The organism is Pseudomonas putida, from assembly GCF_028682455.1.
GTDB lineage: Bacteria > Pseudomonadota > Gammaproteobacteria > Pseudomonadales > Pseudomonadaceae > Aquipseudomonas > Aquipseudomonas putida_AA.
Genome location: NZ_JANHLD010000004.1, coordinates 287368 through 734605 on the forward strand (window position 1 = coordinate 287368; position 447238 = coordinate 734605).

Annotated in this window: 438 protein-coding genes, 9 tRNA genes, 8 pseudogenes and 2 riboswitches (2 of these 457 running past the window's edge); of the genes and pseudogenes, 179 read left to right on the forward strand and 276 right to left on the reverse strand. The window is 61.9% G+C overall.

Annotation, left to right across the window (positions count from 1 at the left end; all coding sequences use genetic code 11):
• From hisS to trmJ, 16 genes are all read right to left on the reverse strand, one after another.
• Window positions 1-78: the beginning of a histidine--tRNA ligase gene (gene hisS, locus NPS58_RS24380; protein WP_274117818.1), read on the reverse strand. 1212 nt of this gene lie to the left of the window's left edge; the window shows 78 of its 1290 coding nt (coding positions 1-78); its start codon is at window positions 76-78; its stop codon lies beyond the left edge, outside the window.
• A 24-nt stretch (window positions 79-102) separates the two neighbouring features.
• Window positions 103-1212, reverse strand: coding sequence for a flavodoxin-dependent (E)-4-hydroxy-3-methylbut-2-enyl-diphosphate synthase (ispG, locus tag NPS58_RS24385; RefSeq protein ID WP_274117819.1), 1110 nt, complete (start codon window positions 1210-1212; stop codon window positions 103-105).
• A 3-nt stretch (window positions 1213-1215) separates the two neighbouring features.
• The gene (locus tag NPS58_RS24390; protein ID WP_274117820.1) at window positions 1216-2223 is read right to left on the reverse strand and encodes a RodZ domain-containing protein; all 1008 of its coding nucleotides are present in this window, start codon (window positions 2221-2223) and stop codon (window positions 1216-1218) included.
• A complete protein-coding gene (gene pilW / locus NPS58_RS24395; protein ID WP_274117821.1) occupies window positions 2223-2981 on the reverse strand; it encodes a type IV pilus biogenesis/stability protein PilW in 759 nt (252 codons plus the stop codon). The genes NPS58_RS24390 and pilW overlap by 1 nt, the downstream gene beginning before the upstream one ends.
• 13 nt (window positions 2982-2994) lie before the next feature.
• Entirely contained in the window at window positions 2995-4140 is a 1146-nt protein-coding gene (gene rlmN / locus NPS58_RS24400; RefSeq protein ID WP_274117822.1) for a 23S rRNA (adenine(2503)-C(2))-methyltransferase RlmN, read from the reverse strand.
• A gap of 28 nt (window positions 4141-4168) precedes the next feature.
• The gene (gene ndk, locus NPS58_RS24405) at window positions 4169-4594 is read right to left on the reverse strand and encodes a nucleoside-diphosphate kinase (RefSeq protein ID WP_274117824.1); all 426 of its coding nucleotides are present in this window, start codon (window positions 4592-4594) and stop codon (window positions 4169-4171) included.
• A 91-nt stretch (window positions 4595-4685) separates the two neighbouring features.
• Entirely contained in the window at window positions 4686-4886 is a 201-nt protein-coding gene (gene iscX, locus NPS58_RS24410) for a Fe-S cluster assembly protein IscX (RefSeq protein ID WP_274117825.1), read from the reverse strand.
• A gap of 13 nt (window positions 4887-4899) precedes the next feature.
• Complete coding sequence (gene fdx, locus NPS58_RS24415; RefSeq protein ID WP_274117826.1) at window positions 4900-5241, reverse strand: ISC system 2Fe-2S type ferredoxin; 342 nt, start codon at window positions 5239-5241, stop codon at window positions 4900-4902.
• 3 nt (window positions 5242-5244) lie between these two features.
• Window positions 5245-7107 carry a Fe-S protein assembly chaperone HscA gene (gene hscA / locus NPS58_RS24420; protein ID WP_274117827.1) on the reverse strand — a complete coding sequence of 621 codons (1863 nt, stop codon included), beginning with the start codon at window positions 7105-7107 and terminating at the stop codon, window positions 5245-5247.
• A 42-nt stretch (window positions 7108-7149) separates the two neighbouring features.
• Complete coding sequence (gene hscB / locus NPS58_RS24425; RefSeq protein WP_274117828.1) at window positions 7150-7671, reverse strand: co-chaperone HscB; 522 nt, start codon at window positions 7669-7671, stop codon at window positions 7150-7152.
• A gap of 8 nt (window positions 7672-7679) precedes the next feature.
• Window positions 7680-8003: an iron-sulfur cluster assembly protein IscA gene (iscA, locus tag NPS58_RS24430; protein ID WP_274117829.1), complete on the reverse strand. Its 324-nt coding sequence runs from the start codon at window positions 8001-8003 to the stop codon at window positions 7680-7682.
• A 28-nt stretch (window positions 8004-8031) separates the two neighbouring features.
• Window positions 8032-8418: a Fe-S cluster assembly scaffold IscU gene (gene iscU, locus NPS58_RS24435; protein WP_002552476.1), complete on the reverse strand. Its 387-nt coding sequence runs from the start codon at window positions 8416-8418 to the stop codon at window positions 8032-8034.
• Window positions 8419-8464: 46 nt separating this feature from the next.
• Entirely contained in the window at window positions 8465-9679 is a 1215-nt protein-coding gene (locus NPS58_RS24440; RefSeq protein WP_274117830.1) for an IscS subfamily cysteine desulfurase, read from the reverse strand.
• A 42-nt stretch (window positions 9680-9721) separates the two neighbouring features.
• Complete coding sequence (gene iscR / locus NPS58_RS24445) at window positions 9722-10213, reverse strand: Fe-S cluster assembly transcriptional regulator IscR (protein ID WP_038614519.1); 492 nt, start codon at window positions 10211-10213, stop codon at window positions 9722-9724.
• A gap of 151 nt (window positions 10214-10364) precedes the next feature.
• Window positions 10365-11147, reverse strand: coding sequence for a serine O-acetyltransferase (gene cysE / locus NPS58_RS24450; RefSeq protein ID WP_274117831.1), 783 nt, complete (start codon window positions 11145-11147; stop codon window positions 10365-10367).
• Window positions 11148-11921 carry a tRNA (cytosine(32)/uridine(32)-2'-O)-methyltransferase TrmJ gene (gene trmJ, locus NPS58_RS24455; protein WP_274117832.1) on the reverse strand — a complete coding sequence of 258 codons (774 nt, stop codon included), beginning with the start codon at window positions 11919-11921 and terminating at the stop codon, window positions 11148-11150.
• Window positions 11922-12066: 145 nt separating this feature from the next.
• Here trmJ and suhB point away from each other — a divergent pair, with 145 nt between their 5' ends.
• Window positions 12067-12885 (forward strand): inositol-phosphate phosphatase, encoded by an 819-nt coding sequence (suhB, locus tag NPS58_RS24460; RefSeq protein ID WP_028942757.1) that lies wholly within the window; start codon window positions 12067-12069, stop codon window positions 12883-12885.
• Between the two features lie 75 nt (window positions 12886-12960).
• Here suhB and NPS58_RS24465 read toward each other — a convergent pair whose 3' ends face one another.
• The 6 genes from NPS58_RS24465 to queA all read right to left on the reverse strand — a co-directional run bounded on the left by NPS58_RS24465 (window position 12961) and on the right by queA (window position 19038).
• Window positions 12961-13500, reverse strand: a complete 540-nt coding sequence (locus NPS58_RS24465) for a glycine zipper 2TM domain-containing protein (protein WP_274117833.1) — start codon at window positions 13498-13500, stop codon at window positions 12961-12963.
• 120 nt (window positions 13501-13620) lie between these two features.
• The gene (gene secF / locus NPS58_RS24470) at window positions 13621-14532 is read right to left on the reverse strand and encodes a protein translocase subunit SecF (RefSeq protein ID WP_274117834.1); all 912 of its coding nucleotides are present in this window, start codon (window positions 14530-14532) and stop codon (window positions 13621-13623) included.
• 9 nt (window positions 14533-14541) lie between these two features.
• Window positions 14542-16407, reverse strand: a complete 1866-nt coding sequence (gene secD / locus NPS58_RS24475; RefSeq protein WP_274117835.1) for a protein translocase subunit SecD — start codon at window positions 16405-16407, stop codon at window positions 14542-14544.
• Window positions 16408-16470: 63 nt separating this feature from the next.
• Complete coding sequence (yajC, locus tag NPS58_RS24480; RefSeq protein ID WP_028942753.1) at window positions 16471-16812, reverse strand: preprotein translocase subunit YajC; 342 nt, start codon at window positions 16810-16812, stop codon at window positions 16471-16473.
• A 46-nt stretch (window positions 16813-16858) separates the two neighbouring features.
• The gene (gene tgt / locus NPS58_RS24485) at window positions 16859-17974 is read right to left on the reverse strand and encodes a tRNA guanosine(34) transglycosylase Tgt (RefSeq protein ID WP_274118255.1); all 1116 of its coding nucleotides are present in this window, start codon (window positions 17972-17974) and stop codon (window positions 16859-16861) included.
• A 14-nt stretch (window positions 17975-17988) separates the two neighbouring features.
• Complete coding sequence (gene queA / locus NPS58_RS24490) at window positions 17989-19038, reverse strand: tRNA preQ1(34) S-adenosylmethionine ribosyltransferase-isomerase QueA (RefSeq protein WP_274117836.1); 1050 nt, start codon at window positions 19036-19038, stop codon at window positions 17989-17991.
• A 108-nt stretch (window positions 19039-19146) separates the two neighbouring features.
• Here queA and NPS58_RS24495 point away from each other — a divergent pair.
• Both NPS58_RS24495 and NPS58_RS24500 read left to right on the forward strand, forming a co-directional pair.
• Window positions 19147-19231, forward strand: a tRNA-Leu gene (locus NPS58_RS24495).
• 250 nt (window positions 19232-19481) lie between these two features.
• Complete coding sequence (locus tag NPS58_RS24500; protein WP_274117837.1) at window positions 19482-19844, forward strand: S-type pyocin domain-containing protein; 363 nt, start codon at window positions 19482-19484, stop codon at window positions 19842-19844.
• A gap of 51 nt (window positions 19845-19895) precedes the next feature.
• Here NPS58_RS24500 and NPS58_RS24505 read toward each other — a convergent pair whose 3' ends face one another.
• The gene (locus NPS58_RS24505) at window positions 19896-20087 is read right to left on the reverse strand and encodes a YhfL family protein (RefSeq protein WP_028942749.1); all 192 of its coding nucleotides are present in this window, start codon (window positions 20085-20087) and stop codon (window positions 19896-19898) included.
• Between the two features lie 368 nt (window positions 20088-20455).
• On the opposite strand from NPS58_RS24505, the gene gabP reads away from it, so the two are divergent.
• The 7 genes from gabP (at window position 20456) to NPS58_RS24540 (ending at window position 28377) form a co-directional block, all read left to right on the forward strand.
• A complete protein-coding gene (gene gabP, locus NPS58_RS24510; protein WP_274117838.1) occupies window positions 20456-21856 on the forward strand; it encodes a GABA permease in 1401 nt (466 codons plus the stop codon).
• Window positions 21857-21922: 66 nt separating this feature from the next.
• Entirely contained in the window at window positions 21923-22399 is a 477-nt protein-coding gene (locus NPS58_RS24515) for a GNAT family N-acetyltransferase (protein WP_274117839.1), read from the forward strand.
• Between the two features lie 76 nt (window positions 22400-22475).
• Entirely contained in the window at window positions 22476-23387 is a 912-nt protein-coding gene (locus NPS58_RS24520) for a bestrophin family protein (RefSeq protein ID WP_274117840.1), read from the forward strand.
• 112 nt (window positions 23388-23499) lie between these two features.
• Window positions 23500-24009 (forward strand): sigma-70 family RNA polymerase sigma factor, encoded by a 510-nt coding sequence (locus tag NPS58_RS24525; protein WP_274117841.1) that lies wholly within the window; start codon window positions 23500-23502, stop codon window positions 24007-24009.
• Window positions 24006-24995 carry a FecR domain-containing protein gene (locus NPS58_RS24530; protein ID WP_274117842.1) on the forward strand — a complete coding sequence of 330 codons (990 nt, stop codon included), beginning with the start codon at window positions 24006-24008 and terminating at the stop codon, window positions 24993-24995. Before NPS58_RS24525 ends, NPS58_RS24530 begins: the two co-directional genes overlap by 4 nt.
• Before the next feature lie 114 nt (window positions 24996-25109).
• Window positions 25110-27653 (forward strand): TonB-dependent siderophore receptor, encoded by a 2544-nt coding sequence (locus NPS58_RS24535; protein WP_274117843.1) that lies wholly within the window; start codon window positions 25110-25112, stop codon window positions 27651-27653.
• A 73-nt stretch (window positions 27654-27726) separates the two neighbouring features.
• A complete protein-coding gene (locus NPS58_RS24540) occupies window positions 27727-28377 on the forward strand; it encodes a hypothetical protein (RefSeq protein WP_274117844.1) in 651 nt (216 codons plus the stop codon).
• A 15-nt stretch (window positions 28378-28392) separates the two neighbouring features.
• Here NPS58_RS24540 and phnE read toward each other — a convergent pair whose 3' ends face one another.
• The 4 genes from phnE to NPS58_RS24560 are packed head-to-tail and all read right to left on the reverse strand — an operon-like array spanning window position 28393 to window position 31626.
• Window positions 28393-29160: a phosphonate ABC transporter, permease protein PhnE gene (gene phnE, locus NPS58_RS24545; protein ID WP_274117845.1), complete on the reverse strand. Its 768-nt coding sequence runs from the start codon at window positions 29158-29160 to the stop codon at window positions 28393-28395.
• Window positions 29157-29987: a PhnE/PtxC family ABC transporter permease gene (locus NPS58_RS24550; RefSeq protein WP_274117846.1), complete on the reverse strand. Its 831-nt coding sequence runs from the start codon at window positions 29985-29987 to the stop codon at window positions 29157-29159. Before NPS58_RS24550 ends, phnE begins: the two co-directional genes overlap by 4 nt.
• Window positions 29981-30775, reverse strand: coding sequence for a phosphonate ABC transporter ATP-binding protein (locus NPS58_RS24555; RefSeq protein ID WP_274117847.1), 795 nt, complete (start codon window positions 30773-30775; stop codon window positions 29981-29983). The genes NPS58_RS24550 and NPS58_RS24555 overlap by 7 nt, the downstream gene beginning before the upstream one ends.
• Window positions 30772-31626: a putative selenate ABC transporter substrate-binding protein gene (locus NPS58_RS24560; RefSeq protein WP_274117848.1), complete on the reverse strand. Its 855-nt coding sequence runs from the start codon at window positions 31624-31626 to the stop codon at window positions 30772-30774. The genes NPS58_RS24555 and NPS58_RS24560 overlap by 4 nt, the downstream gene beginning before the upstream one ends.
• 122 nt (window positions 31627-31748) lie before the next feature.
• Between NPS58_RS24560 and selD the strand changes: the two genes are divergently transcribed.
• A complete protein-coding gene (gene selD / locus NPS58_RS24565) occupies window positions 31749-32783 on the forward strand; it encodes a selenide, water dikinase SelD (RefSeq protein WP_274117849.1) in 1035 nt (344 codons plus the stop codon).
• Entirely contained in the window at window positions 32783-33886 is a 1104-nt protein-coding gene (mnmH, locus tag NPS58_RS24570) for a tRNA 2-selenouridine(34) synthase MnmH (protein WP_274117850.1), read from the forward strand. Before selD ends, mnmH begins: the two co-directional genes overlap by 1 nt.
• Window positions 33887-33897: 11 nt before the next feature.
• Here mnmH and NPS58_RS24575 read toward each other — a convergent pair whose 3' ends face one another.
• Both NPS58_RS24575 and NPS58_RS24580 read right to left on the reverse strand, forming a co-directional pair.
• Window positions 33898-34278 carry a lysozyme inhibitor LprI family protein gene (locus tag NPS58_RS24575; RefSeq protein ID WP_274117851.1) on the reverse strand — a complete coding sequence of 127 codons (381 nt, stop codon included), beginning with the start codon at window positions 34276-34278 and terminating at the stop codon, window positions 33898-33900.
• Window positions 34279-34361: 83 nt separating this feature from the next.
• Entirely contained in the window at window positions 34362-35267 is a 906-nt protein-coding gene (locus NPS58_RS24580; RefSeq protein WP_274117852.1) for a LysR family transcriptional regulator, read from the reverse strand.
• An 89-nt stretch (window positions 35268-35356) separates the two neighbouring features.
• Between NPS58_RS24580 and NPS58_RS24585 the strand changes: the two genes are divergently transcribed.
• Window positions 35357-35836 carry a DMT family transporter gene (locus NPS58_RS24585; RefSeq protein ID WP_274117853.1) on the forward strand — a complete coding sequence of 160 codons (480 nt, stop codon included), beginning with the start codon at window positions 35357-35359 and terminating at the stop codon, window positions 35834-35836.
• On the opposite strand, the gene NPS58_RS24590 is transcribed toward NPS58_RS24585, so the two are convergent.
• From NPS58_RS24590 to NPS58_RS24600, 3 genes are all read right to left on the reverse strand, one after another.
• Window positions 35833-36390 (reverse strand): hypothetical protein, encoded by a 558-nt coding sequence (locus NPS58_RS24590; RefSeq protein WP_425313117.1) that lies wholly within the window; start codon window positions 36388-36390, stop codon window positions 35833-35835. The genes NPS58_RS24585 and NPS58_RS24590 overlap by 4 nt on opposite strands.
• Window positions 36390-36950, reverse strand: a complete 561-nt coding sequence (locus NPS58_RS24595) for a GNAT family N-acetyltransferase (RefSeq protein WP_274117854.1) — start codon at window positions 36948-36950, stop codon at window positions 36390-36392. The genes NPS58_RS24590 and NPS58_RS24595 overlap by 1 nt, the downstream gene beginning before the upstream one ends.
• Before the next feature lie 65 nt (window positions 36951-37015).
• Window positions 37016-37387 carry a YkgJ family cysteine cluster protein gene (locus tag NPS58_RS24600; protein ID WP_274117855.1) on the reverse strand — a complete coding sequence of 124 codons (372 nt, stop codon included), beginning with the start codon at window positions 37385-37387 and terminating at the stop codon, window positions 37016-37018.
• Window positions 37388-37704: 317 nt separating this feature from the next.
• Here NPS58_RS24600 and tssI point away from each other — a divergent pair.
• The 4 genes and pseudogenes from tssI to NPS58_RS24620 all read left to right on the forward strand — a co-directional run.
• Window positions 37705-38688, forward strand: a pseudogene (gene tssI / locus NPS58_RS24605) (type VI secretion system tip protein TssI/VgrG); the annotation flags it as partial.
• A gap of 38 nt (window positions 38689-38726) precedes the next feature.
• Window positions 38727-39011 (forward strand): hypothetical protein, encoded by a 285-nt coding sequence (locus NPS58_RS24610; protein WP_274117856.1) that lies wholly within the window; start codon window positions 38727-38729, stop codon window positions 39009-39011.
• Window positions 39002-39943: a hypothetical protein gene (locus NPS58_RS24615; RefSeq protein WP_274117857.1), complete on the forward strand. Its 942-nt coding sequence runs from the start codon at window positions 39002-39004 to the stop codon at window positions 39941-39943. Before NPS58_RS24610 ends, NPS58_RS24615 begins: the two co-directional genes overlap by 10 nt.
• 88 nt (window positions 39944-40031) lie before the next feature.
• Window positions 40032-40985: a hypothetical protein gene (locus tag NPS58_RS24620; protein WP_274117858.1), complete on the forward strand. Its 954-nt coding sequence runs from the start codon at window positions 40032-40034 to the stop codon at window positions 40983-40985.
• An 86-nt stretch (window positions 40986-41071) separates the two neighbouring features.
• On the opposite strand, the gene alaC is transcribed toward NPS58_RS24620, so the two are convergent.
• From alaC to NPS58_RS24665, 9 genes and pseudogenes are all read right to left on the reverse strand, one after another.
• Entirely contained in the window at window positions 41072-42268 is a 1197-nt protein-coding gene (gene alaC / locus NPS58_RS24625; protein WP_274117859.1) for an alanine transaminase, read from the reverse strand.
• Window positions 42269-42369: 101 nt separating this feature from the next.
• Window positions 42370-43500 (reverse strand): hypothetical protein, encoded by a 1131-nt coding sequence (locus NPS58_RS24630; RefSeq protein WP_274117860.1) that lies wholly within the window; start codon window positions 43498-43500, stop codon window positions 42370-42372.
• Window positions 43501-43653: 153 nt separating this feature from the next.
• A pseudogene (ltrA, locus tag NPS58_RS24635) lies at window positions 43654-45074 on the reverse strand (group II intron reverse transcriptase/maturase).
• Between the two features lie 482 nt (window positions 45075-45556).
• Window positions 45557-46444 (reverse strand): heme o synthase, encoded by an 888-nt coding sequence (gene cyoE, locus NPS58_RS24640; RefSeq protein ID WP_028942727.1) that lies wholly within the window; start codon window positions 46442-46444, stop codon window positions 45557-45559.
• Between the two features lie 11 nt (window positions 46445-46455).
• Entirely contained in the window at window positions 46456-46788 is a 333-nt protein-coding gene (gene cyoD / locus NPS58_RS24645; protein WP_105641615.1) for a cytochrome o ubiquinol oxidase subunit IV, read from the reverse strand.
• Window positions 46789-47418, reverse strand: a complete 630-nt coding sequence (cyoC, locus tag NPS58_RS24650) for a cytochrome o ubiquinol oxidase subunit III (protein ID WP_274117861.1) — start codon at window positions 47416-47418, stop codon at window positions 46789-46791.
• A 3-nt stretch (window positions 47419-47421) separates the two neighbouring features.
• Window positions 47422-49440 (reverse strand): cytochrome o ubiquinol oxidase subunit I, encoded by a 2019-nt coding sequence (gene cyoB, locus NPS58_RS24655; protein WP_274117862.1) that lies wholly within the window; start codon window positions 49438-49440, stop codon window positions 47422-47424.
• A 3-nt stretch (window positions 49441-49443) separates the two neighbouring features.
• Window positions 49444-50388 (reverse strand): ubiquinol oxidase subunit II, encoded by a 945-nt coding sequence (gene cyoA, locus NPS58_RS24660; protein WP_274117863.1) that lies wholly within the window; start codon window positions 50386-50388, stop codon window positions 49444-49446.
• A gap of 564 nt (window positions 50389-50952) precedes the next feature.
• Entirely contained in the window at window positions 50953-51459 is a 507-nt protein-coding gene (locus tag NPS58_RS24665; RefSeq protein WP_274117864.1) for a disulfide bond formation protein B, read from the reverse strand.
• A 237-nt stretch (window positions 51460-51696) separates the two neighbouring features.
• Between NPS58_RS24665 and NPS58_RS24670 the strand changes: the two genes are divergently transcribed.
• Window positions 51697-51960, forward strand: coding sequence for a YebG family protein (locus NPS58_RS24670; RefSeq protein WP_274117865.1), 264 nt, complete (start codon window positions 51697-51699; stop codon window positions 51958-51960).
• 3 nt (window positions 51961-51963) lie between these two features.
• Here the strand turns inward: NPS58_RS24670 and NPS58_RS24675 are convergent, their stop codons facing one another.
• On the reverse strand, window positions 51964-52983 hold the full coding sequence (locus tag NPS58_RS24675; RefSeq protein ID WP_274117866.1) for a Leu/Phe/Val dehydrogenase: 1020 nt from the start codon (window positions 52981-52983) through the stop codon (window positions 51964-51966).
• 125 nt (window positions 52984-53108) lie between these two features.
• On the opposite strand from NPS58_RS24675, the gene NPS58_RS24680 reads away from it, so the two are divergent.
• Complete coding sequence (locus NPS58_RS24680; protein ID WP_274117867.1) at window positions 53109-53915, forward strand: SirB1 family protein; 807 nt, start codon at window positions 53109-53111, stop codon at window positions 53913-53915.
• A 1-nt stretch (window position 53916) separates the two neighbouring features.
• Here NPS58_RS24680 and maiA read toward each other — a convergent pair whose 3' ends face one another.
• Genes maiA through hmgA form a run of 3 tightly spaced genes read right to left on the reverse strand, consistent with a single transcriptional unit; the run spans window position 53917 to window position 57153 of the window.
• On the reverse strand, window positions 53917-54543 hold the full coding sequence (gene maiA, locus NPS58_RS24685; RefSeq protein ID WP_274117868.1) for a maleylacetoacetate isomerase: 627 nt from the start codon (window positions 54541-54543) through the stop codon (window positions 53917-53919).
• A gap of 12 nt (window positions 54544-54555) precedes the next feature.
• Entirely contained in the window at window positions 54556-55848 is a 1293-nt protein-coding gene (fahA, locus tag NPS58_RS24690; protein ID WP_274117869.1) for a fumarylacetoacetase, read from the reverse strand.
• 3 nt (window positions 55849-55851) lie between these two features.
• A complete protein-coding gene (gene hmgA / locus NPS58_RS24695; protein WP_274117870.1) occupies window positions 55852-57153 on the reverse strand; it encodes a homogentisate 1,2-dioxygenase in 1302 nt (433 codons plus the stop codon).
• A gap of 173 nt (window positions 57154-57326) precedes the next feature.
• Between hmgA and NPS58_RS24700 the strand changes: the two genes are divergently transcribed.
• The gene (locus NPS58_RS24700) at window positions 57327-58112 is read left to right on the forward strand and encodes an IclR family transcriptional regulator (protein WP_274117871.1); all 786 of its coding nucleotides are present in this window, start codon (window positions 57327-57329) and stop codon (window positions 58110-58112) included.
• A 295-nt stretch (window positions 58113-58407) separates the two neighbouring features.
• Here NPS58_RS24700 and NPS58_RS24705 read toward each other — a convergent pair whose 3' ends face one another.
• The 5 genes from NPS58_RS24705 to NPS58_RS24725 form a co-directional block, all read right to left on the reverse strand.
• The gene (locus tag NPS58_RS24705; RefSeq protein ID WP_274117872.1) at window positions 58408-58761 is read right to left on the reverse strand and encodes a hypothetical protein; all 354 of its coding nucleotides are present in this window, start codon (window positions 58759-58761) and stop codon (window positions 58408-58410) included.
• Between the two features lie 78 nt (window positions 58762-58839).
• Window positions 58840-59748, reverse strand: coding sequence for an SDR family oxidoreductase (locus tag NPS58_RS24710; RefSeq protein WP_274117873.1), 909 nt, complete (start codon window positions 59746-59748; stop codon window positions 58840-58842).
• 128 nt (window positions 59749-59876) lie between these two features.
• On the reverse strand, window positions 59877-60782 hold the full coding sequence (locus NPS58_RS24715) for an alpha/beta fold hydrolase (RefSeq protein WP_274117874.1): 906 nt from the start codon (window positions 60780-60782) through the stop codon (window positions 59877-59879).
• Window positions 60783-60967: 185 nt separating this feature from the next.
• Entirely contained in the window at window positions 60968-61654 is a 687-nt protein-coding gene (locus NPS58_RS24720; protein ID WP_274117875.1) for an LrgB family protein, read from the reverse strand.
• The gene (locus NPS58_RS24725) at window positions 61644-62030 is read right to left on the reverse strand and encodes a CidA/LrgA family protein (protein ID WP_274117877.1); all 387 of its coding nucleotides are present in this window, start codon (window positions 62028-62030) and stop codon (window positions 61644-61646) included. Before NPS58_RS24725 ends, NPS58_RS24720 begins: the two co-directional genes overlap by 11 nt.
• A gap of 97 nt (window positions 62031-62127) precedes the next feature.
• Between NPS58_RS24725 and NPS58_RS24730 the strand changes: the two genes are divergently transcribed.
• Window positions 62128-63015, forward strand: a complete 888-nt coding sequence (locus tag NPS58_RS24730) for a LysR family transcriptional regulator (RefSeq protein WP_274117878.1) — start codon at window positions 62128-62130, stop codon at window positions 63013-63015.
• Here NPS58_RS24730 and NPS58_RS24735 read toward each other — a convergent pair whose 3' ends face one another.
• Entirely contained in the window at window positions 63016-63471 is a 456-nt protein-coding gene (locus tag NPS58_RS24735) for a flavodoxin (RefSeq protein ID WP_274117879.1), read from the reverse strand.
• A 141-nt stretch (window positions 63472-63612) separates the two neighbouring features.
• Here NPS58_RS24735 and NPS58_RS24740 point away from each other — a divergent pair, with 141 nt between their 5' ends.
• On the forward strand, window positions 63613-64071 hold the full coding sequence (locus tag NPS58_RS24740; RefSeq protein ID WP_274117880.1) for a PAS domain-containing protein: 459 nt from the start codon (window positions 63613-63615) through the stop codon (window positions 64069-64071).
• Window positions 64072-64144: 73 nt separating this feature from the next.
• Window positions 64145-64762 carry a hypothetical protein gene (locus NPS58_RS24745; RefSeq protein ID WP_274117881.1) on the forward strand — a complete coding sequence of 206 codons (618 nt, stop codon included), beginning with the start codon at window positions 64145-64147 and terminating at the stop codon, window positions 64760-64762.
• Here NPS58_RS24745 and NPS58_RS24750 read toward each other — a convergent pair.
• Window positions 64747-65697, reverse strand: a complete 951-nt coding sequence (locus tag NPS58_RS24750) for a MerR family transcriptional regulator (protein WP_274117882.1) — start codon at window positions 65695-65697, stop codon at window positions 64747-64749. The genes NPS58_RS24745 and NPS58_RS24750 overlap by 16 nt on opposite strands.
• A gap of 225 nt (window positions 65698-65922) precedes the next feature.
• Here NPS58_RS24750 and NPS58_RS24755 point away from each other — a divergent pair, with 225 nt between their 5' ends.
• The 4 genes from NPS58_RS24755 to NPS58_RS24770 are packed head-to-tail and all read left to right on the forward strand — an operon-like array spanning window position 65923 to window position 67898.
• The gene (locus NPS58_RS24755; protein WP_274117883.1) at window positions 65923-66492 is read left to right on the forward strand and encodes an antibiotic biosynthesis monooxygenase; all 570 of its coding nucleotides are present in this window, start codon (window positions 65923-65925) and stop codon (window positions 66490-66492) included.
• Window positions 66493-66547: 55 nt separating this feature from the next.
• Entirely contained in the window at window positions 66548-67246 is a 699-nt protein-coding gene (folM, locus tag NPS58_RS24760; protein WP_274117884.1) for a dihydromonapterin reductase, read from the forward strand.
• Window positions 67247-67270: 24 nt separating this feature from the next.
• Window positions 67271-67567 carry a DUF1244 domain-containing protein gene (locus NPS58_RS24765; RefSeq protein ID WP_038614644.1) on the forward strand — a complete coding sequence of 99 codons (297 nt, stop codon included), beginning with the start codon at window positions 67271-67273 and terminating at the stop codon, window positions 67565-67567.
• Window positions 67560-67898, forward strand: a complete 339-nt coding sequence (locus NPS58_RS24770; RefSeq protein WP_274117885.1) for a HopJ type III effector protein — start codon at window positions 67560-67562, stop codon at window positions 67896-67898. Before NPS58_RS24765 ends, NPS58_RS24770 begins: the two co-directional genes overlap by 8 nt.
• Here NPS58_RS24770 and NPS58_RS24775 read toward each other — a convergent pair.
• The 7 genes and pseudogenes from NPS58_RS24775 to NPS58_RS24800 form a co-directional block, all read right to left on the reverse strand.
• Window positions 67885-68832 (reverse strand): alpha/beta hydrolase family protein, encoded by a 948-nt coding sequence (locus NPS58_RS24775; protein WP_274117886.1) that lies wholly within the window; start codon window positions 68830-68832, stop codon window positions 67885-67887. The two genes, NPS58_RS24770 and NPS58_RS24775, sit on opposite strands and share 14 nt — an antisense overlap.
• A gap of 60 nt (window positions 68833-68892) precedes the next feature.
• Window positions 68893-70092 (reverse strand): enoyl-ACP reductase FabV, encoded by a 1200-nt coding sequence (gene fabV, locus NPS58_RS24780; protein WP_274117887.1) that lies wholly within the window; start codon window positions 70090-70092, stop codon window positions 68893-68895.
• Between the two features lie 167 nt (window positions 70093-70259).
• The gene (locus tag NPS58_RS29700) at window positions 70260-70973 is read right to left on the reverse strand and encodes a methyl-accepting chemotaxis protein (protein WP_425313144.1); all 714 of its coding nucleotides are present in this window, start codon (window positions 70971-70973) and stop codon (window positions 70260-70262) included.
• Between the two features lie 141 nt (window positions 70974-71114).
• Window positions 71115-72257, reverse strand: a pseudogene (locus tag NPS58_RS29705) (HAMP domain-containing protein); the annotation flags it as partial.
• Between the two features lie 188 nt (window positions 72258-72445).
• On the reverse strand, window positions 72446-73279 hold the full coding sequence (ampE, locus tag NPS58_RS24790) for a regulatory signaling modulator protein AmpE (protein ID WP_274117889.1): 834 nt from the start codon (window positions 73277-73279) through the stop codon (window positions 72446-72448).
• Window positions 73276-73842 (reverse strand): 1,6-anhydro-N-acetylmuramyl-L-alanine amidase AmpD, encoded by a 567-nt coding sequence (gene ampD / locus NPS58_RS24795; protein WP_274117890.1) that lies wholly within the window; start codon window positions 73840-73842, stop codon window positions 73276-73278. The genes ampE and ampD overlap by 4 nt, the downstream gene beginning before the upstream one ends.
• A 79-nt stretch (window positions 73843-73921) precedes the next feature.
• On the reverse strand, window positions 73922-76111 hold the full coding sequence (locus tag NPS58_RS24800; RefSeq protein ID WP_274117891.1) for a DUF1631 domain-containing protein: 2190 nt from the start codon (window positions 76109-76111) through the stop codon (window positions 73922-73924).
• Window positions 76112-76369: 258 nt separating this feature from the next.
• Between NPS58_RS24800 and nadC the strand changes: the two genes are divergently transcribed.
• A complete protein-coding gene (nadC, locus tag NPS58_RS24805) occupies window positions 76370-77218 on the forward strand; it encodes a carboxylating nicotinate-nucleotide diphosphorylase (protein ID WP_274117892.1) in 849 nt (282 codons plus the stop codon).
• An 84-nt stretch (window positions 77219-77302) separates the two neighbouring features.
• Here the strand turns inward: nadC and trxB are convergent, their stop codons facing one another.
• Window positions 77303-78265, reverse strand: coding sequence for a thioredoxin-disulfide reductase (gene trxB, locus NPS58_RS24810; RefSeq protein ID WP_274117893.1), 963 nt, complete (start codon window positions 78263-78265; stop codon window positions 77303-77305).
• 119 nt (window positions 78266-78384) lie between these two features.
• Window positions 78385-78984, reverse strand: coding sequence for a peroxiredoxin (locus tag NPS58_RS24815; protein WP_274117894.1), 600 nt, complete (start codon window positions 78982-78984; stop codon window positions 78385-78387).
• Window positions 78985-79250: 266 nt separating this feature from the next.
• Here NPS58_RS24815 and cysZ point away from each other — a divergent pair, with 266 nt between their 5' ends.
• Window positions 79251-79979 (forward strand): sulfate transporter CysZ, encoded by a 729-nt coding sequence (cysZ, locus tag NPS58_RS24820; protein WP_274117895.1) that lies wholly within the window; start codon window positions 79251-79253, stop codon window positions 79977-79979.
• Between the two features lie 31 nt (window positions 79980-80010).
• On the opposite strand, the gene NPS58_RS24825 is transcribed toward cysZ, so the two are convergent.
• A complete protein-coding gene (locus NPS58_RS24825; protein WP_274117896.1) occupies window positions 80011-80964 on the reverse strand; it encodes a LysR family transcriptional regulator in 954 nt (317 codons plus the stop codon).
• A 100-nt stretch (window positions 80965-81064) separates the two neighbouring features.
• Between NPS58_RS24825 and NPS58_RS24830 the strand changes: the two genes are divergently transcribed.
• Entirely contained in the window at window positions 81065-82405 is a 1341-nt protein-coding gene (locus tag NPS58_RS24830; RefSeq protein ID WP_274117897.1) for an amidohydrolase, read from the forward strand.
• A 23-nt stretch (window positions 82406-82428) separates the two neighbouring features.
• Here NPS58_RS24830 and NPS58_RS29710 read toward each other — a convergent pair whose 3' ends face one another.
• Both NPS58_RS29710 and NPS58_RS29715 read right to left on the reverse strand, forming a co-directional pair.
• The gene (locus NPS58_RS29710; RefSeq protein WP_425313145.1) at window positions 82429-82860 is read right to left on the reverse strand and encodes a methyl-accepting chemotaxis protein; all 432 of its coding nucleotides are present in this window, start codon (window positions 82858-82860) and stop codon (window positions 82429-82431) included.
• A 114-nt stretch (window positions 82861-82974) separates the two neighbouring features.
• A pseudogene (locus NPS58_RS29715) lies at window positions 82975-83808 on the reverse strand (PAS domain-containing protein); the annotation flags it as partial.
• A gap of 115 nt (window positions 83809-83923) precedes the next feature.
• On the opposite strand from NPS58_RS29715, the gene NPS58_RS24840 reads away from it, so the two are divergent.
• Window positions 83924-85141 (forward strand): glycosyltransferase family 4 protein, encoded by a 1218-nt coding sequence (locus NPS58_RS24840; protein WP_274117899.1) that lies wholly within the window; start codon window positions 83924-83926, stop codon window positions 85139-85141.
• Here NPS58_RS24840 and NPS58_RS24845 read toward each other — a convergent pair.
• The 3 genes from NPS58_RS24845 to NPS58_RS24855 all read right to left on the reverse strand — a co-directional run bounded on the left by NPS58_RS24845 (window position 85110) and on the right by NPS58_RS24855 (window position 87480).
• Window positions 85110-86213: an NADH:flavin oxidoreductase gene (locus NPS58_RS24845; RefSeq protein WP_274117900.1), complete on the reverse strand. Its 1104-nt coding sequence runs from the start codon at window positions 86211-86213 to the stop codon at window positions 85110-85112. The two genes, NPS58_RS24840 and NPS58_RS24845, sit on opposite strands and share 32 nt — an antisense overlap.
• A 143-nt stretch (window positions 86214-86356) precedes the next feature.
• A complete protein-coding gene (locus tag NPS58_RS24850) occupies window positions 86357-86839 on the reverse strand; it encodes a glutathione peroxidase (protein ID WP_274117901.1) in 483 nt (160 codons plus the stop codon).
• Window positions 86840-86994: 155 nt separating this feature from the next.
• Entirely contained in the window at window positions 86995-87480 is a 486-nt protein-coding gene (locus NPS58_RS24855; protein WP_028944158.1) for an FKBP-type peptidyl-prolyl cis-trans isomerase, read from the reverse strand.
• Between NPS58_RS24855 and NPS58_RS24860 the strand changes: the two are divergent.
• The 4 genes and pseudogenes from NPS58_RS24860 to NPS58_RS24875 form a co-directional block, all read left to right on the forward strand.
• Window positions 87449-87565 (forward strand): annotated as a pseudogene (locus tag NPS58_RS24860) (DUF3565 domain-containing protein); the annotation flags it as partial. The gene NPS58_RS24855 and the pseudogene NPS58_RS24860 overlap by 32 nt on opposite strands.
• An 89-nt stretch (window positions 87566-87654) precedes the next feature.
• A complete protein-coding gene (gene pta / locus NPS58_RS24865) occupies window positions 87655-89751 on the forward strand; it encodes a phosphate acetyltransferase (RefSeq protein WP_274117902.1) in 2097 nt (698 codons plus the stop codon).
• A 2-nt stretch (window positions 89752-89753) separates the two neighbouring features.
• Window positions 89754-90656 (forward strand): acyltransferase, encoded by a 903-nt coding sequence (locus tag NPS58_RS24870; protein ID WP_274117903.1) that lies wholly within the window; start codon window positions 89754-89756, stop codon window positions 90654-90656.
• Window positions 90657-90822: 166 nt separating this feature from the next.
• Complete coding sequence (locus NPS58_RS24875) at window positions 90823-91401, forward strand: hypothetical protein (RefSeq protein ID WP_274117904.1); 579 nt, start codon at window positions 90823-90825, stop codon at window positions 91399-91401.
• A 136-nt stretch (window positions 91402-91537) separates the two neighbouring features.
• Here NPS58_RS24875 and NPS58_RS24880 read toward each other — a convergent pair whose 3' ends face one another.
• Window positions 91538-92233 (reverse strand): OmpA family protein, encoded by a 696-nt coding sequence (locus tag NPS58_RS24880; RefSeq protein ID WP_274117905.1) that lies wholly within the window; start codon window positions 92231-92233, stop codon window positions 91538-91540.
• 96 nt (window positions 92234-92329) lie between these two features.
• Window positions 92330-92974: an MBL fold metallo-hydrolase gene (locus NPS58_RS24885; RefSeq protein ID WP_274117906.1), complete on the reverse strand. Its 645-nt coding sequence runs from the start codon at window positions 92972-92974 to the stop codon at window positions 92330-92332.
• Window positions 92975-93184: 210 nt separating this feature from the next.
• Here NPS58_RS24885 and dctP point away from each other — a divergent pair, with 210 nt between their 5' ends.
• The 3 genes from dctP to dctM all read left to right on the forward strand — a co-directional run bounded on the left by dctP (window position 93185) and on the right by dctM (window position 96152).
• Window positions 93185-94180 carry a C4-dicarboxylate TRAP substrate-binding protein DctP gene (dctP, locus tag NPS58_RS24890; protein WP_274117907.1) on the forward strand — a complete coding sequence of 332 codons (996 nt, stop codon included), beginning with the start codon at window positions 93185-93187 and terminating at the stop codon, window positions 94178-94180.
• A 62-nt stretch (window positions 94181-94242) separates the two neighbouring features.
• Entirely contained in the window at window positions 94243-94875 is a 633-nt protein-coding gene (locus NPS58_RS24895) for a TRAP transporter small permease (protein WP_274117908.1), read from the forward strand.
• Window positions 94872-96152 (forward strand): C4-dicarboxylate TRAP transporter large permease protein DctM, encoded by a 1281-nt coding sequence (gene dctM / locus NPS58_RS24900; protein WP_274117909.1) that lies wholly within the window; start codon window positions 94872-94874, stop codon window positions 96150-96152. Before NPS58_RS24895 ends, dctM begins: the two co-directional genes overlap by 4 nt.
• 46 nt (window positions 96153-96198) lie before the next feature.
• Here the strand turns inward: dctM and NPS58_RS24905 are convergent, their stop codons facing one another.
• The 8 genes from NPS58_RS24905 to NPS58_RS24940 form a co-directional block, all read right to left on the reverse strand.
• A complete protein-coding gene (locus NPS58_RS24905) occupies window positions 96199-96891 on the reverse strand; it encodes a sensor histidine kinase (protein WP_274117910.1) in 693 nt (230 codons plus the stop codon).
• Entirely contained in the window at window positions 96888-98495 is a 1608-nt protein-coding gene (locus NPS58_RS24910; RefSeq protein ID WP_274117911.1) for a tetratricopeptide repeat-containing response regulator, read from the reverse strand. Before NPS58_RS24910 ends, NPS58_RS24905 begins: the two co-directional genes overlap by 4 nt.
• Before the next feature lie 311 nt (window positions 98496-98806).
• Window positions 98807-99391, reverse strand: coding sequence for an MliC family protein (locus tag NPS58_RS24915; protein WP_274117912.1), 585 nt, complete (start codon window positions 99389-99391; stop codon window positions 98807-98809).
• A 75-nt stretch (window positions 99392-99466) separates the two neighbouring features.
• Entirely contained in the window at window positions 99467-102193 is a 2727-nt protein-coding gene (locus tag NPS58_RS24920; protein ID WP_274117913.1) for a helix-turn-helix transcriptional regulator, read from the reverse strand.
• Window positions 102194-102397: 204 nt separating this feature from the next.
• A complete protein-coding gene (locus tag NPS58_RS24925; RefSeq protein ID WP_274117914.1) occupies window positions 102398-103762 on the reverse strand; it encodes a DUF1329 domain-containing protein in 1365 nt (454 codons plus the stop codon).
• A 27-nt stretch (window positions 103763-103789) separates the two neighbouring features.
• Window positions 103790-105676: a DUF1302 domain-containing protein gene (locus NPS58_RS24930; RefSeq protein ID WP_274117915.1), complete on the reverse strand. Its 1887-nt coding sequence runs from the start codon at window positions 105674-105676 to the stop codon at window positions 103790-103792.
• A gap of 333 nt (window positions 105677-106009) precedes the next feature.
• Window positions 106010-107692: a fatty acid--CoA ligase gene (locus NPS58_RS24935; RefSeq protein WP_274117916.1), complete on the reverse strand. Its 1683-nt coding sequence runs from the start codon at window positions 107690-107692 to the stop codon at window positions 106010-106012.
• Between the two features lie 123 nt (window positions 107693-107815).
• A complete protein-coding gene (locus NPS58_RS24940; RefSeq protein ID WP_274117917.1) occupies window positions 107816-108445 on the reverse strand; it encodes a LysE family translocator in 630 nt (209 codons plus the stop codon).
• 146 nt (window positions 108446-108591) lie between these two features.
• Between NPS58_RS24940 and NPS58_RS24945 the strand changes: the two genes are divergently transcribed.
• The 3 genes from NPS58_RS24945 (at window position 108592) to NPS58_RS24955 (ending at window position 111441) form a co-directional block, all read left to right on the forward strand.
• On the forward strand, window positions 108592-109557 hold the full coding sequence (locus NPS58_RS24945; protein WP_274117918.1) for a 2-hydroxyacid dehydrogenase: 966 nt from the start codon (window positions 108592-108594) through the stop codon (window positions 109555-109557).
• A 50-nt stretch (window positions 109558-109607) separates the two neighbouring features.
• Entirely contained in the window at window positions 109608-110606 is a 999-nt protein-coding gene (locus NPS58_RS24950) for a class I SAM-dependent methyltransferase (protein ID WP_274117919.1), read from the forward strand.
• Window positions 110607-110644: 38 nt separating this feature from the next.
• Window positions 110645-110766, forward strand: a riboswitch (yybP-ykoY riboswitch).
• An 87-nt stretch (window positions 110767-110853) separates the two neighbouring features.
• Window positions 110854-111441, forward strand: a complete 588-nt coding sequence (locus NPS58_RS24955) for a TMEM165/GDT1 family protein (protein ID WP_274117920.1) — start codon at window positions 110854-110856, stop codon at window positions 111439-111441.
• A 66-nt stretch (window positions 111442-111507) separates the two neighbouring features.
• Here NPS58_RS24955 and NPS58_RS24960 read toward each other — a convergent pair whose 3' ends face one another.
• Window positions 111508-112323 carry a M48 family metallopeptidase gene (locus NPS58_RS24960; protein WP_274117921.1) on the reverse strand — a complete coding sequence of 272 codons (816 nt, stop codon included), beginning with the start codon at window positions 112321-112323 and terminating at the stop codon, window positions 111508-111510.
• Window positions 112324-113560: 1237 nt separating this feature from the next.
• Here NPS58_RS24960 and NPS58_RS29720 point away from each other — a divergent pair.
• Window positions 113561-113764: pseudogene (locus tag NPS58_RS29720) on the forward strand (HAMP domain-containing protein); the annotation flags it as partial.
• A 111-nt stretch (window positions 113765-113875) separates the two neighbouring features.
• Window positions 113876-114619 carry a methyl-accepting chemotaxis protein gene (locus NPS58_RS29725; RefSeq protein WP_425313146.1) on the forward strand — a complete coding sequence of 248 codons (744 nt, stop codon included), beginning with the start codon at window positions 113876-113878 and terminating at the stop codon, window positions 114617-114619.
• 40 nt (window positions 114620-114659) lie between these two features.
• Here the strand turns inward: NPS58_RS29725 and NPS58_RS24970 are convergent, their stop codons facing one another.
• Genes NPS58_RS24970 through NPS58_RS24980 form a run of 3 tightly spaced genes read right to left on the reverse strand, consistent with a single transcriptional unit; the run spans window position 114660 to window position 115736 of the window.
• Window positions 114660-115280: an SOS response-associated peptidase gene (locus NPS58_RS24970; protein WP_274117923.1), complete on the reverse strand. Its 621-nt coding sequence runs from the start codon at window positions 115278-115280 to the stop codon at window positions 114660-114662.
• Between the two features lie 13 nt (window positions 115281-115293).
• The gene (locus tag NPS58_RS24975; protein ID WP_274117924.1) at window positions 115294-115554 is read right to left on the reverse strand and encodes a putative signal transducing protein; all 261 of its coding nucleotides are present in this window, start codon (window positions 115552-115554) and stop codon (window positions 115294-115296) included.
• Window positions 115554-115736: a CPXCG motif-containing cysteine-rich protein gene (locus tag NPS58_RS24980; RefSeq protein ID WP_028944119.1), complete on the reverse strand. Its 183-nt coding sequence runs from the start codon at window positions 115734-115736 to the stop codon at window positions 115554-115556. The genes NPS58_RS24975 and NPS58_RS24980 overlap by 1 nt, the downstream gene beginning before the upstream one ends.
• A 121-nt stretch (window positions 115737-115857) precedes the next feature.
• On the opposite strand from NPS58_RS24980, the gene NPS58_RS24985 reads away from it, so the two are divergent.
• Window positions 115858-117024, forward strand: coding sequence for a 1-acyl-sn-glycerol-3-phosphate acyltransferase (locus NPS58_RS24985; RefSeq protein WP_274117925.1), 1167 nt, complete (start codon window positions 115858-115860; stop codon window positions 117022-117024).
• 60 nt (window positions 117025-117084) lie between these two features.
• Here the strand turns inward: NPS58_RS24985 and NPS58_RS24990 are convergent, their stop codons facing one another.
• Complete coding sequence (locus NPS58_RS24990) at window positions 117085-117345, reverse strand: hypothetical protein (protein ID WP_028944117.1); 261 nt, start codon at window positions 117343-117345, stop codon at window positions 117085-117087.
• 147 nt (window positions 117346-117492) lie between these two features.
• On the opposite strand from NPS58_RS24990, the gene NPS58_RS24995 reads away from it, so the two are divergent.
• Complete coding sequence (locus tag NPS58_RS24995; RefSeq protein WP_274117926.1) at window positions 117493-117699, forward strand: hypothetical protein; 207 nt, start codon at window positions 117493-117495, stop codon at window positions 117697-117699.
• A gap of 64 nt (window positions 117700-117763) precedes the next feature.
• On the opposite strand, the gene NPS58_RS25000 is transcribed toward NPS58_RS24995, so the two are convergent.
• Entirely contained in the window at window positions 117764-118348 is a 585-nt protein-coding gene (locus tag NPS58_RS25000) for a YajG family lipoprotein (protein WP_028944115.1), read from the reverse strand.
• A 177-nt stretch (window positions 118349-118525) separates the two neighbouring features.
• Between NPS58_RS25000 and NPS58_RS25005 the strand changes: the two genes are divergently transcribed.
• Both NPS58_RS25005 and mqo read left to right on the forward strand, forming a co-directional pair.
• Window positions 118526-118759, forward strand: coding sequence for a hypothetical protein (locus tag NPS58_RS25005; RefSeq protein WP_274117927.1), 234 nt, complete (start codon window positions 118526-118528; stop codon window positions 118757-118759).
• Between the two features lie 606 nt (window positions 118760-119365).
• Window positions 119366-120871, forward strand: coding sequence for a malate dehydrogenase (quinone) (mqo, locus tag NPS58_RS25010; RefSeq protein ID WP_274117928.1), 1506 nt, complete (start codon window positions 119366-119368; stop codon window positions 120869-120871).
• 54 nt (window positions 120872-120925) lie between these two features.
• On the opposite strand, the gene NPS58_RS25015 is transcribed toward mqo, so the two are convergent.
• The 4 genes from NPS58_RS25015 to NPS58_RS25030 form a co-directional block, all read right to left on the reverse strand.
• Window positions 120926-121213: a PA4642 family protein gene (locus tag NPS58_RS25015; RefSeq protein WP_274117929.1), complete on the reverse strand. Its 288-nt coding sequence runs from the start codon at window positions 121211-121213 to the stop codon at window positions 120926-120928.
• Between the two features lie 70 nt (window positions 121214-121283).
• Window positions 121284-121751 carry a hypothetical protein gene (locus tag NPS58_RS25020; RefSeq protein WP_274117930.1) on the reverse strand — a complete coding sequence of 156 codons (468 nt, stop codon included), beginning with the start codon at window positions 121749-121751 and terminating at the stop codon, window positions 121284-121286.
• Between the two features lie 122 nt (window positions 121752-121873).
• Window positions 121874-122347: a WbuC family cupin fold metalloprotein gene (locus NPS58_RS25025; protein ID WP_274117931.1), complete on the reverse strand. Its 474-nt coding sequence runs from the start codon at window positions 122345-122347 to the stop codon at window positions 121874-121876.
• 3 nt (window positions 122348-122350) lie between these two features.
• On the reverse strand, window positions 122351-122908 hold the full coding sequence (locus NPS58_RS25030; RefSeq protein ID WP_274117932.1) for a hypoxanthine-guanine phosphoribosyltransferase: 558 nt from the start codon (window positions 122906-122908) through the stop codon (window positions 122351-122353).
• A 164-nt stretch (window positions 122909-123072) separates the two neighbouring features.
• On the opposite strand from NPS58_RS25030, the gene upp reads away from it, so the two are divergent.
• Together upp and NPS58_RS25040 are read left to right on the forward strand one after the other, a co-directional pair.
• On the forward strand, window positions 123073-123711 hold the full coding sequence (upp, locus tag NPS58_RS25035; protein ID WP_274117933.1) for a uracil phosphoribosyltransferase: 639 nt from the start codon (window positions 123073-123075) through the stop codon (window positions 123709-123711).
• Window positions 123712-123713: 2 nt separating this feature from the next.
• On the forward strand, window positions 123714-124976 hold the full coding sequence (locus tag NPS58_RS25040; protein WP_274117934.1) for a uracil-xanthine permease family protein: 1263 nt from the start codon (window positions 123714-123716) through the stop codon (window positions 124974-124976).
• A 57-nt stretch (window positions 124977-125033) separates the two neighbouring features.
• Here NPS58_RS25040 and hemH read toward each other — a convergent pair whose 3' ends face one another.
• Together hemH and NPS58_RS25050 are read right to left on the reverse strand one after the other, a co-directional pair.
• Window positions 125034-126047 carry a ferrochelatase gene (gene hemH / locus NPS58_RS25045; RefSeq protein WP_274117935.1) on the reverse strand — a complete coding sequence of 338 codons (1014 nt, stop codon included), beginning with the start codon at window positions 126045-126047 and terminating at the stop codon, window positions 125034-125036.
• 13 nt (window positions 126048-126060) lie between these two features.
• Window positions 126061-126966, reverse strand: a complete 906-nt coding sequence (locus NPS58_RS25050) for a TIGR01777 family oxidoreductase (RefSeq protein ID WP_274117936.1) — start codon at window positions 126964-126966, stop codon at window positions 126061-126063.
• A gap of 186 nt (window positions 126967-127152) precedes the next feature.
• Between NPS58_RS25050 and NPS58_RS25055 the strand changes: the two genes are divergently transcribed.
• The 3 genes from NPS58_RS25055 (at window position 127153) to phrB (ending at window position 130754) form a co-directional block, all read left to right on the forward strand.
• Complete coding sequence (locus NPS58_RS25055) at window positions 127153-128139, forward strand: NAD(P)/FAD-dependent oxidoreductase (protein ID WP_274117937.1); 987 nt, start codon at window positions 127153-127155, stop codon at window positions 128137-128139.
• A 151-nt stretch (window positions 128140-128290) separates the two neighbouring features.
• Window positions 128291-129259 (forward strand): DUF523 and DUF1722 domain-containing protein, encoded by a 969-nt coding sequence (locus NPS58_RS25060; protein WP_274117938.1) that lies wholly within the window; start codon window positions 128291-128293, stop codon window positions 129257-129259.
• A 52-nt stretch (window positions 129260-129311) separates the two neighbouring features.
• On the forward strand, window positions 129312-130754 hold the full coding sequence (gene phrB, locus NPS58_RS25065) for a deoxyribodipyrimidine photo-lyase (RefSeq protein WP_274117939.1): 1443 nt from the start codon (window positions 129312-129314) through the stop codon (window positions 130752-130754).
• A 40-nt stretch (window positions 130755-130794) separates the two neighbouring features.
• On the opposite strand, the gene NPS58_RS25070 is transcribed toward phrB, so the two are convergent.
• The 6 genes from NPS58_RS25070 to hemA all read right to left on the reverse strand — a co-directional run bounded on the left by NPS58_RS25070 (window position 130795) and on the right by hemA (window position 136157).
• Complete coding sequence (locus tag NPS58_RS25070) at window positions 130795-131313, reverse strand: acyloxyacyl hydrolase (RefSeq protein WP_274117940.1); 519 nt, start codon at window positions 131311-131313, stop codon at window positions 130795-130797.
• 114 nt (window positions 131314-131427) lie between these two features.
• Window positions 131428-132228 (reverse strand): glutamate racemase, encoded by an 801-nt coding sequence (gene murI, locus NPS58_RS25075; RefSeq protein WP_274117941.1) that lies wholly within the window; start codon window positions 132226-132228, stop codon window positions 131428-131430.
• Window positions 132221-132976 (reverse strand): molybdopterin-synthase adenylyltransferase MoeB, encoded by a 756-nt coding sequence (locus tag NPS58_RS25080; RefSeq protein WP_274117942.1) that lies wholly within the window; start codon window positions 132974-132976, stop codon window positions 132221-132223. Before NPS58_RS25080 ends, murI begins: the two co-directional genes overlap by 8 nt.
• Window positions 132970-133800: a peptide chain release factor N(5)-glutamine methyltransferase gene (prmC, locus tag NPS58_RS25085; protein ID WP_274117943.1), complete on the reverse strand. Its 831-nt coding sequence runs from the start codon at window positions 133798-133800 to the stop codon at window positions 132970-132972. Before prmC ends, NPS58_RS25080 begins: the two co-directional genes overlap by 7 nt.
• Window positions 133801-134883: a peptide chain release factor 1 gene (gene prfA / locus NPS58_RS25090; RefSeq protein ID WP_274117944.1), complete on the reverse strand. Its 1083-nt coding sequence runs from the start codon at window positions 134881-134883 to the stop codon at window positions 133801-133803.
• Entirely contained in the window at window positions 134880-136157 is a 1278-nt protein-coding gene (gene hemA / locus NPS58_RS25095; protein ID WP_274117945.1) for a glutamyl-tRNA reductase, read from the reverse strand. The genes prfA and hemA overlap by 4 nt, the downstream gene beginning before the upstream one ends.
• 176 nt (window positions 136158-136333) lie before the next feature.
• Between hemA and NPS58_RS25100 the strand changes: the two genes are divergently transcribed.
• From NPS58_RS25100 to ppk2, 9 genes are all read left to right on the forward strand, one after another.
• On the forward strand, window positions 136334-138061 hold the full coding sequence (locus NPS58_RS25100) for a tetratricopeptide repeat protein (RefSeq protein WP_274117946.1): 1728 nt from the start codon (window positions 136334-136336) through the stop codon (window positions 138059-138061).
• 4 nt (window positions 138062-138065) lie between these two features.
• Window positions 138066-138683 carry a lipoprotein insertase outer membrane protein LolB gene (lolB, locus tag NPS58_RS25105; protein WP_274117947.1) on the forward strand — a complete coding sequence of 206 codons (618 nt, stop codon included), beginning with the start codon at window positions 138066-138068 and terminating at the stop codon, window positions 138681-138683.
• A gap of 1 nt (window position 138684) precedes the next feature.
• Entirely contained in the window at window positions 138685-139530 is an 846-nt protein-coding gene (gene ispE, locus NPS58_RS25110; RefSeq protein ID WP_274117948.1) for a 4-(cytidine 5'-diphospho)-2-C-methyl-D-erythritol kinase, read from the forward strand.
• Window positions 139531-139564: 34 nt separating this feature from the next.
• Window positions 139565-139639: transfer RNA gene (locus NPS58_RS25115), tRNA-Gln, on the forward strand.
• Between the two features lie 48 nt (window positions 139640-139687).
• Window positions 139688-140629 (forward strand): ribose-phosphate pyrophosphokinase, encoded by a 942-nt coding sequence (locus NPS58_RS25120; protein WP_028944092.1) that lies wholly within the window; start codon window positions 139688-139690, stop codon window positions 140627-140629.
• A 139-nt stretch (window positions 140630-140768) separates the two neighbouring features.
• Window positions 140769-141365, forward strand: a complete 597-nt coding sequence (locus tag NPS58_RS25125) for a 50S ribosomal protein L25/general stress protein Ctc (protein ID WP_028944091.1) — start codon at window positions 140769-140771, stop codon at window positions 141363-141365.
• Between the two features lie 77 nt (window positions 141366-141442).
• Window positions 141443-142027, forward strand: a complete 585-nt coding sequence (pth, locus tag NPS58_RS25130) for an aminoacyl-tRNA hydrolase (protein ID WP_028944090.1) — start codon at window positions 141443-141445, stop codon at window positions 142025-142027.
• Window positions 142028-142048: 21 nt separating this feature from the next.
• Entirely contained in the window at window positions 142049-143149 is a 1101-nt protein-coding gene (ychF, locus tag NPS58_RS25135; protein ID WP_038614758.1) for a redox-regulated ATPase YchF, read from the forward strand.
• A gap of 134 nt (window positions 143150-143283) precedes the next feature.
• Window positions 143284-144093, forward strand: a complete 810-nt coding sequence (gene ppk2, locus NPS58_RS25140) for a polyphosphate kinase 2 (protein WP_274117949.1) — start codon at window positions 143284-143286, stop codon at window positions 144091-144093.
• A 71-nt stretch (window positions 144094-144164) separates the two neighbouring features.
• Here ppk2 and NPS58_RS25145 read toward each other — a convergent pair whose 3' ends face one another.
• The 7 genes from NPS58_RS25145 to NPS58_RS25175 form a co-directional block, all read right to left on the reverse strand.
• Complete coding sequence (locus NPS58_RS25145) at window positions 144165-145547, reverse strand: aspartate aminotransferase family protein (protein ID WP_274117950.1); 1383 nt, start codon at window positions 145545-145547, stop codon at window positions 144165-144167.
• 11 nt (window positions 145548-145558) lie between these two features.
• Complete coding sequence (locus NPS58_RS25150) at window positions 145559-147031, reverse strand: NAD-dependent succinate-semialdehyde dehydrogenase (protein ID WP_274117951.1); 1473 nt, start codon at window positions 147029-147031, stop codon at window positions 145559-145561.
• A 30-nt stretch (window positions 147032-147061) separates the two neighbouring features.
• A complete protein-coding gene (doeB, locus tag NPS58_RS25155) occupies window positions 147062-148081 on the reverse strand; it encodes a N(2)-acetyl-L-2,4-diaminobutanoate deacetylase DoeB (RefSeq protein WP_274117952.1) in 1020 nt (339 codons plus the stop codon).
• Between the two features lie 3 nt (window positions 148082-148084).
• Window positions 148085-149275, reverse strand: a complete 1191-nt coding sequence (gene doeA / locus NPS58_RS25160; protein ID WP_274117953.1) for an ectoine hydrolase DoeA — start codon at window positions 149273-149275, stop codon at window positions 148085-148087.
• A gap of 33 nt (window positions 149276-149308) precedes the next feature.
• Window positions 149309-150301 (reverse strand): ectoine utilization protein EutC, encoded by a 993-nt coding sequence (eutC, locus tag NPS58_RS25165; protein WP_274117955.1) that lies wholly within the window; start codon window positions 150299-150301, stop codon window positions 149309-149311.
• Between the two features lie 25 nt (window positions 150302-150326).
• Window positions 150327-151298, reverse strand: coding sequence for a hydroxyectoine utilization dehydratase EutB (gene eutB / locus NPS58_RS25170; RefSeq protein ID WP_274117956.1), 972 nt, complete (start codon window positions 151296-151298; stop codon window positions 150327-150329).
• Between the two features lie 108 nt (window positions 151299-151406).
• Window positions 151407-152801: a PLP-dependent aminotransferase family protein gene (locus NPS58_RS25175; protein ID WP_274117957.1), complete on the reverse strand. Its 1395-nt coding sequence runs from the start codon at window positions 152799-152801 to the stop codon at window positions 151407-151409.
• Between the two features lie 290 nt (window positions 152802-153091).
• Here NPS58_RS25175 and ehuB point away from each other — a divergent pair, with 290 nt between their 5' ends.
• The 4 genes from ehuB (at window position 153092) to ehuA (ending at window position 156175) form a co-directional block, all read left to right on the forward strand.
• Window positions 153092-153949, forward strand: coding sequence for an ectoine/hydroxyectoine ABC transporter substrate-binding protein EhuB (gene ehuB, locus NPS58_RS25180; RefSeq protein WP_274117958.1), 858 nt, complete (start codon window positions 153092-153094; stop codon window positions 153947-153949).
• Window positions 153950-154011: 62 nt separating this feature from the next.
• A complete protein-coding gene (gene ehuC, locus NPS58_RS25185) occupies window positions 154012-154671 on the forward strand; it encodes an ectoine/hydroxyectoine ABC transporter permease subunit EhuC (RefSeq protein ID WP_274117959.1) in 660 nt (219 codons plus the stop codon).
• The gene (gene ehuD / locus NPS58_RS25190) at window positions 154668-155324 is read left to right on the forward strand and encodes an ectoine/hydroxyectoine ABC transporter permease subunit EhuD (protein WP_274117960.1); all 657 of its coding nucleotides are present in this window, start codon (window positions 154668-154670) and stop codon (window positions 155322-155324) included. Before ehuC ends, ehuD begins: the two co-directional genes overlap by 4 nt.
• A complete protein-coding gene (gene ehuA / locus NPS58_RS25195) occupies window positions 155324-156175 on the forward strand; it encodes an ectoine/hydroxyectoine ABC transporter ATP-binding protein EhuA (RefSeq protein WP_274117961.1) in 852 nt (283 codons plus the stop codon). Before ehuD ends, ehuA begins: the two co-directional genes overlap by 1 nt.
• Window positions 156176-156260: 85 nt before the next feature.
• On the opposite strand, the gene NPS58_RS25200 is transcribed toward ehuA, so the two are convergent.
• The 5 genes from NPS58_RS25200 to NPS58_RS25220 form a co-directional block, all read right to left on the reverse strand.
• The gene (locus tag NPS58_RS25200; RefSeq protein WP_274117962.1) at window positions 156261-157307 is read right to left on the reverse strand and encodes an MBL fold metallo-hydrolase; all 1047 of its coding nucleotides are present in this window, start codon (window positions 157305-157307) and stop codon (window positions 156261-156263) included.
• 129 nt (window positions 157308-157436) lie between these two features.
• Window positions 157437-159233 carry an acyl-CoA dehydrogenase gene (locus tag NPS58_RS25205; RefSeq protein ID WP_274117963.1) on the reverse strand — a complete coding sequence of 599 codons (1797 nt, stop codon included), beginning with the start codon at window positions 159231-159233 and terminating at the stop codon, window positions 157437-157439.
• Window positions 159234-159364: 131 nt separating this feature from the next.
• Entirely contained in the window at window positions 159365-160228 is an 864-nt protein-coding gene (locus NPS58_RS25210; RefSeq protein WP_274117964.1) for an MBL fold metallo-hydrolase, read from the reverse strand.
• A gap of 206 nt (window positions 160229-160434) precedes the next feature.
• On the reverse strand, window positions 160435-161604 hold the full coding sequence (locus NPS58_RS25215; RefSeq protein WP_274117965.1) for an MFS transporter: 1170 nt from the start codon (window positions 161602-161604) through the stop codon (window positions 160435-160437).
• A gap of 342 nt (window positions 161605-161946) precedes the next feature.
• Window positions 161947-163164 (reverse strand): MFS transporter, encoded by a 1218-nt coding sequence (locus NPS58_RS25220; protein WP_274117966.1) that lies wholly within the window; start codon window positions 163162-163164, stop codon window positions 161947-161949.
• Window positions 163165-163335: 171 nt separating this feature from the next.
• On the opposite strand from NPS58_RS25220, the gene NPS58_RS25225 reads away from it, so the two are divergent.
• From NPS58_RS25225 to NPS58_RS25240, 4 genes are all read left to right on the forward strand, one after another.
• Window positions 163336-163857, forward strand: coding sequence for an RNA polymerase sigma factor (locus tag NPS58_RS25225; RefSeq protein WP_274117967.1), 522 nt, complete (start codon window positions 163336-163338; stop codon window positions 163855-163857).
• Complete coding sequence (locus NPS58_RS25230) at window positions 163854-164795, forward strand: FecR family protein (RefSeq protein ID WP_274117968.1); 942 nt, start codon at window positions 163854-163856, stop codon at window positions 164793-164795. The genes NPS58_RS25225 and NPS58_RS25230 overlap by 4 nt, the downstream gene beginning before the upstream one ends.
• A gap of 102 nt (window positions 164796-164897) precedes the next feature.
• On the forward strand, window positions 164898-167315 hold the full coding sequence (locus NPS58_RS25235) for a TonB-dependent siderophore receptor (protein ID WP_274117969.1): 2418 nt from the start codon (window positions 164898-164900) through the stop codon (window positions 167313-167315).
• Between the two features lie 94 nt (window positions 167316-167409).
• Window positions 167410-167486, forward strand: a tRNA-Met gene (locus tag NPS58_RS25240).
• Between the two features lie 171 nt (window positions 167487-167657).
• On the opposite strand, the gene NPS58_RS25245 is transcribed toward NPS58_RS25240, so the two are convergent.
• The 3 genes from NPS58_RS25245 to NPS58_RS25255 form a co-directional block, all read right to left on the reverse strand.
• Window positions 167658-168611, reverse strand: coding sequence for a FecR family protein (locus NPS58_RS25245; RefSeq protein ID WP_274117970.1), 954 nt, complete (start codon window positions 168609-168611; stop codon window positions 167658-167660).
• Window positions 168608-168898: a sigma factor gene (locus NPS58_RS25250; RefSeq protein WP_274117971.1), complete on the reverse strand. Its 291-nt coding sequence runs from the start codon at window positions 168896-168898 to the stop codon at window positions 168608-168610. The genes NPS58_RS25245 and NPS58_RS25250 overlap by 4 nt, the downstream gene beginning before the upstream one ends.
• Before the next feature lie 67 nt (window positions 168899-168965).
• Window positions 168966-169583, reverse strand: coding sequence for a LysE family translocator (locus NPS58_RS25255; RefSeq protein WP_274117972.1), 618 nt, complete (start codon window positions 169581-169583; stop codon window positions 168966-168968).
• 123 nt (window positions 169584-169706) lie between these two features.
• On the opposite strand from NPS58_RS25255, the gene NPS58_RS25260 reads away from it, so the two are divergent.
• Entirely contained in the window at window positions 169707-170585 is an 879-nt protein-coding gene (locus NPS58_RS25260) for a LysR substrate-binding domain-containing protein (RefSeq protein WP_274117973.1), read from the forward strand.
• On the opposite strand, the gene NPS58_RS25265 is transcribed toward NPS58_RS25260, so the two are convergent.
• Complete coding sequence (locus NPS58_RS25265) at window positions 170573-171184, reverse strand: D-Ala-D-Ala carboxypeptidase family metallohydrolase (protein WP_274117974.1); 612 nt, start codon at window positions 171182-171184, stop codon at window positions 170573-170575. The genes NPS58_RS25260 and NPS58_RS25265 overlap by 13 nt on opposite strands.
• Before the next feature lie 121 nt (window positions 171185-171305).
• Window positions 171306-171944: a carbonate dehydratase gene (gene can / locus NPS58_RS25270; RefSeq protein ID WP_028944059.1), complete on the reverse strand. Its 639-nt coding sequence runs from the start codon at window positions 171942-171944 to the stop codon at window positions 171306-171308.
• A 123-nt stretch (window positions 171945-172067) separates the two neighbouring features.
• On the opposite strand from can, the gene NPS58_RS25275 reads away from it, so the two are divergent.
• Window positions 172068-172478, forward strand: coding sequence for a serine kinase/phosphatase (locus tag NPS58_RS25275; RefSeq protein WP_274117975.1), 411 nt, complete (start codon window positions 172068-172070; stop codon window positions 172476-172478).
• Between the two features lie 4 nt (window positions 172479-172482).
• Here the strand turns inward: NPS58_RS25275 and rimI are convergent, their stop codons facing one another.
• The gene (gene rimI, locus NPS58_RS25280) at window positions 172483-172935 is read right to left on the reverse strand and encodes a ribosomal protein S18-alanine N-acetyltransferase (protein ID WP_274117976.1); all 453 of its coding nucleotides are present in this window, start codon (window positions 172933-172935) and stop codon (window positions 172483-172485) included.
• The gene (locus NPS58_RS25285; RefSeq protein ID WP_274117977.1) at window positions 172928-173725 is read right to left on the reverse strand and encodes an energy transducer TonB; all 798 of its coding nucleotides are present in this window, start codon (window positions 173723-173725) and stop codon (window positions 172928-172930) included. The genes rimI and NPS58_RS25285 overlap by 8 nt, the downstream gene beginning before the upstream one ends.
• Window positions 173726-173904: 179 nt before the next feature.
• On the opposite strand from NPS58_RS25285, the gene mksB reads away from it, so the two are divergent.
• From mksB to mksF, 3 genes are read left to right on the forward strand one after another with little or no spacing between them, the layout of a single operon-like run.
• Window positions 173905-175182, forward strand: a complete 1278-nt coding sequence (mksB, locus tag NPS58_RS25290; protein WP_274117978.1) for an Mks condensin complex protein MksB — start codon at window positions 173905-173907, stop codon at window positions 175180-175182.
• Complete coding sequence (gene mksE, locus NPS58_RS25295; protein ID WP_274117979.1) at window positions 175172-175873, forward strand: Mks condensin complex protein MksE; 702 nt, start codon at window positions 175172-175174, stop codon at window positions 175871-175873. The genes mksB and mksE overlap by 11 nt, the downstream gene beginning before the upstream one ends.
• Window positions 175870-178701, forward strand: a complete 2832-nt coding sequence (gene mksF, locus NPS58_RS25300; RefSeq protein WP_274117980.1) for an Mks condensin complex protein MksF — start codon at window positions 175870-175872, stop codon at window positions 178699-178701. The genes mksE and mksF overlap by 4 nt, the downstream gene beginning before the upstream one ends.
• A 108-nt stretch (window positions 178702-178809) precedes the next feature.
• Here mksF and NPS58_RS25305 read toward each other — a convergent pair whose 3' ends face one another.
• From NPS58_RS25305 to rplU, 5 genes are all read right to left on the reverse strand, one after another.
• Window positions 178810-179265, reverse strand: coding sequence for a CreA family protein (locus NPS58_RS25305; protein WP_274117981.1), 456 nt, complete (start codon window positions 179263-179265; stop codon window positions 178810-178812).
• Between the two features lie 10 nt (window positions 179266-179275).
• A complete protein-coding gene (gene proB, locus NPS58_RS25310) occupies window positions 179276-180394 on the reverse strand; it encodes a glutamate 5-kinase (RefSeq protein WP_274117982.1) in 1119 nt (372 codons plus the stop codon).
• A 75-nt stretch (window positions 180395-180469) separates the two neighbouring features.
• Window positions 180470-181693 (reverse strand): Obg family GTPase CgtA, encoded by a 1224-nt coding sequence (cgtA, locus tag NPS58_RS25315; RefSeq protein WP_045187980.1) that lies wholly within the window; start codon window positions 181691-181693, stop codon window positions 180470-180472.
• A gap of 193 nt (window positions 181694-181886) precedes the next feature.
• On the reverse strand, window positions 181887-182144 hold the full coding sequence (gene rpmA / locus NPS58_RS25320; RefSeq protein WP_010225698.1) for a 50S ribosomal protein L27: 258 nt from the start codon (window positions 182142-182144) through the stop codon (window positions 181887-181889).
• A gap of 31 nt (window positions 182145-182175) precedes the next feature.
• Window positions 182176-182487, reverse strand: a complete 312-nt coding sequence (gene rplU, locus NPS58_RS25325; protein ID WP_038614793.1) for a 50S ribosomal protein L21 — start codon at window positions 182485-182487, stop codon at window positions 182176-182178.
• A gap of 251 nt (window positions 182488-182738) precedes the next feature.
• Between rplU and NPS58_RS25330 the strand changes: the two genes are divergently transcribed.
• From NPS58_RS25330 to NPS58_RS25340, 3 genes are all read left to right on the forward strand, one after another.
• The gene (locus NPS58_RS25330; protein ID WP_274117983.1) at window positions 182739-183707 is read left to right on the forward strand and encodes a polyprenyl synthetase family protein; all 969 of its coding nucleotides are present in this window, start codon (window positions 182739-182741) and stop codon (window positions 183705-183707) included.
• 99 nt (window positions 183708-183806) lie between these two features.
• A complete protein-coding gene (locus NPS58_RS25335) occupies window positions 183807-184148 on the forward strand; it encodes a zinc ribbon domain-containing protein YjdM (RefSeq protein ID WP_028944048.1) in 342 nt (113 codons plus the stop codon).
• Window positions 184149-184283: 135 nt separating this feature from the next.
• Complete coding sequence (locus tag NPS58_RS25340) at window positions 184284-184532, forward strand: hypothetical protein (protein ID WP_028944047.1); 249 nt, start codon at window positions 184284-184286, stop codon at window positions 184530-184532.
• 60 nt (window positions 184533-184592) lie between these two features.
• Here the strand turns inward: NPS58_RS25340 and NPS58_RS25345 are convergent, their stop codons facing one another.
• From NPS58_RS25345 to NPS58_RS25365, 5 genes are all read right to left on the reverse strand, one after another.
• Complete coding sequence (locus tag NPS58_RS25345) at window positions 184593-185210, reverse strand: FKBP-type peptidyl-prolyl cis-trans isomerase (RefSeq protein ID WP_274117984.1); 618 nt, start codon at window positions 185208-185210, stop codon at window positions 184593-184595.
• An 86-nt stretch (window positions 185211-185296) separates the two neighbouring features.
• The gene (locus tag NPS58_RS25350; RefSeq protein WP_274117985.1) at window positions 185297-185602 is read right to left on the reverse strand and encodes a DUF6482 family protein; all 306 of its coding nucleotides are present in this window, start codon (window positions 185600-185602) and stop codon (window positions 185297-185299) included.
• Between the two features lie 134 nt (window positions 185603-185736).
• The gene (locus NPS58_RS25355) at window positions 185737-186225 is read right to left on the reverse strand and encodes a TIGR00645 family protein (RefSeq protein WP_028944044.1); all 489 of its coding nucleotides are present in this window, start codon (window positions 186223-186225) and stop codon (window positions 185737-185739) included.
• 100 nt (window positions 186226-186325) lie between these two features.
• The gene (locus NPS58_RS25360) at window positions 186326-186667 is read right to left on the reverse strand and encodes a hypothetical protein (protein WP_028944043.1); all 342 of its coding nucleotides are present in this window, start codon (window positions 186665-186667) and stop codon (window positions 186326-186328) included.
• A gap of 159 nt (window positions 186668-186826) precedes the next feature.
• The gene (locus tag NPS58_RS25365; RefSeq protein WP_274117986.1) at window positions 186827-189265 is read right to left on the reverse strand and encodes a Lon protease family protein; all 2439 of its coding nucleotides are present in this window, start codon (window positions 189263-189265) and stop codon (window positions 186827-186829) included.
• 279 nt (window positions 189266-189544) lie between these two features.
• Here NPS58_RS25365 and NPS58_RS25370 point away from each other — a divergent pair, with 279 nt between their 5' ends.
• Entirely contained in the window at window positions 189545-190033 is a 489-nt protein-coding gene (locus tag NPS58_RS25370) for a DUF3015 domain-containing protein (RefSeq protein ID WP_028944041.1), read from the forward strand.
• Window positions 190034-190109: 76 nt separating this feature from the next.
• Window positions 190110-191963, forward strand: coding sequence for a DUF4105 domain-containing protein (locus NPS58_RS25375; protein ID WP_274117987.1), 1854 nt, complete (start codon window positions 190110-190112; stop codon window positions 191961-191963).
• 666 nt (window positions 191964-192629) lie between these two features.
• Here the strand turns inward: NPS58_RS25375 and flhB are convergent.
• From flhB to NPS58_RS25580, 41 genes are all read right to left on the reverse strand, one after another.
• Window positions 192630-193766, reverse strand: a complete 1137-nt coding sequence (flhB, locus tag NPS58_RS25380) for a flagellar biosynthesis protein FlhB (RefSeq protein ID WP_274117988.1) — start codon at window positions 193764-193766, stop codon at window positions 192630-192632.
• A 2-nt stretch (window positions 193767-193768) separates the two neighbouring features.
• Window positions 193769-194545, reverse strand: a complete 777-nt coding sequence (gene fliR, locus NPS58_RS25385; protein WP_274117989.1) for a flagellar biosynthetic protein FliR — start codon at window positions 194543-194545, stop codon at window positions 193769-193771.
• 7 nt (window positions 194546-194552) lie between these two features.
• Window positions 194553-194822 carry a flagellar biosynthesis protein FliQ gene (fliQ, locus tag NPS58_RS25390; protein ID WP_274117990.1) on the reverse strand — a complete coding sequence of 90 codons (270 nt, stop codon included), beginning with the start codon at window positions 194820-194822 and terminating at the stop codon, window positions 194553-194555.
• Window positions 194823-194843: 21 nt separating this feature from the next.
• Entirely contained in the window at window positions 194844-195596 is a 753-nt protein-coding gene (gene fliP, locus NPS58_RS25395; RefSeq protein WP_274117991.1) for a flagellar type III secretion system pore protein FliP, read from the reverse strand.
• Window positions 195596-196045 carry a flagellar biosynthetic protein FliO gene (gene fliO, locus NPS58_RS25400; RefSeq protein ID WP_274117992.1) on the reverse strand — a complete coding sequence of 150 codons (450 nt, stop codon included), beginning with the start codon at window positions 196043-196045 and terminating at the stop codon, window positions 195596-195598. The genes fliP and fliO overlap by 1 nt, the downstream gene beginning before the upstream one ends.
• The gene (gene fliN / locus NPS58_RS25405; protein WP_274117993.1) at window positions 196046-196516 is read right to left on the reverse strand and encodes a flagellar motor switch protein FliN; all 471 of its coding nucleotides are present in this window, start codon (window positions 196514-196516) and stop codon (window positions 196046-196048) included.
• 49 nt (window positions 196517-196565) lie between these two features.
• Entirely contained in the window at window positions 196566-197534 is a 969-nt protein-coding gene (gene fliM / locus NPS58_RS25410; RefSeq protein ID WP_274117994.1) for a flagellar motor switch protein FliM, read from the reverse strand.
• 9 nt (window positions 197535-197543) lie between these two features.
• The gene (gene fliL / locus NPS58_RS25415; protein WP_274117995.1) at window positions 197544-198041 is read right to left on the reverse strand and encodes a flagellar basal body-associated protein FliL; all 498 of its coding nucleotides are present in this window, start codon (window positions 198039-198041) and stop codon (window positions 197544-197546) included.
• 138 nt (window positions 198042-198179) lie between these two features.
• A complete protein-coding gene (locus NPS58_RS25420) occupies window positions 198180-199391 on the reverse strand; it encodes a flagellar hook-length control protein FliK (RefSeq protein ID WP_274117996.1) in 1212 nt (403 codons plus the stop codon).
• Between the two features lie 82 nt (window positions 199392-199473).
• Window positions 199474-199821: an Hpt domain-containing protein gene (locus tag NPS58_RS25425; protein WP_274117997.1), complete on the reverse strand. Its 348-nt coding sequence runs from the start codon at window positions 199819-199821 to the stop codon at window positions 199474-199476.
• A 25-nt stretch (window positions 199822-199846) separates the two neighbouring features.
• On the reverse strand, window positions 199847-201547 hold the full coding sequence (locus NPS58_RS25430) for an ATP-binding SpoIIE family protein phosphatase (RefSeq protein ID WP_274117998.1): 1701 nt from the start codon (window positions 201545-201547) through the stop codon (window positions 199847-199849).
• Window positions 201548-201555: 8 nt separating this feature from the next.
• Complete coding sequence (locus NPS58_RS25435; protein WP_274117999.1) at window positions 201556-201861, reverse strand: STAS domain-containing protein; 306 nt, start codon at window positions 201859-201861, stop codon at window positions 201556-201558.
• A 92-nt stretch (window positions 201862-201953) separates the two neighbouring features.
• Complete coding sequence (gene fliJ / locus NPS58_RS25440; RefSeq protein ID WP_274118000.1) at window positions 201954-202406, reverse strand: flagellar export protein FliJ; 453 nt, start codon at window positions 202404-202406, stop codon at window positions 201954-201956.
• A 6-nt stretch (window positions 202407-202412) separates the two neighbouring features.
• Window positions 202413-203780, reverse strand: a complete 1368-nt coding sequence (gene fliI / locus NPS58_RS25445) for a flagellar protein export ATPase FliI (RefSeq protein WP_274118001.1) — start codon at window positions 203778-203780, stop codon at window positions 202413-202415.
• Complete coding sequence (gene fliH, locus NPS58_RS25450; protein ID WP_274118002.1) at window positions 203770-204543, reverse strand: flagellar assembly protein FliH; 774 nt, start codon at window positions 204541-204543, stop codon at window positions 203770-203772. Before fliH ends, fliI begins: the two co-directional genes overlap by 11 nt.
• A gap of 82 nt (window positions 204544-204625) precedes the next feature.
• Window positions 204626-205645: a flagellar motor switch protein FliG gene (fliG, locus tag NPS58_RS25455; protein WP_274118003.1), complete on the reverse strand. Its 1020-nt coding sequence runs from the start codon at window positions 205643-205645 to the stop codon at window positions 204626-204628.
• Window positions 205638-207419, reverse strand: a complete 1782-nt coding sequence (gene fliF, locus NPS58_RS25460; protein ID WP_274118004.1) for a flagellar basal-body MS-ring/collar protein FliF — start codon at window positions 207417-207419, stop codon at window positions 205638-205640. The genes fliG and fliF overlap by 8 nt, the downstream gene beginning before the upstream one ends.
• A gap of 15 nt (window positions 207420-207434) precedes the next feature.
• Window positions 207435-207761, reverse strand: a complete 327-nt coding sequence (fliE, locus tag NPS58_RS25465) for a flagellar hook-basal body complex protein FliE (RefSeq protein ID WP_010224994.1) — start codon at window positions 207759-207761, stop codon at window positions 207435-207437.
• Window positions 207762-207881: 120 nt separating this feature from the next.
• Window positions 207882-209261, reverse strand: a complete 1380-nt coding sequence (locus NPS58_RS25470; protein ID WP_274118005.1) for a sigma-54-dependent transcriptional regulator — start codon at window positions 209259-209261, stop codon at window positions 207882-207884.
• On the reverse strand, window positions 209258-210472 hold the full coding sequence (locus NPS58_RS25475) for a sensor histidine kinase (protein ID WP_274118006.1): 1215 nt from the start codon (window positions 210470-210472) through the stop codon (window positions 209258-209260). The genes NPS58_RS25470 and NPS58_RS25475 overlap by 4 nt, the downstream gene beginning before the upstream one ends.
• 204 nt (window positions 210473-210676) lie before the next feature.
• Window positions 210677-212152, reverse strand: a complete 1476-nt coding sequence (gene fleQ, locus NPS58_RS25480; RefSeq protein WP_028945498.1) for a transcriptional regulator FleQ — start codon at window positions 212150-212152, stop codon at window positions 210677-210679.
• Window positions 212153-212322: 170 nt separating this feature from the next.
• On the reverse strand, window positions 212323-212613 hold the full coding sequence (gene fliT / locus NPS58_RS25485) for a flagellar protein FliT (protein WP_274118007.1): 291 nt from the start codon (window positions 212611-212613) through the stop codon (window positions 212323-212325).
• 20 nt (window positions 212614-212633) lie between these two features.
• The gene (fliS, locus tag NPS58_RS25490) at window positions 212634-213026 is read right to left on the reverse strand and encodes a flagellar export chaperone FliS (RefSeq protein ID WP_274118008.1); all 393 of its coding nucleotides are present in this window, start codon (window positions 213024-213026) and stop codon (window positions 212634-212636) included.
• Window positions 213027-213150: 124 nt separating this feature from the next.
• Window positions 213151-214512, reverse strand: a complete 1362-nt coding sequence (gene fliD, locus NPS58_RS25495; protein WP_274118009.1) for a flagellar filament capping protein FliD — start codon at window positions 214510-214512, stop codon at window positions 213151-213153.
• An 81-nt stretch (window positions 214513-214593) separates the two neighbouring features.
• Window positions 214594-214929 carry a flagellar protein FlaG gene (locus NPS58_RS25500; RefSeq protein ID WP_274118010.1) on the reverse strand — a complete coding sequence of 112 codons (336 nt, stop codon included), beginning with the start codon at window positions 214927-214929 and terminating at the stop codon, window positions 214594-214596.
• Between the two features lie 73 nt (window positions 214930-215002).
• A complete protein-coding gene (locus tag NPS58_RS25505) occupies window positions 215003-216751 on the reverse strand; it encodes a flagellin (protein ID WP_274118011.1) in 1749 nt (582 codons plus the stop codon).
• A gap of 267 nt (window positions 216752-217018) precedes the next feature.
• Entirely contained in the window at window positions 217019-217960 is a 942-nt protein-coding gene (locus NPS58_RS25510; protein ID WP_274118012.1) for a ketoacyl-ACP synthase III, read from the reverse strand.
• A 311-nt stretch (window positions 217961-218271) separates the two neighbouring features.
• The gene (locus NPS58_RS25515) at window positions 218272-219837 is read right to left on the reverse strand and encodes a flagellar hook-associated protein 3 (RefSeq protein ID WP_274118013.1); all 1566 of its coding nucleotides are present in this window, start codon (window positions 219835-219837) and stop codon (window positions 218272-218274) included.
• Between the two features lie 13 nt (window positions 219838-219850).
• Window positions 219851-221893, reverse strand: coding sequence for a flagellar hook-associated protein FlgK (gene flgK / locus NPS58_RS25520; RefSeq protein ID WP_274118014.1), 2043 nt, complete (start codon window positions 221891-221893; stop codon window positions 219851-219853).
• 10 nt (window positions 221894-221903) lie between these two features.
• Complete coding sequence (flgJ, locus tag NPS58_RS25525) at window positions 221904-223085, reverse strand: flagellar assembly peptidoglycan hydrolase FlgJ (protein ID WP_274118015.1); 1182 nt, start codon at window positions 223083-223085, stop codon at window positions 221904-221906.
• Window positions 223086-223095: 10 nt separating this feature from the next.
• A complete protein-coding gene (locus NPS58_RS25530) occupies window positions 223096-224205 on the reverse strand; it encodes a flagellar basal body P-ring protein FlgI (RefSeq protein ID WP_274118016.1) in 1110 nt (369 codons plus the stop codon).
• Between the two features lie 12 nt (window positions 224206-224217).
• Window positions 224218-224913: a flagellar basal body L-ring protein FlgH gene (gene flgH, locus NPS58_RS25535; RefSeq protein WP_028945509.1), complete on the reverse strand. Its 696-nt coding sequence runs from the start codon at window positions 224911-224913 to the stop codon at window positions 224218-224220.
• 54 nt (window positions 224914-224967) lie between these two features.
• Window positions 224968-225753: a flagellar basal-body rod protein FlgG gene (flgG, locus tag NPS58_RS25540; RefSeq protein ID WP_274118017.1), complete on the reverse strand. Its 786-nt coding sequence runs from the start codon at window positions 225751-225753 to the stop codon at window positions 224968-224970.
• A gap of 45 nt (window positions 225754-225798) precedes the next feature.
• Window positions 225799-226539, reverse strand: a complete 741-nt coding sequence (locus NPS58_RS25545) for a flagellar basal body rod protein FlgF (RefSeq protein ID WP_274118018.1) — start codon at window positions 226537-226539, stop codon at window positions 225799-225801.
• A gap of 166 nt (window positions 226540-226705) precedes the next feature.
• Window positions 226706-226888: a hypothetical protein gene (locus NPS58_RS25550; RefSeq protein WP_274118019.1), complete on the reverse strand. Its 183-nt coding sequence runs from the start codon at window positions 226886-226888 to the stop codon at window positions 226706-226708.
• Between the two features lie 63 nt (window positions 226889-226951).
• Entirely contained in the window at window positions 226952-228271 is a 1320-nt protein-coding gene (gene flgE, locus NPS58_RS25555; protein WP_274118020.1) for a flagellar hook protein FlgE, read from the reverse strand.
• A 27-nt stretch (window positions 228272-228298) separates the two neighbouring features.
• Window positions 228299-229000 (reverse strand): flagellar hook assembly protein FlgD, encoded by a 702-nt coding sequence (gene flgD / locus NPS58_RS25560; RefSeq protein WP_274118021.1) that lies wholly within the window; start codon window positions 228998-229000, stop codon window positions 228299-228301.
• A gap of 13 nt (window positions 229001-229013) precedes the next feature.
• Window positions 229014-229457 carry a flagellar basal body rod protein FlgC gene (flgC, locus tag NPS58_RS25565; protein WP_028945514.1) on the reverse strand — a complete coding sequence of 148 codons (444 nt, stop codon included), beginning with the start codon at window positions 229455-229457 and terminating at the stop codon, window positions 229014-229016.
• A gap of 3 nt (window positions 229458-229460) precedes the next feature.
• A complete protein-coding gene (flgB, locus tag NPS58_RS25570) occupies window positions 229461-229868 on the reverse strand; it encodes a flagellar basal body rod protein FlgB (RefSeq protein ID WP_274118022.1) in 408 nt (135 codons plus the stop codon).
• Between the two features lie 198 nt (window positions 229869-230066).
• Entirely contained in the window at window positions 230067-230894 is an 828-nt protein-coding gene (gene cheR / locus NPS58_RS25575) for a protein-glutamate O-methyltransferase CheR (RefSeq protein WP_274118023.1), read from the reverse strand.
• A 50-nt stretch (window positions 230895-230944) separates the two neighbouring features.
• Window positions 230945-231874 (reverse strand): chemotaxis protein CheV, encoded by a 930-nt coding sequence (locus NPS58_RS25580; RefSeq protein ID WP_274118024.1) that lies wholly within the window; start codon window positions 231872-231874, stop codon window positions 230945-230947.
• A 68-nt stretch (window positions 231875-231942) separates the two neighbouring features.
• Between NPS58_RS25580 and flgA the strand changes: the two genes are divergently transcribed.
• From flgA to NPS58_RS25600, 4 genes are all read left to right on the forward strand, one after another.
• Window positions 231943-232695, forward strand: a complete 753-nt coding sequence (flgA, locus tag NPS58_RS25585) for a flagellar basal body P-ring formation chaperone FlgA (RefSeq protein ID WP_274118025.1) — start codon at window positions 231943-231945, stop codon at window positions 232693-232695.
• Between the two features lie 168 nt (window positions 232696-232863).
• On the forward strand, window positions 232864-233181 hold the full coding sequence (gene flgM / locus NPS58_RS25590; RefSeq protein WP_274118026.1) for a flagellar biosynthesis anti-sigma factor FlgM: 318 nt from the start codon (window positions 232864-232866) through the stop codon (window positions 233179-233181).
• Window positions 233182-233226: 45 nt separating this feature from the next.
• A complete protein-coding gene (locus NPS58_RS25595; RefSeq protein ID WP_274118027.1) occupies window positions 233227-233694 on the forward strand; it encodes a flagella synthesis protein FlgN in 468 nt (155 codons plus the stop codon).
• 80 nt (window positions 233695-233774) lie between these two features.
• Window positions 233775-234518 (forward strand): flagellar brake protein, encoded by a 744-nt coding sequence (locus NPS58_RS25600; protein ID WP_274118028.1) that lies wholly within the window; start codon window positions 233775-233777, stop codon window positions 234516-234518.
• Window positions 234519-234585: 67 nt separating this feature from the next.
• On the opposite strand, the gene NPS58_RS25605 is transcribed toward NPS58_RS25600, so the two are convergent.
• From NPS58_RS25605 to bkdR, 3 genes are all read right to left on the reverse strand, one after another.
• Entirely contained in the window at window positions 234586-235920 is a 1335-nt protein-coding gene (locus tag NPS58_RS25605; protein WP_274118029.1) for an MFS transporter, read from the reverse strand.
• 162 nt (window positions 235921-236082) lie between these two features.
• A complete protein-coding gene (locus NPS58_RS25610) occupies window positions 236083-237324 on the reverse strand; it encodes a glutamine synthetase family protein (protein WP_274118257.1) in 1242 nt (413 codons plus the stop codon).
• Window positions 237325-237618: 294 nt separating this feature from the next.
• Window positions 237619-238104 (reverse strand): Bkd operon transcriptional regulator BkdR, encoded by a 486-nt coding sequence (gene bkdR, locus NPS58_RS25615; RefSeq protein WP_274118030.1) that lies wholly within the window; start codon window positions 238102-238104, stop codon window positions 237619-237621.
• Window positions 238105-238306: 202 nt separating this feature from the next.
• On the opposite strand from bkdR, the gene NPS58_RS25620 reads away from it, so the two are divergent.
• The 4 genes from NPS58_RS25620 to lpdA are packed head-to-tail and all read left to right on the forward strand — an operon-like array spanning window position 238307 to window position 243265.
• Window positions 238307-239539, forward strand: coding sequence for a 3-methyl-2-oxobutanoate dehydrogenase (2-methylpropanoyl-transferring) subunit alpha (locus NPS58_RS25620; RefSeq protein WP_274118031.1), 1233 nt, complete (start codon window positions 238307-238309; stop codon window positions 239537-239539).
• Between the two features lies 1 nt (window position 239540).
• Complete coding sequence (locus tag NPS58_RS25625; RefSeq protein WP_274118032.1) at window positions 239541-240599, forward strand: alpha-ketoacid dehydrogenase subunit beta; 1059 nt, start codon at window positions 239541-239543, stop codon at window positions 240597-240599.
• Window positions 240600-241877 (forward strand): dihydrolipoamide acetyltransferase family protein, encoded by a 1278-nt coding sequence (locus tag NPS58_RS25630; protein WP_274118033.1) that lies wholly within the window; start codon window positions 240600-240602, stop codon window positions 241875-241877.
• A 2-nt stretch (window positions 241878-241879) separates the two neighbouring features.
• Entirely contained in the window at window positions 241880-243265 is a 1386-nt protein-coding gene (gene lpdA / locus NPS58_RS25635; RefSeq protein ID WP_274118034.1) for a dihydrolipoyl dehydrogenase, read from the forward strand.
• Between the two features lie 62 nt (window positions 243266-243327).
• On the opposite strand, the gene gcvA is transcribed toward lpdA, so the two are convergent.
• Entirely contained in the window at window positions 243328-244218 is an 891-nt protein-coding gene (gcvA, locus tag NPS58_RS25640; protein WP_274118035.1) for a transcriptional regulator GcvA, read from the reverse strand.
• A 130-nt stretch (window positions 244219-244348) separates the two neighbouring features.
• Here gcvA and NPS58_RS25645 point away from each other — a divergent pair, with 130 nt between their 5' ends.
• Together NPS58_RS25645 and NPS58_RS25650 are read left to right on the forward strand one after the other, a co-directional pair.
• Window positions 244349-244984, forward strand: a complete 636-nt coding sequence (locus NPS58_RS25645) for a glutathione S-transferase family protein (protein WP_274118036.1) — start codon at window positions 244349-244351, stop codon at window positions 244982-244984.
• A 24-nt stretch (window positions 244985-245008) separates the two neighbouring features.
• Window positions 245009-246055: an LLM class oxidoreductase gene (locus tag NPS58_RS25650; RefSeq protein WP_274118037.1), complete on the forward strand. Its 1047-nt coding sequence runs from the start codon at window positions 245009-245011 to the stop codon at window positions 246053-246055.
• 96 nt (window positions 246056-246151) lie between these two features.
• Here the strand turns inward: NPS58_RS25650 and NPS58_RS25655 are convergent.
• Window positions 246152-246228 (reverse strand) — tRNA-Arg (locus tag NPS58_RS25655).
• A gap of 289 nt (window positions 246229-246517) precedes the next feature.
• On the opposite strand from NPS58_RS25655, the gene NPS58_RS25660 reads away from it, so the two are divergent.
• Window positions 246518-246727 (forward strand): hypothetical protein, encoded by a 210-nt coding sequence (locus NPS58_RS25660; protein WP_274118038.1) that lies wholly within the window; start codon window positions 246518-246520, stop codon window positions 246725-246727.
• On the opposite strand, the gene phnN is transcribed toward NPS58_RS25660, so the two are convergent.
• Window positions 246692-247327, reverse strand: coding sequence for a phosphonate metabolism protein/1,5-bisphosphokinase (PRPP-forming) PhnN (phnN, locus tag NPS58_RS25665; RefSeq protein ID WP_274118258.1), 636 nt, complete (start codon window positions 247325-247327; stop codon window positions 246692-246694). The genes NPS58_RS25660 and phnN overlap by 36 nt on opposite strands.
• A gap of 342 nt (window positions 247328-247669) precedes the next feature.
• On the opposite strand from phnN, the gene NPS58_RS25670 reads away from it, so the two are divergent.
• Entirely contained in the window at window positions 247670-247996 is a 327-nt protein-coding gene (locus NPS58_RS25670; RefSeq protein WP_015271261.1) for an Arc family DNA-binding protein, read from the forward strand.
• A 67-nt stretch (window positions 247997-248063) separates the two neighbouring features.
• On the opposite strand, the gene mgtE is transcribed toward NPS58_RS25670, so the two are convergent.
• The 8 genes from mgtE to alaS form a co-directional block, all read right to left on the reverse strand.
• Window positions 248064-249506, reverse strand: a complete 1443-nt coding sequence (mgtE, locus tag NPS58_RS25675) for a magnesium transporter (protein ID WP_274118039.1) — start codon at window positions 249504-249506, stop codon at window positions 248064-248066.
• 332 nt (window positions 249507-249838) lie between these two features.
• Window positions 249839-249915, reverse strand: a tRNA-Arg gene (locus NPS58_RS25680).
• Between the two features lie 77 nt (window positions 249916-249992).
• Window positions 249993-250069, reverse strand: a tRNA-Arg gene (locus tag NPS58_RS25685).
• A gap of 77 nt (window positions 250070-250146) precedes the next feature.
• Window positions 250147-250223 (reverse strand) — tRNA-Arg (locus NPS58_RS25690).
• 108 nt (window positions 250224-250331) lie between these two features.
• Window positions 250332-250422: transfer RNA gene (locus tag NPS58_RS25695), tRNA-Ser, on the reverse strand.
• Window positions 250423-250494: 72 nt separating this feature from the next.
• Complete coding sequence (gene csrA / locus NPS58_RS25700; protein ID WP_010226667.1) at window positions 250495-250683, reverse strand: carbon storage regulator CsrA; 189 nt, start codon at window positions 250681-250683, stop codon at window positions 250495-250497.
• Between the two features lie 183 nt (window positions 250684-250866).
• The gene (locus NPS58_RS25705) at window positions 250867-252102 is read right to left on the reverse strand and encodes an aspartate kinase (RefSeq protein ID WP_274118041.1); all 1236 of its coding nucleotides are present in this window, start codon (window positions 252100-252102) and stop codon (window positions 250867-250869) included.
• 88 nt (window positions 252103-252190) lie between these two features.
• Window positions 252191-254809, reverse strand: a complete 2619-nt coding sequence (alaS, locus tag NPS58_RS25710; RefSeq protein ID WP_274118042.1) for an alanine--tRNA ligase — start codon at window positions 254807-254809, stop codon at window positions 252191-252193.
• 363 nt (window positions 254810-255172) lie between these two features.
• Window positions 255173-255326, forward strand: a riboswitch (FMN riboswitch).
• 93 nt (window positions 255327-255419) lie between these two features.
• Between alaS and NPS58_RS25715 the strand changes: the two genes are divergently transcribed.
• The gene (locus NPS58_RS25715; RefSeq protein ID WP_274118043.1) at window positions 255420-255926 is read left to right on the forward strand and encodes a 6,7-dimethyl-8-ribityllumazine synthase; all 507 of its coding nucleotides are present in this window, start codon (window positions 255420-255422) and stop codon (window positions 255924-255926) included.
• Between the two features lie 81 nt (window positions 255927-256007).
• Here NPS58_RS25715 and astE read toward each other — a convergent pair whose 3' ends face one another.
• From astE to acs, 13 genes are all read right to left on the reverse strand, one after another.
• Window positions 256008-257015 carry a succinylglutamate desuccinylase gene (astE, locus tag NPS58_RS25720; RefSeq protein WP_274118045.1) on the reverse strand — a complete coding sequence of 336 codons (1008 nt, stop codon included), beginning with the start codon at window positions 257013-257015 and terminating at the stop codon, window positions 256008-256010.
• 10 nt (window positions 257016-257025) lie between these two features.
• Window positions 257026-257313: a topoisomerase II gene (locus NPS58_RS25725; protein WP_274118046.1), complete on the reverse strand. Its 288-nt coding sequence runs from the start codon at window positions 257311-257313 to the stop codon at window positions 257026-257028.
• 14 nt (window positions 257314-257327) lie between these two features.
• Window positions 257328-258677, reverse strand: coding sequence for an N-succinylarginine dihydrolase (gene astB, locus NPS58_RS25730; protein ID WP_274118047.1), 1350 nt, complete (start codon window positions 258675-258677; stop codon window positions 257328-257330).
• A 24-nt stretch (window positions 258678-258701) separates the two neighbouring features.
• Entirely contained in the window at window positions 258702-260168 is a 1467-nt protein-coding gene (gene astD / locus NPS58_RS25735) for a succinylglutamate-semialdehyde dehydrogenase (RefSeq protein WP_274118259.1), read from the reverse strand.
• A complete protein-coding gene (gene astA / locus NPS58_RS25740) occupies window positions 260165-261190 on the reverse strand; it encodes an arginine N-succinyltransferase (protein WP_274118048.1) in 1026 nt (341 codons plus the stop codon). Before astA ends, astD begins: the two co-directional genes overlap by 4 nt.
• 75 nt (window positions 261191-261265) lie before the next feature.
• Entirely contained in the window at window positions 261266-262285 is a 1020-nt protein-coding gene (gene aruF / locus NPS58_RS25745) for an arginine/ornithine succinyltransferase subunit alpha (protein WP_274118049.1), read from the reverse strand.
• Window positions 262286-262418: 133 nt separating this feature from the next.
• Window positions 262419-263639 carry an aspartate aminotransferase family protein gene (locus tag NPS58_RS25750; RefSeq protein ID WP_274118050.1) on the reverse strand — a complete coding sequence of 407 codons (1221 nt, stop codon included), beginning with the start codon at window positions 263637-263639 and terminating at the stop codon, window positions 262419-262421.
• A 213-nt stretch (window positions 263640-263852) separates the two neighbouring features.
• Window positions 263853-264833 (reverse strand): transcriptional regulator ArgR, encoded by a 981-nt coding sequence (argR, locus tag NPS58_RS25755; RefSeq protein WP_274118051.1) that lies wholly within the window; start codon window positions 264831-264833, stop codon window positions 263853-263855.
• 97 nt (window positions 264834-264930) lie between these two features.
• Complete coding sequence (locus tag NPS58_RS25760; RefSeq protein WP_274118052.1) at window positions 264931-265695, reverse strand: ABC transporter ATP-binding protein; 765 nt, start codon at window positions 265693-265695, stop codon at window positions 264931-264933.
• A 66-nt stretch (window positions 265696-265761) separates the two neighbouring features.
• Entirely contained in the window at window positions 265762-266460 is a 699-nt protein-coding gene (locus NPS58_RS25765; protein ID WP_274118053.1) for an ABC transporter permease, read from the reverse strand.
• Complete coding sequence (locus tag NPS58_RS25770; protein ID WP_274118054.1) at window positions 266457-267146, reverse strand: ABC transporter permease; 690 nt, start codon at window positions 267144-267146, stop codon at window positions 266457-266459. The genes NPS58_RS25765 and NPS58_RS25770 overlap by 4 nt, the downstream gene beginning before the upstream one ends.
• A 90-nt stretch (window positions 267147-267236) precedes the next feature.
• Window positions 267237-268022, reverse strand: a complete 786-nt coding sequence (locus NPS58_RS25775; RefSeq protein ID WP_274118055.1) for an ABC transporter substrate-binding protein — start codon at window positions 268020-268022, stop codon at window positions 267237-267239.
• 500 nt (window positions 268023-268522) lie between these two features.
• Window positions 268523-270484, reverse strand: a complete 1962-nt coding sequence (acs, locus tag NPS58_RS25780) for an acetate--CoA ligase (protein WP_274118056.1) — start codon at window positions 270482-270484, stop codon at window positions 268523-268525.
• Window positions 270485-270889: 405 nt separating this feature from the next.
• Here acs and NPS58_RS25785 point away from each other — a divergent pair, with 405 nt between their 5' ends.
• Window positions 270890-271150: a DUF2790 domain-containing protein gene (locus NPS58_RS25785; RefSeq protein ID WP_274118057.1), complete on the forward strand. Its 261-nt coding sequence runs from the start codon at window positions 270890-270892 to the stop codon at window positions 271148-271150.
• 86 nt (window positions 271151-271236) lie between these two features.
• Here NPS58_RS25785 and NPS58_RS25790 read toward each other — a convergent pair whose 3' ends face one another.
• Window positions 271237-272808 (reverse strand): sigma-54-dependent transcriptional regulator, encoded by a 1572-nt coding sequence (locus NPS58_RS25790; RefSeq protein ID WP_274118058.1) that lies wholly within the window; start codon window positions 272806-272808, stop codon window positions 271237-271239.
• 291 nt (window positions 272809-273099) lie between these two features.
• Here NPS58_RS25790 and phhA point away from each other — a divergent pair, with 291 nt between their 5' ends.
• The 4 genes from phhA (at window position 273100) to NPS58_RS25810 (ending at window position 275783) form a co-directional block, all read left to right on the forward strand.
• Entirely contained in the window at window positions 273100-273888 is a 789-nt protein-coding gene (gene phhA, locus NPS58_RS25795; RefSeq protein ID WP_028944703.1) for a phenylalanine 4-monooxygenase, read from the forward strand.
• 42 nt (window positions 273889-273930) lie between these two features.
• Entirely contained in the window at window positions 273931-274287 is a 357-nt protein-coding gene (locus NPS58_RS25800) for a 4a-hydroxytetrahydrobiopterin dehydratase (RefSeq protein WP_038613492.1), read from the forward strand.
• Complete coding sequence (locus NPS58_RS25805; protein ID WP_274118059.1) at window positions 274287-275480, forward strand: amino acid aminotransferase; 1194 nt, start codon at window positions 274287-274289, stop codon at window positions 275478-275480. The genes NPS58_RS25800 and NPS58_RS25805 overlap by 1 nt, the downstream gene beginning before the upstream one ends.
• A 174-nt stretch (window positions 275481-275654) precedes the next feature.
• Complete coding sequence (locus NPS58_RS25810; protein WP_274118060.1) at window positions 275655-275783, forward strand: hypothetical protein; 129 nt, start codon at window positions 275655-275657, stop codon at window positions 275781-275783.
• Window positions 275784-275889: 106 nt separating this feature from the next.
• Here the strand turns inward: NPS58_RS25810 and arfB are convergent, their stop codons facing one another.
• The gene (arfB, locus tag NPS58_RS25815) at window positions 275890-276300 is read right to left on the reverse strand and encodes an alternative ribosome rescue aminoacyl-tRNA hydrolase ArfB (protein WP_274118061.1); all 411 of its coding nucleotides are present in this window, start codon (window positions 276298-276300) and stop codon (window positions 275890-275892) included.
• Between the two features lie 338 nt (window positions 276301-276638).
• Entirely contained in the window at window positions 276639-276971 is a 333-nt protein-coding gene (locus NPS58_RS25820) for a helix-turn-helix domain-containing protein (protein WP_274118062.1), read from the reverse strand.
• A 336-nt stretch (window positions 276972-277307) separates the two neighbouring features.
• On the opposite strand from NPS58_RS25820, the gene NPS58_RS25825 reads away from it, so the two are divergent.
• From NPS58_RS25825 to NPS58_RS25855, 7 genes are all read left to right on the forward strand, one after another.
• A complete protein-coding gene (locus NPS58_RS25825) occupies window positions 277308-277961 on the forward strand; it encodes a DUF1120 domain-containing protein (protein ID WP_274118063.1) in 654 nt (217 codons plus the stop codon).
• 151 nt (window positions 277962-278112) lie between these two features.
• On the forward strand, window positions 278113-278724 hold the full coding sequence (locus NPS58_RS25830; RefSeq protein ID WP_274118064.1) for a DUF1120 domain-containing protein: 612 nt from the start codon (window positions 278113-278115) through the stop codon (window positions 278722-278724).
• Between the two features lie 93 nt (window positions 278725-278817).
• Window positions 278818-279441 carry a DUF1120 domain-containing protein gene (locus tag NPS58_RS25835; RefSeq protein WP_274118065.1) on the forward strand — a complete coding sequence of 208 codons (624 nt, stop codon included), beginning with the start codon at window positions 278818-278820 and terminating at the stop codon, window positions 279439-279441.
• Window positions 279442-279508: 67 nt separating this feature from the next.
• Entirely contained in the window at window positions 279509-280129 is a 621-nt protein-coding gene (locus NPS58_RS25840) for a DUF1120 domain-containing protein (RefSeq protein WP_274118066.1), read from the forward strand.
• A 139-nt stretch (window positions 280130-280268) separates the two neighbouring features.
• Window positions 280269-280982, forward strand: a complete 714-nt coding sequence (locus NPS58_RS25845) for a fimbria/pilus chaperone family protein (RefSeq protein ID WP_274118067.1) — start codon at window positions 280269-280271, stop codon at window positions 280980-280982.
• Between the two features lie 68 nt (window positions 280983-281050).
• Window positions 281051-283435: a fimbria/pilus outer membrane usher protein gene (locus NPS58_RS25850; RefSeq protein ID WP_274118068.1), complete on the forward strand. Its 2385-nt coding sequence runs from the start codon at window positions 281051-281053 to the stop codon at window positions 283433-283435.
• Between the two features lie 42 nt (window positions 283436-283477).
• A complete protein-coding gene (locus NPS58_RS25855) occupies window positions 283478-284605 on the forward strand; it encodes a DUF1120 domain-containing protein (protein WP_274118069.1) in 1128 nt (375 codons plus the stop codon).
• 48 nt (window positions 284606-284653) lie between these two features.
• On the opposite strand, the gene NPS58_RS25860 is transcribed toward NPS58_RS25855, so the two are convergent.
• The 6 genes from NPS58_RS25860 to NPS58_RS25885 all read right to left on the reverse strand — a co-directional run bounded on the left by NPS58_RS25860 (window position 284654) and on the right by NPS58_RS25885 (window position 291066).
• Window positions 284654-286075, reverse strand: coding sequence for an amino acid permease (locus tag NPS58_RS25860; RefSeq protein ID WP_274118070.1), 1422 nt, complete (start codon window positions 286073-286075; stop codon window positions 284654-284656).
• 630 nt (window positions 286076-286705) lie between these two features.
• Entirely contained in the window at window positions 286706-287800 is a 1095-nt protein-coding gene (gene rluB, locus NPS58_RS25865) for a 23S rRNA pseudouridine(2605) synthase RluB (RefSeq protein ID WP_274118071.1), read from the reverse strand.
• 150 nt (window positions 287801-287950) lie between these two features.
• Window positions 287951-288718, reverse strand: a complete 768-nt coding sequence (scpB, locus tag NPS58_RS25870; RefSeq protein ID WP_274118072.1) for an SMC-Scp complex subunit ScpB — start codon at window positions 288716-288718, stop codon at window positions 287951-287953.
• Between the two features lie 14 nt (window positions 288719-288732).
• Window positions 288733-289473 (reverse strand): segregation and condensation protein A, encoded by a 741-nt coding sequence (locus NPS58_RS25875; RefSeq protein ID WP_274118260.1) that lies wholly within the window; start codon window positions 289471-289473, stop codon window positions 288733-288735.
• 86 nt (window positions 289474-289559) lie between these two features.
• Window positions 289560-290189, reverse strand: coding sequence for an L-threonylcarbamoyladenylate synthase (locus NPS58_RS25880; RefSeq protein ID WP_274118073.1), 630 nt, complete (start codon window positions 290187-290189; stop codon window positions 289560-289562).
• Window positions 290190-290202: 13 nt separating this feature from the next.
• Window positions 290203-291066 carry a PHP domain-containing protein gene (locus NPS58_RS25885; RefSeq protein ID WP_274118074.1) on the reverse strand — a complete coding sequence of 288 codons (864 nt, stop codon included), beginning with the start codon at window positions 291064-291066 and terminating at the stop codon, window positions 290203-290205.
• A gap of 66 nt (window positions 291067-291132) precedes the next feature.
• Here NPS58_RS25885 and NPS58_RS25890 point away from each other — a divergent pair, with 66 nt between their 5' ends.
• From NPS58_RS25890 to NPS58_RS25915, 6 genes are all read left to right on the forward strand, one after another.
• Window positions 291133-291741, forward strand: a complete 609-nt coding sequence (locus NPS58_RS25890) for a septation protein A (protein ID WP_274118075.1) — start codon at window positions 291133-291135, stop codon at window positions 291739-291741.
• Between the two features lies 1 nt (window position 291742).
• Window positions 291743-292042 carry a YciI family protein gene (locus NPS58_RS25895; RefSeq protein WP_274118076.1) on the forward strand — a complete coding sequence of 100 codons (300 nt, stop codon included), beginning with the start codon at window positions 291743-291745 and terminating at the stop codon, window positions 292040-292042.
• A 118-nt stretch (window positions 292043-292160) separates the two neighbouring features.
• Window positions 292161-292559 carry a translation initiation factor 2 gene (locus tag NPS58_RS25900; protein WP_274118077.1) on the forward strand — a complete coding sequence of 133 codons (399 nt, stop codon included), beginning with the start codon at window positions 292161-292163 and terminating at the stop codon, window positions 292557-292559.
• A 7-nt stretch (window positions 292560-292566) separates the two neighbouring features.
• Complete coding sequence (locus tag NPS58_RS25905; protein ID WP_274118078.1) at window positions 292567-293244, forward strand: response regulator transcription factor; 678 nt, start codon at window positions 292567-292569, stop codon at window positions 293242-293244.
• A gap of 119 nt (window positions 293245-293363) precedes the next feature.
• A complete protein-coding gene (locus tag NPS58_RS25910; protein ID WP_274118079.1) occupies window positions 293364-293777 on the forward strand; it encodes a Spy/CpxP family protein refolding chaperone in 414 nt (137 codons plus the stop codon).
• Window positions 293778-293843: 66 nt separating this feature from the next.
• Window positions 293844-295178 carry a sensor histidine kinase gene (locus NPS58_RS25915; RefSeq protein WP_274118080.1) on the forward strand — a complete coding sequence of 445 codons (1335 nt, stop codon included), beginning with the start codon at window positions 293844-293846 and terminating at the stop codon, window positions 295176-295178.
• 60 nt (window positions 295179-295238) lie between these two features.
• Here NPS58_RS25915 and NPS58_RS25920 read toward each other — a convergent pair whose 3' ends face one another.
• Window positions 295239-295796, reverse strand: coding sequence for an NAD(P)H nitroreductase (locus NPS58_RS25920; protein ID WP_274118081.1), 558 nt, complete (start codon window positions 295794-295796; stop codon window positions 295239-295241).
• 100 nt (window positions 295797-295896) lie between these two features.
• On the opposite strand from NPS58_RS25920, the gene NPS58_RS25925 reads away from it, so the two are divergent.
• A complete protein-coding gene (locus NPS58_RS25925; protein WP_274118082.1) occupies window positions 295897-297351 on the forward strand; it encodes a TrkH family potassium uptake protein in 1455 nt (484 codons plus the stop codon).
• On the opposite strand, the gene NPS58_RS25930 is transcribed toward NPS58_RS25925, so the two are convergent.
• On the reverse strand, window positions 297308-298399 hold the full coding sequence (locus NPS58_RS25930) for an AraC family transcriptional regulator (protein ID WP_274118083.1): 1092 nt from the start codon (window positions 298397-298399) through the stop codon (window positions 297308-297310). The genes NPS58_RS25925 and NPS58_RS25930 overlap by 44 nt on opposite strands.
• Window positions 298400-298559: 160 nt before the next feature.
• Between NPS58_RS25930 and NPS58_RS25935 the strand changes: the two genes are divergently transcribed.
• Both NPS58_RS25935 and NPS58_RS25940 read left to right on the forward strand, forming a co-directional pair.
• The gene (locus NPS58_RS25935) at window positions 298560-298871 is read left to right on the forward strand and encodes a DUF962 domain-containing protein (RefSeq protein ID WP_274118084.1); all 312 of its coding nucleotides are present in this window, start codon (window positions 298560-298562) and stop codon (window positions 298869-298871) included.
• Between the two features lie 96 nt (window positions 298872-298967).
• A complete protein-coding gene (locus NPS58_RS25940; RefSeq protein WP_274118085.1) occupies window positions 298968-299561 on the forward strand; it encodes an HD domain-containing protein in 594 nt (197 codons plus the stop codon).
• Window position 299562: 1 nt separating this feature from the next.
• Here the strand turns inward: NPS58_RS25940 and NPS58_RS25945 are convergent, their stop codons facing one another.
• Entirely contained in the window at window positions 299563-300372 is an 810-nt protein-coding gene (locus NPS58_RS25945) for a UDP-2,3-diacylglucosamine diphosphatase (RefSeq protein ID WP_274118086.1), read from the reverse strand.
• 136 nt (window positions 300373-300508) lie between these two features.
• Between NPS58_RS25945 and NPS58_RS25950 the strand changes: the two genes are divergently transcribed.
• Window positions 300509-301273 carry an AraC family transcriptional regulator gene (locus NPS58_RS25950; RefSeq protein WP_274118087.1) on the forward strand — a complete coding sequence of 255 codons (765 nt, stop codon included), beginning with the start codon at window positions 300509-300511 and terminating at the stop codon, window positions 301271-301273.
• Between the two features lie 77 nt (window positions 301274-301350).
• Window positions 301351-302235: a DMT family transporter gene (locus NPS58_RS25955; RefSeq protein WP_274118088.1), complete on the forward strand. Its 885-nt coding sequence runs from the start codon at window positions 301351-301353 to the stop codon at window positions 302233-302235.
• A 3-nt stretch (window positions 302236-302238) separates the two neighbouring features.
• Here NPS58_RS25955 and NPS58_RS25960 read toward each other — a convergent pair whose 3' ends face one another.
• On the reverse strand, window positions 302239-302523 hold the full coding sequence (locus tag NPS58_RS25960; protein WP_274118089.1) for a SelT/SelW/SelH family protein: 285 nt from the start codon (window positions 302521-302523) through the stop codon (window positions 302239-302241).
• Between the two features lie 70 nt (window positions 302524-302593).
• Between NPS58_RS25960 and NPS58_RS25965 the strand changes: the two genes are divergently transcribed.
• The gene (locus NPS58_RS25965) at window positions 302594-304783 is read left to right on the forward strand and encodes a patatin-like phospholipase family protein (RefSeq protein WP_274118090.1); all 2190 of its coding nucleotides are present in this window, start codon (window positions 302594-302596) and stop codon (window positions 304781-304783) included.
• 6 nt (window positions 304784-304789) lie between these two features.
• Here NPS58_RS25965 and NPS58_RS25970 read toward each other — a convergent pair whose 3' ends face one another.
• On the reverse strand, window positions 304790-305224 hold the full coding sequence (locus tag NPS58_RS25970) for a MarR family transcriptional regulator (RefSeq protein WP_274118091.1): 435 nt from the start codon (window positions 305222-305224) through the stop codon (window positions 304790-304792).
• A gap of 117 nt (window positions 305225-305341) precedes the next feature.
• Entirely contained in the window at window positions 305342-307477 is a 2136-nt protein-coding gene (gene recQ, locus NPS58_RS25975; protein WP_274118092.1) for a DNA helicase RecQ, read from the reverse strand.
• A gap of 245 nt (window positions 307478-307722) precedes the next feature.
• Between recQ and NPS58_RS25980 the strand changes: the two genes are divergently transcribed.
• Together NPS58_RS25980 and NPS58_RS25985 are read left to right on the forward strand one after the other, a co-directional pair.
• The gene (locus tag NPS58_RS25980) at window positions 307723-308310 is read left to right on the forward strand and encodes a YecA family protein (protein ID WP_274118093.1); all 588 of its coding nucleotides are present in this window, start codon (window positions 307723-307725) and stop codon (window positions 308308-308310) included.
• Window positions 308311-308320: 10 nt separating this feature from the next.
• A complete protein-coding gene (locus NPS58_RS25985) occupies window positions 308321-308686 on the forward strand; it encodes a YbaN family protein (protein WP_028944740.1) in 366 nt (121 codons plus the stop codon).
• Between the two features lie 31 nt (window positions 308687-308717).
• Here the strand turns inward: NPS58_RS25985 and NPS58_RS29730 are convergent, their stop codons facing one another.
• Entirely contained in the window at window positions 308718-309710 is a 993-nt protein-coding gene (locus NPS58_RS29730; RefSeq protein WP_425313124.1) for a type I secretion C-terminal target domain-containing protein, read from the reverse strand.
• A gap of 36 nt (window positions 309711-309746) precedes the next feature.
• Window positions 309747-313640 carry a retention module-containing protein gene (locus NPS58_RS25990; RefSeq protein WP_425313125.1) on the reverse strand — a complete coding sequence of 1298 codons (3894 nt, stop codon included), beginning with the start codon at window positions 313638-313640 and terminating at the stop codon, window positions 309747-309749.
• A gap of 514 nt (window positions 313641-314154) precedes the next feature.
• On the opposite strand from NPS58_RS25990, the gene NPS58_RS25995 reads away from it, so the two are divergent.
• Genes NPS58_RS25995 through NPS58_RS26005 form a run of 3 tightly spaced genes read left to right on the forward strand, consistent with a single transcriptional unit; the run spans window position 314155 to window position 319082 of the window.
• Window positions 314155-315528 carry a TolC family outer membrane protein gene (locus NPS58_RS25995; protein ID WP_274118094.1) on the forward strand — a complete coding sequence of 458 codons (1374 nt, stop codon included), beginning with the start codon at window positions 314155-314157 and terminating at the stop codon, window positions 315526-315528.
• Between the two features lie 30 nt (window positions 315529-315558).
• Window positions 315559-317715: a type I secretion system permease/ATPase gene (locus NPS58_RS26000; RefSeq protein WP_274118095.1), complete on the forward strand. Its 2157-nt coding sequence runs from the start codon at window positions 315559-315561 to the stop codon at window positions 317713-317715.
• Window positions 317716-317726: 11 nt separating this feature from the next.
• Window positions 317727-319082: an HlyD family type I secretion periplasmic adaptor subunit gene (locus NPS58_RS26005; RefSeq protein ID WP_274118096.1), complete on the forward strand. Its 1356-nt coding sequence runs from the start codon at window positions 317727-317729 to the stop codon at window positions 319080-319082.
• A 51-nt stretch (window positions 319083-319133) separates the two neighbouring features.
• On the opposite strand, the gene NPS58_RS26010 is transcribed toward NPS58_RS26005, so the two are convergent.
• The 4 genes and pseudogenes from NPS58_RS26010 to NPS58_RS26020 form a co-directional block, all read right to left on the reverse strand.
• Window positions 319134-319754 carry a tRNA-uridine aminocarboxypropyltransferase gene (locus tag NPS58_RS26010; RefSeq protein ID WP_274118097.1) on the reverse strand — a complete coding sequence of 207 codons (621 nt, stop codon included), beginning with the start codon at window positions 319752-319754 and terminating at the stop codon, window positions 319134-319136.
• Between the two features lie 78 nt (window positions 319755-319832).
• Window positions 319833-320807, reverse strand: a pseudogene (locus NPS58_RS29735) (methyl-accepting chemotaxis protein); the annotation flags it as partial.
• A 279-nt stretch (window positions 320808-321086) separates the two neighbouring features.
• Window positions 321087-321398, reverse strand: a pseudogene (locus NPS58_RS29740) (PAS domain-containing protein); the annotation flags it as partial.
• A gap of 134 nt (window positions 321399-321532) precedes the next feature.
• Entirely contained in the window at window positions 321533-322426 is an 894-nt protein-coding gene (locus NPS58_RS26020; protein WP_038996504.1) for a LysR family transcriptional regulator, read from the reverse strand.
• Between the two features lie 222 nt (window positions 322427-322648).
• On the opposite strand from NPS58_RS26020, the gene speB reads away from it, so the two are divergent.
• Both speB and NPS58_RS26030 read left to right on the forward strand, forming a co-directional pair.
• Window positions 322649-323599: an agmatinase gene (speB, locus tag NPS58_RS26025; RefSeq protein WP_028943195.1), complete on the forward strand. Its 951-nt coding sequence runs from the start codon at window positions 322649-322651 to the stop codon at window positions 323597-323599.
• Between the two features lie 146 nt (window positions 323600-323745).
• Window positions 323746-325125, forward strand: a complete 1380-nt coding sequence (locus tag NPS58_RS26030; protein ID WP_274118099.1) for a sodium:solute symporter — start codon at window positions 323746-323748, stop codon at window positions 325123-325125.
• A gap of 53 nt (window positions 325126-325178) precedes the next feature.
• On the opposite strand, the gene NPS58_RS26035 is transcribed toward NPS58_RS26030, so the two are convergent.
• Together NPS58_RS26035 and ptrR are read right to left on the reverse strand one after the other, a co-directional pair.
• A complete protein-coding gene (locus NPS58_RS26035; RefSeq protein WP_256205393.1) occupies window positions 325179-325304 on the reverse strand; it encodes a PA1414 family protein in 126 nt (41 codons plus the stop codon).
• Window positions 325305-325427: 123 nt separating this feature from the next.
• The gene (ptrR, locus tag NPS58_RS26040) at window positions 325428-326321 is read right to left on the reverse strand and encodes a putrescine utilization regulator PtrR (RefSeq protein ID WP_274118100.1); all 894 of its coding nucleotides are present in this window, start codon (window positions 326319-326321) and stop codon (window positions 325428-325430) included.
• A 105-nt stretch (window positions 326322-326426) separates the two neighbouring features.
• Between ptrR and NPS58_RS26045 the strand changes: the two genes are divergently transcribed.
• Window positions 326427-327605, forward strand: coding sequence for a YbfB/YjiJ family MFS transporter (locus NPS58_RS26045; protein WP_274118101.1), 1179 nt, complete (start codon window positions 326427-326429; stop codon window positions 327603-327605).
• Here NPS58_RS26045 and NPS58_RS26050 read toward each other — a convergent pair.
• Window positions 327556-328482 carry a DMT family transporter gene (locus NPS58_RS26050; RefSeq protein WP_274118102.1) on the reverse strand — a complete coding sequence of 309 codons (927 nt, stop codon included), beginning with the start codon at window positions 328480-328482 and terminating at the stop codon, window positions 327556-327558. The two genes, NPS58_RS26045 and NPS58_RS26050, sit on opposite strands and share 50 nt — an antisense overlap.
• A 107-nt stretch (window positions 328483-328589) precedes the next feature.
• On the reverse strand, window positions 328590-328982 hold the full coding sequence (locus NPS58_RS26055) for a transcriptional regulator (RefSeq protein WP_274118261.1): 393 nt from the start codon (window positions 328980-328982) through the stop codon (window positions 328590-328592).
• Between the two features lie 119 nt (window positions 328983-329101).
• Here NPS58_RS26055 and NPS58_RS26060 point away from each other — a divergent pair, with 119 nt between their 5' ends.
• The gene (locus NPS58_RS26060) at window positions 329102-329371 is read left to right on the forward strand and encodes a hypothetical protein (protein ID WP_274118103.1); all 270 of its coding nucleotides are present in this window, start codon (window positions 329102-329104) and stop codon (window positions 329369-329371) included.
• A gap of 60 nt (window positions 329372-329431) precedes the next feature.
• On the opposite strand, the gene NPS58_RS26065 is transcribed toward NPS58_RS26060, so the two are convergent.
• Window positions 329432-330757, reverse strand: a complete 1326-nt coding sequence (locus NPS58_RS26065; protein WP_274118104.1) for a DEAD/DEAH box helicase — start codon at window positions 330755-330757, stop codon at window positions 329432-329434.
• A 145-nt stretch (window positions 330758-330902) separates the two neighbouring features.
• On the opposite strand from NPS58_RS26065, the gene NPS58_RS26070 reads away from it, so the two are divergent.
• Complete coding sequence (locus NPS58_RS26070; protein WP_274118105.1) at window positions 330903-332207, forward strand: mechanosensitive ion channel family protein; 1305 nt, start codon at window positions 330903-330905, stop codon at window positions 332205-332207.
• Here the strand turns inward: NPS58_RS26070 and NPS58_RS26075 are convergent.
• The 3 genes from NPS58_RS26075 to NPS58_RS26085 all read right to left on the reverse strand — a co-directional run bounded on the left by NPS58_RS26075 (window position 332145) and on the right by NPS58_RS26085 (window position 334326).
• Window positions 332145-333023, reverse strand: coding sequence for a carboxylate/amino acid/amine transporter (locus NPS58_RS26075; protein WP_274118106.1), 879 nt, complete (start codon window positions 333021-333023; stop codon window positions 332145-332147). The genes NPS58_RS26070 and NPS58_RS26075 overlap by 63 nt on opposite strands.
• A gap of 231 nt (window positions 333024-333254) precedes the next feature.
• Window positions 333255-333854: an FMN-dependent NADH-azoreductase gene (locus NPS58_RS26080; protein WP_274118107.1), complete on the reverse strand. Its 600-nt coding sequence runs from the start codon at window positions 333852-333854 to the stop codon at window positions 333255-333257.
• Between the two features lie 157 nt (window positions 333855-334011).
• Window positions 334012-334326: a 3-phosphoglycerate kinase gene (locus tag NPS58_RS26085; protein ID WP_274118108.1), complete on the reverse strand. Its 315-nt coding sequence runs from the start codon at window positions 334324-334326 to the stop codon at window positions 334012-334014.
• Window positions 334327-334375: 49 nt separating this feature from the next.
• Between NPS58_RS26085 and NPS58_RS26090 the strand changes: the two genes are divergently transcribed.
• From NPS58_RS26090 to NPS58_RS26105, 4 genes are all read left to right on the forward strand, one after another.
• The gene (locus NPS58_RS26090) at window positions 334376-335299 is read left to right on the forward strand and encodes a LysR family transcriptional regulator (RefSeq protein ID WP_274118109.1); all 924 of its coding nucleotides are present in this window, start codon (window positions 334376-334378) and stop codon (window positions 335297-335299) included.
• Between the two features lie 14 nt (window positions 335300-335313).
• On the forward strand, window positions 335314-336126 hold the full coding sequence (locus tag NPS58_RS26095) for an alpha/beta fold hydrolase (protein ID WP_274118110.1): 813 nt from the start codon (window positions 335314-335316) through the stop codon (window positions 336124-336126).
• Window positions 336120-336677 (forward strand): peptidylprolyl isomerase, encoded by a 558-nt coding sequence (locus NPS58_RS26100; protein WP_274118111.1) that lies wholly within the window; start codon window positions 336120-336122, stop codon window positions 336675-336677. Before NPS58_RS26095 ends, NPS58_RS26100 begins: the two co-directional genes overlap by 7 nt.
• Before the next feature lie 66 nt (window positions 336678-336743).
• Window positions 336744-338576 carry an ABC transporter ATP-binding protein gene (locus NPS58_RS26105; protein ID WP_274118112.1) on the forward strand — a complete coding sequence of 611 codons (1833 nt, stop codon included), beginning with the start codon at window positions 336744-336746 and terminating at the stop codon, window positions 338574-338576.
• A 57-nt stretch (window positions 338577-338633) separates the two neighbouring features.
• On the opposite strand, the gene NPS58_RS26110 is transcribed toward NPS58_RS26105, so the two are convergent.
• From NPS58_RS26110 to hrpA, 6 genes are all read right to left on the reverse strand, one after another.
• Window positions 338634-339758: a GNAT family N-acetyltransferase gene (locus NPS58_RS26110; RefSeq protein ID WP_274118113.1), complete on the reverse strand. Its 1125-nt coding sequence runs from the start codon at window positions 339756-339758 to the stop codon at window positions 338634-338636.
• Window positions 339759-339842: 84 nt separating this feature from the next.
• Window positions 339843-341156, reverse strand: coding sequence for an OprO/OprP family phosphate-selective porin (locus NPS58_RS26115; protein ID WP_274118114.1), 1314 nt, complete (start codon window positions 341154-341156; stop codon window positions 339843-339845).
• Window positions 341157-341354: 198 nt separating this feature from the next.
• A complete protein-coding gene (locus NPS58_RS26120; protein ID WP_274118115.1) occupies window positions 341355-341594 on the reverse strand; it encodes a zf-HC2 domain-containing protein in 240 nt (79 codons plus the stop codon).
• Window positions 341588-342199, reverse strand: coding sequence for an RNA polymerase sigma factor (locus NPS58_RS26125; RefSeq protein ID WP_274118116.1), 612 nt, complete (start codon window positions 342197-342199; stop codon window positions 341588-341590). The genes NPS58_RS26120 and NPS58_RS26125 overlap by 7 nt, the downstream gene beginning before the upstream one ends.
• Before the next feature lie 61 nt (window positions 342200-342260).
• Window positions 342261-343382 carry a beta-ketoacyl-ACP synthase III gene (locus NPS58_RS26130; protein WP_274118117.1) on the reverse strand — a complete coding sequence of 374 codons (1122 nt, stop codon included), beginning with the start codon at window positions 343380-343382 and terminating at the stop codon, window positions 342261-342263.
• Window positions 343383-343551: 169 nt separating this feature from the next.
• Entirely contained in the window at window positions 343552-347457 is a 3906-nt protein-coding gene (gene hrpA, locus NPS58_RS26135; RefSeq protein WP_274118118.1) for an ATP-dependent RNA helicase HrpA, read from the reverse strand.
• 444 nt (window positions 347458-347901) lie between these two features.
• Between hrpA and NPS58_RS26140 the strand changes: the two genes are divergently transcribed.
• Window positions 347902-349266, forward strand: a complete 1365-nt coding sequence (locus NPS58_RS26140) for a glutamine synthetase family protein (protein ID WP_274118119.1) — start codon at window positions 347902-347904, stop codon at window positions 349264-349266.
• 29 nt (window positions 349267-349295) lie between these two features.
• A complete protein-coding gene (locus tag NPS58_RS26145) occupies window positions 349296-350603 on the forward strand; it encodes an NAD(P)/FAD-dependent oxidoreductase (RefSeq protein ID WP_274118120.1) in 1308 nt (435 codons plus the stop codon).
• A gap of 79 nt (window positions 350604-350682) precedes the next feature.
• Here NPS58_RS26145 and fadD1 read toward each other — a convergent pair whose 3' ends face one another.
• Entirely contained in the window at window positions 350683-352380 is a 1698-nt protein-coding gene (gene fadD1, locus NPS58_RS26150; protein ID WP_274118121.1) for a long-chain-fatty-acid--CoA ligase FadD1, read from the reverse strand.
• Window positions 352381-352678: 298 nt separating this feature from the next.
• Window positions 352679-354367, reverse strand: coding sequence for a long-chain-fatty-acid--CoA ligase FadD2 (gene fadD2, locus NPS58_RS26155; RefSeq protein WP_274118122.1), 1689 nt, complete (start codon window positions 354365-354367; stop codon window positions 352679-352681).
• 203 nt (window positions 354368-354570) lie between these two features.
• On the opposite strand from fadD2, the gene NPS58_RS26160 reads away from it, so the two are divergent.
• Both NPS58_RS26160 and NPS58_RS26165 read left to right on the forward strand, forming a co-directional pair.
• The gene (locus tag NPS58_RS26160) at window positions 354571-355515 is read left to right on the forward strand and encodes an alpha/beta hydrolase (RefSeq protein ID WP_274118123.1); all 945 of its coding nucleotides are present in this window, start codon (window positions 354571-354573) and stop codon (window positions 355513-355515) included.
• Between the two features lie 35 nt (window positions 355516-355550).
• Window positions 355551-356021: a MaoC family dehydratase gene (locus tag NPS58_RS26165; RefSeq protein ID WP_274118124.1), complete on the forward strand. Its 471-nt coding sequence runs from the start codon at window positions 355551-355553 to the stop codon at window positions 356019-356021.
• A gap of 3 nt (window positions 356022-356024) precedes the next feature.
• On the opposite strand, the gene NPS58_RS26170 is transcribed toward NPS58_RS26165, so the two are convergent.
• The 5 genes from NPS58_RS26170 to NPS58_RS26190 form a co-directional block, all read right to left on the reverse strand.
• On the reverse strand, window positions 356025-357260 hold the full coding sequence (locus tag NPS58_RS26170) for an RNA polymerase sigma factor (RefSeq protein WP_274118125.1): 1236 nt from the start codon (window positions 357258-357260) through the stop codon (window positions 356025-356027).
• On the reverse strand, window positions 357260-357745 hold the full coding sequence (locus NPS58_RS26175) for an SRPBCC family protein (RefSeq protein ID WP_274118126.1): 486 nt from the start codon (window positions 357743-357745) through the stop codon (window positions 357260-357262). The genes NPS58_RS26170 and NPS58_RS26175 overlap by 1 nt, the downstream gene beginning before the upstream one ends.
• Window positions 357746-357764: 19 nt before the next feature.
• On the reverse strand, window positions 357765-358109 hold the full coding sequence (locus tag NPS58_RS26180) for a YciI family protein (RefSeq protein WP_274118127.1): 345 nt from the start codon (window positions 358107-358109) through the stop codon (window positions 357765-357767).
• Window positions 358110-358196: 87 nt separating this feature from the next.
• Entirely contained in the window at window positions 358197-358631 is a 435-nt protein-coding gene (locus NPS58_RS26185) for a YybH family protein (protein ID WP_274118128.1), read from the reverse strand.
• A gap of 106 nt (window positions 358632-358737) precedes the next feature.
• Complete coding sequence (locus NPS58_RS26190) at window positions 358738-359229, reverse strand: GyrI-like domain-containing protein (protein WP_274118129.1); 492 nt, start codon at window positions 359227-359229, stop codon at window positions 358738-358740.
• Window positions 359230-359331: 102 nt separating this feature from the next.
• Between NPS58_RS26190 and NPS58_RS26195 the strand changes: the two genes are divergently transcribed.
• Window positions 359332-360120 carry a helix-turn-helix transcriptional regulator gene (locus tag NPS58_RS26195; protein WP_274118130.1) on the forward strand — a complete coding sequence of 263 codons (789 nt, stop codon included), beginning with the start codon at window positions 359332-359334 and terminating at the stop codon, window positions 360118-360120.
• A gap of 198 nt (window positions 360121-360318) precedes the next feature.
• Here the strand turns inward: NPS58_RS26195 and NPS58_RS26200 are convergent, their stop codons facing one another.
• Both NPS58_RS26200 and NPS58_RS26205 read right to left on the reverse strand, forming a co-directional pair.
• Entirely contained in the window at window positions 360319-360975 is a 657-nt protein-coding gene (locus tag NPS58_RS26200) for a LysE family translocator (protein ID WP_274118131.1), read from the reverse strand.
• Window positions 360976-361084: 109 nt separating this feature from the next.
• Complete coding sequence (locus NPS58_RS26205; protein ID WP_274118132.1) at window positions 361085-362065, reverse strand: threonine dehydratase; 981 nt, start codon at window positions 362063-362065, stop codon at window positions 361085-361087.
• A gap of 87 nt (window positions 362066-362152) precedes the next feature.
• Between NPS58_RS26205 and NPS58_RS26210 the strand changes: the two genes are divergently transcribed.
• The 3 genes from NPS58_RS26210 to ada all read left to right on the forward strand — a co-directional run bounded on the left by NPS58_RS26210 (window position 362153) and on the right by ada (window position 365257).
• Complete coding sequence (locus NPS58_RS26210) at window positions 362153-363499, forward strand: PLP-dependent aminotransferase family protein (protein ID WP_274118133.1); 1347 nt, start codon at window positions 362153-362155, stop codon at window positions 363497-363499.
• The gene (locus NPS58_RS26215; protein WP_274118134.1) at window positions 363496-364119 is read left to right on the forward strand and encodes a DNA-3-methyladenine glycosylase family protein; all 624 of its coding nucleotides are present in this window, start codon (window positions 363496-363498) and stop codon (window positions 364117-364119) included. The genes NPS58_RS26210 and NPS58_RS26215 overlap by 4 nt, the downstream gene beginning before the upstream one ends.
• A 76-nt stretch (window positions 364120-364195) precedes the next feature.
• Window positions 364196-365257, forward strand: coding sequence for a bifunctional DNA-binding transcriptional regulator/O6-methylguanine-DNA methyltransferase Ada (gene ada / locus NPS58_RS26220; RefSeq protein ID WP_274118135.1), 1062 nt, complete (start codon window positions 364196-364198; stop codon window positions 365255-365257).
• An 80-nt stretch (window positions 365258-365337) separates the two neighbouring features.
• Here the strand turns inward: ada and NPS58_RS26225 are convergent, their stop codons facing one another.
• Window positions 365338-365595, reverse strand: a complete 258-nt coding sequence (locus NPS58_RS26225) for a DUF2790 domain-containing protein (protein WP_274118136.1) — start codon at window positions 365593-365595, stop codon at window positions 365338-365340.
• 366 nt (window positions 365596-365961) lie between these two features.
• Here NPS58_RS26225 and NPS58_RS26230 point away from each other — a divergent pair, with 366 nt between their 5' ends.
• Window positions 365962-366333: a GNAT family N-acetyltransferase gene (locus NPS58_RS26230; RefSeq protein WP_274118137.1), complete on the forward strand. Its 372-nt coding sequence runs from the start codon at window positions 365962-365964 to the stop codon at window positions 366331-366333.
• Here NPS58_RS26230 and def read toward each other — a convergent pair.
• The 3 genes from def to NPS58_RS26245 all read right to left on the reverse strand — a co-directional run bounded on the left by def (window position 366285) and on the right by NPS58_RS26245 (window position 368135).
• A complete protein-coding gene (def, locus tag NPS58_RS26235) occupies window positions 366285-366824 on the reverse strand; it encodes a peptide deformylase (RefSeq protein WP_274118138.1) in 540 nt (179 codons plus the stop codon). The two genes, NPS58_RS26230 and def, sit on opposite strands and share 49 nt — an antisense overlap.
• Complete coding sequence (locus NPS58_RS26240) at window positions 366814-367800, reverse strand: YihY/virulence factor BrkB family protein (protein WP_274118139.1); 987 nt, start codon at window positions 367798-367800, stop codon at window positions 366814-366816. Before NPS58_RS26240 ends, def begins: the two co-directional genes overlap by 11 nt.
• A 155-nt stretch (window positions 367801-367955) precedes the next feature.
• On the reverse strand, window positions 367956-368135 hold the full coding sequence (locus tag NPS58_RS26245) for a CsbD family protein (RefSeq protein WP_274118140.1): 180 nt from the start codon (window positions 368133-368135) through the stop codon (window positions 367956-367958).
• A gap of 233 nt (window positions 368136-368368) precedes the next feature.
• Here NPS58_RS26245 and NPS58_RS26250 point away from each other — a divergent pair, with 233 nt between their 5' ends.
• Window positions 368369-369874 (forward strand): right-handed parallel beta-helix repeat-containing protein, encoded by a 1506-nt coding sequence (locus tag NPS58_RS26250; RefSeq protein ID WP_337994271.1) that lies wholly within the window; start codon window positions 368369-368371, stop codon window positions 369872-369874.
• A gap of 113 nt (window positions 369875-369987) precedes the next feature.
• The gene (locus tag NPS58_RS26255) at window positions 369988-370371 is read left to right on the forward strand and encodes a hypothetical protein (RefSeq protein WP_274118142.1); all 384 of its coding nucleotides are present in this window, start codon (window positions 369988-369990) and stop codon (window positions 370369-370371) included.
• Here NPS58_RS26255 and NPS58_RS26260 read toward each other — a convergent pair whose 3' ends face one another.
• On the reverse strand, window positions 370372-371208 hold the full coding sequence (locus NPS58_RS26260) for a CvfB family protein (protein ID WP_274118143.1): 837 nt from the start codon (window positions 371206-371208) through the stop codon (window positions 370372-370374). It abuts the gene before it with no gap.
• A 146-nt stretch (window positions 371209-371354) separates the two neighbouring features.
• Between NPS58_RS26260 and NPS58_RS26265 the strand changes: the two genes are divergently transcribed.
• Window positions 371355-372224, forward strand: coding sequence for a DUF6279 family lipoprotein (locus tag NPS58_RS26265; RefSeq protein ID WP_274118144.1), 870 nt, complete (start codon window positions 371355-371357; stop codon window positions 372222-372224).
• A 45-nt stretch (window positions 372225-372269) separates the two neighbouring features.
• Here the strand turns inward: NPS58_RS26265 and aceK are convergent, their stop codons facing one another.
• On the reverse strand, window positions 372270-373991 hold the full coding sequence (gene aceK / locus NPS58_RS26270) for a bifunctional isocitrate dehydrogenase kinase/phosphatase (RefSeq protein ID WP_274118145.1): 1722 nt from the start codon (window positions 373989-373991) through the stop codon (window positions 372270-372272).
• 186 nt (window positions 373992-374177) lie between these two features.
• Here aceK and NPS58_RS26275 point away from each other — a divergent pair, with 186 nt between their 5' ends.
• A complete protein-coding gene (locus tag NPS58_RS26275) occupies window positions 374178-375062 on the forward strand; it encodes a DMT family transporter (RefSeq protein WP_274118146.1) in 885 nt (294 codons plus the stop codon).
• Between the two features lie 66 nt (window positions 375063-375128).
• Here the strand turns inward: NPS58_RS26275 and NPS58_RS26280 are convergent, their stop codons facing one another.
• The 4 genes from NPS58_RS26280 to cysK form a co-directional block, all read right to left on the reverse strand.
• Window positions 375129-376019, reverse strand: coding sequence for a DMT family transporter (locus tag NPS58_RS26280; protein ID WP_274118147.1), 891 nt, complete (start codon window positions 376017-376019; stop codon window positions 375129-375131).
• Window positions 376020-376126: 107 nt separating this feature from the next.
• Complete coding sequence (locus tag NPS58_RS26285; protein ID WP_274118148.1) at window positions 376127-376288, reverse strand: hypothetical protein; 162 nt, start codon at window positions 376286-376288, stop codon at window positions 376127-376129.
• Between the two features lie 110 nt (window positions 376289-376398).
• Window positions 376399-377334 carry an aspartyl/asparaginyl beta-hydroxylase domain-containing protein gene (locus NPS58_RS26290; RefSeq protein WP_274118149.1) on the reverse strand — a complete coding sequence of 312 codons (936 nt, stop codon included), beginning with the start codon at window positions 377332-377334 and terminating at the stop codon, window positions 376399-376401.
• Window positions 377335-377496: 162 nt separating this feature from the next.
• Window positions 377497-378471, reverse strand: a complete 975-nt coding sequence (gene cysK, locus NPS58_RS26295; RefSeq protein WP_274118150.1) for a cysteine synthase A — start codon at window positions 378469-378471, stop codon at window positions 377497-377499.
• A gap of 132 nt (window positions 378472-378603) precedes the next feature.
• Here cysK and NPS58_RS26300 point away from each other — a divergent pair, with 132 nt between their 5' ends.
• The 3 genes from NPS58_RS26300 to NPS58_RS26310 all read left to right on the forward strand — a co-directional run bounded on the left by NPS58_RS26300 (window position 378604) and on the right by NPS58_RS26310 (window position 381856).
• Window positions 378604-379677, forward strand: a complete 1074-nt coding sequence (locus NPS58_RS26300) for a DUF748 domain-containing protein (protein WP_274118151.1) — start codon at window positions 378604-378606, stop codon at window positions 379675-379677.
• Window positions 379678-379814: 137 nt separating this feature from the next.
• A complete protein-coding gene (locus NPS58_RS26305; protein WP_028943141.1) occupies window positions 379815-380660 on the forward strand; it encodes an AAA family ATPase in 846 nt (281 codons plus the stop codon).
• A 17-nt stretch (window positions 380661-380677) separates the two neighbouring features.
• Window positions 380678-381856: a vWA domain-containing protein gene (locus NPS58_RS26310; RefSeq protein WP_274118152.1), complete on the forward strand. Its 1179-nt coding sequence runs from the start codon at window positions 380678-380680 to the stop codon at window positions 381854-381856.
• Window positions 381857-381919: 63 nt separating this feature from the next.
• On the opposite strand, the gene NPS58_RS26315 is transcribed toward NPS58_RS26310, so the two are convergent.
• From NPS58_RS26315 to NPS58_RS26330, 4 genes are read right to left on the reverse strand one after another with little or no spacing between them, the layout of a single operon-like run.
• Complete coding sequence (locus NPS58_RS26315; RefSeq protein WP_274118153.1) at window positions 381920-382837, reverse strand: biotin-dependent carboxyltransferase family protein; 918 nt, start codon at window positions 382835-382837, stop codon at window positions 381920-381922.
• Window positions 382834-383538, reverse strand: a complete 705-nt coding sequence (gene pxpB / locus NPS58_RS26320) for a 5-oxoprolinase subunit PxpB (protein WP_274118154.1) — start codon at window positions 383536-383538, stop codon at window positions 382834-382836. Before pxpB ends, NPS58_RS26315 begins: the two co-directional genes overlap by 4 nt.
• On the reverse strand, window positions 383535-384287 hold the full coding sequence (locus NPS58_RS26325) for a 5-oxoprolinase subunit PxpA (RefSeq protein WP_274118156.1): 753 nt from the start codon (window positions 384285-384287) through the stop codon (window positions 383535-383537). Before NPS58_RS26325 ends, pxpB begins: the two co-directional genes overlap by 4 nt.
• A gap of 25 nt (window positions 384288-384312) precedes the next feature.
• Window positions 384313-385599: an MFS transporter gene (locus NPS58_RS26330; RefSeq protein WP_274118157.1), complete on the reverse strand. Its 1287-nt coding sequence runs from the start codon at window positions 385597-385599 to the stop codon at window positions 384313-384315.
• 141 nt (window positions 385600-385740) lie between these two features.
• Between NPS58_RS26330 and NPS58_RS26335 the strand changes: the two genes are divergently transcribed.
• The gene (locus NPS58_RS26335; protein ID WP_274118158.1) at window positions 385741-386652 is read left to right on the forward strand and encodes a LysR family transcriptional regulator; all 912 of its coding nucleotides are present in this window, start codon (window positions 385741-385743) and stop codon (window positions 386650-386652) included.
• Here the strand turns inward: NPS58_RS26335 and NPS58_RS26340 are convergent.
• From NPS58_RS26340 to NPS58_RS26350, 3 genes are read right to left on the reverse strand one after another with little or no spacing between them, the layout of a single operon-like run.
• Window positions 386649-387170, reverse strand: a complete 522-nt coding sequence (locus tag NPS58_RS26340; RefSeq protein WP_274118159.1) for a DUF2937 family protein — start codon at window positions 387168-387170, stop codon at window positions 386649-386651. The two genes, NPS58_RS26335 and NPS58_RS26340, sit on opposite strands and share 4 nt — an antisense overlap.
• A 10-nt stretch (window positions 387171-387180) precedes the next feature.
• Entirely contained in the window at window positions 387181-387954 is a 774-nt protein-coding gene (locus NPS58_RS26345) for a class II glutamine amidotransferase (protein ID WP_274118160.1), read from the reverse strand.
• A 23-nt stretch (window positions 387955-387977) separates the two neighbouring features.
• A complete protein-coding gene (locus NPS58_RS26350) occupies window positions 387978-388466 on the reverse strand; it encodes an MFS transporter (protein WP_274118161.1) in 489 nt (162 codons plus the stop codon).
• Between the two features lie 84 nt (window positions 388467-388550).
• On the opposite strand from NPS58_RS26350, the gene NPS58_RS26355 reads away from it, so the two are divergent.
• Window positions 388551-390605, forward strand: a complete 2055-nt coding sequence (locus NPS58_RS26355) for a S9 family peptidase (protein ID WP_274118162.1) — start codon at window positions 388551-388553, stop codon at window positions 390603-390605.
• 24 nt (window positions 390606-390629) lie between these two features.
• Here NPS58_RS26355 and NPS58_RS26360 read toward each other — a convergent pair whose 3' ends face one another.
• Window positions 390630-390902: a hypothetical protein gene (locus NPS58_RS26360; protein ID WP_274118163.1), complete on the reverse strand. Its 273-nt coding sequence runs from the start codon at window positions 390900-390902 to the stop codon at window positions 390630-390632.
• Window positions 390903-391020: 118 nt separating this feature from the next.
• Between NPS58_RS26360 and NPS58_RS26365 the strand changes: the two genes are divergently transcribed.
• The 3 genes from NPS58_RS26365 (at window position 391021) to NPS58_RS26375 (ending at window position 392361) form a co-directional block, all read left to right on the forward strand.
• Window positions 391021-391392 carry a YajD family HNH nuclease gene (locus NPS58_RS26365; protein WP_028943130.1) on the forward strand — a complete coding sequence of 124 codons (372 nt, stop codon included), beginning with the start codon at window positions 391021-391023 and terminating at the stop codon, window positions 391390-391392.
• 72 nt (window positions 391393-391464) lie between these two features.
• Complete coding sequence (locus NPS58_RS26370) at window positions 391465-391935, forward strand: RNA methyltransferase (RefSeq protein WP_010223125.1); 471 nt, start codon at window positions 391465-391467, stop codon at window positions 391933-391935.
• A gap of 66 nt (window positions 391936-392001) precedes the next feature.
• Window positions 392002-392361: a YgaP family membrane protein gene (locus NPS58_RS26375; RefSeq protein ID WP_274118164.1), complete on the forward strand. Its 360-nt coding sequence runs from the start codon at window positions 392002-392004 to the stop codon at window positions 392359-392361.
• On the opposite strand, the gene NPS58_RS26380 is transcribed toward NPS58_RS26375, so the two are convergent.
• Window positions 392358-393572, reverse strand: a complete 1215-nt coding sequence (locus NPS58_RS26380; protein WP_274118262.1) for a hypothetical protein — start codon at window positions 393570-393572, stop codon at window positions 392358-392360. The two genes, NPS58_RS26375 and NPS58_RS26380, sit on opposite strands and share 4 nt — an antisense overlap.
• 56 nt (window positions 393573-393628) lie before the next feature.
• The gene (locus tag NPS58_RS26385) at window positions 393629-394078 is read right to left on the reverse strand and encodes a YcgN family cysteine cluster protein (protein ID WP_274118165.1); all 450 of its coding nucleotides are present in this window, start codon (window positions 394076-394078) and stop codon (window positions 393629-393631) included.
• Between the two features lie 146 nt (window positions 394079-394224).
• Here NPS58_RS26385 and NPS58_RS26390 point away from each other — a divergent pair, with 146 nt between their 5' ends.
• Entirely contained in the window at window positions 394225-394818 is a 594-nt protein-coding gene (locus tag NPS58_RS26390; protein ID WP_274118166.1) for a nitroreductase family protein, read from the forward strand.
• Window positions 394819-394881: 63 nt separating this feature from the next.
• On the opposite strand, the gene NPS58_RS26395 is transcribed toward NPS58_RS26390, so the two are convergent.
• The 5 genes from NPS58_RS26395 to NPS58_RS26415 all read right to left on the reverse strand — a co-directional run bounded on the left by NPS58_RS26395 (window position 394882) and on the right by NPS58_RS26415 (window position 399586).
• The gene (locus tag NPS58_RS26395) at window positions 394882-395814 is read right to left on the reverse strand and encodes a D-2-hydroxyacid dehydrogenase (protein ID WP_274118167.1); all 933 of its coding nucleotides are present in this window, start codon (window positions 395812-395814) and stop codon (window positions 394882-394884) included.
• Window positions 395815-395891: 77 nt separating this feature from the next.
• Window positions 395892-396185 carry a YcgL domain-containing protein gene (locus NPS58_RS26400; protein ID WP_274118168.1) on the reverse strand — a complete coding sequence of 98 codons (294 nt, stop codon included), beginning with the start codon at window positions 396183-396185 and terminating at the stop codon, window positions 395892-395894.
• The gene (gene rnd / locus NPS58_RS26405) at window positions 396182-397315 is read right to left on the reverse strand and encodes a ribonuclease D (protein WP_274118169.1); all 1134 of its coding nucleotides are present in this window, start codon (window positions 397313-397315) and stop codon (window positions 396182-396184) included. Before rnd ends, NPS58_RS26400 begins: the two co-directional genes overlap by 4 nt.
• Before the next feature lie 99 nt (window positions 397316-397414).
• Window positions 397415-399049, reverse strand: coding sequence for a phosphoethanolamine transferase (locus NPS58_RS26410; RefSeq protein ID WP_274118170.1), 1635 nt, complete (start codon window positions 399047-399049; stop codon window positions 397415-397417).
• A gap of 171 nt (window positions 399050-399220) precedes the next feature.
• Window positions 399221-399586 carry a 5-carboxymethyl-2-hydroxymuconate Delta-isomerase gene (locus tag NPS58_RS26415; protein WP_274118171.1) on the reverse strand — a complete coding sequence of 122 codons (366 nt, stop codon included), beginning with the start codon at window positions 399584-399586 and terminating at the stop codon, window positions 399221-399223.
• Window positions 399587-399703: 117 nt separating this feature from the next.
• Between NPS58_RS26415 and NPS58_RS26420 the strand changes: the two genes are divergently transcribed.
• Complete coding sequence (locus NPS58_RS26420) at window positions 399704-399931, forward strand: YdcH family protein (protein ID WP_274118172.1); 228 nt, start codon at window positions 399704-399706, stop codon at window positions 399929-399931.
• Window positions 399932-399997: 66 nt separating this feature from the next.
• Here the strand turns inward: NPS58_RS26420 and NPS58_RS26425 are convergent, their stop codons facing one another.
• Window positions 399998-400801 (reverse strand): phytanoyl-CoA dioxygenase family protein, encoded by an 804-nt coding sequence (locus NPS58_RS26425; protein ID WP_274118173.1) that lies wholly within the window; start codon window positions 400799-400801, stop codon window positions 399998-400000.
• A 204-nt stretch (window positions 400802-401005) separates the two neighbouring features.
• On the opposite strand from NPS58_RS26425, the gene NPS58_RS26430 reads away from it, so the two are divergent.
• A complete protein-coding gene (locus NPS58_RS26430; RefSeq protein ID WP_274118174.1) occupies window positions 401006-402409 on the forward strand; it encodes an amino acid permease in 1404 nt (467 codons plus the stop codon).
• A gap of 1 nt (window position 402410) precedes the next feature.
• Here NPS58_RS26430 and NPS58_RS26435 read toward each other — a convergent pair whose 3' ends face one another.
• The 3 genes from NPS58_RS26435 to NPS58_RS26445 form a co-directional block, all read right to left on the reverse strand.
• Complete coding sequence (locus tag NPS58_RS26435) at window positions 402411-403307, reverse strand: LysR substrate-binding domain-containing protein (protein WP_274118175.1); 897 nt, start codon at window positions 403305-403307, stop codon at window positions 402411-402413.
• Between the two features lie 68 nt (window positions 403308-403375).
• Window positions 403376-404818, reverse strand: a complete 1443-nt coding sequence (locus NPS58_RS26440; RefSeq protein ID WP_274118176.1) for an alanine/glycine:cation symporter family protein — start codon at window positions 404816-404818, stop codon at window positions 403376-403378.
• A gap of 374 nt (window positions 404819-405192) precedes the next feature.
• The gene (locus NPS58_RS26445; protein ID WP_274118177.1) at window positions 405193-405408 is read right to left on the reverse strand and encodes a hypothetical protein; all 216 of its coding nucleotides are present in this window, start codon (window positions 405406-405408) and stop codon (window positions 405193-405195) included.
• A gap of 321 nt (window positions 405409-405729) precedes the next feature.
• Between NPS58_RS26445 and NPS58_RS26450 the strand changes: the two genes are divergently transcribed.
• From NPS58_RS26450 to NPS58_RS26470, 5 genes are all read left to right on the forward strand, one after another.
• The gene (locus NPS58_RS26450; protein ID WP_070094385.1) at window positions 405730-407301 is read left to right on the forward strand and encodes a site-specific integrase; all 1572 of its coding nucleotides are present in this window, start codon (window positions 405730-405732) and stop codon (window positions 407299-407301) included.
• 458 nt (window positions 407302-407759) lie between these two features.
• Window positions 407760-409598 (forward strand): hypothetical protein, encoded by a 1839-nt coding sequence (locus tag NPS58_RS26455; RefSeq protein ID WP_070094386.1) that lies wholly within the window; start codon window positions 407760-407762, stop codon window positions 409596-409598.
• A 237-nt stretch (window positions 409599-409835) separates the two neighbouring features.
• Complete coding sequence (locus NPS58_RS26460; RefSeq protein WP_250169420.1) at window positions 409836-410750, forward strand: replication initiation protein; 915 nt, start codon at window positions 409836-409838, stop codon at window positions 410748-410750.
• Window positions 410751-411268: 518 nt separating this feature from the next.
• A complete protein-coding gene (locus NPS58_RS26465; RefSeq protein ID WP_139139925.1) occupies window positions 411269-411919 on the forward strand; it encodes a hypothetical protein in 651 nt (216 codons plus the stop codon).
• A 1184-nt stretch (window positions 411920-413103) separates the two neighbouring features.
• Window positions 413104-413484 carry a hypothetical protein gene (locus NPS58_RS26470; RefSeq protein WP_139139926.1) on the forward strand — a complete coding sequence of 127 codons (381 nt, stop codon included), beginning with the start codon at window positions 413104-413106 and terminating at the stop codon, window positions 413482-413484.
• A 489-nt stretch (window positions 413485-413973) separates the two neighbouring features.
• On the opposite strand, the gene NPS58_RS26475 is transcribed toward NPS58_RS26470, so the two are convergent.
• The 5 genes from NPS58_RS26475 to dapA form a co-directional block, all read right to left on the reverse strand.
• A tRNA-Ser gene (locus NPS58_RS26475) sits at window positions 413974-414063 on the reverse strand.
• A 93-nt stretch (window positions 414064-414156) separates the two neighbouring features.
• Window positions 414157-414867: a phosphoribosylaminoimidazolesuccinocarboxamide synthase gene (purC, locus tag NPS58_RS26480; RefSeq protein ID WP_274118178.1), complete on the reverse strand. Its 711-nt coding sequence runs from the start codon at window positions 414865-414867 to the stop codon at window positions 414157-414159.
• A gap of 29 nt (window positions 414868-414896) precedes the next feature.
• Entirely contained in the window at window positions 414897-415655 is a 759-nt protein-coding gene (locus NPS58_RS26485; RefSeq protein ID WP_274118179.1) for an MBL fold metallo-hydrolase, read from the reverse strand.
• Window positions 415656-416771, reverse strand: a complete 1116-nt coding sequence (bamC, locus tag NPS58_RS26490; protein WP_274118180.1) for an outer membrane protein assembly factor BamC — start codon at window positions 416769-416771, stop codon at window positions 415656-415658.
• A 17-nt stretch (window positions 416772-416788) separates the two neighbouring features.
• A complete protein-coding gene (gene dapA / locus NPS58_RS26495) occupies window positions 416789-417667 on the reverse strand; it encodes a 4-hydroxy-tetrahydrodipicolinate synthase (RefSeq protein ID WP_274118181.1) in 879 nt (292 codons plus the stop codon).
• Window positions 417668-417927: 260 nt separating this feature from the next.
• Here dapA and NPS58_RS26500 point away from each other — a divergent pair, with 260 nt between their 5' ends.
• Window positions 417928-418488, forward strand: a complete 561-nt coding sequence (locus tag NPS58_RS26500; RefSeq protein ID WP_028943105.1) for a glycine cleavage system protein R — start codon at window positions 417928-417930, stop codon at window positions 418486-418488.
• 10 nt (window positions 418489-418498) lie between these two features.
• Window positions 418499-418969: a peroxiredoxin gene (locus tag NPS58_RS26505; RefSeq protein ID WP_274118182.1), complete on the forward strand. Its 471-nt coding sequence runs from the start codon at window positions 418499-418501 to the stop codon at window positions 418967-418969.
• Between the two features lie 53 nt (window positions 418970-419022).
• On the opposite strand, the gene NPS58_RS26510 is transcribed toward NPS58_RS26505, so the two are convergent.
• Complete coding sequence (locus tag NPS58_RS26510) at window positions 419023-420093, reverse strand: AI-2E family transporter (protein ID WP_274118183.1); 1071 nt, start codon at window positions 420091-420093, stop codon at window positions 419023-419025.
• 25 nt (window positions 420094-420118) lie between these two features.
• The gene (locus NPS58_RS26515) at window positions 420119-420358 is read right to left on the reverse strand and encodes a sulfurtransferase TusA family protein (protein ID WP_274118184.1); all 240 of its coding nucleotides are present in this window, start codon (window positions 420356-420358) and stop codon (window positions 420119-420121) included.
• Between the two features lie 109 nt (window positions 420359-420467).
• Here NPS58_RS26515 and NPS58_RS26520 point away from each other — a divergent pair, with 109 nt between their 5' ends.
• Window positions 420468-421898, forward strand: coding sequence for a M48 family metalloprotease (locus tag NPS58_RS26520; RefSeq protein WP_274118185.1), 1431 nt, complete (start codon window positions 420468-420470; stop codon window positions 421896-421898).
• Between the two features lie 71 nt (window positions 421899-421969).
• Here NPS58_RS26520 and nadA read toward each other — a convergent pair whose 3' ends face one another.
• The 4 genes from nadA to NPS58_RS26540 form a co-directional block, all read right to left on the reverse strand.
• Entirely contained in the window at window positions 421970-423028 is a 1059-nt protein-coding gene (gene nadA / locus NPS58_RS26525; protein ID WP_274118186.1) for a quinolinate synthase NadA, read from the reverse strand.
• Between the two features lie 238 nt (window positions 423029-423266).
• Window positions 423267-424763: a YdgA family protein gene (locus tag NPS58_RS26530; RefSeq protein ID WP_274118187.1), complete on the reverse strand. Its 1497-nt coding sequence runs from the start codon at window positions 424761-424763 to the stop codon at window positions 423267-423269.
• Window positions 424764-424815: 52 nt separating this feature from the next.
• Window positions 424816-425685, reverse strand: a complete 870-nt coding sequence (locus NPS58_RS26535) for an isocitrate lyase/PEP mutase family protein (RefSeq protein ID WP_274118188.1) — start codon at window positions 425683-425685, stop codon at window positions 424816-424818.
• Between the two features lie 92 nt (window positions 425686-425777).
• Complete coding sequence (locus NPS58_RS26540) at window positions 425778-426689, reverse strand: helix-turn-helix domain-containing protein (protein WP_274118189.1); 912 nt, start codon at window positions 426687-426689, stop codon at window positions 425778-425780.
• Between the two features lie 174 nt (window positions 426690-426863).
• Here NPS58_RS26540 and NPS58_RS26545 point away from each other — a divergent pair, with 174 nt between their 5' ends.
• From NPS58_RS26545 to NPS58_RS26625, 17 genes are all read left to right on the forward strand, one after another.
• A complete protein-coding gene (locus NPS58_RS26545; protein ID WP_274118190.1) occupies window positions 426864-428222 on the forward strand; it encodes a glutamine synthetase family protein in 1359 nt (452 codons plus the stop codon).
• A gap of 45 nt (window positions 428223-428267) precedes the next feature.
• Window positions 428268-429356, forward strand: coding sequence for a polyamine ABC transporter substrate-binding protein (locus NPS58_RS26550; RefSeq protein WP_274118191.1), 1089 nt, complete (start codon window positions 428268-428270; stop codon window positions 429354-429356).
• Window positions 429357-429370: 14 nt separating this feature from the next.
• Complete coding sequence (locus NPS58_RS26555; RefSeq protein ID WP_274118192.1) at window positions 429371-430666, forward strand: NAD(P)/FAD-dependent oxidoreductase; 1296 nt, start codon at window positions 429371-429373, stop codon at window positions 430664-430666.
• A gap of 106 nt (window positions 430667-430772) precedes the next feature.
• Window positions 430773-431183: a hypothetical protein gene (locus NPS58_RS26560; protein ID WP_274118193.1), complete on the forward strand. Its 411-nt coding sequence runs from the start codon at window positions 430773-430775 to the stop codon at window positions 431181-431183.
• Between the two features lie 32 nt (window positions 431184-431215).
• Window positions 431216-432004, forward strand: a complete 789-nt coding sequence (locus NPS58_RS26565; RefSeq protein WP_274118194.1) for a hypothetical protein — start codon at window positions 431216-431218, stop codon at window positions 432002-432004.
• A 9-nt stretch (window positions 432005-432013) separates the two neighbouring features.
• The gene (locus NPS58_RS26570) at window positions 432014-433411 is read left to right on the forward strand and encodes a DUF1254 domain-containing protein (protein ID WP_274118195.1); all 1398 of its coding nucleotides are present in this window, start codon (window positions 432014-432016) and stop codon (window positions 433409-433411) included.
• A 27-nt stretch (window positions 433412-433438) separates the two neighbouring features.
• Window positions 433439-434338 (forward strand): transporter, encoded by a 900-nt coding sequence (locus tag NPS58_RS26575; protein ID WP_274118196.1) that lies wholly within the window; start codon window positions 433439-433441, stop codon window positions 434336-434338.
• A 9-nt stretch (window positions 434339-434347) separates the two neighbouring features.
• Complete coding sequence (locus NPS58_RS26580; protein ID WP_274118197.1) at window positions 434348-435325, forward strand: AAA family ATPase; 978 nt, start codon at window positions 434348-434350, stop codon at window positions 435323-435325.
• A 67-nt stretch (window positions 435326-435392) separates the two neighbouring features.
• Window positions 435393-436286, forward strand: a complete 894-nt coding sequence (locus NPS58_RS26585; RefSeq protein ID WP_274118263.1) for a DUF58 domain-containing protein — start codon at window positions 435393-435395, stop codon at window positions 436284-436286.
• Window positions 436283-436774 carry a DUF4381 domain-containing protein gene (locus tag NPS58_RS26590; RefSeq protein WP_274118198.1) on the forward strand — a complete coding sequence of 164 codons (492 nt, stop codon included), beginning with the start codon at window positions 436283-436285 and terminating at the stop codon, window positions 436772-436774. Before NPS58_RS26585 ends, NPS58_RS26590 begins: the two co-directional genes overlap by 4 nt.
• Window positions 436761-437762: a vWA domain-containing protein gene (locus tag NPS58_RS26595; protein WP_274118199.1), complete on the forward strand. Its 1002-nt coding sequence runs from the start codon at window positions 436761-436763 to the stop codon at window positions 437760-437762. The genes NPS58_RS26590 and NPS58_RS26595 overlap by 14 nt, the downstream gene beginning before the upstream one ends.
• Window positions 437752-439329 (forward strand): VWA domain-containing protein, encoded by a 1578-nt coding sequence (locus NPS58_RS26600; protein WP_274118200.1) that lies wholly within the window; start codon window positions 437752-437754, stop codon window positions 439327-439329. Before NPS58_RS26595 ends, NPS58_RS26600 begins: the two co-directional genes overlap by 11 nt.
• Window positions 439326-440627: a hypothetical protein gene (locus NPS58_RS26605; RefSeq protein WP_274118201.1), complete on the forward strand. Its 1302-nt coding sequence runs from the start codon at window positions 439326-439328 to the stop codon at window positions 440625-440627. The genes NPS58_RS26600 and NPS58_RS26605 overlap by 4 nt, the downstream gene beginning before the upstream one ends.
• A complete protein-coding gene (locus NPS58_RS26610; RefSeq protein WP_274118202.1) occupies window positions 440624-441628 on the forward strand; it encodes an HAD family hydrolase in 1005 nt (334 codons plus the stop codon). The genes NPS58_RS26605 and NPS58_RS26610 overlap by 4 nt, the downstream gene beginning before the upstream one ends.
• A gap of 91 nt (window positions 441629-441719) precedes the next feature.
• Complete coding sequence (locus tag NPS58_RS26615) at window positions 441720-443306, forward strand: arylsulfatase (RefSeq protein WP_274118203.1); 1587 nt, start codon at window positions 441720-441722, stop codon at window positions 443304-443306.
• A 154-nt stretch (window positions 443307-443460) separates the two neighbouring features.
• A complete protein-coding gene (locus NPS58_RS26620) occupies window positions 443461-445983 on the forward strand; it encodes a fused MFS/spermidine synthase (protein WP_274118204.1) in 2523 nt (840 codons plus the stop codon).
• 66 nt (window positions 445984-446049) lie between these two features.
• A protein-coding gene (locus NPS58_RS26625) for a cytochrome c3 family protein (protein WP_274118205.1) crosses the window boundary here: on the forward strand, window positions 446050-447238 show its 5' portion. 1157 nt of this gene lie beyond the right edge of the window; the window shows 1189 of its 2346 coding nt (coding positions 1-1189); the start codon lies at window positions 446050-446052; its stop codon lies beyond the right edge, outside the window.

Here is a 447238-nt window from a genome sequence, read left to right on the forward strand (position 1 = left end):
CTCGAAATAGCGCCACAGCGGTGTCTGCTCGGGCAGGATGTCGTTCATGCCACGGATGGCTTGCAGCGATTTGCTCACGGAAAATCCTTACGAATCTGGGTGTCAGCCACGGGCGATCAAGGCCGCGTCGGCTTCGGCCTTTTCGGCCGCTTTCTGGCGGATGAGCCGTTCCAGCTCATCGACCAGGTTGTCATTGCTCAGCTTCTGCGATGGTTTGCCATCGATATAGATCAGGTTTGGCGTGCCGCCGGTCAGCCCGACATGGGCTTCCTTGGCTTCGCCCGGACCGTTGACCACGCAACCGATCACCGCCACGTCCAGCGGTACCAACAGATCTTCCAGGCGCCCTTCCAGCTCGTTCATGGTCTTGACCACATCGAAGTTCTGCCGCGAGCAGCTCGGGCAGGCGATGAAGTTGATACCACGCGAACGAAGGTGCAGGGACTTGAGGATGTCGTAACCGACCTTGACCTCTTCGACCGGGTCTGCCGCCAGGGAGATGCGAATAGTATCGCCAATACCTTCGGCGAGCAGCATACCGAGGCCGACCGCGGATTTCACCGTGCCCGAACGCAGGCCACCGGCTTCGGTGATGCCCAGGTGCAGCGGCTGGATGATTTGCTTGGCCAGCAGGCGATAGGCTTCGACGGCCATGAACACGTCGGAGGCCTTCACGCTGACCTTGAAGTCCTGGAAGTCCAGGCGATCGAGGTGCTCGACGTGGCGCATGGCCGACTCGACCAGCGCGGCCGGGGTAGGCTCGCCGTACTTTTTCTGCAGGTCTTTTTCCAGGGAACCGGCGTTGACGCCGATGCGGATCGGAATGCCCCGGTCACGGGCGGCATCCACCACCGCACGTACGCGGTCTTCGCGGCCGATGTTGCCCGGGTTGATCCGCAGGCAATCGACACCCAGCTCGGCTACGCGCAGGGCGATGCGGTAATCGAAGTGAATGTCGGCAACCAGCGGAACGCTGACCTGCTGCTTGATTCGGCCGAAGGCTTCGGCTGCGTCCATGTCCGGAACCGAGACGCGCACGATATCGACGCCGGCATCGACCAGGCGTTTGATCTGCGCCACGGTGGCGGCGACGTCATTGGTGTCGGTGTTGGTCATGCTCTGGACAGCGATGGGGGCATCGCCGCCGACAGGTACATTACCAACCCAGATTTTCCGGGATTCGCGACGTTTGATCGGAGATTCGCCGTGCATGACTTATTGTCCCAACTTCAGGCGAGCAGTCTCGCCACTGGTGAACGGCGCAATGTCGACGGCCTGGCCGTTGTAGCTGAGCTGCACGCCCCGGGCAAAGCCCAGGCGTACCGCGAACGGCGTTTTGCCGCTCAGCTGCAGGCTGTCGCCCTTGCGCTTGATGGCGCTGAACAGCACCTTGCCGTTGCCGTCTGTGACCGAAGTCCAGCAATCGGCAGTGAATTGCATGTGCACCTGGCCGCTGCCAGCAGCGACCGGGGCTGCGGGAGCGGGAGCCGGAGCAGCAGGGGCGCTGGCGACGACCGCAGGCGCGACCGGTGCTGCAGGAGCGGGAGCGGGTGCAGGAACCACGGCAGCCGGCGCAGCAGGTGCCGCAGGCGCTGCCGGGCTGACGGCTGCCTCAGGCGCAGGCGCTTGGGCGGTTTGCTCGGCCGGCGTCGCAGCCTGCTCCAGGTTCAGCGGGGTGGCTTCCGGCTCCTGGCCGGCGCTGACGGCCTGATCTTCTGGCTCGTCCAGCGGGTGGATCTGGGTAGTGCCGTCGGCGCTTTCGACTTCGACGTGCTCAAGGGCCATGTTGACGAGGTCCTTGCTGCGTTGGCTGCTTTGATCCTGCCACCAGAAGAAGCCGCCGCCGATGACCACAACCAGCAGCAACAGGCTGACGATACGCAGGATGTTGTGGGAGAGGCGTACTGGCTCTTCGATACGGCCGAGGGCATGCACGTCGCTGCCCTGGGCGTGGGTGCCGGTGCAATGGTCAAAGGCCTGAACCAGGGCAGCCTGGTCCATGTCCAGCAATTTGGCATAGGCGCGGATGTAGCCACGGGCAAAGGTGTGCCCGGGCAGCTTGTCGAAGGCGCCGGATTCAAGATTGTTCAGGGAACTCACGGTCAGGTTGAGCTTGCGGGCCACCTCGGCCTGCGACCAGTCCCTGCTCTCGCGGGCCTGACGCAAAGTCTCACCTGGATTCTCGCGAGTCGCTGCTGCTACTTCGGGATGCGCCGCTTTCATCATTGCTCCGACAGGTATTGCTGATATTCCGGCGTACCGGGATAAAGTCGTTGTAATTGCAGGCCCAGATCGGCGGCCTTGTTCCGTTCTTCGAAGACATTGGCAAGCCGACTGCCCAGCAGCAGGCTGCGGGCACTGTGGTCGCTCAGCTGGCTGAAACGATCGTAGTAGTCACGGGCCGGCACATAATGCCTGTCTTCGTAAGACAACTCAGCCATTTCGAGCAACGCACGCGGTTGCTGCTGGTTGAGTCGCAAAGCTTTTACCAGGTATTGCTGCGCCTGCTCACGCTGGCCAAGTCTCAAAGCCGTCAGGCCAAGGCTCTCGAATACCCGGGAACGCTCAGGATACAGCGTATCGGCCGCTGCCTGGGCAAACATCTGCTGCGCCTGCGCGTATTGTCCCTGAGCATAAAGGAAACTGCCGTAGTTATTACGGATCCGCGTATCGTCCGGGCGACTGGACAGCGCCTTGCGGTAGTACGTTTGCGCCAGTTCCGGCTCATCTTCGGCCTGATACACCAAAGCCAGGGCAGCGTTGGCGGCGGCATCCTGGCTATTGAGATCAAGCGCTTTTTTCAGTGGCCCCTTGGCCTGTTCGGTCAAACCTTGTTGCAAATACCCGAGCCCAAGCTGCACATAGGCCTGCGCTGCATGGGCCCTGCCCTCGCGACTGGCCAGCGTGTCCGAACTCCCGCCGGACACGCAGCCTGCAAGCAGGGCGAGCGACAGGATCGACAGCGCGGCGCGCAAGGTCATGGAGGTCCTCTCTTCAGTTCCGTGCAGCGCTTTCTTGCACATCGCCGTCGGCGTTCAACTGACGTACGGCGAGCAAGCGTTCGCTGCGACGGGTACGGTCCATCACCTGGCCGACCAACTGGCCGCACGCGGCGTCGATGTCTTCACCACGGGTAGTGCGCACCGTCACGTTGTAGCCGGCGTGATGCAGGTGATCCTGGAAACGGCGGATGGCATTGTTGCTCGGGCGCTCGTAACCGGAGTGCGGGAACGGGTTGAACGGGATCAGGTTGATCTTGCACGGAACGTCCTTGAGCAGCTCGGCCATTTCCACGGCGTGCTCGAGCTTGTCGTTGACGTCCTTGAGCAGGGTGTACTCGATGGTCAGTACACGCTTTTCACCCAGCTGAGACATGTAGTTCTTGCACGCTGCGAGCAATACCTTGAGCGGGTACTTCTTGTTGATCGGCACCAGTTCGTTGCGCAGCGCATCGTTCGGCGCGTGCAGCGACAGGGCCAGGGAAACGTCGATGTGCTTGGCCAGCTCTTCGATCATCGGAACCACGCCGGAGGTGGACAGCGTCACCCGGCGCTTGGAAATGCCGTAACCGAGGTCGTCCATCATCAAATGCATGGCGGCGACCACGTTGTCGAAGTTCAGCAGCGGCTCGCCCATGCCCATCATCACCACGTTGGTGATGGCACGGTCGATCTTGGCAGGTACCGTGCCGAACGACTTGTTGGCAATCCACACCTGGCCGATAACTTCGGCGGCGGTGAGGTTGCTGTTGAATCCTTGCTTGCCGGTGGAGCAGAAACTGCAGTCCAGGGCGCAACCGGCCTGGGACGAGACACACAGCGTGCCACGCTTGCCCTGGGGGATGTACACGGTCTCGACGCAGCTGCCGGACGCCACGCGCACCACCCACTTACGGGTGCCGTCGGTGGAGATGTCCTCGCTGACCACTTCCGGACCGCGAACCTCGGCAACTGCCTTGAGCTTTTCACGCAAGGCCTTGCCGACGTTGGTCATGGCGTCGAAATCATCGACGCCAAAGTGGTGAATCCATTTCATTACCTGACCGGCACGGAAACGCTTCTCCCCGATAGAGTCGAAGAATTTTTCCATTTCCGGCTGGGTCAGCCCCAACAGGTTAGTTTTGCCAGTCGATGTCGTCATGGATTCACCCTCACCCGTAAGCTTTCGCTTAGCGAGTGGTTACCTCGGTAGCTGCGAAGAAGTAAGCGATTTCGCGAGCTGCAGCGGCTTCGGAGTCCGAACCGTGAACGGCGTTGGCGTCGATCGACTCGGCGAAGTCAGCGCGGATGGTGCCTGGAGCAGCTTCTTTAGGGTTGGTAGCGCCCATCAGCTCACGGTTCAGAGCGATGGCGTTTTCGCCTTCCAGAACCTGAACGACAACTGGACCGGAAGTCATGAAGGCAACCAGGTCAGCGAAGAAACCGCGCTCTTTGTGCTCAGCGTAGAAACCTTCGGCTTCGGCTTTGGACAGTTGCTTGATTTTCGAAGCAACGATGCGCAGGCCAGCTTCTTCGAAGCGAGTGGTGATCTTGCCGATCACGTTCTTGGCAACGGCGTCAGGCTTGATGATGGAGAAAGTACGTTGAACAGCCATGGTGTAACTCCAGAAACGTTGAGTGAAGCGAAAAATTAAACCCGCGAATTATACGCGGGTTCCGGGGGATTGCCTAACCTGCCGAGCGCGCTCAGTCGGCTTCTTCGATCCAGGCCGCCTGGATGGCTTCGAGAACTTTCTCGCCGCCACGCTGCGGATCGTCACTGAATTCCGGCAATCCCAGCACCCACTGGTGCAGATCGACGAAATTCACATAACGAGGATCGACTTCCGGCTTGCTTTCGGCAAGCTGGATTGCAATTTCAAGTACATCAACCCATTTCAGGCTCATGTCGGCTCCAGGATCAATGCGGCGCTTCGGCTGCGTGGTTGAGCGAGTATTTCGGGATTTCGACGGTGATGTCTTCGTCACCGACCTTGGCCTGGCAGGTCAGGCGCGAGGTAGGCTCGAGGCCCCAGGCGCGGTCCAGGTAGTCCTCTTCCAGCTCGTCGGCTTCATTGAGCGAATTGAAGCCCTCACGGATCACGCAGTGGCACGTGGTGCAGGCGCAGACACCGCCGCAGGCGCTTTCGATCTCGATGTGGTTGTCGTGCGCCACCTCGAGAATGGACTTACCTGTCTCAGCCTCCACCACCATGCCATCCGGGCAGAACTTCTCGTGGGGCAGAAAAATCACCTGCGGCATCAGTTATTCCTCGATCTCATTCAGGTTGCGCCCGGCCAACGCGGCTTTTACCGTCGAATCAAGGCGACGGGCGGCAAAGGCATCGGTCACCTGCGACAGACGCTTGGTCTGTTGCTCGATGGCTGCGCCATCGGTGCCGTTGATCAAATCACGCAAGTCTTGCATTTGTTGTTCGATAGCCAGGCGCTCTTCGGCGTCCAGCAGACGGTCGCCATCGGCGTCCAGCGCGCCCTGCACAGCTTCGAGCAGGCGCTCGGCGTCGACCTGGTGCTCGCGCAACTGGCGCGCCACCTTGTCAAAGCCCGCGTGCTCGAAGGAATCCTTGAGCATGCGGGTAATTTCACCATCGGTCAGGCCGTAGGATGGCTTGACCTGGATACTCGATTCGACGCCCGACCCCAGCTCACGCGCCGAAACGCTGAGCAAGCCGTCGGCATCGACCTGGAATGTGACACGGATCTTCGCGGCACCGGCGACCATCGCTGGAATGCCACGAAGCTCGAAGCGCGCCAGGGAACGGCAATCGCTGATCAACTCGCGCTCACCCTGCAGCAAATGAATCATCATGGCCGACTGGCCATCCTTGTAGGTGGTGAACTCCTGGGCACGGGCAACCGGGATGGTGGTGTTACGCGGAATCACCTTCTCCATCAGCCCACCCATGGTTTCAAGCCCAAGGGACAACGGGATCACATCAAGTAGAAGCAGTTCGCCGCCATCGCGGCGATTGCCGGCCAGCGTGTCGGCCTGGATCGCGGCGCCGATGGCCACCACCTGGTCCGGGTCGATATCGGTCAGTGGCGTACGGCCAAACAGGGCGCCGACCGCCTCACGCACACGTGGCACGCGAGTCGAGCCACCGACCATGACCACTGCACCCACTTCATCGAGCTCGACGCCGCTGTCACGCACCGCGCGGCGGCAGGCCTTGAGGCTGCGGGCTACCAGCGGCTCGATCAGGGCATCGAAGGCTGTGCGGGTCAACTCGGCGCGCCAGTCACCGTACGCGACGGCAGCCGAGTCAGCATCGGTCAGGGCTTCCTTGGCCGCGCAAGCCGCTTGCAATAGTTGGCGCTGGGCACCCGGATCGAGGTCCGAGGACAGACCTGCCTGCTCGACGATCCAACTGGCAATCGCGTGGTCGAAATCATCGCCACCCAGGGCGCTGTCGCCACCTGTGGCCAGCACTTCGAACACTCCGCCCGTCAGGCGCAGGATGGAAATATCGAAGGTACCGCCGCCCAGGTCGTAAATGGCTACCAGCCCTTCGGCATTCTGGTCCAGGCCATAGGCCACGGCCGCTGCGGTCGGTTCGTTGAGCAGGCGCAGCACGTTGAGCCCGGCCAGACGCGCGGCGTCCTTGGTGGCCTGGCGCTGGGCATCGTCAAAATAGGCCGGAACGGTGATCACCGCCCCCACCAACTCGCCTCCGAGGGTTTCTTCGGCGCGCTGGCGCAGCACCTTGAGGATATCGGCCGAGACTTCCACCGGGCTTTTCGGGCCCTGGACGGTGTCGATGAACGGCATGTGCGACTCGCCGCCAACAAAGCGGTATGGCAGTTGCTCACCCAGTTGCTTGACGTCTGCAAGGCCACGGCCCATCAGACGCTTGACAGACAACACGGTATTGAGCGGGTCGCCGGAAGCAGCATCACGCGCCACCTGGCCGACGTCGATGTGGTCGGCATGGTAACGCACGGCGGAAGGCAGGATGACCCGACCTTGAGCGTCGGGCAGGGGCTCGCTGCGGCCGCTGCGCAACGCTGCGACCAGGGAGTTGGTGGTACCAAGGTCAATACCCACCGCCAGGCGACGCTGGTGCGGTTGAGGGCTCTGACCGGGTTCGGCGATCTGCAGTAGGGCCATGCTTATCTGAATACCAGGGGCGCCGCCAGGAGCAGCGCCGAGTTAATCGTCGAGGCGCTCTTCCAGCTGGCGCACTTCGTAGGCGAGCTTGTCGAGAAACTGCATGCGGCGCATCAGGCGCTCGGCCTGTTCGCGCTGCGCAGGATCATTCCAGCAGGCGGCGAAATCCTCGTTGAGCGCTTCCTGGGCGGTTTTCAAGCGACGCTTGAAGACGGCGACACCGTCGAGGTCGGCACTGTCCTGCAGATCTTCGAGCTCTTCGCGCAATTGCATCTGCTGCAGCAGGAACTCGGGATCATGGACGGTGATTTCCTGCGGCACTTCATGGCCGCCGATCGCCAACAGGTAGCGGGCACGCCGGGGCGCGCTCTTTAGCGTCTGGTAGGCCTCGTTCAGCGCAGCCGAACGCTCGAGCGCAATGCGCTGTTCACGTTCGGAGGCATCGGCGAAGCGATCCGGGTGGACCTCACGGGCCAGTTCGCGATAGCGAACAGCCAGTTTATCGAGGTCCAGACGGAAGCCAGGTTGCAGGTCAAACAGGGCGAAATGACAAGGAGTACCCACGCGCAGCCTCAAACGTTGAAGCTTTCGCCGCAGCCACACTCACCGCGTACGTTGGGGTTGTTGAACTTGAAGCCTTCGTTCAACCCTTCCTTGACGAAATCGAGCTCGGTACCGTCGAGGTAGGCCAGGCTCTTGGGATCAATGATCACTTTCTCGCCGTGGCTTTCGAAGACCTGGTCTTCGGCGTCTGGCTGATCAACGAACTCCAGCACATAGGCCAGACCCGAGCAGCCGGTGGTACGAACGCCCAGGCGAATACCGACACCCTTGCCGCGTCCGTCGAGAGAGCGCCGCACATGGTTGGCGGCGGCTTCTGTCATGCTGATAGCCATCGAGACTCCTTACCTGCAACAGGCGAACTTAGAGCAAACCTTTCTTCTGCTTATAGTCGCGTACGGCCGCCTTGATGGCGTCCTCGGCGAGTACCGAGCAGTGAATTTTCACTGGCGGCAACGCCAGTTCTTCGGCCAGCTGGGTGTTCTTGATGGTTTCGGCTTCGTCCAGGGTCTTGCCCTTCATCCACTCGGTGGCCAGGGAGCTGGAGGCGATGGCCGAACCACAGCCGTAGGTCTTGAACTTGGCGTCTTCGATGACGCCCTGCTCGTTGACTTTAATCTGCAGGCGCATCACGTCGCCGCACGCTGGAGCGCCGACCATGCCGGTTCCGACATCCGGATCCTCGGCATTCATCTTGCCGACGTTGCGTGGGTTTTCGTAATGGTCGATGACCTTTTCACTGTATGCCATGGTGCAATTCCTTCCTCATCAGAGAGCCGCTCTTGCCGGCGACTACTTAGTGCGCAGCCCACTCGATCTTGGAGATGTCGACGCCGTCTTTGTACATATCCCACAGCGGCGACAATTCGCGCAGCTTGGTCACGGCCTCGCAAACTTTCTGCGCGGCGTAGTCGATTTCTTCTTCGGTGGTGAAACGACCGAAGGTGAAGCGGATCGAGCTGTGAGCCAGCTCGTCGTTACGGCCCAGGGCGCGCAGCACATACGACGGCTCAAGCGAAGCCGAGGTACAGGCCGAACCGGAGGACACTGCCAGGTCCTTGAGGGCCATGATCAGCGATTCGCCTTCAACGTAGTTGAAGCTCAGGTTCAGGTTGTGCGGGATGCGCGCGGTCATGCTGCCGTTGATGTACAGCTCTTCAAGGCCTTCGACCTGCTTGTAGAAACGGTCGCTCAGGGCCTTGATGCGGACGTTCTCGCTGGCCATCAGCTCTTTGGCGATGGCGAACGCTTCGCCCATGCCGACGATCTGGTGGGTGGCCAGGGTACCCGAACGCATGCCGCGCTCATGACCGCCACCGTGCATGGTGGCCTCCAGGCGCACGCGAGGCTTGCGGCTGACGTACAACGCGCCGATACCTTTAGGGCCGTAGGTCTTGTGGGCAGAGAAGGACATCAGGTCGACTTTCAGCTTCTGCAGGTCGATTTCGACCTTGCCAGTGGACTGGGCGGCGTCGACGTGGAACATGACGCCGCGAGCGCGGGTCAGTTCGCCGATGGCAGCGATGTCGTTGATGGTGCCGATTTCGTTGTTCACATGCATGATCGAAACCAGGATGGTGTCGTCACGCAGGGCAGCTTCAATCATGGCCGGGGTGATCAGGCCATCGGCGCCTGGCTCGATGTAGGTGACTTCGAAGCCTTCACGCTCCAGTTGGCGCGTGCTGTCCAGGACAGCCTTGTGCTCGATCTTGGAGGTGATCAGGTGCTTGCCCTTGGTGCTGTAGAAGTGCGCAACGCCCTTGATTGCCAGGTTGTCGGACTCGGTTGCACCGCTGGTCCAGACAATTTCACGCGGGTCGGCATTGACCAGGTCAGCAACCTGGCGACGGGCATTCTCGACCGCTTCTTCGGCTTTCCAGCCAAAGACGTGGGAGCGCGACGCCGGATTACCGAAGTTTCCATCGACCAGCAGGCAGTCGCTCATTTTCTGGGCAACGCGTGGGTCGACCGGTGTGGTCGCGGAGTAATCGAGGTAGATCGGCAACTTCATTGAATATCTCCTATCAGGCGGTCGCGCCGCGCGTCGAAACGGTCATTCGACGGCTGACGTCTCAATCTTGTCCAGCTGCGGTGCCCGGCCTGCGATACGTCGCAGGTCCTGGCGCTGGGCGACTTCTTGTACCTCACGGCGAGTAACAAGGTCGGCCAGGCTGATGCCGCTGAGGAATTCGTGAATCTGCTGGCTCAGGTCACACCACAAGTGGTGGGTCAGGCAGGTGTCGCCGGCGTGGCAATCACCCAGGCCCTGGCAGCGTGTTGCGTCGACCGATTCGTTGACCGCATCGATGACCTGCGCGACCTGAATGCTCTCCATGCTTCGCGACAGCTGGTAGCCGCCGCCAGGACCGCGCACGCTGGAAACCAGACTGCTGCGGCGCAGCTTTGCAAACAGCTGCTCCAGATAAGAGAGGGAGATGCCTTGGCGTTCGGAAATGTCGGCCAGAGACACCGGCCCATGCTGCGCGTGCAACGCCAGATCAAGCATGGCGGTCACGGCGTATCGGCCTTTTGTAGTCAGTCGCATGGCTAGTAGGTACCACGGGGTTCGGAATGGAAGCGAGTATGCTATTCCCGAGCATTTAAGTCAACTATAAGACCTAGTGCTTTAGTCGGGTTTGCCGCAGGAGGGCGGCGGAATGATAGCAAACGAAGGGGCGTGTGCGCACGCCCTTCTGTCAATGCGTCGGCGTGTCGCTGCGCGCCTCGCCCTTGACCTCGGCGAAGTCCTCTTCACGCAAGGCAGGGAGCTCTTTGGCGCAGTAGTCGCTGCCAAGATTCTTCAGGGCGCCGCACATGTCTTCCAGCCGCCCGTCCACCGCTTGCAGGTGGTCGAGCAACTGACCGATGGCCCGCGCCACAGGGTCTGGCATGTCTTCGCTGACACCATAGGCGTCGAAACCGATCTTCTCAGCCATGGCCTTGCGCTTGGCCTCGACCTCGGCATCGGTCTTGACGATGATCCGCCCCGGGATCCCCACCGCGGTAGCGCCGGCCGGAACCGCCTTGGTGACCACGGCATTGGAACCAATCTTGGCACCCGCCCCCACCGTGAACGGCCCCAGCACCTTGGCACCGGCGCCGACCACGACACCATCCTCCAGGGTCGGGTGGCGCTTGCCCTTGTTCCAGCTGGTACCGCCCAGGGTTACCCCCTGGTACAGGGTAACGTCATCTCCGATCTCAGCGGTTTCGCCGATGACGATCCCCATGCCGTGGTCGATGAAAAATCGCCGACCGACCTTTGCCCCGGGATGAATCTCGATACCGGTCATCCAGCGCCCAAAGTTCGATACCAGCCGTGCCAGCCACTTCCAGTCACGCTTCCACAGCGCATGCGCCGCACGATGCAGCCAGATCGCATGCATGCCCGGGTAGCAGGTCAGGACTTCAAAGGCATTGCGCGCCGCCGGGTCTCGGTGGAAAACGCTCTGGATATCTTCACGCAGACGCTCGAACATCTATTGATCCTTGCGCTTGTGCGGCTCGCCCCGGGCCACTTTCTGGGTTTCGGTGAGGATGCCTCGCAAAATACTCATCTCCGAACGATTGACCGAGCTGCGCCCATAGAGGCGACGCAAGCGCGGCATCAGGTGCTTGGGCTTTTCAGGGTCGAGGAAGCCGATGTCCACCAGGGTCTTTTCCAGGTGCTCGTAGAACAGCTCCATTTCATCCATGGTCGCCAGTTCGCTGCTGCGTACCGACGTCACCTCGAACTTCTCCACTTTCGAAGGCTGACCTTCGGCCGCCAGCCACGCCATGCGCACCTCATAAGCCAGCACCTGCACCGCCGCCGCCAGGTTCAGCGAACTGAAGTCCGGGTTGGAGGGGATATGCACATGGAAATGACAGCGTTGCAGCTCTTCGTTGGTCAGGCCCGCGTACTCGCGACCGAACACCAGGGCGATTTCCTGCCCCTGGGCCGCATGCTCGACGGTCTTGCTACCGCACTCACGCGGATCGACCAGTGGCCACGGGATGCGCCGGTCGCGGGCACTGGTTCCCAATACCAGGCTGCAGCCGGCGAGTGCCTCTTCGAGGGTCGCGACCACTTGCGCACCGGCGAGCACATCATCGGCGCCGGAGGCTCGGGCATCCGCCTCGTGGGAGGGAAAGTCCTGCGGGTCGACCAGCACCAGGCGCGACAAGCCCATGTTTTTCATGGCACGCGCAGCGCCGCCGATATTGCCGGGGTGGCTGGTATTGACCAGAACAACACGAATATTTTGCAGCAAGGCGAGTGCTCACAGACTTGGAAATGAGGAGGCAAATCTTACAGAACAGACCCGATTTACGCTACGAAAGCAAATGACACACTTCTTCGCGCGAAGTTTTCTGCTAGAATGTTCGGCTTTCTTTAACGACCCAGGTGAAACGTCCATGCAGCCCATGCTGAATATCGCGCTGCGCGCCGCCCGCAGCGCCAGTGAACTGATTTTCCGCTCCATCGAGCGCCTGGATAGCATCAAGGTTGATGAAAAAGACGCCAAGGATTATGTGTCCGAAGTCGACCGTGCCGCCGAGCAAAGCATCATCAACGCTCTGCGCAAGGCCTACCCGAACCACTCCATCTACGGCGAAGAGACCGGACTGCACGCCGGCAGCGGCGAAGAAGGCAAGGACTACCTGTGGATCATCGACCCACTGGACGGCACCACCAACTTCCTGCGTGGCGTTCCGCACTTCGCTGTCAGCATTGCCTGCAAATACCGTGGCCGCCTTGAGCATGCCGTGGTGCTGGACCCTGTCCGCCAGGAAGAGTTCACCGCCAGCCGTGGCCGTGGCGCCCAACTGAACGGTCGTCGCCTGCGCGTCAGCCCTCGCACCAGCCTGGAAGGCGCACTGCTGGGCACCGGCTTCCCGTTCCGTGACAACCAGATGGCAGACCTGGACAACTACCTGGGCATGTTCCGCGCCCTGGTTGGCCAGACCGCTGGTATCCGCCGCGCTGGCGCCGCCAGCCTGGACCTGGCCTATGTCGCCGCCGGTCGTTTCGATGCCTTCTGGGAATCAGGCCTGTCGGAGTGGGACATGGCTGCAGGCGCCCTGCTGATCCAGGAAGCTGGCGGCCTGGTGAGCGACTTCACCGGTGGTCACGACTTCCTCGAGAAGGGTCACATCGTTGCTGGCAACACCAAGTGCTTCAAGGCCGTACTGACTGCTATCCAGCCGCACCTGCCTGCTTCGATCAAGCGCTAAGCTTCGATCGGACACAAAAAAGCACCCTTCGGGGTGCTTTTTTGTGGGCATTGCAGGGGCAGCCTGCCCTTGCATTTACTGGGCCTGACTCAGGACCAGCTTGCCTTCTTTATCCAGCGGGATCTGCGAACCCGGGTCACGGTCCATGCGGACCTGACCGACCTTGTCGCCGATCGAATACTTCACGTCATAACCCACGACCTTCTCGCTCAGGTCGTTGACCGTATTGCAGCGAGTTTGCGTAGTGGTATAGGTATCACGCTCCTGCATGCCTTCCTGCACTTTGTTACCGGCATAACCACCACCGACCGCACCGGCCACGGTGGCAATCTTCTTGCCGGTACCGCCACCGATCTGGTTACCCAGCAAGCCACCCGCCACTGCACCCAACACAGTACCGGCGATCTGATGCTGATCCTTCACCGGCGCCTGTCGCGTCACAGTGACATCTTTGCAGACTTCGCGTGGCGTCTTGATGGTCTGCTTGACCGGTTGCACCGCCAAAACCTCGGCGTACTCAGGCCCGCTCTTGACCAGGCTGTAGGTGGCTACAGCACCTCCGGCGGTAACACCGACAGCACCCAGAACCGCACCCACCAGCATTGACTTGTTCACGTGAACCTCCTGATCGTACCTGCGGAACATTGCCCGCCTTCTCCCTGCCTTGGAGCATAAAAAAAGGCGCGAGTTCAATACTCGCGCCTTCTTCTACGACAAACAGTGTGGGAAAAATCCTTACGGACGGTCGTCCACACCTTCAGCCTTGACCGGTGGAATCAGGTCTTCACTGCTCAGGTTCAGCCAGATCAACACCACGTTGGCGATATAGATCGACGAATAGGTACCTGCCATGACGCCGATGAACAGCGCCAGCGAGAAGCCCCACAGGTTATCGCCACCGAAGAACAGCAGCGCGGCGATGGCCAGCAAGGTCGACACCGAAGTCGCCACGGTCCGCAGCAGCGTCTGGGTGGTCGAGATGTTGATGTTCTCGATCAGCGAAGCCTTGCGCAGTACGCGGAAGTTCTCACGCACCCGGTCGAACACGACGATGGTGTCGTTGAGCGAGTAGCCGATGATTGCCAGCACCGCCGCCAGCACCGTCAGGTCGAAGGTGATCTGGAAGAACGACAGGATACCCAGGGTCACGACAACGTCGTGCACCAGCGAGAGAATCGCACCCAAGGCGAATTTCCACTGAAAGCGGAAAGCCAGGTAGAGCATGATGCCACCCAGGGCCAACAACATGCCCAGGCCACCCTGGTCACGCAGCTCCTCACCCACCTGTGGCCCTACGAACTCGACACGCTTGACCACGGCCGGGTTGTCGGTACTGACCTTCTGCAGCGCCTCGGAAACGCGATTACCCAGCATCGGGTCATCGCCAGGCATACGCACCAGCAGGTCGGTGGTTGCGCCGAAGCTCTGCACCACGGCGTCCTGGAAGCCGGCCTTGACCAGCTCCTCGCGGACCTCGCCGAGGTTGGCCGGACGCTCGTAGGTCAGCTCGATGAGCGTACCACCGGTGAAGTCCAGGCCAAAGTTGAGCCCTTTATAGAACCAGCTGAACAGCGCCAGTACGGTAAGAAGCAGGGTGATGCCGAACGCAAAGTTGCGCACACCCATGAAGTTAATGGTACGTAACATGGCAGCCCCTTAAACCCACAACTTCTTGATATCACGCCCGCCGCAGGTCAGGTTGACCATTGCGCGGGTAACCATGACGGCCGTGAACATCGAGGTGAAAATCCCGAGGGACATGGTAACTGCGAAGCCCTTGACCGGACCGGTACCCATGGCGAACAGGATGCCGCCCACCAGCAAGGTGGTCAGGTTGGCGTCGACAATCGCGGTGTAGGCACGGTTGAAGCCTTCGTGGATGGCGCGCTGTACCGACATGCCATTGGCCAGCTCTTCGCGGATCCGCGAGAAGATCAGTACGTTGGCGTCAACCGCCATACCCATGGTCAGGACGATACCGGCAATACCCGGCAGGGTCAGGGTTGCCCCCAGCAGCGACATCAGCGCCAGCAGCATGACCATGTTACCGGCCAGGGCGATCGTGGCGATCAGGCCGAAGAAGCGGTAGATGGCCATGATGAACAGCGAGACGAACAGCATGCCCCACAGGGACGCATCGATACCCTTGGTGATGTTGTCGGCACCCAGGCTCGGGCCAATGGTGCGTTCTTCAGCGAAGTACATCGGCGCTGCCAGGCCACCGGCACGCAGCAGCAGGGCCAGCTCGGAAGACTCGCCCTGGCCGTTCAGGCCAGTGATACGGAACTGGCTGCCCAGCGGCGACTGGATGGTCGCCAGGCTGATGATCTTCTTCTCTTCGGTGAAGGTCTGGACGGCGACGTCCTTCTCGACACCATCGACCATCTGCTTCACGTAGCGGGTGGTCGGGCGCTGCTCGATGAAGATCACCGCCATGCTACGACCGACATTGCTGCGGGTTGCGCGGCTCATCAGTTCGCCACCATGACCATCCAGGCGGATATTCACTTGCGGGCGACCCTGCTCGTCGAAGCTGGCCTGGGCGTCGGTAACCTGGTCACCGGTGATGATCAGGCCACGCTCTACGGCTGCCGAACGACCACCTTCACGGAACTCGAAGGTTTCGGTGGTCGCCTTGGAAGCACCCGGCTCGGCACCCAGACGGAACTCCAGGTTGGCGGTCTTGCCCAGGATACGCTTGGCTTCTGCAGTGTCCTGCACGCCTGGCAGCTCGACCACGATGCGGTTGGCGCCCTGGCGCTGTACCAGCGGCTCGGCAACGCCCAGTTCGTTGACCCGGTTACGGACCGTGGTCAAGTTCTGCTTGATCGAGTATTCACGGATTTCCGCGACCTTGGCCGGGGTAATCGCCAGACGCAGCACCGACAGGCCATTACGCTCGGTGGTGGTCAGCTCGAAATCGTTGAAATTCTTGCGGATCAGGCTGCGAGCCTGTTCGCGGGAGGCTTCATCGGAGAAGCCCAACTGAATGTCGCCATCTTGCTGCGGCAGGCTGCGATAGCGCACGCGCTCTTTACGCAACAGGCTTTTGACTTCGCCTTCGTAGACTTTGAGGCGGGCCGACATGGCTTTGTCCATGTCCACTTCCAGCAGGAAGTGCACGCCACCGGAAAGGTCCAGACCGAGCTTCATCGGGCTTGCGCCCAGGTTGCGCAGCCATTGCGGGGTAGTCGGGGCCAGGTTCAACGCTACCACGTAGTCGTCACCCAGTACCTTGCGCACGACATCCTTGGCTGGCAGTTGGTCTTCCTGCTTGCTCAGGCGCAGCAATGCACCTTTGCCCTTTTCGCCCAGGCTTGCAGCCTTGACCTGGATACCGGCTTCGACGAGCGCCTTGCTCGCGCGGTCCAGATCCGCCTGTGTGACCTGCAGCGCCGTGCTGGCACCGCTGACCTGGACGGCCGGATCATCAGGGTAGAGGTTGGGAGCGGAATAAATAAAACCGATCGCCAGTACCACCACGATCAATAGGTATTTCCACAGAGGGTATTTGTTCAGCATCACGCCGCCCGTTCAAGACGCGGGGCGCCTTGCGCGCCCCGTCGATTGGTAAAAAACTGAAACTTAGATCGCTTTGAGCGTACCTTTAGGCAGGGTCGCGGCAACGGCGCCCTTCTGGAACTTCAGTTCGACGTTGTCGGATACTTCCAGTACCACGAAGTCGTCGGCCACTTTGACGATCTTGCCGGCGATGCCACCGTTGGTGACAACTTCGTCACCTTTTTGCAGGTTGCTCAGCAGGTTTTTCTGCTCTTTGGCGCGTTTGGCCTGTGGACGCCAGATCATCAGGTAGAAGATGACCAGGAAACCGACCAGGAAAATCCACTCGAAGCCAGTACCGGCAGGGCCGGCGGCAGCGGCTGGGGCAGCGGCGTCCGCGTAAGCGGCGGGGATCAGAAAGCTCATTTAGCACTCCAGTTGCATTCAGTACTTGTTAGGGATCGACAAAACATCAGTCCAAGGGCGGCACAGGCAGCCCGCGCTTGGCGTAAAAGGCATCGACAAAGACGGCCAATGTACCTTGTTGAATAGCCTCGCGTAAACCAGCCATCAAACGCTGGTAATGGCGCAAGTTATGGATGGTATTCAACATACTGCCCAGCATTTCTCCGCATTTGTCCAAGTGATGCAGGTAGGCACGGGAGAAGTTCTGGCAGGTGTAGCAGTCACAGGTCGGATCCAGCGGCGAATCATCGTGGCGATGGAACGCATTGCGGATCTTCAGCACACCTGTATCGACGAACAGGTGGCCATTGCGCGCGTTGCGCGTGGGCATCACGCAATCGAACATGTCGACGCCGCGGCGCACACCCTCAACGAGATCTTCCGGCTTGCCTACCCCCATAAGGTAACGAGGTTTGTCAGCAGGCATCATGCCAGGCAGGTAGTCCAGCACCTTGATCATCTCGTGCTTGGGTTCGCCCACCGACAAGCCGCCGATGGCCAGGCCGTCGAAGCCGATCTTTTCAAGGCCTTCGAGCGAGCGCATGCGCAGGTTCTGGTGCATGCCACCCTGAACGATACCGAACAGCGCCGCGGTGCTGTCGCCATGGGCGTTCTTCGAGCGCTGGGCCCAACGCAGCGACAGTTCCATCGAAACACGGGCGACGTCTTCATCGGCCGGGTACGGGGTGCACTCATCGAAGATCATCACCACGTCGGAGCCCAGGTCACGCTGGACCTGCATCGACTCTTCCGGGCCCATGAACACCTTGGAGCCATCGACCGGCGAGGCGAAGGTCACGCCCTCTTCCTTGATCTTGCGCATGGCGCCCAGGCTGAACACCTGGAAACCACCCGAGTCGGTGAGGATCGGGCCTTGCCACTTCATGAAATCGTGCAGGTCGCCATGAGCCTTGATCACCTCGGTACCCGGGCGCAGCCACAGGTGGAAGGTGTTGCCCAGGATCATGTGCGCGCCAATGGCCTCGATGTCCCGGGGCAGCATGCCCTTGACCGTGCCATAGGTACCGACCGGCATGAACGCCGGGGTCTCGACCACGCCACGGGGGAACGTCAGGCGGCCACGACGGGCCTTGCCGTCGGTGGCCAGCAACTCGAAGGACATACGACAGGTGCGACTCATGCTTGATCCTCGGGGCCGCGCGGCGCCGGATTGCGGGTGATGAACATGGCATCACCGTAACTGAAGAAGCGGTACCCGTTCTCGACCGCCGCCGCGTAGGCAGCCATGGTCTCGGGATAACCGGCGAAGGCCGAAACCAGCATCAGCAGCGTGGATTCAGGCAAGTGGAAGTTGGTGACCAGAGCATCGACCACATGAAATGGCCGGCCCGGGAAGATAAAGATGTCGGTGTCGCCGCTGAACGCCTTGAGCACACCATCGCGGGCCGCACTTTCCAGCGAACGCACGCTGGTGGTACCCACTGCTATCACCCGGCCACCCCGGGCGCGGCAGGCCGCCACGGCATCGACGACGTCCTGGCCGACCTCGAGCCACTCTTTATGCATGTGATGGTCTTCGATGCGCTCGACCCGCACTGGCTGGAACGTGCCAGCGCCGACGTGCAGGGTGACAAAGGCGGTTTCAACGCCTTTGTCAGCAATCCTGGCCATCAGCGCTTCATCGAAGTGCAGCCCGGCCGTCGGCGCGGCAACCGCACCCGCGCGCTCGGCGTATACCGTTTGATAGCGCTCGCGATCGGCGCCCTCATCGGGACGGTCAATATAGGGCGGCAGCGGCATATGCCCGACGCGGTCGAGCAGTGGCAGCACCTCTTCGGCAAAGCACAACTCGAACAACGCATCGTGACGGGCGACCATCTCGGCCTCGCCACCACCGTCGATGAGGATCTGCGTGCCCGGCTTGGGCGACTTGCTCGAACGCACATGGGCCAGAACCCGATGGCTGTCCAGCACACGCTCGACGAGAATTTCCAGCTTGCCGCCACTGGCCTTCTGACCGAACAGGCGCGCCGGAATCACCCGGGTATTGTTGAACACCATCAGGTCGCCTGGACGCAGGTGCTCGAGCAGATCGGTGAACTGGCGATGAGCCAGCGCCCCGGTCGGCCCATCCAGGGTCAACAGCCGGCTGCTATGGCGCTGCGCCAGCGGATGGCGAGCAATCAGGGAATCAGGGAGCTCAAAGGAAAAATCGGCGACGCGCATGATGGTGTTCGGTTCGACAGGGCCGCAAAGTTTAGCCGAAAAGACAAAAATTGACTATGAAACCTGATTGACCAACGGTAGGCACCTCTTTATACTCCGCCGCCACAAGCCCTGATGGCGGAATTGGTAGACGCGGCGGATTCAAAATCCGTTTTCGAAAGGAGTGGGAGTTCGAGTCTCCCTCGGGGCACCACCTACAGTTTCAGATCATCTCTGAATGATGTGAAACCCTTAAAGAACCGGCCTTAGCGCCGGTTTTTATTGCCTGCAATTCCCGATCCCGCGAGTGGTGCCTGCAACACACCACATTGGGCGCTAGCCGCCGCAAGCACACATCACCTTTGCCGATCTTCCCCACCTGCTGGGCAAGTGTGACGCTGCGAATATCCATGCCCTTCTCGACACGTTTTCCACCTCCAGAGGGTCGAGGAATGGTTGCCAACATGGGCGACGGGATCAAGAGCACCTGGACTCCGGCAATGGCCCCCAGCTCAGTGATGGGCATTCCGACGCTGGAAGGTATGACGTTCAAGCCTGCCTCTTGGGTCTTTCCGCCTACCGATAATGCCGCAAAAATCCTGGTCAACCCGGTATATCCACCGGACTATCAGGACGCGATTATCTGGTTTCCAAGTCAGCCGCAGCTCGCTGTCGCATCAGCGATTTGCCCTGGTTGTATCAAGCGCCAAACCTCACGCGGGATCAGTGGACCAGCCTCCTTTTCAAATCGCGGATGGCCGACGATCACTATCCGCACGCGAGCCGACTGCCTGCCGAAAAACAAAAACCCCCTGCTACATCAGTAGCGGGGGGTCTTGGACTAAACCGAAAACGGTCCAGTCAGTACCGCTCTAAAATTACTGCTGTTGTGGCAGTTTATCGATAGGACCGCAGCCACCAATAACTTTAGATACCGAAACCGAAGGGTGGAACAGGTAGTCGTAAGAGCAATTCTTTTGCTGGTTGTACACCTGGCCAGTGCAGCCGGACAGCAGAGCAACACCGGAAACCATGGCAGTAGCGACCGCTACCTTGAACAGCTTTTTCATACAAAAATCCTTTAATTTATGAAGCGCCCCCTTAATGGAAGCGGCGCGATTATACACAAATCAATCGCTTGTACCTCTCGCTGTCTATCTTGCACTTCAGCACAACAACACACCCGCAGTCCCTCCCCCGGCATCCACTTCCCAATGGCGCGATCGGACCCGATTAGGGCGCGCTCGACAAACCGGCGCGTCAATACACCTGGGTAATGTGGCCAGGCCTTTATAAACCGTGCGTTCGTCGTGATGACTGATCGACCAGAACAACAGTGTCCAATGTGTGCCGCTCTCAGGGTGTTCGAGGGGAAGGCGATGTTCGCCTAACGGTCAGTCAGTGCGTCCCAGATCAAACAACAAAGAGAATAAGCACAATGATCAGTCCGGGCTCCGAGGATACCAAGGGTCAGCTGGCGCAAGGATTCAAGCCACGCCATGTCACCATGCTTTCTATAGCCGGCATCATTGGTGCCGGCTTGTTCGTCGGTTCCGGGCACGCCATTGCCGCTGCCGGGCCTGCTGCCATTCTGGCGTATGTATTGTCGGGCATCCTTGTCATTCTGGTTATGCGCATGCTCGGCGAAATGGCCGTCGCCAGGCCCGACACCGGGTCGTTTTCGACTTATGCCGACCAGGCCATCGGGCCCTGGGCCGGCTTTACCATTGGCTGGATGTACTGGTGGTTCTGGGTGCTGGTAATCCCCATCGAAGCACTAGCCGCCGGGCATGTTCTCAATAACTGGTTTCCACAGGTCGATGCCTGGTTGTTTGCCTTGTTGTCGATCATTGCACTGGCCGCGACCAATCTTTTCAGTGTGTCCAAGTACGGTGAATTCGAGTTCTGGTTCGCCATGTTCAAGGTCATTGCGATCATTGCCTTCATCAGCCTGGGCTTTGCAGTGCTGATGGACTGGGTACCGGAACGTGAAGTAAGCGGTTTGAGCCGGCTGTTGGATGAACATGGCGGCTTTGCACCCAATGGCGCCTCTGCAGTAGTAGGCGCATTTATTACCGTGATGTTCAGCTTTATCGGCACCGAAGCGGTCACCATCGCCGCTGCCGAATCCCGAAGCCCGGCCAAGAACATTGCCAAGGCCACCCGCTCGGTTATCTGGCGTATCGGTGTGTTCTACTTGCTGTCGATCTCGGTGATTATTTCCATCGTGCCCTGGAATGACCCGCTACTGGCTGAAGTAGGGTCTTACCAACGCGCACTGGAGTTGATGAACATCCCCCACGCCAAGTTCATGATGGATGTAGTGGTATTGGTCGCCGTGGCCAGTTGCATGAACTCCTCGATCTACATTGCCTCGCGCATGCTCTATTCGCTGGGCAAGCGCGGCGAGGCACCCAAGAGTGTGAAAGTTACTTCGTCTGCCGGCGTTCCCCGCGCTGCGGTCATTGCCAGCACGGTACTGGGCGCGGTCATCACCGTGGTCAGCTACTTCGCCCCTGCCGGGCTGTTCCAGTTCCTGTTGGCCAGCTCCGGCGCCATTGCCTTGTTGGTGTACCTGGTCATTGCCATCTCGCAATTGCGCATGCGCGAGATGTTGCGCCGGCAGAACGTACGGCTCGACTTCCAGATGTGGTTGTTCCCCTGGCTTACCTATGCGGTCATCGCCTTCATCATCGCTGCACTGGGTGTGATGCTGGTAACGCCGGAACACCGCGCGGAGGTCACCACCACCATTGGCCTGGCGCTGGCCATATCGCTGGTCGGCATCGTGCTGACCCGCCAGCACGGGCAGCCAGCGCGCGCGCGTTCGGCCGTCTAGGGTTGTGGGGGGATCAGAGAGTGTGTTTACGATGCCTGATCCACCCATTCTTGAACGAGTCGCCCTATGAAACTGAGCCATCGCCCCGTCCAGGACCAGGACATCCCTACCCTCTGCTGTCTTCCCCAAGGTCCGGACGAGCTGTTCTACATGTTTCCCAAGGCACAGTACCCACTGACGCCGGCGCAGATGAGCGAGGCCATTGCCCAGCGCAGCGGCTCCACCGTGGTCGAGGGTGACGGCACGGTGCTGGCCTTTGCCAACTTCTACAAGGCCGAGGTTGGTGGGGTCTGCGCCCTGGGCAATGTGGTGGTGGCGCCTGCCGCTCGCGGTCATGGCGTGGCGCGGTACCTGGTGCAGTGCATGATCGACCTTGCCCGTCGCCAGTTCGAAGCCCGTGAACTCTGGGTATCGTGCTTCAACCACAACACCGCCGGGCTTTTGCTGTACCCCCAGCTGGGATTTGTGCCCTTTGCCATCGAAGAGCGCCTGGGGCCAGGCAACACGCGGGTTGCGCTGGTGCAGATGAAACAAACGCTGTAGCGCATCGATGAACTGCAACGAACCTTGAGCGTGGATCAGCGTCCGATCCCTTGCATTCGCCGCTCAAGGTTTACCTGTGAAAGACGCCATCGCCCGCAAATACCGCCTGATCGTCAAGACTCTCGGCTACGTCGGCTGGTCGCTGTTCTGGCTGCTGATCTGGGATGTACTGGTCACCATCGACTTCATGCTGTTCTTCAACAGCAAGTTCACCCTGCCACTGATGCCGTTGACTCTGCTGGGCTCAGCGCTGGTGGTGCTGGTGAGTTTTCGCAACAGCAGCGCCTACAGCCGCTGGTGGGAAGCACGGACCTTGTGGGGTGGGCTGGTGAACAGCTCCCGCAGCTTCGCTCGCCAGGTGCTGACCCTGATCGACGACCCCTGCGACGGGGTCAACCCGATCAAGGCCACGCTGTTGCGCAGGCACATTGCCTACGTGAATTGCCTGGCCGCCCACCTGCGCGGCGAGCCGTGCCCGGATGAGCTGATGGCCTTCATCCCGCCCGATGAATTCGAGCGTCGCAGCCGCTCCAACAATTTCGCCAATGATATCCTGACCGGCTCCGCAACCTTGCTCACCCGTGAGTACAAGGCCGGGCACCTGGATAGCATTCGCCTGGCACGGCTGGAGTCGACGCTTGTAGACCTGTCCAACAGCCAGGGCGGCATGGAGCGTATCGCCAACACCCCGCTGCCCTACCCCTATGTGTACTTTCCGCGGCTGTTCATTTCACTGTTCTGCCTGATCGTACCGATTGGCCTGGTCGAATCACTGGGCTGGTTCACTCCACTGGCCTCGACGGTAGTGGGCTTCATGTTGCTGGCCATCGAGCGGATCGGTACCGACCTGCAAAGCCCGTTTCGCTTCAGTGAGCATCAGATCCAGATGGATGCGATCTGTGAAACGATCGAGCGCAATCTGGAGTCGATGCAGCGGGATACCCAGGGAGCGGGGGCGCCAGGTAGGAGCGGGCTTGCCCCGCGATAGCGATCCCACTGACGCATCGCCTCGCGGGGCAAGCCCGCTCCTACAGCCATTGCATCTTTCCTGCGGCCACCAGTAACATTGAGAACAATTATCAATAACCATTGGCACGTTCATGGATACGCCCAAGCCTTTGCCGCGGGATGTCGAACACCTGTATCTCGAGTACAACAACTGGTTGCGCAATTGGCTGCGCAAGCGCCTGAGCGAAAGTGCCGATGCCGACGACCTGGCCCAGGACACGTTTGTGCGGGTGATGCGTTCGCGCCAGTCGATCAGCGAACTGCGCCAACCCCTCGCCTACCTGGCCACCATCGCCAACGGCCTGCTGGTCAACCGCTGGCGGCGCCAGGCTGTGGAACGCGCCTACGCCGAGGCGCTGGCAGCGCAACCCGAAGCATTGGCACTGTCTGCCGAAGACCAGTACCTGTTGATCGAAACCCTGGTTGAAGTCGATGCGCTGCTACATGGCCTGGGCCCCAGGGCGCGGGAGATTTTCCTGTTGTCGCAACTCGATGGCCTGACCTACAAGCAAATCGCCGCGCAATTGGACCTGAGTGTCGATCAGGTGCAGAAGTCCATGTGCAAGGCCTTCGCCCTGTGTTACGCCAGCCAGTACGAATGAAAACGGTCCCTGAAAACGCGCCGATCGCCCCTGCCGTCCGCGACCAGGCGATTGCCTGGTTCTCACTGGCCCAATCCGGCGACATGTCCGTCGAGGAACACCAGCAACTGCAGCTTTGGCGTCAGGCCGCCCCGGACCATGAGCGTGCCTGGCAACGCCTGTCAGGCATCCCCTTGCAGTTGCAACAACGCGCCCGGCAGTTGAACAACCCGGTGGCCCGTACCGCCCTGCAGCAAACCCGTACCCCCACCGCCAACCGCCGCCAGTTGCTCAAGGCCTTCGTCGGCTTTGGCCTGATCGGTGCCACGGCCTGGCAATCACGCGACAGCCTCTGGTTGCAAGGTGCGCTCGCCGACTATGCCACCGGGACGGGTGAGCGCAGTCACCACACCCTGGCCGATGGCACGCAGGTCTGGCTCAATACGCGCACGGCGCTGGATGTGCGCTACAGCACCACGCAGCGCCTGCTGGTATTGCGCCAGGGCGAAATCGACATCCTCAGCGACAGCCACAGCGACCCTCGCCCCTTGATGGTACATACCACCGAAGCCCGGTTGCGGGCGCTGGGCACCCGCTTCAACGTGCGCAGCGAACCCAATGGCCATGGCACACTCCTGGCGGTCAGCAGCGGCCAGGTCGCTGCCCGGGCGATGGCCGCAGGTATCGACCAGTTGGTGCCAAGCGGCCAGCAAACCCGCATCGATCAATATGGCGTCGCCACACCTCAGCCACTGGATCAAAGCACGACGGCCTGGATCGATGGTTTTATCGTCGCCCAACGCATGCGCCTGGGCGACTTCATTGCCGAGCTGTCGCGCTATCACGTCGGAGTGTTGCGCTGCGACCCGCAGGTGGCCGGCCTGCAACTCACCGGCTCATTCCCGATCAACAACATCGAGCAGATCTTTGCCCTTCTGGAAAAGAGCCTGCCAGTGCATCTGCAACGGCGCACCCCGTACTGGATCACGGTGACCGCACGGGGCTGAAGCTGCGGTAAAAAATAATTCAAATGAATCGGCAGGTTTCTCATTCTCGTTTGGCTTTAGAGGAAATCCCGCCATCTGCGTGTGGCTCCACTCCTCTGAATACGGAACCTCGTCATGATTTTGCGTCCCCATCCGCTGGCCCGCGCCATCGCCACCACTCGTGCTTCCCGGCTCAGCCTGGCCCTGATCGGCGGTCTGGGCATGAGTAGTCTGGTCGCCACCCAGGCACAGGCGAGCGAAGTGCAACAGCACGCGGGGATCAGCTTCAACATCGCCGCCGGGCCGTTGGACCAGGTGCTCGGCCAGTTCGGGCGCCAGGCCGGCATCGCCTTGTCTACCAATGCCCAGCTCACGACCGGCAAGGTCAGCGCCGGCCTGCAGGGCCGTTATGAGGTAAGCGAGGGCCTGGCCCGCATCCTCGCCGGCAGCGGCTATAGCGCCGAACAGCAAAGCGACGGCAGCTACTTGCTGGTGCGGCACGCCAGCACTGACGGGGCGCTGGAACTGAGCGCAATCACCATCCAGGGCCAGGGCATGGGTGAAGCCACGGAAAACTCCGGCTCGTACACCACCGGCCTGACCAGCGTTGGCTCGAAAACCCCGACCAGCATCAAGGACACCCCGCAATCGGTTTCTGTGATCAGCCAACAGGCCATCGAAGACCTGCGCATGACCAACCTGTCCGATGCCATGAAGCGCACGCCCGGTATAACCGTGAAAAACGGCAACTTCCGACTGCCCAAGTTCGCCTCCCGCGGCTTTGGCATCGACAATATCCAGATTGACGGCGCCGCACCGATGGACATCGGCTCGGGCATCGGCACCTTCTACGGCGACAAGATCTACGACCTGGCCGAATTCGACCACGTCGAGGTACTGCGCGGCTCGGCGGGCCTGCTCGGCGGCACCGGGGACCCGGGCGGCATCATCAACATGGTGCGCAAGCGCCCGATGGACCAGTACCAGCTCAAGCTCAACGCCTCGGCCGGGTCCTGGGACAACTACCGCAGCGAAGTGGACGTCACCGGCCCGCTGGCCTTTGACGGCAAGCTGCGCGGGCGCATGGTCGCCGCCTATACCGACCGCCAGTACTTCATGGATAACCGCAGCACCGAGAAGCCGTTCATCTACGGCATTCTTGAAGCGGACCTGACCGACGCCACCATGATCACCGTCGGCGGCAGCTACGAAAAAACCCACGAGAACGGGGTCGGCGATGGCCTGCCGCGCTACAGCACCGGTGGCGACGTCAAGCTGCCACGCCACTCCTGGTACACCACCAACCAGGCCTACATGGACGGCTACGCCAAGGAGCTGTTCGCCAAGATCGACCATTATTTCAACGATGACTGGAAGCTCAATACCTCCTACACCTACGCCTACGACAATGCCGACACCGAAGGTGTGATTCCCTACGGCTCGGTGGATGAGACCACCAACACCGGCCCCTACTGGTGGGGCAGCTATGTATCGTCGTGGAGCAAGCAGTCGGTATTCGACGTCAACCTCTCGGGCACTTTCGACGCCTTTGGCCGCGCGCATGAATTGCTGGTGGGCGCCGACTACCAGAAAGTCACCAGCCGCTGGCGCGCGGCGCGGGGCATGGTCGGCAAAGGCGGCCTGATCAACCTCTGGGATCCGCAGTCGACTCCGCTGACCTCGGACGCCTCTGACCATGACTACTGGCGCGACTACAGCCCCAACACCCGTGAACAATATGGCCTGTACTCGACCCTGCGCCTGCAGATCACCGACCCATTGAAACTGATCATCGGTGCCCGTGCCCAGCGCTACAAATACGAGCAGGCCTACCAGACCAAGACCGACGACGTGTGGACCTACGAATCGGAAATCAACCATCGCGAACCGACCAAGGTGGTGCCTTACGGCGGCCTGATCTACGCCCTCGACGATGAGTGGTCGGCCTATGCCAGCTACGCCGAAGTGTTCAAGCCCCAGGCCCAGAAACTCAAAGGCCCGGAGGGCAACAGCTCGGCCGTAGAAGCCATGACCGGCAAGACCTACGAGACAGGTATCAAGGGAGAACTGTTCGGCGGGGCACTAAACCTGACCACCGCCCTGTTCTATACCAAGCGTGAACATGAAGCGATGCAGGATCCGGCCTACCCCCAGGCACCGTTCAGCTACAGCGGCTCGTGCTGCTTCATCGGCCAGGGCGAGGTGATCAGCAAAGGCATCGACATCGAGGCTACGGGTGAGGTACTTCCGGGGCTGGAAGTGATCGCCGGCTACACCCTGAACCTGATGGACAACCGCACCGAAGAGAGCGACTACACCAGCATCACGCCCAAGCACTTGTTCAAGCTCTGGTCGGTGTACACCCTGCCCAACGAGTGGTCGGCCTGGCGCCTGGGCGGTGGCGTGAACATCCAGAGCAGCAACTATGTGAAAGGCACTGCCTACAACTTTGATGCGGCGGGCAACGTGATCAACGAAAAGCCTTATGACTTCACTCAGAGCGGTTACGCGGTGTACGACGCCATGGTCGAATACAAGGTCGACGAGCACTGGACGGTGGCCGTCAACGGCAACAACCTGTTCGACCGCCGTTACTACGCCACAGTGGGTACTTCGGAGTACGGCAACTACTACGGTGAGCCACGCAATTTCATGCTGACGGTGCGCGGCGCGTTCTGACCAGGCCCGCTCCTACAGGCTTTGCAATTTCGGCCGTTAACCTTGGGGTAAGCCACTTTACCGCGAGGTTTTGATGTTCAAGCAATGGAGCGAAATGCTGCGGCTCTACAAAAGCAGCAGACCCAAGTACTGGCGCGCCATCCTGAAAAACCCACTGGCCCTTCACTTGCTGCCGTCCTGGCTTGCTGTGCTGGGCCTGGTGACAAGCCTTCTTTATCGGGAATCGCTGGGGCTGCTCGCTCTGACAGTTTGCCTCTGCATGTTCACTTGGGCACTCCTGCTTGCACGAGAGTTCTTTGTCGGCCACTACTTTCGCGACTACTACGAGCGCCACACCATCATTGACCAACCCTTCCTGCAAAGAGACAACTACCTGCATTACGCTCACTTTCTCGATGCACTCGAACGCACAGGTATCGAGGCCGGCCAAGTCTCCAGAATGGCGGAATTTGGCAAGGTGGCAGCCCCCCCGTATATACCGTTGAACTTGATGCAGAACACACTGTTCGTCTGGATGATGACTTCCGCTTCCGCCCTCGCTGTGGAATGGGTCAAGGGGACAAGCTTGTGGGGATTTAGCAAAGGCGATTTAGTGATGGCGTTGGCGATGTATCTCACACTACTTCTTTGGATGGTGCTGAGTACCATCAGCGAATTCAGGCAACGCAGGGGGCGGCTGGCACGTTACCTGGAATGGGCTATCCATGACCTCGGGCAGCCTTGAGGCTGCCCGGTCTGGTTACGCACGAACGAAGCGTTGCCGGAGCAGGTCGCTCAAGGCATCCACCAACAGCACCAGCAACAGCATGACGATGATCACGGTACTGGCCTGGGCTTCCTGGAACAGGCTCAGGGTGGTGTAGAGCATCTGACCGAGGCCCCCCGCCCCCACGAAACCCAGCACGCTGGCCATGCGGATGTTGTTCTCCCAGCGGTACAGGCTGTAGGCCAGCAACTGCGGCCAGAGGTTGGGCAAGGTGCCAAAGCAGAACGCCGTGACCTGGCTGCCACCCTGCAGGCGAATGGCGGCGGCGGGTTCGGGCGGGGCGTTTTCCAGGGCTTCGGCAAACAGGCGACCCAGCACGCCCGAGGTGTGCAAGGCCAGCGCCAGGGTGCCGGCATTCGGGCCCAGGCCGGCGGCCAGGACCGTGAGCGCCGCCCAGACCAGCTCGGGAATCGCCCGCAAGCCATTGAGCAGCAAACGCGCAGTCCCCTGCAGCGGCCAACCGAAACGCCCCGCAGCCGGCAACGCCAGCAACATGCCAAGGACCACCGCGAGCAAGGTGCCAAGGCCCGACATGGCCAGGGTTTCCAAGGCCCCCTTGCCCACTGCCCGCAGGTGTTCAGGGCTCAGGTCGGGGCTCAGAAAACGCACGGCATAGGCGCCCATCTGGCCCAGGCCGCCATTGCCGAACAGCGCCTGCAGATCAAGGCTCAGGTAGGCGAACGAGGCGACCACTGCAGCCACCAGCGCAACAACCAGCGAGGCGTTGATCAACCGTCTCATGCCAGCCTCCCGCGCAACAACCGGCTGAGCTGATCCGCCAGCCACACCAGCACCAGGAAGGCCAGCAACATGCTCGCCACCTCGGCGCCGGCGAACATGCGCATCGACAGGTCGATCTGCTGGCCCAGGCCGCCGGCCCCGACAAAACCCATCACCACCGAGGCGCGAATCGCGCATTCCCAGCGATACACCGTGTAAGAGACCAGCTCCGCCGCCGCATCCGGCAGGATGCCGTAGAAAAACGCACTCAGGCGACTGCTGCCTGCCTGCAAAAGGGCATGGGCAGGCCGCTGGTTGACCGATTCGAAGATCTCCGCATACACCTTGCCGAGCATGCCGCTGTAGGTAATCGCAATGGCCAGCACCCCGGCGGTGGGGCCAAGGCCCACGGCGCGCACGAACAGCAATGCCCAGACGATCTCCGGCACGCTGCGCAAAAAGATCAACAGGCCGCGCACCGGCAAGCGTACCGTCCGCGACCAGAATCCCAGGCGACCGCCACGGGAGGCTGCGCCCATGGACAACGCACGGCTGGCCAGCAGGCTCGCGGGGATCGCCAGCAGCAGCGCCAGGGCCATCCCCGCCGTGGCCACGGCCAGGGTTTGCAAGGTAGCTTCCACCAACAGCTCCAGAAACGCAGGATCGTGGGCAGGCGGCCAGAAGGCGCTGACGAAATTGCCCATTTCGCGACGGTTGTCGGCCTGCAGCAACACGCCAGGATTGAGCTCACTGAGGTTGATACCCGGCCACAGCAAGGCAATCGCCAGAAAGGCCAGCAACAGCCGAGGCAGCGCTGCCGGATCGCGATTGTCGGCCGCCTTCAGCATCGTGGAATCTGCAGGGTCAAGGTTGGCAGCGGCAATACCGGCGAGGCCAGGTGCTCATTGGCGTACAAGGCATCAAGCATGTCGCTTGAAACTTCAGAGGCAGGCCGGTCAAATGCCACCCGCCCTTCGCGAATGCCGATCACCCGGGGAAAATGCGCCAGCGCCAGGTCCACGGCATGCAGGCTGGCAACCAGGGTCACGCCGCGCACCTGCGCGTGGTTGTTGAGTATTTTCAGGCTATGGTCGGCCAGTACCGGGTCCATTGCCGACACCGGCTCGTCCGCCAGCAGCAACTGCGGTTGCTGGTACAGCGCCCGGGCAATGCCGACCCGCTGTAGCTGCCCACCGGAGAGTTGCCCACATTGGGCAAAGATCTTGTCGGCCATGCCCAGGCTGGTCAACACCTCCCGCACCCCGGGAATATCCGAAGGGTGCAGCAGGTTGAGCAACCCACGCAGGGTGCTCCACTGCCCCAAGCGCCCAGCCAGTACCGCCGTCACCACCCGCTGGCGCGGGGGCAACGGTGGTGCCTGGTGAACCAGGGCGATGCGTGACCGCAACCGCTGGCGGGCCGAGGCCGACAGGCGCCACGGCGCCTCACCCAGCAGCTCGACGCTGCCGGTAGTGGGCGCGATGGCGCTGGCAAGCAACTGCAACAGGCTGGACTTGCCGGCACCCGACGGGCCGATGATCGCCACCCGCTCGCCGCTGCCGATCTGCACATCGATTTCATGCAGCGCCTGAACCTGGCCGTGGCGCAGGCTGGCGCTTTTCAGCGCAATGGTCACTTGAGCAGCTCAGCAGCGCGAGCAGCCTCCTCGATGCCCTTGTAGTTGTCCGGGCTGGTCTCGATGAAGCGGCTGGCCGCCTGCAGGTCGAGGATCGCCTTGTCTTGCGGCTTGGCAGGATCGAGGGCGAGGAAGGCTTGCTTGATCTTTTCTTTCAGGGCTGGGTCGAGGCTGCCGCGCACGGTCCAGTTGTAGTCGTAGTAGCTTGGGGTGGTGGCGAACACCTTGACCTTGTTGGTGTCGACCTTGCCCGACGCGACCAGTTTGTCCCAGACGCTGGCATTGAGCACACCGGCATCGACCTTGCCGGCCTGTACCCAGGCGGCGGTGGCGTCGTGGGCACCCGAGTAGGCCACGCGGCTGAAGTAGCTCTCAGGCTTGATGTTGTCGTCCTTGAGCATGAAGTAGCGCGGCATCAGGCTGCCGGAGGTGGACGAGATCGAACCGAACGCAAAGGTCTTGCCCTTCAGGTCGGCCAGGCTCTTGATGTCGGGGTTGGCGGTGATGAACTTGCTGGTGAACTTGGCATCCTGTTCCCGCTGTACCAGCGGGGTCGCAGTCGGGCTCTTCAGGTGCACCTGAACGAAGGTGAAGCCGCCCAGCCAGGCCATGTCCAGACGGTCGGTCGCCAGCGCTTCAACGACTGCCGGGTAGTCGGCCACCGGGACGAACTGCACCTTCATGCCCAGTTGCCGCTCCAGGTACTCGCCCAGCGGCTTGAACTTGCGCAGCAGTTCGGTGGGGGCCTCGTCAGGGATGGCACTGACACGCAGGGTATCGGCCGCCTGGGCCAGGTAGGAAGTGCAGGACAGCACGAGGCCGGCGAACAGCGCCAGGGGACGTTTGAGCATGGGGGTTCTCCGGTTCAATAGCGGGGAATGAGCCAGCATCAGGCCAGCTCCGGAATTATAAGAGGCATCGGCGCAAAGACCAGCTTTGCTACAATCGGCCTTCACGATTTTTCGAGGTGCGTATGAGCGAGCCGATTCGTCTGACCCAGTACAGCCACGGTGCCGGTTGTGGCTGCAAGATCTCTCCGAAGATGCTGGAGGTGATTCTTGCCGAAAGCGGTACCCAGGCGCTGGACCCGAACCTCTGGGTGGGCAATGCCTCGCGCGACGACGCGGCAGTCTACGCGCTGGACGAGGAACGCGGTGTGGTTTCGACCACCGATTTCTTCATGCCCATCGTCGACGACCCCTATGACTTTGGCCGTATCGCCGCCACCAATGCCATCAGCGATATCTACGCGATGGGTGGCGATCCGCTGATGGCCATTGCCATTCTTGGCTGGCCGATCAATGTGCTGGCCCCGGAAGTGGCCCGCGAAGTGATTCGCGGCGGTCGTGCCGTGTGTGCCGAGGCCGGTATTCCCCTGGCCGGCGGGCACTCCATCGATGCCCCCGAGCCGATCTTCGGCCTGGCCGTAACCGGCGTCGTGCAAAAGCGCCACATGAAACGCAATGACACCGCCACCGTAGGCTGCCGCCTGTACCTGACCAAGCCGCTGGGCATCGGCATCCTCACCACCGCCGAGAAAAAAGCCAAGCTGCGCGACCAGGACAAGGGCCTGGCCCGCGACTGGATGTGCACCCTCAATACCCCCGGCAGCCGCTTCGGCAAGCTCGATGGCGTCAAGGCCATGACCGACGTCACCGGCTTCGGCCTGCTCGGTCACCTGGTGGAACTGGCCGACGGCAGCGGCCTGAGCGCACGCCTGACCTACAGCGCCGTACCTCGCCTGCCGAGCGTCGAGCACTACCTGGCCGAAGGCTGCGTACCAGGCGGAACCCTGCGCAACTTCGACAGTTACGGCGAAAAGATCGCGCCGCTGAGCGATGAACAGAAGCACCTGCTGTGCGACCCGCAAACCAGCGGTGGCCTGCTGGTGGCGGTAACGCCTGAAGGTGAAGCCCAATTCCTTGCCGTCGCCACCGAACTGGGCTTGAACCTGGCCCCGATCGGCGAGTTGGTCGAGCGACAGAGCCATGCGGTTGAGGTGCTGTAATGCGTGACAACACCACCGACTACCGCCAGCTGTTCTTGAACGATGTACCGATGATGGACATGCGCGCCCCGGTCGAATTCGGCAAGGGCGCGTTCCCCGCCGCGATCAACCTGCCGCTGATGAACGACCTGGAGCGGCAGAAGGTCGGCACCTGCTACAAGCAGCACGGCCAGCAGGCCGCCATCACCCTGGGTCACCAACTGGTCAGCGGCCAGACCAAGGACGAACGTATTGCCGCCTGGTCTGCGTTTGCCCAGGCCAACCCGCAAGGCTACCTCTACTGTTTTCGCGGCGGCCTGCGCTCGCAGATCGCCCAGCAATGGCTCAAGGAAGAAGCCGGCATCGCCTACCCTAAGGTAGTCGGCGGCTACAAGGCCATGCGTAACTTCCTGTTCGAGACCACCCAGAGCGCTGTGGCCGAATGCGATTTCGTACTGGTTGGCGGCCTCACCGGCACCGGCAAGACCGAAGTGCTGCAAGTGCTGGACAACGCCCTGGACCTGGAAGGCCACGCCAACCACCGGGGCTCGAGCTTCGGCAAGCGCGCCACCGCGCAGCCTGCACAGATCGACTTCGAAAACCGCCTGGCCATCGACGTGCTGAAAAAGCGTGCCCGGGGTATCGAGCAGTTCGTGCTTGAAGACGAGGGCCGTATCGTCGGCAGTTGCTCGTTGCCGCTGGAGTTGTACCAGGGCATGCAGCAGTATCCACTGGTGTGGCTGGAGGACAGCTTCGACAACCGCGTCGAGCGCATTCTGGGCGACTACGTGACCAACCTGTGCGCCGAGTTCGTCGCCCTGCACGGTGATGAGCAAGGCTTCCCGCTGTTCGCCGAGCGCCTGAACCAGAGCATGAGCAACATCCTCAAGCGCCTGGGTGGTGAGCGCTACCAGCGTCTGTCGGCCCTCTTGCAACAAGCCCTCGACGAGCAGCAGCGCAGCGGCGACGTGGCCTTGCACCGCGCCTGGATCAGCGGACTGCTCAGCGAATACTACGACCCGATGTACGCCTACCACCGTGACAGCAAGGCCGGTCGCATCGAGTTTTCCGGCAATCACGTCGAGGTGCGCGAGTACCTGCGTGCCCGCGCCGCCCGCCACTGACAGACCCGCCCTCAGGGCCCGAGCAGGTTCTGCAACTCGTCTGCCCGGTCCTTGGTCATCGACAGCACGCACCCTGCACCATTGAGCTGGTCGATGGTGCCGCCGGTAAGGCCGAAGTACAGGCCGCAATTGGCATCGCGGTACTTGATCCACAAGCGCTGCACGTCGCGCAGCTTGCCTTGCTGCTCGGCCTCAAGGCTTGCCATGGCGGCTTTGTAGGCGGCGTTGAGGCGAGTGTCCTGACGCTTGATCTCGGCGCCGTTGCAGTCGCTCATGGCCAGCGTGGTCTGGGCGGTGTCCATGCATTGACTGTAGGCGGCCGAGTAGTCGTCCTTGGCGATCGCGAAGGGGGCCATGGCGCTGAGCAGGGCAATGGCCAGCAGGGGCTTCATCGAGGGAACTCCTTGTAACTGGTTGGGCCCGCCACAATAGCCGAATTTCCACCCGTAGGCGCGGGCTGACCCAGCGAAGCTATCTATCGCGGGGCCAGCCCGCGCCTACAGGCTTCGCGCAGCCATTGGTGGGCGGCATCGCCGTCGCGGCGCTGGTGCCAGGCCTGCTGGAAGGCAAATGCCTTGATCGGCAACGGCGGCTCGAAGCGGCGCAGGCGCGGGTCCAACTTGCCAGTGTCCAGGCTGCGCTGCGCCACGGTGAGGATCAGGTCCGTGCCGGCGATCACCTCCTGGGCGGCCGCCCAATGTGGCAGCGCCAGGGCAACCCGGCGTTGGGCACCGATGGCCCCCAGGGCCAGGTCGATCTCGTTGTCGATCCCCGGTCTCACCGCCACCAGCACATGCGGCCGCGCCAGCCAGTCCTCCAGTGCCAAGCCACCCCGCGCCGGCAGTACGCTACGGTCACCCACACAGGTGAAGCGCTCCTCGAACAGGGTCTCGACCCGAAGCTCGGCCGACAATTGCGGGAACACCCCCAGCGCAAGGTCCGCCTCGCCGTCGAACAAGTGCCCCAGCATCGCCTCGCGGCTGCCCTGGATGACCACCAGGTCGATCCCCGGTGCTTGCTGCCTCAACACCTTCATCAACCCCGGCAACACCACCCGGGCGCCGTAGTCAGACATCGCCAGGCGAAAGGTCCGCCGCGCCTTTCCGGGGTCGAACCCGGGACTGGCAATCAGCCCGTCGAGCTGAGCCAGTGCCTGTTGCAGGGGTTCGATCAACGCTTGGGCGCGGGCCGTGGCCTGCAAGCGGCCGCCCCGGCGCACCAGCAACGGGTCTCCGAACAATTCGCGCAATTGCGCCAGGGCATGGCTGACCGCCGGCTGGCTGCGATGCAGGCGTAACGCGGCGCGGGATACGTGTTGCTCGACCAGCAGGGCATGCAGCGTGAGCAGCAGGTTCAGATCAATACGGCGCAGATCATCCATCAGGCGAATAGCTCCTGTGCAGCATTCGAATTTCCATTACTCACATGAATACCCAAGACTTTACCAAGCCACTTACAAGGAGTCTTGCCATGAACCTGTCTTTTGCCCCCGCCGCCCTGCTGCCTTTGGTCATTGCCCTGCTGGCGGGGGCCGCCGTGCCCTTCCAGGCCGGCAGTAACGCAGCCCTGGGGCGCTTGCTCGGCCACCCGCTGTGGGCGTCGCTGGTGTCTCTTGGGGTCAGTGTGCTGATGGTGATTCCGGCGCTACTGGTGCTGCGTGCACCCTTGCCACAGCTCGGCGCGCTGGCCCAGGCACCGTGGTGGGCCTGGCTAGGCGGCGTGGCCGGGGTGGCCTATATCACTGCGGCGCTGATGCTTACGCCACGCCTGGGCGCTGCCGGCTTTATCGTTTGTGTGATCGCCGGCCAGGTGCTGTCTTCGTTGCTGATCGATCAATGGGGCTTGATGGGCCTGCCCGAACGCCCGGTCAATGCCGTGCGTCTGGCGGGCGTGGGCTTGATCGTCGTGGGCATGCTGGTGGTGCAGTGGGGCACCTCGACGTCACGCTAGATGGCATTGGGATGGGAGGGTTGCACATAGGGCGGCGGTGCCAGGGCCCGGTCGATTTCGAACCTGAGGCTAGGCGCCTGTATCGCGAAGTGGATCACCAGCCCCAATACCACCGCCAGGACGGCATCGAGCCAGTGCCAGCCGGGTATCGCCAGGCCGTGGCGCGCCGTGCGGCACCACCAGGCCTGGCCCAGGCAAAACCCGAGGATCGACAACAGCCACAGGTAGAAGCCCGGGGCAAAATGCTCCAGGGCCAGGAAGTCATAACTACGGTTGTCTGGCACGCGTTCAATGCCAAGGCTGGTCAAGGCAAGCACCAGGGCGCCCCCACCCAGCAGCAACGACAGCCAACGCCAGCGCCGATGCAGCAGGATCGCCAATCCCAGCAACGGGTTGGCGAACCAGCCATACATGCCGAAAACAATACCCCAGGGGCCATACAACAACGCTTGCAACGCATGCAGGCGGCCCTCGCCACTGAGGTACATGGCGTTGAAGCCCAGGCAGGATAAAAACAGCAGCAGCGTAATCGAGATGTAGCGACCCGCGATCATCACGCATTCTGCTCAAGCAAAAGCCCGTAGAGTCCTGAGTCGGACACCTCCCCGCCCACGCACCAACGCTGGCGCAGGGTACCTTCCAAGATAAACCCCAGGCGCTCCAGGGTACGCGCCGACGCACTGTTGCGCGGATCGATCTCGGCCTCGAGGCGGCGCAATTTCAGGCCCTCGCCCAGATACCGGACAAAGTGCTCCAGCGCCTCTGCCATAAAGCCCTGCCCTTGGGCATCGCTGGCCAGGCAATAGCCGATTTCACCCCGGCGCGACTCGGCCTCAAGGTGAAAGCATTGGCACATGCCAATCAGCTTGTCGTTGTCGCGACGGTAGATCCCGAGCTTGAACACTTGCCCGTCGGCATAGGCCTGGCGGTCGATCACCAGGGCCGCTTGCGCCTCGGCCAGCCCATGCCAGGGAGCGTGGTTCCAGAACCGCATGACCTGCGGGTCAGCCATGATCGCAAACCAGGCAGCGGCATCGTCGCTGCCCATGGGGCGCAACTGCAAGCGTGGGGTTTGCAAGCGAAGGTCCTGGGCGAAGGCATGAGGGTGCGACACGGGTAGAACTCCTGTTCTGGCCGAAGAGCCGCACAGTGTACCCCAGCCTCATCGCGATTCGGCCCTCAGGCGACCTCGGCCCCTTCATCCGGCCAGATCGGCTCGTTGGCTTCCAGCGGTGGCAGGCCATAAGCCGCACGCGCGGCATCGCAACTGGGGTTGGCATTGCCATCGACCCAGGCCGCCTCGAACTCACGGCAAGGGGTGGAGCGTTTCTCGTAAAGGGAGCAACTCACCCCTTTACCAATTTCACCCTCAAGGCCGATACAACGGCACGGTTTGCTGTCGGTACCGATCATCGCCACACGGGTGGGGTTGATCTGAACCACCAGGTCGTCGGGCACCACACCACCTGCCGACTCGCACTCGCCCCAGAAGAAAGACACACGGAAATACCCGCAGCAGGCGCCGCAGTTCAAGCAAGGATTTTCGGACATGATGAGAAAAGACGGGGGGGCAGATTATCGTTATTGGGAGGAAACCCGACGCCATTCTATGCTTCGTAAGCGCTTTGAGAAGGGGGCAGACGCAGAAAAATATTGCGCCTGACGGGCGGCTGATTGCGCCGCCTCACTTGACGCATCACGCCTAAGGGTCAACACCCTGAAATAACGAAAATTCGCACTATTTAGCAGGATTATTCCTGCATCAATTCATACACCGCCTGACTACCGTGCCCTGAAAATTGAGTTAGCCCAGGCGCGATGGCTTGTGCATCGCCTTTTGCCGTCCCTTTCAGCTTAAGGATAAGTGTATGTTCGCGTCGGCCAATGCTGCGCATTTCGAGATAATGATTCCCACGGTGCGCAATGATTTCAAGGTTCTCGCTTTTGACGGTACCGAAACCATTAGCCAGCTGTATGCGATCAACGTCGAGCTGGTCAGCGAGTACTCCAACCTCGATCTTGAAAGGCTGCTCTGCCAGCCAGCGTATCTACGCTTTGGCCTCAACGGCGAAGGGCTTCACGGTCGTATCGAAGATGTTCGGGTGGCTGAGTCCGGTAAACGCCTGACCCGTTTCCAGCTGACCTTGGTGCCAGCGCTGCACTATTTACAGTTCAGCCACAACCCGCGGATTTTCCAGCAACTGACCGTGCCGCAGATCGTGGCCCAGGTACTCCAGGGGCAGGGTATCCAGGCCGATGCTTATGCCTTCCATGTCAGCCCTAGACCTGTGCGCGAATACTGCACTCAATATTTTGAGAACGACTACGAACTGATCCAAAGGCTGTGCAGTGAAGAAGGCATTGCCTGGCACCACCAGCACAGTCCAGATAGCCACTTACTGGTATTCACCGACGACCAGACGTTTTTCCCCAAGCTCGGCTCAACGCCGTATCAGCAAGACAGCGGCCTGGTGGCGGAACATCCAGTGGTCTGCCAGTTTTCCCAACGTTTCAGCACCCGCACCAGCACGGTCACGCGCCGTGCCTATGACTTCCAGCGGCCCAGCCTGTTGCTGGAGCGCCAGCTCACCGCCGAGTTCAGTCCTGCGCTTGAGGACTACGACTACCCGGCACCGATCGAAACGGAACGACTCGGCCGACAACGTGCCCGCCGGGCGTTAGAGCGCCATCGCAACGACTACCTACTGGCTGGGGGTAAAAGTGATCAGCCGAGCCTGCGCAGTGGTCACTTCTTCGACCTCACCGAACACCCGCGCAAGCAGTGCAACGACCGATGGTTACTGCTCAGCGTGACCCACGAAGGCAAACAGCCGCAGGTGCTCGAGAAGTCACCTCCACGTACCTGATGCTGAATTTGCCAGGGGATAACGTGTCGCTGACCGACGCCATGATTCATTTCACCGGCCAGGAAGTGTGGGGCGACACGCTCGGGTACTACGACGACCAAATCAAAAAGGTCGAATGGACAGGTAATGACTTCGCTCGACATAGTGGTACCCGAATTCCCGTTCCAGCGGGCATCACCCCTTATCGCCGGGTTTACCATGAAGACGGTGTTAGAGACTTGCGGCGTATAGAAGGCCAATTAATTTACTCTCCACGCGAAGGGTTGATGCTGCCTGCGGTGAACATCATGGAGCGAGCATGGATATGACTACGCCGGAACAACCAGAAAACAGCCCTGTGTCCACAGTAATACTTGAGGCGAACAAATCGACGGGAGAACAGCCGATGGAGTTGTTTGTCGTCGATGAGCACACCGAGAACTATTTGACTATTCAAGCAGGCGGAGACTTTGATCGAGGCATGCTGACAGGAATATTAGGTGGATCTGCTGGGATAGGGGGGATAGGACTGGGGCTGTTCAGCTTTATGCAAAGTGGAGATCTTGAAGGGCTGAATATAATGCTTGCCATATGTATTCCTTTGTGTGGTATTCCTTTTCTTTGGGAAGCCCTACGCCCCCTACCCCTCCCTATCCTGTTCAACCGCCGCACCCGCGAAGTGTACTTCGATCACGACGGCGAATTATTCCATGCTCCATGGGATAGCATTTTCGCCATCGCTAATGAATTCCAGATAGTTGGCCCGCAAATAGGCAGCATTCAAAATGCTTCACTGGAGATCAAGGTGTGGAAGTTCGAAGAGCCCGAGACAGCGCTGATGGTCAGCCTTGGGGCGCCGTTCGGAAAATCACTGGCGCTACAAAAAGGCTTTTGGGAATACATCCGTGCCTATATGAACAACGGCCCCTACTTCGACGAACACGGAAATCACAGTGAATCCGATGCCTTTGTAAAAAGCCAACTGGCCGTGCGCCCAAAAATGAGCGACAGCTTCAAAAGAACACGAGAAGAAATAAAGCAGGCGAAGCGAGAAGCGGGCGGCAATAACTACTTGACCGGCCACCATGTTATAAAACTAATACTTGGCCCTATGTTCTACCCTCAGGATCGACTCGAGGAATTCACCTACAGCATTGCCAAACGCCGCTCTCGCAACCTTTGGCCGAGCCTTGTTACTGAGCGCTTGACAGCCAATGGCCCCACCACACGTCTTGTTGACCTGGAGAGTGAGCGCCATTGAGCACGATGCTGGAAGTTTCGCGGCGCATCGAGGGGCAGTTTATCTATTACCCATGTGAACTACCTGTGGTGAACAGCACGGAACGGGCATGGATATGACTACACCAGAACAACCACACAATAACCCTGCGTCCCCAGTGATACTTGAGGCGAACAAATCGACGGGAGAACAGCCAATGGAGTTGTTTGTCGTCGATGAGCACACCGAGAACTATTTGACCATTCAAGCGGGCGGAGACTTTGGTCGAGGCATGCTGACAGGCGCATTGGCTGGATTTGGGGGGATAGGGGGAGTAGGACTGGGGCTGCTCAGCTTTATGCAAAGTGGAGATCTTGAAGGACTTAATATAATGCTTGCCATATGTATTCCTTTGTGTGGCATTCCTTTTCTTTGGGAAGCCCTACGTCCCCTACCCCTCCCTATCCTGTTCAACCGCCGCACCCGCGAAGTGTATTTCGATCACGACGGCGAATTATTCCATGCTCCGTGGGATAGCATTTTCGCCATTGCCAATGAATTCCAGATAGTTGGCCCGCAAATCGGTAGCATTCAAAATGCGTCACTGGAGATAAAGGTGTGGAAGTTCGAAGAGCCTGAGACAGCGCTGATGGTCAGCCTTGGGGCGCCGTTCGGAAAATCACTGGCGCTACAAAAAGGCTTTTGGGAATACATCCGTGCCTATATGAACAACGGCCCCTATTTCGACGAACACGGGAATCACAGTGAATCCGATGCCTTTGTAAAAAGCCAACTGGCCGTGCGCCCAAAAATGAGCGACAGCTTCAAAAGAACGCGAGAAGAAATAAAGCAGGCGAAGCGAGAAGCCGGCAGCAATAACTACTTGACCGGCCACCATGTTATAAAACTAATACTTGAGCCTATGTTTTACCCCATGCATCGAATCGAGGAATTCACCTACAGCATTGCCAAACGCCGCTCCCGCAACCTTTGGCCGAGCCTTGTTACTGAGCGCTTGAAAGCCAATGGTCCCACCACACGCCTTGTTGATCTGGAGAGTGAGAACATTCGACTGAGCAGCTAGAGGCTGTCGCCGCTGCTCGTGATTCCGCTGGATCGAAACAGCCCACCCCCACAGAGTTCAGGAGCGGGCTTGCCCCGCGTTTTTTGTTACTGCTGCTTGCGGAACATCTGGCGAATACCCCGTACTGCCTGGCGAATACGGTCCTGGTTCTCGATCAGGGCGAAGCGCACATGGTCGTCGCCGTAATCACCAAAGCCGATGCCCGGCGACACGCAGACCTTGGCTTCAGCCAGCAACTTTTTGGAAAACTCGAGCGACCCCAGGTGCGCATACTGCTCGGGGATCTTCGCCCAGACATACATCGACGCCTTGGGATTCTCGACCATCCAGCCCAGTTCATGCAGGCCCTTGACCAGTACGTTGCGGCGCTGGCGGTACTGCTCGGCGATATCGAGCACGCACTGCTGGTCCCCTTCAAGGGCAGCAATGGCGGCCACCTGCAGCGGGGTGAAGGTACCGTAGTCGTGGTAACTCTTGATCCGCGCCAGGGCGCTGACCAGCTCCGGGTTACCGACCATGAAACCGATACGCCAGCCGGCCATGTTGTAGCTCTTGGACAGGGTGAAGAACTCCACCGCGATGTCCTTGGCGCCTGGCACCTGCATGATCGAAGGCGCTTTCCAGCCGTCGTAGACGATATCGGCATAGGCCAGGTCGTGGATCACCAGCACGTCGTACTGCTTGGCCAGGGCCACCACGCGCTCGAAGAAGTCCAGCTCGACACACTGCGCCGTCGGGTTGGAGGGGAAGCCCAGGATCATCATCTTCGGCTTGGGGATCGACTCGCGAATCGCCCGCTCAAGCTCGTTGAAGAAGTCCACGCCCGGCACCAGCGGCACCGAACGCACCTGGGCCCCGGCAATTACCGCACCGTAGATATGAATCGGGTAGCTGGGGTTGGGTACCAGCACCGTATCGCCATGATCCAGGGTGGCGAGCATCAGGTGCGCCAGGCCTTCCTTGGACCCAATGGTGACAATGGCTTCGCTTTCCGGGTCGATATCGACCTCGTAGCGATCCTTGTACCAGCGTGAAATGGCCCGGCGCAGGCGTGGAATACCGCGGGACGTCGAGTAGCCATGGGTGTCTTCGCGCTGGGCGACCTGCACCAGTTTTTCAACGATGTGCGGCGGCGTGGCCCCGTCGGGGTTGCCCATGCTCAGGTCGATGATGTCCTCGCCACGACGGCGCGCGGCCATCTTGAGTTCGGCGGTGATGTTGAAGACGTAGGGGGGGAGACGATCGATGCGCGCAAAGCGGCGCGGCGAACCTTGGTCAGCCATGGCTTCCTCGAAGACGTAAGCGCCCGGAACCGTCCGAGCGACGTTGGCCACTGCGGTGGCCGGAGCGAACAATAGAGCCTGGGCGGGGCGCTTGTCCAGCCTCAGCGTATGTCTTTGTAGGCCTGCGAACTCCACCCGACAGGCGCCGCCAGGCCGCTGTCAGGCTGGAACATCGCCCCCGATACCCTGGAGAACGCCGCCCCTTCGGCGCCAATCGAAACACAACGCTCACTCTCCTGCGACTCGGTAATCACGGTGTAGGAGTGATCGCGCATCGCCCGATACTCGCTGTCATCCCTCGCCATCGCGTGATGGTAGGCCTGCAATTCGCGTTCGGTCAGCTCTAGCCTGTTGCCCAGCTGTACACCCCAGCGCGTCAGGCAGACCTCTGCGAAGTGACGCACGATCAGGCCGGGCTCAAGCAACGCCTTGCCCTGGCTCGTGCCATCGGCCGACGCATTGCCTACCAGGGTCGCGTGGCGACCAGGCAAAGGATAGAGATGGCATCGCGTGCTGGGGTGGGTTCTGGGTATCACACAGGAAAAGCCCCTGGAACGCTCATCGCGGGCATAGAACCCGACGTACTGCTTGACGTTTGCCCCCAACTGCACCCGGTGCGCCTGGAAGTTCAGCAGCCCCGGCACCGGGTCGACGGCAAAGATGTTGATCGGCAGCGCCTTGAGGTCACTGTCGTTGAGCATGGCGTTGGCCAGCATGTGACAGCTCACCCCTCCCCGACTCCAGCCGACGAGATTGACCTGGCTGGGCAACGGGCCATCGGTTCGAAACGTCTTGATGATCTGCTCCTGCAGTTGCTGGGGCGTGACCCGGCGCTGTCCGAAGTCATAGGTACGCCAGAACCAGGAGCCGGTCTCCCTGACATCCTCGATCGGGATGCCCGCCGCCTTGAGTCGATCGTACTCGTGCTCGCTCAAGGCCTTGCGCTGCCAATTACAGTGCCCCTTGATGATGTGCAGCGCATGATCGACGTTCTGCTCCCAGCCGCTGCCGAACAGGGTACCCATCAGGCCGTAGTGGTTGGCGGCGATGAACAGCTCATCGACTTGCAGGTTGCCGCTGCCCGGCCCGTCGATGACCACCCAGTGGGCGAACTCCCGGCCTTGCTCGTTACCGGCCAGGGTCGAGACCAGCTCGCCGTTCCAGTAGCTGGGATTGGCGATATCGAAACGATGCGAGCCCGTGCCGCAGAAATAGACAGTGAAAGTACTCATGGCGTGATTCCCACAGATGGATGGCCGATCACGCTAATCGGCAACCCCCGCCGGGTTCAGAGGGTAGCCATACCGTCTACAAATCGAGTAGGAGGCGGATTCACACCCGCCGTCCTCTCACACCACCGTGCGTACGGTTCCGTACACGGCGGTTCAGGTTACGCGGCTAAGCCGGTTAATCGTATCCAGTATCGAGACCAGCCCGAGCCGGTCCCACAGTTTCTTTGGCAGCGCGTAGTTCATATGTTGCGCTCCCGAATTCCACCATGGACCTCGGCCATTGAAGGCTGACTTGTTGGCACGCTCCTCGCTCAACCCCAGGCGCATCAAGTTTCTCAGCCTCGTGGGAGGCTGCTTCCATTGACGCCAGATGACGCAGCGGAGTTTGTGCCTGACCCAACCATCCAGTTCCTCAAGCGGCCGCTTGCTCTGGCTGAGCTTGAAGTAGCTAGCCCAGCCTCTCAGGACGGGGTTGATCCGCTCGATGACAGTCGCCATTTTGCGAGCCCGTACGCTGCGCAGCAGCATTCTGAGCCGGTCGCGTAAGCGGTCTAGGCTCATCCTTGCCACGCGCAGCCTTGGCTGCTGGTGCCAGCTTATCCCATAGCCTAGGTAGTCGCACTTCCACGCCCTTGCCACTTGGCTTTTCTTCCTGTTCACCGTCAGCTTCAGACGTTCTCTCAGGAAGCGCTCGACGCTGACCAACACCCGTTCGCCGGCCCGGGGACTGCGTACATAGATGTTCGCATCATCGGCATAACGTACGAAGCGATGGCCCCGTCGCTCCAGCTCGCGGTCGAGTTCGTCGAGCAGGATGTTCGACAGCAACGGCGAAAGCGGGCCGCCTTGCGGCGTCCCCTCCTGCCGTGGGCTGACGACACCGCCCGACATGATCCCGGCTTCAAGGTAGCGGCGGATAAGCCTGAGTACGCACTTGTCTTTGATCCGACGTTCGATGCAGGCCATGAGGATGTCGTGATTGACCCGATCGAAAAACTTCTCCAGATCGAGTTCCACGCACCAGCGGTGTCCCGCTGTCACATGAGCACGAGCCATCTCGATGGCTTGATGCGTACTTCTGCCCGGACGAAAACCATAGCTGTAGTCCGAGAACAGTGGGTCGAAGATAGGTGTGAGCTGCTGCTGCAGTGCTTGCTGGATCAGGCGATCCACGACGCTGGGGATTCCCAGTTGCCGTGTGCCGCCCTGCGGCTTGGGAATTTCAACCGCTCGCACTGCTTGGGGCTGGTATTCACCGGCCAGTAACCTGGCCTTGAGGGTTGGCCAATACTGTCTCACGTAGCCCGCCAAGTCAGCAACCGTCATGCCATCGGCACCCGGTGCTCCTTGTTGCTGACCACGCGTTGATACGCACGTCTGAGGTTGGCCGGTGCAAGCACCCGCTCCATCAGCGTGTCCGGCTCCGCGTTCGTCCACGTCACGGACGCCGTCGATACCTTTGCACTGTCAGGCGTCACCCTCGGCTTCTGGCCGGAGCTCGGGATGACAGTTTCCGCTGTGGGAAATTTCTGCATTACGGTTACCAACGAGACGGCGACGCCTACTGGCGGCATAACCTGTTCGGCCCTTGGTGGCGCGGTTAACCGCCACTTACTACGGCTTCGGCTGACTTCTGCACGCTCATCCCGTCGCCTTTCGACGCGCGGTAGCACAATGGCAAACGTACAGATCTCCCAGGGTAATTCGCGCGACCTTCCTGCTTATGCCTGTCGGATCTACGTCACAGCGTTCCGTGCAAGTATTGGGCTTTGGCGATTTGTGCCACCTCACCCCGCTGTGCCGCCTCTATCCGCTTCCTGTTCGTCAGGCCAGCATTTTGCCTCGGGCTTCCTTCAGATTCGCGGTCACCCGCGACACCCTTGCCTCCGGCTAACACTTCCCCTTGCCGGGTGTGTAGAGGACTTTCACCTCCAAGTCACCCGCTTGGCCACCACAGCCAAGCGGGTTGCGCTTACGCGCAACGCGCCATGCCTGGCGCACACAAAAACGCCCCGTGCTCTGCAGCACGGGGCGTTCTTGTTTACCCGCAATGAGATCAGTGCGCGTAGGTCAGCAGCAGCTCGGTCGGCACCTTGGTGTCCAGCGACATCATCACGCTCAGGGCAGTGATGGTGAAGATCGAGAACACGAACAGCTTGCGCGCCCAGAGCCGGTCATCCACGGCCTTGTAGCCGGTCCAGGCCATGTACAACCAGTACATGCCCATGGCGGCGGCGACGGCCATGTAGCTCATGCCGGCGTAACCACCGATGGTCAGCATCAGGGTTGCCGCCAGGAAGGCCACGATGTACCAGAGGATGTGCTTCTTGGCGACCAGGATGCCACGCTTGACCGGCAGGACCGGAATCGAGGCAGCCAGGTAGTCATTGAAGCGGAAGATCGCAATGGCATAGGAATGCGGCATCTGCCAGAGGCTGAACATCACCAGCAGGGTCAGCGCAGCCAGGTCGAAGGTGTTGCTCACGGCGCAGTAGCCGATCACCGGAGGCATGGCACCGGACAGGCTGCCAACCAGGGTGCCGTGCACCGATTTACGCTTCAGGTACAGGCTGTAGAAACCCACGTAGATGACGAAGCCGATCAGGCCGAACAGCGCAGCCAGGGCGTTGGCCTGCACATACAGCAGGCCAAGCCCGGCCACCCCGAGCAGGGTGGCGTAGGCCAGCGCGACTTTCAGCGAGATCTGGCCCTGAACCATTGCACGGTTCTTGGTGCGCTCCATCTTGATGTCGATGTCACGGTCGATGCAGTTGTTGAACACGCAACCGGACGCCACCACCAGCGAAGTGCCAATCACCGTGGCCAGGAACAGCATGAAGTCGACATGCCCTTGCGCGGCAAGGAAAAAACCGCCTGCCACAGAAAGCACGTTACCGAAAATGATCCCCGGTTTGGTGATTTGGATAAAGTGCTTAATGGACATGCCGTCTTACCTCACTTCGCCATCATGCTGGTGTGGATGCTGAACATGATCCACAGCGACAGGCCAACCAACAGTGCAATGACCATTGCCGTGAACAGGAAGGCGCTGACGTTCTCACGCTGCTCTTTCGAGCGGTCCAGGTGCAGGAAGTAGTACAGGTGCACCACGATCTGGATCGCGGCGAATGCCACCACGATCAGCACGGTCATGTCTTTAGGCAGGCTTGGGAACATCACCAGGCCGAAAGGAATGGCCGTCAGGATCACCGACAGGATGAAGCCGATTGCGTAGGACTTCACGCTACCGTGGTTGCCCTCGGCGTGGCTGTTATGTGCGTTAGCCATTTACAGAACCCCCAGCAGATACACAACGGTGAACACGCAGATCCAGACCACGTCCAGGAAGTGCCAGAACAGGCTCAGACAGCTCATGCGGGTCTTGGCGGTACCGGTGATACCGTGCTTGTTGATCTGGTACATCATCACAGCCATCCAGATCAGACCCGCGGTCACGTGCAGACCGTGGGTGCCGACCAGGGCAAAGAAGCCCGACAGGAAGCCGCTGCGCTGTGGGCCGAAGCCTGCAGCGATCAGGTGATGGAACTCATAGACTTCCATCGCGATGAAGCCTGCACCGAGCAGGAAGGTCACTGCCAACCAGCCCAGTACGCCGCCCTTGTTGCCTTTGTACATCTGCAGCATGGCGAAGCCGAAGGTGATACTGGAGAACAGCAGCAGCGCAGTCTCGGCCAGTACGAAGTTCAGCTCGAAGATGTCGTGACCCGACGGGCCGCCGGCAAAGTTGCCGGACAGCACCGCGTAAGCTGCGAAGAGCGACGCAAACAGGATGCAGTCGGTCATCAGGTACAGCCAGAAACCGTAGACGGTCATCTGGCCCGAGTCGTGGTGGTGGTCATCGTGCCCATGGTCGTGACCATGAGCATGAGTATCAGCGTTGATTACATGACTGGACATTGATTAAACCCGTTCAAACGATTCGACACGTGCGCCAGCCGGAGTACCGGTAGCCAGGCCCAGGGACTTCATGCGCTCACCTTCGATGCGCGCTACTTCCTCGGCAGGAACCATGTAGCCCTGGTCGTCACGCGCAGCGTGGGCGACGAAGACAGCGATGGTGCCAACCAGGCTGGCCGCGACCAGCCACCAGATGTGCCAGACGAAGGCAAAGCCGAAGACGGTGATCAGTGCGCCCATGTACACGCCGGTGGCAGTGTTGTTAGGCATGTGGATCGGTGCGTACTTGGCTGGAGCCTTGTAGGCGACACCCGCTTCCTTGGTTTCGTGCCAGGCGTCCAGGCCGACTTTCTCAGGCATGGTGGCGAAGTTGTAGAACGGTGGTGGCGACGAGGTCGACCATTCCAGGGTACGGCCGTTCCACGGGTCACCGGTCACGTCCATGTTGTCCTTGCGGTCACGGATCGAGACGTACAGCTGGATCAGCTGGCAAGCGATACCGAACAGGATCAGCACAGCACCCGCCATGGCAACGTACAGGTACATTTCCCACGCTGGGTTATCGGAGTGGTTCAGACGACGGGTCATACCCATGAAGCCCAGTGCGTACAGCGGCATGAAGGCCACGTAGAAACCGGAGATCCAGAACCAGAAGGCAGCTTTGCCCCACTTCTCGTTCAGGGTGAAACCGAAGGCTTTCGGGAACCAGAAGGCGAAGCCGGCAATGTAGCCGAACACCGCACCACCGATGATCACGTTGTGGAAGTGGGCGATTACGAACAGGCTGTTGTGCAGAACAAAGTCAGCACCTGGAACAGCCAGCAGAACGCCGGTCATACCACCGATCGAGAAGGTAATCATGAAGCCCAGGGTCCAAAGTACCGGCGCGGTGAAGCGCAGACGGCCCTGGTAAATCGTGAACAGCCAGTTGAACAACTTCACACCGGTCGGGATCGAAATCAGCATGGTTGCCAATCCGAAGAAGGTGTTGACGCTTGCGCCCGAACCCATGGTGAAGAAGTGGTGCAGCCATACCGCAAAGCCCAGTACCGCGATCGCGCCCGAAGCGTAGATCATCGACTTGTGGCCGAACAGGCGCTTGCCGGTGAAGGTCGAGGTGACTTCCGAGAACACACCGAAGGCCGGCAGGATCAGGATGTAAACCTCAGGGTGACCCCAGGCCCAGAACAGGTTGACGTACATCATCGGATTGCCACCAAGTTCGTTGGTGAAAATGTGGAAATCCATGTAACGGTCAAGCGTCAGCAGTGCCAGGGTAGCGGTCAGGATCGGGAACGAAGCCACGATCAGGACGTTGGCCCAGGTGCAGGTCCAGGTGAAGATCGGCATGTCCATCAGCTTCATGCCAGGGGCGCGCATTTTCAGCACGGTGGCGAGGAAGTTGACGCCTGTCAACGTTGTACCCAGACCGGATATCTGTAGCGCCCAGATGTAGTAGTCGACACCGACTCCAGGGCTGTACTGGATACCTGCCAGCGGCGGATAGGCCACCCAGCCGGTCTTGGCGAATTCACCAACGCCCAGGGAGATGTTGACCAACGCAACGCCGGACACCAGCAGCCAGAAGCTCAGGGAGTTCAGGAACGGGAAGGCAACGTCACGGGCACCGATCTGCAGGGGCAGCGCCAGGTTCATCAGGCCGGTGAAGAATGGCATCGCCATGAAGATGATCATGATCACACCGTGGGCGGTGAAGATCTGGTCATAGTGTTCAGGCGGCAGGTAGCCTTCGGAGCCGGCAGTGGCCATGGCCAACTGCGAGCGCATCATGATGGCGTCGGCAAAGCCGCGCAGCAGCATGATCATCGCGACGATGATGTACATCACCCCGATCTTTTTGTGGTCGACCGAAGTCAGCCACTCGGTCCACAAGTAGGTCCACTTGCGGAAATAAGTGATAGCACCAACGAGCGCGAGACCGCCGAGCGCAATCATGGCAATCGTCACCATGACTATCGGCTCGTGATACGGAATCGCATCCAGACTTAGTTTACCGAACATCTCTTACTCCTCTGCCCCAGCAGCTGAATGCATACTCACGTCCATCCCTTCGGTACCGGCCGCTGCTTTGGTCTGCTCTTCGTGAACCACCGGCTTGCCACGGTTCATGCCTTCGTATTTATCTACGATGTCCTGGAACGTGTCAGACGGGGCCACGCTGTACAGCGCGACTGGATTGTTTTCGCTAGGTTTGGCCAATGCCGCGTATTCAGCCGGATCCAGCTGTTTAGGCGATTGCTTGACTTCGTTCACCCATGCCTCGAAATCGGCCTGGGAGGTGGCGATTGCCTTGAACTTCATACCGGTGAAACCTGCACCGCTGTAGTTCGCCGAGATACCGTCGAACTCGCCGTTCTCGTTGGCGATCAGGTGCAGCTTGGTGGTCATGCCGGCCATCGCGTAGATCTGGCCGCCCAGGCCCGGAATGAAGAACGAGTTCATCACCGAGTCGGAGGTCACGCGGAAGTTGACCGGGGTGTTGGCCGGGAAGACGATCTTGTTGACCGTGGCAATGCCTTGTTCCGGGTAGATGAACAGCCATTTCCAGTCCAGGGCGACCACGTCGATCTGCACCGGCTTCACATCGGAAACCAGCGGACGATACGGGTCCAGCTCGTGGGTGGTCTTGTAGGTCACATAGCCCAGGGCAATGATGATCAGTACCGGGATGGTCCACACCGCCACTTCGATCTTGGTCGAGTGCGACCAGTCAGGGGTGTAGGTGGCCGCCTTGTTGGAAGCGCGATACTTCCAGGCGAACGCGATGGTCATGAAAATGACAGGAATCACCACCAGCAACATCAAGCCGGTAGCGATGAGGATAAGGTTCTTTTGCTCAATGCCGACCTGGCCCTTCGGGTCGAGCAGGGTCCAGTTGCACCCACTGAGTAAAAGCATGCCTAAAAAGGGCAGAATGCCAAACAGTCTGGGGTAACGCTTTTTACTCATCTCACGACCTCTAGAGCAGCTTGCTTCAATGCAATTTGTGTTTTGGTCGCCAACACTTCGTCCTGCCAAGCGTCAGCATTTATGGGATCGAATACGGTCATACCGTGATGCCAGCTGCGGCGGCTCGGTATCGACCGGGTATTACGGTGCTTATTATTTTGACTTCGTAGGCAACAGGCCTGTGTTCAGACCAATTCCATTTGGTGCGGGAAATCACGGAGGGGGGTCAGCCCGGCATCGCCGCAGGCGATGCTCATCAGAGTCAGCAAAAAGAAGCCTGGGGCTCCTTTGTTCCTGCGACTCGCAAGCGGTGCCGAACGGAAATTGGGGGCGATTGTAGATAGGTAGACATTCAATGACTATGACTAATTGAGCAACAGTCCTTTACCGAATCCGTAACAATAGCGCGTTACAAATCAGTTTCGCGACAGTTTGTCGCACCCCTTCCAATACCCCTGGAAAGCCCGTTCTACAAGGCTTGGTGATTGATCAAGATCAACCGGGGTGCGACATAATGTGAAAAATTCATTGCCCAGCAGACTTGCGTCAATACATGACTTTTGTCTAAGCCTTGCGGCGGTTCCGGTAGATCCCCAAGGGCACCAGAATGGTAGTCAAAGTGAACGCCAGCAACGCCCACTGCGCCAGTGAAAGACCCAGGACGGGCGGGTACGGCGTTGAGCAGAATCCATCGACCTGGAACACCAGCGGCAACACTGACGCCAACGGCAAGCCATCGACGATTGGCTGAAGGGTATCGATGCCGCAGCTGACAGCTGGGTTGGCCAGGATATAGACGTGGTTACCCGCCGCGGCCATCCCCCCCATCGCGCTGAGCACAACCAGGCCCTCGAGGATCGTCAGGCTGCGGCGCTCCGGCATCGCGGCACCGATAAAGGCAAACAAGGCAATCAGCAACAACGCATAGCGCTGCAGGATACACAGCGGGCATGGCGCCTCGCCGAGAACGATCTGCATGTACAGGGCACCACCGATAAGCGCGAGGCAGATCACTCCCAGCAGTACCAGAAAGCGCCGTTCCCGGTTCAGGCGCGATGTTTGATCGTTCATTGCGAATCCTTGATTGACTAGATGGCTCGACTGCCTGGCCGGAATTCTACACGCTGGAGAAGACCATTGAGAGCAGTAAAAGTGCCGACCCAGGGCTGGAAAAGCCGACACGGCTTGCACCGCAGGGCAGACTGCTGAATTGCCACTATCTTAGTCCTGAGGATTACCCTATCATTAACACTGTACAAATACACAGTGTTAAGCACATCGAAATTCAAAAGGCATGTGAGGTGATGAATGGCCGTCGAAGTGGTATACCGCAGCAGCCGCGATCTGGAGCGCTTGTTCATGGATAAAGCTGAAGCAGACCGTCACGACAAAATGCTCGAGCTGGCCGAGCTGCTTGCCGAGGTCCTGAAAAAAGCCGTGCCGTCGCTCAGCGAACAGCAGGTCGAGGATGCTGGCATATATATGGCAAAGAACCGCGACATCTTCGCCAAGGCGTTCAAGAGCCAGCCCGACGCCCTGTCCGAGCTGCTTTCGGATACTCCAGCCGAGTAACCTTCAGCCGTAGATCAAGCGTTCGGCCAGCATTTGCGCCACCCGCGCCGGCGAGCGTTTTTCTGCCTGGGCGTGGGCGAACACCTCGGTCAGGCGCGAGGGTATGCGTGCCAGATGGCCGGTGATGGTGTTGAGTTCTTCGCCACGGTGCTTGAGCGCCACGTAGATAAGGCCACCGGCGTTGATCACGTAGTCGGGCGCATAGAGTATCCCGCGACTCTCCAGTTGATCGGCCACCTGCAAGGTGGTCAGCTGGTTGTTGGCCGCACCCGCCACAGCAGCACAGCGCAACTGCATCACACTCTGGCCATTGAGCACCGGCCCTACCCCGCACGGGGCAAAGATGTCGCACGGTGTACTGATGAGCATCTCGTTGGCCACTGGCCGCGCATTGAACTGTTCGATCGCCAGTTGCACCCGTCCTGGGTCATGGTCGCTGACCAATAACTCGGCACCGGCGGCATGCAGTTGCTCGGCCAGTGCATAGCCGACATTACCCAGCCCCTGCACCGCCACCCGCAAGCCTTCCAGGTTGTCGCTGCCCAGGCGGGCCATGGAGGTGGCGCGAATGCCGGCGAACACCCCCATCGCCGCATGGGGCGAAGGATCGCCTGCCGACGTGGTGCTGGTGACATGCTGGGTGGTCTGGGCGATGCAGTCCATGTCCAGGGTGGAGGTGCCGCTGTCCACGGCGGTGATGAAGCGTCCTTGCAGGGTGTCGACAAAGCGACCGAAAGCCTCGAACAGCGCCGCGCGGTTTTCCACATGCGGGTTGCGGATGATCACCGCCTTCCCGCCGCCTAGCGGCAGGCCGGCCAGCGCCGCCTTGTAGCTCATGCCCTGGGCCAGGCGAATGGCGTCGATCATGGCGCTGTCGTCGTCCGGATAAGCCAGGTAGCGACACCCGCCCATTGCCGGCCCGAGGTGTTCGCTGTGAATGGCAACCACGGCCTTCAGGCCTGTTGGCGGGTCAATGCACAGGTGCAGCGATTGCGTACGCGTGCTTTGCATGAGAGCGAACATCAGCGGGCTCCTCAGTGAGGTGCTGTTCCCAGTATAGGTCGCCGTTCGGGCAATGCTGACAATGCCCGGACCACTGGACGAACGCCTTGGCCAGCGCTACAACAGAAGCTTGAGCGGAGATTGTCATGACCCCACGCCAAGCCTGCATGGCCTGCCTCGAACGTGACCCCGTCGCCTTGTTGGAAGCGGCGATGTGGATTGCTGCCGAACACGATGAAGGGGTCGACCCCGCCCAGCAAATGCGCATGGTCCGCGACCTGCAACTGGAGGTCAGCAATCATCTGCCCATGCTGCCGCTGTGCGAACTCGCACAGCCCTTGCTGCGCGAACTCAATGCAATGGGCTTCCAGCAGGACGAGTATCACCCACTGCGCCCGCAAGCGGCCCTGCTCGATAAAGTACTGGAGCGTCGTCGCGGGCAACCGTTGGCGTTGGCGCTGCTGACCCTGGAACTGGCCCGAGGCCTGTCGATTCCGATGGAAGGGGTGAATTTTCCCGGGCATTTCCTGCTGCGCGTACCCGGCGCCGATCACCTGCTCGACCCTTGCGGCGGCCGCAGGCTTTACCCCGCCGACTGCCGCGAACTGCTGGGACGACAGTTCGGCCCGCAACTGCAGCTCAACGCCGAGCACCTGCTGACGGCCACCCCGCAGCAGATGCTGCAGCGCCTGTCACGCAACCTGCGCCAACTTCACTCCACCCATGACGACGACCTGGCCGCCCTCAAGGATGCCGAGCGCGTACTGCAGTTGGGGCCGGCGACCGCCAGCGACTACCTGGCCCGGGCTACGCTTTACCAGCACCTGGACTGCCCCCAGGCCGAACGCTTCGACCTGGAGTATGCCCTGCTGCTCAGCGATGACCCGATCCAGCGCCTGCGCCTTACCGAGCGCCTTGGCCAACTGCCGCCGCTGACGCCCTCGCTGCATTAGCTCAAGGGTTGTCAGGCTGCCGGGACGGGTGCGCCTGGATGAACGCCGAGTGCTGTTCGGCCAGTGCCGCCACGCGGCGGATCCGCGAATAGTCGGCAAGGCTGATATTGAAACGTTCGGCCGCATACAGCTGCGGAATCAGGTACACATCCGCGAGTCCCGGTTCTTCTCCAAAGCAGAAGCCCTCGTCGCCGATCAATTGTTCCACCGCCGCCAGGCCCTGGCTGATCCAATGGGCAATCCATTGGTTGACCTGGTCTTCATCGTGGCCCAGCTCACGCAGTTGCTTGAGCACGCTGACATTGTGCAGCGGATGCACGTCGCAACCGATCAACGCAGCCACCCCTCGTACCCGGGCGCGCACGACGTGATCCTCGGGCAACAGCGCCGGTTGAGGATAAACCTCTTCCAGGTACTCGATGATCGCCGGCGACTGCACCAGCAGTTCACCGGAGTCGATCCGCAGTGCCGGCACCCGCCCCTGAGGGTTGAGTGCCAGGAAGCCAGGCTGCGCTTGCTCGCCCTTGAGCAGGTTGACCGGCACGTACTGGTACTCAAGTTGCTTGAGCGCCAGGGCAATCCGCACACGGTAGGACGAGGTCGAGCGGTAATAGTTGAACAGATCCATGGCCCTGCCCTCTCAATGTGCCGGAAGGATCTTGCCGCGGCATTCGCCGAACCCTATCGACGCCACGCCGTCGCGCACGCAACGGGCACGCAGAATGATCTCGTCACCGTCTTCAAGGAACTTGCGCACCTCGCCAGACGCCAGTTGCACGGGCTCCTTGCCGCCCTGGGTAATCTCCAGCAGGCTGCCGAACTGGCCAGGCTGGGCCCCCGACAGCGTGCCCGAGCCGAACAGGTCGCCCGGCTGCAACTGGCAACCGTTGACACTGTGGTGGGCAACCATCTGCGCCACGGTCCAGTACATGCTTAGAGTATTGCTCAAGGTCAGGCGATGGGCTGGCAGGTTTTGCTCACGCATGCGTTCGGTCAGCAGCAGCACTTCGAGTTCGATGTCGAAGGCGCCGCCCGCCTGGTCACGGGTATCCAACAGGTACGACAGCGGCTGCGGATCGCCTTCGGGACGTGCAGGCTGGGCACATCGGAATGGCTCCAGCGCCTCGGCGGTGACGACCCAGGGGGAAACGCTCGAGATGAAGCTCTTGGACAGGAACGGCCCCAGCGGCTGGTACTCCCAGGCCTGGATGTCACGGGCCGACCAGTCATTGAGCAGGCAGAAACCGGCGATGTGCTCGGCAGCCTCGGCTACCGGGATCGACTCGCCCATCTCGTTGCCCTGGCCAATCCAGATACCCAACTCCAGTTCGTAGTCCAGGCGCGCGCACGGGCCGAAGCTCGGCTCGCTCTGCCCGGCCGGAAGGGTCTGGCCCTTGGGGCGGCGCACGTCGGTGCCTGATGGGCGAATGGTCGAGGCGCGGCCGTGGTAGCCGATCGGCACGTACTTGTAGTTGGGCAGCAGCGGGTTGTCGGGGCGGAACAACTTGCCGACGTTCTTGGCGTGCTCGATGCCGACATAGAAGTCGGTGTAGTCGCCGATCTGCGCGGGCAGGTGCAATTGACAGGCGCTGCTTGCCAGCAGCAGTGGCTGGAGGGCCGCCTGGTGCTCGCTGTGCTCGCCCAGCAGTTCCAGCAGGCGCTCGCGCAGCGCTACGCGGGCAGCACGGCCCAGGGCGAAGAAGGCGTTCAGCGAACCGCCCCGGGTCGCTTCGACCGCAGCACGGGCCTGGCCCTCGAACAGGCCGGCAGCCAGCGCGCCCTCAAGGTCGAGAATGGCATCGCCAATGGCCACGCCGCAGCGCTTGGCCTGGTCGTTATGGGTGAAGATCCCCAGCGGCAGGTTCTGCAGCGGAAAATCGCGATGCCCGTTGGCGTGTTCGACCCAACTGCGGGCAATGGCGGACTGATTCATGGGTTATCTCCGATTCGGGGTGAAGGTGCTCGGCAACGTGGCCCAGCAACTATCGTAGTCGGCCTGCAATTGCGGGCACTCAAGCGCATGGCGGCTCGGACGCAGCACCTGGCTGGTCTCGAACATGAAGGCCATGGTGTTGTCGATCTTGTTCGGTGCAAGGTCCACGGCGATGGCCTTGGTGCAGGTCTCTGCATCCGGGCCGTGGGCGCTCATGCAGCTGTGCAGGGACGCGCCGCCAGGCAGGAAGCCTTCGGCCTTGGCATCGTAGGCGCCCTGGATCAGGCCCATGAACTCGTTCATCAGGTTGCGGTGGAACCACGGTGGACGGAAGGTGTTCTCGGCCACCATCCAGCGTGGCGGGAAGATGACGAAGTCTAGGTTGGCCATGCCGGGCACGCTGGTTGGCGAAGTGAGCACGGTGAAAATCGACGGGTCCGGATGGTCGAAGCTGACCGTGCCGATGGTGTTGAAGCGACGCAGGTCGTACTTGTAGGGCACGTTGTTACCGTGCCAGGCCACCACATCCAGCGGCGAATGATTGAGCTGGCAACCCCACAGTTCGCCGAGGAACTTCTGCACCAGCTGCACCGGGCCCTGGTGGTCCTCATAGTGCGCGACCGGTGCGAGAAAATCCCGAGGGTTTGCCAAGCCGTTGCTGCCGATCGGCCCCAGGTCCGGAATGCGCAGCGGTGCGCCATGGTTCTCGGCAAGGTAGCCACGGGCCTGCTTGTCGAGCAATTCGACGCGGAACTTCAAGCCGCGCGGCAGCACGGCGATTTCCAGCGGCTCGACGTCCAGCACGCCCAACTCGGTGACGATGCGCAGGCGACCCAGTTCCGGCACCAGCAGCAGCTCGCCGTCGGCGTTGAAGAACACCCGCTCCATGGAGCGGTTGGCGCTGTAGTTGTAGATGCTGATGCCGGCCGGCTTCTCGCTCGCCGAGTTCGCGGCCATGGCCACCCAGCCATCGATGAAGTCGGTCGGCTCGCTCGGCAACGCCTGCGGGCTCCAGCGCAAGCGGTTGGGCGTAACCTGGCCCAGCGGGCCACCGGCCAGTTGTCGCTCCAGGCGCTCGAAACGCGGATGCAGGGCCGAAGGCCGGATGCGGTACATCCAGGTGCGGCGCATTTCGCTGCGGGTCATGGTGAAGGCGGTGCCTGAGAACAGCTCGGCATACAGGCCGTAGGGCGCTTTTTGCGGCGAGTTCTGCCCCACCGGCAAGGCGCCGGGCAAGGCTTCGCTGGCGAATTCGTTGCCAAATCCACTCAGGTAGTCGAGGACGGGGGTGCTATCGAGGTTCATCGAGCCTCCGGGCCCAATGCAGGCCGGTTGATGGCAGTTGGCTGCAAGTCGTTCACCGGGGCAGCGCTTCTGCGTTATTTTTATCGTAATTACATTACGCATAACGTAATTTGATTGACGAAGACCGTCAAGCTATAAAGACGCCCACCTGGACAACCCGGATCGAACGCACCATGGCCAAAGCCAGCTCCCCCGCCGACAGCGCCGGCAAACAGAAGGTCCGCTCGGCCGAAGTCGGCACCGACATCCTCAAGGCCCTGGCCCAGTTGTCGCCATCAACCTCGCTTTCACGCCTGGCCGAGCATGTCGACATGCCAGCCAGCAAGGTCCATCGCTACCTGCAAGCCCTGATCGCCAGTGGCTTTGCCGAGCAGAACCCGGCCACCAACCACTATGGCCTGGGCCGCGAAGCCTTGCGCGTGGGGCTTGCGGCCCTGGGTGGAATGGATGTGCTGAAGGTCGCGGCGATGCCGCTGTCGCAATTGCGCGACGATTTGAACGAAAGCTGCTTTATCGCCGTATGGGGTAATCAGGGCGCTACCGTGGTCAACATCGAACCTGCGGTACGCGCCGTGACCGTAGTGACCCAGATTGGCTCGGTGCTGCCGCTGCTCAGTTCATCGACGGGGCTGGTGTTCGGCGCCTACTTGCCGGAGCGCGAAACCATCGAACTGCGTGACCAGGAACTGGTGGTCCTCGGCCAAGGCGCCAGCGAATACGAGACGCTGTTCGCCAGCATCCGTGAACGCGGCCTGCACCATGTCCACGGCTTGTTGATGCCGGGTGTCGATGCGCTCTCGGCCCCGGTGTTCAATGCGGTCGGCAAGATTGCCGCAGTGCTGACCGTGGTCGGCCCGACGTCGATCTTCCATGCCGACGAGCAAGGCCCGGCGGCACAGCAACTGCTGGCAGCGGCCAGGCAGATCAGCTGGCGCATGGGCTACGAAGAAGCCCGGTGAACTATTCACAAAGAATCACAGTCATTAACAGGTGCCTGGGCTAACGTTAGCGACACGGCACTGTTGCCCAGTGTGTAACAGTGATTGTCAGCAGCCGCTATTTTTCCTTGAGGGTCAGCGGCTTATTCTGTTTGCACCAGGACGGCACTGTAGCAACAGGCCCTCCAGGCCGGACACTCAAGGCGTGAACACCCCGCTGGTCCGGCACCAGGTTCACCGACGTTGATTTTGAAGCTCCTTGATCTGCGTCTTACTTGGCCGCTACGTCTGTAGCGGCCTTTTTTATGCGCGCAGGTCAGTCGTCATCGCTGTCGTCGAAATGAAAACGGTGCAGCAAGCGGTGAGCGATTGGCGCGAAGATCAAGCCGATAGTGGCGACGAATACCAGCCCTACATACAGGCCGTAGCCGGCGAAGAACAGCTTGCCACCGATGCTCTGCGGGAGAATTACCGGCCCCACCCCACCCAGCAGCAAAGTGGCGTTGAAAATGGCGTCATGCAACGGAATGTGCGGCTCGAAGTACAGGTGCCCCACCACCCCCAACAGTACCGAGCCGATCAGCAGCAGGCAGGCTGCCACGGCATGCCACATCAGGCGCCAGCGAAACTGGCGAGGCGAAATGACGGCGTCGTTCTTGGACTCGTACATCCCTTGTACTCCTGTATCGATCGTGGCCGTCCAGCATAGGTAACTTCGGTTGGCGACCACAACCACAGGGCTTGAGCCTTATTGATACTTCTGCAGATTGGCCATCATCTGCTGCAACGCCTCCAGGGTGTCGTGGGGATGCACGGCGTTATCAAAATTGCCGATGCGCTCCCAGTTGGCAGCCACATCCTCCGGCGAGAAGCCTTCATGGGGGTTGAAGCCCACACCCAGGCTGCGCTCCCAGCGCACCTTGCCGATCCAGCCGCCCCCCACTTCATACAGGCCGCCAGTGTCCTGGCACCGTTCGCTTCCCAGATACACCACCAACGGGCTGACGAGTTCAGGCTTGAGCTGTTCGAACACTTGCGGTGGCAGCAACCCTTCGGTCATGCGCGTGCCGCCGGTGGGTGCGATGGCGTTGACCAGGATGCCGTGCTTGCGTCCTTCAATGGCCAGGGTGCGGGTCAGGCCGTACAGGCCAAGCTTGGCCATGCCGTAATTGGCCTGGCCGAAATTGCCGTAGATGCCCGAGGTCGACGAGGTGAACACCACCCGCCCGCCATTCTGTTCGCGCAGGTGCGTCCAGGCAGCGCGGGTGACCTTGTAGGCGCCTTCGACATGCACCTGGTACACCTGCTCCCAGTCGCTGTCTTCCATCTTGTGGAATGTCTTGTCGCGCAGGATGCCAGCATTGTTGACCAGCACATCGACCCGGCCGAAGGTGTCCAGCGCTTGCTCGACGATCCGCTGGCCGTCGCTGACCGAGTCATGGTTGGCCACCGCCGTGCCACCTGCCTCGCGAATCTGCGCCACCACCCGGTCGGCGGCCGAGGTACTGGCCCCTTCGCCATGGGTCGAGCCGCCCAGGTCGTTGACCACCACCCGCGCCCCATGGCGGGCGAACAGCAAGGCATGTGCCTGCCCCAGGCCACCACCGGCTCCAGTGACAATGACCACTTTTTCGTCCAGGCGCAGTGAATCGTTCATGCTCAACACTCCAGCAATTCGGCAAGGGATGCCCGAGTGTCGGCCAGCACCAGCCGGCACACAATCAAGCGGGCACAGGGTGAATGGCAGGCAATAAGGTCAAGCGATGATGGGTTGCGCCCGGCCGATCACGACCAGGCGACTTTCTGGGGAATGTGCGCCAGCGGCTGCTCACGGAATTCCAGGTAATGGCGCAGCACCTGTACCGGCGCTTCGGTATGGGGGTAATGGCCGATGCCATGCAGCGACACCGAGTCGGGGTCGGGTACCAGTTCGTTGTAGCGCTCGAGCATGTGTGCCCCGGACACCGGGTCGACCGCACCGTTGATAAAGCGCAACGGCACCGCTTTGCTCATCAAGGCGCCAACCCACCGTTCGCGATAGGTCGTGCGCTCGGGTACATAGGCAACCAGTTTGTGCAGGATCCGCGTACCGCGGTTCGTGGCGATCAGGCTCCAGTAGTCGTCCAGCGCGCTTTCGCTGGGATGGGTGCAAGGCCCGTAGATCTGCGTGACATGGCGTACCAGGTCATCACGCCCGAACGAGCGCCCCACCAGCCACCCCAGGCGGCTGAGCAGCAGCTTCTGGATCAGCAACGCCCGGTGCCGTTCGGGAAACAGGCCCCCATTGAGGAATACACAACTGGCGACCTGCGCTCGCCCCTCATGGTGGCGCGCCAACAGTTCTTGGGAGACGCTGGCGCCGTAATCATGCGCCAGCAAGTGCACGGGCTGGTCGACCTGCAGGTGCTTGAGCAACGCCTGCTGCAGATCGGTCTGCTCCATCAGGCTGTAGCGGTGATGCAGCGGCTTTGCCGAATCACCAAAACCGAGCATGTCGCAGGCAATTACCCGAAAACGTTGGGCCAGTGGCGCCCACAGGTAGTGCCAATCCCAGCTCGCGGTGGGAAATCCGTGGATAAGCAGCAGGGGTTCACCTTGCCCTGCCGTCCAGTATCGAATGTTCTGGTCTCGGAACGAGAAGCTCAGGCCCCGGGTCCTCCAGACACACAATGGAATCTCGGCCAAAGGCATCAGGGGCGTCCCAGTCGGTAGATGTAGGTCGCACTGAGCAAGGCAGCGGCTGCGGTCATTGCAATCACCTCGGCACATTCGTGTGCTCTATTGGATCCAGTCTAGCCAGTACTGGTTCGCAGGTGAGTTGCATTGGCAGCCAGCTTATTGACCCTGTGAGTCAGCCGGTCAAATAGAGAGGCGCATCACAACAACACTGTGAGCAGTGGCGCGGCAAACAGGTTGAGCAACCCGGTGAGGACCATCACCAGCCCCGCAACAGAGCCTTCCTCGCCGCCTACCTCATGAGCTCGACTGACGCCCGCACCATGGGCACCGACTCCGAACAGCGCACCACGGGCCAAAGCTGTGCGCAGCGGCAGGAACTTGAGCAGTACCCCGCCGAACAGGGCACCCAGTACCCCGGTAAACATTACGAACACTGCCGTCAGCTCCGGCACCCCACCCAGGTCACGGGCCAGGGGCATGGCAAACGGGGTGGTGATCGAGCGCGGCAACAACGACAAGCTCACCGAATTGTCCAGCGCCAGCAGGTGCGCCAGCCCCCAGGAACTGCCGATCGACGCCGCACTGCCCACCAGCATGCCCAGCGACAAGGCCGGCCAGTGCCGCGCCAGCAAGGTGCGCTGCTGCCAGATCGGCACGGCAAAGGCCACCGTGACCGGGCCCAGCACCGACATCAGCCAATGGGTGTTGCGCGCGTACTCGGCATAGGCCGTGTGCAAGGGCACCGCGACCGCCAGCAACAGGGCGGGCACCAGGATCAGTGGAGAAAGCAGGTAGCGGCCCGTGCGCCGGTACAACCAGCGGCTGCCCAGGTAGGCCAGCAGGGTCAGCGCCAACCAGAACAGAGGCATGGGCTCAAGCGTCATGGCGCATCCTCCAGCGACACACCCACTCCACAGTCACCGCCGTCATCACCATGACCATCAAGGTGCTGACGCCGATCACCAGCAAGATCCGCCAACCTTCGTCACGCATCAGGCTGCCATAGTCGAGCAGGCTCATCAGGGCAGGGATAAAGAACAGCAGCATCTCGGCCATCAGCAGGCCCGCACCCAGTTGCAGGGTGGCAGGCTTCAACCAGCCCAGGGCGAACAGCAGCAACAGCAAGGCCAGGCCCATGACCCCGCCCGGGATCGGCCAGCCCAGCCAGGCAGCCAACTGGCCGCCGAACAGATAGAGACCAAGAAAGACCGCAAGCTCGACGAGCAAGCGCAGGAATCGTTTGATAGACGCGGGTTTCATCGCAGGGGACCTCTTCAGGCCTTCATTCTAGAAGCCTGCCCCACACGCCAAAAGCGAATTGTTAGACTTGCTTCCATTCCACAATGGAATCACGAACATGGAATTCAAACAGCTGCGCAGTTTTATCGAAGTGGTCCATCGCGGTGGCTTCACCCAGGCCGCCCATACCTTGCACATCAGCCAGTCGGCAGTAAGCAAGCAAGTGGCCCAACTGGAACAGGACCTGGGCACGCCCTTGCTTGAACGCCAGGGCTCGCACCTGCACCTGACCGCTGCCGGCAAGATCGTCCTGGAGCGTGGCGAAGCCATGCTGCGCCTGCGCCAGGAACTGCAAAACGAACTCGACGACTTGAGCCATCTGGGCCGTGGCGAACTGCGCCTCGGCCTGCCCCTGCTGGGTAGCGATGCGCTGTTCGCCGGGTTGTTCGCCGAGTACCGGCGTCGCTACCCGAACATCGGCATCCATTTGCTCGAAGGTGGCAGCCGCAGTGTCGAACAAGCCGTGCAAAGCGGCGAACTGGAACTGGGCGGCAGCCTCACGCCCAATGACCCGGCATTCGCCTACCAGCCCTTTTGCAACGAACCGCTCGATGCGCTGTTGCCTGTCGATCATCCACTGGCCGATGCCGGCCAGGTCAGCCTGGCACAACTGGCCGACACGCCGTTCCTGCTGTATCAGCGCAGTTTCGTACTCAACGATCGTTTGCTCAGTGCCTGCCAGCAACTGGGGTTCACTCCCCGGGAGGGAGGCCGTAGTGGCCAGGCCGACTTTCTCGCAGCGCTGGTGGCGGCTGGCCAGGGAGTTGTGTTGCTGCCCAGCGTGGTGGCTAGGGGACTGGAACGCCCCGGCGTGGTCCGCCTGGCGTTGAGCGAGCCCACCGACCTGCGCTGGGACATCGCCTTCATCTGGCGCCAGGGCGCCTATCTGTCACGCGCCGCGCAGGCCTGGCTGCAGTTGCTGCGCGAGCAACCGCAGTCGTCGTGATCAGCCTCGCAGTTTAGCGATGAGCTCTGCCAGCCACGGCTCGGCATCAGTCTCAGGCGTGACGGTTTCACTGGCATCCAGGCGCAGCATCGGCTGCACTTCATTGACACCCAGCTCGGCGAACAGCTCGCGCAACTGCTCGCCACCCCCACAGAAAGTATCGCCGTAGCTGGAGTCACCCAGGCCGATCACCGCACCGGGCAGGCCGCGCCAGGCGGCGGGCAGCACATCGCGAATTTCGCTGAACAACGGCATCAGGTTATCCGGCAACTCACCCATGCCAGTGGTCGAGGTCACGGCCAGAAAAGCGTCGGGCGCAAAGCCCTGGAGGTCCTGCAAGGTGGCGCGGGCAGCGTGCCAGGCCTCGAAACCTGCGGCCTTGAGCAGGGATTCGGCATGCCGTGCGACTTCTTCGGCCGTGCCGTAGACCGAACCGGAAAGGATGGCGACTTTCATAGTGGATTCCGAAACTGAGTAAAAACGTAGGATACTAACATCGGACACTGGCAAAAGGCCTCACTCTCCAGGTGTGAGTCCCCGACCAATAAACTAGAATCAGCCGCCGTGCTCGCTCCAATAGACCTTGCGAACTATTCGATGATCAACGCCAAACTGCTGCAACGCATGATTGACGCCTCCAACGATGGCATCGTGGTCGCCGAACAGGAAGGCGACGACGACACCATCCTGATCTACGTGAACCCGGCGTTCGAGCGCCTGACCGGCTACGACGCCAACGATATCCTCTACCGCGACTGCCGCTTCCTGCAGAACGACGACCGTGAGCAGGCGCCCCGCCGCCTGATCCGTGAGGCCATCAAGAGCGGCCAGCCCAGTCGGGAGATCCTGCGCAACTACCGCAAGGACGGCAGTGCCTTCTGGAACGAGCTGTCGATCACCCCGGTGTACAACGAAGCCGACCAGCTCAAGTACTTCATCGGCATCCAGAAAGATGTCAGCCGCCAGGTCGAGGCCGAACAGCGGGTGATCGAACTGGAACGTGAGCTTGCGCAGGCTCGGGCACGCATTGCCGAACTGGAAAGCGACCAACGGTAAAAAACTAAACCACCGTTTGGCTGTCCATCTCGGTGAAGAAATGCATTCACGACTGACATTTTCGAGTTCGATCATGCAAGCAGATGCCCTCCTGACTCAGGATGAGCTGGATTTCATCAGGTCCATGCAGCACACGTCACAGCCCGCGATGGCTGAGCCGGCGTCACGTCTGCTGGTCAATGGCGGCAGCGAGATCAAAGACCTGCTGACCCGGCTGATCGCCCAGGAACAGGTCACCCTGCAGGCACAGTTCGACAATCAGCAAATGACCTTTGCGCTGCAACTGGTCGAAGACGAATTCCACTCCCTGCACCTTCAGCTCGGGGCGCCGAACATCTACGAACAAGGCCCCACGGTCCGGCCATGGCGCTTGACCCTGGACGAACCGGTGGCACTGGAAGACGAGTTGGGCCTGAGTGCAGGCCTGTGGGTACGGGAAATTTCCTTTAAAGGCGTGCTGATCGAAATTCGCGACCAGCCCGAGCCCCCCAAGACCTTCAACCTCTGGTTCACCCCGGCCAACGGTTCGCCGATTGCCCTGCAGGGCGTGCTGCAACGGCGCACCGGCGACAGTCTGGCGGCCTACAACCTCAGCACCACCCAGCCTCAGGAAATCGAACGGCTACGCGAGTTCATCCTCCAGGCCCATCGCCAGGCGCACCCGGAGCTTCACCCTCAGCTATCCAGGTGACCATCCAGGTATTGCTGCAGGCGGCGACGCATCAGGCGTGCCTCGCTGCCAAGGCAAGCCACCTGCGAACCGACCAGGCTGTCCTGAGCCAGGTCCGCCGCCTCCCCCGCCAGTAACAACGGGCACTCCAGTGCCAGGGCCAGGCGTGCCAGGCGCTTGGGCAGGTCCAGCGCCGGCGGGTGGTTGGAGTACAGCACCAGGGCATGGGGCGCCATGTGCTCGCAAACCAGCGCCAACTCCTCCACCGGTTGCCCCAGGCTCAACACCGTCACGGCAATTTCACTGCTACCCAGCAGCAATGCCGCCACCAGCAGCTCCAGTTCCCGGCAATGATCGGGAATGGCCGCCAGCACAACCCTCACCTCCTGCTGCTCTTCGGCCAGTTGCAGGCGCTGCAGCACCCGTCCCCGCAAAAAACCATCGAGAAACAGCCATTCGCTGGTCTGCCCGAAGGCTTCGCGCGTGCTGCGCAGTTCCTGCCACACCGGCATGAGGATGTCCTGGAATGCCACCACCAGTGGATAACTGCCGAATACCTGGCCATACACCTGCCCCAGCCGCCGCTCGTCGAAGGCCCGTACGGCCTGGCGCAGTTGTAGCTGCCACTGCTTGAAATCGTTCTGGAACGCAGGGTTGTGCTGCGGTTCTGCCTGGGTCTTGAGGCTGTGGCTGCGGGCGAGGATCTTGCCGACCTTGCTGACCGCTACCCCCCGCTCGATCCAGCCGAGGATACTGCGCACTTCATCGATATCGGCCTGGGAGTACAGGCGGTGCCCACTTTCGGTGCGCGTGGGCTGGATCAGCCCATACCGGCGCTCCCAAGCTCGCAGGGTGACCGGGTTGATGCCAGTCAGGCGCGACACTTCACGAATGGGAAACAGCTCCTCGTGCTCGAGATCGCCGGGGTTCAACGCAGGCTGGGCAGGTTCGATCATTGCCGGAAAACCACGATTCAAGGGCCAACGGGCATTCTACTCCGGGGGTGGAAACACGACCATTGGCATTTCGGACAGCACGACGTGTTTGCCAGCACTGACGGGTCAGATATTTTCGGCAATAATCCGCGCCCGTTTTTTGCATGCAGCCAGATGCCGCCCATCACCCCGGGCGACATTCCTTGGGCAGGCCACCCGCCACGCCCAGATGCCAGGAGATACACGATGTCTACCCCACCCGTCACCCTGATGGTGACGCGCCGCGGTGCCCAAGGCCGCTATCAGGACCTGATGGCCTGGCTGCACGAAGGCGAACAACTGGCCACCGACTTTACCGGCTACCTGGGCTCGGGCGTGCTTGCGCCGCCTGCGCAAGGCGACGAGTTCCAGATCATCTTCCGCTTCACCAACGAGCAGACCATGCAGGCGTGGGAACACTCTGCCTCGCGCAAGGCCTGGCTCACCCGGGGCAACGGCCTGTTCGAACAACCGCAGGAGTTGCGGGCCAGCGGCCTGGATGGCTGGTTTGGCACCAATCCGGTGCAGCGCCCGCCGCGCTGGAAGCAGGCCGTCGCCATCTGGCTGGCGTTCTTTCCGGTTTCGCTGCTGTTCAACCTGCTGTTCGGCCACTGGCTCGGCGCCCTTGACCTGGTACCACGCATACTGGTCAGCACTTTGGGGCTTACGCCGTTGATGGTGTATCTGTTCATTCCGTTGTCGACCCGCCTGCTGGCCAACTGGCTCAACGCCCCGGCCCGTAGCGCCAGGCCGCAGGGCGCGCGCAATCCAGCCTAGTTCGGGTATGCTGGGGGTTATCCAAGCGAACCAGTGAAAGTTGACCGCCCCCACCATGAAGAGCCCAATTCTTGTCACCGGAGCCAGCCAGCGAGTCGGGCTGGCGCTGGCCCTGAACCTGGCGCAGGCCGGCCATACCGTGGTCAGCGCCAGCCGCAGCAAAAGCCCCGATGCGGCCCACCCCAACATCATCCAGTTCCAGGCCGACCTGTGCCAGGAGCAAGACCGCCTGGCCCTGATCGACCATCTCAAGAGCAACTACGATGGCCTGCGGGCGATCATCCACAACGCCTCGTTGTGGCTCGATGACGACCTGGCCAACCTCAATACCATGTTCAAGCTGCACGTCGAGGCGCCCTACCACCTGAACCTGGCGCTGGGCGAGCAACTGCTGAAACTGGACAAGGCCGATATCATCCACATCTGCGACGAGACCTCTTCGCGCGGCAGCAAGAGCCACATCGGCTATGCCGCCACCAAGGCCGCGCTGCAGAACATGGTGCTGTCGTTCGCCGAAAAATATGCACCGGTGGTGAGGGTCAACGCGATCCTGCCCGGGCTGCTGATCCTCAAGGAAAACAGCGACGAGGCCTACCGCCGGCAAACCCTGAAAAAGGCCCTGCTGGAATTCGAGCCCGGCGCCCAGCCGCTGATCGAGGCGGTGCGGTTCCTGCTCGAAAGCCAGTACAGCACCGGCAGCAACGTCGTGATCAACGGCGGCCGCCACCTGAAGAACCGCATCGCAGTAGACTGAATCGCCCTTGTCACGAGAACGACCATGAACGATCAACAGAAGCTTGAACTCGAAGCCGCCGCCTTCCGCCGGCTGGTTGCCCACCTGGACAGCCGCAAGGATGTGCAGAACATCGACCTGATGAACCTCTCCGGCTTCTGCCGCAACTGCCTGTCCAAGTGGTACAAGGCCGCGGCCGACGAACGCCAGATCGACCTGAGCATGGATGAGGCCCGCGAAGTGGTCTACGGCATGCCGTATGCCGAATGGAAAGCCCAATACCAGAAAGAAGCCAGCGCCGAACAACAGGCGGCGTTCGCCAAAGGAAAGCCTAATGACTGATCTGAACACCCTGCGCCAACGCCTGAACAGCGGCGAGCACCTCTTCGCCGACACCCTGGCATTCATCGCAGCGCACTACGACTACCAGCCCCAAGCCTTCAACAATGGGGGCGTCGAAAACGCCGCCGGGCAGAACGAAGGCTCCTGCAAGACCCTGGGCCTGGCCCTGCTCGAGGGTTTCAGCGATCAGGAAGCCTTGCTGGCCTTCGGCGAGCACTACCGTTCGGTGCTGGCAACGCCCGAGGGCAGCGACCACGCCAACATCCGTGCACTGATCCAGCACGGCCTGGCCGGGGTGAAGTTCGACGCCCAGCCGCTCACCGCTCGCTAAGCGTCACCACGCTGCCTGGCGTACCGTCGGCCAGTTGCCCCTGCTGGAGCCACTGCAGGGCAATTGGCCAAAGCCGGGTTTGGAAGCGATTGTGGAAAAAAGCAAAATGCCCGATCTGCGCTTCATCGATATCCGCAGGGGCGATGCGCAAATGACTTCGCGCACTGGATTCGAAATACCCCAATAGCCGCTCGATGGCCGCCACGGTGCCGAACGGGTCATCGGTCAGGCTGATGGCCAGGGTTTGCGCCTTGACCCTGGCAAACGGCAATTGCCCAAGCGTCTTGCCACTGGGGCGCCGCTCGTAGGCCGCAGTCAGGGTGCTCCAATCCTTCACTACCCCCGCCGGGGTGTCTTCCAGCCAACCCAGCCGCTTGCCGGGAAAATAACCGAACACCCGCGTCAGCAGCGGCATGAGCACATGCCATTTGCCGAACAACTGCCAGCGACTGTCACGGGCGTAATCACGCCAGTAGGCGAACTGTGCCCCCACCGTGACCAGCCTGCGCAACTGGTCGGCCGACGCCGCCAAACCCGCCGCACAACCACCGAAGCTATGACCGACCACATCGATGGGTTGCCCCGGGAACTCGCGGGCGGCGCGTTGCAACATCGCCTCGAAATCCAGGGAGCCCCAGTCGGTCCAGCTGGCCTTGAAATGCCGCATCGATGCCGGGCGCGACACGCCAATGCCGCGATAGTCATAGGTCATGACATCGAAACCATGGCTGAACAGGTATTGGGCAAAGCGGGCGTAGTAGCTGCAACGTACCGAGGTGGCAGCGTTGATGATCACTACCGGGCGGGTGCTGTCCGGCAGGGCATGGCGCCAACTGAAACCACCGAGGGTGTAACCGTCGGCAGCCCGTTCGCGAAAGGCGTGTGCGGTGTTGCTGGAAAGCGGCAGGGGCGGAAAACTTTCGAGGCTGCTCATGTCACGAACCTCAAGCAAATCGCCGCCCCTGCACAAGCGGGAGCGGCGATGACGGGGTACTTACAGTTCGATGCAGTCGAACTTCACGTCAGTGGCCACGTCGGCGTCGTAGTCCACATCCTGGCGCGTGAAGCCGAACAGCTTGAGGAACTCGCGCTTGTAGTCCTCGTAGTCGGTCGCGGTGAACAGGTTTTCGGTGGTCACGGTTGGCCACAGTGCCTTGCAGGCGTCCTGCACGTCATCGCGCAGTTCCCAGTCGTCCAGGCGCAGGCGACCTTCTTCGTCCAGCGCCGCCGGCGCGCCATCGGCCCGGTACAGGCGGTCACGGAACAAGCGGTCCAGTTGCTCGATGGTGCCTTCGTGAACACCCTTTTCCTTCATGATCTTGAAGACCATCGACAGGTACAGCGGCATCACCGGAATGGCGGAGCTGGCCTGGGTCACCACCGACTTGAGTACCGCGACATTGGCACCACCGCCCACCTTGCTGTTCAGTCGCTTGGCGGTTTCGTCCAGGTCTTGCTTGGCCTTGCCCAGCGCGCCGTGCCAGTAGATCGGCCAGGTGATTTCGGTACCGATGTAGCTGAAGGCCACGGTGCGCGCTTGTGGCGCCAGTACGCCGGCACCGTCCAGGGCGTCGATCCACAGCTGCCAGTCCTGTCCGCCCATCACGGTCACGGTATCGGCGATTTCCTGCTCGGTCGCAGGCTCGATGGACGCTTCGATGATGGTGTCTTTGTTGGTGTCGATGGCGGTCGACTTGTACGGCTGGCCGATAGGCTTGAGCGCCGAGCGTACCAGTTCACCGGTCTGCGGCAGCTTGCGCACCGGCGATGCCAGCGAGTAGACCACCAGGTCGACCTGGCCGCCCATTTCGTTCTTGATCAGTTCGATCACCTTGGCGCGGGCTTCGTCGGAGAAGGCGTCACCGTTGATCGACTTGCTGTACAGGCCTTCGGCCTTGGCGAACTTGTCGAAGGCTGCAGCGTTGTACCAGCCAGCGGTACCCGGCTTGGTCTCGGTGCCCGGCTTCTCGAAGAACACGCCCAGGGTATCGGCGCCAAAACCGAAGGCGGCGGTGATGCGAGCCGCCAGGCCGTAGCCGCTGGATGCACCGATGACCAGGACCTTCTTCGGACCATCCTTGCGCACGCCCTGTTTGCGGGTGGCTTCGATCTGATCACGTACGTTGAGCTCGCAACCGGTCGGGTGCGTAGTGGTGCAGATAAAACCGCGAACTTTAGGATGGATGATGGCCAATGTCTGTACCTCGTCAGTGAATTTGCTGAGGGAGCCGAATCGCGGGGACTCGAGGTTCCGTTGCTGTGAGGGTGAGACTACACCCGCGGCGTTGCCGACACATCCGGCTCCCTGGAATCCTTCAGGGCGCTACTTTGTCACAGCGTGGAAAAGTTCAGCAACATCACTCACACCCTGAATGCACCGATCAAGCGCTTGAGTTCCATCACCTGGGCTGACAGCTGGCGGCTGGCGTCCTCGGTCTGGTGCGCGCCCTGGGTGGTGTGTTCCGCTGCCCGGTTGATCTCGACGATGTTCTGGTCGATGTCCTGGGCCACTGCCGTCTGTTGCTCTACCGCAGCGGCAATCTGCTGGTTCTGGTCGACGATACTGCCCACCGCGCCGAGGATGTTCTCCAGCGCCTGCTGCACCTGCTGCGACTGACCGACCGTACCCGCCGCCACCTGGTGACTGGCGTCCATCGCCTTGACCGCCGCACCGACGCCGCCCTGCAGGCGCGAGATCATTTGCTCGATTTCCTCGGTCGACTGCTGGGTACGCTTGGCCAGGGTACGGACTTCATCGGCCACCACGGCAAACCCACGACCCTGCTCCCCGGCCCGAGCCGCCTCGATAGCGGCATTGAGGGCCAACAGGTTGGTCTGCTCGGCGATGCTCTTGATCACCTCCAGTACCCGGCTGATAGCCTGGCTGTCACTGGCCAACTGGTGGATCACCGCCACCGACTGGTCGATTTCCCCGGCCAGGCGGGCAATATTGCCCTGCTGGGACTCCACCAGGCCGCGCCCGCTGACGGTCTCCTGGTTCACGCTGTGGGCGCTGTTGACCGCCGCCGCTGCACTGCGCGCCACCTCCTGGGCAGTGGCCGACATCTGGTTCATGGCCGTGGCCACTTGCTCGATCTGCCCGCGCTGGCCACTGACCGCCTGGTTGCTGCGTGCCGACACCGCATGCACTTGCTCGGCCTGGCGCTCGACCTCGACCACGGTGTGGCCGACCTGCTCGATCAGGTCATGAATCCGCTGCACGGTGCCATTGAACACCTGCCCCAGTTCCCCCAGCTCATCGCGACTGCTGGGCCGGAAATTCACCGTCATGTCGCCCGCGGCGACCTTGTCCATCACTGCGCCAAGGGAAGTAAGCGTGTCGCGAGTCGAGGCGTAGAAGCCGCCGTAGAGGTAGACGATCAACAAGAAGACGCAGGCCAGGGCCGACACCAGCAGGATCATGTGCAGGCGATGCTCGGCAAGACGCTCCTGCAACAGCTGATTGAGGAACTCGCCTGTCGCCGTGTTCAATGCGTAGGTCTGTGCCATCAGGTCGCTGACTTGCTGGTAGAACGCCGGCCAAGGGGCGTCCAGGGTATCGGCAACCACAACCTGTTCTTCGAACAACTCACCGGCCTGCTTGAGCGAAGCCTGGCTGCGCTGGGCCAGGCTGCCCAGGGTAGCCTGGGCGCCGGGCTCGGTGGCCAGGGCGTCCTGGAGCTTGAGCGCATAGTCGGCAGCCAGTTTATCCAGGCGCTGCAGCAAATCTTCAAAACGGGTACTGACCGCCGAGTTGAGATAACCCTGCCCCAGCGAATACGCCCCCATTGCCCGCCCCTCGCCCAGCGCCTGGGTGACTTCGGGAGTAACCGTGGTCATCAGTTCGCTGAGTTGGCGGACGGCCGAATCGCTGTCCTGATTGAGCCCCGCCTGGCTGGCAATCATCTTGCTCAGCACCTGGGCCTGGCCCAGCAGCTTGTCCAGCATGGCGACCTTGCTCTGCAGCGACGACTCTGCCTGGACAGCCTTCAGTTGCGAAAGCATTTCGTCACGCGCGGCGTGAAAGTCCCGGGCCTGCTCTTCATCGGCGACTACGGCCGAAAGCCCCGAAACCCGGCCCTGGACGTGTTGTTCGAGGCTGGCGATCTGCGCCTCGACGTCTTTGGCCTTGCCCGACTGCCCGAGCACCGCATTGATCTGCACCAGGTTGCCGAGAGTTTCCAGGTCGCCACGCAAGGCCAGGCTGTTGCCTAGCAATTCCAGACTCTGCAGCTCGACCTGGGTGGCATGGAACTGGCGATAGGAGTCGCGGACCAGGTAATAGTTGGTCACCAGCATGGGCAGGAAAAACAGAATACTGATCAGGCTGAACTTCATCCCGAAGCTCAGTCGATTCATCAGCGCGATGGCCGGATACAACAGGCTCTTCAAGGGTGCACCCTCCGATTCTTATTGTTATTGCGCGCACAATGGCACTAGGCCACCGATGGTCATCACCGGCACCTGTATAACGTATATCGGAAGGGGGTTTTGTAACTTAAGGTAAACGCCCGCGGGGCGGACCAATGGCCGCCCCGCAAGCGGCCTCAGCCAAGCACCGTCCACAGGGCAAAACAGGCATACCAGAGCACCGCCGAGCGCAGCAACAGCTCCCACAGCGAGTCCAGCCCGACCAGGCCATCGGGGCCTGCCCCGGTGTTGGCGGGCATGTCCCCCGCCACCTGGCCTACCGAGGCAATCAGCCGGGAGGCGGTAATGTTCCAGTTGAGCAGTTCATGCAGCATGACCCGGCTCACGGCGACAAAATTGCCCACCAGCGCAAAGCTCACGCCCAGCACCCGTACCGGTGCCCAGTCGAAGGCATGACGCAATTGCTGGGCGCGCTCCTGCAACGCCGGTTGACGGGCGTGCTCGGCCGTCAGCGCCAGCAAGCGATAGGCCAGCGCAGCGGCGGGCCCCAGCAGCACATACCAGAAAATGACCGCAAAAAAACTCTGGTAGGCCTGCCACAGCAAATGCCCCTGGACCCGTTCGAGCAAGGATTGGGCGCTATCGCCCGTCACGCCCAGGTCGCGTTCGGCCACATGCACAGCCGCTTGCTCGTCGCCACGTCGCCAGGCATCGCGAAAGGGCCCCAGGGAGGCCTTCACATCGCCTCGGCCGAGGCTGTATATGAGCACCAGCAAATGCACCGGCAGCGCCAACAACCCATAGGCGACCGGCTCGAGCACATGGGTCAGCAAGGCCAGCAGCGCCACCGGCAGCAGCACCAGAATCGCCAGCACCCACCAGGGATGGCTTTTACCGTTGCGCTCCAGGCGAGCCAATTCGCTGCGGAAAAAACCATCGCGCTGCAGTCGCTGGCGCAGGGCCGAGAACTTCTCGAACCACAACACCAGTAACAACACCAGAAAAGTCATGATCTGTCCTCGTTGTCCTTGAGGGCCGCACGGTAGCGCGGCCAGTCGAATGCCTGGCCAGGGTCGGTCTTGCGACCCGGGGCAATGTCGCTGTGGCCTTGAATCCGCTGTGGGCCGATGGCGGGCCAGGCCGCCTGGATCTGCCGGGTCAATCGCTCGAGCACGTGGTATTGGGCATCGGTAAAGGGCAACTCGTCGGTGCCTTCAAGCTCGATGCCAATGGAGAAGTCGTTGCAGGCCTGGCGCCCGTCGAAGCACGAAACCCCGGCGTGCCAGGCACGGTCCAGGCAGGAGACGAACTGGGTGACCTTGCCGTCGCGTTCGATGAAGAAATGCGCCGACACCCGTAAATCCTTGATGCCGTCGAAATAGGGGTGTTCGTTGGGGTCCAGGCGATTCTGGAAAAACGCCTGGACCTTGCCGGTGCCGAACTGCGCAGGCGGCAGGCTGATGTTGTGAATCACCAGCAGGGAGATGACCTCACCCTCGGGGCGGGTGTTGAAGTTCGGCGAGGGGCAATGGGTGACACCGGCGAACCAGCCTGTAGCGCGGTCCAGTTGCATAGAAAATCCTGAGGCACGAGAGCACTGCCCCAGTATGCCCCGAGGCGGTGCGGGATGCATCGTTAAAACACCATCGAGGCTAGCGAGCCTGGGCGAGGCGCAGTTGGCTGACCACCGAGTCCAGCGCGCGATCGAACAGCAGCGTGTCATCCAGCGGGCGCACATCGCCACGGCCCAGGGCAACCGCCAGCGCCATGCGCGAATAGTCACGCACCTTCATACCGGTGCGATTGACGAAGATGAACCGGTCGGTGCTGTCGATCTGTGCGATGAGCTTGCAACGCTGCACGTCGCCGTCCTCCGTCAACTCGACCCAGCTGCCGATTCGCAAGCGCTGCACCTGCAGCAAGGCCGGATCATCATCGGCCAGGTGTACCAGGCCGTGCGCGGGCGCCGGGTGTTCGGGGTTGGCGAGGACAATCTCATCGAGCACCAGCACTCGCTCGATAGCTTCGCCGTGGCGGGTGAACGGTGCATCGAACGCCTGGACATGCAGGGCTTCGAGCTGGGCGAAGAATTCGCTGGTAGCAAAGGGATCGAAGGCGGCACTGGCCAGGCCTTCGCGCAAGGCCTTGAGCAGGCCGGGCACGACTGCCAGCAGGCGCTGGGCGGCGTCGTCCTCGTCATGCGGCTCGACGCTCCAGATCAAGGTATCCATGGTCTCCAGGCCCCCGACCCACTGGGCCGAGCTGTCGCCATGCTTAAGGCAGGCCAGCAGCAACACCTGGCTCCAGGCTTCTTCGAGCAGGCGCACCACCACCCGCGGCAGGGTTTTGCCGAGCAGGCGTCGGTTCAGTTCCTGTTGCACCCGCTGGCGCGCCAGTTGGGCCCGGGCCCGCCCCTCCTCGGCATCGCGGGTACGTTGTTCGAGCAGCTCGTTGCGTCGCCGTTCATCACTGTTGAAGGCAAGGAATTCGGCCAGCAAGTCGGAAAAAATCGCCGGGTCGTCGACAAAGTCGCTGAGCAACCGCTGGACGATCTTTTCCACCCGCGGGTACAGGGCGTCGCGCTGACAGTCGTCACCGGCATCCCAGCCCATGGCGGCGGTGGCGATCTCGTTGAGCAGGCGTCGGGCCGGGTGGCTGCTGCGGCTGAAAAAACGCTTGTCGAGCACCGCGACCTTGAGCAGCGGAATCTGCATGCGGCCGATCAATACGCGCAGTGAATGCGGCAGGTTGTGGTCGACCAGAATGAAGTCGAAGAGCATGCCGATCAGGTTGATCACATCCTCATCGACCCCTTCGACCTTGCGGTAGGTCCCGCTCTTGACACTGACCCGGGTGAGCAACTGCTCAAGCTGCTGATGCAGGTCGAAGTCATCCACCTGCGGGGTGGGCGGCACATAGTGCTGCAGATGCGAGAGCAAGCGCAGCAAGTCGCGGGTGCTGATCGGCTGCACCGCATTGCCGGCCTCGAGCCGCGGCGCGACCCGACCACGGACCCGCGACAGCAAGCATTGCAGGGCGCTGAACACGGCTTGCTCGTTGGCATCCAGGGTGGCACCCAGGCGTTCGTCGCCCTCCTGGTTGGCCGGGTCGCTGCGACTGGAAGCGCTGCGGTCCTCGACACGGCGACGGGGCACCGACTTGAGTTCAGGCAGGATGCCGGTGGCCACCAGTAGCTGGTTGGCTTCGCCGTACAACTGGTCGGCGTCCTGCAGCACATAGCGCTCGAACAGCTTGAGGATGATCAGCTTGACCTTGATGCCAACCCCCAGGTTGCGCCCGGCCTGGAGAAAATACTCGCAGAGCATGGCCGGCCCCAGTGGATTGCTCCGGTCATCCAGGGCCTGCCTGGTCAGGGCCGCGAAGCGCAAGGTCAACTGGTTGAGGGCAAAGCCATCGCGGGCCAGCACCCGGGCAACCATGGCATCCAGGGCCACCGTGCGCTCAAGTTCATCGTTGGCTACCAGCACCAGCTTGTCATAGCCGCTACCGGGGGGCGCCAGCGGCATCGGGTCGGTCTGGCTGAGGCGCACGAATGCCTGGTAGAAGCGATCGAGGTAGCCGCGCTCGATGTTCTTGCGCTTGAGGCGCAGGTCGCGCATGGCTTCGAAGAGGTAGTTCTGCTCACTGTTGCTGGCAGCCTTGTCGGCCATCTCGAACAGGGTGTCGTCGGCATTGTCGAACAACGCCTGCAAGCCCTGGCGCAGGTGCAGGGCAGCCTTGTCACGCACTTGCAGGAGCACCACGGGCAGACGAGCAAGCGGCGCGCTGTGCGCCTGTTCGATGGAGGCCGTGATCGGCACCACCTTCCCGTCTTTGTGCATCCCGGACTCCTTGCTGGGTGAAAATGTGAAATGAATCGATAAATCGTCAAAGCTATGACGCCAAATACAAGTCGCATTATCTGGCAAAAACTGGACACTCGCCAGTTCAGGCAGTGTCTTCGGTGGTGCGAGTGGTGATAGACCGGCTAGCGCGCCAAAAGCTCATTTGGCCTGACCAAAGGTCAAGCTTGCCGTGCTTGCTGCAAGCGCGCCCCACCCTGCCCTATAATCCCGGGCACTTAGCTTGTGGAGCTCGCCATGCCGAATTTACGCCTCGCCGACCTGACCGCCGAAATCGAAGCCAACGTGCGCCGTGCGTTGCTTGAAGACGTGGGCAGTGGCGACATCACCGCCCAACTGATCCCGGCCGAGCGCCTGGCCAAGGCCACCATCATTACCCGCGATGATTGCGTGATCGCCGGCACCGCCTGGGTCGATGCGGTGTTCCGCCAGCTCGATCCGCGGGTGGCGGTGCATTGGCAGGTCAAGGATGGTGAGCGGGCCAAGGCCAACCAGCCGCTGTTTCACCTCGAAGGCCCGGCCCGTTCGTTGCTGACCGGCGAGCGCAGCGCGCTGAATTTCCTGCAGCTGCTTTCGGGTGTGGCCACCCACGCACAGTTTTTGGCCGACAAAGTGGCCGACACCCAGGTCAAGCTGCTCGACACCCGCAAGACCCTGCCCGGCCTGCGCCTGGCGCAGAAGTACGCGGTGACTTGCGGCGGCTGCCACAACCACCGCATCGGCCTGTTCGATGCCTTCCTGATCAAGGAAAACCACATCGCTGCCAGCGGCGGCATTGCCCAGGCCATCAGCGCAGCCCGGCGCATCGCCCCCGGCAAACCGGTAGAAGTCGAAGTGGAAAGCCTGGACGAATTGAAGGAAGCGCTGGAGGCCGGTGCCGATATCGTCATGCTCGACGAGCTGAGCCTGGACGACATGCGCGAAGCGGTACGCCTGAATGCCGGCAAGGCCAAGCTCGAGGCCAGCGGCGGCGTCAATGAAAGCACCCTGCGGGTGATTGCCGAGACGGGCGTGGACTACATCTCGATCGGTGCCATGACCAAGGATGTCAAGGCGGTGGACCTGTCCATGCGCTTGAGCCTCTGAGGTTTACCGCAGGCAAAAAAAATCGCGGGGCAAGCCCGCTCCCACAGGTCTTGTGGGAGCGGGCTTGCCCCGCGATCATTTCAATTACAGCGAAGCGTTCTGCAGACCATCCAGGTAACGCTCGACATCCAGCGCGGCCATGCAGCCGGCACCCGCCGAGGTGATGGCCTGGCGGTAGACGTGGTCAGCCACGTCGCCAGCGGCGAACACGCCTTCGACGTTGGTGGCGGTGGCGTTGCCGTCACGGCCGCCGTTGACCACCAGGTAGCCGTCCTTGAGGGTCAGTTGGCCTTCGAACAGTGAGGTGTTCGGCGTGTGGCCAATGGCGATGAACACGCCGTCGACCTTGATTTCGTCGAAGCTGCCATCGTTGTTCTTCAGGCGCGCACCGGTCACGCCCATGTCATCGCCCAGGACTTCGTCCAGGTTGGCGTTGAGCTTGAGCTCGATCTTGCCTTCGGCCACACGGGCGTTGAGCTTGTCGACCAGGATCTTCTCGGCACGGAAGGTCTCGCGGCGGTGAACCAGGGTGACCTTGCTGGCGATATTGGCCAGGTACAGGGCTTCTTCGACAGCGGTGTTGCCGCCACCCACCACAGCCACAGGCTTGTTGCGGTAGAAGAAACCGTCGCAGGTCGCGCAGGCGGAAACGCCCTTGCCCATGAAGCTCTCTTCCGACGGCAGGCCCAGGTAACGTGCACTGGCGCCGGTGGCGATGATCAGTGCATCGCAGGTGTAGGTGGCGCTGTCGCCCTTGAGGGTGAACGGCTTGCTGGCCAGGTCTACGGCATTGATGTGATCGAACACCACTTCGGTCTCGAAGCGCTCGGCGTGTTCCTGCATACGCTGCATCAGCGCAGGACCGGTCAGGCCGTGGGCGTCGCCCGGCCAGTTGTCGACTTCAGTGGTGGTGGTCAGCTGGCCGCCAGCCTGCATGCCGGTGATCAGCAGCGGCTTGAGGTTGGCACGGGCGGCATAGACCGCAGCGCTGTAACCGGCAGGGCCGGAACCCAGGATAATCACTCGCGAATGACGTACTTCAGACATGACGCTCTCCTGTCGAGGCGGGCAATCACATGCCCGCTTCTGGAATAAAAAAGAACCTGCGAAGCACTTGGGGAAGGCTTTGGGTCGCAGGTCCTGAAAAACGTTGAAGCGCAGCGGCCTTACAGGCTGTTGGCGTTCTCGGCCAGGTAGTCGGCAACGCCCTTGGCGTCAGCCTTCATGCCTTTCTGGCCTGGACGCCAGCCGGCTGGGCAGACTTCGCCGTGCTGTTCGGTGAACTGCAGGGCTTCGACCAGGCGGATCATCTCGTCGACTTCACGACCCAGCGGCAGGTTGTTCACCACCTGGTGCTGAACCACACCTTGCTGGTCGATCAGGAACGAGGCACGCAGGGCCACGCCAGCTTCGTGCTCGATACCGTAGGCACGGGTGATCTCGTGGGTCACGTCGGCCACCATGGTGAACTCGACTTCGCCGATACCGCCCTTCTCTACCGGCGTATTGCGCCAGGCGTAGTGAGTGAACTGCGAGTCGATGGACACACCCACCACCTCGACACCCAACTCACGGAATTTATCCATGCGATTGTTGTGAGCGATGATTTCCGACGGGCAGACGAAGGTGAAGTCCAGCGGCCAGAAGAACAGCACGACGTATTTGCCGCGCAGGGAAGAAAGCTTGAAGCTGTCGACGATCGAACCGTCGCCCAGTACCGCCGCCGCATCGAAATCAGGGGCTTGCTTGTTGACCAGAATGCTCATGAAAACTCCTTGAAGAAGTGAATTCGAAGGCGTTGAAAAGTTGTGCGCACTTTAGCGAGGCCGCAGAGATTAAGGAAATATCCTTAGACAATCCACCTTATAGGCCGGCTCTATTTATCGTTAAAGACTACAGGTGTTTGTCTATGAGGCCTTACAACGGCAGCCGCCGAGGTTTTGTTACAGCCCGTGTCCCGCTTTGCGCTGCGCTTTCGCCGACCGCCCAAACTCGGTAAGGTCAGCGCGTTTTCTTTCACCCGGAGCCCTATATGCAAGCCCCTGTCCTCTCTGGCCCTCAGTACCTGCGCGAAGGACTGAAACTGGTCCTGAGCCCGAGCCTGCGCCTGTTCGTGTTGCTGCCCCTGGCGGTCAACCTGCTGCTGTTCGTCGGCCTGATCTACTTTGCCGGTCATCAGTTCAGCCTCTGGGTCGATTCACTGATGCCCAGCCTGCCGAGCTGGCTGAGCTTCCTGAGCTATGTGCTATGGCCGCTGTTCGTGGTCCTGGTGGCGCTGATGGTGTTTTTCACCTTCACCATGCTGGCCAACGTCATTGCCGCGCCGTTCAATGGTTTTCTGGCTGAAAAGGTCGAAGTGGTGGTGCGTGGCACCGATGACTTCCCGGCATTCAGCTGGGCCGAACTGATGGCCATGGTGCCCCGCACCCTGGGGCGTGAAATGCGCAAGCTGGGGTACTTCCTGCCCCGGGCGCTTGGCCTGTTCATCCTCTCGCTGATCCCGGTGGTCAATATCATCGCGGCGCCGCTGTGGCTGTTGTTCGGTATCTGGATGATGGCCATCCAGTACATCGACTACCCGGCCGACAACCACAAGATGAGCTGGCAGGACATGCTCGCCTGGCTGCGCGAAAAGCGCTGGCAGAGCCTGGGCTTTGGCGGCTCGGTGTACCTGGTGCTGATGGTGCCCTTCCTCAACATCCTGATGATGCCGGCGGCCGTGGCCGGGGCCACCCTGTTCTGGGTGCGCGAACGCCAGTAGGAGCGGGCTTGCCCCGCGATTGCGGTGTGTATCAGTCGCCCTGCATCGCGGGGCAAGCCGCTCCTGCGGTAATCAGCTCGATGGCCTGGCGGGCGATCGGCGACAGGGTCCGGCCGGCATGGCAGACAATCGCACTGGCAATGTTGCAGCCACCCCCGGGGAATCCAGGCTGCAACAAGGCCCCCACATCACGCATCGCACCGCTGCGCAGGTCACCTTCCAGCCAGGCTCGCCAGGTGAACAACAACGAGTCACTGCCCAGGGTCGTGGAACGCAACAACTGAAGGTCGTTGCAGCCCAGGGCCAAGGGCGCACTCGTCCCCTCGGGCAGGTCCAGCAAGTCACGCAGGCGCACCGGCGCCACCTCGTCGAACAGTACCGAACTCCACGGGTACTCCAGCAGTTGCTCGCGGGTCACCGGCCCCCGCTGCCGTACCAGCGGATGGTCGCCACGGCAGAAGATCGATGTAGGCTCGGCAGGTAAGGGCGTGATGTTGAAGCGCGGATCGGACAAACGCCCCGGGTCGCAGGTGTAGGCGACAAAGAATTCGATCTGTTCCTGCTCCAGCTGCTGGGTCAGGTGGTGCCAGTGGTTGACCTCGACCTTCATCACCAGTTTGGGAATCCGTGTGCGCAACACGGTCAGCGTATTGGCCAGGTACAGATTGGCGGCCATCATCCCCGCACCGAAATTCAGCTCGCCGCCATCGGCCTGGGCGATGTGGTTGGCCTCGGCCACCAGGCGCCTGGCACTGCCCAGCAACTCCCGCCCCCTGGCCAGCAATTGGCGCCCCGCAGCGGTAAGCCTGACGGAGCGGGTGTCGCGATCGAAAAGACGCACTCCAAGATCGGCCTCCAGCGTCTGGATGCTGCGGCTGAAGGCAGTCTGGGACAGGTTGGCGCGTTCGGCGGCACGGGAGAAGTGCAGCTCCTCGCTGAGCAACACCAGGTGACGGATGCGCTTCAGATCGATTGAGTCAGCCACTGCATTAATTCCTGGTTACTTTTGCATTGGACGCACAAGGCATAGATACACAGACTGACCCGGCCGTGCAACAAATCCTACAAGTACAAGGAATTACGCCATGCCCTTGCGTCCTCAGCAGAGCCTGTTTGCTCTTGCCTGCCTCGCCGCCTTTTCGGCACATGCCACCCCCACCGACGTGAAAACCCGTATCGACGCCCTGGTCAAACAGGACGAGGCGCAGATGATCGAGCAGTTCAAGCACCTGCACCGCAATCCCGAACTTGCCTTTCAGGAAAAGGAAACCGCCGCCCAGGTGGCCAAGGCCCTCAAGGCCCAGGGATTCGAGGTCAAGACTGCCATCGGTACCACCGGCGTGGTGGGTATATTGCGTAACGGACCGGGGCCGGTGGTGATGTACCGGGCCGACATGGACGCCCTGCCGATCAAGGAAGCCACCGGCCTGCCCTACCAGAGCACCAAGGTCACGCCCTGGCTCGACAACCCCAGCCAGGCGGTGATGCATGCCTGTGGCCACGATGCCCACACCACCTGGCTGATGGAGGTGGCCAAGGTCATGGTCCAGCTCAAGGACCAGTGGTCCGGCACCCTGGTGCTGGTGGCGCAACCGGCGGAAGAATTGCTCGAGGGAGCCACCGCCATGGTCAACAACGGGCTCTATGACTTCGCGCCCAAACCCGATGTGCTGGTAGCTGCCCATGTTTCACCGGTGTACCCGGCCGACAGCGTCGGCTTGCGCGAAGGGCCCCGCCTGGCCGGCACCGACCAGATCGACGTAGTGCTGCCAGGTGTCGGTGGCCACGGCTCCACGCCCCATGTCACCAAAGACCCGGTGGTGATGGGCGCCATGGCGGTGTTGGGTTACCAGACCATCATCAGCCGCATGCTCGACCAGTCAAAACCAGCCGTGCTCACCGTCGGCGCCTTCCAGGCCGGTGTGAACAACAACATCATCCCGGTCAGCGCCACGCTCAAGCTCAACCTGCGCTGGTACGACGAGAAGGTGCGCGAACGGATGATCGCCGGGATCAAGTCGGTCACCCAGGGCGTGCTGGTCATGAACGACATGCCGGCCGACTATCAGCCCCAATACACCATGAAGGGCTACTCCACCCCGGTGGTCAACGGCAAGGAGCAGACCGAAGTGGCCCAGGCCGCGCTGGTGCAGCAACTGGGCGCCGACAAAGTGCTGCCGGGCGTACCGCCGCTGATGGGCTCGGAGGATTTCCACATGCTCGCCAGCCCCTACCCCGACACCAAAGTGCTGTTCATCGAGGTGGGCTCGGGCAAGCCCGATGTCTACAAGAACATGGTCGAGAAAAAGCAGCTGCCAGCAGCCATGAATCACACCCCGGGCTTTGTCGTCGAGCTGCCCGCCATCGCTACCGGGGTGCGGGCCGTCACTGCGTCGCTGACGGCGTTCTTCAATCAGCCACACTAAAGACCAGCGGTGGTCGGCAGTCTTCAGCCCCCCAGCTGGCTGGAGAACTGCCCCACCGCATTGACCACCTTCTTGGCGCCGTCCTGGATCTCGACAATCACCGTGCCGGTCTGCCCGGCCAGGCTCAGGCCCTGTTCGGCCTGGCGCTTGCTGCTGTCGATGATGTCCACGGCAGCCTTGGCCAATTGCTCATTCTGCTGCACCACCCGGGCAATTTCCTCGGTGGCGGTGCTGGTACGTGACGCCAGTTGCCGCACTTCGTCGGCAACCACTGCAAAGCCACGCCCCTGCTCACCGGCCCGGGCCGCCTCGATCGCCGCGTTGAGCGCCAGCAGGTTGGTTTGCCCGGCAATGTCGCTGATGGTCTTGATGATCGAGCCGATGACCTGGGACTGTTTATCCAGCGCCTCGATACCGTTGGCCGCCTCTTGCATGCAGGCCTCCAGGCCACGCATCACCTCGACGGTCTGGGTCACCACATCGGTGGCCTTGCGGGCGCTGGCGTCGGTCTCGACCGAAGTGCTGTAGGCGATATCCGCAGCCTCGGCCACAGCGATTTCCTGATTGACCTGCTCGGTGATCACGGTGGCGAACTTGACCACTTTATAGAGCACGTCATGGGCGTCGATGATCGGGTTGTAGGACGCCTCCAGCCAGACCACTCGACCGTGGGCATCGACCCGCTTGAAGCGTTCGGCAACGAACTCCCCGCGACGCAATTGATCCCAGAACGCCTGGTAGGCGCTGGAGTTGTACTCCTCTGGCTCGCAGAACATGCGATGGTGCTTGCCCACCACCTGCTCCAGGCGATAGCCCATGGTCTGCAGGAAGCGGTCGTTGGCGGTCAGCACTTCGCCCTGCAGGTTGAACTCGATAACTGCCGTGGAGCGCATCAGGGCCTTGATCAGGCTCTCGTGCTCGCGGGAGGTTTCGATAGTGCGGGTCAGGTCGCTGGAATGCAGGGTGAAGTACTTGATTCGTCCTTCGCTGTTTTTCACCGGCTGCAGGATCGAACGCAACCAGGCTTCCTCACCATTGCCACGCATCAACCGAAACGCGCCGTTGAGATGCTCGCCACGGGTGATGGCGTTGCGCATGCGCTGGTAGAAATCCAGCTGCTTGACGTGCACCGGCACGATCTCTTCGATGTTGCGACCGAGCAACTGATGGCTGCTGTACAGCATCTCTTTCTCGAAATTGCCATTGACCGACTCGATTCGCCCCTGGGGGTCGAGCTGCAAGACCAGCATCTCGCTGTCGAGGCTGCTCTTGACCTGTTCGATGGACAGCAGGTCTTCGCGCAGCTGCAGGTTTTCTTTTTTCAGTTTGCTGTTGAACATCAACGCTCTCCTGGAGCGAAATCGATCATTCGAATGCTTCTGCATCGGCTGATCGCCCAGCATTCTTGAGTACCCACGTCGGAAATATTTTGCGGCTCAAAGCGCCACGAATCAGGCGTCACGCATCCGTCACAAAAGCTTCATGGCGTCGCAACCGAGGCCGCAGACACTGGTCTTCATGAGCACATCGCCCCTGCATGTCACCCTGATCAGCGAAACCTTCCCACCGGAAATCAACGGCGTGGCCAATACCCTTGGCCGCCTCAGCGAAGGCTTGCGCCAGCGCGGCCACCAGGTCGAGCTGGTACGCCCGCGCCAGGGCGGCGATCCTGCCGGGGCAGGCGACGACCTGCAGCTTTTGTGCCGCGGCTGGCCGTTGCCGGGCTACCCGGGGCTGCAATGGGGACAGGTGTCGATGCACAAGCTGGTCCGCCGCTGGCGTCGCCACCGTCCCGATGTGCTGTACATCGCCACCGAAGGCCCGCTGGGCTTGAGTGCCCTGCGCGCGGCGCGGCGCCTGGGCATTGCCGTGGTCAGCGGCTTTCATACCAACTTCCAGCAGTACTCCAGCGAGTACGGCCTGGGCCTGCTGGCCCGGCTGCTGACGCACTACCTGCGCTGGTTTCACCGGCGCACCCACACCACCCTGGTGCCCAGCCTGAGCCAGCGCATGGAGCTGGAACGCCGCGGTTTCGACAACCTGACCCTGATGGCCCGTGGGGTCGACAGCCAGTTGTTCAATCCGGGTCGGCGCCGGGAAGCGTTGCGTTCACAGTGGGGGTTGGGCAGCGATGACATCGCCCTGATCCATGTCGGGCGCCTGGCCCCGGAAAAGAACCTCGGTGTGCTGCAGCAATGCCTGGACGCTGCACGGCGCACCTATCCACAGCGGCACATCAAGTTGATCGTGGTCGGGGACGGGCCGCAGCGCAGCGCCCTTGAGCAGCAACTGCCCGACGCCGTGTTCTGCGGTGCCCAGCGCGGCGAAGCCCTGGCCGAACACTACGCCTCGGGCGATATCTTCCTGTTTCCGAGCCTCACCGAGACCTTCGGCAATGTGGTGCTCGAAGCCCTGGCCTCGGGCCTGGGCGTGGTCGCCTACGATCAGGCCGCCGCTGCCCAGCACATCCGCCACGGCCACAGCGGAGCGCTGGCCATGCCCGGCGATACAGAGGCCTTTATCGATGCCTGCAGCTGGCTGCTGGAAGACTCGGAAACCTTGCGCCGGGTACGCCTGAATGCTCGTCAACACGCCAGCCGCCAAGGCTGGCCGGCGATTGTCGAGCAGTTCGAAAGCCACTTGAGCGCCGCCTGCCGCCAAGGCCAGGGCACACTCGCGTCCCAGCCGGCAGCGGCACTGGCGATCAAACCAGGGTCGTCAACGCCTCGCGGCTGAACGGCAGGATGTCCTGTTCACGACCATCGCGAACCTTGGCGGCCCAGTCTGGGTCCACCAGCAATGCACGGCCCACCGCCACCAGATCGAACTCATCGTTGTCCAGGCGGGTCAGCAGGTTCTCAAGGCTGGCCGGCTGCGCGACCTTGTCCGTGGCCACCATGAACTGCAGGAACTCGCCATCCAGGCCCACGCTGCCGACGGTGATGGTCGGCTTGCCGGTGAGCTGGCGGGTCCAGCCGGCCAGGTTCAGGTCGGAACCTTCGAACTCCGGCTCCCAGAAGCGACGGGTGGAGCAGTGGAAGATATCCACACCGGCCTCGGCCAGCGGCTGCAGGAACGCCCCCAGTGCCTCGGCGCTTTCGACCAGGCGCGCGGTGTAGTCCTGCTGCTTCCACTGCGAGAACCGGAAGATGATCGGGAAGTCCGGCCCCACGGCGGCGCGCACGGCCTGGATCAGCTCGATGGCAAAACGCGAGCGGCCGGCCAGGTCGCCACCATATTCATCGCTGCGCTGGTTGCTGGCCGCCCAGAAGAACTGGTCGATCAGGTAGCCATGGGCGCCATGAATCTCGACACCGTCCATGCCAATGGCCTGGGCGTCGCGGGCGGCCTGGGCGAAGGCCTCGATGACCTCGCGAATGTCATCCTGGCTCATGCCGTGGACCACAACCTGGCCGTCCTTGATCTTCTCGCTTGGGCCGTGACCCGGCACGCTGGCGTCCGGCTCGACGCCCAGGCGCCGCACACTGCCTACATGCCAGAGTTGCGGAACGATGCGCCCGCCTTCGGCGTGTACCGCCTCCACAACCTTTTTCCAGCCGGCCAGGGCATCGTCACCGTAGAAGCGCGGCACGTTCGGGTAACCGTTGGCGGCCTTGTGGCCGACCGTGGTGCCTTCGGTGATGATCAGGCCGACGCCTGCAGCGGCACGGCGGCGGTAATACTCGACCACCTGGGCATGGGGTACGCCGCCAGGGCAGAAGGTGCGCGTCATCGGTGCCATGACCACACGGCTTGGCAGCTCAAGGGAGCCCAATTGGACAGGGGTGAACAGTGCGGTGGCGGACATGCGGCGCTCCAGCGGGGTAGGAATGCGCCTGAGGATAGGGGGAGTCGCGGGGGTGGCCCAGTACTATTGATGTGAGTGATTTAACGGCAATCGCGGAGCAAGCCCGCTCCTACAGGAGCGGGCTTGCTCCGCGACAAGGCCAATCAAGCCAATGCTCTCTCGATGGCCTGCACGACAGTCGCATCATCCGGCGCGGTGCGTGGCGAGAAGCGCGCCAATACACGGCCATCCTTGCCCACCAGGAACTTCTCGAAGTTCCAGGTGATGTCGCCAGGGAACTCCGCCCCTTCGCCCGCCAGCAGACGGTACAGCGAATGCCGCTGCGGCCCGTTGACTTCAAGCTTGCTGCCCAGGGGGAAACTCACCCCGTAGTTGAGGCTGCAAAACTCGGCGATTTCGCTCTCGCTACCCGGTTCCTGCCCGGCAAACTGGTTGCATGGCAGGCCCAGGACGCTGAAGCCTTGTCCTTTGTATTGCTGATAAAGGTTTTCCAGTGCTGCGTATTGCGGGGTCAGGCCACACTTGGAGGCGACATTGACCACCAGCACTACCTGGCCCTTGAATGGCGCAAGCGGTAACTCCTGGCCATTGAGCGCCTGTAACTTCAGGTCGTGAAATGCACTCATGACGTACTCCCCTTTCCAGATCCCGGTTGCCGCTGCGGGCTGCAATCAATATCACCAGCCCATTAAAAAAGCGCCCTGCCAAGCCGTCGTCCCCTGGTGGAGTGCGACGGACTTGCCCGGGCGCCTTCGCGACTCTCTGAGCTTAGCGCAGAAAATCAGTGGTGATGGCCACCTTCGCCATGAACGTGGCCATGGGCTACTTCTTCTTCACTGGCGTCACGGATGTTGACGACCTTGACCTTGAAGTTCAGGCGTTGGCCAGCCAGTGGGTGGTTGCCATCGACGGTCACATCGTCGCCGTCCAGATCACGGATGGTCACGATCTGCATCTGGCCATCGGGAGCGGAAGCGTGGAACTGCATGCCCACTTCCAGTTGGTCGACACCTTCGAACATGCTGCGGTTCAGAGTGCTGACCAGCTCGGCCAGGTATTCGCCGTAGGCGTCTTCCGGCTCGATGGCAACTTCCAGTTCGTCACCGGCGGTTTTGCCTTCCAGGGCTTTTTCCAGGCCCGGGATGATGTTGCCTGCGCCATGCAGGTAGACCAGCGGAGCGCCGCCGGCGGAGCTGTCGATGACCTCACCAGCGTCGTTGGTCAGGGTGTAGTCGATGGAGACAGCCTTGTTGGCGGCGATCAGCATGGGGCGAGACCTTTTGCATAAGAATGTAGAGCGAACAAGTGTAACCAACGCATCGCTCGAAAGCGAACGCAACCCGGACAAACGGACCCTAGCACAAGGCGGGTGCGCTCAGGGTGCCGATAGCGATACCCTTGGCAATTGATTCTTTTGCACAGCTCACCTCGAGAAGCTCGCATGCAGACATTTTTCATCGCGCCGACCGATTTTGGCGTCGGCCTGACCTCTATCAGCCTGGGCCTGGTTCGCACCCTTGAACGCGCCGGGCTGAAAGTCGGCTTTTTCAAGCCCATTGCCCAGCCGCACCCCGGCGACACTGGCCCCGAGCGCTCCACCGAACTGGTGGCCCGCACCCACGGCCTCAAGCCTCCCAAGCCGCTGAGCCTGGCCCATGTCGAGCGCATGCTCGGCGATGGCCAGCTCGATGAGCTGCTCGAAGAAATCATCACCCTGTACCAGCAGGCTTGCGAGGGCAAGGACGTGGTGGTCGTCGAGGGCATGGTCCCGACCCGTCACGCCAGCTACGCCGCACGGGTCAACCTGCACCTGGCCAAGAGCCTGGACGCCGAGGTGATCCTGGTGTCGGCGCCGGAAAACGAAGTGCTCACCGAGCTGTCTGGCCGGGTGGAGTTGCAGGCGCAATTGTTTGGCGGGCCCAAAGACCCGAAAGTGCTCGGCGTGATCCTCAACAAGGTCCGCACCGACGAGAGCATGGATGTGTTCGCCGAACGCCTGAAGGAGCACTCGCCGCTGCTGCGCGGTGGCGATTTCCGCCTGCTCGGCTGCATTCCCTACCAGGCCGACCTCAACGCCCCGCGCACCCGCGATGTGGCTGAACTGCTCGGCGCCCAGGTGCTCAACGCCGGCGACTACGAGCAACGGCGGATGAACAAGATCATCATCTGCGCCCGCACCGTGGCCAACACGGTGCCGCTGCTCAAGCCCGGCACCCTGGTGGTAACCCCGGGCGATCGTGACGACATCATCCTGGCCGTGAGCCTGGCCGCCATCAACGGCGTGCCCCTGGCCGGGCTGCTGCTGACCAGCGACAGCAAGCCCGACCCGCGCATCCTCGAACTGTGCCAGGGCGCGTTGCTGGCCGGCCTGCCGGTTCTCTCGGTAAGCACCGGCTCCTACGACACCGCCAACCAGCTCAACCAGCTCAACAAGGAAATCCCGGTGGATGACCGCGAACGGGCGGAAATCATCACCGACTTCGTTGCCAGCTACCTGGACGCCGACTGGCTGCACCAGCGTTGCGGTACCCCGCGCGAGTTGCGCCTGTCGCCCGCCGTGTTCCGCTACCAGTTGATCCAGCGCGCCCAGCAGGCCAACAAACGCATCGTGTTGCCCGAAGGCGCAGAGCCCATGACCGTGCAGGCCGCCGCCATCTGCCAGGCCCGCGGCATCGCTCGCTGCGTGCTGCTGGCCAAGCCCGACGACGTCCAGGCCGTGGCCCGGGCCCAGGGCATCACACTGCCCGAAGGCCTGGAGATCCTCGACCCCGACCTGATCCGCGCGCGCTACGTGGAGCCCATGGTCAACCTGCGCAAGAGCAAGAGCCTGAACGCACCGATGGCCGAACAGCAACTGGAAGACCCAGTGGTGATCGGCACCATGATGCTGGCTCTGGATGAAGTCGACGGCCTGGTGTCCGGCCTGGTCCACTCCACCGCCAACACCATCCGCCCGGCCCTGCAACTGATCAAGACCGCACCGGGCTGCAGCCTGGTGTCGTCGGTGTTCTTCATGCTGTTCCCCGAGCAGGTGCTGGTGTACGGCGACTGCGTGATGAACCCGCACCCCAGCGCCAGCGAACTGGCAGAAATCGCCCTGCAGAGCGCCGATTCGGCCGAAGCCTTCGGCATTGCCCCACGGGTGGCGATGATCAGCTATTCCAGTGGCGATTCGGCCAGCGGCGACGAGGTTGAAAAGGTGCGAGAAGCCACCCTGCTCGCCCAGGAAACCCAGCGCAGCCTGCAAATCGACGGCCCGTTGCAATACGACACGGCCGCCAACCTGGAGATTGCCCGGCAACTGGCACCCAACAGCCAGGTCGCCGGCCGCGCGACGGTGTTCGTGTTCCCCGACCTCAACACCGGCAACACCACCCACAAGGCGGTCCAGCGCAGCGCCGACTGCGTGAGCCTGGGGCCGATGCTGCAAGGCCTGCGCAAGCCGGTCAACGACCTGCCGCGCGGCGCCCAGGTCGACGACATCGTCTATACCATTGCCCTGACCGCGATTCAGGCCAACCGCTCACTGGATAGCTGAACATGCTCGGATTTCTACCCGCGCCACTGCGCGGGGTCATCGCCTCGCTGCTGCTGGCGCTCAACACCATCGTCTGCTGCACCCCGTTGTTCGTCGTCAGCCTGTTCAAGCTGTGCCTGCCGTTTGCAGCAGCGCAGCGCGTCACCGACGAGCTGATGCGTCATATCCATGAGGCCTGGATCAGCAACAACAATGCCTGGATCAACCTGCTGGGCAAGGCCCGCTGGCAGGTCGAAGGGCTGGCTGGACTGGATTACCAGCACAGCTACCTGGTGACCAGCAATCACCAGAGCTGGGTCGATATCCTGGTGCTGCAGTACGTGCTCAACCGGCGTATCCGCCCGCTGAAGTTCTTCCTCAAGCAGGTGCTGATCTGGGTACCGGTGATCGGCCTGGCCTGGTGGGCCCTGGGCTTTCCGTTCATGAAGCGCTACTCCAAGGCATACCTGGCCAAGCACCCGGAAAAGGCCGGCAAAGACCTGCAAACCACCCGTCGCACCTGCGCCAAGTTCCGCGGCAAACCCACGGCCATCTTCAACTTCGCCGAAGGCACCCGCTTCACCCCCGCCAAGCATCGCCAGCAGCAATCACCGTACCAGCACCTGCTCAAGCCCAAGGCGGGCGGCATCGCTTTTGTGCTCGATGCCATGGGCGAGCAGTTGCAGTCGATCATCAACGTCACGCTCCATTACCCGGCTGGCGCACCAGGGTTCTGGGACCTGCTGCGCGGTCGGGTGAAGCACATCGTGGTGCACCTGGAAGAGGTAGCGGTTCCGGCCGAATTCCTGGGCAGGAACTACGACCAGGATGAAGCCTACCGCCTGGCATTCCAGCAGTGGATCAACCAGCTGTGGCAGGACAAGGACGCCCTGCTCGAGCGCTTGAAACACGACACGCGCGCCTGATACGCGTCGGCCCTCGCCCAGGCGGGAATTTTCTTCCTCCTGGGCTTGAGGCAGATCAACAGAAAATCGCCCCGCCGCCCCCGAATCCTTGCCGAGCATCTATGCTCTCCCCCACGCTATTTCGCACCTTCAGTTTCTCAATAGCCATCACACGGAATGTAAGCCTATGAAACCGCTGCGCACTTTTACCCATGCAATCGCCCTTGCTTCGCTGCTGACTGCAGCCAGTTTCTCGGTGCAGGCAGACGACATTCTCATCAACGGCGTCGCCAGTGAAAGCATTGTGGACACCAAGGTCCTGGCCGTGGACGTCGACAAGCGCCTGGTAACCGTCGCTGGCCCCAATGACTCCCAGGTGCCGATCCAGCTCAGCGAAAACGCCAAGGACCTGCATAACCTCAAGGTGGGGGATCAGGTGAACATCAAGGTCAATCGCTCCGTGGCGACGGTGCTGGATACCAAAGTGGGCGGTGAGCCTGGCGTGAGCAAGGAAGCCGGGGTGATCCGCGCCACCAAGGACAACCCGAACCCGGGTGGCGAGGCATTCCGCCAGGTGAAGGTCACCTCGAAGATCACCAAGATCGACCTCAAGTCCCACGAAGTGACCCTGCTGCCGCCAGAGGGCCCGCAAAAGGTGGTGAAGGTCGAAGATCCGGAGCTGCAAGAGCGGATGAAAAACCTCAAGGTCGGGCAGACGGTGGATATGGTGTTCACCGACTTGCTGAAGATCACCACCAAGCACTAAAGGCCATTGCACCCACCGCTACCCCGCGATAGCAGCTCACCGGTACATTGCATCGCGGGGCAAGCCCGTTCCTAGCGCACAAGGTGGCAGGCACAAAAAAGGGGAGCCCAGGCTCCCCTTTTTCATATCACGACACTTACTGGTACTGCTGACCCGGAATCGGCTTGAGGTTGACCTCTACCCGACGGTTCTGCGCACGACCGTTGGCGTCGGCGTTGCTGGCGATCGGCTGGTCCGGGCCCATGCCGCGAGCGGTTACCCGGCTGCCATCGACGCCCTGGGAAGTCAGGTAGGTCACCACCGACTGGGCACGACGCTGGGACAGGTCCATGTTGTGCTGGCGGCTGCCGGTGCTGTCGGTGTAGCCGACCACTTCAATGGTGTTCTGGTTGAACTGCTTGAAGGAGTTGGCCAGGTTGTTCAGCGGCGAATAGAAACTTGGGGCGATGTTCGCCGAATCGGTGGCGAAGGTGATGTTGCCCGGCATGATCAGCTTGATCTGGTCGCCCTGGCGCTGAACTTCGACGCCGGTGTTGGCCATGCTCGCGCGCAGGGCGGCTTCCTGTTTGTCGGCGTAGTAGCCATAACCGGCGGCAGCGGCGCCTACGGCGGCCGCGCCGATCAGCGCACCCTTGCCACGGTTGTTATGGTCGATGGCCGCACCTGCAATGGCACCGGCCAGTGCGCCCAGGCCGCCGTACTTGGCGGTTTTGCTCATCCCGGTGGAACCTTGCTGCGCCTGACCCTGGCTGTCGTACGGGTTGGGGCTGGCACAACCGGTCATCAGGGCGGCAGCGGTAGCGACGATAATCAAACGACGCATGGTGAACATGGACAAGCTCCTACTGAAATTCGAAAGTGCAGCGGACCGGTTTACGGATCTGTGCCAGCCTTGGAGTGGCAAACAACAGAAAAATTCCCTGAAAAATCAGGCCCGCACGAAAGGATTCTGGCGCATCTCGTCGCCCAGGCGGGTATCCGGACCATGGCCGGTCACCACCGTGGCGTCCTCATCGAGGCTGTACAAGCGCTGCTTGATCGAACGAACGATAGTCGCCTGGTCGCCACCCCACAAATCGGTACGGCCAATGCCTCGCTTGAACAGCGTGTCGCCGGCAATCAGCAACTTGGCATCGGCGAACCAGAAACTCATCGAGCCCGGTGTATGCCCCGGCGTGTGCAAGGCCACGCCACAGCCGCAGGCCAGCTCCTCGTCATCGGCCAACCAGCGGTCTGGCGACGGCACCGGCGTGTACGGCACGCCGAACATCTGGCACTGCATTTCCAGGTTGTCCCAGAGGAACTGGTCTTCCTTGTGCAGGTGCAGGGTGGCACCGGTTTTTTCCTTGAGCAGCCCGGATGCCAGGAAGTGATCCAGGTGCGCATGGGTGTGGATGATGCTGACCAGCTTCAGGCCATGAGCCTCCAGGCGGGCAAGGATCTGTTCATGATTGCCACCCGGGTCGACAACGATGGCCTTTTTGCTGATCGGGTCGCCAATGATGGTGCAGTTGCACTGCAACGGGCCGACGGGGAAGGTTTCGCGGATGAGTCGAGGTTGTGCAGCGTGCATGGGAAGTCCAGTGAAGTGAAGGTCATGCCTGAAACGATCCCCCTTCATAACCGCAATTTCGCGTTCTGACCAGCCCGGCCTGACGAAATCCGGCCTGCACGCGCCTTACAACGTCTCTCATTGATCTCGCACAAAGCAAGTCTGCAATTGCCGCCTAGACTTGCTGGGTTAACAAGGAACAGCACGACAACAACAAGAGGAAGTACCTGGATGTTTACTCCCACACTCAAGGCGCTAGCTTGCGCACTGGCGCTGTCTGCCACTGGCTGGGCCAACGCGGCCGACCCGATCACCATCAAATTCTCGCATGTCGTCGCCGATTCAACGCCCAAGGGCCAGGGCGCAATCCTGTTCAAGAAGCTGGTGGAAGAGCGCCTGCCCGGCAAGGTCAAGGTCGATGTCTACCCGAACTCGTCGTTGTTCGGCGATGGCAAGGAAATGGAAGCGCTGCTGCTGGGCGATGTACAGATCATCGCGCCGTCGCTGGCCAAGTTCGAGCAATACACCAAGAAGGTGCAACTGTTCGACCTGCCCTTCCTGTTCAACGACATCAATGCCGTCGACCGCTTCCAGCTCAGCCCCGACGGCCAGGCCCTGCTCAAGTCGATGGAAGACAAGAACATCACGGGCCTGGCCTATTGGCACAACGGCATGAAACAGCTGTCGGCCAACAAACCGCTGCGCGTGCCGGCCGATGCGCGCGGGCTGAAGTTCCGCGTACAGGCCTCGGCGGTACTGGAAGAGCAGTTCAAGGCCGTGCGCGCCAACCCGCGCAAGATGAGCTTTGCCGAGGTGTACCAGGGCCTGCAGACCGGTGTGGTCAACGGTGCCGAGAACCCCTACTCGAACATCTACAGCCAGAAGATGCATGAGGTGCAGAAGTACATCACCGAATCCAACCATGGCGTGCTCGACTACATGCTGATCACCAACACCAAGTTCTGGAACGGCCTGCCGGCCGATGTGAAACCGGAGCTCGAGGCGATCATCAAGGAAGTCACCCAGCATGTGAACCAGGAAGCCGAGGCGCTGAACCAGGGCGACAAGGAGCGCATCCTGGCGGCCAAGACCACCGAAATCATCACCCTGACTCCCGAAGAGCGCGAGCAGTGGCGCACGGCGATGAAACCTGTATGGAAAAAATTCGAAGGTGATATCGGCCCCGACCTGGTCAAGGCGGCCGAGGCGGCCAACCAGGCGCAGTAAGCCCGCAGGCGGGCGCCGCCCACAAGGAGGCGCCCGCTACCGTCACGCATCGGAGAATACGCATGAATGCCTTACGGCGTTTCTGGGAACATTTCGAGGAGGGCTTTATCGTCTTCCTGCTGGCCGCCATGACCCTGGTGACCTTCATCTACGTCATCCTCAACAACCTCTACACCCTGTTCTACAGCCTGGCCGAGCGCTGGACCGGCGCTGCCGACCTGCTCAATAGCATCGGCGACCACGTGATGGACGCTGCCCAGTCGATGACCTGGAGCAACGCCCTGACCAAGGCACTGTTTGGCTGGCTGATCTTTTTCGGGCTGTCCTACGGTGTGCGCGTGGCCGGCCATATTGGCGTCGATGCGCTGGTCAACCTCACCAGCAAATCCACCCAACGCCGGCTCGGCCTGATTGCCTGCCTGTGTTGCCTGGGCTACGCGGGCCTCTTGAGCATCGCCAGTTTCGAGTGGATATACACACTGTTCGTCGCCAGCATCGGCGCTGAAGACCTGGGCCACTTCGGGATCATGCAGTGGCATATCGGCCTGATCGTGCCAGTGGGCTTTGCCCTGGTGTTCATCCGCTTTGCCGAAATCTTCGTGCGTATCCTCAGGCACCGGCAGACCGGCCTGGGCCTGGCCGACGAGGCAGCGGACGCTCTCAAGCTGGCCGACCAGGAGGACGACAAAAAATGACCATCCTGTTTTTGTTCGTCACCCTGTTTGCCCTGATGTTCATCGGCGTGCCGATCGCCATTTCCCTGGGACTGTCCGGTTCGCTGACCATCATGCTGTTCAGCCAGGACTCGGTGCGCTCGCTGGCCATCAAGCTGTTCGAGACCTCCGAGCACTACACCCTGCTGGCGATCCCGTTCTTCCTCCTGGCCGGTGCGTTCATGACCACCGGTGGCGTGGCCAAGCGCCTGATCGACTTCGCCAATACCTGTGTGGGGCATATCCGCGGCGGGCTCGCGATCGCCGCCGTACTGGCGTGCGTACTGTTCGCGGCACTCTCCGGCTCAAGCCCGGCGACGGTGGCGGCAGTGGGTTCGATTGCCATTGCCGGCATGGTGCGCTCCGGTTATCCACAGGCCTTCGGCGCGGGCATCATCTGCAACGCCGGGACCCTGGGCATCCTGATCCCACCGTCGATCGTGATGGTGGTGTACGCCGCCGCCACCGAGACCTCGGTGGGCAAGCTGTTCATGGCGGGCGTGGTACCGGGCCTGATGCTGGGCCTGATCCTGATGATCGCCATCTACATCGTGGCGGTAAAAAAGAACCTGCCCGCCCTGCCCCGCGCCACCTTCAGGGAATGGCTCAGCGCTGCCCGCAAGGCAGTCTGGGGCCTGTTGTTGATGGTGATCATCCTGGGCGGTATCTACAGCGGCATGTTCACCCCGACCGAAGCGGCGGCGGTGGCGGCGGTGTATTCAGCCTTCATCGCGCTGTTCGTGTACAAGGACATGACCTTCAGGGAAGCCCCCAAGGTGCTGCTGGAGTCGGCCAAGTTGAGCATCATGCTGATGTTCATCATTGCCAACGCCATGCTCTTTGCCCACGTGCTGACCACCGAGCAACTGCCCCAGCAGATCACAGCCTGGGTGATCGACGCCGGCCTGACCCCGGTGACGTTCCTGCTGGTGGTGAACATCGTGCTGCTGGTGGCCGGCGCCTTCATGGAGCCGTCGGCGATCATCCTGATCCTGGCACCGATCCTGTTCCCCATCGCCATGAAGCTGGGCATCGACCCGATTCACCTGGGGATCATCATGGTGGTCAACCTTGAGATTGGCCTGATCACACCCCCGGTGGGCCTGAACCTGTTCGTCACCTCGGCGGTGACTGGCATGCCGCTGACCGCCACCGTGCGCGCGGCCATGCCATGGCTGACACTGCTGGTGTTGTTCCTGATCCTGGTGACCTACGTGCCGTGGATCTCGTTGGTGCTGCCGAACCTGTTGGGGATGTAGCTTCCTGCAGGGGCGCCACCGTCGTCGGTGCCGCCCCTGCAGCATTTCACGGCAGGTACAGACTGAACACCCCGCCGCCCAATGCCCCGCCATTGGCGATTTCGATCCGCCCCCTCACCCCGTCGCGCTCATGCAGCGCCGCAATGCGCGCGGCAAAGTACAACCCCAACCCGGTACTGCCGCTTTGCGCATCGATGCCCTGGGCATAGTCTTGCTGGCGTTCGAGCATGTGCTGGGAAAAGCCCGGGCCGTCGTCGTTGATGCTCAGCAGCAGTTGCTCTCCTTCATCGCTGACAGTGATCAACAGGGCATGGCCGGCGTAGCGAATGGCATTGTTGAGGATGTTGGCAATCACCGAACCGACCAGTTCACGGTCGAAAAATCCCAAGGGGCTGGCGGTGTCGATGCGCCAGGTGGCAAGGATGTCGCGATGCTGCAGCAGGTTCTGCTGGGCAGCCAGCTGGGCCTCGATAAAGTCGTCCAACTCATGGTAGTCCGGGCACATGGGCAGTTGGTTGACGCCCAGTTTGTACAACCCCAGCAACTGCACCAGCATGCCGTTGAGGTGAGTAAACTCGTGCTCCATCACCCCTTGTTCGCTGCCCTCGCGCAGCCCTTCGGGCAAGCGCGCCAGCCACTGGCTATGGGCCTGGGTAAGCGCTGCGAGGGAGTTCTTCATGTCGTGTACGGTGGAGGCTATCACCGTGGAGAAGTCCAGCCCCTGATCGTTCTGGTTCATGCGCCAAACGCTCGGATATGCAGTTTGCGGTAACGGTCATAGCGGCTGTCACTCGGCGGAATGCCAGCCACGCAGGTCAGGCAGGCGCGACACTCTTCCATGACGCTCGGCCCGGGGCTTTCACCACCCATGCGCATCAGCGCCTGGGCGGTGTTCAGGGCGATGCTGATGTTTTTCGGTTGCAGCGTCAGGGCGCGACGGAACATCGACAAAGCCTCGTCGAGCTGCCCCGCCTGGTAACTGCGCACGCCCTTGCGGTTGACGTCGACGGCCTCGGTGATCGCGTTGAGTACTGTGGGGTCGTCGGTCAGCTGCGACACGCTGTGCATCACCTTGGGGTCATCGCCGTAGGTTTCCACGCAGCTTTTCAGGATGGCGATGCTCGCTGAATGCTGGTCGAGTTTCTGCAGTTGCGCCGCCACCACCAGCGCCGCTTCCACCGAGAAAAACTGCTCCATCTTGTCCAGCCGTACCAATGCCTGCTCGGTCAGCTTGGCGGCGGTCTCGGCGTCGCCAGCCTGCTGCAGGCTGGCGGCCTTCATCAGTCGGGCACGCACCTGCAGGCCCTGGTCCTCGACATTTTCCTTGGCCACGTCACTGAGCACGGTGTTGATCTCGACCCGGGTACGGGCATCCAGGCCATTGCCGGCATTCTTGCTCATCAGGGCCTGGACCAGGCCCAGGTTGCTTTCCGGGTCCTTGTAGCGCGAGGTCTTGCCCTGGCTCACGGCATGCCGGTAGGCCTTGGCAGACGCCTCGAAGTCCTGGTTGGCCATGGCCAGCTTGCCCAGCATCATCTGCCGGCGCACAGCCAGCGGCGAGAGACGCACGGCTTCTTCCAGCACGCTCTGGGCGCGCTTGTTTTCACCCAGCGCCATCAGCACATCGGCCAGGCCGTCGTACAGGCCTGGCATCATCGGGAAGGCCTTGAGCGCCTGCTCATACACGCCCTGGGCCTGGGCCATCTGATTGCGCTTGAACAGCATGCTGCCGAGGGCCGCATAGGCCCAGGGCGTGGCGCGGCTGGCGATGATCGCCTTGAGGAACTTGCCGAGTTCCTCGAAACGGTTCAGGTCACGCAGCGCATCGGCCCTATAGCGCAGGCACAACGGCGCGAAGCGCGGGTCACGCTTGCACAGCGCGGCACAGGCCAGCAACACCTCGGCCGGCCGACCGCGGTCCAGGGCCTGGAGAATGGGCTTGAGCAGGGTCTTGCGCTGCACCAGTTTTTCCAGGCGCTGGGCCAGGCCGATACGGTTGAACGGTTTGGTCAGGTAGGCGTCCGGCTCGTGCTCAAGGGCACTGAGGACAATGGCCTGGCTGCTTTCGGCGGTGACCATGAGGAATACGCACTCATGGCTGATCAGCTTGTCGAGGATCAGGTCTTCCAGCACCTGCTGGCCGTTTTTCTTGCCGTCGCCCAGGTGGAAGTCCTGGAGGATGAAGTCGTAGCGCTTCTGCCCGCACATGCGCAGGGCCTGCTCGCCACTGTCGGCGGTGTCCACATCGCGCACACCCAACTCACGCAGCATCGAGCGGGCCGAACTGCGAAAATCGGAATAGTCATCGACGATCAGAAAGCTCTTGTTGCTGTAGACCTGCATCCATGAGACCTGACATGGCAAAAAAAAAAGGATGCACAGACCTGTGCAACCTTGGGCTGGCTTCGCGGGGACGAAAATTTCGTCGTACTCGCACAGTATCGGCCGCACAGGGCGATAGCTTGAGCCGCACAGGTGTCATGGATGGATGACAGCGGGAACGGGCGCACGGCAATTGATGGCGTTGCGCCATCTTCGTTCAAGCCCGGAAGATAGTAAAGCGCCGCTGCCCCACGCCAGGGCAGCGGCACAAGAGGCCACTCAATGGTTTGCGCCGTGGTGACTGTCGGCGAGGGTCGCGAGCGCCAAGCAGGTTACTGGGCAGCCCGGCAGGTCAGCTCCTGACCGTACCACTTCACCTTGGCCTCGCCCTGGTGCTCCCAGAACTCGACCCCTTCACGGGCGTACTTGCTGCCGCTGGCCGAGCGCTGGGCAATGGCGATGGTCTGGTCGTCGCCGTAGGTCAGCACTGCCGCCTGGGGATCGAGCTGGTTGTAGAACACGGCGGTGAAGGGTTTGTCGTTGTCATCGCATTCGAACTCGACCGCTGCCGGCACTTGCACCGACCCCGACTTGATCTGCAGCTCGACCAGCCGCGTCTGGTACTGCTCGCGTACACAGGCCTCGGCATCCGTGGCTTTCCAGCATTCGTCACGGCCCTTGATCCAGCCGCGCTGGGTGGCCTTGAGCAGCTTCTGGGAGTCGCTGTCGGCCTGGCCCAGGGCCTTTTTGAAGGTTGTCGCCAGGTCCCGATCCAGCTTGCTCAGCTCCGGGCTCTGGCACACCTTGAGTTCCATGCCCTGGGCCTTGTCGCAGGAAAACGAGGGGCCTTCTGCCGCCAGAACCGCCCCAGCCGACAACAAGCCGATCAGCAGCACCGAAGTGCGTTTGGCAAACATGGGCAAAGCCTCCATCAGGGAAATATCTGCAACAGAGTACAGCAGATATCCACCCCGGCGTTGCGCCGTGTGCCGTCAGTTCAGCAGGCCCAGGGCCTTGGCCCGGGCAACGGCCTGGGTGCGCCGCTCGACCCCAAGTTTGCTATTGATGTGGCTGGCGTGGGTCTTGACGGTGTGCAGCGAGATGAACAGGCGCTCGCTGATTTCCTGGTTCGAGCAGCCCTGGGCGATAAGCTCCAGCACGGCCGTTTCGCGGGCGCTCAATGCCTCGCAACTGCCACTGCCGGAATCCTGCGCAGCCTGGAGGGCAGGCAGCAAGGCCAGCAGGCTGGATTGCGCCGCACCTGCAGGCTGCGCGAGCAATTGCTCGCGCAGCCACACCGGGTGTTCGCGCAGCAGGCGCTGGAAGGCCTGCACGGCGCCACCACGTGCCGCATCGAGGCTCAGCACCAGCAATTCGCGGGCCTGGTGTTCGCTGTTGTTGGCCAGCAGCAGTTCGATCCACTGGCACAAGGCGGTGACGCACAACAACTGCCCGCCACTGGCCTGACCGCGCGCCACCAGCGCCTGCAAGCGTCGTCCGGACTGTTCCAGGCGCCCTTGGGTGCGCTCAAGCAGGGCTTGTTGCAGTTCGATGTGCAAGGGCAGCAACGGATGAAATTCCGGTGCCGAAGCCGCCTGCTTGCCGCCATAGGTCTGGCCCAGGCGCAACAGCCAGGATTCGGCGAGGTCGATACGCCCCTGGGCCAGCCACAGCTCGCATTTGACCAGGGTGATCATCGCCAGATAGAACACTGGCGGCACATCCCAGATGTGCATCAGCCGCTCGGCTTCGGCAAGCTCGGCGAAGGCTTGGGCAAAGCGCCCTTCACGGCCATCCAGCGAGGCGATCACGCAGTGGCCGATCAGCACGCTGATGTCGCGACAGGCCCGCGCCTCGACCAGGCCTGCGCGCAGGCGACTGCGGCCGGCGTCCGGTTGCAGGCGGGCGGCCAGCAGATACCCCTCATACAAGGTCAGCCGCGCGCGCACCGCGTACAGGCGTTGCGCCGACAGCCCTTGCAGGCGCTGCAGGCCCTGGCGCACTTCGTCCTGGGCGCGCAGCACTTCGCCACGGGCGTGCAGCACCCGCGCCCGGTCGTAGTGGGCCAGGGCCTCGAACAACGGATTGCCGACCCGCTGGGCCAGCTCCAGAGCCTCGCGGTTCCAGCCCCGGGCACGCCAGAAGTCGCCATCGGCAATCGCCAGGTTGGACAACGTCGACAGGCACACCAGCCGCTGGCCATATCGCTTTGGCGGCAAGCTGTGCAGCGCTTCGCTGCAATAGGCCAGGGTGCCTTCGCGATCGCCACGCCCGCGGGCGATGACCCCGCTCAGCGCCAGCCACTGCGCCAGCATGGATTTTTGCGCCGTCGCCGACGGTGCCGGCAAGAAGCGGCTCAGGTGGCTGGCCAGCTCTTCGGCGGCATCCAGTTGCCCGGCCAGGCCCAGGGCCCAGCTGTACAGCACGATCAGTCGCGGGGTGCTGATCAACAGGCTGTCGGGCAGGTCCATCTTCCAGCGCAGCAACATGCCCACGTTCTGCTCGGCCAGCAGCTGTTCCTCGGACAGGTTCTGCACCAGGTTGGCGGCAACATCCAGGTGCCCCGCGCGCAAGGCCTGCTCCACCGCCTCATCGAGCAGGCCCTGGCCATGGAACCAGCGGCAAGCGCGCAGGTGCAGGCTCGACAATGGCAGGCTGGTCTGGCGGCTGCGCAACAGATCGGAAAACAGGTGGTGGTACCGGTACCAGCGCCCATGCTCGTCGAGCGGTACCAGAAACACCTGGTGCGCTTGCAGGTAACGAATGATCTCGGCGCTGTCGTGGCTTTCGCGCAGGGCGTCGCACAGCTCGCTGCAGAAGCGCTCCTGGCAGGCGGTGTCGTTCAGGAAGCCCTGGACCTCGGCTGGCAGGATGTCGATGACTTCTTCGAGCAAGTAATCGCGGATCAGGCCTTCGCCGCCATGCAGCGCCTGCGGCAAGGCGCTGTCGGCCCCCGATTCGCTGGCCGCCAGTTGCCAGAAGCGCAGGCCGGCCACCCAACCGTCGCTACGCTGGATCAGGTTATCCAGCGCTTGACCGCGCAACACGGTGGGCTGCTGGCCCAGCACCGCCAGCGACTCGTCCGGAGTCAGGCGCAGGTCCTGTTCGTTGAGCTCCAGCAATTGGCGCGACAGACGCAAGCGGGCCAGGTGCCAGTCCGGGCGCTGGCGGCTGGTGACCAGTAGCACCAGGCCCGGCGGCAGGTGATTGAGAAAGAACTGCAGGCAGCGATCGAGTACCGGCCCCTGGGCCAGGTGGTAGTCGTCCAGAACCAGCAGCAAGGGATTGTGCGGTTGCAGGTGGCGGGCCAGTTCGTCGAGCAGGCCGTCGAGCCACTCTTCGAAGGCGAAGGGTTGATGGCGCTGGCGCATCTTCAGCAGGCCAAGGGCCTGGTTGCCCACCGCCGGGCAATACTGCTGAAGACCCTCGAGCAAGCGTTCAAGGAAACGCCCGGGGTCATTGTCCCGGCGACTGAGCCCCAGCCACAGGCTGCTCCAATGATTGGGCAGGCCCTGGCAGAACTCCACCGCCAGCGAGCTTTTACCGAAACCGGCGGGGGCATTCACCAGCAACAGGCGCCCGCCCAGCCCCGACTGCAGTCGCTGGCACAACCGCGCCCGCGGCACATGCCCTTCAGGCAGTGGCGGCCGATAGAAACGCCCTTCCAGGGCACTCATGGCCTGGCTGGAGAACCCTTGCGTACGGGACAGATCAGTCATCGCCGGCTCGTTTTAGTTAGGGAATCTTCGGCAGTACGGGTCAGGGCAGACTAGCGGTTATATCGACGCATTTGAAGATGATTGCCCCGCATTGCAGAAAAAAGACTACATCAACGAACGACATTGTTTATTTCAGCATGTGACACAAACAGAAACGCCCCGGCAAGCCGGGGCGTTCTGGGAGATCACACGGAGGTTTGAAGCTTAGCGCACACCTTCCTGGCGAAGCGCTGCGGGCTGGAAGTCACCGAGGGTGGCCGTGAAACCGAAGTCGTATGCCCGTTTTTCCTCGTTCTTCATGCCCAGTGCCAAATAGCGACCCGACTGCAGGTCGTAGATGGCTTCCAGGGTGTACCACGGCACCTGGACGTTGTAGTAGTCCTGGGAGTGGGCCTCGGAAACGCGCCACAGTTGATTGCGACCGTCGTACTGGTCGATCACCGAGGCCTGCCAGGTGTCTTCGTCGATGTAGAAGTCACGCTTGGCATAGATATGACGCTGGCCTGGCTTGAGGGTTGCCACCACATGCCATACGCGGCGCAGCTCGTAGCGGCTCAGGTCCTGGTTGATGTGTCCAGGCTTGATGATGTCCGCGTACTTGAGTTTTGGATCGTCCAGCTTGTAGCTGTTGGAGGCGATGTACATCTCCTTCTTGCCTTCGAGTTTCCAGTCGTAACGGTCTGGCGCGCCGTTGAACATGTCCAGGTTGTCGGAGGTACGCAGACCATCGGCTGCGGTACCCGGACCGTCGTAGGACACTTGCGGCGCCTGGCGTACACGACGCTGGCCGGCGTTATACACCCACGCCTTGCGGGGTTCCTTGACCTGGTCGAGGGTCTCGTGGACCAGCAGCACGGTACCAGCAAGGCGCGCTGGGGCCGTTACCTTCTGCTTGAAGTAGAACAGTACGTTGCCCGGGTTGGCCGGATCGTAGCCCTTGATGCGGTCGCGGAACACGAACTGGTCCTGGAAGTACACCAGGCTGAACGAGCCGTTCTGCTGCGGCGTGGCCTGGGTCACCAGGCGGGTCACGCTGCCGCCGCGGTAGCGGGTGATGTGGTTCCAGATCACCTCGACGCCATCCTTGGGAATCGGGAACGGCACGGCGGTATCGAAGTTCTCCAGGCCGTTGCCACCGGCGACCAGCTTGGTGGTGGTGGCGTTCTTCTTGATGGCTGCAAACACCTCATCCGGCACGGTGGAGCCGCGGTGGGTCGGATACACCGGGATCTTGTAGCTGTCCGGGTAACGCTTGAACATCGCGACCTGGCCCGGGGACAGTTTGTCCTTGTACTGGTCGACGTTCTGCGCGGTGATGGTGTACAGCGGCTTCTCGTTGGCATATGGGTCGGCCAGGAAGCCCTTGGCATCGACAGCGCCGGCGTTCTTGCCCAGCGGTTTCCAGGCGCTGATCGATCCATCGGCGTTGCCGGCCTTTTCAGCCCCCATCGGGGTCAGCGTGGTACCCAGCTTGGCGGCCTCGTCGGCGGACACCGCCGCCATGACGCTGGTGGCCAGCAGCGACAAACCCAGCACACCGGCTTGCAGCAGATTCTTGGTCATTTTCATATTCATGCTCGTCCTGAATCCGTGTTCTTAGAAGTTCACGCCGAAGCTGAGGGCGATGAAATCGCGATCATCCACAGTGGTGTACTTACCGTCGAAGAAGTTGGTGTACGACAGGCTGGTGGTGTAGGTGTTCTGGTACTCGGCGTCCAGGCCCAGGCTGATTGCCTTGCGGCCTTCCTCGAAGTTGCCGCCAGGGCCCGGGGAGTAGCCGGAGACGTCATGGGACCAGGCCACGTTAGGCTTGAGGTTGACCCCGGCGAAGACGTCCGGGTAGTCCCAGATCGCCCGGGCGCGGTAGCCCCAGGAGGTGCTGGTGGTGTAACCGTCGTTTTCGCACTTGCGGCTGAGGTTGGCGGTGGAGGCGCCCGGGCCGGCACCGGCGATGGTGCTGGTGTTGAGTGCCACACAGGTGTCCTGGCCGCCAGTAGCCGGCAACGGACCCGGGCCATAGACAGGGTCACGGCCATAACGGACTTCGCGGGCGTTTTCCAGGCCGCCGACGTGGGTCACGCCTACCTCACCTACCAGGGTCAGACGGCTGGCGCCCATGACCTGGTCGAAGAAGTGCGTCAGGGTGGTCTGGAACTGGGTCACTTCCTTGCGGCGGTAACCGTTCAGGTCCTGGCCCGGCACACCGTTGAGCAGGGAGGCGTTGGCCAGTGCCCCACCAATCGGACGCACGCCGGCGAACAGGATGTCGGTGGTGTTGAGCTGCACAGGTGCGTTTGGCCGGTAGCTGATTTCACCGCTCCACGCAGTGCCGGTAGGCAAGGTGGTGGAGAAGCTCAAGCCGTACAGGCGGATGTCTTCGGGGTACTCGACGAAGTATTCGGAATTGCCCGCCACGATCAACGGGGCCAGGGGGCGCAGTTGCGCAGGCAGGCCGGCGAGGCCTGCGTATACCGACGGATCGGCACCGTGGGCACTGAAGATCGGTGCGCGGCTGTGATAGTTCATGAAGTAGGCACCGAATTCGGTACCCAGCGGGTCGTACATGTAGCGCAAGGCCACACCGAACTGGCCGCTGTCGCGGGCATCACGGTCGGCGCCGCGGCGCACCATCACGCCTTCTTCGTTGATGTCCACGCCACGGCTGGCGAGAAACTGCTGGGCCGCTGGCGGCACGGTGCGGCTGCTGTTGAGCACGCGCAGGTTGTCGGTACAGCCGTCAGCAATGATGTCGGGTTGGGAGAAGAAGGTGCCGCAGTTGTCGACGACGGTCTGGTCCCATTCGATCTGGTAGAAGGCTTCGGCCGAGAGGTTGTCGGTCAGGCTCTGGGACACATAGAACATGTTGACCGGGATCAGGCCTTCCTTGACCTCGGCGCCAGGCCGGCGGAAGGCGGCCACGTCGACCGGGTTGATCGAGTTGATGCCGTTCTGGATAAAGGTACTTTCACCCCAACTGACCACCTGCTTACCCAGGCGCACGGAGCCCGGCTGATCGGCGATTGCATAGTTGTGGTAGACGAAGGCGTCGAGGATCTGTCCGCCGGAGGACTGGGCGCCCTCTTTACGGTTGTCATCGCTGATGTCCTTGAACTCGCGGTGTTCATCCTTGAGCTCGAAGTCGTACCAGTACTTGCCCCGGACGAACACACCGGTGTCGCCGTACTTGAGTTCCAGGTCGTGGATACCCTTGAAAATCTTCGAGAAGGTTTCACCGCGCTTGAAGTTCAGGTGGCCATCGTCGGAGGTCTGGGACAAGCCCTTGCCACCGTTGTTGACGCCGATCAGGTTCTCGTTCGGCTTGGCGGTCGACCAGCTGGCGCCCACGGATAGCGACGAGTCGAACTGACCTTCGATTTCACCGATGTTGAAGCTGACGCCGAACGCAGGACCGGCGAGCGTAGAAGCGAGGCTGACGGCCAGTGGCAGTTTTGCCCGGCGCCAGAACAGATTTACTGATGTCATCGACGCTACTCCATGTACTTTTATTTTTATGGCAGTGAGTCCTTTGCAGAAACGACCCGTTCGACCTGGTGTGAGCTCACCGAGCGGTCGCGCAAGTGGCTTGGCACATACATGTGCATCCCCCGTTCCTGAAAATCCCCTGACCCGACTATAGCCAGCAGGTACTGGCGCTTGATCCCTCTAAAGTGTGATTTGCATGCCTGCCCTCCTGGCGTGTCCGTCATGACCTGCCGTAGCGCGGCACGGGGAAGGATGGCTGAAAATTCTCGTTTGACAAGGCTGACATGCGTCTAGCCTGCGGGTCACACCTGACCGGGTGTGACCCGCTCGCGTTCAGAGGGTGGACAGAAATGTACTGTTACTGGCTTGCCATTGGGTGATGTCCAGGCGGATACGCTTCTTGTCGAGCTTGCCGACGCTGGTCTTGGGAATTTCGGTAACAAGAGCGATCTGGCTGGGAATCGCCCACTTGTTGATATGCCCGAGCTCCACGAACGGCTTGAGGTGCTCCTTGAGCAACTTGGCGTCGACGCTCTGGCCTTCGTGCACTACCAGCAGGGCAAACGGACGCTCGCCCCACTGCGGATCGGCCACGCCGACCACGGCCACTTCGCGGATCGCCGGGTGACGGCTGATCAGGTCTTCGAGCTCCAGCGAAGAGATCCACTCGCCGCCGGTCTTGATCACGTCCTTGATGCGGTCACGGATGTCGATCACGCCCATGCTGTCGAGGGTGGCCACGTCGCCTGTGTGCAACCAGCCGCCTTGCCACAGCTCACGGCCTTTTTCGGGCTCGCGGAAGTAGCCCATGGTCAGCCAGGGTGCACGCAGCACCAGTTCGCCCTGGGTTTCGCCATCGGCCGGGAGGAACTTGCCTTCGCCATCGACAATCGCTGCTTCGACCAGCGGCACCGGCACCCCGGCCTTGATCCGGTAGGTGATGCACTCGTCTTCGCTGCCCGCCAGCAGCTCGTCGTTGAGGTGGGCGGCCGATACCAGCGGGCACGTCTCGGACATCCCGTAGGCCGCGGTCAGCTGGATGCCGCGGGCCTTGGCGGCTTCGTACAGCGCGCGGTTCAGCGAACTGCCGCCGATGATGATCTTCCAGCCGCCGAAATCCTGGCCCTGGGCGCCCTTGGCGTTGAGCAGCATTTGCAGGATTGTCGGCACGCAGTGGGAGAAGGTGACCTTTTCGTTGCGCCACAGCTCGCACATCATCTCTGGCTCGTAGCGGCCCGGGTACACCTGCTTGATCCCCAGCATGGTCGCCACATAGGGAATGCCCCAGGCATGAACGTGGAACATCGGGGTGATGGGCATGTACACATCGTCGCTGCCCAACAGGCGCACGCTGTCGATACTGCCGGTGACAGAGGCGGCGGCCAGGGTGTGCAGCACCAGTTGCCGGTGGGTGAAATACACCCCCTTGGGGTTACCGGTGGTGCCGGTGGTGTAGAAGGTGGTGGCGACCGAGTTCTCGTCGAAGTCAGGGAAGTCGTAGACCGGGCTTGCCGCCGCCAGCAGTTGCTCGTACTCGCCCACCAGGTTCGGCAGGTCGGCCGTCTTGGATTCGCCGTCGGTCAGCAGCAGGGTTTTCTCTACCGTGGTCAGCTGGCCGGCGATGGCCTGGTACAGGCCGACGAAGTCGCTGTTGACCAGCACGAAGCGGTCGTCGGCGTGGTTCATGGTGTAGAGGATCTGCTCCGGTGACAGGCGCACGTTGATGGTGTGCACCACCGCGCCAATCATCGGGATGGCAAACATGCACTCCAGGTAACGATGGCTGTCCCAGTCCATCACCGCCACGGTATCACCGGCCTTGACCCCGGCTTCGGTGAGTACGTTGGCAAGGCGGGCGATACGTTCGTTGAGGGTCAGGTAGCTGTAGCGCAACTGGTCGCGGTAGACAATTTCGCGGGTTTTCTCGTAGCGGCTGCCGGACAGCAACAAACGCTTGATCAGCAGCGGAAACTGATAGGCGCCCTCGGCGGGAGGAATGACACGAGTCTGCAACATAAGAGTCCCTTTTCTAGAGTGCACAAGCGGGGCAAGTCATTGCCCACTCTAGAACGCCGCCACGCCGGCCAAATCAGCCAAAGGAATGATTTGACCGGGCGAAGGGTTAGCGGCAAATCGCCATCAATGCATCTCGGTGAAGGCGATTTTCACACCCAGGGCAATCAGCACTGCGCCCATGGTTCGGTCGAACCAGTGGCCCATGCGGGCAAAGCCTGCGCGCACCCGTTGCTGGCTGAACAGCATGGCCACCAGGCAGAACCACAAGCCAGTGGCCGCGGCCAGGTACACGCCATAACCGGCCTGGATGGCCAGCGGGGTGTGCGGGTTGATCACCACGGTGAACAGAGACAGGAAGAACAGCGTGGCCTTGGGGTTCAGACCGTTGGTCATAAAGCCTGCGACGAAGGCTGCGCGCGGCGTGCGCTCGACGGTCGAAGCCTGGATCGCCTCGCTGCCCGGCGCTGCCGGGCCTGCGCGCAGGGCCTTGAAGCCGATGTACAGCAGGTAGGCAGCGGCCAGCCACTTGAGCGCGTTGAACAGCACGATCGACTGCGAGACGATCAGGCCGATACCCAGCAGCGAGTAGCCCACGTGCAGGAAAATCGCCATGCCCACGCCAAAGGCCGTCCAGGTACCGGCGCGACGGCCGTGGGTCACGCTCTCGCGTACCACCACGGCAAAATCGGGACCGGGGCTGGCCACCGCCAGCAAGTGAATCAAGGCAACAGTGAGAAATTCAGCCCAATACATGGGGGCTCCTTGCGCTGAGGGATGAAAAAAGAAAACTACATTACGCCTCAGACACACCAAGTAACAACCTATGCAAGACCTCTCCTACATGGAACCAGGCTGCAAAAGGCGTTAACGTTCGAGCCGATCATCACAGGAGCCCACCCATGTCCGCCCCACGCCGCGCCGTATTCCTCGACCATCTTTCCCTGGACCTTGGCGACCTGAGCCTGGAGCGCCTGCGTGGCTGTTTCGACGAGCTGCAGCTGTACCCGGCCACCACGCCCGATCAGGTCGCCGAGCGTTTACAGGGCGCCACCGTGGCCATCAGTAACAAGGTGATGATCGATGCCGCCGCCCTGGCCGCCTGCCCTGGCCTGGAACTGATCCTGGTGGCGGCCACCGGCACCAACAATGTCGACCTGCAGGCCGCCCGTGCCCAGGGCATCGTGGTCAGCAACTGCCAGGGATACGGCACACCGTCGGTCGCCCAGCACACCCTGGCCCTGCTGCTGGCCCTGGCCACGCGCCTGCCCGACTACCAAAAAGCCGTGGCGCAGGGGCAATGGGGCCAGGCCAAGCAGTTCTGCCTGCTGGACTTCCCGATCGTCGAACTCGAAGGCAAGACCCTGGGCCTGCTCGGCCATGGCGAACTGGGGGGTGCGGTAGCGCGCCTGGCCGAAGCCTTCGGCATGCGCGTGCTGCTCGGCCAGTTGCCAGGGCGTCCGCCACGCGAAGACCGCCTGGCGTTGGATGACCTGCTGACGCAAGTCGATGCCCTGACCTTGCACTGCCCTCTCAACGAGCACACCCGCAACCTGATCGGCGCCCGCGAACTGGCGCTGCTCAAGCCGGGGGCGTTTGTCATCAACACAGCGCGCGGCGGCCTGATCGACGAGCAGGCCCTGGCCGATACATTGCGCGCCGGGCACTTGGGCGGCGCGGCAACGGATGTACTGAGCGTCGAACCGCCGGTCAATGGCAACCCGTTGTTGGCCGGCGACATTCCACGCTTGATTGTCACCCCGCACAGCGCCTGGGGCGCAGTAGAGTCGCGCCAGCGCATCGTCGAGCAGTTGAGCGAGAACGCCCAGGCCTTTTTTGCCGGCAGCCCGCGCCGACAGGTCGCTTAAGCCGCCGCCAGCTCTGGTAGACTGCGCCACTTTTTCAGGAGCCGTCGTCCATGGACCCGCGCAGTGAAGTGTTGCTTCGTCAGGCCGAACTTTTCCAGGGTTCGTTGTTGCTGGCCGGCCTGCCCGCCGACGACTTGCTCGGCAAGCTACCTGCCGCCCACGGCTGGTGCTGGCACGCCGGCGACCAGGGCGCAATGGATGCCCGATTTGCCGGCCGCTGCCACTTTGGCGTAGAAGCGCCTGCCCAGGGCTTTGATGCCACCGTACTGTTTCTGCCCAAATCCCGCGACCTGGCCAACTACTTGCTCAACGCCCTAGCCTCGCGCCTGGCCGGGCGCGAGTTGTATCTGGTTGGCGAGAAACGCGGCGGTATCGAAGGCGCGGCCAAGCAGCTACACGCCTTCGGCAAGCCGCGCAAACTCGACAGTGCCCGTCATTGCCAGCTGTGGCAGGTCACGGTCGAACACGCCCCCGAGGCCAAGCCCCTGGAAAGCCTGGCCGAACGCTTCGAGCTGCCCCTGGCCGATGGCGCCTTGCAGATCGTCAGCCTGCCGGGCGTGTTCAGCCACGGCCGCCTGGACCGGGGCACCGCACTGCTGCTGGAGCACCTGGACCACCTGCCGGTGGGCAAGGTGCTCGACTTCGGCTGTGGCGCAGGTGTGCTCGGTGCCACCCTCAAGCGGCGCTACCCTCAAAGCCAGGTGACGATGCTCGACGTCGACGCCTTTGCCGTGGCCAGCAGCCGCCTGACCCTGGCGGCCAATGGCCTGGACGCTGAAGTGATTTGCGGTGACGGAATCGACGCTGCCCCCCGTGGCCTGGATGTAATCCTGAGCAACCCGCCGTTCCATACCGGCGTACACACCAACTACCAGGCATCGGAAAACCTGCTGAAAAAATCAGCCGATCATCTACAAAAAGGTGGGGAACTTCGCCTGGTTGCCAATAGTTTCCTGCGTTACCAGCCGCTGATCGAAGCTGCCCTCGGCAACTGCCAGGTACGTGCCGAAGGGCAAGGCTTCAAGATCTACCAAGCGACGCGCGGATAAAATCAGCGCTTGCCGAAACGGATTTGCCTAGGCAGAATCCGCTCCGTCCTAGGGGAGTAGTCTCCCGCGAGCACCCAGCTCGCCCGGTACGCGTCAACATACTTGGTCCGCAGACCATGGCGCGTGCGACCCACGGTCCGCACAGACGGACCCAGGGTTTGACAAGACCTATGACACGCACACCTTACCCGGGGCGGGAAGGCTGTACGTGTCATAGCCGTGTCGACCCGCCCCCGTAGGAATCCTGATGCTGGAATCATTACTCGTACCGACCGCGATCGTGGCCCTCGCCGAAATTGGCGACAAGACCCAATTGCTCGCGCTCATCCTCGCGGCCCGCTTTCGCAAGCCCTGGCCGATCATCGCCGGTATCATCGCCGCCACCCTGGCCAATCATGCCGCCGCCGGTGCGGTAGGTGCCTGGTTCAGCACCTTCTTCTCCGCCGCTACCCTGCACTGGATTCTCGCCGCCAGCTTTGCTGCCACTGCGTTGTGGACACTGATTCCCGACAAGATGGACGATGACGAAGCCAGCACGGCCCGTCGCTTCGGCCCATTCCTGACCACACTGATTGCGTTCTTCATTGCCGAGATCGGTGACAAGACCCAGGTCGCCACGGTCATGCTGGCTGCGCAATACCCGCACCTGATCATGGTCATCATTGGTACCACCCTGGGGATGTTGATTGCCAACGTGCCGGTGGTATTGGCGGGCAACTTCGCCGCCGAGAAACTGCCGTTGACCCTGATTCGTCGCCTGGCGTCGGCCGCCTTCTTCGTGCTGGCGGGCGTGGCGGTGTATTCGGCGATGCAGGTCAGTGGCTGGATCGGGTAACTGATCGCGGGGCAAGCCCGCTCCCACCAATGCCTGTGGGAGCGGGCTTGCCCCGCGACGTTTTTGTTACTTCTTGGCCTGCTCGTACAACGGCATCACCTTGGGAATCGCCGCCTGCAACGAAGCCTGGCGGCTGGCGGACGCCGGGTGAGTGCTCATGAACTCAGGCTGCGAGCCACCCGATGCCTGGGCCATCTTGTCCCACAGGGTGATCGCCGCATTCGGGTTGTAGCCGGCACGGGCCGCCAGCTCCAGGCCAATCAGGTCGGCCTCGTTCTCGTTGGCACGGCTGTTGGGCAGGGTCATGCTGTACTGCACCACGGTGTCGGCCAGCGCCAGGCTGTCCTGGCCCAGGCCCAGCAGGGCACCCGCGCCGGAGCGCGCCATCTGGATGCCATAGGCCTTGGACATGGCTTCACGACCGTGCTCACGCAGGGCGTGGGCGATTTCGTGGCCCATGACCGCGGCAATCTCGTCATCGGTCAGCTTGAGCTTGTCGATCAGGCCTGTGTAGAAAAAGATCTTGCCGCCCGGGCCGCAGTTCGCGTTGAGCTCGTCGCTCTTGATCAGGTTGACCTCCCAGTTCCACTGCGCCGCATCCGGGCGGAACTTGGGAGCCTGGGCAATCAGACGGTCGGCAATCACCTGCACGCGCTTGGCAGTAGCGCTGGTCTTGTCGACGGCGCCCTGGCTCGAGGCTTCGCTCAGGGTCTGCTGGTAGGACTGCGCATACATCTGGTTGACCTCATCGGTCGACAGCATGCTGAACATATATTGCTGACGCTCGACACCCACGGCGCCGCCGCTGGTGGTGTTCACTGCCTGGCATCCAGAAAGCAGCACGCTGGCGCTCAGGGCGCCAATTACAAAAGACTTACGCATGAAAACACTCCATTCGAACATGCCGCGTATCCTAGGCCGACTCGATTGAGCCCGCCACATCCCGGACAAAGAATTCTCCAGACGGCGCTCATGCTTTGACCTGCACGGGCCGATAACGCAAGGCAGACGAATTTTCTTGCGCGTGGAGCCTTTAATGAAGTTCAGGTCGATCCAGTTTTCCGTCGCAGCCCTTGCCGGCGCCATTGTGCTGAGCATAGTCGCCGCCCTGGTGCTCTACGCGGTGTACTCGGGCCAGCGTACCCAGGAGCTGGTGCAAACCCGCACCCAGCAGCAGTTCGAGGCAGTGATCGAGCAGCGCCTGACGGCCCTGGCCCGCACCCAGGTCAGTGAAATCCAGCGCGGCCTGGAAGCGCCCCTGTTGATCGCCCACGGGCTGGCCACCACCAACGCCATGCTGGGCATGAAGGATGCCAGCGGCAAACCCCAACTGGTGATCGAGCGCCAGCAACTGATCGCCCTGCTCAAGCAGACGGCCGTGACCAATCCGCTGATCCTGGGCACTTACCTGGGCTGGGAAGCCGGCGCCCTGGATAACGACGACAGCCGCTTCGTGGGTTCCTCCATCATCGGTATCGACAACGCCACCGGCCGCTTCCTGCCCTGGTGGTTCCGCAACGATGACGGCAGCCTGGGCCAGGACAAACTGGCCGACGTCAACGACCAGACCATCCTCGCCACCGGCGTACGCGCCAGCGAGTACTACCTGTGCCCGCGGGAGTCGAAGAAGGCCTGCGTGATCGACCCGGCACCCTACGAAGTCGGCAACAAGGTGGTAATGCTCGCCTCCTTCGTCGAACCCATCATGATCGACGGCACCTTCCAGGGCATCGCCGGTGCCGACCTGTCGGTGAACTTCATCCAGGAACTGCTCAATACAGCCGACCATCAACTCTATGACGGTGCAGGCGAACTGGCACTGGTGTCCGGCAACGGCCGCCTGGTGGCCTTCACCAAAGACCCGGGCAAGTTCGGCGCGAAAGCCAGCGAGGTGCTCGACGCCAGCGTCGCCAGCACCTTGAGCCAGCTCAGTGGTGAAACCCTGCGCTACCAGGTCGATCAAGCGGCCGGACGCATCGAGCTGTACCTGCCCTTCAAGATCGGCAATACCGACGCCCGCTGGACCCTGCTGCTGGAGTTGCCGCTGAGCGCGGTGATGGCCGACGTCAATAAACTGCAGGACGAACTCAGCAACCAGCGCCGCACCGACCTCACCGGCATGACCGTGGTGGGCCTGGGTATCGCGGCCCTGGGCCTGCTGGTGATCTGGCTGCTGGCCCACGGCATCGCCCGGCCGCTGCGCCAGATGGTGGCCATGCTCGATGACATCGCCCAGGGCGAAGGCGATCTGACTCGCCGCCTGACCAGCGACCGTGCCGATGAGCTGGGCTCGATCGCCAAGGGCTTCAACACCTTCCTGAGCAAGTTGCAGGCGATGATCAGCCAGGTGGTGGCCTCGGTGCAGAAGGTCAGCGACTCCTCGGAGCACACCGCCGACATCGCCATCCGCACCAACCAGGGCGTGCACAAGCAGATGGCCGAGATCGACCTGGTGGCCACCGCCGTGCACGAAATGACCGCCACCGCCCAGGATGTGGCACGCAATGCTACCCATGCCGCCCAGGCGGCCAGCAACGCCGACCAGGCGGCCCACCAGGGCCTGCAGATCGTGCGCGATACGTCCCACTCGATCAGCGCCCTGGCCGAAGAAATCGGCCGGGCGGTAGGCGTGGTACAAACCCTGGCCCGCGACAGCGAGAACATCAACGCGATCCTCACCGCCATCCGCGCGATTGCCGAGCAGACCAACCTGCTGGCCCTCAACGCGGCCATCGAGGCGGCGCGGGCGGGCGAACAGGGCCGGGGCTTTGCGGTGGTGGCCGACGAGGTGCGCAACCTGGCGCAGAAAACCCAGCAGGCCACCGAAGAAATCCAGCAGATGATCCAGCAGCTGCAGCAAGGCACCCGCGATGTGGTGCGGGTAATGGAAGACAGCCAGGGCAAGACCGACGACAGCGTGCAACAGGCCGCCCGCGCCGCCCAGGCGCTGGAGAGCATCACCCAGGCAGTGTCGGTGATCAACGACATGAACACCCAGATCGCCAGTGCGGCCGAAGAACAGAGCGCGGTGGCCGAAGACATCAACCGCAATGTGATCAATATCGGCCAGGTGGCCAACGAGGTGGCCGGCGGGGCGGACGAGTCCAGCACTGCCAGTGCCGAACTGACCAAGCTGGCCGAGCAACAGCGGCGGTTGATCAATCAGTTCAGGGTTTGAACTCATCGCGGGGCAAGCCCGCGCCTACAGCAGGGAGATCTCAGGCCGGGGTCAGGCACTCTGGCCCATTGAGCTTCGGATCATTCACGAAGTTGGCCAGCACCCGCTCACGCAACGGCGCCTGGGTGCTGGCCAGCAATTCATACAGCCGCGCCGGCGATGTCTCCGGGTCCAGCCACAGCGCCTGCCCTGCGGCATCGAGGATCAGCGGTCGACGCTGGTTCAACGCCGCCTGAGTCACCACCGCCGTGCTCAACCAGACCTGGTCCTGCACCGGGTACGCCTCCCAGATCGCCGCAAAGAACAGTGACGAGCCTTCCCCCGGTGTCAACCAGTAGGGGCGCTTGCGCTGGGTGCCGCGCCACTCGTAGAAACCATTGGCCGGCATCAGGCAGCGGCGCAGGCGAAAGGCCTCGCGAAACATCGGCTGCTCGGCCAGGGTCTCGGCCCGGGCATGGGCGGGTGTGCGCGAGAGGTCCGTGAGCCAGGCCGGGGTCAATCCCCAGCGCGCTCGCGCGAGTGCCGGCTGGCCGTCGAGCTGGCGCTGGATGAGTACCGAATTACCGGGAGAAATGTTCCATTGCGCCTGCTGGTCGGTCGGAAACCCCGGCAATGCTGCAAAGGCGGGAGACCAGCGAAACAGCGCATAACGTCCACACATGAGGAATAAAGACCTAGCAAATCAGGGTTCCGGGAATGTTCTCCGGCTCGTCGCCAGCCAGTGGCTGGGCGGCATTGTACGCGGCGATCAACTGGCGTGCGTAATCGGCCTGCTCATCCGCCACCGCCAGCCCCAGAAGGCCCTGCATCGGCAGATCGCCCATGGCGCCGATCAGGTCGCGCCCCACCAGGTGCACTGCGACGCCCTCGCTATCGAGCATACCGATCAGCATTTGCGCTTCCAGCAGACTTTCCGGCTCATAGATTCGTTGCATCAGTCGTTCTCACCGTAGACATCGAGCATCCATTCGTCACCATGCACCTGTAGAACAAAGCGGATGGGCTTGCAGCACACCTGGCAGTCCTCGATGTATTCCTGATCGCCACCGGACAGATCTACCGTCGTCTCAACTTCTTCACCGCAATAAGGACAATCGTAGAACGCAGCTTCGAGCATCGCGGCCTCCACAGTGACTTGTGCGTATAATTGCCGGTCTATTTACAGGACCTGCGCGTGTTCGAGCCGTTTTTCGAGCCCCGGCCCTACCTATTACCCTAGCCGTTTCCAACAAGAGAGCATGATGGGCGAATTCGATGCCATCCGACCGTACGACGACGCTGAGGTCCCTGCCGTTCTGGCACGCCTGCTCAGCGACCCGGCATTCCTCGATATCCTCACCCACTTCCGCTTCCCGCGCATGGCTGGCGCCTTCGGCTGGCTGCTCAAGCCGCTGATCGCCCGGCGCCTGCGCAAAGAGTTCGCCGGGGTCAGCTGTGTCTCGACCCTGCAGGACAAGGTCGAGTACTACGTCGACCACACCATCGAGCGAGCCACCGACGGGGTGACCTACACCGGCGTCGAGCTGCTCAAGTCCGGTACCGCCTACCTGTTCCTGGCCAACCACCGCGACATCGTCATGGACCCGGCCTTCGTCAACTATGCCGTGTACCACGCCGGCCTGCCGACGCCACGGATCGCCATCGGCGACAACCTGCTGCAAAAGCCGTTCGTCAGCGACATGATGCGTCTGAACAAGAGCTTCATCGTTCACCGCTCGATCACCGGTCGCCGGGAGAAACTCGCCGCCTACCAGCTGCTGTCGGCGTACATCAATCATTCGATTCGCAACGACGGCCAGTCGATCTGGATTGCCCAGGCCGAAGGCCGGGCCAAGGACGGCGACGATCGCACCGATTCGGCGATCCTCAAAATGTTCCACATGAGCCGCAAGGACGAGCCGTTCGGCGCAGTGATCCAGTCGCTGAACCTGAGCCCGGTGTCGATCAGCTACGAATACGATCCGTGCGACCAGGCCAAGGCGCGAGAGCTGTACATCCGCGCCACCACTGGCACCTACAGCAAGGCACCGGGTGAAGATGACCTGAGCATCGCTCAGGGCATTACCGGCTACAAGGGGCGGGTCCACATCAACTTCGCACCACCGGTGACCGCGTTCTTCGAGGACACCAAGCAACTGGCGGCGGAAATCGACCGGCAGATTCTGGGCGGCTACCGGTTGTTCCCGGCGCATTACCTGGCGTATGCGCAGTGGGCCGATGCCGATCCCGCGCTGGATGTGCCCAAGGCTGACAAGGTATTTGCGGCCGACGAACTGGCCCGTGCCCAGGCCGAATGGCAGCGCCGCCTGGACGCCTGCCCGGCCGAGCACCGGCCGTACCTGGTGTTGCAGTATGCGATGCCGGTGCGTAACCAGTATCGGGTCAAGGCAGGGTTGGCGCTTTGATGCAATCGCGTGGCAAGCCTGCGCCCACCTTGTGTGGGAGAGGGCTTGCCACGCGACGTATTACACCCAGGTACTGAACCAGGACAGCAACAAGGCCAATGCCAGGAAGGCAAAACCCAGGATGTAGTAGAAACGGTTGATACGCAGGGTCATGCCGTCGACCACTGCCTCGTCGCTCACAGCACCCGCCAGGGCCTGGGCCTCGCGGCGTCGGGCACTGTGCAGCAACAGGCCGCCAGGGCAGGTAATCAGCAACGCCAGCACGTTGATCAGCTTGGCCGGATGGGCAGCAATCAGCGCCCAGAGCATTTGCAACGACATTACACAACCTCGAAGTCATACATCGGCGGGCATTCTACCCAAGCCTCGGTGCAAGTCCCGTCCTTTTCGACCAACGACCAGCATCGTCACACGATCGTCATCCTCACGCGCGAACATACCGGCCCTCGTGACCAAACGGAGCTTGTCATGCTGCACGCCGAAAACCAGGACCGCCTCTACCTGATCGCACCAAGCGATGAACAGCAAGCGCTGATCGACGGCCTGGCCTTCAATGTCCAGGACCGCCAATGGCTGGTGTATTGCGCCCTCGGCGGCCACTCCCACGATGACCTGCCAGAGGTCGACGGCCAGACCGGCATCAGCGTGCTGGACTTCTACGTCGAAGCGGCCTGAAGTCCGCGCAAAAAGAAGCCCGATGCCTGCAGAACAGGCATCGGGCTTTTTTTGTGCGTCGGGTTTACTCGCCCAGGATCTGACCGATGGCCTGGTCCTTGAACAGGCGAGTCAAGGCGTCGCTCAGTACGTCGCTGACCAGCTTGGTGTTGGTTTCCTGGTTGGGTGCCATGCCGAAGCGCTGGTCCAGGGAGGCGCCGTAGCGGCCGCTATAGCGTCGGTTGGCATTGGACACGTCGGCCTTGAAGGTCGCGCCGATGGTGGCTTCGGTCACGTACATGCCTTCCTTGGGCGACTGGTACTTGAGCTCGGCCAGGGTCACGGTCAACTGCGGGGCGTTGTAGGCGTTCGGGGTGGGGGTGAAGCCGAGCAGGCGCACTGCCGCTTCGGCCTGTGCCTGCAGCTTGGGCAGGATATCGTTGCCGGTCACGGTGATGGCGCTGGTTTCAGGGTACAGGCCACCACGGGTGCCCAGGGTTTGTGTACCACGCCCGTCAACCACCTTGACCACCACGGGCTGGCCGTGGCCTACCGGGGCAAGCTGGGCGGTGAGTTTGGGCTGCGGGCTGAGCTGTTGCGGGCTGTGGGCACAACCGACCAGGGTCAGACTGGTCACCGCGATCAAACCGAACAACAAACGTTGCAACATGCTCATCTCTCCAGAATAGGCAGCAAAGGCCGCCAGTATAACCAGCACTACGCGGCCCAGCCATCAGCCTGCCACTGCTGATTGAGACCGCCCGGCAAGCCTGCGGTTCGCTGTCACAATCGTTTCATCACCCCACGGCTATGCTGGCGCCCAGAACACTGAACGAGGTATCACGTCATGTCCCGGTTCTGGACTTCACTGTTTGGCCGCACGCCCATGCGCAGCTTCGCCCGCCTCGACAAGCAGGGCCATTGCCTGGCGTTCAAGCAATGCACGGTGCAACCCAGTGGCGACGATTGGGTGGAAATCGACGAAATTCGCCTGGCCTGGCTCAACCGCCCCCTGCCCGCCAGCGCACGGGTTTGCCCGCCTGCGCGCGGCAACTGGGTGCAGCGCAGCTTGGCCGCCTGACGGCTGCTTCAATAAAAGTCGCTAATAAAGATCATTTCTGCCCGCGACATCGTTATAATCTCCCCCCGATTATAAGGACGTCTCCTGATCGGGCCTCGCAGCACCGCCAATGTTCATCATTGCGCATCCTCCGCACCGCCCACAGAGAGCCTTCCACACAGGTCTTGCACCAGCCAGCGTGCCTGCGTCATTCGGCCCTCTGCTCTGCCTGAACCTGCCAGGTCTGCCATCGCGCAGTCCTTTTTGAGGTTCACGACTCCAAAAGAGCGTGAAAAAACGGGTTTTCACAACTTCACGAGAGTGTGGCGAGCAATGAACAGTCTGGCATGTGCAAAAGCACCTAAAGTGTCCCGAACAGCCCTGAACAGCTGGCAAACGTGCTCATCCAGGATGAGTGCCTGAGGCCGGTCCATAACGCACGACGGACACCTTGACCATAAGTCGAATTGCCGCACCGGCCTTAAAATGCGTTCATAGGCAACGCAAAGCCCGGTTGGCGGTGTCCGCTGAAGTTGCAAAAACTGCGAAGAATCGGACATGGCGATCCTGGCAAAGCCAAGGATCCTATGCTGTCAATTTGGTGCTGTAGATTTTGGAGACGCGTTAATGGCGCAGAACGAAGCAGTCGATGTAGTACTGGTGGGGGCAGGCATCATGAGTGCCACCCTGGCCGTACTGCTCAAGGAACTCGACCCGGCAATCAAGCTGGAAGTCGTCGAGTTGATGGATTCGGGTGCCGCGGAAAGTTCCAACCCGTGGAACAACGCCGGGACCGGCCATGCCGGGCTGTGTGAACTGAACTACACGCCGCAGGCCGCCGACGGCAGCATCGACATCAAGAAAGCGGTGCACATCAACACCCAGTTCGAGGTATCCCGGCAGTTCTGGGCCTACCTGAGCAAGAAAGGCGCATTCAGCTCGCCACGGGCGTTCATCAACCCTGTGCCCCACCTGAGCTATGTCGAAGGCGAGAAAGGCATCAGCTTCCTGAAGAAGCGCTTCGAGCTGCTCAAGCAGCACCATGCCTTCTCCGAGATGGAATACACCGAAGACAAAGCGGTGATGAACGAGTGGATGCCGCTGATGATGCCGGGTCGCCCTGCCGACCAGAAAATCGCCGCCACCCGCGTCATGAAAGGCACCGACGTCAACTTCGGAGCCCTGACCAACAAGCTGCTCAAGCACCTGGCCAACGCGCCGGATGCCCAGGTCAAGTACTGCAAGCGTGTCACCGGCCTGCGCCGTAACGACAGCGGCTGGACCGTCAGCATCAAGGACGTCAACAGCGGCAGCAGCCGCGAAGTCGACGCCCGCTTCGTGTTCCTCGGCGCCGGTGGCGCGGCCCTGCCGCTGCTGCAAGCTTCGGGTATCGAAGAAAGCAAAGGCTTTGGTGGTTTCCCGGTCAGCGGCCAGTGGCTGCGCTGCGACAACCCGGAAGTGGTCAAGAAGCACCAGGCCAAGGTCTACAGCCAGGCGGCCGTCGGCTCGCCTCCGATGTCGGTGCCGCATCTGGACACCCGCGTCGTCGACGGCAAGACTTCGCTGCTGTTCGGCCCCTATGCCGGCTTCACCACCAAGTTCCTCAAGCACGGCTCGTTCCTCGACCTGCCGCTGTCGGTGCGCATGGGCAACATCGGCCCAATGCTGGCCGTGGCCCGCGACAACATGGACCTGACCAAGTACCTGGTCAGCGAAGTCATGCAGTCGATGGAGCAGCGCCTTGATTCCCTGCGTCGCTTCTACCCCGAGGCGAAAGCCGAGGACTGGCGCCTGGAAGTGGCTGGCCAGCGCGTGCAGATCATCAAGAAAGACCCGAAAAAAGGTGGCGTCCTGCAGTTCGGTACCGAACTGGTGGCAGCCAAGGACGGCACCCTGGCCGCCCTGCTCGGTGCATCCCCGGGTGCCTCGGTGACTGTGTCGATCATGCTCGAGCTGATCGAACGCTGCTTCCCCGAGCAGACCAAGGGCGCCTGGGCCGCCAAGCTCAAGGAAATTTTCCCGGCCCGCGAAAAGGTCCTGGCCGCCGACGCTGCGCTGTATCGCAAGATCAGCGCACACAACGACGAGGTCCTGGGCCTGGTCGAAAACAGCCCGGCGCAGAACTACGCGTAACGCACCGGCATAAAAAAACGCCCTTCGGGGCGTTTTTTTATGGGCGCGATGAAATCAGCCGCGGGCCTTGTCGATGATCTCGATGTACTCGGCGGCATTGCGCTGGTCGCGGATCTGGTCGACGAAGGTCTTGCCGTGCTCGTCCTTGCCATCCAGGTCCAGCCCGGCTTCGACGAAGAACCCGACAAAGCGCTCGAAGTCATCGATACGCAGACCGCGGTAGGCCTTGACCAGCTTGTGCAGCGAAGGCGAAGTCGCATCAGCCGGTTCGAACTGCAGGAAGGATTTGACGTACTCGTCGCTGATCTCATCCCCAATCACTTGCTTCTTGTCTTTACGCATTACCGACTCCAACTGAACCATCACGGACATTTTCACGGGCCGGCAGTTTACCCCTGCCCTGCCCCGGCGCTCAACGCGCGCGTACGGCCCCGGTGTGCAGATCGGCCCAGACATGGCCGTTGGGGTAGCTGAGGAACTGCACATAGACGGTGTCGTGACGCAGCAGGTCGAGAATCACCGCGTACTGACCGAGCGGATAGTTCAGGCTCAGGGTTTTGCTCTTGCCGTCGAACACCGGTTTTTTCAGGCTTTTGCTTTCGCCGTCGAAGGTGATCAGCACCTGGCTCAGGGTGGCCCCCTTGCTCAACGGCTTGCCCTTGAGGCGCAGTGTCACCGGCGACGTGACCGGAATGGGCTGCTGGTTGGACTGGCGCTGGTTGCCGATCACCACCGAGTAGCTGGTGACTTGCAGCAACTGCTGGGTTTCGACGGCCTCCTGACGCAGGGACAGGTCGTCCGGTGGCAGGAACTGGTTGTGCAAGGGGGCAGCCGCCAGGGGCATGCTCAACAACAGAAGAAGAGGGGCAATCGCACGCATGACAGGCTCCTTGGGGCGGCCCGGCACTTTAGCAGATTGTGCATTGTGGGAGCGGGCCTGCCCCGCGATTGCGATCCATCAGCCACATCGCATCGTGGCGCAAGCCCGCTCCTACATTGGAATCAGTCGAACTGCGCGCGCATCCAGGCTTGGTACTGCGCCACGCCCGGCTCACCTTCACGGGGCGCCCAGCTGGCCAGCTCACCCTCGCCGACGGGACGATAGGGACCAGACTTGCACTCGAACATCATGCTGTCCGCTTCCAGAACCACCAGGCCATGGAAGGTGCCGGGCGCCAGGTCGACACCCAGGCAGTCGCCACCGGCCTCCAGCACCCGCTTGTCGAGCACCGTGCCCTGCTCATCGAAGATCAGCAGGCCCAGCTTGCCGCGCAGCACGATCAGGCATTCGGCCTTGTCGGCCGACAGGTGTCGGTGCGGAGGAATATAGGTAGAAGGCTGCAGCCCCACCGCCATACGGTGGCAAGGCTCCTCCATCTCGTGGAAGTTGTGATGCTGGCGACCACGGGGGTTGGCCGCCGAGTTGGCAGCCAGCTCGGCAAACAACGATTGATCGAGAAAACCGGGCTGGCGCATGAATCAGAGTCCTTTGACGGCAAAGATACCGTTGGCGTTGCGCCAGTAACCCTTGTAGTCCATGCCATAGCCGAACACGTATCGGTCGACGCAGCTCAAGCCGCAGAAATCGGCCTTGAGCTCGGCGCTGGCCTTGCGGTCGTGGTCCTTGTCGATCAGTACGGCGGTATGCACAGCACGGGCACCGGCATGTTTACAGAAGTCGATAATGGCACTGAGGGTATGACCCTCGTCAAGAATGTCATCGATGATCAGCACGTCGCGATCGATGAACGAGACTTCCGGCTTGGCCTTCCAGAACAGATCGCCACCGCTGGTCTGATTGCGATAGCGCGTGGCGTGCAGGTAGGAGGATTCGAGCGGGAACTGCAGGTGGGTGAGCAGTTTGCCGGCGAAGATCAAGCCACCGTTCATCACACAGAACACCACCGGGTTGCGCTCGGCGAGCACGTCGCTGATCTGCGCGCCAACGCGAGCAATGGCGGCCTCGACTTCGGCTTCGGTGTACAGGCAGTCAGCCTCTCGCATGACTTGACGGATATGCTCGAGATCAGCGGACATGGCGCTCTCCAAGGGGCAGCAATTGAGAAAAGCGGGCAAAGGTACGCATCCGGGGGCGCCAGATCAAGCATTTATGGACTAACGTCCAGAATGCCTATAGGACACAGGTGGCTGAATAGATTAATCTACCGCCGTTTTTTTGCCCGCCCCCGGAGCCTTTCCCTATGCCTACCCTCGAGATCCGCCATCCGCTGATCCGTCACAAGCTCGGCCTGATGCGCCGTGCCGATATCAGCACCAAGAACTTTCGCGAACTCGCCCAGGAAGTCGGCACGCTCCTGACCTACGAAGCCACCCAGGACCTGCCACTGGAAACCTACGAGATCGACGGTTGGTGCGGCAAGGTCCAGGTCGAGAAAATCGCCGGCAAGAAGATTACTGTAGTACCGATCCTGCGCGCTGGCATCGGCATGCTCGATGGTGTGCTCAGCCTGATTCCTGGCGCCAAGGTCAGTGCCGTGGGCGTTGCCCGCAACGAGGAAACCCTCGAGGCGCATACCTACCTGGAAAAACTCGCCCCGGAAATCGACGAGCGCCTGGCGCTGATCATCGACCCGATGCTGGCCACCGGCGGCTCGATGGTAGCCACCATCGACCTGCTCAAGAAAGCCGGGTGCAAGGATATCCGCGCCATGGTCCTGGTTGCCGCGCCCGAAGGCATCGCCGTGGTCGAAAAAGCGCACCCGGACGTACAGATCTACACCGCCTCGATCGACGAACGCCTGAATGAACACGGCTACATCATCCCGGGCCTGGGCGATGCTGGCGACAAGATCTTCGGCACCAAGCAGAAGGACGCCTGAGCATGCAGCAGGAGTTCAACGACCCGCTCTGGCGCCAGGTCCTCTCTGGCGCACAGATGCTGTTCGTCGCCTTTGGCGCATTGGTGCTGATGCCGCTGATCACCGGCCTCGATCCTAACGTCGCGTTGTTCACTGCGGGTCTGGGAACTCTGCTGTTTCAGCTGGTGACCGGCCGTCAGGTTCCGGTCTTCCTGGCTTCGAGCTTTGCCTTCATCACTCCGATCATCCTCGCCAAGGGCCAGTTCGGCCTGGCCGAGACCATGGGCGGGGTCATGGCTGCCGGGTTCGTCTACACCTTCCTGGGCCTGGCAGTGAAGATCAAGGGCACAGGCTTCATCGACCGCCTGCTGCCGCCCGTGGTAATCGGCCCGGTGATCATCTCCATTGGCCTGGCCATGGCGCCGATTGCGGCCAACATGGCAATGGGCAAGGCCGGTGACGGCACCGAGCTGCTGCCTTATGGCACCGCCATGATGATCTCGATGCCGGCCCTGCTGACCACCTTGATCGTCGCCGTGTTCGGCAAGGGCATCTTCCGCCTGGTACCGATCATCGCCGGCGTGCTGGTGGGCTTTGGCCTGTCGTTCTATTTCGGCGTGGTCGATACCGCCAAGATCGCCGCCGCCCCGTGGCTGGCCTTGCCGCACTTCACTGCGCCTGCGTTCAACTGGCAGGCGATCCTGTTCATCGTTCCGGTTGCCCTGGCACCGGCCATCGAGCATATCGGCGGCGTGATCGCCGTGGGCAGCGTGACCGGCCGCGACTACTTGAAGAAGCCCGGCCTGCATCGCACCCTGCTCGGCGACGGTATCGCCACCACCACTGCAGGCTTGTTCGGCGGCCCGCCCAACACCACCTACGCCGAAGTGACGGGCGCAGTGATGCTGACCAAGAACTACAACCCGAAGATCATGACCTGGGCGGCGATTTTCGCCATCACCCTGGCCTTCATCGGCAAGTTCGGCGCGCTGCTGCAGAGCATTCCGGTGCCGGTGATGGGCGGCATCCTCTGCCTGTTGTTCGGCTCGATCGCGGCGGTGGGCATGAACACCATGATTCGCCACAAGATCGACCTGGGCGAAGCCCGCAACCTGGTGATCGTCTCGGTGACACTAGTGTTCGGTATCGGTGGGGTACTGGTGGGTAGCGGCACGGGCCCGGATGACTGGGGCTTGAAGGGCATTGCCCTGTGCGCGGTGGTCGCCATTGCGCTGAACCTGCTGCTGCCGGGCAATGACGGCTGGAAGAACAAGGTTCAGGATTGAACAACTGCGTGGGGCAAGCCCGCTCCTACCGTGTAGGAGCGGGCTTGCCCCGCGACTTCATGCTTGCTCGCACATTCCCTTCAACGCCTGCACCCATTGCGGGTGATCGTTCAGGCAAGGCACCAGCACCAACTCCTCCCCGCCCGCCTCGACAAACTGCTCGCGCCCGCGATCGCCAATCTCCTCGAGTGTCTCGATACAGTCGGCGACAAACGCCGGGCACATCACCAGCAACTTCTTGACCCCAGCCTTGCCCAGCTCGTCCAGGCGGGTCTCGGTATAGGGTTCGATCCACTTGGCCCGCCCCAGCCGCGACTGGAACGACACCGACCACTTGCCCTCCGGGATACCCATCTGCCGGGCGAACGCCTGGGCGGTGCGAATGCACTGGCCGCGATAGCACACCGCGAGCATTTCAGGCGATGCATCGCGACAGCAGTCCGGGTCCTGGAAGCGATGGTTGCCAGTGGGGTCGAGCTTTTTCAGGTGCCGCTCGGGCAGGCCGTGGAAGCTCAGCAACAGGTGATCGTAGTCCTGTTCAAGGTAAGGCCTGGCACTGGCGACCAGCGCGTCGATGTATTCCGGGCGGTCGTAGAACGGCTGCAGTACACGCATCTGCAGCGCCAGGTTGTGCTCGGCAATCACCTGGCGGGCCTGCTCGACCACGGTGGTCACCGTGCTGTCGGCAAACTGCGGGTAGAGCGGCGCCAGGGTGACCTGCTTCACGCCCTGGGCAGCCAGGCGCGCCAGCACGGTCGGCAAGGAAGGCTCGCCATAACGCATGGCGATTTCCACCGGGCCATGGGTCCACTGCTCGCGCATGGCGTCTTGCAGGCGACGGGTCAGCACCACCAGCGGTGAACCTTCATCCCACCAGATCGAGGCATAGGCATGGGCCGATTGTTCGGGGCGCTTGATCAGGATCAGCGATACCAGCAGGCGGCGCACCGGCCACGGCAGGTCGATGACGTAGGGGTCCATCAGGAACTGATTGAGGTAGCGGCGCACATCGGCCACCGAGGTGGAAGCCGGCGAACCCAGGTTGACCAGCAGCAGAGCGTGATCGGTCATGCAACGTCCTATTTCAGAGGCGACTGGACAGCTCATCCAGGGCCGATTGCAGATCATTGAAGCGAAAGGTAAAGCCGGCTGCGAGCAAACGTACCGGCCGCGCCCGCTGTCCGCCCAGCAGCAGGGTCGACAACTCACCCAGCCCGGCCTTGAGCACCAGCGCCGGCAGCGGCATGAAGGCCGGACGATGCAACACTCGACCCAGGCGCTTGGCGAACTCGCGGTTACGCACCGGCTCCGGGGCGCAGGCATTATAAGGACCGCTGGCGTCCTTGTGCTGCAAGAGAAAATCAATCAGGGCGATCTGGTCATGTATATGAACCCACGGCATCCATTGGCGACCATCCCCGATCGGCCCGCCCAGCCCCAGTTTGAACGGCGTGCGCAGGCGCGACAAAAAGCCGCCCTCGCTCGACAGTACCAGCCCCGTGCGCACCAGCACCACACGTATGCCCAGGGCCTGGGCGCGTTGCGCGGTTTCCTCCCAGGCGATGCACAGCTGACTGGCGAAATCTTCCTTGACCGGCTGCGAGGCCTCGGTCAGCTCACGCTCGCCGGCATCGCCGTACCAGCCTACCGCCGAGCCTGAAATCAGCACCTCGGGGCGTTGCCGACGCTGCTCAAGCCAGGCCAGCAACTGCTCGGTGAGGGTGATCCGGCTGCTCCACAACAGCGCCCGCCGCCGTGCCGTCCAGGGCCGGTCCGCAATTGGCGCGCCGGCCAGATTGATCACCGCATCGAGCGGCTCATCCGCACTCAACTCCTCCAGCCGGGCGATGCCGCGAACTCCGGCGCCGCACAATCTGCCCACCTGTTCGGGGCGCCGGCTCCACACCGTCAACTGGTGCCCTTTGGCCAACCAGTGCTGACAAAGCTGTTGGCCTATCAACCCCGTACCGCCGGTCAGCAATATATGCATGGCTGTGTCCTCACTTGGCGCGCCAGTGGTCTATTTTTAAGAACAAGGCACTTTTTTGACCGATCGCTCTCGGATAAACATAGGACAACCTGTGATAACGAGCGGAATCACCTCGCACAGGGCTCTTGAGCGGTACAGGTTTGTCCGGCAGCGTAGTCTTTAACCATCAGGTTCGAAGAGGCCATTATGAGTGTACCTATTGCCATTATCGGTGCCGGTATCGCCGGCCTGTCAGCGGCCCAGGCCCTGCAAAAAGCAGGGCAGACCGTCCACTTGTTCGACAAGGGACACGGCAGCGGGGGGCGCATGGCCAGCAAGCGCAGCGATGCCGGTGCCCTCGATCTGGGCGCCCAGTACTTCACGGCTCGCGATCGGCGCTTCGTCGACCAGGTCCAGCAATGGGTCGCCGCCGGCTGGGTAGCCGAGTGGAAACCCCAGCTCTACAACTACCACAATGGCGTGCTGAGCCCTTCACCAGACGAGCAGACCCGCTGGGTCGGCGTGCCCCGCATGAGTGCCATTACCCGTGGCTTGCTCAAGGACCTGACAGTCAATTTCACCTGCCGTATCGCCGAGGTGTTCCGCGGCAAGCACTACTGGCACCTGCAAGACACCGAAGGCTGCAGCCATGGCCCGTTCAGCAAAGTGATCGTGGCGGTTCCCGCACCCCAGGCCACTCAACTGCTGGCGGCCACCCCCAAGCTCGCCTCCACCGCCGCGGGTGTGCAGATGGACCCGACCTGGGCCATCGCCATGGGCTTCGATACCCCCCTGGATACACCGATGCAGGGTTGCTTCGTGCAGGACAGCTCCCTGGACTGGCTGGCCTGCAACCGCAGCAAGCCCGGACGTGACACGCACATGGACACCTGGGTCTTGCACGCCACCTCCAGTTGGAGCAAGCAGCACATCGACCTGAGCAAGGAGGCGGTGATCGAGCAGCTCTGGGGCGATTTCGCCGAGTTGGTCGGTTGCGTCGTCCCGGCCCCCAGCTTTTCCCTCGCCCATCGCTGGTTGTACGCCCGTCCGGCCGGCAACCATGAATGGGGCGCCCTGGCCGATGCCGACCTGGGCCTTTATGCCTGCGGCGACTGGTGCTTGTCGGGTCGCGTGGAAGGCGCCTGGCTCAGTGGCCAGGAAGCGGCACGACGGCTACTCGAACACATGGAATGATCCCTCACGGGGCTGCCTCCTGCGCCGCCCCGCTGCCTCCCGGCCAACCCTATAAAAGCCCTGCACAGCAATTGACTTGCCCGCGCCTGCCTCTATGATGGAGGTTATTTGTACAGATAATGTAATTTGTACAAGTTTTTAGGACCTGGCCATGAAGGCGCCACTGCACACCAGCAAACCCAGAATCGCTGTCAGCGCCTGCCTGGCCGGTGCTTCAGTGCGCTACAACGGCGGACACAAGGCGTCTCGCCTGTGCAACGAGGTGCTGGCCGAGCACTTCGAGCTTGTACAGGTCTGCCCCGAGGTCGCCATTGGCCTGGGTGTACCCCGCGCGGCGATTCGCCTGGTCGGCGACCCGCGTGATCCGCAAGCGGTAAGCCGTCGCGATCCTGCACTGGAGCTGTCCGGCCCGCTGCGGGCATACGGTGAACAGATGGCCGACGAGCTGGATGACATCTGTGGCTACATTTTCATGCAGAAGTCACCTTCCTGCGGTCTTGAACGGGTCAAGGTGTACCAGGCCAACGGCTACCCGGCCCGCGAAGGGGCCCGCGGCCTGTACGCGGCAGCCTTTTGTGCGCGCCGCCCCGATCTGCCGGTAGAAGAAGATGGCCGCTTGTGCGACCCGGTGTTGCGCGAGAACTTCATCACCCGCGTGTATGCCTATGCCGATTGGCAGCGCTTACTGGCCGAGGGCTTGAGCCGCGGGGCGCTGATCGCCTTCCATGCCCGCTACAAGTACCAACTGATGGCCAACCATCCACAGCAGTACAAGGTGCTGGGCAAACTGCTGGGCAGCATGAGCCGCGACGACGACCCCCACGTGCTCGGCCCCCGCTACTTCAACCAACTGATGCAGGCGCTGAGTCGCTGCGCCAGCCGCGGCAACCACAGCAACGTGCTGCAGCACCTGAGCGGCTACCTGCGCGATGCGCTGAGCCAGGACGACCGGCAGGAAATGCACCAGTTGATCGGCCAGTACCACGCCGGCGTCATTCCTCTGGTCGTGCCGCTGACGCTGCTCAAACACCACCTGCGCAACCACCCCGATCCCTATGTGCTACAGCAGGTCTACCTGCAACCGCACCCGCAGAACCTGAGCCTGCACAACGGCATCTGAGGCCGTGAATACGCGTGCGATGAAAAATAGCGATCGTTGACCAAGGACCACCATGCAATTGATCTGGTTGCGCAGCGACCTGCGCATACATGACAACACCGCCCTGGCCAGCGCCTGCGCGCGAGGCCCGACGATGGCCATCTGGCTGGTCAGCCCGCATCAATGGCGCGCCCATGATGATGCGCCGTGCAAGGTCGACTTCTGGCTACGCAATGTGCGCGAGTTGAGTGACCGACTGGCTGAGTTGAACATTCCCTTGCTGATCCGCGAGGCGGACAGCTGGGAGCAGGCACCGGCGGTACTGTTGCAGGTATCTCGTGCGCACCGGGTCCAGGCGCTGCACCTGAACGAAGAATACGGTGTCAACGAAAGCCGCCGGGACCAGGCGGTCAGCCAGGCATTCTCACAGGCGGGCATTGCGGTACATCGGTATCTGGACCAATTGCTTTTCAAGCCCGGCAGCATCCTGACCCGCAATGGCGGCTACTTCCAGGTGTTCAGCCAGTTTCGCAAGGTCTGCCACGAGCGCCTGCACCTGAGCCTCCCCGCCTTGCAACGTCCCATTGCGCCCCAGCCCCCTGTGCCAGTTGCCAGTGATCCGGTCCCCGAGGCGGCTGCAGGCTTCCCGCCTCCACCAGCCAGCCTTCGCGAGCTCTGGCCTGCCGGCGAACGAGAAGCCCACGGTCGACTGCAACGATTCGTCGAGGACACCGTCGACGACTACCAGACCCAACGGGACATTCCTGCGGTTGCCGGTACCAGCCAGCTCTCGGCCTACCTCGCCGCCGGGGTGATCTCGCCCCGGCAGTGCCTGCACCAGGCACTGGCACATAACCAGGGCGAGATCGACAGCGGGAACCACGGGGTGCAAACCTGGATCAACGAGCTACTGTGGCGTGAGTTCTACAAGCACATTCTGGTCGGCTACCCTCGCGTGTCCCGCCACCGCGCGTTTCGCCAGGACACCGAAGCGCTGCCCTGGCGCCATGCCCCTGAAGACTTGAAGGCCTGGCAGGAGGGTCGTACCGGTATCCCGATCATCGATGCCGCCATGCGCCAGTTGCTGGCGACCGGTTGGATGCACAATCGCCTGCGCATGGTCGTGGCGATGTTCCTGACCAAGAACCTGCTGATCGACTGGCGCGAAGGCGAGCGTTTTTTCATGCGCCACCTGATCGACGGCGACCTGGCGGCCAACAATGGCGGTTGGCAGTGGAGCGCATCGACCGGCACCGATGCCGCGCCATACTTTCGTATTTTCAACCCGATCAATCAGTCCAGGCGTTTTGACAGCCAGGGGCTTTTTATAAAGCAATGGCTGCCTGAGCTGGCCGAGTCTGACGAAAAACACGTGCACAGCCCGCTACCCGATGGCGGGCTCTTTGCGCACCCCCGCTATCCCCACCCCATCGTGGACTTGGGCAGTAGTCGTCAACGCGCGCTGGAGGCGTTCAAGAACCTGGCTGCGCGCCAGCAGGAAGGCGTCGAGCCCTGAGCGAAGCTGGCCCTGCGATCAACGCAGGGCCACGGCAGGATTACAGCGGCATACGGTAATGCAGGGTGTAGCTTTCCACGCCATCGTTGGGTGTTTGCATACCGGCGTTGGAGTAGTGAATCGCACGCACCCCGACTTCATGGCCACCGGCAAAGCGCAGGCCAAAACCGATGCGGTCTTCAAACTGGAAAGAGGAGCCCAACTCGTTGTTTTCAATTTCGGTGCTGGAGAATGCTGCGACCCCGATACCGGCTTCGATATAGGGTTTGATTGACTCACCGGCGAACTCGTAGACAAACACGGGCGCAAAGGAAAGACTGTGGTTACTTGCGGTCTTGTCGCCGTCCCAATAGGTGTAGGCTCCGTCCCAATAACCAGTAAGCCGGCCTACGCTAGTTTGCCACCAACTAACATCCCAGTTCGATTCCAGGCCCAGGCGATAGGTCATGGTCGATTCGCCGGTTTGCCCAACCGCGAACGAAATATCAGCCGCTTGCGTTGTTAAAGATTGCCCCAGGGTCAAGGCTGCAACAGCAGCCAAACAAAGCAGTTTCCTCATGAGAAACGTCCTTTTCCTAATGCTGTAGTTGGTTCTTTTGTCTCACTGGACAAATTTTTAGAAATCGTCGATGTTGCGTTAGTTCATCCAATGTTGAGTGCTTTTCACACTTTTTTACATTGTGAAGCTTCGCACACTGTCAGATTTATTCCACAACATAGGCAGGATCTTTCGCAAATGTTCCGGGTTCGCACTGGTCCAGAACTGCGTGTCTCGGGCGGGGCCTGTCGACAGTAATTGCCGCTCGCCGAGCAGGCGCTGCAATTGGCGCGCGACCGCGGCACCGGTGTCGATGATGGCAATGGACGCCGGCACCATTTGCGCCAAGAGCGGCTTGAGGAAGGGATAATGGGTACAGCCCAGGATCAGGGTGTCGCAACCGGCATCGAGCAAGGGACGCAGGTAGCCCTGGAGTAATTCACGCAGGGCAGGGCTGCTCAGGTCGCCGGCCTCGATGCATTCGACCAGGCCCGGGCAAGGCTGAGTGACGACGCGCACGTCGTTGGCGAAGCGGTCGAGCAAGGCAGCGAACTTGGCGCTCTGCAAGGTGCCGGTCGTTGCCAGCACCCCCACCACGCCGCTGCGGGTGGCCGCCGCTGCGGGCTTGACCGCAGGCTCCATACCTACCAGCGGCCACTGCGGATACTGCTCGCGCAGGTCGGCCACGGCCGCCACAGTGGCCGTGTTACAGGCAAGCACCATCGCCTTGGCACCCTGCGCACGAAAGAACTCGGCCACCCGGCGGCAGCGCTCGCGGATGAACTCGGGGGATTTTTCACCGTAGGGAATGTGCCCGCAGTCGGCCACATAAAGCAGCGATTCGTTGGGCAGCAGGCGCTGGATTTCTGCCAGCACCGACAGGCCGCCCACGCCCGAGTCAAAGACGCCGACGGGCGCCGATGCCTGGTCAGCCATGGTCCGCGCCACAAACGCTGCAACCTGGATCACGCTTGACGCGCAACTCTCGAAAGCGACTGCCCAGGGCATCGATCAGCAGCAAGCGTCCTACCAGTGGCTCGCCAAACCCGGCCAACAGCTTGAGCGCTTCCAGTGCCTGCAGGCTGCCGACCAGGCCGACCAACGGGCCGATCACCCCGGCTTCGCTACAGGTCAGCTCGGCTTCGCTGCCGTGCCCATACAGGCAGTGGTAGCAAGGACTCTCGGGGCGGCGCGGGTCGAACACCGACAGCTGCCCTTCCAGTCGAATCGCCGCACCACTGACCAAGGGTTTGCCCTGGGCCACGCAGGCGGCATTGACTGCCTCGCGGGTGGAGAAGTTGTCGGAGCAATCGAGCACCAGGTCCACTGCCTGGACGGCGGCGGCCAGAGAGTCTTCATCCAGGGCGCTGCGGTGGGCAACCAGGCGGATTTCGGGGTTGATCGCCTGCAAGCGGGCCAGCGCCGAATCGACCTTGGTCATGCCGACCGAGGCGGTGTCGTGCAGCACCTGGCGTTGCAGGTTGGTCACATCGACCGTGTCGAAGTCGGCCAGGTGCAGCTCGCCGACACCGGCTGCCGCCAGGTACAAGGCCACGGGCGAACCCAGGCCGCCGAGCCCGACAATCAGCGTCCGGCTGTTCTTCAGGCGCAACTGGCCATCGATATCGACCTGGGCCAGGAGGATTTGCCGGCTGTAGCGCAACAGCTCCTGATCACTCAGCACGACAGTCGCCCCAGGCTGATCCGTTCATTGCCGCCCAGGTCGATGCGGCTTTCGATCTGTTCAAAATCGTGGCGAGCGAGCAGCTCGCGGACCGCAGCGCCCTGGTCGTAACCGTGCTCGAGCAATAGCCAGCCGCCGGGCTGCAGGTGCACCGGGGCCTGGCTGATGATCGTGCGCAGGTCGTCCAGGCCATCGACACCGGCTACCAGGGCACTGCTCGGCTCGAAGCGCACATCCCCGGTAATCAAGTGCGGATCTTCGCTGGCGATGTAGGGCGGGTTGCTGATGATCAACTCGTAGCGTTCGCCCTGCAGGGCATCGAACCAGTGGCTGCTGCGCACCTGGACATTGTTCAACTGCAAGCGCTGGCGATTGCGCTCGGCCAGGGCCACCGCCTCGAGCACGCGGTCCACGGCCGTCACCTGCCACTGCGGCCGCTCGCTGGCCAGGGCCAGGGCAATGGCACCGGTGCCGGTGCCCAGGTCCAGCACCCGCACGGGCGTTGGCGGCAGCAGCTCAAGGGCGGTCTCGACCAGCAGCTCGGTGTCCGGACGCGGAATCAAGGTATGCGGTGCCACTTCAAGGTCCAGGTTCCAGAACCCTTGCTGCCCCAGAATGTAGGCCACCGGCTCGCCGCTGCGGCGCCGCTGCAGGTACTGGGCGAAAGTCAGCGCCGCCTCGCTGCTGACAATTCGCTCTGGCCAGGTATGCAGGTAGCTTCGCGACTTGCCGATGGCCGCGGCCAACAGCAGTTCCACATCCAGACGCGCCGTCGGCGAATCCGGCAGCTCCGCAGCGCGAAGCAGGCTGGCGATAATCGTCATTTACTCACCCAGTGCAGCCAGTTGGTCAGCCTGATACTCGGCCAGCAGCGGCTCGATCACCGCGTCTACCCCACCGGCCAGAACTTCATCCAGGGAATACAGGGTCAGGTTGATACGGTGATCGGTCACCCGGCCCTGTGGATAGTTGTAGGTACGAATTCGCTCGGAGCGGTCGCCCGAGCCCACCAGCAACTTGCGCTCGCTGGCGATGGCATTCTGTGCAGCGCTGGTCTGCATGTCGTTGAGCTTGGCCGACAACCAGGACAACGCGCGTGCGCGGTTCTTGTGCTGGGAGCGCTCTTCCTGGCACTCGACGACGATACCGGTCGGCAAGTGGGTGATGCGGATCGCCGAGTCGGTCTTGTTGACGTGCTGGCCACCGGCACCCGAGGCACGGTAGGTGTCCACGCGCAGATCGGCCGGGTTGATCTCGATCGCCACTTGCTCGTCCGGCTCCGGCAGCACCGCCACGGTGCAGGCCGAGGTATGGATACGGCCCTGGGATTCGGTTTCCGGCACGCGCTGCACCCGGTGGGCGCCAGATTCGAACTTCAGCTTGCCGTAGACATTGTCGCCCTCGACCCGGGCGATGATCTCCTTGTAGCCGCCATGCTCGCCTTCGTTCTCAGAGAGAATCTCCAGGCGCCAGCCACGGCGTTCGGCATAGCGCGAATACATGCGAAACAGATCGCCCGAGAAGATCGCCGCTTCGTCACCGCCGGTACCGGCGCGGATTTCCAGGAACACGTTGCGCCCGTCGTTGGGGTCCTTGGGCAGCAACATGCGCTGAAGTTGGACTTCAAGCCCGGCCAGTTGCTCCTTGGCCTCGCGCACTTCCTCGACGGCCATTTCCCGAAGGTCGGGGTCGCTATCCTTGAGCAGCGCCTGGGCGCCGGCCAGGTCATCCTGGACCTTGCGCCACTGGGCGTAGGTCGCCGCGACCGGCTCGACCTCGGCATATTCGCGCGAGTAGGCGCGAAAGCGCGTCTGATCGGAGATGACTTCGGCATCGCCCAGCAGGGCGGTCAATTCCTCGAAACGGTCCTGGAGGGTATCCAGCTTATTGAGCAGCGACGCTTTCATTGCGGGGTTTTATCCGTCGAACCCTCATTGAGGGCAAAGAGTTCCTGTGCCATGGCCAACGCATCGAGGCGGCCTTCGGCAGAGAGCTTTTTCAGTTGCACACTGGGTGCATGCAGCAATTTGTTGGTCAGCCCGCGTGCCAATTGCACCAGCACCTCGTCGGCACTGGCACCGTTGGCCAGCAGTCGCTGGGCCTTTTGCAATTCTTCGTCGCGCAGGCGTTCGCTCTGCTGACGGTAGGCCTTGAGCACATCCACCGCGGCCAGCTCGCGCAGGCGCAGCATGAAATCCTCGGCACCGACGGTCACCAGCTCTTCGGCAGCCTGGGCAGCACCCTGGCGGCTCTTGAGGTTCTCGGCGACCACATCGTGCAGGTCATCGACCGTGTAGAGGTAGACGTCATCGAGTTCGCCGACTTCGGGCTCGATATCGCGCGGCACGGCGATGTCGACCATGAAGATCGGTTTGTGCCGGCGTTGCTTCAAGGCACTTTCCACCGCGCCCTTGCCCAGGATCGGCAGCTGACTGGCGGTAGAACTGATAACGATGTCGCTGTTGACCAGCTCCTGGGGGATATCGGCCAGCAGCACCGCATGGGCACCGAACTGTTCGGCCAGGGTACTGGCCCGCTCCAGGGTCCGGTTGGCCACCACAATGCGTCGCACCCCCTGCTCGTGCAGGTGACGGGCGACCAGGGTGATGGTTTCGCCCGCGCCGATCAGCAGCGCCTGGCTGCGACCCAGGTCGCTGAAGATCTGCTTGGCCAGGCTGACGGCGGCAAAGGCCACCGACACCGGGTTTTCACCGATGGCAGTGTCGGTACGCACCTGCTTGGCGGCGCTGAAGGTGGCCTGGAACAGGCGACCGAGCAGCGGGCCGATGGTCCCGGCCTCACGGGCCACGGCATAGGCCGACTTCATCTGCCCGAGGATCTGCGGCTCGCCAAGCACCAGCGAGTCAAGGCCGGAAGCCACCCGCATCATGTGCCGCACGGCGTCATGATCCTCATGGATGTAGGCACTGGCGCGCAGTTCATCGAGACTCAGCTGGTGATACTCGGCCAGCCAGCGCAGAACGCTCTCTGCGCCCAGGTGGTCCTGCTCTATATAGAGCTCACTGCGGTTACAGGTCGAAAGGATCGCAGCCTCGCGGCTGGCGGTCAGTCGACAGAGCTGCTGCAAGGCGTCCACCAGCTGCTCAGGGGTAAACGCCACGCGCTCGCGTACGTCTACCGAGGCAGTCTTATGGTTGATACCGAGGGCAAGAAAGGCCATGCAAGGTCGCTGATTATGACGAGAAGCCGATAATTGTCCTACTTCGCAGGTTCCAGAACAACCACCGCTCGCTATTGTCTCTATAGACTACCCCTACCGAGACCTTCGCTTATGGGTTTGCCCCGGCGCTTGTGTCATGATGATCCGACCGCTGGTAAGCCGCCCAAATCCTCATTATGAATAGATCCTACGCGTTGCTCCTTGCCTTGGCCCTGCTCCAGGGCTGCCAGACCCTGTCCCCGGACTCCACCGATGACCAGGCGCCTGCCCTCGATGGCGCGCAACAGCAGCCGGAAAAACCCGTGGTCTATGGATCGTTCAGCCAGGACACCGTCTATAACCTGCTGAGCGCGGAGCTGGCCGGCCAGCGCAATCGCTTCGATATTGCCCTGGACAACTACGTCAGCGAAGCCATCAAGACCCAGGACGCCGGGATTTCCGAGCGCGCCTACCGCATCGCCGAGTACCTGGGCGCCGACCAGCCCGCCCTCGACACCGCCCTGATCTGGGCGAAAAACGCCCCCGACAGCCTCGATGCCCAGCGCGCCGCCGCCATCCAGCTGGCCCGCAGCGGCCGCTACGACGACTCGATGGTCTACATGGAGAAGGTGCTGCAAGGCCAGGGCGACACGCACTTCGATTTTCTTGCCCTGTCGGCCGCTGAAACCGACCAGGACAGCCGCGACGGCCTGCAGAAAAGCTTCGATCGCCTGCTGAAAAAATACCCGGACAACGGCCAGCTGGTGTTCGGCAAGGCCCTGCTGCTTCAGCAGGACGGCAACGCCGAGGCCGCCCTGAACCTGCTGGAAGCACACCCGGCCGACGACGGCGAGATCGCCCCGGTGCTGTTGCGCGCACGCCTGCTGCAGAGTGTGGGCCGCGGCGAAGAAGCCCTGCCGCTGCTGCAGAAAACCATCCGCCAGTACCCGGACGACAAGCGCCTGCGCCTGACCTACGCGCGCACGCTGGTCGAACAGGATCGCCTGGACGACGCCAAGGTCGAGTTCTCGAGCCTGGTCCAGCAATACCCGGACGACGACGAACTGCGCTACTCCCTGGCGCTCATCTGCCTGGAAACCAAGAACTGGGACGAAGCTGCCGGCTACCTGCAAGAGCTGATCGAACGCGACAGCCATGTAGATGCCGCGCACCTGAACCTGGGCCGCATCCACGAAGAGCGCAACCAACTCGAAGAAGCCCTTGGCGAGTACGGCCAAGTGGGCCCGGGCAACGACTACCTGCCGGCGCAACTGCGCCAGGCCGACATCCTCGTGGCCAATGGCCGCAGCGCCGAGGCCTCGCGTCGCCTGGCCATGGCCCGCGATGTACAGCCCGACTACGCCATCCAGCTGTACCTGATCGAAGCCGAGGCCCTGAGCAACAACGACAAGGACGCCCAGGCCCTGAGCGTGCTCGAGACGGCACTCAAGCAGTACCCGGACGACAACAACCTGCTCTATACCCGCGCCATGCTGGCCGAAAAACGCAACGACCTGGGCCAGATGGAACGGGACTTGCGCAGCATCATCGCCCGCGAACCTGAAAACGCCATGGCGCTCAATGCCCTGGGCTACACACTGGCCGACCGCACCACCCGCTATGGCGAAGCCAAGGCCCTGATCGAAAAAGCCCACCAGATCACCCCCGATGACCCAGCCGTGCTCGACAGCCTCGGCTGGGTCAATTACCGCATGGGCAACCTCGACGAAGCCGAGCGCCTGCTGCGCCAGGCGCTGGAGCGCTTCCCCGACCACGAAGTCGCCGCGCACCTGGGTGAAGTGCTGTGGGCCAACGGCAAGCGCCGCGAGGCCAGGCAAACCTGGGCCAAGGCCTTCGAAGCCCAACCCGACAGCCCTATCCTGCGCAAGACTGTTCTGCGCCTGACCGGATCCGAGACTCTTTAAGCCTATGTTTTTGCGCCACTGCATCACCTTCAGCCTGATCGCCCTGCTTGCCGGTTGCGCCGGCTTCGGCTCCCGTGAAGCCCTCCAGGGCCAGGGCAGCCCGCAACTGTGGCGCGAACACAAACAGCAGCTGAGCACCCTGGACGGCTGGCAGATCAACGGCAAAGTCGGTATCCGTGCACCGAAAGACTCCGGCAGCGGCACCCTGTTCTGGCTGCAGCGCCAGGATTACTACGACATCCGCCTGTCCGGCCCGCTGGGTCGTGGTGCTGCCCGCCTGACCGGGCGCCCCGGTGGCGTGGTGCTGGAGGTGGCCAACCAGGGTCGCTATGAAGCCAAGAACCCGGAAGCCCTGCTGGAAGAACAACTGGGCTGGGAGCTGCCGGTTTCGCACCTGGTCTGGTGGGTCCGCGGCCTGCCCGCCCCCGACAGCAAGAGCCAGCTGACCCTGGGCAGCGACAGCCGCCTGGCCAGCCTCAAGCAGGATGGCTGGGACGTGCAGTACCTGAGCTACACCGAACAGAACGGCTACTGGCTGCCCGAACGCCTCAAGCTGCACGGCCAGAACATCGATGTGACGGTGGTGGTCAAGGACTGGCAGCCGCGCCAGCTGGGGCACTGACATGACCCGGTTGACCCTGCCCGCCCCTGCCAAGCTCAACCTGATGCTGCACATTCTTGGCCGCCGCCCCGACGGTTATCACGAGCTGCAGACGCTGTTCCAGTTCCTCGACTACGCCGACGAACTCGAATTTGCGGTGCGCGATGACGGCCAGATCCACCTGCACAGCGACCTTCAGGATGTTCCCCACGACAGCAACCTGATCGTCAAGGCCGCGCGCAAATTGCAGCAACTTACCGGCTGCAGCCTGGGCGCCGACATCTGGCTGAAGAAAATCCTGCCCATGGGCGGCGGTATCGGCGGCGGCAGCTCGGATGCCGCCACCACCCTGCTGGGCTTGAACCATCTCTGGAAGCTGGACTGCAGCGAAGACCAACTGGCCGAACTGGGCCTGAGCCTGGGCGCCGATGTTCCGGTTTTCGTTCGTGGCCATGCCGCGTTTGCCGAGGGCGTGGGCGAGAAGCTGACCCCGGTCGACCCCGAGGAACCCTGGTACGTGGTACTGGTTCCACAAGTATTTGTTAGTACAGCAGAAATTTTTTCGCACCCGCAGTTGACACGTGATTCTTTGCCCCTTAAGATGCGCCCCGTTCCCAAGGGAAACAGTCGTAATGACTGTCAAGCGGTAGTTGAGCAGAGTTACCCAGAAGTACGTAACTCACTGAATTTACTCAGTAAATTCACCGAAGCAAGACTCACCGGAACTGGAAGTTGTGTGTTTGGGGCCTTCCCAAGCAAAGCTGAAGCTGATAGAGTTTTGGCCCTTCTTGCAGATACCCAATCAGGGTTTGTGGCTAAGGGAAGCAACGTTTCGATGTTGCATCGCAAGCTTCAAAGTCTGCTCTAGGAATCGAGTACAAGGTGCTCGCAGCAACAAATACAGGGGCGTCGCCAAGCGGTAAGGCAGCAGGTTTTGATCCTGCCATGCGTTGGTTCGAATCCAGCCGCCCCTGCCATTTTCCTTATACTCATCCAGGTATACCCTCAGCCTTCAGGTACTGCGCGTGTCCAAGATGATGGTCTTTACGGGGAACGCTAACCCCGATCTGGCTCGGCGTGTCGTACGTCAGCTGCATATCCCACTGGGTGATGTTTCTGTCGGCAAATTCTCCGACGGCGAAATCAGCACTGAGATTAATGAAAATGTCCGCGGCAAGGACGTTTTCATCATTCAGCCGACTTGCGCGCCAACCAACGATAATCTGATGGAACTGGTAGTGATGGCAGACGCCTTCCGCCGCTCCTCAGCGTCCCGAATCACTGCCGTGATTCCTTACTTCGGATATGCCCGCCAGGATCGCCGTCCGCGTTCGGCGCGTGTTGCTATCAGCGCCAAAGTCGTCGCTGACATGCTCACCGTCGTTGGTATCGACCGTGTTCTCACCGTCGACCTGCACGCTGACCAGATCCAGGGTTTCTTCGATATTCCGGTAGATAACATCTACGGCTCCCCCGTTCTGGTGGATGATATCGAAGACCAGCGTTTCGAGAACCTCATGATCGTGTCCCCGGACATCGGCGGCGTCGTGCGTGCACGTGCTGTTGCCAAGTCCCTGGGTGTCGATCTGGGTATCATCGACAAACGCCGTGAAAAGGCCAATCACTCCGAAGTGATGCACATCATCGGCGATGTCGAAGGACGTACCTGTATTCTCGTCGACGACATGGTCGACACCGCCGGCACCCTGTGCCACGCGGCCAAGGCCCTGAAAGAACACGGCGCTGCCAAGGTTTACGCCTACTGCACGCACCCTGTCCTGTCGGGTCGGGCGATCGAGAATATCGAGAACTCCGTGCTGGACGAGCTGGTGGTTACCAATACCATCCCGCTGTCCGCCGCTGCACAAGCCTGTGCGCGTATCCGCCAACTGGATATCGCACCGGTCGTGGCCGAAGCGGTTCGCCGCATCAGCAACGAAGAATCGATCAGCGCGATGTTCCGCTGAGGGCCCTGCCCTCGCGAACATCACGTTGACGTAAAGCGCCCCGCCCCAACACCTGTTGTTGGGGCGGGGCTTTTTTGCCCATCCCGCTTTGGCGCTGGTCGCAAACGCCACTCGGGAATGGCTATTTTGGAGATACAAAATGACTGATTTCACTCTGAACGCCCAAGCGCGTACTGACCTGGGGAAAGGTGCGAGCCGCCGCCTGCGTCATTCCGCCAACACTCCTGCTGTTGTTTACGGTGGTGGCAAAGCCGCTGAATCCGTAACCATCCTGGCCAAGGAAATCACCAAGCTGTTCGACAACGAAGCTGCCTTCAGCCACGTTATCGAACTGAACGTCGACGGCACCAAGCAGAACGTTATCGTCAAGGCTCTGCAACGTCACCCGTCCAAGCAGTTCATCATGCACGCTGACTTCGTCCGCGTTGTAGCTGGCCAGAAACTGACCGCTGTTGTTCCTGTGCACTTCATCAACGAAGAAGCACCGGTCAAGAAAGGCGGCGAAATCTCCCACGTAGTGGCCGAGATCGAAGTTTCCTGCGAAGCCAAAGACCTGCCTGAGTTCATCGAAGTTGACCTGGCCAAGGCTGAAGTCGGCACCATCATCCACCTGTCGGACCTCAAAGCTCCTAAAGGCGTAGAGTTCGTAGCTCTGGCCCACGGTGATGACAAAGCTGTTGCCAACGTTCACGCTCCGCGTGTTGCGCCTGAAGCTGCAGAAGGCGCTGCTGAGTAATCCACTCGGCACGCCGGCGTTGATCGGGTTACAGTGCCCCGCACTGTAACCCCCAACTCCAAGGAAGAGCCCCTGACGTGACCGCCATCCAACTGATCGTCGGCCTGGGAAACCCCGGCCCCGAATACGAACAGACCCGGCATAACGCAGGGGCTCTTTTCGTAGAACGCATTGCCAGCGCCCAGCGTGTCAACCTGACAGCTGATCGCAAGTATTTCGGCCTGACGGCTAAATTCAGCCATCAGGGCAACGACGTCCGTCTATTGATTCCCACCACCTACATGAACCGCAGCGGCCAGGCCGTTGCTGCACTGGCGAATTTTTTCCGCATCCCGCCAGATGCCATCCTGGTGGCCCACGACGAACTCGATCTGCCCCCAGGCGTCGCCAAGCTCAAGAAAGGCGGCGGCCATGGTGGGCACAACGGCCTGCGCGACATCATTGCGCAGCTCGGCAACAACAACGACTTTCACCGTCTGCGGCTTGGCATCGGCCACCCGGGTGACAGCAGCAGGGTCTCCGGTTTTGTCCTGGGCAAGGCGCCACGCGCCGAGCAGGAAAAACTGGACGCCAGTATCGATTTTGCCCTCGGCGTGCTGCCGGACATCCTCGCCGGCGACTGGACGCGTGCGATGAGAGAGCTGCACAGCCAGAAGGCCTGACTCCACGAAGAGGGATTCACCATGGGTTTCAATTGCGGCATCGTCGGTTTGCCCAACGTCGGCAAGTCCACTCTGTTCAACGCCTTGACCAAATCCGGCATCGCGGCAGAGAACTTCCCCTTCTGCACCATCGAGCCGAACAGCGGCATCGTGCCAATGCCCGATGCACGCCTGGATGCCCTGGCGGCCATCGTCAAGCCGAACCGCGTGCTGCCGACCACCATGGAATTCGTCGACATCGCAGGCCTGGTCGCCGGCGCCTCCAAAGGTGAAGGCCTGGGCAACAAGTTCCTCGCCAACATCCGCGAGACCGACGCCATCGCCCACGTGGTGCGCTGCTTCGAAGACGAGAACGTGATCCACGTCTCCAACAGCGTCGACCCCAAGCGTGACATCGAGATCATCGACCTGGAACTGATCTTCGCCGACCTCGACAGCTGCGAGAAGCAACTGCAGAAGGTTGCGCGCAACGCCAAGGGCGGTGACAAGGACGCCCTGGCGCAGAAGGCAATCCTCGAGAAACTGATCCCGCACTTCACCGAAGGCAAGCCCGCGCGCAGCCTGATGAAGAGCATGGCGGACGACGAGAAGGCACTGATCCGCGGCTTCCACCTGCTGACCAGCAAGCCGGTGATGTACATCGCCAACGTTGCTGAGGACGGCTTCGAGAACAACCCGCACCTGGATATCGTGCGCGCCATCGCCGAAGAAGAAGGCGCCGTGGTCGTGCCGGTGTGCAACAAGATCGAAGCAGAAATCGCCGAGCTCGACGAAGGCGAAGAAAAGGACATGTTCCTCGAGGCCCTGGGCCTGGAAGAACCTGGCCTGAACCGCGTGATCCGCGCCGGCTACGGCCTGCTCAACCTGCAGACCTACTTCACCGCAGGCGTTCAGGAAGTACGCGCCTGGACCGTACGCGTCGGTGCTACCGCGCCACAAGCGGCCGGCGTGATCCACACCGACTTCGAGAAAGGCTTCATCCGCGCCGAAGTGGTCGCCTATGACGACTTCATCCAGTACAAGGGTGAAGGCGGCGCGAAGGAAGCCGGTAAATGGCGTCTGGAAGGCAAGGACTACATCGTCAAGGACGGTGACGTGATGCACTTCCGCTTCAACGTCTAAGCCGCTCCCGCCACACCCAGAACCCCTTGAGGCCAGCAGCCTCGAGGGGTTTTTGTTTTTCATTGCCCGGCGTCAGGGTTCTCGAGTGCAGCCTGCCTATACTCAATTCCACTTTCACTGACCAGGCAATCTCCATGAGCAAGAAAAAAGACAAGGCCCGTGACGCAGAACGGCTACCCCGCAAGGACTATGAGAAGGAACTCAAGAACCTGCACGTCGAACTGGTCAAGCTGCAGCAGTGGGTCGTGGCCAAGGGCCTGAAGGTCTGCGTCATCTTCGAAGGCCGTGACGGTGCCGGCAAGGGCGGTACCATCAAGGCAATCACCGAGCGGGTCAGCCCGCGGGTGTTCCGCGTCGTTGCGCTACCGGCGCCGACCGAGCGGGAAAAGAGCCAGATGTATGCCCAGCGCTACCTGGAGCACATGCCGTCGGCGGGCGAAGTGGTGATCTTCGACCGCAGTTGGTACAACCGCGCAGGCGTCGAGCGGGTCATGGGCTTCTGCACTGAAGACCAGGCGAAAAAATTCCTCGGCGTGGTACCGCTGTTCGAGCGGATGCTGGTGGAGTCCGGCATCATCGTCGTCAAGTACTGGCTCGAGGTCAGCCCCGAAGAGCAACAGCGCCGGCTGGAAGAGCGCATCACCGATGGCCGCAAGATCTGGAAGCTCTCGCCCATGGACCTGAAGTCGTTCAATCGCTGGGACGATTACACCCGCGCCCGCGACGAGATGTTCGCCGCATCGGACTCTTCCTGGGCACCGTGGTACATGGCGCCTTCCGAGGACAAGCGGCGGGTGCGCCTGAACATCATCAGCCACCTGCTCAAGCAGATCCCCTACAAGGACATCACCCAGGACGAGAAGATCAAGCTGCCCAAGCGCGGCAAGATCGGCCGGTACAAGAGTGTCGACTACCCATTCCGGATGATTCCCGAACGCTTCTGAACAACGCCCTACACAAAACCCCGTCTTCTATTACCGAGACGGGGTTTTGTGATTTCAGCGGTACGCCAGGATCAGCCCAGCACTTTGCCCGCCACTTCGTCGACCGCATCCTTGGTGATGGCGACGATCAGGTCGGCATCCTCGCGGGTCAGCACCAGGGGCGGTGCAAAGCCCAGGATGTCGCCATGGGGCATCGCCCGGGCGACCATGCCACGTTCGAGGCAGGCGGCGGACACTTGCGGGCCGACCTTGAAGGCCGGATCGAATGGCGTGCGGGCTTCACGGTCGGCCATGAACTCCACGGCTGCGAGCATACCGTCGCCGCGCACTTCGCCTACCAGCGGGTGACCTTCCAGCGCTTCGCTCAACTTGCGGTTGAGGTAGGCCCCCACCACTTCGGCGTTCTCGGTGAGGTTCTCACGTTCCAGAATGTCGAGGTTGGCCAGTGCCGCAGCCGCGCACACCGGGTGCCCGGAATAGGTCCAGCCGTGGCCCATGGCGCCTTCTTTCTGCGAACCCTGGTCGATCACGTTCCACACTTTCTCACCGACGATCACTGCCGACAGCGGCGCGTACGCGCTGGTCAGACCCTTGGCGGTGGTGATCAGGTCGGGCTTCATGCCGTAGCGCTGGCTGCCCATTTTCGAGCCCAGGCGACCGAAGGCGCACACCACCTCATCGGCGATCAGCAGCACATCGTACTTGTTCAGTACCGCCTGGATCGCTTCCCAGTAGCCCTTGGGCGGCACGATGATGCCCCCGGTCCCCATCAGCGGCTCGCCAATGAACGCCGCCACGGTATCGGGGCCTTCGGCCAGGATCATTTTTTCCAGCTCGTTGGCGCAGTACTGCACGAACGCGGTTTCATCCATGCCCACCGGAGCCTTGCGGTACCAGTGCGGGCAGACGGTGTGCTTGATGCCTTCGGCCGGCAGGTCGAAGTTCTGGTGGAAGCTGGCAAGGCCGGTGAGGCTGCCGGTCATGATGCCCGAGCCATGGTAGCCACGGTCGCGGGAGATGATTTTCTTCTTCTGCGAACGGCCCAGGATGTTGTTGTAGTAACGCACCAGCTTGATCTGGGTTTCGTTGGCATCGGAGCCGGAAAGACCGTAGTAGACCTTCTTCATGCCCTCCGGCGCCCAGTCGATGATGCGGCTGGAGAGTTCGATGATCGCCTCGGTCGAATGGCCCACATAGGTGTGGTAGTACGCCAGCTCCTTGGCCTGCTTGTAGATCGCCTCGGCGACTTCGGTGCGGCCGTAGCCGATGTTCACGCAGTAGAGGCCGGCAAACGCATCGATCAGCTCGCGCCCCTCGTGGTCGCGCAGGCGAATGCCCTCGGCGCTGGTGATGATCCGCCCCTTGAGCGCGCCGTTGGCGTGGTCATGGGCATGGGTCGAGGGGTGCATGAAATGGGCACGGTCTTGTTCGAACAGTTGGCTGAATTGACTCATGGCAACGCTCCTTAAATTTGACCTTGATGGTGCAGACAGAAGTACTTGGTTTCTACAAAGGGCTCGAAGCCTTCGCTACCGCCCTCGCGGCCCAGGCCCGAGGCCTTCATGCCGCCAAAGGGGATCGGATGGCCGGTGAACTTCACGCCATTGACCGCGACCATCGCGTGGTCCAGCCGACGGATCAGCGGGTACACCTGGTCAAGGCGGTTGGAGCAGATATAGGCCGCCAGGCCGTATTCGGTGTCGTTGGCCATTTCAATCGCCTCATCGAGGGTATCGAACGGCATGACACCGGCAATCGGGGCGAAGTTTTCTTCCTGGTAGATGCGCATCTGCGGGGTGACATCGGCCAGCACCGTCGGCTGGTAGAACCAGCCACCCAGGGCGTGCCCCTCACCACCCACCAGGCAACGCGCACCTTTGTGCACGGCATCCTCGACCCGGGCGCAGGTGGCATCGAAGGCGCCTTGGTGCATCAGCGGGCCGACGTCCACCGGCATTTCGTCACCACCGACCATCGCCGGCCCGACGCGCAGCGCGCGTACCGCCTCGGCAAAACGGGTGACGAAGGCCGGGTACAGCGGACGTTGCACCATGATCCGGTTGGCCGCGCAGCAGTCCTGCCCCGAGGTCTGGAACTTGGCCGCCACCGCGACCTTCACCGCCAGCGCCAGGTCGGCATCAGCGCAGACGATAAAGGGTGCGTTGCCGCCCAACTCCAACGCGACTTTTTTCACATCCTGGGCGGCTGCCTGCAGCACCAGCTTGCCCACCCGGGTGGAACCGGTGAAGCTGACCGAGCGCACCCGCGCGTCGCGCACCAACGTTTCCATGGTCATCTGCGGCTCGCCGATCACTACGTTGAACACACCTGCCGGAAAGCCTGCTTCTTCCGCCAGCTGGGCCAGGGCCAGGGCCGAGAACGGGGTTTCATGCGCTGGCTTGACCACCACGGTGCAGCCTGCCGCCAAGGCAGCGGCCGCCTTGCGGGTGATCATCGCGCTGGGGAAGTTCCACGGCGTGAGCAAGGCGCAGACGCCCACCGGCTCCTTCACCGTACCCAGGTGGGCACCGGGGATATGGCTGGGGATGGTCTGTCCGTACAACCGCCGTGCCTCTTCGGCGAACCAGGGGATGAAGCTTGCCGCATAGGCGATCTCACCCCGGGACTCGGCCAGGGACTTGCCCTGCTCCTCGCTGAGAATCCGCGCCAGCTCCTCCTGGTGGTCAAGGATCAGCTCGGCCCAACGGCGCAGCAGCACAGCCCGGTTTTCCAGGCTCTGCGCGCGCCACGGGCCGAAGGCGCGCTGGGCGGCATCGACAGCGGCAACGATCTGCTCGTGCTCAAGCAGGGGCACATGGCCGATCACCTGGCGAGTCGCCGGGTTGTGCACGGCAATGCTGTTGCCCGTGGTGCTGTGCAGCCATTGGCCATCCACATGACAGAGGGTCTTGAACGTCAGCGCATGCTTGTGTGGCATATCGTGTTCTCCAAACCGTGTGGGTATGCGCTACTGCAGAACGTCGGCGACCACCGCGAGGGTATCGCCACACTGCACCAGCCCCGGAAAATGCCGCGCAGCCAGCAACCCGCTACGCCGGGCGCGGTACTCGACCGGCGCGGCCCCGCTGCGCTTGATGTCATGGATACGGGCGATCACCTCACCCTGCTCTACCCGCTCGCCCAGGTCGCGGCACATCTCCAGAAGACCGTCGTGCTCGCTGGCCACGAAACAATCGTCGCCGGGCATGTCGAGCATGATCGATTCGCCGGGCTGTACCTCGCCCTCGAGGATGCCTGCATGCACCAGCAGATTTCGCACCCCGCGTTCGGCCACCGCCACGCTCCTGGCGGTGGATGAACCGCCACCGCCGAGCTCGGTGGTCACGAATACCTTGCCCTGGCTTTCGGCGGCGGTGTCGTACATGGCCTGGGCGTCCAGCTCCAGCATGCGCATGCTGTAGGGGGCGGCAAAGGCGCGCATGGCAGCCTCGCAGCGCGCTTGCTGGGCCTTGTCGGGCAACACGTGACAGGCGGCGAACGGCAGGAAATCCAGGGTCCGGCCACCGGAATGAATATCCAGCACGATATCGGCCAGCGGCAGCAGCGTGCGCCGGAAATAGTCGGCGATCTTCTGCGTCACGGTGCCGTCCGGCTTGCCGGGAAAGCTGCGGTTCATGTTGCCCTTGTCGATCGGCGAGGTCCGCTGACCGGCATGGAACGCCGGGGTGTTCATGAATGGCACGATGATCACCCGTCCGCTGACCTGGCCGGCCTCGAGGCGTTGCGCCAGCTTGCTAAGGGCCACCGGCCCTTCGTACTCGTCACCGTGGTTGCCGCCGGTGAGCAGCGCCGTGGGCCCCGTGCCGTGCTTGACCACGGTGATCGGGATCATCACCGCGCCCCAGGCCGAGTCATCCCGCGAATAGGGCAATTTGAGAAAACCGTGCTGCACACCGTCGCGTTCGAAGTCGACCGTGCTGCTGATCGGGTTCACCGCCAGCGTGGCTTCAGGCAGAGGTGCGTTCATGGCTCAATCCTTCACGAACAGTTGGCGTGGCACGTTGCACAACGTCTCGACGCCGGTGTCGGTAATCAGAATGCTTTCGGTGATCTCCAGGCCCCAATCGTCCATCCAAAGGCCGGGCATGAAGTGGAACGTCATCCCGGGTTGCAACACGCTGGTGTCGCTTGGGCGCAAGCTCATGGTGCGCTCGCCCCAATCTGGTGGATAACTGATACCGATCGGGTAACCGCAACGGCTGTCCTTGTGGATGCCGAACTTCTCCAGCACCTTGAAGAAGGCCTTGGCCACGTCACCGGTGGTGTTGCCGGGGCGCGCCGCTTCCAGGCCTGCGGCGATACCCTCGACCACGGCCTTCTCGCCTTCGAGAAAGTGCTGCGGCGGCTTGCCCAGGTACACCGTGCGCGACAGCGGGCAGTGATAGCGCTTGTAGCACCCGGCGATCTCGAAGAAGGTGCCGGCGCCCTTCTGGAACGGGGTGTCGTCCCAGGTCAGGTGCGGTGCACTGGCATCGGCGCCGGTGGGCAGCAACGGCACGATGGCCGGGTAGTCGCCGCCATGGCCGTCGGCTCCGAGGATGCCGCTGCTGTAGATCTCGGCCACCAGCTCGTTCTTGCGCATGCCTGGTTCGATTCGCTCCAGAATCCTGGCGTGCATGTTCTCGACAATGCGCGCGGCGATGCGCATGTACTCGATTTCCTGGCTCGACTTGATCGCCCGCTGCCAGTTCACCAGGCCCGCCGCATCGCTGAAGCGCGCCTTGGGCAAATGCTTTTGCAGCGCGAGGTAGGCGGCGGCGCTGAAGTAGTAGTTGTCCATCTCCACGCCAATGTTCAGCGTGCTCCAGCCCCGGGCGGCGATCACCTCCTGGCACAGGTAGTCCATCGGATGGCGCTCGCGCGACTGCACGTAGATGTCCGGGTAGCCGATGATGTTCCGGTGCTGCATGAACACCGTGCGCTTGGCGCCATTGGCATCCTGGCCACGGCCATACCACACCGGCTCGCCGTCCAGCGCCAGCAGCACACACTGGTGCACATAGAACGACCAACCGTCATAGCCGGTCAGCCACGCCATGTTCGACGGATCGGTAACCAGCAACAACTCGATGCCTTGCGCTTGCATGGCGGCGCGGGTCTTGGCCAGACGCTGCGCATACTCCTGCCGGCTGAACGGCAGATTGACGACGACCTCAGACATGCAAATACCCTCGTTGGGTGAGAAATCAAAGTGTCAGCTGTTGAACTGCGAACCCTTGCCCGCCTTGAGCGCACGCTCGAAGGCCAGGTTGGCAATGGCGGTGTCCTGGGCGCCGGTACCGGTCAGGTCGCACAGGGTGATTTCGAGGGCGTCGGTACGCCCCGGGCGCTGGCCGGCGATGACCTGGCCCAGTTCGCTGAAACCGCGCTCCTCGCTGACAACACCGGCCTTGAGTGCGTGGTGCATTTCACCCAGCACGCGGGTCTGGCTCAGGCGGTCGGCGACATAGCAATCCACGGCGGCCAGTGCCGACGGGGCGATTTCATTCTTGTGCTCGGCATCCGAGCCCATGGCGGTGATATGCAGGCCAGGCTGCAGGTGGCGCGCCTCGATCAATGGTTCACGGCTCGGCGTACAGGTGATGGCGATATCCACGCCGCGCATGGCCTCATCGACCGACGCGCAGGCCAGCACATGCAGGCGGCCATCGCAGCCCAGCTCATCGCACAGGGCGGCGACCTTGTCGGCATCCCGCCCCCACACCCGCACGGCCTCGACCGGTCGCACCAGGCGCAGAGCCTGCAACTGCAGGCGCGCCTGCTCACCGGTGCCGATCAGGGCCACGCTGCGGCTGTCTTCACGGGACAACCAACGGGCCGCCACGGCGCCTGCGGCGGCAGTACGCACCGCGGTCAGGTAGCCATTGTCGAGCAGCAAGGCATCTAGCAGACCGGTGCGTGCCGACAGCAGCATCATCATGCCGTTGAGGCTCGGCAGCCCCAGCCTGGGGTTGTCGAAAAAGCCCGGGCTGACCTTGATCGCGAAGCGCTCGAGGCCCGGCAGGTAGGCGGTCTTCACATCGACCTCGCCGTTGTGCTCCGGTACATCCAGGCGCAGGATCGGCGGCATGGCCACCGCCGCCGTCGCCAGCAACAAAAAGGCATGCTCGATGGCATCGACCGCCGCCTGGTCAAGGCTGACGCAGGCACGCAGGTCGGCTTCGCTGAGCAAGGTAGTAGCAGGCATCACAAATCCTCCGTTGAAAACCGTCTCAGGCGTCGGCACCGTTCATCACCCGCAGGTGCTGTTCGATGTCGACATTGCGACCGCTGACCACCACCACGATCGGTCCGTGCGCCGGGATCAGCCCGTCGAGCAGGGCCGCGATGCCCACTGCACCGGCGCCCTCCACCACCTGCCGCTCCTGGCGATAGGCGTGGCGCATGCCAGCGGCGATGGAGGCTTCATCGAGCAGGTGCACCTGATCGCACAGCTCGCGAGTCATGGAAAAGGTCAATTGGTTGTCCAGGCCGATGCCACCGCCCAGGGAATCAGCCAGGGTGGGCAGCTCCTGCACCTCCACCGGTTGTCCGGCGAACAGGCTGGCGTGCATGGCCGCCCCCCGGCGCATGCTGATGCCATGCAGGGTGATGGCCGGGTTGGCACTTTTGAGCGCCAGCGCCACGCCGGCAAACAGGCCACCGCCCGACAGCGGCACCAGCACCTGGGCCACCTGCGGCAGTTGTTCGAGAATCTCCAGACCCAGGGTGCCCTGGCCGGCGATGATCGCCGGGTGATCGAACGGCGGCAGCAAGGTAGCGCCGTGCTCGGCGGCAATGCGCTGGGCTTCGCGCTGGGCGTCATCCTGGGAGTGGCCGACGATGCACACCTCGGCACCCAGGTCGCGGATCGCCTGCACCTTGTTGGCCGGCACCAACTGCGACAGGCAGATGGTGGCCCGCACGCCAAGCTCGGACGCCGCATGAGCCAGGGCGCGGCCATGGTTGCCGGTTGATGCCGCCACCACACCCTTGGCTTTCTTGTCGGCATCGAGCTGGGCGATGGCGTTGCTGGCACCGCGCAATTTGAAGCTGCCAGTGATCTGCTGGGACTCGAGCTTGAGGTAGGCCGCCACCCCCATCCGCTTCGACAGGCTCGCCGAGTATTCCATCGGGGTCATCCGTACGAGGCCGGCGATACGCTGGCGGGCGAGGTAGATAGCGTTGAGCGAGAGCGCTGACATATCCGAATCCCAACAGAAGGTCTGGTGTTGGGCGGAGTGTAAGAGCGGCAAATTGTCGTGATGAATGTACTAGGTCAATTTGCCGATTTTTTATTTTTGACTGTGCAATCAGAAGTCATGGATCTGCGGATACTGCCCGAACAGCTCGCGCATGCCGGCCAGTGCCTGGCGCATTTCCTTGTCGCTGCACTCGGCGCCCACGCACAAACGCACCGCCCGCGGCCGCGGCGTGCCCCGCACCAGGAAAGGCTCGGGGGGCGTCACGGCGATGTGCCGTCGGCGCAGGGCCCGCACCAGGCTGTCCACTTCCCAGTGCGCGGGAATGCCCAGCCAGGCGCTGAGCGCTTGCGGGTGATGGCCCAGCAAGTGCTCTTCAAGGTACTCGCGGACCATTGCCTGGCGCTTGCCCAACAATGTGCGCTGCAACTGTACCAGGGTCTCGGCACGCCCATCACGGATCCAGCGACTGGCGATTTCCGAAACCAGCGGGGTGGCCATCCAGCTGTTGACCCGCAGGATGCTTTCGGTGCGCAGCGCCAGGCGCTTGGGCATGACCAGGTAACCGACCCTGAGGCCAGTGAGCACCGACTTGGTCATGCTGGTGCAATAGAACGAGAGCTCCGGCGCGTAGTGGCTCAGCGGACGCGCATGGCGCTCGCCCAGCAGCGGCCCGTACACATCGTCCTCGATGATATGCACGCCAAAGCGCCGGGCAATCGCGGCAATCTCGCGGCGCCGGGCGTCGGGCATCAGGCTGGTGGTGGGGTTGTTCAGGTTCGGCGTACACACCAGCGCCGTGATGCGTTCGTTGCTGCACATGTCTTCGAAATGTTCCGGATCAATCCCGTCCCGGTCCATCTCCAGGCCTTTGAGGGTGAAGCCCAGCACCTGGGAATTGCCGATCACACCGTGGTCGGTCAGGCCTTCGCACAGCACCACATCGTCGGGGCCGGCCAGCGAGGCCAGCGCCAGGAACACCCCGTGGGCGGCGCCGTTGGTGATCAGTACATCCTCGCGCGCGACCTCGAGGCCCAGGCCGCGTACCCACTGCGCGGCTGCCTCGCGGTGCGCCTCGAAGCCTGCAATGGGACGAAAGGCATGAATCCACGGCTGGTCTTCTTCAACGCTCAGTTCAGCACAGGTGTCGCGCCAGATCCGTTCATGGTCCTGGGTGTGCAGGATGCGGGTAATGGAAAAGTCCACCAACGCCCGTTCCGGTGCATCGAGAATGTCGTTGGCCACACGATCGCTCATGCGCCGGGTGACAAAGCTGCCACGGCCGATCTCGCAGCGCACCAGGCCCTGGCGCTCCAGCTCCTTATAGGCGTTGGTGACGGTCTGCACACTGATGCCCAGGGCATCGGCCACCTGGCGCTGGGGGGGCAGGCGCTGATCGTTGAGCAGTTCGCCCTGCTCGATTTCGCGGGTGATGGCTTGCACCAGAATCTTGTATTTCGACTCGCCGATACGCGCCGTGCCGAGGGCCGTTTTCCAACTTTCCATATAGATCGCACCGCTAGTACTGACGGATGCACAGCATCGCCCGGGAAGTGATTGCAGGCAATTGTCCTAGTGCAATGCAATCGCTGGCGCAGCTTTTGTATGCTCGGTCCAAGGTCGATCATCCGCTCGGTTCGCCAGCGCCAACAATAGCCAACTCGACCGATGCCGGAACGGATCCACCGTTTGCCCGCTCCAAAAAAAAGCGGCCCTGCACATTCAAGTTCTTGCTCCACTGCCTCCTAACACAGTGCCGTCGGCGACGGACGTATAACAAACAGGAGATTTCAACGATGAGCCCAACGCCCAAGAACGCAACAACACCGTTCAAGCAGCTACTGCTCGCCTGCGCCGCTTTCGGCCTGATGGCCAGCGCCCAGGCTGCGACCACGCTGGAAACGATCAAGCAGAGCAACAGCATCCGCATCGGCTATGCCAACGAAACCCCCTTCGCCTTTACCGAAACCGATGGCCGGGTCACCGGCGAGTCGCCGGAAATCGCCAAGATCATCTTCGAGAAAATGGGCATCAAGAAAGTCGACGGCGTGCTCACCGAGTGGGGCTCGCTCATTCCAGGCCTGCGTGCCGGGCGCTTCGACGTGATTGCCGCGGGCATGTACATCACCCCGGCGCGCTGCAAGCAGGTAATTTTCACCGACCCGCAGTACCAGTTGCCCGACACCCTGCTGGTGGCCAAGGGCAACCCGAAGAACCTGCACAGCTATGCCGACGTCGCCAAGAATCCTGAGGTCAAGCTGGCAATCATGGCAGGCACGGTGAACCTGGCCTACGCCCGCGACTCCGGCGTCAAGGAAGCACAGATCCTCCAGGTGCCGGATACCACCGCGCAATTGCAGGCCGTGCGCGCAGGCCGCGCCGATGCCGCCGTCGGCACCCAGCTGACCATGAAGGGCCTGGCCAAGAAAGGTGGCGAAAAGGTCGAGGCCATCAGCGACTTCACCGACGACCCGTCGCACACCGGCTACGGCGCCCTGGCCTTTCGCCCCGAGGACAAGGACCTGCGCGATGCGGTCAACGCCGAGCTGCAGAAATGGCTGGGCAGCGAAGAGCACCTCAAGGCGGTCGAGCCCTTTGGCTTCGACAAGTCCAACGTGACCAAAAAGACCGCTGCCGAGCTCTGCGCCCAGTGAGTCGAGGTGGCATGGCGCCCGCCATGCCGTTCCCTGCGTATTCTGAATAGTCAGGTCGAACCATGGGTGAATTGATACCGTTGTTACTGCAGGGGGCCTGGATCACCATCCAGGTCACTTTCTTCGGCTCGATCCTGGCCGTGGTGGCCGCGATCCTCGCCGCCCTCGGGCGCCTCTCCAACTGGCGACCGCTGCGCTGGTTCTGCGTGGCCTACATCGAGCTGTTTCGTGGCACCTCGTTGCTGGTGCAGCTGTTCTGGTTGTTCTTTGTGTTGCCCTTGCCGCCGTTCAACATCGAACTGAGCTCCTATACCGTGGCCATCGTCGGCCTTGGCCTGCACATCGGCGCCTACGGTGCCGAGGTGATGCGCGGCGCCATCAGCTCGGTCGGCAAGGGCCAGTACGAAGCCTCCATCGCCCTCAACATGCCGCCACGCACCCGCTTTCGGCGGATCATTCTGCCCCAGGCGCTGCTCGCGGCCATCGCCCCTGGCACCAACCTGTTGATCGAGCTGTTGAAGAACACTTCGCTGGTATCGCTGATCACCCTGTCGGACTTGAGCTTCCGGGCGCGCCAACTGGATCAGGCGACCTTCCAGACCCTGGAGATCTTCAGCCTGGCCCTGGTGATGTACTTCGTCCTGGCCCAGGTCATCAACTTTGCCATGCGGGGCTTTGAACGCCGCTTGAGCCGTGGTCGTCTGCGTGGAGGTCTGTCATGAACCTGTGGGACTGGAACTACGTCTGGCAGATTCTTCCCGAGCTGCTGCGCGCCTCGCTCAATACCCTGGGCATCACCCTGGTGGGCTTTCTGATCGCTATCGTCCTGGGACTGTTCCTGGCCATCGGCCGACGCAGTCGCAAGGTCTGGCTGTCGTGGCCGACGACCTTGCTGATCGAGTTCATCCGCAGCACGCCGCTGCTGATCCAGGTGTACTTCCTCTACTACGTGCTGCCCAACTACGGCGTCAACCTCACGGCCATGCAGGCGGGGATCCTCGGTATCGGCCTGCACTACGCCTGTTATATCGCCGAGGTGTATCGCGGCGGCCTGGACTCGGTGGCACGCAGCCAGTGGGAGGCGGTCATCGCCCTGAACTTCGCGCCCTGGACCGCCTACCGCGCCATCATCCTGCCGCAAGCGATCCGACCGATCCTGCCGCCGCTGGGCAACTACCTGATCGCGATGCTCAAGGACACCCCCGTGCTGTCGGCGATCACCGTGGTGGAAATCATGCAGCAAGCCAAAAACGCAGGCTCCGAGAGCTTCCGTTACCTGGAGCCGATCACAATGGTCGGCCTGTTCTTCCTGGCCCTGAGCGTTGCTCTGGCTTACCTGGTTCGGCGCCTCGAAGTGCGCCTGGAGTTACGCTAATGATCGCGCCTGTCTCGACCCTTGCCGTCAACACCAACCCGCTGCAGCAGGTGGCAACGCCCGCCCTGGACAGTGCCCAGTCAATCGTCAGTTTCAACGACGTGACCAAGCGCTACGGCAGCTTCACCGTACTGGACCGTCTCAACCTCAGTGTCTCGCCCGGAGAGAAAGTCGCCATTATCGGGCCCAGCGGCTCGGGCAAGTCGACCCTGCTGCGGGTACTGATGACCCTCGAGGGTATCGATGAAGGCATGATCGAGGTCGACAACGATTCCCTGACCCACATGCGCAACCGTAACGGCATCCTGGTGCCGGCCAACGATCGCCATGTGCGCAAGGTACGCGCCAAGATCGGCATGGTGTTCCAGAGCTTCAACCTGTTCCCGCACATGACCGCCCTGCAGAACGTGATCGAGGCGCCCGTGCAGGTACTGGGAGTCAAGCCTGCCGAAGCCCGTGAGCGTGCCGCGCAATTGCTGGAGCTGGTGGGCCTGGGCAACAAGTTCGATCACTACCCCTCGCAATTGTCGGGTGGGCAGCAGCAACGGGTCGCCATCGCCCGGGCGCTGGCCATGCGGCCCAAGGTCATGCTGTTTGACGAGGTCACTTCAGCGCTGGACCCTGAGCTGTGTGGCGAAGTGCTCAATGTGATCAGGAAGCTGGGCAGCGAGCACAACCTGACCATGCTCATGGTCACCCACCAAATGGGCTTTGCCCGTGAGTTCGCTGACCGGGTGTGCTTTTTCTACAAGGGCCAGATCCATGAACAGGGGACGCCGAAGCAGATTTTCGAGAACCCGCAGCAGGAGCGTACGAGGGCTTTTCTCAGTGCGGTGAAAGAGGCTAACTGAGGGATCCAGGCCGAGGTCCGGGGGCTAGTCGATGCGGTGACACCGATGGCCCCTTGCGCCCTTACAGCGGCGCGCCCCCCTGCCCTCAGGCGCTGTGGTACCAGGCCACGCCATGCTCATCGTCAGTCACCCCCACCACCCCCCGATGCAGCAGATAATTGAGGTTGGCCAGGCACTCCCCGGTGGCCATGGTCAGCAACCCTTCGTCGATCGTTCGCTTGAACAACACACTGAACAGGTCGACCGCCCGCTTGGGGCCGTCCAGCAATGCCTGCTCCAGGCGCTCCACCGCCCGATGCTGGCTGTCGTGCAGTTGGTCGAGCCTGGCATGCAGTGGTTTGAACGGCTCGTTATGAGACGGCAGCACCAGCACATCGTTGGGAATCTGGCGCTTGAGCTTCTCCAGCGAAGCCAGCCACAACGCCAGCGGGTCGGCATTGGGCTCGGTAGGGAATACCGACACGTTGGAGGAGATCCGCGGCAATACCTGATCGCCGGAAATCAGCAGTTGCAACGCCGGACAATGGAAACAGGCATGTTCGGGCGAATGCCCCTCGCCCACCACCACCTGCCAGTCATGCTCGCCGATGCGCAGGCTGTCGCCATCGCGCAGGCGCCGATAGCCCTGGGGCAATGGCGTGATATAGCGGCCATAGCCACCGAAGCGCACGCGATAATTTTCGATGGACTTGGCATTCCAACCGGCACGCCGGTAGAAGTTCACCCCCTGCGCTGGCGCCGCGCGCCCGCAGTCGGCCACCAGCACCCGGCAGTTCATGTACTCGCCAAAGGTCATCCACAACTCGCAACCGAGGTTCTCGGTCATCCAGCCAGCCATGCCGATGTGGTCGGGGTGCATGTGGGTGGCAAACACTCGGGTGACGCCAAGGCCACCCAGTGGCCCATCGTCGGCCAGCAGTGCCTGCCAGGCGTCGAGAGTGCCCTGGGTGTGCATGCCGGTGTCGAAGATCGCCCAACCCTCACCGTCGCGTACCGCCCACAGGTTGATGTGGTCCAGCGAAATCGGCAGCGGCATGCGCAGCCACAACACCCCCGGCGCAACCTCCACTGCCGAGCCGGGCTCGGGCGCTGGGCCGCAGGGATAGTTCAGCGATTGGCGTTCCTGATTCATGGCGTTATGGCTCTCCGCTTCGCGCTTACCGCCGCCTGGTAGGAGCGGGCTTACCCCGCGTTAGCAATAGTGAAGCCACCATCCTATCGCGGGACAAGCCTGCGCCTACATAAAATACAGCGGCGAGTCCTAGAACTGATCGTCGCTCAGGGCCAGCGCCGCATCGCCTCCCTGGATCAACGTATGGGCAAGGCCAGGCGCGCGGGACAGGATGTGGTCGGCATAAAAACGCGCGGTCACGATCTTGGCGCTATAGAAGTCCTGATCCGCCGGGGAGGCCTTCAAGCGCTGCTGCGCCACCAGCGCCGAGCGGGCCAGTTGCCAGCCACCGGTCACGGTGCCAAACAGGTCGAGCATGGGTACCGCGCCCACTGAAACCGCCGCCACCCGGCTCTCATAGTTCGAGACGATAAAGGCGACCGCCTGCTCCAGCGCCCTGACACCCTGCCCCAGGGCGGCGGCGATGGCCGTCAGGGTGTGGTCATCCGCTCCCAGCAGTTGATGGGTCACCTGACGCATTTGCTCGATCACCCAGCCAATGGCCCGGCCCTGGTCGCGGGCGATCTTGCGGCCGATCAGGTCGGCGGCCTGGATGCCGGTGGTGCCTTCGTAGATGGTGGTGATGCGGGCATCACGCAGGTGCTGCGCAGCGCCGGTTTCCTCGATGAAACCCATGCCACCGTGGACCTGCACGCCAAGGGAAGCGATGTCCACCGATTGCTCGGTGCTCCAGCCCTTGACCACCGGGATCATCAAGTCGACGAAGGCCTGGTCGAGCTTGCGCTGTTGCTGGTCTTCATTGCGCTCGGCGCTGTCCATCGCCGCGGCCACGGTGCAGGCCAGGGCGCGCATGGCTTCGGTGCGCGCCTTCATCGACAGGAGCATGCGGCGCACGTCGGGGTGGCGAATGATGGCTACCTTGTCACGGCTCTTCACCCCGAGTTCAGTACCCTGGACCCGGTCACGGGCATAGCTGCGGGCGCGCTGGTAAGCCCGTTCCGACAAGCCGACACCCTCGATACCGACCGAGAAGCGCGCGGCGTTCATCATGATGAACATGTATTCCAGGCCGCGATTTTCTTCACCCACCAGCCAGCCGGTGGCGCCTTGCTTGTCGCCAAAGGCCAGAACCGCGGTCGGGCTGGCGTGAATGCCGAGCTTGTGTTCGATGGACACGCAACGCACATCGTTGCGCTCACCCAGGCTGCCATCGGCTTCGACCAGGAACTTGGGTACCACGAACAGCGAGATCCCCTTGACCCCCTCCGGCGCGCCAGGCACCCGGGCCAGCACCAGGTGCACGATGTTGTCGGTCAGGTCGTGCTCGCCGTAGGTAATGAAGATTTTCTGCCCGAACACCCGGTACGTGCCGTCGCCCTGGGGCTCGGCGCGGCTGCGCACGGCGGCCAGGTCGGAACCTGCCTGGGGCTCGGTGAGGTTCATGGTGCCGGTCCACTCGCCGCTGATCATTTTGGCGAGGTAGGTGTGCTTGAGCTGGTCGCCGCCGCGCAGTTCGACGGCCTCGATGGCACCGCGGGTAAGCATGGGGCACAGGCCGAACGAGACGTTGGCGCCGTTCCACATTTCCTCGACCAAGGCCGAAATAAGCCGTGGCAGGCCCTGGCCACCAAAGGCCGGGTCGCAGGACAGCGCATTCCAGCCGCCCTCGACGAACTGTTCATAGGCTTCGCGCCAGCCCTTGGGGGTGATCACCTGGCCATCGACCCAGCGTGCGCCTTCGCGGTCGCCGCTGACGTTGAGCGGCGAGAGTACGCCCTGGGCGTATTTGCCGGCTTCGCCGAGGATGGCATCGGCCAGGTCGCTGCCCAGATCTTCGCAGCCAGGCAGGCGGCGGACCTGGTCAAGGTGGCCAAGTTCGTTGAGGACAAACTGCATGTCGCGTAGGGGCGCGGTGTATTCACTCATGGCTCAATACTCGTATCGGGCGGGGCTTTTGAGGGTGCGAGTAAAGCAGAGCCGACAACAGGGGTGCCCCACCCGTGGCGAGTGGGCAGGCACTTTCGCTGCATCGCCGGGCAAGCCCCTCCAGGCAGTGATCAGGTGTCGAAGGACTGCAGGCGGGCGTACTGGTCGTACGGCGTGTAGCGCGCCTTGCGGTCGCGCATCACCTTGATCATCGCCACCTCGGGATCACGCGCCAGCACCAGGCGGCCCCGCTTGGCCACCAGGTGATCGAGCAAGCGCTCCTTCTCGTCGGCCAGGCATTCGGGGTTGCGATCAAAGCCACTGCCCACCTCCAGGCACAACCAGTGGGTGCCGGGGATCAGGTCACCGGCGAACACCACACAACCGCCGGGCAGGTCGATCTCGGGCAGCAACTGGCCGGGGGTATGGCCGTCACTGAAGTGAAAGCGCCAGCCGCTGCCCAGGACGTCGTCGCTAGCTTCATCGATCAGCTCCAGGCGCTCGCTGACTTGCAGCTGGCCCAGGATCGGCGAGACAAACAGCGAGCGGTCCCGCGGGTGTGGACGCAGCGCCCGCTGCCAGTGACGCCGGCCCGTGATGTAGCGCGCCGTGGGGAACAGCAGGCGCGGGGCATCGCCGTCCTGGATGGCATGGCGCAGCTCGGTCGAAACCAGCGCGTGCAGGTGGGTCAGCACCACGGCATGGATATCGTTTTCACCCAGGCCGTGCCGGGCCAGACTGTCGAGCAGGCCGTGGGTGTGTTTCTGGCAGCGGCAGGTACGCGGCAAGGGCGCCAGCAGCGCGTCGGTGCCGGCCAGGACGAGGATGTTCTTGCCGTCCTGTTGTACCAACAGGGCGCGCGAAGGCAGTTGCACCTGGTTTTCATGGTCCGGCTTGATCCAGCCCGCCCAGTCCTTGCGCGGGGTACTGCCGAACAAGACGCCGCCATCGAGCGTGCGGCTTCCGCTGGAGAGGGTGGAAATACTCCGGTTCACAACGCGTACCTCTTCAATTCAGGTAAATCGCGCACCGCACAGGCCGATGCTTGACGACCTGTGCAGCCTAGTGTGCCGAGAGTCAGCAAGCCCCCACCCACATGGAGTGGGTGGCTTGTGGCAGGCGACCGGTGGAAGCAACTTTGTTGATCAGTCGGCTCGGTGGGAGCGGGCTTTTCCCGAGTACAAAGTCGGCGTCGATACCGCTAACGCGGCGCAAGCCCGCTCCTGCGCAAGCTACGAGCCTTGCGGTTGGCATTGCGCGCAAAGCAGACGAACAGCGCCGCCATGACCGCCAGCGCCATCGGTAAGCCGTGCGGCGCCACATCCATCGCCGCCCCGCTGACCAGCGGCCCTACCAGGCTACCCACGCCCCACAACAGGCCGACACTGGCGTTGGCCGTGACCAGGTCCTGGCCCTTGAACTGCTGGCCGATAAGCACCAGCGCCAGGGTATACACCCCGCCCGCCACCGCACCGAGCAACACCAGCGCCGGCCACAGCAACCACTGCACCTGCAGCAACCACGGCAGGGCAATGCCGATCAGCATCGCCACCACACCACACACCAGGTGCACCAGGGTGCGCTCGCTGCGGTCCGCCAGCCAACCCAGTGGCAATTGGAACAACATGTCGCCGGTGAGGATCACCGTCACCATCAACGCCGCCACCCCCACGGCAAATCCGTGGCTGGAGGCATACACCGGCATCAATGAAAGGATCACCGCATCGAAGAAGGAGAAGAACAGCACCCCCATGCACAGCGCCGGCGCGACCCGAAAAAAGCCCGCCAACGAGAAGCTCTTCTCGCCCTCCTCGCCATGCTCCACGTGATCGTTGGGCACCGTCAGCAGGATGCACAGCAACGCCAGGCCGTAGCAGGCCGTGACCACGGCGGTCACCCAGGTGCTCTGCGCCCCGACCAGTGCCAGCATCGCCGGGCCGAGCATCTGGAAGCCAGTGAAGGCCGTGGCATACAGCGCCATGATCTTGCCGCGGTTGTGCTCCGGGCTCAGTTCATTGACCCACGACTCGCCAAGGATGATCGCAATGCCCATGCCGATCCCCAGCCCCAGGCGCAGCAGGCCGAGCAGGTAGATCGATGAGAACGCCCACTCCAGCAGGCCGATGCTCAAGGTGCACAAGCCAAAGCACAGCAGGTAGATGGTGCGTCGGGTCAGGTGCCGGCAGCAGGCATCGACCATGAATGCCGATAGCATCATCCCCGCTGCCGGGATGGCCGAGAGGACACCGATCTGCAGGGTACTGGCGCCGGCTTCGAGCAGACGCAGCGACACCAGCGGCAGGCTTGCCCCAAGGCTGAAACCGACCACCGACACGGCGAACAACAGGCCCGCCAGAAAACGCTTGTTCATCACAACTCCACCCACTCGCGCGGGAGCGACATCGCCCCGGCCGTGGTTAACCACAACCCATGAAATATTCAGGTGCACACAGGCCAGGCCACGGCAAGACGCCGGGCGCACAACAGCCTTGTCAGAGGACGTGACAGGGTGGGGAGAAGGTGAAGGCGAACAGCACGCTGCGCCGACGCTTGAGAACGGTATCGCTCGGCCAATCGCAGCAGCGGGTCAGGATGACCGGCTGGCAGAATGGGCAAGGGAGGCTGGAGCGATTCATTCGTCGGCTACGCAGTAAAGGACGGGCGGCACTCTAGGAGAACCCATGCCACCCGTCAATAGCCCGTGCTTGAGCCTTCAGCGCTTGCCGGTAGACGGCAGCAGGATCGCCAGCAGGCCAAACAGCGGCAGGTAGGAACACAGGCTGTAGACGTATTCGATGCCCTTGAGGTCGGCCAGGTAACCCAGCAGCGCCGCACCGATACCGCCAAAACCGAACATCAGCCCGAAGAAAATCCCGGCGATCATGCCGACATTGCCCGGCACCAGTTCCTGCGCATACACCACGATGGCCGAGAACGCCGAGGCCAGGATGAAGCCGATGATCACGCTCAGCACGCTGGTCCAGAACAGGTCCACATGAGGCAGCAGCAACGTGAACGGCGCCACGCCCAGGATCGAGAACCAGATCACCGCCTTGCGCCCGATACGGTCACCGATCGGTCCGCCAAAGAAGGTGCCGGCCGCCACTGCGCCCAGGAACAGGAACAGGTGCAACTGCGAGCTACCCACCGACAGGTCGAACTTCTCGATCAGGTAGAAGGTGAAGTAGCTGGTGAAGCTGGCCATGTAGAAGTACTTGGAAAACACCAGCAGGCCCAGAACCACCAACGCCCCGATCACCCGCTGGCGCGACAGGCCGTGGGTGGCGCGCTGGCCCTGCTTGGCCCTGAACAGGTTCAGGTGCTCCTTGTACCAGCGGCTCAGGCCGTAGGTGACCAGCACGGCGAAGATCGCGAACAGGCCGAACCACACCACGTTACCCTGGCCGAAGGGAATGATGATCGCCGCCGCGAGCAACGGGCCGAACGCCGAGCCTGCGTTACCGCCCACCTGGAAGGTCGACTGTGCCAGCCCGAAGCGCCCGCCCGAGGCCAGGCGCGCAATGCGTGAGGTTTCCGGGTGGAAGGTCGAGGAGCCAATCCCCACCAGCGCCGCCGCCAGCAGGATCATCGGGAAGCTGCCGACATAGGCCAGCATCACGATCCCCACCAGGGTGCATAGCGTGCCCAGTGGCAGCAGGTTCGGCATCGGTTTGCGGTCGGTGTAGAACCCTACCCACGGCTGCAGCAGCGAGGCGGTGATCTGGAATGTCAGGGTGATCATGCCCACCTGAGCGAAGCTCAACCCGTAGTTGGCCTTGAGCAACGGGTAGATCGACGGCAGCACCGCCTGGATCAGGTCGTTGATCAAATGCGCCAGGGCGCAGGCGGCGATGATCCGCATCACCAGCGGGCTGCTCTGGGCAGTCGTGGTGCTGGCGGGGGAAGTTGACGAGGCACTGCTCACAGCCATGGCAAAAGCGTCCATCCGGTAGGCGGGATCCAATTATCCAGAATTCGTTAGCAAGCGCACTATTCTTTTCCACCGCACCCGACCGGCGTACTTGTTAATAATTCTCAATAACGTTAGCATCGGCGAACTCTGCAATCCCACTACCCCGCCTGCCCCGAGGCCGCGTACGCCATGCCCGACAACCAGGATCAACGCAACCTGTCGCTGCTCTACCAGCGGCATCGCAGCGAATTGCTGGCGTTCCTCACCCGCCGGGTGCGTTGCCGGGAAACGGCCCTGGACCTGCTTCAAGATGCCTTCGTGCGGCTGATGCACAGCGAGCGTGGCGAGGTGGGCAACCTGCGTGCCTTCCTCTACCGCATCGCCAACAACCTGAGCATCGACCATGCCCGACGTTCGCAGGTGCGCGGCGTCAATGACGAGCAGGCGCTGCAGCTGCTGCTCAATGAAACCTCACCGGAGCGCAGCGCGGTGGCCGGCAATACCCTCGACCACCTGGAGCGCCTGATCGACGGCCTGCCCTCGCCGACCCGCGAGGTGTTTCTGCTGGCCCGGGTCGAACAGCTGAGCTACAAGGACATCGCCGCGCGCCTGGGGCTGGACCCGCGTGCCGTCGAGCGTCACCTGAACAAGGCCCTGAGCCATTGCGCCGCGGCTGCACTTCATGCCCAACACAAAGATGTCTCGCCATGAACCCATTGCCAGAATCAACGCCAACGATTGAACCGGACGACCGGCAACAGCAAGCCCTGGACTGGTTTACCCGACTGCGCGCCGACGACTTGAGCGCCGCCGAGCAGCAGGCTTTTGCGCAGTGGCGCCTGACGCCGGAAAACACCCTCGCCTTTGCCGAGGTCGAATTGTTCTGGCAACAGCTGGAGTTGCCGGCCCGACGGGTGCGCCGCGCGGAGTACCGACCGGCCAAACGCCCTTGGCGACGCCTGGCGGTGGCCGCGTGCGTCATACTGGTAAGTGGCCTGCTGGTGCTGCAGCTACCCACCCTGCAGCGCCTGAACAGCGACTACGCCACCTCTGCCGGCGAACGCCGCCACCTGCGCCTGGCCGATGGCACGTTGCTGGTGCTCGACAGCGCCAGCGCCGTGGATGTCGATCTACGCGGCCCGGTACGCAAGGTCCGCCTGGTTCAGGGGCAACTGTTCCTCGATGTGACTCACGATGGCCGGCCGTTTGTGGTCGATGTCGATGACACACAGGTCCAGGTGCTGGGTACCCGTTTTTCGGTCAGTCGCGCCAAGGATCACGACGAAGTGGTGTTGCTCAAGGGCAAGGTCGAAGTCAGCGGCAATGGCCAGAAGCGCATGCTCGACCCCGGTCAGCGCGTGACCTTCAACAGTCAGCGCCTGGCCCCGGTCCAGGCTGTGGATGCCGAACGCTTGATGGCCTGGCGCGATGGGCAACTGCGGGTTCGCGAGGTGCCCCTGCACCAGGTGCTCGAGCAACTGGCCGGTTATCAGGGCGCTCGCCTGGTGCTGCTCGATGAACAAGTGGGACGGCGATTGGTCAGTGGCAGCTTCAACCTCGACAAGGCCGACAGCGCCCTCGACGCCCTGGCCCACAGCCAGAACCTGAGAATCAACAACCTGGCAGGGCAATTGATCATCGTGCGCTGAGGGTCCTGAAAATAATTTTTCACGGCGTGCGGTAATTCCAAAAGCTGCTGCGTCACACCTCGGATAAGAAGCATTACTATTTGCATTCTCCGGGGAGGACACATGCAGTACCCACGCGATTTCGGTTTTGTCCGTTTACCACTGGCCAGCGCCATCCTTGCAACCACACTGCTCTCGACACTGCCGCTGGCCGCCCAGGCAGCACAACCTGGCACCGCACAGGGCCAGGCCCAGCGCCTGCTTTTCAACATCAAGGCGCAACCGCTGGCCGATGCCCTGGACCAGTTCAGCGCCCAGAGCGGCTTGCAGGTCATCTACGATGCCAGCCAACTGGCTGGCCGCACCTCGCCCGGCGTACACGGCAAACTGAGCCCCAGCGAAGCGCTCCAGGCCCTGACCGCCGGTAGCAATGCCCGCTTCAGCCAGCCCAACACGGGCAGTTTCGTGATCGACCTGCCCATGGAACCGGGCAATGCCCTGCAACTGGATGCCCTGAGCATTTCCGGCAAGGCGCCGGGCTCCACCACCGAAGGCACCGGGCTGTACACCACCTACTCCTCCAGCAGCTCGACCCGGTTGAACCTCACGCCCCAGGAAACTCCTCAGTCGTTGACGGTCATGACCCGCCAGCGCCTGGACGACCAGCGCCTGACCAACCTCAGCGACACCCTGGAAGCCACCCCCGGGGTCATCGTGGTACGCGACGGCCTGGGCGCCGAGACCGATACCTACTATTCGCGCGGCTTCGTGATCCAGAACTACGAGATCGACGGTGTGCCGACCGTCTCGCGCATGGACAACTACACCCAGAGCATGGCGATGTATGACCGGGTCGAAATCGTGCGCGGCGCCAGCGGCCTGATCAGCGGCATGGGCAACCCGTCGGCGACCATCAACCTGATTCGCAAACGCCCCACCGCCGAAGGCCAGGCCAGCGTCACCGGCGCCGCCGGCAACTGGGATCGGTACGGCACCGGCTTCGATGTGTCCGGGCCGCTGACCGAGACTGGCAACGTCCGCGGTCGCCTGGTGGCCGACTACAAGACCGAAGGCGCCTGGGTTGATCGCTACAAGATGGAAAGCCAGTTGCTCTATGGCATCACCGAGTTCGACCTGAGCGAAGACACCCTGCTGACCCTGGGTTTCAGCTACCAGCGCACCGACGTCGACTCGCCCCTGCGTACCGGCTTGCCCACCCGTTTCAGCACGGGCGAACGCTCGAACCTCAAGCGCTCGATCAACATGGCCCCGACCTGGTCGTACAACGATCACGAACAGACCAGCTTTTTCACCTCCATCGAGCAACAACTGGGCAATGGCTGGAGCGGCAAGGTGGAGTACAGCCATTCCGAGAACCAGTTCGACGAAGTCTTCGGCTTTCTCATGGGCGAGCTGCAACCCGATGGCAGCGGCCTTAGCCAGTTGCCGGTGCGATTCTCCGGCACGCCGCGCCAGGACAACCTCGATGTGTACGTGACCGGGCCGTTCAGCCTGTTCAATCGTGAACACGAGCTGATTGGCGGCGTGACCCTGTCCCGGTACAACGAGAACGTGCCAAGCTGGGGCGGCTGGCGCTACGACTACAACGCGACACCCGGCGCGGCAGTCGAGAACATCTTCGACTGGAACGGCAGACAGCCCGAGCCCGACTGGACCATCAGTGGCAAGTCCTCCATGGAAGAGACCCAGTACGCCGCCTACCTCACTTCACGCCTGCACCTGACCGACGATCTGAACCTGATCCTGGGCAGCCGGGTGATCGACTGGAAGCGCGACACCGAGGATCGCCCGTACGGCGGGGCCACCAGCGAGGTCAATCGCAAGGAGACCGGCGTTTTCATACCTTATGCCGGCGTGGTCTACGACCTCGACGAGACCTGGGCCCTGTACGCCAGCTACACCAAGATCTTCAACCCGCAAGCTTCGTGGGTAACCGATACGAACAATCAGCCGCTCGATCCCATGGAAGGCGTCGGCTATGAAGTCGGCGTCAAGGGCAGTCACTTCGATGGCAAGCTGAACTCGAGCCTGGCGCTGTTCAAGCTCGAACAGGACAACCTGGCGATCTGGCTGCATGACAATGTCTACGAAGCCAAGCAGGACACCACCTCCAAGGGCCTGGAGATGGAGCTCAATGGCGAGTTGGCCGAAGGCTGGCAAGCGTCGGCGGGTTATACCTACACCCTGACCACCGACAACCAGGATGAGCGCATCGCCACCGTGGTGCCGCGCCACAGCCTCAAGACCTTCACCACCTATCGTCTGCCAGGCATGCTCGACAAAGTGACCGTGGGAGGCGGGGTGAACTGGCAGAGCAAGGTGGGCCTGGACCTGCACAGCTTCGATCAAGGCAGCTATGCGCTGGTCAACCTGATGGCCCGCTATGACATCAGCAAAAACCTCAGTGCCACCGTCAACCTGAACAACGCCTTTGACCGCGAGTACTTCTCCATGGCGTCCTCCTACGGCAACTACGGTGCGCCACGTAACCTGATGACCACGTTCAAATACGACTTCTGAACCGGTAATCGGCTAAGCGGTTGATCGTGCGTAAAATTTTTTTGAAAGAGGGTGTTGACACAACTTCGTTTCGAGCGAATAATGCGCGCCACTTGGCTACATAGCTCAGTTGGTTAGAGCATAGCATTCATAATGCTGGGGTCCGGGGTTCAAGTCCCTGTGTAGCCACCAAGTACTAAAAAGGGCTTACCGAAAGGTAGGCCCTTTTTTTATGCATGGATTTTTTCGCGGGCAAGCCCGCATACAGCGAGTGGTGGTCATCGAGGTCGTAGACCACCCCGGCATCGGGCGTGACCTCGCCATGAACCTTGACCGAATCATTGGTGTTGAACGTGCGACACTTCAAGGCCGCTGCAAGACAACCCGAGTGATCCAGGGGGTGTAGTGTTCAAGCGTGATGGGCAGGCTGCGCGCCAATAGCCGCAGCGCCCGCTGGCTGTCATCGGCAGGCAGAACCGCGGTGACCTGCAACACCTGCAGGGCCTGGGCGTCGAACAGCAAGTAGCCGTGGTGATTGCGCGCCAGGCGTTCGAGTACCTGGTCCAGGGGTTGCTCGCGCACCAGCAACTGGTGTCGGTCCCAGGCCTGATCGAGGGCCGAACCGTCGATACGCTGCGGCGCTCCCGGCCCTGCCGTATCAAATCGCACCTGCTGGTCGGCCTGAACCCGTTCACGCTTGCCGGCGCTGTCGACCTCGGTACTCGACTCGATCATAGCCAGGCGCGTGGCCTGGGGCAGTCGCTCGACGACAAAGCGGGTACCCAGTGCGCGAATGCTGCCGTGCTCGGTCAAGACCCGGAACGGTCGTGCGGCATCCTTGGCCACATCCACCCGGATCTCCCCCTGGATCAGCCGCACGGTGCGGGTCCGGGCGTCGAACTGCAAATCTACCGCCGTACGGCCATCGAGGCTGATGCGGCTGCCATCGGGCAGCTGTTCGGTGCGCCACTGGCCCGTGCTGGTACGGATGTCGGCCAACAGGTAGGACGGCGGAAACTGCTGCAACGCCAGCCCCACGGGCAACAGCATCAGCGCCGCCAGGGCCAGCGCCTTCAGCGGCTGGCGCCCGGCACGACGCCTGGCAATGCTCTCGAGTGCCACCCGGGCGGGTTCGCGCGGCAGGCCCTTCAATGCCGACAGGCTACCCTGAAGTCGCTCGATGGCCTCCACATGCTCGGGATCTGCTTCAAGCCAGGCCCGAAACGCATTGCGCTCGTTGGCATCCACCTCGCCATCCAGGCGCACCAGCCATTCGGCCGCCTCTTGCAGCACGCGGGATGTGGAGGACTTGTTCACAGGCAGTCATCCGCAGCGGCATGGCACTGCAAGAGGGCTTGCATCAGGCAGGTCTGCACGGTCTTGGTCCAGACCCGCAGCCGCTCGGCGATCTCGACGTGCCGGGCGAGTTCCTGGCGATAGGCCTGCCCCAGCCTTTGCCGGCGACCACGGTCGATCAGCAGGCGCCGGGCAATGCTGGAGAGAAACGCCCGTGGCTCACGCGGGGCGACACAGGCACCGGCACCCAGCAGGCGAATGAAGGTTTCCTGGGCCATGTCGGCGGGGGCAGGATGAGAGGCTTTCATGGCGCCGCATTCTGAATAGGAATGATTCTATGTTAAATCCCCTTGGCCGCGACTTGCAATGCACCGCTCAACGCACGCTGGCCATCACCACCGCCACGCCCAGGCCGATCAACGCCACGCCGATCAGCCGGTCGACCAGGATCTGGCGTTCCAGCATGATCCGGCGCAAGCCGTGCGACGAGAAGAACACCGCCACCAGGCTGAACCAGACCCAGTGCGCCGCCGACATGAACAAGCCGTAGCCCAGGCTGCTGAGCAGCGAGCTGCCCGGCTGGACCACCTGCGTGTAGGCACTGACCACGAACAACATGGTCTTGGGGTTCATGGCGTTGGTCAAAAAGCCCGAGCGGAAGGCGGCCAGTACCCCCAGACGGCTCGAGGCATCGCCATCGTCGAGCGAGATCTTCGTCGTGTTGGTCAGCGACTTGTAGCCCAGGTATACCAGGTACCCCGCCCCCACCACCTTCATCGCCATGAACAGCGCCGGCGTCTGGCTGATGATCACGGCGATGCCGAACACGGTGTACAGCACATGGACCTGCACGCCCAGGGCAATACCCAGGGCGGCCGACAGCCCGGCACGTCGGCCAAAGGCATAGCTGCTGCGGGTAACCATGGCAAAGTCGGCGCCGGGGCTGATCACCGCCAGGATGGTGAATAGGGCGACGGCAATGAGTTCATTCACGTGGAGCTCCTCGATCTGCTAGGCAATTGCACAGATAACGCTGTGCGCCTGCATTATCGAAAGCTTCGTAACGGGGCAAAAGCGATTTATAGTGCGTGAAATCCGCTAGTTTTTCTCACAGATATGAAACTGCCCGCGCTCGCTGCCTTTCGCTACTTCGACGTCGCAGCCCAAACCCAGAGCTTCGTGCGCACCGCCGAACTGCTCAACGTCACCCATGGCGCGGTCAGCCGCCAGGTGCGCCTGCTGGAAGAATCACTGGGCGTGCAACTGTTCGAGCGGCGCAACCGGGCGATCTTTCTGACTGCCGCCGGACGCACCTTGCACGGCACCACCCAGTCGATCTTCGAGCAACTGGAAGGCACCGTGTACCGCTTGCAGCAACAAGCGCGGGAAAACGTGCTGGTGTTGTCGTGTGAACCGACCATCGCAATGAAATGGCTGATTCCACGGCTGCCGGCCTTCCATGCCGCCCACCCGGACATTCATCTGCACCTGGTGGCGGCAGGCGGGCCTATCGACTTTTCGCGCAGCGGTGTCGACCTGGCCTTGCGCCGCGATGACTTTCGCTGGGATGCCGACCTGCACAGCCTGAAAATCTGCGATGAGTGGGTGGGACCGGTGTGCAGCGTCAACCTGCCGCTGCCCCATGACAACCTCGATGGCCAGCGCCTGCTGCACAGCGCCTCACGCCCCGGGGCCTGGAATACCTGGCTGCGCCTGAGTGGCGAGTCGGCCAACGGCGCCAGTCGTATCGACTACGAGCACTTCTACCTGTGCATCCAGGCGGCCGTGGCGGGCCTGGGGGTGGCGATGGCGTCGTTTCTGATGGTCCAGGATGAAATCGACAGCGGCCAGCTGCAGGCACCGCGCAGCTTCGTGCAGGATCAATCGGCGTACTTCCTGCTGTGCCCGCAACCGATCCTCGCCGACGACACCTGCCAGCGCTTTGCGCAGTGGGTCAGCGAACAGGCACAGGCCTGCCTGGCTCACTTGCTCTGAGCTTTGCCCGCCACTGGCAAGGCGCAGAACGAGGAGCTGGCAGCGAAATCACTGCCCCAGGTGCGAAACCCCGCCGTGTCGATATGAATCCGACCCGAAGGGTAACGGCCCAGGCCCATGTTCCAGGCCTTGCCGTGGGTTTGCCAGAAGGTGCACAGCGGTGTGGGATCGGTCCAGCGTGGCAGCAATACATCCACGGCAAAGGCCCGCGTATGGGCACTGGCCACGGCGCCCCCGGCGCAGCGATTGAGCTGCGGGTCGCGGTAGGCCGAAACCACTTCGAACTGCCGCAAGATGCCTTGATCGCCCAATGTCTTGAGCAATCGCACCGTGGAACGCACCGCCGGCCACTGGCTGGCGGGGGCGACGGCAAAGGGTTCGGCGTGGCACAGGCGCCAGTCGCTGGCCGAGCGCAGCAATTGGTAGATCGGCACCACGCCATACAGGCGCGCATCCACCAGCATTTCGCGAAAGGCGCGGGTTTCATGGTCGCCAGCCCATTGCGCGAACATGTACAGGTCGCGCGTGTCGGCCTGGGCGCTGCACAGCCCCGCCAGTAAAACCCCCGTACCGATACCGACCTTGCTCACATTCACCATCCCTTTCCCCCTCCTCTCCCTGACATTCCGTTGTAGGAACGGGCTTGGCCTGCGATAGCGTCGTCCGGGCCGACACTATCACGGGGCAAGTCGAGACGTCGCAACGCCACGCCTGCGGCGATCAGTCCTGCGGGCGCAGGCGGTATTGCGGCGGTAGCTGGTCCAGGCCGCTGATGGTCGCGTTCAGGCTCTTCCAGCGGCCGTCCTTGATGCCATAGATGCACCCATGGATCGACAGGCTCTGGCCACGGTGCCAGGCATTCTGGACGATGGTGGTATGGCCGACGTTAGCCACCTGCTGAATCACATTGAGTTCGCACAAACGGTCGACACGTTCCTCTTCGGTGGGCAACTTGCCCAGCTCCACCCGGTTCTCGTAGTAGAGGTCGCGAATCGAGCGCAGCCAGCCATCGATCAGGCCCAGCTGGCGGTCCTGCATCGAGGCCCGCACACCGCCGCAGCCATAGTGACCGGTCACCAAAATGTGCTTCACCTTGAGCACATCCACCGCGTACTGGATTACCGACAGGCAATTGAGGTCGGTGTGCAGGACTACGTTGGCCACGTTGCGGTGGACGAACAGGTCGCCCGGCAGCATGCCGACGATCTCGTTGGCCGGCACACGGGCATCGGAACAGCCAATCCAGAGAAACTCCGGGGTCTGCTGGCGGGCAAGCTTGGCGAAGAAATCCGGGTCTTCCTGCTTGATTGCATCAGCCCAACGCGCGTTGTTATCAATCAGTTCTTGTAGATCGTGCATGTTCAAGCCTCATGGTTGATGCGCATCTTGTGACAGGCATGACCCCGTTCAGGTCACGCCTTTGAATCTTCCCGCCAGTGCCCGGTCCACCCAAAGACAGGCACCCGCAGGAGAATAGCTCCCATGAACGATTCAAGACGCCCGCCCCACGCCCCGGAACCCGCGCCGATCGACACCACCGAAGACCGCATGGGCTCGATCGAGAGCCTGGACTTCGACGATGATACGCCCAGCGAAAAGATCGGCGACCTGATTCCCGATCGGGAGCGCGAGCGACTGATGCCCGTCGAGCGGGTCCGCGAAGCCGGCTTGACCGGCGCCTCAAGCGACGACCACGAACCCACCGACGATGACCTGAGCCCGGAAATCCTCATTCATGAAGATGGTGCCCGCTCGGCCACCGAAAGCGGCGAAGACAACCCCGCCGACTGGGACTTGAGCCTGGTCGATGAAGATGACATCGGTGGTGGCAACGGCCTGGATGAAGCCGAGCTTGCCCGGCATGACCCGCTCGATGGCAAGCCAGAACGCTGAAGGGTTATTCGAACAGGGTGCAGGCCATCACCAGCGCGTCTTCACGGCCACCGGCAATCGGGTAGTAGTCGCGCCGACGGCCGATTTCGTTGAAGCCGTAGCGCTCGTACAGGCGGTAGGCCGACTGGTTGCTGGCACGCACTTCGAGGAAGCACTCGCGACCGTTGAGCGCGTAGGCGCGCTTCATCAGCTCTTCCAGCAGGCGCAGCCCCAGGCCACGGCCCTGGCTTTCAGGCTTGATGGTGATATTGAGCAGGTGGGCTTCGTCGATGATCACGTTGATCACCCCATGCCCCACTTGCTGCTCGCCTTCGAACATCAGCCAGATTTCATAGGACTTGAGCCCGTCGAGGAAAATCCCGCGGGTCCAGGGGTGGCTGAAGGCGGCGTATTCGATCTTCAGTACGGCATCCAGATCCGCCTCGGTCATCCGGCGGAAGCTGATCGTGTCACTCATCGCTTGGTTTCCAGCGCGCCATCAGCCGGCGCATGGCTTGCCAGACGTCCGCCTTGCGCTGCGGCTCGTCCATCAACAGTTCGAGGCCAGGCAAGGCCCAGGCAGTGCCCAGGCCCTCGACCGGCAGCTCGCGGTAATAACTTTCGGCATCCGCCTCGCCGGCAAAACGCACGGCAGGCAGGCCGACCAGCCACAGGCAGACACAGGGCGCTTCCTCGAGCCGGGCCTGGATAAAGCCCTGGACGAAATCGGTGGCCGCCTGCGGCCCCTGGTCGAGATTGCCACGTACCAGCAACGGCCAACGCACCGGCTCTCCGATGATCTGCGGGCTATCGGGCAAACCGGCGGCGCGCAGCATGTCCTTGAGCAGCAGGTAGGACGGGTCGCGGCTCTGGAACGCCTCGCCGGTAGCCAGCTCTACCAGCAGCAGGCAGTTGCCGGCACGCAGCAGCTGCAGGGCAAAGCGCGGTGGCGGTACCGGTGCGGGGCGCACTGCAGCGGATGCCTTTCCGGCCTCCTCCACTGGCTTGCTGGCCACTTTTGGCGTGCTGCCGGGGCGCGGGATCTCGATCTTCGGTCGCTCGCCCGTGCGCGCTACCGGTGCGCTTGGCGCCACGGCAACCGCCGCAGGCGCCTGCACCTGTGGCTCGAACACCGGCTCGTCCAGCGGCGCCACCGGCTGCAACAGGTGCGCACGCGACGGCGCGGCGAACGGCAGTTCGGCACGGGGCAGCCAGTGCACCACTTGCATGGCGTTGAGGTAAGCGCGGCGGCGGGACTCGATTAACAAGAAGGGTCGGCCATCTGTGGATAAGTCAGGGGCGACATTCTAACGTTGTTCGCCGCGCCGCGCCGCTGTTGATCGGCACAAATCCGCCGGGATGCGGCGCGAATCGATCAGGGGGTGAATCGACAGGCACCTGATGCAGTACAATCGGCGCTTTTATTTGGCAACGAGTCGACCCGCCAATGATCGAACCCAAGCGCGTCCTGCGCGCCCTAGCCGAACACTGGGCCTTGCTTGAGCCGTTGTGCGAGCGCTTCGACGGAGGCACCTTGAGCCTCGGCGAACTGCGCCAGCAATTGGCCAGCCAGCAGTTGGAGAGCACGCCCCAGGACATCACCAGCCTGCTCGACGTCTGGATTCGCCTCGATATCCTGGTGCCGGTGGCCAAGAGCCCCAACCGATTCGAGCTCAACGCGCAGATCCACGACTTCCTCGCCTACCTGCGTCGCGAACACCGCCTGGGCCTGTGCCTTGAGATCGAAGCCTACCTGCGCCACCTCGAGCGTTTGGCCGGGCACATCCAGGATGCCTTCGAGATTCGTGACAGCAACGACCTGGCCCGCCAGTTGCGCCTGCTCGACATGCGCGTACGCGACGTCCTTAAAAAACTCGACAACGACGAACAGGCCCTGGTCGCCGTGGCCGAACGGGCCAAGACCAGCGACCGCCAGATCCCGCTGCGTCAACGCTACGCAGAGGTCCTGGCGACCTGGGACGAATACGTCGAGCCGATGATCCAGCTGGTCAATGCCGACGGCGCCTTCGAACAAGGCGTGCGCAAGGTCGAAACCGTGCTGCTGCGCCTGCTGGGCGAACAGGCCCGCCTTGGTCACCTGGTCGACGACGACATGCTCTTGCGCACCCACGCGCGCATTCTCGAAATGCAGACCAGCGCCCAGCTGACCCTGCGCCATGCCCGCGAACTGCTGCTGCCGCTGCGTGAAGAAGCGCGCCGCCACAACGCCGTGACCCGCGGCGCCGCCCTTGCCCTGTCGGTGATCCGTCGCAAGGGCCTGGACGCCGTCCCGCAGGCGGCCATGCCGTTGTTCACCCGCCCGCAAAGCACCTTCCTGGGCAGCGCCAGCCAGGTCGAAGCCTACGTCTATGCCCTGGCCCGCTTCGAGCCCAAGCCCGCGCAATTTCCCAAGGCCCACAAGAGCAATCGCGGCGACAGCCCGAAGGCGCCGCGCACGGTCAAGGAAATGCTCCAGCGCTGCGAAAGCGCCCTGCCCCTGCCCGACCTGATGGTCTGGCTGCTGGACCAGGAGCCAGACGGCGCAACCGACGAATTGCTGTACTGGTTCTCGCGCCTGTCGCGGGAAAAACGCTTTGCCCGCGAGCGCCTCGAGCGCCGCGAATACACCACCCGCGAACACCTGGTCAGCCTGCGTTCCTTCGCCCTGACATCCAGCCGCGAATCATCGCCTGAACCAACTGCGAGCCCTGCCCATGCATCTTGATCTTTCCGAACTGTCCCAGCTCGCACCGATCTTCCGCGAGCTGTTCAAGGGCTTTCACATCAGTCGCCGCGATCCGGAACTGTACGGCCAGTTGTCGAACTTCCAGGACCAGTACCGCGGCCTGTTCAAGGCCCTGGGCTTTGAGCTGGTGTGCGACACCCGTGGTTTCTACTACTTCGTCCCCGACCAGGCCGCTGCCCAGGTCAACAAGACGGCCCAGCGCCTGTCGCTGTTCACCTTCATCCTGGTAGAACACCTGGCGGACCAGGGCCGCGACCCGATGTCGGTGCTCGACGGCGGCAGCCTTGGCCGCGACGAGCTGCCGTCGATGCTGGAGAAGTACCGCGACCTGTTCATCCAGGCCGAAGTGCAGACCCCGGACGAGCTGGAAGAAAAGATCATGCGCCGCATGACCCAGCTGGGCTTTGCCCACGAAGAGAACGGTATCTACCGCTTCCTGCCGCCGATGCACCGCTTCCTCGACGTGTGCCTGTCGGTGCAGCAGGACCGCGACCTGGCCGCCAGCCTGCACAGTGCCCTGCCGCTGCCGACGCCGGTGCTGGTCGAAGAACAAAGCCCCGAAGCGCTGAACCGCACCGACGATCCGCTCGACCTGAGCCCGTTCGAAGAAAGTGAAGAAGACGCCTTGGCCCGCGCCATCGCCGAAGAGCAACAGGAGATTGACGCATGAGCCAGGAACGCTACGGCATTCGCCGCTTTGCATTGCTCAACACCGCCGGCTACAGCCTGGGCCTGTTCCCGCTGGAACACCCGCTGTCGGTCTACGGCGCCAACAACCTGGGCAAGTCGGCCTCGATCAACGCCCTGCAGTTCCCGATCCTGGCGCGCATGTCGGACATGAGCTTCGGCAAGTACAGCCTGGAGCAATCCCGGCGCTTCTACTTTGCCAGCGACACCAGCTACATCCTCTGCGAGGTCAACCTGCCCCACGGCCCGCATGTGATCGGCGTGGTCGGTCGTGGCCCGGGGGGCGGTTTCGGTCATCAGTTCTTTGCCTATGCCGGCGAACTGGACCTGGCCCACTACCAGAAGAACGACACCTGCCTGCGCCAGAAGGAGCTGTTCAGCAATCTCGAGCGCAACGGGATCAAGGCCTACGAACTCAAGCCTGACGAACTGCGTCGCCTGCTGGTCGGGGGGCACACCTCGATCCCGCTGGACCTGACCCTGATCCCGCTGCGCTCCACCAGCGAGCAGAGCCTGAAGACTTTCCGCGCGCTGTTCATCAACCTGCTGCACATGCGCGAGATCACCGCCGCCAAGCTCAAGCAGCTGTTCCTCGATGCCTTCGAGCACAGCCTGCGCTCGGGCAGCGTCGACTACATCGCCGCCTGCGAAGAGGCCTTCCGCGACGTGCGCCGCATGGAGCAGGACTACAACTCCCTGGTCGCCGCCGGCCCCCTGGTCGAGGCCCTGGCCAACGGTGTGGCCCAGCGCGACATCCTGCGCGGCAAGCTGCATCGCCTGTCGCCACTGCTCGACTCGCTGCTGGGCACCTGGCAGGACTACGCCAGCGCCCGCAAGGAAGAGCTGGTGATCCAGGCCGAGCACTACAAGAACGAACAGGACAGCCTGCAGAACGACCAGCGCGGCGGTACCCAGGAGCTGATGCGCCTGGAGCGCGAGATCACCGGTATCCAGCGCTGGCTCGGCGAGCTGTCGGTGCTCAAGCACCGCTTCGCTCTGGTCGATGACGTCAAGGTGCTGGAACAGCAACTACTGGCCGCCAAAGACGCCCACGACGAATTGGCCGGAGCCCTGGCCCAGTCGCGCCAGTTCAGCGCCGAAGACCTCGAAGAGCGCCTGCGCGACCTGGAAAAACGCCTCAAGTCGGTCAAGCAGCAGCTCGACCATGCCGACAACAACAGCTACGCCCGCCTGCGCGAAGAGTTCTCCCAGCAGGATGTCGAGCGCCTGATGCGCCTGTTCAACGGTGCGCTGTTCAGCCTGCCACTGGGTGAGCGCGGCATCGAGCTGGACGACAGCGACCTGTGGGTCAAATCCCTGGAAGCGGTGCTCGACGGCTTCAAGGGCGAGCGCTTCGAGGCCCCGGGCCTGTCCATCGACCTCTCGCACATCGAGCCGCCGGCCCTGCAGGCCCTGGCCGACCGCGCCGCCTTGCGCGACCAGAAGGAGCGCCTGGAAAAAGAGCTCAAGCAGCTCAAGACCCAGCAAGCCGTGGCCGCCGACCGCGCCGCGAGCAAGACCCAGACCGAAACCCTGTACCAGCAGGTACTGGACGCGCAAAAGGCCCTGGAAGACTTCCGTCGCACCCAGACGCTGTCGGCCGAGGAAGGCGACAAGCTTGAACAGCTGGCGCAAATGGAAGCCGCCCAGGACGAACTCAAGCGCTCCAGCGACGCCTTCACCGAACGCGTCCAGCAACTGTCGGCCAAGCTGCAACTGGTCGGCCGGCAGATCGCCGACATGGAGGCCAAGCAGCGCACCCTCGACGACGCCCTGCGCCGTCGCCAGTTGCTGCCTGCCGACCTGCCGTTCGGTACGCCGTTCATGGAGCCGGTGGACGACAGCATGGACAACCTGCTGCCACTGCTCAACGACTACCAGGACAGCTGGCAGGGCCTGCTGCGGGTCGATGGCCAGATCGAGGCGCTGTACGCCCAGGTACGCCTCAAGGGCGTGGCCAAGTTCGACAGCGAAGACGACATGGAGCGCCGCCTGCAACTGCTGATCAACGCGTATGCGCACCGCACCGACGAAGCCCTGACCCTGGGCAAGGCGCGCCGCGCAGCGGTCACCGACATTGCCCGGACCTTGCGCAACATCCGCAGCGACTACGACAGCCTCGAGCACCAGCTGGCGCTGTTCAACCGCGAGATCAACAAGCGCCAGGTGTCCAACCTCGAAAGCTTCCGCATCGTGCTGGCACCGAACAAGGAAGCGCTCAAGCACATCGACCAGATCATCCACAGCGCCGGTCAGTACGAAGAAGGCGAGACCCTGTCGGTGTTCGACCTGAGCGCCAGCGCCGAGCAGGACAACAAGAACGAAGAAGCCAAGGAGTACCTGGCACGACTGGTAGCGGCCAACCACAACCAGCTGGGCCTCAAGGACCTGTTCGAACTGGCATTCGAGATCACCAAGGTCAACGGTCAGCCGGTGATCCACACCGACATCGACGGCGCGGCGTCCAACGGCACCACCATGACCATCAAGGCGCTGACCAACATGTACTTGTTGCTGCACCTGATGGACCGCGACCTGGCTGGTCGTGTACGCCTGCCCTACTACCTGGACGAGGCCGCCGACATCGACGAACGCAACCAGGCGGCCTTGCTGGAAACCAGCCTGCAGCTGGGCTTCGTACCGATTCTGGCGAGCGTGAAGCCGCAGGTCTCTGCGCATGTCGCCATCGACCTGGAAGGCGGCAGCGGGCCGAACGGGATCTATATCGACGAGGCGGACTGGAAGTTCATCAGCCGCCTGGATGAGGTCAAGGCGGTGCTACGCGAAGAAGAGGAAGAGGCTTCGGCCTGACGTTGCTGCGGGGGCCTTTACCGGCCCCATCGCTGGCAAGCCATCTCCCACAGGGATTGCAATGGTCCTTCTGGGAGCTGGCTTGCCAGCGATGAAATCAACCCAGGGTTACTGCGCCCACGGCAGGATCGGAATCGCCGTCACCGCATTCTGCGGGCTGCCTTCGATCAAGCGGTCGGAGTACACGAGGTAAACCAACGTGTTGCGCTTCTTGTCCAGGAAGCGCACCACCTGCATGGTCTTGAACACCAGCGAGGTGCGCTCCTTGAACACCTCGTCACCGTCCTTGAGCTGCTCCTTGAAGCGAATCGGCCCAACCTGGCGACAGGCAATGGAGGCTTCGGCACGGTCCTCGGCCAGGCCCAGGCCGCCCTTCACGCCGCCCGTCTTGGCGCGGGACAGGTAGCAGGTCACCCCCTCGACCTTCGGGTCGTCGAAGGCTTCGACGACAATGCGATCGTTTGGCCCGACGAACTTGAACACGGTCGACACCTGGCCGATTTCCTCGGCCGCCGCCACTGCCGGCAATGCCAGCAGCGCCGCTGCAATTATCCCTTTGAACACAGTTGTTTCCTCAGACCAAAATCAGGTTGTCGCGATGGACCAGTTCCGGCTCGGCAATGTAGCCCAGCAGGCTCTCGATGGCCTCGGAGGATTGGCCGATGATCTTCTGTGCTTCCAGGGCGCTGTAGTTGGCAAGGCCACGGGCGACTTCGATACCGTCCGGGCCGACGCAGACGACCATCTCGCCACGGCGGAAGCTCCCCTGCACGGTTTTCACACCGACCGGCAACAGGCTCTTGTTGGCCTGGCGCAGGGCCTGTACGGCACCGGCATCGAGCACCAGGGTGCCACGGGTCTGCAGGTGCCCGGCCAGCCACTGCTTGCGCGCGGCCAGCATGCCGCGCTCGGGCGACAACAGGGTACCCAGGCGTTCGCCGGCCTTGAGGCGATCCAGCACGCGCTCCAGACGACCACCGACGATGATGGTATGGGCACCGGAACGGGCAGCCAGGCGCGCGGCACGCAGCTTGGTCTGCATGCCGCCACGACCCAGGGCGCCACCGGTGCCGCCAGCCACTGCATCCAGGCTCGGATCGTCGGCGCGGGCCTCGTAGATCAGTTGGGCATCGGGGTTGTTGCGCGGGTCGGCATCGAACATGCCGTCACGGTCGGTGAGGATCACCAGCAGGTCGGCTTCGACCAGGTTGGCCACCAGGGCGGCCAGGGTGTCGTTGTCACCGAAACGGATCTCGTCGGTCACCACGGTGTCGTTCTCGTTGATCACCGGCACCACGCCCAGTTCCACCAGCGTGCGCAAGGTGCTGCGCGCGTTGAGGTAGCGCTTGCGGTCCGACAGGTCGTCGTGGGTCAGGAGAATCTGTGCAGTGTGCTTGTCATGCTCGGCAAAGCTCGACTCCCAGGCTTGCACCAGGCCCATCTGGCCGATCGAGGCCGCCGCTTGCAGCTCATTCATGGCACTGGGTCGCTTGGACCAGCCCAGGCGGCTCATCCCGGCGGCAACCGCCCCGGACGATACCAGCACCAATTCGACACCCGCCTCGTGCAACGCCACCATCTGCTCGACCCAAACACCCATGGCCGTGCGATCGAGGCCCTTGCCATCTGCTGTCAGCAGGGCACTGCCGATCTTCACTACCCAGCGCTGCGCACCCGTCACCTTGCTCCGCATCTTCTTCCAACCTATAGAGATCTTTAGATACTAAAACGCCGCTCCTGAGAGCGGCGTTTAGTGTACTGCAACGAATCAGTCGCGCACGTAAATGATTTCCGGACCGTCTTCGTCGTCATCATCCCAATCGTCGTCATCGTCGTCGCCGATGTCGTGCACGCTCTTGACGCCGCTGCGGCGCAGGGCGCGCGCGTCGTCCAGGGCCTGCAGCTGGGCACGGGCTTCGTCTTCGATGCGCTGGTCGAGGTCGGCCAGCTCTTCGGCGTAGGCCGGGTCGTTGGCCAGGCGGTCGGCGCGGTCTTCGAGGTAGCGCATGATGTCGCGGCTGAGCTGCTCGGTGCCTTGCTTGGAGATGGCCGAGATCACATAGACCGGACCTTCCCACTGCAGACGCTCGACCACTTCCTTGACCCGCTCGTCACGCTCGTCGTCCATCAGCATGTCGGTCTTGTTCAGCACCAGCCAGCGGTCGCGCTCGGCCAGCGACGGGCTGAAGCGGGTCAGCTCGTTGACGATCACTTCGGCGGCGTCGGCGCTGCTGCTTTCATCCAGCGGCGCGAGGTCGACGAGGTGCAGCAACAGGCGGGTACGGGCCAGGTGCTTGAGGAAGCGGATACCCAGGCCGGCACCGTCGGAGGCGCCTTCAATCAGGCCGGGAATGTCGGCGATGACGAAGCTCTTCCAGCGATCGACACTGACCACGCCCAGGTTCGGCACCAGGGTGGTGAATGGGTAGTCGGCGACTTTTGGCTTGGCGGCCGATACCGAGCGGATGAACGTACTCTTGCCGGCATTCGGCAAGCCCAGCAGGCCGACGTCGGCCAGTACTTTCATTTCCAGCTTCAGGTCACGCTGCTCACCGGGCTTGCCCGGGGTGGTCTGGCGTGGCGCACGGTTGGTACTGGATTTGAAACGGGTGTTGCCCAGGCCGTGCCAGCCGCCCTGGACCACCATCAGCTTCTGGCCAGGCTTGACCAGGTCGCCGATGACTTCCTGGGTGGCGGAGTCGATCACGGTGGTACCGACCGGCACGCGCAGGATCAGGTCGTCGCCCTTCTTGCCGGTGCAGTCGGTGCTGCCGCCATTGGAGCCGCGCTGGGCTTCGAAATGACGGGTGTAGCGGTAGTCGACCAGGGTGTTGAGGTTTTCGTCGGCGACCATGAACACCGAGCCGCCGTCGCCACCGTCACCGCCGTTGGGACCGCCATTCTCGATGAATTTTTCGCGGCGGAAGCTCATGCAACCGTTACCGCCGTCACCGGCTTTGACCCGGATCGATACTTCGTCAACAAACTTCATAAAAACCGCCTCTCGTCAGCTGGACGAGCTGAGTGACACAAAGACATAAGGCTCTTGCAAAAGTGAGCGCGGCGGCCCCCGTCAACGACCGAAACACCAGCGCCGGCAGCCCATACAAACAGCTTTGCAAGAGACTCACCCCACAAACGAAAAAGCCCCGTCGCGAGACAGGGCTTTTCCAGCGTTCGCGCGATTACTCGGCGACAACGCTCACGTAACGACGACCGAAGGCGCCTTTTACTTCGAACTTGATCTTACCCGCGATCTTGGCGAACAGGGTGTGATCCTTGCCCATGCCAACGCCGTAGCCAGCGTGGAATTGGGTGCCGCGCTGACGGACGATGATGTTGCCAGGAATGATAGCCTGGCCGCCATACATCTTCACGCCAAGGCGTTTGGCTTCTGAGTCGCGACCGTTACGGGTACTACCACCAGCTTTTTTGTGTGCCATGGTTCAATTCTCCAGAAATGGATTCAGGCGATTAAGCCGAAATACCGGTGATCTTGATTTCGGTGAACCACTGGCGGTGGCCCATACGCTTCATGTGGTGCTTACGGCGGCGGAACTTGATGATGCGCACTTTGTCGTGACGACCTTGCGAGATCACTTCAGCAACAACCTTGGCACCAGCAACGACTGGAGCGCCGATGTTCACGTCGTCGCCATTGGCAACCAACAGAACGCGGTCGAAAGTCACGGATTCGCCAGTGGCGACTTCCAGTTTTTCGATTTTCAGGTATTCACCTTCGGCGACTTTGTACTGCTTGCCACCGGTAACAATTACTGCGTACATGGTATTTCTCCGATAATCCTGCTCACCCAGCTCTTTATAGGAAGAGTATTGGCTGGCATGGCTGCATAGGGCTGGAACGGCCCAGTGCAATTGCGTAAGGCAGGTGCTGCCCAGGAAGTTCAGGGTGCGCGATTGTACGCAAGCCGCCCGCCCCTTGCAAGTCCCGCCCCGGGCCCGCCGGGACCGCGCCTTGACAGGCCGGGACCCGCGACCTAGCATGCCGCGCAACCTTTATGGAGCACCTGTGGCCGATGCAACCCCAAGCTTTCTACCGCGCGGTAGCGGACGACTTCAGCGCCGTTGACGAGATTATCAAGAAACAGCTGACTTCGCGTGTACCGCTGGTATCGAAAATCGGCGACTACATTACTTCGGCCGGCGGCAAGCGCCTGCGCCCTCTGCTGGTGCTGCTGTGCGGCAAGGCACTGGGTCGCGAAGGCGACGACCTGCGCCTGCTGGCCGCCACCATCGAGTTCCTGCACACCGCCACCCTGCTGCACGACGACGTGGTCGACATGTCGGGCATGCGCCGTGGCCGCTCCACTGCCAATGCCCTGTGGGGCAATGCGCCGAGCGTACTGGTGGGCGACTTCCTCTATTCGCGCTCGTTCGAGATGATGGTCGAGCTGGGCTCGATGCCGGTCATGCAGATCCTGTCCAAGGCCACCCGGGTCATCGCCGAAGGCGAAGTCCTGCAGCTGTCCAAGGTCCGCGACGCCAGCACCACCGAAGAAGTCTACATGGACGTCATCCGCGGCAAGACCGCGATGCTGTTCGAGGCCTCGACCCACAGCGCCGCGGCCCTGGCCCAGGCCACCCATGAGCAGAGCGAAGCCCTGCGTACCTTTGGCGACCACCTGGGCGTGGCCTTCCAACTGGTCGACGACCTGCTCGACTACAAGGGCGATGCGCAAACCCTGGGCAAGAACGTCGGTGACGACCTGGCCGAAGGCAAGCCGACCCTGCCGCTGATCTACACCATGCGCGAAGGTACTGCCGAACAGGCCGCACTGGTTCGCCAGGCGATCCAGAAAGGCGGCATCGAGGACCTGGAGAGCATCCGCGCCGCTGTCGAAGCCTCCGGCTCCCTCGACTACACCGCCCAGCTGGCCCGCGACTACGTGGCCCGCGCCATCGCCTGCCTGGATGTACTGCCAGCCAGCGAGTACCGCGATGCCCTGGTGGAGCTGAGCGAATTCGCTGTCGCCCGCACCCACTGATCCTTCCCGGGGCCCATCGTCCGATGGGCCCGATTAGCCTCTGACGGATAAAACCCTATACAATGTAGGCTTTGTACCTGTACGTCTTGAGGAACCCTAGTGAGCACTTTGCCACCCTGCCCAAAATGCAACTCCGAATACACCTACGAAGACGGCACCCAGCTGATCTGCCCCGAGTGCGCCCACGAGTGGTCTGCCGCCGGTGACGCCGAGGCAGTGAGCGATGAAGCGGTCAAGAAGGATTCGGTGGGCAACGTCCTGCAGGACGGCGACACCATTACCGTGATCAAGGACCTGAAGGTCAAGGGTACCTCGCTGGTCGTCAAGGTCGGTACCAAGGTCAAGAACATCCGCCTGTGCGATGGCGACCATGACATCGACTGCAAGATCGACGGCATCGGCCCGATGAAGCTCAAGTCCGAGTTCGTCCGCAAGGTCTGATCCCCGTGTGATTTCGGGGCTGGGCTCCAGCCTCGAAGCACATCGCAAGCACACCCCGGCAACTTTCTGCCAATAGGCACTTGCTATTTTGATAATAAGAATTATTCTCATTGGACGCTTCCAAGGAGAATAGCCATGACTTATCTGATAGACGCCTGGCTTGACCGCCCCCATCCGTACCTGCGCATCCTGCACCGGGAAACCGGCGAGGTCTGTGCCGTGCTTGAAGAAGAAGCACTGGACGAACTGCGTGACCAGGGTGACCTGGATCTCAATGGTCTGAATTCGAGTGAGCCGATCGTGCTCAAGGAACTGGTGAGGAACCTGTTCCTGTTCTGCTATGCCCGGGCGTTGCGCCCTGGGGGTGGAACGGAGTGGAATTGATAGACAACATCGCGGGGCAAGCCCGCTCCTGCTGGAGCGAGGTTGCCCCGCGATCAGGTATTACAGGACGTCCAGCAGCTCGACGTCGAATACCAGTACGCTGTGCGGCGGGATGCTGCCAACGCCCTGAGCGCCGTAGGCCAGCTCGCTTGGAACGTACAGGCGCCATTTGCTGCCGGCGTTCATCAGTTGCAGGGCTTCGGTCCAGCCCGCAATCACACCGCTGACCGGGAACTCGGCTGGCTGGCCGCGCTCGTAGGAACTGTCGAACACGGTGCCGTCGATCAGGGTCCCGTGGTAGTGAGTACGAACGCTGTCGTCGCGGCTTGGCTTGGCGCCTTCGCCAGCGGTCAGTACTTCGAACTGCAGGCCCGAGGCCAGGGTGGTGATGCCGTCACGCTTGGCGTTCTCGGCCAGGAAGGCCTTGCCTTCGCCAGCAGCCGCTTCGGCCTTGGCAGCGGCTTCAGCCTGCATGATTTCACGGATGACCTTGAAGCTGGCCGACAGGTCGGCTTCGCTGACGCGGCTGTCCTGGCCGTGGAAGGCGTCGGTCAGACCCGCCAGGATGGCTTCCAGGCTGACGCCCGGTGGCGGGTTGTCACGCAGTTGGCCACCCAGTTGACGGCCGATGCCGTAGCTGACGCGGGTTTCGTCGGTAGACAGGTTGATTTCGGACATTTGCTTGCTCCGCAGCAGGGCGCACGACAACCGCGCCCTTTATGAAAAGGGCGAGCAGCCTAGCACACTGCAGCAAAGCAGTTCAGCTACCAGGCGGAACGTCTGGGCATCGGTATTTTCAGGTCGCCGTCGCCGGTGACGTCTCCCCCGCACATCTCGTCGTCCATCGACCAGTGCACCAGGTGCAGCGGTACGGCAGGCAAGCCATTGAGCAGGCGTTGCGCATCGACTAACGAATGGACTTTAAGGCGCTCGCCCCGGGTATCCGACAGGGGATGGGCGTGGCCTTTCACGCGGGCTTCGAGAATGTAATCGCCGCCTTCGATGGCGATCAGGTTGAGTTCTTCGACATGACCAGCCCTGGCCTCGGTGTTCAGTTGTTGAAGGTTCATTGCGATACCTCGTGACTGGAACTTCGAGTGACCGTTCATTTTTCGTACAGCAGGCGGCAAAGCACAAGGCAAAAACGCAACCGCCCGTCCGTTTTGCAACGGACGGGCGGTCGTGTACTGCACCAATCAAGTGATCAATGCTTGGTCAGTTTGTCCAGGTAACCCATGGCAAAGGCCGATACCACGAAGGTCATGTGGATGATCACGTACCACATCAGGTACTGGGTCTCGATGTTGCGCGCATCCATGAACACCCGCAGCAGATGGATCGAGGAAATCGCCACGATCGACGCGGCAACTTTCATCTTCAGCGAAGAAGAATCCATCTTGCCCAGCCAGTTGAGTTTTTCCTTGTCCTCGTCGATGTCCAGCTGCGAGACGAAGTTCTCATAGCCCGAGATCATCACCATCACCAGCAAGCCACCTACCAGGGCCATGTCGATCAGCGACAGCAGCACCAGGATCAGGTCGGCTTCGGCCAGGGCGAAGACGTTGGGCAGGACATGGAAGATCTCCTGGAAGAACTTCAGCGCCAGCGCCAGCAGGCCCAACGACAGACCAAAATAGATCGGGGCGAGCAGCCAGCGCGAGGCATACATCGCATTTTCGATAATACGTTCCATTGAAAACTCGTCAGGTGGCCAAAAAGCGAGCGCGAGTATAACAGCCAGCCATGACAGAAAAAGCCCGAGGCACACTGCCGCAGGCGTGGCGCCAGGCGGTTCAGGTTTCCGGATGGAACTGGAAGTCGCCGACGTGATGGACCCGCTCGCCATTGATACGGCGTAGCTGGGCTTGAAGGTGTACACACCAGATCTGCGGGTCGTCGGCGACCTGGTAGCCGTGCAAGGTCAGGCTGTCAACGATGGCGCTGAGGACCGATTCAGCCACGAAGGGCCCGTGAAACGGCCCCTGGGCCTTGATGGCCGAAGGTTGCTCGCCAGCCATGCCGGCGGCAAACAGGAGGGTCCACATGCCGTTGTCGCCGGCCAGTGGGCGGATGCTGCATTCAATGCGGGTCACCAGGCCCAGGCATTGACGGGTGAGGCTGAGGTTGCGCGGCATGGCGACGTCCCTCGGTAAACACTTGTTCAGCCCTGCGGGCAAGGCTGTTTCGATCCTTTAGCGACTACGTTCCCTGATTATCAGAATAGAAGAATTCCGTTACTGCGTGGGAAAACCGGCGCCCAGCGGTCAGACCCGCTGCGGCGCCGATTATTTGACTCAGGTCGGCTTGACCTGCGCCAGGGCTTGCTCGGCCTGCTCCTTCTCGGCCTCCTTGAGGTCCTCCTCGCTGATCATTTCAGCGATCACGCGCAGGCGTTCCACCACCCGGGCGTTGACGCTGCCCTCGGGGAACTCGCCCTCGGCATCGGGCTCACCGGCCGGCTCACCCACCAGCAGGCTCAGTGCCTCGTCGGCCTGGCTGACCGCATAGACATGGAACATGCCCGCCCGCACGGCCTGCAGCACACGTTCGTCGAGCATCAGCGTGGCAACGTTGGCCCTGGGGATGATCGCGCCCTGCTCACCGGTCAGGCCGCGTGCCTCGCACAGGCGGAAGAAGCCTTCGATCTTCTCGTTGACCCCGCCCACCGCCTGCACTTCGCCGAACTGGTTGATCGAGCCGGTGATGGCGAAGCACTGCTTGAGCGGGGTTTTCGACAAGGCCGAGATCAGCGTACAGGCTTCGCCCAGCGACGCACTGTCACCGTCCACGTAACCGTAGGACTGCTCCAGGGCGATACTCGCGGAGATTGCCAGGGGGAATTCCTGGGCGTAGCGACTGCCCAGGTAACCGGTAAGGATCATCACCCCCTTGGAGTGGATCGGCTGGCCGAGGTTGACCTCACGCTCGATGTCGACGATGCCGCTGCCACCGGGATAGACCGTGGCGGAAATCCGCGCCGGTATACCGAAGGCCGAGTCGCCGACTTCCAGCACGGTCAGGCCGTTGCACTTGCCCACGGCCGCACCTTCGGTGTCGATCAGGATGATTCCGGCGAGCATGTCGTCGAGGATGCGCGCCGACACCCGGCCGGTACGCGTGGCCTTGGCCTTGAGCGCCCGTTCGATGTGGCCGGCATCGGTCATCTCGTCGTTGGCCAGGTGACGGATGAAATCCGCCTCGCTGACCAGTTGGAACAGGTCGCCAATGCGTGCCGACAGGCGCCCCTGATGTTCAGCCAGGCGGGCGCTGTAGGTCGCCAGGCGGGCCACCGCATCGGCGCTCAGGGGCGCCATGCCCTCCTCGCTGGTGCGGGTCTTGAGCAACTGGGCGAACTGCTCCAGGCTCTCGTCGACCATGGGAATGTCTTCGTCGAAGTCCACCAGAACCCGGAACATTTCCTGGAAGTCCGGATCGTGGTCCTGCAGGGCGTAGTACAGCTGGCGCGAACCGATGATCACCACCTTGATGTTCAGCGGGATCATCTGCGGGTTGAGGGTGACGGTGGCCAGGCGACCATATTCACCCAGCGGCGACTCCATCTTCAGTTTGCGTGACTGCAGCGCACGCTTGAGCGCATCCCAGACAAAGGGCTCGCCCAGCATCTTCTCCGCTTCAAGAATCAGGAAACCGCCATTGGCCCGGTGCAAAGCACCTGGGCGCAGCTGCCGGTAGGTGGTGTACAACGCGCCCTGGTCGGTGCTGTATTCGATACGGCCGAACAGGTTGTCGTAGGTCGGGTGCGGCTCGAACACTACCGGTGCGCCGCCACTGGCGTGATGGCCAACCACCAGGCTCGGTGCGTATTGCTCCTCAAGCAGTTTGCGCGCCTGGGCATCGCTCTTGCTGTCGTCGACCAATTGCTCGACCACCGTGCGCAACAGGTACACCTGCATGGCCTGCAGGTAGGCGCATACCGCGGCGTTTTCCGCATACTTCTCGGACAGCGGCGCCAACAGTGGCTGAAGCGCCAGGGTGATGGTCTCTTCATTCAGCTGGCGCAGCTGGTTGTTGGATTCACGCTTCCACTGCGGCAGGCTCGCCAGCTCTTCGTTGAGACGCTCCTCCAGGGCGGCGATGTCTTCATGGAAGCGCTCGCGCTCGGCTTCCGGCAACTGGGCGAACTCCGCCTCGTCCAGCGCCTTGCCATCGGCCATCGGCGTGAAGGCGACGTTGCTGCTGTCACGGTACAGGGCGACGTCCTTTTCCAGCGAGGCGCGCTCGATCACATCCAGGGCACGGTCGTAGCGCTGGTTGAAGCCGCGGTCGATGGCGCTTTTTTTCTGTTGGTAGGACGGGTGCTCGAACACCGCCGGGAAAGTGGCCAGCAGGTTGTCGATCAGGCCACCGATGTCGCTGATGAACGCACCGGCGCTGCCGGCTGGCAGTTCCAGGGCACGCGGTTCGCGAGGCTCGTCGAAATTGTTGACGTAGACCCAGTCCGACGGCGTGTGCAGGCGCTTGCCTTCGGCCTTGAGGTAACGCTTTACGAAAGAGAAACGCCCGGTGCCGGGCTCACCCATGACAAATACGTTGTAGCCGGGACGTGGCATGGCGACGCCGAACTGCAAGGCTTCGACCGCACGTTCCTGGCCTAGCACACCGCGAAAAGGCTCCAGATCATTGGTAGTGGAAAAAGCGAACTGTTCGGCGGAAAACGGCCGGGTCAGGGCTTCAGGCGCAAGACGCAGACTCGCAGCGACAGGATCGGGCATCGGGCTTCCTTACTTCGGCGGGGCAGATGACGGCATTCTGGCGCCGCCTGCCCGCGCCTTGCAAGGCTCATCGGCACAATATGTCGCAGGGTCGAAAACCCGCGCCACGTCAATGTTCCAAGCCAATTTTTCGCAATAAATCACGGAACCCTTAGATCGTGCCTAAACTCCATAACTGCGCGGCTGGGTAAACAACCGACCCGCCACTGGCTACCGCTCCTACAGCCATGCCAGACAACCCTGACCTTTGGTTTGTACGACTAGAAAGAGAACAACGCTATGAAACGGATTCTTCTGGGTACTTTGTTCACCGCGGTTTCCCTCAATGCAATGGCCCAGGCGCCAGGCGGACCGGACTGCGGTTGGGGTAACATGCTGTTCGAGGGCCAGCGCGGCACACCGGCCCACTTCCTCGCATCCACCACCAACGGCACGTCCGGCAACGCCACCTTCGGCATGACCTCGGGCACCAACGGTTGCTCGACCAACGCTGCTCTGACCTATGGCGGCAAATCCTGGTTCGCCATGAACGGCATGATGAACGAGCTTTCCGAAGACATGGCCAAGGGCCAGGGCGAAGCCCTGACCACCTATGCCGTGGTTCTCGGTGTAGCCCCGGAAGACCGCGCCCACTTCGCGGCAGTCACCCACCAGCACTTCCAGGAAATCTTCAAGACGGCCGATGTGACCGCCGAAGATGTCCACACCAACACCCTGGCCATCCTCAAAAGCGATCCACGCCTGGCCAAGTACGCGACCCAGGCATAAGCTCGGCCACCCGCCCCTTTACCGGGGCGGGTTGTTTTCCGCCTCTATCGGCATCATTCAGACTTAGTTGCCCGACATGCTCAAACGCCTTGCCTACCTGGCGCTCTGTGCCTGCGCCCCGCTGCATGCTGCCCCCTCGTTCGATGACGCGCGCCTTGCGCAACTGGCTGCCGACCGTTACTGGATCGCCCTGGGCCACTACGAAACCGCCAAGCTCGGTGGCTGGCGCAGCTACGTCGACGACCGCCGCTTCTTTCTCGCCGAAGACGGCGCCCACCATCCAGACCAGGAGTTGCGCGCCACGGTCCAGGCGCTGTACGCACCGGCCAGCCTCGGCGACAAGCATGCGCAATGTGTATTCCCGGCCCGCACCCGCTGGCTGCGCGAGCAACTATCGCTCGATGACCTGCCGACGCCGGATTGCAAGGAGTACACCCAATGGTTCAAGGATGTTTCGCCGCACAGTGCGGTGATGATCTTCCCGGCGGCCTACCTCAACAGTCCCTCCTCGATGTTCGGCCATACCCTGCTGCGCATCGACCAGGCCGACGTACAAAGCAACGAGACGGCACTGCTCAGCTACGCGATCAACTTCGGTGCCTACATCGAAGGCAACGACAACAGCATTCTCTACGCCTGGAAGGGCCTGATGGGCGGCTACCCCGGCCTGTTCGCCCTGGTGCCCTACCAGGAAAAACTCTCCGAGTACCGCAGCCTGGAAAACCGCGACCTGTGGGAATACCGGCTGAACCTGACGCCCGAAGAAACCGGGCGCATGGTCGAGCACATCTGGGAACTCAAGCAGATCCAGTTCGACTATTTCTTCTTCGACGAAAACTGCTCCTACCGCCTGCTCGAACTGCTGCAGGTGGCACGCCCGAGCCTGGACCTGACCTCGCAGTTCCCGCTCACGGCAATCCCGACCGACACCGTCAAGGCCGTCAAGCAGTCGGGCCTGGTGGAGCGTATCGACTATCGACCGTCCCGCGAGCGGGAGCTGCTGGAGCGGGCCAAGCCGCTGGATGCCGATGAGCAACAGCAGGTGCTGACCATCAGCGCCGATACCGAGCAACTGCAAAGCCCGGCCTTCACCGCCCTGCCCCGTGATCGCCAGGCGTTGATCCAGGACGCCGCCTACCGGCTGGAGCGCTACCGCGCCAACGGCCAGGAGCGCGACCCGGCACGCACCCGGCGTAGTTTCGAACTGCTGCGGGCCATCAACCGCAACCCGCCGCCGGAGCTGGATATCGAACGCCCAGGCCTGCCTGAAGACGGCCACCAGTCACGCACCTGGCAACTTGGTGCCGGCACCCGCGAGGACCGCGCCTTTGCCGAATACGGCTTGCGCATGGCCTACCACGACCTCAACGACAACGCCTATGGCTTCCCCCTGGGCGCGCAGATCGAGATCCTCCAGCTCAAGGTGCGCCAGTACGAGGACAACGACTGGCAAGTGCAACGCCTGGACCTGGCCACCATTCGCTCGTTGACGCCCCGTAACGCGCTGCTGCAACCCTGGTCGTGGCAAGTCACCGGCGGCCTTGAGCGCGTGCTGGGCAAGCATGAGGACGATGTGCTGGTCAGCCACGTCAATGGCGGCGCCGGGGGCACCTGGCAACTGGCCGACGACATGCTCGGCTTTGCCCTGGGTACGGTGCGGGTGGAGCACAACAATGACTTCGCCGAATTCATCGCCCCGGCGGCCGGTTTCAACACAGGCCTGCTGTGGCGCAACCCGCTGGGGAACATGACCCTCGAGGCGAAGGGCGACTACTTCACCAACGGCGAAGTACGCCGCACCCTGAGCCTGAACCAGCAATGGGAGCTGTCACAGAACCTGGGCTTGCGCCTGAGTGCCAAGCGCGAGTTCAGCCAGTTGTCGACAGCGCAGAACGAGGTGATGCTGGAGTTGAAGTGGTATCACTATTGAGCGTGATCGCAGGGCCTGTGGGGCGGGCTTGTCAGCGATGAGCATCGGTATGCTTATCCAGTTGATGTGGCGAAGCTGCCGGCCCCTTCCGCCCTTACGGCGGGTCACTTTTTCTCTTGGAAAAAAGTAACCAAAAACCGCCTGCTCCATCATCCGGCCCTACGCTTCGCTCCGGGTTCCCTCCTGAAGTCGCGACAGATCAAGATCAACAGCAAGATCAACAGCACGGTGTGCATACAAATCTTGTGTGCACCCTCGCCCAGCAAGAGCGAAGCGAATTGTGCTCTTGATCTTGATCTGCTTTTGATCTTTCGCGATTTCAGGAGGCCGAGTGGAGCGCCGATGGAGGGGGTGGAGGCCCATGGATGGGCCGGAAAGCGCCGAGGGGCATGGATGCCCCTTCGGCGCGGCCCCCGGAATCGGTGCGCAGGGAGGGAACCCGAAGCGCAGCGTAGGGCCGGATGATTGAGCGAGCGGTTTTGCCTACTTTTTCCAAGAAAAAAGTAGGACGCCGTAAAGGCGGAAGGGGTCGGCAGCCTCGCCACATCAGCTGGATAAGCACACGATGGCACTGTACAAAACCAGCCCTGAGTCATCTCTATAAACCTGGGTTAGAGATGTGTAGATACCTATGGCTATCGCGGGGCAAGCCCGCGCCTACCGGCATCAGGAGTCGCGGCGCAGGTCCGGTGGAATCGGCAGGTCCTTGAGTGGCTCCGGCGGCTTGCCCTTGCCCGCCCGGTACTGGCGGATCTGGTACACGTACGCCAGCACCTGGGCCACCGCCAGGTACAGTCCCGCCGGGATTTCCTGCTCAAGCTCGGTGGAGTAGTAGATCGAGCGCGCCAGCGCCGGGGATTCGAGCAACTGGATACTGTGCTCCTGGCCGATTTCACGAATCTTCAAGGCCAGGAAGTCCGTGCCCTTGGCCAGCAACAGCGGTGCTGCGCCCTTCTGCGGGTCATACTTGAGCGCCACGGCGTAATGGGTCGGGTTGGTGATGATCACGTCCGCTTCAGGTACCGCCGCCATCATCCGCCGCTGGGACATCTCGCGCTGCAACTGGCGAATGCGCTGCTTGACCTCGGGCTTACCCTCGCTGTCCTTGTACTCGTCGCGCACTTCCTGCTTGGTCATCTTCAGTTTTTTCAGCGACTGCCACAGCTGGAACGGCGCATCCACCGCCGCGATCAACAACAGGCCCGCCGCCATCCACAGTGCGCTCCAGCCCACCACCTGCACGCTATGGATAATCGCCTGTTCGATGGGCTCGTTGGCGATGGCCAGCAAGTCGTCACGGTCAGAGGCCAGCACCACCAGTGCCACGATCAGGATCACGAAGAACTTGGCCAGGGCCTTGAGCAGTTCGACCAGCGCATGCATGGAGAACATCCGCTTGATACCGGCCAGCGGGTTCATGCGGCTGAACTTCGGCGCCAGGGTGCCGCCGGCGAACAGCCAGCCACCCAGGGAGATCGGGCCGATGATCGCCGCCAACAGCAGCACCAACAGCACCGGCTGGGTGGCCAACAAGGCCATTTTCCCCGAGGCCATCAAAAAGATGCCCATGGAGCGCTCGTCGATCAGCACCTCCCGTGACAGGCTGAAGTTGATGCGCATCAGCTCCATCAGGGTTTCGGCCAGGCCACCACCAAACGCCAGCAGGCCGCCGGCACCGGCCAGGGTCACGGCGACCGTATTGAGCTCCTTGGAACGGGCGATCTCACCTTTTTCACGCGAGTCCTTTTTGCGCTTCTCGGTGGGGTCTTCCGTCTTGTCCTGACCGCTCTCGCTCTCTGCCATGCTCAGCGCGCCCGTGCCAGTTCACGCAGCCACTGCAAAGCTTCAGTGACCAGCGCCTGGTAGTGAGGAAGAACGTCGGCCAGGCCGACCCAGAAGATCCCCATGCCCATGACCAGGGTCAGCGGGAAACCGATGGAGAAGATGTTCAACTGCGGCGCCGCCCGGGTCATCACACCGAAGGCGATGTTGACCACCAGCAAGGCGGTGATCACCGGCAGCACCAGCAGCAAGGCCGCGCCAAACACCCAGCCCAGGCGCCCTGCCAGGTCCCAGAAATGATTGACCAGCAACCCGCCACCGATCGGCAGCGTGGTGAAGCTCTCGGTGAGCACCTCGAACACCACCAGGTGCCCGTTCATGGCCAGGAACAGCAGGGTCACCAGCATGGTCAGGAACTGGCTGATCACCGCCACGTTGACGCCGTTGGCCGGGTCGACCATCGACGCGAAGCCCATGCCCATCTGGATCGCGACGATCTGACCGGCCACCACGAACACCTGGAACAGCAACTGCAGCGACATGCCCAGCAGCGCGCCGATGATCACCTGCTCGGCAATCAGTAGCAGCGCACTGAGGTCCAGGGCGTGCACTTCAGGTAGCGGTGGCAAGGCAGGAACGATCACCACCGTGATGGCCACGGCGAAGTACAGGCGAACGCGCGCCGATACCAGGGTGGTGCCGAACACCGGCATGGTCATCAGCACGGCGGCCACGCGAAACAACGGCAGGATGAAACTGGCCACCCAGGTGCCGATCTGCGTGTCGGTCAGCTCCAACATGCCGGGCTCAACCGATCAGCTGCGGGATGCTGCCGTACAGCGACAGCATGTATTCCATGAACTTCTGCACCAGCCACGGCCCGGCCACGATCAGGGTGATCAGCATGACCAGCAAGCGCGGCAGAAAGCTCAGGGTCTGTTCGTTGATCTGGGTGGCAGCCTGGAACATCGCCACCACCAGGCCCACCAGCAGGCTCGGCACCACCAGCACGGCGACCATCAGGGTGGTCAGCCAGAGCGCATCGCGAAACAGGTCGACGGCGACTTCAGGGGTCATGGGCTACTTCTCCTTGAGGCGTCAGACGCCGCCGAAACTGCCGGCCAGCGTACCCATGATCAAGGCCCAGCCGTCCACCAGCACGAACAGCATGATCTTGAACGGTAGCGAGATGATCAGCGGCGACAGCATCATCATACCCATGGCCATCAGCACACTGGCCACTACCAGGTCGATGATCAGGAAGGGAATGAAGATCATGAAACCGATCTGGAAGGCGGTCTTGAGCTCGGAGGTGACAAACGCCGGCACCAGGATGGTCAGCGGCGCCTGCTCGGGGCTGGCGATGTCGGTGCGCTTGGACAGGCGCATGAACAGGTCCAGGTCGCTCTGGCGGGTCTGGGCGAGCATGAAGTCCTTGAGCGGCACCTGGGCCTTGGCGATCGCATCCTGGGCCACCATCTGTTCGTTGAGGTACGGCTGCAGGGCGTCCTTGTTCACCCGGTCGAACACCGGGGCCATGATGAACATGGTCAGGAACAGCGCCATGCCCGTGAGGATCTGGTTGGACGGTGTCTGCTGCAGGCCCAGGGCCTGGCGCAGAATCGAGAAGACAATGATGATGCGGGTGAAGCTGGTCATCAGGATGACGAACGCTGGAATGAAGCTCAGCGCGGTCATGATCAGCAGGATCTGCAGGCTGACCGAATATTCCTGCTGCCCGTCGGCACCACTGGACAGGGTGATCGCCGGGATCGACAACGGATCGGCACCCAGCGCCAGGGGCGCTGCGAGCATCAGCGCAAGGGTCAATACGATACGCCAGGCACCCATTACGACTTGTCCTTCTGATCCTTGCCCATCAACTCCAGCAGGCGCTGGGCGAATTCGGGAGTGGCCGGGCGCGCGGTGGCCGGTACTTCGACCGGCTCCTTGAGCACGTGCAATGCTTCGATCGAGCCGGGGGTATGGCCCAGCAGAATCTGCTCGTTGCCCACCTGCACCAGCACCAGGCGGTCACGTGGGCCCAGCGAGCGGCTGCCGAGCACCTCGATGACCTGCTGGCTACCAGGCGCAGCGTTCTGCACCCGGCGCAACAGCCAGGCCAGCAGCAGGATCAGCCCCACCACCAGCAACAGCCCCAGCACCAGCTGCGCCAACTGGCCGACCACACTGCCGCCGCCCGTCGTGGCCGAAGCGGCCGCAGGCTGTTGCACCGCCAGGCCGACGTTCAGGTAACAACCCGCACCCAGGGCCAGCGCGGCCCGCATCACGGCTTTCACTCAGCGCAGCTTCTTGATGCGTTCGCTCGGGCTGATCACGTCAGTCAGGCGAATACCGAACTTTTCGTTGACCACCACCACCTCGCCATGGGCGATCAGCGTGCCGTTGACCAGCACGTCGAGCGGCTCGCCGGCCAGGCGATCGAGCTCGATCACCGAACCCTGGTTGAGCTGCAGCAGGTTGCGGATGTTGATTTCGGTGCTGCCCACTTCCATCGAGATACTCACCGGAATGTCGAGGATCACATCCAGGTTCGGGCCTTCCAGGCTCACCGGCTCGTTGCTGCGCGGCGAGCTACCGAACTCTTCCATGGGCAGGCGGCTGGAACCCGAGCCGCTGCTGGCGCTGTCGGCGGCCAGCAAGGCGTCGATATCGGCCTGGCCGGCATCGCCGGTTTCTTCCAGGGCCGCAGCCCACTCATCGGCCAGGGCCTGGTCCTCCGCGGAGGTGATGTCGTTTTCGTTAGCCATTTTGTCCTCGACGGGCAATCAATTCGGGGGTTGGAACAACAAGCGCCGCTCAGCGGCGCTCGATGGGGTCGATAATCTGCAGGGCCAGGGTGCCCTTGTGCGAGCCCAGCTTGGCCTTGAACGACGGTACGCCGTTGGCCCGCAACACCAGCTCGTCCGGCAGCTCGACCGGAATCACGTCACCGGGCTGCATGTGCAGAATGTCGCGCAGCTTCAACTGGCGACGGGCGACGGTGGCGCTAAGCGGCACGCTGACATCCAGTACGTCTTCGCGCAGGGCCTTGATCCAGCGCTCGTCCTGGTCATCCAGGTCGGACTGAAAGCCCGCGTCGAGCATTTCGCGCACCGGCTCGATCATCGAGTACGGCATGGTCACGTGCAGGTCGCCGCCACCACCGTCGAGCTCGATGTGGAAGGTCGACACCACCACGGCTTCGCTGGGGCCGACAATGTTGGCCATGGCCGGGTTGACCTCGGAGTTCATGTACTCGAAGTTCACCGGCATGATCGCCTGCCAGGCTTCCTTGAGATCCACGAAAGCCTGGTCCAGCACCATGCGCACCACGCGCAGTTCGGTCGGGGTGAACTCGCGCCCCTCGATCTTGGCGTGACGGCCGTCACCGCCGAAGAAGTTGTCCACCAGCTTGAACACCAGCTTGGCGTCGAGGATGAACAACGAGGTGCCACGCAGCGGTTTGATCTTCACCAGGTTCAGGCTGGTGGGCACGTACAGCGAATGCACGTACTCACCGAATTTCATCACCTGCACGCCGCCCACCGCCACGTCGGCAGAGCGACGCAACAGGTTGAACATGCTGATGCGGGTGTAACGGGCGAAACGCTCGTTGATCATCTCCAGGGTCGGCATGCGTCCGCGGACGATGCGATCCTGGCTGGTCAGGTCGTAACTTTTGACGCTACCCGGTTCTGCATGGGTCTCGGTTTGTACCAGACCATCGTCGACACCATGCAACAAGGCATCGATTTCATCCTGGGACAGCAGGTCCTGCACGGCCATCGGGGGCTCCTACTGCAATACGAAATTGGTGAACAGCAACTGGTCCACGACCGGTTTGCCGACTTCTTTCTGTGCCACTTCCTGGACGCTGACGGTCGCCTTCTGGCGCAGCATCTCCTGGCCAACCGGGCTTGCCAGGGTGTCGAAGCCCTGGCCGGAGAACAGCATCACCAGGTTGTTGCGGATGACCGGCATATGCACCTTGAGCGCATCCAGCGCAGCCTGGTCACGACCCTGGAGGGTGATACTCACCTGCATGTAGCGCTGGCGACCGTTCTGGTTGAAGTTGACCACGAAGGCAGGGGTCAATGGCTCATAGATGGCTGCAGGCTTGAGGTTGCCGGCCTGGGCGGGATCGGCTTGCGGCTCGCTCTGGGCCTTGTTCAGGAAGAACCAGGTGGCGCCCACCGACAGCCCGACGGCCAGCAGCAGTGCCAGCACCAGCAGCAGGATCAGCTTGAGTTTGCCTTTTGCGGCGGGGTCTTTCTCTGCGTCGCTCTTCGCCATGCCAATATTCCGTCATTCATCGGAGAATTCAGTCACATGGCGTGGGTTGAGCAAGTGTTATGCCAACTGGTGCAGGAGCGGGCTTGCCCCGCGATAGCGATGCAACAGATACATCGCTATCGCGGGGCAAGCCCGCTCCTACGCGTAGTAATCGACCTCGCTTGAGCCGAGCACCACCTGCTGCTCGACCGGCGCGGCGGCTTCTGCTGCCTCGTTGCGCCGCGCCGCCACGCCACTCAGACGCGGCGTATCAGCACTTCCCTGTTGCTGCTGCCCGCGCGACTGATCGGCAACGTTGACGTCCGGTTGTCCCAACCCTTGCTGGGCGAACATTTCCTTGAGGCGGTGCACTTGGTTTTCCAGCGCCTCGCGCACGCCGACATGGCCGCTGGTAAAGGTGATCTGCGCCTGCTGCTCGGGCGCCAGGTGCACGCGGATGTCCAGGCGCCCCAACTCCGCAGGCTCCAGCTGGATATCGGCAGACTTGAGGTTCTGGCTGGAGAGGTACATCACCCGATTGACCAGACCTTCGGTCCAACCACCCTGGTTCATCGCCAAGGGCTGGTGCAACGGCGCGGCGGGTACGGTGGGGTTGGCGGATTTTGCCGTGACAGCCTGGGTCAGGGCGCTCAGGCGTTCGGCGAAGTTGTCGACGCGGGTATCGCTGGCAGTGCTCTTGAGGTCTTTGAGGCCGTCATCGAGCAACGCGGCAAAAGCCTTGTCGCCCGGCTCGCTTTGACCGCCATCGGCGCCCGCCTCTTCGACCAGCGTCGCCAGGGTATTGGCGACCGGTTGTGCCGACGCATCGGCCTGTGTCGCCTTGCCAGCGGCGTGGGTCGAGGTGGTGCCCTGGGCCTGGGCGCTCTGCTCGAGGGCCATGCGCAAGGCCGGCATGTCTGCCAGTGGATCGGCCTCAGGGTCGAAGGGCAGCTCCTCGGCAACTTCTGGCACGGTGCCCACCTGGGCCTGCAACTGGGCCGCCTGGACAACCGGCGCCACTGCTTCGGCCTGGGCCTGGATCAGCTGCGACCCTGGCTGCGCATCGGTGACCTGGCCAGCAACGAGCTTGGGATCGAGCGCCGTCGCATCGGCACCCGACGCCGGGGCTTCGACAGCATCGTCCTTGTCTTCAGGCAAATCCTTGCCGCTGTCGGCAATCGCTGCCTGCTTGTCCTTGCCGCTGGCGGCAGTGGCCGGCTCCGGGCCACGGGACTGCTGCGCATACACCTTGGAGAAACCTGGGGACTTGTCTTTGGCGCCTTGCGACAGCGCATCCAGCTGGCTGGCGGGGGCCCGCGACGGCTTGGCCGGGGCACCGGCCTGGAGCAAAGGATTGGAAGCAACAGGCATGTAGGCGTCTCCGCTGCAAGGCATCTTTAACGTTTAGTGGCGAAGGTACAGCAAAAGTCGCGCCAGCTTTACCTGCAGTCGCTCAACCAATCAATACGCGCTGGTGTTCGTCGCGGTACAACTGGCGAACCAGCGAGTACTCACGATCGATCTGGTTGATCAGATCCTCGATACCGTACAGGGGTTGCTGCTTGACGCGCTCCTCCAGCTGCCTGCACAGCTCGGCCAGGGCCACGGCGCCCATGTTACTGCTGCTGCCCTTGAAGCTGTGCGCGGCATGCCCCAGCTCCGTTGCATTCTTGGCCTCATGCAATTGGCTGAGGCGCTTTTCGGAGTCGTCGAGAAAGGTTTCCAGCAAATGCAGGTAGCCATCGTCCATGACCTCCTGCAGGTCGCTGAGTACCTTGCGATCGATGTGGTTATCAGTCACTTGCTCACTCCTTGATCAAGTTGGATTATGCCAGAGCGTCCCAGGTGAACTCCACGCATGCACGGCGCCCCTGGTCAGTCCATTCGGCATGCCGGCTCAGCCGACGTATCAGGTTCAGTCCACGCCCGCACAAGCCCTGCTCGATGAGCGGCCGCGCCAGCACTTGTTCGATATTGAAACCCTTGCCGCTATCGTCCACTTCAATAATCAGACGCCCGCCCTGGCCCACGGGTTCAACCCGAAGGCCTACTCGAATATAGCCGTCGCTCAGCGCCTGCAAGCGCTCACTGCGCTGGCGGTAGTAGTCGGCAAAACCCGCGGCATCGCGCTTGAGCCCTGAATCAAGCCCCAGCACCCCATGTTCAAGGGCATTGGAATACAGCTCGTTCAACACACTGTGCAGGGCCCCGCCCTGGGCCCGCAGGCCGTGAACTTCCTGCAACAGCTGCAACAGGTAGGGCAGCGGGTTGAAACGCTTCAGGGTCTGGGCGCGAAACTCGAACTGCAGCGACCAGTCCAGCGGCGAAGATTGGCCGCTGTCAGAATAGATCATCGCCGGCGGCGACAACGCCTCGGGCTCGACCATGCGGATTTCCAGCAGGCTCACATCGTCGCGGGAGCGTCCGCGAAAGGCCTCCAGTGCCTGCAGCACTTCCTCGAACAACAAGCCCGGCTGGCGATTGTCGGCGAGCACCTGGCGCAGGCGCTCGACCCCGAACAACTGGTCGTCATCGTCACTGGTATCGACCACCCCATCCGACAGCAAGAACAAACGCTCGCCCACGCCCAGTGGCAGTACCTGGGTGGAATCGTCGAACCGCTCCGGCGCCAGTATCCCCAGCGGCAAATGGCGAGACACCAGCGGCAAGGGCGCACCTGCGTTGGCCGGCAACAGGTAGCCATCCGGCATGCCGCCGTTCCACACCTCGACCACCCGCCGCTGAAAGTTCAGGTTCAGCAGCAAGGCGCAGCAGAACATGTCTACCGGCAGGATGCGCTTGAGCTTGGCGTTCATCTCGCGCAGGGTTTCAGCCAGGCCGTAGCCTTTGGCTGTCATCCCGTAGAACACTTCCGCCAGGGGCATGGCGCCGACGGCAGCCGGCAAGCCGTGACCGGTAAAGTCGCCGAGCATCACATGCATATCGCCGGAGGGCGTGAAGGCCGCCAGCAACAGGTCGCCGTTGAACAACGCGTAGGGCGACTGCAAGTAGCGGATATTGGGCGCGCTCAAACAGCCGGCGTGGGCCACCTTGTCGAACACGGCCTTGGCCACGCGCTGCTCGTTGAGCAGATGATGATGGTGACGGGTGATCTGGTCCCGTTGCTCCAGCACCGTCGCCTGCAACCGACGCAGGCGGTCCATCGCCTTTATCTTGGCGCCCAGGATCACCGGGCTATAGGGCTTTGCCAGAAAATCGTCGCCACCCGCCTCCAGGCACCGCACCAACGCTTCTTCTTCGCTCAGCGACGTCAGGAAGATGATCGGCACCAGGGTTTCACCCGCGAGGGCCTTGATCCGCCGCGCCGCTTCGAAGCCATCCATCACCGGCATCAACGCATCGAGCAGCACCACCTGTGGACGCTGCTCGGCAAACAGCGCCACGGCCTGCTCGCCATTTTCGGCGGTGATCACCGCATGCCCCTGCTTGCTGACGATACGCGCAAGCAGCAGGCGATCGGCCGCGCCATCCTCGGCAATGAGCACGGTCAGGGTCGAGTCAGGCATGGCCTGGGTCAACTGATGTCGAACAGCTTGTCGAAATTGGAGATCGCGAGAATCTTGCGCACATCCGAGCTGGTATTGACCACCTGGACCTCCGACTCATCGCCGCCCACGTGATCGCGCAGCATCAGCAGCATGCCCAGCGCCGAGCTGTCGAGGTAGGTCGCCTCCTTCAGGTCGACCACCACAGAGTCCGGCCGTACCGGCTTGCGCTCATAGGCTTCGCGAAATTCCTGGTGCTTGCCAAAGTCAAAGCGGCCTTTGACTTTGATCGTCAGTTTTTTCCCATCCTGGGACACTACGGATTCAACGGCCATGTAGGCGATTCCTTCGAAGACGACGATTACAGACAACTAGAAGGTGTAGCAGTCCAACCCAGACGGGGCAACTCTTGCCCCCAATGCCCGGGTCAATAGCGGTCGTGGCGCGGCAGGCGCTGGGAGAGTTCGTCGAGCAGCTTCTGCTCGCGCTTGTCCTCGACCAGGCGAGCCTCGTCGATGTAGCGCTGCACCAGCTTGCGCAGGCCTTCGACCCGGGCATAGGCCTGCTGCCAGGTGCCACGGGCATTGCTGAGGTTGTTCTGATGCCAGGCCAGGCTCTGGCGCTGCTGGGTCATGGCGCTCTCGAGCTGGCCGAGAAAGCGCTGGTAGTTCACCAGCCAGCTACCCGACACCCCTTGGCCGCCACGGTTGATCCACTGCAACTGGTAGTCTTCGCGAAAGCGGTCGAGCTCGGCGAGCTTGGCCTGGGCCAGGCTCACCTGCTGCTGGAATTGCCCCAGGCGCTGGGCGGCCTGGCGCTCGGCGTTCTCGGCCATCTCCACCACCGGCGCCAGGCGCGCCGCACGACCGGGCTGGGCCATGGCCTATCAGCCCCCCGTGCCGGGGTTGGGCTGGGCAAAGACGCTTTCCAGGTGTTCGCGGCTCTGTTCCAGGCTGACGTTGTCGTTGAGCCCCTGGCGCAGGTAGTGCACCAGCTTTGGCTGCAAGGCGATGGCCAGGTCCGTCTCGGCATCGCCGCCGGCCACGTAGGCACCGACGCTGATCAGGTCGCGGCTTTGCGACAGGCGTGACCACAGCTGCTTGAACTGCTGGGCCTGGCCCATCTGCGCCGGGGTGACCACCTGGGGCATGACCCGGCTGATCGAGGCTTCGATGTCGATGGCCGGGTAATGCCCTTCTTCGGCCAGGCGCCGGGACAGCACGATATGGCCGTCGAGCACACCCCGGGCCGAGTCGGCAATCGGGTCTTGCTGGTCATCGCCTTCGGACAACACGGTATAGAACGCGGTGATCGAACCGCCACCCGCCTCACCGTTACCGGCACGCTCCACCAGCTTGGGCAGCTTGGCGAACACCGATGGCGGATAACCCTTGGTGGCGGGTGGCTCGCCGATGGCCAGGGCGATTTCCCGCTGGGCCTGGGCGAAACGGGTCAACGAGTCCATCAGCAACAGGACATTCTTGCCCTTGTCGCGAAAGTATTCGGCGATGCGGGTGCAGTACATCGCCGCCCGCAAACGCATCAACGGCGCATCGTCGGCTGGCGACGCCACCACCACCGAGCGCTTGAGGCCCTCGGTGCCCAGAATGTGCTCGATGAACTCCTTCACCTCACGGCCCCGCTCACCGATCAGGCCGACCACGATGATGTCGGCCTCGGTAAAGCGAGTCATCATGCCCAGCAGCACACTCTTGCCCACGCCGGTACCGGCGAACAGGCCCAGGCGCTGGCCGCGCCCCACCGTCAACAGGCCGTTGATACTGCGGATGCCCACATCCAGCGGCTGGCTGATCGGGTCGCGATTTAGCGGGTTGATGGTCGGGCCATCCATCGGCACCCAGTCCTCGGCCTTCATGCCGCCCTTGCCGTCCAGCGCCCGCCCGGCGCCATCCAGCACCCGGCCGAGCATGCTCATGCCCATGGGCAGGCGGCCGTTGTCGGCCAGCGGCACCACGCGCGCGCCCGGCGCGATGCCGGCGACGCTGCCCACCGGCATCAGGAACACCTTGCCGCCGGAAAAGCCCATCACTTCGGCTTCGACCTGCACGGGGTGGTAGCTGTCATCGTTGATCACCACGCAGCGACTGCCAACGGCCGCGCGCAGGCCTTCTGCCTCCAGGGTCAGGCCGACCATGCGCAGCAGGCGGCCTTCGACCACAGGCTGCACAGGTAGCTTGATGGTGTCGGCGTAGGTACCCAGGCGCTTGCCGAAACTGGTGCGGTCAAGACGCATCGGTGCTGCTCAGGTCTACCTGCAGGTCGGGCGCTGCAGGGTGCAGGCCCTGGTCGTGCAACTGATCGAACAGTTGCGCCAGGGCTTTTTCGATACGGGTTTCCATGCTCGCGTCGATACGGCTGTGATCGGTCTCGATACGGCAGCCGCCGGGCAGCAGGGTCTCGTCTTCGAGCAGCTTCCAGCGTTCCTCATGACGCTCGCGCAGTGCCTTGACCAAGGCGAAGTCCTGCGGATTGATATGAATGCGGATGTTGTCGGCGCCCATAGGCAGCAGCTTCAGGGCTTCTCGCAGCACCTGGGTGATCTGGCTGGAGTCGCTGCGCAGCTCGCGACCGATGACCTCGCGGGCCATGTGCGCCACCAGGTGTACCAGGGACTTTTCGATCTGGTTGTCCTGTTCGGCAATCGGTTCGAGCAAGTTGCGCATCAGCCGCTCAAGGCTCGACACCTTGGCGGCCAGTGCCGCTTCGGCCTCCTGGCGGACCTTGAGTTGGGTGCTGTGGAACCCTTCGCGCTCGCCGGTGGCGAAGCCTTCGTTGTAGGCCTCCTGGCGGATGCTTTCGAGCTCTTCGAGGGTCAGCGGCTGGACTTCTTCCAGCGGCACTTCCTCGACTTCATCCTGAACGACTTCAGGCTCGGGCTCGGGCTCGGGTTCCGGCTCAGGCTCGGGTTCCGGGTCGAAACTGGGCAGCGCCCAGCGATCGAAACCCTCGACATCGTTGGCGCGAATCAGCTCACTGAGGTGCTCGTTGGTTGACATGATTGCACGCACTCATCTGGATCGCGGGGCACGCCCGCTCCACCAAGGTTGTGGGGAGCAGGCTCGCCGGGCGAAAAATCGCTTAGATCATCTCTTCGCCGCCCTTGCCGCCGAGCACGATTTCTCCGGCTTCGGCCATACGGCGGGCGATGGTGAGGATTTCCTTCTGCGCCGCTTCCACGTCGCTGACCCGTACCGGCCCCTTGGCCTCCAGGTCGTCGCGCAGCAGCTCCGAGGCACGTTTGGACATGTTCTTGAAAATCTTGTCCTTGACCTTCTCGTCGGCGCCTTTGAGCGACACCACCAGCACATCCGAAGACACTTCGCGCAACAGCGCCTGGATGCCGCGGTCGTCGACGTCGGCCAGGTTGTTGAAGACGAACATCAAGTCTTCGATCTGCTCGGAGAGGTCGCCGTCGATGTCGCGGATCGCGTCCATCAGCTGGCCTTCCACGGAGCTGTCGAGGAAGTTCATGATGTCGGCGGCACGCTTGATGCCGCCCAGGTTGGTACGTGCGGCATTGGAGTTGCCGGAGAACTGCTTCTCGAGAATCTGGTTGAGCTCCTTGAGCGCCGCCGGCTGCACGGTGTTCAACGACGACACGCGCAGGATGATGTCCAGGCGCACCTTGTGGTCGAAGTTGCCAAGCACCTCGCCCGCCTGGTCCGGATCCAGGTAGGCCACCACGATGGCCTGGATCTGCGGGTGCTCGTAGCGGATGACGTCGGCCACGGCACGCGGCTCCATCCACTTGAGGCTGTCCAGGCCGCTGGTGTTGCCACCGAGCAGGATGCGGTCGATCAGGCCGTTGGCCTTGTCCTCGCCCAGGGCCTGGGTGAGCATCTTGCGGATGTAGCCGTCGGAGCCGACACCCAGGCTGGTCTGGTCGCCGACGATCTCGACGAACTCACTCATCACCTGCTCGACCTGCTCGCGATGGACGTTGCCCATCTGCGCCATGGCCACGCCGACCCGCTGCACTTCCTTGGGGCCCATGTGCCGCAGCACCTGGGCAGCATCGGTTTCACCCAGGGACAGCAGCAGAATGGCTGCCTTGTCGACCCGGGACAGTTTGGCGGTAAGGGCTCGGTTATCACTCATCGGCGTTGATCCACTCTTTCACGACCTGGGCCACGCGCCCCGGGTCTTCGGCCACCAGGCTCTTGATTGCGTTGAGCTGTGCATCGTAGCCCTCGCTCGGGCTCGGCAGCAGAATGCTTTGCGGACCACCCAGGCTGACGCGGTCGTTGGCCAGTTCGCCATCCAGACCGAGCATACCGCCCAGTTCCATGTCGCCATCGGCTGCGGCAGGTTGCTTGCCGTGGCCGGTGATGTTGTTGAGTACCGGGCGCAGCACGCCGAACACCAGTACCAGGATGAACAACACACCCATCACTTGCTTGATGATGTCCCAGAACCAGGGTTGGGAGTAGAACGGGATCTCCGCGATCACCTCGCCGCGGTCGGCGGCGAAGGGCACGTTGATCACACTGACGCTGTCGCCACGGCTGGCATCGAAGCCCACCGCGTCCTGTACCAGGCGGGTGAAGCGCGCCAGGTCTTCGGCTGCCCAGGGGGCCCGGCTGCTGTTGCCGGTAGCCGGGTCGATCTTGAGCTGGTCGTCGACCACCACGGCCACCGACAAGCGGGTCAAGCGCCCTTGCTGCTGGCGAACGTGGCTGATGGAGCGGTCCAGCTCGAAGTTCTTGGTCGACTGCTGGCGCTTGTCGGCCGGGTACGGGGCGAGCATCGGCTGGCCGGTGGCCGGGTCCATGATCTGCTGGCCGTTGGCATCGAGCAGCGGCTGGCCGGGCTGCACGGCTGCGGTTGCACCGGCGGCGCCACCGGTGGTCTGCGGAGCGCTGGCAGGGCCTGGCGGCTGGTTGCTCAGGGCGCCGGGCACGCCTTGCGGGCCCATGCTGCTGGAACGTTGTTCATTGACCGACTGCTCACTGCGCAACGCCGGTTGATCGGGGTTGAATTGCTCGGAGGTGGACTCGACGGCGCTGAAGTCGACGTCTGCCGATACTTCGGCCTTGTAGCGGTCGTTGCCCAGCACCGGCTGCAGGATGTTGTGCACACGCTGGGTGAGCATGCCTTCCATGCGGCGGCTGTAGTCGAACTGCTTGCCGGCCATGGTCAGCTCGGAGTTGTGCACCTGGTCGGAGAGCAGGTTGCCCTTCTGGTCGACCACGGTGACTTCCGACTTGTTCAGCTCCGGCACGCTGGTGGCCACCAGGTTGATGATCGCCATCACCTGGCCCGCTTCCAGGGCACGGCCTGGATACAGCTCGACCAGTACCGAAGCGCTTGGCTTGCGCTCGTCGCGCACGAACACCGAGCTTTTCGGAATCGCCAGATGCACCCGCGCCGCCTTGACGTTGTTCAGGCTCGACACCGTGCGCGCCAGCTCGCCTTCGAGGCCGCGGCGATAACGGGTGGCTTCCATGAACTGGCTGGTACCCAGCCCCTGTTCCTTATCGAGGATTTCGAAGCCGACGCTGCCATCGCCCGGCGCCACACCGGCGGCGGCAAGTTTCAGGCGCGCGCGGGAAATGTCTTCGGACTTGACCAGCAAGGCACCGGAGTTGGGCTCGACGGTGTAGGGGATATCGGCAGCGGCCAGGGTTTCCATGACCTGCTTGGTGTCCATGCCGGCCAGGCTGCCGTACAACGGACGGTAGTCGGGTTGCTGCGACCAGAGCACCACGGCAAAGCCGATCGCCACGCTCGCCGCCAGGCCCACCAGCAGGCCCACCTGACGCAGCATGGGCATCTGCGAGATGTTCTCAAGGAACGACATGCCGAACAGCGGCGGCTTGGACGCGGCTGCGCTGCCTTTGGCGGGCACGTTATCGACGACTGCTTCGGCCATGACTCAATCTCGCCCTTATACCGGCATCTGCATGATGTCTTGATAGGCCTGGACCAGCTTGTTGCGCACCTGGGTCAAGGCCTGAAAGGAAACGCTGGCTTTTTGCGAAGCGATCATCACGTCGGTGAGGTCCACGCCGCTCTTGCCGATCTCGAAGGCGTTGGCCAGTTGCGTGGAAGCCTGCTGGGTGTCGCTGACCTTATTGATGGCCTGCCCCAGCATGTCGGCAAAATTGCTTGAGCCGAGCTCAGGCGCAGCGGCCGCCTTGGGCATCGACATGGCGTCCATCTGCATGGCCCGCATGTCCAACATCAATCGATTAAATTCAACACCTTGGCTCATGGACTTCTCTCTCCGACGACCCGCATTTTTTTGACACTCACGCAGCGGATAGGCAGGACTTAGCAACAAGAGTGCCAGCTCTGTCCGCACAGCGGACAAAAGCCCGCATGCACCCGACCCTTACGTGGCGTAGAGGCTGGCCTCGACATCCATACCTGCATCACGCATCTGCGCCAGCTTGTAGCGCAGGGTGCGCGGGCTGATGCCCAGCCGCTCGGCCGCTTCCTTGCGCCGGCCGCGTTCGGCGCGCAGGGTATCGATGATCATCTGGAATTCGTGACGGCGCATGTCATCGCCCAGGCCGCTGACTGCCGGCTCGGTCGGCGCCTCCGGCAGGGCCGGCGCCGGGGCGGAGGTGAACATCGGCATGACCCCGGCCAGACAAAAATCCGCCGCCTCGATCACCCCGCCCTGCTGCAGGATCAAGGCCCGCTGCAGGGCGTTGTCCAGCTCGCGCACGTTGCCCGGCCAGGCATAGCCCTGCAGGCAGGCCCTGGCCTCGGCTGACAGGCGTACCGGGGCATGCTTCATTTTATTGACGTGCCTGGCCAGCAGGCGCTCGGCCAGCGGCAGAATATCGGCGCTGCGCTCACGCAGCGGACGCCAGGCCAGCGGGAACACCGACAGGCGATAGAACAGGTCTTCACGAAACCGCCCCGCCGCCACTTCGCCGGCAAGGTCGCGGTTGGTGGTGGCGACCACGCGGATGTCCAGGGCGATCGGCTTGCGCCCACCCACCCGCTCCACTTCCCGCTCCTGCAACACGCGCAGCAGCTTGGCCTGAAGTGCCAGGGGCATCTCGGAAATTTCGTCGAGCAGCAAGGTACCGCCGTCGGCCTGTTCGAACTTGCCCGCCTGGGCGGCGATGGCACCGGTGAACGATCCCTTTTCGTGACCGAACAGGGTCGCTTCGAGCATGTTGTCGGGGATGGCCGCACAGTTGATCGCCACAAAGGGCGCATTGGCGCGCCTGGACTGCTGGTGGATGTAGCGCGCCAGCACCTCCTTGCCGGTGCCTGACTCCCCAGAGATCAACACGGTGGAATCGCTGCGCGCCACCCGCGCCGCCAGCTCGAGCAATTGCGCACTGGCCGGTTCGCAGGCCACCGGCCCTTCATCCGCCTGCCCGGCCACCACGCCCAGGGCATGGCGCGCCACCAGGTCCAGCAGCGCCCGCGGCTCGAACGGCTTGACCAGATAGTCCACGGCGCCCTGGCGCATCGCTTCGACCGCGCGCTCGACCGCCGCATGGGCCGTCATCAGCAGCACCGGCAACTGTGGCTGGCGCGCCCGCAACAGCGCCAGCAACTGGTGGCCGTCCATGCCCGGCATGTTCACGTCGCTGACCACCAGGCTGAACGCCTCGGCGGCCACCGCCTCGAGCGCCTCTTCGGCCGAGCCGACGGCGCGGTATGCAAAACCGCCCAGCTCGAGGGTATCGCCCAGGGCCTGGCGCAGTGCCCGATCGTCTTCGACCAGCAGCACCTTGATTGCCTTCATTGCTTGTTCTCCATGTTCCGCGCATCGATCAACGGCAAGGTGACCAGCGCGCATGTGCCACGGCCTGACCGTGAGCGCAGTTGCAAGGCGCCCTGGTGCGCCCGCGCCACCGCCTTGACCACCGCCAGGCCAAGCCCGGTGCCAGTGGCCTTGGTGGTCAGGAAGGGTTCACCCAGGCGCGCCAGCAAGGCGCTGTCGATGCCTGCACCGGCATCGCTGATGCACAGCCGCAGCATCTGGCCGCGACGGTACAGGTGCACCTTCAGGCGCGCCGGTTCGGTGCTTGCCTGCAGGGCGTTTTCAATCAGGTTGAGCAAGGCGCCGACCAGGGTGTCGCGGTTGCACAGCAATTCACCCAGGTGGCTGTCGCACTGCCAGCGCACCTCATGCCCCTGGACGTGAGCCTGGGCAGCCTGCTGCAGCGCCTGGAACAGTGCCTTGGGCGTGACCCGATTGGTCAGCGGCAACTCGCCCCGGGCGAACACCAGCATGTCGCGCACCTGATGCTCGAGCTCGTGCAAACGCTCCTTGAGGTTGCCGGCAAAGCGCTGCTGGGTTTCCACCGGCAGGGCCTGCTCGGCCAGGTGGCTGGCATACAACAGGGCCGCCGACAGCGGCGTACGGATCTGGTGGGCGAGCGATGCGACCATCTTGCCGAGCGACGACAGCCGCTCATGGCGCGCCAGCTGTCCTTGCAACTGACGGGTTTCAGTCAGGTCATTGAGCAGCACCAACTGCCCGGGCTCGGCATCCAGCGAGCGGGTGGCGATCGACAGGCGACGGCCATCGCGCAGCGATACTTCATGGCCGTCATCGTCGCGCGGGGCAAAGCTGCGCACGATCACCTCGCGCCACAACTCCCCCTCCAGCGGCTCGCCCAGCAACTCGCATGCGGCAGGATTGGCCTCGCGCACGCGTCCCTGGGCATCGATGACAATGACGCCACCGGGCAACAGGTCGAGCAGGTTCTGCAGGCGATTGGCCAGGCGCTCCTTCTCGGCAAGCTCGGCCATGCGCTGGGCACTGACCACCTCCAGCTCGCCCTTGAGTTCGGTGACCCGGGCTTCGAGCAAGTTATAGGACTCGCTCAACTGACTGGAGACCTGATCGAACAAGGCGAAGGCCTGTTGCAGGCCAAGGCGGCTTTCCTGTTCGATGGCGTTCTGCCCCTTCACATCAGGGACACAGGAGATGGGGGCGGCCTGGGGCATCGTGCTCTCTCGCGTGACTGACCGTCATAAAACGGTGTGTTGGCAGCGATAAAGCAATAGGCGTGCCGGCTACTTGAGCACCCGGTGCAACCAGCCTGGTTGCACCCCACCAAAGGCAGACAGGACGGGCATTACAGCCCTGTAAAAGGTAGGGATATAAAACACAACGGGGCGCCTGAGCGCCCCGTTGTGTTCAAGCAAGCGTCAATCCTCCGCCTGCTCCTCGCCGTCTCGACGGCTCATGCCGTACTTGCGCATCTTCTCCACCAGAGTGGTGCGACGAATACGCAAACGCTCGGCGGCGCGGGCAACGATGCCATTGGCATCGTCCAGCGCCTGTTGGATCAGGCCCTGCTCCAGGCCACCGAGGTAGTCCTTCAGGTCCAGGCCTTCGGGCGGCAGCATGGCGTGGGTGGCAAAGCTTGGCGAGCCGCCATTGATGGCCACGCGTTCTTCCAGGTCTGAACGCAGGCTGTCGACCAGTTGTTCGTCTTCGTCATCCACGTAGCGGAATTTCTTCGGCAGCTCCGACACGCCAATCACCCCGTACGGGTGCATGATCGCCATGCGCTCCACCAGGTTGGCCAGCTCGCGGACGTTGCCCGGCCAACCGTGACGGCACAGCGACATGATCGCCGCCGAGTTGAAGCGGATCGAGCCGCGCTTCTCGTGCTCCATGCGCGAGATCAGCTCGTTCATCAACAGCGGGATGTCCTCGACGCGCTCGCGCAGCGGGGCCATCTCGATGGGGAACACGTTGAGGCGGTAGTAGAGGTCTTCGCGGAAGGTCCCCGCCTCGATCATGCTCTCGAGGTTCTTGTGGGTCGCGGCGATGATGCGCACGTCGATACCCTGGGTCTTGTTACTGCCCACCCGCTCGAAGGTTCGCTCCTGCAGCACGCGCAGCAGCTTGACCTGCATCGGCAGCGGCATGTCGCCGATCTCGTCGAGGAACAAGGTACCGCCGTTGGCCAGCTCGAATCGCCCGGCGCGGCTGGTGATGGCCCCGGTAAAGGCGCCCTTCTCGTGGCCGAACAGTTCGCTTTCCAGCAGCTCGGCCGGAATCGCGCCGCAGTTGACCGGCACGAACGGCGCTTCGCGGCGCTTGGAATGGTAGTGCAGGTTACGCGCGACCACTTCCTTGCCGGTGCCCGACTCGCCGAGGATCAGCACGCTGGCATCAGTGTCGGCCACTTGCTGCATCATCTGGCGCACATGCTGGATCGCACGACTGGTGCCGACCAGGCTGCGGAACAGGTTCGGCTCGCGCTGGCGACCGCGCTCGCGGGCCTGGTCGTACATCTCGCGATAGACCTGGGCACGGTGCAGCGAATCCAGCAGCTTGCTGTAGCTGGGCGGCATCTCGAGGTTGGAAAGCACGCGACGACGCAGGTCGTCTGGCAGCTCGACAGAAGAAATTTCGCCAATCAGCAACACCGGAAGGAACTCATCCCAGGTTGCCACTGTCTTTAGCAAGCCCATCAGACTTGCCGGAGCGTTTACGGTCCCGATCAGGACACAGAGTACTTCACGACTGGACGACAACGACTCGACCACCTGCTGCCAATCAAGGCTTGAGCAGGATAAATTTTCTTCCCCAAGAAAATTCAGTACCACCGCTAGATCGCGGCGGCGGGCGCTATCGTCATCGATCAGCAGGATTTTGGTTTCACGCCACATGCAATAGCAACTTCCCTAGTCATTTCGGCGCCCTATTCTGGGCATGCTCGACATCATTCCGACTGAACGGTCAGTTTCGGACGTCTGAATATTGGAAAACAGATGCTAGTTAAGTCAAAAAGCCGTGCATAGTCAAATTTATGGCGCACAGAGTTTGAGATTTACCAGTGTCAAGTGAACAAATGGTAAACCTTTGCAGCACTTTTCGCCTGGCGTAACTGGGCCATCTCGTCGACCAAAAATTGACGTGCATCACTTGTAACATCAATTAGTTGCCGATAAACCCCGAGCAGTGCCTCAAGACTCTCGCGCAGCGCGGGATCATCCACGTCACCGCGCAAGGCGTCTTCCAGGTGATTGCGGCAAGCAGTATCCAGTTCGCCGATGGCGACCCAGTCGCGATCCTGCATTGCAGCACTCAGCGCCTGGCGTGTCGCATCAATATGCTGCAATGCATTCATCTCACTCTCCCCGCTCAAGGTCATTGCGCTGAAGCAATGGCGTCCCAGCCGCTCTTTACGGTAATCAACAGCCCAGCCACTTCTTCGATGATCTGCGGATCGTTGCTGGCATTGGCCTGTACCAGCCTTGTATTCATGTATTCGTAAAGGCTGTCGAGCTGTTCGATATAGGCTGGGTCCTCAGCCTTTTCCGCATCCAGGCCCTGGCGCAAGCCGGTGATGATATCGATCGCCTTGGTGATCAACAGGCACTTCTGTGTGATATCCCCGCGCGCCAAGGCACCCTTGGCCTGTGCGAGCCGGTCGAGGCCACCTTCGAGCAGCATCTGAATCAAACGATGCGGGCTTGCCTCGGAGATCTGTGCATGGGAATTGACCTTCTGATACTGGCGAAGGGCTCTCATAGGGTTCATGTTGCTACCTCGTTACAGGCCAGAGTCGAAAACTGCGTATTACCCATTGTTTCGACTGTGTCACATAAATCTTTAGTCCCGAGAAAAAGCCCGAGACTCTCCAGACGCCACTCGCAACGCCGAATCAATCCTTCTTCGGATTATTCAGCGAGTTGAGCGTTGTCATCATGCTTGAGCTGCTGGCGTTGATTTTCGCAATCAAGGTATCCATCGCCGTGTACTTGGCCATCAGCGAGGTCTGCAGACTTTCCATGCGCCGGTCCAGGTCCGTCTGCTGGGTGGTCAGGTCGGTCAGTTTGGTGTTCAGGTCGGTCACTCGCGTGGCCAGCAAGCCGGTGGTACCCACGTAGGGCTCGGTGACCTTGGTCATGCGGCTGATCAAACCATCTTCACCCGTGAACAACTTGGCGATGTCGCCCGAACCCTTGACCACCGCCTTGTCCCACGCCTTGTCATCCAGGCTGAGCAAGCCGGTTTTCTGGTCAGTGGTAATCCCCATCTGCGCCAGGCTGCTCATGGCACCCGTTCCGGAACCGGTCAACTCGCTGCGCATGCTGGCCACCAGCTGGCGCATCGAAGAATCGCCGGTCAGAGCACCTGCGGTGGTGGTGGAGGCATCGCCGGTGGCGGTGACCTTGGTCTGGGTGTTGATGCTGGTGATCAACGCGTTATAAGCAGAGACGAACGACTGCACCGAGGTCTTCAGGGTCGCGGCGTTGCTTTCCACGCTGATGGTGATGGGCTTGTCCTTGTCGCTGGCAACCAGGTCCAGAGTCACGCCACTGATTGCCGAGTTGACCTTGTTGCTGGTCGACTCCATCGCGATTCCGTCAATGGTGTACTTGGCGTTTTGCGGTGGTTTGCCGGCGTCGTATCCGCTGGCCAGGTCCGACGTACCGCTGAGCGTGATGTCGGTACCCTCGCCGCTGTTGGTCGAACCCACCACCAGGCGTGCGCCGTTGGCGTCACTCAAGATGTTGGCGCTGATGCCCTTGTCGGACAGCTGGCTGTTGATCGACTCACGCACCTGGCTCAGCGATGCGCCGGCAGGAATCGAAACGTCGTAGCTCTTGCCCGACTGGGTGATGGTCAGGGTCTGGGGGTCGCTGCTGTTGTTGGCGACGCCCGTTGCACCCCCGGCAAACACCTTGCTGGTGACTTTCGACGAAGTCGCCAGATCCTGCACCACAACCACATACTTGCCACTCGAAGCACCGTCACCCAGGGTGACCTTGACGTTCTTGTCTTCGGACGAGGTAGCTGCAAGGCCGTTGAAGGCAGAGGCGTTGTTCAATTTGGCGATCGCCGTGCGATAGGCTTCGAGCGCTCCCTTCACCGAGCCGACGGCCGACAACTTGATGGTCGTGTCTTTCTGCTGGTTGGTGATCTGGGTTTGCTTGGGTGCTTTTTCTGCACCGACCAACGCTTTGACAATCCCTTGGGTATCGTAGCCCGACCCCACGCCGGTAATCGTTGAACTCGCCATCTGCTTTCTCCTTGTCCTGCGGCTGCCGCTTTATTGGCGCAAAATGCCATGACGGCAGTCAGAAACACATTTCATGCCAGCTCAGGCCTGGGTATTGAACAACAGGCTGCTGGCATCACTCAGATTCTGCGCAAGCTTGAGCGCAGTCTCCGATGGAATTTGTCGAATCACTTCGCCACTTTCAGTGGCAACCACCTTGACCACGACAATGCCGGTCGAGTCATCGATGGAAAAATCGAGGTTGCGCTGCGTCGACTGAACGAAGTCGCGAATATCGGTTACTGCTTTTTCCAGCGCCGCGCGCTGGCTGTCACCGGCCTTTGCAGGCTGAGGCTGCTCGGTTGCAGCGACCGTGGCACTGGCGGCCTGGGTTGCGCCAGAGGGGTAATGCGCGTTCAGCTTAATGCTCATATCCATGACATCACCTCAAAACTGAAAAAGACGAAAGGGCACGTAAACGCGCCCTTCCGTCAATCAACCACTACCGAAATTACTGAAGCAGCTTCAGAACAGCGGATGGCAGCTGGTTAGCCTGGGACAGGATCGCGGTGGACGCCTGTTGCAGGGTTTGCTGCTTGGTCAGCTCGGCGGCTTCGGAAGCGAAGTCGGCGTCCTGTACGCGGCTACGGGCAGCGCTGGAGTTTTCCGAGATGCTTTGCAGGTTGGCAACGGTGCTGGTGAAACGATTTTGCACCGCACCCAGTTGCGAACGCTGGGTGTCGATCTGCTGGATAGCACCGTCCAGGGCCTGGATGGTTTGCTGAGCCTTGTCGGCGCTCAGAACGCTCAGGTCGGCAACGGTGGTTTCCATTTTCACTGCCGAGGTGGTAGCGGCGGCTGCGGTAGTCAGGCCCAGGGTGGCCAGACCGGTGCCGCTGCTGCCGTCGGCAACAGTGATGTCCTTGGTGGAGAACAGGCTCAGGGTGTTGTTGGTCTTGTTGATGCTGGCACTCACACCGGTGCTGGCGCTGTTGATCGACGAGACGATGTCGGCCATGGTCGAGCCTGCGGTGAACTTCACTTCAGTGCCATTCAGGCTTACCGAAGTAGCGGCAGTCAGCTTGGCTTCGGTGCTACCAGCGCTCAGGCCAAGCTTGGCCAGTGCACCAGCGCCGCCGGTGGACGCGGCAGAGCCGTTGTCCAGCTTGATGGCTTTACCATCAGCCGAAGTCAGCTCCAGGCGACCTTCAGCAGAAACAGTGGCAGCTACGCCGGTGGCGGTGGCACCAGTGTTGGCGGTGTTGATTTTGCCCGCGATCATAGCCATGGTGTCGTTGGCAGCGAACTGAACGTCTTTGCCGTTGATGCTGATGGCAGTATCAGCTACCAATTTGCCCGGTACAGCTGGGGTAGTGCTAGTTACGCCGCCCGAAGCAGTGGCACCACTCAAACCAGAAGTGGTAGTACCGGTTACAGTAATAGCCGCTGCCGAGGTCAGGATGATCGCGTCACCGGCGCCGTTTTTGGTAGCAGTAACACCTGCTACACCAGCACCGTTGATTGCACTGACGGTGTCGTCAATGGTGGCAGCGTTGGCAACGTTAACGTCGGTGCCATTGATCTTGAAGGTCTCTGCGCCAGTCGGAGCTGCGTAAGTAGTACCAGTCTGGACAAACGGGGTAGTACTGGTTACTGCTGGAGTACCACCTGGCAACGTAACCGGGTTACCCGTTACCGAAGCCGACAACTGGGTCAGCGAGCCAGCTACGGTGGCTTCGCTGTAAGTACCTTTCAGGCCGGTAGCGCTGATGTCGCTCATGCCGAACGAGATGGTCTGGTTGGCATCGGAGCCGATCTGGAAGGCTACGTTCTGGAACGAGCCGTCCAGCAGGTTACGACCACCGAAGGTGGTGGTAGCGGCGATACGGGTCAGCTCACCCACTTTAGCGGTGAATTCCTGTTGGATGGAATCACGGTCAGCCTGAGATTTGTCACCGTTCGCGGAGTTCAGAGCCAGCTCACGCAGACGTTGCAGAATGTTGGTCGACTCTTGCATCGCGCCTTCAGCGGTCTGGGCGATGGAGGTGCCGTTGTTGGCGTTGTTGATGGCAACGGTCATGCCTTTGACCTGGGAGGTCAGACGGTTGGCGATCTGCATGCCGGCAGCATCGTCTTTGGCGCTGTTGATTTTCAGGCCGGAAGACAGACGGGTCATCGAGTTGCCCAAGGCATCGCCAGCTTTGTTCAGGTTACGCTGAACGGTCAACGATGTAATGTTGGTGTTTACGGATAATGCCATGACGAAATCCTCGTTGGATGGAGACTGCGGCTTCCGGCCCTGGCATCCGCCGGGTGTGGCCTAGAGAACCTTCGTAATGGTTATCGTCGTGAACGCAGGTTGCTTGAGGGTTTTTTTGAAAAATTTTACTAGCACCGTGCCACCCCCTTGAAAATCAAGGCCTTGAGCGCCGGAAAAATCGTACTTTCGCGATAAATTTGACGCCAATAAAAAACGCCCATGGCTTGCTCAGTCATGGGCGTTTTTAGGTACGGCGCAGGTTGAGGCTTACTCGCGATATAGAATCGCCGAACCCCAAGAAAGGCCAACACCAAAGCCGCTGATAGCCACGCGTTTCCAGGTGCCATCGAGCATGTGTTTTTCCAGCAGCAGCGGCACGCTGGACGATACAGTGTTGCCGGTTTCGAGCATGTCCTTGACGAACTTGTCCTTGACCGTCGACTCCGGGTCTTCTTCAAAGCGCCGGGCCACGGCATCGACAATCGCCGCACTGCCCTGGTGGATGCAGAAGGCGTCGATATCGGCCGAACTCAGCCCCGAGGCGTCGAGCAGCTCGTGCAAGTGCGCAGGCACCTTGACCAGGGCGAAGTTGAATACCTGGCGGCCGTTCATGAAGAAGTTGCCGTCAGTGACCTTCAAGTGCGCAGCACCCGAGCCGTCGGTACCGAAACGCGCCTCACCCAGTTGCCAGGTAGCGCCCTCACCCATCCAGGTGGCAGTGGCGGCATCACCGAAGAGCATGGTGGTGTTGCGGTCTTCCGGGTCGACGATCTTCGAATACGGGTCGGCGGTGATCAGCAGGCCGTTCTTCAGGCCCGTGGCTTCCATGAAGCCCTTGATTGCGTACAGGCCGTACACATAACCCGAGCAACCGAGCGACACGTCAAAGGCCGCCACGCGAGTCGACAGGCCCAGCTTGTCCTGAACGATGGCTGCGGTGTGCGGCAAGCCTTCTTCGTCACCGTTCTGGGTGACGACGATCAGGGCATCGATGTTTTGTGGGTCAAGGTCCGGGTTGTTGGCAAACAGGGCCCTGGCTGCCTCTACACACAGGTCGGAGGTTTCTTGCTCGTCTGCCTTGCGCGGCAGGAAGGTCGAGCCGATCTTGCCGAAGATGAACGTTTCATCCTTGCCGAATTTCGCACCCTGGGCGTAGTTGTCCAGGCCAGCGGTGGGCACGTAACTCGCGATACTTTTTATGCCAATCATTCTGGCTTCCCAATCAAAACTTCAAAGACTGCCGCTCGCAGATCTGAGGGCGCCAAAAACCGGGGTTGCACCACCCCTGGGTGGCACATGGCAGCGTTGTTGCCGGGTCGTGCACACAAAAAAACGGCAACAAATTCTTGCAAATGCCACCGATAGAATACAGGGAAGATGCCCGATTTGACTCATTGGTCACACTCAATTGTCTAAGCGGTAGCGACGCTCGTCACAATGGGCATAAAAAATCGCGGGGCAAGCCCGCCCCTACCACGGGTAGGAGCGGGCTTGCCCCGCGAAGCTTTCCTGGGCCTGGCTCAAATCTTATTGAACAGACTCAACTGCGAAAGGCGCGCAAAGGCCAGCTGGGAGGCCTCAAGCATGGCTTGCTGCAAGGTCAGGGTAATGGCCGCAGTCGACATATCGGTGTTGCCGATGGCTGCCTGGGTGCTCTTGTTAGCCAGGTCCAGGCTGATGTTTTCCTGACGCTGGATGTCCAGCGAGTTGCCCCGCGCACCGATCGAGCCCCGCGTGATGTCGATTTTCTCGCGGGCGCTGGCAATGTTCGAGATCGCCGAGTCCACCGCCTGTTTGAGCTTGATCGATGCCTTGCCGTCGGTGACGGGAGTTTCCAGCGCGACTCGCAATTGCGCCAGGGTATCGAGCACATTCTGGGTCTTGTGGGTATTGGCATTGACAGCGAACTGGTCACCGGCTGACGGCGGACCATCAAACTGGTAGGTAACACCAGCCACGGTCACGGCATTGCCGGCCCCGATGGTGCCGGTTGCTACCGGCTTGCTGTCGGCCTTGTACGGCTGGGCGAACAGGGCATATTCAGTGTCGCTGGTGAACTTGATCACCGCACCGTCACTCGGGAAGGTACTGCGGTAGTCATCGTTATTGGTAATGCTGGTACCGGTCACCTGGGCCGTGGAGGTGTTGCCGGCCCCGCGCGATGCGGTCAGGGTGTCGGGCTTGCCCTGCAGGGTGAACTCATGACCGGCCACCACAGCGTCCGGGTCATCGCCTTCCTTCAAGGCGATATTGATCTCGAACTCGACCCCGCGCAGGGTAATCATGTTGCCGCCTTCGGCGTTGCGGTCGAAGGCGCCATTGGTAGGCGTCTCGCTGGTCACGTCCTTACCGCTGGCATCGGTGATGCTGTACTGGGTCGCACTGGTGAACTTGATAGTGTACGGCTGCCCTGCGCCAAAGCTGTTGTTGTAGGCATTGACCGAGGTCATCAGGCCCTGGGACAGGCCTACCCGGCCATCATCCGGCGACGGCGCCTTCAAGCTGGTTTCGGTACGGCTGTTATTGATGGCCATATCGAAAATGCTGTAGCCGCTGTCGTTGGTGGCCAGGTTCAGGGTGTCGGACACCTGCAGGCTAAGCTGGGTCTGGTCGCCATGGTAGCTGTAGGTGCCGTCGCTGTTGCGCACGTAGGGCGGCGACGAAGTTTGCGAGCCGCCGAACATGTAGTTGCCGTTGGCATCACGGGAGTTGAGCAGACCGAAGATATTGGCTTCGATCTCCTTGATCTCGCTGCCGATCGAAGTGCGGTCTGCATCGCTCAAGCTGCCGTCACCGGCCTTCAGGGCCAGTTCGGTGGCACGCTGAAGCGCATCGTTGATGGTCGAGAGGACGCTCTCTTCCTGCAACAAGGCGTTGTTCACCGTAGTCATGTTGGCATCGTACTGCCCCAGCAAGGCGCTTTGCTGCTGCAGCAACAACAACCGGGCAGCCCCCACCGGATCATCCGCCGCCGTCTGGATGCGGATACCCGACGACACCTGCTCCTGGGTCTTTGCCGCGTCGGAGAACGTCTTCGAGTAGCTGGTGGCGCTGGTCTCATAGAACTGAGCAGTGGAAATACGCACGATCGGCTACTCCTTACAGGGCGTTGATCAAGGTGCTGAAGGTTTCTTGCGCGGTCTTGATGATCTGCGACGACGCGGTGTAGTAGTGCTGGAACTTGACCAGGCTGGCCGCCTCGTCATCCAGGTTGACCCCGGATACCGAGGCACGGCTGGCCTTGGCCGAATCGAGCACGGCGCCAGTGGCGGTGGTGTCGATCTTGGCCTGGGCGGCCTTGGCACCGACGCGCTCGACCAGCGAGGCATAGGCGGAGGTAAAGCTGATGCCACCGCCGGAGCCGGTACCGACCGTGGACTGGGTCTGCAGACCCAGCAGCGCCTTGGCGTTGCGGTTGTCGGACTTGCCGTCGGCATTGAAGCCCAGGGTGAAGCTGTCGTTGGCCGACGGGCTGCCGCCGATGGTTGTCTCTACCTTGAAGGTACGCGGATTGCCGCTGGCATCGAGCATCGGCGCGCCGGACGCGTCACGCATCGGTACGTTGATGGCCAGGTCGTTGTCCTGGCCCGGCACGATATTGCCGGCTCCAATCTCACCGCCCTTCGAGTCGAAGATCTTGTAACTTTGCGTGCCGCCACTGGCCTCGCCCAGCACCACCCGTACCGGCATGGAGTGCTTGATCGCTTCCTGCAGCTGCGCCTGCTCGGCACCGCCGTAGATATCCAGGCGCTCACCCAGGCTCGGCTGGGTGATGGTGCCGGTACCGCCGTTGCCACTGCCGGCCGTGGCGCTGATCGGGCCGGCGAAGGCCAGTTTGTTGGCGTCGGTGAGCACCGTGTTGATGCTGCCAGCGGCGGCGCGGGTCGGGATCACCTTGAAGCTGTCGCCTGCGGCCAGGCCACCACCGTTGAGCTTGAGGCTGAAGCCGTCGATCACTGGCGCAGGGTCGGCGTCCAGGTCGAAGTTGCCCATCTCGGTGCCGTCGGAGCGGCGCACGCTGTACTGCTTGTCGCTGGTGAACTTGACCTCGTAGTCATAGGTGGTCAAGGCACCGCTGTTTTCGATGGTCACGTCCAGGTTGCCGGAGCCTGCGCTGTTGCCGGAGGCGGCCAGGCTGCGCTGGCTGATCGCAGTGATACTGTTGATGCTGGAGAACAGCCCGGCACCGAACTGGCCATTGGCATCCAGGCCCTGGCCCAACTGGCTGTTGATGCTGTCGGCGACCACCAGGGCCACGCGCCCCAGCTCGTTGATCGAAGGCGCGAGCACGTCGTTGCGATAGCGCAGCAAACCACCGATCTGCCCGCCGGTAACCACCGAGGTAACGTCGGAGCTGAAGGTCTGGTAGTTGATCTGCAGGCTGTACTGGCTCTTGTCGGTGCTGCCGGGCGCAACCGACAGGGTGTTGGCGCTGTTGCCGGTCACCAGCGACTGGCCGGTACCCAGGTAGACGTCCAGGTTGCCGTCACGCTCCTGCACGGTCACGCCCACCAGCTCGTTGAGCGAACGCACCGCTTCGTTACGCGCATCGATCAGGTTGTTGGGGGTGTTGCCCGATGCCGACAACTGCGCGATCTGCTTGTTGTATTCGGCGATGTTGGCGCTCAGCTTGTTGACCTGGCCACTCAAGGTCTCGAGCTGGGAGTTGATGCTGTCGTTCTGTTGGCTCATCTGCGACGAGATGGCATTGAAGCGGTTGCTCAGGGTTTGCGCCTGGGTCAGCAGCAACTGGCGCGAGGCGACATCGCCCGGGGTTGCCGAGGCGGTCTGCAAGGCAGAGAAGAATGCCGTGAGCACCGAGCTGATGCCGGTATTGCTGTCGGCCAGCAGTTTGTCGACGCTGGTGATCTGATCCTGGAACGCGGCGGCGTCGGTGTTCAACGAGGTGGCGGTCTGCAGCTGGTTGTCCAGGTAACCGTTATAGATGCGTCGAACATCCGAGAGCGTGGTGCCGGTACCGATGAAACCGACGCCGATGTTCTGCATGCCGCCGGTGGTCTGCACCGCCTGCTGGCGCGAATAGCCCGAGGTCCCGGCGTTGGCGATGTTATTGGAGGTGACCGATAACGCTGCCTGGCTGGCGTTCAGGCCGCTCAGCCCGATCGAGATCAGATTCGACATACTTCAATCCTTATAGATTCGTGGTACCGCCAGCCATGGCGTATTGCTGGGTTGGCTGCAACTGCCGGGCAATGCTGATGATCTTGCGCGCGTAGTCAGGGTCAGTGGCGTAGCCGGCCTTTTGCAGCTCTTTGGCAAACTGCTCCGGGTTATCGGCCGCACTGACCGCATCTTTATAGCGACTGTTGCTCTGCAACAGGCTTACCAGGTCATGGAAGCTGTCCTGGTAGGAATCGTAGGAGCGGAACTCCGCCGTCTCCTTGACGAACTGGCCATCGCGAAACTCGCTGGTGATCGCCCGCGCCTGCCCGCCCTGCCAGTTACCCGTGGCCTTGATGCCGAACAGGTTGTGACTGCTGGTGCCATCGGCCTGACGCATGACCGACTTGCCCCAGCCGGTTTCCAGGGCCGCCTGGGCCACCAGATAGCGCGGGTCGATGCCAATGCGCCTGGCGGCCTGCTCGGCCATCGGCAGCATGGTGGCGACAAATTCATCCGAAGAACTGAACGCACGCTTGGCCGGCGCCAGTGGCGGCTGGGCCACGGCGCGGCCGTAGATACGCATCTCGCCCGGCGCGGCGAACGCTTTGGCCGGCTCCCAGTCGCCCTTGGCCACGGCATCGCCGAGCGGGGTCGTACGACCGGGAATCGGCGCGGTGTTGGTGGCGGCAGACGGCACCAGCCCTGCCAGCAAACGGTCGGTGAGCTTGCCCGGCAAGGCCAGGCGGCGCGAGTTGAGTGCGGCCACGTCGTTGCGCGTCGCGGCGTCGCCCGGGCGCTCGGCCACGCCCACGGCGGTGGCACCCAGGGCACGCGGCTGCACGTCGAAGCGCGGGAACGGGCTGCTGCTCACCGACGCCGCCTTCTGCTTGGCGAGCTGGCGCATCAGCACATCCTGCAAACCGATACCGCCGCCCTCGCGGGACATGCTCACCGCCAGCTGCTGGTCGTACATCTGCTGGTACTGCTTGGTGGTTTCGGTGTTGAGCGGGTTGTCCTTGGCCAGCACGTCGCTGGCCGAACGCATCGACTTGAGCATCTCGTTGAGAAACAGCGACTCGAATTCCTGGGCCACCTTGCGCAGGTTGGCTTCGCTGTCGCGGTCGCCGACCTTCAGCGAGTTGAGGCGATTGAGGTCGGTGTAGGCACCGCTGTCAGCCATAGTGGCTGTGGATACTTTCGGCATGTCCATGGCCCGGCCCTCAAATCACGATCAGGTCGGCCTGCAGGGCGCCGGCCTGTTTGAGGGCTTCGAGGATCGCCATCAGGTCACTGGGGGCAGCGCCCACCTGGTTCACGGCGCGGACGATTTCATCCAGCGTGGTGCCCGGACCGAACTTGAACATTGGCTTGGCTTCCTGCTCGGCGTTGACCCGCGAGCGCGGCACCACGGCCGTCTGGCCATTGGAGAACGGCCCCGGCTGGCTGACGATCGGGTCTTCGGTGATGGTCACGGTCAAGCTGCCGTGGGTGACCGCAGCAGGCGACACCTTGACGTTCTGGCCGATGACGATGGTGCCGGTACGCGAGTTGATGATGACCTTGGCCACCGCCTGGCCCGGGTCGATTTCAAGGTTCTCGAGAATCGACAGGTAATCGACGCGCTGGCTTGGATCGAGCGGCGCGCTGACGCGCACCGAACCGCCGTCCAGTGCCTGGGCGACACCCGGGCCGAGCAATTCGTTGACCTTGTCGACGATGCGCTTGGCGGTGGTGAAGTCGGGGCGATTGAGGTTGAGGGTCAGGCTGTTGCCCTGGTTGAAGCCACTGGGCACGGCCCGCTCAACGGTGGCGCCACCGGGAATACGGCCGGCCGAAGGTACGTTGACGGTGATCTTGGAGCCGTCGCGGCCTTCGGCATCGAAGCCGCCGACCACCAGGTTGCCCTGGGCGACGGCATAGACGTTGCCGTCGATACCTTTGAGCGGAGTCATCAGCAGGCTGCCGCCGCGCAGGCTCTTGGAGTTGCCGATGGAGGACACGGTCACGTCCACCACCTGACCAGGCTTGGCGAACGCCGGCAGGTCGGCATGAATCGACACCGCCGCGACGTTTTTCAGCTGCACGTTGCCCGAGCCTGGCGGCACCTTGATGCCGAACTGCGAGAGCATGTTGTTGAAGGTCTGCAGGGTGAACGGCGTCTGGGTAGTCTGGTCACCCGTGCCGTTGAGCCCGACCACCAGGCCGTAGCCGATCAGCTGGTTGGTACGCACACCGGAAATGCTGGCGATGTCCTTCAGGCGTTCGGCCTGTACGGCAAACGCGGCAGACATCAGGAACACGGCGGCGATCAGCTGCTTGAAGTTGAACATGGTCATCGGAACCTAGAAAGGCCAGAGCGGGCTGATGAAGAATCGGTCGAGCCAACCTGGCTGACTGGCGTCGGCAAACGAGCCGGTTCCCGAATAAGTGATGCGCGCATCGGCCACCCGGGTCGATGGCACGGTGTTGTCGGTGGCGATGTCGTCGGCGCGGATCATGCCGGCGATGCGTACCAGTTCGTCACCGGTGTTGAGCGTCAGCCACTTCTCGCCGCGCACGGCGATGATGCCGTTGGGCAGCACATCGGCCACGGTCACGGTGATCGAGCCGGTCAGGCTGTTGCCCTGCCCCGCCTTGCTGTCGCCCTTGGTCGCACGGTCGCCGCTGTAGCCGGCGCTCAGGCTCAGGTCACCACTGCCGAACGGGTTGTTGGTGGTGGCGCTCGAGCCGAACAGCGAGGTCAAGCCGATGTCGGCCTTGCTGTTCTTGGCGATCTGCGAGTTGGCGTTCTTGCTTGCCTGGGTCCGCTCGTTGAGGGTGATGGTGATGATGTCACCGACCCGGAACGCCTTGCGGTCGCTGTACAGGTTCTGCTCGAAACCGGCCTGGTAGATCGAGCCGTTGTTCGCCGCTGCCGGCAGGGGTGTACGCGGCAGTACCGGTGCGTAGTACGGATCGTTGGGCTTTGGCGGCGGCGCAACGCAGCCGGCCAGCACGGTGATCCCGCTCAGGGCAAGTACGGAAAACAAACGACTCATGACTCTGACCTCACGGTGTAACAAGCGCTGTTCAAGCGACCTCGAAGACTTCACTTACAGGTTCTGGGTAACGAACGAGAGCATCTGGTCGGCGGTGGAAATGACCTTGGAGTTCATCTCGTAGGCACGCTGGGTGGTGATCATGTTGACCAGCTCTTCCACGGTGCTGACGTTGGAGTTTTCCAGGGTCTGCTGCTGCACCACGCCAATGCCGTTCAGGCCCGGGGTACCGACTTGCGGCGCGCCGCTGGCGGCGGTTTCCAGGAACAGGTTGCCACCCACCGCTTGCAGGCCGGCCGGGTTGATGAAGTCGGCGGTCTGGATGTTGCCGATCACCTGGGCGGCCGGGTTGCCGGCGGTGGTGATCGAGACGGTGCCGTCACGGCCCACGGTGAAGGTCTGCGCCTCTGGCGGCACGACAATGGCCGGCTCCAGGGCAAAGCCGCTGGCGGTGACGATCTGGCCGTCGGAGTTCAGGTGGAAGGTACCGTCACGGGTGTAGGAGACGGTGCCATCGGGCTGCAGGATCTGGAAGAAACCGCGGCCATCGATTGCCATGTCCAGTGGGTTTTCGGTGGTCTGCAGGCTGCCGGCGGTGAAGCTCTTCTGGGTGCCGACGATGCGCACACCGGTACCCAGTTGCAGGCCCGAAGGCAGCTCGCTGTCCTGGGTCGACTGGGCGCCCGGCTGGCGACGGGTCTGGTAGAGCAGGTCCTGGAATTCGGCGCGATCACGCTTGAAGCCGGTGGTCGAGACGTTGGCCAGGTTGTTGGAAATGGTGGTCAGGTTCATGTCCTGGGCGGACAGACCGGTTTTACTCACCCAAAGTGCCGGAAGCATGCTGTTCTCCTCGCGCGCCTGTTTTACGGCGCTACGTCTGTGTAATTAGCCGATTTGCAAAACACGAGCCATGGCTTCGTCGCCTTCCTTGGCCGTGGTCATCATCTTGACGTGCAGTTCGAATTGACGAGACAGCGCCAGCACCGAGGTCATTTCCTCGACCGCGTTGACGTTGCTGTTCTCAAGGAAACCCGACACCAGCTTGACGTTGGCATCGGCCGCCGCCGGCTGGCCAGTGGTGGTGTGGATCAAACCGTCCGGGCCTTTGGTCATGGTCTTGAGGTCGGGATTGACCATCTTGATCCGGTCGACTTCGGCCATCACCCGCGGGCCTTCGCCCATGGCGCGGATGCTGATGGTGCCGTCTTCGCCCACCTCGATTTTTTGCTCCGGCGGCACGGCGATCGGCCCGCCATTGCCCATCACCGGCATGCCGTTGCCGGCACGCAATACGCCCAGGGCGTCGATGTTCATGCTGGCGGTGCGCACATAGGCTTCGCTGCCATCGGGTGCCTGCACGGCAATCCAGCCGTCGCCACCGACGGCAACGTCCAGGTCGCGGCCGGTTTCCAGCAACGAGCCAGGAGTGAAGTCGGTCGCCGGGCGCTCGGTCATGGCATAGGCGCGCGCCGGAAAGCTGTCGCCGAACACCGGCATCGAGCGCGCCTGCTCCAGGTCACGCTGAAAACCGTTGGTAGAAATGTTCGCCAGGTTGTTGGCATGGGCCTTCTGCGCCAGCGCGTTCTGGCTGGCGCCGGTCATGGCCACATAAAGCATCTTGTCCACAGGATCTCCTCTGCGCGAAACCTTGCCGCGCTGCCACCTTGGCAAGCCTTGAAGCAATTATCGAACCAGAATGACAAAAGCCCCGTATTCCGGGGCTTCTGGCGTGAAGCATGGCGTTACGCCGTCAGTTTGTCGGCGATCTGTTGCCGCCTGCGGCAAGGGCGCCTCACCCGACGCGGCAACCGGCATTGTCGTAGGGGCCGGAATGCCGGAGCCAGCCTTGGCCGGGATCGACTTGCGAGCACATGAAGCGACCGGTGACTTTGCTTTGCCACTGGTACCAGGGGGCGGGGGCTGCTTGCGCGGTGGCGGCGAGTATCAGGATTGCAATCAGGGGCCATCGTTTCATTTGAAATCCTTCCCGGGGCAAGCCCGCTCCTACCCGACAGGAGCGGGCTTGCCCCGTGATGCCTTAGGTCATCTGAATGATGGTCTGCATGATGGTGCTTTCGGTGGAGATGGTCTTGGCGTTCGCCTGGTAGTTGCTCTGCGCCTTGATCAGGTTGACCAACTCGCCGGTCAGGTCGACATTGGAGTCTTCCAGGGAGCCGCCATAGATCTTGCCCAGGGTGCCAGTGTTCGGCTCACCCACCACCGGAACGCCAGAGCCGTAGGACTCTTTCCATGCCGTGCCACCTACCGGGGTCAGGCCCTGGGCGTTGGCGAAGTTGGCCATTGCCACCTGGCCGATCACCTTGTCCTGGCCGTTGGTGAAGTTGGCGAACATGTTGCCGCTCTGGTCAACCGTCAGGCCGGCCAGCTCACCGGTGGCATAGCCATCCTGGCTTTTCGCCGAGGTGGCGGAAGCAGCGTTGTACTGGGTGGTGGCCAGCATATCGAGGGTCACGCCACCGGTCTTGGCGACAGAACCATTGGCAACCCAGTCACCGGCGGCATTCTTCTCGGCCGGGACCCAGCCGTTGAGCTGGAAGGTTTTGTTGTCGGCGATGGTCAGGCCACCGGGCACCGCGCCTGCGGTCATTGCTGCCGTGTCCAGGGTGCCGTCGGATTTGAACGGCAGCTTGTTGACCAGCGGCGTGGACAGCGACGGGTCGGCCGGGTTGCGACCATCGACAGTGGTGTACATGGTCCAGGAGTTGCTGGCCGCATCCTTGACGAAGTACTGGTTGAGCTGGTGCGCATTGCCCTGGCTGTCGTACACGTCAGTATTGAAGGTGTAGTTGTAGCTACCCACCTCCGATGGCGAGAACGGTGTGACCTTCGGCTCCGTGGCGCTGGAGTTCAGGTTGAGGGCCTCATTGATGCGGCCAGTCGGGTTGGGCGACAGGTTCGAGGTGTCGATCTTCAGGTCGATGAGCGCCCCCGGAATGATCTTGCCGTCGGCGTCTACGCCATAGCCCTGCAGGTTGGCGCCCTGGGCATTGACGACGTAGCCCTCCTTGTCGCTGTAGAACGCGCCGGCGCGGGTGTAGATCCGCGAGCCGTTGTCGTTCATGGCGAAAAAGCCGCTGCCGTCGATGGCCAGGTCCAGGCTCTGGCCGGTACCGCTGAAGTTGCCCTGGGTGAACATCTGCGAGATCGCCGCAGTGGTCACACCGCTGCCCATGACGGTCTTGCCGCTGGTGCCGCGAATGGACGAGGCGTACTGGTCGGCGAATTCGGCGCGCGACGATTTGAAGCCGGTGGTGGCAACGTTGGCGATGTTGTTGCCGGTAACGCCCAGGGCCTTGTTTGCTGCATAAAGCCCGCTAAGGCCGATGTTGAAAGACATATGCTCACTCCTGCCGCGTTATCGGCCCTAGATTCCAATCGATTGAATTTTCGACAGCGCGATGCTGCCAAGCCCGGTCAGGTTCAGCATCATTTCCGAACCGTTGCTGCCCATGGTCACGCTGCTGACCGAAGCCGGCAGGTTGGTGGTCATGGTGGTGGCCACGCCTTCGATGGTGCCGGAGGCCTTGAAGGTGTAGGTGCCGGCAGGGGCCACTTCGCCGTCGCTGTTCTTGCCGTCCCAGGTGAAATCCACCTGGCCGCCCTTCTGGCTGCCCAGGTCCAGGGTGCGCACCAGTTCGCCTTCGCTGTCGTAGATGCCGACGGTGGTCATGGTGCTGGACGAGGTCAGGTTGACCGAGCCTTTCATGTCCTTGCTGGTGTCGACGACCGACTTGTCGGTCTGCACCATCACATTGCGCCCGACCAGCGAAGAGGCCTGCAGGGCAATGGACGACAGGAATGCGCCGCCGATGGTGCTGACCGAACTGTTGAGCGACTCGATACCTTCCAGGCTGCTGAACTGCGCGAGCTGCGCGACGAACTCGCCGTTCTCCTGCGGATCAAGCGGGTTCTGGTGCTTCATCTGGGTAACCAGCAGTTGCAGGAACGCATCCTTGCCCAGGGCGCTACCGGCGGTACCGGTCTTGTTGTTGCTGGTGCTCTCCTGCTTTTGCAGGGACTGCAGCACCGAATTGCTGACGTTGTTGACCGAATCGGTTGTGCTCATGCCGATGCTCCTATCACTGACCCAGGGTCAGTACTTTCTGCATCATGGTCTTGGCCGTGTTCATCAACTCGGCGTTGGTCTGGAACGAGCGACTGGCAGAGATCATGTCGGCCATTTCCTCGACCACGTTGACGTTCGGGTAGTAGACGTAGCCGTCCTTGTTCGCCGCCGGGTGGTTGGGCTCGTAGCGCGCCTCGAGGTTGCTCTGGTCTTCGACCACACCGAGCACCTGGACGCCCTGGCCGGCTTCACCCTGGTCCTGGAACAGCGACTGGCTGACGCCGCCCTGGGCCTGCTGGAACGTGGTGGCGAAGACCGGGTGACGGGCACGGTAGGTCTGGTCGATGCTCGACGACACGGTCTCGGCGTTGGCTATGTTCGAAGCGACGGTGTTCAGACGCGTGGTCTGGGCACTCATGCCGCTACCGGCAATGTTGAAAACACTGGCGAGGGACATGTCTTACTCTCCGCGCAGGGCCGATACCAGCCCTTTGAATTTACTGTTGAGCAGCGTGAAGCTGGCCTGGAAGCCCACGGCGTTCTCGGCATAGCTCGATTGTTCGAGCTGGGCGTCGACGGTGTTCTGGTCGATGGACGGCTGCATGGGCGTGCGGTACTGCAGGGTTTCGTCACCCACGCTCATACCTTCGGCCTCGATGTGCCGGCTGTTGGTGCGGTCCAGGGCAAAGTGGCCGCCCTTGGTCTTCTGGCTTTCGGCGGCCAGCACCGAAGCGAAGTCCAGGTCGCGCGCCTTGTAGTTGGGCGTGTCGGCGTTGGCGATGTTGTTGGCCAGCACTTCGGCACGCTGGGCGCGAAAGCCCAGTGCTTTTTCGTGAATGCCGAGCGCTTTGTCGAAGCTGATGCTCATGTCGGGGAAACCTTCGAAGGTTGACCGGATAAATCGTTGGCAGAGCTAGAGCAAGAGCCATGCCAAAAAACAAAACCCCGTAAAGACGGGGTTTTGAAGGGGTGTTGTAGGCGGCAATGCCAGAAAAGCGGCAAAGGCTTTCCGCTGGAGCGGCAATTTGATGGCGGCGGCGATGCAGGGGCAAGCCCGCTCCTGCGGTTATTTGGCCTGGTAGATGATGCCCGGACTGCACTGGACCATCTGGTAATGCTCCGGCAAGCCGTTGAGCGCTTCGGACGCCCCCAGGAACAAGTAGCCGCCTGGCTTAAGGGTGCTGTGGATGCGTAACAGGATGTCCTTCTTGACCTGGGCCGAGAAGTAGATCAGCACGTTGCGGCAGAACACGATGTCGAACTTGCCCAGGCTGGCATAGCTGTCGAGCAGGTTGAACGAGCGAAACTCCACGCGACTGCGAATCGGCGCCTTGACCGCCCAGCGCCCTGGCGCCTTCACATCGAAGTAGCGCTGCAGGCGTTCCTGGGACAAGCCCCGGGCAATCGCCAGGCTGTCGTACTCGCCCGACTTGCAGTTGCTCAACATGGTCCCGGAGAGATCGGTGGCAACAATCTGCGCGCCCATCTTCAACTGGCCGATATTGCTGCGCTCGAACTCGTCGATGGCCATGGAGATCGAATACGGCTCCTGCCCCGAGGAGCAGGCGGCCGACCAGATGCGCAGGCGCTGACCCGGGTTGGCCTTGATCTGCTCGGGCAGCACTTTGTTCTTGAGCACTTCGAACGGGTAGGTGTCGCGAAACCACAGGGTTTCGTTGGTGGTCATGGCGTCCACCACCTGCTCGCGCAAGCCACTGCGCGGCTGGCTCTGGATGCGCTGTACCAGCTCGGTCAGGGACTTGATGCCCTGCTGCTCCATCAGCTTGTTGAGACGGCTGGAGACCAGGTACTGCTTATTTTCGCCCAGCAGGATGCCACAGGCTTTTTCCAGGAAGACCCGGAACTGTTCGAAATCCAAATTACCCGTAGACAATGATGCCGCCTCTTAAATCGTGTGAACCGCCAGGGGCGAACCCCTGGCCGCTAGTGCGTAGCCTTGATGCGGTCGACGACACGCTGAGCGAGGTCGTCGGGCTTGAACTTGGCCAGAAAGTCATCGGCCCCGACCTTCTTGACCATCGCCTGGTTGAATACCCCGGAAAGCGAAGTATGCAGGATGATGTGCAATTTTTGCATGCGCGGGTCGTTGCGGATCTCGGCGGTCAGGGTGTAGCCGTCCATTTCCGGCATTTCGATATCGGAAATCATCATCAGGAACTCTTCTTCCGGACGCTTGCCCTCATCCACCAGCTTGCGCAGGTATTCGAGCGCCTGGCGACCGTCATTGAGCGACACCACCTCGACCCCGACCGTCTGCAGGCAACGGCTGACCTGCTTGCGTGCCACCGACGAGTCATCGACCGTCAGCACCCGCAACATCACCGCCTTGTCCTGCACCTGGGCATCGACCACGCCCGCCGAGATCGCCTCGGAGGTCGGCGCCACTTCGGCAAGCACCTTTTCTACGTCGATGATCTCGACCATCCGGTTGTCGACCCGGGTCACTGCCGTGAGGTAATGATCGCGGCCGGTGCCCTTGGGTGGCGGATGGATCTCTTCCCAGTTCATGTTGACGATGCGCTCGACCGAGTGCACCAGGAACCCCTGGGTCTTGGTGTTGTACTCCGTGATGATCACGAAGCTCTTGCTGGTTTCTTCACGCAGGCCCGGCATACCGGTCGCCATCGCCAGATCGAGGATCGGAATGGTTGCCCCGCGGATATTGGCGACACCGCGCACTACCGGATTCGACTTGGGCAGTACCGTGAGGGGTGGGCATTGCAGCACCTCCCGCACCTTGAACACGTTGATCCCGTAGAGCTGATCCCCATTCAGTCGAAACAGCAGCAGCTCCAGACGATTCTGCCCCACCAGCTGCGTGCGCTGGTTCACCGAATCCATTACACCTGCCATGCCAGACTCCTTCACCCTACGCTTCGAGCCTCGTACCCAGTCGGCACGCGCTTTGCTATTTGAATTTCATGAACACGAAAACGACATTTTCCCGACGCTTGACCCGCCACCTGCCCGGCATCCTTGCTGCGCTGTGCCTGGTAGCGCCAGGAACAAGACCCCTGGCTGACGCTTTCACCTTGCCTGAACAGCTTATCGGTGTCACCCAAGGGTTTCTTGAGTTCACCGTTGAAGATTATCTGGCCAGCAGCCAGACCGAAGGCCGCTACGAAATCCAGGTCAACACCCTCGACCCGCGCCTGCGCATGCCGCTGTGCGACCAGCAACTGGACGCCAACCTCGAGAGCCCCGCTCAGCCTGTGGGCCGCGTTACCGTAAGGGTTCGCTGCAATGGCAGCTCCCCGTGGACGGTGTTCGTGCCGGCCCAGGTACGTCTTTTTCGCGAGGTGGTGACGGTGGTGCGGCCGCTCAAGCGCGAAAGCATCGTCGGCGAGCAGGATGTCGGCCTGCGCGAGCGCGACGTAGGGCTGCTGAACCAGGGTTTCCTGACCAGTCTGGACCAGGCGATCGGCCTCAAGGTTATCCGACCAACGGTTATGGATCAGGTACTTACCCCCCAGCATCTTGAGCAGGCCGAAGTGGTGCGCAAGGGTGATCACGTGGTCATCACCGCACGCAGCGCGAGCCTGAGCGTACGCATGCCAGGCGAGGCGCTTGCTAAGGGCGGCCTGAGCGAACAGATCCGGGTGCGCAATCTGAACTCCAAGCGCGTGGTCAAGGCCCGGGTCACCGGCCCAGGCCAGGTAGAGGTGGCCATGTAATGGCGTGAACCGAGAACAACCCTGGCGGTCGGGAACCGCTTTTCCTAAACTGTGTCCCATTGGGTGCCAAGAACCTGCCGCGCACGTTGCCCTGCAATTGCGCCTAAAGTTTTTTTCGGGTTGGCCGAAAACAAGGCAAGCGTCCAAATACCCAGAGGTTTTCTGATCATGGTCATCGACTTCAGTCGTTTGAATAACTCCCCGTCGGTTGGCACCGCCGGGCGCACTGGCAACAGCCAGGAAAGCGCCGCCAATGCTGCCCCGGCCAAAGCCGACACCACGGCGCAAACCAGCGCAAGCGGGGAAACCGTACACCTGAGCCACGAGGCCCAGCAGTTGCAGAAGGTCAGCGAACAGCTGCGCGAACAACCTGTTGTCAACAGCGCCCGGGTGGCGGAGTTGAAGAAGGCCATCGCCGACGGCAGCTACCAGGTCGACAGCAACCGCGTCGCCAGCAAACTGCTTAATTTCGAAGCCCAGCGCTAGCCCCTGGCGCGCTGACTTCAGGACGCTAGAACCCAAGAGCCAGCCATGCACGACACTACTCTGCTCAAACTGATCGAAGACGATATTGCTCCAGCGCAACAACTGCTCGAATTGTTGCAGACCGAGGCGATTGCACTGCACGGTCGCGACATGCCGCTGCTGGAAAACCTCCTGGCACGCAAGCAGTCGCTGGTGATCCTTCTCGATCAGCAAGGCCGACGTCGTAGTGAACTGCTCGCAAGCCTGGGCCTGAGCCAGGACCGCCAGGGCGTCGAGCAACTGGCCGCCCAATCGCACCTGGGCGAAAGCCTGCTGCAGCGACTGGATCTGCTGAGCAAGCTGCTTGCCGACTGCCAGGCGATCAACGAACGCAACGGCCTGTCGATCCAGATCCAGCAGAAGACCACGGCCAACCAGATCAGAATCCTCATGGGCGGCGAATCACCGACGCTCTACGACAGCCGGGGCTCGACCTCGCCCCTCGCCAAGCCACGGGCCCTCAGCCAGGCTTGATTCCCTGTATCAAGGCACGGAACATACTGGCAAAATGCCGTTAATTGCGTGTGTCGTTTTTGCCTGGAGATTGATTACCCGTGTTCAATGAAGCTGAAGCTCCGCAGCCTCCGAAGGTGTTGACCACCCCTTTGGAAATTGCCGCCAACTTGCGGTCGCTGCTAGAGAGCCATGACCCGCTGATCATCACCTTTCACGAACGCAGCCAGCGCTTCCAGAGCTACGTGGTCGAAGTCGACCGCGAGGGCAATCGCCTGGCCTTTGATGAAATGATCCCCCGCGACGGCGAACGTTTTCTCGAGAATGGCGAGCCGTTTCGAGTCGAGGGCTTTCACGACGGCGTGCGCATTGCCTGGGAGTGCAACACGCCGCTGACTATCAGCGAAGTCGACGGCCACCGCTGCTACCGTGGCGCGCTGCCGACCGAGGTGGCCTACCACCAGCGCCGCAATGCCTTCCGTGCCGCGCTCAAGCTGTCGCAACTGGTCGATATCAAGCTCGACGGCGACAAGCTCAAGGGCAAGGGCGAGCTCAAGGGCAAGCTGCTGGATATCTCGGCGACCGGCTGCAAGCTGCGCTTTGACGGCAACGTCGAGGAGCGCCTGCAACTGGGCCAGGTGTACGAGAAGTTTGCGACGGGTGCACCGCTGGGGTTGTCCCAGGTCGAGGTGGAGCTGCGCCACCTGCACTTTGAAGAGCGCTTGAACGCCACCTTTGCCGGTGTGCGCTTCCACAACCTGAACGGGCAGATGCAGCGCAAGGTCGAGACCTTCGTGTATCAGCTGCAGCGTGAAGCGCGGCGCTTCGATAAAGACGATTACTGATCCATGAGCCATCGCGGGGCAAGCCCGCTCCTACCTCGATAGGAGCGGGCTTGCCCCGCGATCTGCATCACACCGGCGCCGGCTTGTCCGGCCCTGTCCCGGGTTCGACCTCCCCTTCTTCTTCCTCGGTATCCTCAGCCGCCACCGGCGCCTGCATCTGATCCTGCACCACCTGTTCATCCACCCGCGGGTCGAGGGCTGCCGACAAGGGCGAGCCTGCCGCCGGCATCGCCACGTGATGCAGTGGCGCATCGTCGACCTGGTGCAAGCCGGTGACCGCTTTCGGGCGAATCCGCCACACCAGCACCAGCGCAAAGAACACAAAGAAGGCGTAGAGCATCTGGGTGCCGAAAAGCTTCATCAACACGCCCGCCACCAATGGCCCGACACTGGCGCCCACCCCATAGGTCACCAGCAGCATGGCGGTCAGCGATACCCGCCGCTCACTTTCCACATGGTCGTTGGAAAACGCCACCGCCAGCGGGTACAAGCTGAACTGCAGCAATGACACCGCAAACCCCGCCGCGAACAATATCACCAGCGGCACCGTCGGCATGATCGCCAGGGGCAAGGCTGTGACCGCCAGGCCTGCGGCGACGCTGCGGATCAACAATGCGCGGTCATAACGATCGGACAACCACCCCAGCGGCCATTGCACCAACAGGCCGGCGAAAATACAGCAGCCCATGTACAAGCCGATCTGCTCGGTGCTCAGCCCCTGCTTGGCGGCGTACAAGGGCGCCAGGCCATAGAAGGAGCCGACGATCAGCCCCGCCCCCAAAACCGTACTCAACGACTGCGGTACCCGCTTGATGAAGAAGCGCGGCTCCATCGGTGCCGGGCGCAAGGGCGCCGGGTGAATGCGCCGGGTCAGCGCGACCGGTACCAGGCACAAGGCAAAGCACATGGCGACCAGCATCAGCAGTTCAGGCCCCAGTTGCGGATGCGCGACCAGAATCAACTGCCCCAGCACCAGGCCCAGATAGGAAAAGATCATGTAGCCACTGAACACCGCGCCACGTTGCTTGGCATCGGCCTGCTCGTTGAGCCAGCTTTCGATGACCATGTACTGACACATCATCCCCAGGCCAACGATGACCCGCAGCACCAGCCAGGCCGGTAGCCAACTGACCAGGCCGTGACCGAGCACTGCCGCTCCGACGATCCCGGCACAGGTGGCATAGGCCCGAATGTGGCCGACCCGGGCAATCAGCCGGTGGCCGATCTTGCCGCCCAGGGCCAGGCCAAAATAGTTGGCCGCCATCAGCGCCCCCACCCACAGGCTGTCGACATGATCGGCAGCCAGCCTCAAGGTCAGGTAGGTACTCAACAAGCCGGAGCCGATCAACATCATCAGCGCAGCGAAATACAGCGCGCGAAAAGACTTCCAGATCTGTCGCATCAGCGTCCCTAACGGCCCCTTGAACAGGTGGAAAAACTGCTTGAAAGCATAAGTGAAATTACCGCTGCCGTAGGCGCCAGGCATAAAAAAAACAGGTGGCGACCTTCCGACCGGGAACGTCTACCACCTGCGTTTCGATCACACCTCAGCGCGCAGCGCCGGTTATGCCTGCGCTGCCAGCACGCGTCGCTCCCATGGGGTGATCTCATCGAAGAAACTGGTCAGCTCCATGGTCTTGGTGGCGATGTAGCCTTCGATGAACTCCTTGCCGAACAGTTCCCGCGCAAGCTCGCTTCGCTTCAGACGCTCAAGGGCAGCATGCAAGGTACAAGGCAGGCTCAGATGATCCGGCACGTCGAATTCGCCCTGGATCGGCGCCGTCGGTTCCAGTTGATGCTCGATGCCATGCAGGCCGGCGGCAAGGCTTGCGGCAATTGCCAGGTACGGGTTGGTATCGGCGCCCGGCAAACGGTTCTCGACCCGCCGAGCAACGGGAGAGCTGGCCGGAATGCGCAACCCGGCGGCGCGGTTGTCTTCAGACCAGCAGGCATTGTTGGGTGAGGCATAGGGGTGGCACAGGCGCTGGTAGGAGTTGACGTTGGGCGCGAACAACGCCGTGAAGTCGGCCATGCACGCCTGCAGGCCACCAATGAAGTGGTGGAAGGTAGCGGTCGGCTCGCCACCGGCATCGCTGAACACATTGCGCCCGCCTTCGATCTCCACCAGGCTCTGGTGAATGTGCATGGAGCTCCCCGGCGTGTGCGCCAGCGGCTTGGCCATGCACACCACGGTCAGGCCATGCTTTAGCGCCACTTCCTTGAGCAAGTGCTTGAACAGCAGGGTCTGGTCGGCCAGCAGCAACGGATCGCCGTGCAGCAGATTGATCTCGAACTGACTGACGCCCATCTCGTGCATGAAGGTATCGCGCGGCAGCCCCAGGGCCTCCATGCAGCGGTAGACCTCATTGAAGAACGGGCGCAGACCATTGTTGGAGCTAACGCTGAAGGCCGAGTAGCCCTCTTCGCGGCGGCGATCCTTGCCAAGTGGCGGCAGGAAGGGTTGGCTGGGGTCGCTGTTGGGGGCGAATACAAAGAACTCGAGCTCGGTGGCCACCACAGGGGCAAGACCCCGCGCGGCATAACGGGCGATCACCGCCTTGAGCAGGCCACGAGACGACAGGCCGGAGCTTTCGCCGCTGAGTTCGACGGCATCGCAGATCGCCAGGGCACGGGGCTCGTCACTCCAGGGCAAGCGGTGAATCTGCTGGGCATCGGCTACCAGGGCCAGGTCACCATCATCGCTGCCGTAGAAGCGTGCCGGTGGATAACCACCCATGATGCATTGCAGCAGGACGCCGCGGGCCATCTGCAAGCGACGGCCTTCGAGAAACCCTTCCGCGGTCATTACCTTGCCGCGCGGCACACCATTGAGGTCTGGCGTGACGCACTCGATTTCATCAATGCCCGTCAATCGCTCTGCGAGAGAACGCTGGCCACTGGTCGTCATGACACTATCCTTTTTGTTTTCGCATGCCGGGAACGGCGACAGCTACAACATAGGCGTGGGGCGTTTGAAATTTCAAGCAGTGATGCGATATGTGATCGTAATTTTATACAGCCTAGCCTTCATGTGAATACAACACCTGTGGACGGTTGAACTGGCCTCATCGCGGGGCAAGCCCGCCCCTGCCAAAGTCGTTCACACCGGCAAAGTCATGCCATTGGCCGGCAACGGTAGCGCGGTTTTGTAGCGCACCTGCTTCAAGGCAAAGCTCGAACGGATATTGGCCACCCCCGGCAGGCGCGTCAGGTAATCGAGAAACCGCTCCAGCGCCTGGATGCTCGGCAGCAACACCCGCAGCAAATAGTCAGGGTCGCCGGTCATCAAGTAGCACTCCATGACCTCCGGCCGCTCGGCAATCTCTTCTTCAAAACGATGCAGGGATTGCTCCACCTGCTTTTCGAGGCTGACATGAATGAACACATTGACGTCCAGGCCCAGCACTTCAGGCGCCAGCAAGGTCACCTGCTGGCGGATCACGCCCATCTCTTCCATGGCCTTGACCCGGTTGAAACACGGCGTGGGCGACAGGTTCACCGAACGCGCAAGCTCGGCATTGGTGATCCGGGCGTTTTCCTGAAGGCTGTTGAGAATGCCTATATCCGTACGATCCAGTTTGCGCATGAGAGAATTTCACCTGTTTTTTGTCTTTATAAGGAATGTTTATCCGCAAGCCAGAATAAAGGCAATGAACTTGAGAGAAATATTCTTCAGGCGCCCGAATATCATGTAGGACAAGACTGACTCCCTAGTCACAAGCCGGGGATTCAGCAGCGACCGCTTCAAAGCTCAACAAAAACACAAGACAGAGCGAGCGTAAAAAAGCATGAACGAGTACGCCCCCCTGCGTCTGCATGTGCCCGAGCCCACCGGCCGGCCAGGCTGCCAGACTGATTTTTCCTACCTGCGTCTGAACGATGCGGGCAAGGTCCGTAAACCTCCCGTCGATGTAGAAGCTGCCGATACCGCTGATATCGCCTACAGCCTGATCCGGGTGCTGGACGACAAAGGCAATGCCCTGGGCCCCTGGGCCGAGGACATCAGCCCCGAGATCCTGCGCCAGGGCATGCGCACCATGCTCAAGACCCGGCTGTTCGACAGCCGCATGGTGGTAGCCCAGCGGCAGAAGAAGATGTCCTTCTATATGCAGAGCCTGGGTGAAGAAGCCATCGGCAGCGGCCAGGCCATGGCCCTGAACCGCACCGACATGTGCTTCCCCACCTACCGCCAGCAAAGCATCCTGATGGCCCGCGACGTGTCGCTGGTCGAGATGATCTGCCAGTTGCTGTCCAACGAGCGCGACCCGCTCAAGGGCCGCCAGCTGCCGATCATGTACTCGGTGCGCGAAGCCGGCTTCTTCACCATCAGCGGCAACCTCGCGACCCAGTTCGTCCAGGCCGTGGGCTGGGCCATGGCCTCGGCCATCAAGGGCGATACCAAGATCGCCTCGGCCTGGATCGGCGATGGCGCCACCGCCGAGTCCGACTTCCACACCGCCCTGACCTTCGCCCACGTTTACCGCGCGCCGGTGATCCTCAACGTGGTCAACAACCAGTGGGCAATCTCCACCTTCCAGGCCATCGCCGGCGGTGAGTCGACCACCTTCGCCGGTCGTGGCGTGGGTTGCGGCATCGCCTCGCTGCGGGTCGACGGCAACGACTTCATCGCCGTCTACGCGGCCTCGCGCTGGGCCGCCGAACGTGCCCGTCGCGGCCTGGGCCCAAGCCTGATCGAGTGGGTCACCTACCGTGCCGGCCCGCACTCGACCTCGGACGATCCGTCCAAGTATCGTCCGGCCGACGACTGGAATCACTTCCCGCTGGGCGACCCGATCGCCCGCCTCAAACAGCACCTGATCGCCATCGGCCACTGGTCCGAGGAAGAGCACCAGGCGGTCACCGCCGAGCTCGAGGCCGAGATCATCAAGGCGCAGAAAGAAGCCGAGCAGTACGGCACCCTGGCCGGTGGCCAGATGCCGAGCCCGGCCTCCATGTTCGAGGACGTCTACAAGGAGATGCCGGAGCACCTGCGCCGGCAGCGCCAGGAACTGGGGATCTGAGATGAACGATCACAACACTTCAATTCAGTTGGACACCGCCATGGCGACTACCACCATGACCATGATCCAGGCCCTGCGCTCGGCCATGGACATCATGCTCGAGCGCGATGACAACGTGGTCGTCTACGGCCAGGACGTGGGTTACTTCGGCGGCGTGTTCCGCTGCACCGAAGGCCTGCAGACCAAGTACGGCAAGTCGCGCGTATTCGATGCGCCGATCTCCGAAAGCGGCATCGTCGGCACCGCCGTGGGCATGGGCGCCTACGGCCTGCGCCCGGTGGTCGAGATCCAGTTCGCCGACTACTTCTACCCGGCCTCCGACCAGATCGTGTCCGAGATGGCCCGCCTGCGCTATCGCTCGGCCGGCGAGTTCGTGGCCCCGCTGACCCTGCGCATGCCTTGTGGCGGCGGCATCTACGGCGGCCAGACCCACAGCCAGAGCCCTGAGGCGATGTTCACCCAGGTGTGCGGCCTGCGCACCGTGATGCCATCGAACCCCTACGACGCCAAAGGCCTGCTGATCGCCTCGATCGAGAACGACGACCCAGTGATCTTCCTGGAGCCCAAGCGCCTGTACAACGGCCCGTTCGACGGCCACCACGACCGCCCGGTAACGCCATGGTCGAAACACCCGGCCAGCGCCGTGCCCGACGGCTATTACACCGTGCCGCTGGACAAGGCTGCGATCACCCGCCCCGGCAATGACGTGACCGTGCTGACCTACGGCACCACCGTGTACGTGTCCCAGGTGGCGGCCGAAGAGACCGGCGTGGATGCCGAAGTCATCGACCTGCGCAGCCTGTGGCCATTGGACCTGGAAACCATTGTCGCCTCGGTGAAAAAGACCGGTCGCTGCGTGGTGGTTCACGAGGCCACCCGTACCTGCGGTTTCGGCGCCGAGCTGATCTCGCTGGTACAGGAACACTGCTTCCATCACCTCGAAGCCCCGATCGAACGCGTCACCGGCTGGGATACCCCCTACCCGCACGCGCAGGAATGGGCGTATTTCCCCGGCCCCTCGCGAGTGGGCGCGGCATTGAAACGGGTCATGGAGGTCTGAATGGGCACGCACGTCATCAAGATGCCGGATATCGGTGAAGGCATCGCACAAGTTGAACTGGTGGAATGGTTCGTCAAAGTGGGCGACACCGTCACCGAAGACCAGGTCGTGGCTGACGTCATGACCGACAAGGCCACGGTGGAAATCCCCTCGCCGGTCAGCGGCAAGGTCCTGGCCCTGGGTGGCCAGCCGGGTGAAGTCATGGCCGTGGGCAGCGAACTGATCCGCATCGAGGTCGAAGGCAGCGGCAACGCCCCTGCAGGACCCGCCACTGCAGAAGCAGGCTTGCCCCGCGAAGAAGCCCCCGCCAAACCCGCCCCTGCCCCGGCAGCCGCTTTGGCACCTGCACCGGCTCCGGCACCTACCGGCCACCAACCCGCCCCCATCGCCCCGCGCGAGGCCAACGAGCGCCCCCTGGCCTCCCCGGCCGTGCGCAAGCGCGCCCTGGATGTCGGCATCGAACTGCGTTATGTACATGGCAGCGGCCCGGCCGGGCGCATCCTGCATGAAGACCTGGATGCCTTCCTCACCCAGCCGACCCGTAGCACTCACGGTGCGCCAAGCGGCTACGCCAAGCGCAGCGACAGCGAGCAGATCCCGGTCATCGGCCTGCGCCGCAAGATCGCCCAGCGCATGCAGGACGCCAAGCGCCGCGTCGCACACTTCAGCTACGTCGAAGAAATCGACGTCACCGCCCTTGAAGAGCTGCGCCTGCACCTGAACAAGAAGTGGGGCGACAGCCGCGGCAAGCTGACCCTGCTGCCGTTCCTGGTTCGTGCCATGGTCCTGGCGCTACGCGAGTTCCCGCAGATCAACGCCACCTACGACGACGAAGGCCAAGTCATTACCCGCCACGGCGCGGTGCATGTGGGCATCGCCACCCAGGGCGACAACGGCCTGATGGTGCCGGTACTGCGTCATGCCGAAGCCGGCAGCCTGTGGAACAACGCAAGCGAGATCGTGCGCCTGGCCAATGCCGCCCGCACCAACAAGGCCAGCCGTGAGGAGCTCTCGGGCTCGACCATCACCCTGACCAGCCTCGGCGCCCTTGGCGGCATCGTCTCGACCCCGGTGGTCAATACCCCTGAAGTGGCGATTGTGGGAGTCAACCGCATGGTCGAACGACCCATGGTGATCAACGGCCAGATCGTGATCCGCAAGATGATGAACCTGTCCTCGTCCTTCGATCATCGCGTGGTCGATGGCATGGACGCTGCGCTCTTCATCCAGGCCATTCGCGGCCTGCTCGAACAACCCGCCAGCCTGTTTGTGGAGTGACCATGCAACAGACTCAGAACACTACCCTGCTGATCATCGGTGGCGGCCCTGGCGGTTACGTGGCGGCCATCCGTGCCGGCCAGCTGGGCATTCCAACCATCCTGATCGAGGGCCAGGCCCTGGGCGGCACCTGCCTGAACATCGGCTGCATCCCGTCCAAGGCGCTGATCCACGTAGCCGAACAGTTCCATCAAACCCAGCATCACAGCCAGCAGTCGAACCTGGGCATCAAGGTATCGCCACCTACCCTGGACATCGGCCAGAGCGTGGCCTGGAAAGACGGCATCGTCGATCGCCTGACCAGTGGCGTCGCCGCTCTGCTAAAAAAGCATGGGGTCAAGGTGATCCATGGCTGGGCGAAGATCCTTGACGGCAAGAACGTCGAAGTCGATGGCCAGCGCATCCAGTGCGAGCACCTGTTGCTCGCCACCGGTTCCAGCAGTGTCGAGCTGCCGATGCTGCCCCTGGGCGGCGCGATCATCTCGTCCACCGAAGCCCTGGCACCCAAGGCACTGCCCAAACACTTGACGGTGGTGGGTGGCGGCTATATCGGCCTGGAGCTGGGTATCGCCTATCGCAAGCTCGGCGTCGACGTCAGCGTGGTCGAGGCCCGCGAGCGGATCCTGCCCACCTACGACAGCGAGCTGACGGCGCCGGTGGCCGAATCGATCAACAAGCTCGGCATCACGCTCTACCTCAAGCACAGCGTCGAAGGATTCGATGCCGACAAGCAGCGTCTGCAGGTACGCGATCCGGCCGGCGAGCTGCTGCAACTGGATACCGATCAGGTGCTGGTGGCGGTCGGTCGCAAGCCACGCACCCAAGGGTTCAACCTGGAATGCCTGGACCTGAAGATGAACGGCTCGGCAGTGGCTGTCGACGAGCGTTGCCAGACCAGCATGCGCAACGTCTGGGCCATTGGCGACTTGAGCGGCGAACCGATGCTCGCCCACCGAGCCATGGCCCAGGGTGAAATGGTCGCCGAGATCATTGCCGGCAAGACCCGCCGCTTCGAGCCGAGCGCCATCGCCGCCGTGTGCTTCACCGACCCGGAGCTGGTGGTGGTTGGCAAGACCCCGAAAGACGCCGAGCAGGACGGCCTGGACTGCATCGTTGCGCAGTTCCCGTTCGCCGCCAATGGCCGGGCCATGACCCTGGAATCCAAAAGTGGTTTTGTGCGGGTGGTCGCCCGTCGCGACAACCACCTGATCCTGGGTTGGCAGGCGGTGGGCGTCGGCGTCTCGGAACTATCGACCGCGTTCGCCCAGTCACTGGAAATGGGCGCCCGCCTCGAGGATGTGGCCGGTACCATCCATGCCCACCCAACCCTCGGCGAAGCGGTCCAGGAAGCGGCATTGCGAGCACTGGGCCACGCCCTGCACCTATGAAACGACACTGAAGCGGCTGAGGCCGATTTGACCCGCTGCGCGCTTGCGCAGCGGGTATTTTTTTAGGCCTGGCTGGCAGCCTCGTTGCGGATCCAGTCAACGAACGCCTGTACCTCAGGGCGCTGCATCGCATCAGGGCGAGCGACCAGGTAATAGGCAAAACGCGAAGGCCAGGGCTTGTCCAGGGCCACGACCAACTTGCCGGCGTCGAGGTCTTCCTGCGCATGGGTATCCTGCACCAACGCAATACCTTGCCCTGCTGCCGCCGCGCGCAACAGCAGCAGGTCGTCTTCGAAACTCATCCCGCGCCGCGCCTGATCCCTCACATGCACTCCATGAGCCTTTAGCCAGAGCCCCCAGTCGGCACGATCACTTTCCTGCAGCAGTGGGTAGTTCAGACAATCCTCCGGTTCGACAATCTTCGGTCCCTTGGCAAGCAGCCCCGGGCTTGCGACCGGTAACAACACGGGCGCCATCAACCGAACCGATTGCAGCCCCGGATAATGGCCAAGGCCGTGTCGCAAGGCGACGTCGACCCTGTCGCGGGTGAAATCCACCAAGCTTGACGATGCCTCGACCCGCACTTCGATCTGTGGATGCAACGCGCTGAAGCGGCTGATTCTCGGCACCAGCCAGGCAGCGGCAAATGACGGGACCGTGCTGATGGTCAGGGTCTTTTCGACCGCCAGGTTCTCCAGTAGCGAAAGTGACTTTTCAATCTGATCGAAGCTGCGCAGCAGGTCGGGATAAACCCGTGCGCCGGCCTCGGTGAAGTGAACCCCATGGCGACTGCGCACGAAGAGGGCAACGCCGATGCGCGCTTCCAACAGTCGAATCTGCTGACTGACGGCCCCGGGGGTGACACCGAGACGTTCGGCCGCCGCCTTCAGGCTGCCCAAACGCCCGGCTTCAGTAAAAGCGCGCAATGCAAGTAACGGTAAGACGGCGCCCATGACCTGTCCTTGGTTTAGAAAATCTAATGTGTAGAGGGAGGAATGATCGTTTTTCAGCCAGCTGTTACCTACCTAGGATAGCCAACATGGCATCGGCCATAACTTAGCTCATCTAAGGCTGGAACCGTCAATGAAGCCTCCTGAATTGATCCTGTACACCGACAGCTCACCCAATGGATTCAAAATCACCATCGCCCTTGAAGAGCTCGATGTGCCGTACACCCTCAGGCACGTGCAGATCGACCAAGGCGAACACCGCCATGCCGCGTTTCTCGAGCTCAATCCTCATGGGCGCATTCCCGTGCTGGTGGACGAAGGTACCGGCATCGTGCTGTTCGAGTCCGCAGCAATCCTGTTGTACCTGGCCGAAAAATTCGGTCGCCTGCTGCCGGATGACCATGAGTCGCGTTGGTTGGCCATCACCTGGTTGATGTTTCACGCCTCGAGCATGGGGCCATTGCTTGGCCAGCGCGTGCACTATGAGCTGTTCGACAGCACGCCGAATACGGCAGTGATCGACCGCTACCAACGCCTCACCGAAGACACATTCGCCACCCTGGACGCTCGCCTGCAGCACAACGATTGGCTGGCAGGGCGTGAATACAGCATCGCCGACATCGCCACCTTCGGCTGGATGCACATCGTGCGCATCATCGCGTTCGACTTCAGCCGTTACCCCCACCTGAGCGACTGGTACGCGCGCGCCAACCAGCGCCCGGCCGTGCAGCGCGGCATTCGCCTGCCTGCACCTGCCACCGGCCCCTGAAACTCACTTCAAAAGAGACGCGGCATGAACAACACCGTGATACGCATCGCCCCGCCCGCCACTCGTGGCGCCAGCGCACCCGATTTTGCCGGGCACCCGGGCTACAACCGCATGTTTGTGCAAGGCCAATTGACGCTGGGGATTTTTTTGCCGCTGCGCTTCTATGCAGGCGACATGAGTGTCATGGTCGGCCAGGCAGACCTTGTCAGCGAAATTGACCGGCTTGGATTTGCTGCCGTCTGGGTCCGGGATGTCCCCTTGTTCGATCCCTCCTTTGGCGATGCCGGCCAAGTGTTCGACCCGTTCACTTACCTGGCCTACCTCGCCGCCAGAACCCGGCGCATCGCCTTGGCCACCGGCAGTGCGATCTTTTCCCTACGCCATCCGATCGACCTCGCCAAAGCGGCTTCAAGCATCGACCAACTGTCGGGCGGGCGCCTGGTCATGGGCATCGCCTCCGGCGACCGACCTGTCGAGTTCCCGGCCTATGGCCTGCAGCACAGCCAGCGCGCAGAACGCTTCGCCGCAGCGGTGGACTACTTTCGGCAGCTGTTGCAGGGTACTGCACCAACCATTGCCTCATCGCTCGGGCACCTGGATGGCGCGCAGCTGCTGCCCAAGCCCACCAGTGGAAAAATCCCGCTGCTGGTCACCGGGACATCGCGCCAGTCGATGCAGTGGCTGGGGGAACATGCCGATGGCTGGCTGACCTACCCGCACGCAACGCATACCATCGCAGGCCCAAGGCAACTTGCAGAGAAAGTCAGCGCCTGGCGCAGCCACATTCCAGACCGGGGATTTCGCCCTCATGTAACCAACGAATGGATCGACCTGGACGAAAACCCGGACTGCCCACGCACCCCGCTACGTGGCGGCTACGTATTGCGAACCGGCCGCAAGGGCCTGATTGAACTGCTCGGTGAGTGGCGCGATGCCGGTGTGAACCATGGAGCGCTGGGCATCCACCTGGCGCAACGACCCGCACAGGAAATCATTCAGGAACTGGGCGAAGAGGTACTGCCCCTGTTTCCGTCCCATGACGGGCCATTGCCCCTGCCGCAGCAGTGGTGATCGGCTTGCGCCCGGGTAAGCAGCTGCACTGTAAGAGCAGGCAGCAGCGGCGAAGCTGTGCCAGATGGCGGGAAATTTTGGAAGACTTCGTTTGAATGGTGTCCCAGGGCAGGTTCGAACTGCCAACCTTCCCCTTAGGAGGGGGATGCTCTATCCAATTGAGCTACTGAGACACAAAAGCCGGCAACGAGCGCTGCACGGCAAAGGACGGCGAGCATGTTAACCACCATGCAACCATTTGTCATGTCATCCGTGGGGCTTTTTGCCAACGGTTTATGTCTGGTTGCAGGGCGCAATCGTGCATTCTGCAACAAGGCAGTGAGACATCATTGCAAAGTGCACGGGAACGCTTACCAAAAACGAAAATAAGCTATTGATTTTAAACAATTAAATATGGGAGCACGCATGGCATGCAGCATGCATTTTCCTCTTCATAAAAATGAATTGCGTGGAGCATGCCAAATGAACCGCACCCTGCTTCTACTCAACGCCCTGGCATTGACCGCCGTGGTTGGCCTGGCTGTGCAAGGGCAAAGCCAGGCAGCACCCGAGCAGGTGCGTTCGGCACCTGCCATGAAGGCGCAAGTGGCAGTGTTCGACAGGGCCTCGGCAAACGCGAGTGAACAGCCGCGCCTGTCAGGCGACGTGGGGGCTCCAGCTGTCATCTTCTGAGGTGCCCATGTGGGCTAGCAGTCCCTCATCGCGCAGCAGTGCAATCAGGCGCTTGACGGCAGCCTCGAGCGCGGTGGAGTTATCCAGCAAGTGCACCGTGGAATCGTGCAAGGACAATTGCTGGCTCCGTGCCAGGCGCCGCTCGATATCCTCGACGCTTTCACGCCCGCGAGCCAGCAAGCGCTGGCGCAATACCCGGCGATCGACCGTGAGCAGGATCGCCAGTAGATCCGGGTAGCGCTCCCGAGCATTGGCCAGGTGCGCCCGCGAACCATTGACCAGTACTGCATGCCCTTTCGCCAACCAGGTATCGATTTCCACGGGTATCCCGTACGCCAGCCCATTGGCTCGCCAATGCAAGGCAAAGGCGCCTTCGGCGCAGAGTTGCTCAAAGCGCTCGGCGCAGACACCCAGCGCCTTTTCACCCTTGGCTTCGGCCGAACGGGTAATAACGCGCTGGGCAATCTGGACCTGGTTGGCCAGGAGCGTTGCACGCGCTGCATCGATCAATGAGTCTTTTCCGGCACCGGAAGGCCCCATCAGATAGATCAAGCGGCCAGGGATCGCTGTACCTGGGGCCGCGCTTGCGTCATGCTGCATAGCCACTATGCTCATTAGAAGGGAAACCTGCGCATTCTAGACGCATTCCAGGGCTCTTTGCGCCCGTGATGCAAAGGTGTGAAGCGCGGGCCGACGGACTGGCACCGAACAAAATGAAAACTTTTCAAACCAGTCCTCATTTCTGATAATTGGTACTGGCATAACGCCTTTATCCGGATCAAGATTTGTCACAGAATTGACGCCAAGGAACCGGCGACAATGAGGCATGATTCGTACCTCATTCACAATTCAGGTTGAACATTTTGTCGCCGTGATGGTCGTAGTGACATCGTGCGGCCAATTTCGAGAACCGCTTCCCCTGAACTAAAACCGGTCAATTATATGCGCCCAATGAAACAGGCTATTTACTCAAGCCGCACCGCTGACAAATTCGTCGTCCGCCTGCCCGACGGAATGCGTGAGCGCATTGCCGAGGTAGCGCGCAACCACCACCGCAGCATGAACTCGGAAATCATCGCCCGCCTGGAGCAAAGCCTGATCCAGGAAGGAGCCCTGGGTGATGACCTGAGCATGCGTCTGGACAGCCCGGAGCTGTCGCTGCACGAACGCGAGTTGCTGCAACGCTTCCGCCAACTTTCCCACCGCCAGCAGAACGCGCTGGTGGCCCTGATTGCCCACGATGTCGAAATGGCAGCTGACGCTTCCTGATACCGGACACCGCAATTGAAAAAGCCAGCGAAAGCTGGCTTTTTTGTGGCTGCGATTCGAGGATTGGCTAGAGCAGGAAAATGGTCGCCAGGCCCAGGAAGATAAAGAACCCACCACTGTCGGTCATGGCGGTGATCATCACGCTGGCGCCCATAGCCGGATCGCGCCCCAGGCGCGCCAGGGTCATTGGAATCAGCACGCCCATCAACGCGGCAAGCAGCAAGTTGAGCGTCATGGCTGCGGTCATCACCACACCCAGCGACCAGCTACCGTACAGCAGGTACGCCACCACGCCGATCACCCCACCCCACACCAAACCATTGATCAAGGCCACTGCCAGCTCCTTGCGCATCAGTCGCGAGGTGTTGCCGGGGCTGACCTGGTCGAGCGCCATGGCGCGCACGATCATGGTGATAGTCTGGTTGCCGGAGTTGCCGCCGATACCCGCGACGATCGGCATCAAGGCCGCCAAGGCCACCAGCTTCTCGATCGAGCCTTCGAACAGACCGATCACTCGAGAGGCCACGAATGCCGTGATCAGGTTGATGGCCAGCCACGCCCAACGGTTGCGCAACGAACGCCAGACCGAGGCGAAGATGTCTTCTTCTTCGCGCAGACCAGCCATGTTCAGCACTTCAGTCTCGCTCTCTTCCCGGATCAGGTCGACCATCTCGTCAATGGTCAAGCGACCAATCAGGCGACCGTTCTTGTCCACTACCGGCGCCGATACCAGGTCGTAGCGCTCGAAGGCCTGCGCGGCATCGTAGGCGTCTTCTTCGGGCTGGAACACCACCGGGTCGTCGGCCATGACTTCGGCGACTTTCTTTTCCGGGTCGTTGACCAGCAAGCGCTTGATCGGCAGCACGCCCTTGAGAATGCCGTCGTAATCGACCACGAACAGTTTGTCGGTATGCCCTGGCAGCTCCTTGAGGCGACGCAGATAGCGAAGGACCACTTCCAGGCTGACGTCTTCGCGGATGGTGACCATCTCGAAGTCCATCAGCGCACCGACCTGCTCCTCGTCATAGCTCAACGCCGAGCGCACGCGCTCACGCTGCTGGGCATCGAGGGTTTCCATCAGCTCATGGACAACGTCGCGCGGCAGCTCCGGCGCAAGGTCGGCGAGCTCGTCGGCGTCCATTTCCTTGGCGGCCGCGAGCAACTCGTGATCGTCCATGTCGGCGATCAGCGTTTCACGAACCGAGTCGGATACTTCCAGGAGGATGTCACCGTCGCGCTCGGCCTTGACCAGTTGCCAGACGGTCAGACGATCGTCCAGGGGCAAGGCTTCGAGAATATAGGCGACGTCGGCAGAGTGCAGATCATCAAGCTTGCGTTGCAGCTCGACGAGGTTCTGGCGGTGGACGAGGTTTTCTACCAGGTCATGGTGATGACCTTCCTGACGGTGGGTCAGGTCTTCAACCACACGCTGACGCTGCAGCAGCTCGACCACCTGGGCAAGGCGATCCTGCAAGCTCTCTTGCGTCTTTTTTACTTCATTTTCAGTCATAGGCGAACTCCACTCCCAGCAGCGGAGCACGCCGGGAGATTCAATCAGTCAGATCTTGATTGGCAAAACTTGCTATTGAGTAACTACTGGGTAAGTCCATGGTGGTATTCCACAAGCCCCGGCGGGGCTGACGGGCGCAATCATACACCGCTTGAGCTGTCAGGGGGCTGAAAAAATCGTGGCTAGAACAATCGTTTGCGAGACATAGTTATGACACCCCATGCACGCATCAGTGCGACGGCGGCTGCGCATAAAAAAACACATGGCAGGTAGAAAAAGATTAAACGCAGAAAAGCAAAAAGCCCGCCTTGATAGGCGGGCTTTCTGTTGTATGGTGCACTCAGGAGGATTCGAACCTCCGACCGCTCGGTTCGTAGCCGAGTACTCTATCCAGCTGAGCTATGAGTGCAGGGTTGGCGCTTGATAGACCAGTTCACCTCTGGTTGAAACTGAAGTTGCTTTCTAGATGAAAACCGCTTCGTCGTATGGTGCACTCAGGAGGATTCGAACCTCCGACCGCTCGGTTCGTAGCCGAGTACTCTATCCAGCTGAGCTATGAGTGCAGGATTGGCGCTTGATGGACCAGATCACCTCTGGTTGAAGCTGAAACGGCTTTCTAGGTGAAAACTGCTTCGTCGTATGGTGCACTCAGGAGGATTCGAACCTCCGACCGCTCGGTTCGTAGCCGAGTACTCTATCCAGCTGAGCTATGAGTGCATTTGTTACCGCGCATTATAGACCGCTAAATCTTTTTGCCAATCACTTTTTCGTTTAATTTCAACTACTTAGCGATTCAAGGCTGATTACAGCGTCCTACATGAATAATGGCGGAGAAGGGGGGATTCGAACCCCCGATACCCTTGTGAGGTATACTCCCTTAGCAGGGGAGCGCCTTCGGCCACTCGGCCACCTCTCCGCAACACGGGGCGTATAATAACCAGACCCTTCCCCGTTTGCAAACTCTTTTTTGAAAAAAACTCGATAAAAATTAATGGGTTGGTTCTTCGTCCTTCTCTTTCTTGATCCGCAGGTAGATTTCCTCACGGTGGACAGCGACTTCTTTAGGGGCGTTTACACCGATTCGCACCTGGTTTCCTTTGACGCCGAGCACGGTCACGGTGATTTCGCCGTCGCCAATGATCAGGCTCTCGGCGCACCGACGAGTCAGAATCAACATACCTTTCTCCTCACGAAATTCAGTTCAGGGTCAACAGTCTGCAAAAAAAAGGGCTTCAGCCTGCAACCCGTGACGGCCACCGACCTATGCCTAAGTATTGTCTAGCGCGAGCGAAACGACAGATTTCTCACACCAGCCAGAAAAACGAAGGGCGCGGCTAAGCCGCGCCCTTGAGGCATTGCGTTACTCACCCTGTCGGGCGGGGGCATCCAATTCGAACGCGGTGTGCAGGGCACGCACAGCCAGTTCCAGATACTTCTCTTCGATCACTACCGAGACCTTGATCTCGGAGGTGGAGATCATCTGGATGTTGATGCTCTCTTTGGCCAGGGCTTCGAACATGCGGCTGGCGACACCGGCGTGGGAACGCATGCCAACACCTACGATCGAGACCTTGGCGATGTTGGTATCACCTACCACTTCACGGGCATTGAGCTCCAGCGCAGTGGTGTCCAGCACCTTGTGTGCCTTGTCGTAGTCATTGCGGTGTACGGTGAAGGTGAAGTCGGTGGTGTTATCGTGCGAAACGTTCTGCACGATCATGTCGACTTCGATGTTCGCGGCACTGATCGGGCCGAGGATCTTGAAAGCAACGCCCGGGGTATCCGGTACGCCACGAATGGTCAGCTTGGCTTCATCGCGATTGAAGGCGATGCCGGAAATGATCGGCTGTTCCATGGATTCCTCTTCATCAATAGTAATGAGGGTACCCGGACCCTCCTGGAAGCTGTGCAGCACGCGCAGCGGAACGTTGTACTTGCCGGCGAACTCGACGGCACGAATCTGCAGCACCTTGGAACCAAGGCTGGCCATTTCCAGCATTTCTTCAAAGGTGATCTTGTCCAGCCGCTGGGCCTGGGCGACTACACGCGGGTCGGTGGTGTAGACACCATCGACATCGGTGTAGATCTGGCACTCATCAGCCTTGAGCGCAGCCGCCAGGGCTACACCCGTGGTGTCGGAGCCACCACGACCGAGGGTGGTGATGTTGCCGTGCTCATCCACGCCCTGGAACCCTGCCACGACCACCACACGCCCGGCCTTGATGTCGGCACGGATCTTCTGGTCGTCGATCTGCAGGATGCGCGCCTTGTTGTGCGCGCTGTCGGTGAGGATACGCACCTGGTTGCCGGTGTAGGACACCGCCGGAATACCACGCTTGATCAACGCCATCGCCAGCAAGGCGATGGTCACCTGCTCACCAGTGGAAACGATCACATCCAGTTCACGTGGAACCGGCTGATCGCTGATCTTCTTGGCCAGGTCGATCAGGCGGTTGGTTTCACCGCTCATAGCCGACAGTACAACGACCAGGTCATCGCCGGCATCGCGGAATTTCTTGACCTTGTCGGCAACCTGTTCGATTCGTTCGACCGTGCCAACCGAAGTGCCGCCAAATTTCTGTACGATCAACGCCATTTCAAAGCCGCCTCAGCCCATGAAGGGCACCCAATAAACATTCAAACGACACCATGGCCCGCCACTAGACGACGGGCCAAGCGGTGCCTTAAACGCCCTGCTCCACGAATGGCACGGTCAAGGCCAGCGCGCTGTCCAGCGCGGCAGTGTCAACGCCACCACCTTGCGCCATGTCTGGACGACCACCACCCTTGCCACCTACGGCAGCAGCAGCTTGCTTCATCAAATCACCGGCTTTGAGTTGGCCAGTCAGGTCTTTGGTCACACCGGCAACCAGCACGACCTTTTCCTCATGGACACTGCCGAGCAGGATCACTGCGCGGCCGAGTTTGTTCTTCAGTTGATCGACCAGCGCCAGCAGCGCCTTGCCGTCCTGGCCATCCAGGCGCGCAGCCAGGACCTTGACGCCCTTGATCTCGACGGCACTGTTGGACAGGTCGTCACCGGCAGCGCTGGCCGCCTTGGCCTGCAACTGCTCAAGCTGTTTTTCCAGCTGACGGTTGCGCTCAAGAACGGCAGAGAGCTTGTCGATCAGGTTCTCGCGACTGCCCTTGACCAGCTGCGCAGCTTCCTTGAGCTGATCTTCGGCAGCATTCAGGTAAGCCAGTGCCGCCGCCCCGGTGACCGCTTCGATACGGCGCACGCCGGAGGCCACGCCACCTTCGCTGATGATCTTGAGCAGGCCGATATCGCCAGTACGCTTGGCGTGGATACCACCGCACAGCTCGACGGAGAAATCGCCGCCCATGCTCAGCACCCGTACGTTGTCGCCGTACTTCTCGCCGAACAGCGCCATGGCGCCCTTCTGCTTGGCGGTCTCGATATCGGTCTCTTCGGTTTGCACCTCGGAGTTCTTGCGCACTTCACGGTTGACGATGTCTTCCAGCGCCTTGAGCTGCTCTGGCTTGACCGCCTCGAAGTGACTGAAGTCGAAACGCAGACGCTGGCTATCCACCAGCGAGCCTTTCTGTTGTACGTGATCGCCCAGCACCTGACGCAGTGCGGCATGCAGCAGGTGAGTCGCCGAGTGGTTCAAGGAAGTGGCGTGCTGGACATCGGCATCGACCTTGGCCTGGACCTTGGCGCCGACCACCAGCGAACCGCTGGCAACCATGCCGTGGTGCAGGAATGCACCGCCGGTCTTGGTGGTGTCACGCACATCGAAGCGAACGCCGGCAGCCTGCAGGTAACCGGTATCACCCACCTGGCCACCGGACTCGGCGTAGAAAGGCGTACGGTCGAGGATGACTACGCCCTCCTCGCCCTCGCCCAGTTGCTCTACGACTTTGCCATCCTTATAGATGGCAACGATGTTGGCTTCGCCTTCGGTAGTGCTGTAGCCGGTGAACTCGGTGGCCACATCGACCTTGACCAGGGTGTTGTAGTCCAGGCCGAAGGCGCTGGCGGAACGTGCGCGCTCACGCTGCGCTTCCATCTCGCGTTCAAAGCCTTCTTCGTCGATGGTCAGCTCGCGCTCGCGGGCGATGTCGGCGGTCAGGTCCATCGGGAAGCCGTAGGTGTCATAGAGCTTGAACACCACGTCACCCGGGACCACGCTGCCCTTGAGCTCGGCCAGATCCTGCTCGAGGATCTTCAGGCCCTGCTCCAGGGTCTTGGCGAATTGCTCTTCTTCAGCCTTGAGCACGCGCTCGATGTTGGCCTGCTGCTGCTTGAGTTCCGGGAAGGCTTCGCCCATCTCGGCAACCAGTGCGGCAACGATCTTGTAGAAGAAGCTGCCGGTGGCGCCCAGCTTGTTGCCGTGACGGCAGGCACGACGAATGATGCGACGCAGCACGTAGCCACGACCTTCGTTGGAAGGCAGCACGCCGTCGGCGATCAGAAAGCCGCACGAGCGGATGTGATCGGAAACGACCTTGAGCGAAGACTGCTCTTCGTTCTTGCAGCCGATGGCGGCGGCAGAAGCTTCGAGCAGGCTGCGGAACAGGTCGATTTCATAGTTCGAGTGCACGTGCTGCATGACCGCACTGATGCGCTCAAGGCCCATGCCGGTATCTACCGACGGCGCCGGCAGCGGGTGCAGCACACCGTCGGCAGTACGGTTGAACTGCATGAATACGTTGTTCCAGATCTCGATGTAGCGGTCACCGTCTTCTTCCGGCGAGCCGGGTGGGCCGCCCCAGATGTCCGGGCCGTGATCGTAGAAGATCTCGGTGCAAGGGCCGCACGGACCGGTATCGCCCATGGTCCAGAAGTTGTCGGAGGCGTAAGGCGCACCCTTGTTGTCGCCGATGCGCACCATGCGCGCTTCTGGAACGCCGATTTCCTTGGTCCAGATGTCATAGGCCTCATCGTCGCTGGCATAGACGGTAACCCAGAGCTTTTCTTCCGGCAGCCCCAGGACCTTGGTCAGGAAAGTCCAGGCGTAGGTAATGGCGTCCTTCTTGAAGTAGTCGCCAAAGCTGAAGTTGCCCAGCATTTCGAAGAAGGTGTGGTGACGGGCGGTATAGCCGACGTTTTCCAGGTCGCTGTTCTTGCCACCGGCACGCACGCACTTCTGGCTGCTGGTGGCGCGGGTGTAGGCGCGCTTTTCCTGGCCAAGGAAGCAGTCCTTGAACTGGTTCATCCCCGCGTTGGTGAACAGCAGGGTCGGGTCGTTGCCCGGAATCAAGGAGCTGGAGGCAACTCGGGTGTGTCCCTGCTCTTCGAAGAAGCGAAGGAAGGCTTCACGGATTTCTGCGCTTTTCATAGGTTCTTCCACGGAAACGGCGGCCTTAAGGCAAATGCTTGCGTCAAATTGACGAAACGACGGCAAAGGGCCGCATTATATCGGGCCTTCGGCTTGGGTGCAGTGTGTTTATGCTATAGAAACCGTCAATTGGACGGTCTGCAACGACCTTGGCAGACAAAAGCGGTAGAAACCTCCTTCGCTGCATGCGGCCGTAATTCCAAGACCTGGCTGATTCTACTGACACGGTATTACTGCGGCTGCCAATTGCAATTGGCAAGACCTGCCGGATGAAATGTCGTTCATCGGCAAAAAAACCGTTAGCAGCCTATACGTTTGCCTGGCAGTTGTGCTAATAATTCCCCCGCTGCCGGCGACCGGCGGCAACGTTCTCAGGGCGGGGTGCAATTCCCCACCGGCGGTAATTGCGCCTATTGCGCATAGCCCGCGAGCGCTTGCAGGCCCCCGCCCGCAAGGTCAGCAGACCCGGTGTGATTCCGGGGCCGACGGTCATAGTCCGGATAAAGAGAGAACGGGATAGGCACATCTGCGCCTGTCGTTGCGCATTTGCGCGGCGAAATCCCCTTCGATCCAGATGCCCTGTTTCTCATACAAACAGGAGTCCGTTTCAATGCAACCTACCGCAATCGATAGCAAGAACCCTTCCTACGAGCGCATCGCATTTATCCAGGCCTGCTGGCACAAGGATATAGTCGACCAGGCGCGCAAGGCTTTTGTCGAGGAAATGGGTGAACAAGGCTATCAGGCGAGCGATATCGATTTCTTTGAAGTCGGTGGCGCGTTCGAGATTCCCCTTCACGCCAAGCTGCTTGCCCGCACCGGCCGTTACGCGGGTATTGTCGCGGCAGGCCTGGTGGTCGATGGCGGCCTGTACCGCCACGAGTTCGTCGCCCAGTCCGTGATCAGCGGCCTGATGCAAGTGCAGCTGGAAACCGAAGTGCCGGTGTTCTCGGTAGTACTGACCCCGCACCATTTCCATGCCGGTGACGAGCACCAGAACTTCTACTTCGAGCATTTCCTGGTCAAGGGTGCCGAGGCGGCGAAGACCTGTGCCGATACGCTGCACAAGCTGCGCGCCCTGCGCCGCATCGACGCGCCACAGAAAATGGCTGGCTGACGCACAAGAGCGGGCCTGCCCCGCGATGCGATGTAGCCAATAGATCGCTATCGCGGGGCAAGCCCGCTCGTATCAGGTTTATCAGCCAAGCTGTTCGGGGTTGGCGGGCACAATCAGAATGCCGGCCCGCAGGCCATTCTTGACCTTCGGGTTGGGAAAGATGATCCGAGCCCCCTCCTCCTCGACGATCCAGCGCGATTCGGCCAGATCCTCGGCCAATAGATAGCCTTTGGACAACTCGGAAAAGTTTTCGATATCCGCCGGCAGGTGCAGGCGGAAGCTGTCGCTGTGCTTGATGATTTCACGAGCCACGCTAAACAGCTGCAAGCCATCCAGCGCATCAGGTTCCTGGGGCTCATTGCCTTCGATGATCTGCTTGAGGCGGGTTTCCAGCCGATCAAGGTTGACCTGCTCGTTCTGCCCGAAGGGGCGCGCCTTGCCCAACTCCAGGGTAAAGGCCTCGGCATCCAGCTGCTCGTAGGTAAACGCGGTGAAGGTTATCGATGCCTTGCTCTGCAACAGCACCGCCTCCATGCCCGCCGCACGCAGGCGAGCCAGCTCGCGGCGCGAATGCTGGCGCCCTTCCTTGAAGGGATACAGGGCGAACTGCTCGATTTTCGAGCCACGAATCGCGGTGTGCAGGTCGTAGTGCAGGCGCGTACGGCCCGGCACGCTGAAGAAGGTCTTGGCGAATTGCTCCAGTTGCCCTGCCCGCAAGGCTTCACTGCCACTGGACAACTCGTGCCTGCCGTTGAACAGGCGATTGACGTCCTGCTCGATATAGCGCTCCCCCTTGCGAATCGCTTCAGGGTTGCCGAACAGGAACAGGATACGGGCACGAGGCTTGATTTCAGCCCGGGCAATGCCATGCAACAGCTCGTCGAGCAACTCGATCGGTGCGGTTTCGTTACCGTGGATACCGGCCGACAACAGCAGATCCATGCCGTTGTCCCGCGCCTCGGGCGGGCGCACTTCGAGTGCGCCTTCGCCGAGCCAGCGCATGCGCACGCCTTCGACAGTCAGCTGGGTCTTCTCTGCCGGTTCACGACCGGCCAGGGTCAGGTCGAGCAGTTTGCCGAGGGCGAGCATGGGCTATTCCTTAGTGGTGGTGGCCGCAATCGGGACCATGAACGTGATCATCGTCGCCGGCGTCGGCCGGTTCCATTTCCAGCTGCAGGCTGACCAGGTTGGTGGCCAGCGGACGCAGCAGCAGGTTGGCGTACTCGGCATCGTCTTCTTCGACATCGACGCCGATCAGCAGCTGACCGCGGCCATCCTGCTGAATCCACACCTCTTTGCCTTGCCAGACCACCGCAAAGCGGGTGCAGGAAGTTTCCAGCTGGGTACCATCGTCATCTTCAAGGATCAGCTGCAGGGCGTCGGACATAATCGAATTCTCTCTCAAGGTTGGAGTTGGAACGGATAGACCGAACCCAGTTTGAGGATCTGGGTCAGTTCATCCAGTGCCGTACGACACTCAACCAGCAACTGCGGATCGGCCAGGTCGGTTTCACTCAGGCGATCGCGGTAGTGCTTGTCGACCCACTGGGTCAGCGTGTCGTACAGCGGCGCCGTCATGATAACGCCTGGGTTGACCGCCGCCAGTTCCGTTTCATTGAGTGCCACGCGCAAGCGCAGGCACGCCGGACCGCCGCCGTTCTGCATGCTCTGCTTGAGGTCGAACACCTTGACCTCGGCGACCGGGCCGCCAGCGCTGGTCAAGGCCGACAGGTAAGCCCAGACCCGCTCGTTGTTGCGGCACTCTTCCGGCACGATCAGCAGCATCGAACCATCGGCACGGGTCAGCAGTTGACTGTTGAAAAGGTAGGAACGCACTGCGTCCTCCACCGTGACAGCCGAGCGCGGCACACAGATCGCCTTGAAGTTGCCACCCCGTTTAGCCAGTTTAGCCTGCAGTTGGCCAAGCATCGCTTCGGTCTCCAGGAAGGCATCTTCGTGATAGAACAGCACTTCGCCGTTACCCACGGCGATCACGTCGTTATGGAAGACGCCCTGGTCGATCACGGCCGGGTTCTGCTGGCCGAACACCACCCCATCCTCGCTCAGGCCGTGCAGGCGAGCGACTGCCTGAGAGGCTTCAAGGGTCTGGCGCGCCGGGTACTTCTGGGGTGCCGGAACACGGTTGTCGAAGGCGCTGCGGCCATAGACGAAGAACTCCACACCAGCCTCGCCATAGCTGCGGCAGAAGCGTGTGTGGTTGGCCGCACCTTCGTCGCCGAACTGCGCCACCGCCGGCAAGGCGGCATGATGGGCGAAGTGCTTGCTGTCAGCGAACATCGCGCCCAGCACGCGGCTGGTGGTCGGGTGCTCGATGCTGCGGTGATACTTGCAGTTGAGGTTGGCCGCCGTGAAGTGCACCCGCCCGTCGGCGGTGTCGGCACTCGGGCTGACGGTAGCGGCGTTGGCCACCCACATGCTCGACGCCGAGCAGCTGGCGACCAGCAGCGGCATGGCTTCTTTCGCCGCACGCTGAATCACTTCGGCATCACTGCCGGAAAAACCCAGGCGACGCAGCGCTGCCACATCAGGACGCTCTTGCGGGGCCAGTACGCCCTGCTGGAACCCCATGTCCATCAGCGCCTTCATTTTCGCCAGGCCCTGACGCGCCGCTTCGCGCGGGTTCGACGCTTGCTGGCTGTTGCTTTGCGAGGCGACGTTGCCGTAGGACAGCCCGCCGTAGTTGTGCGTCGGTCCCACCAGACCATCAAAATTCATTTCAAACGATTTCATCGGCAAGGCTCCGTAGACCTTTTGTTATAGGGAGACGCCGGGCGTCAGTGTGGCGGGCAGGGTCAGGCTGGCGGTCTCCAGCGAGGCTACCGGGTAGGCGCAGTAATCGGCCGCGTAGTAGGCACTGGCGCGATGGTTGCCACTGGCACCCACACCACCGAATGGCGCACTGCTGGCAGCACCGGTCAATTGCTTGTTCCAGTTGACGATGCCGGCGCGGCTGTTGAGCCAGAAGTACTGGTAGCGCGCACGGGAGTCGGACAGCAGGCCGGCAGCCAGGCCGTACTGGGTGTTGTTGGCCTCGGCAATGGCTGCGTCGAAATCGCTGTAGCGGATAACCTGCAGCAACGGGCCGAAGAATTCTTCGTCAGGGCGATCGGCAACCGCCGTGACATCGACGATACCCGGGGTCAGCAAGGCTGCAGTCGCTTGTGGCTGGGTCATTGCCAGCAGCGATACGCCGCCATTGGCCAGCAATTGCGCCTGTGCCTCGAGCAACGCCTTGGCCGCGCCCAGGGAAATCACCGAGCCCATGAACGGCGCAGGCTGCTGGTCAAAAGCGCCAACGCTGATGTTCTTGCACACCTCGACCAGACGCTTGAGCAGCGCATCGCCCCAGGCGCCTTGCGGCACCAGCAGGCGACGGGCACACGTGCAGCGCTGGCCGGCAGAAATGAAGGCAGACTGGATGACGGTGTAGACCGCGGCGTCCAGGTCCTTGACCTCGTCGACCACCAGCGGGTTGTTGCCGCCCATTTCCAGGGCCAGGATCTTGTCCGGGCGGCCGGCGAACTGCTGGTGCAGCAAGTTGCCGGTGCGGCTGGAGCCGGTGAAGAACAAACCATCGATACCAGGATTGGCCGCCAGGGCAACGCCGGTTTCACGGGCGCCCTGGACCAGGTTCAGAACCCCCGCAGGCAAACCGGCTTCAACCCAGCACTTGACCGTCAGCTCGGCGACCTTGGGGGTGAGTTCGCTTGGTTTGAACACCACGGTGTTACCGGCCAACAGTGCCGGGACAATATGGCCGTTAGGCAGGTGCCCCGGGAAGTTGTAGGGGCCGAACACCGCCACCACACCATGCGGCTTGTGACGCAGCACAGCCGTGGCATCTGCCAGCGGGCCACTCTTTTCGCCGGTGCGCTCGCGATAGCTCTGCACCGAGATGGCCACTTTGTTGATCATGCTGGTGACTTCGGTCGCCGACTCCCACAAAGGCTTGCCGGTTTCCTCGCCAATGCAACGGGCAAGCTCGTCAGACTTGGCCTTGAGCGCCGCCGCAAACGCTTCAAGCACACTGATGCGTGCATCCAGCGACTGCAGGGCCCAAGCGGAGAACGCCTGGCGCGCGGCCTTGACGGCGCCGTCGACCTGCTCGGCGCTGGCGCCACGACCTTCCCATACAACCTGCTGGCTGACCGGGTTCAGCGACTGCAAGGCCTCGCCCTGCCCTGCCTGCCAACTGCCGGCGATGAAGTGAGTCGTCATTATTTGGCCTCCCGGGTAGCGGACAGCGGCACGGCTCGCACCTGGTCACCGGCGCTCAGGCGCAGGCGTTTGGCGGTCAGCGGATCGACCACCAGGGTACCGGCCGCCAGACGCGCAGGCGCCGCAGTAATGCGGCAGTCCTCGCGCTTGCGGTTGTGAATGATGAAAGGGGTCGCGTCGTCGCCCGGCGTACCTACCGCCAGCACCAGTGCCTGGCTGTCGTGTACCGCGCGGATCTTGCTGGTTTCGCATTCCACGGCAGGGCCTGCGTCGAAGATGTCGACATAGCCCTGGTAGCTGAAGCCTTCGCTCTTGAGCATGGCCAGCGCCGGCTCGGTGTCGGTGTGCACCCGGCCGATCACGTTGCGGGCAGCCTCGGAGAGGAAGCAGGTATAGAGGGGAAACTTGGGCATCAGCTCGGCGATGAACGCCTTGTTGCCGACACCGGTCAGGTAGTCGGCCTGGCTGAACTCCATCTTGAAGAAGTGCCGCCCCAGGCTTTCCCAGAACGGCGACCGGCCCTGCTCATCCGACATGCCACGCATTTCGGCAATGATCTTGTTGCCGAACAGCTCGGGAAACTCGGCGATGAACAGCATGCGCGCCTTGGCCAGCAGGCGGCCGTTGACGCCACTGCGATGATCGGCACGCAAGAACAACGAACACAGTTCGGAGTTGCCGGTCAGGTCATTGGCCAGGAACAGGGTAGGAATTTCACGGTAGATGTTCAGCTCCTGCGAGGCGCTGACGGTCAGGCCCACCCGGTAGTTGTACCAGGGCTCACGCAGGCCGACGGCACCGGCGATGGCGGAAATGCCGACCACCACGCCTTCGTCGTTTTCCAGTACGAACAGGTAGTCGGCATCGCCACGCTCGGCTTCGCCACGGAAGGTCTTCTCGGCCCAGCCGACCCGGTGCGCCAGGCGCTCTTCATTGGCCGGCAGGGTAGTCAGGCCGGTGCCGGTGCTGCGCGCCAACTCGATGAGCGCAGGTAAATCACTGCTGCGTACGGGACGAACGATCATGCTATCTCCTCGGGCGGCGGCCTTTGGCCTGCCGCGAAACTCGACCTGGGGTGCGCGGTTGACGAACCGCAGGGATCAAACCGCGACCAGGCGCACACTGGCGCCTTCGCCGACGCCCAGGGCTTCGGCGGCTTCAAGACTCAAGGTGACCGGTTTGCCTGGTACCCAGTCCAGCTCCAGCAGCACGGCGCGGTAGTCCTGCAACTGGCCATTGCAGACCAGGTACGGGCGCCCGCCCTTGACCACGGTGCTGTCGAGCTTGACCGGCACCACACGGCTCTGGGCAATCGAGCGAATGCTCGATACCCGTGCATGCAAGGTTGGGCCACCGTCGAAAATGTCGATGTAGTGATCGGTCTCGAAGCCTTCGCGCATCAGGATATCGAAGGTGATTTGCGCACGTGGATGCACCTGCCCCATGGCTTCTTGCGCGGCATCGGGCAGCAGAGGCACGTAGATCGGGTAGTGCGGCATTAGCTCGGCCAGGAAGGTACGGCTCTTGAGACCGCACAGTCGCTCGGCCTCGGCATAGTTCAGGTCGAAGAAGTTGCGCCCGATGGCATCCCAGAATGGCGAGTCGCCGTTCTCGTCGCTGTAGCCGACGATTTCGGTCACGACCGAATCGGCGAAGCGCTCCGGGTGCGCAGCCATGAACAACAGGCGACCGCGGGAGTTGAGCTCCGACCAGCCGGTACCCACCAGCTCCGGCAGCACGTAGAAACTGGTCAGCAGGCTGTTGCCCGTCAGGTCGTGGCACTGCGAAAGCACGTGGATCTTGTTGTGAATCTTGAGCTCGCGCGAAGCGTGCACGAAGGTCTCGTTACGAAAGCTGTAGAACGGCTCGGAGTAGCCTGCCGAGGCGACAATCGCCGAGCAGCCGACCAGTTTGCCGGTGCTGCTGTCTTCAAGCACGAAGAAGTAGCTTTCTTCGCCGTTGAAGCTGACCTCGGCGGCAAAGGACGTCTCGGAGGCGGCAATCTTGTCGCTCAGGCGACCGGCATCATCCGGCAAGGACGTGACACCAATGGGGCTGTCCGCTGCCAGACGCTGTACTTCGCCCAGATCAGCCATTTGCGCGGGGCGCATCACCAGCATGGTGTCACTCCTTTCGGGAAAACAGGCCAGCGTCTGCCGGCACAGAAAAAAACAGCAGGCGCCCGAGGGACACATGCTCTGGAATTCGGATTCACCGGCCCCGCAGGGCCGGCGAAAGGACCGCAGGCGCGAATCAGGCCTGGGTCAGTTTGGCTGCGGCACGCTCGAAGCGATCCAGACCTTCATCGATATCGGCATCTTCGACCACCAGGCTTGGGGCGAAACGCACGACATCGGGACCTGCCTGGAGCACCATCAGGCCTTCTTTCTCGGCCGCGTTGAAGACGTCCTTGGCCTTGCCCTTCCAGGCATCGGACAACACGCAACCGATCAGCAGGCCGATACCACGTACCTGGGTGAACAGGCCGTACTGCTGGCCGATCTTCTCCAGGCGCGCCTTGAAGCGCTCATGCTTGGCCTTGACGCCCGCCAGCACTTCAGGGGTGTTGACCACATCCAGCACGGCATTGGCCACGGCGCACGCCAGTGGGTTGCCGCCGTAGGTGGTGCCGTGGGTGCCAACGGCCAGGTGCTTGGCCAGGTCTTCGGTAGTCAGCATGGCGCCGATCGGGAATCCGCCGCCCAGGCTCTTGGCACTGGAGAGGATGTCCGGAGTGACGCCGTAGTGCATGTAGGCGAACAGTTCGCCGGTACGGCCGACACCTGTTTGTACTTCGTCGAAGATCAGCAGGGCGTTGTGCTTGTCGCACAGCTCGCGAGCACCCTTGAGGTAGGCCAGGTCCGCCGGTACCACACCGCTCTCCCCCTGGATCGGCTCGATCACCACCGCGCAGGTCTTGTCGGATATCTGTGCCTTGAGCGCTTCCAGATCGTTGTACGGCACATGGCTGATACCAGTGATCTTCGGGCCGAAACCGTCGGAGTACTTGGGCTGGCCGCCCACGCTCACGGTGAACAGGGTGCGACCGTGGAAGCTGTTAACGGTGGCGATGATTTCGTGCTTTTCAGGGCCGAAACGATCATGGGCGACGCGGCGGGCCAGCTTGAACGCAGCTTCGTTGGCTTCGGCGCCGGAGTTGCAGAAGAACGCCCGCTCGGCGAAGGTTGCGTCGACCAGCTTGTGGGCCAGGCGCAGGGCCGGCTCGTTGGTGAAAACGTTGGACACATGCCACAGCTTGTTGGCCTGCTCGGTCAGGGCGCCAACCAGCGCCGGGTGAGCATGCCCCAGAACGTTCACGGCAATCCCGCCCGCGAAGTCGATTAGCTCGCGGCCCGACTGATCCCAGACTCGGGAGCCCGCACCACGAACGGGGATAAAGGCCGCCGGTGCGTAATTGGGAACCATTACCTGGTCGAAATCGGCGCGTTGCACCGGAGCTTGCGGAGCGGACATCGGAGTCTCCTGAAGAGGAACGCCTGCCTGGAACTGGCGAGCGATGGGAGGATTGTAAGGACAGATCGGCGCCTGACCTTGTCGCCAAGCGACAACTTCTTATAGCGCCAAACCCTGTTTTACCAAGGCTTTCGGCAATGCGACAAATAGGGTCGCAAAGGCGCAGTTTAAACGGTGCGAAGTCGGGGTGGGAGATATCTGCAGGAACGGCGGTCAGCCGCGCTCGGCGGGCACCGATGACAACTCGAAGGGGCTGCTGCTTCGTCGCTGGTTGCGATCCTCCCGCGGCGTTGCGCCGAAGAAGTTGCGATAGGCACTGGAAAAATGCGGCCCCGAGGAGAAGCCACACGACAAACCAATCTGGATGATCGACTTGCTGGTTTGCATCAGCATCTGGCGCGCCTTGTTCAGGCGCAGCTCCAGGTAGTACTGGCTCGGAACACGATTGAGGTATTGCTTGAAGATCCGCTCCAGCTGGCGCCGCGACACGCAGACATGCTGGGCGATCTCATCGGTGGTCAGCGGCTCTTCGATGTTGGCTTCCATCAACAAGACCGCCTGGGTCAGCTTCGGATGACTCGAGCCCAGGCGATTCTGCAGTGGAATGCGCTGACGCTCACCGCCTTCGCGAATCCGCTCGACGACCAGCTCCTCGGACACCGCACCGGCAAGCTCGGCACCATGGTCGCGTGCCAGCACGGCCAGCAACAGGTCGATCACCGACATCCCGCCGCAGGCGGTCAGGCGATCACGGTCCCAGTCGAACAGATGACTGGTAGCGATGACCTTGGGAAAACGCTCGGCAAAATCATCCTGCCAGCGCCAGTGCACCGCGGCCCGGTAGCCATCGAGCAAACCCAGTTGCGCCAGAGGATACACCCCGGCCGACAGGCCACCGATCACACAACCGGCGCGCGCCAACTGCTTGAGCGCACTGCCCAACCCCGACGCCACGGCCTGGGGCGGCTCATCGGCCAGCAGGAAGAGTTTCTGGCAGCCCTCCAAACGCCCCGCCCAAGGCTCGCCCGGTAAACGCCAGGCACCTTCGGCAGCAGGCTCGGCCTGCAGGAACAACAAGTCGTAGGCCACTTCCGGATGTACCTTCTGGGCAACCCGCAAAACCTCTTCGGCCAGCGCCAGGGTCAGGGCTTTGGTGCTGGGCCAGATGAGAAAACCGATTCGCTGGGTGGTCATGGGGTGCGGTCCGAAACCTGAGGAAGGTCAAGAGGATGAAACCGGTCATGCTGCGCAAGGCACGCAGCATGACCCATTTTGGTGCGCCGCGGCAATCTTACTTCAAGCTGCCCGACAAGAACTGCTGCAAACGCTCGGACTGCGGGTTGACCAGCACCTCGCGCGGGTTGCCTGCCTCCTCCACCAGCCCCTTGTGCAGGAACACCAGCTGGTTGGACACCTCGCGGGCAAAGCCCATCTCGTGCGTCACCACCACCATGGTCCGGCCTTCCTGGGCCAGCGACTGCATGACCTTGAGCACGTCGCCTACCAGCTCCGGGTCGAGCGCCGAGGTGGGCTCGTCGAACAGCATCACTTCCGGCTCCATCGCCAGCGCCCGGGCAATCGCCACACGCTGCTGCTCGCCACCGGACATATGCCCAGGATAGGCGTCCTTGCGATGGGAGACGCCCACTTTGGCGAGATAGTGCTCGGCTTTTTCCAGGGCATCCTTTTTCGACATGCCCAACACGTGCACTGGCGCTTCGATGATGTTTTCCAATGCGGTCATGTGCGACCACAGGTTGAAATGCTGAAACACCATCGAAAGGCGCGAACGCATGCGCTGCAATTGCTTGGGATCGGCGGCCTTGAGCGCGCCGTCCTTGTTGGCCACCAACTTGAGCTCTTCGTTGTTGAGCAGAATCTTGCCCGCGTGAGGCTGTTCAAGCAGGTTGATGCAGCGCAGGAAGGTACTTTTGCCCGAGCCACTGGAGCCGATGATACTGATCACGTCGCCCGCCTTGGCAGCCAGGGACACGCCCTTGAGCACTTCGTGACTGCCATAGCGTTTATGCAGGTCTTGGACTTCGAGTTTGTACATGCTGTCGGTTCTCACAAAGCAGTCAGTCTTGAGCTAACGCTCAGGCGAAAATAGTTACCGCAGGCCTCAGGCCTTGCGCGGCGCCAGGTAGCCGAGCCAGCGGCGCTCGGCCAGCTTGAACAGGCGCACCAGAATGAACGTCAGGCACAGGTAGAACACACCGGCGGTGATGTAGGCCTCGAACGGCAGGTAGTACTGGGCATTGACCGTGCGCGCTGCACCGGTGATGTCGATCAGGGTCACGATCGAGGCCAGGCTGGTGGTCTGCAGCATCATGATCACTTCGTTGCTGTACTGCGGCAGGGCCCGACGCAGGGCCGATGGCAGCAGGATGCGGCGGTACATCTTGACCCGCGACATGCCCATGGCCTTGGCTGCCTCGATCTCGCCATAGGGGGTGGCCTTGAGGCTGCCGGCGATGATTTCGGCGGTGTAGGCACTGGTGTTGATGGCGAAGGCCAGGCAGGCACAGAAGGTCGCACTCGACAGCCACGGCCAGAGGAAACTCTCGCGCACCGCTTCGAACTGGGCCAGGCCGTAGTAGATCAGGAACAACTGCACCAGCATCGGCGTGCCGCGGATCACGTAGGTGTAGAGCCAGGCGGTCAGATTGACCAGCGGCTGCTTGGACACCCGCATCAGACCCAGCGGAATGGCGGTCAACAAGCCGAAGAACAATGACAGCGCCAGCAGTTTCAGCGTGGTCAGCAAGCCGCCCAGGTACAGCGGCAGGGCCTCCCAGATGACGTTGTAGTCGAAAATCATAGTTCAGCCGCCTTTACGCCTACCGAGTAGCGCTTCTCGAGGTAACGCAGGGCCAGCAGCGAAACACTGGTGATCACCAGGTACAGGGCTGCGACCGCCAGGAAGAAGGTGAAGGGTTCGCGGGTGGCATCGGCCGCCTGCTTGGCCTTGAACATCATGTCCTGCAGGCCGACCACCGAAATCAGTGCCGTCGCCTTGGTCAGGACCAGCCAATTGTTGGTAAAGCCCGGAATCGCCAGGCGAATCATCTGCGGCACCATGACCCGGAAGAACACCTGCAGGTTGCTCATGCCATAGGCCATGCCAGCTTCAGCCTGCCCCTTGGGGATGGCCATGAAGGCGCCACGGAAGGTTTCCGACAGGTAGGCACCAAAGATGAAACCCAGGGTACCGATACCCGCCATCAGCGGATTGAGGTCGATGTAGTCGTCGTAGCCGAGCAGCGGCGCGACACGATTGAGCAGGTCCTGACCGCCATAGAAGATCAGCAGGATCAGCACCAGATCGGGAATCCCGCGGATAACCGTGGAATACAGGTCGCCCAGCCAGGCCAACCAGCGCACAGGCGACAGACGCAGAGCCACACCGATAAGGCCGAGTACGATAGCCAGGGCCATTGACGACAAGGCGAGCTGCAGCGTCAGCCACACGCCGTCGAGGATGACTGCCCCGTAGCCTTTCAACATGTTGAGGTCCTCGACCTTAGGGATGAAAAAATGGTGCAAACCTCAGAGCCTCTGCTGCTTGCACCATTACACAGGTGAAACGTCGACGATTTACTTGGCTTCAGGGCCGTAGATGTCGAAGTTGAAGTACTTGTCCTGGATTTTCTTGTACTCGCCATTGGCGCGGATGGCCGCGATGGCAGCGTTCAAGCGATCCAGGTTGGCCTTGTCGCCCTTGCGTACGGCGATACCAACGCCGTCACCGAAGTACTTCACGTCGGTGAACGACGGGCCGACGAAGGCGTAGCCCTTGCCAGCGTCAGTTTTCAGGAAGCCATCTTCGAGCAGGGTAGCATCGGCAACGGTACCGTCCAGGCGACCGGCTGCGACGTCCAGGTAGATTTCGTTCTGGGTGCCGTAAGGAACGATGGTCGCGCCTTGTGGAGCCAGAACCTCTTTGGCGAAGCGATCGTGGATCGAGCCACGCTGCACGCCAATCTTCTTGCCCTTGAGCTCGGCAAGGCTGTCGCTCACGGTGCTGCCTTCCTTCATCACCAGGCGTGCCGGTGTCAGGTAGTACTTGCCCGTGAAGTCGACGGACTTCTTGCGATCTTCGGTGATCGACATGGACGAGAGGATCGCGTCGATCTTGCGCACTTTCAGCGCCGGGATCAGGCCATCGAACTCTTGCTCGACCCAGGTGCACTTGACCTTCATCTCGGCGCACAGGGCGTTGCCGATGTCGTAGTCGAAGCCAACGATGCTGCCGTCCGGCGCCTTGGAGGCGAACGGTGGGTAGGCAGCCTCGATACCGATTTTCAACGGTTTCTCATCAGCCAGCGATGCCAGGGAAAACACAGACAGCGCCAGGGCGCCAAGCAGTGCGAGTTTCTTCATCTGGAACTCCATCGGTAAAAGGCACTACAAGGCAGGGTAAAACTGCCCCATATGCAAATGGGTACAACGCGAGCTGCGCAGGGCCGACAAAGGTCGAACGCCACGAGCGAGTGATCGGCATTTTAACGACAGCTCCGAAGCCGATATTTCCTCAATGCGACAACTAATTACAGAAGCACAGGAACTGGCGGCCGGAGATATTGACAGCTTTCGCGAATTATGCAAAAGCAAAAGACAAATAACCTATCAGCGAAGCAATAACCGGGCCTATTATTGGCAAAGCCTTCTAATCCGGCAAGCGCAGCGTTTCAGCACGTTGAAATTGGTGCCGGGAACGCCCTCGATCGGTGCGGTAGCGTTTCCCTTTGCCCCGTTTGCGCGCAATCGGGGTGACACATAGGTTACCGATGATTGTCGAAGTAACAGAAAGCACAAAGCCCCGCTGGCGAACCAGCGGGGCTTTGTTAGTGGCTATCGCGGGGCAAGCCCGCTCCTGCGGGTCAGGCTGAAGCCAGGCTCATCGATTTGTGCGTATCGATCAGGTGCTGGACCACGCTTGGGTCCGCCAGGGTGGAGATATCGCCCAGTGAATCGTACTCGGCCGTGGCAATCTTGCGCAGGATGCGGCGCATGATCTTGCCCGAACGAGTCTTGGGCAGGCCCGGCGCCCACTGGATGACATCCGGCGAGGCAATCGGGCCGATTTCCTTGCGCACCCAGTTCTTCAGCTCCAGGCGCAGCGCCTCGTTCGGCTCCTCGCCACCGTTAAGAGTGACATAGACGTAGATGCCCTGCCCCTTGATGTCATGCGGCACGCCAACCACCGCAGCCTCGGCGACTTTCGGGTGGGCCACCATGGCGCTTTCGATCTCGGCGGTACCCATGCGGTGACCCGACACGTTGAGCACGTCGTCGACCCGGCCGGTGATCCAGTAGTAGCCGTCCTCGTCGCGACGGGCACCGTCACCGGTGAAGTACATGCCACGGAAGGTCTTGAAGTAGGTGTCGACAAATCGGTCGTGATCGCCATACAGGGAGCGCGACTGGCCCGGCCACGAATCGAGGATCACCAGGTTGCCCTCGGCAGCGCCTTCGATCAGGTTGCCGAGGTTGTCCACCAGGGCAGGCACTACGCCAAAGAACGGACGGGTCGCCGAACCCGGCTTGAGCGCCGTGGCACCTGGCAGCGGGCTGATCAGCACGCCGCCGGTTTCGGTCTGCCACCAGGTATCGACGATCGGGCAACGCTCCTTGCCCACGGTCTGGTAGTACCAATTCCAGGCTTCAGGGTTGATCGGCTCGCCCACCGAACCGAGCAGGCGCAAGCTGGAGCCATCGGCCCCGGCCACCGCTGCCTGACCTTCGGCCATCATCGCGCGGATGGCGGTTGGCGCGGTGTAGAGGATGTTGACCTTGTGCTTGTCGATGATCTTCGACACGCGGGTGATGTCCGGGTAGTTCGGTACACCCTCGAACAGTACGGTGGTCGCGCCATTGGCCAGCGGGCCGTAGACGATATAGCTGTGGCCGGTGACCCAGCCGACGTCGGCGGTGCACCAGTAGACTTCGCCCGGGCGGTAGTCGAATACCCGCTCATGGGTCAGTGCGGCATAGACCATGTAGCCGCCGGTAGTGTGCAGCACACCTTTAGGCTTACCGGTCGAACCCGAGGTATAGAGAATGAAAAGTGCCTCTTCGGCACCCATCTCTTTTGGCGCGCAGTGGCTGGAGGCAACCTTCATCAGGTCTTCGAACCAGATGTCGCGATGCTGGTGCCAGGCAATGTCGCCACCGGTGCGCTTGCACACGATGATCTTCTGCACACTGGCGGTTTCCGGGTTGGTCAGGGCCAGGTCGACATTGGCCTTGAGCGGGGTGCGACGACCGCCACGCAGGCCTTCGTCGGCAGTGATCACCACTTTCGACTTGCAGTCGATGATCCGGCCTGCCAGGGCCTCGGGCGAGAAGCCGCCGAACACCACCGAGTGAATCGCGCCAATGCGGGCGCAGGCCAGCATCGCAACCACGGCCTCGGGGATCATTGGCATGTAGATGGTGACCACGTCACCCCGGTGCACGTCCTGGCCACGCAGGGCGTTGGCGAACTTGCAGACCTGCTCGTGCAGCTCGCGGTAGGTGATGTTGCGGTGTTCGGAGGGATCGTCACCTTCCCAGATGATCGCGACTTGATCGCCACGCTCGGCCAGATGACGGTCGAGGCAGTTGTAGGAGACGTTCAGAGTGCCGTCGGCAAACCATTTGATATCGACATGGTGATCGTCGAAGGAAGTCTGCTTGACCTTGGTGAAGGGCTTGATCCAGTCCAGGCGCTGCGCCTGCTCACGCCAGAAGCCGTCCGGGTTGATCACCGACTGCTGGTACATGGCCTTGTAGGTCGCCTCATCAGTCAGCGTAGTGGCCGCAACCTCGGGACGAACGGGGTACAGGGGAGCCGCACTCATCTTTATCTACCTCGGTGTAATAGTTGTTTTTGTATGACCTCGTTGTAACTGTACCAGACCGGGCCGGCCATTCGACGTTGGTAGTAACGCCCTGCTCTTTTTGCCCCCTGCAATTGACCGCAAGCTCAAGACCGGGCATCAGGACCAGGAAAAATAAATCGCCCGAGTGCCTGGCGAGCGATTGTTACAGTTTTTGCCAACAGTGTTTATCAAAACGTCATCTGTTTAAGGCAGGCACACCACCCTAAAATTCACCTCGCCAGCAACGGCAACGAGATTAACTTCTTGTAACACCCCCACGAAGGCCGTTAATCCCGCGATAACTGTGATAGTTGAACTTAAGTTGCACACGCGGCGCCACAAGCGCTGCGTGCCCCCTCTCGACCTTAGACAGGTAAAATGAAAATGAAAGCGTTACTGGTATTGGTACTTGGCAGTCTTTGCACCACGGCGATGGCCGCTGAAGTTGCAAACGACACTGCCGGGCAGATTCCGGTTGAACAGTACAGCTACTCGCAGCACCTGGACATCGCCAAAGTCATCTCCATGAGCGAAGTCCCGCACGTCTGCGAGGTAGTCCCGGTCCGCATGACCTACGAGGACTCCCAGGGCCAGCAGCATATTCTTGAATACCGCGTGATGGGGGACGGCTGCTCTAACGGCTAATCACACCATTCTTGTTTCGCACGCCCCGGCACACTGAACGGGGCGTGCGATTTACACTAAGGCCCTCTTCAACGCTGACAGTATTGTTATTTAACGTCACTCTCCGTTGATTTTCCCAAGCCATGTTCTCGCAACTTGTTGGCGATCGTGGTGTGTGAAACCCCCAGGCGTTTACCCAACGCCCGACTACTGGGGAACTCGTTCATCAACTGTTCCAGTACCGCCCTCTCGAATCGCCCGACAATATCCCCCAACTCACCGTCCAGCGAGAATTCGCCCAGGGGCTGGCGCGCGCCGTAGTCCGGCAAGCGAATATGTTCGCTCTTGACCACCCCGCCATCGCACAGCGATACCGCCTGGAACAGTACGTTCTCCAACTGTCGTACGTTACCCGGCCAGTGGTACTGGCTCAGCCGCTCCATCGCCGCCGGTGCCAGGCGCGGCAAGGCACACCCGATCTGCCGGCTGGCCTGATCGAGAAAATGCTCGACCAACGGCGCCAAACCATCGAGGCATTCGCGCAGCGGCGGAATATGCAGCGAAAGCACGTTCAGGCGGTGGTACAGGTCCTGGCGAAACTCGCCCCGGGCGCACAGCTCGGAGAGATCGACCTGGGTGGCGCAGATCACCCGCACGTCCAGATACACCTCTTCATCGCTACCAACCCGGCGAAAACAACCGTCCTGCAAAAAGCGCAGCAATTTGACCTGCAACCGCGGACTCATCTCGCCGACGCCGTCGAGGAACAAGGTTCCACCTGCCGTCAGCTCCAGCAGGCCGAGCTTGCCTTCGGCACGCGCGCCCTCGAAAGCGCCCGGACCGTAGCCGAACAACTCAGTCTCGGCCATGGACTCCGGCAAGCCGGCGCAGTTGAGTGCCATTAACGGCGCCTGGCCGCGAGGGCTGGCCAGGTGACAGGCACGCGCCAGCAACTCCTTGCCCGTGCCGGTCTCGCCTTCAATCAGTAGCGGCGCATCCAGCGGAGCCATGCGCCGCGCTTCACGCACCACGCCCGCCATCACCCGCGAGCTCTGGAAAATGCTGTCGAAACCACGCAGCTCCTGTTTGCGCACGTTGTAGATGCGCTCGCCAATGCGATCGGCGCGGTGCAGGGTCAGCACCGCTCCCGCCAGGGCCTCGCTGTCATCGTGCTCGGACTGCAGCGGGGCAATATCGGCCAGGAACACATCACCCTTGACCTTGACCCGCAGGCCATTGATCCGCGACTTGTTGGCCCGCACCAGCTCCGGCAGATCGAAGTCCTCGGCATAGCGTGACAGCGGAATGCCGGGGACTTCATCCACCCGCACTCCGAGCAACTGCGCGGCTGCCCGGTTGGCGGCGACGATGGAGCCCCCCATATCGATCGACAGGACCGGAAAATCCAAGGCGCCGAGCAAGGCGTTGAGCTCCATGTGCCGCCGCTCGCTGGGCATCAACCCTACCCGCTTGACCCCAAACACGCCGGTGATCGACTCGAACTTGGGCCGAAGGGCCTGGAACTGCAGATTGATCAGGTTCGGACAATGCAGGTAGATGGCATTGCCATGCTCGCCTCCCACCTCGCCACGGGCGACGTTGATACCGTACTCCACCAGCAGGTTGAGGATGTCGCGCAGAATGCCGATGCGGTTCTGGCAGTGCACTTTGATACGCATGAAATGTCCTACTAGTAGGTCTACAACGAGCCTGGGCGCCAACCCGGCAGGCATTTATTTACCGGGACCGAAGAATTTTCGTAAAAAAAACGTGACAAAAACCGAAAAACATCACCGCGGTCGCCGTCGATTTTTCGGCCTTTTGTCTTTTTTGTAAAGTTATCGTTACGAATTGAAGGCGACACCCATCACTGTCACAGGCCCGCGCCGATGCAAAGTGCCGCCCTGCGGGTTATCACTTAAGCAACGGCTTGATCACATAACAAAAAAGGCCCTCAGCAGGAGAGCAGTATGAAACAGACGCAATACGTGGCTCGCGAGCCCGATGCGCAAGGGTTTATCGACTACCCGCAGCAAGAGCACGCGGTGTGGAACACCCTGATTACCCGTCAGTTGAAGGTGATCGAAGGTCGCGCGTGCCAGGAATACCTGGACGGCATCGACCAACTGAACCTGCCGCACGACCGCATTCCGCAGTTGGGCGAAATCAACAAAGTGCTGGGCGCCACCACTGGCTGGCAAGTTGCCCGGGTACCTGCACTGATCCCCTTCCAGACCTTTTTTGAACTGTTGGCCAGCAAGCGCTTCCCGGTGGCGACCTTCATTCGCACCGAAGAAGAGCTCGACTACTTGCAAGAGCCCGACATTTTTCACGAAATCTTCGGCCACTGCCCGCTGCTGACCAACCCCTGGTTTGCCGAGTTCACCCACACCTACGGCAAGCTTGGCCTGCAGGCGACCAAAGAAGAACGCGTTTACCTGGCGCGGCTGTACTGGATGACCATCGAATTCGGCCTGGTCGACACCCCACAGGGGCGCAAGATCTACGGCGGCGGCATCCTCTCTTCGCCAAAGGAGACCGTCTACAGCCTGTCCGATGAGCCCGAGCACCAGGCCTTCGACCCGCTGGAAGCCATGCGCACGCCGTATCGAATCGACATCCTGCAACCGCTGTACTTTGCCCTGCCCAATCTCAAGCGACTGTTCGACCTGGCCCACGAAGACATCATGGGCATGGTCCACACTGCAATGAAAATGGGCCTGCACGCACCGAAATTCCCACCCAAGGTCGCTGCCTGAGCGGCCTTGCAAACCAATAACAAACCACTTGCGGAAAACCTTATGAACGCCTTGAACCAAGCCCATTGCGAAGCCTGCCGTGCCGATGCTCCACAGGTCAGCGACGAAGAACTGCCGGTACTGATCAAGCAGATCCCGGATTGGAACATCGAAGTCCGTGACGGCATCATGCAGCTGGAAAAAGTCTTCCTGTTCAAGAATTTCAAACACGCCCTGGCCTTCACCAATGCTGTGGGCGAAATCTCCGAAGCCGAAGGCCATCACCCAGGCCTGTTGACCGAATGGGGCAAAGTCACCGTGACCTGGTGGAGCCACTCGATCAAAGGCCTGCACCGTAACGACTTCATCATGGCAGCGCGTACCGACGAGGTCGCCAAAACCGCCGAAGGCCGCAAGTAATGCACTTCGACGCGATCAAGCGCGTACCGGGTGATCCGATCCTGGGGCTGATGGAGGCGTATGCCAAAGACAGCAATCCGAACAAGTTCGACCTGGGCGTCGGCGTGTTCAAGGATGCCCAGGGCCTGACGCCGATTCCGGCGGCGGTCAAGCAGGCCGAACAGCGCCTGCTCGACCAGCAGACCAGCAAGAGCTACATCGGCGGTCATGGCGATGCGGACTTCGGCCGGTTGATCAGCGAGCTGGTGCTGGGCAGTGATTCCTCACTGCTCAGCAACAAGCGCGCCGGCGCCACCCAGACCCCGGGGGGTACCGGTGCCCTTCGCCTCGCTGCAGAGTTCATCGAGCACTGCCTGCCAGGTCGCGGTATCTGGCTGAGCGACCCGACCTGGCCGATCCACGAAACCATTTTTGCCGGCGCCGGCCTCGAGGTCAGCCACTATCCCTACGTCGGCGCGGACAACCGCCTGAACGTAGCGGGAATGCTGGCTGCACTGGAAGCGGCACCCAAGGGTGACGTGGTATTGCTGCATGCCTGCTGTCACAACCCGACCGGTTTCGACCTGTCGCAGGATGACTGGCGCGCTGTGCTGGAGGTGGTTCGCCGCCGCGACCTGCTGCCGCTGATCGACTTTGCCTACCAGGGCTTTGGCGATGGCCTGGAAGAAGACGCCTGGGCCGTCCGGTTGTTCGCCGCCGAACTGCCCGAGCTGCTGATCACCAGCTCCTGCTCCAAGAACTTCGGCTTGTACCGTGACCGCACCGGCGCGCTGCTGGTGTGCAGCCACGATGCCGAAAAACTGCAGGATGTCCGCAGCCAACTGGCCTGGCTGGCCCGCAATCTGTGGTCGACGCCACCGGATCATGGTGCTGCGGTGGTGGCGCAGATTCTTGGCGATGCAGATCTCAAGCGCCTGTGGATCGAAGAAGTCGAGGCCATGCGCCAGCGTATTGCGCAGCTACGCGTCGGCCTGGTCGAGGCGCTTGCGCCCCATGGGCTGAACGAGCGTTTTGCCCACATTGCCGAACAGCGAGGGATGTTTTCCTATACTGGGTTGTCGCCAGAGCAGGTCAAGCAATTGCGTGAGCGCCACAGTGTGTACATGGTCGGCACGGGCCGGGCGAATGTCGCCGGGGCCGATGCTGCGCGCCTTGGGGCATTGGCGGCAGCGATCGCTGACGTCTGCCGGTAAACCCTTAGCAGGTCATGTGGGAGCCGGCTTGCCGGCAAGCTGGCTCCCGCAGGCTTCACCACCAATCAGCAGGAAAATTCATACTGTCATTCAGCTTCCTGTATCCTGCACAGGCTTTTTACAAGCCACGCGCGCCTTGCGCAGCCTTTCCACACACTTGCGAGGAACGACGAGATGCATGAAATCCCGAATCTTCCCTTCCCAAGCCTGAACCCAGAAGAGCAGACACCTGCCACTCACAGCGCCGAAGCAGCCCAGGCTGACCACGACGGCGACGACACCTCAAGCGCCGACCAGGAATAACCGCGCAACAATCAGACTGTGTGAAAACGGCTGATGCAGGGACTACCCGTCAACACGTTTTCACACCGTCAAGAATCTCTTCGCCGCCTGCGCGTCATCTCCCGCCTCAATAATCGATCTTGCCGCGTCCGGCCTTGATTGCTCCGCGTTTGCTCTTGGTGTCCAGCCGCCGGGTTTTCGATCCCAGGGTCGGTCGGGTCGGGCGTCGCGCCTTCTCGACCTTGATTGCCGAGAGTATCAACTCGCGCAGGCGCTCCAGCGCATCGTTGCGATTCTGCTCCTGGGTGCGGTACTGCTGGGCCTTGATGATGATCACCCCATCGCGGGTGATACGGCTGTCGCGCAGGGCCAACAAGCGTTCCTTGTAGAACGGCGGCAGTGACGAAGCCTGGATGTCGAAGCGCAGGTGCACGGCGCTGGAGACCTTGTTGACATTCTGCCCGCCGGCGCCCTGGGCGCGGATGGCCGTCAGCTCGATCTCGTCATCGGGCAATTGCACTGCGTTTGAAAGTTGCACCTTCACCTACCCTTGAAAAACAGCAAATAACTTTACAGGCCACAGTCTCATGAGGCTTCGTCGACCATGGCGGATGTACTCCGGGCCAATACCTCGACCACTCGTCGAACACGGACCTGATCGACCGAGGATAACTGTCGGAACAGCATTACCAGGTCGCACTCGGATTCGTTCAACGGGCTATCAGGGCGAATGTCAGCTGCCCGATAGGACGAGCAGGTTTTGTACTTGGACATGACCATCCTTCCCTTGGATTTCTGGAAGGAAAGACGTTACGGGGAATCGTATTGAAATTAACCTTTATCGGTCTGATTATTTCGTAGGAAAAAGGTGCAGTCCTAGTTGACCTCACTCGTCGCGCTGACCATTGCCCCGACCACTCGATGCACAATTTCTTGGTCAGTGCTGGCCAGCGAGCGATAACGCGTCAGCAGGCGCTGCTCCGGCTCGGTCAGTTCCTGCGCGGTATCGACCTTGCGCATTCCGGTAATCACGAAGCTCACATCCACCCCCACCCGCGCCACCGCAGCCAGATAAGCGACATCAGGATTGCGCTCGCCTTTTTCGTAGCTGCCCTGGGTGTTGCGATTGACGCCGCCCAGGCTGGCAAAGTCATCCTGCCGTAACCCGAGGCGAGTGCGCTCCTGGCGCAGACGCTCTCCACTTTCCACTGATTTTGGTGCGCTTGATGCACAATTTTTCAAACACCACCTCTTTACAGGAACATTTTATTGGGCATAATCAGCACCCTGACAACGCAGACGAACATGCTGGGCAGCCTGCCTATGGTGCTTTCGGCCAGGCAATCCTAAGCAAAGCACATTTGCCGCATCAACGATCACCCTATGTACCCGCAGTACCGTCATGGACGACACAGGACCAGGATTTGTTCCTGGTAACGGGTAATGCCGAATTTCGGTTATTACCCGAAGTACCTTCCAGCGTCGACGCTTGAACTGAGTCTGCACCGGCGCGGAGGCTCCTTCCCTTAGTCAAAGGACCGAGTCATGAGCAACAAAACGCCATGCACCCTGACAGCGTTGCTGGCCGTCGTCAGCCTTGGGGCCAATGCCAGCACCACTGACGTCAGCCTGGCCGGCACCCTTACACCGTCCGCTTGCACGCCCTCACTCTCGATGGGTGGCCGAGTGGACTACGGCGACCTCAGCATTCCTGAACTGCCGATCGATCCCGAAGATCCCTCACACTCCACCCTCCCCCTGCGCAACCTGACCCTGCTTGTCAGCTGTGGTGCGCCAACGCCGCTGGCCCTGGTGGCTACCGGCAATCGCCGCGACAGCAACGCCGCCGGCGAAGCCCGCACCTTTGGCCTGGGTCGCACCGTTGGCGGTGAACCCATCGGATTCTATACCGCGGGCTGGTCGGGCGGCACTGTCCGGCTCGACAATCTTCCGGCAGATACCCTCTACTCCACTGACAAGGGCCAGACCTGGACGCCCTTGACCAGCGCATTGCTCAAGCACCTGGGCGACCGCCCCGATACACGCTTCGGCTTTGCGTCCACCGGCAGCACCAGCCCAACGCCCGCACAGCACCTGAGCCTGGAGCTGGAAGTCAGCGGCTGGGTACGCAACGACACCCTCCACTTCGATCAATCGCTCATGGATGGCAGCCTGACCGTCGAGGTCCAGTACCTGTAGCCATACCCGAGACACATGGCCTCACCGGCCTTAAAGAATCCCGTCGACTGCAGACCTGCACATTGCCCCCAAACGGCCAGTGAAGGTTTTCTGCATTCAAAAAACGGGACATCCGCCCCACCCAACACAAGAACCAAGAAAGGAAAAATCTGTGAAGAAGTCCGCACTCTCCCTCTCCCTCGTCGCCGCACTGGCTGGCACCCACGCCTTCGCCTCCACCACTGAACTGAGCGTCATAGGCACCATCACACCGACGGCCTGCACCCCAAGCTTGAGCAACAACGGGGTAGTGGACTACGGCCCGATCCATGCCGAGACCCTCGACAACTTCCAACTGCCGGACAGAACGCTGACTCTGTCCATCAGCTGCGGTGCCGAAGCGCCAATAGCCGTGATCGCAACCGACAACCTTAGCGGCTCTGCCAGCACCATCGGCGATATCCACTTCGGCATGGGCACCTACCAGACGATGCCCATCGGGCGTTATTCGATGGCGTTCCAGACCGCCCAGGTCGATGGCCAGCAGCTGGGTGCACTGGAGTCATTGGACGGTGGCGCCACCTGGAGACCGAGCGACGTTGTCCTGCTGCGCGACTCGACCACGGCTCAAGACTTCAGGCTGGCCTTCGGCACTACCAACCCGCAACCCACAACCACCTTGAGCGCCGTCATGCGCATCCAGGGCTCGATCAATGAAGACCTGCCCTTCACCGACGACATCGAGCTCAACGGCAACAGCACCCTCGAGATCAAGTACCTCTGATCCATAGCCTGAATATTCGACCAAGAGGGACGTCAGAAGCCCTCACCCACCTGCCAAAGGTAATCAACGCGATCACCTATGAAGGAACCAACAGTGAAGAAACTCGTCGCCCCCCTTTCGCTTGTCTTGACCCTGGCCAGCACCCATGCCCTGGCCTCCTCCACCGAAGTCACCCTCACCGGAACCCTCACCCCTTCGGCATGCACGCCCACCCTGGGCAATGGCGGCCTGGTCGACTATGGCGGAGTGTCTATCGAGGAACTTGAAGCTCACGACGATCATTACAAGCTTCCAGACAAGCAACTGAGCCTGACCATCCAATGCGCAAGCGAAACATCGTACGCACTGATCACCACCGACAACCGACATGAAAGTTCCAGCAGCAGTACCTTCAGCCACGGCCTGGGCATGCACAAGGGACAGCAGGTTGGCGCGTTGGCGATAGGCCTCAGCGACCCTGAACTGGATGGCACACCAAGCAAAGTACTGGTCTCTTACAACGCCGGACAAACCTGGTTCGCGGGTTTGTTCCTGTACTTCTCCCCCTCGCAGAAAAGTCCGGCCACTCGCGTTGCCTTCGGTGCTCAGACGATGCCTGTCCCCGCCACTCGCCTGAGTGCAAACCTTGATATCACCAGCATGATCTCCAACACCCTGCCGTTCAACGAAGAGATCCCGATCGACGGCAGTGTCACCTTCAACATCATGTACCTCTGAGCCCGCACCCCTGCACTTGAACTGAAAGGGATAGCCAGATCCCTGAATACTCAACTAGGTCACAATAATGAAAATATCCGTAGTCCCTCTATCCCTTGTCATAGCCCTTGCCGCTACCCAGACCATCGCCTCCACAACCGAGGTAACCCTCACCGGCACCCTCATGCCTTCAGCCTGCACGCCAACACTGAGCAATGGGGGAGTGATTGACTTTGGCCGCGTTTCCTTTGCCGACCTGATCCCTGACGGACTTCCAGAAAAGCGGCTGGACCTGAGCATCAAATGTGGTGCACCAACACGATTTGCACTCATCAACAGCGATAACCGCATAGAGAGCGCCCCTGAGTCACCTCTTCGATATGGGCTTGGCATGCACAACGAGGAAAAAATCGGCTACATGACGATACATACCACACCGGCCTTGGTAGATGATGTACTGCGGGACAGAATCTCGTCTTTAGATGGGGGACAAAGTTGGAGCAATGCCGTCGGGCCCTTTCAGCGCGCTCAAGATCGTCCGAACTTTCTATACGGCTTCGGAGACGTAAACGACGTCAGCAGCGGCCCGACACCGGCACAGAACCTGAGCACCACCCTACTGGTATACGCACGGGTCGACTCTACAATCGACTTCAGCAGCGACGTGCAGCTCGACGGTAGCACCACGTTCGAGATCCGCTACCTCTGAGACATTGACTCACCTTTGGGAGCGAACAGCGGATGCTCGCCCCTTCATGACACATACCCGGCCGGCGCACCTCCTTCCAGTAGTTCAATGGAGTTGACACAAAGGGGCTTGCGTCGCGCGCCAACAACGAACCGATACCATGAAAAAACTACTCAACATTGTTGCGGGCCCCCTGCTGCCTGCATTTTTCCTGTTTGCCCATGCAAGCACGACCCAGGCTGACGGCATGGTGCCCAAATCCTCGGTAGTGATTGTCGAGGAAGCCAAGGCCAGCGGCAGCCCCTTCCTGGTGACCAACACCGACCCCCACCCCTCTTTACTGGCCGTGTTCATCGAGAACCTGCCCGAAGACCAGGACAACCTGCTGGTGGTGCAACCTACCGTGACCCGGGTCGAGGCAGGTCACGAGCAGCAGGTGCTGTTCCATTACGTGGGCACGGAGCCGCTGAAGGAACAGCGTCTGAAAAGGGTGATCTTCGAGGGCATTCGCGAGCAAGCCCCCAGCACCACCGGCGCTATGCGGGTGAGCTTCGGCGTGCGCCAGAACCTGCCGGTCATCCTCCACCCCAAGGGCCTGGCAAAGAATCGCTCGCCCTGGGAGGGGCTGACCTGGCACCTGGAGGGCAATCAGTTGCGGGTCGAGAACAACACCCCCTACGTGGTACGCCTGGGTCGTGAACTGCTGCTCACCCCAGGCCAGTTGCGCGTGGATCTTCCCCGCAGCTACTTGCTGGCCAACGAACACCTGAGCCTTGAGCTGCCCGCCAACGCCGGCGCTGCCAACACCGTGCGCTTTCAACCGGCGACGGTATACGGTTATACCACTGCCCCTTACGAGGCCAGCATCCAGTGATAGCCGCCCTTCCTAACAAGAGCAGCCTCAGCTGCCGGGATCATCTGCTGGCCGGGCTTTGCCTGGGTATGATCAGCTTTGAACCCATCAAGCTTGTCCATGCCTCGAACGCCACCGTGCAATCCACCGCGTTCGACCACGAAGTACTGCGCCTGCGCGGCATCGACCCGCAACTGGCCCAGCTGTTCAGCCAACAGGTGCGTTTTGCCCCAGGCAGGCAATACATCGACCTGAACGTCAACGGTCATGACAAAGGCGCTGCCCAAGCGCGTTTCGACACCAGCGGCGCCTTGTGCTTCGACGACGCCTTGCTGCGATTGGCCGGGATCGCAAGGCCCGCCGACTGGCCAACGGTAGTCGATGAACCGAAGGTCCCCCTGGCGCCCGACTGCCGGGACTTGAGCGAGGCCTACCCGCAGATGCAGGTGGAACTCAACCCGGGCCAGCAGCGGGTACGGCTGATAGTCCCCGAACCCGCCCTGGAGCGGCGGCCTTACAGCATCGATGGCTACAGCCAGGGAGGTGTCGCCGGCCTGTTCAACTATGACCTGTTCGACACCTTCAACCGCTATGGCGGTGAGTCGAGTCGCTACGCGGCGGCCAACACCGAAATCGGCCTGAATGCCGATAACTGGATCCTGCGCAGCCGCCAGGTACACAGTCGCACCGACGGCAGGATACACAGCGAAATGCTCGATACCTTTGTGCAGCGCAGTTTTGTGCAGCGCCGCAGTATCTTCCAGGCGGGGGAAATCAACCTGGTCAACCCGGTGCTCAACGGCGCGCAGATCATCGGCGCCCAGGTCACCCCGGAACATGGCTTGCTGTCGCAATTGGATAACGCCAGCGTACAAGGCATCGCCAATAGCCAGGCGCGGGTTGAAGTTCACCAGAATGGCGCCTTGCTGTACTCCACCGTGGTGCAACCCGGCCCGTTCAGCATCAGTAATATTCCGCGCCTGACTTCCCGCTCGGACCTCGAAGTCACAGTGATCGAAACCAACGGCGAGCGCCGCAGCTTTCGCGTCCCGGCCAGCCTGGCTGCGGCCGCGCCACCTCGACGCGGCTTCAGCCTAGGCGCCGGGGTTGTGCGCAGCTACAGCGATGAAGCCGACGAGCCGGTAGTGCTGAGCCTGGGCCAGACGGGCGCCCTGGGCGAGACGTCAAGCCTGAGCAGCGGCCTGATCCTGGCCCAGGGCTACCAGAGCGTTGGCGCCACGATTGACGGCGCCCTGATACCGAGCTTGAGTGGCCAGCTGCTTGCGATTGGCTCGCAGGCCACCACGCAGGACAGGCAGGGGCTGCAACTGGGTGGCCAGCTCAACTGGCAACTGCACGACCGATGGTCGAGCCTGATTGCCGGCAATCACCGCAGCCGTGGCTACCGCGAACTTCTCGACAGCACCTACCGCGACAACGACAGCGCTTTTTCCAGCTACCGCGACCAACTCAGTGCCAGCCTGCGCTGGGCAAGCCCGGCCATTGGCAGCTTCAGCCTGGGCTACACCCAGACCACCTACTACGAACACGACAGCGGCCAACGTCTGTTCCTGTCCTGGGGCGACAGTTACAACGGGATCAGTGTGTCGGCGTCTGTGGAAAAGTCGCTAGGCAACACCAGTAGCGACAATGGCGATGCGGTCTACCTCAGCGTCAGCCTGCCCCTGGGCAGCAAAGGCCGCGTACGCAGCAGCGTGCGCCACCGCGACAATGACAGCACCAGCAGCGTGAACTACCAACAGCAGGTCAGCGATAGTTTCGGCTACCGCCTGGGTGCCGAACACCGCTCGGGGGACAGCAACAACCTGGCCAGCGCGGGCCTTTCGGCAACGCCGCGCTACACCCAGCTGGACCTCAACTATGCCGGTGACGGGCGCGACGCCAACTACAACATTGGCCTGCGCGGGGGGCTGGCCTTTCATGAAGCCGGCATAACCCCTTCGCCCTACCCCATTCGCGATACGTTCGCCATTCTCACAGTGACCGACACCCCAGGCGTCAAGGCCAGCACCCCCAATGGCCCGGTATGGACAGATCTTGGCGGCCGCGCCGTGATCCCGGCCTTGAGTGCCTATGGCCGCAGCCCCATAGAGGTCGACAACCAGAGCCTGCCGCTCAACGTCAATATCGAGGAAGGCGCCGCCGTACTCAAGGCCAGCCGTGGTGCCGTACCGCGCCTGACCTTCAACGCCTGGAGCGTACGGCGGATGCTTCTGACCCTCACCGACGGCCAGGGCCAGCCATTGCCCACCGGCGCCTCGGTGTTCGATGACCGCGGCCGCTTCATCAGCCTCGTCCAACCCGGTGGCCTGGTGTTCATCGACAGCAGCGAAGACATCAGCCACCTGATCGTCAGCGATCCGCACGCCCGTGAATGCCGGGTCACCCTCGATGCCACCCCGGATGAGCCACAACGCACCTACTACACCAGCGTCCAGCGCACCTGTGCTTGAAGCGCCGTCCCTTCACGCTATCGCCCGACCAAGGATGTCACCATGAAACGACTGCTGCCCCTGGCCCTGGCCCTTGCCGGTGTTCTGCCGCCCTTGGCCGCCCAGGCCGACGATTGCCGGCTGCTGAGCAGCCCCGAGCAGATCGACTACGGAACCATTGATCGTACCCGGCTCAGCCCGCAGCAACCCACATTGGCCTTGCCCGAAAAAACCGTCCAGATCCACCTCAGTTGTACCAACCCCAACGACCTCGGTCTGTTCTTCAAGGCAGAGTTCCTGGACAACGAACGCTGGCGTCTGAACGACAGTGGCCTGTTGCGCATCAAGGCCAGCAATGCCGTGGTGGATGGCGAGCCAGTCGAGCTGGGCCTGCTCAGTCACCCCGGCGCCTCCCCGGGGCCTGCCGCGGCCAGCCTGGCCTGGCGCCCGCAACAGGGCGTAGCGCCGGTTCGTGCAGGGCAGGCACTTGGCGGGCGTAGCCTGAGCCTGACCTTGACCTTCGAGGGCGAGTTGTCAGCGTCAGCCTTCCAGGTCCGCGACATGATCCAGTCCACCGCCAGCGGGCAGTTGCATGCACCCGCCACAGGCGCCACCACCCCTCTTGACCTGCACTGGCAGATCCAACCGGCAGCCTGCACCCCGCAGCTGTCGAACAATGGCGTGGTGGACTACGGCACCATTGCCGCGCAATCGCTACAGGCCGAGCGGCGCACACGCCTGCCCAGCCGACACCTGAACCTGAGCATCAACTGCGACAGCCCGGCGCGTTATGCCTTGCTCATGCACGACAACCGCGACGGCACCGCGCTGGTCAACTCCATGGTGTTCTATGGCCTGGGCCTGGATGCCTCCGACAACCGCATCGGCCTTTATGAAGTGGTCTTCGACCCGAAGCTGACCAGCGCCGATCAGTTACCTGCGGTCTACCTGACCTACTCCACCGGCGGCGGCACCTATTGGAGTAGTTCCAGCGCCCAGAGCAACAGCATCACCAGCAAGACCCTGCTCGCCCTCACCGATGAAGACAACACCGTCAAGGGGCCGGTGCCGTTTCGTACGCTGAGCACCAGCATCGAGATCAAGCCGGTGATCGCGCCCACGCTGGACCTGGACCTGCGCCAGGACATTCTCCTGGACGGCGCGGCAACCATCGAGATCGTCTACCTGTAAACGCAAAACGCCCCGCAATGCGGGGCGTTTCGAGGCAACAGCGGTTACTCAGGGCTTCAGCGCTTCGACAGCGACGTTTGCCACACGCTTGCCGCGCTTGGCCTTGAGGCTGTAGCAGACAACCATCACCAGCAGCCAGACCGGAATCGCATAGACCGAGATCTGGATACCCGGGATCTGCAGCATGATGCCCAGGATCAACACCACGAAGGCCAGGCAGATGTAGTTGCCGTAGGGGTACCACAGGGCCTTGAACAGCGGCGTCTGGCCGGTCTTGTTCAGGTGCTGGCGGAACTTGAGGTGAGAGTAGCTGATCATCGCCCAGTTGATCACCAGGGCAGCCACCACCAACGACATCAGCAGCTCCAGCGCATGCTGCGGGATGAAGTAGTTGAGCAACACGGCGACCAGGGTCACGGCAGCCGAGGCCAGGATCGAACGCACCGGCACACCGCGCTTGTCGATCTTGGCCAGGCCTGCCGGGGCATCGCCTTGCGCGGCCATGCCATAGAGCATGCGGGCGTTGCAGTAAGTGCCGCTGTTGTACACCGACAACGCCGCGGTCAGTACCACGAAGTTGAGGATGTGAGCAGCCACATCGCTACCGAGCAGCGAGAACACCTGCACGAACGGGCTGGCACCATAGGTGCCACCCGCTGCATCGAGGCTGGTGACCAGGCTGTCCCACGGGGTCAGCGACAGCAGTACCACCAGGGCACCGATGTAGAAAATCAGGATGCGGTAGATCACCTGGTTGATCGCCTTGGGGATCACGGTTTTCGGCTTGTCGGCTTCAGCAGCGGTGAAACCGAGCATTTCCAGGCCGCCAAAAGAGAACATGATGATCGCCAGCGCCATCACCAGGCCGCTCACGCCATTGGGGAAGAACCCACCGTGCTCCCACAGGTTGCTGACAGAGGCTTGCGGGCCGCCGCTACCGGTAGTCAGCATCCAGCTGCCCAGGGCGATCATGCCGACAATGGCCAGCACCTTGATGATCGCAAACCAGAACTCGGCCTCGCCAAAGACTTTGACGTTGGCAAGGTTGATGGCGTTGATCAGGATGAAGAAGGCTGCCGCCGAGGCCCAGGTGGGGATCTCCGGCCACCAGTAGTGAATGTACTTGCCGACGGCGGTCAGCTCCGACATGCCAACCAGGATGTACAGCACCCAGCAGTTCCAGCCCGACAGAAAGCCTGCGAAACCGCCCCAGTACTTGTGGGCAAAGTGACTGAAGGAACCTGCCACCGGCTCTTCGACGATCATTTCGCCAAGCTGGCGCATGATCATGAAGGCGATGAAGCCACAGATCGCATAGCCGAGGATCATCGACGGACCCGCCGACTTCATCACCCCGGCCGAACCCAGGAACAGGCCGGTACCAATCGCGCCGCCCAGGGCGATCAATTGGATATGGCGATTTTTCAGGCCGCGTTTCAGCTCGCCTGAATGCGTGTTTTGTCCACTCATGAACGAAGTCACCTGCTTGTTTTTATCTGTGACGGAATCGGACCCACCACGCTCGTGGCGCAGCGGAATTAACAAGGTGGTTACCTTGAGGGTCTTGGCCAACTGCTGCCCGTCCAGGGCGAACGCCGTGGTCGAATCAGCCGGGTGTCAGCAAGAGTGCGCGGTACGCATTGGGGTCACAGTTAAAACGCGGCGCATTGTATACCCCTGCAGACGCGCAGGGGTCAACACGTTGCGTGACTGTCTGATGACAAAACGCACCGGTCCTGAGGAAAGGTTCAAGCCTTTGGGAGTAATCGGCGTACATGGCGCCTCCATTTGTTCTTATTGAATGCCCGGCTCTCCGGCCCTGGCTTTGCACACGGCAATGGGGCACATCTCACCCCCCCAGCGGCCTCGGGGCAAGCCGTTGACGTTCACGGAAACCGCTTTAGCGTGGGCATTTCGGCAAGTTCTGTTTACAGCTTCGAAAAGCGGCAGGAAGGCCCGGCAAAGGCGCCAGCTTTTGTAACGTTTTATTTACATTACGGTTCAAAAACTTTCCATGCCTTCGGGAAGTTTCTGTAAGACTCGGTTTTTTAAGGCAAAAAAAAGCCAACCCGAAGGTTGGCTATTTTTCGCTCCTACGCTTTACGGGCGAGGCTTGTTACGGGTGCTGCCCGGACGCTTCGGCGCAGGCTTGCCGCGCTTGTTCATGTCGCTCGGGCGCTCGGCCACGGTGCTGCTTCCACGGCCCGAGCCCTTGCGCGGGGCTTCGTCTCGCGGCTGGCGCGCCGGACGCTCTTCCCCACGCGGCTGGCGCGCAGGACGTTCGGCGCTACCTGCATCCTGGGCCGGGCGCAGGGTACGCACCCGCTCACCACGCCCCAGCGGACGAGTGGATTTGCGCTGCAGGCGCTCCAGCTTGTCCTTGGACTTGTGGTTCAAGGTCGGCATGGCAACCGGGGTCAAGCCTACTTCGGCCGCCAGGATGTCGACTTCCTGCTGGCTCATTTCGCGCCAGCGTCCCATCGGTAGGTCGGAGTTGAGGAACACCGGACCAAAGCGCACGCGCTTGAGGCGGCTGACCACCAGGCCCTGGGATTCCCACAGGCGCCGCACCTCACGGTTGCGACCTTCCATCACCACGCAGTGGTACCAGTGGTTGAAACCTTCACCTCCCGGGGCTTCCTGGATATCGGTGAAGCGCGCCGGACCGTCTTCGAGCACGACACCGGCCTTGAGGCGGGCAATCATGTCTTCGTCCACTTCACCACGCACACGCACCGCGTATTCGCGGTCCATCTCGTAGGAAGGGTGCATCAGGCGGTTGGCCAGCTCACCGTCGGTGGTGAACATCAGCAGGCCAGTGGTATTGATGTCCAGGCGACCGATGTTGATCCAGCGGCCTTCTTTGGGCCGTGGCAGGCGGTCGAACACGGTCGGACGGCCTTCCGGGTCGTCACGGGTGCAGATTTCGCCATCGGGCTTGTTGTACATGATGACCCGGCGCACGGTCTCGGCAGACTCTTCGCGCTTGATCACGCGACCATCGACAGAAATCGCGTCATGCAGGTCGACGCGCTGGCCCAAGGTGGCGTCTTTGCCATTGACCTTGATCCGGCCCTGGCTGATCCAGGCCTCGACATCGCGGCGCGAACCCACGCCGATACGCGCCAACACTTTTTGCAGCTTCTCGCCTGATGGCGGCAACGGCTGGGTTTCTTGCAGATCTTTATCACTCATCTGGGCACCTCCCGGTGTAAGTACTGAAAACTGATTAAGGCGAACATGCGCCAAAATGGTCGCGAATCATACGCTGATCACGCGCTGAGCGCACCTGAGACTAGCTGAAATTATCCTTGCCACCGCGGGTTTCTGCCCGAAGGCTGCCGATCACTCGCGCGGCGTCTCCGGCTCGAGGTGCCCGGCTTCTTCGGCCGCCGCCGTGTCGTCGACCAGGTCGTCAAAATCGGTCTTGAGCCCTTCTTCCATCGAGTCGAGTTCCACCAGCAGGCTGCGAAAGCTGGCTTCCTCTTTCGGCGCTTCGGGCTCGGCGCTTTCGTCGGCCAGGGCCTGCAGGTGGGCGGGCACCGGCGCGTCATCCAGCTCCAGCAACGGCTCGGGCTCCATTTCGCGCAGCTCGGCCAGGGCGGGCAGGTCGTCGAGGTTCTTGAGGTTGAAGTGATCGAGGAACGCCTTGGTGGTGGCGAACATCGCAGGCTTGATTGGCACTTCGCGGTACCCGACGATGCGGATCCATTCGCGCTCGAGCAAGGTCTTGATGATATTGCTGTTGACCGCCACGCCCCGCACGTCTTCGATTTCGCCACGGGTAATGGGTTGGCGGTAGGCAATCAGCGCCATGGTCTCCAGCAGCGCACGAGAGTAACGCTGCGGGCGCTCTTCCCACAAACGCCCCACCCAGGGGGCGTAGTCTTCGCGAATCTGCAGGCGATATCCCGAGGCTACCTCCTTGAGCTCGAAGGCGCGGCCACTGCAAGACTTGCGCAGCACTTCCAGGGCCTTCTTGAACACAGTGGGCTCAGGACGCTCGGCTTCTTCGAACAACTCGAACAGCCGCTCCATCGATTGTGGTTTTCCCGAGGCCAGCAAAAAGGCTTCAAGCAGGGGCGCCAGGTCGCGCGGATCGTTCAGGTTCATGGCGTTGCTCGTGGTCACTCGGCCCGGGCGCGGACGTGGATCGGCGCAAAGGGCTCATTTTGCACCAGTTCGATCAAGGATTCCTTCACCAGTTCAAGAATGGCCATGAAGGTCACCACCACCCCCAGCTTGCCTTCCTCGGCCGTGAACAGCTCGACGAACGGCACGAACCCACCGCCCTTGAGGCGTTCGAGCACCTCGCTCATGCGCTCGCGGGTCGACAATGCCTCACGGCTGACCTGGTGGCTCTCGAACAGGTCACCCCGGCGCAGCACCTCGGCCATCGACACCAGCAGTTCCTCCAGGCTGACGTCGGGCAACAACTTGCGCACCTTGGCCTGGGGCGCCTCCAGGCGCGGCACGATGATCTCGCGCCCCACTCGGCTCAACCCATCGATACCTTCGGCCGCGGCCTTGAAGCGTTCATACTCCTGCAGGCGTCGAATCAACTCGGCGCGCGGATCACCCTCTTCTTCCTCGATCTCGACCGAACGCGGCAGCAACATGCGCGACTTGATCTCGGCCAGCATCGCTGCCATCACCAGGTACTCGGCTGCCAGCTCCAGGCGCACGGTCTTCATCAGCTCGACATAGCCCATGTACTGACGGGTGATTTCCGCCACGGGAATATCGAGGATGTCGACGTTCTGCTTGCGGATCAGGTACAGCAGCAGGTCCAGCGGGCCTTCAAAGGCCTCGAGAAATACCTCGAGGGCGTCCGGCGGGATGTATAGGTCCACCGGCATCTCGGTCATGGCTTCGCCATAGACCAGCACCAGCGGCAGTTCCTGCTGGGCTCCTGCTTGCGGGTCGAGGGTCGACTCGGTGGTCGGCGTCTGGCTCACGCTTCGACCAGGAAGGGCGCCGGGTCACCGCAACCGACGCGGATCACCTCTGGCTCGTCGCCGGCCAGGTTGATCACCGTTGAGGCCTTCAAGTCGCCAAAACCGCCATCGACGATCAAGTCGACATGGTGCTCCAGTGCCTGGCGAATCTCGTAGGGGTCGGTCATCGGCTCGGTTTCGCCGGGCATGATCAGGCTGACGCTCATCAATGGCTCGCCCAGCTCTTCGAGCAGGGCCAGGGCGATAGGGTTGGACGGCACGCGCAGGCCGATGGTGCGGCGCTTTTCATGCAGCAACAGCCGCGGGACTTCACGGGTGGCGTTGAGAATGAAAGTGTAGGGCCCCGGCACATGTGCCTTGAGCAATCGAAAGGTGGCCGTGTCGATCTTGGCGAACAGGCCCATTTGCGAGAGATCGCAGCAGATCAGTGTGAAGTTGTGGTTCTTGTCCAGCTGGCGCAGGCGCCGAACGCGCTCTACGGCATTCTTGTCGCCAATCTGGCAACCCATGGCGTAGGACGAATCGGTCGGGTAGACAACAACACCGCCTTTGCGAATGATTTCTACGGCCTGTTTGATCAGGCGCGGTTGCGGATTCTCCGCATGAATCTGGAAAAACTGACTCACGTTCTCTTCCTGTTCAGACGGCCGCGATAGGCTGCTCATGTTTGAATCGACGCCACAAGGGCGGCAAGTCCTCTGGCAATGGCCGGTAGGCACCGATCTCACCCCAGGTGCCAGGGCCATGGAAGTCACTGCCGGCACTGGCCAGCAGGCCGAATTCACGGGTCAGGATGGACATGGTGCCCACCTGCTCGGCCGGCATCATCCCGTTGACCACTTCCAGTGCCTGGCCGCCTGCTTGAATATAGTCGGCAATCAGCCGGCGGCGCTTGCTGCGGGTTAAATCGTAGTGCATCGGATGCGCAAGGCTTACCCAGGCGCCGGACTGGCGCAGGGTCTGGACGGTGTCGTCCAGGGTCGGCCAGTGCAACTTGACGTCGCCCAGCTTGCCGGCGCCCAGCCACTTGCGAAACGCCTCGGCGCGGTCCTTTACGTGCCCTGCACGCACCAGGAACTCGGCGAAGTGCGGCCGCGCCGGGGCGTTGCCGCTGTCACCCAGCTCCTGCTGGACGGCGCGCGCACCGTCCATCGCCCCAGGCATGCCCTTGAGGCCCAACCGTCGGTCGATTTCTTCGGCGCGCAGCCAGCGCCCACGGTGCAAAGACTCGATAGCCGCAAGCAGGGGTTCGGCGTCCAGGGCAAAGTTGTAGCCCAGCACATGGATGGTCGCGCCGCCCCACGTACAGGACAATTCCACCCCGCTGACCCACTGCATCCCCAGGGCCTGGGAGGCTGCGCGCGCCTCGACCTGGCCCTCGAGGGTGTCGTGGTCGGTCAGCGAGAGCATCCGCACGCCGTGCTCATGGGCCCGGGCGACCAGTGCCGTCGGCGACAAGGCGCCGTCGGAGGCCGTACTGTGGCAGTGCAGATCAACATTCATAGGAGGCGCTTTCGCTGTCATTGATGTTTGTTATTATGCCGTCACATCCTGCTTCTGGCTGCCACTGTGAAACAATTCATCGATTTCATCCCGCTGCTCCTGTTCTTCATCGTCTTCAAGCTCGAACCTCGTGCCGTCGAATTCGCCGGGCACAGTTTCGAACTCGGGGGCATCTTCAGTGCCACGGCCATGCTGATCCTGAGCTCGGTGGTGGTCTACGGCGCCCTGTTCATCCGTCAGCGCAAGCTGGAAAAGGGCCAATGGCTGACCCTGGTCGCCTGCCTGGTGTTCGGTGGCCTGACCCTGGCGTTCCACAGCGAGACCTTCCTCAAGTGGAAGGCGCCGGTGGTCAACTGGTTGTTCGCCGTGGCCTTCGCCGGGAGCCACTTCATCGGCGACCGGGTGCTGATCAAGCGCATCATGGGCCATGCCATCAGCCTGCCGGAGCCTGTCTGGTCGCGGCTGAACCTGGCCTGGATCGGCTTTTTCCTGTTCTGCGGCGCGGCCAACCTGTTCGTTGCCTTCACCTTCCAGGACATCTGGGTCGACTTCAAGGTATTCGGCAGCCTCGGCATGACCGTACTGTTCCTGGTGGCCCAGGGCGTGTACCTGTCCCGACACCTGCACGACAGCGACCCCACCACCCCGCCTTCCACTCCGAAGCACGAGGATTGACATGCTCTACGCCATCATCGCCAGTGACGTCGCCGATTCACTGGAAAAACGCCTGGCCGCCCGCCCTGCGCACATCGAGCGCCTGCAGCAGCTCAAGGAACAAGGCCGCGTAGTCCTGGCAGGCCCACACCCGGCCATCGACAGCAACGACCCAGGTGCTGCCGGCTTCAGCGGCAGCCTGATCGTCGCCGAGTTCGACTCCCTGCCTGCCGCGCAAGCCTGGGCCGATGCCGACCCGTACATTGCCGCAGGCGTGTATGACAAGGTCGTGGTCAAGCCGTTCAAGCAAGTCCTGCCGTAACCTGCTGCATGCGGTGCGCCCCCGGGCGCACCGCCTCCCGCCTTTTACCGACGCTACTGCTCATTATTCTCGTCTGGCAGCCGACAACCTGCTGAACCGACAAGAATCAGGAGTTCCAATGCGTCAAGGTCCGTTGTCCCTGCTGCTGTGCCTGTTGCTGAGCCCATTTGCCCTGGGTGAAGAGCCCGTGGCCAGCACCCCGCTTTCGCTGCATGCCGGCAGCCAGATCACTGAACTTACCCAGCGCTTGCAGGAAAGCGAGCGTCTACGCGAAGTCCTGACCCGGCAACTGCACAATGCCGACAGCGAACGCGAAAGCGCCCAGCTCGCACGCCTGCGCCAAGAGAACCAGCGATTGAAGCTGGCCCTCAAGGAATTCCAGGCCAAACCGGCCGAGCGACTGATCACCGACCAGCAACAATGGTTCCTGATTGGTGGTGCAGTTGCCCTGTTGGCTGCACTCTGCGGTATCTTTGCCTGCGGCGGACACAGAAAGCGTCGGCAATGGTTGAATTGAGTGAGTCATGAGCGAGCTGTTACTGATTGATGATGACCAGGAACTCTGCGAGCTGCTCGGCAGCTGGCTGACCCAGGAAGGCTTCGTAGTTCGTGCCTGCCACGACGGCCAGAGCGCCCGCAAGGCCCTGGCCGAGCAAGAGCCGGCTGCCGTGGTGCTGGATGTGATGCTGCCCGACGGCAGTGGCCTCGAGCTGCTCAAGCAGTTGCGCAGCGAGCATGCCGAGTTGCCGGTGCTGATGCTCTCGGCCCGCGGCGAGCCGCTGGACCGGATCCTCGGCCTTGAACTGGGTGCCGATGACTACCTGGCCAAGCCGTGCGACCCCCGCGAGCTTACCGCCCGCCTGCGCGCGGTGCTGCGCCGCAGCCACCCCAGCAGCACCCCCAGCCGGATCGAAGTCGGCGACCTGTGCTTCAGCCCCGCCCGGGGCGTGGTCAGCATCGACGAGCAGGAACTGACCCTGACCCTGTCCGAGAGCCGCATCCTCGAAGCGCTGCTACGCCAGCCAGGGGAGCCGCTGGACAAGCAGGAGCTGGCGCAGATAGCCCTGGGCCGCAAGCTCACCCTGTATGACCGCAGCCTGGACATGCATGTCAGCAACTTGCGCAAGAAGGTTGGCCCCCACCCCGACGGGCGCCCGCGCATCGTTGCCCTGCGCAGCCGCGGCTACTACTACAGCCTGTAATGTCAGCAGCGGGCCCGGCCATCTTTACGCAAGCTTTACCCTTGCCTGACCGCCGCTGACCTTGACCTCCCTACACTGGGCTCATCCGGTCATCACCGGCCCTTGAAAGGAGAGACACCATGCGCAAGACCCTTATCGCCCTGATGTTCGCTGCCGCTCTGCCGACCGTCGCCATGGCCATGCCAGAAGGCGGCCCGCGCCACGGCGATCACCACCGCGGTGGAGCGCCTTTCGCCCAGCTGGACCTGAGCCGCGAACAGCGCCAGCAGATCGGCAAGCTGATGGGCGAGCAGATGAAGAGCCGCCAGGAAATCACCAAGCGCTACCTGGAAAAACTCCCGGCAGCCGACCAGAAAGCCCTGAAGGACGAACTGCAAGCCAAGAAGGACAAGACCCAGGCCGACATCCGCGCCCTGCTCAAGCCTGACCAGCAGAAGAAGTTCGATGAGCTGAAGAAAGAGCAGGATCAACGCCGCGCCGAATGGAACGAGTTCAAGGCCTGGAAGGCTGAAAAAGCCAACAAGGCCCAGTAAGCTGTCAGCCACCCGCCCGGCCTGCCCCTGTGCAGGCCGGGCTTTTTGCCGTTGAAGGAGCCTCCCTTGCGTTCATTGTTCTGGCGCATCCTGGCCAGTTTCTGGCTGGCCATCGCCCTGGTCGCGGGCCTGTCCATCCTGCTCGGGCACATGCTCAACCAGGACGCCTGGATTCTCAGTCGCCATCCGGGCCTCAATACCCTGGCACCAAAATGGACCCAACTGTACGAACAGCAAGGACCGGAGTCGGCCCAGCGCTTTCTCGAGCGACGCAAGCACCGATTCAACATCGACGTGCAAGTACTCAACGACAGCGGCGATGCCGTGGTACCCGGTACATTCCCCCGTCGCGCCGCGGCGTTCGAGGCCCGTCGCCACAACGACGAACGCCGCCTGCCGTGGCGCCGCCTGACCGAGGAATACACCAGCGCCGACAGCGGCGAGACCTACCTGCTGATCTACCGCATTCCCCACCCCGAGCTCGATGCCTGGCACCGCGAGAGCCTGCTTTGGCCACTCAGCGCGCTGGGCATTGCCCTGGTGGTGCTGACCCTGTTCAGCCTTCTGGTGACGCTGTCGATCACCCGCCCGTTGAGCCGCCTACGCGGCGCCGTCCATGACCTTGGGCAAACCACCTATCAACAGAACAGCCTGGCGCGCCTGGCCAACCGGCGCGATGAGTTCGGCGTGCTGGCCAACGACTTCAACCGCATGGGTGCACGCCTGCAGAGCATGATCGGCAGTCAGCGCCAGCTGTTGCGTGACGTGTCCCACGAACTGCGCTCGCCCCTGGCGCGCCTGCGCATCGCCCTGGCCCTGGCTGAACGCGCCGAACCTGCCCAGCGCGAGGCGTTGTGGCCACGCCTTACCCGTGAGTGCGACCGCCTGGAAGCGCTGATCAGTGAGATTCTGGTGCTGGCCCGGGTCGATGCCGAGCAGACCCGGTCCGAGCCGGTAGACCTGGATGTGGTGTTGCAGACTGTCCACAAGGACGCCCAGCACAGTGCGCCGGACCAGGACATCCGACTGCAGCATGAAACCGGTTTGAGCCTGCAGGGCTGGCCGACCCTGATCGAACGGGCGCTGGACAACCTGCTACGCAATGCCCTGCGCTTCAATCCGCCGGGGCAGCCCATCGAGATCACCGGCGAACGCGACACCGACCGGATCGTGTTGAGCGTGCGTGATCATGGGCCGGGCGTGGCTGAAGAGCACCTGGCGCAGTTGGGTGAGCCGTTCTTCCGCGCGCCTGGGCAGAGTGCCGCCGGCCACGGCCTGGGCCTGGCCATTGCGCGCAAGGCAGCGGAGCGTCATGGAGGGAGCCTGAACTTGAGCAATCATCCGCAGGGCGGGTTTGTAGCCAGCCTGGAATTACCCTTGAGCGGGCCTGGCAGCGCCTGACAGCATCGCGGGGCAAGCCCGCTCCTACACCGTAGGAGCGGGCTTGCCCCGCGAAATACCTCACTGCCCCCAGGCAGTCACAAAGTCGGCAGTTGCCAGCACCGGTGCCGTGCGCGGCTCGTTGAGCGGGGTACCCAGGTACAGGAAGGCGACGATCTCTTCGTTGTCCACCAACCCCAGGCCCTTGGCCACGTGCTTGCTGTAGGCCAGGTCGCCGGTGCGCCACACTGCACCGATACCCTGTGCATGGGCCGCCAGCAGAATACCGTGGGCTGCACAGCCTGCCGCCAGTAGCTGTTCCGAGGCAGGCACTTTGAAGTGATCCTGTACCCGGGCAATCACCACCACCAGCAACGGCGCGCGCAGCGGCATGGCCCGGGCCTTGTCCAGGGCTGCCTCGGTGGCTTCGCCCTCGAGTTTTACCGCGTCGGCCAGCAAGGCGCCGAGCTTTTCACGCCCCTCACCCTCGACCGTCAAAAAGCGCCAAGGCCGCAACTGGCCGTGGTCCGGTGCCCGCAAGGCAGCCTGAAACAGAGCCTCGCGTTGCGCAGCATTGGGCGCAGGCTCCGTCAGGCGTGGTACGGAAACACGGTTGAGCAATGCGTCGAGAGCCTCCATCGGCTACCCCCTGAAGAGAAATGTGCGGCTATTCTAGCGTTTACTTAAAAAGGTCCATAGGTAGAATGGCGCCCTTCCGTTTCGAGTCAGAGCAGATCACATGGCGTTGCCGACCTTAAGGATCATTGGTTTCATCATCGGCATCTTCCTGATCACCCTGGCGATCAGCATGGTCGTGCCCATGGCCACCCTGGTGATCTTCGATCGCACGGGCGACCTGCCGTCGTTCCTGTGGGCCAGCATGATCACCTTCATCGGTGGGCTTGCCCTGGTGATCCCCGGCCGCCCGGAACATGTGCACCTGCGCCCGCGCGACATGTACCTGCTGACGGTCAGCAGCTGGCTGGTGGTGTGCATTTTCGCCGCCCTGCCGTTTCTGCTGACCCAGCACATCAGCTACACCGACGCCTTCTTCGAAAGCATGTCCGGCATCACCGCCACGGGCGCCACGGTACTCAGCGGCCTGGACACCATGTCGCCCGGCATCCTGATGTGGCGCTCGCTGCTGCACTGGCTCGGCGGTATCGGCTTTATCGCCATGGCCGTGGCGATCCTGCCGTTGCTGCGCATCGGTGGCATGCGCCTGTTCCAGACCGAATCCTCCGACCGTTCCGAAAAAGTCATGCCGCGCTCGCACATGGTCGCCAAGTCGATCGTGGCGGTGTACATCGGCATCACCGCGCTCGGCGGCCTGGCCTTCTGGCTGGCGGGGATGAACGCGTTCGATGCGATCAACCATGCCATGTCGGCGATTTCCACCGGCGGGTTCTCGACCTCCGACCAGTCCCTGGCCAAGTGGACCCAGCCTGCCGTGCACTGGGTCGCAGTGGTGGTGATGATCCTCGGCAGCTTACCCTTTGCCCTGTATGTGTCCACCTTGCGTGGCAATCGCAAGGCGCTGATCAAGGACCAGCAGGTCCAGGGCTTGTTGGCCCTGTTGGTGGTGACCTGGCTGGTGCTGGGTACCTGGTACTGGGCCACCACCAACCTGCATTGGCTCGACGCCTTGCGCCACGTGGCACTGAACGTGACCTCGGTGGTCACCACCACCGGCTTCGCCCTGGGCGACTACAGCCTGTGGGGCAACTTCTCGCTGATGCTGTTCTTCTACCTGGGCTTCATCGGCGGCTGCTCCGGCTCGACGGCAGGCGGGATCAAGATCTTCCGCTTCCAGGTGGCCTATATCCTACTCAAGGCCAACCTCAATCAGCTGATCCACCCACGCGCGGTGATCAAGCAGAAGTACAACGGCCACCGCCTGGACGAAGAAATCGTCCGTTCGATCCTGACCTTCTCGTTCTTCTTCGCCATCACCATCTGCGTGATCGCACTGCTGCTGTCGCTGCTTGGGGTGGACTGGATGACGGCACTGACCGGCGCTGCCAGCACCGTATCGGGGGTCGGCCCGGGGCTGGGCGAGACCATTGGCCCTGCGGGCAACTTCGCGACCCTGCCGGATGCCGCGAAGTGGATCCTGGCGTTCGGCATGCTGCTCGGACGCCTGGAGATCATTACGGTGCTGGTACTGTGTATGCCGGCGTTCTGGCGTCACTGACCGGTGATTCGGCGCTCTGTTCGGGCGCCGGCGCTGGCGCGGGGGTACCTATCCGCGCCCGGTATTCGCCCGGGGTAGCATCGAACCAGCGGCGAAAGGCCCGGAAGAAATTGCTCGGGTCTGCAAAACCCAACAAATAGGCGGTTTCCAGCAGGGTCATGTTTGGCTGCGCCAGGTACTGCTCCGCCAGTTCGCGGCGGGTATCGTCGAGCAGTGTCTGAAAGCTGGTGCCCTCTTCCTGCAAGCGCCGCTGCAGAGTGCGCTGCGACAAATGCAGCGCCTGGGCGATCGTCTCGCGCTTGGGCTCGCCCTGGGGCAGCACCCGGCACAGCACCTGCCTGGCACGGTGAGTCACGCGGCTTTCGGAGAATCGCGCCAGGTATTCACCGGCGAAGCGATCATGCAAGGTCGCCATGGCCTCGTTGGCGGTGGGCAGCGGCGCCTCCATGTCGGCACGCTCGAACACCAGCGCATCATGGGCTGCGCCAAACACCAGAGGCGAGTGAAAGGCCACCTTGTAGGGAGTGACATCCGCGGGTTGCGGCCCCTGGATCAATACCCGTCGCGGCTGGATCACCCGCCCACTGAGCCAGCTGCACAACGACAAGGCGCAAGCCAGTGACGCTTCGGCACTGTGCCGGGTCGGCGGCAGGTGGTCGCCATGGACGGTGAGAATCAGGGCATAGCCGTCGGGCTCGAGGCGAAAGCTCAGGTCCGAGCTTTCGGCGATGATGCGCTGATAGCGCACCAGGCGCTCGAAGCCTTCGGCCAGGGTGCGGCTCGACATCAAGGCATAGCCGACCACATGGAAAGACGCCGGGCGCACCACCCGGGCCATGTTCAGCCCGATGGCCTGGTTACCGGAAAGGTCGACCGCCAGTTGCCAGAGGCGGGTCATTGAATCCTGGGTAAAGCGAGCATCGGGGTCATCCAGGGCGGCAAAATCCAGGCCCAGTTGTTTGAACATTGCACGGCAATCCAGCCCTTCGAGCTCGAGTGCCTTGACGATCCCTGATGCCCAGCTTGCTGACGTGGTTCTATCGCTCATGGCTGGCTTCTTATGTTCGAACTGACCGCTCCTGCGGCGAACTCAAAGGATACTCAATTGGCGCCTATTGTCACTGCTCTGTAGTGTTAGTCACTCTAGACTCGGATCAGGCTCCACGCCGTGTATCTTCGTCTGTATCGACAGCCCCGGGAGCAGTGCCGTGAACAGCCCCCAGCAATTTCGCAGCTTTGCCGAGTTCTACCCCTACTACCTGGAGGAGCACAGCAACCCTACCTGCCGGCGCCTGCACTTTATCGGCACAACGCTGGTCATCGCCCTGCTCGCCTACACCCTGGCCAGCGGCACCTGGCTGCTGCTCTTGGCAGTGCCCTTTGCCGGCTACGGCTTTGCCTGGGTCGGGCACTTCTTTTATGAAAAGAACCGCCCGGCCACCTTCAAGCACCCGCTCTACAGCCTGATCGGCGATTTCGCCCTGTACCGCGACATGCTACGGGGAAAAGTATCGTTCTGATTTCGGCCCGCAAGGTCAGAAACCCGTCTTCAATGGCCACTGTCCCGACAGGCGGTCGCGCTACAGTGGGTTGCCCCTACCGCCCCTGGAGCGTCGATGAATCAGCAGGCCCGCTTCACCCATATGCAGGATGGCACCCAGCAGGACTGGGCAATCATCGCCGATGACTTCAGGGCGTATGCCAGCCAGTTGGCAGAACGGATCCTGGCGCACTTGCGCTTGCTCGACGGCGATTTCGGTGGCTTTCCCATCGACCGCCTGAGCCACTCCCTGCAAACCGCGACCCGCGCATGGCGTGACGGGCGCGATGAGGAGTACGTCATCTGTGCGCTACTGCACGATATCGGTGACACCTTGGGCAGCTACAACCATCCGGACATCGCCGCGGCCATCCTCAAGCCCTTCGTCAGCCCGGAAAACCTGTGGATGGTGGAAAAGCACGGAGTGTTCCAGGGTTACTATTTTTTCCATCACCTGGGGATGGATCGATACCTGCGCGAGCAGTTCCAGCATCACCCGCAGTACCAGCAAACCATCGAGTTCTGCGCCCGCTACGATGCCGCCGCCTTCGACCCGGCCTACGACAACCTGCCGTTGAGTTTTTTCGAGCCCATGCTCAAGCGCCTGTTCGCCCAGCCACGCCAGTCGATCTACAAGGCAGCGTTGCAGCAGATGAGCGAGAACGCCTGATTCAAACCAGTTCCAGGTCGGCCTGGCGCTGCGCCTCACGGGCCTGCGCATCGGCCAGGCGGTAGAGTTCGATGGTGCCGTCCCAGTGCTCGATCAGCGCGGTGCACGACTCCACCCAATCGCCGCAATTGAGGTAGTCGACTTCGCCCACCTTGCGAATCTCGGCATGGTGGATATGCCCGCACACCACCCCATGAAAACCGCGCTTGACGCACTCATGGGCAATGGCCTCTTCGAAGTCGCTGATAAAACTGACTGCCGACTTGACCTTGTGCTTCAAATACGCCGACAACGACCAGTACCCGTAGCCATAGCGGGCACGCCAGTGATTGAGCCAGCGATTCAGGGTCAGCGTGAACTCGTAGGCCGAATCCCCAAGGAACGCAAGCCAGCGGTGATAGCGGGTGATGACGTCGAATTGATCGCCATGGATGACCAGCAGCCGACGACCATCGGCCGTCAGGTGCTCGGCCTGATCGACCAGCTGGATATTACCCAGCACCAACTTGGAGTAGCGCCGCAAGAATTCATCATGGTTGCCGGTGACATAGATCACCTCGGTGCCGCGCTTGCTCATGGTCAGCAGGCGACGGATCACGTTGGTGTGCGCCTGGGGCCAATACATGCCGCCGCGCAGTTTCCAGCCATCGATGATGTCGCCCACCAGGTAGATCCGGTCGGCCTGGAGCCCCTTGAGAAAGTGCGACAGGTGCTCGGCCTGACAGTCTCGGGTGCCCAGGTGCACGTCGGAGATCCACAGCGTGCGCACGCGCTGCTTTCGTGAAGGTCTGACAAGCTCGGCATGGCTCATGGGCGGGCTCCGGGGCTGTTTTGTCGAGCGTGCCAGTGGGCAGTGAAGCGAACGTGACGAAATCACGTCGATCTGATGACACACCAGCGCCCCGCGTCAGCCTGTACACTGCCGCCACTGCCTGGAGGACACTGCAATGAGCAGCGGCTCGCTTCTTTCCCTGCGCCATTATCGCGACGACCTGATCGCCCACAGCCATGAGCACCCGCAATTGGTGTTCGGCCTGCGCGGGCAATTGGACTTCGAGCTCGATGGCCGTGGCGCACGCGTCGACCGCCAAGGCCTGATGGTGGTGCCGGCCGGTGCCCACCACACCTGCGGCAGCGTCGCGGGCAGCGATTGCCTGGTTCTCGATGTTCCAGGTGATGGCTGGCTCAGCCACAGCCTGGGTGAACACGCCCCGGCAAGCCAACGCCTGCTCGAACACCGTGGCCAGTTGAGCCTGGATGCGCGCCAACAACAACTGGTCGACTGGCTCTCGGCAAGCCAAGTGGCCGATCCCTTGATCGCCCAGCAAGGTGCCGTGTTGCTGCTCGCCACCTTGTGCAGTGCCCAACCCCAGGCCGTTGAACGTGATCGACTACCCTTTGCCGCCTTCGACGCCCACATCGACCGGCACGCCGCCTACCCCCTGCAAGTGGCGGACCTTGCCCGCCTGGCCGGGCTTTCCAGCGCCCGCCTGCATGCCCGCTTCATGCTCGAGGCGGCCATGACGCCCATGGACTACATCCGCCAACGCCGACTGCTGCAGGCACGCAAGCTCTTGAGCGACACCCGCCTTGCCATCGGCGAGATTGCCAACCGGGTCGGCTACAGCTCACAGAGCGCCTTTTCTGCCGCCATGCTCAAGACCTTCGGCCGCACCCCACGGGATCTGCGACGAGAGCCTGACGACAACTGACGCGAGGAACGCGACAGACAGCCACCGCCACGGCCTCGTAAACTGGCTGGGCTGTCCTGCCTACAACAAGGATCATCATGAACCACCGTACTGCCCTCGGCGCCCTGCACATCGGGGCGCTGTTCTTCGGCCTGACCGGCGTATTCGGCAAGCTGGCCCAGGCGTCCCCTTCGATCATCGTCTTCGGTCGTGCAGCCTTCGCCGTGCTGGCGCTGGCGATCTTCACCGGTTGCGCGCGCAAGGGCTGGCAACCGCTGCAAGGCCAGGACTGGCGCCGCCTGTTGCTGGGCGGCGTGTTGCTGGCCGGACACTGGGTGAGCTTCTTCATCGCCGTCAAAGTCGCCGGGGTCGCCATTGCCACCCTGGGCTTTGCCAGCTTCCCGGCGTTTACCGTGATCCTCGAAGGGTTGTGGTTCCGCGAGCGCATTCGCAGCAACGAAATCATCCTGGTGCTGTTGGTGAGCGTGGGCCTGGTACTGGTTACCCCGGACTTCGACCTGGCCAGCCAGGCCACCGGCGGGTTGCTCTGGGCCTTGTTGTCGGGGCTGTTGTTTTCATTGCTGTCGCTGACCAACCGCGCCTCCAACGGCCGTATCCCGGCGGTGCAGGCAGCGCTGTGCCAGAACGCGGTGGTCGCCCTGTGCCTGCTGCCGGCCGCAGCGCCAGCGCTGGGCGAGGTGTCGGCGATGGACTGGGTCTGGATTGCGCTGCTGGGGGTGTTCTGCACCGGCGTGGCCCACAGCTTGTTCGTTGCAAGCCTGGCGGTAATCAAGGCGCGCACCGCGGCGGTGGTGTTCGCCCTGGAGCCGGTCTACGGCATTGCCATGGCCTGGCTGATCTTCGCCGAAACCCCGACGCTACGCATGCTCCTGGGGGGCGCCTTGATCATCCTGGCCATCGTCATCTCCAGCCGCCTGGCGGCCAGCAACACGGCGACCAGGACGGCCGCCGTGCAAGGATGAACGTCAAGAGCGGTCGTTATGGCCCAGGTCACGCTGTGGGTCGATCTGGTCGCGCACCCGCTGCTTGAGCACCTTGGCTTCGGGAAAGCCGCCATCGGCCTTGCGCTCCCAGATCTGCACACCGTCGCAGGTGATGCGGAACGCGCCACCGGTAGCCGGCTCGAGGGCGACCCGGGCCAGATCGTCGCTGAAGGTACTGAGCAATTCCTGGGCGAGCCAGGCGGCACGCAACAGCCACTGGCACTGGGTGCAATAAGTGATGACAATTTCAGCTTTGTGCGCATTCATGGGACGAAAGACTCCTGACAGGCGGGCGGGCTTATACTAGCGGTCTTTAGCCTTAGCTCCGAGAGCCATGATGCACCGCCTGCTGTTGAGCCTGCTGCTGATCTTCGTTTCCTTCCCTCTCCTGGCTGCCGAGCCACCACGACCCAAGGTCGGCCTGGTGCTGTCAGGCGGTGCCGCCCGTGGCCTGGCCCATATTGGCGTGCTCAAGGCGCTGGAAGAACAAGGTATCCAGATCGACGCCATTGCCGGTACCAGCATGGGCACGGTGGTCGGTGGCCTGTACGCCTCCGGCTACAAGGTCGAAGAACTGGAAAAGCTTGCCCTTGGCATCGACTGGCAACAGGCGCTGTCCGACGCCCCGCCCCGCAAGGACGTACCGTTTCGGCGCAAGCAGGATGACCGCGACTTTCTGGTCCAGCAGAAGCTGAGCTTTCGCGACGATGGCAGCCTCGGCCTGCCGCTAGGGGTGATCCAGGGGCAAAACCTGGCACTGCTGCTGGAAAGCATGCTGGCCCATGCCAGTGACACCCGTGACTTCGACAAACTGCCGATCCCGTTCCGCGCCGTGGCCACCGACATCGCCAGTGGCGAGAAAGTGGTGTTCCGCCGTGGCCACCTGCCCCAGGTAATTCGCGCCAGCATGTCGATCCCGGCGGTGTTTGCACCGGTGGAGCTGGATGGCCGGCTGCTGGTCGATGGCGGTATGGTCGACAACATCCCCCTGGACGTTGCCCGCGAGATGGGCGTCGACCTGGCGATCGTCGTCGATATCGGTACCCCATTGCGCAGCCGCAAGGAGCTGGCAACCGTGGTCGATGTGCTCAATCAGTCGATCACCCTGATGACCCGTCGCAACTCCGAAGAGCAGCTGGCAGCACTGCACCGTGACGACATCCTGATCCAGCCGCCACTGGCCAGCTTCGGCGTGACCGACTTCGGCCGCGCCCAGGAAATGATCGATGCCGGCTACCGTGCCGCACGCGCCCTGGATGCGCGCCTGGCGACCCTCAAGCGCCCCGAGGAAAACGACGTCGAACTGAATGTCGCCCGTTCGCCAAGCCAGCGAAACCCGGTGATCACCGCGATCAGGATCGAAAACGACTCCAAAGTGAGCGACGACGTGATCCGTTTCTACATTCGCCAGCCCATCGGCGAACCCCTCGAACTGGGCCGACTGCAGACCGACATGGGCACCCTGTACGGCCTGGACTACTTCGACCGGGTGCAATACCGGGTTGTCCACAAGGGCGACGAACATACCCTGGTGATCAACGCCCGCGGGCGCAGCGGCGGTACCGACTACCTGCGCCTGGGCCTGAACCTGTCGGATGACATGCGCGGCGACAGCGCCTTCAACCTCGGCGCCAGCTACCGGGTCAATGGCATCAACGAACTGGGGGCAGAGTGGCTGACGCGGGCGCAGATCGGCGATCAGCAGGAGCTGTACAGCGAGTTCTATCAACCACTGGATGCCGGCTCACGCTACTTCGTCGCCCCCTACCTGGACCTCGGCTCGCAGAATGTCGAAGCCACCCTGGATGACGATCCGGTGGCCGAGTATCGCCTGCAGCGCTACGGCTTCGGCCTGAACCTCGGCCGCCAGATCGGCAACAGCGGTGAGGTGCGTTTCGGGGTTGGCCAGGCCTGGGGCAAGGCTGACGTGCGCATCGGCGACCAGGACCTGCCGCACTTCAGCTTCAACGAAGGCTTCTACGAGCTGAAGTACTCCTTCGACACACTGGACAACGTCTACTTCCCTCACGAAGGCGAGGACATCAGCCTGACCCTGCGCCAGTTCGAGCCGGACCTTGGTTCCGACCAGCGTTACCGGCAATGGAATTTCAAACTGGACAAGGCCCTGAGCAGCGGGCCCAACACCTGGGTGCTGGGCACCCAGTATGGCCGCACCCTGGATGACGCCGACGTGATCACTTCAAGCTTTGTTTTCGGTGGCGCCAGGCAGCTTTCAGGCTTTCGCCAGGACTCGGTGTCGGGGCAGAACATGAGCCTGATGCGCGTCGTCTACTACCGCCGGCTGACCCCGCGCGCCTACCTGCCGCTGGACTTCCCGCTGTACCTGGGGGGGTCGCTCGAGCGAGGCAGGGCCTGGAACAATGACAACGAGTTCGACAGTGGCTACATCAATGCAGCCAGTATCTTCGTTGGATTCGAGACGCCCCTGGGGCCGCTCAACTTCAGCTACGGGGCAAACAGTGAGAATCAGAAGGCGTTGTACCTGAACCTGGGTCACACCTTCTGAGACAGGTCAGGACTTCTCGAGGTTGGCGAGAATGCGCGCGTGGACCTTCATGCACACGCTCAGGTCTTCTTCGTCGACCCCGGTGAAGAGTTCGGCGCGCAAGGCATTGGCGATGGTTTCGATCTGTTCGATCAGCGGCTTGGCGGGCGGGCACAAATGGATTTTTTTTGCGCGGCGGTCTTCAAGGACAGCCTGGCGGCGCACCAGCCCCTGGGACTCAAGGCTGTCGAGCAGGCGGGCAAGGGTCGGGCCTTCAACGCCGACGCTCTGGGCGAGCTCGCGCTGGGTGGGCGCGTCGTCGAATCGGGCCAGGTGCAACAGCACCAGCCAACGCGCCTGGGACAGGTTGAGCCCGGCAAGGCGACGGTCCAGTTCGGCACGCCAGCCTCGGGACATCTGGGCTATCTGCATTCCGAAGCGGTGGTGGTCAGTCAACGGCATAAAAAACTCATCATCAGAACTAATTGTTAGCCAGCTAATCATGACCCTGCGTAACAGGCAAGGCTCATCAAGCCGCCAGCGACCCGGCAATCGTTAGAAATGATGACAAATTCTGTATTACATTTCGAATTCAGCGGCCAATGCTGCGCGCACGCAATACAACACGCCCTCGGGCACCCGCGTACCAAACTGCTCGGCGATGGCCGACACAGGCGGTAGCTCGCCCTCGCCGTCGAGGAACGCATCCTGGACTTCGGCCAGCAGGTCTTCGGGCAGGTCCAGCGCCTGCTCCAGCGACAACTGCTGGCGGCCAATGGCTTCGGCCAGCATGCTGTAGACGTTCTTTTCGCTGCAGTTGAGCTGCCCGGCGATCTGCGCCGGGGTCATGCCGGCACGCGCAAGGCTGGTGAGCTCGTGGCGCAGGTCGGCCACCACCGGCGGCGCCTCGGCCGCGCCCCCCAATACTTCGAGGAAGGCTTCGCCGTAGCGCTCCAGCTTGCGCGCGCCCACGCCACTGACCCGGCCCATTTCGCTGAGGCTGGTCGGCTGGCTGCGCAGCATCTCCAGCAGGGTCGAGTCGGGGAAAATGACGTACGGCGGCACGCCATGTTCTTCGGCCAGCTTGCGTCGCAAGGCACGCAAGGCTTCCCATTGTTCGCGCTCCTCGCCACGCACCAACTGGCTGGCCGGGCTGCCGCCACTGCTGCTGCCCTTGCTGCTGGTTTGCGGCTTGAGGTCGCGGCGCAGCTCCAGGCTGACTTCACCGCGCAGCAATGGCCGGCAGGTGTCGGAAAGACGCAGGCCGCCGTAGCCTTCCAGGTCGATATCGGCCAGTCCGCGCGCCACCAACTGGCGGAACAACGAACGCCACTCGCCTTCGGAGCGGTCCTTGCCGACACCGTACACCGCCAGTTTTTCATGTCCGAAGTTGCGGACCTTTTCGTTGTCGCGGCCCAGCAGCACATCCACCAGGTGGCCCACGCCATAGCGCTGGCCGGTACGGTAGATGGCCGACAACGCCTGGCGCGCAGGCTCGGTGGCGTCCCAGGTCTGCACACCGTCGATGCAGTTGTCGCAGTGCCCGCACGGCTGAAGCAGCTCTTCATCGAAGTAGTTGAGCAGGGTCTGCCGGCGGCAGCGGGTTTCTTCACACAGGGACAGCATGGCATCCAGCTTGTGCTGCTCGATGCGCTTGTGACGCTCGTCCCCTTCGGAGTTCTGCAGCATCTGCTTGAGCATCACCATGTCTTGCAGGCCGTAGGCCATCCAGGCATCGGCGGGCAGGCCATCACGGCCGGCGCGACCGGTTTCCTGATAGTAGGCTTCCAGCGACTTGGGCAGGTCCAGGTGGGCAACGAATCGCACGTTGGGCTTGTCGATGCCCATGCCGAAAGCGATGGTGGCAACCATGATCAGGCCTTCCTCGTTGAGGAAGCGGCGCTGGTTGGCAGCGCGGGTCTCGGCCGGCAGGCCGGCATGGTAGGGCAATGCCGGAAACCCCTGGTCGCACAGGTAGGCGGCCACATCGTCGACCTTCTTGCGCGACAGGCAGTAGACGATACCGGCGTTGCCACGCCGCTCACCGAGGAACGCCAGCAACTGCTTGCGCGGCTGCTCCTTGGGCACGATGCGATAGAAAATGTTCGGGCGGTCGAAGCTGGAAAGAAAGCGCTCGGCATTTTGCAGGTGCAGGCGCGTGACGATTTCTTCGCGGGTGCGCATGTCTGCCGTGGCGGTCAGGGCAATACGCGGCACATCGGGGAACAACTCGGCCAGTTGTCCCAGTTGCAGGTACTCGGGACGGAAGTCATGGCCCCATTGCGAGACGCAGTGGGCCTCGTCGATGGCGAACAGGGCGATGTCCAGGGTACGCAGGAAGTCCAGCATGCGCGGCTGCACCAGGCGCTCCGGCGCAAGGTACAGCATTTTTACCTCACCGCGGCGAATGCGCCCGGCCAGGTCGCGCTGCTGTTCGGCGCTCAAGGTGGAGTTCAGCGAAGCGGCCGCCACACCCAGCTCGTCGAGGGTCGCCACCTGGTCTTCCATCAGCGCGATCAGCGGCGACACCACCACTGCCAGGCCCGGCCGCAGCAGCGCCGGCACCTGGAAGCACAGGGACTTGCCGCCCCCGGTGGGCATCAGTACCAGCGCATCGCCACCCTTGGCCACGCGCTCGATGATCGCCCCCTGGCGCCCCCGAAAACTGTCATAGCCGAAGATGTCCTTGAGGACGCGCTGAGCCTGTTCGAGCATAAAAACTCCAAAAATCGCAAAACCATCCTGGGCACAGGCTGGATGAAAACCTTCCCCGCCACACCTGAAAATGCGTAAGCGGCTTTTACCCGGGCCTTGCCATACGGGCGGCCTGGCGTAAAAGCGGGGCATTATACCGGAGCCTGCGGCTTCACAGGATGCTCTGCGATAGACGTCTTCCTTTGCCTCGATTGCGCTGCAAGGTGCTAGAATTCAGTATCGTTTATTCCCAAGGTAGCCCCGTAATGTCCTTCGCCGAGCAATTGACCCGCCTGCAAGCCTTCCTCGACGCCGACGAGCTGCACGAAGAGGCGCTGGACTACGTTGCCGCCCACGGCTACATGACCGCGCTGTCGATCTGCTCGGAACAGGTCCCTGACCGCGAATGGATCGACGCCCTGTTCGCCGAAGAGCCCCACTACGCGGACAACGCCCAGCGCGAAGAGATCGAGGGCACCCTGCTCGCCCTCAAGGCGCACATTGCCCGCCAGCTGGCCAGCGACGAAGAGTTCGAGCTGCCATGCGACCTCGACCTGGGCGATGAGCCGGACGACTCCGACCTGCGCGGCTGGTGCATCGGCTTCATGGAAGGCGTGTTCCTGCGTGAAGAAGCCTGGTTCGAGTCGGCCGAAGAAGAAGTCAGCGAAATGCTCCTGCCGATCATGGTCGGTTCCGGCCTGTTCGATGAACAACCCGAGTTCGCCGACATCGCCAGCGATGCCAACCTGATGGACGACATGATCGTGCAGATCCCCGAGGCGCTGACCGCGCTGTACCTGCTGCTGCACGCACCAGACGAAAAACCGGCCCTGCTCAAACCCCGCCACCACTGAGTTGGCGTCGATGCGCTACCTGCTGCTGGCCATCGGCTGGCTCAGCGTCGCGCTGGGGGTGATCGGTATTTTCCTGCCGGTGTTGCCGACCACCCCTTTCCTGCTCCTTGCTGCGGCTTGCTTTGCCCGTAGCTCTCCGCGCTTTCATGATTGGCTGATCAACCACCCACGGCTTGGGCCATGGATTCGCGACTACCTCAGTGGCGAAGGTATTCCGCTCAAGGGCAAGGTCTACGCAATCGGGCTGATGTGGCTGAGCATCGGCTTGTCGTGCTACCTGGTGCCCCTGGTGTGGGCACGCGGGTTCATGCTGACCAGTGCGGTACTGGTCAGCATCTACATCTTGCGGCAGAAGACGCTGCGTCGGCCTTCATGAGCATCGCGGGGCAAGCCCGCACCCACAGAATTCAGACCGTATCCACCTTCAACGAATGATCATTGAGCATGCCGTTGATGATGGTCGCGGTGTCCTGCCCTGCTGCAATCACCCCTCCCGCACCCGCCGTCACTCCGTAATGCTGGGCCAGGTTGACCCCCGTCAGGTCGATCGTCTGCACCGGCGCCGCCCCCGCCACGGCACTGACCTCGATGGTCGACACGACTCCCGCGCCACTGCCGGTGACCTTGAAGTGCAAGTAATCATCCAGCGACGCCGACGTCGCACTCTCGCCCTGCAGCAATTGTGAAAGGTCGAGCCGGTCTGTCCCCGGGGTGAAATCGGTGACCACATCATGGCCATTATTGCCTTGCTGCCAGAGGAAGGTGTCGCTACCAGTGCCGCCTGTGAGGGTGTTGTTGCCAGGCCCGCCGATCAGCACATCGTCTGCACCGCCACCAATCAGGGTGTCGTTGCCCAGTCCACCTTTGAGCAGGTTGGCCATGTCATTACCGGTCAGGGTGTCGTTGTAGTCGGAGCCGACAAGGTTCTCGATGCCGGTCAGCGTATCGGTACCTGCACCCAAGGTATTCTGCGCGCCATCGATAGCCAGGCTGACCGTAACGCCACTGGCCGCGCCCGCATAACTGGCGGTATCAATGCCCGCGCCGCCATCGAGCAGGTCGTTTCCGGCACCGCCGATCAGCAAGTCGTTGCCATCGCTTCCGTGCAGTGAGTCGTCGCCGTCGCCGCCGATCAGCACATCGTTGCCGGCCCCGGCATTGAGCGTGTCGTTGCCGGCGCCCGCCAGCAAGGTGTCACTGCCGTCGGTACCGGTAAGAGTGCTGCCAGCGTGGTAGGTGATGTCGACGTTGCCGGTGGTACTGCCGCCGTGGCCGTCGCTGACGGTGTAGGTCCCGTTGTACACCTCCTGCTGCGCCTCGGAGTAGTCGACAGTCATGGTCAGGTTGTAGAACTCGGCCGCGTTGACATTGGTCCCGGTGGTGTTGGCCTGGTTGACCACATGAATGCTGTAGACCCCATCATGGCCGGGCGTGAATCAGGTCCCCCTGAACACTGGTGCATAGCTGCCCGTCGCATCCTTCCACTGCATCAGGATGTGCCCATCTGCAACGTCATGGTTGAGCGTGAGTTTCTCGCCCTTCTTCAAGGTAACGGTCAACACGTCTTCATCGTTGGCGCTGCTCGTGGAGACGGCGCCCAGGTAGCCGTTGACAATCAAGGCTGCGGTCGTGACGTTGGCCGCGCCCCTGAAGGCACTGCGGTCCAGGGACTTCTCGCGGTTGCCGGAACTGCTGCTGGTGCCGTCGAAGTCGATCTGCTGCGGTGCCGCGTTGGTTACCGTGAAGCCCGCGCCCTTAGCCACCCAGCCGGTGTTGAACGAGGCAGGCCCGGTGCTGAGCCGATCGTTGTCCGCATCGCTGTCGTTGGCCAGCAAGGCCTCGGCCGGCAACACAATCGTGCTGGAAAGAATGTTGGTGATGATGTGGTCGGCCCCCGACACCGGCGCCGTATTGCCGTGGACATTCACCGTGAGGTTGGCGCTGCTCAGGTCACCATCGTTGTCGCTGGCGGTGAAGCCGATCGTTTCCGTGCGCGTCGTGCCGTTGTCCTTGGGTGGCGTGTAGGTGAACTCACCGGTGTCCATGTCCACCACCAAGGTGCCGCCCATCACTGTCTTGATATTGAAGGTGTTGGTGGAGGTGTCGAACGTGCCCCGATCCGTGCCCGAGGCGGTGTAGCTGCCTTGTCCGTTGTTGGCCTTGGGATCGTAGGTGTAGGTGGTGCCATCGACCAGCAACGACTTGATGAAACCGCCATCGGCGCCGAAGTGCCCATCCGTCATCAGGCTGCCGGTGATCGGCGTGCCCTGGACCGTGCCCGACAACACCTGGTTGAGAATACTCAGGTCGGTGACCACCACGGCATTGGTGTCGGTATGGGTGCTGCCATCGTAGGCCAACGGGTTGAGGTTACTGACGTTGACGCCATTGCCCAGGCCGATGGCGTAGGTCTTGATCCCGTTGTCGTCCAGGAATGTCTTCCAGGCAGCCTCCTCCTGCGCGTCTATTCCACGGGAGGCGGGGGTCGGGTCACCGTCAGAGAAGAAGTAGCCCACGTTTTGCGCACCGGCGATCTTGCCCCCGGTCACGAATGCATTCTGCGCCTGGGCTACCGCTGCGTCGTAGTTGGTGGTGCCGCCGGCATTGAGCCCGGCGACATAACTCTTGGCTTCGGCGACCGTGAGCCAGATAGTTGAAGGCGCCGACGCGTTGGTTCCGAAGGTGACGATCTGGACTTTGACATCGCCCATCTCATCGTACTTGTCGAGCAAGGTATTGATCGCCTGCTTGGACAGTTGCAAGCGCGTCAGCCCGTTCACCCCGGATAGCTCGTTCATGCTGCTGGACACATCAATGATCAGCAGCAGGTTTGAGTCGACCTGCCCCGGCGTGATCGAGCGCTCGGCGCCCACCACCGCAGGCACATCATCGACGATGGTCACATCCAGGCTGGCGTTGGCCGAGCTGCCGTCACTGTCGGTTGCCGTGACAGGGATGCTGTCAAACAGGTTGTTCACGCCGCCGGCATCCGGATGGCTCTCGTTATCCAGCAAGGTGTAGGTGTAACTGACCACGCCCGTACTGGGGTTGTAGCCGGTGATGGTCAGCGAATTGCCCAGCGGCGTGGTGCCCGATTGCGGGAAATTGCTGACCACCCCATTGCTGACCACGCTGATGCCCCCCACGACCAGGGATTGCAGGCCATCGGGCGCTGTCACGGTAAAGGTTCCCGAACGGGTTAGCGCCGAGGCGTCCGGGCTGCTGCCATCGCTGAGGTTTTTCTCGTAGACGGTGTGTTCGCCACCCGTCACATCCAGGCCATTGATCACCACCGGGTTGTCCAGGTTGCTGACGTTCAGCACCAGGCTGGCGCTGCTGGTATCGCCATCGGCGTCCGTCAGCGTGTAGGTGAAGGTATCTACACCCGTTCCGCCGCCGTGCAGGTTGATGAAGTCCGGATCGGTAGTGTTCAGGGTGTAGGTATAGGTACCGTCGGCAGCCAGCACCAGGGTGCCGTACTTGCCGGTGAAGGTGCCCGGGGTGATTGGGCCAGCCATTCGGTCGGCGCCCTGCACGTCGTTATCCAGGACGCTTCCGGTAAGAGTCTTCAGGGTCTCGGTGGCCGTCTGCGAATTGGTGTCATCGACAGCGGTCGGGATGTCGTCGACGATGTTCACGTCAATGCTGCCACTGGCAGCGCTGCCGTCCGTATCGGTGACCACCACCGCGAAGCTTTCGCCGAGCGTGTTGGCCCCTGCGCCAGTGGCATGGGCTTCGTTATCGCCCAGGGTGTAGCTGTAGGTGACCACGCCCGTGGCGGCGTCGTAGCCGGTGATGGTCAGGGTGTTACCCAGCGGGGTGTTGATCACTTGCGGCAAGCCGTTGGCTACCCCGCCCGTGATCACGCTGACGCCATGCACCGTCATGCTCTGCACGCCATCCGGGGCAGTGATGGTGAAGCTGCCGGTCTGGGTCAGGGATGCGGGACTCGGGGCGCTGCCGTCACCGAGGTTCTTCTCGTAGACCGTCAGCTCGCCACCGTTCAAGTCCAGGCCATTGAGGGTGACCGGGTCGTTGAGGTTGCTGACGTTGAGCACCAGGTTGGCGGTGCTGGTATCGCCATCGGCATCCGTCAGCGTGTAGGTGAAGCTCTCGACACCGTTGCCGCCCCCGTGCAGGTTGATGAAATCGGGATCGGTGGTGTTCAGGGTGTAGGTGTAGGTACCGTCGGCAGCCAGCACCAGGGTGCCGTACTTGCCGGCGAAGGTGCCGGCGGTGATCGGCCCGGTGCTCACCCGGTCGGCGCCCTGTACGTCATTGGTCAGCACATTGCCGGTCAGGGTCAGTTGGTTTTCCGTTGCGGTCACCGCGTTGCTGTCACCTGCGGCCTGGGGCACATCGTCGATGACGGTGACATCCAGGGAGCCGCTGGCCACATCGCCATCGGTATCGCTGACCAGCACCACAAAACTTTCACCCAGGCCGTTGGTGCCACCGCCAGCTGCATGCGCTTCGGCACCAGTCAGCGTATAGCTGTAGCTGACCACGCCGGTGGCCGCGTCATAGCCGGTAATGGTCAGGACATTGCCAAGCCCGGTGGCAATGGACTGCCCCACACCGGTCACCGCGCCTGCCGTCACCACATTGATGCCACCGACATTGAGGTTGAACACCCCGTCTTGCGCGACCACGGTGAAGCTGCCGACCTGGGTCAGGGCCGCCGCATTGCTCGCCGAACCCTGTGCCAGGTTGGCCTCGTTCAAGGTCAGCTCGCCACCGCCCACCGCCAGGCCTTCGATACTGACCGGGTTATCCACGGGCGGTTCGACTGGCGGCAGCACTAGCGGCGCGTCATTGTTATTGATCAAACCGACATCCAGCTCCGCCAGCTCCGGAAAGCCGTTGAAGCCCGCCGTCGGAAAGCCGATGACCGGATCGACTCGTCCGGCCACTTCAGTGAGCAGTACAAAGGAGTGACCGCCACCCACGGCACCCGGTGCCCCGCCACTGCCTGGGCCTGCGGCTGTGGGGTCGGCTTCCTGGCTGGGGTCGACGCCGGAGGCGATCGCTTGCTGGAGTTTTTCCACATCGGTCAGTTGCGCCTGGCTCGGCGTCAGCGCCTCGGGGGTGTCTACATGGGCTGCGCGGTTGGCCAGCAGATCGGCCGAGAGCTGCAGGCTGCTGCCACGTCCCAGCGTCAGCTCGGCGCCATTTTGCAGGTGAACGGCCACGGCACCCGCAACACCTGTATCCAGCTGCTCGCCGACAAACAGCCGGTCCCCTTCGGCCAGCGCCCGACGTGTGCCGTCGCTGGCTACCGCAAAGACTTCTCCGACTATTTTGCTGACGACACCGATTAATTTGGCCATGAGCGCTCTCCTGGGCTGCCGAACGTTTTCACAGGAAGGTGCTTTGAATCTCGCGTGGAAGGCCCACCAAGACTGCCTTGGGCCAAACTCCGGAATGCGCTGCCAGCGCACGCGGATTGCCCTGCAATCAACGCGTCGCTGGCAGTGACCCGGTGTAAGTGGAAAAGCCATCTGGCCATTTGGCATCTGCCAAAAAATTGTCGCCAGTTACAGCCTCTCCTCCATCCCCACCGCTACATCCGTGCCCTTTGCTGCAAAAGTTTCTTGAACTTTCTCAGGTGCCCGGAAATACAGACTGGCGTTAATTTCGACAGGGCGCCTGATATGAACAATGTCTCGGATTCCTTAGACCGCATAAGTTTTTTTTCGCATAACCCTTATGAAAAAATCTTCTTAGCTGGGCTTATAAATGTTCTTAGCTCTCTTGTTACAAGCCTGAAACGGTTTGAGCTTAAAAATCCGTCAATTTTATGGCGACAGCAATACCTTATTAGAAATCAGGGAGAAGTACCCCATGCGCGTTTTGACCCCCATCACCAGCGCAATTCTTTTGGCCATGGCATGTGCCAATGCTCAGGCGATGTCGATTACGGAAGCTGTGCAAAGCGCCGTGGACCAACATCCGGAAATCAATGCGAGCCGCAATAGTCGGCTCTCGGCAGACGAAGACGTAAAGGTGGCCAGAGGGGGCTACTTTCCAAGCGTCGACCTGGTTGGTGGCTACGGCCGGCAAAAATCGGATAACACCAACACCCGCAGCTTCAATGCCGACAATACGCGCAACCACAACAAGGAAACCTTGACCTACACGCAGTCCGACCTTCGCCTGCGACAGATGCTGTTTGACGGCTTCAACACCCCCAACGAGGTCGGACGTACCGAGGCCGTGGTCAACTCCCGCGCCTACTACACCCAGGCAACCGCCGAAAGCATCGCCCTGCGCGCCATCGAGGTGTACCTGGAGGTGCTCAAGCGCCGCGAACTGGTCACCCTGGCCAAGAACAACCTGCAGGCGCACCTGCGCGTCAACGACCAGATCGGCCTGCGCAGTGAACGTGGCGTAGGCAGCAACGCCGACCGCGACCAGTCCACCGCCCGTCGGGCACTGGCAGAGAACAACCTGTACACCGCTGAAGTGGACCTGGCCGACGCCGAAGCCAACTTCTACAGTGTCATCGGGCGCCAGGCCGACGAACTGGAAACCCCGGTCACCATCAAGGGGGAAATGCCCGCCACCCTGCCCGACGCTCGCCAGGGCATGCTGGACAACAATCCCTACCTGAAATCGGCCCAGGCCGACGTGCAAGCCGCCGAGCAACAGTACGAAGTGGCCAAGTCGCCGTTCTACCCGCGCCTGGATGCAGTGCTTGCGACTGGAGCCAACAACAACACCGCAGGCCAGGTCGGCCACGACAACAACGACTGGCAGGCCGGTGTCGAGCTGAGCTACAACCTGTTCCGCGGCGGTAGCGACAAGGCCCGCCTGCAGTCGGATGCGCACAAGATCAACCAGGCCATGGATATCCGCAACAACGCCCTGCGCACGCTCAATGAGAACCTGGCGCTGTCCTGGAACGCCATGACCAATGCCCGCCTGCAAACCCCGACTGCCCGTGAATACGCCGACACCACCACCCGGGTGCGCGCGGCCTACCAGGATCAGTTCGGCCTCGGCCAGCGGACCCTGCTCGACCTGCTCGACAGTGAGAACGAGCTGTACAACGCCAACCGCCGCTACACCGAAGTGCGCTACACCGAGGAGTTCTCGATGTACCGGGTACTGGCCAACATGGGCGAGTTGCTGACCAAGCAACGTATCTCGCTACCGCCTGAGGCCATCGCCAAGAGCGAAGTGAAGAGCGAGGCGCGTTTGCCCGACATGCGCTGATTCCCCGACATGCAGCAGGAGTAGGCCATTGTGACCAGCATGCAACCTGCAAGCCCGGCGGCGGATCCGCGCCAGAGTTTCGATGACCCGTTACTCGATGGACTGCTGATTCTCTGCAAGCTGCATGGTTGTACGGTCACACGCTCGGGCCTGACTGCCGGCCTGCCCCTGGCGCAGCAACGCTTGAGCCCGGACCTGCTACCCCGGGCTGCCGCCCGCACAGGCTTGCAGGCACGGGTACTGCGCCGGGAATTGGGCGCCATTTCGGCGCTCAACCTTCCGGTGCTGTTGCTGCTTAAGGAAGGTCGTTGCGCCGTGCTGCGTCGTTTCGGCGATGACGGCCGGCTGTTGATCCTGCCCAGCGAAGCTGAAGGCGGCGAGCAATGGGTCAGCCGCGAGGAACTGAACCAGGCCTACAGTGGCGAGGCCTTGTTCGCGCGCCCCCGGCATGAACTCGAAGACTTGCGCGCACCACTGATGCCGCGGGTCAACGCCTGGTTTCGCGACACCCTCAAGCTGTCTCGCTGGCTGTACAGCGACGCCATTCTTGCCAGCCTGCTGATCAACCTGCTCGGCCTGATGGTGCCGCTGTTCGTCATGCAGACCTACGATCGGGTAGTGCCCAACCAGGCCCTGTCGACCCTGTGGGTACTGGTGGCTGGCCTGTTGATCGGCACCCTCTTCGAACTGATCCTGCGCGTGGTTCGCGCCCATTTACTCGACCAGGCCGGTAAAAAAACCGACCTGATTCTTTCCGCCACCCTGTTCGAACGCATCACCGGCATGTCGATGAAGGCCCGGCCGGCCACCGTCGGCGGGTTCGCCCAGAGCATCCATGACTTCCAGGGCTTGCGCGAGTTTCTCACTGCCGTGACCCTGACCAGCATCATTGACCTGCCCTTCGTGGTGCTGATGCTGCTGGTCATTGGCCTGTTGGGTGGCTGGCTGGTGGTGATCCCGCTGATCGCCTTTCCGGTGACCATTCTCTTTGCGTTGTTCATCCAGGTGCGCCTGCGCGACACCGTGCAAAAAAGCCTGGCACTGGGCGCGGTGCGCCAGGCCCTGCTGATCGAGACCCTGGGCGGCCTTGAAACCCTCAAGGCCTGCAGCGCCGAAAGCGAGCGTCAGTACCAGTGGGAAAGTACCCACGGCGCCCTCACTCGCCTAGACGCCCACGCCCGCAACCTCTCGGCCCTGGCCACCAATGGCACGCTGTTCATCCAGCAGTTCTGCGGTATGGCAACCATCGTCGCCGGGGTCTACAGCATCATCGCCGGCAACCTCAGCGTCGGTGCCCTGGTGGCCAGCTACATGCTCGGCAGCCGGGTGCTGGCGCCTTTGGGGCAGATCGCCGGGTTGATCACCCGCTACCAACAGGCGCAATTGACCATGCGCAGCACCGACGCCCTGATGGCCTTGCCTCAGGAGCGCCAGGCCGGCCAGCAGCCGCTGGAGCGTACACAACTGCACGGCGCCCTCGAGGTCAGCCATGTCACCTTTCGCTATGGCGGACAGAACGCCGCAGCGCTCAATGGCGTGAGCTTCAGTGTCAAGCCGGGCGAGCGCATCGGCATCATCGGACGCAGCGGCTCGGGCAAGAGCACCCTGGCGCGCCTGATGATGGGCTTCTACGCCCCCGACGAAGGCCAGATCCTGCTCGACAACCTCGACCTGCGCCAACTCGACATCGCCGACCTGCGCAACCAGATCGGCTACGTGGCCCACGACCTGCCCCTGCTGGCCGGCAGCCTGCGCGACAACCTCACCCTCGGGGCGCGCTACGTAAGCGACGCACGCATGCTTGAAGTGGCCGAACTGACCGGGGTCAGCGAGCTGGCCCGCCAGCACCCGCAAGGGTTCGACCGCCCGGTGGGCGAACGCGGCCAGCTGCTTTCCGGTGGCCAGCGCCAGGCGGTACTGCTGGCCCGGGCGATGTTGCTGGAGCCACCGATCATGATTCTCGACGAACCTACCAGCCACATGGATAACGCCAGCGAAGACCAGTTGCGCCATCGCCTGCAGGACTGGGTCCAGGGCAAGACCCTGCTGCTGGTCACCCACCGCACCTCGATGCTCAGCCTGGTCGACCGCCTGCTGGTGCTGGACAACGGCAAGGTGGTTGCCGACGGGCCGAAGGAAGCGGTCATCGATGCACTGCGAAAAGGTCGGGTCGGTACAGCCATCTAGAGGGACCATTCATGTCCAACAGCCACGGCCTGCGCAGTTACCTGCAAAGCTTCGGCAAGACTGCCGAACGCGACTACATGCCCGATGTGGCCGGCGCCACCCTGCAGGACTCGCCGCGCCTGTCGCGCATTACCGTCTGGCTGGCAGCGGCGTTGCTACTGGTCGCCCTGGCCTGGGCCTGGTTCGCGGTGCTCGATGAAGTGACCATGGGCGAAGGCAAGGCTATCCCCTCCAGCAAGGTGCAGGTGATCCAGAACCTGGAAGGCGGCATCGTCACCGAGATCTTCGTGCGCGAAGGCCAGATGGTGAACAAGGGCGATACCCTGCTGCGCCTGGACGACACGCGCTTTCTGTCCAACAAGGGCGAGAGCGAGGCAGACCGCTATGCCCTCACTGCCCAGGTCGAGCGCCTGTCGGCCGAAGCCGAAGGGCGGCCCTTCCAGGTCTCCGAGGAGGTACGCAGCAAGGCGCCGCAGGTGGCCGAGGATGAGTTGTCGCTGTACCAGTCCCGCCAGCGCCGCCTGACCAGCGAGAAACAGACCCTCAATGAACAACTGCGGCAGAAGACCCAGGAACTGGCCGAGTTTCGTTCCAAGGCCGAGCAATACCGCTCGGCCCTGGCCCTGTTGCAGCAAGAGCTGAACATGTCGACGCCACTGGTGGGCACCGGGGCGATCTCGCCGGTGGAGATCCTGCGCCTCAAGCGCAGCACCGTCGAAGCCCGCGGCTCGCTGAACGCCACCACCCTGGCGATCCCCCGGGCCGAGGCGGCGGTCGCCGAGATCAAGAGCAAGATAGAGGAATCGGAAGCTGGCTTTCGTTCGGAGGCGGCCAAGGAACTCAACGAGAAACGCACCGACCTGTCGAAGATCACCGCCTCGAGCATTGCCATCGATGACCGGGTCACTCGCACCACGGTGGTCTCACCGGTGCATGGCATCATCAAGCTGCTCAAGGTCAATACCATCGGCGGCGTGGTACAGCCGGGCAGTGACCTGCTGGAGATCGTGCCGCTGGAAGACAACCTGCTGATCGAGGCCAAGGTCCGGCCCCAGGACGTGGCGTTCCTGCATCCGGGGCAGACAGCGATGGTCAAGTTCAGTGCCTACGACTACACCATCTACGGCGGCCTGAAGGCCAAGCTGGAACTGATCAGCGCCGACACCGTGACCGACGACAAGGGCAATTCCTTCTACTTGATCCAGGTACGCACCGACAAAAACCACCTGGGCGGCGACACCAAGCCCCTGCTGATCATCCCCGGCATGACCGCTACGGTCGACATCATCACCGGGCAGAAAAGCGTACTCGACTACCTGCTCAAGCCGGTGCTCAAGGCCAGGACCGAGGCCATGCGCGAACGCTGATAACTCAACCTGCTCTGCCAGCGGGCTTGCCCCGCGACCGCGACCTGCCTGCTACCTTGGGTCGCGGGGCAAGCCCGCTCCCACGTGGTTGCGCTCGTAGGTTTCCCGCCCCATCGCCTCGATCTGCCCCTCGATCAACGCCTCGAACGGCTTGAGCAAGGCATCGAAATTCACCGGTGCCTCCAGTACATTCAATGCCTGCACCACCGCCTCCAGGGTCGACAGCGCGCCCTCGGCCGGCGCCTTGCGCAAGCGGTAGCGTGACGGCAACACCTGCGCCAGGGTCACCCGTGGCAAGGCTGCCAGCAGCGGGTTCAAGTACAGCAGCTTGCTCGCCTTGCGCCAGGTGCCATCGGGCACCACCAGCAACCATGGGCGCTCGTCGCCTCCGGCATAGGCCGCCAGCGGCTGTGCGTCGTCACCGGGAAACAGCAACGCACTGCGATACCCCGGCACCTCGATCAATCCGGCCAGGTCTTCGAACACCTCACCCACCCGCAGCTCGGCATTGCGCAAACCCAGGGCGGCCAGTTTTGCGGTATTGAGGGCATGACGCACTTCGCTGGGGTGCTGCAGCACCAGCACGCGGGTCCGGCTGTCGAGGGAAGGGATCAGCGGGCAAAGGCAATGAGCTTGTGGGCGAAGGCAGCGCTCGCACTGGATTCTGGACATCGGGTTCTCCTGGGCGGGCAAAGTGTGCCACAGCAGTCCCGAAAAAAACCCACTTCCCTGTGGGAGGGATGGAAAGGGTCAGCGGTTGAAACGTTCGGCCAGGCTGTACAGGTAATCGGCCATGCGCTCCAGGTCCTGGCTGATCTCGGCCCCCTGCTTGGCTTGCCCGGCGCTGTGGTCGCACAGCTGGGCAATGCGGGTGATCTGCTGGTTGATGTCTTCGGCCACGTGGCTCTGCTGCTCGGAGGCCGTGGCCATCTGCTGGCTCATGCCGGTGATGCGGCTCACCGCCTGGGTAATGCCCACCAGCGCCGACTGCACCGCCTCGACCCGCTGCACGCTGTCGCGGGAGATCTGCTCGCCGCGGCTGGCCGTCGATACCGCCCTATCAGCACCGGCGCGCAACGAGGCGATGATCTGGTGGATTTCCTCGGTGGACGCCCGCGTGCGCTGGGCCAGGGAGCGCACTTCATCGGCCACCACCGCAAAGCCGCGACCTTGCTCCCCTGCCCGCGCCGCCTCGATCGCGGCATTGAGCGCGAGCAGGTTGGTCTGCTCGGCAATCGAGGTGATCACATCCACCACGCTGCCGATGGTTTGGGTCTGGCCGGCCAACTCGTTGACCGCCTGGCCGATATCGCTTACAGCCTCGCTCATGCTGCCCATGGCCCGCAGGCTCTGCTGGGCCAGGTCGCTGCCCTGCTGGGCCAGCTGATCGGCGTCGGCTGCCGCGGTGGCAGTGCTCTGTACGTTATGGGTGACCTCCTGGATGGTCGCGGCCATCTGCGCAATGGCGGTGGCCGACTGGTCGGTTTCGCTGCGCTGGCGGTCGAGCATCTGCGCCTGGGCACCGGACAGGTCAGAGGATTGCGCCGCACGTGCCTTGACCCCGACACCTGCGTCCACCAGCCGGGTGAGGGCTGTTTGCAGACGCGCCTCCTCGCTGAGGATGGCCAGGTCCAGCTGCCCTTGCAAACCGCCGTTGCTGCTGTAGGTCAAGGCCACCAACGGGCTGGTGAACGCCTTGGGGTGTTCGGCCAGGGTGCGCTTGATCACTCGATTCTGACGAGATTCGATCAGGTACCAGGCGCTGAGCAGGCTGGTCATCAGCACCCCGAGGGCCGCATAGGGCGCCAGCCACAGGTAAGCGGCCGCAGACAACGCCCCGGCACCCAACAGTGGCCAGCCATGTTCGAGCACCTCACCCACGCGTGCCGCCCAGGGCACCGCAGCCCGGCCCTGGCGCAACCGTGCGTACAGGGCCGAAGCGCGACGGATCTGCTCGCGGCTCGGCACTGAGCGCACCGACTCGTAACCGCTGATACGGCCGTTCTCGTAGATCGCCGTCACGTAGGCGCTGACCCAGTAATAGTCACCGTTCTTGGCCCGGTTCTTCACCACGCCCATCCACGGTTTCCCTTGCTTGATGGTTTCCCACATATGGCCGAACACCGCAGGCGGCATGTCCGGGTGGCGCACCAGGTTGTGCGGTTGCTCGAGCAATTCTTCGTAGGTAAAGCCGCTGATGGCGACAAAGGCATCGTTGCAGTAGGTGATGCGGCTATTGAGGTCGGTGGTCGAGATCAGGCGTTGGTCGGCGGGAAAGGTTCTTTCGTGCTCAGTGACGGGCAAATTCATGCGCATCGGGCGATCTCTGCTCGGTGGGTGATGGGATGTTCATCGCGGCCTTTACAGGTTTAGCAGAGCATATCTAGGGATGTTGCCAAACATTTCAGATAAATAGCGGGTCCTTGTGACAAATTTCAGGCCTGCCTGGCTCAGGCTGGCGTGAGCTGCGCCTTGAGCAGGTCGCGGAAAGTCTGGATCAGCGGCTCACGGCTGCGCCCCCGACGGATGATCATGGAAAATGGCGCCTGGTAGCCGAAGGTGGCCGGCGACAACACCCGCAAATCGCCTTTGTCGGCCCAGGCCTGGGCATAGTGCTCCGGCAGATAACCGATGTAGGCACCCGACAACACCAGGATCAATTGCGCCTCCATACTCTCCACCGTGGCCGCGCTGTGCTTGAAGCCGTGCCGGGCGAGCTCGGCCTGGCTCCAGTAGCCACGGCCGACCATGCGCTGCTGGGTGATGACCTGTTCGGGTATGCGCCGCTCGTTGAACAGCGGATGCCGGTTGCTGCAGTACAACCAGTGTTGCTCGCGGTACAGCGGCTGGTAGACCAGCCCGCTCATGCGGGTCGAGAAAGCCCCGATGGCCAGGTCCAGGCGGTTGTCCTGCACGCCCAACTGCAACTCGTAGGGGCTGGACACCGACAGGTGCAGGTGAACCGCCGGGTGTTCCTGACTGTAGGCACCGATGGCCTCGGCCAGGGGCAGGGCCCGGTCACCGACGGTGGAGTCGATCACTCCAAGGTTCAGGGTGCCGCGCAACTCGCCCTTCAGCGCTGCCGCGTACTGCTCGAAGCCGTCCATTTCCGCCAGCAGGCGCAGGGTTTCCTGGTGAAACAACTCACCCTTGCTGGTCAGGCTGAAACCGCCCCGCCCCCGGTGACACAACACGATGCCCAGCGCGGCTTCGAGCTGGCTCATGTAGGTGCTGATGGCTGAGGTCGAAAGATTGAGCTCGCGCTGGGCGTTGGCGAAACCCTGGTGGCGCACCACGCTGACGAAGATGCGCAGGAGTTTCAGGTCAGGCAGTGCAGAGGCCATGGAAAGCGGGTCCGAAGGGCGGCAAGTGGCAAAAGTCTAACCAGATTCCCGGCATTAGTTTAGAAAAACCTGAACTAAGTATTTGCCTGTAGCGATTCTTTTCGAGCACTACCTTTTGCAGACTCTGCCGCAATGCACCTGCCAGCCATTGCTTCAGGGTTTTTCCCAACCCAGGCAGACAGGTTCCAACAACTAGAACAATCGAATCGATGAGGCCCGACCGTGGACAAGATTCTGCACCAACCACTGGGCGGCAACGAAATGCCGCGTTTCGGCGGCATCGCCACCATGCTCCGCCTTCCTCACCTGCAAAGCGCCGAGGGCCTGGACGCGGCCTTCATCGGTATCCCGCTGGATATCGGTACCTCGCTGCGCTCCGGCACTCGCTTTGGCCCACGGCAAATCCGTGCCGAGTCGGTAATGATCCGCCCCTACAACATGGCTACCGGCGCTGCCCCCTTCGATTCGATGTCGGTCGCCGATATCGGCGACGTTGCGATCAACACCTTCAACCTGCTTGAAGCGGTGCGCATCATCGAAGAAGCCTACGACGAAATCCTCGAGCACAACGTCATCCCCATGACCATGGGCGGCGACCACACCATCACCCTGCCGATCCTGCGGGCGATCCACAAGAAGCACGGCAAGGTAGGCCTGGTTCACATCGATGCCCACGCCGACGTCAACGATCACATGTTCGGCGAAAAAATCGCCCACGGCACCACCTTCCGCCGTGCCGTGGAAGAAGGCCTGCTGGACTGCGACCGCGTCGTGCAGATTGGCCTGCGTGCCCAGGGCTACACCGCCGAAGACTTCAACTGGAGCCGCAAGCAAGGCTTTCGCGTGGTCCAGGCCGAAGAGTGCTGGCACAAATCCCTCGAGCCGCTGATGGCCGAAGTACGTGAGAAAGTCGGTGGTGGCCCGGTCTACCTCAGCTTCGACATCGACGGCATCGATCCGGCCTGGGCACCGGGCACCGGCACCCCGGAAATCGGCGGCCTGACCACCATCCAGGCGATGGAAATCATCCGCGGCTGCCAGGGCCTGGACCTGATCGGCTGCGATCTGGTAGAAGTCTCGCCCCCTTACGACACCACCGGCAACACCTCGTTGCTCGGCGCCAACCTGCTGTACGAAATGCTCTGTGTCTTGCCGGGCGTCGCTCGCCGCTGACCGACAGGCACCAGGGAAGTTACAAGGGCAGGAGCCATGAAAGCCGGGGCGCACAAGCGACCCGCGCAGTAGACGAATGACCGGCGCCGGGCTTGCCCGGCGTCAGGATCGATCTCACCATAATAAAGATAATCGGAGACACCCCCATGGCCTTGGACTTATTCGTTGTTCTGATGTATGCGGCCGGCATGCTCGCGCTTGGCTACTACGGCATGCGCCGGGCAAAAACCCATGAAGATTACTTGGTGGCCGGGCGCAACCTGGGCCCTAGCCTGTACATGGGTACCATGGCGGCAACAGTACTGGGCGGCGCCTCCACCGTGGGCACCGTTCGCCTGGGCTATGTACATGGCATTTCGGGTTTCTGGCTGTGCGCAGCCCTGGGCCTGGGCATCATTGCCCTGAACCTGTTCCTGGCCAAACCGCTGCTGCGCCTGAAAATCTTCACCGTGACCCAGGTGCTGGAACAGCGCTACAACCCCATGGCCCGCCAGGCCAGCGCCGTGATCATGCTCGCTTATGCGCTGATGATCGCCGTGACCTCGACCCTTGCCATCGGTACCGTGCTGCAAGTGCTGTTCGAGATGCCGTTCTGGGCTGCCATCCTGCTCGGTGGCGGCGTGGTGGTGGTGTATTCGACCATCGGCGGCATGTGGTCGCTGACCCTGACCGACATCGTCCAGTTCGTGATCAAGACCGTGGGCCTGATGTTTGTCCTGCTGCCGATCTGCCTGTACCGCGTGGGCGGCTGGGATGAGCTGGTGGCCAAGCTGCCGGCGTCGAGCTTCAGCCTGACCACCATCGGCTGGGACACCATCATCACCTACTTCCTGATCTACTTCTTCGGCATCCTGATCGGCCAGGACATCTGGCAGCGCGTATTCACTGCCCGTGACGAGAAAGTCGCCCAGCGCGCCGGCACCACTGCAGGGATCTACTGCGTGATCTACGGCCTGGTATGTGCGGTGATCGGCATGGCGGCCCACGTGCTGCTGCCGGACCTGTCCAACGCCAACAACGCCTTTGCCGCCATCGTCAAATCCGCCCTGCCCGATGGCATCCGCGGCCTGGTGATCGCTGCCGCACTGGCGGCGATGATGTCCACGGCCAGTGCCGGCCTGCTGGCAGCGTCGACCGTACTCACCGAAGACCTGCTGCCCAAACTGCGTGGCGGCAAGCAATCGAGCCTTGGCATCAACCGCCTGTTCACCCTGCTGACCGGCATTGCCGTGCTGGGTATCGCCCTGGTGGTCGAAGACGTGATCAGCGCCCTGACCCTGGCCTACAACCTGCTGGTAGGCGGCATGCTGGTGCCACTGATCGGTGCGATCTACTGGAAACGTGCAACCACCGCCGGTGCCATCACCAGCATGACCCTGGGCTTCGTCACCGCCCTGGTGTTCATGGTCAAGGATGGGATGGACGCCAACACGCCGATCTACTACAGCCTGGTGATCGCGCTGGTGAGCTTTGTGGTGGTCAGTCTGATGTCCCGTCGTACGGCGGGTGCGGTGAATCTGGCCTGATCAGGCCAGCGGTGGCCGTCGCATCGGCATGATGCGGCGGCCCTAGCCAGGCGCTAGCGACGAGGCTGGCGCTTGCGCTGCTCTTCATCGGTGGGGATCGGCACCGGCTGCAACGGCGGTGGAATCAAGCCCAGGGCCGCAGCCAGGTCATGAAGCCAATTGAACAGATTATTTCTCATAACTCCCCCTTACGGGTCAGCCTGCACGGCGATTCAATCCTGCGATGCTTCATACAGATCATAGTCCTATGTCGTACTTTACGCATGCTCATGGTCTACAAGTTGGGGCTAGTTTGATCTCGATCAAGCACTGACCGCCACTTCGCTTGCCCTTGCAACTGTTTCCCCTTGTTGCAGATCTATCCAGGCACTCAGGTTCGCCCCGCGCATACCCTTGCGCCACATCAGCCAGGTGGTGGCCTGATCGAACGGCGCCTGCAAGCGATGCACCGCAACACGCTCGCGTCCGGGCAAGCTGTCGAGCATCGACTGCGCCATCAGCGCCACCCCCGCCCCGGCAATCACGCAGGCCAACATACTCGGATAAGACTCGATCTCCATCACCCGGCCCATGGCGGCATGATCGTGGGCATACCAGGCCTCCAGGCGCATGCGGTACGCGCAGCCCTGGCGGAAAGTGAACACCGCGCGCCCCGTGACATCCTGTGCACTGCGCACCGGTGGGTGATCAGGCTCGGTGATCAATACCAGGGTTTCATCGCACAGCGGCACGCCGTCGAGCCCGGCCAGGGCCAGCGGCCCGTCCACCAGCGCCGCATCCAGGCGACCACTGATCAGGCCTTCGAGCAACTCGCCACTGGGCGCCGCCTGCACCTGCAGATTCACCGTCGGATAGGCCTTGTGATAGCGCGCCAAAAGAGCCGGCAGGTGAATGGCGGCGGTGCTGTACATTGTGCCCAGGGCAAAACTCCCGGCCGGTTGGCCGCCCTGCACTGCCGCAAAGGCTTCATCGCGCAGGGCCAGCATGCGCCCGGCATAGTCCAGCAACACCTTGCCCGCCGGCGACAGCTGCAGGCGCTGACGCTCACGGCGAAACAATTCGACGCCCAATTGCTCCTCGAGCTGGCGCAGGCGCGTGGACAGGTTCGACGGTACCCGATGCAAGCGCTCGGCGGCGCGGGTGATCGATCCTTCCTCGGCGACCGCCTGAAAGATCCGCAGTTGGCTGAGCTCCACGAGATATTCTCCAGAACAGAACAAGTTACTCATGATTATTCAATTTTACTGAAAGTCAATCGCTCGTAGCCTGACGGTCATTGATCCCACTCCAGGAACCTGACCATGTCTGCGTTCATACCCCTGCTCGCCAGCGCTGTCGCCCTGATGATGGCCATGGGTATCGGCCGCTTCGCCCTTACCCCGCAACTGCCGCATTTGCTCCACGAGGGCCAGATCGATCTGACGGCTGCCGGGCTCATCGCAGCCGCCAATTACCTCGGCTACCTGCTCGGCGCCCTGGACGCCATGTTCGCCCGCCGCCCCCGCCAGGTCAGCGCCCGCCTGCAGGGCGGCTTGTGGCTGTGCGTAGTGCTCACCCTTGCCTCGTTCTGGGCCCACGGTTTCTGGAGCCACCTGCTGCTGCGCTTGGGTACAGGCATGGCCAGCGCCTGGGTGCTGGTGATACTCACCAGCCTCACCCAGCAACTGGCCGCCGCAAGCAACCAACAACGGCTGGGCGCGCTGGTGTTTGCCGGGCCAGGGGTGGGCATCCTGCTGACGGGGTTGCTGGCGCTGTTTTCCAATCTTAACGGGCTCGGGTCGGCGCCGCTGTGGCTGATCTATGCCGGTACCGCGCTGCTGATGTTACTGGCGGTGCTGCCGTATCTACCCCGCCCGCAGGCTGCACCGATTCCCCTGCGCGTGGCCGCGCCGGGCTCGACCCGGGGCATTGCCCGCCTGGGGCTGATCTACGCGCTGTACGGCATTGGCTATGTCATCCCGGCCACCTTCATGGCGCAGATGGCCAACGCGCGCTTCCATGGGCACTGGCTGGCCGACCTGTTCTGGCCGGGGTTCGGCCTGGCGGCAGCGCTGGGTGTGGTGATGGTCGGATATCGTCGCCCGCACTGGGGCAGCACGGCACATTGGCTGATGGCGACCCTCTGGCTGCAGGCCGCCGGCGTGTTCGCCTGCCTGCTGGGCAACGGGCCGGGCCTGGCCCTCGGGGTGATCTTCTGCGGCATGCCGTTCCTGGCCTGCATGCAGCTGATGATGCAACGGTTGCGGGAGCTATCGCCCCACGCAAGCCAACGCAACACTGGATTGCTAACCGCCTGCTTCGCCCTTGGCCAGCTCAGCGGCCCGCTGCTGGCAGCCTTGAGCAATCGATTTGCCGAAAGCCTGCAGCCGGCGCTGGTGATCGCCGGCAGCGGGCTAATGCTGGCCGGCGCCCTGCTGCTGCGCCCCGCTCCTAGCCGAGCAGGTTGCGCAAGCGTCGGCGCACCCACTGCTCCGCGCTGACCAAGGTCACGCCGAGCAGCACCATGACGGCACCGAGCACGAAGTTCAGGCTCAGCGGCTCCCCCAGCAACAGCACCCCGAAGGTCACCCCGAACAACGGGGTGATGAAGGAAAACACCGCCAGGTTCGACGCCAGGTAGCGGCGCAGCAGCCAGAACCAGGTCAGGTAACTGAAGAACGACACGATCAACCCCTGGAACAGCAGGCTGCCAATCGACATCGGGGTGAAGTGCACCTGAGTGACCTGACCGCTGAGCGCGGCAATCAACAGCAAGCCGACAAAACCGACTGCCAGTTGATAGAAGAGCGTCAGGGTCGCCGGTGCCTCGGACAGCCGTGAGCCGCGCACCACCACCGTGGTCGCGCCCCAGGCCAGGCCGGCCAGCACGCCAAAGGCATCGCCCAGCAGCATGCGGCTGTCCATGTCGGCCAATGACACGCCACCGGCGAAGGCATAGGCAATCCCGCCGAAGGCCAGCACGATGCCCAGCCATTGCAGGGGCCGCAGGCGTTCGCTGGGAAGCAGAAAGTGCAGGCCCAGCGCCGTGAAGACCGGAGCGGTGTAGAGGAATACCGACATGTGCGCTGCCGAGGTCAGCTTCAGGCCTTCGGCGATGAACAGGAACTCCAGCCCGAACAGCGCCCCGGCCAGCAACCCGCCGCGCCAGGTATGGGACACCTGATCCCAGCCGCCGCGAAAACACATCAGCAGCCCAACCAGCACGGCGGCCATTCCCGAACGCAGGGCTTGCTGCATGACCGGTGCAATATCGGGGGCCGCCAGCTTTATCATCACTTGCTGGATGCCCCAGATCAGGCACAGCACCAACATGATTTGCAGGGCGAAGGCATCGGTGTTGCGACGGGTGGCGCTCATTGCGGGCACCCGCTGTCGGCGAACGGCATGGCAGAGTCTCGGCAGCTGTGGATCCAGTTGCCGATTATCAAGGGCGGCAGGCCGTCAATGCCAGCGTTGTGTCGTCTTCAGGCAATTTGGGGCCGCGACGCCACCTGGTCGAACAGCGCCTCATCCAGCGCATCCTCCTGTTCATCGAGCACCTGGCGCGGGTGGTCGTTACCCGGAATGCTGCTGTCGATCAGGCTGAGCAAGCGCGAACCGCGTTCCGTGAGCACAAAGTTCTCGCCATTGCCGCCCTGGTCCTCCGGCCGGCTTGCAATGAAGCCACGATCGAACAGCAGCTTTTCATACTCGCAGGCGCGGGTCTTGAGGTGGTCCAGGTCCGGCACCTGCTCGCCCGTGGCAGCCAGGGCGGCGGCATGCTGTTCGGCATAGGGGCGCGGGGTGAAGCTGTGACCGGCGCTGTTCTGCACTTCGTGCAGCAAACGTTCGATCAGGTCCCAGTCATAGGTGATCATCGGCATGGCCTCACTCAGGGGTGTGTAAGGTTGTGACCGGCGTTGTCAGCTGCGGTTCGACTGAACTTTGCGTGCTTGCTGCGGCTCAACCGGATATCGCACGCCAAGGAGCCCTGCCCATGAAGACCCTGTTGAACATCGCTGCCGCCGCCAGCCTGCTGCTGGCCCTGCCCAGCTGGGCCTGCACGCTTGAGGAAGCCACGGAAAAACGCGAGGAACTGGCCAAGGAGGTCACGCGACTGACGGAGCAGAATCCGCAGAAGGCCAAGGAGATCAATGACGAATTGAAAGGGATGAAGTTGGACAGCGCCAGCAAGGACCTGCCGGACAAATGCCAGCTGATCGACAAACGCTTGCAGGAATTGAGGACAGCGGAAAAGCAGGTTTAAGGCTATCGCGGGGCAAGCCCGCTCCTACGACAGGAGCGGGCTTGCCCCGCGATCCGAGGCTTACTCGGCAGCCGGCGCCGGTTTGCGACGTTTCAATGGCGCCAGGCCATCTGCACTGGCCAGCGGTGCATTAGGCTTTGGCTTGGCCGTCGGCTTGCGCTTGGCTACGACCTTCTTGTCGCCCTTCTTGTCGGTCTTTTTCTTCTTGACCCCAGCCGCCTTGCCCGAGGCCTTGACCTTCTTCGGCCCGGTGTAGGTGCCTTTGACTTCCTTGACGACCCGGCGCTCGAAGCTCTGCTTGAGGTAGCGCTCGATGCTCGACATCAGGTTCCAGTCGCCATGGCAGATCAGCGATACGGCCAGGCCTTCGTTACCGGCACGACCGGTACGGCCGATACGGTGGACGTATTCGTCGCCGCTGCGCGGCATATCGAAGTTGATCACCAGGTCCAGGCCGTCGACGTCCAGGCCGCGGGCGGCAACGTCGGTGGCCACCAGAATCTTCGCGCCGCCCTGCTTCAGGCGCTCGATGGCCAGCTTGCGGTCCTTCTGGTCCTTGTCACCGTGCAGTACGAAAGCCTTGTAGTCCTTGGCCACCAGGTGACCATAGATGCGGTCGGCCATGACCCGGGTATTGGTGAAGATGATCGCCTTTTCGTAGGTCTCGTTCTGCAGCAGCCACTGGACGATCTGCTCTTTGTGCTGGTTGTGGTCAGCGGTGATGATCTGCTGGCGGGTACCTTCGGCCAGTTGGCTGACACTGTTGAGCATCAGGTGCTCGGGGTCCTTGAGCACCTTGCCGATCATGTCGCGCAGGCCGGCACCGCCAGTGGTGGCAGAGAACAGCATGGTCTGCTCGCGGTTCGGGCACTCGTTGCACAGGCGCTCGACGTCTTCGGAAAAGCCCATGTCGAGCATGCGGTCGGCTTCGTCCAGGACGATGACCTGGACATGCTCCAGGTGCAGGTTGCCGGCGTTGAGCTGCTCGAGCAGGCGACCCGGGGTGCCGATCAGCACGTCCGGCACCTTGCGCAGCATCGCGGCTTGCTCCTTGAAGTCTTCGCCGCCGGTGATCAGGCCAGCCTTGATGAAGGTGAACTGGGAGAAACGCTCGACTTCCTTGAGGGTCTGCTGGGCCAGCTCGCGGGTTGGCAGCAGCACCAGGGCGCGGATTTCAACGCGCTTCTGCTTGAGGTCGACCAGGCGATTGAGCATCGGCAGGACGAAAGCTGCGGTCTTGCCGCTACCGGTTTGCGCCGTCACCCGCAGGTCCCGCCCCTGCAACGCCAGCGGAATGGCCGCTGCCTGCACCGGCGTCGGCTCGACAAATTTCAGCTCGTCCACGGCTTTGAGCAGGCGTTCGTGCAGGGCGAATTGGGAAAACACGGGTGTACCTCGGGCATGTGCAAAAAATTCAGTTGCATAGGGTAACGTTTTCCGGCGTCGCCGCCGAATTCTTTTGGCAACTTGTCGCCAATCCGCGCTCTAATGGCCCTCCATTTCACTTTTGCGGACAAATTTCACTACGGCAATGGATATTCAACAGATGTGGCAAAACGCCCTGGACCTGTGGGGCACCCTCGATCAACACCCCGTCCTGCACGCGGGCCTGGGCCTGGCGGTGTTGCTGGCCATCGCCCTGGTACTGGGCCGGGTGGCGCGATTCCTGATTCTGCATGCCGCCCGCCTGCTGGGCAGGCAACCGGCGCTGCACTGGCTCAACGACCTGCGCCAGAACAAGGTCTTCCACCGCCTGGCCCAGACCACCCCATCGCTGGTGGTGCAGTTCGGCCTGAAGCTGGTGCCCGAGCTCAATGCCACCAGCCAGCACTTTCTCGGCAACGTGGCGCTGGCCTTCACCATCCTGTTCCTGACCCTCGCTATCTCGGCCCTGCTCGATGCCCTGCTGGACATCTACGCCCGCACCGAACACGCCCGCACCCGCTCGATCAAGGGCTATGTGCAGCTGGCCAAGATGGTCCTGTTCGTGTTCAGCGCCATCGTCATCGTCGCGACCCTGATCGACCGCTCGCCGCTGTTGCTGCTCTCGGGCCTGGGTGCGATGTCGGCAGTCATTCTGTTGGTGTACAAGGACACCCTGCTGTCGTTCGTGGCCAGCGTGCAATTGACCAGCAACGACATGCTGCGGGTCGGCGACTGGATCGAGATGCCCCAGGTGGGCGCCGACGGCGATGTGGTCGACATCACCCTGCACACCGTCAAGGTGCAGAACTTCGACAAGACCATCGTCTCCATTCCTACCTGGCGCCTGATGTCGGAGTCGTTCAAGAACTGGCGCGGCATGCAGCAGTCGGGTGGGCGGCGGATCAAGCGCAGCCTGTTCATCGACGCCGGTGGCGTGCGCTTCCTGACCAACGACGAAGAACAGCGCCTGAGCCAGGTGCGCCTGCTGACCGACTACATCAGCCGCAAGCGCAGCGAACTCAAGGCCTGGAACGAGGCCCAGGGCAACGTCGCCGAACTGTCGGCCAACCGCCGGCGCATGACCAACATCGGCACCTTCCGCGCCTACGCCCTGGCCTACCTGAAGAGCCACCCCGAGATCCAGCCGAACATGACCTGCATGGTCCGCCAGATGCAGACCACCGCCCAGGGCGTGCCACTGGAGATCTACTGCTTTACCCGCACCACGGTGTGGGCCGACTACGAGCGCATCCAGGGTGACATCTTCGACTACCTGCTGTCGGTGATGCCGGAGTTCGGCCTGAGCCTCTACCAGCAACCGAGTGGCAACGACCTGCGCGCCGGCCTGCTACCGGCCAGCCTGCCCAACCCGCAGCGCACCTTGACTGCCGAGACGGCCGATCCACAGTGAAGCCAGGATCACCGCCCCTCCGATGAACAACCTGCCCAGGGGCTCGTGCTGATTCCAGATCAGCAGGTTGAGCAACAGCCCTACCGGCACATGCAGGTTGTTCATCACCGCAAGGGTCGCGCCGGAAACCAGGCACGCGCCCTTGTTCCACCAGTACAGGCCCAGCGCCGTAGGGCACAACCCCAGAAACAGCAGCACCAGCCACTGCACATCGGTGCTTGGCAGGTGCTGGCTGTTGCCGAAGGCCAGGAACGCTGGCAACACCACCATCAAAGCCCCCAGGTAGAAGTAGCCGAAGCGCCGATAATGCGGCAGGTCGCTGGGGTTGCGGGCGATCAGGTGGCGGTACATCACCTGCCCTGCGGCATAGGTGAAGTTGGCCAGTTGCAGCAGCACGAAGCCGATGAAGAAGTCCGGGCTGATGCTGTCGAAGCGAATCACCGCCGCGCCGGCAACGGCGACCAGGGCTGCCACCAGTGCCCAGGGATTGAAGCGCCGGTTCAGGGCATCTTCGATCAGGGTCACGTGCAATGGCGTGAGGATGGTGAACAGCAGCACCTCCGGCACCGTCAGCACCCTGAAACTCAGGTACAGGCACACATAGGTGATGCCGTATTGCAGCGCGCCAATCAACAGCATCGAACGCATGAACCGCAGCTCGACCTGGCGCCAGCGGGTCAGGGGCAGGAACACCAGCCCGGCCAGCACTACCCGCGCCAGTACGGCGAAATAGCTGTCGACGTGACCGGCCAGGTACTCGCCGATCAGGCTGAAGGAAAACGCCTGGATCAGCGCGACGATCAATAAATAGCCCATGGTTGCCCCTTGCTGTGGAGGCGGCGACCTTATCCGCTCGCCTGTCGCAGAGCAAGCCAGCAAACAGGTAGGAGCGGGCTTGCCCCGCGAGATGCCGTTACCGCCAGCAAAACGGCTGATGTCTGGATGACCATCGCGGGCCAAGCCCGCTCCCACAAAAAAGCCCGGTCAAGGACCGGGCAGGTACACCCAAAGGAGCAACAGGTGTCAGGCGGGAAAATTCAGTGTGCCTCAGGCAACCGCTGCGAGCTGGGCCTTGGCCTGGTTCAGGCCTTTCTCATGGAAATCACCACCCAGGTTCAGGCCTTCGGCGTGGATGAAGGTCACGTCGTGGATACCGATGAACGCCATCACCTGACGCAGGTAGGGTTCCTGGTGATCGCTCGAAGCACCGGCGTGGATGCCGCCGCGGGCAGTGAGGATGTAGGCCTTCTTGCCGGTGAGCAGCCCCTGCGGACCGGTTTCGGTGTACTTGAAGGTGATACCGGCACGCAGTACATGGTCCAGCCAGGCTTTCAGGGTGCTTGGAATGGTGAAGTTGTACATCGGCGCGGCCAGCACCAGCACATCGGCGGCCAGGACTTCGTCGGTCAGCTCGTTGGAGCGGGCCAGGGCCTGCAGCTCATCGCCATTGCGCTGATCTTCAGGCTTCATCCAGCCACCCAGCAGGTTAGCATCCAGGTGCGGCACCGGGTTCACGGCAAGGTCGCGCAGGGTGATCGAGTCTGTCGGGTTGACAGCCTGCCACTGGCTGACGAAGTCACGGGTCAGTTGCCGGGAGATCGAATCCTGCTGGCGGGCGCTGCTTTCGATAACAAGTACACGGGACATTGGGTTGCCTCCATCGGCGAATGCTGTAAGTCGATGGAGGTAAGATTAATCAGTGACCGATCGATTAAAAAGCGTAAAATCTGGGTGCAACCTATCAGTAAAATTGTTTTATTCGCCCAATGCTCTACCCTCAAGCACGGGCGACGCATACCACCGGCTACTGCGGCTTGCAGTCCAGGCCGATGCGCAGCTTGATGATTTTGCGATTGAACTTGGCGGTGACATCTTTGCTCTGCTTGGCCGGCACCTGTACCCGCCGCACCCGGGGAGCTTCCGGGCCGTTCTGGAACCGGACCGTGCACTGGGCCGGTACGTCACCGTAGTTGTTCAGGGTGATCGAGCCCATGTCGTAGTCGGTGTCATAGGTGGTGTAGTCGAGCTTGACGCCGTCGAGCTGCTTTTCCACATCGATGGGGTAAGCCTGGGCCGTGAGCGGAAGCAAGGCCAGCAATACAGCACAACATTTCTTCATACGACGCTCTCCATGTAGGAGCGCCAGCTTAGGACAACAGGAGCCGAAGATGAAAGCGCCGCGCGTTACCCTGGATCAGTGGCGGACCCTGCAGGCGGTGGTCGACCACGGTGGTTTTGCCCAGGCGGCCGAAGCGCTGCACCGCTCGCAATCCTCGGTGAGCTACACCGTGGCCCGCATGCAGGATCAACTGGGCGTACCGTTGCTGCGCATCGACGGGCGCAAGGCGGTGCTGACCGAAGCCGGCAATGTGTTGCTGCGCCGCTCCCGGCAACTGGTCAAGCAGGCCAGCCAGCTCGAAGACCTGGCCCATCACATGGAACAGGGCTGGGAAGCCGAAGTGCGCCTGGTGGTCGATGCCGCCTACCCCAATGCCCGCCTGGTCCGCGCCTTGAGCGCATTCATGCCGCAAAGCCGTGGTTGCCGGGTACGCCTGCGTGAAGAGGTACTGTCCGGGGTCGAGGAGGTGCTGCATGAAGGCATCGCCGACCTGGCCATCAGTGGCTTCAACATTTCCGGCTACCTGGGCACCGAGTTGAGTTCGGTGGAATTCGTCGCCGTCGCCCACCCGGAACACAGCCTGCATCGCCTGGGCCGGGAGCTGAGCTTCCAGGACCTCGAAAGCCAACTGCAGGTGGTCATCCGTGATTCGGGCCGGGCGCAGCCACGTGATGTGGGCTGGCTCGGCGCCGAACAGCGCTGGACGGTCGGCAGCCTGGCCACCGCCGCCACGTTCGTCAGCAGCGGCCTGGGCTTCGCCTGGCTGCCGCGCCACCTGATCGAGCGCGAGCTGCGCGAGGGCGTACTCAAGCCCCTGCAGCTGGATCAGGGTGGCAGTCGCCATCCACTGTTCTACCTTTACTCCAACAAGGACAAACCCCTGGGCCCGGCCACGCAGATTCTCATCGAGTTGTTGCGCAACTTCGATACCGCGCCGCTGGATGTGCCCTTCGCCGCCCCCGCCCAAGCCTGACAGGAATCACGCCCATGGCCTATTTCGAACACGAAGGTTGCTCATTGCACTACGAGGAATATGGCCAGGGCGATCCACTGGTGCTGCTGCACGGCCTGGGCTCCAGTTGCCAGGACTGGGAAATGCAGGTGCCAGCCCTTGCCCGCCACTACCGGGTGATCCTGATGGACATCCGCGGGCATGGCCGCTCCGACAAGCCCCGCGAGCGCTACAGCATCGCAACCTTCAGTGCCGACCTGCTGGCCCTGCTCGAACGCCTGCAGACCGGCCCGGTGCATCTGGTGGGGCTGTCCATGGGCGGCATGGTGGGGTTCCAGTTTGCGGTCGACCATCCTGACATGCTGCGCAGCCTGTGCATCGTCAACAGCGCCCCGGAGGTCAAGCGCCGCACCCGCAGCGACTGGATCTGGTGGGCCAAGCGCTGGGCCATGGCCCGGGCACTGAGCCTTGAAACCATCGGCAAGGCCCTGGCCGCACGCTTGTTTCCCAAGCCCGAACAGGCAAGCCTTCGGCGCACGATGGCCGAGCGCTGGGCAAAAAACGACAAGCGCGCCTATCTCGCCAGCTTCGATGCCATTGTCGGTTGGGGCGTCAGCGAACGCATCGGCCAGATCCGCTGTCCTACGCTGGTCATCAGCGCCGACCAGGATTACACCCCGGTACAACTGAAAGAGCGCTATGTCAGCCTGATTCCCCAGGCACGACTGGCGGTCATCGAGGATTCGCGGCACGCTACGCCGCTGGACCAACCCCAGGTTTTCAACCAGACGCTGCTGCAATTCCTGGCAGCGTCCACCACCCCTCAAGGAACATTGAGCCCATGCTGAAAAAACTCCTGCTCGCCACCTGCTCGGTCGTCTTCGCCACCAGCCTGATGGCTGCCGACAAGGCGCCTCACGTACTGTTCGACACCAGCTTCGGCCAGATCGAAGTGGAACTTGACCCGGTCAAGGCACCGATCAGCAGCAAGAACTTCCTCGAGTACGTCGACAGCGGCTTCTACAACAACACCATTTTCCACCGGGTAATCCCGGGCTTCATGGCCCAGGGTGGCGGCTTCACCGAGCAAATGGTGCAAAAGCCCACCAAGGACCCGATCCGTAACGAGGCCAGCAACGGTCTGCACAACACCCGCGGCACGCTATCGATGGCCCGTACCTCCAACCCGAATTCGGCCACCAGCCAGTTCTTCATCAACGTGGCCGACAACGCCTTCCTCGACCCGGGCCGTGATGCCGGTTATGCGGTGTTCGCCAAGGTAGTCAAGGGCATGGATGTGGTAGACCAGATCGTCAACTCGCCAACCACGGTCAAGAAAGGCATGCGCGATGTACCGGTAGATCCGGTGTTCATCAAGTCGGCCAAGCGCATCGACTGATCCCAAGGTTTCACAAGGATGTGAACCAAGGCCTTTGGGTCGAACCAGACAGGAGTTACCCCTTTCATGTTGTTCCGCCGCTTCGAAAAGCTGATCGACATCTTCCGAGAAGCGCCCAGCGCAGCACCGCCCAGTACGGTGCTGCCGTTCTACCTCTACTACCTGCGCCAGGTGTGGCCAAGCTTTGCCGCCCTGCTGGTGGTCGGGCTGATTGGCGCACTGATCGAAGTGGCGCTGTTCAGCTACCTGAGCCGGATCATCGACCTGGCCCAGGGCACCCCGAATATCAACTTCTTCAGCGAGCATGCCGGTGAACTGCTGTGGATGCTGGTGGTGGCGCTGATTCTGCGACCGGTGTTCGTCGGCCTGCACGATCTGCTGGTCCACCAGACCATCAGCCCCGGCATGACCAGCATGATCCGCTGGCAAAACCACACCTACGTGCTCAAGCAGAGCCTGAACTTCTTCCAGAGCGACTTTGCCGGACGTATCGCCCAACGCATCATGCAGACGGGCAACTCGCTGCGCGACTCGGCGGTGCAGGCGGTGGATGCCCTGTGGCACGTACTGATCTACGCGATCAGCTCGCTGGTACTGTTTGCCGAGGCCGACTGGCGCCTGATGCTGCCGCTGATAACCTGGATCCTCTGCTACATCGGTGCGCTCTATTACTTCGTGCCAAGGGTCAAGGAACGGGCGGTGGTCTCCTCCGATGCCCGCTCCAAGCTCATGGGCCGGATCGTCGATGGCTACACCAATATCGCCACACTCAAACTCTTTGCCCACACCGACTACGAACAACAGTACGCCCGCGAAGCCATCCGCGAGCAGACCGAAAAAACCCAACTGGCAGCCCGTGTGGTCACCAGCATGGACGTGGTCATCACCAGCCTCAACGGCCTGCTGATCGTCGGCACCACCGCGCTTGCGCTGTGGCTGTGGACCCAGTCGCTGATCAGCGTCGGCGCCATTGCCCTGGCCACCGGCCTGGTCATCCGTATCGTCAACATGTCCGGCTGGATCATGTGGGTGGTCAACGGCATCTTCGAGAACATCGGCATGGTCCAGGATGGCCTGCAGACCATTGCCCAACCGGTCACCGTCACCGACTCGCCCAGCGCGCCGACCCTCAAGGTCGACCGCGGTGGGGTGAAGTTCGAGAACGTGGGCTTTCATTACGGCAAGGGCAGCCGGATCATCGACGGCCTGAACCTGGAGATCCGCCCCGGCGAGAAAATCGGCCTGATCGGCCCCTCCGGCGCCGGCAAGTCGACCCTGGTCAACCTGCTGCTACGCCTGTACGACCTGGAGAGCGGGCGCATCCTGATCGATGGCCAGGACATCGCCCAGGTCACCCAGGCCAGCCTGCGCGCACAGATCGGCATGATCACCCAGGACACCTCCCTGCTGCACCGCTCGATCCGCGACAACCTGCTGTACGGGCGTCCGGATGCCAGCGAGGAAGACCTCTGGGAAGCCGTGCGCCGGGCCCGCGCCGACGAGTTCATCCCGCAACTGTCCGACGCCCAGGGGCGTACCGGCTTCGATGCCCATGTGGGTGAGCGCGGGGTGAAATTGTCGGGCGGCCAGCGCCAGCGCATCGCCATTGCCCGGGTACTGCTCAAGAATGCACCGATCTTGATCATGGACGAGGCGACCTCGGCACTGGATTCGGAGGTCGAGGCGGCGATCCAGGAGAGCCTCGAGACCTTGATGCAAGGCAAGACCGTGATCGCCATCGCCCACCGCCTGTCGACCATCGCCCGCATGGACCGCCTGGTAGTGCTTGAAAAAGGCCGCATTGCCGAGATGGGGAGCCATGCCGAATTGCTGGCCCACCAAGGGTTATATGCGCGGTTGTGGCATCACCAGACGGGTGGATTTGTGGGGATTGATTGACGGATCGCGGGGCAGGCCCGCTCCTACGGTAGGAGCGGGCTTGCCCCGCGGTGGCCCTCAGCCCTGCCGATAAGGCAATGCCGTACAGGCCTCTTCGGCATACGCCAGCACCCCCGCCCGCTCCTGCTGCAGAAACGCTTCAACTGCCCGCCTCAATCCCGGATGCAGCAGGTAATGCCAGGACCGGGTAATCACCGGCTCGAACCCGCGAATCAACTTGTGCTCGCCCTGGGCCCCGGCATCGAAGCGCTGCAGGCCTTCGGCAATGGCAAAATCCATGCCCTGGTAGAAGCACGTCTCGAAATGCAGCCGGTCGAACGCGTCCAGGCAGCCCCAGTAGCGACCATAAAGGCTGTCTCCACCTACCAGGCTGAACGCCATGGCCACATCGCGCCCACCCTGGCGCGCCATGACCACGCGAATGGCACCCGGCATCCGTTCTGCCAGCAAGCTGAAAAACGAGCGGGTCAGGTACGGCGCCCGGCGGCGCACCGCATAAGTGTTGGCATAACAGGCAAAGACGAAATCCCACTGCGCCTCGCTCAGCTCATCGCCCCGCATCCAGCGAAACTCGATCCCCTGCCCCGCCACCTGCTCGCGCTCCTTGCGCATCTGTTTGCGCTTGCGCGAGGCGAGGCTGTCGAGGAAGTCCTGGAAGTCCCGATAGCCCTGGTTACGCCAATGAAACTGGCAGCCCAGGCGCTCCATCCAGCCTTCGCTATCACGCATCACCGCGTCACTGTGTTCATCGGTGAAATTCACATGCGCACTCGAAAGACCCTGGCCAGCCAGGTCTTCGCCGAGCTGCTCGATCAGGGCACCACACGCCTGGGCATCGCCCAGCAAGCGCGACCCGCTGACCGGTGAAAACGGCACGGCGCACAACAGCTTCGGGTAATAGGCGATCCCGGCTCGCTCACAAGCATCGGCCCAGCCGTGGTCGAAAACGTATTCGCCAAACGAGTGAGTCTTCACGTAGGCCGGCAAGGCTGCCTGCAACTGGCCCCCGGCATCGGTGAGCAGGCGATGGGCCGGCGTCCAGCCGGTACGCCTGCTGACGCTGCCGCTGTCTTCCAGGCTGCTCAAAAAGGCATGGCGCAAAAACGGCTGTTGCCCCGGCACCAGGGCATCCCAGGTGGCAGGTGTGAGGTCGGCGAGGCGAGACAGGATCAGGTTAGGCATGGGCGCAGTCTGCCTCTTCGCGCAGACGAAAAAAAGCCCCGCCAGGGCGGGGCTGAAGATCTAACGGATGAGGAGCGGTGCTACTTAGAACACGTACTGCGCGCGCATTACGAAACCGTCGCCACTGTCGTCGCCGGCAGCGTTCTCGGCGTTGTCGACTTTGGCCTTGACGTACACACCGCTGAGCTTGATCGACTCATTGGCGTACCAGTTCAGGCCGACGTTGTGCACCTTGGCTTCGACGTCGTCGATATTGGCGAACGCGCCGTTGTCGTCGTCGACGCTCAGGTGGTCATAGCGGTAGAAGACTTCCCAGGCACCGATCTGCTTGTTCGACGGCTTGATGGCGTCGAACTTGCCCAGCTTGTAGCCACGGGCTTCACCGGTGAGGGTGTAGGCCAGTTGGCCGTAGTAACCGTCGGCCTTGATGTCGGAGAAGCCAGCGCTGTCGGCTTCGACTTCACGCTTGATGTATTCACCCTGTACCGAGAACGGGCCCATGGCCCAGGCAGCTTCCAGGTTCCAGGCCTTGTCGGTGTCGTAGGAACCGACCGGGGAGTTGTTGGCGCCACCCAGGGTCAGGCGGTTGCCGTTGCTGCCGGCATCCTGACCACCGTCGGTGCTGACGCCACGCATGCCCAGACGGCTGCGGATACGACCGTCGAAGGCAGTGTCGGAAAGGTCGCGCTGGGCGTAGTTGACGCCAAAGTGCAGGACGTTGCCGGCTTCGTGCATCGGCGCGAAGACGCCACGCAGGTTGAACTGCTTGGTGCTGTCGCCGTCCTTGTCCTGGTTGGTGGCGTCCTTGGCGAACACACCGACCGAACCGTACAGCGAGTCACCGGCGTTACCGGAAGCCTGCAGGCCCATGCCGCCGTTGTGCGAGTTGGTCCAGTCGACCAGATCGTACGCGGCGGTACGCTCTTGAGCGGTGACCCACTTGGAGCTGGTGGCTTTTTCCAGGCCGAACTCGGGGTCGAAACGACCGACCTTGATCGAGACTGGCTTGAAGCCGTTGTAGGCCAGCGACGCTTCGTCGAAGTAGCCATCTTCGGAACGGTTGTCACCGCCGGAGTTGTGCGAGAAGTCGTAAGCGATCGCATAGGCCCAGTCGGTGTACATCACACCGCCCAGTTCCAGGTAGGCACGGCGGAAGTAGCCGGCGTCTGCGGTGTTGCCGTTGTTGGTGTAGAAACCGTCAAAACGGCTGTAGTCAGCCTGGATACGACCGCCCAGCTTGAAGCTGAATTCCTTGTCGGTGGTAGCGACCTCGAGGCCACCTTTGGTCTTGACTACGATATCGGCGCCGTCGGTGGTCACGGTACCCGCGAAAGCCTGGGCGGTAACGGCCATTGCCAAGGCGCTGGCTGCGAAACCTGCGAAGTGCTTACGGATCATCGAAGAAGCTCCCCTACTTTATGGTCTTGATAATGTTGGAAAAACACGCGGCTAAGGCCACTTGTGCTGGGGAGGAATCTTGGCGGGGGGTTATGTCAGATCAGTGGCTTTTATATAAATGTTTTATGACAACGGAACTTTTTTACTTCGAAAGGAAATAAGCCGGAAAGCCCCGTTGCAGGGCCTCCGAGCGGGTTTTCAGGGGGTGTCGTGGCCGCGCTGGGCGTCGCTGAGGCGCTGGACGATTTCGTCGACATCGTCTACCGGCGCTTCAGGCAGCGCCTTGATCGTCGCCTGGGCCAGGCGCATCTGCCGGATGAAGCGACGGCAGTTTTTGCAAAACAGCAGGTGCTGGCGCGCCAGCAGGGCTTCGCCCAGGGTCAACTGGCCATCCAGGTAATCGCTTGAGCGAGCGACCAGGTCCTTGCAGCTCAGCATTGGCCGGTTTCCTCGAAGTGTTCCAGGGTGGCAAAGACTTTCAGTCTCGCCCGGTGCAACAGCACGCGGACATTAGAGAGCGAGATACCCAGAAGATTACAGATCTCCTCCAACTCCAGGCCCTGCCGTTCGCGCAGCACCAGCACGCTGCTTTGCAACTGCGACAGGCTGAGCAAGGTGTGCTCCAGGCATTCGCGCAACTCGTCCTGGCTCAGCAGGGCCTCGGGGGAGTCCTGGTGCCAGGCGTAGGGCGCCAGCAACCAATGGCCGTCGCTGGCAAAACGATCGTCATCCAGGGTGCCATGGGGGGACGGGAGGTCATCGAGCAGAACTTCACGGCGGTTCTGCTTGTAGCGGTTCTTGGCCGCGTTGGCGGTGATGGTCAGCAGCCAGGTCTTGAGGCTGGAGCGCCCCTGAAACCCCGGCAAGCCGCGCACCACCGCCAGCCAGGCATCCTGCACGGCTTCATCGGCCTGGCGGCTACCGAGGATGGCATAGGCCACGGCGCGCATGGCGCCCTGGTAGGTGCTCACCAACTCCTTGAACGCCTGCTGCTCACCTAGCAACAGGCGTTCAAGCAAGCGAGCATCGGACTCGACCGTCATTGTCACCTCTTCCTGAACGCGTTCAATGGACGGTGAACCGGGCAGTTTGTTACAGCCGCACTCAGCGCTTGCGCAGGATCACGCTGCCGATCGAGTAGCCGGCACCGAAGGAGCTGAGCACACCCAGCGAGCCCTTGGGCAAGTCGTCCTGATGCTTGTGCAGGGCGATCACCGAGCCTGCCGAACTGGTGTTGGCGTAGCTGTCGAGAATTACCGGTGCTTCTTCTTCCAGGGCGTCGCGACCGAGCAGCTTCTTCACGATCAGGTGGTTCATGCTCAGGTTGGCCTGGTGCAGCCAGAAGCGCTTGACGTCGCTGACATTGAGGTTGTTCTCGGCCAGGTGCTGGCCGATCAGCTCGGCGACCATCGGGCAGACCTCGCGGAATACCTTGCGACCTTCCTGGACGAAGAGTTTGTCGGGCGCGCCGATCCCCTCTTCTGCCGCCCGGTTGAGGAAGCCGAAGTTGTTGCGGATGTTGTTGGAGAATTGGGTCAGCAGCTTGGTGCTGACGATGTCGAACTGGTGCGCCGAGGTGGCAAGGTCGGCGCGCTCGACCAGTACCGCAGTGGCCGCATCGCCAAAGATGAAATGGCTGTCGCGGTCACGGAAGTTGAGGTGGCCAGTACAGATCTCGGGGCTGATCACCAGGACGGCGCGGGCCTGGCCCAGTTGCACGCTGTTGCAGGCGGTCTGGATGCCGAAGGTGGCCGAGGAGCACGCCACGTTCATGTCGAAACCGAAGCCGTTGATGCCCAGGGCCTGCTGCACTTCGATGGCGATGGCCGGGTACGGACGCTGCAGGTTGGAGCAGGCGACGATCACCGCATCGACATCGGCAGCCGTGCGACCGGCGCGCTCCAGCGCTTGCTCGGCAGCCGCCACGGCCATCTGGCAAAGGATCGAAGGTTCGTCGTTGGAGCGCTCTGGCAGGCGCGGCGCCATGCGCTGCGGATCGAGGATACCGGCCTTGTCCATGACAAAGCGGCTCTTGATGCCCGACGCCTTCTCGATGAACGCTGCGCTGGACTCGGCCAGGGCCTGCACTTCGCCGCGCTCGATGGCCTGGGCGTTGTCAGCGTTGAACTGCTGCACATAAGCGTTGAAGGATTCCACCAGCTCCTCGTTGGAGATGCTGTTGGCCGGGGTGTACAGGCCGGTGCCGCTGATGACGACGTTATGCACGGTCGTTCCTCTGTTCGGTCGTTTTTTATTGGTACCAAGGTACCAAGTTGATCTGGCAATGACCTCGGTTCAAGGATCACTGCGCTGTACTGGATTCGGGCGCCGCGTAGCCCTTGGAAAAGCCGGGCTACGCAGCGGATATCGCCCAAGTGTGCCACAACTGCCGAGGTTAGGCTTCCACCTGCCCCCACTGCTTGCTCAGTCGTTTGTCGGAAACCGGCACCTTGGTACCCAACTGCTGGGCGAACAGTGAAACCCGGTATTCCTCAAGCCACCAGCGATACAACACCAGCTGTTCATCGCGCTTGCCTTCCTGGGCATGCTTGTCGGCGCGGGTCTTGTATTGTGTCCACAAGTTGCCCAGTTCACCGCTCCACACCCGGTCTTTTTGAACCTGGCTGCCCAGCTTCTCCAGGCGCAACTCGATGGCCTTCAGGTAGCGCGGCAGCTCCTTGAGCCACACCCCTGGCGTTTCGCGGACAAAGCCCGGATACACCAGGTTACCGAGTTGCTGCTTGATATCGTTGAGTGCCACGGCCTGGGCCAGGTCGATCTTGCCCTTGAAGCGTTTTTGCAGCCCGTGCCAGAGCTTGAGGATCTCCAGCGTCAGGCGTGCCAGGCGCTCGGCGTGCTCGGTCCAGCTCCCACGCTTGCGTTCGGCCAGCGATGCCAGGCCCGCACCATCGCGTGGCAAGGTGCTTTCGCCTTCGAGGATACAACTGTCGAGGCTGGCCAGCAGGATGTCTTCGACCAGCGCCTCGATACGCCCCAGTTCACGGTATAGCAGGCCCAGTTCGGTGAGCCCCGGCAGTTTGCCGCGCAGGAACTTGGCAGGCTCTGCCAACTGCTGCAGCAACAGGCGCTGCAAGGCGCGCCGGTGCTGGAACTCGGCCTCGGCCAGGGTGGAGAAGCGCCCCTCCTTGACCGTGCCGTTCTCTTCGACCAACGCCGGATACACCGTCATCGACAGCCCGGCGATCTTCTGTTGCGCCGTCTCGGCTACCTGGGCAAACGCCTTGGCCTGCACCGGTTGCTGGCTCTTTTCTGTCTGCGGCACCGCCAGTGCGGCCTGGCTTGCCGCGGCAAAGCGTGCGGTCAGCTCGGCGAGGTCGCGGCCTTCGCCGAGGAACTTGCCCCGCGCATCGACCACTTCAAGGTTCATCTTCAGGTGATCGTCCACTTGCCCGACCGCTTCGGCCCAGGCCTCGTCGCTGACCCGCGCCCCGGTCATGCGCAGCAGTTCACGCCCAAGCGCCTGGGGCAGCGAGCCTTCGGCAAAGGTCATGCGCTGCAGTGCGGCCTTGACGAAATCCGGCACCGGCACGAAGTTCTTGCGCAGGGCCTTGGGCAGGTTGCGCACCAGGGCGATACACTTGGCTTCAAGCAAGCCCGGCACCAGCCACTCCAGGCGCTCACCCGGCAGGCTCGGCAGCAAGGGCGCCGGTACCCGCACCGTGACGCCGTCGCGTGGATGGTTGGGTTCGAAGTGGTAACTCAAGGCCAGGCTCAGCTCGCCCAGGCGCAGGGTGTCGGGGTACTGCGCCGCCGTCACCTCACTGGCCTCGCGGGCCAGCACGTCTTCTTCGCGCATGATCAACAGCTGCGGGTCTTTCTGGCTGTTGACCCGGTACCAGCTGTCGAAGGTGGCGGTCTGGTGGATTTCTGCCGGCAAGCGCGCTTCATAGAAGCCGTAGAGGGTTTCCTCGTCGGCCAGGATGTCGCGACGACGGGCCTTGGCTTCCAGCTCGTCGAGCTGTTCGAGCAACTGGCGGTTGGCCGTCAGGCACTTGGCCCTGGACTGGATCTCGCCGCCCACGAGCGCCTCGCGGATGAACAGCTCGCGGGACATCACCGGATCGATCGGCCCGAAGTGCACCGGGCGCCGGCCGACCACGATCATGCCGTACAGCGTGACTTGCTCGAAGGCCACCACCTGCCCGCGCTTCTTCTCCCAGTGCGGCTCGAAGTGGTTCTTCTTGATCAGGTGGCCTGCCAGTGGCTCGATCCAGTCCGGCTCGATCTTGGCCACCATGCGCGCGTACAGCTTGGTGGTTTCGACCAACTCCGCCGTCATGATCCACTGCGGGCGCTTTTTGCCCAACCCCGACGAGGGATGCACCCAGAATCGTCGCTGACGGGCGCCGAGGTAATCGCCGTCTTCGGTCTTCTGGCCGATCTGGCTGAGCAGGCCCGAAAGAATGGCCTTGTGCAGTTTCGGGTAGTCGGCCGGCTCTTTGTTGATGCTCAATTGCAGGTCGCGGCAGATCAGGCTCAACTGCCGGTGGGCATCGCGCCATTCACGCAGGCGCAGATAATTCAGGAAGTTCTTGCGGCACCAGTTGCGCAACGGGCTCGCGGTCAGGGCCTGGCGCTGTTCTTCGAAGCCGCGCCACAGATTGACCAGGGCCGCGAAGTCCGAATCGGCATCCTTCCATTGCGCATGGGCCTGGTCGGCGGCCTGCTGGCGCTCAGGCGGACGCTCGCGGGGGTCTTGCACCGACAGCGCACTGGCGACGATCAATAGCTCGTTCAGGCTGCCCTGCTTGGCACCTTCGAGCAGCATGCGGCCCAGCCGCGGGTCGACCGGCAGGCGCGCCAGTTGCCGGCCCAGCGGCGTCAGCTGGTTCTCGCGGTTGACCGCCGAGAGCTCCTGCAACAGGTTGAAGCCATCACTGATGGCCTTGCCGTCGGGCGGCTCGATGAACGGGAATGCGTCGATCTCGCCCAGGCGCAGGTGCAGCATCTGCAAGATCACCGCGGCCAAGTTGGTGCGCAGGATCTCGGGGTCGGTGAAGGCCGGGCGGGCGTTGAAATCTTCTTCGCTGTACAGGCGCACGCAGATGCCCGGTTCGACCCGTCCGCATCGGCCTTTACGCTGGTTGGCACTGGCCTGGGACACGGCCTCGATCGGCAGGCGCTGGACCTTGGCGCGATAGCTGTAGCGGCTGATGCGTGCGGTGCCGCTGTCGATCACGTAGCGGATGCCCGGCACCGTCAGCGAGGTTTCGGCAACGTTGGTGGCCAGCACCACGCGACGCCCCGGATGTGACTGGAAGATCTTCTGCTGCTCGGCCGGCGACAGGCGCGCGTACAACGGCAGGATTTCGGTGTGGCGCAGTTGGGCCTTGCGCAGCATTTCGGCGGCGTCGCGGATCTCGCGCTCGCCGGGAAGGAACACCAGCACATCGCCCGGCCCCTTGCCCTGGCCGCGCTCGAAGGCAGCGATTTCGTCGAGGGTGGCGAGAATGGCCTGGTCCACCGTGAGGTCGTCTTCGACCCGGTTGCCCTCCTCGTCCTGCTCGCTGGTCAGTGGTCGATACCAGGTTTCCACCGGGTAGGTGCGGCCGGACACCTCGATGATCGGGGCATCGTCGAAGTGCTTGGAGAACCGCTCAAGGTCGATGGTGGCCGAGGTGATGATCACCTTCAGGTCCGGGCGACGCGGCAGCAGGGTTTTCAGGTAGCCGAGCAGGAAGTCGATGTTCAGGCTGCGCTCGTGGGCTTCGTCGACAATGATGGTGTCGTAGCGCTCGAGAAAACGGTCGTGCTGGGTTTCCGCCAGCAGGATACCGTCGGTCATCAGCTTGACCAGGGTATTGGCATCGCTCTGGTCTTCGAAGCGCACCTGATAACCCACCAGCGCCCCCAGCGGCGTGCCGAGCTCTTCGGCCACCCGGGTGGCGACACTGCGCGCCGCGATACGCCGCGGCTGAGTGTGGGCGATCAGGCCATGCTGGCCACGGCCCAGTTCCAGGCAGATTTTCGGCAGCTGGGTGGTTTTACCCGAGCCGGTTTCACCAGCAATGATCAGCACCTGATGCTCGGCAAGGACCTTCTTGATCTCGTCACGCTTGGCCGCAATCGGCAGGCTGTCGTCGTATCGGATGCTGGGCACACTGGCTTTGCGCGCGGTGACCTGGGCACAGGATGCCTGGACCTTCTCCACCCACTGGGCAAGCTTCGCCTCGTCCGGGCGCTTGCGCAGTTCATGCAACTGGCGGCGCAGGCGGTGGCGCTCGGCAATCATGGCGTGGTCGAGGTTTTTCAGCAGTTGATCGATGGCGTGGTCAGTCATGGGGGCTTTTAGTTGTGCAGGTGAGCCTGCTTTTTCATGATCGGCATAGGAAGGGCTGCGATTGTCGCAGATTTGCCCCCGCTCGGCACGGCTGCGGATGGCCGCGCGTTTGTTTAGCCGTTGATTATCTGAAGGTATACAAAGGCTGATTTAATGAACCTTCCCCGGCATGGGAGTATCCAGGCATGACTTCGCCCCTGTGTACGCCCCGCCCGCTGCTGCGCCCCTCGTTCCCGAAGGTGCGGGCTCGCTCTGGCGAAAACCCGCTGGTTCATATCATTCTCGCCTTCTGGGCCTTGTGGCACTGCCGCCATGCCCGCCCACCCGACACTCGCCTCGCTCTAGACTGAATCCTGCGGCCTGCCCTGGCCGACTTCCTTGTCGATGACTGTCGCCTGATGGCGAGTACAGTCCTGTGCGCCTGATGGCGCGAGCGAGAACCCGATGCAATTTGCCCCCCTTGAGCAGGCTCGAACCTTCCTGGCGCAAAACCCCGATATCGAAATGATCGAGCTGTTCATCCTCGATGCCAACGGTGTGCCCCGCGGCAAGCTGCTGCACCGCGAAGAGTTGCTGGCGGTGTATGAAAGCGGCCGGCCGCTGCCCAGCACCATTCTGGGCCTGACCCTCAACGGCGACGATGTCGAGAACTCCGGGCTGGTGTGGGACGTGGGCGATATCGACTGCCGCGCCTACCCGCTGGAAAACAGCCTGGTGCGCCTGCCCTGGCGGCAGATCCCCACCGCTGCGGTGCAGGTCAGCATGCACCCCAGCGAAGGCATGCCGGCGACCATCGCCGACCCGCGCCACTTGCTGGTCAAGGTCATCGACGCCCTCAAGGCCGAGGGCTACCACCCGGTGATGGCGTGTGAACTGGAGTTCTATCTGCTGGATCGCAAGCGCGACCCGCAGGGCCGGCCCCAACCGGCACTCGACAGCGATGGTGGCCGCCCGCGCGGTACCCAGGTCTACGGCCTGCGCGAGCTGGAACAGATCGAGCCGTTCCTCGCCGACCTGTACGCGGCCTGCAAGGCCCAGGGGATTCCGGCGCGCACTGCCATTTCCGAATACGCGCCAGGCCAGGTGGAAATTACCCTGGAGCATGGCGATGCACTGCTGGCCATGGACCAGGCGGTGCGTTACAAGCGCCTGGTCAAGGGCGTGGCACACAAGCATGGCATGCAAGCCTGCTTCATGGCCAAGCCCTTCGACGACCTGGCAGGTACCGGCATGCACATGCACGTGAGCCTGGCCGATGCCCAGGGCAACAATCTCTACGCCAGCGACGACAAGGCCGGTACCCCGCTGCTGCGCCACTCGGTGGCCGGCATGCTCGAGCACCTGCTCGACTCGCTGCTGCTGTTCTGCCCCAACGCCAACTCCTACCGCCGCTTCCAGGCCAACAGCTATGCACCCCTGGCGCCGACCTGGGGCGTCGACAACCGCACCGTGAGCCTGCGCGTGCCGGGCGGGCCGGCCAACAGCCGGCATATCGAGCACCGCATCTGCGGCGCCGATGCCAACCCGTACCTGGCCGCCGCCGCGATCCTCGCCGCCATCCACCACGGAATTGGCCAGCAGCTCGACCCGGGCGCTCCGGTCGAAGGCAATGGCTATGCCCAGGCCAAGGAGCTGCTGCCCACCGACTGGCTGACCTCGCTCAAGGCCCTCGAGGGTTCGAGCTGGGCGCGCGAGGCGTTCGGTGAAGCCTTCCTCGGTGTCTACCTGGCCGTCAAACGCGCCGAGTACCGTCAGTTCATGGCCGAAGTCGGTGAACAGGACTGGCGCTGGTACCTGACCCAGGCCTGATCCCTTTATTTTTGCGCCAAGGATTTTTTATGAACGCAGCCGTGAATTCCGGCACCGCCCAGCGCAGTGCCTCCTACTACACCGCCAGCCTGAACGACACCACCGAGTACCCAACCCTCAAGGGTACGGTCAAGGTTGACGTGGCGATTATCGGCGGCGGCTTTACCGGTGTCGCCAGCGCCGTCGAGCTGGCCGAACGCGGCCTGAAAGTGGCCATTGTCGAAACCAACCGCATTGGCTGGGGCGCCAGCGGGCGTAACGGCGGCCAGGTCACCGGCAGCCTGTCGGGTGACGAAGCCATGCGCAAGCAGATGCGCGAAAAGCTTGGCGACGAAGTGGATGACTTCATCTGGCACCTGCGCTGGCGTGGCCACCAGATCATCGAGCAGCGGGTCGAGCGCTACGGCATCGCCTGCGACCTCAAGCGCGGTCATTTGCATGCCGCGATGAAGCCCTCGCACATGACTGAACTACAGGCCTTCGAGGCAGAGGCGCGGCGCCGTGGCATGGGCGATCAGGTACAGCTGCTGGATCGGAATGCCATGGCCGAGCACCTGCAAAGCCAGCTGTACCTGGGTGCCCTGAAGAACCTTCGCAACCTGCACCTGCACCCGCTCAACCTGTGCCTGGGCGAAGCCCGCGCCGCCCACAGCCTGGGTGCGCTGATCTTCGAAAACTCCGAGGTGCTGGATATCGTCCACGGCGACCAACCTGCCATCGTCACCGCCCAGGGCCGGGTCGAAGCCAAGCAGATCCTGCTGGCGGGCGACGTGTATCACAAACTGGAAAACCGCCAGCTCAAGGGCAAGATCTTCCCCGCCATGGGCGGCATCGTCACTACCGCGCCACTGGGCGAACTGGCCGCGCAGATCAACCCCCAGGATCTGGCGGTGTACGACTGCCGCTTCGTCCTCGACTACTACCGCCTGACCGCCGATGGTCGCCTGCTGTTCGGCGGCGGCGCCAACTACTCGGGGCGTGACTCGCGGGATATCGCCGGCGAACTGCGCCCATGCATCGAGCGCACCTTCCCGGCGCTCAAGGGCGTGCCGATCGAATTCCAGTGGAGTTGCGCGATGGGCATCGTGGTCAACCGGATCCCGCAGCTGGGCAAGCTTTCAGACAACGTCTGGTACTGCCAGGGCTACTCCGGGCACGGCATCGCCACCAGCCATATCATGGGCGAGATCATGGCCGAGGCCCTGACCGGTACGCTGGAAAAATACGATACGTTTGCCGGCTGCAAGCACATCAAGGTGCCAATGGGCGATGTGCTGGGCAATCCGTTGCTGGCGGCGGGGATGTGGTACTACCAGATGCTCGAGAAATTGCGCTAAGGCGAAATGCATCGCGGGGCAAGCCCGCTCCTACCGGCGTAGGAGCGGGCTTGCCCCGCGATTACCATTCAAGAAGTGATCAGGCGATCTTCTTCAAGCCCAGCTTCTTCAGCTCTTCATCGCGCAGCTCGCGACGCAGGATCTTGCCAACGTTGGTGGTCGGCAGCGCGTCGCGGAACTCGACGAAACGCGGCACCTTGTAGCCGGTGACGTTGGCACGCATGTGCTCCATCACCTGCTCCTTGGTCAGGGTCACCCCTGGCCGTGCAACGATGAATATCTTGATCACTTCACCGGATTTCTCGTCCGGAACACCGATGGCCGCGCATTGCAGCACGCCCGGCAATGCCGCCAGCACATCTTCGAGCTCGTTGGGATAGACGTTGAAACCGGAGACCAGAATCATGTCTTTCTTGCGGTCGACGATGCGCATGTAGCCGTCCGGCTGGATCAGCGCGATGTCGCCGGTCTTGAGCCAGCCTTCGCTGTCGAGGATCTCGTTGGTGGCGTCCTGGCGCTGCCAGTAGCCTTTCATCACCTGCGGGCCCTTGACGCACAGCTCGCCGACTTCACCCAGCGGCAACTCGCTGCCGGCGTCGTCGATGATCTTGCAGAGGGTCGAAGGCACCGGAATGCCGATGGTCCCGATCTGGTTTTGCTCGGCCGGGTTGACCGCCGCCACCGGGCTGGTTTCGGTCATACCGTAGCCTTCGCAGATGGCGCAACCGGTGACCGCCTTCCAGCGTTCGGCCACGCTCATCTGCAGGGCCATGCCGCCGGACAGGGTGATTTTCAGTGCCGAGAAGTCGAGCTTGCGGAAGGTTTCGTTGTTGCACAGGGCAACGAACAAGGTGTTCAAGCCCACAAAGCCGCTGAACTTCCACTTCGACAGTTCCTTGACCATTGCCGGCAAGTCGCGCGGATTGCTGATCAGGATGTTGTGGTTGCCGATCAGCATCATCGCCATGCAGTGAAAGGTGAAGGCGTAGATGTGATACAGCGGCAGCGGCGTGATCACGATCTCGCAACCTTCATTGAGGTTCGAGCCCATCAGCGCCCGGCACTGCAGCATATTGGCCACCAGGTTGCGGTGGGTAAGCATGGCGCCCTTGGCCACCCCGGTAGTGCCGCCGGTGTACTGCAACACAGCCACGTCGTTACTGTCGGGGTTGGCTTCCTTGACCGGCTGGCCGGCGCCTTTGCTCAGCGCATCATTGAACTTGATGGCCTTGGGCAGGTGGTAGGCCGGCACCATTTTCTTCACGTACTTGATCACGCTGTTGATCAACAGGCGTTTTACCGGTGGCAGCATATCGGCCACTTCGGTGACAATAACGTGCTTGATCTGGGACTTGGGCACCACCTTCTCGGCCAGGTGCGCCATGTTGGCCAGACACACCAGCGCCTTGGCGCCGGAATCGTTGAACTGGTGTTCCAATTCCCGAGCGGTGTACAACGGGTTGGTGTTGACCACGATCAGGCCCGCACGCAGAGCGCCGAACACAGCTACCGGGTATTGCAGCACGTTGGGCAGTTGCACGGCGATACGATCACCGGGCTGCAGGTCGGTATGTTGCTGCAGGTAGGCGGCAAAGGCCCCCGACAACTCATACAGTTCGCCGTAGGTGAGGGTTTTGCCCAGGTTGCTAAAGGCGGGTTTATCAGCAAAGCGTTGGCAGGACTGTTTCAATACTGCCTGGATATTCGGGTACTCATCGGGATTGATTTGCGTCGCAACCCCGGCTGGGTACTTATCCTTCCAAAAATTTTCGATCATGGAAGCCCACTCCTTCAGCAACAGCGAATTCTTCACCGCAGTCGATGCGATTATTATTGATATAAGATTACGGTTTATTGCAAACCTGATAATCGGAAGCGGGCCGAGATTAGCAGCTTTGCCAAGGGTCGCCTAGAGCTAAAGCAGCCCGCACAGTCACAAAAATGACTCTTGATCAATCAGTGGTCATTTTTAGAGTAAAAAACCTAAACAACTGAAATCGCAGGAGCGGGCTTGCCCCGCGATGCGCCCATTTACGGGCCTCATCGCGGGGCAAGCCCGCTCCTGCCGTTTGTCGTCAGGCTATGTCGCGAAGCTCGCGGCGCAGGATCTTGCCCACTGCCGTCATCGGCAAGGAGTCACGCAGCACGATGTGCTTGGGTACCTTGTAGCCGGTGAAGTTGGCCTTGCAATAGGTCTTCAGTTCTTCAAGGCTCACGCCGCCTTCACGCGGTACCACGAACAGTTTCACGGCCTCGCCGGAACGATCGTCAGGGATGCCGATCACCGCGCAGTTGGCCACCTTCGGATGGCTCATGACCACCTCTTCGATTTCGTTCGGGTACACGTTGAAACCCGAGACGATGATCATGTCTTTCTTGCGATCGACGATCCGGGTGAAGCCATCGGGGTCGATTACGGCAATGTCGCCGGTCTTGAACCAGCCTTCGCTGTCCAGAGCTTCGGCCGTGGCCTGCGGGTGCTGCCAGTAGCCCTTCATCACCTGCGGCCCCTTGATGCACAGCTCGCCGCGCTCGCCCATCGGCTGCTCGTTGCCCTCATCGTCGATCACCTTGAACGCCGTGCCCGGCACCGGGATGCCGACCGTCCCCAGGCGTGCCAACTGGCCGTAGGGGTTGGTGCTGGCCACCGGCGAGGTTTCCGTCAGGCCGTAGCCTTCGACAATGCGGCACCCGGTGATGCTTTCCCAGCGCTCGGCCGTGGCCTTGACCAGCGCGGTACCGCCCGAGTTGGTGACTTTGAGGGCAGAGAAATCCAGGTTCTTGAACTCGGCGTGGTTCATCAGCGCCACGAACAAGGTGTTGAGCCCGAGCAACCCGGAGAACTTCCACTTTTTCAGCTCCTTGATGAAGCCGCCGATGTCCCTCGGGTTGGTGATCAGCACGTTGTGGTTGCCAGTGACCATCATGCACATGCAATTCGCGGTGAAAGCATAGATATGATAGAGCGGCAACGGTGCGATCATGACCTCCTGGCCTTCCTTGATCATCCGCTGGCCATCCGGGCCGTGCTGGGAGAAACAGGCCAGGACCTGGAGCATGTTGGCCACCAGGTTGCCGTGGGTGAGCATGGCCCCCTTGGCCAGGCCCGTGGTGCCACCGGTGTATTGCAACACGGCGGTGTCGTCGAGGTTCAGGGCCACCGGCTTGGGCACCAGGCCGCGGCCCTGGCTCAAGGCAGCCTTGAATGGCACGGCCTGGGGCAGGTGGAAGTCGGGCACCATCTTCTTGACCTTGGCAACGATAGTGTTGACCAGCCAGCCCTTTGCGGTCGGCAGCATGTCGCCCATCTTCGCTTCGATCAGGAATTCGATGCCGGTGTCGGGCAGCACTTCCTGCACCAGCTTGCCGAACATGTTCAGGTACACCAGCGCGCGTGCCCCGGAGTCCTTGAACTGGTGGCGCATCTCGCGGGCGGTATAGAGCGGATTGGTGTTGACCACGATCAGGCCGGCGCGCAAGGCGCCGAACACAGCGATGGGATACTGCAGCACGTTGGGCATCTGCACGGCAATGCGATCGCCCGGCACCAGGTCGGTGTGCTGCTGCAGGTAGGCGGCGAAGGCCGCGGAGTGACGGTCCAGTTCGGCGTAGGTCAGGGTCACCCCCAGGTTGCTGAACGCAGGGCGATCAGCAAACTTCTTGCAGGAGCGTTCGAACACTTCGACCACAGACTTGTAAGCATTCATGTCAATGTGCGAAGGAACGCCTTCGGGGCGCTTGTCATTCCAGAAATCAGCTTGCATTTATTCTTGTCCTCATACCTGAGCCGCTCCGGCCCCCTTGCCTGCGTGGCGAAGAAGGTGCTTTGCCGACGGTAGCAGGTATGACGCAGGTGGCAAATATGCCAAGGGCCGTCATTAACATTGTGAATCTTGCGGGTAGACGCCCTGCAATTCTGCGCCTGGGTTATACACTGTGCTCACCCCAGCGTGCACAAGGACTCGCCATGCATCACGACGCGTTCTGGCTACCGGCCAGCGACCACTGCAGCCTGTATGTCTATCAATGGCTGCCGAGCACGCCCATCAAGGCGGTGGTGTTGCTGGCCCATGGCATGGCCGAGCATGCAGGGCGCTACCAGCGCCTGGGCGAGGCCTTGAGTGCTGCAGGCTTTGCCCTGATCGCCCACGACCAACGCGGCCATGGCCGCACCGCCGAGCTCGGCACCCTGGGCCTGTTCGCCGCGCACAAGGGCTGGAACGCGGTGGTCAACGACCTGGGCCTGCTCAGCCAGCACATCGGCCAGCAGTATCCGGGTACGCCGGTGTTCATCTTCGGCCACAGCATGGGCAGCTACATTGCCCAGGCCTACCTGATGCACCACGGCGCCAGCCTGCAAGGAGCCATTCTCAGTGGCTCCAATTTCCAGCCGCCGGCGTTGTACCGAAGCGCCTGCCTGATTGCCCGCTTCGAAGCCTGGCGCCAGGGCCCCTTGGGGCACAGCGCACTGATCGAGTGGCTGTCGTTCGGTTCGTTCAACAAGGCCTTCAAGCCCAACCGCACGGCCTTCGACTGGCTCAGCCGCGATAACGTGGAGGTTGACCGCTACGTGACCGACCCACTGTGCGGCTTTCGCTGCACCAACCGGCTGTGGGTCGATTTGTTGATGGGCCTGGAACAAATCAGCCAGCCGGCCAACCTCGAACAGATCGATCCGAACCTGCCCATTCTGGTAATGGGCGGCGAATGTGATCCGGTCAGTGCCGGCAAGCGTCTGAAGGATCTGGCCGGTGCCTTGCGCCTGGCCGGCAACCAGCATGTCCAGTTGCAGCTGTACCCCAAGGCACGGCATGAACTGCTCAATGAAACCAACCGTGACGAGGTCACGGCCGCGATCATCGACTGGCTGGAGCAGGCGTTGGCCCTTGGCCGCCCTGCCCGCAGCGAATGACGGCCACCTCGTTTCCAGATGCAGGAACCCTGACGATGACCCAGGTCACCAACACGCCTTACGAAGCCCTCGAAATCGGCCAGACCGCCAGTTTCAGCAAGACCGTCGAAGAACGTGACATCCAGCTGTTCGCAGCCATGTCCGGTGACCACAACCCGGTCCACCTGGACGCCGAGTTCGCCGCCAAGAGCATGTTCAAGGAGCGCATCGCCCACGGCATGTTCAGTGGTGCGCTGATCAGCGCCGCCGTGGCTTGCGAGCTGCCCGGCCCTGGCACCATCTACCTGGGTCAGCAGATGACCTTCCAGAAGCCGGTCAAGATTGGCGACACCCTGACCGTGCGCCTGGAAATCCTAGAGAAACTGCCCAAGTTCAAAGTGCGCATCGCCACCCGCGTGTTCAACCAGAACGAAGAGCTGGTTGTCGATGGCGAAGCGCAGATCCTCGCCCCACGCAAGCAGCAGACCGTCGACCTGGTAAGCCCGCCGCCGATCAGCATCGGCTGAGGTTCACAGCTCGTTCAGGCGGCGCTCGATAAAGCGCCGCTCGGCGCCTTGCAAGGTCAGGCCCAGTGCGGTCTGGTACGCCTCGCGCGCCTGTTCCAGCCGCCCCAGTTGCCGACACAGTTCCGCCCGGGCGGCATGGGCCAGGTGATAATCCTGCAACTGGCCGCGGGCCAGAATGGCCTCCACCGCCGCCAGCCCCACCTCGGGGCCGTCGCGTCGCGCCAGGGCCGCAGCACGGTTGAGTTCCACCACCGGCGACGGCCATCCCTGCAGCAGCACATCGTATAAGCCGACAATCTCTTCCCAGTCCGTCTCATCGGCACTGGCTGCTTCGGCGTGCACGGCAGCAATCGCCGCCTGCAGGCTGTAGACCCCGAACTGCTGGCTGCGCAGTGCCTGCTGCACCAACTGGCTGCCCTCGGCGATCAATTCACGGTTCCACAAACCGCGGTCCTGCTCATCGAGCACAACCAACTCGCCGTGCTCATCGCTGCGCGCCGCCTGCCGCGAGGCCTGCAGCAGCATCAAGGCCAGCAACCCCAGCACCTCCGGATCGGGCAGCAATTGCTGCAGCAGCCGCCCCAGGCGGATCGCTTCGTCGCTGAGATCGTTGCGCATCAGGTTGTCGCCCGAAGACGCGGAGTAGCCTTCGTTGAAGACCAGGTAAATCACCCGCAACACGCTGTCGAGTCGCTCGGGCAGCTCGGCCAGCGAGGGCACCTGGTAGGGGATTTTCGCATCGCGGATCTTGGCCTTGGCCCGCACGATGCGCTGGGCGATGGTGGCCGGGCTCTGCAGGAAGGCCCGGGCGATTTCCTCGGTGGTCAAGTCGCAGACTTCTCGCAAGGTGAGCGGCACCTGGGCATCGGCGGCCAATGCCGGGTGGCAACAGGTGAAAATCAGACGAAGGCGATCGTCTTCCAGCTCCTCGACATCCACCTGCTCCTCCTCCAGCACCTCCAGGGCCATCATCAGCTTCGCCTGGGAGCGGTCGAAACGCGCACGTCGACGCAACCCGTCGATGGCCTTGAAGCGCCCGGTGGACACCAGCCAGGCACGGGGGTTGGCCGGGATGCCATCGCGCTGCCAACGCTCGACCGCCACGAAAAACGCTTCGTGCATGGCCTCCTCGGCCAGGTCGAAATCCCCCAGCAAGCGAATCAGGGTTGCCAGGATGCGCCGCGACTCGCGCTTGTAGACCGACTCGACCTCGGTCCGCACCAAAGCCTGCGTCGCCATCAGTCCGGCATCTGGGTGGTCACCAGCGTCACCAGCCGGTCCAGGCTTTCACCCCAGCCGCGATGAAAACCCATTTCCTCATGGGCCAGGCAATCTGCGGCGTTCCAGTGCCAGGCGCGGGCGGTGTACTGGGTCTTGCCCTGCACGTCCTCGAAGGTCACCACCGCCGTCATGAATGCCTTGTTCGACGGTACCCAGCCCGGCCCGAAGGCATCGGTGAAGACAATGCGCTCGGGGGTGACGATTTCCAGGAACACACCCTGGTTCGGGTATTCGGTGCCATCCGGCGCTTGCATCACCGTGCGAAACAACCCTCCGACCCACAACTGCATCTCGCACAAGGGCGTGGTCATGCCGTTGGGGCCCCACCAGCGCGCAAGCAGTTCAGGATCGGTCCATGCCTGGAACACCTTGCGACGGGGGGCGTCGATAAGACGGGAGAGGGACAGCTCGTACTGCGCTGCGCCTGGAGGGTGAAGGCTCATATTGTTGTTCTCCTTCGTTTCAGGGTTGTAGCTCGCGGATCGGCCTCACCTCGACACTGCCGACCCGGGCGGCAGGAATTCCCTTGGCAATATTCAACGCTTCGTTCAGGTCGCGGGCATCGACCAGGTAGAAGCCGGCCAGTTGCTCCTTGGTCTCGGCGAAAGGCCCGTCGGTGAGGCTCATGTGGCCACCGCGCATACGCACCGTGGTGGCCGTCTGCACAGGCTTGAGCGCTTCGGCGGCCAGCATCCGCCCGCTGCCCTGGATCGACTCGGCGTACGCCATGCACTCGGCATCGGCGGGGCTGTCGGGCAGGCTGTGCAGCAGGCCTTCTTCACAGTAGACCAGGCAAAGGTATTTCATCATCGTCTCCACAGCAGATGCACACTATGGCGGCACACCGCGCTCCCGGAGAAAGCGCGATTTGGCATAACCGTCGGCGTTTTCAGGTCAAGGCTTGAGCGAGAACAGGGCCGCACCGGTCTCCATGTCGAACGGCGCCGACCAGTGCTCGTGAATCACCTTCCACTGCCCGCCGATACGCTTGTAGCCGACGGTCACGCGCATGTAGCAGCTCTTATCCTCCCCGCCCTCGTCGCCACCCGGACCGCAGCGATTGAGCCAGTGCGCGAACCCCAGTTCCGGGGTGGCATGGATCTGCAGTTGCTCCATCTCGAAGACCATTTCGCCCGGGCAATGCTCCATGCAGGCTTGCCAGTGGGCCTGGTAGGCGGCCTTGCCCTTGAACTGCAGTTCCTTGACGGCATCGAAGGCAACGATATCGTCGGCGTAAGGGGCGGTGATGGCAGGAATGTCCCGGGCACGGACGGCGGGGATCCAGTGTTCGATCAGCTGGCGGATCTCGGTTTCGGCGGCATTGTTCATGGTCGTGTCCTCTGCGATTCGACAGGTGTCAGGCGCCGAACCAATCGGCGCGTTCACAGATGGTCGAACCAGGCCGCGAGGAATCGACAGCGCCGGCCCATTTTTTTCAGATTCGCCGCTCCAGCGGCAACCAGATTTCCATCACGCTGCGACGGTCGAACGGATCGAAGTCCTTGCCGTAGCGCTCGAATTCCGGCGCCTGGGCAACCCGTTCGCCCGAGGTGGGCAACCAGTCGTTCCAGATGGCCTGGAACGTTGCCTTGAGGTTCTCGAGACTGCCGTGGTGCTCGAACACCGCATAGCGGTGGGGCTTGAGTTCGACCTGCTGGAAATCGGCGGGCAACACCTCGGCGTCCGCCACCTGCACGCCGGCGATGTAATCGAAACTGCCTTTGCCGTCGGCGTTGCAACACACGCCGTAGGTGTATGCGCCAACCTGCCCGACCACCCGCCCGATATAGGGCTCCAAGCGCTGCCACAGTGCGGGAATGTCGTGGGTCGTGGCCGGGGTGAATCGCCCGCCCAGCCCTGCGATGACAAGGGCCTGGCCCTCTTCGAAACGCGCGGGTTCGATTGCAATCTGATTCGGGGTGGACATGCGGTTTGCCTGCGTCAATGAATCGTTGGACTGCCCGGGCATTGCAGGGCAGCAGGGTCGTCCGCTAGCGTAGTCGCATTTACGCCTATGCGAAATCGACCCATGACACTGATCGCAGAACCCCTGCACGCCTGCGGCCTGGTCGAATCGTCATGGGTGCGCGCCCGTGCTGCCTGCTTTGCGCGCCACACCCATGATGAGCTGGTGCTGGGCGCGAACCTTGCGGGGCACGAGCAGATCTGGCTCGACGGCAAGCACCTGGAGGTGCCGCCCGGCGCCGTGACCCTGTACAACCCATTGGCGGTGCAGGCCTCGACGTTCGGTCCGCAAGGCGTCGAATACATCAGCCTGCACCTGGACATCAACGCGCTGCAGCGCACGATGCGCGAGCACGATCTCGGACCGGGGCACGGCTGTCCTACCTTCGAGCAAGGGGTGTTGCAACAGCCTGCGCTGTACCGCTCGATCATCGACTTCGCCGGCGCTGCGACAGTGGCCGAACAAGAAGCCGCCTTATGGCAGTTGCTGGCCGAACTGTTCGAACAGCCCGCCTCGGCCAAGGGTGAACAGGCCCCTGCCATCGAGCACAGCGTGACGCTGATGCGCACCCACCTTGATCAACGCCTGACGCTCGAGCAACTGGCGCGAGCGGCGGGCCTGAGCAAATTTCACTTCGTGCGCTGCTTCAAGAAAGCGATGGGCTTGGGGCCGCTGCAGTACCACATGCAACTGCGCCTGATCGAAGCGCGCAGGCGCCTGCGTACAGGCGCGCACCCCAGGGACGTGGCGCTGGGGCTGGGCTTTTATGATCAGAGTCATTTCATCAATGCGTTCGGCCGGGTAATGGGCATCACTCCGACAGCGTACTCGGCCACGTTCCGGCGCCCCTGAACAAAAGAGCCCCTTTCGGGGCTCCTGGAGTGTTTCAAGGAAGAAAACCGCTGGCTGCCGAGCGTTTGGCCCGTTTGGCGGCACGCTTTTCATCCGCGGTTTTCAGTGGCTTTTTCTTGGCCATTTTTTTTGCATCCAGACCTTTCATTTTGAAGATCCTCCGGCCGGACGGCACCTGCGCACGGGTGCCCCGACTGATTATAGACCCGCTGTGGCAGCGGGCACGGCGAGGATGAATTCGCGGTAGCCAGAGGCAATCACGTAAACGGCGAAGTAGCAGAAAATCGCCGCCGAAAGCAGATACGACCAGGTCAGCAGCCGGTCACCCAACAGCCGCCCGCCGTGGCTCGCGATCAGGCACAGCGACAGGCACCAGAGCAATCCAGCGGCAAAAAAGCCGGACAGAAACAGCCCGGCGTCCATCAGGCTGCCGCCGCCGGAGCGGGAGATCAGCACGCCTCCCACCGCGGCAAACCAGAGAATCGCGCTGGGCGAAGACATGGCCAGGACAATTCCACGGACGAACTCGCGCCAGGCCGACTCCATCACCACCTCGCCCTCCTGCACATGGCCCTCCCCGCGCCAGGCCGCCAGCAGCATCTTGACGGCAAACCACACCAATAGCACCGAACCACCCAGCCACAACACCCAGCGTACGGTCTCGAACTGCAGCAGCACGGTCATCCCCGCCAATGCCGCCACGGCATACACCAGGTCGCCCACGCAGGTCCCCAGCCCCAGCCAGAAGCCCTGCAGAAAACCGCGCTGCATGGCCAGGGTGATCATGGCGATGTTGGCGATGCCGATGTCCAGGCAAAGGGAAAGACTCAGGAGAAAACCGTTGGAGAAGGGCATCGTGGATTCCGGAAACAGCGTTGAAGGCAGGCGCCATTAAAGCGGGAATGGCCTTGGCTGTATTGGAAGAAATTGCCCTGTCAAAGCCAGATAGTCGTCCAGCGCCAAATCAAACGCTGCCTGCAACTGAGTTATCAGTCGCCCCCAACACCTGCGCATACCGCTCTCTATCGACATTGGCGCCACTGAGAATCACCGCCACCTTGCGCCCGCGCTGGTGCTCACGCTCCTGAATCAGCGCCGCCAGGCCTGCGGCACCGGCACCTTCGGCGGTGTTGTGGGTGTCTTCGTGGTAGATGCGCATGGCCTGGGCGACTTCGTCATCGCTGACCCTCATGATGCGCGCCGCGTGTTCACGGACAATGTCGAAGGCTTCGGGCACCGGCATCCGGCAGGCCATGCCGTCGGCGAAGGTGTTGGCCGTCGCCGTGGTGACGATGCGGCCCTGCTCGAAACTCTGGGCAAAGGCATCGGCTTCGGTCGAGACCACGCCGACGATTTCGGTGCGCAGGCCCAGAAGGTTGCGGGCCTGGATCAGGCCGCAGATACCCGAGCCCATGCCTATGGGCACGTATACGCAATCCAGGTCGTGGACGGCGTCGAACAGTTCCAGTGCATAGGTGGCCACCCCGCGGACCAACTGCGGGTGGAAGGAGGGCACCATTTCATAACCATGCTGCTGGGCCTGGCGTGCCGCCTCTTCACGGGACTGGTCGAAATCGGCACCGTGTTCGATCAACTCCGCCCCCAGGGCTCGCATTGCCGCGTTCTTTTCCCGCGAGTTGCCCTCGGGCACGACGATGATGATGGGTAGTCCGGCATTGCGCGCCGCCAGGGCCATGCTCTGCCCGTGATTGCCTCGCGTGGCGGTGACCAGCCCGCGAACGCCTGGCTTTTGCACCAGCAGCCACTGCACGTAGAGCAAGCCGCCGCGCACCTTGAAGGCACCGGTAGGTGCATGGTTCTCATGCTTGACCCACACCTGGCAACCCAATCGCTCGGCCAGGCGTGGCCAGGCGTATTGGGGGGTGGCGGGTACACTGGCATGGACCAGACGGGCAGCTTCACGCAAGGCAGGCAGGTCGAACATGGAACACCTCGGTAGCAGTGGGTTTGACCTGATCCTAGCCTCGGCGCATTGTATGGGCCAAACCCTATATTGCATGGCCAACAATAAATGTGGACCCCTACCCTGCCCGACAACGACCAGCCGCGCTACCTGGCGCTGGTCGATGCCATTGCCGCTGCCATCGAGAGCGGCGAGCTGAAGATCGGCGAACGCCTGCCGCCCCAGCGGCGCCTGGCCTGGAACCTGGGGCTCAACCCCAGCACCACCCAGCAGGCCTACCGGGAAGCCGCTGCCCGCCACCTGGTCAGTGGCGAGGTGGGGCGCGGCACCTATGTGCTGGCCGGCAGCAAGGAAGCCACGCTGTTCCACCTCAAGCAGCGACACCTGCAACCCGGCCTGATCGACCTGTCGACCAATATCCCGGTAAGCGACCCCGATAACCACGACATCGAGCGCACCCTGCAAGCCTTGCTGCGCGACGGCGAGGTGCGCAGCCTCGATCATTACCTGAGCGCCGAAGCGCTACTGCTGGCCCGGGTGCAAGGCGCCGCCTGGCTGGCCAATCGAGGCCTGCAATTGAACGCCAGCCAACTGCTGTTGTGCGGCGGTGCCCAGCAAGGGCTGTTCAGCCTGCTGCTGTCGCTGTGCCAGGCGGGCGAGCCGGTGTTGGTCGAAGCCCTGACCGCACCCGGCATCAAGGCCGCCTGCCGTCAGTTGCGCCTGCCACTGCACGGTGTGGCGATGGACCACCAAGGCATTCTCGCGGACGATCTGGACCGCGTCGCGCGCGCCACCGGCGCCCGGGTGCTGGTGCTCACCCCCAGCCTGCAGAACCCCACGGGTGCCTGCATGGGGCCTGCACGCCAGCAAGCCGTTGCCCAGGTGGTACGTCGCCACGGCTTGCTGCTGATCGAAGATGATGTGTATGGCGCTTTGACCGACCAGCCGCCGCTGTGGTCGCTGCTCGACCAGCAGGGGGTACTGGTCAGCAGCCTGTCCAAGACAGTGGGTGCGGGTTTGCGCCTGGGCTGGATCGTCGCCGCCCCGCAGCTGCTGGCCAAGGTCGATCCCCACGCACGGGCAACCCATTGGCAGGTTTCCCCGCTCAACCTGCAGATCGCCTGTCGCTGGATCGCCGATGGCACGACCGCGCGACGACTGGCCTGGCAACGCGAAGAGATGGAACAGCGCTGGCGCCTGGCACGCAAAATCCTCGGCAGTGAGCGGCTCTATAGCCAGCACCCTTCACCGCATATCTGGGTGAACTGCCCGCTACCGGCACAGACGCTGGTGCAACGCTGCAGGGCCAACGCCGTGGAGGTGGTGCCAGCTGAAGTGTTTGCGGTAAAACAGAGCGACCTGCCGGCCATTCGCATCAGCCTGTCGGCGGCCAGTAGTCGCGCTGAACTCAAACAGGGCCTTGAACGCGTGGCGCAGGCCATGGAGACGCAATGAGTAGCTTCTATCGCCAGGCCGAGGACTTTCTCGCCGCCCTTGACTCCCGCTGGGCCGCGCACGTCAGTGCAATCGGCCCCTGCCAGCACAAGCCGCTGCCACACCGCGACCCTTACCAGGCGCTGGTGCGGGCCATCGCCTATCAACAGCTGCATGTCAAAGCGGGCGATGCGATTCTGGGCAGGTTCATGGCGCTGTATCCAGGCTGCGAGTTCCCCAGCCCCGAACAGGTGCTGGCAACGACACCGGAACAACTGCGGGCCTGCGGCTTTTCCGCCAACAAGCTGGCGACTATCCAGGGCATTGCCCAGGCTAGGCTCGAGAGGGTGGTTCCGGACCATGACCAGGCCCTGATGCTGGACGATGAACAACTGATCGAACGGCTGGTCAGCCTGCGCGGCGTCGGTCGCTGGACGGTGGAGATGCTGTTGATCTATACCCTGGAGCGCATGGACATCCTGCCGGCCGACGACTTCGGCGTGCGCGAGGGCTACCGTCGTCTGCAGGGGCTCGAAACGCAGCCCAAGCGCCGGCAGATGATCGAGCTCGGCCAGGCCTGGCGCCCTTATCGCACGGTCGCCGCCTGGTACCTGTGGCGTGTGCCGAACCCACGAGTTTGAACGCAAGACCCGGAGTTTTTCCAACCCTGGTCCGCTCTAACCTGAACGTATCGACCCTCATCAAGAGATTATCGGCATGAGCCAGGGCAAACCCCGTATCAGCGAATCCGACCCCCGTTGGCAAGCCATGCTCGCGCGCGACCCGGCGGCCGACCGGGACTTTGTCTACGCGGTGCGCACCACGGGTGTGTACTGCCGGCCCAGCAGTGCCTCGCGACTGCCACGCATCGAGAACGTCGAGTTCTTCGCAACGCCGGCCCAAGCCGAAGCGGCCGGCTACCGTGCGAGCAAGCGCCGCGCCAGCGATCGGACACACCTCGCCGAACAACACCGTACCCAGGTCACCCGCGCCTGCCAGTTGATTGAAAGCGCCGAGTCGGCGCCCAGCCTCAATCAGTTGGCCGAGCAACTGGACATGAGTCCGTTTCATTTCCACCGGGTGTTCAAGGCCGTCACCGGGGTCACGCCCAAGGCCTACGCCTCGGCCCATCGTGCTGGCAAAGTGCGTAAGCATCTGCATCAGGCTTCGACCATCACCGATGCCCTGTACGAAGCCGGGTTCAACTCCAACAGTCGTTTCTACGAGTCCAGCAATGCGCGCCTGGGCATGACACCGGGGGCTTTCCGCGATGGCGGCGCCAATACCGACATCCGTTTTGCCATCGGCCAATGTTCATTGGGGGCGATATTGGTGGCGCAGAGTGAACGAGGGATCTGCGCGATCCTGCTGGGTGATGATCCGCAAGCACTGCTGCAGGACCTCCAGGACAAGTTCCCCAAGGCCAACCTGCTAGGCGGTGATGCCACGTTCGAAACCCTGGTGGCCAGGGTGGTGGGTTTGATCGAGTCGCCTGGCATTGGCCTGGACTTGCCGCTCGACTTGCGCGGCACGGCCTTCCAGGAGCGGGTATGGCAGGCATTGCGGACGATTCCTGCGGGCACTACCGCCAGCTACGCCGAGATTGCCCAGCTGATTGGTGCCCCCAAGGCCGTTCGCGCCGTGGCCCAGGCCTGCGCCGCCAACAGCCTGGCCGTTGCCATTCCCTGCCACCGGGTGGTGCGCAGTGACGGCAACTTGTCGGGCTATCGCTGGGGGGTAGAACGCAAGCGTCAATTGCTGGAGCGCGAGGCACCGTAGACGACAGAGTCAGGGATCGACATTCCAGACGGTTTCGACAATAAAGCGGTATTCAGCAAACACTCGACAACAACGGTTGGTCAACCGTTGCTGCAACCATTGCCCATGGCGCGGTATTCAATCGTGTGGCGCTGACCTTGGTGGTCTTCATAAGTCATGGTAGCCGGCACTACTTCGCAAACATTGGGAATAGTCGACAGGCTGATGACTTTGGCGATATCCAGGTTCTGAGTGTAGTCATACTGTTCGACAGCAGGTTGCGCCGCCGCAGTGTTGATTTCATCGGCCATGGCAAAGGAAGATACACTAACGAGGGCAAGTACCAGTAAACTTTTCATAATATAAGCCTGCAAAGCAATCAAACTAATCGATTGACTTCATTGGCCAACAGGGGCGCGGAGAAGTTGTTATATCGAACACACGAGACATAACACGAAGTACCGATCCCACTGTTTATGTTCTGCGTGGGACAGGCATAGTTTACAACTTGGGTTGATGGCTTTAAGCCCTAGCGCGGACAATCACTGTTACCAGAACAGTAACAATACCTGCGACCTGCTCCACTCGACACGCTGCCTGTATCGGTGTAAAAGCCCGGACCAGAGCCCCCGCAGGAGATTTCGGTGCCCTCCCTACGCTACTGTCCGCTGACCGGACCCGAACGGCCGCTGCTCAACAAATTCTATAAAAGCCAGCATTCGCCCATGCGCGCAGCCACTGATGGGCAGCTCTGGGTCGCTCGCGCCGATGACATTGTCGCCGCCCTGTGCCTGAGCCCGGTGTCGGGAGGCCACTGGTTGACCGGCCTGTGGGTGGCCCTGCCCTGGCGCGGGCAACAAGTCGCCCGCCACCTGCTGGAAGCGGCGCTGCAAGGGTGCGAAGGATCGGTGTGGCTGTTCTGCCATCCGCAGCTGCGGCCCTTCTACCAGCGCCTGGGCTTCGAAACCAGTGAACAGTTGCCGGCAGCGCTGGCCGAGCGGCTGCTGCGCTACCAGCGCAGCAAGCCGTTGCTGGCGATGACTCGCCCTCAGTCGTCGCTGGCAGGGTCCAGGCCCGGGAATAGCACCTCGGTGTAGCCGAACTTGTTGAAGTCATGGATACGCGAGGGGTACAGCCGTCCGATCAAGTGATCGCACTCATGCTGCACGACCCGGGCGTGAAAGCCTTCGGCCAGGCGGTCGATCACCTGGCCCTGCGGGTCGATCCCTTCATAGCGGATGCGTCGGTAACGCGGTACTACACCGCGCAGGCCCGGCACTGAAAGGCACCCTTCCCAGCCATCTTCCACTTCGGTACCCAGCGCAGTGATGACCGGATTGAGCAGGATCGTCTGTGGCACAGGCTCGGCATCGGGATAGCGTTCGCTGCGCTCGAAGCCGAAGATCACCAGTTGCAGGTCGACCCCGATCTGTGGTGCAGCCAGGCCAACGCCGCCCACATGGCGCATGGTCTCGAACATGTCGGCAATCAATTGGTCGAGTTCGGCGCTGCCGATCAGTTGCGCAGGCACTGGCGGGGCAATGCGCAGCAAGCGCTCATCGCCCATTTTCAGAATGTCACGAATCATGGGAAGTTCGACTCAAGGGTTCGCCCTCGGGCGTGGCCGGGTGGTCGAGGGAGTGATCGCGACCCAATCCGGAAACATGCTTTTTATCATGTTCATGGACGTCTTCACCGGCCTCTTTCTCACCTGGGTTCTTGCCTTCTGCAGACATATGCTCGATCACGGCATTCATTTCCGCCCCGAGCAACAGCACAGCGGCAGAGATATAGAAGTACAACAACAGCACAATGATCGCACCGATACTGCCATACATGGCGTTGTAGTCGGCGAAGGTCTTGACGTAATAACCAAACCCCAATGACGCCAATATCCACACCACCACGGCCAGTACCGAGCCCGGGGTGATAAAACGAAACTCCTGTTTCACATCCGGCATCACGTAATAGATCAGGGCCACCGCCACCATCATCAAGATGATGATGGCCGGCCAGCGCAGCACTGTCCACAAGGTGACGATGAACTCCTGCATGCCGATCTGCGAAGCGATCCACTCCATTACCTGCGGGCCCAGCACCATCAGCGCCGCCGCCGCCAGCAACATGCCGGCAATCCCCACCGTGTAGACGATCGACAAAGGTATGCGCTTCCATACCGGGCGCCCTTCGACCACATCGTAGGCTGCGTTCATTGCGCTCATCATCAGCCGCACACCTGCCGACGCGGTCCACAGGGCGATCACGATACCCACTGACAGCAAGCCACCCTTGGATTGCTGCAACTGGTCGATCACCGGGTTGACCTGCTCCAGCGCCTGGGGCGGCAGTACCAGCTCAGATTGCAGGCGCAACCAGGAGAAAAAGTCGGGCAAGTGCAAAAAGCCGATCAGTGCGATCAGGAACAACAAGAAGGGAAACAGCGAAAACAGCATCTGGTAGGCCAGTGCCGACGCATAGGTGGACATCTCGTCATCGAGAAATTCCTTGACGGTGCGCACCAGCACGCGGTGCAAGGGCAAGCCGCGCAGGTCGGGGAAAATCATAGCGTCTCCTTTCGCCGTTCGAGGGTCATGGAAAAGGCTCCTCATCAAAGTCTGCAGTAAAGTCTAAACGACGATCGCACCCAAGTTGCGATTGATTGCTGCAGATAGCACAACGGCCACCTTCGGTGGCCGCGGCGTTGGTGCACTGACTCGGCTCAAGGCTTCTTCACAGCATCCTTGACCTTGCCCACCACTTGCTGGGCTTCACCCTTGCGCTCCTGCAACTCGCCTTCGGCGCGCAGGCGCTCATTGTCGGTGGCTTTGCCAACACCTTGTTTGACATTACCGACCGCTTCGTTGGCCAACCCTTTGACTTTATCTTTGGTGCCACTCATGGGAGTTCTCCTGAAGGGGAAAAACGGGCTGTCAGAATCGACAGTCAGTGGACCCATGGCCCTGTTTAGGAGTTTCAATTATTTGCCCGGTGGCCAAACAGCGGGCGAATACCGCCCTTATTCGCTCCACCCCGGCGCTGGGTGACAAGGGCTTCCCTTAGAATTCGCAACAGCGCGGCAGGCCTTGTGCAGCGCTGCGATAAAAACAACAGTTCATTGCGGAAGTCTTCACGATGCGTGTCATGCCTTTGTTGGCAGCCCTGCTGCTGCCCCTGTCTACCCTGCCCATTACCGCCATTGCCGCCGCACCGGCAACGGCGTCGACCACCCTGGTGGTAGATCGCTACGCCGATGACCAGCAACCTGGCAGCCTGCGCTGGGCGATCGAGCGCAATAACCAGAACCCCGGCCAGTACCGGATCGAGATCCGTCCCGTGGGCAAGCCACCCTATGTGATCAAACCGACTTCGCCATTGCCGCCGATCCAGGGGCCGGTGAGCCTTGAAGGTAGCGCATGGGCGCGTACGGGCCAATTCATCGCCATTGACGGTTCGGCCTACATCATCGGTGACGGTACCCAGGCATGCCCTGGCGCGGTGGCCGGCCAGTTCGGTACCAACGTGCGCACCACCACAGGCCCCGGCCTGGTCCTGCGCGATACCCGCGGTGTGAATATCTCGGGCCTGGAGGTTCGCAACTTCTGCATCGGCATCCTGGTCAACCGCGCCAGCAACAACGTCATTCAGGACAACCGCATCATCGCCAACAAGGGCGGTGCCGGGATCATGCTCACCGGCGACGATGGCCAGGGCAACCCGACCGCCACGACCACCAATAACAACAAGGTGCTGCGCAACCAGTTGATCGACAACGGTGATGGCCTGGAACTGACTCGAGGCGCGGCCTTCAACCTGGTGGCCGACAACCTGTTCCGCTCCACCGCGGCCAACCCGGAGCCGTCCCAGGGCATCGAGATTCTCTGGGGCAACGACAACAGCGTGGTGCGCAACCGCTTCGAAAACTACTCGGACGGTTTGCAGATCAACTGGGGCCAGCGCAATTACCTGGGCGCCAACACCTTCACGGGCAATTCCATAGGCGTGAGCGTCAGTGGCGCGGGCAATATCCTCGACGGCAACCAGATCCACGACAACCGTATCGGCGTCGCCTTGCGTCCGGAGCCCACCTCCACCAGCAACCGCCTCACTGCCAACCAGATCTGGAACAACAGCCAGGACATCCGCCGCTGCCAGGCCGGGGGCGCGTGCCGGGCCGACCAGCAAACCGGCGCCATCGTCTTCGGTGTACCGGCCATCGAACATGCCATTTATGAAGGGTCGCGCGGTATCGGTGTCGACCAGTCAGGCACCAACCGGGCGCTCATCTGCAGCGACAAGGTCAAGGCCAAGGATTGCCAGCCAATGCCCAACCACAGCCAGCCAGCCCCGCAGCTGACCGGCCAAAAGGGCAATCGGTTGAGTGGCACCGTGCGCGGCGAACCGGACAGCCTGCTGCGGGTGGAGGTATTCGCCAATCGCCAGGCCGACGGCCGCGAAGCGGAACACTACCTGGGCCAGACGATGGTTGCGACCGACGCCACGGGACAGGGCCGATTCGACTATGACCTGGAACAGGGCACGGCCTTCGGCTCGTTTACCGCCACCGTTACCCGCGCCGATGGCGCCACTTCGCCCTTGAGCCTTCCGCTCTCCAGGGCTTCGGGCCATGCCAGCCGCTGAAGCCCGGCGAGCGCCGCTTGCCAACCGGGCAAGCGGCGCACTTGGCTGCTTTATGTTTCATGCCAATCCCAGCACAATGGGCGACCTTTCAAGCGTCACCCGTAGGAACCTGCATGAAACTCGACAAACCCACCGCCATTGCCCGTCGCAACCAGGAACTGGAAAGACCGGTACTTTCCAGCGACAACACCCTGTTTGCCGTGCTCGACACCAAGCGCAGCCTGTGGTGGTTCGATGTGCCGGTGAAGCTGGTGCTGAAAAAAGACACGGCCGACTGGGTCAACCTGCTGCTGCACACGCCCGAGACTGACGAACTGCAGCACTTGAAGGTGCCGGTGAACTTCTTGAAAGCCCATCTGGAGAAAATGGAAGTGCGCCACCCCGGCAAGCGGCGCTCCACCATCAGCCTGGCGCTGAGCGCAGACCGCGACTCGTTGCTCCAGGACCTGCGTCCGGGCGGCGAAAACCTGAGCTTTGCAGGCTTTCGCCAGGCCTGATCAGGCCAGTTCGATGCGGTCGGCGTGGATGACGATACGGCCATCCTTGTACAAGGCACCGATGGCCTTCTTGAAGTTGCCCTTGCTGACCCCGAACAAATCGCTGATCACCTGTGGATCGCTCTTGTCGCTGACCGGCAGCACGCCGTTGGCGTCCTTGAGCTTGGCCAGGATCTTGTCGTGCAGGCTGTTGGCCAGGTCCTGGCCGATGGGCTGCAGGCTCAAGGCAATCTTGCCGTCGCTGCGCATCTCCTTGATGTAGCCCTTCTCCTGCTTGCCCGAACGCAGGAACTTGAACACCTCATTCTTGTGAATCAGGCCCCAGTGCTTGTTGTTGATGATCGCCTTGAAGCCCATCGGAGTTTCTTCGACCACCAGCAGGTCGACCTCCTGGCCTACCGTGTAGGTGGCCGGCACCTTGTCCAGGTAGCGGTCCAGGCGCGCAGTGGCGGTGATCCGGCGCGTACGCTTGTCAAGGTAGGCATGCACCACGCAGTACTCACCCTGGCGCATCTGGCGCTTTTCCTCGGAGTACGGCATCAGCAGGTCCTTGGGCAGGCCCCAGTCCAGGAAGATGCCGATACTGTTGATTTCCTTGACCTTGAGGCTGGCGAACTCACCGACCTGCAGCTTGGTCTTCTCGGTGGTCGCGATCAGCTTGTCTTCGCTGTCCAGGTATACGAACACGTTCAGCCAGTCTTCGACCTCGGTGGGCGTGTCCTTGGGGATGTAGCGGTTGGGCAGAAGGATTTCACCATCCGCGCCGCCATCCAGGTACAGGCCGAAGTCCGTGTGTTTCACGATTTGCAAACTGTTGTAACGCCCAACTAAAGCCATTTCCGGAAATCCTCGTTGCGAGCCCGGCATTCTACACCCGAACCGCACCCACCGCCCGGTCTCCGTTGGCTGCCCATCGGTAAAAAGGAACCGGGGTGCCACGGGCTGTTCTATAAATTCAAGCAAGCCCTCGCAAGGATTCGCTCATGTACGCCTGCCTGCCCAAGTACCTGCGCACCTTCCTGTTACTGGTCCTGCCGGCCCTCCTGGTGCTGGCCTGCAGCCGTATCGACCTGGCCTACCGCAACCTCGACGTACTGGTGCCCTGGTCGCTCAACGACTACCTGAACATGAACCGCCAGCAAAAAACCTGGCTCAACCAGCGCCTCAAGCAGCACCTTGCCTGGCATTGCCGTACGCAACTGCCGGGCTACCTGACCTGGATCGACGAAGTCCGACAAATGGTCGCCAACGACCAGGTGACCGAACAGCAACTGCAGCTGCGCACCCAGGAAGCGAAACAGGCCATCGCCAAGGTCGCCGACCAGATCACCCCCTCGGCGGCCCAATTGCTGCGGGCAATGGACGATGAGCAGGTCCACGAGATGCGCCAGGCCTTTGCCGAGGACATCAGCGAGCGTCAGGCCAAGTATGTGAAGACGCCCCTGGCCCGGCAGGTCCAGCAACGCGCCGAGCGCATGGAAAAACGCCTGACACCCTGGCTGGGCGAACTCAGCTCACAACAACGGTTGCGGATCATGACCTGGTCACAGGGCCTGGGCGAACAGAACCGCCAGTGGATCGCCAACCGGGCCAACTGGCAGGCCCACTTCAGTGCCGCGATGGATCAGCGCCACAGCGACAGCTTCGAGCCGCAGCTGGTGCGCCTGCTCAAGAACCGCGAAAGCCTGTGGACGCCGGAGTACCGCCTGGCCTACCAGCGCACCGAAACGCAGGCCCGGCGCCTGCTGGTGGACCTGATGGCCCAGAGTAGCGAGCAGCAGCGCGCGCACCTGGAGCAAAAGCTCGACCAGGTGCGCAAGGACTTCAGTGAGCTGAAGTGCATGAAGGGTTGAGTCCCACCCAGACCGGGGGCTGATCTGGCTCCTGCAAGCGTATGTTCAACATTCCCGGGCCTTGCGCCGGTACGGGAACACATCGATGACCTTGCCGCCGCGAATCGCCTCCTGCAGGCCCTTCCAGTAATCGGCGTCGTACAGCTCGCCATGCAATTGGCTGAACAGCCGGCGCTGGCCGCTGTCGGCGAACAGGAACGGTGGAAACTCCTCGGGAAATACATCGTGCGGCCCGATCGAGTACCAGGGCTCGCCGGACATTTCATCCTCCGGATAACGCGGGGGCGGGATGTAGCGGAAGTTGACCTCGGTGAGAAAGCAGATTTCATCGTAGTCGTAGAACACCACCCGGCCGTGGCGGGTAACGCCGAAGTTCTTCAACAGCATGTCGCCTGGAAAGATGTTCGCCGCCGCCAGTTGCTTGATGGCCAGGCCATAGTCTTCCAGGGCCTCGCGCACCTGGGCGTCGTTGGCGTTTTCCAGGTACAGGTTCAGTGGCGTCATGCGCCGCTCGGTCCAGCAGTGGCGCACCAGTACCGTGTCGCCATGCACCTCCACCGTCGAAGGTGCCACCTCCAGCAACTCGGCCAGGCATTCGGGCTCGAACTTGCTCAAGGGGAAGCGGAAGTCCGAGAACTCCTGGGTATCGGCCATGCGCCCGACCCGATCGACACTTTTCACCAGCCGGTATTTTTCGATCACCGTGGCCCGGTCGACGGTCTTGGACGGCGAGAAGCGGTCCTTGATGATCTTGAACACGGTATTGAAGCCCGGCAGGGTGAACACGCTCATCACCATGCCCCGTACCCCCGGGGCCATGATGAAGCGGTCGTCGGTGCTGGCCAGGTGATTGATCAGTGCCCGGTAGAACTCCGACTTGCCGTGCTTGTAGAAACCGATCGAGGTATACAACTCGGCAATGTGCTTGCCCGGCAGGATGCGCTTGAGAAAGCCGACGAAATCGGCAGGGACCGGTACATCGACCATGAAATAGGAACGGGTGAACGAGAAGATGATCGACACGTCGGCCTCATCGGTGATCAACGCGTCGATCTCGATCCCGTGGCCTTCACGGTGCAGCAGCGGAATCACCAGCGGCCATTGCTCGTCCTGGGTGAACAGGCGGCCCACCAGGTAGGCTCCCTTGTTGCGATACAGCACCGGCGAAAACAGCTCCACCGCCAGGGCCGGATCCTTGCAGACCCAGTCCGGCAGGCTCTCGCGCAGCTGCGCCTCAAGACGGGTCAGGTCGCCGTCCAGGTCACCGTAGGGCACATCGAAGCCGTAGTCGGCGAAGATCTGCACCAGTACGCTGCCCAGGCTGCCCTGGGGCCGATAGGTGCGGGTTTGTGCCGCGCGCTCGTGGCTGCGCAGCGACGGCCGGGTGGTGTGGATGAACATGCAGCCGTCGCTGATCAGGTCGTGGCTAAACAGGCTGCAGAAGATCGAGTTGTACCAGGTCTCCGACAGTTCATCATCCAGGCGCGGGTCGATCAGGCTGATGTAGGCGCTCTTGACCAGCGGCCAGAGCGATACGTCCAGCAGATCGTCTGCATCGAACGCCTCGCGCAGCCAGCCACTGACCTCGCTGACCTTTTCTTCATAGAGGTTGATCCGTGCGGCCGAAGCACTCTGGATCTGCTGCCACTGGGCCTGCTCGAAGCGAGCGCGGGCACCGATGGTGATCTGGCGAAAATGCTCACGGTAATCGTCGAAGCCGTCGAGGATCATCCGGGCGATATCGGCGGCCGGCCATTGCTGGGGCATACATCAAACCTCTGCGGGAATGTCGAAGCCTGAGCTTAGCCAGTCGCCGAGGGCAGGGAAAGCCTGGCGACACGGCGGGAATGGCCAATCTCGCCACCAGCGCAATTCAAGCGCAAGAAAGCGAGAGAGCCGCCTGCAACTTTTGGCGTAAACTCGCGCCCCGCCCCCAAGGACCCGGAGAGCCCCATGACCCCGATCGCCATCACCCGCCTGTTGATTCTTGCAGCTGTATGGGGCGCAAGTTTCCTGTTCATGCGCATCATCGCGCCCGTGCTGGGCACGCTGCCCACTGCCTTCTTTCGCGTGTCCATCGCCTGCGCCGGGCTGATGGTGATCCTCGCCCTGCTGCGCGTACGCTGGGACTTCAACGGCAAGCTCAAGGCCTGCCTGCTGCTGGGCATGATCAACTCGGGCATTCCCGCCACTCTCTACTCGGTCGCGGCGCAAGTGCTGCCAGCCGGTTACTCGGCCATCTTCAATGCCACTACACCGCTGATGGGCGTGTTGATTGGCGTCCTGTTCTTTCGCGAGCCCATGACCCTGGCCAAGCTCACCGGCATCTTCCTTGGCCTGTTCGGCGTCGGCATTCTCAGTGGCGCCGGGCCTGTAGCGTTTGACCAGCACTTGCTGCAGGGTGCGCTAGCGTGCCTGGCGGCGACCACCTGCTATGGCTTTGCCGGCTTTCTGGCCCGTCGCTGGCTCGACCAGGCCGGAGGGCTCGACAGTCGTCTGTCGGCGCTGGGCAGCATGATGGGGGCGACCTTGTTGCTGTTGCCGTTGTTCGGCTACAGCGTGCTGACCGCCCCGCCCGCGAGCTGGGGTGGTTGGGACGTGTGGTTGTCGCTGCTGGGGCTGGGCCTGGTGTGTACCGCGTTTGCATACATTCTTTATTTCCGCCTGCTCAGCGAAATCGGCCCGGTCAAGGCCAGCACCGTGACCTTCATGATTCCGGCCTTTGGCGTGCTGTGGGGCGCGTGGCTGCTGGACGAGCCGCTGTCGATGGCGCACCTGTGGGGTGGGTTGCTGATTGCCGTGGCGTTGTGGCTGGTGCTCAAGCCGGCCAGTAAGTGAAATCGCGGGGCAAGCCCGCCCCTACATAGGACATCCTGTAGGAACGGGCTTGCCCCGCGTGCGCCCTCAATCAGCCTGCAACTGGCCGCCCCTCAGCGCGGGCTTGCGAAACACGAACAGCAAGCCGATCACGATCAACGCCATTCCCAACAAGCTCAAGGCCGCCAGGCGGTTGCCGAAGATCAGGTAGTCCATCACCGCCGTCACCGCCGGTACCAGATAGAACAGACTGGTGACGTTGACCAGGTTGCCGCGGGCAATCAGCCGGTACAGCAGCAAGGTCGCCAGCAGCGAGACCACCAGCCCCATCCACAGCAAGGCGCCGATGAAACTGGCGGTCGGCTGCACATGCAGCGGCTGGAATGGGGCAAACAGTGCACACATCATCAGCCCGGCCAGGTACTGCAACGGCAGGGTACCCATCGGATTGTCGGTGATGCGCTTTTGCATGATCGAGCCGAACGTCATGCTCGCCAGTGCCAGCAGGGCATAGAGCATGCCCGCCAGGGAGATACCGCCCAGGCCGATGCCCTGGTAGACCACCATGACCAGTCCGCTCAAGCCCACGCCCAGGCCGAACAGGCGACTCCAGGAACGCTGGCGCTCCATCAGCACCACGGTGAGGATCGGTTGCACGCCCATCACCGTCGCCATGATGCCGGGTGTCACCTGGGTGTTCAGCGCCAGCAGGTAGAAGATCTGGTAGGCACCGAGCAGCACGGCACCGGTAGCCAGTGCCTGCAGCACCGCTGCCAGGCCGCGCGGCCAGCGCAGCTTGAGTAGCGGCGCCAGCAGCAACACGCCGCACAGGGCCAGGGCCGAGCGCAGCAACAAAAAGGCAAAGGGACTGGCGTGGGCAAGGCCCAGCTTGGAGACGATCGCCCCGCTACTCCAGAGCAGGACGAACAGGCTTGTGGTGGCCGCCGAGGCCACGGATTCTTTCGATAGGACAAACATGAATGCCACCTGTAATTCGGGCAGATAAGCCGAACGGTGCTGCCCGCTGCGGGCAGTCAACCGTGTTCAGTAGGGTGCAGGCGTGAAGGGACGCAGCGATTGGCCGCTTAGCCCAGCACTACCACGCCCGGCGGTGCGACAACGCACACGACCACGCTACTGACAGGTGGTGGGTAGTGACTGATCATGGCCGGCTGCTGGTTCCCACGCACGACTACAACCGCGTCGGGCGCGGTGGCGAATACGGTGGCGAGAGGGGAAGCTGGCATGAGCAGGTCTTCGGTGAGGTGAACTGTGTCTGAATATAACGGCGACTTCAGCGCGAGGCAAGCCCGCTCCTAGCGGCCATCCGTAGGAGCGGGCTTGCCCCGCGATACGTTTAGAACAACCAGCGATACAACACGTAGGCCACCACCACCGCCAGCACCGGACGCAACACCCGGTACGCCTTGGGATTGGCACGCTTGAACTGTTTCACCCGGCTGCTGATGACGTTACTGAAACGCTTGCTCCAGGCATAGGCCTGGTTGATCCCGCCCACGCGCTCGTCGTCGGTGTTCTGCGGCGCGGTAGCACGGCCGAGAAAGGCACTGACCTTGCGGTTGATGCGGGTCATCAGCGGGCTGTTGAGCGGGCGCTCGACGTCGCAGAACAGAATGACCCGGGTGGTTTCGGTTTCGTTCTTCACCCAGTGGACGTAGGTTTCATCGAACATTACGTCTTCACCGTCGCGCCAGGCATAGGGCTGGCCGTCGACGTAGATCCTGCAGTTATCGGAGTTGGGCGTCGACAGGCCCAGGTGATAGCGCAGGGAACCGGCGAAGGGATCGCGGTGCGGGTTGAGGTGGCTGCCACCGGGCAGCAGGGCGAACATCGCGCCCTTGACGTTGGGGATACTGTTGACCAGCTCGACGGTCCTGGGGCACAGCACCTCGGCCGAAGGCAGCGCTTTGTCGTACCACTTGAGGTAGAAGCGCTTCCAGCCCTTCTTGAAGAACGAGCCAAAGCCGGCGTCGTTATCTTTCTCGGCGGCGCGGATATAACCCTCGTCGAACAGGTGCATGGCCTCTTCGCGGATCACTTCCCAGTTGTCCTTGAGCACATCGAGTTCGGGAAAGCGGTTGCGATCCAGGTACGGCTTGGACGGTACGCCGGAGAACAGGTACATCAGGGCGTTGTACGGGGCGAACAGGGCCGAATGGTTGACGAACTGACGCAACATCGGTAAACGCGCCTTGCCGCGCAGGTGAACATACAACGTACTGCCGAAAAACAGCAGCAATACACCTGCCTTGGCGACAAAGGAAACAGTCATGCAACACTCCTTGGAATTTCGATCAGGCCATCGCTGCCGGATTAATCGAGCATCATAAACCGATCCAGCCCCGGTAAAAACAACCGGGGCCGGCATTCAGTGTTAAGGATTGTGCAATAAAGCACAGGGCGCACTATTGCCCAGGATCAGCGCCAGGGCGCTTTACTGCTGGTTCTCCTGGTCGGTGAACAGGTCGCTGAAGAGCATGCTCGACAAGTAGCGCTCCCCCGAGTCGGGGAGGATCACCACGAGGGTCTTGCCCTGCATCTCGGGTTTTTCCGCCAGGCGCACGGCAGCGGCCATCGCCGCACCGCTGGAGATACCACACAGAATCCCCTCTTCCTGCATCAACCGCAGGGCCATGGCCTTGGACTCTTCGTCACTGACCAGCTCGACCTGGTCGACCAGCGACAGGTCGAGGTTCTTGGGCACGAAACCGGCGCCGATACCCTGGATCTTGTGCGGGCTGGGCTTGATCTCTTCACCGGCGCGGGCCTGGGTGATGACCGGCGAGGTGATCGGCTCGACCGCCACCGACAGGATCGCCTTGCCCTGGGTCTGCTTGATGTAGCGCGATACACCGGTAATGGTACCGCCGGTACCGACGCCGGCCACCAGCACATCGACGGCGCCATCGGTGTCGTTCCAGATCTCGGGGCCGGTGGTTTTCTCGTGGATCGCCGGGTTGGCGGGGTTATCGAACTGGGCAGGCATGAAATATCTGGCCGGATCGCTGGCAACGATTTCGCCGGCCTTTTCGATTGCGCCTTTCATGCCCTTGGCCGGATCGGTCAGAACCAGGTCGGCGCCCAGCGCCTTGAGCACCTTGCGTCGCTCGATGCTCATCGAGGCCGGCATGGTCAGCTGGAGCTTGTAGCCGCGGGCGGCGGCGACGAAGGCCAGGCCGATACCGGTGTTGCCCGAGGTGGGCTCGACGATGGTCATGCCCGACTTGAGTTTGCCGCTGCTCTCGGCGTCCCAGATCATGTTCGCGCCAATCCGGCATTTGACTGAATACCCCGGGTTGCGCCCCTCGATCTTGGCCAGGATGGTCACGCCACGCGGGGCGATGCGATTGATCTGCACCAGCGGCGTATTGCCGATGGAATGCGCATTGTCAGCGAAGATACGGCTCATGGCAGGGGTCCTTATTCTGCAGCGGGCGGAAAACTTCAAGGGTAAGCCTGCCGCGTCGGTGCGTCCACATCAACGAAACCGACGCCACTGACAGGAGTCAACCCATCTATACCCATCAAGGAAGTGCTACCGATGAAACGCCGCTATCGCTGGCCCTTTTGGGGGCTGCTCGCCATTGTGCTGTTGCTGGTCAGCCTGCACCTCGCCCTGCCCTGGCTGGTGCGCGACTACCTGAACGACAAACTGGCCGACATGGGTGACTACCGCGGCCAGATCACCGACGTCGACCTGGCCTGGTGGCGCGGCGCCTACAAGATCAACGGCCTGACCATCGTCAAGACCACCGGCAAGGTTCCTGTACCGTTTCTGCAGGCGCCCCTGATCGACCTGTCGGTGAGCTGGCGCTCGCTGTGGTATGACCACGCGGTGGTCGCCGAGGTGGCGTTCCTGCGGCCCGAACTGAACTTCGTCGACGGCCCGAGCAAGCAGGCCTCCCAGACTGGCCAGGGCACTGACTGGCGCCAGCAGCTGGAAAAGCTGGTGCCCATCACCCTCGACGAAGTGCGCATCGACAACGGCACCCTGACCTTTCGCAATTTCAATTCCAAGCCGCCGGTCGACCTCAAGGCCACCCAACTGGACGCCAGCATCCGCAACCTGACCAACGTTCAGGACCACAAGGGCCGGCGCGATGCCCGCTTCGACGGCAAGGCCAGGCTGCTGGGTGACGCCAGCGTGCAAAGCAGCGCCACCTTCGACCCCTTCAGCGACTTCGACGACTTCCAGTTTCGCCTGCGCGCCACCGGCATACAGCTGCGCCAACTCAATGACTTTGCCAGTGCCTACGGCAAATTCGACTTCAATGCCGGCCACGGTGACCTGGTAATCGAGGCCGAAGCACAAAATGGCCGGCTCAATGGCTATATCAAGCCCTTACTGCGCGACGTCGATGTGTTCAACTGGCAGCAAGACGTCAAGGAGGAAGACAAAGGCTTCTTCCGCTCGATCTGGGAGGCGTTGGTGGGCGGTGGTGAAACCGTCCTGAAGAATCAGCGCAAGAACCAGTTCGCCACCCGGGTGGAATTGAGTGGCAGCGTGCATAAAAGCGATATCAGCGCCTTTGAAGCGTTTTTGCAGATCCTGCGCAACGGCTTCATCCAGGCATTCAACGCACGCTATGAGCAGCCTGCGCCCAAGTCTGACTGAGTCACCGCGTGACGCCTCATTCAGAGACTGAATGGGGCGTCTGCGTTCCCAGCTGGCCAGGGCCCGCGTTATAGTCGTGCATGACAATTTTTCCGCCTGGGGCGATGTACCCCGGCGCTACGTTAGAGGATCGGTTCATGAAGTTCGAAGGCACCCGCGCATACGTCGCCACAGACGACCTGAAACTGGCAGTCAACGCGGCGATCACCCTGGAGCGGCCGCTGCTGGTCAAGGGCGAACCGGGCACCGGCAAGACCATGCTCGCCGAACAGCTGGCCGAATCCTTTGGCGCCAAGCTGATTACCTGGCACATCAAGTCGACCACCAAGGCTCATCAAGGCTTGTACGAGTACGATGCGGTCAGCCGCCTGCGTGACTCCCAGCTGGGTGTGGACAAGGTCCACGATGTGCGCAACTACCTGAAGAAAGGCAAGCTCTGGGAAGCGTTCGAGTCCGAGGAGCGCGTCATCCTGCTGATCGACGAGATCGACAAGGCCGACATCGAGTTCCCCAACGACCTGTTGCAGGAACTGGACAAGATGGAGTTCTACGTTTACGAGACCGACGAGACAATCAAGGCCAAGCAGCGCCCGATCATCATCATCACCTCCAACAACGAAAAAGAGCTTCCCGACGCCTTCCTGCGCCGCTGCTTCTTCCACTACATCGCCTTCCCCGACCGCGACACCCTGCAGAAAATCGTCGACGTCCACTACCCCAACATCAAGAAAGACCTGGTCAGTGAAGCACTGGACGTGTTCTTCGACGTGCGCAAGGTTCCGGGCCTGAAGAAAAAGCCGTCCACCTCCGAGCTGGTCGACTGGCTCAAGCTGCTGATGGCCGACAACATCGGCGAAGCCGTACTGCGCGAGCGCGACCCCACCAAGGCCATCCCGCCGCTGGCCGGTGCCCTGGTGAAGAACGAACAGGACGTGCAACTGCTTGAGCGCCTGGCGTTCATGAGCCGTCGCGGTAACCGCTGAGCCTGGGGGCAATTGCCATGCTGCTCAATCTGTTCAATGAAATGCGTGCCGCCAAGGTGCCGGTGTCGGTGCGCGAGCTGCTCGATCTGCTCAATGCGCTCAAGCAGCGGGTCACCTTTGCCGACATGGACGAGTTCTACTACTTGTCGCGAGCGATCCTGGTCAAGGACGAACGGCACTTCGACAAGTTCGACCGGGCCTTCTCGGCCTACTTCAAGGGCCTGGAGAACCTCAATCAGCACCTTGAGGCGCTGATTCCCGAAGACTGGCTGCGCAAGGAATTCGAACGCTCACTGACCGATGAAGAACGCGCGCAGATCCAGTCCCTCGGTGGCCTGGACAAACTGATCGAAGAGTTCAAGAAGCGCCTGGAAGAACAGAAGGAACGCCACGCCGGCGGCAACAAGTGGATCGGCACCGGCGGTACCAGCCCGTTCGGCTCGGGTGGCTTCAACCCCGAAGGCATTCGCGTGGGCGATGCCGGCAAGCGCCAGGGCAAGGCGGTCAAGGTATGGGACCAGCGCGAGTACAAGAATCTCGACGACCAGGTCGAGCTGGGCACGCGCAACATCAAGCTGGCCCTGCGCCGCTTGCGCAAGTTCGCCCGCCAGGGTGCGGCCGAGGAGCTGGACATCGACGGCACCATCGACCACACCGCCCGCGATGCCGGCCTGCTCAACATCCAGATGCGACCGGAGCGGCGCAACAGCGTCAAGTTGCTGCTGCTGTTCGACATCGGTGGTTCGATGGACGCCCATGTAAAGATCTGCGAGGAATTGTTCTCGGCCTGCAAGACCGAGTTCAAGCACCTGGAGTACTACTACTTCCACAACTTCGTCTACGAGTCGGTGTGGAAAAACAACCTGCGCCGCACCTCCGAACGCACCTCGACCATGGACTTGCTGCACAAGTACGGCGCCGACTACAAAGTGGTGTTCGTGGGTGACGCGGCCATGGCGCCCTACGAAATCACCCAGGCGGGTGGCAGCGTCGAGCACTGGAACGAAGAAGCCGGTCATGTGTGGATGCAGCGCTTCATGGAGAAGTACAAGAAGCTTATCTGGATCAACCCCTACCCCAAGGAAACCTGGAGCTACACCGCCTCGACCAACATCGTCCGCGAATTGGTCGAAGACCGGATGTTCCCGCTGACCTTGCGGGGGCTGGAAGAAGGAATGCGCTTTTTGTCGAAGTAATCGCAAAGCCCACTCCCACCCATGACCTCGGTTGGAGCGGGCTTGCCCCGCGACAAGGCCCTGTCAGCCCACATACCTCAACAGAAAGTCCCGCTGCTCCCGCCAGGCCAAATCCTGCACCACCGGCACAAAGCGCACCACGCTCCCCGGCAGCATCTGCGCCAGGCGCGCCAAGGCCAGCGGGGTCAACGCCCCCAATCGCGGATAGCCGCCAATGGTCTGGCGGTCATTGAGCAACACGATCGGCTGCCCGTCCGGTGGCACCTGCACCGCACCCAGCGGAATCCCCTCGGAAATCATCGGCGCGCCCTGGTACTGCAAGGCCGGCCCCAGCAAGCGCATGCCCATGCGATCGGCACGACTGTCCAGCGTCCAGTCGCGGTTGAACGCTTCGAACAGACTCAGGCCGCTGAATTCGCCCACCTGTGCACCGAGCACCAGGTCCAGGGTGTTGCGGGTGAAGTCCGGGCGCAATGCCTGCGCAACCTCCCGCCCGGCAGTCGACTGGCCGCTGTAGGCCAGTGGCTGCCCCTTGCCCAGGGCCGAGCCCAGGCCATCCAGCCCACCCAGTTGCTCGCGCACCACGCTGGCACAACTGCCCAGCACCTGAGGCGCGTCAAAACCGCCGGGCGCTGCCAGGTAGGCGCGCGCACCTTGCAACGGTTGGTTCAGGCGCAAGCGCTGGCCCTTGCCCAGAATGAAGCTGGACCAGGGCTTGAGCGGCTCACCGTCGATGCGCGCATCCAGGTCGGCGCCAGCCAGGGCCAGGCAGCAGTCCTGCTCCGCCACCAGGCTGAAACCGCCCAAGGTGACTTCGACCACCGCGGCGTCGGCGGCATTGCCCAGCAGCCAGTTGGCCCAGCGCATCGACACCCAGTCCAGGGCCCCGCCCTGGGTCACGCCCAGGTGGCGAACGCCAAAGCGCCCGGCATCCTGCAACAGGCACAGCGGCGTGCTGGCCTCGATCGTCAAGCGGCTCATGCCTGTGCCTCCAGTGGCGTATCGTCGCCGCCCAGATTGATGAACGTGGCGCGATCCACGGCCACGAAGCGCACCCGGTCACCCGGCTGCAGCAAGCTGTAGCCATCACGCTCGCGGTCGAAGAGCCTGCTCGGAGTACGGCCGATCAGGTTCCAGCCACCGGGCGATACCGCAGGGTAGGCCGCCGTCTGGCGCTCGGCGATGCCAACGCTGCCTGCGGCAACGCGCTTGCGCGGCGTGGCCAGGCGCGGCGCGGCCAGTGCCTCTTCGACCAGGCCCATGAAGGCGAAGCCCGGGGCGAACCCCAGGGCGAACACCTGGTACTCGCGCTCGCTGTGGCGGCGCACAATGTCGGCCACCGAGGTGTGGCAACGTTCGGCCAGCAGGCTCAATTCGGGGCCGACGCTCAAGTCGTACCACACCGGGATCTCGTGCTGGCGACCGCCGCTGCCATTATCCGGCTGCAGGTTTTCCAGCGCCTCGCGAATCAGCACCCGAGCCTGCTCCGGCGACAACTGCAGCAGGTCGAAATGCACCATCACCGTGGTATACGACGGCACCAGGTCGATCAGGTACTCGCCCAATACCCTGCGCAGGCGTTGGCTGGCCGCCAACATCCACGGCATGTTGGCTTCGTCGATAGCGTCGAACAAGCGCACCATCAGGCAGTCGATGGCCACCGTTTCAATGCGGTAACTCATGAAGCCACCAGGGCATCGAGGGCCAGGCGAATCTGCTGGACCGCCGCCACCGAGCTCGCGTTGTCACCATGTACACAGAGGGTCTGGGCTTGCAGTCGCAGTTCACTGCCATCTACCGCGACCAGCGGCTCGCCACGGGCCAGGCGCAGTGCCTGGTCGACGATCTGCGCCGGGTCGTGGTGCACCGCGCCCGGCAGGCGCCGCGACACCAGGCGGCCGGCAGCATCATAGGCGCGGTCGGCAAAGGCCTCGAACCACAGGGGCACGCCGTACTCGTCGCCCAGGGCCTGGGCGGCACTATTGTCGGCGGTGGCCATGAGCATCAACGGCAACTGCCGGTCATATTCGGCCATCGCCTGGAGCACCGCGCGCAGCTTTTGCGGGTCGGCCATCATGTCGTTGTACAACGCGCCATGGGGTTTGACGTAGGCAACGTGCGTACCCTGGGTACGGCAGATGCCCTCCAGCGCGCCGATCTGATAATGCAACAGGTCGCGGATTTCGTCGGCGCTGCAGGCCATGGAGCGACGGCCGAAACCGACCAGGTCCTGGTAGGCAGGATGCGCGCCGATGCGCACGTTGCTGGCCACGGCCAGGGCCACGGTGTGGCGCATGATGCCGGGGTCGCCGGCGTGGAAGCCGCAGGCAATGTTGGCGCAATCGACAAAAGGCATGACCTGGGCATCCAGGCCCATGGTCCAGCTGCCAAAACTCTCACCCATATCGCAATTCAATAGCAGGCGGCTCACGTGTGACACTCCTTCTGGCTCGACCTTAATGGGCTTCAAGTTCTTTGCCGCGGGTTTCCGGCAGGCTCAATGCCGCCAGAATTACCACACCGTAACTCACTGCCGCAAAGCCGCCGATACCCAGCCCCAGCGGAACCTTCTGGCTGAGCATGCCGATCAGCAGCGGGAAGAACGCCGCCAGGGCGCGACCGATGTTGTAGCAGAAGCCCTGCCCCGAACCCCGAATACGGGTAGGAAACAACTCGGTCAGGAACGCCCCCATGCCGCTGAAGATACCCGAGGCGAAGAAGCCCAGCGGAAAGCCCAGCCACAGCATCACGCCATCGCTGACCTGCATCTGGGTGTAGAGCAGCACGATGATGAACGAGCCCACGGCGAACAGGATGAAGTTCTTTTTGCGTCCCAGCAGGTCGGTGAGATAGGCGCTGATCACGTAGCCCACATATGAGCCGACGATCACCATGGCCAGGTAGCCACCGGTTCCCAATACGCTCAGGCCACGTTCGTTGGTGAGGAAGGTCGGCAGCCAGGAGGTGATGGCGTAGTAACCGCCCAGGGCACCGGTGGTCAGCAACGACGCACGGAAGGTGGTGAACAGCATGCCGGGGGCGAAGATTTCATAGAAGTGCGACGGCGCCTCGGTTTTTTCCGCGGCCTTGGCCAGGCGGTAGACTTCCGGGTCCTTGACCAGGCGGCGGACGAAAATCACGAACACCGCCGGCACGATACCCAGCAGGAATAGGGCACGCCAGGCGTCTTCAGGCGGAAGCCAGGTAAACAGTACCGCGTACAGAATCGCCGTCAGGCCCCAACCAATGGCCCAGCCCGACTGCACCATGCCCACCGCCTTGCCACGGTCCTTTGCGCGGATGACTTCACCGATCAGCACTGCGCCTGCGGTCCACTCGCCGCCGAAGCCGAAGCCCATCAGGGTGCGGGCGATCAGCAACTGGTCGTAGGTTTGTGCGAAGCCGCAGAGGAAGGTGAAAAAGGCGAACCACAACACCGTCAGTTGCAGGGTGCGGACCCGGCCGATGCGGTCGGAGAGGATGCCGGCGATCCAGCCGCCCAGCGCCGAAGCGATCAGGGTGCTGGTGTGGATCAGCCCGGCCTCGGCGGTGGTGATGCCCCACAGGGCGATCAGGGTGGGGATGACGAAGCTGAGCATCTGGGTGTCCATGCCATCGAGGCCATAGCCGATCTTGCAGCTCCAGAAGGTCCGTCGCTCTTGCTTGTTGATATTGCGGTACCAGTCGAAGGGACCCGCCACTGACCTGGATTTGACCTGTTGCTGCACGCCCGATGGGTTCATGGTTGCCTCAGCTTGTTGGTATTGTTTTAAAGGCGACGATCTCTGTCGCAACCTGACTGTCATTTTTCGATGGACCTGCATCCCCGTCCAACGAGAAAAACCAGCGGTCTGGCATAAGAAAAATTGATCAGTGAGCGCACCATGAACCTCAAGTTCCTCGAAACCTTCGTCTGGGTCGCCCGGCTCAAGAGCTTTCGCCTGACCGCCGAAAAGCTCTTTACCACCCAGGCCTCGATCTCCAGCCGCATCGCGGCGCTCGAGGCAGACCTTGGGGTCAAGCTGCTACTGCGCGACTCGCGCGGGGTCAGCTTGACTCCCGAAGGCAGCAAGGTGCTCGAATACGCCGAGCAGATGCTCGACACTGCCAAGGCCCTCAAGCAATCGCTGGACAGCGACCGGGCCAAGGTCGGCAGGATCCGCCTGGGGGTGATGGACACGGTGATCCACACCTGGATGAGCCCGCTGGTGTCGGAGCTGATGGAGCGCTACCCACAGGTTGAAATCGAGTTGGTCGCCGATACCGCGCTCAATTTGCGCGAACAGCTGCAAAAGGGCTTTCTGGATGTGATCCTGCAGACCGACCTGTTGCGCCAGGAGTCGATCCGCAGCCTCGACCTTGCGCGCTACCCCATGGGGTGGATTGTCGCCAGCCACTCGATCTACAACCGCGACTACGCCTCCCTCGCCGAGCTTGCCCGCGAGCGCATCGTGACCTTCTCGAAAAATTCCCGGCCGCACCAGGAAGTGCTCAGCCTGCTACAGGCCGAAGGCGTCAACGCGCCGCGGCTGAACTGTGTGAACTCGGTGGCCGCCATTACCCGCTTGCTACGGGATGGCTTCGGTATCGGCGCCCTGCCCCCGGCATTGGTCAGCGAAGAACTGGCACGCGGCGAGCTGACCCTGTTACCACTGGCACAGCAGCCTCCAAGCCTGGAGCTGGTGGTGGCCTGGCAGACGGGAGTCGAGCTGGTGGATGAAGTGGTGGCGCTGTGTCGCAACGTGCTGGAGCGCTACGCCGCCGACGCGGGGCCCCAGCGCATCAAGCTGGTTTAGCGCCAGCTCTCCGTCACCGCCTTGCGCCGCCCGCCGAGGGCCACCCAGCCGAGCAGCAGCAACAGGCTTTCAACGCCCAGGGCCAGTAGCAAGGCGCAGCTCAGGCCCCAGGCCAGGGCTTCGGGCGCCAGGAGGATCTGGTAGTTGTAGCCCTTGAGGGTTTCCTCGCGCAGCTGGCTGTCGGCCTGCACCAGTACGTGCCAGGTTCGCTCCAGCCACGGCCCCTGGAGAATCTGCCACTCGCGCTCGAGCAGGCGATTGCGGATCAGCAGGCTTTCGATACTGTTGGCATCGCTGTTGAACACCGGGTCGTCGCTGCTGCGGTAGTGACGCACCAGGGCCTGCAGGTCACCCTTGAAAAAGCGCTTGGCGGTGTCTTCGAAGCCCTTGAGGCCTTCGCGCGACTCGAGCAGCTTCGCTTCGACCCGCTGGCTGTAGTCGTTGATCAGCCCTGGTACCTGCACCCCCACCAGCAAACCGAAGGTAAACAGCAGCAAACGCAGGTAACTTCTGAACATGGGCTATCCCTTAGCGTTGTCCTTGGGCGATGCACTCACCACGGCGCCACAGGGCCCACTGGCCGGGTTCGTAGCGCTTCCAGGTCTCGTTTTCGGTCAGCGCCTCGGTGGCGATCACAGTGACCACATCGTTGGGCGTGGTCTCGGCCTGGAAGTCGACGATCATGTCGACGTCCTTGAGCCGCGCCGGCCCGAACGGTGCGCGCCGGGTGATGTGCACAAGCTTGGTCGAACAGAAGCAGAACAGCCAGTCGCCATCGCTGAGCAGGCAGTTGAACACGCCCTTGTCGCGGTATTCGGCGCACGCATCGACCAGCACCGGCAACAGCACTTCTGCCTCCACCGGCTCCGGGAACGCCTCGCGTATGCGGTTGAGCACATCGCAAAAGGCCGCTTCACTGTCGGTGTCGCCAATGGGTCGATAGAAGGTGGCCTGACCTTTGAATTCGCCCAACTGGCCGTTGTGGGCGAAACACCAGTTGCGCCCCCACAGTTCGCGTACAAAGGGATGGGTATTGGACAGGCAGACCTTGCCGACATTGGCCTGGCGAATATGGCCGATCACCACTTCGCTCTTGATCGGATAACGCTGGACGAGGTTGGCGACCTCCGACTCGCAGCTGGCTGCCGGGTCCTGGAACAACCGCAGGCCACGGCCTTCGTAGAAACCGATACCCCAGCCGTCGCGGTGCGGCCCGGTACGCCCGCCGCGCTGCATCAGCCCGGTGAAGCTGAAGACGATATCGGTGGGTACATTGGCGCTCATGCCCAACAGTTCACACATTCTGGCTGCTCCCGGGCAATTGACTACAAGCGCGGCTCGACCCGCGAACGGTTGCCGCCCAGCGGTGCCTCGGGCGGGTTGCGATAACGGTCGCGGCCGTCGGCGGCCAGGGGGGCGCCAGCCAGGTCCTCTTCGGCATCGCGCTTGGCGGCCGCTTCAGCCTGTTCACGACGAGCCCTGGCACGTTTCTCGATCGGCCAGCGCAGCACCACGAATACACCGTACAGGGCAAAGGCGATCATGCCGTACATGGCAAGGTCGGCGGTTGCCCGCAACACGTTGTTGCCGACCTTGAACAGCAGATCGAGCGCGGCAATGGCGATGGCGGGGGCGAATTTGTCCTTGACCGGATCGATGATGGTCGGGGTCAGCAGCAGCACTGCCATCAACACCCGCAGCGGTTCGCGCAACCAGCGCCACATCCAGCGGGTCAGGCGAAAGCCCACCGCCAGGCAACCCAGGGCGGCCAGGGCATAGAGGCCCCAGGCGAGCAGATAGTCGTTCTCGGTCATGGTGTCCGTGGCAAGCTAGGCAAATAGACGCTTATGATAAACACATTTGAGCGCGCAGGCGCCCCCCAGCCAAGAGATCCCCGCATGTCCGCAGACGCCATCGTCCCCCGCGCCCCGATTGCCCGCAAGGCTGAAGGCGCCGATCCCTATGCCTGGTTGCAAGAACGCGACAATCCCGACGTCATCGCCTACCTGAACGCCGAGAACGCTTACCAGTCGGCCCAGCTCGCCGACCAGGCCGAACTGCGCGAGCAGCTGTTCGAAGAGATCAAGGGCCGCATCCTCGAGACCGACCTGTCGCTGCCCTCGCCCTGGGGCCCGTACCTCTACTACAGCCGGACCACCGCCGGTGAAGAATACCCGCGCCACTACCGCTGCCCGCGCCCGGCCGACGACACCAACACGGTCGATGAAAGCCAGGAAGAGCTGCTGCTGGACCCCAACCAGCTGGCCAACGGTGGCTTCCTCTCCCTCGGCGCCTTCAACGTCAGCCCCGACCACCAACGCCTGGCCTACAGCCTCGATACCACGGGCGACGAAATCTACACCCTGTACGTCAAGGAACTGGCCAGCGGCGCGATCGAGCAGCTGCCGTTCGAGAACTGCGACGGCAGCATGACCTGGGCCAACGACAGCCAGACCCTGTTCTTCGCCGAACTGGACGACACCCACCGGCCACACAAGCTGCTGCGCCACCGTCTGGGCAGTGCAGGTTGCCAGGCCATTTTCGAAGAGACCGACGGTCGCTTCTTCCTCCATTGCTACCGGGCCAGCTCCGAGCTCCAGCTGATCCTGCTACTCAACAGCAAGACCACCAGCGAGGCCTGGGTGCTGGACGCCGAGCAGCCTGACGGCGACTTCACCTGCCTGGCACCCCGGGTCGAAGGCCATGAGTACTTCCCGGACCACGGCCAGCTCGACGGGCAGTGGCGCTGGTTCATCCGCACCAACCAGGACGGCATCAACTTCGCCCTGTATCACGCCGCCAGCGCACAGGTACCGACTCGCGAGCAGTGGCAACTGCTGGTGCCGCACCGCGACACCATCATGCTCGAAGGCCTGAGCCTGAACGCCAGCGCCCTGAGCCTGAGCCTGCGCGAAGGTGGCCTGCCGATCATCGAAGTACATCCGCAAGGGCAGGCCCCTTACCGGGTTGAACTGCCGGATGCAGCCTATAGCCTGTACGTGCAGGACAGCCTCGAGTTCGAAAGCCCGCGCATCCGCTTGCGCTACCAGGCCCTCAATCGCCCCGCCCAGGTGCGTCAGCTGGAACTGGCCAGCGGTGCCCAGCAGGTGCTCAAGGAGACCCCGGTACTCGGCCCCTTCGACCCCGACGCCTACGTGAGCCAACGCCTGTGGGCCACCGCCAGTGACGGCACCCAGGTGCCGATCAGCCTGGTACAACGGCGCAGCGACCTGGGCAAGCCGGTCCCCCTGTACCTGTATGGCTACGGCGCCTATGGCGAAAGCCTCGATCCCTGGTTCTCCCATGCCCGCCTGAGCCTGCTGGAACGCGGCGTGGCCTTCGCCATCGCCCACGTGCGCGGCGGTGGCGAGCTGGGTGAGGCGTGGTACCGCGCGGGCAAGCAGGAGCACAAGACCAACACCTTCAACGACTTCATCGCCTGCGCCGAGCACCTGATCGCCCAGGGCGTGACCCGTGCCGACCAGCTGGCAATCAGCGGTGGCAGTGCCGGTGGCCTGTTGATCGGCGCGGTACTCAACCAGCGCCCGGAACTGTTCAAGGCGGCCATTGCCGAAGTGCCGTTCGTCGACGTACTCAACACCATGCTCGACCCCGAACTGCCACTGACCGTGACCGAGTACGACGAGTGGGGCAACCCTGAAGAGCCAGAGGTGTACGAGCGGATCAAGGCCTACGCGCCTTACGAGAACGTCAAGGCCCAGGCCTACCCGGCGTTGCTGGTAGTGGCGGGCTACAACGATAGCCGCGTGCAGTACTGGGAAGCGGCCAAATGGGTGGCGAAGCTGCGGGTCACCAAGACCGACAGCAACCTGCTGCTGCTCAAGACCGAGATGGATGCCGGGCATGGCGGCATGAGCGGGCGTTACCAGGGGCTGCGTGATGTAGCGCTGGAGTACGGGTTCGTATTCAAGGTGTTGGGTGTGAATGTGTGACGGCATCGCGGGGCGAGCCCGCTCCTACTCGGGTTTTGGCTTGTCCTGCTGTGGGCTCAACCCCGGTAATGGCTGATCCCTGGGCGGTGAAGGCACCGGAATCGACGGCAACAACGGCGAGCCGGGCGTCGCATCACCGGCCCGGGGGGGTGTACTGGGCGTAATCTGCGGATAAGGCGTAGGCGTCGCCGTCCCCGGCGCTCCCGGTACCGGCGCAATGGGCCGCGGCTGCAGATCGGCGGCAACAACCGATTGCAGGCAAGCAAGAATCAGGGCGGCGATGGTCAAGTAGCGCATACGCAGACTCCTAGGTTACGACCTGACAGCCTACTCCCAAGCGTAGCCTGTCCGAAACGCCCGCCATCGGGCTAAACTTCAAGCCATAACCGTAACAAGCCCGAGAAAAGGTAATCCCATGAGTTCGGCATCCACTGCCTCCGCCACCGCACGGCTCGACCGCATCCTCGCCGACGCCAAGCGCGACAAAGAGATGGGCTATCGCGACAAGGCCCTGAAAATGTACCCGCACGTCTGTGGCCGCTGCGCCCGGGAGTTCTCCGGCAAGCGCCTGAGCGAACTGACCGTGCATCACCGCGACCACAACCACGATAACAACCCCCAGGACGGTTCGAACTGGGAGTTGCTGTGCCTGTACTGCCACGACAACGAACACTCCCGCTACACCGACCAGCAATACTTCAGCGAAGGCTCCACCAGCAGCCCGAGCATCGCCAAGGCGACCCACAACCCGTTCGCGGGGCTGGCGGGCCTGCTGAAAAAAGATTGAGCACAAACCCGCGCCCCACCCACGCCGGCAAGCCCGTATAATCGCGTTCTTTTTTGCGAAGGGCCCCGGCACGTGGCGAACAAACGGTACAGCTGCATTGGTCTGTTCAACCCCAAGTCAGCGGAGAACGTCGGTTCAGTAATGCGCGCGGCGGGTTGCTACGGCGTCAACTCGGTGTTCTACACCGGCAAGCGCTATGAGCGCGCTCGCGACTTTGTCACCGACACCAAGCGGGTGCACTACGACATCCCGCTGATCGGCATCGACGACCTGCAAAAAATCATTCCCCTGGGGTGCACGCCCGTGGCCGTGGAGCTGGTAGACGGCGCCCGCCCCCTGCCCGAGTACACCCACCCCGACCGCGCCATCTACATCTTCGGCCCCGAAGACGGCTCGCTCGACCCGAGCGTGCGGGCCTGGTGCGAAGAGACCATCTACATCCCGACCAACGGTTGCATGAACCTCGCCGCCACCGTCAACGTGGTGCTCTACGACCGCCTCGCCAAGGGCCTGAATACCCGCTCCGGCCCCAAGTTCAAGTAACCCGAAGGAACAGTCCGGCGCCTGCGGTGGTCTGCTGCATATCATCGCCCCCATTGGAGAATGACCATGTCCGACAACAAGACGTTGATCCCTGCCCTGCAAGACAAGCCCGAACACAACGTGCACGGCTGGGAACGCGCCGGCTCCGTGGCCGGCGGTGTGATCATGGTCGGCAAGGGATTGCGCCGCGGCGGGTTGTTCGGCCTTATCCAGGTGGCCATTGGTGGCGTAGCCCTGGCTCGCGGCATCACCGGTCACAGCTCGGTGAAAAGCCTGATGGAGCGTGGACGCAGCGACCTCGACAACCTGCGTTCGACCCTCGAACGCAACGGTGCCGAGCTCAAGGCCCTGAAAGCCAGTGCCGAGGCGGCCACCCGCAGCGCCACGGTCACCGGCAACGACTCACTGAACAATCCCAAGCCTTAACGCAGCAGCTTGCTGGCCAGCACTTCGGACTCACGCCCCAGCACGCTCTCGCTGAGCTGGACGAACTCCTCGGTGCTGACGCTGTTCAAGCGCATCATTGCCCGGGTGACATCGTCCAGGGAGCGCTGGTTGTGGGTATGCAGGCGGATCTCCCGGTCCAGTGCCTGCAACAGCAGCACGCCTCGGGCGGTAACTGCGCTGTCGACTTGTTCACCGCGCAAGCTGGCGACCTTGGCGCCACTGCGCTCAAGCCCGGCCAGCAAGGCCTGGTAGCGATCCTCGGTGATGCCCCCGGCACGGCGCAGCAACTCGATGGCGTAGTAGTCGGCCAGGGACTCGCCAATCCAGTCGCTGGCCTGGCGGTCGTTGATCTGCGCGAAGACGTGCACCAGCTCACGCAGTAGCGGGCTTGAACCGTTCTCGCTGACCAGCGGCCGGCTGCTGTGCAGGTAGATCGAGTTGTGCCCTGCCCGAGCCCCGCGCCAGAGCTGATCCTTGGCCCCGACCAGCAACAGTTTTGGCGGATTACGCGGGAATACCGCCTGCAGCTGTGGCCAGACAAAGGTGAGCAGGGTCAGGTTGTCCAGCCGGCGCATGCCTTGCCCCTGGGGCGCCGCGACGCTGACGTCGGTCTCACCCAGGCGCGCACGCCGAGTGCCGATGGTGCCCGCGACCATCCAGCCGGTGGGGCGATCGAACAGCCGCGAGACGTTATCGATGCGAAAGCGCTGTTTACCGATACGCGGCCAGGGCGTCTCGACGCTTTTCCAACCACTGGGCAGCTCAAAGCTCAGGCGCGCCACCAGTTCGGTGCCGTCCTGCTGGTCCAGGCGTGCCGGGGGCACCAGGTCATCGCCGCGAAACACTGCCCAGTCAGGTGTGATGCGGGTTTCGTAGCTGCCATTCTTGAGCCGCTGGGCCAGGCGTACACGGTAGGTCAGTTGGCTTTTGCCCGGTGCCGGTTGCCAGTGCCCGCGCTGACCCTCGCCTTGCAATTGCCATTGGCCATCAGCCTTGAAATCACTGTAGGTACCCGCGTTGCCCAGGGAAAAATCCAGGCTGCGCACTGCCGCACCTTCCGCCAGGGTCAGGCGCACTTCGGCCTGCTCGGTCTGCGGCAGCAAGCGCACGTGATAATCCAGATCGACTTTTTTCGCAAAGGCCTGCGCACTGACCGCACAACCCAGTGCCAGCAGACAAAGGCAACGCACACGCATACAGAAACTCCTTGTTCCCCCAGACGCGATTCCCGGCAAGCCCGGGCGGCTTAGCCGGCGCGAAAAATCAGATAGTCTTCCCAGTCGTCCTCGTCCACGCTGTTTTCACTGAGCATGCGCCCGGACTGGGAAATTCGCTGCTTGTGCACCTGTTGACGGTCACCGCATACCAGGTGGTGCCAGCTTGGCAGATCCTTGCCTTCGCTGATCAGACGGTAACCACAGGTGGTCGGCAGCCATTTGAACTGGTCCGCCTTGCCCGGCGTGAGCTGGATGCAGTCGGGCACGATCTTCAGGCGGTTTGGATAATCGCTGCACTGGCAAGTTTCAAGATCCAGCAACTTGCAGGCGATACGCGTGTAATAGACGCTGCTGTCGTCTTCATCTTCAAGCTTTTGCAAGCAGCACAGGCCACAGCCGTCACACAACGACTCCCATTCCTGGGGGTTCAGCTGTTCGAGGGTCTTACGCTTCCAGAAAGCGTCGGCGCTGGCAATCATGTAACGGGTGTCCTGTTCAAAAGAGGCGCCGCAGTGCGGCGGCGCCAGTCTAGGGCGAGTCTTGCAGCAATGCCAGACCGCTTGTCAGTGCCAGTACGACACAGTAGTTTTACCGGCGATTCCTCCCTACCTTTCAGGAACTCGCCATGAGTGCTAACCCTCGCATTGCCGACCATGCCATCGACGAACAGTTCATCAAGCGTTGGTCGCCACGCGCCTTCACCGCCGAACCAATCAGCGAAGCCACCCTGCTGAGTTTCCTCGAAGCTGCACGCTGGGCCCCGTCTGCCTACAACTCGCAGCCGTGGCGCTTCCTCTATGCGCGCCGCGACACGCCAAACTGGGCGCGTTACCTGGGTTTGCTCAACGAATTCAACCGCAGCTGGGCGCAACACGCCTCGGCCCTGGTGATCGTGATCTCCAAGACCACTTTCGCAGCACCGGGCTCCAGCGAAGAGAAACCCGCCCTGTGGCACACCTTCGATACCGGGTCCGCCTGGGGCCACCTGGCCCTGCAAGCGAGCATCAGCGGCTGGCATACCCACGGCATGGCCGGTTTCGACCAGGAGCTGACCCGCAAGGAGCTGAAAATTCCTGAAGGCTACGCACTGCACGCGGTGGTCGCGATCGGCAAACTGGGCGACAAGGCCACCCTGGCTGAAGCCCTGCAGTCCCGCGAAGAGCCTAGCCCGCGCCGCTCGCTGAGCGAACTGGCGGCCGAGGGTGATTTCTCGCTGTAGCCGATCGCGGGGCAAACCCACTCCTACTGCATGTAGGAGCGGGCTTGCCCCGCGATTTTTCAATCAATAACCACGCACAAAATCCACTTCCCCGCGCAATGCCTCCCCCGCCTGGTACGCCCGAAGGTTCTCGACAAACAACCGCACCATCGCCGTCGGCGAAGTGGGTGCCGAGCTGTGCCCGGTCAGCAGCAGGCCCCAGGCCGTCCAGAACGGATGACGCGCCGGCAGGGGCTCCTGGCGGCAAACATCGATCACCGCGCCGGCCAGGTGCCCCAGTTTCAGGGCTTCGACCAGGTCACCGTCGACCACCGCCACACCGCGACCGGCGTTGATGAACAACGCCTCGGGATTGAAGCGGGCAAACAATGCAGCGTCGTACAGGTCATGGGTGGCCGGGGTGTCGGGCAGCAGGTTGATCACGTAATCGACTTCACCGACCAGGCGCCCCAGCTCGCTCATGGCCGCGACCTCGATAAAGGGCGCTTGTTCACGGGCCTGGCTGGCGATGCCGTAGAGCTTGACACCAAAGGGCAGGAGAAACTCCGCGACGCGCTGGCCGATATCACCGGTACCGACGATCAACGCCCGCCGCCCTTCCAGGGTGCGGCCGGGGCGATCATCCCATTTGCGCTCGACCTGGCTGACCAGGCGCGCCATGACCTCACGCTCATGACCGAGCATGTAGGTCAGCACGTACTCGGCCATCACCTGGCCGAAAATTCCGACTGCGCGAGTCAGGCGATAGTCGCGCTGCACGCCGTCGGCCAGCAGCGGCGTGATTCCGGCCCAGGTCGACTGCAGCCATTGTGGCTCATGGCCTTGGCGCAGCAGGGTGGCCAGCAGGTCTGGCTGGCCCAGCCAGACATCGCAATCGGCGGCCAGGCGGGTCAGTTCCGCCGAGTCGCCACTGGTCAGGACATCCACGTCCGGTGCAGCCTCGCGCAGCAGGCGAGCGTAGAGGGCATGGTCCTGTTCGGCGATCAAAACGCGCATGTTCGTTACAACCTTGGCAGAAACTTCGAAGGCCGCCAGGCCATCGGGCCTGGCGGTATCACATCAGGCAGGTGGACTCAGACCGGGTCGTTGCGGCGCAGCAGTTCTTCGGGCAAGTGCTCGATGTACTCGTCCTCGAGCGGTGGCATCTGCAGGTGGTAGCCCTGCTGCTCGAGGTTCTCCAGCACCTTGGCGATGTCTTCGCGGGCCAGCTTGCGCTCCGGGCTCAGCACCAGGTCAAAGGCGTGTACCGGCGTGCCGAAGAACGGCAGCAGGCCTTCGGGAACACGCTCAAGGCCGTCGGCCTTGAGCACGTAGAGGTACATTTCGTTCTTGCGTGGGCTCTTGTAGATCGAGCAGATGCGTTTCATGTTTGTTCTCCAGCGCTGGCCAGGCAATCGAGCAGCGCTTGCCCCATCCGCTCACGGCGCCAGCCGCGCAGCGAATCGGGTAGTTGATAAGGTCCGTTGGGGTAGCCGCTCTTGAGCAGCAACTCGAGGATTTTCTTGCGCAGCATCAGCTCGGGGGCGATGTTCAGGCGCTCGGCCTCGGCCTGGCCAATGGCGCGCAGCTGCTTGAGCAGCGCCGAGGCCTCGATTGGCAACGGCTCTGGCAGTGCCGCTGGCCACTGCTCAGGTGGCAGGCTGGCGGCCTGCTTGATCAGCTCGAGGAGGAACTCGCCGTCCTGGCGGATGGTGCGCGGATGCATGTCTTCGATTTTCGCCAGCGCCGACAGCGTCTGCGGCTGGGTCTTGGCCATGGGCCACAGGGCATTCTCGCGCAGGATGCGGTTGCGCGGCAGGTCGCGGGCACGGGCTTCGCGCTCGCGCCAGGCACACAACTCGCGCAGCACCGCCAACTGGGCGCGGGACAGCTTCCAGGCCAGCTTGGCGTCGCGGTACAACTCGTTGGGATCGGTCTCGCGGCGCAGCTGGGCAACCAGCTCGGCGCCATCTTCCAGCACCCAGGCGTTCTTTTCGTCCGACAACTGCGGGCGCAGGCGCTCGTACAGCTCGGCCAGGTGCACGGCGTCTTCGGCGGCGTAGCTGACCTGGGTCTCGGACAACGGGCGCTGCAGCCAGTCCGAGCGGGTTTCACCCTTGGGCAGCTCGATACCGAGCACTTCCTGGACCAGGCGCGAATAGCCCATGGAGAAGCCCAGGTTCAGATAGCCGGCGGCCAGTTGGGTGTCGAACAGCGGCGACGGCAGGCTGCCGGTCAGGCGCGACAGCACTTCGAGGTCTTCGCTGCAGGCATGCAGCACCTTGATCACCTGGGGGTCTTCGAGCAGCTCGGCCAGTGGCTGCCAGTTGCCGACCCGCAGCGGGTCGATCAGGTAGGCACGTGCCCCGTCGCCGACCTGGATCAAACCGGCAATCGGATAAAAGGTATCAACCCGCATGAACTCGGTGTCGAGTGCCACGAAGGGCAGCTTGCGCCACTGCAGACAGTGTTCAGCCAGGCTGCTGTCGTCGCAAATCCAGTGAATATCGATGGCCACAAGGCTCTCCCACAAACAATGGCGCGCAGTATATACGGCGCAGGCCACTGCCGGGAAACCACTCGACTACTGCAAAGGCCTGCGCGCCTGCGCGGGTTCTCAATGGCTGGCCAGGGCCGGATGGCACGAGGCGAACAGGTCCAGTTGCGGGTCGTAGACCGAGGTACGTACCTGCAACAGGCCGAGCATGGAGTGGAACAGGTTGTCCTGGCTCAACGGCTCGTCGCGGTTTCTGTTCAGGCAGTCGGTATCGACGCCGAACGCCTGGCGGTAGTTGTCGGAGAACCAGGCCAGCATCGGTACGTGCTTCTGCTGTTCCGGCGCCAGCATGTACGGGGTGCCATGCAGGAACAGGTTGTACTCGCCCAGGGATTCGCCATGGTCGGACAGGTAGAGCATCGCAGTGTCGACCTTGTCCTGCTTGCTGCGCAGGATGTCAATCAGCGACGCCAGGACGTGGTCGGTGTAGACCAGCGTGTTGTCGTAGGCGTTGACGATGCTTTGTTCGCTGCACTGGTTCAACGCATTGCTTGGGCACACCGGGGTAAAGCGCTCGTACTGCATCGGGTAGCGCCTGAAGTACTCGGGGCCATGGCTGCCCATCTGGTGCAGCACCAGCACGGTATCCTGCTGCAGGTTGTCGATCATCTCGGCCAACCCCTTCAGGAGGATCTCGTCGTGGCACTCGCTGCTGGTGCATAGCGCAGGGTCCTTGAGATTACTGACATCCTCGAACTGCACCCGGTCGCAGGTACCCTTGCACCCGGACTGATTGTCACGCCAGCGCACCGCCAGCCCAGCCCGCTGCAGCACATCCAGCAAGCCCTCCTGGTTCTTGGCCTGGGTGGCCTGGTAATCCTTGCGGGTGAGGTTGGAGAACATGCATGGCACCGACACTGCGGTTTCGGTACCGCAGGAGTGCACATCGCTGAACGCAATCAGCCCGGCTTCCTTGCTCAGCTCGGGCGTGGTGTCGCGGTCGTAGCCCAGCAGGCCGAAATTCGCAGCTCGGGCACTCTCCCCCACCACCAGCACGGTCAGGGATTTGCGTGAATGCTGCTGCCAGGCGAGCTCACGCTGGGCATCCTCACCGACTTTGACGAACGGTTTGGCAGCGGTACCGATCCGCTCGCCGACATACCCGAAGGAGGCGCCCACCACATTGCTGGGCACCAGCATCAGGCGGATCTCGTGATGATTGCGAAATAGCGAGGCAAGCCCCTGGTAGTTGGCCAGGGCGACCACGCCAAGCAGCGCCACCGAAGCGCCGCCCGCAAGTAATTTGTACAGCAACTCGCGGTACCAGGCCCTGTATTGGATCGGGGTATTGTAGAGCACGACCGACGGCACTACGCCCAGTATCAAAAGATAAGCAAATAATTTGACCGAGAGCAGATCCATTACTTCAGCAGTATTGGTTTCTGCAGTATTGCGCAACATACCCACATCAATAAGTACGCCATACTGGCTCATGAAGTAAGCGGCACTGGCACTGACCATGAACAATGTAATCAATAGCGGTTTCAAGACCCCCTTGAAAGCGACCAGGGTCAAGATCAGATTGAAGGCGCAGAAGATCAGTACGGCAAAGGCCAGGCGCAGGAATATACCTGATACGCCAGGCTGTACAACGCTGGATAAATGTTGCCAGAGTACCGAATTGAAGCCGATGAGCAGATAAAGACTGGCTAACAACGTGACCCATTCGGCCCGCAGCGGTTTGACCTTGAACATGGCGCTTCACTTGATTGATCGTCGGGAACAGTGCCGTTGCGGCACCACCTTGAAACAACCCGGACTTTAAGTAGCGCGCCATCAATTTTTCGTGAAAAAGACGCCAACGTTTAATGCTTTGGCGTCAACTTTATCATGACATTTTTTTCACATTACTTATGCCGCGCGTAGTTAACCCGGCCGGTGAATCTTCGAATAAGAATCACGCTCGATATCGAGTACCTCGACGCACAACTGGATGTCCAGCCCCGCACGCGCCGGGATGGCCTCCTTGAGCACCTCCAGCAAGCTGGCCGACAACTGGCGCTTAACCTCGGGCGAGCGCCCGCTGAGGATGGCAAGCCTGGCATGGGCAAACGCCCGCTCGCCAGGAGCAATGCCGACCCGGTAGCCGGAAAAGACGGCGGCGCGGCTCTTGATATCCAGTTCGTCGGCGAACTGGCCACTGCCCACCAGCGCATGGTTCAGGCGCAGCAGCAGGCGGTCGACGTCCAGGTCACGCAGGTTGTCGCTGTATTCCACATTGAGGTGAGGCATGGCAGGGGATCCTTGGTGGGCAGATGACGCGACAGACTACCGCAGCCCCGAAACCCGGCAAAGACGACTATCCTCTAAGTTCATGACTTCCACCCCAAACCCCGGAGAGGTGAAGAAATGCCGGTCAAGCACGATTTGCTCGCAGACTTGAACATGACCAAAGAGGCGTTCGACGCCAAGAAAAAAACCGACACGCGGCTCAGCGAGCTGCATGAAAAGTACAATGCCATCGACACCGAGGTGGTCAAGGCAGAGAGCAGCAGCGCCACCGACGACCAGATCACCCAACTGCGCAAAAAGCGCCTGTTGATCAAAGACGAAATCGTCGCTCACGTAAAATCGTAGCGCCCCGCAGAACAGTAGAAAGCCCCGCAGTTCGCTGCGGGGCTTTTGTTTAGGCGATCCCGGACTTCAGCTTCGCGCCCAGACCACCGGGAACCAGTCTTCGCGCATGCGATCGCCGGTCTGCAGGTCGATTCCGGGAAACGGTGGCGAGGTGCGCCCCGGGCGCTGCACATAGCGCACGTCATCGCCCATGAAACGGGTCGAGAACGCTCGCCGACGGTTGCCACCAATATTGCCGGCGGCGCCATGCACGGTGCGAAAATCGAAGACCACCGCATCGCCCGGCTCAAGTTCGGGCGAAAGGATTTCGTACTCGCCGTTCTCCACATCCGGCATGTCCATGAACAGGCTTTCACCGGATCCTGCATCGGTTGCGCCGTAGAAGTCCTTGTTACTGGCCCAGCTCTTGGGGCGCACAGGCTTTGGCCAGCGATGCGAGCCCAGCACCACGCTCAGGGTGTTGTGACGGGTGACCGGGTCCAGCGGAATCCAGTAACTGGCGGTCTGCTGGCCATCGACGCAGTAGTACGGCAGGTCCTGGTGCCAGGGCGTCGGCTTGGAGGTACCCGGTTCCTTGACCAGAATGTGCTCATGGAACACCTGCACTTCCCGGGACTGCATCAGGTCGCCGGCAATCGCCGCGGCCGGCGAGTTCAGGACAAAGTCGGTGAACGCCGGAATGCGCTGCCAGTTGCAGTAGTCCTCGAAAAAGCGTCCGCCTTCGCCACTGCCCACGTTCTCGATGGCAAAGGCACTGGGGGCGGCCAGGTTCTGTTCAAACCCTTCGCGCAAGCGCTCGATCCAGTCGCGAAACACACCGCGCAGCACGATTGCACCATCACGTTGGAATTGTTCGATATCGGCATTCATGGGGGGCAGTCCTCTCTTGTTGTAATGGCCAAAAGTATTGGACCCTGCCCGCCGCCGGTAAACGACACTTTGCCTATTCGCCACTATCAGCATTCTGTATGACCCGGCTTATTGTCAGGCCCGCCAATTGGCCGGTTAATAGCCTTGCCTGTCTCCTTCGGCGCCTTGCCACTGAACAATAAGAACAATGAGGGGTTACCTGGGATGAACGATAACAATACCGCCTTGCGGCGAGGTCTGAGTACCCGCCATATCCGTTTCATGGCGCTCGGGTCGGCCATTGGCACCGGGCTGTTCTATGGCTCGGCCTCGGCCATCAAGCTGGCTGGGCCGTCTGTACTGCTGGCCTACCTGATTGGCGGCGCGGCGATCTACATGATGATGCGCGCCCTGGGCGAAATGGCCGTGCGCAACCCGGTGTCCGGCTCCTTCGGCCAATACGCCAGCCAGTACCTGGGGCGTTTTCCGGGCTTTCTCACCGGTTGGAGCTATGCCTTCTCGATGCTCGTGGTGTGCCTTGCGGACGTCACCGCCTTCGGCGTGTACATGAGCTTCTGGTTTCCCGAGACGCCACGCTGGATCTGGGTGCTGGGCATCGTGTTCTTCATCGGCGCCTTGAACCTGTGCAGCGTCAAAGTGTTCGGCGAGCTGGAGTTCTGGCTGTCATTGCTCAAGGTCACCGCGATTGTGTCGATGATCCTGGCGGGGGCGGCGGTGCTGATGTTCGGCATCCAACTGGGCGGCTCCGCCGAACAAGTGGCGACGATCAGCAACCTGTGGAGCCATGGTGGCTTCTTCCCCAATGGCGTGAGCGGCATGATTGCCTCGTTTGCCGTGGTGATGTTCGCCTTCGGCGGGGTCGAGATGATCGGTATCACCGCGGGCGAGGCCAAGGACCCTCAGCGGGTCATCCCCAAGGCGATCAACTCGGTGCCGCTGCGCATCCTGCTGTTCTACGTGTTCACCCTGTTCGTGCTCATGTCGATCTACCCCTGGACCCGCATTGGCAGCGAAGGCAGCCCCTTCGTGCAGATCTTCAGCGGCTTGGGCATCGGCTCTGCAGCCACCCTGCTGAACATCGTGGTGATCTCGGCTGCCGTGTCGGCGATCAACAGCGACATCTTCGCCGCCGGGCGCATGATGTACGGCATGGCCCAGAACGGTCAGGCCCCTTCTGGCTTCTCGCGCCTGTCACGCTTCGGCGTGCCGTGGATGACCGTGGTGGTCATGGGCGCGGCGCTGTTGTTCGGGGTAGTGCTCAACTACCTGGCGCCAGAGAACCTGTTCCTGATCCTGGCCGCGGTGGTGACCTTCTCGATAGTCTGGGTATGGTTGATGATCCTGCTGTCGCAGATGGTGATGCGCCGTGGCATGAGCCGCGAGGAAGTGGCCAAGCTGCACTTCCCGGTCCCTCTCTGGCCCGTAGGTCCGGCCTGCGCGGCGGCATTCATGCTGTTCATCTTCGGCGTGCTGGCCTGGTTCCCGGACACCCGCATGGCGCTGTATGTCGGCATCGGCTGGCTGGCCTTGCTGTCGCTGGGCTACTGGCTGTTCGTCGCTCGCCAAGCCAAGGCACTGGTCGCAGCGCCGGGGCCGGTCAACAGTTGATCTAGGCAGGAAACTGCTGGCTGGCCCACTCCAGGAATGCCTGCGCGACCGCCGAGGGGCGCATGGCACTGGACTGGGCCAGCACCACCGGCTGCGGGCTCACCGTCTCCAGCAACGGGCGGCAGGCCAACGGCTTGCCGTCATAGCTGCAATCGCTCACCGGGCGCGTGCACGACAACGCCACACCGTAGCCATGGGCGACCAACCCGCGCTGCATCTCGAAGGTCTGGGTCAATTGCAGGGCGGCAGGTTGCAGGTCGTGAGCCCAGAACAACGAGAGAAAATACTCTCGGGTTCTGGAGATGTCCTCGAGGATCAGGCATTCGGCGGCCAGGTCTACCAGCGACACCTTGTCCTGCAAGGCCAGGGGATGATCGGCTGGCAACAGTGCGTAAGGTGTCAGTTGTGCCAGCACACGCTTCTCGATGGGCGAATCGAGCCCTACATCGTACGTCAGCGCAAGTTCTGCCTTGCCATCTCCCAGCCTGCGGTTCACCTCGGCAAGATCGGCTTCGAACAAGGTGATGCTGACATCGGGATAGCGTTGGCGAAACCCGCTCAGCAGCCGTGGCGCGTAGTACGGCCCAAGGTCCTGGAAGCAGATGAGGCTCAAGGCTCCGCGCAAGCTGGCTTGCTGCTCGCCGGGGCCGCTGATGGCCGTAGCCATGTCGAGGATGCCGCGCGCCTGCTCCAACAGCTTGCGCCCGGCCGGGGTCAACTCCAGGCCGCGACTGACCTGGCGATGGAAGAGTTTTTCACCGAGGATCGACTCCAGCTGCGACAGCGCCAGCGAGACTGACGGCTGGGAGATGTGCTTGGCCCGCGCTGCCGCACTGACACTGCCCTGCTCGGCGGCAGCGACGAAATACTCCAACTGGCGTAAGGTGAAACCGATCATCGCAAATGCCCCGGGTGATGGTGTCGGGGCATTATGGCCCATCGCGGGGCACAACGGCCCTTCAACGATCAGCGCTCTTTCAGCGCCTCGACCGGTTCAGCACGCCCACCATCAGCAGCGCCCCAGATCTGCGCATCAATCTTGCCCGAAAGCTCCGGATAGTCCCGGGCGTTGAACTCCGGCGTGCCTACCGCCCGCTGGGCAAAGTAGTCACGGGTCAGCTTGACCACCACACCCGACAGCAGGCAGATGGCAATCAGGTTGATGGTCGCCATCAGGCCCATCGCCGCATCGGCCGCATCGAACACCGTGGCGACGCTTTCATAGGCGCCCCACACCACCATCAACAAGGCTGCGGTGCGCAGCACGGTCAGGCCCAGGCGCGTGTTCAGCTTCAGGTACACCATGGCGTTCTCGGCATAGGTGTAGTTGCCGATGATCGAGGTAAAGGCGAAGAAGAAGATCGCAACGGCAATGAAGTACTGCCCGGCCGAACCGATGTGTTCGTTCATGGCCGCCTGGGTCAGCGGTGTACCGGTCATGTCAGGGCCGGGTATCACGCCCGACAGCAGGATCATGATCGCCGTGGCGGTACAGATCAGCAGCGTGTCGATGAACACACCCAGCGCCTGCACAAAACCTTGCGAAGATGGATGGTGAGGATTGGGAGTTGCCACGGCCGCGATGTTGGGTGCCGAACCCATGCCCGCCTCGTTGGAGAACAACCCGCGCTTCACGCCATTGAGCATGGCCCCGGCCACACCGCCAGCGGCCGACTCGATACCAAAGGCGCTCTTGATGATCAGCATCAGGACACTCGGGACTTCACCCAGGTTGGTCACGATCACATAGACCGCCACCAGCAGATAGGCGCCAGCCATGAACGGCACGACCCACTCGGCAAAGCGAGCGATCTTCTTGATGCCGCCAAAAATCACCAGGCCGGCCAGCACCGCTACCACCACACCCGTAGTCAGCTTGGGCACGCCGAAGGCGCCCTGGGTCGCATCGGCAATGGAGTTGGCCTGTACGGCACCGAACACCAGGCCGAAAGCGATGATCAGGCACACCGAGAAAATCGCCGCCGCCCAGGGCGCGTTCAAGCCCTTGGCGATATAGAACGCCGGACCGCCGCGGTACTCGCCCTTGTCGTTGCGCACCTTGTACAACTGCGCCAGGGTGCTTTCGGCATAGGCCGTGGCCATGCCCAGCGACGCCACCACCCACATCCAGAACACCGCTCCCGGGCCACCGAGGGTAATGGCCACGGCCACACCGGCAAGATTGCCTGTACCTACCCGCGAGGCCAGGCTGGTGCACAACGCCTGGAACGGCGTGATGCCGCTGGCGTCCTTGGCAGGTGCGCGCAGTACCGAGCGAAAGAATTCGGGCAAATGGCGAAATTGCAGAAAGCCCAGACGGACAGTGAAATAGATACCTGCGGCCAGCAGGCCATAGATCAGGACATACCCCCAGAAGAAGGTATTGAGTGCGTTGATCACGGCTGTCATCGTATGTTCCCAAGTAAAGCGCAGGGCCTTTTAAAGGCGCTGCTCAGTCTGTAAAGCAACTGGCGTGCGCGGACGACCAGTGCCTTCTTCAATATGAATGGCCTGTAACGATGGGAGACGCCCACAGTTTCAGCAACGCCGTCGGCCTCATCAGTGTAGTGATGACCGGTGCCGAGGGTTGGGGATTGCGTTGACCAGCATGCGGTAGCAGAGGTGCTGGTTCTTGTTTTGAGGGGCGCAATGGTAGCAGATATGACGGGAGGCTTCTTGCGCAGGGCGCTTATGGTTTACCTGTGCCTGCTGCCGGCTGCACACAAAACCATAAACGCCAGTGCGAAACCTCACCGAAGCCTGGTGAGGAGACGAGTGGAAAATCAGCTTTTCGCGTTCAGCTTTTTCAGCTCTTCAAACGATGCCGCCTGTACAAACCAGACGCCGGAAATAATGAACCAAGCGATTGTGCCGCCAACAAGCATGCCGAGTGCGGGCCAAACCCCCAAAATAAAGAACATGACCCCCGCTCCGACCCAGACGCCGGCCAATACACAATACAAAATTAAATTATTGACGCCGATTACGAACTCTTTCATTACCGATCCTTGTGGGTTTCTGACGACACGAGGTGGCAATCTTGATAATTCAGTACGATTTTGTATGTAGGATGGTTCGCTAAACACCAACCTAAAAATCGCTAACTACAGAATTTAGCCCAAAAAAAAAGCCCCGAAACCTAAGTTTCGGGGCTTTTCATATATGGCGGAGAGATAGGGACTTTCCGATTCCTACCCTACAGCCCTTTAAAATCAATACATACAGCGACTTTAAGCGATTTTGCTACAAATTCTTGCTACAAATTTAATCAAAAACCAGCTACCTTCCCTGCATCCAAAACCCACAGGTCAGGGAAGAAAATGGCAAGCGACAACCTCGTTTTACGTTCAGGTACTTGGCACGTCCGCCTAAGCGTCCCGAAGGACGTTCGGCACGTCTTGAACCGAAGCGAGTTCACCGAATCACTCAGAACCGGCAGCAAGCCAGAAGCCCAGATGAAAAAATTGGCGTTTCTACACATGTGGAAGCAAGCCATTGCTAACGCTCGGCTAAGCATCGCAGGGCCTACCCCCGACCACCTCCCAGAAACGTCGTTTAGCGTTTCCCAGATGATCCAGACGAGCCAGCAAAACGGGCTGCTAGGCCTTGTCATGCCTAAAAATCCCGATGACGTAGACCCGAGGCTCAGCCGGGAAAGCTTGGACGAACTCGGAAGTTACATCATCGATGTAATCCTCCACACTCAAAAATGGACAACCACCAAGGAAGCCGCAGAAGCGAAATTTGACCTATACGGCCAAAAACCCTACCGCGAATATCAAGCTTTCAAAGAAAAATGGTATGAGTTGGGCGAGGAAATCCCGCTCGAAAGGAAGATTGAACGGTTCAATGACTACATTAAATTGCATAAAGCAGTAGAGCACTACGCCATCACTGCGGGTCAAGCCATCAGCGTTGGCACCATTGAAGAAATTAAGTCAATCCTCGAAGACCCCAAAAACTACAAAACCAAGTCCCCCATTACGACGAACAGAATAGCCTCATTTGAAGCCTATCAGACCAATACCAAGGGTATTATTCAGAAGACAGTCGATACGCAGGCCAATCGATTGAAAATGATGGGTGCTTGGCTTGAGGCAGAGCAACGCGACCTCAACCACGAAAGCATTGCCAGTTATCTCGATACGCTCGACCTATCCATTAAGACCAAAAAACAATACCTATTCGCAGGGTCAAGCTTTTGGAAATGGGCGATTAAACACGATGAGAATTTCAAAAAACTGCACCGTGACCAGCAATCCCCCTTTGAAAAGCACGATTTCCCAGTCAACCGCAGCAAAAGGAACGATGGATCAATGGAAAGGAAGGCATTCACCCCGGAAGACGTTACAAAGCTCCATGAAGCCGCAAAAGCCACCAAAAACCGCGAAACCCTTACAGATCTCATCCTTTTAGGTGCTTACACCGGAGCACGTATTGAAGAGCTTTGCCAGCTTCAGGCCCAAGATATCGTCAGTGAGGAAGGGATTAAATGTTTCTACTTCTACGATGGGAAGACTGCCGCCAGCGAGCGACATACCCCGATACACCCAGCGATACAGGACACCGTAGAAAGGTTGATCCGTGATTCAAAAGACGGTTTCTTGATTGAGTCACCTGCAGGAAACAAATACGGCAACCGCTCAGACGCTCTCAGTAAGCAATTCGGGCGATTAAAGACCAGCCTCAACTATAATAGCCAGTTTGTATTCCACAGCTTCCGCAAGACCGTTATCACGCAATTACAACGTGCAGACGTGCCGGGAATACTCATTGCCTCAATCGTGGGACATGAGACAGGTACAGTCACGTTTGACGTATACAGTGCAGGGCCAAGTCCAAAGCAAAAACACGACGCGATATCAAAACTAAAATACGAGCTAAAATCTTAAAATCGCAAGCGTTACACGTTAAAATTCAGAACAATAATCAAAGGTTCCAAAGCTCTTACCCACCAGAAGAGCTTTTGACCTTCCCTTTCCCTCGCATAATGCACTCCCCTGCACACGCCTCATGTGTACGCACACGCACACCCGCGTCTTTAGTTATCAATATATAGATATCAAATATATTAGATAACAATAATAAAGACTACTATTCCGCACGCACGCATACCCAACCAACCACCCCACACAAAACCAAACCTACACCATCATGCTTGATATACATTTTTTATGTGGTTAAATATTTGTATATGGTTCAAGTTTTAAAAGAAGTCCTTAAAAGCATACCTGCTATGTTAACCATCCCACTTTTGCTACGCAAAAGATGTGACGGTTAACGCAGGTGCCTTGTCGGCAGGACAGAAGCAAAAGCCAAGAGCAAAAACCAACCCACCACTGAGGATAAAATGAATGATACCAATTTGCAGATAATTACGCTGACTAAAAGAGACAGAAACTATTCCAACCTGAAGGGGCTGGATAGCTCGTTGAAACACTCGCTTAGGCTGGACCAAAACGAGTATGACGACTTTGAATTCAACCCCAATCCAGACCACCCAAATATCGCCATTGTAGGTGGCGTTGAACAAGTATTAACTAGGGAATTAGCAGAGCAATTGCTGGCCGACTTCAACGACCAACTACAAACCAAACTCAAAGCAACAGAAGCGACTGACGAGATAGCAGCAGAAAAAGAAAAGCTCCGAAAACTAAAATCGAAGCTGGTCAAATTCATCAACGCAACCGAACCCACCCAAATAAAAGAATACGTCACATCGGTAATGGAGGGAGAAAGGCCGTTGGTAGTCGGAGACTACACCGCCCTACTCAATCAACACAAAATCAGCCGTGTAGCTCAGCGTATCGACCTTCTAGAGAACTACACCACCAAGAAGAGAGAGATCGAGCAAAACGCACCAAATCGAGCCGTATCAAGGACGGTCAACAGGGTTAAAGAGATCATCCTTGTAATCCCTGAACCCAACCAATTGGCAATAACTAAGGCTTACACTGACCTACTGCAGAAAGCACTGCACCAGTTCTACCAGAAGAATTTTCCCAACAATGACATTCTATTTTCATTCAGTCACTTGGATGAAACGACAAACCACGTCCACGCCTTCCTTGACCTTCAAAATACTAAAACTGGGAAATATGATTTTTCAGCTCAGGAGTTTGAGTTCGCATCGCAATATTACGCGAAGAATAAGGCTCGCCTTGACAAGATATCCGCACCACCGACATTAGAAGATTTCAAGCTCCCAAATCGCACCGAAGAAAAGCAAAACCATAGATTTATCCGCGAACGCGAATCATGGAAGTCAAAAGTCATGCAAGCGGCCTTCTATGAGCATTTTAATGGTTTAGCCGCTGCATATGGTTTGCAAGCCAAATTCCTACCTAAATCCAAGGAAACGAAAGAACATCTGAACAAAATTGAACAGGAGGCCAAGAAGCCAAAGAGCGAGCGAAGCCACAACTATTACACCAGACAGATAGACAGGCTCCAGAAGGAGCTAACCACAAAAGAGGTCGAACTTATCGAGCAAAAGGCTACTGTCGTAACCCTTAACACCACGATAAAAGACCTTCAAGGCACAATAAGCACCTACAAAACAACCATCCAGACGCTGGAATCACAGGCTAATGAACAGAGAAAAGAAAACAATGAGCTTGACCATCACAAACAAAAATTAAATGACGAAATAAACGAAAAAACCAACAAAACGAAGGAATTATCTACAAACTTCAAAACCATGAAGGAGAAAATGACAAAGGAATTAAACGATTTACGTAGAAAAATCAAAGAAGACACCGAACGAAAATCAGTATTAGAGAATGCTATCAAGGTTTACGAGGAAGAACTTGAACCATTGATGAAACGCTTTGATATTCTGGTGGATCGACTACTTGATGCCCGTAGGCTCGACGAAAACCCAGAGCAATACTACAAAAGACTACGAGAAAACACCTATGAAATGGTCAGTCGCTTAGGCACAGAGAAACGTAAGGACTATCTATTCAACGTAGCAGAACAGCTAAAAGAACAAGGTTTAGACCATACCCAAGCAGCATTAGGGTTTACAGACAAAATGAAGCTCTGGGCATCCGATACGTTCACCAACAAACAGATTGTCGAGTTTGACAAGGAAGAAGCCGAGCAAGCGAAGCAGGCGAGAAAGAGAAGACTTCTAAAACCTAAGCCGCCAAGCCCATTCCAAGACCCTTATGACCCGTATCAATAGTCAAACCCATCAGATAATAAAAACTCGCTGGAAAGCGGGATTTTTAGCATCCAAATTTGACAAACCTCTAAAGTATGGCAACTTGAAAGGAGCAGAAAAAGAAAACCACCTTGGGGAAGGTGGCAGGAAAACAAACACTTAAAATCTAACAATATCCATTTAATCACTAAATATCTTATTGTCAAGTCTCTTTCCAAGGTTTTCTTTTTCTAAGTTTAATATTAGAAGAGGATAACGATGGGATGCGTAAAACTATTTGAGGACTACTTACCAAAGAGACCTTATCACACCGATGATTTAATCAGCGGCTTAAAAATCAACAAAAAAGAAAAAGCGAAACTTGCTCGACTGGTCCAACCAAACGGCCCTACCCATAGATATTGGATGGTTTTCGATCTGGACAAGACCAACGCGGGGCTGTACTGGGATGACGTAGGAGCACCAGCCCCTAACCTAATCGCTCGAAATCCGGCCAATGGGCACGCCCATTTGCTCTACCTGCTACAAACCCCTATCCGAACTGCAATCGACGCCAAAACAGCCCCTTTACGCTACGCTGCGGCCATCGAAGCGGCATTGTGTAACCTACTGGGAGCAGACAGAGGCTATTCCGGCCTGATCTGCAAGAACCCAATCAACTCACATTGGATAGTCCAAGAATGGGAATCCACCCCATACACGCTGGACGACCTCGCAGACTACCTTGATCTCACCCCTGAAAAGGCCAAAGAGAGGCCCGTAGATGACTATGGCCTTGGCCGTAACTGCATGCTTTTCGATGAGTTAAGGGAGTGGGCATACAAAGCCATCCGCCAAGGGTGGCCCGACTACAACCAATGGCTAAACGCTTGCCTTGACAGAGCCATAGGCTACAACGTCAATTTCTCCACGCCCTTGGATATTTCCGAAGTAAAACACACAGCCAAGAGCGTAGCGAAGTGGACACATAGAAACTTTACCCGTGGCACCTTTGACGATTATGTCGCCAGAACGCACACAAGCGAGATACAGGCTTATAGAGGCTCACTCAATGGAAAATCAAAAAGAATTAAAGGTATTGATATGCTTAAATCAGGGGCTACTGTCTTAGAAGTGATGAGAGCGTTGGAGGTCAGTCGTAGAACCGTATTCTACTGGAAGGAGCATTCGTAGCATTACAAATAGTGCAAAACCCCACATCATATACTACATCCGCTGATGTATATTTTTCTCACTACCCCCTAGCTTATTTTGCTCATCCGCATCTGCACACCAGCCATATACCAATATTCATAGCACGCACGAGATGGTAAGTTTCGACTCATATTGCCTTGAGTCATACGAATACAGAAAATAGCCAAAACCCCCACGAACTTATATCTCTACGATTACGCTCCATTGGCTATCACTTGAATATTAGGCGGTCGTTAAAAAACCATTATTGCATTAAAAAATAAAAACCTGTAACATTATCAAAGAAAGCACCCACAAATAGCGATCCGGGATAATAGGAAATGCACCCAGCACCCAGCACCCAGCACCCAGCACCCAGCACCCAGCACCCAGCACCCAGCACCCAGCACCGTAAGATAAAATATACTTTAGGGGCAAAGCTTTTTATCTTATTTTTATTTTTAGCCCTACCAACAAGCATCTTTGCTCTTTTGTATGTTATCGCAGGGTGCTAACAGATGAGAGAAAATAATTTTTCAAATGAAGAAATTTCACTTGTTGAAATTTACACCTTTTTTGCCCGACAAGCAAAAACTATCGCAATAGCTTTCCTTTTAACCTTTGCAGTAGGGCTTGGATACACGCTAACCCGACCAGTATTATACACCAGCATTTCCAGTGTGACCTCTGGCAATAGCATAAGCCTAAGTTCAAGCATTTTAGTTCCATTAGAAAAACCAGAAGAAATTACTTACAAATACTCCAGCACCGCCACTATAACACCTATAAAAAATACCAGTATAGTTCAGGTATCATCTACCACTGAAAACCAAAAAAAATCAATAGAGAACGTTAAATCGACGATAAAAGAAATAACAAATAGCCAAAAAAGAATATACCAAGACCAAGAGCAAAAGCTACTTCAATATATAGAACTCTTAAACATTTCAGACGATATGAAAATAAGAGCACTAGACCTCTTGCAGACCGCATCAAGATCTTCCGCCACACACTCGTCCGAAATCGTTACTACAGAGCTTCCATTTTCAGGCAAATTAAAAACTTACTTATTTTTATCGTTTTTCCTCGCCGCCTTAGTATCTCTTTTCGTTGGAGCTATTATAGAAGCCTTTAGACGAATACGAGAGACCGCACAGTCGCATGCCTGAATTAAAAAACCAGACACGCAAGTACGTACAGCTAATCTATCAGGCAGGGGTAGGCCCCCTGCCTGATAGCAGCGACTCATAGCCAAGAGCGTAAGAACGGGCCGCACACACTATAACTTTTAGGTTTCCCCTACTAAATTGCCGAAAACCCCAAAGCAAGGTGCTGATTGCTGTGTTTTATATAAAAGCATATAGACGAGACCAAGAGAGGGCAAGAGAGGGCAAGAGAGGGCAAGTAATCATCCCGCTGGAAGTTTGAGCCATTATTAATTATAACATGAAGCAACTAAGCGTAGCCTGTGCGACTACGTATAGATAGATAAGACACGAACAATATTATAATCAGTGCAAAAGCCTATATCAGATAATAGCACCCGGTGAGGGTGTTTCTTCTTCCTCCCCCCCTTTCCTCCCCATACCTACCCATATACACCCACGTACATACCCACCGACACCTCGATAGCCGTATAACTCACGGAAACGGGTCAAACGGGGCCGTTCTCACTCAACCGATACAAATCCCCACCCAAAGTAAAAGACACGCCCTAACGCCTTAATTTCGCACTACCCCACCGCATAGCCTATATAGGTTTGGAGATATATCCCCGAAGCTATATGTATGTATACATACATATCAAATTCCATAGGACAACCCATCACAACAAATCATTTCAATTCTCTCTAACCACCTATTTTTGTCCAAAACCCAAAACAGCTCTTTTTCGGTCAAAACCCACACCACCGACCCGCAAGCATTAAAATGCTATTTTCAAAAAAATCTTGAAAAATTTTTATGACTTTATATCAAATAATTGATAATTCGATTTCCTTGACCATCAACTTATGGCTTAACTACGGGAAAAATCGTTGTCAATAGGAAAACGAAAATTTTTTTATCATCCAACCTTATTCGAATTTAGGGTCCTGCCCTATCGCATTTTACTTAGTTGATATTTGCAATTAACCCCACCTAAAAAATCATCTCACCCTTTCGAAAATCTCTCCCAGTTTAATTTCAAGATTGAACGTGAGGGGTAGACCACCACAAAAATTGAAAATTTAAAAACACCGCCTCCGATTGACGGCTCACCAAACACCAGTGTGATAGTTCGGAGATATACCCCTGAAGCATTGACTTATTTTAAACCTATGTTATTTGTATTTGTAACAGCATAGGAGAATGTATGAAAAGAGCAGAAATAGCAGGAAAGATAGGCGGCATGGTTGGTGGTTTCAAACGACGAGAGCGTCAAAGATTTTTAGTCAACTTCCTAAAAATAATAGAAATTGAGGAATACCCTAACTTAAGGCTAACATCAAGCCTCGCCAAAAAACTCATAGCGGCATTTTCTGGCTATAAGTCCATCTCTAATGACGTATTAGTGAAAGAGTTTGGAAGAGGTAATAACAAGGTAAAACAGCAAAATCTCGATGAGATTGTAACCCTTATGGTGGCAAGGCATAGAGACACATACAAAGATTTATGGGGCGATGCAAAGCGAAAAATTGAAGACGATGCAGACGAATATAAAAAACGCATAATCGAAGAAATGCGACCACAATAAAACTCAAAACATGTAAAGCGTGACTTTACATACTTATATCCTCAAAGCTAATACTACGCTTCACGGACATATACCCTACTCCCAAAGAGTAGGAATCGCCCCATTTCGTTCCACTTAAATTAAACAGCCATAGGTTCAAAGATATATCCCCGAACCTTTATTTATCACCCACCCTCGACAACTGCCTGCGACCGGTTTTCGTTTCGTAATCCGGCCCCCAACGGCACGGGTACAAGTCCCCGCACCTTTGGCGACCTTGATCTAAAACGTAGCAGCAGAGCAGCCCACAGGCTCAGCAGAGGTATCATCAGGTCAGCGATAGGCGTTGGTAGCCAAGAAGGCCAAAGACGCTCAGGAAGAGCCATAGGACGGTCAAATGACAGACAAAAAAAATGGCGATCTGCAGGTCAGGTTTTGCTACAAAACCTTGCTACAAATCACCATTTTTACAACCTCGTAAATCATTGATTTATAAGGCTTTTTTCAATATGGCGGAGAGATAGGGATTTGAACCCTAGGTACTGTTGCCAGTACAACGGATTTCGAATCCGTCCCGTTCGGCCACTCCGGCATCTCTCCAGTGGCGCGCATGATACCAGCAGTTCGCCTAAAGGCAAAGCCTGTTTGCGAAAAAAATTCGCGTGGTATCAGGCGCTTGCGTGAACTTGCCGCTTACAGCGGCACGCCCAGGCGTTTGGCAACTTCTTCGTAGGCTTCGATCACGTCGCCCAGACCCTGGCGGAATCGGTCCTTGTCCATCTTCTTGCGGGTCTCTTTGTCCCACAGGCGGCAGCCATCAGGGCTGAACTCGTCCCCCAGGACGATCTCGCCGTGGAACACACCGAATTCCAGCTTGAAGTCGACCAGCAGCAGGCCGGCGTCATCGAACAGCTTGTTCAGCACTTCGTTGACCTTGAGCGACAGGGTTTTCATTTTCGCCAGTTGCTCGGCGGTGCCCCAACCAAAGGCGACAACGTGGGATTCGTTGATGAACGGATCGCCCTTCTCGTCGTTCTTGAGGAACAGTTCGAACGTCGAAGGCTCGAGCTTGATGCCCTCTTCGACGCCCAGGCGCTTGACCAGGCTGCCAGCGGCGTAGTTACGCACGACGCATTCGACCGGAATCATGTCGAGTTTCTTGACCAGGCATTCGTTGTCGCCCAGCAGTTTGTCGAACTGGGTCGGGATGCCGGCTTCTTCAAGCTTTTGCATGATGAAGGCGTTGAACTTGTTGTTCACCATGCCCTTGCGGTCGAGTTGTTCGATGCGCTTGCCGTCGAACGCCGAGGTGTCGTTGCGAAACAGCAGGATCAAGCGGTCAGCGTCGTCGGTCTTGTAAACCGACTTGGCTTTGCCGCGGTAGAGTTCTTCACGTTTTTCCATGATGGGCTCCGCTTGCTAAATAAGATGGGCTAGGCGATTTCGCGCCAGTCGAGCCCGCAATCCTGGTTGGCCACTTGCAGCCAGTCCGGGTCGCACCCGAGGGTGTCGACGAAACATTGCCGGGCCAGCTGTGGCTGGTTGTTCTTGCTGCTGAGGTGGGCCAGCACCAGGTGTTGCAGGTTCTGCCAGCCCAGCTCCGACACCAGGCGCGCGGCCTGGTGGTTATTCAAATGTCCGTAGTCGCCACCGACCCGCTGCTTGAGAAACATCGGGTAAGGCCCGCGTCCGAGCAGGTCGCGACAGTGATTGGCCTCGATCATCAGGGCATCCAGGCCCTGGTAGCTGTCTAGCAAGGCCGAGTCGTAGGAGCCAAGGTCAGTCAGCACGCCAAAGCGCCGGCTACCGTCGTCGAATACATACTGCAATGGCTCCAGCGCGTCGTGGGTAACCCCCACGGCACTGATGCTCAAGCCACCGATCTGCAGTGTGTCGCTTGCCGCCAGAAATCCCGCTGCCTCGACCGGCTTGCGCATACCGCGCAAGGTGCCGCGGCTGAGGTAGACCGGTACATTGTAGCGCCGCGCCAGCAACCCCACCCCATGCACGTGGTCGGCATGTTCGTGGGTCACCAGGACCGCGCTCAATTGCGCTGCACTCACCCCGAGCAGCGCCAGGCGCCGCTCGGTCTCGCGCAGGGAAAAGCCGCAATCGACCAGCACAAGCGTGTTGCCACTGGCGATCAGCGTGCCATTTCCCTGGCTTCCACTTCCAAGTACGGCGAAGCGCACTTAACCCAGGTTGTCCTGAATCACGCTCAGCACGCGGCGAGCGACGTCAGCCGGGGCCACGGTATTGATGTTCTTCTCGACGGTCACCTGGACACTGTCACCGACCTTGCTCAGGCGAACCTGATAACGCTCGGCACGGGCTTCACGCTCTTCCTTGCTCGGCGCACTGCCGAACAGGCGACCGAAGAAGCCTGGCTCCTGGTCCTTGGCCTCGGCTTTTTCAGCCAGGTTGATGTAGTACAGGCCCAGGCTGCGGTTGATGTCTTCGACACGCCACTCGCCCTGCTCCAGCGCACGCCCTACGCTCGACCAGGCGCGATCGAGGTCGGCGCCCAGGTTCAGCACCGGGTTGCCGCTACCGTCTTCGCTCAGGCTGACGCGGCTCGGCGCATCGAAGTCGCGTGCGGCAAGCAGCGACACCGAACCACCCTTCTCGGCACTGCGGGTCATGCTGGCGAGCATTTCATCGACCAGGATGGCATCGACACCGGTGTTGTTCGAACGATCCGGGAACGCCTGCTCGGCCGTGCTGCCGGCCGGACGCTCGACGGTCACGATGTAGACTTCACTGGTGTTGCGCTGTACGCCCGGCTCGATACGCACACGGGTGCGCACTTCGTTGTCGCTGCTGCTCGAGGCACTGCCCAGGCGCTTGGCCATGGAGGCGGAGAGTTCGTCGAAACGCTGCCAGGTGGTGTTGAACTCACCGGTTTGCGGACGCTCTTCGGCAATCCGGAAACCGTTGTCTTCAAAGAACTGACGGGCCACCGGCCAGACTTCGGCCGGAGAGCGCTGGGCCAGCACCCAACGGGCGCTGCCGCTTTTCTGCAGGCTGAAATCGCTGATATCGGCGCCAGCGCTCAGTGGCTGCGGACGTGGCACTTCGAACTCGCCCTTGACGTTGTCGTCGGCGACGTTACGCGGGATCGGCAGCAGCGGGTCCAGGCGCTTGACGTTGGCAACGTCAGGTGGCAGTTGCATCGGTGCCTTCTGAGTGGCCTCCAGATAGTCGCTGCCACGGTCACGGAAGTAACCCTCTTCGCCCCACAACCAGCCGCAACCGCTGGTGCTGGAGATGATCAAGGCAAGGGCGGAAAGACCAGCCAATCGCTTCATGCGGTGTACGTCCTCAATTAAAACTGCAGGCCGCACTGGCGCATGGCCTGGCGTACCGTATCGTGACAGGATTCGCTCAGCCAGGTCAGCGGCAGGCGGATGCCCTTGTGCATCAGGCCCATTTCGACCAAAGCCCACTTCACCGGAATCGGGTTGGCTTCGACGAACAGGTCTTTGTGCAGAGGCATGAGTTTTTCGTTGATGGCGCGGGCTTTTTCGGCGTTGCCTTCAAGGGCGGCTTCGCACAAATCGGCCATTTCGCGCGGGGCGACGTTGGCAGTGACGGAGATGTTGCCTTTGCCACCCAGCAGGATCAGTTCGACGGCAGTCGGATCATCGCCGGACAGTACGATGAAATCCTTGCTCACGCCGTCGAGGATCGCCTTGGCGCGCTTCAGGTCGCCGGTGGCTTCCTTGATGCCGATGATGTTCGGCACGGTGGACAGGCGGATCACGGTCTCGGCCTGCATGTCGCAGGAGGTGCGGCCAGGAACGTTATAGAGGATCTGCGGGATGTCGACGGCTTCGGCAATGTGCTTGAAGTGCTGGTACAGGCCTTCCTGGGTCGGCTTGTTGTAGTACGGGACGACCAGCAGGCAGGCATCGGCGCCGGCGTCCTTGGCGTTCTGGGTCAGGTGCACCGCTTCGCTGGTGGAGTTGGCACCGGTACCGGCGATCACCGGGATACGGCCATCGACCTGCTTGACCACGGCCTTGATGACTTCAATGTGCTCATCGACATCCAGGGTTGCCGATTCGCCGGTGGTACCGACCGCAACGATGGCATGGGTGCCGTTTTTCAGGTGGAAGTCCACGAGTTTGCTGAGGCTGTCCCAGTCCAGACGCCCTTGTGCATCCATGGGTGTGACCAATGCCACCATACTGCCCGCAATCATGAAACTGCTCCTGCCGGAAAAAGAGAGCGGTAATGGTACTGGCGCCACCGGGCTTGCACAAGCGAAGCAGAAGGCCGGAGCATTCCCCTCGGCGGCCATTTTCGCTACCCTTCTCTCTTTGATCGGTACACAGCGGCCCGCCGGGCTGCCGACAACCTGCGCAGGCAGTGCCCAAAGCCTCGATCCTGAGCCCCGGGACCACGCCCTCCCGCCGATTTGCCCCGTCAGGTACCGACCGCTCATCGCTTTAGGAATGCTGCATGTCCACCCCCACCGTTCGCGAACAATTCCTTGTCATCAGTGCCCTGGGCGCCAATCCCATGGAGCTGACCAACATTCTGTGCCGGGCCAGCAACGATAATCGCTGCTCGGTCGTGACCTCGCGCCTGACCCGTCATGGCGAGTGCAGCGCCCTGGTCCTGCAGGTTGCCGGCAGCTGGGATGCCCTGGCGCGCTTCGAGGCAGCCCTGCCGGGCCTGGCCAAGAAGCACACCTTCACCGTGAATGTGGTCCGCAGCGCCGAGCTTGAAGTGCGCCCGCTGGCCCTGCCGTACGTGGCGTATGTCAGCGCCGCCTATCGCCCGGACATCATCAACGAGCTGTGCCAGTTCTTCATCGACCACCATGTGGAACTCGAGAACCTGACCTGCGACACCTACCAGGCGCCACAGACCGGCGGCACCATGCTCAACGCCACCTTCACCGTGACCCTGCCGGCCGGCACCCAGATCAGCTGGCTGCGCGACCAGTTCCTGGACTTCGCCGACGCCCTGAACCTGGATGCACTGATCGAACCTTGGCGCCCACAAAACCCATTGTAAGGAAGCACTCATGGCCGTAGAACTCGACCAACCCGTCGCCGAATTCCAGGCCCAGGCCACCAGTGGCCAGAGCGTCAGCCTGGCGGGCCTGAAGGGCAAGCAGGTGGTGCTCTACTTCTACTCCAAGGACAGCACCCCGGGCTGCACCACCGAAGGCCAGGGTTTCCGCGACCAGTACCCAGCCTTCCAGGCCGCCAACACCGAGGTGTTCGGCGTATCTCGTGATGGCATCAAGTCGCATGAGAACTTCAAGGCCAAGCAGGCCTTCCCGTTCGAGCTGATCAGCGACAAGGACGAGGCCCTGTGCCAGCTTTTCGACGTGATCAAGCTCAAGAAGCTGTACGGCAAGGAATACATGGGCGTGGACCGCAGCACCTTCCTGATCGACAAGGACGGTGTGCTGCGTAAAGCCTGGCGCGGCGTGAAGGTGCCCGGCCATGTGGATGCCGTGTTGGCGGAAGCGCAGGCACTGAATAGTTGATTGATCGCGGGGCAAGCCCGCTCCTGCAGGAGCGGGCTTGCCCCGCGATGCTTTCAGAGCAACGGCGCCACCACCGGTTCCTGCCTCGGCCAGGCATCAAGCACTGCCTTGAACAGCGTCGCCAGCGGAATCGCGAAGAAGATCCCCCAGAACCCCCACAACCCGCCAAACAACAGCACCGCGCAGATGATCGCCACCGGGTGCAGGCTGACCGCCTCGGAGAACAGCAGCGGTACCAGCACGTTGCCATCAAGCGCCTGGATGATTGCGTACACCGCCATCAGGTAGATGAACTGGTCGCCCCAGCCCCACTGGAACAGGGCAATCAGGGTTACCGGCACCGTCACCACCACTGCGCCGACATAAGGCACCACCACCGACAAGCCCACCAGCAATGCCAACAGCGCCGCATAGTTGAGCCCCAGGGTGATGAAGGCAATGTAGGTCGCCACACCGCAGATCAGAATCTCGATGCCCTTGCCGCGAATGTAGTTGGCGATCTGCCGGTTCATCTCTTCGGCCACCCGGGTCATCAGGGCCCGTTCGCGCGGCAGGTAGCCACTGACCCAGCGGGCAATCAGCTCACGGTCCTTGAGGAAGAAGAACACCAGGATCGGCACCAGCACCAGGTAGATCATGATGTTGACCAGCAACGGCAGGCTGGAGAGCGAGAAGGTCAATGCCCACTGGCCGAACTTGCCGATCTCGCCCCGCATGGCCTCGATCGCGCGCAACACCTGTTCATCAGACACCAGGTGCGGATAGCGCTCGGGCAACAGCAACAGCAGCGACTGCCATTTGCCCAGCATGCCCGGCAATTCGTTGAGCAATGTAATCAATTGATGCCAGAGCAGCGGCACCAGCACCAGCAGGAAGACCCCCAGCGCGCCCATGAACAGGGTGAACACCAGACCGACGGCGTAGCGGGTCGGCACCCGCAGGCGCTCCAGGGCGTTGACCAGGCCCTGCATGAGGAACGCCAGGACCATGCCGGCCAGTACCGGCGCCAGCATGCCGCCCAGGGTCAGGACGGCGGTGAACGCCAGAAACAGCAAGACCGCCAGCACCACCGCCTCTTCATCGGAGAAGTAGCGTTGCATCCAGTCGCGAAGCACCTTGAACATTGACGATCCTTAAGGGGAGAAAAACTCAGGCTTTGCGCAGCCAGTAGGTGTAGACACCCGCCTCGGCCGTTTCGAGCAGCAGCGTATGACCGGCCAACTTGGCAAAAGTGCGAAAGTCGCGCTGCGATCCTGCATCGGTTGCCACTACCTTGAGCACTGCACCACTGGCCAGGCGATTGAGCTCCATCTTCGCCTTGAGCAGCGGCAGCGGGCAGTTCAGGCCGCTGGCGTCGAGTTCGGCGTCAAAGGTCGGGGTATCGCTCATCGGGGTTCTCCAGGCAGGCACGTTCAATCGAGCCCGCTAGAATACCGCCACTGGTCGTCGACGTGTGAGCGGGCTACAGTAAGGCTCTTTGTCGACCAGAGCTTCGTGCATGAATTTACTGCGCCCCACCCTGCTGACGCTGGCCTGTTTGATGGCGCTCCCAAGCCATGCCGACGACCTGCCGTCACTCGGCGACGCCAGTTCTGCGATTGTTTCCCCCCAACAAGAACATCAGCTGGGCCGCGCCTGGCTCAGTTTGCTGCGGGGCAATGTCAATCAGCTGAACGACCCCCAGCTCAAGGATTATGTCGAGTCCAGCGTCTATCGCTTGGCCGAAACCAGCCAGCTGCAGGACCGCCGCCTCGAATTCATCCTTATCGACAGCCGTGAACTCAACGCCTTCGCCGCCCCTGGCGGGATTGTCGGGGTCAATGGCGGCCTGTTCCTCAATGCGCAGACCGAAGGCGAATATGCCTCGGTGCTCGCCCACGAACTGGCTCACTTGTCGCAACGCCACTTCGCCCGGGGCGTCGAAGCCCAGCAGCGCATGCAACTGCCGATGATGGCGGCACTGCTCGCGGGCATCGTGGCTGCCGCGGCGGGTGCGGGTGACGCGGGTATCGCCGCGATCGCCGGCACCCAGGCAGCAGCCATCCAGGAACAACGGCGCTTTTCCCGGCAGAACGAACAGGAAGCCGACCGCATCGGCATCCTCAATCTGGAAAAAGCCGGCTACGACCCGCGCAACATGCCGAGCATGTTCGAGCGCCTGATGCGCCAGTACCGCTACGACGCCAAGCCGCCGGAATTCCTCCTCACTCACCCGGTGACCGAATCGCGTATCGCCGATACCCGCAACCGCGCCGAGCAAGCGCCCAAGGGCGGCACCGAAGACAGCCAGCGTTATCAGCTGATCCGCGCCCGCGTCGCCCTGATCTATGAAGGCACCCCAGGCCTGGCCGCCAAGCGCTTCCGTGCCCAGCTGGACGAAAACCCCAGCATGGATGCGGCCCGCTATGGCCTGGCGCTGGCCCAGATCAAGGGCGGCCAGCTCAACGAAGCCCGCGAGAGCCTCAAGCCGCTGCTGGCCAAGGCCCCCAACGACATCACCTACAACCTGGCGCAGATCGACCTGGAGATCACCAACAACCGCCTGGCCGATGCCCAGCAACGGGTTGACCGGATGCGCACCCTGTACCCGGCCAACTACCCGTTGCAACAGGCGCGGATCGACTTGCTGCTCAAGCAGAACCGCCCTGCCGAGGCAGAGAAGGCACTGGATGCGCTACTCAAGAATCGACCGGAAGACCCGGATGTCTGGTATGACGTGGCGGAGGTGCGTGGTTTGGCCGGCAATACGGTCGGCCTGCATCAGGCGCGCGCCGAGTACTTTGCCCTGGTGGGTGACTACGACCAAGCGGTGCAGCAGCTCGACTATGCCAAGCAACGGGCAGGCAACAGGGTGTTGAAAGAGAAGATCGACGCGCGTCAACGCGAGTTGATGGAGCAACAGCGCATGGTCAAGGAAATGATGCGCTGAGGTCCTGAACTGAAATGCATCGCGGGGCGGGCCCGCTCCTCCAGGAGCGGGCTCGCCCCGCGATGTCTATCTCAAGCGTTACCCGACAACTTCATCCGTGCCGCCTGGGTAAAGTCGAGCATGCGCTTGAGCGGCTTGATTGCCTGGGGAATCAGCGCCGGCTCCACGAAGATCTCGTTGCTACCCTCGCGCAGGCACTGCAAGGTGCGCTCCAGGGTGTTCATTGCCATCCACGGGCAGTGGGCACAGCTGCGGCAGGCCGCGCCGTTGCCGGCCGTAGGCGCTTCGATGAAGATTTTGTCCGGGCACAGCTGCTGCATCTTGTAGAAGATGCCGCGGTCGGTGGCCACGATGAAGGTCTTGTTCGGCAGGGTTTGCGCTGCGGCAATCAGCTGGCTGGTGGAACCGACCGCATCGGCCAGGTCGATCACTGCCTCGGGCGATTCCGGGTGTACCAGGATCGCGGCGTCGGGGTACAGCGCCTTCATGTCGGCCAGTTGTCGCGACTTGAATTCTTCGTGGACGATGCAGGCACCGTCCCACAGCAGCATGTCGGCGCCGGTCTGCTTCTGGATATAGCGGCCCAGGTGCTGATCCGGCCCCCAGATGATGGTCTCGCCGTTGTCCATCAGGCTCTCGACGATTTCCAGTGCGCAGCTGGAGGTCACTACCCAGTCGGCCCGAGCCTTGACCGCCGCCGAAGTGTTGGCATACACCACCACGGTGCGCTCAGGGTGCTTGTCGCAGAACGCCGAAAACTCGTCCACCGGGCAACCCAGGTCGAGCGAGCAGGTCGCTTCCAGGGTCGGCATCAGCACGCGCTTTTCTGGGTTGAGGATCTTGGCGGTCTCGCCCATGAAGCGCACACCGGCGACGATCACGGTGCTGGCTTCGTGCTTGTTGCCAAAACGGGCCATTTCCAGCGAGTCGGACACGCAGCCGCCGGTTTCCTCGGCCAGGGCCTGGATCACGGGATCGCAGTAGTAATGGGCAACCAGCACCGCGTTCTGCGCCTTGAGTTCGGCGGCGATGGCGGCGCGGTAGTCGGCCTCTTGCTCGGGTGTCAGCGGCTTGGGCTGCTTGGCATCGAGGTGGGCTTGGACCAAAAGGCGTTCGGAAATCTGGGTCATGATCGCTGGACCTGCAGGCGCTTTTGCGCGTAAGTCGAGTGTATCACCGAGCCCTGGCAAATCGGCTACAGGCTCCGCGAGCAAGGCGCTGAACGGCGTTGCAGGCAGAACCAAAGACCTTCTGCGGCCTCGGGTTTTTATGGGATGCCGAAGGCTACAGTTAATCGGATGAATTCAAAAGGATTTTTTAGTGAAACAAGCCCCGGTGCGACAGACCTGTCGCACCGGGGCCTTTTTGTCAGCCTTGGGGCTGGAGGGCGCCTAGGTTGGCCATGATCAGGTTGGCGAACTGTTCGACGGTCATCTTCTGGCCGTTGAAATCCACCATACCGTCGGCGTAATGCAGGCTGGACAGGATGTCGTTGCCCTGCACCGTAGCCAGTTGGCTTTGCTGCGCAAGCATGCCGACCATTTCCCCGGTCTGGGAAACCTGCTGGGCCTGAATCTGCGCCTCGCTCTGCCCCTGCAGGCGTGCCTGCAAGGAAGCCAGGTCGCCGATCATCGGCTTGGACAGCTGCAGCTTGCCCTGCACCTGGGTGATCAACTGCCGGTACAGCTCGGCAGGTGGCAGCTCCAGGGAAGACGGCTGGGCCAGGTCGACACTCAGGTTGAAATGGCTTTCACCATTGACCGTCTTGAACGAGAAGTCTTGCAGGGCGATCTGTGGCCTGGCGGCCAGCAGTTGCTGCACGCTGGCGTTGACCTGGGCCTTTTCCGCTTCGCTCATCGGCAAGGATGGCACTGCCTGACCTTGCGCGGCGGCTGCCTGGAACTCCGGAAGACGGCTCTGGTACCAGGCTATCAGGGCCTGCATGGCCGGCATGTCAATGTTCTTGAGATTCCACACCATGGCAGTCGAGCCCACCGGCTTACCATCAAAATTGATGTCGCCCACCTTGTAGACCAAGTTGCCGGAGAAGTTGTCGCCGTCTGCCCGGGACTCGCTGCGATGCTCGATGTGCTTGAGCAGCAGCACCTTCTGCTGCTCGCCCACCGCTGCACTCACCTGGTCGAGCAGCATGCTCCCGGAGCCGACATAAAATCCGTATGCCGTCTTGTTCAGGTCACCGACAACGCTCAGGTTCTGGAGATCGATCTTCAACGGCCCGATTTGCGGATCGACCAGGTCCAGATTAAGGCTCGGTGCAGCACCGGTGAATGTGATCCGCTCGCCGTTGCGATTGCCGCTGGCGGTAATGGCCAGCCCCGAAAACGCGACGGTCGAGCCACCCGCCTCGCTCACCTTCATGGGCGGCATGATCAGCGTGCCGTCGCTGGAACCGTCATAACCGAGGCTGTTCTGGCCGTGCACCGGCGCTACCTCACCGCTGGCGGCGAACCACTCGGCGGTGAACGCATCCTTCTCCAAGGCATAGTTGCTGGTGGCCATCACCGGCATCAGCTTGAACGCCTTGAGCCGGCTCAACGGCAACGGGCCGTGCTCGATTCGATCGACAAAGCCCAGCTCGAAACTCTCCAGCCGGTCACCGACCACCATGTCCTTGACCTTGACGCGGTAACGCGCGGTGCTGGAGAACAGGTGCGACTCCAGCGAGGCCAGCTCAACACTCACGGTGCCATTGAGCCCCGATGATTGCTTGAGCTGGATGTTGGCTTGCGCCATGGCCTCGCCGAGTACTTCAGGCAATTGCTTGCCGGTGTACCAGGCACCTGCCGTGCACACGGCGGCCACGGCAACGACGAGCCCTGAGAGTACACCCACTGTTTTCTTCATGAATTATTCCGCTTGTCCATTTGTAGGGAATTGCTGCTGCAAGGCCTGCGGCCTATTCGTTGACGTCCATGTACTCGCGCGCCCAGACGATGTAGTCGCCAGGCACGGTGTAGGTATGGGTGAGTTCGGTAGCGCTCAGGTCCGAGGCGCTGCTGGTGATGCGGCGTTGTTCGCGCAGGCAGTCGTAGGTGGCCTTGATCGCGGCGAAGTAGGCACCGTGGCCGTCCACGGCAATGCGCACACCCAGTTGCGCCAGGCGCGCGTCGTCGTGCAGTTGCGGGTTGCCGTAGGTCACCAGCATCAGCGGCACGCTCAGGTGCGAGGCGATCTGCTCGAGGTGTTCGAAGTCGCGGATGCCGACCATGCACAGTGCATCGGCACCGGCGTTCTGGTAGGCCACGGTGCGCGCGATCACTTCTTCGACCGGGATCAGCGCGGCGTTGGTCCGGGCGATGATCGAAAGCTCCGGGTCGACACGCGCCTCAAGGGCTGCGCGGATCTTGCCGACGCCCTCGGCGATGCTGATCAGGTCGGTGGACTTGCGCCCGAACTGCGCCGGCAGCAGGGTGTCTTCGATGGTCAGTGCGGCAATACCGGCGCGTTCGAGCTCGGTCACGGTACGCATCACGTTCAAGGCGTTGCCATAGCCGTGGTCGGCATCGGCGATCACCGGCAATTGGGCCACCCGACCAATGCGAGTGGCCTGCTCGGCGAACTCGCTCAGGGTGATAAGGGCAAAGTCAGGTGCGGCCAGCACCTGCAGGGAAGCGACCGAACCACCCAGGATGCCTACCTCGAAACCAAGGTCGGCAGCGATACGCGCCGACATCGGGTCGAACACGGAGGCCGTGTGGTAGCAGGCAGGAGAAGCAAGGAGTTTACGAAACGCGCGACGCAGGTCTTGGTGGGAGGCTCTTGGCATGGTCTTTCCAATCTATCGACTTCATTTATTGGAGAGAACATACCACTGCCACCCGGTTGCCCGACAGGGTCAGATAGATGGCATTTTGTGTCTCAGGTGCGCCGTTGTGCTCGTTTGAGTGTTTCGCTGGGCAGCTCCTTGAACAGTTGCTGATAGCTGCTGGAGAACCGACCAAGGTGCCAGAACGACCAGTGCATGGCCACTTCGGCCACTGTGCTGTCGCCTGCCTTGCAGCTCAACAGCTCGCGCCGGGCGCTGTTCAGGCGGCGCAGGCGCAGCCAGTGGGCCGGTGTCATCCCGGTGTAGGTCTTGAACGCTTGCTGCAACTGGCGAAGGGGGACTTCGGCGACCTGTGCCAGCTCCAGCAGGTTCAGGGTTTCTTCCGGGCAGTCACCGGCCCACTGGCCGATTCGGCGCATGATCAGGCGCTCTTCGGAGCGCCGCCACAAGGCGCTGCGGTCCAGGCAGACACTCGCGCTGTCGAGGATGAACAGGCAGTCCTGAAGCAACTGCTCGGCCAGGGCTTCGCGGCTCGGCGGATCGACCTCCTGGCCCAGGCGCGTCAGGGTGCTGCTCAACCAGCGGCTGAACAATGCGTTCTGCATGGAGTTGAGCGGGGCCATGAACAGCCCTTCCAGGCGCGCAATGTCGACCCGATAGCGTTGAACGAACTCCGGCCCGAACACCACGGCCACTTCCTGATAGTTCTCCGGGGTGATCCAGATGTTGCGGCTTTCACCATTGAGCAGGTAAAGGCTGTTGTCGGTGCGGTCGAAACAGAATGTCAGGGCACCGGGCGGGGCGCGGAAGCTCTGCTCTACCCGCGTGTTCATGGTCTCTTCGTAGATCTCCACGCCTTCGAGTTCCAGGCAGCGGATGCGACCGGCGAAATGCCCTGGCGACATCTGCTGGTAATGCACGGTCCAGTTCGGCGACGCGCGCTCCTGCTCAATCACTGTGGCGGTACTGAAAGCCTGGACCTGAAACGGATTTGGCGCTGTCATGAGCTGCTCTTTGTGCACTCTTTTGGTGCACTTTATTCTGCGAAAAGTGGATAGATCGAATGCGCAAGCGTCGCCCAAGATAGCCCTCAACGCGCTGCAGGGGAAGTCGTCCCGACGGCATACCAGCCTTGATCGCTGGTCCTGGCGCGTAATAAAACCAATAACGAGGTCTTTATGAATGCCCCTTTCGATCAGCTGTCTGCGTGGCTGAAAGAACACAAGATTACCGAAGTCGAGTGCGTGGTCAGTGACCTGACCGGGATCGCCCGCGGCAAAATTGCACCTACCAACAAGTTCCTGCATGAGCGAGGCATGCGCCTGCCGGAAAGTGTGCTGTTGCAAACGGTAACCGGGGACTTTGTCGACGACGACATCTACTACGACCTGCTCGACCCTGCCGACATCGACATGGTCTGCCGTCCGGACTCCTCGGCGGTGTACATGGTGCCGTGGGCCCTGGAGCCCACCGCCATCGTCATCCACGACACCTTCGACAAACAGGGCAACCCCATCGAGCTGTCGCCGCGCAATGTCCTCAAGAAAGTGCTCAAGCTGTATGCCGACAAGGGCTGGCAGCCAATCGTGGCGCCCGAGATGGAGTTCTACCTGACCCAGCGCTGCGACGACCCCGACCTACCGCTGCAAGCGCCGCTGGGCCGCTCGGGCCGCGCCGAGAGCGGCCGGCAGTCGTTCTCCATCGATGCCGCCAACGAATTCGACCCGCTGTTCGAAGATGTCTACGACTGGTGCGAAGCCCAGGGCCTGGACCTGGACACGCTGATCCACGAAGACGGCCCGGCGCAGATGGAGATCAACTTCCGTCATGGCGACGCCCTGGACCTGGCCGACCAGATCACCGTGTTCAAGCGCACCATGCGTGAGGCTGCGCTCAAGCACAATGTCACCGCCACCTTCATGGCCAAGCCGGTGGGCGATGAGCCGGGCAGCGCCATGCACCTGCACCAGAGCGTGGTCGACATCGCCACCGGCAAGCCGATCTTCGTCAACGAAGACGGGCAGATGAGCGAACTGTTCCTGCACCACATCGGCGGCCTGCAGAAGTACATCCCCAAGGTGTTGCCGATGTTCGCCCCCAACGTCAACTCGTTCCGCCGCTTCCTGCCCGATACCTCGGCACCGGTGAACGTCGAATGGGGTGAAGAGAACCGCACCGTGGGCCTGCGCGTGCCTACGTCCAGCCCCGAGGCCATGCGCGTTGAAAACCGCCTGCCCGGCGCCGACGCCAACCCGTACCTGGCCATCGCCGCCAGCCTCCTGTGCGGCTACCTGGGCATGGTCGAGAAGATCAACCCCAGCGCCCCGGTCCAGGGCCGCGCGTATGAGCGGCGCAACCTGCGCCTGCCGATCACCATCGAGGACGCACTGGCGCACATGGAGGACTGCCCGAGCATCGAGCAGCACCTGGGCAGCAAGTTCATCCGCGGCTACGTGGCGGTCAAGCGTGCCGAACATGAAAACTTCAAGCGGGTGATCAGTTCGTGGGAGCGCGAGTTCCTGCTGCTCAGCGTCTGAGCCCTGTAGCAAACATCGAAAAAAACAATTCGAAGAGGTGTCGATATGCGTTCATTGAAAACAGTTGCAAGTGCAACCCTGGCGCTGCTGGTCAGCGCCGCGGCCCAGGCCCAGCCCAGTGTCAGCGTGTACAACTGGACCGACTACATCGGTGAAACCACCCTGGCGGACTTTCAGGGCAGCACCGGTATCAAGGTCATCTATGACGTGTTCGACTCCAACGAAACCCTGGAAGGCAAGTTGCTGGCCGGTCGCACCGGCTACGACGTGGTCGTGCCTTCCAACCACTTTCTCGCCCGCCAGGTAAAAGCCGGCGCGTTCCTGAAACTGGACCGCGAGCAACTGCCGAACTGGAAGAACCTGGACCCTGTGCTGCTCAAGGCCCTGGAAGAGAACGATGCCGGCAACCAGCATTCGGTGCCCTACCTGTGGGGCACCAACGGCATCGGCTACAACGTCGACAAGGTCAAGCAGGTGCTGGGTATCGATCACATCGACTCCTGGGCGGTGCTGTTCGAACCCGAGAACCTCAAGAAACTCAGCTCGTGCGGCGTGTCGTTCATGGACTCGGCCGACGAGCTGTTCCCGGCAATCCTCAACTACATGGGCATGGACCCGCGCAGCAACAGCGTCGAGGACTATAAAAAAGCCGAGGCCAAGCTGCTGACCCTGCGCCCCTACATCACCTACTTCCACTCCTCCAAGTACGTCTCGGACCTGGCCAATGGCGATATCTGCGTGGCCTTCGGCTACTCCGGCGATGTGTTCCAGGCAGCCAACCGTGCCAAGGAAGCCAACAACGGCGTGAACATCGCCTACTCCATTCCGAAGGAAGGCGCCAACCTGTGGTTCGACCTGCTGGCCATTCCCGCTGACGCCAGCAACCCGAAAGAGGCCTATGCCTTCGTCAACAACCTGCTCGATCCCAAGGTGATCGCCAAGGTCAGCACCACCGTCGGTTATGCCAACGCCATTCCGTCTTCCCAGCAGTTCATGGAAGCCGACCTGGTCAAGAACCCCGAGGTGTATCCACCCCAGGCGGTGCTGGACAAACTGTACGTTTCCAACACCCCGACGCCGCAGATCATGCGGGTGATGACCCGCTCCTGGAGCAAAGTGAAGTCGAACAAATGAGCCAGGGAGCCACTATGAATCCTGCTGCGCAACATGCCAGCTCCTACTACCGGGCATCGGTCGGACCGATGCCCGAACACCCCGCGCTGATTGGCGAACTGAGCGCCGACGTATGTGTCATCGGTGGCGGCTTTACCGGCGTCAATACCGCCATCGAACTGGCCCAGCGCGGGCTCTCGGTAATCCTCCTCGAAGGCCGGCGCATCGGCTGGGGGGCCAGCGGTCGCAACGGTGGCCAGCTGATCCGCGGCATCGGTCATGAGGTCGAGGGCTTTGCCCGCTATGTCGGCCAGGAAGGGGTCAAGTACCTGCAGCGGGCCGGCATCGAATCGGTCGAAGTGGTGGCCGAGCGGATCCGCGCGCACAACATCGACTGCGACCTGCGCTGGGGCTTTTGCGAACTGGCCAATACCCCGGCGCAGTTCGCGGCCTTTCGCAGCGAGCAAGAGAGCCTGGCAGCACTGGACTATCGCCATGAGACCCAGCTGATCGCCCCCGAGCGGATGCACGAGGTCGTGGCGTCATCGGCCTATGCCGGCGGATTGATCGACCGCGGCTCGGGCCATCTGCATCCGCTCAACCTGGTGCTGGGCGAGGCCCGGGTGGCCGCCTCACTGGGCGTGCGCATCTTCGAACACAGCCCGGTACTGGAGATCAACCACGGCGCTACCGTGCAGGTGCGCTGCGCCCACGGCAGCGTACGGGCCGGCAGCCTGGTGCTGGGCTGCAATGCCCACCTCGAGGAGCTGGAGCCGCGTCTGAGCGGCAAAGTGCTGCCCGCTGGCAGCTACATTATTACCACCGAGCCGCTGTCGGCGGCGCAGGCCAGGACGCTGATCCCGCAGAACCTGGCACTGTGCGACCAGAAAGTCGGCCTGGACTACTACCGCCTCACCGCCGACAACCGCCTGCTGTTCGGCGGCGCCTGCCACTACTCCGGGCGCGACCCGCTGGACATCGCCGCCTACATGCGACCAAAGATGCTCAAGGTGTTCCCGCAATTGGCCGACACCCGCATCGAATTCCAGTGGGGCGGCAAGATCGGCATCACCGCCAATCGCTTCCCCCAGGTCGGACGCCTGTCCCAGCACCCCAACGTGTACTACGCCCAGGGCTATTCCGGCCATGGCCTGAACGTCACTCACTGGACCGCGCGCCTGCTGGCAGAAGCCATCGACGTCGGCCACAGCCAGGGCATGGATGTGTTCAGCGCCGTGCCCCACATGACCTTCCCGGGGGGCAAGGCCTTGCGCTCGCCACTGCTGGCGCTGGGAATGATGTGGTACCGGTTGCGCGAAGTGCTGGGTTGATGGAGGCAGGTATTTCCGTTCGCAAACTTGCGACAGACGAATTTGCAGCTACTTTCAGTTAAGTCTTTGTTTCAACTTATGACTGGCCTCGGAAGGAATCGGAGAAATGGCTGTAATTCAGAGGTTTTACCGCCCGGGAAGCTGGTTACTTGCCACGCTGCTGCTGGCCTTGGCCGGCTGCAGCAGTATCGACGCCCGCACCACCGAATATGTCGGTGTGCCCCATGCTGCGCCCACCAGTGCGGCCAACGTGGAGGTACTGCGCCGGGAACCGCTGCGCGCCCATGATCGACTGGGTGAAATCATGGTCGACGCCAGTATCGAGCCACCACCCCCGATCACTGAAGTCGAACAGAAACTGCGCGAAGAAGCGGCCAAGATCGGCGGTGACGCGGTGGTCGTGGTCTACGACCGCATAGCGCCGGTGTCGGCGTATGTCAGCGGCCCGCTGTGGGATCGGGACATCCGCTCCGTGGAAGGGCGCAAGCTCAAAGGCATCGTCATCAAGTACCGGTAGTGCATCGATTCAACTGATCAGGCGTTTTTGTTATGCAATGGATTTCTGCTGCCCGTGTATTTCTGCCCTGCGTTTTGTTGGTCACCCAGACCGCCCAGGCCGACAACGCGGAAACCGCGAACAAGAGTAACAACCCGCTCAACCTCGCCCCCGGTTTGAACCTGCAGGACTACTACACGCCCTCGCTGTACGACACCAATGCCCACACCAACGACCTGCTGCTACGCGGCACCCTGCCCATCGCCGCCGGTGATGGGCTGCCCGTTCCCCAGTTGCTGCGCGCCACCTTGCCGGTCAGCACCCGACCCGACCCTCACGGCGGCTACAGCACTGGCATGGGCGACCTGAACCTGTTCGACATCTTTCTGCTCAAGACCGAAGGCGTGCAGCTGGGCATCGGCCCGCAGCTCACCGCTCCCACCGCCGAGCACGACGAACTGGGTACCGGCAAATGGCAGGCAGGCTTCGCCGCCGTGGCCATCGACGCATCGCCCCGCGGCCTGCTCGGCGCCCTGGTGCAGTACCAGAGTTCATTTGCCGGCGACGATGATCGCGTCCATGTCGAAACGGCCACCTTCCAGCCGTTCCTGATGCACAACCTGCCCAAGGGTTGGTACCTGCGCTCCACCGCCACCTGGACCTTCGACCTCAAGAACGACACCCACTACATCCCGTTGGGGCTGGGCGTGGGCAAGGCCTGGAAGAGCGGCAGCAACATTCTCAACGCCTTTGTCGAGCCGCAGTGGACCGTGGAAAAAAAAGGCGACGGCCTGCCGCAGTTCACTCTGTTCGCTGGCCTCAACATGACATTTGGCAAATAAGGATTGGCGATGAATCTACACAAGGTTGCGCTGTGCACAGCGCTACTGCTGACCTTCGGCAGCGCCCAGGCCGAGTTCAACGCCAGCCTGGACGAAGCCCGTCAGATCGCCAAGGAAGCCTACCTGTACGGCTTTCCGGTGGTGGAGATGTACAAGACCCTGTACACCCAGGCGGTGGACAGCGGCAGCCCGGAGTACAAGGCGCCGTTCAACCAGATCGGCAACAGCGCCAAGGTGTTCACCCCCAAGGACACCGCCTTCATCACCCCCAACTCCGACACGCCCTACTCGTTCGTGTGGATGGACCTGCGCAGCGAACCGCTGGTACTGACACTGCCAGCCATCGAGGAAGGCCGCTATTACTCGACCCAACTGATCGACATCTACACCCAGAACTTCGACTACCTGGGCACCCGCAGCACCGGCAACAAGGGGGGGCATTACCTGATCGCCGGCCCAGGCTGGCAAGGACCGACCCCGGAAGGTATCGACAAGGTCATCCACAGCGAGACCCAGGTCGTCTACGCCCTGTACCGCACCCAGCTGTTCAACGAGGCGGACCTGGACAACGTCAAGGCCATCCAGCAGGGCTACAAGGTCCAACCGCTCAGTGCCTTTCTCGACCAATCGCCGCCCCCGGTCCTGCCGGCGGTAGCCTGGCTCAAACCCCAGCCGGACATGAGCGACAGCCCGGCGCTGTTTCGCTACTTGAATTTCATGATGGCGTTCGCCCCGCCGGTGGACAGCGAAAGCGAGCTGCTGCAGCGCTTCAGAAAGATCGGCATCGATCCCGACAAACCCTTCGAGGAGAGCGTGCTCAGCGCCGAACAGCGCCAGGCCCTGCAAGCGGGCATTGACGACGGCAAGGCCGAATTCGCCGATTTCAAGAAAAACGTCATCGACGCGCACAAGATCAGCAGCGGCGACCTGTTCGGTACCCGAGAGCACCTGAACAACAACTACCTGTACCGCTATGCCGGGGCCAAGCTCGGGATCTTTGGCAACTCCGTCGAAGAGGCCAGCTACATGGGCTACTTCACCGACAGCAGCGGCAAACCGGTCGATGCCAGCAAGTACGCCTACACCCTGCATTTCGCCAAGGGTCAATTGCCCCCGGCCAAAGCGTTCTGGTCGCTGACGATGTACGACGGCAAGACCCGCCTGCTGGTCGACAACCCGTTGGACCGATACCTGATCAACTCGCGAATGCTCGATCAGCTCAAGCGGGACCCGGACGGCGGCCTGACCCTCTATCTGCAGCATGAGTCGCCCGGCAAGGCCCGCGAAAGCAATTGGCTGCCTGCACCCAATGGGCCGTTCTACGGTGTGCTGCGCCTGTACATGCCTGGCCCGCAGGTGGCCAGCGGTCAGTGGAAACTGCCATTGCTTGCGCCAGTGGCGAAATAACCAGAAGTCGATCCGAGGAGCCTCATCATGAGGATGCGTACAACCTTCACCGCCGCGGCACTGCTGGCCCTGACGCCTTTGGCCGCCCAGGCCGACAACGCCCGCGACTGGCAGAACATTCCAATCGACCTGAACATGGTCTTTGGCTACTACAACCGGGTCGACGCCAACACGCCCATCGATACCGCCCTGCCCATCGACGGCCTGTCGCTGAATGCCGATATATACATCCTGCGCCTGGCGCGGTCGTTCGACATTGACGGGCGCAACAGTGCCATTCAGTTGATTCAACCCTACGCCGACCTGTCGGCCTCGTTCGATGATGCGCGGTTCTTCGATGGCACCAAGCACAACGGCGGCATGGGCGATACCCAGGTGGTGTTCGCCCATAACTTTTTCGGCGGCCCCGCACTGACAGCCGAGGAGTTCGCCAAGTGGACGCCGGAAACCTTCATGACCGGTGCCGTGTGGCTGACGATTCCCAATGGCGACTACGACAAGGACCGGGTGATCAACATCGGCGCCAACCGCTGGGTGCTCAAGCCGGAAATCGGCTTTGGTACCCCCTTCGGGCCGACCTGGCTGGAGGTCAACACCTGGGTCTCGCTGTTCGGTGACAACGACGATTACCTGGGCAGCAGCAAGCTGGAACAAAAGCCGCTGTATGCCGTCGAGGGTCACTACAGCTACACGATCAACCGCGCACTCTGGGCCTCACTGGATGCGACGTACAGCGCCGGCGGCGAGACCAAGATCGATGGCGTCGGCCAGGACAACCAGCAAGAGAACGTATTGCTCGGCGCCAGCATGGGCTTCATGTTGTCACCGCAGTTCGGCGGCATGATCGCCTATACCGACACCGTCTCGGAACGCAACCAGTCGCCGGACGTAAATACCTGGACCTTACGTCTGAACTACGTCTGGTAAGGGAAAACCATGAGTGCACTTTCAGATATCAAAGCCCTGCACGGGGCCATCGCCGGAACGGTACTGGGCCAGGACGAGGTCATCTGGCAGATCCTGGTGGGCCTGCTGGCCAACGGGCATGTGCTGCTCGAAAGCCTCCCCGGCCTGGCCAAGACCCGAACCGTCAAGGCCCTGGCCCGGCACCTGGATGCGCACATGAGCCGCATCCAGTTCACCCCCGACCTGCTGCCTTCGGACATCACCGGTGCCGAAGTGCTGCAGCAGGTCAACGGCCAGCATCAGGTGCAGTTCCAGCCCGGGCCGCTGTTCGGCAACCTGATTCTTGCCGATGAAATCAACCGCGCCCCGGCCAAGGTCCAGGCGGCCCTGCTCGAAGCGATGGAAGAACGGCAGATCACCGTGGCCGGTAGCAGCCACAAACTGCCCGACCTGTTCATGGTCATCGCCACCCAGAACCCCATCGAGCAGGAAGGCACCTACCCCCTGCCCGAAGCGCAGATGGACCGCTTTCTGATGAAGGTGCTGCTCGACTATCCGGTACCCGACAACGAGACCCAGGTATTGCAGCTGCTGCGCCAGGAAGAACAGCACACCACTGCCCAGGCAGCGGCCAGCACCTTCAGCCTGGCCCAGGACGTGGTGTTCCAGGCCCGCCAGGAAATCGCTGCGATCCATGTCGCCCCCGCCATCGACCGCTACCTGATCGACCTGGTCAACGCCACCCGCCACCCCGCCGACTACGACGCCGACCTCGCCCGCTGGCTGCAACTGGGAGCCAGCCCACGCGGCGGCATCAGCCTGGACCGTTGCGCGCGTGCCGACGCCTGGTTACACGGGCAGGACTTCGTTTCACCGGACAACGTACGGGCGATGGTCCACCCAGTGCTGCGTCATCGCCTGCAACCGAGCTATGACGCGGTGGCCGATGGCATCGGCAGCCAGCAGATCCTCGACCGCCTGCTGGACAAGGTTGCCATCCCGGCATGAGGAGCACAGCGTGGCGTTGAAAGCACAGGCACCTGACGGGCTGGTGTATGTCTCACTGGCCCAGCTTATGACGCTTGAGGCAGATGCCCAGGGCTTGAGCTTCCTGGCCCGGCAACCGCGCGCCAGCGTCCTGGCCGGCAGCCATGCTTCACGGGTACGCGGACGTGGCCTGAACTTCGACGAACTGCGCCGCTATCAGCCGGGCGATGACTTGCGTCACCTGGACTGCAAGGCGTCGCTACGTAGCGGCACGCCGATCGTGCGCACTTATACCGAGGAACGCGACCGGCCGGCGCTGATGGTGATCGACCAGCGCATGTCGATGTTCTTTGGCAGCCAGCGTAGCTTCAAATCGGCCCTGGCCGCACAGCTGGCAGCCCTGGCCACCTGGATCGCCTTCAAAGGCGGTGACCGGGTCGGCGCTCTGCTGTTCAACGACAGCCGCATCGAAAGCATTGCCCCGCTGCGCAGCCGCAGCCGGGTCCAGGCCATTTGCGCCGCCACCGCTCGTTTCAACCAGGCCCTGGATGCCCAGGCCGCAGAAAGCGACTCAGCCACCTCGCTGGACAACGTGCTGCAACGCTGCCTGAGCGTGGCCGCCCACGATCACCTGATCTGCATCATCAGCGACTTTGCCGGCGCCAGTGAGCGCACCCTGCACCAACTGCGCCAGCTACGCGTGCACAACGATGTCATCGCCCTGCAGGTCTATGACCCCCTGGCCCTGAACCTGCCGCGCGAAGGCCGGGTCATGGTCAGCCAGGGCCAAATGCAGGTAGAGCTGGCCGTTGAGCGGCGCCAGGTGCACACGCCCCTGACAGACTTTCTCAAGGGACGCCTGCAGGACGTGGCGGTCCTGCTGCGGCGCAGCCAGGTGCCTTTGCTGATGTTCAGCACCGCCCTACCCGCCACCGAACAACTGCGCCTGGAACTGGGCAAGCGCCAGGGTAACCGGGTATGACTGCAAACGTACCCAGCATCGACCAGCTCAAGGAGCTGGCCCTACCACCGGCACCAAGCTACCTGCCGCAAACCTGGGGCTGGGCCCTGCTCGCGGCCATACTGGTTCTGGCCGTACTGGTCTACGGGGCCTGGCGCTATCGGCGCTGGCAACTGGACCGTTACCGGCGCGAAGCGCTGGGGCAACTGGCAACGCTGGAAACGGCGATGGCTGACGAACATCAGCGTATTGCAGCGCTGCGCGCCGTGCCGGAGTTGCTCAAGCGCGTTGCGCTGTCGATGCCCAAGGCCCCTGCCGTCGCGACCCTGCACGGCAGCGACTGGCAGGCCTTTCTCGATACCCACAGCCGCACCCCGCTGCCCGCGGACTTTGCCGAGCAACTGGCGCGCCTGGCCTATGCGCCGGACAGCACACTGATGGCATTCGATGCACAGCCATTGATGCGGCACTGCAGAACCTGGGTGGAGCATCATCATGTGGCAGTTTGACTACTCCTGGTTACTGCTCCTGCTGCCATTGCCGTGGCTCGGCTACCGCTGGTTGCCCCCTTATGTCGAGGCGCGCAGTGCGATCCGCGTGCCGTTCTTCGAGGTCATCAGCCGGGTCAGTGGCCAGCAACCCGGTGTACCCGGTACCCGCCGCAATATCTGGCAGCTGCTCCTGCACTGGCTGGTGTGGGCCTTGCTGGTGGTAGCCATTGCCCGCCCGGTACTGGTCGAGCCTCCGCAACAGCATGAGGAACCGGTACGCGACCTGATGCTGGCCATCGACATCTCCCAATCCATGCAAACGGTCGACCTCAAGGGCGCCGACGGTACGCCGGTGTCGCGCATGAGCGCGGTCAAGGCCGTGGTCCAGGACTTCATCCGCCAACGCCCCAAGGACCGCCTCGGCCTGGTGGTGTTCGGCAGCGCCGCCTACCCCCAGGCGCCGCTGACCCTCGACCATGCCAGCCTGTCGATCCTGCTCGGCCAGACCGATGTCGGCATGGCCGGCCCCAACACCGCCATCGGCGATGCCATCGGCCTGAGCCTGAAGCTGCTGGAACAGGCCAAGGAGCCGGAGAAGGTGCTGATCCTGCTGACCGACGGCAATGACACCAGCAGCGCGATCACCCCCGCCCATGCCGCCAGCATGGCCGCCGCCCGGGGCGTGGTGATTCACACCATCGGTATCGGCGACCCGAATGCCGAGGCCGAAGCCAAGGTCGACCTCAAGAGCCTGCAGGAAATCGCCACGGCCACCGGCGGCGAGTTCTTCCGCGCCACCGACCGCGACGCCCTGCAGCAGGTCTATGCCACCCTCGACAAACTGACGCCGCACCAGGTCAAGACCCTCACCCACCAGCCCAAGCGCGACCTGTTCTGGCTGGCGCTGGGCGCGGCGCTGCTGCTGTTCGGCGGCTATCACCTGTTGGCCCTGCTGCTGTCGTACCGGCCGCGCAGTACGACGGCGGAGGGACAGCATGGACATTGACCTGCAGGCGTTTCACTTTCTGCGCCCGGCCTGGCTGTGGTTGTTACTGCCTGGGGTGCTGCTGCCGTGGATCTGGCGTCATCGTCGCCAGCAACTGCGCAGCTGTAGCAGCAACATTGCCCCGCATTTGCTCGCCCACCTGCGCCTGGACGGCGAGGACCAGCACCGCCTGCGGCCTGTCCACCTGGCCAGCGCGTTGCTGATCATCGGCGCCCTCGCCGTTGCCGGGCCGACCTGGGAGCAGGACCGCCCGGCCTTTCTCGACAATCGCGCGCCGCTGATCCTGGCTCTGGACCTGTCGAGTTCCATGGATGCCACCGACATTGCCCCCACTCGCCTGGAAGCGGCCAAGCACAAACTGCATAACCTGATCCTGCGGCGCAAGGGCGCCGCCACCGGCCTGATCGCCTATGCCGGCAGCGCCCACCTGGTCATGCCCCCCACCCGCGACCCAGCCCTGCTGGACAGCTTTCTCCAGGCCCTGGCCAGCGATCTCATCGCGCAACCCGGCAAGAACGCCCTGGCGGTGGTGGAGCAGGCCAAGACCCTGGCGGCTGCCGAGGACACACCGGCCACCCTGGTGCTGGTCAGCGATGGCGCCGATGCAACGCAACTGGCGCAACTGGACAAGGTGCTCGATGGCAGCCGCCTGCAAGTGCTGGTGCTGGCCGTGGGCAGCACCGACACCGGGCTGATCAAGGGTGCCGATGGCCAGCCGCTCACCGACAGCCAGGGCCGCCCGCAACTGGGGCACTTCGACAAGGAAGGGCTCAAGCAACTGGCCTCGGCGCTGGATGCGCCGCTGGGCAGCCTGACCCTCGATGACGACGACCTGGACTGGATCGAAGCCCACGCCCAGCAGCATTTCGAGCGTGCCAACCAGGAGCGCCAACCCCTGCGCTGGAAAGACGCCGGCTACTGGCTGTGCTGGCCGCTGCTGCTGGTCGCGTTCCTGTGCATTCGCCGCGGCTGGAGCCTGAACTGGAGTGCCTGCCTGCTGCTGGGCTTGTTGCTGCCGGTCAACGATGCCCGCGCCAACGCCCTGGCCGATGCCTTCATGACACCCGACCAGCAAGGCCGCTGGGCCTTCGAGCACGGGCATTTCCCGGCGGCCGCCGTCCACTTCAGCGATCCGTACTGGAAGGGAATCGCCGCCTACAACGCCGCCGACTACGACCTGGCCCTAGCCAGCTTCGCCCGTCTCGATACCGCGCCGGCGTACTTCTACCTGGGCAACATCTACACCCGTCGCTTCAAGTTCGACCAGGCCATTGCCGCCTACACCCAGGCGCTGCGCCTGCAGCCGGTGTTTCCGGAGGCCCAGGCCAACCTGGCACTGGCCCAGGCGCTGGCCAAGGACTACGAGTCCGCGCAAGACAACACCCCCGAGGTAAAACCCGACAAGGTGGAATACGACAAACCGGCGGGCAAAGGTAAAAGCAAGCCGGTACAAGCGGCCCAGGCCGGCAACGATGAGCTGTGGCTGCAAAACCTGACCACCTCGCCGGCAAACTTCCTGCGTCGCAAATTCAGCCTGCAGGACCAGGCTGCGCGGGGTGGACCATGAAAGCCCTGGCCCTGATGCTTGCCCTGTTCAGCGCCAGCCTGCTGGCCGCCGAACCGCAACTTCGCGTGCAAGCTCAACTGCTGCCCGGCGCTACCGCGGTGGTGGGTGAAACCGTGCAGCTGCAACTGGACGTGCTCACCGATACCTGGTTCACCAGCGCGCCACAACTGCCCGACCTGAGCCTGCCCGGTGCACTGGCAACGCCGCCGGGAGACCAGTCCGAGCACCTGACCCAACGCCTGGACGGCACCCCCTTCTTCGGCATCCGCTACCAGTACCAAATCACCGTGCAGCAGGCCGGTGACCTGCACATACCGGCGTTGACGGTAACGGCCACCCCCGGCAATGCCCAGGCGCCACTGAGCGCCACTACGCAGCCACTCACTTTGCGCGTCCAGCTGCCCGCCGGGGTCAGTGCAGGCCAGCAGGTGCTGGTGGCAAGCCAGGTCAACCTGAGCCAGCAGACCAGCCCGCCTGCCACGGCACTCAAGGCAGGCGACAGCCTGACCCGCACGGTGACCCTCGATGCCGAAGGCGCCATGAGCCTGATGCTGCCCGTCATCCCCCTGGAGGATGTCGACGGCCTGAGCCGCTACCTCAAGTCGCCGCAGGTCAAACAGCTCGACGACGGACGTGGGCATGCCCTCGGTGGCCAGCGCATCGACAGCGCCACCTATCGAATCGAAAAGCCAGGCAAGTACCAGTTGCCGGCACTGCAGGTGCAATGGTGGAGCACCCAGGACAAGACCCTGCACAGTGCCACGCTGCCGGCCATCAGCTTCACCGCCAGCGCCAACCCGGCCTATCAGCCGCCCTTTTCGGTGACGCAGGACTTGCAGCGCCTCGGCCAGCAAACCCGCCTGCACCTGTCCCGTCACTGGCTGACCGCCGGGCTGGTACTGGCATTGCTGACCCTGGTCGCCCTGCTGGTGCGGAGCTTTGGCGAGCAATGGCGAACGGCCCTGCTGCACTGGCAGGGCGTGCGCAAGGCGCACCGCGAAGCCTCTGCCGACTACGCCTGGCAACAGGTTGCCCAGCAGCTCGGACAACGTCCGGCGCAACTGACTGCCCTGTATTTGTGGTGGCGACGCAGCCGGCTTGGGGTGCGCCTGGGCACTGCCAGCCAGGACGTGCTGCGCCAGTGCTACGGCGCCAAGGCGAGCGCTGATACAACACCTGAACGCCTGCTTCCCCACTTGAACGATTTGCACCAGGCAGTCACCAAACGGGCCCGCAGCGCCACCGCGCCCCATGGCTTGCGCCCCCTGAACCCGGAACACGACAAGGAGTTGCCATGATCACCCACTATCGTCGGTCACTGTGGCTGGCACTGTTGTTGCTGCTGCACTGGACGCTGCCGTTGCAGGCCGCCGAACCCCTGCCGAGCTGGCGCGAAGGCGCGCCGCGCACGGCCCTGCTCAACTTCGTCGAGCAAGTGACGACCCAGGGCTCGACAACCTACGTGCCGATCGAGGAGCGCATCGCCGTGTTCGACAACGACGGCACCTTGTGGAGCGAGCAACCGGCTTACTTCCAGGTGCTGTTCGCCTTCGCAGAGGTCCATCGCCTGGCCCCTGAGCACCCCGAATGGAAAGACCAGCAGCCCTTCAAGGCGGTGCTGGAAAACGATCAGCAGGCACTGGCGGCCAGCGGCATGGACGGCCTGATGAAAATCGTCGGCGCGACCCATACCGGCATCACCACCGAGGCGTTCATGAATAACGCCGAGGCATGGCTGGCCAAGGCCAGACACCCCAAAAGCGGCAAGCCATTCACCGAGATGGTCTACCAGCCAATGCTGGAGCTGCTCGACTACCTGCGCAGCCAGGGCTTCAAGACGTACATCGTCTCCGGGGGCGAAACCGCCTTCATGCGTACCTTCGCCCAAGAGGTCTACGGCATTCCACCGGAGCAGGTCATCGGCACCTCGTTCGTCAGCCAGTTCCAGATGATCGACGGTCAACCGTCGATCCTGCGCCTGCCAAAACTTGCCCACAACGACGATGGCCCCGGCAAGCCGGAAAGCATCGACGCAATCATCGGCCGGCGGCCAATCCTGGCCTTCGGCAACTCCGACGGCGACTTGCAGATGCTGCAGTGGACCGCCGCCGGCAAAGGCCCGCGCTTCATGGGCCTGGTACACCACACCGACGCTGCGCGTGAATGGGCATATGACCGTCAATCGAAAATCGGCCGTCTGGACAAGGCCCTGGACGAGGCCAAACGCCGGGACTGGACTATTGTGGATATGGCTGCCGACTGGACACGGGTATTCCCTTTTGAGGCCGTTTCGAAATGATCATGCGCAGCGGTGCTGTGAACGAGCAATGCAGTGAGCAATTCATTAGCCGCCAAGGGGTGGTCTTGATCATGAAAGGGAGGCAAGTCGAATGACTGGCAAACGCAGATGGATACCGAAGCTCGCGATGGTCGCGGCCTCGGTCATAGGCATTACCGCAGGCGCGGTCAGCGCAGCGGAGAAACCCAATATCCTGGTGATCTTCGGTGACGATATCGGCCAGACCAATATCAGCGCCTATTCGATGGGAGTGATCGGCTACAGGACCCCGAACATCGACAGGATCGCCAAGGAAGGCATGATGTTCACCGATTACTACGCGGAGAACAGTTGCACGGCAGGGCGATCATCGTTCATTACCGGCCAGACGCCACTGCGTACCGGCCTGTCGAAAGTAGGTATCCCTGGCGCGCCGGTAGGCTTGCAAAAACGCGATATCACCATCGCCCAGGCGCTCAAGTCCCAGGGCTACGCCACTGGCCAGTTCGGCAAGAACCACCTCGGTGACCGCGACGAGTACTTGCCGACCGCCCACGGCTTCGACGAATTCTTCGGCAACCTCTACCACCTCAACGCCGAAGAAGAGCCTGAGCGTCCGTACTGGCCCAAGGACGACCCGGAATTCGTCAAGGCCAACTCGCCACGGGGTGTGATCCACAGCTTCGCTGACGGCAAGATCGAAGACACCGGTGCGCTGACGTCCAAGCGCATGGAAACCATCGATGACGAAACCACCGCCGCAGCGCAAGCGTTCATCGAGAAGCAGGCCAAGGCCGACAAGCCGTTCTTCGTCTGGATGAACACCACCCGCATGCACTTGTTCACCCATGTGCGCGAGTCGATGAAGGGCCAGAGCGGCATGCCCGGCAATGACTATGCCGACGGCATGCTCGAGCACGACGGCGACGTCGGCAAACTGCTCAAGACCCTCGATGACCTGAAAATCGCCGACAACACCATCGTGGTGTACACCACCGACAACGGCCCCAACCAGTTCTCCTGGCCGGATGCGGCAACCACGCCGTTCCGCAACGAGAAGAACTCCAACTGGGAAGGCGCGTATCGGGTACCGGCCATGGTCCGCTGGCCAGGCAAGATCAAGCCCGGCGAGGTGTCCAACGAGATGTTCTCGGGCCTGGACTGGTTCCCCACCTTGCTCGCTGCTGCCGGCGAAACCGACGTGAAGGAAAAACTGCTCAAGGGCTGGGCTCCAACCACCGGGGCAAACACCTTCAAGGTGCACCTGGACGGCTACAACCAGTTGCCTTACCTGACCGGCCAGCAACCCAAGGGAGAGCGCGAGGAGTTCTACTACTTCAACGACGACGGGGTGCTGGTGTCGATGCGCTACAAGAACTGGAAAGCGGTGTTCTGCGAACAGCGTGCACCGGGCGGTTTCAAGGTCTGGAGCGAGCCTTTCGTCTGCCTGCGAGTGCCAAAAATCTTCAACCTGCGGATGGACCCGTATGAGCGCGCCGACGTGGTATCCGACCAGTACTACGACTGGACGACCAAGAACGTCTACCTGGGTGGTGTCGCGGTCATGAAGTCGGCGGCCTTCCTGCAGACCTTCATCGACTACCCACCGAGCCAGCGCCCTGCGAGCTTCAGTATCGATCAGATCCGCGCGGAAGTAGATGCGAAGATCGCAGAAAAGATGAAACAGAACAAACAGTGATACCCCACGCCCACCCGCAACCTCAGGTTGCGGGTGGGCGTTTTTATTGGGGCACAGCGCATCTGGCGCTCTACTTGGCACATGCGCAGCTAGGCTCACGCAGCGCAGTGCGCTATACAGAATGTTTCGCAGAACAATACAAGGCCTTCGCCCGATGCCGGTAGCCAGTACCTCCCGCCGCAGCAAAGCCACCATCCTTTCCGCCCCCCAGACTCGTACCCGCGTGACCCTGGCCGCCTTGCTGTTGCTGGCCTCGGGTGCTGCGGCGCTGATCTATCAGGTGCTGTGGATCAAACAGCTGTCGCTGGTGGTCGGTGTGGAGGTGTATGCCATTACCGCAGGCATCAGTGCATTTTTTGCCGGCCTGGCCCTGGGTGGCCTGTGGTTGGGGCGACGGGCTGACCGCTTGCGTCGGCCCCTGCGCTTCTACGCCTTGCTCGAACTGGCCGTGGCGGTGATTGGCGTTGCTGCCACCTGGGCGCTGGGCATGGCTGCCGGCCCCTTCGCGCGGATGGAAAACACCCTCGGGTTGCTGGCGTGGCTGCTGCCCTTTGCCCTGGTCGGTGTGCCGGCCGTACTGATGGGCGGCACCCTGCCGGTGCTGGTGGGTGCGGTCACTCGCGATGTCGACAGCATCGGCCGCGCCGGTGGCCAGTTGTATGCGGCCAACACGGCAGGAGCGATTGTCGGCACACTGCTCGCCGCCTTCCTTTTGATTCCGGCGCTGGGCATCTTTGGCAGTGCCTGCGCGGCCGCCGTGCTCAACCTGCTGGCCGCCGGGGGAGCCTTCTGGCTGGCCCAGGGCAGCCCTGGCAGCGACACCCAGGCGGCCCCGGCGCAACCACGCCAAGGCGCGGCCTACCTGGCCCTGGTGTTGTATGCCATCGCCGGCGGCATCGCCCTGGGCTACGAAGTGGTCTGGTCCCAGGCCATCGTGCAGTTCATGAGCACCCGCACCTTTGCCTTCTCCGTGGTACTGGCCACCTACCTGGGCGGGCTGGTACTGGGTAGCGCGCTGTATGCGCGGCGTGCCGACCGCATCAGCGATCCCTGGGGCGCCTTCGCCCTGCTGATCGGCGGCGCCGGGCTGCTGGCCATGCTGGAAATCGCAGGCTTGGGCCGCTGGCTGATCCACCTGCAGACCCAGGTCGAGGCCGCCGTACTGGCCATGGGCGCCAGCGCCCTGGTCGGCATGTGCGCCCGCTTCGCCGTGGTTGCCCTGAGCATCGTCTTTCTGCCCACCACGCTGCTCGGCGCAGCCTTCCCGCTGGCCTTGCGACTGGTGAGCGAGCAAGGGCATGTGGGCCGGGATGTCGGCTCGGTGGTGGCCTTCAATACCCTGGGCGGTATCGTCGGAGTGATGCTGTGTGGCTTCGTCCTGGTGCCGCAGTTGGGCCTGGTACGCACCCTGGGGGTGCTCGCCGTGCTGGCAGCGCTGATCGCCCTGCTGGCGGTGCTGCGCGGCGAGCGGGTGAGCGCCGGCAAGCGCCGGGCGGTGTTCGCCCTGGGTATCGCCAGCCTCGCCCTGGCCGTGGTCACGCCCACCGACCGCCTGGCCAAGCTGCTGCCCGGGGCGCGCGGCAGCGATCTGGTGTTCTATGAGGAAGGCCGTGGCGGCACCGTCGCCGTGGTCGAACAGCACAAGCGCCAGGGCAGCTTCCGCCGCTTGTATATCCAGGGCGTCTCCAACACCGGCGATGCCCTGCCGTCCCTGCGCTACATGCGCCTGCAAGCCCTGCTGCCACTGCTGATCCACAACGGCGAGCCGCGCTCGGCGCTGGTTATCGGCCTGGGCACCGGGATCACTGCCGGTGCCTTGCTGCGTTATCCGGGGCTTGAGCAGCGGGTGGTCGCAGAACTCTTGCCCGGGGTGGTGAATGCAACCTCGCTGTTCCAGGGCAACTACAACGCCACAAGCGATCCACGGCTGCAAGTGCGCCTGCGAGACGGTCGCCGCGAACTGCTCGGCAACCCGCAAACCTATGACCTGATCACCCTGGAGCCACCACCACCCTCGGCCGCTGGCGTGGTCAACCTGTACTCCCGCGACTTCTACCAGCTGGCCTCAAGCCGCCTGAACACCCAGGGGATTGTCGCCCAGTGGCTGCCCCTGCCGACCCAGAACAACGATGACAGCCGGGCGCTGGTGCGCAGCTTCCTCGATGTATTCCCCCATGCGTCGCTGTGGACCACCGAGTTCCACGAGATGCTGCTGGTGGGCTCGCAGCAGCCGGTGCAGCTTGACCTTGCGCGCATCAGCCAGCGTCTGCAGCAACCTGAAGTGCTCAGCACCCTGAGCGCGGTGGGCATCGACTCAGCGGCCAGCCTGCTGGCCACCTGGGTAACCGATCGAGAAGGCCTTGAGCACTATGCCGGCGCTACCCCGCCGGTCACCGATGACCAACCACGCATCGAATATGCGCCGTGGGTACGCAACGACGAGATCATTCGCGTACTGCCCGAGCTGCTGGCCTTGCACAGCCCGCCTCCCCTGCAGGGCGACAACAGCCTGTTTCGCCTGCAACTGGACGAACAGCGCCAGCGCCTGCTGCGGTTCTACCAGGTGGGCCTGAGCGCCTACCGCGGCCAGCGTGAAACCTGGGCCCGGCAAGTGCGCGATGTGGCCCGTGAAGACGGCCAGAACCCTTATTTTCGCTGGTTCCTGGGCATGCCCTGAAACCTTTGACAGCCTGCTGTCGCCTCACCCAAGCTGCCCACTGCTCATCGGATCACGGAAGTCTGCATGTCCAAGCCTCATCGCAAGCGTACCGATACCTCACAGCCTGCTTCACCGGCCCGTCAATGGTTCTGGCCTGTACTGGCCGGCCTTGCCCTGCTGCTGAGCGTGATCGCCTGGATAATGGTCGATCAGTCGACACCCATGACCGCCGTGACCACGGCCGCGTCCCCGCCGACACCGGCACCGGTCGTAGCGCCGGCGAAGCTGGTCGATGAAGCCCAGTGCCAGGGCTGCCACCAGGCCCAGACCGATCACTGGAAAGGCTCGCATCACCAATTGGCCATGCAGGAGGCCACCGAGCAATCGGTGCTCGGCGATTTCGCCGACCGCCAGTTCAAGGCCGAGAACGAAACCACCCGGTTCTTTCGCCGGGACGAGCAGTTCTGGGTGAACACTGTCGGTGCCAATGGCAAGCCCAAGGACTTTCGCGTGGCCTATGCCTTTGGTGTCGAGCCCTTGCAGCAGTACCTGATCGACACCGGCGAGGGCCACCTCCAGGCCCTGGGCGTGGCGTGGGATACCCAGAAAAACCAGTGGTTTCACCTCTACCCGGGCCAGGGCGTGGACTTCAAGGACCCGCTGCACTGGAGCAAGCCACAGCAGAACGCCAACTTCATGTGCGTGGAATGTCACACCACCGGTTTCAAACGCAATTTCAACGCCGCCAGCGGAGCCTTCGAAAGCCACTGGAACAGTCTCGGCGTAGGCTGCCAGGCCTGCCATGGCCCGGCGTCCAACCACCTGGAGTGGGCTGCCAAGCCGGGCAATCAGGCCAATGCCGGTTTCAGTCGCAGCACGCACCAGGGCGACAACATCAGCGAAGTGGAAACCTGTGCCCGCTGCCATGCTCGCCGCGCACCATTGGGGGACGGCTTTCACAACGACCGCCGCTTGATGGATGACTACCTGCCCAGCCGCCTGACCCGTGAGCTGTACGCCCTGGACGGCAAGATCAAGGACGAGGTGTTCGAGTACGGCGCCTTCACCCAGAGCAAGATGTTCGCCAAGGGGGTACGTTGCAGCAACTGCCATGATCCACACAGTACCCAGCTCAAGGCACCCGGCGATGGCGTGTGCCTGCAGTGCCACAACACCGCTGGCAAAACCGCCATTGCCGGTGTCGATGGGGCGGGACTCAAGGCCAAGGACTACACCTCGGCCGAGCACCATCACCACACGCCTGGCCAGCCGG

What these genes read in the sequence shown, in the direction of transcription:
- ispG (WP_274117819.1), bottom strand. Translation starts at nt 1,212, where the DNA reads ATGCACGGCGAATCTCCGATCAAACGTCGCGAATCCCGGAAAATCTGG.
- NPS58_RS24390 (WP_274117820.1), bottom strand. Translation starts at nt 2,223, where the DNA reads ATGAAAGCGGCGCATCCCGAAGTAGCAGCAGCGACTCGCGAGAATCCA.
- pilW (WP_274117821.1), bottom strand. Translation starts at nt 2,981, where the DNA reads ATGACCTTGCGCGCCGCGCTGTCGATCCTGTCGCTCGCCCTGCTTGCA.
- rlmN (WP_274117822.1), bottom strand. Translation starts at nt 4,140, where the DNA reads ATGACGACATCGACTGGCAAAACTAACCTGTTGGGGCTGACCCAGCCG.
- ndk (WP_274117824.1), bottom strand. Translation starts at nt 4,594, where the DNA reads ATGGCTGTTCAACGTACTTTCTCCATCATCAAGCCTGACGCCGTTGCC.
- iscX (WP_274117825.1), bottom strand. Translation starts at nt 4,886, where the DNA reads ATGAGCCTGAAATGGGTTGATGTACTTGAAATTGCAATCCAGCTTGCC.
- fdx (WP_274117826.1), bottom strand. Translation starts at nt 5,241, where the DNA reads ATGCCGCAGGTGATTTTTCTGCCCCACGAGAAGTTCTGCCCGGATGGC.
- hscA (WP_274117827.1), bottom strand. Translation starts at nt 7,107, where the DNA reads ATGGCCCTACTGCAGATCGCCGAACCCGGTCAGAGCCCTCAACCGCAC.
- iscA (WP_274117829.1), bottom strand. Translation starts at nt 8,003, where the DNA reads ATGGCTATCAGCATGACAGAAGCCGCCGCCAACCATGTGCGGCGCTCT.
- iscU (WP_002552476.1), bottom strand. Translation starts at nt 8,418, where the DNA reads ATGGCATACAGTGAAAAGGTCATCGACCATTACGAAAACCCACGCAAC.
- NPS58_RS24440 (WP_274117830.1), bottom strand. Translation starts at nt 9,679, where the DNA reads ATGAAGTTGCCGATCTACCTCGATTACTCCGCGACCACACCGGTCGAC.
- iscR (WP_038614519.1), bottom strand. Translation starts at nt 10,213, where the DNA reads ATGCGACTGACTACAAAAGGCCGATACGCCGTGACCGCCATGCTTGAT.
- cysE (WP_274117831.1), bottom strand. Translation starts at nt 11,147, where the DNA reads ATGTTCGAGCGTCTGCGTGAAGATATCCAGAGCGTTTTCCACCGAGAC.
- suhB (WP_028942757.1), top strand. Translation starts at nt 12,067, where the DNA reads ATGCAGCCCATGCTGAATATCGCGCTGCGCGCCGCCCGCAGCGCCAGT.
- secF (WP_274117834.1), bottom strand. Translation starts at nt 14,532, where the DNA reads ATGTTACGTACCATTAACTTCATGGGTGTGCGCAACTTTGCGTTCGGC.
- secD (WP_274117835.1), bottom strand. Translation starts at nt 16,407, where the DNA reads ATGCTGAACAAATACCCTCTGTGGAAATACCTATTGATCGTGGTGGTA.
- yajC (WP_028942753.1), bottom strand. Translation starts at nt 16,812, where the DNA reads ATGAGCTTTCTGATCCCCGCCGCTTACGCGGACGCCGCTGCCCCAGCC.
- tgt (WP_274118255.1), bottom strand. Translation starts at nt 17,974, where the DNA reads ATGTCCTTCGAGTTGCTGGCCACCGACGGCAAGGCCCGTCGTGGCCGC.
- queA (WP_274117836.1), bottom strand. Translation starts at nt 19,038, where the DNA reads ATGCGCGTCGCCGATTTTTCCTTTGAGCTCCCTGATTCCCTGATTGCT.
- NPS58_RS24500 (WP_274117837.1), top strand. Translation starts at nt 19,482, where the DNA reads ATGGGCGACGGGATCAAGAGCACCTGGACTCCGGCAATGGCCCCCAGC.
- NPS58_RS24505 (WP_028942749.1), bottom strand. Translation starts at nt 20,087, where the DNA reads ATGAAAAAGCTGTTCAAGGTAGCGGTCGCTACTGCCATGGTTTCCGGT.
- gabP (WP_274117838.1), top strand. Translation starts at nt 20,456, where the DNA reads ATGATCAGTCCGGGCTCCGAGGATACCAAGGGTCAGCTGGCGCAAGGA.
- NPS58_RS24515 (WP_274117839.1), top strand. Translation starts at nt 21,923, where the DNA reads ATGAAACTGAGCCATCGCCCCGTCCAGGACCAGGACATCCCTACCCTC.
- NPS58_RS24525 (WP_274117841.1), top strand. Translation starts at nt 23,500, where the DNA reads ATGGATACGCCCAAGCCTTTGCCGCGGGATGTCGAACACCTGTATCTC.
- NPS58_RS24530 (WP_274117842.1), top strand. Translation starts at nt 24,006, where the DNA reads ATGAAAACGGTCCCTGAAAACGCGCCGATCGCCCCTGCCGTCCGCGAC.
- NPS58_RS24535 (WP_274117843.1), top strand. Translation starts at nt 25,110, where the DNA reads ATGATTTTGCGTCCCCATCCGCTGGCCCGCGCCATCGCCACCACTCGT.
- NPS58_RS24540 (WP_274117844.1), top strand. Translation starts at nt 27,727, where the DNA reads ATGTTCAAGCAATGGAGCGAAATGCTGCGGCTCTACAAAAGCAGCAGA.
- phnE (WP_274117845.1), bottom strand. Translation starts at nt 29,160, where the DNA reads ATGAGACGGTTGATCAACGCCTCGCTGGTTGTTGCGCTGGTGGCTGCA.
- NPS58_RS24550 (WP_274117846.1), bottom strand. Translation starts at nt 29,987, where the DNA reads ATGCTGAAGGCGGCCGACAATCGCGATCCGGCAGCGCTGCCTCGGCTG.
- NPS58_RS24560 (WP_274117848.1), bottom strand. Translation starts at nt 31,626, where the DNA reads ATGCTCAAACGTCCCCTGGCGCTGTTCGCCGGCCTCGTGCTGTCCTGC.
- selD (WP_274117849.1), top strand. Translation starts at nt 31,749, where the DNA reads ATGAGCGAGCCGATTCGTCTGACCCAGTACAGCCACGGTGCCGGTTGT.
- mnmH (WP_274117850.1), top strand. Translation starts at nt 32,783, where the DNA reads ATGCGTGACAACACCACCGACTACCGCCAGCTGTTCTTGAACGATGTA.
- NPS58_RS24575 (WP_274117851.1), bottom strand. Translation starts at nt 34,278, where the DNA reads ATGAAGCCCCTGCTGGCCATTGCCCTGCTCAGCGCCATGGCCCCCTTC.
- NPS58_RS24580 (WP_274117852.1), bottom strand. Translation starts at nt 35,267, where the DNA reads ATGGATGATCTGCGCCGTATTGATCTGAACCTGCTGCTCACGCTGCAT.
- NPS58_RS24585 (WP_274117853.1), top strand. Translation starts at nt 35,357, where the DNA reads ATGAACCTGTCTTTTGCCCCCGCCGCCCTGCTGCCTTTGGTCATTGCC.
- NPS58_RS24590 (WP_425313117.1), bottom strand. Translation starts at nt 36,390, where the DNA reads ATGATCGCGGGTCGCTACATCTCGATTACGCTGCTGCTGTTTTTATCC.
- NPS58_RS24600 (WP_274117855.1), bottom strand. Translation starts at nt 37,387, where the DNA reads ATGTCCGAAAATCCTTGCTTGAACTGCGGCGCCTGCTGCGGGTATTTC.
- NPS58_RS24615 (WP_274117857.1), top strand. Translation starts at nt 39,002, where the DNA reads ATGGATATGACTACGCCGGAACAACCAGAAAACAGCCCTGTGTCCACA.
- NPS58_RS24620 (WP_274117858.1), top strand. Translation starts at nt 40,032, where the DNA reads ATGGATATGACTACACCAGAACAACCACACAATAACCCTGCGTCCCCA.
- alaC (WP_274117859.1), bottom strand. Translation starts at nt 42,268, where the DNA reads ATGGCTGACCAAGGTTCGCCGCGCCGCTTTGCGCGCATCGATCGTCTC.
- NPS58_RS24630 (WP_274117860.1), bottom strand. Translation starts at nt 43,500, where the DNA reads ATGAGTACTTTCACTGTCTATTTCTGCGGCACGGGCTCGCATCGTTTC.
- cyoE (WP_028942727.1), bottom strand. Translation starts at nt 46,444, where the DNA reads ATGTCCATTAAGCACTTTATCCAAATCACCAAACCGGGGATCATTTTC.
- cyoD (WP_105641615.1), bottom strand. Translation starts at nt 46,788, where the DNA reads ATGGCTAACGCACATAACAGCCACGCCGAGGGCAACCACGGTAGCGTG.
- cyoC (WP_274117861.1), bottom strand. Translation starts at nt 47,418, where the DNA reads ATGTCCAGTCATGTAATCAACGCTGATACTCATGCTCATGGTCACGAC.
- cyoB (WP_274117862.1), bottom strand. Translation starts at nt 49,440, where the DNA reads ATGTTCGGTAAACTAAGTCTGGATGCGATTCCGTATCACGAGCCGATA.
- cyoA (WP_274117863.1), bottom strand. Translation starts at nt 50,388, where the DNA reads ATGAGTAAAAAGCGTTACCCCAGACTGTTTGGCATTCTGCCCTTTTTA.
- NPS58_RS24665 (WP_274117864.1), bottom strand. Translation starts at nt 51,459, where the DNA reads ATGAACGATCAAACATCGCGCCTGAACCGGGAACGGCGCTTTCTGGTA.
- NPS58_RS24670 (WP_274117865.1), top strand. Translation starts at nt 51,697, where the DNA reads ATGGCCGTCGAAGTGGTATACCGCAGCAGCCGCGATCTGGAGCGCTTG.
- NPS58_RS24675 (WP_274117866.1), bottom strand. Translation starts at nt 52,983, where the DNA reads ATGTTCGCTCTCATGCAAAGCACGCGTACGCAATCGCTGCACCTGTGC.
- NPS58_RS24680 (WP_274117867.1), top strand. Translation starts at nt 53,109, where the DNA reads ATGACCCCACGCCAAGCCTGCATGGCCTGCCTCGAACGTGACCCCGTC.
- maiA (WP_274117868.1), bottom strand. Translation starts at nt 54,543, where the DNA reads ATGGATCTGTTCAACTATTACCGCTCGACCTCGTCCTACCGTGTGCGG.
- fahA (WP_274117869.1), bottom strand. Translation starts at nt 55,848, where the DNA reads ATGAATCAGTCCGCCATTGCCCGCAGTTGGGTCGAACACGCCAACGGG.
- hmgA (WP_274117870.1), bottom strand. Translation starts at nt 57,153, where the DNA reads ATGAACCTCGATAGCACCCCCGTCCTCGACTACCTGAGTGGATTTGGC.
- NPS58_RS24700 (WP_274117871.1), top strand. Translation starts at nt 57,327, where the DNA reads ATGGCCAAAGCCAGCTCCCCCGCCGACAGCGCCGGCAAACAGAAGGTC.
- NPS58_RS24705 (WP_274117872.1), bottom strand. Translation starts at nt 58,761, where the DNA reads ATGTACGAGTCCAAGAACGACGCCGTCATTTCGCCTCGCCAGTTTCGC.
- NPS58_RS24710 (WP_274117873.1), bottom strand. Translation starts at nt 59,748, where the DNA reads ATGAACGATTCACTGCGCCTGGACGAAAAAGTGGTCATTGTCACTGGA.
- NPS58_RS24715 (WP_274117874.1), bottom strand. Translation starts at nt 60,782, where the DNA reads ATGCCTTTGGCCGAGATTCCATTGTGTGTCTGGAGGACCCGGGGCCTG.
- NPS58_RS24720 (WP_274117875.1), bottom strand. Translation starts at nt 61,654, where the DNA reads ATGACGCTTGAGCCCATGCCTCTGTTCTGGTTGGCGCTGACCCTGCTG.
- NPS58_RS24725 (WP_274117877.1), bottom strand. Translation starts at nt 62,030, where the DNA reads ATGAAACCCGCGTCTATCAAACGATTCCTGCGCTTGCTCGTCGAGCTT.
- NPS58_RS24730 (WP_274117878.1), top strand. Translation starts at nt 62,128, where the DNA reads ATGGAATTCAAACAGCTGCGCAGTTTTATCGAAGTGGTCCATCGCGGT.
- NPS58_RS24735 (WP_274117879.1), bottom strand. Translation starts at nt 63,471, where the DNA reads ATGAAAGTCGCCATCCTTTCCGGTTCGGTCTACGGCACGGCCGAAGAA.
- NPS58_RS24740 (WP_274117880.1), top strand. Translation starts at nt 63,613, where the DNA reads ATGATCAACGCCAAACTGCTGCAACGCATGATTGACGCCTCCAACGAT.
- NPS58_RS24745 (WP_274117881.1), top strand. Translation starts at nt 64,145, where the DNA reads ATGCAAGCAGATGCCCTCCTGACTCAGGATGAGCTGGATTTCATCAGG.
- NPS58_RS24750 (WP_274117882.1), bottom strand. Translation starts at nt 65,697, where the DNA reads ATGATCGAACCTGCCCAGCCTGCGTTGAACCCCGGCGATCTCGAGCAC.
- NPS58_RS24755 (WP_274117883.1), top strand. Translation starts at nt 65,923, where the DNA reads ATGTCTACCCCACCCGTCACCCTGATGGTGACGCGCCGCGGTGCCCAA.
- folM (WP_274117884.1), top strand. Translation starts at nt 66,548, where the DNA reads ATGAAGAGCCCAATTCTTGTCACCGGAGCCAGCCAGCGAGTCGGGCTG.
- NPS58_RS24765 (WP_038614644.1), top strand. Translation starts at nt 67,271, where the DNA reads ATGAACGATCAACAGAAGCTTGAACTCGAAGCCGCCGCCTTCCGCCGG.
- NPS58_RS24770 (WP_274117885.1), top strand. Translation starts at nt 67,560, where the DNA reads ATGACTGATCTGAACACCCTGCGCCAACGCCTGAACAGCGGCGAGCAC.
- NPS58_RS24775 (WP_274117886.1), bottom strand. Translation starts at nt 68,832, where the DNA reads ATGAGCAGCCTCGAAAGTTTTCCGCCCCTGCCGCTTTCCAGCAACACC.
- NPS58_RS29700 (WP_425313144.1), bottom strand. Translation starts at nt 70,973, where the DNA reads ATGAACCAGATGTCGGCCACTGCCCAGGAGGTGGCGCGCAGTGCAGCG.
- ampE (WP_274117889.1), bottom strand. Translation starts at nt 73,279, where the DNA reads ATGACTTTTCTGGTGTTGTTACTGGTGTTGTGGTTCGAGAAGTTCTCG.
- ampD (WP_274117890.1), bottom strand. Translation starts at nt 73,842, where the DNA reads ATGCAACTGGACCGCGCTACAGGCTGGTTCGCCGGTGTCACCCATTGC.
- NPS58_RS24800 (WP_274117891.1), bottom strand. Translation starts at nt 76,111, where the DNA reads ATGCACAAAGACGGGAAGGTGGTGCCGATCACGGCCTCCATCGAACAG.
- nadC (WP_274117892.1), top strand. Translation starts at nt 76,370, where the DNA reads ATGCCGAATTTACGCCTCGCCGACCTGACCGCCGAAATCGAAGCCAAC.
- trxB (WP_274117893.1), bottom strand. Translation starts at nt 78,265, where the DNA reads ATGTCTGAAGTACGTCATTCGCGAGTGATTATCCTGGGTTCCGGCCCT.
- NPS58_RS24815 (WP_274117894.1), bottom strand. Translation starts at nt 78,984, where the DNA reads ATGAGCATTCTGGTCAACAAGCAAGCCCCTGATTTCGATGCGGCGGCG.
- cysZ (WP_274117895.1), top strand. Translation starts at nt 79,251, where the DNA reads ATGCAAGCCCCTGTCCTCTCTGGCCCTCAGTACCTGCGCGAAGGACTG.
- NPS58_RS24830 (WP_274117897.1), top strand. Translation starts at nt 81,065, where the DNA reads ATGCCCTTGCGTCCTCAGCAGAGCCTGTTTGCTCTTGCCTGCCTCGCC.
- NPS58_RS29710 (WP_425313145.1), bottom strand. Translation starts at nt 82,860, where the DNA reads ATGCGTGGCCTGGAGGCCTGCATGCAAGAGGCGGCCAACGGTATCGAG.
- NPS58_RS24840 (WP_274117899.1), top strand. Translation starts at nt 83,924, where the DNA reads ATGAGCACATCGCCCCTGCATGTCACCCTGATCAGCGAAACCTTCCCA.
- NPS58_RS24845 (WP_274117900.1), bottom strand. Translation starts at nt 86,213, where the DNA reads ATGTCCGCCACCGCACTGTTCACCCCTGTCCAATTGGGCTCCCTTGAG.
- NPS58_RS24850 (WP_274117901.1), bottom strand. Translation starts at nt 86,839, where the DNA reads ATGAGTGCATTTCACGACCTGAAGTTACAGGCGCTCAATGGCCAGGAG.
- NPS58_RS24855 (WP_028944158.1), bottom strand. Translation starts at nt 87,480, where the DNA reads ATGCTGATCGCCGCCAACAAGGCTGTCTCCATCGACTACACCCTGACC.
- pta (WP_274117902.1), top strand. Translation starts at nt 87,655, where the DNA reads ATGCAGACATTTTTCATCGCGCCGACCGATTTTGGCGTCGGCCTGACC.
- NPS58_RS24870 (WP_274117903.1), top strand. Translation starts at nt 89,754, where the DNA reads ATGCTCGGATTTCTACCCGCGCCACTGCGCGGGGTCATCGCCTCGCTG.
- NPS58_RS24875 (WP_274117904.1), top strand. Translation starts at nt 90,823, where the DNA reads ATGAAACCGCTGCGCACTTTTACCCATGCAATCGCCCTTGCTTCGCTG.
- NPS58_RS24880 (WP_274117905.1), bottom strand. Translation starts at nt 92,233, where the DNA reads ATGTTCACCATGCGTCGTTTGATTATCGTCGCTACCGCTGCCGCCCTG.
- NPS58_RS24885 (WP_274117906.1), bottom strand. Translation starts at nt 92,974, where the DNA reads ATGCACGCTGCACAACCTCGACTCATCCGCGAAACCTTCCCCGTCGGC.
- dctP (WP_274117907.1), top strand. Translation starts at nt 93,185, where the DNA reads ATGTTTACTCCCACACTCAAGGCGCTAGCTTGCGCACTGGCGCTGTCT.
- NPS58_RS24895 (WP_274117908.1), top strand. Translation starts at nt 94,243, where the DNA reads ATGAATGCCTTACGGCGTTTCTGGGAACATTTCGAGGAGGGCTTTATC.
- dctM (WP_274117909.1), top strand. Translation starts at nt 94,872, where the DNA reads ATGACCATCCTGTTTTTGTTCGTCACCCTGTTTGCCCTGATGTTCATC.
- NPS58_RS24905 (WP_274117910.1), bottom strand. Translation starts at nt 96,891, where the DNA reads ATGAACCAGAACGATCAGGGGCTGGACTTCTCCACGGTGATAGCCTCC.
- NPS58_RS24910 (WP_274117911.1), bottom strand. Translation starts at nt 98,495, where the DNA reads ATGCAGGTCTACAGCAACAAGAGCTTTCTGATCGTCGATGACTATTCC.
- NPS58_RS24915 (WP_274117912.1), bottom strand. Translation starts at nt 99,391, where the DNA reads ATGTTTGCCAAACGCACTTCGGTGCTGCTGATCGGCTTGTTGTCGGCT.
- NPS58_RS24920 (WP_274117913.1), bottom strand. Translation starts at nt 102,193, where the DNA reads ATGACTGATCTGTCCCGTACGCAAGGGTTCTCCAGCCAGGCCATGAGT.
- NPS58_RS24925 (WP_274117914.1), bottom strand. Translation starts at nt 103,762, where the DNA reads ATGAAAATGACCAAGAATCTGCTGCAAGCCGGTGTGCTGGGTTTGTCG.
- NPS58_RS24930 (WP_274117915.1), bottom strand. Translation starts at nt 105,676, where the DNA reads ATGACATCAGTAAATCTGTTCTGGCGCCGGGCAAAACTGCCACTGGCC.
- NPS58_RS24935 (WP_274117916.1), bottom strand. Translation starts at nt 107,692, where the DNA reads ATGTTGCAGACTCGTGTCATTCCTCCCGCCGAGGGCGCCTATCAGTTT.
- NPS58_RS24940 (WP_274117917.1), bottom strand. Translation starts at nt 108,445, where the DNA reads ATGTATTGGGCTGAATTTCTCACTGTTGCCTTGATTCACTTGCTGGCG.
- NPS58_RS24945 (WP_274117918.1), top strand. Translation starts at nt 108,592, where the DNA reads ATGTCCGCCCCACGCCGCGCCGTATTCCTCGACCATCTTTCCCTGGAC.
- NPS58_RS24950 (WP_274117919.1), top strand. Translation starts at nt 109,608, where the DNA reads ATGGACCCGCGCAGTGAAGTGTTGCTTCGTCAGGCCGAACTTTTCCAG.
- NPS58_RS24955 (WP_274117920.1), top strand. Translation starts at nt 110,854, where the DNA reads ATGCTGGAATCATTACTCGTACCGACCGCGATCGTGGCCCTCGCCGAA.
- NPS58_RS24960 (WP_274117921.1), bottom strand. Translation starts at nt 112,323, where the DNA reads ATGCGTAAGTCTTTTGTAATTGGCGCCCTGAGCGCCAGCGTGCTGCTT.
- NPS58_RS29725 (WP_425313146.1), top strand. Translation starts at nt 113,876, where the DNA reads ATGGCCGAGATCGACCTGGTGGCCACCGCCGTGCACGAAATGACCGCC.
- NPS58_RS24970 (WP_274117923.1), bottom strand. Translation starts at nt 115,280, where the DNA reads ATGTGTGGACGTTATGCGCTGTTTCGCTGGTCTCCCGCCTTTGCAGCA.
- NPS58_RS24975 (WP_274117924.1), bottom strand. Translation starts at nt 115,554, where the DNA reads ATGCAACGAATCTATGAGCCGGAAAGTCTGCTGGAAGCGCAAATGCTG.
- NPS58_RS24980 (WP_028944119.1), bottom strand. Translation starts at nt 115,736, where the DNA reads ATGCTCGAAGCTGCGTTCTACGATTGTCCTTATTGCGGTGAAGAAGTT.
- NPS58_RS24985 (WP_274117925.1), top strand. Translation starts at nt 115,858, where the DNA reads ATGATGGGCGAATTCGATGCCATCCGACCGTACGACGACGCTGAGGTC.
- NPS58_RS24990 (WP_028944117.1), bottom strand. Translation starts at nt 117,345, where the DNA reads ATGTCGTTGCAAATGCTCTGGGCGCTGATTGCTGCCCATCCGGCCAAG.
- NPS58_RS24995 (WP_274117926.1), top strand. Translation starts at nt 117,493, where the DNA reads ATGCTGCACGCCGAAAACCAGGACCGCCTCTACCTGATCGCACCAAGC.
- NPS58_RS25000 (WP_028944115.1), bottom strand. Translation starts at nt 118,348, where the DNA reads ATGTTGCAACGTTTGTTGTTCGGTTTGATCGCGGTGACCAGTCTGACC.
- NPS58_RS25005 (WP_274117927.1), top strand. Translation starts at nt 118,526, where the DNA reads ATGTCCCGGTTCTGGACTTCACTGTTTGGCCGCACGCCCATGCGCAGC.
- mqo (WP_274117928.1), top strand. Translation starts at nt 119,366, where the DNA reads ATGGCGCAGAACGAAGCAGTCGATGTAGTACTGGTGGGGGCAGGCATC.
- NPS58_RS25015 (WP_274117929.1), bottom strand. Translation starts at nt 121,213, where the DNA reads ATGCGTAAAGACAAGAAGCAAGTGATTGGGGATGAGATCAGCGACGAG.
- NPS58_RS25020 (WP_274117930.1), bottom strand. Translation starts at nt 121,751, where the DNA reads ATGCGTGCGATTGCCCCTCTTCTTCTGTTGTTGAGCATGCCCCTGGCG.
- NPS58_RS25025 (WP_274117931.1), bottom strand. Translation starts at nt 122,347, where the DNA reads ATGCGCCAGCCCGGTTTTCTCGATCAATCGTTGTTTGCCGAGCTGGCT.
- NPS58_RS25030 (WP_274117932.1), bottom strand. Translation starts at nt 122,908, where the DNA reads ATGTCCGCTGATCTCGAGCATATCCGTCAAGTCATGCGAGAGGCTGAC.
- upp (WP_274117933.1), top strand. Translation starts at nt 123,073, where the DNA reads ATGCCTACCCTCGAGATCCGCCATCCGCTGATCCGTCACAAGCTCGGC.
- NPS58_RS25040 (WP_274117934.1), top strand. Translation starts at nt 123,714, where the DNA reads ATGCAGCAGGAGTTCAACGACCCGCTCTGGCGCCAGGTCCTCTCTGGC.
- hemH (WP_274117935.1), bottom strand. Translation starts at nt 126,047, where the DNA reads ATGACCGATCACGCTCTGCTGCTGGTCAACCTGGGTTCGCCGGCTTCC.
- NPS58_RS25050 (WP_274117936.1), bottom strand. Translation starts at nt 126,966, where the DNA reads ATGCATATATTGCTGACCGGCGGTACGGGGTTGATAGGCCAACAGCTT.
- NPS58_RS25055 (WP_274117937.1), top strand. Translation starts at nt 127,153, where the DNA reads ATGAGTGTACCTATTGCCATTATCGGTGCCGGTATCGCCGGCCTGTCA.
- NPS58_RS25060 (WP_274117938.1), top strand. Translation starts at nt 128,291, where the DNA reads ATGAAGGCGCCACTGCACACCAGCAAACCCAGAATCGCTGTCAGCGCC.
- phrB (WP_274117939.1), top strand. Translation starts at nt 129,312, where the DNA reads ATGCAATTGATCTGGTTGCGCAGCGACCTGCGCATACATGACAACACC.
- NPS58_RS25070 (WP_274117940.1), bottom strand. Translation starts at nt 131,313, where the DNA reads ATGAGGAAACTGCTTTGTTTGGCTGCTGTTGCAGCCTTGACCCTGGGG.
- murI (WP_274117941.1), bottom strand. Translation starts at nt 132,228, where the DNA reads ATGGCTGACCAGGCATCGGCGCCCGTCGGCGTCTTTGACTCGGGCGTG.
- prmC (WP_274117943.1), bottom strand. Translation starts at nt 133,800, where the DNA reads ATGACGATTATCGCCAGCCTGCTTCGCGCTGCGGAGCTGCCGGATTCG.
- prfA (WP_274117944.1), bottom strand. Translation starts at nt 134,883, where the DNA reads ATGAAAGCGTCGCTGCTCAATAAGCTGGATACCCTCCAGGACCGTTTC.
- hemA (WP_274117945.1), bottom strand. Translation starts at nt 136,157, where the DNA reads ATGGCCTTTCTTGCCCTCGGTATCAACCATAAGACTGCCTCGGTAGAC.
- NPS58_RS25100 (WP_274117946.1), top strand. Translation starts at nt 136,334, where the DNA reads ATGAATAGATCCTACGCGTTGCTCCTTGCCTTGGCCCTGCTCCAGGGC.
- lolB (WP_274117947.1), top strand. Translation starts at nt 138,066, where the DNA reads ATGTTTTTGCGCCACTGCATCACCTTCAGCCTGATCGCCCTGCTTGCC.
- ispE (WP_274117948.1), top strand. Translation starts at nt 138,685, where the DNA reads ATGACCCGGTTGACCCTGCCCGCCCCTGCCAAGCTCAACCTGATGCTG.
- NPS58_RS25125 (WP_028944091.1), top strand. Translation starts at nt 140,769, where the DNA reads ATGACTGATTTCACTCTGAACGCCCAAGCGCGTACTGACCTGGGGAAA.
- ychF (WP_038614758.1), top strand. Translation starts at nt 142,049, where the DNA reads ATGGGTTTCAATTGCGGCATCGTCGGTTTGCCCAACGTCGGCAAGTCC.
- ppk2 (WP_274117949.1), top strand. Translation starts at nt 143,284, where the DNA reads ATGAGCAAGAAAAAAGACAAGGCCCGTGACGCAGAACGGCTACCCCGC.
- NPS58_RS25145 (WP_274117950.1), bottom strand. Translation starts at nt 145,547, where the DNA reads ATGAGTCAATTCAGCCAACTGTTCGAACAAGACCGTGCCCATTTCATG.
- NPS58_RS25150 (WP_274117951.1), bottom strand. Translation starts at nt 147,031, where the DNA reads ATGCCACACAAGCATGCGCTGACGTTCAAGACCCTCTGTCATGTGGAT.
- doeB (WP_274117952.1), bottom strand. Translation starts at nt 148,081, where the DNA reads ATGAACGCACCTCTGCCTGAAGCCACGCTGGCGGTGAACCCGATCAGC.
- doeA (WP_274117953.1), bottom strand. Translation starts at nt 149,275, where the DNA reads ATGTCTGAGGTCGTCGTCAATCTGCCGTTCAGCCGGCAGGAGTATGCG.
- eutC (WP_274117955.1), bottom strand. Translation starts at nt 150,301, where the DNA reads ATGCCTGCTACTACCTTGCTCAGCGAAGCCGACCTGCGTGCCTGCGTC.
- eutB (WP_274117956.1), bottom strand. Translation starts at nt 151,298, where the DNA reads ATGTCAGCGCTCTCGCTCAACGCTATCTACCTCGCCCGCCAGCGTATC.
- NPS58_RS25175 (WP_274117957.1), bottom strand. Translation starts at nt 152,801, where the DNA reads ATGGAAAGTTGGAAAACGGCCCTCGGCACGGCGCGTATCGGCGAGTCG.
- ehuB (WP_274117958.1), top strand. Translation starts at nt 153,092, where the DNA reads ATGAGCCCAACGCCCAAGAACGCAACAACACCGTTCAAGCAGCTACTG.
- ehuC (WP_274117959.1), top strand. Translation starts at nt 154,012, where the DNA reads ATGGGTGAATTGATACCGTTGTTACTGCAGGGGGCCTGGATCACCATC.
- ehuD (WP_274117960.1), top strand. Translation starts at nt 154,668, where the DNA reads ATGAACCTGTGGGACTGGAACTACGTCTGGCAGATTCTTCCCGAGCTG.
- ehuA (WP_274117961.1), top strand. Translation starts at nt 155,324, where the DNA reads ATGATCGCGCCTGTCTCGACCCTTGCCGTCAACACCAACCCGCTGCAG.
- NPS58_RS25200 (WP_274117962.1), bottom strand. Translation starts at nt 157,307, where the DNA reads ATGAATCAGGAACGCCAATCGCTGAACTATCCCTGCGGCCCAGCGCCC.
- NPS58_RS25205 (WP_274117963.1), bottom strand. Translation starts at nt 159,233, where the DNA reads ATGAGTGAATACACCGCGCCCCTACGCGACATGCAGTTTGTCCTCAAC.
- NPS58_RS25215 (WP_274117965.1), bottom strand. Translation starts at nt 161,604, where the DNA reads ATGAACAAGCGTTTTCTGGCGGGCCTGTTGTTCGCCGTGTCGGTGGTC.
- NPS58_RS25220 (WP_274117966.1), bottom strand. Translation starts at nt 163,164, where the DNA reads ATGGCTGTGAGCAGTGCCTCGTCAACTTCCCCCGCCAGCACCACGACT.
- NPS58_RS25225 (WP_274117967.1), top strand. Translation starts at nt 163,336, where the DNA reads ATGCCCGACAACCAGGATCAACGCAACCTGTCGCTGCTCTACCAGCGG.
- NPS58_RS25230 (WP_274117968.1), top strand. Translation starts at nt 163,854, where the DNA reads ATGAACCCATTGCCAGAATCAACGCCAACGATTGAACCGGACGACCGG.
- NPS58_RS25235 (WP_274117969.1), top strand. Translation starts at nt 164,898, where the DNA reads ATGCAGTACCCACGCGATTTCGGTTTTGTCCGTTTACCACTGGCCAGC.
- NPS58_RS25250 (WP_274117971.1), bottom strand. Translation starts at nt 168,898, where the DNA reads ATGAAAGCCTCTCATCCTGCCCCCGCCGACATGGCCCAGGAAACCTTC.
- NPS58_RS25260 (WP_274117973.1), top strand. Translation starts at nt 169,707, where the DNA reads ATGAAACTGCCCGCGCTCGCTGCCTTTCGCTACTTCGACGTCGCAGCC.
- NPS58_RS25265 (WP_274117974.1), bottom strand. Translation starts at nt 171,184, where the DNA reads ATGGTGAATGTGAGCAAGGTCGGTATCGGTACGGGGGTTTTACTGGCG.
- can (WP_028944059.1), bottom strand. Translation starts at nt 171,944, where the DNA reads ATGCACGATCTACAAGAACTGATTGATAACAACGCGCGTTGGGCTGAT.
- NPS58_RS25275 (WP_274117975.1), top strand. Translation starts at nt 172,068, where the DNA reads ATGAACGATTCAAGACGCCCGCCCCACGCCCCGGAACCCGCGCCGATC.
- rimI (WP_274117976.1), bottom strand. Translation starts at nt 172,935, where the DNA reads ATGAGTGACACGATCAGCTTCCGCCGGATGACCGAGGCGGATCTGGAT.
- mksB (WP_274117978.1), top strand. Translation starts at nt 173,905, where the DNA reads ATGATCGAACCCAAGCGCGTCCTGCGCGCCCTAGCCGAACACTGGGCC.
- mksE (WP_274117979.1), top strand. Translation starts at nt 175,172, where the DNA reads ATGCATCTTGATCTTTCCGAACTGTCCCAGCTCGCACCGATCTTCCGC.
- mksF (WP_274117980.1), top strand. Translation starts at nt 175,870, where the DNA reads ATGAGCCAGGAACGCTACGGCATTCGCCGCTTTGCATTGCTCAACACC.
- proB (WP_274117982.1), bottom strand. Translation starts at nt 180,394, where the DNA reads ATGCGGAGCAAGGTGACGGGTGCGCAGCGCTGGGTAGTGAAGATCGGC.
- cgtA (WP_045187980.1), bottom strand. Translation starts at nt 181,693, where the DNA reads ATGAAGTTTGTTGACGAAGTATCGATCCGGGTCAAAGCCGGTGACGGC.
- rpmA (WP_010225698.1), bottom strand. Translation starts at nt 182,144, where the DNA reads ATGGCACACAAAAAAGCTGGTGGTAGTACCCGTAACGGTCGCGACTCA.
- rplU (WP_038614793.1), bottom strand. Translation starts at nt 182,487, where the DNA reads ATGTACGCAGTAATTGTTACCGGTGGCAAGCAGTACAAAGTCGCCGAA.
- NPS58_RS25330 (WP_274117983.1), top strand. Translation starts at nt 182,739, where the DNA reads ATGCAACCCCAAGCTTTCTACCGCGCGGTAGCGGACGACTTCAGCGCC.
- NPS58_RS25340 (WP_028944047.1), top strand. Translation starts at nt 184,284, where the DNA reads ATGACTTATCTGATAGACGCCTGGCTTGACCGCCCCCATCCGTACCTG.
- NPS58_RS25345 (WP_274117984.1), bottom strand. Translation starts at nt 185,210, where the DNA reads ATGTCCGAAATCAACCTGTCTACCGACGAAACCCGCGTCAGCTACGGC.
- NPS58_RS25350 (WP_274117985.1), bottom strand. Translation starts at nt 185,602, where the DNA reads ATGAACCTTCAACAACTGAACACCGAGGCCAGGGCTGGTCATGTCGAA.
- NPS58_RS25355 (WP_028944044.1), bottom strand. Translation starts at nt 186,225, where the DNA reads ATGGAACGTATTATCGAAAATGCGATGTATGCCTCGCGCTGGCTGCTC.
- NPS58_RS25360 (WP_028944043.1), bottom strand. Translation starts at nt 186,667, where the DNA reads ATGCCGCGCAACCTCAGCCTCACCCGTCAATGCCTGGGCCTGGTGACC.
- NPS58_RS25365 (WP_274117986.1), bottom strand. Translation starts at nt 189,265, where the DNA reads ATGCCCGATCCTGTCGCTGCGAGTCTGCGTCTTGCGCCTGAAGCCCTG.
- NPS58_RS25370 (WP_028944041.1), top strand. Translation starts at nt 189,545, where the DNA reads ATGAAACGGATTCTTCTGGGTACTTTGTTCACCGCGGTTTCCCTCAAT.
- NPS58_RS25375 (WP_274117987.1), top strand. Translation starts at nt 190,110, where the DNA reads ATGCTCAAACGCCTTGCCTACCTGGCGCTCTGTGCCTGCGCCCCGCTG.
- flhB (WP_274117988.1), bottom strand. Translation starts at nt 193,766, where the DNA reads ATGGCAGAGAGCGAGAGCGGTCAGGACAAGACGGAAGACCCCACCGAG.
- fliR (WP_274117989.1), bottom strand. Translation starts at nt 194,545, where the DNA reads ATGTTGGAGCTGACCGACACGCAGATCGGCACCTGGGTGGCCAGTTTC.
- fliQ (WP_274117990.1), bottom strand. Translation starts at nt 194,822, where the DNA reads ATGACCCCTGAAGTCGCCGTCGACCTGTTTCGCGATGCGCTCTGGCTG.
- fliP (WP_274117991.1), bottom strand. Translation starts at nt 195,596, where the DNA reads ATGGGTGCCTGGCGTATCGTATTGACCCTTGCGCTGATGCTCGCAGCG.
- fliN (WP_274117993.1), bottom strand. Translation starts at nt 196,516, where the DNA reads ATGGCTAACGAAAACGACATCACCTCCGCGGAGGACCAGGCCCTGGCC.
- fliM (WP_274117994.1), bottom strand. Translation starts at nt 197,534, where the DNA reads ATGGCCGTGCAGGACCTGCTGTCCCAGGATGAAATCGATGCCTTGTTG.
- fliL (WP_274117995.1), bottom strand. Translation starts at nt 198,041, where the DNA reads ATGGCGAAGAGCGACGCAGAGAAAGACCCCGCCGCAAAAGGCAAACTC.
- NPS58_RS25420 (WP_274117996.1), bottom strand. Translation starts at nt 199,391, where the DNA reads ATGCCTGTTGCTTCCAATCCTTTGCTCCAGGCCGGTGCCCCGGCCAAG.
- NPS58_RS25430 (WP_274117998.1), bottom strand. Translation starts at nt 201,547, where the DNA reads ATGCCTGACTCGACCCTGACCGTGCTCATTGCCGAGGATGGCGCGGCC.
- NPS58_RS25435 (WP_274117999.1), bottom strand. Translation starts at nt 201,861, where the DNA reads ATGGCCGTTGAATCCGTAGTGTCCCAGGATGGGAAAAAACTGACGATC.
- fliJ (WP_274118000.1), bottom strand. Translation starts at nt 202,406, where the DNA reads ATGGCCCAGCCCGGTCGTGCGGCGCGCCTGGCGCCGGTGGTGGAGATG.
- fliI (WP_274118001.1), bottom strand. Translation starts at nt 203,780, where the DNA reads ATGCGTCTTGACCGCACCAGTTTCGGCAAGCGCCTGGGTACCTACGCC.
- fliH (WP_274118002.1), bottom strand. Translation starts at nt 204,543, where the DNA reads ATGTCAACCAACGAGCACCTCAGTGAGCTGATTCGCGCCAACGATGTC.
- fliG (WP_274118003.1), bottom strand. Translation starts at nt 205,645, where the DNA reads ATGAGTGATAACCGAGCCCTTACCGCCAAACTGTCCCGGGTCGACAAG.
- fliF (WP_274118004.1), bottom strand. Translation starts at nt 207,419, where the DNA reads ATGGCCGAAGCAGTCGTCGATAACGTGCCCGCCAAAGGCAGCGCAGCC.
- fliE (WP_010224994.1), bottom strand. Translation starts at nt 207,761, where the DNA reads ATGAGCCAAGGTGTTGAATTTAATCGATTGATGTTGGACATGCGGGCC.
- NPS58_RS25470 (WP_274118005.1), bottom strand. Translation starts at nt 209,261, where the DNA reads ATGAAGGCAATCAAGGTGCTGCTGGTCGAAGACGATCGGGCACTGCGC.
- NPS58_RS25475 (WP_274118006.1), bottom strand. Translation starts at nt 210,472, where the DNA reads ATGCCCCAGGCCGCCCCCATCTCCTGTGTCCCTGATGTGAAGGGGCAG.
- fleQ (WP_028945498.1), bottom strand. Translation starts at nt 212,152, where the DNA reads ATGTGGCGTGAAACCAAAATCCTGCTGATCGATGACGATAGCGCCCGC.
- fliT (WP_274118007.1), bottom strand. Translation starts at nt 212,613, where the DNA reads ATGAATGCATTGCAGCATATTGATGCGACACGCCAGGCGCTGAGTGCT.
- fliS (WP_274118008.1), bottom strand. Translation starts at nt 213,026, where the DNA reads ATGAACCCTATGAGAGCCCTTCGCCAGTATCAGAAGGTCAATTCCCAT.
- fliD (WP_274118009.1), bottom strand. Translation starts at nt 214,512, where the DNA reads ATGGCGAGTTCAACGATTACCGGCGTGGGGTCGGGCTACGATACCCAA.
- NPS58_RS25500 (WP_274118010.1), bottom strand. Translation starts at nt 214,929, where the DNA reads ATGGATATGAGCATTAAGCTGAACGCGCATTACCCCTCTGGCGCAACC.
- NPS58_RS25505 (WP_274118011.1), bottom strand. Translation starts at nt 216,751, where the DNA reads ATGGCATTATCCGTAAACACCAACATTACATCGTTGACCGTTCAGCGT.
- NPS58_RS25510 (WP_274118012.1), bottom strand. Translation starts at nt 217,960, where the DNA reads ATGATTGGCATAAAAAGTATCGCGAGTTACGTGCCCACCGCTGGCCTG.
- flgK (WP_274118014.1), bottom strand. Translation starts at nt 221,893, where the DNA reads ATGTCGAATCTGATCTCGATCGGGCTGAGCGGCCTGAACGCCAGCCAG.
- flgJ (WP_274118015.1), bottom strand. Translation starts at nt 223,085, where the DNA reads ATGGACATGCCGAAAGTATCCACAGCCACTATGGCTGACAGCGGTGCC.
- NPS58_RS25530 (WP_274118016.1), bottom strand. Translation starts at nt 224,205, where the DNA reads ATGTTCAACTTCAAGCAGCTGATCGCCGCCGTGTTCCTGATGTCTGCC.
- flgH (WP_028945509.1), bottom strand. Translation starts at nt 224,913, where the DNA reads ATGAGTCGTTTGTTTTCCGTACTTGCCCTGAGCGGGATCACCGTGCTG.
- flgG (WP_274118017.1), bottom strand. Translation starts at nt 225,753, where the DNA reads ATGCTTCCGGCACTTTGGGTGAGTAAAACCGGTCTGTCCGCCCAGGAC.
- NPS58_RS25550 (WP_274118019.1), bottom strand. Translation starts at nt 226,888, where the DNA reads ATGAAACGATGGCCCCTGATTGCAATCCTGATACTCGCCGCCACCGCG.
- flgE (WP_274118020.1), bottom strand. Translation starts at nt 228,271, where the DNA reads ATGTCTTTCAACATCGGCCTTAGCGGGCTTTATGCAGCAAACAAGGCC.
- flgD (WP_274118021.1), bottom strand. Translation starts at nt 229,000, where the DNA reads ATGAGCACAACCGATTCGGTCAACAACGTCAGCAATTCGGTGCTGCAG.
- flgC (WP_028945514.1), bottom strand. Translation starts at nt 229,457, where the DNA reads ATGTCCCTCGCCAGTGTTTTCAACATTGCCGGTAGCGGCATGAGTGCC.
- flgB (WP_274118022.1), bottom strand. Translation starts at nt 229,868, where the DNA reads ATGAGCATCAGCTTCGACAAAGCGCTCGGCATTCACGAAAAAGCACTG.
- NPS58_RS25580 (WP_274118024.1), bottom strand. Translation starts at nt 231,874, where the DNA reads ATGGCAGGTGTAATGGATTCGGTGAACCAGCGCACGCAGCTGGTGGGG.
- flgA (WP_274118025.1), top strand. Translation starts at nt 231,943, where the DNA reads ATGAACACGAAAACGACATTTTCCCGACGCTTGACCCGCCACCTGCCC.
- flgM (WP_274118026.1), top strand. Translation starts at nt 232,864, where the DNA reads ATGGTCATCGACTTCAGTCGTTTGAATAACTCCCCGTCGGTTGGCACC.
- NPS58_RS25595 (WP_274118027.1), top strand. Translation starts at nt 233,227, where the DNA reads ATGCACGACACTACTCTGCTCAAACTGATCGAAGACGATATTGCTCCA.
- NPS58_RS25605 (WP_274118029.1), bottom strand. Translation starts at nt 235,920, where the DNA reads ATGCGACAGATCTGGAAGTCTTTTCGCGCGCTGTATTTCGCTGCGCTG.
- NPS58_RS25610 (WP_274118257.1), bottom strand. Translation starts at nt 237,324, where the DNA reads ATGACCGCGGAAGGGTTTCTCGAAGGCCGTCGCTTGCAGATGGCCCGC.
- bkdR (WP_274118030.1), bottom strand. Translation starts at nt 238,104, where the DNA reads ATGCGCAAACTGGATCGTACGGATATAGGCATTCTCAACAGCCTTCAG.
- NPS58_RS25620 (WP_274118031.1), top strand. Translation starts at nt 238,307, where the DNA reads ATGAACGAGTACGCCCCCCTGCGTCTGCATGTGCCCGAGCCCACCGGC.
- NPS58_RS25625 (WP_274118032.1), top strand. Translation starts at nt 239,541, where the DNA reads ATGAACGATCACAACACTTCAATTCAGTTGGACACCGCCATGGCGACT.
- NPS58_RS25630 (WP_274118033.1), top strand. Translation starts at nt 240,600, where the DNA reads ATGGGCACGCACGTCATCAAGATGCCGGATATCGGTGAAGGCATCGCA.
- lpdA (WP_274118034.1), top strand. Translation starts at nt 241,880, where the DNA reads ATGCAACAGACTCAGAACACTACCCTGCTGATCATCGGTGGCGGCCCT.
- gcvA (WP_274118035.1), bottom strand. Translation starts at nt 244,218, where the DNA reads ATGGGCGCCGTCTTACCGTTACTTGCATTGCGCGCTTTTACTGAAGCC.
- NPS58_RS25645 (WP_274118036.1), top strand. Translation starts at nt 244,349, where the DNA reads ATGAAGCCTCCTGAATTGATCCTGTACACCGACAGCTCACCCAATGGA.
- NPS58_RS25650 (WP_274118037.1), top strand. Translation starts at nt 245,009, where the DNA reads ATGAACAACACCGTGATACGCATCGCCCCGCCCGCCACTCGTGGCGCC.
- NPS58_RS25660 (WP_274118038.1), top strand. Translation starts at nt 246,518, where the DNA reads ATGAACCGCACCCTGCTTCTACTCAACGCCCTGGCATTGACCGCCGTG.
- phnN (WP_274118258.1), bottom strand. Translation starts at nt 247,327, where the DNA reads ATGCAGCATGACGCAAGCGCGGCCCCAGGTACAGCGATCCCTGGCCGC.
- NPS58_RS25670 (WP_015271261.1), top strand. Translation starts at nt 247,670, where the DNA reads ATGCGCCCAATGAAACAGGCTATTTACTCAAGCCGCACCGCTGACAAA.
- mgtE (WP_274118039.1), bottom strand. Translation starts at nt 249,506, where the DNA reads ATGACTGAAAATGAAGTAAAAAAGACGCAAGAGAGCTTGCAGGATCGC.
- csrA (WP_010226667.1), bottom strand. Translation starts at nt 250,683, where the DNA reads ATGTTGATTCTGACTCGTCGGTGCGCCGAGAGCCTGATCATTGGCGAC.
- NPS58_RS25705 (WP_274118041.1), bottom strand. Translation starts at nt 252,102, where the DNA reads ATGGCGTTGATCGTACAGAAATTTGGCGGCACTTCGGTTGGCACGGTC.
- alaS (WP_274118042.1), bottom strand. Translation starts at nt 254,809, where the DNA reads ATGAAAAGCGCAGAAATCCGTGAAGCCTTCCTTCGCTTCTTCGAAGAG.
- NPS58_RS25715 (WP_274118043.1), top strand. Translation starts at nt 255,420, where the DNA reads ATGCAACCTACCGCAATCGATAGCAAGAACCCTTCCTACGAGCGCATC.
- astE (WP_274118045.1), bottom strand. Translation starts at nt 257,015, where the DNA reads ATGCTCGCCCTCGGCAAACTGCTCGACCTGACCCTGGCCGGTCGTGAA.
- NPS58_RS25725 (WP_274118046.1), bottom strand. Translation starts at nt 257,313, where the DNA reads ATGTCCGACGCCCTGCAGCTGATCCTTGAAGATGACGATGGTACCCAG.
- astB (WP_274118047.1), bottom strand. Translation starts at nt 258,677, where the DNA reads ATGAAATCGTTTGAAATGAATTTTGATGGTCTGGTGGGACCGACGCAC.
- astA (WP_274118048.1), bottom strand. Translation starts at nt 261,190, where the DNA reads ATGATCGTTCGTCCCGTACGCAGCAGTGATTTACCTGCGCTCATCGAG.
- aruF (WP_274118049.1), bottom strand. Translation starts at nt 262,285, where the DNA reads ATGCTGGTGATGCGCCCCGCGCAAATGGCTGATCTGGGCGAAGTACAG.
- NPS58_RS25750 (WP_274118050.1), bottom strand. Translation starts at nt 263,639, where the DNA reads ATGTCCGCTCCGCAAGCTCCGGTGCAACGCGCCGATTTCGACCAGGTA.
- argR (WP_274118051.1), bottom strand. Translation starts at nt 264,833, where the DNA reads ATGACCACCCAGCGAATCGGTTTTCTCATCTGGCCCAGCACCAAAGCC.
- NPS58_RS25760 (WP_274118052.1), bottom strand. Translation starts at nt 265,695, where the DNA reads ATGTACAAACTCGAAGTCCAAGACCTGCATAAACGCTATGGCAGTCAC.
- NPS58_RS25765 (WP_274118053.1), bottom strand. Translation starts at nt 266,460, where the DNA reads ATGATTTTCGACTACAACGTCATCTGGGAGGCCCTGCCGCTGTACCTG.
- NPS58_RS25770 (WP_274118054.1), bottom strand. Translation starts at nt 267,146, where the DNA reads ATGTTGAAAGGCTACGGGGCAGTCATCCTCGACGGCGTGTGGCTGACG.
- NPS58_RS25775 (WP_274118055.1), bottom strand. Translation starts at nt 268,022, where the DNA reads ATGAAGAAACTCGCACTGCTTGGCGCCCTGGCGCTGTCTGTGTTTTCC.
- acs (WP_274118056.1), bottom strand. Translation starts at nt 270,484, where the DNA reads ATGAGTGCGGCTCCCCTGTACCCCGTTCGTCCCGAGGTTGCGGCCACT.
- NPS58_RS25785 (WP_274118057.1), top strand. Translation starts at nt 270,890, where the DNA reads ATGAAAGCGTTACTGGTATTGGTACTTGGCAGTCTTTGCACCACGGCG.
- NPS58_RS25790 (WP_274118058.1), bottom strand. Translation starts at nt 272,808, where the DNA reads ATGCGTATCAAAGTGCACTGCCAGAACCGCATCGGCATTCTGCGCGAC.
- phhA (WP_028944703.1), top strand. Translation starts at nt 273,100, where the DNA reads ATGAAACAGACGCAATACGTGGCTCGCGAGCCCGATGCGCAAGGGTTT.
- NPS58_RS25800 (WP_038613492.1), top strand. Translation starts at nt 273,931, where the DNA reads ATGAACGCCTTGAACCAAGCCCATTGCGAAGCCTGCCGTGCCGATGCT.
- NPS58_RS25805 (WP_274118059.1), top strand. Translation starts at nt 274,287, where the DNA reads ATGCACTTCGACGCGATCAAGCGCGTACCGGGTGATCCGATCCTGGGG.
- NPS58_RS25810 (WP_274118060.1), top strand. Translation starts at nt 275,655, where the DNA reads ATGCATGAAATCCCGAATCTTCCCTTCCCAAGCCTGAACCCAGAAGAG.
- NPS58_RS25825 (WP_274118063.1), top strand. Translation starts at nt 277,308, where the DNA reads ATGAGCAACAAAACGCCATGCACCCTGACAGCGTTGCTGGCCGTCGTC.
- NPS58_RS25840 (WP_274118066.1), top strand. Translation starts at nt 279,509, where the DNA reads ATGAAAATATCCGTAGTCCCTCTATCCCTTGTCATAGCCCTTGCCGCT.
- NPS58_RS25845 (WP_274118067.1), top strand. Translation starts at nt 280,269, where the DNA reads ATGAAAAAACTACTCAACATTGTTGCGGGCCCCCTGCTGCCTGCATTT.
- NPS58_RS25850 (WP_274118068.1), top strand. Translation starts at nt 281,051, where the DNA reads ATGATCAGCTTTGAACCCATCAAGCTTGTCCATGCCTCGAACGCCACC.
- NPS58_RS25855 (WP_274118069.1), top strand. Translation starts at nt 283,478, where the DNA reads ATGAAACGACTGCTGCCCCTGGCCCTGGCCCTTGCCGGTGTTCTGCCG.
- NPS58_RS25860 (WP_274118070.1), bottom strand. Translation starts at nt 286,075, where the DNA reads ATGAGTGGACAAAACACGCATTCAGGCGAGCTGAAACGCGGCCTGAAA.
- rluB (WP_274118071.1), bottom strand. Translation starts at nt 287,800, where the DNA reads ATGAGTGATAAAGATCTGCAAGAAACCCAGCCGTTGCCGCCATCAGGC.
- scpB (WP_274118072.1), bottom strand. Translation starts at nt 288,718, where the DNA reads ATGAACCTGAACGATCCGCGCGACCTGGCGCCCCTGCTTGAAGCCTTT.
- NPS58_RS25875 (WP_274118260.1), bottom strand. Translation starts at nt 289,473, where the DNA reads ATGACCGAGATGCCGGTGGACCTATACATCCCGCCGGACGCCCTCGAG.
- NPS58_RS25885 (WP_274118074.1), bottom strand. Translation starts at nt 291,066, where the DNA reads ATGAATGTTGATCTGCACTGCCACAGTACGGCCTCCGACGGCGCCTTG.
- NPS58_RS25895 (WP_274118076.1), top strand. Translation starts at nt 291,743, where the DNA reads ATGCTCTACGCCATCATCGCCAGTGACGTCGCCGATTCACTGGAAAAA.
- NPS58_RS25900 (WP_274118077.1), top strand. Translation starts at nt 292,161, where the DNA reads ATGCGTCAAGGTCCGTTGTCCCTGCTGCTGTGCCTGTTGCTGAGCCCA.
- NPS58_RS25905 (WP_274118078.1), top strand. Translation starts at nt 292,567, where the DNA reads ATGAGCGAGCTGTTACTGATTGATGATGACCAGGAACTCTGCGAGCTG.
- NPS58_RS25910 (WP_274118079.1), top strand. Translation starts at nt 293,364, where the DNA reads ATGCGCAAGACCCTTATCGCCCTGATGTTCGCTGCCGCTCTGCCGACC.
- NPS58_RS25920 (WP_274118081.1), bottom strand. Translation starts at nt 295,796, where the DNA reads ATGGAGGCTCTCGACGCATTGCTCAACCGTGTTTCCGTACCACGCCTG.
- NPS58_RS25925 (WP_274118082.1), top strand. Translation starts at nt 295,897, where the DNA reads ATGGCGTTGCCGACCTTAAGGATCATTGGTTTCATCATCGGCATCTTC.
- NPS58_RS25930 (WP_274118083.1), bottom strand. Translation starts at nt 298,399, where the DNA reads ATGAGCGATAGAACCACGTCAGCAAGCTGGGCATCAGGGATCGTCAAG.
- NPS58_RS25940 (WP_274118085.1), top strand. Translation starts at nt 298,968, where the DNA reads ATGAATCAGCAGGCCCGCTTCACCCATATGCAGGATGGCACCCAGCAG.
- NPS58_RS25945 (WP_274118086.1), bottom strand. Translation starts at nt 300,372, where the DNA reads ATGAGCCATGCCGAGCTTGTCAGACCTTCACGAAAGCAGCGCGTGCGC.
- NPS58_RS25950 (WP_274118087.1), top strand. Translation starts at nt 300,509, where the DNA reads ATGAGCAGCGGCTCGCTTCTTTCCCTGCGCCATTATCGCGACGACCTG.
- NPS58_RS25955 (WP_274118088.1), top strand. Translation starts at nt 301,351, where the DNA reads ATGAACCACCGTACTGCCCTCGGCGCCCTGCACATCGGGGCGCTGTTC.
- NPS58_RS25960 (WP_274118089.1), bottom strand. Translation starts at nt 302,523, where the DNA reads ATGAATGCGCACAAAGCTGAAATTGTCATCACTTATTGCACCCAGTGC.
- NPS58_RS25965 (WP_274118090.1), top strand. Translation starts at nt 302,594, where the DNA reads ATGCACCGCCTGCTGTTGAGCCTGCTGCTGATCTTCGTTTCCTTCCCT.
- NPS58_RS25970 (WP_274118091.1), bottom strand. Translation starts at nt 305,224, where the DNA reads ATGCCGTTGACTGACCACCACCGCTTCGGAATGCAGATAGCCCAGATG.
- recQ (WP_274118092.1), bottom strand. Translation starts at nt 307,477, where the DNA reads ATGCTCGAACAGGCTCAGCGCGTCCTCAAGGACATCTTCGGCTATGAC.
- NPS58_RS25980 (WP_274118093.1), top strand. Translation starts at nt 307,723, where the DNA reads ATGTCCTTCGCCGAGCAATTGACCCGCCTGCAAGCCTTCCTCGACGCC.
- NPS58_RS25985 (WP_028944740.1), top strand. Translation starts at nt 308,321, where the DNA reads ATGCGCTACCTGCTGCTGGCCATCGGCTGGCTCAGCGTCGCGCTGGGG.
- NPS58_RS25990 (WP_425313125.1), bottom strand. Translation starts at nt 313,640, where the DNA reads ATGGCCAAATTAATCGGTGTCGTCAGCAAAATAGTCGGAGAAGTCTTT.
- NPS58_RS25995 (WP_274118094.1), top strand. Translation starts at nt 314,155, where the DNA reads ATGCGCGTTTTGACCCCCATCACCAGCGCAATTCTTTTGGCCATGGCA.
- NPS58_RS26005 (WP_274118096.1), top strand. Translation starts at nt 317,727, where the DNA reads ATGTCCAACAGCCACGGCCTGCGCAGTTACCTGCAAAGCTTCGGCAAG.
- NPS58_RS26010 (WP_274118097.1), bottom strand. Translation starts at nt 319,754, where the DNA reads ATGTCCAGAATCCAGTGCGAGCGCTGCCTTCGCCCACAAGCTCATTGC.
- NPS58_RS26020 (WP_038996504.1), bottom strand. Translation starts at nt 322,426, where the DNA reads ATGGCCTCTGCACTGCCTGACCTGAAACTCCTGCGCATCTTCGTCAGC.
- NPS58_RS26030 (WP_274118099.1), top strand. Translation starts at nt 323,746, where the DNA reads ATGGCCTTGGACTTATTCGTTGTTCTGATGTATGCGGCCGGCATGCTC.
- NPS58_RS26035 (WP_256205393.1), bottom strand. Translation starts at nt 325,304, where the DNA reads ATGAGAAATAATCTGTTCAATTGGCTTCATGACCTGGCTGCGGCCCTG.
- NPS58_RS26045 (WP_274118101.1), top strand. Translation starts at nt 326,427, where the DNA reads ATGTCTGCGTTCATACCCCTGCTCGCCAGCGCTGTCGCCCTGATGATG.
- NPS58_RS26050 (WP_274118102.1), bottom strand. Translation starts at nt 328,482, where the DNA reads ATGAGCGCCACCCGTCGCAACACCGATGCCTTCGCCCTGCAAATCATG.
- NPS58_RS26055 (WP_274118261.1), bottom strand. Translation starts at nt 328,982, where the DNA reads ATGATCACCTATGACTGGGACCTGATCGAACGTTTGCTGCACGAAGTG.
- NPS58_RS26060 (WP_274118103.1), top strand. Translation starts at nt 329,102, where the DNA reads ATGAAGACCCTGTTGAACATCGCTGCCGCCGCCAGCCTGCTGCTGGCC.
- NPS58_RS26070 (WP_274118105.1), top strand. Translation starts at nt 330,903, where the DNA reads ATGGATATTCAACAGATGTGGCAAAACGCCCTGGACCTGTGGGGCACC.
- NPS58_RS26075 (WP_274118106.1), bottom strand. Translation starts at nt 333,023, where the DNA reads ATGGGCTATTTATTGATCGTCGCGCTGATCCAGGCGTTTTCCTTCAGC.
- NPS58_RS26080 (WP_274118107.1), bottom strand. Translation starts at nt 333,854, where the DNA reads ATGTCCCGTGTACTTGTTATCGAAAGCAGCGCCCGCCAGCAGGATTCG.
- NPS58_RS26085 (WP_274118108.1), bottom strand. Translation starts at nt 334,326, where the DNA reads ATGAAGAAATGTTGTGCTGTATTGCTGGCCTTGCTTCCGCTCACGGCC.
- NPS58_RS26090 (WP_274118109.1), top strand. Translation starts at nt 334,376, where the DNA reads ATGAAAGCGCCGCGCGTTACCCTGGATCAGTGGCGGACCCTGCAGGCG.
- NPS58_RS26095 (WP_274118110.1), top strand. Translation starts at nt 335,314, where the DNA reads ATGGCCTATTTCGAACACGAAGGTTGCTCATTGCACTACGAGGAATAT.
- NPS58_RS26100 (WP_274118111.1), top strand. Translation starts at nt 336,120, where the DNA reads ATGCTGAAAAAACTCCTGCTCGCCACCTGCTCGGTCGTCTTCGCCACC.
- NPS58_RS26105 (WP_274118112.1), top strand. Translation starts at nt 336,744, where the DNA reads ATGTTGTTCCGCCGCTTCGAAAAGCTGATCGACATCTTCCGAGAAGCG.
- NPS58_RS26110 (WP_274118113.1), bottom strand. Translation starts at nt 339,758, where the DNA reads ATGCCTAACCTGATCCTGTCTCGCCTCGCCGACCTCACACCTGCCACC.
- NPS58_RS26115 (WP_274118114.1), bottom strand. Translation starts at nt 341,156, where the DNA reads ATGATCCGTAAGCACTTCGCAGGTTTCGCAGCCAGCGCCTTGGCAATG.
- NPS58_RS26120 (WP_274118115.1), bottom strand. Translation starts at nt 341,594, where the DNA reads ATGCTGAGCTGCAAGGACCTGGTCGCTCGCTCAAGCGATTACCTGGAT.
- NPS58_RS26125 (WP_274118116.1), bottom strand. Translation starts at nt 342,199, where the DNA reads ATGACGGTCGAGTCCGATGCTCGCTTGCTTGAACGCCTGTTGCTAGGT.
- hrpA (WP_274118118.1), bottom strand. Translation starts at nt 347,457, where the DNA reads ATGACTGACCACGCCATCGATCAACTGCTGAAAAACCTCGACCACGCC.
- NPS58_RS26140 (WP_274118119.1), top strand. Translation starts at nt 347,902, where the DNA reads ATGCAATTTGCCCCCCTTGAGCAGGCTCGAACCTTCCTGGCGCAAAAC.
- NPS58_RS26145 (WP_274118120.1), top strand. Translation starts at nt 349,296, where the DNA reads ATGAACGCAGCCGTGAATTCCGGCACCGCCCAGCGCAGTGCCTCCTAC.
- fadD1 (WP_274118121.1), bottom strand. Translation starts at nt 352,380, where the DNA reads ATGATCGAAAATTTTTGGAAGGATAAGTACCCAGCCGGGGTTGCGACG.
- fadD2 (WP_274118122.1), bottom strand. Translation starts at nt 354,367, where the DNA reads ATGCAAGCTGATTTCTGGAATGACAAGCGCCCCGAAGGCGTTCCTTCG.
- NPS58_RS26160 (WP_274118123.1), top strand. Translation starts at nt 354,571, where the DNA reads ATGCATCACGACGCGTTCTGGCTACCGGCCAGCGACCACTGCAGCCTG.
- NPS58_RS26165 (WP_274118124.1), top strand. Translation starts at nt 355,551, where the DNA reads ATGACCCAGGTCACCAACACGCCTTACGAAGCCCTCGAAATCGGCCAG.
- NPS58_RS26170 (WP_274118125.1), bottom strand. Translation starts at nt 357,260, where the DNA reads ATGGCGACGCAGGCTTTGGTGCGGACCGAGGTCGAGTCGGTCTACAAG.
- NPS58_RS26175 (WP_274118126.1), bottom strand. Translation starts at nt 357,745, where the DNA reads ATGAGCCTTCACCCTCCAGGCGCAGCGCAGTACGAGCTGTCCCTCTCC.
- NPS58_RS26180 (WP_274118127.1), bottom strand. Translation starts at nt 358,109, where the DNA reads ATGAAATACCTTTGCCTGGTCTACTGTGAAGAAGGCCTGCTGCACAGC.
- NPS58_RS26185 (WP_274118128.1), bottom strand. Translation starts at nt 358,631, where the DNA reads ATGAACAATGCCGCCGAAACCGAGATCCGCCAGCTGATCGAACACTGG.
- NPS58_RS26190 (WP_274118129.1), bottom strand. Translation starts at nt 359,229, where the DNA reads ATGTCCACCCCGAATCAGATTGCAATCGAACCCGCGCGTTTCGAAGAG.
- NPS58_RS26195 (WP_274118130.1), top strand. Translation starts at nt 359,332, where the DNA reads ATGACACTGATCGCAGAACCCCTGCACGCCTGCGGCCTGGTCGAATCG.
- NPS58_RS26200 (WP_274118131.1), bottom strand. Translation starts at nt 360,975, where the DNA reads ATGCCCTTCTCCAACGGTTTTCTCCTGAGTCTTTCCCTTTGCCTGGAC.
- NPS58_RS26205 (WP_274118132.1), bottom strand. Translation starts at nt 362,065, where the DNA reads ATGTTCGACCTGCCTGCCTTGCGTGAAGCTGCCCGTCTGGTCCATGCC.
- NPS58_RS26210 (WP_274118133.1), top strand. Translation starts at nt 362,153, where the DNA reads ATGTGGACCCCTACCCTGCCCGACAACGACCAGCCGCGCTACCTGGCG.
- NPS58_RS26215 (WP_274118134.1), top strand. Translation starts at nt 363,496, where the DNA reads ATGAGTAGCTTCTATCGCCAGGCCGAGGACTTTCTCGCCGCCCTTGAC.
- ada (WP_274118135.1), top strand. Translation starts at nt 364,196, where the DNA reads ATGAGCCAGGGCAAACCCCGTATCAGCGAATCCGACCCCCGTTGGCAA.
- NPS58_RS26225 (WP_274118136.1), bottom strand. Translation starts at nt 365,595, where the DNA reads ATGAAAAGTTTACTGGTACTTGCCCTCGTTAGTGTATCTTCCTTTGCC.
- NPS58_RS26230 (WP_274118137.1), top strand. Translation starts at nt 365,962, where the DNA reads ATGCGCGCAGCCACTGATGGGCAGCTCTGGGTCGCTCGCGCCGATGAC.
- def (WP_274118138.1), bottom strand. Translation starts at nt 366,824, where the DNA reads ATGATTCGTGACATTCTGAAAATGGGCGATGAGCGCTTGCTGCGCATT.
- NPS58_RS26240 (WP_274118139.1), bottom strand. Translation starts at nt 367,800, where the DNA reads ATGATTTTCCCCGACCTGCGCGGCTTGCCCTTGCACCGCGTGCTGGTG.
- NPS58_RS26245 (WP_274118140.1), bottom strand. Translation starts at nt 368,135, where the DNA reads ATGAGTGGCACCAAAGATAAAGTCAAAGGGTTGGCCAACGAAGCGGTC.
- NPS58_RS26250 (WP_337994271.1), top strand. Translation starts at nt 368,369, where the DNA reads ATGCGTGTCATGCCTTTGTTGGCAGCCCTGCTGCTGCCCCTGTCTACC.
- NPS58_RS26255 (WP_274118142.1), top strand. Translation starts at nt 369,988, where the DNA reads ATGAAACTCGACAAACCCACCGCCATTGCCCGTCGCAACCAGGAACTG.
- NPS58_RS26260 (WP_274118143.1), bottom strand. Translation starts at nt 371,208, where the DNA reads ATGGCTTTAGTTGGGCGTTACAACAGTTTGCAAATCGTGAAACACACG.
- NPS58_RS26265 (WP_274118144.1), top strand. Translation starts at nt 371,355, where the DNA reads ATGTACGCCTGCCTGCCCAAGTACCTGCGCACCTTCCTGTTACTGGTC.
- aceK (WP_274118145.1), bottom strand. Translation starts at nt 373,991, where the DNA reads ATGCCCCAGCAATGGCCGGCCGCCGATATCGCCCGGATGATCCTCGAC.
- NPS58_RS26275 (WP_274118146.1), top strand. Translation starts at nt 374,178, where the DNA reads ATGACCCCGATCGCCATCACCCGCCTGTTGATTCTTGCAGCTGTATGG.
- NPS58_RS26280 (WP_274118147.1), bottom strand. Translation starts at nt 376,019, where the DNA reads ATGTTTGTCCTATCGAAAGAATCCGTGGCCTCGGCGGCCACCACAAGC.
- NPS58_RS26285 (WP_274118148.1), bottom strand. Translation starts at nt 376,288, where the DNA reads ATGCCAGCTTCCCCTCTCGCCACCGTATTCGCCACCGCGCCCGACGCG.
- NPS58_RS26290 (WP_274118149.1), bottom strand. Translation starts at nt 377,334, where the DNA reads ATGACTGTTTCCTTTGTCGCCAAGGCAGGTGTATTGCTGCTGTTTTTC.
- cysK (WP_274118150.1), bottom strand. Translation starts at nt 378,471, where the DNA reads ATGAGCCGTATCTTCGCTGACAATGCGCATTCCATCGGCAATACGCCG.
- NPS58_RS26300 (WP_274118151.1), top strand. Translation starts at nt 378,604, where the DNA reads ATGAAACGCCGCTATCGCTGGCCCTTTTGGGGGCTGCTCGCCATTGTG.
- NPS58_RS26305 (WP_028943141.1), top strand. Translation starts at nt 379,815, where the DNA reads ATGAAGTTCGAAGGCACCCGCGCATACGTCGCCACAGACGACCTGAAA.
- NPS58_RS26310 (WP_274118152.1), top strand. Translation starts at nt 380,678, where the DNA reads ATGCTGCTCAATCTGTTCAATGAAATGCGTGCCGCCAAGGTGCCGGTG.
- NPS58_RS26315 (WP_274118153.1), bottom strand. Translation starts at nt 382,837, where the DNA reads ATGAGCCGCTTGACGATCGAGGCCAGCACGCCGCTGTGCCTGTTGCAG.
- pxpB (WP_274118154.1), bottom strand. Translation starts at nt 383,538, where the DNA reads ATGAGTTACCGCATTGAAACGGTGGCCATCGACTGCCTGATGGTGCGC.
- NPS58_RS26330 (WP_274118157.1), bottom strand. Translation starts at nt 385,599, where the DNA reads ATGAACCCATCGGGCGTGCAGCAACAGGTCAAATCCAGGTCAGTGGCG.
- NPS58_RS26335 (WP_274118158.1), top strand. Translation starts at nt 385,741, where the DNA reads ATGAACCTCAAGTTCCTCGAAACCTTCGTCTGGGTCGCCCGGCTCAAG.
- NPS58_RS26340 (WP_274118159.1), bottom strand. Translation starts at nt 387,170, where the DNA reads ATGTTCAGAAGTTACCTGCGTTTGCTGCTGTTTACCTTCGGTTTGCTG.
- NPS58_RS26345 (WP_274118160.1), bottom strand. Translation starts at nt 387,954, where the DNA reads ATGTGTGAACTGTTGGGCATGAGCGCCAATGTACCCACCGATATCGTC.
- NPS58_RS26350 (WP_274118161.1), bottom strand. Translation starts at nt 388,466, where the DNA reads ATGACCGAGAACGACTATCTGCTCGCCTGGGGCCTCTATGCCCTGGCC.
- NPS58_RS26355 (WP_274118162.1), top strand. Translation starts at nt 388,551, where the DNA reads ATGTCCGCAGACGCCATCGTCCCCCGCGCCCCGATTGCCCGCAAGGCT.
- NPS58_RS26360 (WP_274118163.1), bottom strand. Translation starts at nt 390,902, where the DNA reads ATGCGCTACTTGACCATCGCCGCCCTGATTCTTGCTTGCCTGCAATCG.
- NPS58_RS26365 (WP_028943130.1), top strand. Translation starts at nt 391,021, where the DNA reads ATGAGTTCGGCATCCACTGCCTCCGCCACCGCACGGCTCGACCGCATC.
- NPS58_RS26375 (WP_274118164.1), top strand. Translation starts at nt 392,002, where the DNA reads ATGTCCGACAACAAGACGTTGATCCCTGCCCTGCAAGACAAGCCCGAA.
- NPS58_RS26385 (WP_274118165.1), bottom strand. Translation starts at nt 394,078, where the DNA reads ATGATTGCCAGCGCCGACGCTTTCTGGAAGCGTAAGACCCTCGAACAG.
- NPS58_RS26390 (WP_274118166.1), top strand. Translation starts at nt 394,225, where the DNA reads ATGAGTGCTAACCCTCGCATTGCCGACCATGCCATCGACGAACAGTTC.
- NPS58_RS26395 (WP_274118167.1), bottom strand. Translation starts at nt 395,814, where the DNA reads ATGCGCGTTTTGATCGCCGAACAGGACCATGCCCTCTACGCTCGCCTG.
- NPS58_RS26400 (WP_274118168.1), bottom strand. Translation starts at nt 396,185, where the DNA reads ATGAAACGCATCTGCTCGATCTACAAGAGCCCACGCAAGAACGAAATG.
- NPS58_RS26410 (WP_274118170.1), bottom strand. Translation starts at nt 399,049, where the DNA reads ATGTTCAAGGTCAAACCGCTGCGGGCCGAATGGGTCACGTTGTTAGCC.
- NPS58_RS26415 (WP_274118171.1), bottom strand. Translation starts at nt 399,586, where the DNA reads ATGCCTCACCTCAATGTGGAATACAGCGACAACCTGCGTGACCTGGAC.
- NPS58_RS26420 (WP_274118172.1), top strand. Translation starts at nt 399,704, where the DNA reads ATGCCGGTCAAGCACGATTTGCTCGCAGACTTGAACATGACCAAAGAG.
- NPS58_RS26425 (WP_274118173.1), bottom strand. Translation starts at nt 400,801, where the DNA reads ATGAATGCCGATATCGAACAATTCCAACGTGATGGTGCAATCGTGCTG.
- NPS58_RS26430 (WP_274118174.1), top strand. Translation starts at nt 401,006, where the DNA reads ATGAACGATAACAATACCGCCTTGCGGCGAGGTCTGAGTACCCGCCAT.
- NPS58_RS26435 (WP_274118175.1), bottom strand. Translation starts at nt 403,307, where the DNA reads ATGATCGGTTTCACCTTACGCCAGTTGGAGTATTTCGTCGCTGCCGCC.
- NPS58_RS26440 (WP_274118176.1), bottom strand. Translation starts at nt 404,818, where the DNA reads ATGACAGCCGTGATCAACGCACTCAATACCTTCTTCTGGGGGTATGTC.
- NPS58_RS26445 (WP_274118177.1), bottom strand. Translation starts at nt 405,408, where the DNA reads ATGAAAGAGTTCGTAATCGGCGTCAATAATTTAATTTTGTATTGTGTA.
- NPS58_RS26450 (WP_070094385.1), top strand. Translation starts at nt 405,730, where the DNA reads ATGGCAAGCGACAACCTCGTTTTACGTTCAGGTACTTGGCACGTCCGC.
- NPS58_RS26455 (WP_070094386.1), top strand. Translation starts at nt 407,760, where the DNA reads ATGAATGATACCAATTTGCAGATAATTACGCTGACTAAAAGAGACAGA.
- NPS58_RS26460 (WP_250169420.1), top strand. Translation starts at nt 409,836, where the DNA reads ATGGGATGCGTAAAACTATTTGAGGACTACTTACCAAAGAGACCTTAT.
- NPS58_RS26465 (WP_139139925.1), top strand. Translation starts at nt 411,269, where the DNA reads ATGAGAGAAAATAATTTTTCAAATGAAGAAATTTCACTTGTTGAAATT.
- NPS58_RS26470 (WP_139139926.1), top strand. Translation starts at nt 413,104, where the DNA reads ATGAAAAGAGCAGAAATAGCAGGAAAGATAGGCGGCATGGTTGGTGGT.
- purC (WP_274118178.1), bottom strand. Translation starts at nt 414,867, where the DNA reads ATGGAAAAACGTGAAGAACTCTACCGCGGCAAAGCCAAGTCGGTTTAC.
- bamC (WP_274118180.1), bottom strand. Translation starts at nt 416,771, where the DNA reads ATGAAGCGATTGGCTGGTCTTTCCGCCCTTGCCTTGATCATCTCCAGC.
- dapA (WP_274118181.1), bottom strand. Translation starts at nt 417,667, where the DNA reads ATGATTGCGGGCAGTATGGTGGCATTGGTCACACCCATGGATGCACAA.
- NPS58_RS26500 (WP_028943105.1), top strand. Translation starts at nt 417,928, where the DNA reads ATGTCCACCCCCACCGTTCGCGAACAATTCCTTGTCATCAGTGCCCTG.
- NPS58_RS26505 (WP_274118182.1), top strand. Translation starts at nt 418,499, where the DNA reads ATGGCCGTAGAACTCGACCAACCCGTCGCCGAATTCCAGGCCCAGGCC.
- NPS58_RS26510 (WP_274118183.1), bottom strand. Translation starts at nt 420,093, where the DNA reads ATGTTCAAGGTGCTTCGCGACTGGATGCAACGCTACTTCTCCGATGAA.
- NPS58_RS26515 (WP_274118184.1), bottom strand. Translation starts at nt 420,358, where the DNA reads ATGAGCGATACCCCGACCTTTGACGCCGAACTCGACGCCAGCGGCCTG.
- NPS58_RS26520 (WP_274118185.1), top strand. Translation starts at nt 420,468, where the DNA reads ATGAATTTACTGCGCCCCACCCTGCTGACGCTGGCCTGTTTGATGGCG.
- nadA (WP_274118186.1), bottom strand. Translation starts at nt 423,028, where the DNA reads ATGACCCAGATTTCCGAACGCCTTTTGGTCCAAGCCCACCTCGATGCC.
- NPS58_RS26530 (WP_274118187.1), bottom strand. Translation starts at nt 424,763, where the DNA reads ATGAAGAAAACAGTGGGTGTACTCTCAGGGCTCGTCGTTGCCGTGGCC.
- NPS58_RS26535 (WP_274118188.1), bottom strand. Translation starts at nt 425,685, where the DNA reads ATGCCAAGAGCCTCCCACCAAGACCTGCGTCGCGCGTTTCGTAAACTC.
- NPS58_RS26540 (WP_274118189.1), bottom strand. Translation starts at nt 426,689, where the DNA reads ATGACAGCGCCAAATCCGTTTCAGGTCCAGGCTTTCAGTACCGCCACA.
- NPS58_RS26545 (WP_274118190.1), top strand. Translation starts at nt 426,864, where the DNA reads ATGAATGCCCCTTTCGATCAGCTGTCTGCGTGGCTGAAAGAACACAAG.
- NPS58_RS26550 (WP_274118191.1), top strand. Translation starts at nt 428,268, where the DNA reads ATGCGTTCATTGAAAACAGTTGCAAGTGCAACCCTGGCGCTGCTGGTC.
- NPS58_RS26555 (WP_274118192.1), top strand. Translation starts at nt 429,371, where the DNA reads ATGAATCCTGCTGCGCAACATGCCAGCTCCTACTACCGGGCATCGGTC.
- NPS58_RS26560 (WP_274118193.1), top strand. Translation starts at nt 430,773, where the DNA reads ATGGCTGTAATTCAGAGGTTTTACCGCCCGGGAAGCTGGTTACTTGCC.
- NPS58_RS26565 (WP_274118194.1), top strand. Translation starts at nt 431,216, where the DNA reads ATGCAATGGATTTCTGCTGCCCGTGTATTTCTGCCCTGCGTTTTGTTG.
- NPS58_RS26570 (WP_274118195.1), top strand. Translation starts at nt 432,014, where the DNA reads ATGAATCTACACAAGGTTGCGCTGTGCACAGCGCTACTGCTGACCTTC.
- NPS58_RS26575 (WP_274118196.1), top strand. Translation starts at nt 433,439, where the DNA reads ATGAGGATGCGTACAACCTTCACCGCCGCGGCACTGCTGGCCCTGACG.
- NPS58_RS26580 (WP_274118197.1), top strand. Translation starts at nt 434,348, where the DNA reads ATGAGTGCACTTTCAGATATCAAAGCCCTGCACGGGGCCATCGCCGGA.
- NPS58_RS26585 (WP_274118263.1), top strand. Translation starts at nt 435,393, where the DNA reads ATGACGCTTGAGGCAGATGCCCAGGGCTTGAGCTTCCTGGCCCGGCAA.
- NPS58_RS26590 (WP_274118198.1), top strand. Translation starts at nt 436,283, where the DNA reads ATGACTGCAAACGTACCCAGCATCGACCAGCTCAAGGAGCTGGCCCTA.
- NPS58_RS26595 (WP_274118199.1), top strand. Translation starts at nt 436,761, where the DNA reads ATGTGGCAGTTTGACTACTCCTGGTTACTGCTCCTGCTGCCATTGCCG.
- NPS58_RS26600 (WP_274118200.1), top strand. Translation starts at nt 437,752, where the DNA reads ATGGACATTGACCTGCAGGCGTTTCACTTTCTGCGCCCGGCCTGGCTG.
- NPS58_RS26605 (WP_274118201.1), top strand. Translation starts at nt 439,326, where the DNA reads ATGAAAGCCCTGGCCCTGATGCTTGCCCTGTTCAGCGCCAGCCTGCTG.
- NPS58_RS26610 (WP_274118202.1), top strand. Translation starts at nt 440,624, where the DNA reads ATGATCACCCACTATCGTCGGTCACTGTGGCTGGCACTGTTGTTGCTG.
- NPS58_RS26615 (WP_274118203.1), top strand. Translation starts at nt 441,720, where the DNA reads ATGACTGGCAAACGCAGATGGATACCGAAGCTCGCGATGGTCGCGGCC.
- NPS58_RS26620 (WP_274118204.1), top strand. Translation starts at nt 443,461, where the DNA reads ATGCCGGTAGCCAGTACCTCCCGCCGCAGCAAAGCCACCATCCTTTCC.